At 65.1% G+C, this 458529-nt stretch carries 403 protein-coding genes, 6 tRNA genes, 32 pseudogenes and 1 riboswitch (2 of these 442 running past the window's edge); of the genes and pseudogenes, 262 read left to right on the top strand and 179 right to left on the bottom strand.

Going from position 1 to position 458529, the window contains the following annotated elements; genetic code table 11:
* The 7 genes from ROSELON_RS17110 to ROSELON_RS17080 form a co-directional block, all read left to right on the top strand.
* Positions 1-775: the 3' portion of an SDR family NAD(P)-dependent oxidoreductase gene (locus tag ROSELON_RS17110; RefSeq protein ID WP_025313504.1), read on the top strand. It extends 32 nt beyond the left edge of the window; 775 of the gene's 807 nt are visible here — the last part of the coding sequence; the start codon falls outside the window, past its left edge; the stop codon is at positions 773-775.
* Between the two features lie 65 nt (positions 776-840).
* Entirely contained in the window at positions 841-2139 is a 1299-nt protein-coding gene (locus ROSELON_RS17105) for a M24 family metallopeptidase (RefSeq protein WP_025313503.1), read from the top strand.
* A gap of 87 nt (positions 2140-2226) precedes the next feature.
* Positions 2227-3204, top strand: a complete 978-nt coding sequence (locus ROSELON_RS17100) for a thiamine pyrophosphate-dependent dehydrogenase E1 component subunit alpha (protein WP_025313502.1) — start codon at positions 2227-2229, stop codon at positions 3202-3204.
* A gap of 10 nt (positions 3205-3214) precedes the next feature.
* The gene (locus ROSELON_RS17095; RefSeq protein ID WP_025313501.1) at positions 3215-4210 is read left to right on the top strand and encodes an alpha-ketoacid dehydrogenase subunit beta; all 996 of its coding nucleotides are present in this window, start codon (positions 3215-3217) and stop codon (positions 4208-4210) included.
* A complete protein-coding gene (locus ROSELON_RS17090) occupies positions 4200-5507 on the top strand; it encodes a biotin/lipoyl-containing protein (RefSeq protein ID WP_025313500.1) in 1308 nt (435 codons plus the stop codon). The genes ROSELON_RS17095 and ROSELON_RS17090 overlap by 11 nt, the downstream gene beginning before the upstream one ends.
* A 17-nt stretch (positions 5508-5524) precedes the next feature.
* Entirely contained in the window at positions 5525-6949 is a 1425-nt protein-coding gene (locus ROSELON_RS17085) for an NAD-dependent succinate-semialdehyde dehydrogenase (RefSeq protein ID WP_025313499.1), read from the top strand.
* Complete coding sequence (locus tag ROSELON_RS17080; protein ID WP_245605379.1) at positions 6897-7835, top strand: 2-oxo acid dehydrogenase subunit E2; 939 nt, start codon at positions 6897-6899, stop codon at positions 7833-7835. The genes ROSELON_RS17085 and ROSELON_RS17080 overlap by 53 nt, the downstream gene beginning before the upstream one ends.
* A gap of 467 nt (positions 7836-8302) precedes the next feature.
* On the opposite strand, the gene ROSELON_RS17075 is transcribed toward ROSELON_RS17080, so the two are convergent.
* A complete protein-coding gene (locus tag ROSELON_RS17075) occupies positions 8303-8728 on the bottom strand; it encodes a MerR family transcriptional regulator (RefSeq protein ID WP_025313497.1) in 426 nt (141 codons plus the stop codon).
* Positions 8729-9183: 455 nt separating this feature from the next.
* On the opposite strand from ROSELON_RS17075, the gene ROSELON_RS19270 reads away from it, so the two are divergent.
* Both ROSELON_RS19270 and ROSELON_RS17060 read left to right on the top strand, forming a co-directional pair.
* Positions 9184-9468 (top strand): IS3 family transposase, encoded by a 285-nt coding sequence (locus ROSELON_RS19270; protein WP_198020775.1) that lies wholly within the window; start codon positions 9184-9186, stop codon positions 9466-9468.
* A 407-nt stretch (positions 9469-9875) separates the two neighbouring features.
* Positions 9876-11226, top strand: a pseudogene (locus ROSELON_RS17060) (IS3 family transposase).
* 26 nt (positions 11227-11252) lie between these two features.
* On the opposite strand, the pseudogene ROSELON_RS17975 reads toward ROSELON_RS17060, so the two are convergent.
* The 7 genes and pseudogenes from ROSELON_RS17975 to ROSELON_RS17025 form a co-directional block, all read right to left on the bottom strand.
* Positions 11253-11447: pseudogene (locus ROSELON_RS17975) on the bottom strand (transposase); the annotation flags it as partial.
* 255 nt (positions 11448-11702) lie between these two features.
* Positions 11703-11777: transfer RNA gene (locus ROSELON_RS17055), tRNA-Glu, on the bottom strand.
* A 93-nt stretch (positions 11778-11870) separates the two neighbouring features.
* Complete coding sequence (recJ, locus tag ROSELON_RS17050) at positions 11871-13613, bottom strand: single-stranded-DNA-specific exonuclease RecJ (RefSeq protein WP_025313494.1); 1743 nt, start codon at positions 13611-13613, stop codon at positions 11871-11873.
* A 209-nt stretch (positions 13614-13822) separates the two neighbouring features.
* A complete protein-coding gene (gene glpX, locus ROSELON_RS17040; RefSeq protein WP_025313492.1) occupies positions 13823-14788 on the bottom strand; it encodes a class II fructose-bisphosphatase in 966 nt (321 codons plus the stop codon).
* A 73-nt stretch (positions 14789-14861) separates the two neighbouring features.
* A complete protein-coding gene (locus ROSELON_RS17035; RefSeq protein ID WP_025313491.1) occupies positions 14862-15548 on the bottom strand; it encodes a ceramidase domain-containing protein in 687 nt (228 codons plus the stop codon).
* Positions 15549-15552: 4 nt separating this feature from the next.
* The gene (locus tag ROSELON_RS17030) at positions 15553-16839 is read right to left on the bottom strand and encodes a homoserine dehydrogenase (RefSeq protein WP_025313490.1); all 1287 of its coding nucleotides are present in this window, start codon (positions 16837-16839) and stop codon (positions 15553-15555) included.
* Between the two features lie 86 nt (positions 16840-16925).
* The gene (locus ROSELON_RS17025; RefSeq protein WP_025313489.1) at positions 16926-17186 is read right to left on the bottom strand and encodes a hypothetical protein; all 261 of its coding nucleotides are present in this window, start codon (positions 17184-17186) and stop codon (positions 16926-16928) included.
* A 104-nt stretch (positions 17187-17290) separates the two neighbouring features.
* On the opposite strand from ROSELON_RS17025, the gene ROSELON_RS17020 reads away from it, so the two are divergent.
* Positions 17291-17872: a TetR/AcrR family transcriptional regulator gene (locus ROSELON_RS17020; protein ID WP_025313488.1), complete on the top strand. Its 582-nt coding sequence runs from the start codon at positions 17291-17293 to the stop codon at positions 17870-17872.
* Between the two features lie 82 nt (positions 17873-17954).
* On the top strand, positions 17955-18530 hold the full coding sequence (locus ROSELON_RS17015; protein WP_342665308.1) for an NYN domain-containing protein: 576 nt from the start codon (positions 17955-17957) through the stop codon (positions 18528-18530).
* A 9-nt stretch (positions 18531-18539) separates the two neighbouring features.
* On the opposite strand, the gene ROSELON_RS17010 is transcribed toward ROSELON_RS17015, so the two are convergent.
* Both ROSELON_RS17010 and glyA read right to left on the bottom strand, forming a co-directional pair.
* Positions 18540-19586 (bottom strand): fatty acid desaturase, encoded by a 1047-nt coding sequence (locus ROSELON_RS17010; RefSeq protein ID WP_025313486.1) that lies wholly within the window; start codon positions 19584-19586, stop codon positions 18540-18542.
* A 194-nt stretch (positions 19587-19780) separates the two neighbouring features.
* The gene (gene glyA, locus ROSELON_RS17005; protein ID WP_025313485.1) at positions 19781-21076 is read right to left on the bottom strand and encodes a serine hydroxymethyltransferase; all 1296 of its coding nucleotides are present in this window, start codon (positions 21074-21076) and stop codon (positions 19781-19783) included.
* Positions 21077-21327: 251 nt separating this feature from the next.
* On the opposite strand from glyA, the pseudogene ROSELON_RS17000 reads away from it, so the two are divergent.
* From ROSELON_RS17000 to ROSELON_RS16990, 3 genes and pseudogenes are all read left to right on the top strand, one after another.
* Positions 21328-22094, top strand: a pseudogene (locus ROSELON_RS17000) (NAD kinase).
* Positions 22095-22164: 70 nt separating this feature from the next.
* Positions 22165-24444 carry an NADP-dependent malic enzyme gene (locus ROSELON_RS16995; protein ID WP_025313484.1) on the top strand — a complete coding sequence of 760 codons (2280 nt, stop codon included), beginning with the start codon at positions 22165-22167 and terminating at the stop codon, positions 24442-24444.
* Between the two features lie 188 nt (positions 24445-24632).
* Positions 24633-25409: an outer membrane protein gene (locus tag ROSELON_RS16990; protein WP_025313483.1), complete on the top strand. Its 777-nt coding sequence runs from the start codon at positions 24633-24635 to the stop codon at positions 25407-25409.
* A gap of 152 nt (positions 25410-25561) precedes the next feature.
* Here the strand turns inward: ROSELON_RS16990 and ROSELON_RS16985 are convergent, their stop codons facing one another.
* Positions 25562-25813, bottom strand: a complete 252-nt coding sequence (locus ROSELON_RS16985) for a hypothetical protein (protein ID WP_156945979.1) — start codon at positions 25811-25813, stop codon at positions 25562-25564.
* A 197-nt stretch (positions 25814-26010) separates the two neighbouring features.
* On the opposite strand from ROSELON_RS16985, the gene prpE reads away from it, so the two are divergent.
* From prpE to ROSELON_RS17645, 8 genes are all read left to right on the top strand, one after another.
* Positions 26011-27900, top strand: coding sequence for a propionate-CoA ligase PrpE (gene prpE, locus ROSELON_RS16980; protein ID WP_025313481.1), 1890 nt, complete (start codon positions 26011-26013; stop codon positions 27898-27900).
* Positions 27901-28045: 145 nt separating this feature from the next.
* Complete coding sequence (locus ROSELON_RS16975; RefSeq protein ID WP_025313480.1) at positions 28046-28456, top strand: cytidine deaminase; 411 nt, start codon at positions 28046-28048, stop codon at positions 28454-28456.
* Positions 28453-29763 carry a thymidine phosphorylase gene (locus ROSELON_RS16970; protein ID WP_025313479.1) on the top strand — a complete coding sequence of 437 codons (1311 nt, stop codon included), beginning with the start codon at positions 28453-28455 and terminating at the stop codon, positions 29761-29763. The genes ROSELON_RS16975 and ROSELON_RS16970 overlap by 4 nt, the downstream gene beginning before the upstream one ends.
* Complete coding sequence (locus ROSELON_RS16965) at positions 29763-30980, top strand: phosphopentomutase (RefSeq protein ID WP_025313478.1); 1218 nt, start codon at positions 29763-29765, stop codon at positions 30978-30980. The genes ROSELON_RS16970 and ROSELON_RS16965 overlap by 1 nt, the downstream gene beginning before the upstream one ends.
* Complete coding sequence (locus ROSELON_RS18315) at positions 30977-31135, top strand: hypothetical protein (RefSeq protein WP_156945978.1); 159 nt, start codon at positions 30977-30979, stop codon at positions 31133-31135. Before ROSELON_RS16965 ends, ROSELON_RS18315 begins: the two co-directional genes overlap by 4 nt.
* Positions 31132-32115, top strand: coding sequence for an adenosine deaminase (locus ROSELON_RS16960; RefSeq protein WP_025313477.1), 984 nt, complete (start codon positions 31132-31134; stop codon positions 32113-32115). Before ROSELON_RS18315 ends, ROSELON_RS16960 begins: the two co-directional genes overlap by 4 nt.
* The gene (gene upp, locus ROSELON_RS16955; RefSeq protein ID WP_025313476.1) at positions 32112-32744 is read left to right on the top strand and encodes a uracil phosphoribosyltransferase; all 633 of its coding nucleotides are present in this window, start codon (positions 32112-32114) and stop codon (positions 32742-32744) included. The genes ROSELON_RS16960 and upp overlap by 4 nt, the downstream gene beginning before the upstream one ends.
* A gap of 69 nt (positions 32745-32813) precedes the next feature.
* Complete coding sequence (locus tag ROSELON_RS17645; RefSeq protein ID WP_025313475.1) at positions 32814-33734, top strand: hypothetical protein; 921 nt, start codon at positions 32814-32816, stop codon at positions 33732-33734.
* 28 nt (positions 33735-33762) lie between these two features.
* Here ROSELON_RS17645 and ROSELON_RS16945 read toward each other — a convergent pair whose 3' ends face one another.
* Positions 33763-34785 (bottom strand): hypothetical protein, encoded by a 1023-nt coding sequence (locus tag ROSELON_RS16945; protein ID WP_025313474.1) that lies wholly within the window; start codon positions 34783-34785, stop codon positions 33763-33765.
* A gap of 82 nt (positions 34786-34867) precedes the next feature.
* Entirely contained in the window at positions 34868-36502 is a 1635-nt protein-coding gene (locus ROSELON_RS16940) for an AMP-binding protein (protein ID WP_025313473.1), read from the bottom strand.
* A gap of 379 nt (positions 36503-36881) precedes the next feature.
* Here ROSELON_RS16940 and ROSELON_RS17640 point away from each other — a divergent pair, with 379 nt between their 5' ends.
* Positions 36882-37472, top strand: coding sequence for a Hint domain-containing protein (locus ROSELON_RS17640; protein ID WP_156945977.1), 591 nt, complete (start codon positions 36882-36884; stop codon positions 37470-37472).
* Between the two features lie 212 nt (positions 37473-37684).
* On the opposite strand, the gene ROSELON_RS16930 is transcribed toward ROSELON_RS17640, so the two are convergent.
* From ROSELON_RS16930 to ROSELON_RS16895, 8 genes are all read right to left on the bottom strand, one after another.
* Entirely contained in the window at positions 37685-39892 is a 2208-nt protein-coding gene (locus tag ROSELON_RS16930) for a 3-hydroxyacyl-CoA dehydrogenase NAD-binding domain-containing protein (RefSeq protein WP_025313471.1), read from the bottom strand.
* 5 nt (positions 39893-39897) lie between these two features.
* Positions 39898-40326, bottom strand: coding sequence for a hypothetical protein (locus tag ROSELON_RS16925; RefSeq protein WP_025313470.1), 429 nt, complete (start codon positions 40324-40326; stop codon positions 39898-39900).
* 39 nt (positions 40327-40365) lie between these two features.
* Positions 40366-40797: a hypothetical protein gene (locus ROSELON_RS16920; RefSeq protein WP_025313469.1), complete on the bottom strand. Its 432-nt coding sequence runs from the start codon at positions 40795-40797 to the stop codon at positions 40366-40368.
* 30 nt (positions 40798-40827) lie between these two features.
* A complete protein-coding gene (locus ROSELON_RS16915; RefSeq protein ID WP_025313468.1) occupies positions 40828-42039 on the bottom strand; it encodes an acetyl-CoA C-acetyltransferase in 1212 nt (403 codons plus the stop codon).
* 50 nt (positions 42040-42089) lie between these two features.
* The gene (locus tag ROSELON_RS16910; protein ID WP_025313467.1) at positions 42090-42725 is read right to left on the bottom strand and encodes a glutathione S-transferase family protein; all 636 of its coding nucleotides are present in this window, start codon (positions 42723-42725) and stop codon (positions 42090-42092) included.
* A gap of 308 nt (positions 42726-43033) precedes the next feature.
* Positions 43034-43246, bottom strand: coding sequence for a hypothetical protein (locus tag ROSELON_RS16905; protein WP_025313466.1), 213 nt, complete (start codon positions 43244-43246; stop codon positions 43034-43036).
* A 57-nt stretch (positions 43247-43303) separates the two neighbouring features.
* Positions 43304-45079, bottom strand: coding sequence for an acyl-CoA dehydrogenase C-terminal domain-containing protein (locus tag ROSELON_RS16900; RefSeq protein WP_025313465.1), 1776 nt, complete (start codon positions 45077-45079; stop codon positions 43304-43306).
* Between the two features lie 62 nt (positions 45080-45141).
* Positions 45142-45540 carry a MerR family transcriptional regulator gene (locus tag ROSELON_RS16895; protein ID WP_025313464.1) on the bottom strand — a complete coding sequence of 133 codons (399 nt, stop codon included), beginning with the start codon at positions 45538-45540 and terminating at the stop codon, positions 45142-45144.
* Between the two features lie 376 nt (positions 45541-45916).
* Between ROSELON_RS16895 and ROSELON_RS16890 the strand changes: the two genes are divergently transcribed.
* Positions 45917-47107, top strand: a complete 1191-nt coding sequence (locus ROSELON_RS16890) for a glycosyltransferase family 61 protein (RefSeq protein WP_025313463.1) — start codon at positions 45917-45919, stop codon at positions 47105-47107.
* On the opposite strand, the gene ROSELON_RS16885 is transcribed toward ROSELON_RS16890, so the two are convergent.
* Complete coding sequence (locus ROSELON_RS16885) at positions 47099-47467, bottom strand: MerR family transcriptional regulator (protein ID WP_025313462.1); 369 nt, start codon at positions 47465-47467, stop codon at positions 47099-47101. The genes ROSELON_RS16890 and ROSELON_RS16885 overlap by 9 nt on opposite strands.
* Positions 47468-47636: 169 nt before the next feature.
* On the opposite strand from ROSELON_RS16885, the gene ROSELON_RS16880 reads away from it, so the two are divergent.
* The 3 genes and pseudogenes from ROSELON_RS16880 to ROSELON_RS16870 all read left to right on the top strand — a co-directional run bounded on the left by ROSELON_RS16880 (position 47637) and on the right by ROSELON_RS16870 (position 49944).
* A complete protein-coding gene (locus ROSELON_RS16880; RefSeq protein WP_025313461.1) occupies positions 47637-48101 on the top strand; it encodes a PaaI family thioesterase in 465 nt (154 codons plus the stop codon).
* On the top strand, positions 48098-48613 hold the full coding sequence (locus ROSELON_RS16875) for a PaaI family thioesterase (RefSeq protein ID WP_025313460.1): 516 nt from the start codon (positions 48098-48100) through the stop codon (positions 48611-48613). The genes ROSELON_RS16880 and ROSELON_RS16875 overlap by 4 nt, the downstream gene beginning before the upstream one ends.
* Before the next feature lie 16 nt (positions 48614-48629).
* A pseudogene (locus ROSELON_RS16870) lies at positions 48630-49944 on the top strand (MATE family efflux transporter).
* A 39-nt stretch (positions 49945-49983) separates the two neighbouring features.
* Here the strand turns inward: ROSELON_RS16870 and ROSELON_RS16865 are convergent.
* Genes ROSELON_RS16865 through ROSELON_RS16855 form a run of 3 tightly spaced genes read right to left on the bottom strand, consistent with a single transcriptional unit; the run spans position 49984 to position 51707 of the window.
* Complete coding sequence (locus ROSELON_RS16865; RefSeq protein ID WP_025313459.1) at positions 49984-50325, bottom strand: ArsC/Spx/MgsR family protein; 342 nt, start codon at positions 50323-50325, stop codon at positions 49984-49986.
* Positions 50316-51368 carry a quinone-dependent dihydroorotate dehydrogenase gene (locus ROSELON_RS16860; RefSeq protein ID WP_025313458.1) on the bottom strand — a complete coding sequence of 351 codons (1053 nt, stop codon included), beginning with the start codon at positions 51366-51368 and terminating at the stop codon, positions 50316-50318. The genes ROSELON_RS16865 and ROSELON_RS16860 overlap by 10 nt, the downstream gene beginning before the upstream one ends.
* Before the next feature lie 3 nt (positions 51369-51371).
* The gene (locus tag ROSELON_RS16855) at positions 51372-51707 is read right to left on the bottom strand and encodes a DUF952 domain-containing protein (RefSeq protein ID WP_025313457.1); all 336 of its coding nucleotides are present in this window, start codon (positions 51705-51707) and stop codon (positions 51372-51374) included.
* Positions 51708-51830: 123 nt separating this feature from the next.
* Here ROSELON_RS16855 and ROSELON_RS16850 point away from each other — a divergent pair, with 123 nt between their 5' ends.
* The 5 genes from ROSELON_RS16850 (at position 51831) to ubiG (ending at position 56056) form a co-directional block, all read left to right on the top strand.
* Positions 51831-53441 (top strand): bifunctional metallophosphatase/5'-nucleotidase, encoded by a 1611-nt coding sequence (locus tag ROSELON_RS16850; RefSeq protein WP_025313456.1) that lies wholly within the window; start codon positions 51831-51833, stop codon positions 53439-53441.
* Positions 53442-53617: 176 nt separating this feature from the next.
* Entirely contained in the window at positions 53618-53785 is a 168-nt protein-coding gene (locus tag ROSELON_RS18505) for a hypothetical protein (RefSeq protein ID WP_198020774.1), read from the top strand.
* 22 nt (positions 53786-53807) lie between these two features.
* Positions 53808-54473 (top strand): SOS response-associated peptidase, encoded by a 666-nt coding sequence (locus ROSELON_RS16845; protein ID WP_025313455.1) that lies wholly within the window; start codon positions 53808-53810, stop codon positions 54471-54473.
* A gap of 61 nt (positions 54474-54534) precedes the next feature.
* The gene (locus ROSELON_RS16840) at positions 54535-55368 is read left to right on the top strand and encodes a methyltransferase family protein (RefSeq protein WP_025313454.1); all 834 of its coding nucleotides are present in this window, start codon (positions 54535-54537) and stop codon (positions 55366-55368) included.
* On the top strand, positions 55346-56056 hold the full coding sequence (gene ubiG / locus ROSELON_RS16835; RefSeq protein WP_038650550.1) for a bifunctional 2-polyprenyl-6-hydroxyphenol methylase/3-demethylubiquinol 3-O-methyltransferase UbiG: 711 nt from the start codon (positions 55346-55348) through the stop codon (positions 56054-56056). Before ROSELON_RS16840 ends, ubiG begins: the two co-directional genes overlap by 23 nt.
* Positions 56057-56292: 236 nt before the next feature.
* Here ubiG and ROSELON_RS16830 read toward each other — a convergent pair.
* Positions 56293-56367 (bottom strand) — tRNA-Gly (locus ROSELON_RS16830).
* Positions 56368-56514: 147 nt separating this feature from the next.
* Between ROSELON_RS16830 and ROSELON_RS16825 the strand changes: the two genes are divergently transcribed.
* Positions 56515-59724 carry a 2Fe-2S iron-sulfur cluster-binding protein gene (locus ROSELON_RS16825; RefSeq protein WP_025313452.1) on the top strand — a complete coding sequence of 1070 codons (3210 nt, stop codon included), beginning with the start codon at positions 56515-56517 and terminating at the stop codon, positions 59722-59724.
* A gap of 5 nt (positions 59725-59729) precedes the next feature.
* Here the strand turns inward: ROSELON_RS16825 and pcaG are convergent, their stop codons facing one another.
* Genes pcaG through pobA form a run of 4 tightly spaced genes read right to left on the bottom strand, consistent with a single transcriptional unit; the run spans position 59730 to position 62670 of the window.
* Positions 59730-60350, bottom strand: coding sequence for a protocatechuate 3,4-dioxygenase subunit alpha (gene pcaG, locus ROSELON_RS16820; protein ID WP_025313451.1), 621 nt, complete (start codon positions 60348-60350; stop codon positions 59730-59732).
* Positions 60350-61075 (bottom strand): protocatechuate 3,4-dioxygenase subunit beta, encoded by a 726-nt coding sequence (gene pcaH / locus ROSELON_RS16815; protein ID WP_025313450.1) that lies wholly within the window; start codon positions 61073-61075, stop codon positions 60350-60352. The genes pcaG and pcaH overlap by 1 nt, the downstream gene beginning before the upstream one ends.
* Positions 61065-61457, bottom strand: coding sequence for a 4-carboxymuconolactone decarboxylase (pcaC, locus tag ROSELON_RS16810; RefSeq protein WP_025313449.1), 393 nt, complete (start codon positions 61455-61457; stop codon positions 61065-61067). Before pcaC ends, pcaH begins: the two co-directional genes overlap by 11 nt.
* A 10-nt stretch (positions 61458-61467) precedes the next feature.
* Positions 61468-62670, bottom strand: a complete 1203-nt coding sequence (gene pobA, locus ROSELON_RS16805; protein WP_025313448.1) for a 4-hydroxybenzoate 3-monooxygenase — start codon at positions 62668-62670, stop codon at positions 61468-61470.
* 505 nt (positions 62671-63175) lie between these two features.
* Between pobA and ROSELON_RS16800 the strand changes: the two genes are divergently transcribed.
* From ROSELON_RS16800 to ROSELON_RS18895, 6 genes are read left to right on the top strand one after another with little or no spacing between them, the layout of a single operon-like run.
* Positions 63176-63931, top strand: coding sequence for a GntR family transcriptional regulator (locus ROSELON_RS16800; protein ID WP_025313447.1), 756 nt, complete (start codon positions 63176-63178; stop codon positions 63929-63931).
* 37 nt (positions 63932-63968) lie between these two features.
* On the top strand, positions 63969-65009 hold the full coding sequence (locus ROSELON_RS16795; RefSeq protein WP_025313446.1) for a TRAP transporter substrate-binding protein: 1041 nt from the start codon (positions 63969-63971) through the stop codon (positions 65007-65009).
* The gene (locus ROSELON_RS16790; RefSeq protein WP_038650545.1) at positions 65009-65533 is read left to right on the top strand and encodes a TRAP transporter small permease; all 525 of its coding nucleotides are present in this window, start codon (positions 65009-65011) and stop codon (positions 65531-65533) included. The genes ROSELON_RS16795 and ROSELON_RS16790 overlap by 1 nt, the downstream gene beginning before the upstream one ends.
* Positions 65530-66897: a TRAP transporter large permease gene (locus ROSELON_RS16785; RefSeq protein WP_025313444.1), complete on the top strand. Its 1368-nt coding sequence runs from the start codon at positions 65530-65532 to the stop codon at positions 66895-66897. Before ROSELON_RS16790 ends, ROSELON_RS16785 begins: the two co-directional genes overlap by 4 nt.
* Positions 66894-68456, top strand: a complete 1563-nt coding sequence (locus ROSELON_RS16780; RefSeq protein WP_245605378.1) for a thiamine pyrophosphate-requiring protein — start codon at positions 66894-66896, stop codon at positions 68454-68456. Before ROSELON_RS16785 ends, ROSELON_RS16780 begins: the two co-directional genes overlap by 4 nt.
* Complete coding sequence (locus tag ROSELON_RS18895; protein ID WP_245605377.1) at positions 68431-68610, top strand: hypothetical protein; 180 nt, start codon at positions 68431-68433, stop codon at positions 68608-68610. The genes ROSELON_RS16780 and ROSELON_RS18895 overlap by 26 nt, the downstream gene beginning before the upstream one ends.
* A gap of 20 nt (positions 68611-68630) precedes the next feature.
* Here ROSELON_RS18895 and ROSELON_RS18890 read toward each other — a convergent pair whose 3' ends face one another.
* On the bottom strand, positions 68631-70061 hold the full coding sequence (locus tag ROSELON_RS18890) for a calcium-binding protein (RefSeq protein ID WP_245605376.1): 1431 nt from the start codon (positions 70059-70061) through the stop codon (positions 68631-68633).
* Between the two features lie 333 nt (positions 70062-70394).
* Here ROSELON_RS18890 and ROSELON_RS16770 point away from each other — a divergent pair, with 333 nt between their 5' ends.
* The 4 genes from ROSELON_RS16770 (at position 70395) to ROSELON_RS16755 (ending at position 76747) form a co-directional block, all read left to right on the top strand.
* Positions 70395-72230 (top strand): ABC transporter transmembrane domain-containing protein, encoded by a 1836-nt coding sequence (locus ROSELON_RS16770; RefSeq protein ID WP_051508490.1) that lies wholly within the window; start codon positions 70395-70397, stop codon positions 72228-72230.
* A 113-nt stretch (positions 72231-72343) separates the two neighbouring features.
* Positions 72344-74236: an acyl-CoA synthetase gene (locus ROSELON_RS16765; protein ID WP_025313441.1), complete on the top strand. Its 1893-nt coding sequence runs from the start codon at positions 72344-72346 to the stop codon at positions 74234-74236.
* A gap of 27 nt (positions 74237-74263) precedes the next feature.
* Positions 74264-75481: a winged helix-turn-helix domain-containing protein gene (locus ROSELON_RS16760; RefSeq protein WP_025313440.1), complete on the top strand. Its 1218-nt coding sequence runs from the start codon at positions 74264-74266 to the stop codon at positions 75479-75481.
* Positions 75482-75589: 108 nt separating this feature from the next.
* On the top strand, positions 75590-76747 hold the full coding sequence (locus tag ROSELON_RS16755) for a CapA family protein (RefSeq protein ID WP_198020773.1): 1158 nt from the start codon (positions 75590-75592) through the stop codon (positions 76745-76747).
* On the opposite strand, the gene ROSELON_RS16750 is transcribed toward ROSELON_RS16755, so the two are convergent.
* The 4 genes from ROSELON_RS16750 to ROSELON_RS16735 form a co-directional block, all read right to left on the bottom strand.
* Complete coding sequence (locus ROSELON_RS16750) at positions 76744-77754, bottom strand: nuclear transport factor 2 family protein (protein WP_025313438.1); 1011 nt, start codon at positions 77752-77754, stop codon at positions 76744-76746. The two genes, ROSELON_RS16755 and ROSELON_RS16750, sit on opposite strands and share 4 nt — an antisense overlap.
* A gap of 14 nt (positions 77755-77768) precedes the next feature.
* Positions 77769-78650, bottom strand: a complete 882-nt coding sequence (locus tag ROSELON_RS16745) for a carbohydrate ABC transporter permease (protein ID WP_025313437.1) — start codon at positions 78648-78650, stop codon at positions 77769-77771.
* A 3-nt stretch (positions 78651-78653) separates the two neighbouring features.
* On the bottom strand, positions 78654-79682 hold the full coding sequence (locus tag ROSELON_RS16740) for a carbohydrate ABC transporter permease (protein WP_025313436.1): 1029 nt from the start codon (positions 79680-79682) through the stop codon (positions 78654-78656).
* An 82-nt stretch (positions 79683-79764) separates the two neighbouring features.
* Complete coding sequence (locus tag ROSELON_RS16735; RefSeq protein WP_342665307.1) at positions 79765-80931, bottom strand: ABC transporter substrate-binding protein; 1167 nt, start codon at positions 80929-80931, stop codon at positions 79765-79767.
* A gap of 337 nt (positions 80932-81268) precedes the next feature.
* Between ROSELON_RS16735 and ROSELON_RS16730 the strand changes: the two are divergent.
* From ROSELON_RS16730 to ROSELON_RS16695, 9 genes and pseudogenes are all read left to right on the top strand, one after another.
* Positions 81269-82310 (top strand): annotated as a pseudogene (locus ROSELON_RS16730) (ABC transporter ATP-binding protein).
* A gap of 3 nt (positions 82311-82313) precedes the next feature.
* Positions 82314-83363, top strand: coding sequence for an ester cyclase (locus ROSELON_RS16725; protein WP_025313435.1), 1050 nt, complete (start codon positions 82314-82316; stop codon positions 83361-83363).
* Positions 83360-84381 (top strand): annotated as a pseudogene (locus tag ROSELON_RS16720) (LacI family DNA-binding transcriptional regulator). The gene ROSELON_RS16725 and the pseudogene ROSELON_RS16720 overlap by 4 nt, the downstream one beginning before the upstream one ends.
* Positions 84378-85370 carry a nuclear transport factor 2 family protein gene (locus tag ROSELON_RS16715; RefSeq protein WP_025313434.1) on the top strand — a complete coding sequence of 331 codons (993 nt, stop codon included), beginning with the start codon at positions 84378-84380 and terminating at the stop codon, positions 85368-85370. The pseudogene ROSELON_RS16720 and the gene ROSELON_RS16715 overlap by 4 nt, the downstream one beginning before the upstream one ends.
* A gap of 99 nt (positions 85371-85469) precedes the next feature.
* Positions 85470-86462, top strand: a complete 993-nt coding sequence (locus ROSELON_RS16710) for a cupin domain-containing protein (RefSeq protein WP_025313433.1) — start codon at positions 85470-85472, stop codon at positions 86460-86462.
* A 22-nt stretch (positions 86463-86484) separates the two neighbouring features.
* On the top strand, positions 86485-86895 hold the full coding sequence (locus ROSELON_RS18310; protein ID WP_156945975.1) for a hypothetical protein: 411 nt from the start codon (positions 86485-86487) through the stop codon (positions 86893-86895).
* Positions 86883-88004, top strand: coding sequence for a cobalamin-independent methionine synthase II family protein (locus ROSELON_RS16705; protein WP_025313432.1), 1122 nt, complete (start codon positions 86883-86885; stop codon positions 88002-88004). Before ROSELON_RS18310 ends, ROSELON_RS16705 begins: the two co-directional genes overlap by 13 nt.
* A complete protein-coding gene (locus tag ROSELON_RS16700; protein ID WP_025313431.1) occupies positions 88001-88759 on the top strand; it encodes an alpha/beta fold hydrolase in 759 nt (252 codons plus the stop codon). The genes ROSELON_RS16705 and ROSELON_RS16700 overlap by 4 nt, the downstream gene beginning before the upstream one ends.
* 161 nt (positions 88760-88920) lie before the next feature.
* On the top strand, positions 88921-89622 hold the full coding sequence (locus ROSELON_RS16695; protein ID WP_025313430.1) for a hypothetical protein: 702 nt from the start codon (positions 88921-88923) through the stop codon (positions 89620-89622).
* 29 nt (positions 89623-89651) lie between these two features.
* Here ROSELON_RS16695 and ROSELON_RS16690 read toward each other — a convergent pair.
* Together ROSELON_RS16690 and ROSELON_RS16685 are read right to left on the bottom strand one after the other, a co-directional pair.
* Positions 89652-92022: pseudogene (locus ROSELON_RS16690) on the bottom strand (DUF1989 domain-containing protein).
* 78 nt (positions 92023-92100) lie between these two features.
* Positions 92101-93444: an NAD(P)-binding domain-containing protein gene (locus ROSELON_RS16685; protein WP_025313429.1), complete on the bottom strand. Its 1344-nt coding sequence runs from the start codon at positions 93442-93444 to the stop codon at positions 92101-92103.
* Between the two features lie 99 nt (positions 93445-93543).
* On the opposite strand from ROSELON_RS16685, the pseudogene ROSELON_RS18965 reads away from it, so the two are divergent.
* From ROSELON_RS18965 to glnT, 7 genes and pseudogenes are all read left to right on the top strand, one after another.
* Positions 93544-93870, top strand: a pseudogene (locus ROSELON_RS18965) (ABC transporter substrate-binding protein); the annotation flags it as partial.
* Between the two features lie 64 nt (positions 93871-93934).
* Complete coding sequence (locus ROSELON_RS16680; RefSeq protein ID WP_281172837.1) at positions 93935-94909, top strand: ABC transporter substrate-binding protein; 975 nt, start codon at positions 93935-93937, stop codon at positions 94907-94909.
* 41 nt (positions 94910-94950) lie between these two features.
* A complete protein-coding gene (locus tag ROSELON_RS16675; protein ID WP_025313428.1) occupies positions 94951-95583 on the top strand; it encodes a helix-turn-helix domain-containing protein in 633 nt (210 codons plus the stop codon).
* A 197-nt stretch (positions 95584-95780) separates the two neighbouring features.
* Entirely contained in the window at positions 95781-96671 is an 891-nt protein-coding gene (locus ROSELON_RS16670) for a class II glutamine amidotransferase (protein ID WP_025313427.1), read from the top strand.
* A gap of 4 nt (positions 96672-96675) precedes the next feature.
* Positions 96676-97362, top strand: a complete 687-nt coding sequence (locus tag ROSELON_RS16665; protein ID WP_025313426.1) for a GltB/FmdC/FwdC-like GXGXG domain-containing protein — start codon at positions 96676-96678, stop codon at positions 97360-97362.
* Positions 97363-97372: 10 nt separating this feature from the next.
* Complete coding sequence (locus tag ROSELON_RS16660) at positions 97373-98698, top strand: FMN-binding glutamate synthase family protein (RefSeq protein WP_025313425.1); 1326 nt, start codon at positions 97373-97375, stop codon at positions 98696-98698.
* A 59-nt stretch (positions 98699-98757) separates the two neighbouring features.
* Entirely contained in the window at positions 98758-100083 is a 1326-nt protein-coding gene (gene glnT / locus ROSELON_RS16655; protein ID WP_025313424.1) for a type III glutamate--ammonia ligase, read from the top strand.
* A 30-nt stretch (positions 100084-100113) separates the two neighbouring features.
* On the opposite strand, the gene ROSELON_RS16650 is transcribed toward glnT, so the two are convergent.
* A complete protein-coding gene (locus tag ROSELON_RS16650; protein WP_025313423.1) occupies positions 100114-101061 on the bottom strand; it encodes a GlxA family transcriptional regulator in 948 nt (315 codons plus the stop codon).
* Between the two features lie 121 nt (positions 101062-101182).
* On the opposite strand from ROSELON_RS16650, the gene ROSELON_RS16645 reads away from it, so the two are divergent.
* The 14 genes and pseudogenes from ROSELON_RS16645 to ROSELON_RS16585 all read left to right on the top strand — a co-directional run bounded on the left by ROSELON_RS16645 (position 101183) and on the right by ROSELON_RS16585 (position 115190).
* A complete protein-coding gene (locus ROSELON_RS16645) occupies positions 101183-102433 on the top strand; it encodes a sarcosine oxidase subunit beta family protein (protein ID WP_025313422.1) in 1251 nt (416 codons plus the stop codon).
* Between the two features lie 10 nt (positions 102434-102443).
* Positions 102444-102725 carry a sarcosine oxidase subunit delta gene (locus ROSELON_RS16640; RefSeq protein ID WP_025313421.1) on the top strand — a complete coding sequence of 94 codons (282 nt, stop codon included), beginning with the start codon at positions 102444-102446 and terminating at the stop codon, positions 102723-102725.
* Positions 102722-105669 (top strand): annotated as a pseudogene (locus ROSELON_RS16635) (sarcosine oxidase subunit alpha family protein). Before ROSELON_RS16640 ends, ROSELON_RS16635 begins: the two are co-directional and overlap by 4 nt.
* A complete protein-coding gene (locus ROSELON_RS16630; protein ID WP_025313420.1) occupies positions 105662-106234 on the top strand; it encodes a sarcosine oxidase subunit gamma in 573 nt (190 codons plus the stop codon). The pseudogene ROSELON_RS16635 and the gene ROSELON_RS16630 overlap by 8 nt, the downstream one beginning before the upstream one ends.
* Positions 106234-107135: pseudogene (gene folD, locus ROSELON_RS16625) on the top strand (bifunctional methylenetetrahydrofolate dehydrogenase/methenyltetrahydrofolate cyclohydrolase FolD). Before ROSELON_RS16630 ends, folD begins: the two are co-directional and overlap by 1 nt.
* 87 nt (positions 107136-107222) lie before the next feature.
* Entirely contained in the window at positions 107223-108107 is an 885-nt protein-coding gene (gene purU, locus ROSELON_RS16620) for a formyltetrahydrofolate deformylase (RefSeq protein WP_025313419.1), read from the top strand.
* 150 nt (positions 108108-108257) lie between these two features.
* Positions 108258-108971 carry a FadR/GntR family transcriptional regulator gene (locus ROSELON_RS16615; protein WP_025313418.1) on the top strand — a complete coding sequence of 238 codons (714 nt, stop codon included), beginning with the start codon at positions 108258-108260 and terminating at the stop codon, positions 108969-108971.
* Between the two features lie 392 nt (positions 108972-109363).
* Positions 109364-110744: pseudogene (locus tag ROSELON_RS16610) on the top strand (ammonium transporter).
* A gap of 26 nt (positions 110745-110770) precedes the next feature.
* Positions 110771-110947 (top strand): hypothetical protein, encoded by a 177-nt coding sequence (locus ROSELON_RS18305; protein WP_156945974.1) that lies wholly within the window; start codon positions 110771-110773, stop codon positions 110945-110947.
* A gap of 89 nt (positions 110948-111036) precedes the next feature.
* Positions 111037-112170, top strand: a complete 1134-nt coding sequence (locus ROSELON_RS16605) for an aminomethyltransferase family protein (protein ID WP_025313417.1) — start codon at positions 111037-111039, stop codon at positions 112168-112170.
* Between the two features lie 351 nt (positions 112171-112521).
* Positions 112522-112851: a dimethylamine monooxygenase subunit DmmA family protein gene (locus ROSELON_RS19135; RefSeq protein ID WP_342665306.1), complete on the top strand. Its 330-nt coding sequence runs from the start codon at positions 112522-112524 to the stop codon at positions 112849-112851.
* Complete coding sequence (locus ROSELON_RS16595) at positions 112848-113795, top strand: PDR/VanB family oxidoreductase (RefSeq protein ID WP_025313416.1); 948 nt, start codon at positions 112848-112850, stop codon at positions 113793-113795. Before ROSELON_RS19135 ends, ROSELON_RS16595 begins: the two co-directional genes overlap by 4 nt.
* Positions 113796-113809: 14 nt before the next feature.
* Positions 113810-114853, top strand: a complete 1044-nt coding sequence (locus ROSELON_RS16590; RefSeq protein ID WP_025313415.1) for a heme-dependent oxidative N-demethylase family protein — start codon at positions 113810-113812, stop codon at positions 114851-114853.
* A gap of 7 nt (positions 114854-114860) precedes the next feature.
* On the top strand, positions 114861-115190 hold the full coding sequence (locus tag ROSELON_RS16585) for a DMT family transporter (protein WP_025313414.1): 330 nt from the start codon (positions 114861-114863) through the stop codon (positions 115188-115190).
* 42 nt (positions 115191-115232) lie between these two features.
* Here the strand turns inward: ROSELON_RS16585 and ROSELON_RS16580 are convergent, their stop codons facing one another.
* Both ROSELON_RS16580 and ROSELON_RS16575 read right to left on the bottom strand, forming a co-directional pair.
* On the bottom strand, positions 115233-117005 hold the full coding sequence (locus tag ROSELON_RS16580; protein ID WP_025313413.1) for an SLC13 family permease: 1773 nt from the start codon (positions 117003-117005) through the stop codon (positions 115233-115235).
* Between the two features lie 173 nt (positions 117006-117178).
* Positions 117179-117253, bottom strand: a tRNA-Thr gene (locus ROSELON_RS16575).
* Between the two features lie 90 nt (positions 117254-117343).
* Here ROSELON_RS16575 and ROSELON_RS16570 point away from each other — a divergent pair.
* The 3 genes from ROSELON_RS16570 to ROSELON_RS16560 are packed head-to-tail and all read left to right on the top strand — an operon-like array spanning position 117344 to position 119270.
* Positions 117344-117523: a hypothetical protein gene (locus tag ROSELON_RS16570; RefSeq protein ID WP_038650540.1), complete on the top strand. Its 180-nt coding sequence runs from the start codon at positions 117344-117346 to the stop codon at positions 117521-117523.
* A 15-nt stretch (positions 117524-117538) separates the two neighbouring features.
* The gene (murA, locus tag ROSELON_RS16565; protein WP_025313412.1) at positions 117539-118810 is read left to right on the top strand and encodes a UDP-N-acetylglucosamine 1-carboxyvinyltransferase; all 1272 of its coding nucleotides are present in this window, start codon (positions 117539-117541) and stop codon (positions 118808-118810) included.
* Positions 118803-119270 (top strand): DUF2948 family protein, encoded by a 468-nt coding sequence (locus ROSELON_RS16560; RefSeq protein ID WP_025313411.1) that lies wholly within the window; start codon positions 118803-118805, stop codon positions 119268-119270. Before murA ends, ROSELON_RS16560 begins: the two co-directional genes overlap by 8 nt.
* A 196-nt stretch (positions 119271-119466) precedes the next feature.
* Here ROSELON_RS16560 and ROSELON_RS16555 read toward each other — a convergent pair whose 3' ends face one another.
* Complete coding sequence (locus tag ROSELON_RS16555) at positions 119467-119868, bottom strand: c-type cytochrome (RefSeq protein ID WP_025313410.1); 402 nt, start codon at positions 119866-119868, stop codon at positions 119467-119469.
* 192 nt (positions 119869-120060) lie between these two features.
* Here ROSELON_RS16555 and hisD point away from each other — a divergent pair, with 192 nt between their 5' ends.
* The 9 genes and pseudogenes from hisD (at position 120061) to ROSELON_RS16510 (ending at position 126144) form a co-directional block, all read left to right on the top strand.
* Entirely contained in the window at positions 120061-121365 is a 1305-nt protein-coding gene (gene hisD / locus ROSELON_RS16550) for a histidinol dehydrogenase (protein WP_025313409.1), read from the top strand.
* Between the two features lie 22 nt (positions 121366-121387).
* Positions 121388-121864, top strand: a complete 477-nt coding sequence (locus ROSELON_RS16545; RefSeq protein ID WP_025313408.1) for a UPF0262 family protein — start codon at positions 121388-121390, stop codon at positions 121862-121864.
* Positions 121865-121870: 6 nt separating this feature from the next.
* A pseudogene (locus ROSELON_RS16540) lies at positions 121871-122317 on the top strand (arsenate-mycothiol transferase ArsC); the annotation flags it as partial.
* Positions 122294-122758 carry a ketosteroid isomerase-related protein gene (locus tag ROSELON_RS16535; RefSeq protein ID WP_342665340.1) on the top strand — a complete coding sequence of 155 codons (465 nt, stop codon included), beginning with the start codon at positions 122294-122296 and terminating at the stop codon, positions 122756-122758. The pseudogene ROSELON_RS16540 and the gene ROSELON_RS16535, both read left to right, overlap by 24 nt.
* Positions 122755-123339 carry a GNAT family N-acetyltransferase gene (locus ROSELON_RS16530; protein WP_025313407.1) on the top strand — a complete coding sequence of 195 codons (585 nt, stop codon included), beginning with the start codon at positions 122755-122757 and terminating at the stop codon, positions 123337-123339. Before ROSELON_RS16535 ends, ROSELON_RS16530 begins: the two co-directional genes overlap by 4 nt.
* On the top strand, positions 123336-124217 hold the full coding sequence (locus tag ROSELON_RS16525; RefSeq protein WP_025313406.1) for a carbon-nitrogen hydrolase family protein: 882 nt from the start codon (positions 123336-123338) through the stop codon (positions 124215-124217). Before ROSELON_RS16530 ends, ROSELON_RS16525 begins: the two co-directional genes overlap by 4 nt.
* 74 nt (positions 124218-124291) lie before the next feature.
* A complete protein-coding gene (gene infA, locus ROSELON_RS16520) occupies positions 124292-124510 on the top strand; it encodes a translation initiation factor IF-1 (protein WP_011455993.1) in 219 nt (72 codons plus the stop codon).
* Between the two features lie 2 nt (positions 124511-124512).
* Positions 124513-125089 (top strand): annotated as a pseudogene (locus ROSELON_RS16515) (Maf family protein).
* Positions 125086-126144: a ribonuclease E/G gene (locus ROSELON_RS16510; RefSeq protein ID WP_025313405.1), complete on the top strand. Its 1059-nt coding sequence runs from the start codon at positions 125086-125088 to the stop codon at positions 126142-126144. The pseudogene ROSELON_RS16515 and the gene ROSELON_RS16510 overlap by 4 nt, the downstream one beginning before the upstream one ends.
* A gap of 3 nt (positions 126145-126147) precedes the next feature.
* Here ROSELON_RS16510 and ROSELON_RS16505 read toward each other — a convergent pair whose 3' ends face one another.
* The gene (locus ROSELON_RS16505) at positions 126148-127413 is read right to left on the bottom strand and encodes a lytic murein transglycosylase (protein WP_025313404.1); all 1266 of its coding nucleotides are present in this window, start codon (positions 127411-127413) and stop codon (positions 126148-126150) included.
* Between the two features lie 145 nt (positions 127414-127558).
* On the opposite strand from ROSELON_RS16505, the gene ROSELON_RS16500 reads away from it, so the two are divergent.
* The 4 genes from ROSELON_RS16500 (at position 127559) to ROSELON_RS16485 (ending at position 128668) form a co-directional block, all read left to right on the top strand.
* Positions 127559-127741, top strand: coding sequence for a DNA gyrase inhibitor YacG (locus ROSELON_RS16500; protein ID WP_025313403.1), 183 nt, complete (start codon positions 127559-127561; stop codon positions 127739-127741).
* Positions 127742-127852: 111 nt separating this feature from the next.
* A tRNA-Phe gene (locus ROSELON_RS16495) sits at positions 127853-127927 on the top strand.
* Positions 127928-128129: 202 nt separating this feature from the next.
* Complete coding sequence (locus ROSELON_RS16490) at positions 128130-128324, top strand: helix-turn-helix transcriptional regulator (RefSeq protein ID WP_025313402.1); 195 nt, start codon at positions 128130-128132, stop codon at positions 128322-128324.
* Between the two features lie 125 nt (positions 128325-128449).
* A complete protein-coding gene (locus tag ROSELON_RS16485; protein ID WP_025313401.1) occupies positions 128450-128668 on the top strand; it encodes a transposase in 219 nt (72 codons plus the stop codon).
* A gap of 1583 nt (positions 128669-130251) precedes the next feature.
* Here ROSELON_RS16485 and ROSELON_RS16475 read toward each other — a convergent pair.
* The 5 genes from ROSELON_RS16475 to ROSELON_RS16455 are packed head-to-tail and all read right to left on the bottom strand — an operon-like array spanning position 130252 to position 137777.
* Positions 130252-133344, bottom strand: coding sequence for a type I restriction endonuclease subunit R (locus tag ROSELON_RS16475; RefSeq protein WP_025313399.1), 3093 nt, complete (start codon positions 133342-133344; stop codon positions 130252-130254).
* On the bottom strand, positions 133344-134498 hold the full coding sequence (locus tag ROSELON_RS16470; RefSeq protein WP_025313398.1) for a DUF4268 domain-containing protein: 1155 nt from the start codon (positions 134496-134498) through the stop codon (positions 133344-133346). Before ROSELON_RS16470 ends, ROSELON_RS16475 begins: the two co-directional genes overlap by 1 nt.
* An 8-nt stretch (positions 134499-134506) precedes the next feature.
* Positions 134507-134953 (bottom strand): hypothetical protein, encoded by a 447-nt coding sequence (locus ROSELON_RS16465; protein ID WP_025313397.1) that lies wholly within the window; start codon positions 134951-134953, stop codon positions 134507-134509.
* Positions 134950-136260 carry a restriction endonuclease subunit S gene (locus ROSELON_RS16460; RefSeq protein WP_025313396.1) on the bottom strand — a complete coding sequence of 437 codons (1311 nt, stop codon included), beginning with the start codon at positions 136258-136260 and terminating at the stop codon, positions 134950-134952. The genes ROSELON_RS16465 and ROSELON_RS16460 overlap by 4 nt, the downstream gene beginning before the upstream one ends.
* Positions 136257-137777 (bottom strand): type I restriction-modification system subunit M, encoded by a 1521-nt coding sequence (locus ROSELON_RS16455; RefSeq protein ID WP_025313395.1) that lies wholly within the window; start codon positions 137775-137777, stop codon positions 136257-136259. Before ROSELON_RS16455 ends, ROSELON_RS16460 begins: the two co-directional genes overlap by 4 nt.
* A 366-nt stretch (positions 137778-138143) precedes the next feature.
* On the opposite strand from ROSELON_RS16455, the gene ROSELON_RS18300 reads away from it, so the two are divergent.
* The 5 genes from ROSELON_RS18300 (at position 138144) to ROSELON_RS18290 (ending at position 141430) form a co-directional block, all read left to right on the top strand.
* The gene (locus ROSELON_RS18300; RefSeq protein WP_156945973.1) at positions 138144-138545 is read left to right on the top strand and encodes a hypothetical protein; all 402 of its coding nucleotides are present in this window, start codon (positions 138144-138146) and stop codon (positions 138543-138545) included.
* A gap of 78 nt (positions 138546-138623) precedes the next feature.
* Positions 138624-139052 (top strand): hypothetical protein, encoded by a 429-nt coding sequence (locus tag ROSELON_RS18295; protein WP_156945972.1) that lies wholly within the window; start codon positions 138624-138626, stop codon positions 139050-139052.
* 266 nt (positions 139053-139318) lie between these two features.
* Positions 139319-140884 carry a DUF3987 domain-containing protein gene (locus ROSELON_RS16440; RefSeq protein ID WP_198020772.1) on the top strand — a complete coding sequence of 522 codons (1566 nt, stop codon included), beginning with the start codon at positions 139319-139321 and terminating at the stop codon, positions 140882-140884.
* Positions 140885-140988: 104 nt separating this feature from the next.
* A complete protein-coding gene (locus ROSELON_RS19130; protein WP_342665305.1) occupies positions 140989-141246 on the top strand; it encodes a helix-turn-helix domain-containing protein in 258 nt (85 codons plus the stop codon).
* A gap of 28 nt (positions 141247-141274) precedes the next feature.
* On the top strand, positions 141275-141430 hold the full coding sequence (locus ROSELON_RS18290) for a hypothetical protein (protein ID WP_156945971.1): 156 nt from the start codon (positions 141275-141277) through the stop codon (positions 141428-141430).
* Between the two features lie 51 nt (positions 141431-141481).
* Here the strand turns inward: ROSELON_RS18290 and ROSELON_RS16430 are convergent.
* Positions 141482-142581 (bottom strand): IS3 family transposase gene (locus ROSELON_RS16430; RefSeq protein WP_156945632.1). Its coding sequence is split into 2 segments (ribosomal slippage): positions 141482-142329 and positions 142329-142581, totalling 1101 coding nucleotides; the frame shifts between segments, so codons are not numbered across the junction.
* Between the two features lie 63 nt (positions 142582-142644).
* Positions 142645-142932 carry a hypothetical protein gene (locus tag ROSELON_RS18285; protein ID WP_156945970.1) on the bottom strand — a complete coding sequence of 96 codons (288 nt, stop codon included), beginning with the start codon at positions 142930-142932 and terminating at the stop codon, positions 142645-142647.
* A 568-nt stretch (positions 142933-143500) separates the two neighbouring features.
* Here ROSELON_RS18285 and ROSELON_RS16420 point away from each other — a divergent pair.
* On the top strand, positions 143501-144610 hold the full coding sequence (locus tag ROSELON_RS16420; protein WP_025313390.1) for a tyrosine-type recombinase/integrase: 1110 nt from the start codon (positions 143501-143503) through the stop codon (positions 144608-144610).
* A complete protein-coding gene (locus ROSELON_RS16415; protein ID WP_156945969.1) occupies positions 144607-145977 on the top strand; it encodes a hypothetical protein in 1371 nt (456 codons plus the stop codon). The genes ROSELON_RS16420 and ROSELON_RS16415 overlap by 4 nt, the downstream gene beginning before the upstream one ends.
* Before the next feature lie 533 nt (positions 145978-146510).
* Here the strand turns inward: ROSELON_RS16415 and ROSELON_RS16410 are convergent.
* The 3 genes from ROSELON_RS16410 to ROSELON_RS16400 all read right to left on the bottom strand — a co-directional run bounded on the left by ROSELON_RS16410 (position 146511) and on the right by ROSELON_RS16400 (position 151835).
* Positions 146511-148385, bottom strand: a complete 1875-nt coding sequence (locus ROSELON_RS16410; protein ID WP_245605375.1) for a UvrD-helicase domain-containing protein — start codon at positions 148383-148385, stop codon at positions 146511-146513.
* Positions 148318-150198 (bottom strand): ATP-dependent nuclease, encoded by a 1881-nt coding sequence (locus ROSELON_RS16405; protein ID WP_025313387.1) that lies wholly within the window; start codon positions 150196-150198, stop codon positions 148318-148320. The genes ROSELON_RS16410 and ROSELON_RS16405 overlap by 68 nt, the downstream gene beginning before the upstream one ends.
* Before the next feature lie 251 nt (positions 150199-150449).
* Positions 150450-151835, bottom strand: coding sequence for an IS1182 family transposase (locus ROSELON_RS16400; RefSeq protein ID WP_025313386.1), 1386 nt, complete (start codon positions 151833-151835; stop codon positions 150450-150452).
* Between the two features lie 216 nt (positions 151836-152051).
* On the opposite strand from ROSELON_RS16400, the pseudogene ROSELON_RS16395 reads away from it, so the two are divergent.
* From ROSELON_RS16395 to thiD, 3 genes and pseudogenes are all read left to right on the top strand, one after another.
* A pseudogene (locus ROSELON_RS16395) lies at positions 152052-152501 on the top strand (hydroxyethylthiazole kinase); the annotation flags it as partial.
* On the top strand, positions 152498-153106 hold the full coding sequence (gene thiE / locus ROSELON_RS16390; RefSeq protein WP_038650531.1) for a thiamine phosphate synthase: 609 nt from the start codon (positions 152498-152500) through the stop codon (positions 153104-153106). The pseudogene ROSELON_RS16395 and the gene thiE, both read left to right, overlap by 4 nt.
* Complete coding sequence (gene thiD / locus ROSELON_RS16385; RefSeq protein WP_025313383.1) at positions 153103-153909, top strand: bifunctional hydroxymethylpyrimidine kinase/phosphomethylpyrimidine kinase; 807 nt, start codon at positions 153103-153105, stop codon at positions 153907-153909. Before thiE ends, thiD begins: the two co-directional genes overlap by 4 nt.
* 191 nt (positions 153910-154100) lie before the next feature.
* Here thiD and ROSELON_RS17960 read toward each other — a convergent pair whose 3' ends face one another.
* Entirely contained in the window at positions 154101-155474 is a 1374-nt protein-coding gene (locus ROSELON_RS17960; RefSeq protein WP_084613841.1) for a tyrosine-type recombinase/integrase, read from the bottom strand.
* Between the two features lie 624 nt (positions 155475-156098).
* On the opposite strand from ROSELON_RS17960, the gene ROSELON_RS16375 reads away from it, so the two are divergent.
* Both ROSELON_RS16375 and ROSELON_RS16370 read left to right on the top strand, forming a co-directional pair.
* A complete protein-coding gene (locus ROSELON_RS16375) occupies positions 156099-156386 on the top strand; it encodes a hypothetical protein (RefSeq protein WP_025313381.1) in 288 nt (95 codons plus the stop codon).
* A complete protein-coding gene (locus tag ROSELON_RS16370) occupies positions 156379-158901 on the top strand; it encodes an AAA family ATPase (RefSeq protein WP_025313380.1) in 2523 nt (840 codons plus the stop codon). The genes ROSELON_RS16375 and ROSELON_RS16370 overlap by 8 nt, the downstream gene beginning before the upstream one ends.
* Before the next feature lie 145 nt (positions 158902-159046).
* Here the strand turns inward: ROSELON_RS16370 and ROSELON_RS17630 are convergent, their stop codons facing one another.
* From ROSELON_RS17630 to ROSELON_RS17955, 3 genes and pseudogenes are all read right to left on the bottom strand, one after another.
* Complete coding sequence (locus ROSELON_RS17630) at positions 159047-159970, bottom strand: hypothetical protein (protein WP_025313379.1); 924 nt, start codon at positions 159968-159970, stop codon at positions 159047-159049.
* A 26-nt stretch (positions 159971-159996) separates the two neighbouring features.
* A pseudogene (locus ROSELON_RS18280) lies at positions 159997-160148 on the bottom strand (transposase); the annotation flags it as partial.
* Between the two features lie 122 nt (positions 160149-160270).
* Positions 160271-160792, bottom strand: a complete 522-nt coding sequence (locus tag ROSELON_RS17955; protein ID WP_084613840.1) for a very short patch repair endonuclease — start codon at positions 160790-160792, stop codon at positions 160271-160273.
* 180 nt (positions 160793-160972) lie between these two features.
* Here ROSELON_RS17955 and ROSELON_RS16360 point away from each other — a divergent pair, with 180 nt between their 5' ends.
* Positions 160973-162373, top strand: a complete 1401-nt coding sequence (locus tag ROSELON_RS16360; RefSeq protein WP_342665304.1) for a DNA cytosine methyltransferase — start codon at positions 160973-160975, stop codon at positions 162371-162373.
* A 1-nt stretch (position 162374) separates the two neighbouring features.
* Here the strand turns inward: ROSELON_RS16360 and ROSELON_RS16355 are convergent, their stop codons facing one another.
* The 9 genes from ROSELON_RS16355 to ROSELON_RS16315 form a co-directional block, all read right to left on the bottom strand.
* Positions 162375-164480: an AIPR family protein gene (locus tag ROSELON_RS16355; RefSeq protein ID WP_025313377.1), complete on the bottom strand. Its 2106-nt coding sequence runs from the start codon at positions 164478-164480 to the stop codon at positions 162375-162377.
* Positions 164473-165432 (bottom strand): PD-(D/E)XK motif protein, encoded by a 960-nt coding sequence (locus tag ROSELON_RS16350; protein WP_025313376.1) that lies wholly within the window; start codon positions 165430-165432, stop codon positions 164473-164475. The genes ROSELON_RS16355 and ROSELON_RS16350 overlap by 8 nt, the downstream gene beginning before the upstream one ends.
* Complete coding sequence (locus ROSELON_RS16345; protein ID WP_025313375.1) at positions 165422-168169, bottom strand: Z1 domain-containing protein; 2748 nt, start codon at positions 168167-168169, stop codon at positions 165422-165424. The genes ROSELON_RS16350 and ROSELON_RS16345 overlap by 11 nt, the downstream gene beginning before the upstream one ends.
* Positions 168166-169593 carry an ATP-binding protein gene (locus ROSELON_RS16340; RefSeq protein WP_281172826.1) on the bottom strand — a complete coding sequence of 476 codons (1428 nt, stop codon included), beginning with the start codon at positions 169591-169593 and terminating at the stop codon, positions 168166-168168. The genes ROSELON_RS16345 and ROSELON_RS16340 overlap by 4 nt, the downstream gene beginning before the upstream one ends.
* Positions 169594-169886: 293 nt before the next feature.
* Positions 169887-170543 carry a HEPN domain-containing protein gene (locus ROSELON_RS16335; RefSeq protein ID WP_038650524.1) on the bottom strand — a complete coding sequence of 219 codons (657 nt, stop codon included), beginning with the start codon at positions 170541-170543 and terminating at the stop codon, positions 169887-169889.
* Positions 170540-173854 carry a TM0106 family RecB-like putative nuclease gene (locus ROSELON_RS16330; protein ID WP_025313372.1) on the bottom strand — a complete coding sequence of 1105 codons (3315 nt, stop codon included), beginning with the start codon at positions 173852-173854 and terminating at the stop codon, positions 170540-170542. The genes ROSELON_RS16335 and ROSELON_RS16330 overlap by 4 nt, the downstream gene beginning before the upstream one ends.
* Complete coding sequence (locus ROSELON_RS16325) at positions 173851-176451, bottom strand: AAA family ATPase (protein ID WP_025313371.1); 2601 nt, start codon at positions 176449-176451, stop codon at positions 173851-173853. Before ROSELON_RS16325 ends, ROSELON_RS16330 begins: the two co-directional genes overlap by 4 nt.
* A complete protein-coding gene (locus ROSELON_RS16320; protein WP_025313370.1) occupies positions 176448-177581 on the bottom strand; it encodes a metallophosphoesterase family protein in 1134 nt (377 codons plus the stop codon). Before ROSELON_RS16320 ends, ROSELON_RS16325 begins: the two co-directional genes overlap by 4 nt.
* A 151-nt stretch (positions 177582-177732) precedes the next feature.
* Entirely contained in the window at positions 177733-178689 is a 957-nt protein-coding gene (locus ROSELON_RS16315) for a helix-turn-helix transcriptional regulator (protein WP_245605373.1), read from the bottom strand.
* 105 nt (positions 178690-178794) lie between these two features.
* On the opposite strand from ROSELON_RS16315, the gene ROSELON_RS18495 reads away from it, so the two are divergent.
* The gene (locus ROSELON_RS18495) at positions 178795-179052 is read left to right on the top strand and encodes a thermonuclease family protein (protein ID WP_198020770.1); all 258 of its coding nucleotides are present in this window, start codon (positions 178795-178797) and stop codon (positions 179050-179052) included.
* Positions 179053-179137: 85 nt separating this feature from the next.
* Positions 179138-179515 (top strand): hypothetical protein, encoded by a 378-nt coding sequence (locus ROSELON_RS18270; protein WP_156945968.1) that lies wholly within the window; start codon positions 179138-179140, stop codon positions 179513-179515.
* A gap of 105 nt (positions 179516-179620) precedes the next feature.
* Here the strand turns inward: ROSELON_RS18270 and ROSELON_RS18265 are convergent, their stop codons facing one another.
* The 5 genes from ROSELON_RS18265 to ROSELON_RS16300 all read right to left on the bottom strand — a co-directional run bounded on the left by ROSELON_RS18265 (position 179621) and on the right by ROSELON_RS16300 (position 184513).
* A complete protein-coding gene (locus ROSELON_RS18265) occupies positions 179621-180160 on the bottom strand; it encodes a hypothetical protein (RefSeq protein ID WP_156945967.1) in 540 nt (179 codons plus the stop codon).
* A gap of 1834 nt (positions 180161-181994) precedes the next feature.
* Positions 181995-183092 (bottom strand): flavin monoamine oxidase family protein, encoded by a 1098-nt coding sequence (locus ROSELON_RS16310; protein ID WP_245605372.1) that lies wholly within the window; start codon positions 183090-183092, stop codon positions 181995-181997.
* Between the two features lie 144 nt (positions 183093-183236).
* Complete coding sequence (locus ROSELON_RS18490; protein ID WP_198020769.1) at positions 183237-183404, bottom strand: hypothetical protein; 168 nt, start codon at positions 183402-183404, stop codon at positions 183237-183239.
* Positions 183401-183805, bottom strand: coding sequence for a helix-turn-helix domain-containing protein (locus ROSELON_RS16305; protein ID WP_025313367.1), 405 nt, complete (start codon positions 183803-183805; stop codon positions 183401-183403). The genes ROSELON_RS18490 and ROSELON_RS16305 overlap by 4 nt, the downstream gene beginning before the upstream one ends.
* Before the next feature lie 168 nt (positions 183806-183973).
* The gene (locus ROSELON_RS16300) at positions 183974-184513 is read right to left on the bottom strand and encodes a YecA/YgfB family protein (RefSeq protein WP_025313366.1); all 540 of its coding nucleotides are present in this window, start codon (positions 184511-184513) and stop codon (positions 183974-183976) included.
* A 136-nt stretch (positions 184514-184649) separates the two neighbouring features.
* Between ROSELON_RS16300 and ROSELON_RS16295 the strand changes: the two genes are divergently transcribed.
* Genes ROSELON_RS16295 through ROSELON_RS16285 form a run of 3 tightly spaced genes read left to right on the top strand, consistent with a single transcriptional unit; the run spans position 184650 to position 187811 of the window.
* A complete protein-coding gene (locus tag ROSELON_RS16295; RefSeq protein ID WP_025313365.1) occupies positions 184650-185003 on the top strand; it encodes a CidA/LrgA family protein in 354 nt (117 codons plus the stop codon).
* Entirely contained in the window at positions 185000-185716 is a 717-nt protein-coding gene (locus tag ROSELON_RS16290) for an LrgB family protein (RefSeq protein WP_025313364.1), read from the top strand. The genes ROSELON_RS16295 and ROSELON_RS16290 overlap by 4 nt, the downstream gene beginning before the upstream one ends.
* A gap of 46 nt (positions 185717-185762) precedes the next feature.
* Positions 185763-187811 (top strand): hypothetical protein, encoded by a 2049-nt coding sequence (locus ROSELON_RS16285; protein WP_156945966.1) that lies wholly within the window; start codon positions 185763-185765, stop codon positions 187809-187811.
* Between the two features lie 1017 nt (positions 187812-188828).
* On the opposite strand, the gene ROSELON_RS16280 is transcribed toward ROSELON_RS16285, so the two are convergent.
* Positions 188829-189401: a hypothetical protein gene (locus ROSELON_RS16280; protein ID WP_156945965.1), complete on the bottom strand. Its 573-nt coding sequence runs from the start codon at positions 189399-189401 to the stop codon at positions 188829-188831.
* 249 nt (positions 189402-189650) lie between these two features.
* On the opposite strand from ROSELON_RS16280, the gene ROSELON_RS16275 reads away from it, so the two are divergent.
* The 3 genes from ROSELON_RS16275 (at position 189651) to ROSELON_RS16255 (ending at position 193050) form a co-directional block, all read left to right on the top strand.
* Complete coding sequence (locus ROSELON_RS16275) at positions 189651-190598, top strand: tyrosine-type recombinase/integrase (protein ID WP_025313361.1); 948 nt, start codon at positions 189651-189653, stop codon at positions 190596-190598.
* Between the two features lie 362 nt (positions 190599-190960).
* A complete protein-coding gene (locus tag ROSELON_RS16265; protein ID WP_245605371.1) occupies positions 190961-191530 on the top strand; it encodes a hypothetical protein in 570 nt (189 codons plus the stop codon).
* A gap of 420 nt (positions 191531-191950) precedes the next feature.
* Positions 191951-193050, top strand: a protein-coding gene (locus ROSELON_RS16255) for an IS3 family transposase (protein WP_156945632.1) whose coding sequence is annotated in 2 segments (ribosomal slippage) — positions 191951-192203 and positions 192203-193050 — 1101 coding nt in all. Because the reading frame shifts where the segments join, the coding sequence is not laid out codon by codon here.
* A 189-nt stretch (positions 193051-193239) separates the two neighbouring features.
* On the opposite strand, the gene ROSELON_RS16250 is transcribed toward ROSELON_RS16255, so the two are convergent.
* From ROSELON_RS16250 to ugpB, 5 genes are all read right to left on the bottom strand, one after another.
* On the bottom strand, positions 193240-193899 hold the full coding sequence (locus ROSELON_RS16250) for a Crp/Fnr family transcriptional regulator (RefSeq protein ID WP_025313358.1): 660 nt from the start codon (positions 193897-193899) through the stop codon (positions 193240-193242).
* 151 nt (positions 193900-194050) lie between these two features.
* The gene (locus ROSELON_RS16245) at positions 194051-195103 is read right to left on the bottom strand and encodes an ABC transporter ATP-binding protein (RefSeq protein ID WP_025313357.1); all 1053 of its coding nucleotides are present in this window, start codon (positions 195101-195103) and stop codon (positions 194051-194053) included.
* A 3-nt stretch (positions 195104-195106) separates the two neighbouring features.
* The gene (ugpE, locus tag ROSELON_RS16240) at positions 195107-195955 is read right to left on the bottom strand and encodes a sn-glycerol-3-phosphate ABC transporter permease UgpE (protein WP_025313356.1); all 849 of its coding nucleotides are present in this window, start codon (positions 195953-195955) and stop codon (positions 195107-195109) included.
* On the bottom strand, positions 195955-196836 hold the full coding sequence (ugpA, locus tag ROSELON_RS16235) for a sn-glycerol-3-phosphate ABC transporter permease UgpA (RefSeq protein ID WP_025313355.1): 882 nt from the start codon (positions 196834-196836) through the stop codon (positions 195955-195957). Before ugpA ends, ugpE begins: the two co-directional genes overlap by 1 nt.
* A 79-nt stretch (positions 196837-196915) precedes the next feature.
* The gene (gene ugpB, locus ROSELON_RS16230) at positions 196916-198238 is read right to left on the bottom strand and encodes a sn-glycerol-3-phosphate ABC transporter substrate-binding protein UgpB (protein ID WP_025313354.1); all 1323 of its coding nucleotides are present in this window, start codon (positions 198236-198238) and stop codon (positions 196916-196918) included.
* 270 nt (positions 198239-198508) lie between these two features.
* On the opposite strand from ugpB, the pseudogene ROSELON_RS19265 reads away from it, so the two are divergent.
* Positions 198509-199480: pseudogene (locus ROSELON_RS19265) on the top strand (AbrB family transcriptional regulator); the annotation flags it as partial.
* 114 nt (positions 199481-199594) lie between these two features.
* Here the strand turns inward: ROSELON_RS19265 and xth are convergent.
* From xth to ROSELON_RS16210, 3 genes are all read right to left on the bottom strand, one after another.
* A complete protein-coding gene (gene xth, locus ROSELON_RS16220; protein WP_025313352.1) occupies positions 199595-200377 on the bottom strand; it encodes an exodeoxyribonuclease III in 783 nt (260 codons plus the stop codon).
* Between the two features lie 72 nt (positions 200378-200449).
* Positions 200450-200851, bottom strand: a complete 402-nt coding sequence (locus ROSELON_RS16215) for a SpoIIAA family protein (RefSeq protein ID WP_025313351.1) — start codon at positions 200849-200851, stop codon at positions 200450-200452.
* Between the two features lie 79 nt (positions 200852-200930).
* Positions 200931-201257: a HesB/IscA family protein gene (locus ROSELON_RS16210; protein ID WP_025313350.1), complete on the bottom strand. Its 327-nt coding sequence runs from the start codon at positions 201255-201257 to the stop codon at positions 200931-200933.
* A 142-nt stretch (positions 201258-201399) separates the two neighbouring features.
* Between ROSELON_RS16210 and ROSELON_RS16205 the strand changes: the two genes are divergently transcribed.
* The 11 genes from ROSELON_RS16205 to ROSELON_RS16155 all read left to right on the top strand — a co-directional run bounded on the left by ROSELON_RS16205 (position 201400) and on the right by ROSELON_RS16155 (position 211661).
* The gene (locus ROSELON_RS16205; protein WP_025313349.1) at positions 201400-202578 is read left to right on the top strand and encodes a deoxyguanosinetriphosphate triphosphohydrolase; all 1179 of its coding nucleotides are present in this window, start codon (positions 201400-201402) and stop codon (positions 202576-202578) included.
* 59 nt (positions 202579-202637) lie between these two features.
* Complete coding sequence (locus ROSELON_RS16200) at positions 202638-202985, top strand: hypothetical protein (protein ID WP_025313348.1); 348 nt, start codon at positions 202638-202640, stop codon at positions 202983-202985.
* 188 nt (positions 202986-203173) lie between these two features.
* Entirely contained in the window at positions 203174-205078 is a 1905-nt protein-coding gene (locus ROSELON_RS16195; protein WP_025313347.1) for a cation:proton antiporter, read from the top strand.
* A gap of 27 nt (positions 205079-205105) precedes the next feature.
* Complete coding sequence (locus ROSELON_RS16190) at positions 205106-205546, top strand: hypothetical protein (protein WP_025313346.1); 441 nt, start codon at positions 205106-205108, stop codon at positions 205544-205546.
* Complete coding sequence (locus tag ROSELON_RS16185) at positions 205543-205899, top strand: hypothetical protein (protein ID WP_025313345.1); 357 nt, start codon at positions 205543-205545, stop codon at positions 205897-205899. Before ROSELON_RS16190 ends, ROSELON_RS16185 begins: the two co-directional genes overlap by 4 nt.
* Before the next feature lie 77 nt (positions 205900-205976).
* Positions 205977-207710: an arginine--tRNA ligase gene (gene argS, locus ROSELON_RS16180; RefSeq protein WP_025313344.1), complete on the top strand. Its 1734-nt coding sequence runs from the start codon at positions 205977-205979 to the stop codon at positions 207708-207710.
* 304 nt (positions 207711-208014) lie between these two features.
* Positions 208015-208878: an SPOR domain-containing protein gene (locus tag ROSELON_RS16175; RefSeq protein ID WP_051508435.1), complete on the top strand. Its 864-nt coding sequence runs from the start codon at positions 208015-208017 to the stop codon at positions 208876-208878.
* 1 nt (position 208879) lies between these two features.
* Positions 208880-209896, top strand: a complete 1017-nt coding sequence (locus tag ROSELON_RS16170) for a glycoside hydrolase family 3 N-terminal domain-containing protein (protein ID WP_038650519.1) — start codon at positions 208880-208882, stop codon at positions 209894-209896.
* Positions 209889-210686: a segregation and condensation protein A gene (locus ROSELON_RS16165; RefSeq protein ID WP_025313342.1), complete on the top strand. Its 798-nt coding sequence runs from the start codon at positions 209889-209891 to the stop codon at positions 210684-210686. Before ROSELON_RS16170 ends, ROSELON_RS16165 begins: the two co-directional genes overlap by 8 nt.
* On the top strand, positions 210683-211360 hold the full coding sequence (scpB, locus tag ROSELON_RS16160; RefSeq protein ID WP_025313341.1) for an SMC-Scp complex subunit ScpB: 678 nt from the start codon (positions 210683-210685) through the stop codon (positions 211358-211360). Before ROSELON_RS16165 ends, scpB begins: the two co-directional genes overlap by 4 nt.
* A gap of 100 nt (positions 211361-211460) precedes the next feature.
* A complete protein-coding gene (locus ROSELON_RS16155; RefSeq protein WP_156945964.1) occupies positions 211461-211661 on the top strand; it encodes a hypothetical protein in 201 nt (66 codons plus the stop codon).
* Between the two features lie 71 nt (positions 211662-211732).
* On the opposite strand, the gene ROSELON_RS18960 is transcribed toward ROSELON_RS16155, so the two are convergent.
* The 3 genes from ROSELON_RS18960 to ROSELON_RS16140 form a co-directional block, all read right to left on the bottom strand.
* On the bottom strand, positions 211733-213265 hold the full coding sequence (locus tag ROSELON_RS18960) for a calcium-binding protein (protein WP_025313339.1): 1533 nt from the start codon (positions 213263-213265) through the stop codon (positions 211733-211735).
* Positions 213266-213572: 307 nt separating this feature from the next.
* Entirely contained in the window at positions 213573-214979 is a 1407-nt protein-coding gene (gene glnA / locus ROSELON_RS16145; RefSeq protein WP_025313338.1) for a type I glutamate--ammonia ligase, read from the bottom strand.
* Positions 214980-215081: 102 nt separating this feature from the next.
* On the bottom strand, positions 215082-215420 hold the full coding sequence (locus ROSELON_RS16140; RefSeq protein WP_025313337.1) for a P-II family nitrogen regulator: 339 nt from the start codon (positions 215418-215420) through the stop codon (positions 215082-215084).
* Positions 215421-215613: 193 nt separating this feature from the next.
* On the opposite strand from ROSELON_RS16140, the gene ROSELON_RS16135 reads away from it, so the two are divergent.
* Positions 215614-217149, top strand: coding sequence for an NAD(P)H-hydrate dehydratase (locus ROSELON_RS16135; protein ID WP_245605369.1), 1536 nt, complete (start codon positions 215614-215616; stop codon positions 217147-217149).
* Positions 217150-217158: 9 nt separating this feature from the next.
* Here the strand turns inward: ROSELON_RS16135 and ROSELON_RS17945 are convergent, their stop codons facing one another.
* The gene (locus ROSELON_RS17945; RefSeq protein WP_025313335.1) at positions 217159-217686 is read right to left on the bottom strand and encodes a Hint domain-containing protein; all 528 of its coding nucleotides are present in this window, start codon (positions 217684-217686) and stop codon (positions 217159-217161) included.
* Positions 217687-217950: 264 nt separating this feature from the next.
* On the opposite strand from ROSELON_RS17945, the gene ROSELON_RS16125 reads away from it, so the two are divergent.
* The 4 genes and pseudogenes from ROSELON_RS16125 (at position 217951) to arsJ (ending at position 221405) form a co-directional block, all read left to right on the top strand.
* Positions 217951-218035: transfer RNA gene (locus tag ROSELON_RS16125), tRNA-Leu, on the top strand.
* 251 nt (positions 218036-218286) lie between these two features.
* Positions 218287-219144, top strand: coding sequence for an arsenate reductase/protein-tyrosine-phosphatase family protein (locus ROSELON_RS16120; protein WP_025313334.1), 858 nt, complete (start codon positions 218287-218289; stop codon positions 219142-219144).
* Positions 219141-220139: an ArsJ-associated glyceraldehyde-3-phosphate dehydrogenase gene (locus tag ROSELON_RS16115; RefSeq protein ID WP_025313333.1), complete on the top strand. Its 999-nt coding sequence runs from the start codon at positions 219141-219143 to the stop codon at positions 220137-220139. Before ROSELON_RS16120 ends, ROSELON_RS16115 begins: the two co-directional genes overlap by 4 nt.
* A 29-nt stretch (positions 220140-220168) precedes the next feature.
* Positions 220169-221405, top strand: a pseudogene (gene arsJ / locus ROSELON_RS16110) (organoarsenical effux MFS transporter ArsJ).
* Between the two features lie 192 nt (positions 221406-221597).
* On the opposite strand, the gene ROSELON_RS16105 reads toward arsJ, so the two are convergent.
* Both ROSELON_RS16105 and ROSELON_RS16100 read right to left on the bottom strand, forming a co-directional pair.
* Positions 221598-225041 carry a pyruvate carboxylase gene (locus tag ROSELON_RS16105; protein ID WP_025313332.1) on the bottom strand — a complete coding sequence of 1148 codons (3444 nt, stop codon included), beginning with the start codon at positions 225039-225041 and terminating at the stop codon, positions 221598-221600.
* Between the two features lie 157 nt (positions 225042-225198).
* The gene (locus ROSELON_RS16100; protein WP_025313331.1) at positions 225199-226347 is read right to left on the bottom strand and encodes an alpha-hydroxy acid oxidase; all 1149 of its coding nucleotides are present in this window, start codon (positions 226345-226347) and stop codon (positions 225199-225201) included.
* A 103-nt stretch (positions 226348-226450) separates the two neighbouring features.
* Here ROSELON_RS16100 and ROSELON_RS16095 point away from each other — a divergent pair, with 103 nt between their 5' ends.
* On the top strand, positions 226451-228994 hold the full coding sequence (locus tag ROSELON_RS16095) for an ATP-dependent helicase (protein WP_025313330.1): 2544 nt from the start codon (positions 226451-226453) through the stop codon (positions 228992-228994).
* On the opposite strand, the gene ROSELON_RS16090 is transcribed toward ROSELON_RS16095, so the two are convergent.
* Positions 228991-229620, bottom strand: coding sequence for a LysE family translocator (locus ROSELON_RS16090; RefSeq protein ID WP_025313329.1), 630 nt, complete (start codon positions 229618-229620; stop codon positions 228991-228993). The genes ROSELON_RS16095 and ROSELON_RS16090 overlap by 4 nt on opposite strands.
* A gap of 73 nt (positions 229621-229693) precedes the next feature.
* On the opposite strand from ROSELON_RS16090, the gene ROSELON_RS16085 reads away from it, so the two are divergent.
* Positions 229694-230146 (top strand): Lrp/AsnC family transcriptional regulator, encoded by a 453-nt coding sequence (locus tag ROSELON_RS16085; RefSeq protein ID WP_025313328.1) that lies wholly within the window; start codon positions 229694-229696, stop codon positions 230144-230146.
* A gap of 546 nt (positions 230147-230692) precedes the next feature.
* On the opposite strand, the gene ROSELON_RS16080 is transcribed toward ROSELON_RS16085, so the two are convergent.
* On the bottom strand, positions 230693-230914 hold the full coding sequence (locus ROSELON_RS16080; RefSeq protein ID WP_025313327.1) for a DUF1127 domain-containing protein: 222 nt from the start codon (positions 230912-230914) through the stop codon (positions 230693-230695).
* 203 nt (positions 230915-231117) lie between these two features.
* Between ROSELON_RS16080 and ROSELON_RS16075 the strand changes: the two genes are divergently transcribed.
* The 26 genes and pseudogenes from ROSELON_RS16075 to ROSELON_RS15950 all read left to right on the top strand — a co-directional run bounded on the left by ROSELON_RS16075 (position 231118) and on the right by ROSELON_RS15950 (position 261151).
* Positions 231118-232308, top strand: a complete 1191-nt coding sequence (locus ROSELON_RS16075) for an MFS transporter (RefSeq protein ID WP_025313326.1) — start codon at positions 231118-231120, stop codon at positions 232306-232308.
* Positions 232309-232359: 51 nt separating this feature from the next.
* Positions 232360-233451, top strand: a complete 1092-nt coding sequence (locus ROSELON_RS16070) for an Mrp/NBP35 family ATP-binding protein (RefSeq protein WP_025313325.1) — start codon at positions 232360-232362, stop codon at positions 233449-233451.
* Between the two features lie 565 nt (positions 233452-234016).
* Positions 234017-234547, top strand: a complete 531-nt coding sequence (locus ROSELON_RS16065) for a division/cell wall cluster transcriptional repressor MraZ (RefSeq protein WP_025313324.1) — start codon at positions 234017-234019, stop codon at positions 234545-234547.
* A pseudogene (rsmH, locus tag ROSELON_RS16060) lies at positions 234544-235547 on the top strand (16S rRNA (cytosine(1402)-N(4))-methyltransferase RsmH). Before ROSELON_RS16065 ends, rsmH begins: the two are co-directional and overlap by 4 nt.
* On the top strand, positions 235548-235925 hold the full coding sequence (gene ftsL / locus ROSELON_RS16055; protein ID WP_025313323.1) for a cell division protein FtsL: 378 nt from the start codon (positions 235548-235550) through the stop codon (positions 235923-235925).
* Positions 235922-237706, top strand: a complete 1785-nt coding sequence (locus tag ROSELON_RS16050) for a peptidoglycan D,D-transpeptidase FtsI family protein (protein WP_025313322.1) — start codon at positions 235922-235924, stop codon at positions 237704-237706. Before ftsL ends, ROSELON_RS16050 begins: the two co-directional genes overlap by 4 nt.
* A 41-nt stretch (positions 237707-237747) precedes the next feature.
* The gene (locus ROSELON_RS16045; RefSeq protein ID WP_025313321.1) at positions 237748-239235 is read left to right on the top strand and encodes a UDP-N-acetylmuramoyl-L-alanyl-D-glutamate--2,6-diaminopimelate ligase; all 1488 of its coding nucleotides are present in this window, start codon (positions 237748-237750) and stop codon (positions 239233-239235) included.
* The gene (locus ROSELON_RS16040) at positions 239232-240656 is read left to right on the top strand and encodes a UDP-N-acetylmuramoyl-tripeptide--D-alanyl-D-alanine ligase (protein ID WP_025313320.1); all 1425 of its coding nucleotides are present in this window, start codon (positions 239232-239234) and stop codon (positions 240654-240656) included. Before ROSELON_RS16045 ends, ROSELON_RS16040 begins: the two co-directional genes overlap by 4 nt.
* Positions 240657-241742: a phospho-N-acetylmuramoyl-pentapeptide-transferase gene (gene mraY, locus ROSELON_RS16035; RefSeq protein ID WP_025313319.1), complete on the top strand. Its 1086-nt coding sequence runs from the start codon at positions 240657-240659 to the stop codon at positions 241740-241742. It abuts the gene before it with no gap.
* A gap of 172 nt (positions 241743-241914) precedes the next feature.
* A pseudogene (gene murD / locus ROSELON_RS16030) lies at positions 241915-243316 on the top strand (UDP-N-acetylmuramoyl-L-alanine--D-glutamate ligase).
* 48 nt (positions 243317-243364) lie between these two features.
* Entirely contained in the window at positions 243365-243748 is a 384-nt protein-coding gene (locus ROSELON_RS16025; RefSeq protein ID WP_025313318.1) for a VOC family protein, read from the top strand.
* A gap of 123 nt (positions 243749-243871) precedes the next feature.
* Complete coding sequence (locus tag ROSELON_RS16020) at positions 243872-245044, top strand: peptidoglycan glycosyltransferase FtsW (protein ID WP_025313317.1); 1173 nt, start codon at positions 243872-243874, stop codon at positions 245042-245044.
* Positions 245041-246144 (top strand): UDP-N-acetylglucosamine--N-acetylmuramyl-(pentapeptide) pyrophosphoryl-undecaprenol N-acetylglucosamine transferase, encoded by a 1104-nt coding sequence (locus ROSELON_RS16015; protein ID WP_025313316.1) that lies wholly within the window; start codon positions 245041-245043, stop codon positions 246142-246144. Before ROSELON_RS16020 ends, ROSELON_RS16015 begins: the two co-directional genes overlap by 4 nt.
* Positions 246141-247568, top strand: coding sequence for a UDP-N-acetylmuramate--L-alanine ligase (murC, locus tag ROSELON_RS16010; protein WP_025313315.1), 1428 nt, complete (start codon positions 246141-246143; stop codon positions 247566-247568). The genes ROSELON_RS16015 and murC overlap by 4 nt, the downstream gene beginning before the upstream one ends.
* Positions 247552-247785, top strand: coding sequence for a hypothetical protein (locus tag ROSELON_RS16005; protein ID WP_025313314.1), 234 nt, complete (start codon positions 247552-247554; stop codon positions 247783-247785). Before murC ends, ROSELON_RS16005 begins: the two co-directional genes overlap by 17 nt.
* Positions 247786-247790: 5 nt before the next feature.
* Entirely contained in the window at positions 247791-248063 is a 273-nt protein-coding gene (locus ROSELON_RS16000) for a DUF2484 family protein (protein WP_025313313.1), read from the top strand.
* Between the two features lie 64 nt (positions 248064-248127).
* Positions 248128-249093 (top strand): UDP-N-acetylmuramate dehydrogenase, encoded by a 966-nt coding sequence (murB, locus tag ROSELON_RS15995; RefSeq protein ID WP_025313312.1) that lies wholly within the window; start codon positions 248128-248130, stop codon positions 249091-249093.
* Positions 249094-249150: 57 nt separating this feature from the next.
* Positions 249151-250086, top strand: coding sequence for a D-alanine--D-alanine ligase (locus tag ROSELON_RS15990; protein ID WP_025313311.1), 936 nt, complete (start codon positions 249151-249153; stop codon positions 250084-250086).
* A complete protein-coding gene (locus ROSELON_RS15985; protein ID WP_025313310.1) occupies positions 250074-250976 on the top strand; it encodes a cell division protein FtsQ/DivIB in 903 nt (300 codons plus the stop codon). The genes ROSELON_RS15990 and ROSELON_RS15985 overlap by 13 nt, the downstream gene beginning before the upstream one ends.
* A complete protein-coding gene (gene ftsA / locus ROSELON_RS15980; RefSeq protein ID WP_025313309.1) occupies positions 250973-252307 on the top strand; it encodes a cell division protein FtsA in 1335 nt (444 codons plus the stop codon). The genes ROSELON_RS15985 and ftsA overlap by 4 nt, the downstream gene beginning before the upstream one ends.
* A gap of 189 nt (positions 252308-252496) precedes the next feature.
* A pseudogene (gene ftsZ / locus ROSELON_RS15975) lies at positions 252497-254170 on the top strand (cell division protein FtsZ).
* Positions 254171-254440: 270 nt separating this feature from the next.
* Positions 254441-255358 (top strand): UDP-3-O-acyl-N-acetylglucosamine deacetylase, encoded by a 918-nt coding sequence (gene lpxC, locus ROSELON_RS15970; protein WP_025313308.1) that lies wholly within the window; start codon positions 254441-254443, stop codon positions 255356-255358.
* 201 nt (positions 255359-255559) lie between these two features.
* On the top strand, positions 255560-256423 hold the full coding sequence (locus ROSELON_RS15965) for an outer membrane protein assembly factor BamD (protein ID WP_025313307.1): 864 nt from the start codon (positions 255560-255562) through the stop codon (positions 256421-256423).
* A gap of 49 nt (positions 256424-256472) precedes the next feature.
* The gene (gene recN, locus ROSELON_RS15960) at positions 256473-258125 is read left to right on the top strand and encodes a DNA repair protein RecN (RefSeq protein WP_025313306.1); all 1653 of its coding nucleotides are present in this window, start codon (positions 256473-256475) and stop codon (positions 258123-258125) included.
* Positions 258126-258299: 174 nt separating this feature from the next.
* Positions 258300-259944, top strand: a pseudogene (locus ROSELON_RS15955) (chloride channel protein).
* A 106-nt stretch (positions 259945-260050) separates the two neighbouring features.
* The gene (locus ROSELON_RS15950; RefSeq protein WP_025313305.1) at positions 260051-261151 is read left to right on the top strand and encodes a hypothetical protein; all 1101 of its coding nucleotides are present in this window, start codon (positions 260051-260053) and stop codon (positions 261149-261151) included.
* 9 nt (positions 261152-261160) lie between these two features.
* Here ROSELON_RS15950 and ROSELON_RS15945 read toward each other — a convergent pair whose 3' ends face one another.
* From ROSELON_RS15945 to cobS, 6 genes are all read right to left on the bottom strand, one after another.
* Positions 261161-261502 (bottom strand): DUF427 domain-containing protein, encoded by a 342-nt coding sequence (locus ROSELON_RS15945; protein WP_025313304.1) that lies wholly within the window; start codon positions 261500-261502, stop codon positions 261161-261163.
* 82 nt (positions 261503-261584) lie between these two features.
* Complete coding sequence (locus ROSELON_RS15940; protein ID WP_025313303.1) at positions 261585-263384, bottom strand: aminopeptidase P family protein; 1800 nt, start codon at positions 263382-263384, stop codon at positions 261585-261587.
* 161 nt (positions 263385-263545) lie between these two features.
* Positions 263546-265423 (bottom strand): cobaltochelatase subunit CobT, encoded by a 1878-nt coding sequence (gene cobT / locus ROSELON_RS15935; RefSeq protein WP_025313302.1) that lies wholly within the window; start codon positions 265421-265423, stop codon positions 263546-263548.
* 122 nt (positions 265424-265545) lie between these two features.
* Positions 265546-266031 (bottom strand): hypothetical protein, encoded by a 486-nt coding sequence (locus ROSELON_RS15930; protein WP_025313301.1) that lies wholly within the window; start codon positions 266029-266031, stop codon positions 265546-265548.
* Between the two features lie 77 nt (positions 266032-266108).
* The gene (locus tag ROSELON_RS15925; RefSeq protein ID WP_025313300.1) at positions 266109-266558 is read right to left on the bottom strand and encodes a thermonuclease family protein; all 450 of its coding nucleotides are present in this window, start codon (positions 266556-266558) and stop codon (positions 266109-266111) included.
* 62 nt (positions 266559-266620) lie between these two features.
* The gene (gene cobS / locus ROSELON_RS15920) at positions 266621-267607 is read right to left on the bottom strand and encodes a cobaltochelatase subunit CobS (RefSeq protein WP_025313299.1); all 987 of its coding nucleotides are present in this window, start codon (positions 267605-267607) and stop codon (positions 266621-266623) included.
* 155 nt (positions 267608-267762) lie between these two features.
* Here cobS and ROSELON_RS15915 point away from each other — a divergent pair, with 155 nt between their 5' ends.
* The 4 genes from ROSELON_RS15915 to msrB all read left to right on the top strand — a co-directional run bounded on the left by ROSELON_RS15915 (position 267763) and on the right by msrB (position 270494).
* Entirely contained in the window at positions 267763-268302 is a 540-nt protein-coding gene (locus ROSELON_RS15915) for a sigma-70 family RNA polymerase sigma factor (RefSeq protein ID WP_025313298.1), read from the top strand.
* A complete protein-coding gene (locus ROSELON_RS15910; RefSeq protein ID WP_025313297.1) occupies positions 268299-269066 on the top strand; it encodes an anti-sigma factor in 768 nt (255 codons plus the stop codon). The genes ROSELON_RS15915 and ROSELON_RS15910 overlap by 4 nt, the downstream gene beginning before the upstream one ends.
* A gap of 163 nt (positions 269067-269229) precedes the next feature.
* Positions 269230-269784, top strand: coding sequence for a fasciclin domain-containing protein (locus tag ROSELON_RS15905; protein WP_038650512.1), 555 nt, complete (start codon positions 269230-269232; stop codon positions 269782-269784).
* A gap of 224 nt (positions 269785-270008) precedes the next feature.
* Entirely contained in the window at positions 270009-270494 is a 486-nt protein-coding gene (gene msrB, locus ROSELON_RS15900; protein WP_025313295.1) for a peptide-methionine (R)-S-oxide reductase MsrB, read from the top strand.
* Positions 270495-270567: 73 nt separating this feature from the next.
* Here the strand turns inward: msrB and ROSELON_RS15895 are convergent, their stop codons facing one another.
* Positions 270568-272394: a serine protease gene (locus ROSELON_RS15895; protein WP_025313294.1), complete on the bottom strand. Its 1827-nt coding sequence runs from the start codon at positions 272392-272394 to the stop codon at positions 270568-270570.
* Positions 272395-272623: 229 nt separating this feature from the next.
* On the opposite strand from ROSELON_RS15895, the gene ROSELON_RS15890 reads away from it, so the two are divergent.
* The 7 genes and pseudogenes from ROSELON_RS15890 to ROSELON_RS15865 all read left to right on the top strand — a co-directional run bounded on the left by ROSELON_RS15890 (position 272624) and on the right by ROSELON_RS15865 (position 280972).
* A complete protein-coding gene (locus tag ROSELON_RS15890; RefSeq protein WP_025313293.1) occupies positions 272624-273589 on the top strand; it encodes a glycine--tRNA ligase subunit alpha in 966 nt (321 codons plus the stop codon).
* Positions 273586-274050: a DUF6446 family protein gene (locus tag ROSELON_RS15885; protein ID WP_025313292.1), complete on the top strand. Its 465-nt coding sequence runs from the start codon at positions 273586-273588 to the stop codon at positions 274048-274050. Before ROSELON_RS15890 ends, ROSELON_RS15885 begins: the two co-directional genes overlap by 4 nt.
* Before the next feature lie 80 nt (positions 274051-274130).
* Positions 274131-274496 (top strand): annotated as a pseudogene (locus ROSELON_RS19260) (glycine--tRNA ligase subunit beta); the annotation flags it as partial.
* A gap of 79 nt (positions 274497-274575) precedes the next feature.
* Positions 274576-276384 carry a glycine--tRNA ligase subunit beta gene (gene glyS / locus ROSELON_RS18865; protein ID WP_407059666.1) on the top strand — a complete coding sequence of 603 codons (1809 nt, stop codon included), beginning with the start codon at positions 274576-274578 and terminating at the stop codon, positions 276382-276384.
* Between the two features lie 115 nt (positions 276385-276499).
* On the top strand, positions 276500-279061 hold the full coding sequence (locus ROSELON_RS15875; protein ID WP_025313291.1) for a putative PEP-binding protein: 2562 nt from the start codon (positions 276500-276502) through the stop codon (positions 279059-279061).
* Positions 279062-279255: 194 nt separating this feature from the next.
* Positions 279256-279888, top strand: coding sequence for a cell wall hydrolase (locus ROSELON_RS15870; RefSeq protein ID WP_084613886.1), 633 nt, complete (start codon positions 279256-279258; stop codon positions 279886-279888).
* Between the two features lie 106 nt (positions 279889-279994).
* Positions 279995-280972, top strand: a complete 978-nt coding sequence (locus tag ROSELON_RS15865) for a dihydroneopterin aldolase (protein ID WP_025313289.1) — start codon at positions 279995-279997, stop codon at positions 280970-280972.
* Here the strand turns inward: ROSELON_RS15865 and ROSELON_RS15860 are convergent.
* On the bottom strand, positions 280944-281408 hold the full coding sequence (locus tag ROSELON_RS15860) for a GNAT family N-acetyltransferase (RefSeq protein ID WP_025313288.1): 465 nt from the start codon (positions 281406-281408) through the stop codon (positions 280944-280946). The two genes, ROSELON_RS15865 and ROSELON_RS15860, sit on opposite strands and share 29 nt — an antisense overlap.
* A gap of 121 nt (positions 281409-281529) precedes the next feature.
* Between ROSELON_RS15860 and folP the strand changes: the two genes are divergently transcribed.
* Together folP and glmM are read left to right on the top strand one after the other, a co-directional pair.
* Entirely contained in the window at positions 281530-282546 is a 1017-nt protein-coding gene (folP, locus tag ROSELON_RS15855; RefSeq protein WP_025313287.1) for a dihydropteroate synthase, read from the top strand.
* A 46-nt stretch (positions 282547-282592) separates the two neighbouring features.
* Complete coding sequence (glmM, locus tag ROSELON_RS15850; RefSeq protein WP_025313286.1) at positions 282593-283936, top strand: phosphoglucosamine mutase; 1344 nt, start codon at positions 282593-282595, stop codon at positions 283934-283936.
* A gap of 121 nt (positions 283937-284057) precedes the next feature.
* Here glmM and guaD read toward each other — a convergent pair whose 3' ends face one another.
* Complete coding sequence (guaD, locus tag ROSELON_RS15845; RefSeq protein WP_025313285.1) at positions 284058-285350, bottom strand: guanine deaminase; 1293 nt, start codon at positions 285348-285350, stop codon at positions 284058-284060.
* 110 nt (positions 285351-285460) lie between these two features.
* On the opposite strand from guaD, the gene mgtE reads away from it, so the two are divergent.
* On the top strand, positions 285461-286873 hold the full coding sequence (gene mgtE / locus ROSELON_RS15840; RefSeq protein WP_025313284.1) for a magnesium transporter: 1413 nt from the start codon (positions 285461-285463) through the stop codon (positions 286871-286873).
* A 72-nt stretch (positions 286874-286945) separates the two neighbouring features.
* Here the strand turns inward: mgtE and ROSELON_RS17625 are convergent, their stop codons facing one another.
* The 3 genes from ROSELON_RS17625 to ROSELON_RS15825 all read right to left on the bottom strand — a co-directional run bounded on the left by ROSELON_RS17625 (position 286946) and on the right by ROSELON_RS15825 (position 292719).
* Entirely contained in the window at positions 286946-290542 is a 3597-nt protein-coding gene (locus ROSELON_RS17625; RefSeq protein WP_025313283.1) for a hypothetical protein, read from the bottom strand.
* Between the two features lie 248 nt (positions 290543-290790).
* Positions 290791-292083, bottom strand: a complete 1293-nt coding sequence (locus ROSELON_RS15830) for an O-acetylhomoserine aminocarboxypropyltransferase/cysteine synthase family protein (RefSeq protein ID WP_025313282.1) — start codon at positions 292081-292083, stop codon at positions 290791-290793.
* A 189-nt stretch (positions 292084-292272) separates the two neighbouring features.
* Positions 292273-292719, bottom strand: a complete 447-nt coding sequence (locus ROSELON_RS15825) for a hypothetical protein (protein WP_025313281.1) — start codon at positions 292717-292719, stop codon at positions 292273-292275.
* 127 nt (positions 292720-292846) lie between these two features.
* Between ROSELON_RS15825 and ROSELON_RS15820 the strand changes: the two genes are divergently transcribed.
* From ROSELON_RS15820 to ROSELON_RS18860, 3 genes are all read left to right on the top strand, one after another.
* Positions 292847-293224 carry an NADH:ubiquinone oxidoreductase subunit NDUFA12 gene (locus tag ROSELON_RS15820; RefSeq protein ID WP_025313280.1) on the top strand — a complete coding sequence of 126 codons (378 nt, stop codon included), beginning with the start codon at positions 292847-292849 and terminating at the stop codon, positions 293222-293224.
* Positions 293225-293286: 62 nt separating this feature from the next.
* The gene (mlaD, locus tag ROSELON_RS15815; RefSeq protein ID WP_025313279.1) at positions 293287-293745 is read left to right on the top strand and encodes an outer membrane lipid asymmetry maintenance protein MlaD; all 459 of its coding nucleotides are present in this window, start codon (positions 293287-293289) and stop codon (positions 293743-293745) included.
* On the top strand, positions 293742-294338 hold the full coding sequence (locus tag ROSELON_RS18860; protein WP_245605367.1) for a DUF2155 domain-containing protein: 597 nt from the start codon (positions 293742-293744) through the stop codon (positions 294336-294338). The genes mlaD and ROSELON_RS18860 overlap by 4 nt, the downstream gene beginning before the upstream one ends.
* On the opposite strand, the gene aat is transcribed toward ROSELON_RS18860, so the two are convergent.
* From aat to accB, 3 genes are all read right to left on the bottom strand, one after another.
* A complete protein-coding gene (aat, locus tag ROSELON_RS15805) occupies positions 294302-294931 on the bottom strand; it encodes a leucyl/phenylalanyl-tRNA--protein transferase (RefSeq protein WP_038650509.1) in 630 nt (209 codons plus the stop codon). The two genes, ROSELON_RS18860 and aat, sit on opposite strands and share 37 nt — an antisense overlap.
* Before the next feature lie 152 nt (positions 294932-295083).
* Positions 295084-296430 (bottom strand): acetyl-CoA carboxylase biotin carboxylase subunit, encoded by a 1347-nt coding sequence (accC, locus tag ROSELON_RS15800; protein ID WP_025313276.1) that lies wholly within the window; start codon positions 296428-296430, stop codon positions 295084-295086.
* A 13-nt stretch (positions 296431-296443) separates the two neighbouring features.
* A complete protein-coding gene (gene accB / locus ROSELON_RS15795) occupies positions 296444-296938 on the bottom strand; it encodes an acetyl-CoA carboxylase biotin carboxyl carrier protein (RefSeq protein WP_025313275.1) in 495 nt (164 codons plus the stop codon).
* Between the two features lie 311 nt (positions 296939-297249).
* Here accB and ROSELON_RS15790 point away from each other — a divergent pair, with 311 nt between their 5' ends.
* The 3 genes from ROSELON_RS15790 to ROSELON_RS15780 all read left to right on the top strand — a co-directional run bounded on the left by ROSELON_RS15790 (position 297250) and on the right by ROSELON_RS15780 (position 301320).
* Positions 297250-298593, top strand: coding sequence for an NAD(P)-dependent oxidoreductase (locus tag ROSELON_RS15790; protein WP_025313274.1), 1344 nt, complete (start codon positions 297250-297252; stop codon positions 298591-298593).
* 28 nt (positions 298594-298621) lie between these two features.
* A complete protein-coding gene (gene preA, locus ROSELON_RS15785) occupies positions 298622-299926 on the top strand; it encodes an NAD-dependent dihydropyrimidine dehydrogenase subunit PreA (RefSeq protein WP_025313273.1) in 1305 nt (434 codons plus the stop codon).
* A 203-nt stretch (positions 299927-300129) separates the two neighbouring features.
* The gene (locus ROSELON_RS15780; RefSeq protein WP_025313272.1) at positions 300130-301320 is read left to right on the top strand and encodes a hypothetical protein; all 1191 of its coding nucleotides are present in this window, start codon (positions 300130-300132) and stop codon (positions 301318-301320) included.
* 43 nt (positions 301321-301363) lie between these two features.
* On the opposite strand, the gene ROSELON_RS15775 is transcribed toward ROSELON_RS15780, so the two are convergent.
* On the bottom strand, positions 301364-301975 hold the full coding sequence (locus tag ROSELON_RS15775) for a TetR family transcriptional regulator C-terminal domain-containing protein (protein ID WP_025313271.1): 612 nt from the start codon (positions 301973-301975) through the stop codon (positions 301364-301366).
* 233 nt (positions 301976-302208) lie between these two features.
* On the opposite strand from ROSELON_RS15775, the gene ROSELON_RS15770 reads away from it, so the two are divergent.
* The 8 genes from ROSELON_RS15770 to ROSELON_RS15735 all read left to right on the top strand — a co-directional run bounded on the left by ROSELON_RS15770 (position 302209) and on the right by ROSELON_RS15735 (position 310564).
* Complete coding sequence (locus ROSELON_RS15770; protein ID WP_025313270.1) at positions 302209-303540, top strand: aspartate aminotransferase family protein; 1332 nt, start codon at positions 302209-302211, stop codon at positions 303538-303540.
* Between the two features lie 37 nt (positions 303541-303577).
* Positions 303578-304828, top strand: coding sequence for a Zn-dependent hydrolase (locus ROSELON_RS15765; protein ID WP_025313269.1), 1251 nt, complete (start codon positions 303578-303580; stop codon positions 304826-304828).
* Complete coding sequence (locus tag ROSELON_RS15760; RefSeq protein WP_025313268.1) at positions 304825-305079, top strand: hypothetical protein; 255 nt, start codon at positions 304825-304827, stop codon at positions 305077-305079. Before ROSELON_RS15765 ends, ROSELON_RS15760 begins: the two co-directional genes overlap by 4 nt.
* 88 nt (positions 305080-305167) lie before the next feature.
* Complete coding sequence (gene hydA / locus ROSELON_RS15755) at positions 305168-306631, top strand: dihydropyrimidinase (RefSeq protein WP_025313267.1); 1464 nt, start codon at positions 305168-305170, stop codon at positions 306629-306631.
* On the top strand, positions 306631-307461 hold the full coding sequence (locus tag ROSELON_RS15750) for an ABC transporter ATP-binding protein (protein ID WP_038650504.1): 831 nt from the start codon (positions 306631-306633) through the stop codon (positions 307459-307461). The genes hydA and ROSELON_RS15750 overlap by 1 nt, the downstream gene beginning before the upstream one ends.
* Before the next feature lie 117 nt (positions 307462-307578).
* Entirely contained in the window at positions 307579-308496 is a 918-nt protein-coding gene (locus ROSELON_RS15745) for an ABC transporter permease (RefSeq protein ID WP_038651832.1), read from the top strand.
* A 109-nt stretch (positions 308497-308605) separates the two neighbouring features.
* Positions 308606-309535: an ABC transporter permease gene (locus tag ROSELON_RS15740; protein WP_084613834.1), complete on the top strand. Its 930-nt coding sequence runs from the start codon at positions 308606-308608 to the stop codon at positions 309533-309535.
* A gap of 42 nt (positions 309536-309577) precedes the next feature.
* Entirely contained in the window at positions 309578-310564 is a 987-nt protein-coding gene (locus ROSELON_RS15735; protein WP_025313263.1) for an ABC transporter substrate-binding protein, read from the top strand.
* Positions 310565-310624: 60 nt separating this feature from the next.
* Here ROSELON_RS15735 and ROSELON_RS15730 read toward each other — a convergent pair whose 3' ends face one another.
* Positions 310625-310975, bottom strand: coding sequence for a hypothetical protein (locus ROSELON_RS15730; protein WP_025313262.1), 351 nt, complete (start codon positions 310973-310975; stop codon positions 310625-310627).
* 292 nt (positions 310976-311267) lie between these two features.
* On the opposite strand from ROSELON_RS15730, the gene ROSELON_RS17620 reads away from it, so the two are divergent.
* On the top strand, positions 311268-313910 hold the full coding sequence (locus ROSELON_RS17620; protein ID WP_025313261.1) for a choice-of-anchor L domain-containing protein: 2643 nt from the start codon (positions 311268-311270) through the stop codon (positions 313908-313910).
* Between the two features lie 42 nt (positions 313911-313952).
* On the opposite strand, the gene acs is transcribed toward ROSELON_RS17620, so the two are convergent.
* A complete protein-coding gene (gene acs, locus ROSELON_RS15720) occupies positions 313953-315902 on the bottom strand; it encodes an acetate--CoA ligase (RefSeq protein WP_025313260.1) in 1950 nt (649 codons plus the stop codon).
* Between the two features lie 179 nt (positions 315903-316081).
* On the opposite strand from acs, the gene ROSELON_RS15715 reads away from it, so the two are divergent.
* The 9 genes from ROSELON_RS15715 (at position 316082) to ROSELON_RS15675 (ending at position 325419) form a co-directional block, all read left to right on the top strand.
* Positions 316082-317389, top strand: a complete 1308-nt coding sequence (locus ROSELON_RS15715) for a helix-turn-helix domain-containing protein (RefSeq protein ID WP_084613833.1) — start codon at positions 316082-316084, stop codon at positions 317387-317389.
* A gap of 92 nt (positions 317390-317481) precedes the next feature.
* Positions 317482-317889 carry a response regulator transcription factor gene (locus tag ROSELON_RS15710; RefSeq protein ID WP_025313259.1) on the top strand — a complete coding sequence of 136 codons (408 nt, stop codon included), beginning with the start codon at positions 317482-317484 and terminating at the stop codon, positions 317887-317889.
* Positions 317890-317898: 9 nt separating this feature from the next.
* Positions 317899-318186, top strand: a complete 288-nt coding sequence (locus tag ROSELON_RS15705) for a hypothetical protein (RefSeq protein WP_025313258.1) — start codon at positions 317899-317901, stop codon at positions 318184-318186.
* Position 318187: 1 nt separating this feature from the next.
* The gene (locus ROSELON_RS15700) at positions 318188-320872 is read left to right on the top strand and encodes an ATP-binding protein (protein WP_025313257.1); all 2685 of its coding nucleotides are present in this window, start codon (positions 318188-318190) and stop codon (positions 320870-320872) included.
* 72 nt (positions 320873-320944) lie between these two features.
* Positions 320945-322003: a FliM/FliN family flagellar motor switch protein gene (locus ROSELON_RS15695; protein ID WP_025313256.1), complete on the top strand. Its 1059-nt coding sequence runs from the start codon at positions 320945-320947 to the stop codon at positions 322001-322003.
* Positions 322004-322040: 37 nt separating this feature from the next.
* Positions 322041-322838, top strand: coding sequence for an HpcH/HpaI aldolase family protein (locus ROSELON_RS15690; RefSeq protein ID WP_245605366.1), 798 nt, complete (start codon positions 322041-322043; stop codon positions 322836-322838).
* A gap of 180 nt (positions 322839-323018) precedes the next feature.
* Positions 323019-323624: a DUF6778 family protein gene (locus ROSELON_RS15685; RefSeq protein WP_025313254.1), complete on the top strand. Its 606-nt coding sequence runs from the start codon at positions 323019-323021 to the stop codon at positions 323622-323624.
* Positions 323625-323662: 38 nt separating this feature from the next.
* Positions 323663-324865: an RSP_2647 family RNA methyltransferase gene (locus ROSELON_RS15680; RefSeq protein WP_025313253.1), complete on the top strand. Its 1203-nt coding sequence runs from the start codon at positions 323663-323665 to the stop codon at positions 324863-324865.
* Positions 324862-325419 carry an RSP_2648 family PIN domain-containing protein gene (locus tag ROSELON_RS15675; protein WP_025313252.1) on the top strand — a complete coding sequence of 186 codons (558 nt, stop codon included), beginning with the start codon at positions 324862-324864 and terminating at the stop codon, positions 325417-325419. Before ROSELON_RS15680 ends, ROSELON_RS15675 begins: the two co-directional genes overlap by 4 nt.
* A gap of 52 nt (positions 325420-325471) precedes the next feature.
* Here the strand turns inward: ROSELON_RS15675 and ROSELON_RS15670 are convergent, their stop codons facing one another.
* From ROSELON_RS15670 to ROSELON_RS15635, 9 genes and pseudogenes are all read right to left on the bottom strand, one after another.
* Positions 325472-326170: a M48 family metallopeptidase gene (locus tag ROSELON_RS15670; protein ID WP_025313251.1), complete on the bottom strand. Its 699-nt coding sequence runs from the start codon at positions 326168-326170 to the stop codon at positions 325472-325474.
* A gap of 46 nt (positions 326171-326216) precedes the next feature.
* On the bottom strand, positions 326217-327362 hold the full coding sequence (locus ROSELON_RS15665) for a M24 family metallopeptidase (RefSeq protein WP_025313250.1): 1146 nt from the start codon (positions 327360-327362) through the stop codon (positions 326217-326219).
* Between the two features lie 5 nt (positions 327363-327367).
* Entirely contained in the window at positions 327368-328030 is a 663-nt protein-coding gene (locus ROSELON_RS15660; RefSeq protein ID WP_025313249.1) for a DedA family protein, read from the bottom strand.
* Positions 328027-328407: a hypothetical protein gene (locus tag ROSELON_RS15655; protein ID WP_051508431.1), complete on the bottom strand. Its 381-nt coding sequence runs from the start codon at positions 328405-328407 to the stop codon at positions 328027-328029. Before ROSELON_RS15655 ends, ROSELON_RS15660 begins: the two co-directional genes overlap by 4 nt.
* Positions 328404-329588: a vWA domain-containing protein gene (locus ROSELON_RS15650; protein ID WP_025313247.1), complete on the bottom strand. Its 1185-nt coding sequence runs from the start codon at positions 329586-329588 to the stop codon at positions 328404-328406. Before ROSELON_RS15650 ends, ROSELON_RS15655 begins: the two co-directional genes overlap by 4 nt.
* A 39-nt stretch (positions 329589-329627) precedes the next feature.
* Positions 329628-329789 (bottom strand): hypothetical protein, encoded by a 162-nt coding sequence (locus ROSELON_RS18485; protein WP_198020768.1) that lies wholly within the window; start codon positions 329787-329789, stop codon positions 329628-329630.
* A 29-nt stretch (positions 329790-329818) separates the two neighbouring features.
* Positions 329819-331140, bottom strand: a pseudogene (locus tag ROSELON_RS15645) (DUF2927 domain-containing protein).
* Positions 331141-331225: 85 nt separating this feature from the next.
* Positions 331226-331675: a GNAT family N-acetyltransferase gene (locus tag ROSELON_RS15640; RefSeq protein WP_025313246.1), complete on the bottom strand. Its 450-nt coding sequence runs from the start codon at positions 331673-331675 to the stop codon at positions 331226-331228.
* A gap of 118 nt (positions 331676-331793) precedes the next feature.
* A complete protein-coding gene (locus ROSELON_RS15635; RefSeq protein ID WP_025313245.1) occupies positions 331794-332633 on the bottom strand; it encodes an AAA family ATPase in 840 nt (279 codons plus the stop codon).
* Positions 332634-332907: 274 nt separating this feature from the next.
* On the opposite strand from ROSELON_RS15635, the gene dksA reads away from it, so the two are divergent.
* Positions 332908-333330, top strand: coding sequence for an RNA polymerase-binding protein DksA (gene dksA / locus ROSELON_RS15630; RefSeq protein ID WP_025313244.1), 423 nt, complete (start codon positions 332908-332910; stop codon positions 333328-333330).
* A gap of 94 nt (positions 333331-333424) precedes the next feature.
* On the top strand, positions 333425-334588 hold the full coding sequence (locus ROSELON_RS15625) for an FAD-dependent oxidoreductase (protein WP_025313243.1): 1164 nt from the start codon (positions 333425-333427) through the stop codon (positions 334586-334588).
* 157 nt (positions 334589-334745) lie between these two features.
* On the opposite strand, the gene ROSELON_RS15620 is transcribed toward ROSELON_RS15625, so the two are convergent.
* From ROSELON_RS15620 to ROSELON_RS15595, 6 genes are all read right to left on the bottom strand, one after another.
* Complete coding sequence (locus tag ROSELON_RS15620) at positions 334746-335486, bottom strand: proteasome-type protease (protein WP_025313242.1); 741 nt, start codon at positions 335484-335486, stop codon at positions 334746-334748.
* A 39-nt stretch (positions 335487-335525) separates the two neighbouring features.
* On the bottom strand, positions 335526-336329 hold the full coding sequence (locus ROSELON_RS15615; protein ID WP_025313241.1) for a transglutaminase family protein: 804 nt from the start codon (positions 336327-336329) through the stop codon (positions 335526-335528).
* 24 nt (positions 336330-336353) lie between these two features.
* Positions 336354-337295, bottom strand: a complete 942-nt coding sequence (locus tag ROSELON_RS15610; RefSeq protein WP_025313240.1) for an alpha-E domain-containing protein — start codon at positions 337293-337295, stop codon at positions 336354-336356.
* 4 nt (positions 337296-337299) lie between these two features.
* The gene (locus ROSELON_RS15605; protein ID WP_025313239.1) at positions 337300-338727 is read right to left on the bottom strand and encodes a circularly permuted type 2 ATP-grasp protein; all 1428 of its coding nucleotides are present in this window, start codon (positions 338725-338727) and stop codon (positions 337300-337302) included.
* Positions 338728-338841: 114 nt separating this feature from the next.
* On the bottom strand, positions 338842-339279 hold the full coding sequence (gene dtd, locus ROSELON_RS15600) for a D-aminoacyl-tRNA deacylase (protein ID WP_025313238.1): 438 nt from the start codon (positions 339277-339279) through the stop codon (positions 338842-338844).
* The gene (locus ROSELON_RS15595; protein ID WP_025313237.1) at positions 339276-340202 is read right to left on the bottom strand and encodes a carbohydrate kinase family protein; all 927 of its coding nucleotides are present in this window, start codon (positions 340200-340202) and stop codon (positions 339276-339278) included. The genes dtd and ROSELON_RS15595 overlap by 4 nt, the downstream gene beginning before the upstream one ends.
* A 143-nt stretch (positions 340203-340345) precedes the next feature.
* Here ROSELON_RS15595 and ROSELON_RS15590 point away from each other — a divergent pair, with 143 nt between their 5' ends.
* On the top strand, positions 340346-340765 hold the full coding sequence (locus tag ROSELON_RS15590) for an Hsp20/alpha crystallin family protein (RefSeq protein WP_025313236.1): 420 nt from the start codon (positions 340346-340348) through the stop codon (positions 340763-340765).
* 6 nt (positions 340766-340771) lie between these two features.
* On the opposite strand, the gene ROSELON_RS15585 is transcribed toward ROSELON_RS15590, so the two are convergent.
* The 6 genes and pseudogenes from ROSELON_RS15585 to ROSELON_RS15560 form a co-directional block, all read right to left on the bottom strand.
* Positions 340772-341995, bottom strand: a complete 1224-nt coding sequence (locus tag ROSELON_RS15585; RefSeq protein WP_025313235.1) for a TFIIB-type zinc finger domain-containing protein — start codon at positions 341993-341995, stop codon at positions 340772-340774.
* A 180-nt stretch (positions 341996-342175) separates the two neighbouring features.
* Positions 342176-343316, bottom strand: a pseudogene (locus tag ROSELON_RS15580) (SPFH domain-containing protein).
* A 37-nt stretch (positions 343317-343353) separates the two neighbouring features.
* Positions 343354-344258 (bottom strand): annotated as a pseudogene (locus ROSELON_RS15575) (DUF2927 domain-containing protein).
* 81 nt (positions 344259-344339) lie between these two features.
* Positions 344340-345536 carry a toxic anion resistance protein gene (locus tag ROSELON_RS15570; protein ID WP_025313234.1) on the bottom strand — a complete coding sequence of 399 codons (1197 nt, stop codon included), beginning with the start codon at positions 345534-345536 and terminating at the stop codon, positions 344340-344342.
* A 4-nt stretch (positions 345537-345540) separates the two neighbouring features.
* Positions 345541-346455 carry a 5-bromo-4-chloroindolyl phosphate hydrolysis family protein gene (locus ROSELON_RS15565; RefSeq protein WP_025313233.1) on the bottom strand — a complete coding sequence of 305 codons (915 nt, stop codon included), beginning with the start codon at positions 346453-346455 and terminating at the stop codon, positions 345541-345543.
* Between the two features lie 243 nt (positions 346456-346698).
* Complete coding sequence (locus tag ROSELON_RS15560) at positions 346699-347775, bottom strand: hypothetical protein (protein ID WP_025313232.1); 1077 nt, start codon at positions 347773-347775, stop codon at positions 346699-346701.
* Positions 347776-347809: 34 nt separating this feature from the next.
* Positions 347810-347888, top strand: a riboswitch (SAM riboswitch).
* Between the two features lie 76 nt (positions 347889-347964).
* Between ROSELON_RS15560 and metZ the strand changes: the two genes are divergently transcribed.
* From metZ to folE2, 4 genes are all read left to right on the top strand, one after another.
* Entirely contained in the window at positions 347965-349170 is a 1206-nt protein-coding gene (gene metZ / locus ROSELON_RS15555) for an O-succinylhomoserine sulfhydrylase (protein ID WP_025313231.1), read from the top strand.
* A 13-nt stretch (positions 349171-349183) separates the two neighbouring features.
* The gene (locus tag ROSELON_RS15550) at positions 349184-349678 is read left to right on the top strand and encodes a GNAT family N-acetyltransferase (protein WP_038650498.1); all 495 of its coding nucleotides are present in this window, start codon (positions 349184-349186) and stop codon (positions 349676-349678) included.
* The gene (locus ROSELON_RS15545; RefSeq protein ID WP_025313229.1) at positions 349675-350409 is read left to right on the top strand and encodes a glutamine amidotransferase; all 735 of its coding nucleotides are present in this window, start codon (positions 349675-349677) and stop codon (positions 350407-350409) included. Before ROSELON_RS15550 ends, ROSELON_RS15545 begins: the two co-directional genes overlap by 4 nt.
* 125 nt (positions 350410-350534) lie before the next feature.
* Positions 350535-351632 (top strand): GTP cyclohydrolase FolE2, encoded by a 1098-nt coding sequence (gene folE2 / locus ROSELON_RS15540; RefSeq protein WP_025313228.1) that lies wholly within the window; start codon positions 350535-350537, stop codon positions 351630-351632.
* An 88-nt stretch (positions 351633-351720) separates the two neighbouring features.
* Here the strand turns inward: folE2 and ROSELON_RS15535 are convergent, their stop codons facing one another.
* Both ROSELON_RS15535 and ROSELON_RS15530 read right to left on the bottom strand, forming a co-directional pair.
* Positions 351721-351972 (bottom strand): hypothetical protein, encoded by a 252-nt coding sequence (locus ROSELON_RS15535; RefSeq protein ID WP_025313227.1) that lies wholly within the window; start codon positions 351970-351972, stop codon positions 351721-351723.
* Positions 351973-352088: 116 nt separating this feature from the next.
* The gene (locus ROSELON_RS15530; protein ID WP_025313226.1) at positions 352089-352289 is read right to left on the bottom strand and encodes a hypothetical protein; all 201 of its coding nucleotides are present in this window, start codon (positions 352287-352289) and stop codon (positions 352089-352091) included.
* 209 nt (positions 352290-352498) lie between these two features.
* Here ROSELON_RS15530 and ROSELON_RS15525 point away from each other — a divergent pair, with 209 nt between their 5' ends.
* Together ROSELON_RS15525 and ROSELON_RS17615 are read left to right on the top strand one after the other, a co-directional pair.
* Positions 352499-353947, top strand: coding sequence for a TrkH family potassium uptake protein (locus ROSELON_RS15525; protein ID WP_025313225.1), 1449 nt, complete (start codon positions 352499-352501; stop codon positions 353945-353947).
* Between the two features lie 300 nt (positions 353948-354247).
* A complete protein-coding gene (locus tag ROSELON_RS17615; RefSeq protein WP_051508430.1) occupies positions 354248-354922 on the top strand; it encodes a TetR/AcrR family transcriptional regulator in 675 nt (224 codons plus the stop codon).
* A gap of 139 nt (positions 354923-355061) precedes the next feature.
* Here ROSELON_RS17615 and ROSELON_RS15510 read toward each other — a convergent pair whose 3' ends face one another.
* A complete protein-coding gene (locus ROSELON_RS15510) occupies positions 355062-356264 on the bottom strand; it encodes a BaiN/RdsA family NAD(P)/FAD-dependent oxidoreductase (protein ID WP_038651797.1) in 1203 nt (400 codons plus the stop codon).
* A gap of 141 nt (positions 356265-356405) precedes the next feature.
* The gene (locus ROSELON_RS15505) at positions 356406-357038 is read right to left on the bottom strand and encodes a DnaJ domain-containing protein (RefSeq protein ID WP_025313221.1); all 633 of its coding nucleotides are present in this window, start codon (positions 357036-357038) and stop codon (positions 356406-356408) included.
* 76 nt (positions 357039-357114) lie between these two features.
* Here ROSELON_RS15505 and ROSELON_RS15500 point away from each other — a divergent pair, with 76 nt between their 5' ends.
* The gene (locus ROSELON_RS15500) at positions 357115-357372 is read left to right on the top strand and encodes a BolA family protein (RefSeq protein ID WP_025313220.1); all 258 of its coding nucleotides are present in this window, start codon (positions 357115-357117) and stop codon (positions 357370-357372) included.
* 4 nt (positions 357373-357376) lie between these two features.
* Here the strand turns inward: ROSELON_RS15500 and ROSELON_RS15495 are convergent, their stop codons facing one another.
* The 3 genes from ROSELON_RS15495 to gatB all read right to left on the bottom strand — a co-directional run bounded on the left by ROSELON_RS15495 (position 357377) and on the right by gatB (position 359720).
* The gene (locus ROSELON_RS15495) at positions 357377-357748 is read right to left on the bottom strand and encodes a hypothetical protein (RefSeq protein WP_025313219.1); all 372 of its coding nucleotides are present in this window, start codon (positions 357746-357748) and stop codon (positions 357377-357379) included.
* Positions 357749-357970: 222 nt separating this feature from the next.
* Positions 357971-358192, bottom strand: a complete 222-nt coding sequence (locus ROSELON_RS15490) for a hypothetical protein (RefSeq protein WP_025313218.1) — start codon at positions 358190-358192, stop codon at positions 357971-357973.
* A gap of 4 nt (positions 358193-358196) precedes the next feature.
* Positions 358197-359720 (bottom strand): Asp-tRNA(Asn)/Glu-tRNA(Gln) amidotransferase subunit GatB, encoded by a 1524-nt coding sequence (gene gatB, locus ROSELON_RS15485; protein ID WP_025313217.1) that lies wholly within the window; start codon positions 359718-359720, stop codon positions 358197-358199.
* A gap of 170 nt (positions 359721-359890) precedes the next feature.
* Between gatB and ROSELON_RS15480 the strand changes: the two genes are divergently transcribed.
* The 3 genes from ROSELON_RS15480 to ROSELON_RS15470 all read left to right on the top strand — a co-directional run bounded on the left by ROSELON_RS15480 (position 359891) and on the right by ROSELON_RS15470 (position 362370).
* Positions 359891-360451, top strand: coding sequence for a type 1 glutamine amidotransferase domain-containing protein (locus tag ROSELON_RS15480; protein WP_025313216.1), 561 nt, complete (start codon positions 359891-359893; stop codon positions 360449-360451).
* A gap of 307 nt (positions 360452-360758) precedes the next feature.
* Positions 360759-361352 carry a transglycosylase SLT domain-containing protein gene (locus ROSELON_RS15475; protein WP_025313215.1) on the top strand — a complete coding sequence of 198 codons (594 nt, stop codon included), beginning with the start codon at positions 360759-360761 and terminating at the stop codon, positions 361350-361352.
* Positions 361353-361449: 97 nt separating this feature from the next.
* A complete protein-coding gene (locus ROSELON_RS15470) occupies positions 361450-362370 on the top strand; it encodes a transglycosylase SLT domain-containing protein (protein ID WP_245605365.1) in 921 nt (306 codons plus the stop codon).
* A 32-nt stretch (positions 362371-362402) separates the two neighbouring features.
* Here ROSELON_RS15470 and ROSELON_RS15465 read toward each other — a convergent pair whose 3' ends face one another.
* Positions 362403-362813 carry a hypothetical protein gene (locus tag ROSELON_RS15465; protein WP_025313213.1) on the bottom strand — a complete coding sequence of 137 codons (411 nt, stop codon included), beginning with the start codon at positions 362811-362813 and terminating at the stop codon, positions 362403-362405.
* A gap of 106 nt (positions 362814-362919) precedes the next feature.
* Here ROSELON_RS15465 and ROSELON_RS15460 point away from each other — a divergent pair, with 106 nt between their 5' ends.
* Positions 362920-363681 (top strand): heparan-alpha-glucosaminide N-acetyltransferase, encoded by a 762-nt coding sequence (locus tag ROSELON_RS15460; RefSeq protein ID WP_051508429.1) that lies wholly within the window; start codon positions 362920-362922, stop codon positions 363679-363681.
* A gap of 239 nt (positions 363682-363920) precedes the next feature.
* On the opposite strand, the gene pepN is transcribed toward ROSELON_RS15460, so the two are convergent.
* Positions 363921-366518, bottom strand: coding sequence for an aminopeptidase N (gene pepN, locus ROSELON_RS15455; RefSeq protein ID WP_025313211.1), 2598 nt, complete (start codon positions 366516-366518; stop codon positions 363921-363923).
* A 361-nt stretch (positions 366519-366879) separates the two neighbouring features.
* Between pepN and ROSELON_RS15450 the strand changes: the two genes are divergently transcribed.
* The 6 genes from ROSELON_RS15450 to ROSELON_RS15430 all read left to right on the top strand — a co-directional run bounded on the left by ROSELON_RS15450 (position 366880) and on the right by ROSELON_RS15430 (position 371840).
* Positions 366880-368418: an FAD-binding domain-containing protein gene (locus ROSELON_RS15450; protein WP_025313210.1), complete on the top strand. Its 1539-nt coding sequence runs from the start codon at positions 366880-366882 to the stop codon at positions 368416-368418.
* 134 nt (positions 368419-368552) lie between these two features.
* Positions 368553-368717 (top strand): DUF2256 domain-containing protein, encoded by a 165-nt coding sequence (locus tag ROSELON_RS17940; protein ID WP_084613884.1) that lies wholly within the window; start codon positions 368553-368555, stop codon positions 368715-368717.
* Entirely contained in the window at positions 368710-369096 is a 387-nt protein-coding gene (locus ROSELON_RS15445) for a RidA family protein (protein ID WP_025313209.1), read from the top strand. The genes ROSELON_RS17940 and ROSELON_RS15445 overlap by 8 nt, the downstream gene beginning before the upstream one ends.
* 112 nt (positions 369097-369208) lie before the next feature.
* The gene (locus ROSELON_RS15440; RefSeq protein ID WP_025313208.1) at positions 369209-369988 is read left to right on the top strand and encodes a gamma-glutamyl-gamma-aminobutyrate hydrolase family protein; all 780 of its coding nucleotides are present in this window, start codon (positions 369209-369211) and stop codon (positions 369986-369988) included.
* Positions 369989-370127: 139 nt separating this feature from the next.
* Positions 370128-370484, top strand: coding sequence for an LCCL domain-containing protein (locus ROSELON_RS15435; protein ID WP_156945962.1), 357 nt, complete (start codon positions 370128-370130; stop codon positions 370482-370484).
* A gap of 69 nt (positions 370485-370553) precedes the next feature.
* Positions 370554-371840: a thioredoxin domain-containing protein gene (locus ROSELON_RS15430; RefSeq protein WP_156945961.1), complete on the top strand. Its 1287-nt coding sequence runs from the start codon at positions 370554-370556 to the stop codon at positions 371838-371840.
* Positions 371841-371849: 9 nt separating this feature from the next.
* On the opposite strand, the gene ROSELON_RS18855 is transcribed toward ROSELON_RS15430, so the two are convergent.
* The 7 genes from ROSELON_RS18855 to ROSELON_RS18480 all read right to left on the bottom strand — a co-directional run bounded on the left by ROSELON_RS18855 (position 371850) and on the right by ROSELON_RS18480 (position 377613).
* On the bottom strand, positions 371850-372317 hold the full coding sequence (locus tag ROSELON_RS18855) for a hypothetical protein (protein WP_245605364.1): 468 nt from the start codon (positions 372315-372317) through the stop codon (positions 371850-371852).
* The gene (locus ROSELON_RS15420) at positions 372314-372871 is read right to left on the bottom strand and encodes a DUF2953 domain-containing protein (protein ID WP_025313204.1); all 558 of its coding nucleotides are present in this window, start codon (positions 372869-372871) and stop codon (positions 372314-372316) included. The genes ROSELON_RS18855 and ROSELON_RS15420 overlap by 4 nt, the downstream gene beginning before the upstream one ends.
* 4 nt (positions 372872-372875) lie before the next feature.
* The gene (locus ROSELON_RS15415) at positions 372876-373244 is read right to left on the bottom strand and encodes a GerW family sporulation protein (protein WP_025313203.1); all 369 of its coding nucleotides are present in this window, start codon (positions 373242-373244) and stop codon (positions 372876-372878) included.
* A gap of 81 nt (positions 373245-373325) precedes the next feature.
* Positions 373326-374924, bottom strand: coding sequence for an ATP-dependent DNA ligase (locus ROSELON_RS15410; protein WP_025313202.1), 1599 nt, complete (start codon positions 374922-374924; stop codon positions 373326-373328).
* Positions 374921-375808, bottom strand: a complete 888-nt coding sequence (locus ROSELON_RS15405) for an alpha/beta hydrolase (RefSeq protein WP_025313201.1) — start codon at positions 375806-375808, stop codon at positions 374921-374923. Before ROSELON_RS15405 ends, ROSELON_RS15410 begins: the two co-directional genes overlap by 4 nt.
* On the bottom strand, positions 375801-376823 hold the full coding sequence (locus ROSELON_RS15400; protein ID WP_038650490.1) for a ligase-associated DNA damage response exonuclease: 1023 nt from the start codon (positions 376821-376823) through the stop codon (positions 375801-375803). The genes ROSELON_RS15405 and ROSELON_RS15400 overlap by 8 nt, the downstream gene beginning before the upstream one ends.
* A gap of 103 nt (positions 376824-376926) precedes the next feature.
* A complete protein-coding gene (locus tag ROSELON_RS18480) occupies positions 376927-377613 on the bottom strand; it encodes a sulfotransferase family 2 domain-containing protein (protein ID WP_025313199.1) in 687 nt (228 codons plus the stop codon).
* 213 nt (positions 377614-377826) lie between these two features.
* Between ROSELON_RS18480 and ROSELON_RS18475 the strand changes: the two genes are divergently transcribed.
* On the top strand, positions 377827-378525 hold the full coding sequence (locus ROSELON_RS18475; RefSeq protein WP_025313198.1) for a sulfotransferase family 2 domain-containing protein: 699 nt from the start codon (positions 377827-377829) through the stop codon (positions 378523-378525).
* A 4-nt stretch (positions 378526-378529) separates the two neighbouring features.
* On the opposite strand, the gene ROSELON_RS15385 is transcribed toward ROSELON_RS18475, so the two are convergent.
* The 6 genes from ROSELON_RS15385 to ROSELON_RS15360 are packed head-to-tail and all read right to left on the bottom strand — an operon-like array spanning position 378530 to position 383471.
* Complete coding sequence (locus ROSELON_RS15385; RefSeq protein WP_051508427.1) at positions 378530-379201, bottom strand: glycosyltransferase family protein; 672 nt, start codon at positions 379199-379201, stop codon at positions 378530-378532.
* Between the two features lie 50 nt (positions 379202-379251).
* The gene (locus ROSELON_RS15380; protein WP_038650487.1) at positions 379252-379899 is read right to left on the bottom strand and encodes a sulfotransferase family protein; all 648 of its coding nucleotides are present in this window, start codon (positions 379897-379899) and stop codon (positions 379252-379254) included.
* Positions 379896-380537, bottom strand: a complete 642-nt coding sequence (locus ROSELON_RS15375) for a sulfotransferase family 2 domain-containing protein (RefSeq protein WP_025313196.1) — start codon at positions 380535-380537, stop codon at positions 379896-379898. The genes ROSELON_RS15380 and ROSELON_RS15375 overlap by 4 nt, the downstream gene beginning before the upstream one ends.
* A 13-nt stretch (positions 380538-380550) precedes the next feature.
* The gene (locus tag ROSELON_RS15370) at positions 380551-381312 is read right to left on the bottom strand and encodes a hypothetical protein (protein ID WP_025313195.1); all 762 of its coding nucleotides are present in this window, start codon (positions 381310-381312) and stop codon (positions 380551-380553) included.
* A gap of 33 nt (positions 381313-381345) precedes the next feature.
* Positions 381346-382317 carry a mitochondrial fission ELM1 family protein gene (locus ROSELON_RS15365; protein WP_025313194.1) on the bottom strand — a complete coding sequence of 324 codons (972 nt, stop codon included), beginning with the start codon at positions 382315-382317 and terminating at the stop codon, positions 381346-381348.
* Positions 382314-383471 (bottom strand): glycosyltransferase family 4 protein, encoded by a 1158-nt coding sequence (locus ROSELON_RS15360; RefSeq protein WP_025313193.1) that lies wholly within the window; start codon positions 383469-383471, stop codon positions 382314-382316. Before ROSELON_RS15360 ends, ROSELON_RS15365 begins: the two co-directional genes overlap by 4 nt.
* 210 nt (positions 383472-383681) lie before the next feature.
* Between ROSELON_RS15360 and ROSELON_RS15355 the strand changes: the two genes are divergently transcribed.
* A complete protein-coding gene (locus tag ROSELON_RS15355) occupies positions 383682-384470 on the top strand; it encodes a phosphatase domain-containing protein (RefSeq protein WP_025313192.1) in 789 nt (262 codons plus the stop codon).
* Here ROSELON_RS15355 and ROSELON_RS15350 read toward each other — a convergent pair.
* The 3 genes from ROSELON_RS15350 to purB form a co-directional block, all read right to left on the bottom strand.
* Positions 384467-385540: a FliG C-terminal domain-containing protein gene (locus tag ROSELON_RS15350; RefSeq protein WP_198020767.1), complete on the bottom strand. Its 1074-nt coding sequence runs from the start codon at positions 385538-385540 to the stop codon at positions 384467-384469. The genes ROSELON_RS15355 and ROSELON_RS15350 overlap by 4 nt on opposite strands.
* A gap of 203 nt (positions 385541-385743) precedes the next feature.
* Positions 385744-385911 (bottom strand): hypothetical protein, encoded by a 168-nt coding sequence (locus ROSELON_RS18260; RefSeq protein ID WP_156945958.1) that lies wholly within the window; start codon positions 385909-385911, stop codon positions 385744-385746.
* 144 nt (positions 385912-386055) lie between these two features.
* Positions 386056-387363, bottom strand: a complete 1308-nt coding sequence (purB, locus tag ROSELON_RS15345) for an adenylosuccinate lyase (protein WP_025313190.1) — start codon at positions 387361-387363, stop codon at positions 386056-386058.
* 156 nt (positions 387364-387519) lie between these two features.
* Between purB and ROSELON_RS15340 the strand changes: the two genes are divergently transcribed.
* The 4 genes from ROSELON_RS15340 (at position 387520) to ROSELON_RS15325 (ending at position 389994) form a co-directional block, all read left to right on the top strand.
* Complete coding sequence (locus ROSELON_RS15340; protein ID WP_025313189.1) at positions 387520-388122, top strand: DEAD/DEAH box helicase family protein; 603 nt, start codon at positions 387520-387522, stop codon at positions 388120-388122.
* Between the two features lie 109 nt (positions 388123-388231).
* Complete coding sequence (locus ROSELON_RS15335; protein WP_025313188.1) at positions 388232-388609, top strand: hypothetical protein; 378 nt, start codon at positions 388232-388234, stop codon at positions 388607-388609.
* Positions 388606-389037, top strand: a complete 432-nt coding sequence (locus ROSELON_RS15330) for a DUF6314 family protein (RefSeq protein WP_025313187.1) — start codon at positions 388606-388608, stop codon at positions 389035-389037. The genes ROSELON_RS15335 and ROSELON_RS15330 overlap by 4 nt, the downstream gene beginning before the upstream one ends.
* Before the next feature lie 99 nt (positions 389038-389136).
* Entirely contained in the window at positions 389137-389994 is an 858-nt protein-coding gene (locus tag ROSELON_RS15325) for a hypothetical protein (RefSeq protein ID WP_025313186.1), read from the top strand.
* Between the two features lie 3 nt (positions 389995-389997).
* On the opposite strand, the gene ROSELON_RS15320 is transcribed toward ROSELON_RS15325, so the two are convergent.
* The 4 genes and pseudogenes from ROSELON_RS15320 to ROSELON_RS15305 form a co-directional block, all read right to left on the bottom strand.
* A complete protein-coding gene (locus ROSELON_RS15320) occupies positions 389998-390423 on the bottom strand; it encodes a hypothetical protein (RefSeq protein ID WP_025313185.1) in 426 nt (141 codons plus the stop codon).
* A gap of 88 nt (positions 390424-390511) precedes the next feature.
* On the bottom strand, positions 390512-391135 hold the full coding sequence (locus tag ROSELON_RS15315) for a class I SAM-dependent methyltransferase (protein ID WP_025313184.1): 624 nt from the start codon (positions 391133-391135) through the stop codon (positions 390512-390514).
* A 188-nt stretch (positions 391136-391323) separates the two neighbouring features.
* A complete protein-coding gene (locus ROSELON_RS15310) occupies positions 391324-392547 on the bottom strand; it encodes a methyl-accepting chemotaxis protein (RefSeq protein ID WP_025313183.1) in 1224 nt (407 codons plus the stop codon).
* Between the two features lie 140 nt (positions 392548-392687).
* Positions 392688-393889: pseudogene (locus tag ROSELON_RS15305) on the bottom strand (pyridoxal phosphate-dependent aminotransferase).
* A gap of 126 nt (positions 393890-394015) precedes the next feature.
* On the opposite strand from ROSELON_RS15305, the gene ROSELON_RS15300 reads away from it, so the two are divergent.
* Genes ROSELON_RS15300 through ROSELON_RS15290 form a run of 3 tightly spaced genes read left to right on the top strand, consistent with a single transcriptional unit; the run spans position 394016 to position 395298 of the window.
* Positions 394016-394435 (top strand): helix-turn-helix domain-containing protein, encoded by a 420-nt coding sequence (locus ROSELON_RS15300; protein ID WP_025313182.1) that lies wholly within the window; start codon positions 394016-394018, stop codon positions 394433-394435.
* A gap of 13 nt (positions 394436-394448) precedes the next feature.
* Positions 394449-394742, top strand: coding sequence for an FAD assembly factor SdhE (locus ROSELON_RS15295; RefSeq protein ID WP_025313181.1), 294 nt, complete (start codon positions 394449-394451; stop codon positions 394740-394742).
* Between the two features lie 58 nt (positions 394743-394800).
* Positions 394801-395298, top strand: a complete 498-nt coding sequence (locus ROSELON_RS15290) for a MarR family winged helix-turn-helix transcriptional regulator (protein WP_025313180.1) — start codon at positions 394801-394803, stop codon at positions 395296-395298.
* 69 nt (positions 395299-395367) lie between these two features.
* Here the strand turns inward: ROSELON_RS15290 and ROSELON_RS15285 are convergent, their stop codons facing one another.
* The 5 genes and pseudogenes from ROSELON_RS15285 to ccmA all read right to left on the bottom strand — a co-directional run bounded on the left by ROSELON_RS15285 (position 395368) and on the right by ccmA (position 398181).
* Positions 395368-395961, bottom strand: a complete 594-nt coding sequence (locus ROSELON_RS15285) for a DsbE family thiol:disulfide interchange protein (RefSeq protein WP_051508426.1) — start codon at positions 395959-395961, stop codon at positions 395368-395370.
* Positions 395961-396113, bottom strand: a complete 153-nt coding sequence (ccmD, locus tag ROSELON_RS17925) for a heme exporter protein CcmD (protein WP_342665303.1) — start codon at positions 396111-396113, stop codon at positions 395961-395963. Before ccmD ends, ROSELON_RS15285 begins: the two co-directional genes overlap by 1 nt.
* A complete protein-coding gene (locus ROSELON_RS15280; RefSeq protein ID WP_025313178.1) occupies positions 396113-396847 on the bottom strand; it encodes a heme ABC transporter permease in 735 nt (244 codons plus the stop codon). Before ROSELON_RS15280 ends, ccmD begins: the two co-directional genes overlap by 1 nt.
* 56 nt (positions 396848-396903) lie before the next feature.
* Positions 396904-397560, bottom strand: coding sequence for a heme exporter protein CcmB (gene ccmB, locus ROSELON_RS15275; protein ID WP_025313177.1), 657 nt, complete (start codon positions 397558-397560; stop codon positions 396904-396906).
* Positions 397557-398181 (bottom strand): annotated as a pseudogene (gene ccmA, locus ROSELON_RS15270) (heme ABC exporter ATP-binding protein CcmA). The gene ccmB and the pseudogene ccmA overlap by 4 nt, the downstream one beginning before the upstream one ends.
* 287 nt (positions 398182-398468) lie before the next feature.
* On the opposite strand from ccmA, the gene acnA reads away from it, so the two are divergent.
* The 5 genes from acnA to ROSELON_RS15245 all read left to right on the top strand — a co-directional run bounded on the left by acnA (position 398469) and on the right by ROSELON_RS15245 (position 404311).
* A complete protein-coding gene (acnA, locus tag ROSELON_RS15265) occupies positions 398469-401216 on the top strand; it encodes an aconitate hydratase AcnA (protein ID WP_025313175.1) in 2748 nt (915 codons plus the stop codon).
* Between the two features lie 216 nt (positions 401217-401432).
* Positions 401433-402140 (top strand): SDR family NAD(P)-dependent oxidoreductase, encoded by a 708-nt coding sequence (locus tag ROSELON_RS15260; RefSeq protein ID WP_025313174.1) that lies wholly within the window; start codon positions 401433-401435, stop codon positions 402138-402140.
* A 41-nt stretch (positions 402141-402181) separates the two neighbouring features.
* On the top strand, positions 402182-402988 hold the full coding sequence (locus ROSELON_RS15255) for a dimethylarginine dimethylaminohydrolase (protein ID WP_025313173.1): 807 nt from the start codon (positions 402182-402184) through the stop codon (positions 402986-402988).
* The gene (locus ROSELON_RS15250; protein WP_025313172.1) at positions 402985-403461 is read left to right on the top strand and encodes a methyltransferase family protein; all 477 of its coding nucleotides are present in this window, start codon (positions 402985-402987) and stop codon (positions 403459-403461) included. The genes ROSELON_RS15255 and ROSELON_RS15250 overlap by 4 nt, the downstream gene beginning before the upstream one ends.
* Before the next feature lie 118 nt (positions 403462-403579).
* Positions 403580-404311, top strand: coding sequence for a DUF1223 domain-containing protein (locus ROSELON_RS15245; RefSeq protein WP_245605362.1), 732 nt, complete (start codon positions 403580-403582; stop codon positions 404309-404311).
* Here the strand turns inward: ROSELON_RS15245 and ROSELON_RS15240 are convergent.
* From ROSELON_RS15240 to ROSELON_RS15230, 3 genes are read right to left on the bottom strand one after another with little or no spacing between them, the layout of a single operon-like run.
* Positions 404308-405237 carry a lysophospholipid acyltransferase family protein gene (locus ROSELON_RS15240; protein ID WP_025313171.1) on the bottom strand — a complete coding sequence of 310 codons (930 nt, stop codon included), beginning with the start codon at positions 405235-405237 and terminating at the stop codon, positions 404308-404310. The two genes, ROSELON_RS15245 and ROSELON_RS15240, sit on opposite strands and share 4 nt — an antisense overlap.
* 56 nt (positions 405238-405293) lie before the next feature.
* Positions 405294-406166: a DMT family transporter gene (locus tag ROSELON_RS15235; RefSeq protein WP_025313170.1), complete on the bottom strand. Its 873-nt coding sequence runs from the start codon at positions 406164-406166 to the stop codon at positions 405294-405296.
* Position 406167: 1 nt separating this feature from the next.
* On the bottom strand, positions 406168-406602 hold the full coding sequence (locus ROSELON_RS15230) for a TIGR01244 family sulfur transferase (protein ID WP_025313169.1): 435 nt from the start codon (positions 406600-406602) through the stop codon (positions 406168-406170).
* Between the two features lie 193 nt (positions 406603-406795).
* Here ROSELON_RS15230 and ROSELON_RS15225 point away from each other — a divergent pair, with 193 nt between their 5' ends.
* From ROSELON_RS15225 to ROSELON_RS15220, 3 genes are all read left to right on the top strand, one after another.
* Entirely contained in the window at positions 406796-407125 is a 330-nt protein-coding gene (locus ROSELON_RS15225; RefSeq protein WP_245605361.1) for a TraR/DksA family transcriptional regulator, read from the top strand.
* Between the two features lie 104 nt (positions 407126-407229).
* The gene (locus ROSELON_RS18255) at positions 407230-407415 is read left to right on the top strand and encodes a hypothetical protein (RefSeq protein WP_156945957.1); all 186 of its coding nucleotides are present in this window, start codon (positions 407230-407232) and stop codon (positions 407413-407415) included.
* A gap of 74 nt (positions 407416-407489) precedes the next feature.
* A complete protein-coding gene (locus tag ROSELON_RS15220; protein WP_025313167.1) occupies positions 407490-407684 on the top strand; it encodes a hypothetical protein in 195 nt (64 codons plus the stop codon).
* Positions 407685-407742: 58 nt separating this feature from the next.
* On the opposite strand, the gene ROSELON_RS15215 is transcribed toward ROSELON_RS15220, so the two are convergent.
* On the bottom strand, positions 407743-407958 hold the full coding sequence (locus tag ROSELON_RS15215) for a hypothetical protein (protein ID WP_025313166.1): 216 nt from the start codon (positions 407956-407958) through the stop codon (positions 407743-407745).
* A 164-nt stretch (positions 407959-408122) separates the two neighbouring features.
* On the opposite strand from ROSELON_RS15215, the gene ROSELON_RS15210 reads away from it, so the two are divergent.
* Entirely contained in the window at positions 408123-408395 is a 273-nt protein-coding gene (locus ROSELON_RS15210; protein ID WP_025313165.1) for a DUF2312 domain-containing protein, read from the top strand.
* A gap of 75 nt (positions 408396-408470) precedes the next feature.
* On the opposite strand, the gene ROSELON_RS15205 is transcribed toward ROSELON_RS15210, so the two are convergent.
* Positions 408471-409346 (bottom strand): hypothetical protein, encoded by an 876-nt coding sequence (locus tag ROSELON_RS15205; RefSeq protein ID WP_025313164.1) that lies wholly within the window; start codon positions 409344-409346, stop codon positions 408471-408473.
* A gap of 131 nt (positions 409347-409477) precedes the next feature.
* Here ROSELON_RS15205 and ROSELON_RS15200 point away from each other — a divergent pair.
* Positions 409478-409553: transfer RNA gene (locus tag ROSELON_RS15200), tRNA-Thr, on the top strand.
* A gap of 196 nt (positions 409554-409749) precedes the next feature.
* Here the strand turns inward: ROSELON_RS15200 and ROSELON_RS19255 are convergent.
* Entirely contained in the window at positions 409750-410160 is a 411-nt protein-coding gene (locus ROSELON_RS19255) for a tyrosine-type recombinase/integrase (protein WP_084613820.1), read from the bottom strand.
* Positions 410161-410193: 33 nt separating this feature from the next.
* Positions 410194-411293, bottom strand: a protein-coding gene (locus tag ROSELON_RS15190) for an IS3 family transposase (RefSeq protein ID WP_156945632.1) whose coding sequence is annotated in 2 segments (ribosomal slippage) — positions 410194-411041 and positions 411041-411293 — 1101 coding nt in all. Because the reading frame shifts where the segments join, the coding sequence is not laid out codon by codon here.
* 444 nt (positions 411294-411737) lie between these two features.
* On the opposite strand from ROSELON_RS15190, the gene ROSELON_RS15180 reads away from it, so the two are divergent.
* Both ROSELON_RS15180 and ROSELON_RS19250 read left to right on the top strand, forming a co-directional pair.
* Complete coding sequence (locus ROSELON_RS15180; protein WP_051508425.1) at positions 411738-412067, top strand: DMT family transporter; 330 nt, start codon at positions 411738-411740, stop codon at positions 412065-412067.
* An 18-nt stretch (positions 412068-412085) separates the two neighbouring features.
* Positions 412086-412717, top strand: a pseudogene (locus tag ROSELON_RS19250) (cysteine hydrolase).
* Between the two features lie 170 nt (positions 412718-412887).
* On the opposite strand, the gene ROSELON_RS15170 reads toward ROSELON_RS19250, so the two are convergent.
* Positions 412888-414084, bottom strand: coding sequence for an ROK family transcriptional regulator (locus tag ROSELON_RS15170; protein WP_025313161.1), 1197 nt, complete (start codon positions 414082-414084; stop codon positions 412888-412890).
* Positions 414085-414246: 162 nt separating this feature from the next.
* Here ROSELON_RS15170 and ROSELON_RS15165 point away from each other — a divergent pair.
* The 4 genes and pseudogenes from ROSELON_RS15165 (at position 414247) to ROSELON_RS15150 (ending at position 419539) form a co-directional block, all read left to right on the top strand.
* Positions 414247-415268 (top strand): annotated as a pseudogene (locus tag ROSELON_RS15165) (substrate-binding domain-containing protein).
* Between the two features lie 90 nt (positions 415269-415358).
* Positions 415359-416411 carry an ABC transporter permease gene (locus tag ROSELON_RS15160; protein WP_025313160.1) on the top strand — a complete coding sequence of 351 codons (1053 nt, stop codon included), beginning with the start codon at positions 415359-415361 and terminating at the stop codon, positions 416409-416411.
* Positions 416408-417184, top strand: a complete 777-nt coding sequence (locus ROSELON_RS15155; protein ID WP_025313159.1) for an ATP-binding cassette domain-containing protein — start codon at positions 416408-416410, stop codon at positions 417182-417184. The genes ROSELON_RS15160 and ROSELON_RS15155 overlap by 4 nt, the downstream gene beginning before the upstream one ends.
* Before the next feature lie 705 nt (positions 417185-417889).
* Positions 417890-419539: an ABC transporter substrate-binding protein gene (locus tag ROSELON_RS15150; protein ID WP_025313158.1), complete on the top strand. Its 1650-nt coding sequence runs from the start codon at positions 417890-417892 to the stop codon at positions 419537-419539.
* A gap of 352 nt (positions 419540-419891) precedes the next feature.
* Here the strand turns inward: ROSELON_RS15150 and ROSELON_RS17610 are convergent, their stop codons facing one another.
* Positions 419892-420494, bottom strand: a complete 603-nt coding sequence (locus ROSELON_RS17610) for a hypothetical protein (RefSeq protein WP_156945956.1) — start codon at positions 420492-420494, stop codon at positions 419892-419894.
* Positions 420495-420857: 363 nt separating this feature from the next.
* On the opposite strand from ROSELON_RS17610, the gene ROSELON_RS19125 reads away from it, so the two are divergent.
* Positions 420858-421052: a DUF6538 domain-containing protein gene (locus ROSELON_RS19125; protein WP_025313156.1), complete on the top strand. Its 195-nt coding sequence runs from the start codon at positions 420858-420860 to the stop codon at positions 421050-421052.
* A gap of 71 nt (positions 421053-421123) precedes the next feature.
* Positions 421124-422288, top strand: a protein-coding gene (locus tag ROSELON_RS15125; RefSeq protein WP_407059665.1) for an IS3 family transposase whose coding sequence is annotated in 2 segments (ribosomal slippage) — positions 421124-421377 and positions 421376-422288 — 1167 coding nt in all. Because the reading frame shifts where the segments join, the coding sequence is not laid out codon by codon here.
* A gap of 442 nt (positions 422289-422730) precedes the next feature.
* Here the strand turns inward: ROSELON_RS15125 and mtnA are convergent.
* Positions 422731-423834 carry an S-methyl-5-thioribose-1-phosphate isomerase gene (mtnA, locus tag ROSELON_RS15120; protein WP_025313154.1) on the bottom strand — a complete coding sequence of 368 codons (1104 nt, stop codon included), beginning with the start codon at positions 423832-423834 and terminating at the stop codon, positions 422731-422733.
* Positions 423835-424224: 390 nt separating this feature from the next.
* Between mtnA and ROSELON_RS15115 the strand changes: the two are divergent.
* The 7 genes and pseudogenes from ROSELON_RS15115 to ROSELON_RS18250 all read left to right on the top strand — a co-directional run bounded on the left by ROSELON_RS15115 (position 424225) and on the right by ROSELON_RS18250 (position 430640).
* Positions 424225-425161 (top strand): annotated as a pseudogene (locus ROSELON_RS15115) (class II aldolase/adducin family protein).
* Between the two features lie 274 nt (positions 425162-425435).
* Positions 425436-426659 (top strand): ABC transporter substrate-binding protein, encoded by a 1224-nt coding sequence (locus ROSELON_RS15110; protein ID WP_156946017.1) that lies wholly within the window; start codon positions 425436-425438, stop codon positions 426657-426659.
* A gap of 97 nt (positions 426660-426756) precedes the next feature.
* Entirely contained in the window at positions 426757-427629 is an 873-nt protein-coding gene (locus ROSELON_RS15105; RefSeq protein WP_025313152.1) for a carbohydrate ABC transporter permease, read from the top strand.
* On the top strand, positions 427622-428539 hold the full coding sequence (locus ROSELON_RS15100) for a carbohydrate ABC transporter permease (RefSeq protein ID WP_025313151.1): 918 nt from the start codon (positions 427622-427624) through the stop codon (positions 428537-428539). Before ROSELON_RS15105 ends, ROSELON_RS15100 begins: the two co-directional genes overlap by 8 nt.
* A 3-nt stretch (positions 428540-428542) precedes the next feature.
* Positions 428543-429640: an ABC transporter ATP-binding protein gene (locus tag ROSELON_RS15095; protein ID WP_025313150.1), complete on the top strand. Its 1098-nt coding sequence runs from the start codon at positions 428543-428545 to the stop codon at positions 429638-429640.
* Positions 429641-429724: 84 nt separating this feature from the next.
* Complete coding sequence (locus ROSELON_RS19245) at positions 429725-430519, top strand: SAM-dependent methyltransferase (RefSeq protein ID WP_084613818.1); 795 nt, start codon at positions 429725-429727, stop codon at positions 430517-430519.
* A complete protein-coding gene (locus tag ROSELON_RS18250) occupies positions 430422-430640 on the top strand; it encodes a hypothetical protein (protein WP_025313148.1) in 219 nt (72 codons plus the stop codon). The genes ROSELON_RS19245 and ROSELON_RS18250 overlap by 98 nt, the downstream gene beginning before the upstream one ends.
* Before the next feature lie 63 nt (positions 430641-430703).
* Here the strand turns inward: ROSELON_RS18250 and ROSELON_RS17910 are convergent, their stop codons facing one another.
* The 3 genes and pseudogenes from ROSELON_RS17910 to ROSELON_RS15070 all read right to left on the bottom strand — a co-directional run bounded on the left by ROSELON_RS17910 (position 430704) and on the right by ROSELON_RS15070 (position 434785).
* On the bottom strand, positions 430704-432506 hold the full coding sequence (locus tag ROSELON_RS17910; protein ID WP_025313147.1) for a glycosyltransferase: 1803 nt from the start codon (positions 432504-432506) through the stop codon (positions 430704-430706).
* A 193-nt stretch (positions 432507-432699) separates the two neighbouring features.
* Positions 432700-433283: pseudogene (locus ROSELON_RS15075) on the bottom strand (UbiX family flavin prenyltransferase).
* On the bottom strand, positions 433280-434785 hold the full coding sequence (locus ROSELON_RS15070) for a UbiD family decarboxylase (protein ID WP_025313146.1): 1506 nt from the start codon (positions 434783-434785) through the stop codon (positions 433280-433282). The pseudogene ROSELON_RS15075 and the gene ROSELON_RS15070 overlap by 4 nt, the downstream one beginning before the upstream one ends.
* A gap of 148 nt (positions 434786-434933) precedes the next feature.
* Between ROSELON_RS15070 and ubiT the strand changes: the two genes are divergently transcribed.
* Genes ubiT through ubiV form a run of 3 tightly spaced genes read left to right on the top strand, consistent with a single transcriptional unit; the run spans position 434934 to position 437386 of the window.
* Positions 434934-435500, top strand: a complete 567-nt coding sequence (gene ubiT / locus ROSELON_RS15065) for a ubiquinone anaerobic biosynthesis accessory factor UbiT (protein WP_025313145.1) — start codon at positions 434934-434936, stop codon at positions 435498-435500.
* The gene (gene ubiU, locus ROSELON_RS15060; RefSeq protein WP_025313144.1) at positions 435500-436477 is read left to right on the top strand and encodes a ubiquinone anaerobic biosynthesis protein UbiU; all 978 of its coding nucleotides are present in this window, start codon (positions 435500-435502) and stop codon (positions 436475-436477) included. The genes ubiT and ubiU overlap by 1 nt, the downstream gene beginning before the upstream one ends.
* 6 nt (positions 436478-436483) lie before the next feature.
* Complete coding sequence (ubiV, locus tag ROSELON_RS15055) at positions 436484-437386, top strand: ubiquinone anaerobic biosynthesis protein UbiV (RefSeq protein WP_025313143.1); 903 nt, start codon at positions 436484-436486, stop codon at positions 437384-437386.
* On the opposite strand, the pseudogene ROSELON_RS15050 reads toward ubiV, so the two are convergent.
* Positions 437383-438314 (bottom strand): annotated as a pseudogene (locus tag ROSELON_RS15050) (hydrogen peroxide-inducible genes activator). The gene ubiV and the pseudogene ROSELON_RS15050 sit on opposite strands and share 4 nt — an antisense overlap.
* A 126-nt stretch (positions 438315-438440) precedes the next feature.
* On the opposite strand from ROSELON_RS15050, the gene katG reads away from it, so the two are divergent.
* The 8 genes from katG to ROSELON_RS15010 all read left to right on the top strand — a co-directional run bounded on the left by katG (position 438441) and on the right by ROSELON_RS15010 (position 449117).
* A complete protein-coding gene (katG, locus tag ROSELON_RS15045; RefSeq protein ID WP_025313142.1) occupies positions 438441-440612 on the top strand; it encodes a catalase/peroxidase HPI in 2172 nt (723 codons plus the stop codon).
* Positions 440613-440789: 177 nt separating this feature from the next.
* Positions 440790-442064: a fumarylacetoacetase gene (gene fahA, locus ROSELON_RS15040; RefSeq protein ID WP_038651758.1), complete on the top strand. Its 1275-nt coding sequence runs from the start codon at positions 440790-440792 to the stop codon at positions 442062-442064.
* Between the two features lie 48 nt (positions 442065-442112).
* Entirely contained in the window at positions 442113-442970 is an 858-nt protein-coding gene (locus tag ROSELON_RS15035) for a LysR family transcriptional regulator (protein WP_038651756.1), read from the top strand.
* 162 nt (positions 442971-443132) lie between these two features.
* Positions 443133-443597, top strand: a complete 465-nt coding sequence (locus ROSELON_RS15030; protein WP_025313140.1) for a formate dehydrogenase subunit gamma — start codon at positions 443133-443135, stop codon at positions 443595-443597.
* Positions 443594-445108, top strand: a complete 1515-nt coding sequence (locus ROSELON_RS15025) for an NADH-ubiquinone oxidoreductase-F iron-sulfur binding region domain-containing protein (RefSeq protein WP_025313139.1) — start codon at positions 443594-443596, stop codon at positions 445106-445108. Before ROSELON_RS15030 ends, ROSELON_RS15025 begins: the two co-directional genes overlap by 4 nt.
* 97 nt (positions 445109-445205) lie before the next feature.
* Complete coding sequence (fdhF, locus tag ROSELON_RS15020; protein WP_025313138.1) at positions 445206-448106, top strand: formate dehydrogenase subunit alpha; 2901 nt, start codon at positions 445206-445208, stop codon at positions 448104-448106.
* Positions 448107-448108: 2 nt separating this feature from the next.
* Entirely contained in the window at positions 448109-448921 is an 813-nt protein-coding gene (gene fdhD / locus ROSELON_RS15015; RefSeq protein ID WP_025313137.1) for a formate dehydrogenase accessory sulfurtransferase FdhD, read from the top strand.
* Positions 448911-449117 carry a formate dehydrogenase subunit delta gene (locus ROSELON_RS15010; RefSeq protein WP_025313136.1) on the top strand — a complete coding sequence of 69 codons (207 nt, stop codon included), beginning with the start codon at positions 448911-448913 and terminating at the stop codon, positions 449115-449117. Before fdhD ends, ROSELON_RS15010 begins: the two co-directional genes overlap by 11 nt.
* Before the next feature lie 4 nt (positions 449118-449121).
* Here the strand turns inward: ROSELON_RS15010 and ROSELON_RS15005 are convergent, their stop codons facing one another.
* The 5 genes from ROSELON_RS15005 to ROSELON_RS14990 form a co-directional block, all read right to left on the bottom strand.
* A complete protein-coding gene (locus tag ROSELON_RS15005; protein ID WP_245605357.1) occupies positions 449122-449961 on the bottom strand; it encodes an efflux RND transporter periplasmic adaptor subunit in 840 nt (279 codons plus the stop codon).
* 378 nt (positions 449962-450339) lie between these two features.
* Positions 450340-452493, bottom strand: coding sequence for an ABC transporter permease (locus tag ROSELON_RS15000; RefSeq protein ID WP_245605356.1), 2154 nt, complete (start codon positions 452491-452493; stop codon positions 450340-450342).
* A gap of 5 nt (positions 452494-452498) precedes the next feature.
* Positions 452499-452702, bottom strand: a complete 204-nt coding sequence (locus ROSELON_RS18835) for a hypothetical protein (RefSeq protein WP_245605355.1) — start codon at positions 452700-452702, stop codon at positions 452499-452501.
* Between the two features lie 5 nt (positions 452703-452707).
* Complete coding sequence (locus ROSELON_RS14995; protein WP_025313135.1) at positions 452708-453415, bottom strand: ABC transporter ATP-binding protein; 708 nt, start codon at positions 453413-453415, stop codon at positions 452708-452710.
* Between the two features lie 214 nt (positions 453416-453629).
* A complete protein-coding gene (locus ROSELON_RS14990) occupies positions 453630-454043 on the bottom strand; it encodes a Fur family transcriptional regulator (RefSeq protein ID WP_025313134.1) in 414 nt (137 codons plus the stop codon).
* A gap of 225 nt (positions 454044-454268) precedes the next feature.
* On the opposite strand from ROSELON_RS14990, the gene ROSELON_RS14985 reads away from it, so the two are divergent.
* The 4 genes from ROSELON_RS14985 to ROSELON_RS14970 all read left to right on the top strand — a co-directional run.
* On the top strand, positions 454269-455165 hold the full coding sequence (locus tag ROSELON_RS14985; RefSeq protein WP_025313133.1) for a DMT family transporter: 897 nt from the start codon (positions 454269-454271) through the stop codon (positions 455163-455165).
* A 69-nt stretch (positions 455166-455234) separates the two neighbouring features.
* A complete protein-coding gene (locus tag ROSELON_RS14980) occupies positions 455235-456173 on the top strand; it encodes a nucleoside hydrolase (RefSeq protein ID WP_025313132.1) in 939 nt (312 codons plus the stop codon).
* Between the two features lie 68 nt (positions 456174-456241).
* The gene (locus ROSELON_RS14975) at positions 456242-457684 is read left to right on the top strand and encodes a protein adenylyltransferase SelO (protein WP_025313131.1); all 1443 of its coding nucleotides are present in this window, start codon (positions 456242-456244) and stop codon (positions 457682-457684) included.
* Between the two features lie 105 nt (positions 457685-457789).
* Positions 457790-458529, top strand: the 5' portion of a protein-coding gene (locus ROSELON_RS14970; RefSeq protein ID WP_025313130.1) for a bifunctional enoyl-CoA hydratase/phosphate acetyltransferase. 646 nt of this gene lie beyond the right edge of the window; only the first 740 of its 1386 coding nucleotides appear in the window; its start codon is at positions 457790-457792; its stop codon lies beyond the right edge, outside the window.

The raw sequence follows: 458529 nt of genomic DNA, 5'->3' as shown, positions 1-458529 counted from the left end.
CCTTATCACTGGTGCCGCACGCGGCATGGGTGCCGCCAATGCCGAAGCGTTTGCCGCCCAAGGCGCGAATGTCTGCCTCGGCGATCTCGACGGGGATGAAGCGCAGGCGATGGCGGACAAGATCAATGCAGCCGGCAACGGCAAGGCGATCGCCGTCAAGATGGACGTGACCAAGCGCGAGGACAATCGCAACGCGGTCGACGCCACGGTGGATGCCTTTGGCAGCATCAATGTCGGCCTTTTCAATGCCGGCCTGAACAAGCCCCGGTTCTTCATGGATATCGATGAAGACAACTGGGACATGATCATGAACGTCAACACCAAGGCGATGTGGCTTGGCATGCAGGAAACCGCCCGCCAGATGATCGCCCAGGGCCCGCAGGAAAAGCCCTACAAGCTGATCAACGTGGGTTCTATCGCATCGCGCAAGCCCTTGGTGGACGTCACCGTTTATTGCACCTCGAAATACGGCTGCCTTGCCCTGACCGAATGCGGCGCACTCGGCCTTGCCGAGCACAACATCACCGTCAACGGATACGCGCCCGGCGTCGTCGTGACGCCGCTCTGGGAGCAGCTTGATAAGGATCTCGTCGAAATCGGCTTCAAGGAACGCGAAGGTCAAGCCTACGACGACATCGTCGAGAACAACCTTGTCATCAAGCGCGTGTCCTATCCAAAGGACATCATCGGAACCGCCTCGTTCCTCGCTTCCGACGACAGCGACTACATGACCGGCCAGATGATCTCCATCGATGGCGGCTGGGTCACGAAGTAGATCGCCGACACCCTGATTTTCCGACCTCAGTGGGTGCGCGAGAACGCACCCGAAAGGAGCTTATGATGTCTCGCGCATTGATGCCGAACCTTCTGACCCCGCAAGATCTGGAACCCAATTGGGAATGGCGGGAACGCCTGCCGGCCTGGGGCCATACCTCGGTCGATTTCGAACGCCGCATCGACCATGACCGCCTGCGCCGTTACCGCCTTGCCCGCACGCGGCAGGCGCTCCAGGCGTCCGAGGCAGGCACGCTGCTTTTGTTCGACGTCAACAATATCCGCTACGTCTCGGCCACCAAGATCGGCGAGTGGGAACGGGACAAGATGTGCCGGTTCTGCCTGCTGACCGGCGATGACAGCCCCTATGTCTGGGATTTCGGCTCGGCCGCCGTGCATCACCAGCGGTACTCCGATTGGCTGGAGCCTGACCACTGCCTCGCCGGTGTGGTCGGCATGCGCGGCACCATCCCGCCCGAGTTCGGGTTGATGAAGAAATACGCCAAGGAAATCGCGCGCCTGATCAAGGAGGCCGGGATGGCCGACATGCCGGTCGGCGTCGACTATGCCGAAACCGCGATGTTCCACGCCTTACAGGAAGAAGGGATCAAGGTGGTCGACGGCCAGCAAATCATGCTGTCGGCGCGCGAGATCAAGAACTGGGACGAAATCCAGCTTTTGACCCAAGCGGCCAGCATGGTCGATGGCGTCTACCACATGATCTACGAAGAGCTGAAACCAGGCGTCCGCGAAAACGACATCGTCGCGCTGTCCAACAAGCTTCTCTACGAGATGGGGTCGGACGATGTCGAGGCGATCAACGCCATTTCGGGCGAGCGGTGCAACCCGCATCCGCACAACTTCACCGACCGGCTGTTCCGCCCCGGTGACCAGGCGTTCTTCGACATCCTGCAAAGCTATCAGGGCTATCGCACCTGCTACTATCGGACCTTCAACATCGGCCGCGCGACACCGTCGCAGACCGACGCCTACATCCGGGCGCGCGAGTGGATCGATGCCTCCATCGCGATGATCCGGCCCGGCGTGACCACCGACAAGGTGGCCGAGGTCTGGCCGACCGCCGAAAGCCTGGGTTTCCCGAACGAGGACGCGGCCTTTGGCCTGCAATTCGGTCACGGCCTGGGGTTGGCGCTGCACGAGCGCCCGATCATCAGCCGCGCCGTGTCGCTGGATCACCCGATGGAGATCCAGACCGGCATGGTCTTTGCGCTGGAAACCTACTGTCCAGCCAGCGACGGCTATTCCGCCGCCCGGATCGAGGAAGAGGTCGTGGTCACGGAAACCGGCTGCGAAGTGATCAGCCTCTTCCCGGCTGAAGAGCTGCCCATCGCGAACCGCTACTGAGGCGCGGCGGGATAAATCCCGCCCTACGGTGCAACGCGCGTAGGGCGGGGTTCACCCCGCCGCCCCCGCCCACCCCGGGAGGATCACATGGCCAAAGCCAAGACGAATACCGAGGACTACCTGCGCATGTATCGCCAGATGGTTCGCATCCGCACTTTCGAAGACAATGCCAACCAGCTCTACCTGTCGGCCAAAATGCCGGGGCTGACCCACATGTATTCCGGCGAGGAAGCCGTCGCCGTGGGCATCTGCGAGGCGCTGACCGACGACGACCGCATCACCTCGACCCATCGCGGCCACGGGCATTGCGTCGCCAAGGGGGCGGAGTTCAAGGAAATGTTCTGCGAGTTGCTCGGCAAGGCCGAGGGCTATTGCCGGGGCAAGGGCGGGTCGATGCATATCGCCGATCAAAGCCACGGGAACCTTGGCGCGAACGCCATCGTCGGCGGGTCCATGGGGATCGCCACAGGCTCGGCCCTGCGCGCCAAGCTGATGGGAAAGGATGATGTCACGGTCTGTTTCTTCGGTGATGGCGCGACGGCGCAGGGGCTGATGTACGAGGTCATGAACATGGCCGCGCTGTGGAACCTGCCGGTGATCTACGCCTGCGAGAACAACGGCTATTCGGAATACACCAAGACCGAGGAAATCGCCGCAGGTTCGATCACGGCCCGCGCCGAGGCGTTCGGCATCGAGGCGCATACGGTCGACGGGCAGGATGTGCTGGCGGTCAACGAATTGACGCAAAAGCTGGTGGCGCGGGCCCGCAAGGGCGAGGGCCCGTTCTTCATGGAACTGATGACCTATCGCTACCACGGGCACCATGTCGGCGACATCAACCGTGAATACTACCGCTCGAAGGACGAGGAGAAGGACTGGAAGGACAATCGCGACCCGATCATCCGCTTCCGCGCTTTCCTTGTCAGCGAAGGGATCGCCACCGAGGCAGAAATCGAGGCGATGAATGCCGAGATCGAGAAAAACGCGACCGAGGCCGTGGCCTATGCCGAACAGGCCCCCTACCCGCCGGCCAACGAGGTCGACATGCACGTTTACGCGGACTGAGGAGAGACCGATGCGAGAAATCACCCTGTCCCAAGCCGTGAACGAGGCGCTTGCCGAAGAGATGCGCCGCGACCCGAGCGTCTTCATCCTTGGCGAAGATGTCGCCGAGGCCGGAACGCCCTTCAAGGTGCTGTCCGGTCTTGTCGAAGAATTCGGCACCGACCGCGTTATCGACACGCCGATCTCGGAACCCGGGTTTGTCGGAATGGCCGTGGGCGCCGCGATGACCGGCGCGCGGCCCGTTGTCGACCTGATGTTCGGCGATTTCATCTATCTCGTGATGGACCAGCTGTGTAACCAAGCGGCCAAGCAGCATTACATGTCGGGCGGCAAGCTGACCGTGCCGATGGTCCTGCGCACCAACCTCGGTGCCACGCGCCGTTCGGCCGCGCAACACAGCCAGTCTTTGCAGGCGCTTGTCGCGCATATTCCCGGCCTCAAGGTCGCCCTGCCCTCCTCGGCCTACGAGGCAAAGGGCCTGATGAAGACGGCGATCCGCGACAACAACCCGGTCGTCATCTTCGAAGACAAGCTGATGTATCAGGACAAGGCCCCTGTCCCGGAAGAGGAATACCTGATCCCCTTCGGCGAGGCGCATACCAAGCGCGAGGGGTCGGATATCACCCTGATCGCCACGTCCTCCATGGTGCAGGTCGCCGAAAAGGCCGCCGAGATGCTGGCCGGCGACGGGATCGACGCCGAGGTGATCGACCCGCGCACCATCGTGCCGCTGGACGAGGCGACGCTGCTGGACAGCGTCAAGAAGACAAGCCGCGCCATCGTCATCGACGAAGGCCACCAGAGCTATGGCGTCACCGCCGAGATCGCCAGTCGCCTGAACGAAAAGGCGTTCTACCACCTCGATGCACCCGTCCTGCGCATGGGGGCGATGGATGTGCCGGTGCCGTTTTCCCCGGCGCTGGAGGATCTGACCGTTCCCACGCCCGAAGGTGTGGTCGAAAACGCGCGCAAGCTCTGCGCGGGGGAGATGATCCATGCCGCATGACGTGACCATGCCTCAGCTCGGCATGGCGCAGGACGCGGGCAAGATCGTGTCCTGGCTCAAGGCGCCGGGCGATCCGGTGTCCAAGGGCGATGCCCTGTTCGAGGTCGAAACCGACAAGGCGGTGATGGAGGTCGAGGCACCGGCCGACGGATTTCTGACGGGCGTGTCCTATGGCGAAGGCGATGATGTGCCGGTCGGCAATGTGATCGCGCGCATCTCGGACAGCGCCGAAGATGACCCGGCCCCCGCCCCATCACAGGCCGCCCCTGCCCCTCCAGTCGCCGCAGATGACACGATCCCGGAGGGTCACCCCGTGACCATGCCGCAGCTTGGCATGGCGCAGGATACCGGCCTGTTGGTCAGTTGGCTGAAAGCGCCGGGTGATCAGGTCTCGGCCGATGACATCCTGTTCGAGGTCGAAACCGACAAGAGTACCATGGAGGTTGAGGCGGGCCGCGACGGCTGGCTTGCTGCGACGCTGGCCGAGGCCGGGGAAGAGGTGCCGGTGGGCGATCCGGTGGCGATCGTTTCGGGCAACAAACCTGACGCGCCGGTCGCGCGTTCGGTGAAGGACACCGAAGCCAAGCCTGCCGAAACATCGGCCCCGCCGCCATCAGTCCACAAATCCCCCGCCGGGCAACCCACCGAAACCGTCGCCCTAGCGGCAGCGTCGCCAAACCCTGGCGGGCGCATCCTGGCCTCGCCCAAGGCGCGGCGTCTCGCGATTGAACAGGGGCTGGACCTCGCCAGCCTGGCCGAGGCTGGCCATCCACAGCCCTTCCACGTGGCCGATCTGGAGGTGTTGCGCAACATGCCGCGCGCCACGGCGGCACCCGTTGCCCCCCCTTCCGAGGCCCCGCGCCGGCTGACTGCGGTGTGTTCGGCCGATCGCCTGTCGGCCTTTTCTCTCTGGGCCGGGGAGACACGGGCGCTCAACCCGGATGCGGTTCTGGCGGGCTTTGCCGGAACCAGCTTTGGAAGGGCCGACGCGGTTTGCGTGGCCATCGAGCGATTTGGCAACCGGCAAACCTACCACGTGCCGGTCGGTCGCAGCCTGAGCGGGGTTTCGGAAACCGATGACGACCCGGCGCTGATCGTGCGTGACCTGCGGGGAACATCGCTGGCCTCACTGAACATGGGGGCCGAGACCACACCGGTCTTGTCGCTCACCGATGACAGGGCCGGCCTGGCCATCACGCTGGAATGCGCAGCCGCACAGCTCGACGCGTCAGACGCGATCCAGCTTATCACCGAATTCGCAGGCCGGATGGAGCAGCCGCTCCGCCACCTGCTCTGACAGACGGAGTGCCACGCATGGACTACACCGATCTCTATATCGACGGCGAATGGCGCAAGGGCGCCGAGCGGTTCGACGTGATCAACCCAGCCACCGAAGAAGTGCTGGCCTCGGTCGCCTCGGCCGATATCGCCGATGCGGATGCGGCCCTCGATGCGGCCGAACGCGCCATGGCCGACTGGGCCGCACGCAAACCCCGCGAACGTTCCGAGGTGTTGCGCCGCGCGTGGGAGTTGATGACCGAACGGCTGGATCATTTCGCCCATCTCATCACGCTGGAAAACGGCAAGGCCGGCGCGGATGCCAAGGGCGAGGCGACCTATGCCGCCGAATTCTTCCGCTGGTTCGCGGAAGAGGCCGTGCGCGCCGATGGAATGATCACCCATGCCCCCGCCTCGGGCGCGCGCATTGTCGTGCAGCACAAGCCCGCCGGATTGGCCGTGCTGGTCACCCCGTGGAACTACCCCGCCGCGATGGGAACGCGGAAAACCGCCCCGGCCTTGGCCGCAGGCTGCGGCGTCATCATCAAGCCAGCCTCGGAAACGCCGCTGACCATGCTGGCGCTGATGCCCCTGCTGGAAGAGGCCGGCGTGCCCAAGGGCCTCGTCAACGTCCTGCCCTCGAAAAAGACCGGCGCGCTTGTCGACCACATGCTTCACGACCCACGGGTCCGCGTGGTCAGCTTCACCGGCTCGACCGGGGTGGGACGCAAACTGCTGAAATCCGCAGCCGATCAGGTGCTGAAACCGGCGATGGAGCTGGGCGGCAACGCGCCCGTTCTGGTGCTGAAAGACGCTGACATGAACACAGCCATCGACGGCACCATGCTGGCCAAGATGCGCAATCTGGGCGAAGCCTGCACCGCCGCGAACCGCATCTACGTTCATGAGGATCTGGCCGAGGCCTTCACCGCCAAACTGTCCCAACGCATGTCGGCGCTCAAGGTGGGCGATGGCACCGATCCCTCGGTCGATGTCGGCCCCTTGGTCAATGCCGATACGCGCGACAAGGTGGCCGAGTTCGTCTCGGATGCGCTGGCGAAAGGGGCCAAGCTGGAATGCGGCGGCACGGTGCCGAACGGGCCGGGCTACTTCTACCCGCCGACCGTCCTCTCGAACGTGCCGGAGACCGCCGATTGCGTCCAGGACGAGATCTTTGGCCCGGTCGCGGCGATTCAGACCTTTGCCGATGAAGAGGATGCGATCCGCCGCGCCAATAACACCGAATACGGGCTTGTCGCCTATGTCTTCAGCGACGACTTCAAACGCGCCATGCAGGTCTGCGAGAAACTGGACTATGGCATGGTGGGTCTGAACCGTGGGCTGGTCAGCGACCCGGCCGCACCGTTCGGGGGCACCAAGCAATCGGGCCTTGGGCGCGAAGGTGGCCATGAAGGCATGCTGGAGTTCATGGAGACCCAGTACATCTCGGCAGAATGGTGAGGCCGATCGCATGAGCGACATCTCCGCCAGCCCATCGACCCGCAAGCTTGCCCTGCAAAAGGGTGTCGACCTCGAAGCACATGCGCGCAAGCTCGGCCGCACGACCATCGGACCAGAGGACCTTGACGGCGCGCCGGCCCCTTCAGTGTCCGGAGACACGTCCTATTGGGATGTCGATCACGCCCAATACGGACCCGTGACCGAAGAGCCGATGAGCCGCTTTGCGCAGGTGGCGGCGCGCAATCTCGCAGCGGCGCAAACGCTCATCCCGGCGGTGACCCATCACGACCGCGCCGATGTTTCGGCTATCGAGGATCTGCGCAGCGCGTGGAAAGCCGAGGCACGCGCTCGGTCGGTGAAACTGACGGCTCTGGCATTCCACGTTGCCGCCTTGGCGCGCACGCTTCGGGAATTTCCGAGGTTCAACGCGTCGCTGTCGGCAGATGGTGAAAGGCTGATCCTGAAGGACTACGTTCACATCGGCATCGCCGTGGACACGCCGCACGGCCTGATGGTCCCGGTGATCCGCGATGCCGATCGCAAGGGTCTGTGGCAGATCTCGACCGAAATCGCGGATTTGGCCGCGCGTGCGCAATCGCGAAAGATCGGCCCGGACGAAATGGGCGGCGCATCGATGACGATATCGAACCTCGGCGGCATCGGGGGAACGGCCTTTACACCTATCGTCAATCCGCCCGAGGTGGCCATCCTCGGCATCACACGCACCGAGACGGTGACGGTTTGGGAGGAAGATGGGCCGCGTCCTGTGCCAATGGTCCCCCTCGACCTGTCCTACGATCATCGCGTGATCAATGGCGCCGATGCCGCGAAATTCCTTTCGCGATACGCCGGTTTCATCGCCGATCCGCGGTTGCTGCTGGTTTGATCGAGAGCAATCCTTGAATTGGAGGTCTCTCTGATTTCAAAGCAGAAGCGTACTTCGCACACTTTTGGGGCGAATGGGGGCAGGTCCTGAGGACATGTCTCGATCGGGCCAAACTGAGGAACGAACGCGTCGCGAGATAAAATGACGGTGCCACGGTTTTCTTTTGTGGATGGCAGCCTCGCGCAAATTGATCATGCTTTATGGCTAGCGCAGCGAACGACCGCTCTTCTGCCCTCGCTCTCCCGGTCAAGGCTCTGGCACCTTACGGCCCCTCTCGATGTCACCGCCGTGGCGCATTGCGACCCAGACCTGCCGCTCGCGTACGTGTTCGTTGCCGCATCGCAGCTTCACCAAAGCGGACGTCCATGCACCGCGCAGAATTTTCGAGGGTCGTGCAGCGACACACGGCGAACCAGCCTGCAATCTCGGCCAGCGCGGCCAGCGGGTAGATCACGGCGGCCGACATGTCAGGCGCCCGTGTCGTGGTTGGCGAGGCAGGCGCCATGGTCGCGCAGGACTTCGAGAACCCGGCAATCGGAGACGGTGTCCCGGCGGCACTCCCGCAGCATGCGCTTCAGTTCCTTGCGTAGCGCCTCCAGCCGGGCGATCCGAGCCTCGACCTCCTTGAGATGGCGATGCGCGATGACATCCACCTCGGCGCAGGAACGGGAGGGGTTGTCGGAGAGATCCAGCAGTTCACGGATAACTTCGAGCGTGAAGCCCAACTGGCGCGCGTGCCGGATGAAGGCGAGCCGGTCAAGCTCGGCTTGGTCGTAGCGCCGCTGCCCGCCTTCGGTCCGCCCCGGATCGGGCATGAGCCCGATCTGCTCGTAGTAACGGATGGTTTGAACCTTGGTGCCGGTGCGCTTGGCGAGCGTGCCGATGGCGAGCATGTGGCCCCCCCTGAGTTCTACAGCAATTGTAGGTTTGCGGATACCCCGCAGCAAGGTCTCAATTGTGATAGCGCGTCGTTGGCGAAAAAACCGAAACGCTCTCTTGAACCTACAGTTGCTGGAGGTCCTATCTGCCGGGCAGATAACGGAGACGGCGACATGAACGACAACAGCCTGACGGCAAGCGCCCGGGCCTCGACCTGCGATACTGACGGCTTCGTTTTGCCGGGCAATCCGCCGCCGCGGCCGGCCTCCGCGCGGGCAGCTTCCTGCTGCAGGGGTGGCGACACTGCCGTCGCCTCCTGCTGCGGCGGAACGACCGCGACGACGGCATCGTCTTGCTGCCGGCCCCTCGTCCGATGCGGGCGCGGCTGCATGGCGCCGCATCGACTGGCTGCTCTGGGGGTCCGGGGCGATTATCGCGGTCTCCTATCTCGCAGGGTTTTTACTGCCGCATGATGCGCCTTGTCGGCTTGGCGCGGTCGGTGCAGCAGTACCAACCACTGCCAAAGGACGATGAGGCGGCGATCAAGCGCATGAAGGAATTGGCGTCTGAGAACCGACGCTACGGCTATCTGCGCCTGCACGCCATGTTGCGACGCGAAGGCCTGGTCATGAACCACAAGCGCACGTATCGGCTCTACACCGAGCATGAGCGCATCGACAGCGAGACCGAAGCCATACGCAAGCTCATCGAGATGGGGCTGGAGGCCGCGCGGAAAGACAGGGACGCGGGGTAGGGAAGGCGGGTCGTTGCGAGGCTGGGTGACGGCGTGAACGAAGCTCGTGGCGGCAAACAGATGGGCGAAGGCTGGGCGCAGCTGACCGCGCGTGCATCATGCAAAGGTCTTGTCCGGCATGAGGGTTGGAGTGCGGCTGATCCGGCGAAAGATTGCCCGCTCATCACTGCGCAAACCGATGGGATAGCAAGATACCTCGCGCACCGGGGTAAAACCCGGTGATCGATGCGAAGGTGAGCAAGCGGATTTGCGTGCGCTTGATGCCTCGGATCCACGGTCGCAAAAGAGTGGACCGGCAGTGCATCGCTCTCGGTGCCGGAGACAAGAAGGCTGCCGGCAAGTGACCTGCCCCCCGCGAAATCCCTCACCGTGATGTAGAGTCTGCCCAACCTTGAAGGAGCAGACGAATGCGAAAGAGCCGTTTCACCGAGGCGCAGATTATCGGGATGATCAAGGAAAAGGAGGCAGGCATGCCGACGGCGGAGGTATGCCGCCGGCACGGGCTGAGTCCGGCCACGTTCTACAAGCTGAAGTCCAAGTATGGCGGCATGGAGGTGTCCGAGGCTGCCAGGCTGAAGGCGCTGGAGGACGAGAACGCCAAGCTGAAGCGCCTGCTGGCCGATACTATGCTCGACAACGTGGTCCTGAAAGATCTTCTGGGAAAGAGCTGACGGTGAGCCATTGCGCGCCATTGGTCCGAGCGACAATGGCGAACGACCAAGCGGCGAGAGGCAGCTCTCAGAACGATGCGGGATCACGACATCTCGCAGCGCTGCGTTGCCCGGCAGGCGAATTGCGTAGCAATTCTGCCGAGAGGGGGCCTGCCGGCTTGTCGGTGTCGATCCCAAGACGGTCCGGCGCGAACGCCCGTCCACTGACCGGCAGTGCATTGAAAATGCACGAGAGGGGGATTGCCCCGAGGTCCGCAAGGAGATGCAGGAGATCGCCGGCAAGCGGCGTCGGTTCGGCTATCGTCGGATCGGCGTCCTGCTCGAACGCAAGGGCATGATCATGACACTGTCACCCGGCAACACATGCTTGCATGTGTGAGAGGGCACAAGAAGCTGTATCGGCTCTATCGGGAGGAAGGGCTATCGGTGAAGCGACGACGTGGCCGCAAGCGGGCCCGCGGCACACGCACACCGATGCCGGGGGCGGCGCGCCCAAATGCGCGCTGGTCGCTGGACTTTCTGTCGGACAGCTTCGGTGCTTCACGCAAGTTCCGCATCCTGGCGGTGATCGACGATTGCTGCCGCGAAAACCTGTGCCTGATGGCTGACACCAGTATCTCGGGAGCCGTCGCCATTGTCGCTCGGACCAATGGCGCGATCAATGGCGACCGCCCGCGAGCTGGATGCACTGGTGCGGGTCTACGGAAAACCAAGTTGCATCGTCAGTGATAACGGGACGGAGTTCACAAGCCGGGCCATCCTGAGATGGGCCGACCAGAACGATGTGCCGTGGCATTACATCGACCCTGGGAAACCGCAGCAGAACGCCTTTATCGAGTCGTTCAACGGCAGCCTGCGCGACGAGCTGTTGAACGAGAAGATCTTTGACACCTTGGACGATGCCCGGCGAAAGCTGGCGCTATGGCGATATGACTACAACGCCGTCAGGCCGCATTCGTCGCTCGGAAACCAGACGCCACTGCAAGCGCGCCGAGCGCTTGAGCAATTTGAGGGCTCCGCGCCCGGCGCGCTTGCCCAAGCCGAAACCCATGACTATCAAAATCAAACCCGCAGACCCTCGTTATGAACGAGGGACCACCGGGGGGCAGGTCACTTCCAACGGTTATAGAGCGTCTTGTGAGGGCCATAGGCTACCGGCGCATCCCGCCATCGTAAGCCATTGCGATTGATGAAGATAATGCCGCTCAACACGCGCCGGTCATCGACACGTGGTTTGCCGTGGGACTTCGGGAAGAAGGGTTAGAGGCGCGCCATCTGCGCGTCCGTAAGCCAGAAAAGATCAGACATGTTCACCGCTTGGTTTCGACCCGTGAACCACGTCCTTACGCGGAAATCAATGGGTCCTGACCCTAGGCGGGCGGTGACATGTTGCAGGTCAAGCGGCATGGGTTCCTCCATTTGCCATGTGACTGGCCCGAGGTTTCGAGCCAGGGAAGCAAGGACAGAAGGTCGCACCGGAAACGGGAAGTTGGGCAAAATGTGGGTTGGCTCGAAACCTTCCTCAGCGTTTTTCTTATAATACAGTGCATTGTGGAAAGTTGGTGGCAGCCCGTAGGGGAATCGAACCCCTCTTTCCAGGTTGAAAACCTGGCGTCCTAACCGATAGACGAACGGGCCACGCTTGATGTGCGCGGTGTTTAAGAAAACTGTGCCGAGGGTGCAAGGGGATTCTTCGCATCTCGACACGGATTTCTTCGGTCGGTCTTCAGCTCAGTCCGCCCAAGCCGCGTCTTCCAATCTCAGTTGCACGCGGGCCCGTCCGTTCCAGTGGTTGAGTTCGACGCGACCCGCCAGGTGTACGCCGCGGCCCGTGTGCGATTGCAAGACGTCAAGGCCCAGGCGATGCGCGTCAAAGCAGATCGCCTCGAGGCTGCCGGGGCCGCCGTCCGAGAAGGCGAGCTTGAGATGGCCCTCGCCGACCGGGCGGGTCATGCGGATACGCATGGCGGGAAAGGCAAATCTGGGCGCAGGTGCGGCTGCGCCGAACGGTCCGGCCGTTTCGATCTTCTCGATCAGTTCGGGCGATGCGGCGACGGGCATCATGACACCATCGAGGCGCAGATCGCCGGCGCCGCCCCTCCGGGCGCCTTGCTTGTCCAGAAGGGCGCTCAAGCGGTCCATCGCCGGCTCCAACTGTGCGCGGGTCAGGGACAGGCCGGCGGCCATCCTGTGCCCGCCGCCCTTTTCGATCAGGCCTTCGGCGGCAAGACGCTGGATCGAGGCGCCAAGATCCACACCGGACACCGACCGGCCCGATCCCTTGCCCGCGTCGCCCTCGAACCCGATCACGATGGCCGGTCGGTGCGTGTGGTCCTTGAGGCGACTGGCGACAATGCCGACCACGCCGGGGTGCCAGCCATCCTCGGCGGCCCAGACTAGCGGCGCATCGAGGCCGCGGTCCGCGGCCTGGGCCAGCGCGGCCTCGCGCACGCGCGCTTCGATCTCGCGGCGGTCGCTGTTGAGGTCGTCCAGGCGCTTGGCCAAGGCGGCCGCCTCGGTCGGGTCGGCTGTGGACAGCAGGCGCGCGCCCAAATCCGCCTGGCCGATCCGGCCGCCGGCATTCACGCGTGGCCCAAGAACGAAACCGAGGTGATAGGATGTCGGCGGCCGGTCCAGCCGGGCGACATCGGACAGAGCCACAAGGCCGGGCCGTTCCCGGCGCGCCATGACCACCAGCCCCTGGCGGACAAAGGCGCGGTTCACGCCGGTCAGGGGGGCGACATCGGCCACCGTGGCCAGCGCCACGAGATCCAGCATTGCCATCAGGTTGGGGCCTGTCACACCCGACTGGCGCAGACGGCGGTTCAACTCGACCAGCACGAGGAAGACGACAGCGGCAGCACACAGATGCCCCAGATCGCCGGTTTCGTCCTGCCGATTGGGGTTCACCACGGCGACGCAATCGGGCAGATCGGCCGCAGCCAAATGATGGTCCAGCACGATCACATCCGCCCCTGTGGCGGCGGCGATCGGCCCGTGCGACAGCGTTCCGCAATCCACGCAGACGATCAGATCGTGATCGCGGGCCAGCGCCGCCATGGCCGGTGCATTCGGCCCATAACCTTCGTCGATCCGGTCGGGGACATAGAGCGTCGCGCCCAGCCCCATCTCGCGCAGCCAGCCGACCAAAAGGGCGGCCGAGGCCCCTCCATCGACATCGTAATCGGCGAAAATCGCGATCCTTTCGCGTCCGCGCAGCGCGGCCAGCAGCCGCTCGGCCGCTGGGCCCATGTCTTTCAGGATCATCGGATCTGGCAACAGATCCCGCAGGGCAGGGGCGAGGAAGGCCGTGGCCTCCTCGGGGGGGACGCCGCGCCGCGCCAGAACGGCGGCAATCGGCGGCTCCAGCCCAGCCCTCTGGGTCAAGGCGGCGGCAAGGCGCTCTGCCTCGACCCCCGGTCCGACCCAGCGACGCCCGGTCAGCGAGGTTTCGACACCCAGAAACGCGCTCATCGGGCGCTGTCCGGCAGAAGAGGGTTGATCAGCCGGGCATCGGGCCCGATGTCGACAGGCCGCGGTGTGATGGGCGGCCCCATGACAAGGCCATCCGTAGCAATCGGGCGCAGGCAAGATATGGCCGCGCGTGGCGCGGTGTTCGGCCCCCTGACCGGCCTGACGCAGCCAGTTTGCTTGTCGATCACGATCGGTGCGGCCGCCATGCCTCAGCGCTTGGGGTTGCGATACACCATGCGCCGGACGGACCCGGTCTTGGAGCGCATCAGGATCGTCTCGGTCTGCAGATAGGTCGGCTCGCGCCGGATGCCGGGCAGGATCGAGCCATCGGTCACGCCCGTGGCGGCAAAGATCACATCGCTGGTCACCATGTCGTCGCGGGCATAGACGCGGTCGAGGTCGGTGATCCCGGCCTTGGCCGCGCGGCCGCGTTCATCGTCGTTGCGGAACAACAGCCGACCCCACATCTGACCGCCCATGCATTTCAGGGCCGCTGCGGCCAGAACCCCCTCGGGCGCGCCGCCCTGGCCCATATACATGTCGATGCCGGTGATTTCGGCCTCGGCGCAATGGATCACGCCGGCCACGTCGCCGTCGGTGATCAGGCGGATCGCCGCGCCGGTGTCCCGGATCTCGGCGATCATCTCGGCATGGCGGGGGCGTTCCAGCACGCAGACGGTGATGTCCGAGGGGGCGCAGCTGCGCGCCTCGGCAAGGGCGCGCACACGCTCGCCCGGCGACATCTCAAGATTGACCACGCCTTCGGGAAAACCGGGGCCGATCGCCAGCTTGTCCATGTAGACATCGGGCGCGTGCAGCATCGTGCCGCGCGGCCCCATGGCGATCACGGTCAGGGCGTTCGGCATGTCCTTGGCGGTCAGTGTCGTGCCTTCCAGCGGGTCGAGCGCGATATCCACGGCGGGTCCGCGGCCTTCGCCCACCTCTTCCCCGATATAGAGCATCGGCGCCTCGTCACGCTCGCCCTCGCCGATCACGACGACCCCCTGGATCTCCAACTTGTTCAACTGTTCGCGCATGGCGTTCACGGCGGCCTGGTCCGCGGCCTTCTCGTCGCCGCGTCCGACCCAGTCGGCCGAGGCAATGGCCGCGGCCTCGGACACGCGGGCCAGGCCCAGTGACAGCATGCGGTCAGTGAAATCTACGGGATGCGACATGGGAGTTCCTTGCGTGAAAACTGCTTGCCTTCGCACTTACCCGCCGGGGCCCATAGGGGCAAGGATGGGTGCGCTAACGCGCCGGCCTCAGACCACCGGTGCGCAGCAGCATCTGCAACAGCAGCCCGATCATCAGCCCATTCAGGGCGTGCCACAGGAAATGCGTGCCAAGCGGCACCGCATCGCACAGGTCGCGATCGATCGTGCGCAACACGAGCGACAGGACAAACACCGCCGTGGCCGCCAACAGCCACGGCGCTGCCGGATGGGTCCAGCGCCATGTCAGGAAGGCAAAGGTCGCCAGCGCCAGCAGGGCCGGGGCGTATTGGGCCGAGCCGTTCAACGGGTCCGGTCCCGCAGGCGCGGCGCTGCCCTCGCCCATGGCCAGACGCGCGATCAGCACGGCACCCACAACGACGGCCAGCGAGACACCGGCCACCCGCGCCGGCGTCATGCCGCCGATATAGCGCATCCCGGCCAGAACGAAGGTCGCGACGAATGTCCAGATCGGCACGACATCGGCCAGCGCGGACCACGTGTTGGCAAAGGTGTGAAACAGGAAGGATCCGATCCCGATCAAACCGGCCAGCACGATCAGCAGCCAGGCCACCCAATGCGTCACCCCCAACCGCCGCGCGGTCAGGCCGCCCCAGATCGCGGCGGCGATAAAGGCGAGGTTCGACCACGCATTCCAGGGCTCGGCCCAAAAGGCTGTGCCGACCCGTTCACAATAGATGTCGACGGGGGCCAGCCAGTCCATCGGGTTACAGGTCCACGATGCGCAGGGCGACCGGATCGCCCACCATCACGCCCGTCCCGGGCAAGGCCGACAGGGCGGCATCCAGATCGCCGCGCGTCGTCTTGTGGGTGACGATCAGGACCGGGGCATTCTCGCCGGAATGGTCGTATTGGCGCATCCGGTCAATCGAAATGCCGCTGTCTCCAAGGACCGTGGCCACCTTGGCCAGCGCACCGGGTTTGTCCAGCAATTCCATGCGCAGATAATAGCTTTCGGGGGCTTCGGCCATTGCGGCGGGCGCGTGTTTCAGGCTGCTGGCCGGCTGGCCAAAGACGGGCAGGATGATGCCGCGCGCGATATCGCACACATCGCCCATTACGGCACTGGCCGTGGGGCCTTCGCCCGCGCCGGGGCCGCGCAGGACGATCTGCTCGACGGCGTCGCCCTCGATCACGACCATGTTCGTGCCGCCCTGAAGCTGACCCAGGGGCGAGCTTGCGGGGACGAGGCACGGGGTCATGCGCTGTTCCAACCCGCGCCCGGTCATCTGCGCCACGCCCAGAAGCTTGATCTTGTAGCCCAGATCGCCCGCCTGTCGGATATCGTCGATCGAGATGCGCCCGATCCCCTCGAGCGTCATGTCGTCAAAGGCCACCTGCGTGCCAAAGGCGATCGAGGCCAGGATCGACAGCTTGTGACCGGCGTCGATGCCGCCCACGTCCAGTTCGGGGTCGGCCTCGAGATAGCCAAGACCGTCGGCTTCGGCGAAAGCCTCGTCATAGCTCAGGCCCGCCAGTTCCATCCGGGTCAGGATGTAGTTGCAGGTGCCGTTCATCACGCCCATCACGCGGGTGATCGCGTTGCCTGCAAGCCCCTCGTGCAGGGCCTTGATGACCGGGATGCCGCCGGCCACGGCGGCCTCGTAGCGCAGGGCCAGGCCGGCCTCCTCGGCGGCGAGGGCCAGTGCCTGCCCATGATGGGCCAGCATGGCCTTGTTGGCGGTCACGACATGCTTGCCGGCGGCCAATGCGGCCTCGGTCGCGGCCTTGGCCGGGCCGTCGGACCCGCCCATCAATTCGATGAACACATCCACATCCGCACGACGCGCCAGCGCGACGGGGTCGTCTTCCCAGGCATAGGGGTTCAACGAAACACCGCGATCCTTGTCGCGGGAACGGGCCGAGACGGCCGTGACCTTGATCGGGCGGCCGCAGCGGGCGGCCAGAAGATCGGCCTGACGCTGGACGATTTTCACGACACCGGCGCCCACGGTGCCAAGCCCCGCGATGCCAAGGCGGATAGGGTCGGTCATTGGGGGCTCTCCGAAAAACTGTTTGGCGTGGTCCCGCATCTGTTAGCCGCTTCGCAGACGGGGTTCAACGCGCGGGTTGCGCCCGATCAGGAGATCGACATGCGGCGCAATTGCGCGGCGCGGCGGCGCAGATCGGCGGCGCGGGCCTCGAGGCTCTGACCCTCTGCGGCGGCGCGACGTGGCAGCAGCGCGTCGACCTGCGCCAGCAGCGGGCCAAGGGGCACAAGCGTGGGGTAGGGAGCATCGCGCGAGGTCTGCGTGATACGCTGGTCGAGATCGGGCATGCCGCTGGAGCAGGCCGCAAGGGCCAGCGCAGAAATCAGGGCAAGGGTCGAACGCAAGCGCATGGCTCACACGTAACCCCAAGCGACCGGCCAAGTCCAGCGCGCAGCGGCGCGGCGCACCCGTCGGCGTGGTTGAATTGAACGTGCGTTCAGATAATCATGGGTGCATGGCACGAAAACAGGGCTCTCACGCCGACATAACCGGCCCCAAGGTGCGCGCTGCGGCGCTGCGCCTGTTTGCACGCCACGGCTTCGCGGCCGTGTCCATGCGCCAGATCGCGGCCGAGGTCGGCGTGCAGGCGGGGGCGCTGTATCTGTACACGCCCGACAAGCAGGCGCTGCTGTTCGAACTGATGCGCGACCATCTGGAGGAATTGCTGGCCGACTGGCGCGCGCCCGATGCCGCCCCGGTGGCGCAGCTCGAGGATTTCGTGCGCCACCACATCCGGTTTCACCTCGACCGCCCCGAGTTGGTGTTCATCGCCTATATGGAATTGCGTAATCTCACGCCCGAAAATTTCGCGGTGATCGAAGGGTTGCGCCGGGATTACGAGGACCGGCTCGAGGCGATCCTGCGCGCAGGTCAACAGGCCGGGGATTTCGCGGTGCCCGATACCAAGCTGGCCACGATGGCGCTGATCGCCATGCTGACGGGTGTCACCACCTGGTATCGCGAGGGCGGCCGTCTGGACCGCGCGGCGGTTGCGGGCATCTACTGGGACATGGTGCGCAAGGCGGTGGCCGCCTGAGACAATGATGCGGCTTGGCGGATGATCGCCCGTTCGCTACGCCAAACGCATGATTGTGCCTTTGTTTTTGCTTGTCTTGTCCTTGGCTGGCCTCGCCGCCGCGCTCGTTTTGCCGGGGTTGTCCGACCTTGTTCTGATCACGGGCCCGTCTGCCTTGGCAAGCCTGTTCCTGTTGCTGCGGGGCTGGGGCGTGCGCCGCCGCCCGGGGGGCGCTGGCAAGGCGGGCTACATCGTCATCGACGGCTCGAACGTCATGCATTGGGCGGATGGAACGCCGCGCCTTGACCCGGTGCAAGAGGTCGTCCGTCATCTCGAGCGCCGCGGCTTCACGCCGGGTGTCGTTTTCGACGCCAATGCCGGCTACCTGCTGTCCGGCCGCTACCAGCATGACCACGCGTTTGAAAAGCTGCTCGGCCTGCCGCGTGATCGGGTCATGGTGGTGGATAAGGGCACGCCGGCGGACCCCACGATCTTGCGGGCGGCGTCGGACATGACCGCCCGTGTCGTGTCGAACGACCGCTACAGGGATTGGGCCGCAGAGTTCCCGCAGATCCGGCAGCCCGGTTTCCTTGTGCGGGGCGGTTATTCCGGCGGGCAGCTTTGGCTCGATCTCGACCCGCCCGATGGCGGGGCGTCTGGGGGCAAGCGCCGGGCCTGAGGCGGGCCGTCAGGCGCCGCCGGGCACCGCCCCGCGGCGCCTCTCGCGCGGGAAGGGGACGAGACGCTGCTGTTCCTCGTCCCACAGCTTCAATGTGAATGACCGCAGCGCCTCGGCCCAGCCGATGGTCTGTACCTCGTATTTCCGGCGCAGTGCGCGGTGACAGGCGCGCAGGCGATAGCTGGGGATGTTGGCGTTGAAATGGTGGATGTCGTGATAGGTGATGTTGGCGACCGCCAGGTCGAACCACCAGCCCAGATCCAGCGCCGACGACCCCTGCAAGGCCGCGCGCGCCGGGTTGAGGTCGGGTTTGCGATCCCACCACGTATCCTCGAAATTGTGCTGCAAATACACCAGGAACACCCCGAGGCATCCGGCGACAAAGACCGTCCCGGCATAGATCGCCAGCGCGGGCCATCCGCCCAGCCCCCACAGCAGACCGACCCAGCCCACAAGGCCCAGGTTGTGCAGCAGCACGCCCGCCGCATCGATCCGCCCGGCGTTCTTGGGCCAGCGATAGGCCAGCACATAGGTGAACAGCCCGCCGATCGGGATCATGATGAAGGGATTGCGGTAGAGCCGATAGTAAAGCCGCCGCCACGGGCCGGCCGCCTGCCACTCGCGCAGGGTCAGCGTCAGAATCTCGGTCGTATCGCGTTCATCCAGATTGCCCAGATGGGAATGGTGCTGATTGTGGTTATGCTTCATCACCCGATAGGGGGTCAGGGTGAAGATCGACAGCACGTGCCCGGCCAGGTCGTTGGCCCGCGTCGAGGTGAAGAGCGATCCGTGCCCGCAATCATGCTGCAGGACGTATAGGCGCACCCCGGCAAAGGCATTCACCACCACCAAAGCGGCCACCAGCCACCAGCTTGGCCAGGCTGCCACCGCTGCCCAAAGCGTCAGGAAATACACAATGAAAGTGCCGAAATAGCTGAGGCTCGCGATACGGTCGTCGCGGGCCGTCCAGTCGCGCACAAAGGCGCGGATCTCGCGCTCGGCCTCCTGTCGGTACTCGGGCGTGATCTGCGGGCGGGTGGGCGAAGCAGCGTGCATATGTCCGGTCTCGGTCCAAGATCAGGTCATCGCGGGGCGCAGGACCCAACCTCCCTCACCTGGGCCCACCCCTGTCCGACGAAAATGCCATGGCTTTGTAACACCTGCAAGAAATCGCCGCCCGACGCAGCGGCGTGGGCGGCGATTTGCGCGTTCGCAATCGGGCGACCGGGGCGTTGCCCTCCAACTCGGGATCAGAGGTTGGGGTAGATCGGGAACCGACCGCAAAGCTCGAGGACCTCGGCTTTCACCTTGTCTTCGACGGTGGCATTGCCGTCTTCACCGTTCGCGGCCAGGCCGTCGACCACCTCGGTGATCCAGGTGCCGATCTGGCGGAACTCGGCCTCGGTGAAGCCGCGGGTGGTGCCCGCCGGGCTGCCCAGACGGATGCCGCTGGTGATCATCGGCTTTTCCGTGTCAAAGGGGATGCCGTTCTTGTTGCAGGTGATGTGCGCGCGCCCCAACGCCTTTTCGGTGGCGTTGCCCTTGACGCCCTTGGGGCGCAGATCGACCAGCATCAGATGCGTGTCGGTGCCGCCGGTGACGATATCCAGACCGCCCTGCATCAGCTGATCGGCCAGCGCCTGCGCGTTCTTGATGACCTGCGTCTGGTAATCCTTGAACTCGGGGCGCAATGCCTCGCCAAAGGCCACGGCCTTGCCCGCGATCACATGCATCAGCGGCCCGCCCTGAATGCCGGGGAAGATGGCCGAGTTGACCTTTTTCGCGATGGTCTCGTCATCGGTCAGGATCATGCCGCCACGCGGCCCGCGCAGCGTCTTGTGCGTCGTGGTCGTGGCGACATGCGCGTGCGGGAAGGGCGAGGGGTAGTGTTCCGACGCCACGAGGCCCGCGAAATGCGCCATGTCCACCAGCAGATAGGCCCCCACCGAGTCGGCAATCTCGCGCATGCGGGCAAAATCGATGATCCGCGGAATGGCCGAGCCGCCGGCGATGATCATCTTGGGCTGATGCTCGGCCGCAAGGGCCGCGATCTGGTCATAGTCGATTTCCAGATCGCTTTCGCGCACACCGTACTGGATGGCGTTGAACCACTTGCCCGACTGGTTGGGCTTGGCGCCATGGGTCAGGTGCCCGCCCGCATCGAGCGACATGCCGAGGATCGTATCGCCCGGTTGCAGCAGCGCCGTGAACACGCCCTGATTGGCCTGCGACCCCGAGTTCGGCTGCACATTGGCGAAACCGCAGTTGAACAGATGTTTCGCCCGCTCGATGGCGAGGTTCTCGGCAATATCGACGAATTGGCACCCGCCATAGTAGCGGCGCCCCGGATACCCCTCGGCATACTTGTTCGTCATGACCGATCCCTGCGCCTCCATGACGGCGGCAGAGGTGATGTTCTCGCTGGCGATCAGTTCGATCTCGTCACGCTGGCGGCCCAGTTCCTTGCGGATGGCGTCGAAGATCTCGGCGTCGCGGGTTTCGAGGCTTTCGGTGAAAAAGCCTTCGTCACGGTGAGAGGCGTTCATTGGCGTCCTCCTTTCGAGGGGTGGCAGCGGAGCCATGCCGGCGGGCACGACCGGTTGCCCGTTGGTTTAGGGCATGGGACTGGCACGGGGAAGGGTGGAAAGCGGCGATAAATGACGCGGGGGCGGCAGATCGTGGGGCAAACCGCCGCGCGCGCCTGCGATGCGGGCCCAATGCGGGATTGAGTTTCGGGGGCGCGCGCGCGATGGTCGCCGCCAAACCGGCCCCGCTGGGCCGCAACCCGGAGGTGGCCATGCCCGCGGCCCGCAATATCGCCTTCCTGGCCTCGGACACCGCCCTCGCGCAGGAGGCCAAGCGCCGGCTCGAGGCGTTCTACGGCAGTTTTCCCCCGGAAGACGCCGACGTGATCGTGGCGCTGGGTGGCGATGGTTTCATGCTCGCCACGCTGCACGCGACACAGAACATCGAGGCCCCGGTCTATGGCATGACCGCGGCACGGTCGGGTTCCTGATGAACGAATACCGCGAAGAGGCCTTGATCGACCGGCTCGAGGCGGCAGAGGAAGAGGTCATCAACCCGCTGCACATGAGCGCCATCGCGACGAACGGCACCAAACACGAAGCGCTGGCCATAAACGAGGTCAGCCTTCTGCGCGCCGGTCCGCAGGCGGCCAAGCTCAAGATCTACGTGGACGGGCGGTTGCGGATGGAGGAACTGGTCTGCGATGGCGCGATTGTCTGCACGCCCGCCGGCTCGACCGCCTACAACTATTCGGCCCATGGCCCGATCCTGCCCATCGGGTCCGATGTGCTGGCGGTGACGGCGGTCGCGGCCTTTCGGCCGCGGCGCTGGCGCGGCGCCCTCTTGCCCAAAAGTGCGGTGGTGCGGATCGAGGTTCTGGACGCCGACAAGCGCCCGGTCATGGCGGATGCCGACAGCCGGGCGGTCAGCAATGTCACCTCGGTCGAGATCCGGTCCGAACCCGAGGTCGCGCATCGCATCCTGTTCGATCCGGGCCATGGCTTGGAAGAGCGCCTGATCCGCGAGCAATTCGCCTGAGCGCCGGGGGCCGCTGGCGCAGCGATCAGAGATAGTTTAGGGCTAAACTATCCAGACGGGGAGGGACCTGATGAGCGACGAGAAACACGAAAGCCTGCGGTCGGCGGCGTTGTTCTATCACGAGCATCCAAGCCCCGGAAAGCTTGAGGTGCGGGCCACGAAACCGCTGGCGAACGGGCGCGACCTGAGCCGCGCCTACAGCCCCGGCGTCGCCGAGGCCAGCCTTGAAATCAAGGCTGATCCGGCCAATGCCGCCCGGTACACATCGCGCGGCAATCTCGTCGCCGTCGTCTCGAACGGCAGCGCCGTGCTGGGCCTTGGCAATATCGGGGCGCTGGGCTCGAAACCGGTTATGGAGGGCAAGGCCGTCCTCTTCAAGAAATTCGCGAATATCGATTGTTTCGATCTCGAGATCGACGAAAGCGACCCCGAAAAGCTGGCCGATATCGTCTGCGCGCTGGAGCCGACCTTTGGCGCCATCAACCTCGAGGACATCAAGGCGCCCGATTGTTTCACCGTTGAACGGTTGTGCCGCGAGCGGATGAACATTCCCGTTTTTCATGACGACCAGCATGGCACCGCCATCGTGGTCGGTGCGGCGGCCACGAATGCGCTGCGCGTCGTGGGCAAGAGATTCGAGGATATCAAGCTGGTCTCAACCGGGGGCGGGGCCGCGGGGATTGCCTGCCTCAACATGCTGCTCAAGCTGGGCCTGAAGCGCGAGAATGTCTGGCTCTGCGACATTGACGGGCTGGTCTATCAGGGGCGCGAGGTCGGCATGACGCCGCAAAAGGCGGAATACGCCCAGGGCACCGCGCCCAAGACGCTGGACGAGGTGATCGACGGCGCGGACATGTTCCTCGGGCTTTCGGGGCCGGGTGTCCTGACCCCCGAGATGGTCGCGAAAATGGCCGATCGCCCCGTCATCTTCGCCTTGGCCAACCCCACGCCCGAGATCCTGCCGGACGCCGTACGCTCGGTCGCGCCCGAGGCCGTGATCGCCACCGGGCGCAGTGATTTCCCGAACCAGGTGAACAATGTCCTGTGCTTCCCCTTCATCTTTCGCGGTGCGCTGGACGTCGGCGCGACCGAGATCAACGACGAGATGCAGATCGCCTGCATCAAAGGGATCGCGGCCTTGGCGCGGGCCACCACCAGCGCCGAGGCCGCCGCGGCCTATGTGGGCGAGCAGATGAATTTCGGCCCCGATTACCTGATCCCAAAACCGTTCGATCCGCGCCTGATCGCCGTGGTCGCCGGCGCCGTGGCCGAGGCCGCCATGGCATCGGGTGTCGCGACGCGCCCGCTCGACGATCTGGCGGCCTATCGCGACCGGCTGAACCAATCGGTCTTCCGGTCGGCCCTGATCATGCGCCCGGTGTTCGAGGCCGCCTCGGGCACCACGCGCCGCATCGTCTTTGCCGAGGGCGAGGACGAGCGCGTCTTGCGGGCCGCGCAGGCCATGCTGGAGGAAACCACCGACAAGCCGATCCTAATCGGCCGCCCCGAGGCGATCGACCTGCGCATCGAGCGGGCGGGCCTGACCGTGAAGCCGGGGGGCGATTTCGAACTGGTGAACCCGGAAAACGACCCCCGATACCGCGACTATTGGGGCACGTATCACGAGGTCATGCAGCGCCGGGGTGTCACGCCGGATCTCGCGCGGGCGATCATGCGCACCAACACCACCGCCATCGGCGCGGTCATGGTCCATCGCGACGAGGCCGACTCGATGATCTGCGGGACCTTCGGCCAATATCTGTGGCACCTGAACTATGTCAGGCAACTGCTTGAAACCCCTGAGCTGACGCCGGTTGGCGCGCTCAGCTTGATGATCCTCGAAGACGGTCCTCTCTTCGTGGGCGACACGCAGGTGCATCCGGTGCCCAGCCCCGAGCAGATCGCCGAAACGGTGATCGCCACCGCGCGCCACATCAACCGGTTCGGGATCGTGCCGCAAATCGCCCTGTGCTCGGGCAGCCAGTTCGGAAACCTCGACAGCGACAGTGGCCGGCGGATGCGCGCGGCGTTGGACATCCTCGATTCCGAACCGCGCGCTTTCGTGTACGAGGGCGAAATGCATGTCGACAGCGCCCTCGACCCCGAGCTGAGGGGCCGTGTCTTTCCGCATTCGCGCCTGCAGGGGGCGGCCAACGCGCTCATCTTCGCCTCGACCGATGCGGCGGGCGCCACGCGCAACACGCTCAAGGCCAAGGCCGGCGGCCTCGAGGTTGGCCCGATCCTGATGGGGATGGGCAATCGCGCCCATATCGTGACCCCGTCGATCACCGCGCGCGGATTGCTCAATATCTCGGCCCTGGCCGGCACGCCCGTGGCCCATTACGGCTAGGGGGCATCCAGGGCGGCGCGCCGGACGTGCAAAAATGCAACGCATATGTGCCAGTTTTTTGTGCGACGCGAGGTTGGCACTGTCTTTCGAGGTCGGCTGGATTTATCCAGTGCGTGACTAGGAAAATGGCACCAATTAAGGCGTTCCGACCTCCTGTCAACAGCGTACCTTGGGGTGGAGACACATACATGACTTATACTCGCAAAATCTTCGGTGCCGCGACAGCCATCGCGACGATCGCCATCGCCGGTCAGGCAATCGCAGGCGGCACGGTGCCCGCCCCCGCGCCTGCCCCCGTTCCGGTTCCGGCCCCGGTCGTGGACGATTTCTGGACCGGCTTCTACGTCGGTGGTGCCCTCGGCATGGGCAGCAGCAACTACGACATCTTCGCGGATATCGACATTCCGCAGACCATCAACGGGTCGATCGACCTGCCCGACCTTGGCGGTCAGGGCGCGCTGGCGGACATCCATATCGGGTACAGCCACCAGATGAGCAGCCTCGTTCTGGGGGCCGCGCTGGATGCGACCTTCTCGAACATCGTGAATGACACCAGCGTGACCGGCGAGCTCGTCGGCACCGGATCGGCCGATTTCGATTACGAATTGTCGCCGTCGGAAATGTACAGCTTGACGCTGCGTGGCGGCTATCTCGTGAACCCCGACACCCAAGTCTATGCCCTGGTTGGTTACACCCACGGGACCTTCACCGGCGAGGCTGATCTCACCGTGCGGGACGCCGGCGGCACCACCATCATCAACGAGTCGGGCGACTACAGCTTCGATCTGGCCGGCATGAGCTTTGGTGGCGGCATCGAGACGCGCCTGTCCGATAACATCTCGTTGGGCCTCGAGTACCGCTACACCGCCTTCGAGGACTACGATTTCATCGATGCCCCGGGCCTGAACGTCGGGTTCGAGACCGATGTCCAGACCGCGCGCATGGTGGTCAACTACCGCTTCTGAGCGGGTCTGGAACAGCCAGACAAGAAAAGGGGCGCGACGATGGTCGCGCCCCTTTTTTCATGTCTCGGTGAGGGTTCGGACCATCCGCCATCGCGGCAGCCCGAGATCGCTCAGCCTCGGGGCGCACGCTGTCGCGCGCGCAAGACTTGCGCTCAGCCCAGGGTAATCCGAACCAGCGTGATGAACATCAGCGCCGTGGCGGCAAGCCCGACGAAAATCAGCGCCGGGTAGCCGAACAGAAACACCGCCGAAGCGACCGCGGCAACGATCCCGAGGATCGCGGCAAAGGCGTTGTCGACGGGGCCGTCCACGACCTCGCGGGCCATGCGGCCGATGATCGGCAGACGGTAGGTGACGTGGCGGGTGATCCACCGCTGCTGCGGTGCGTCGGGCATCGTTGTCATGGTCAATCTCCTGTTCACTCCGCGTTTTGTATACGATCGCACACAAAAAGCGAGGGGCGGGGTGTCGCACTGCGACGATAAGGCTGGTGTCCCGCCGTATACGTTAGCGCTCGCAATGCCGATTGGGGTCTCGTCATTGCGCAAACCGCCAATTAAACGATAGGAAATTACCATCCCGGAGGAGGAGTGACAGCATCATGACCTATGGCGACCTTTACGAATCCGCCAAGCGCGACCCCGACGCCTTCTGGATGGAGGCAGCCAAGGGAATCGATTGGGATGTGCAGCCCTCCAAGGCCCTCTTCGACGAGAACGCGCCGCTCTACGAGTGGTATGCAGACGGCAAGCTGAACGCCTGCTGGAATGCCGTTGACCGCCATGTCGAGGCCGGCCATGGCGACCGCACCGCCATCATCTACGACAGCCCCGTCACCCATACCAAGCGCGAGATCACCTTTGTCGAGCTGCGCAACCGTGTCGCGACCCTGGCCGGCGCGCTGCGCGCCAAGGGCGTCGGGAAAGGCGACCGCGTCATCATCTACATGCCGATGATCCCCGAGGCGCTCGAGGCGATGCTGGCCTGCGCCCGGCTCGGCGCCGTCCACTCGGTCGTTTTCGGCGGGTTTGCATCGCACGAGTTGGCGGTGCGGATCGACGATTGCACCCCGAAATGCATCATCGCCGCGTCTTGCGGGATCGAGCCGGGGCGCGTCGTTCACTACAAGCCGCTGCTCGACGGCGCGCTGGACCAGGCGACCCACCAGCCCGATTTCTGCGTCATCTACCAGCGCGAGCAGGAGGTGGCCCATCTCGAAGAGGGCCGTGACGTCAACTGGCACGGGTTTCAGTACGGGGTCGAGCCGGCCGATTGCGTCCCGGTCGAGGGCAACCACCCCCTGTACATTCTTTACACGTCGGGAACGACTGGCCAGCCCAAGGGCGTGGTACGCCACACAGGCGGCCATTCGGTTGCGCTCAACTGGACGATGAAGAACCTCTACGACATGAACCCGGGCGAGGTGTTCTGGGCCGCTTCGGATGTCGGCTGGGTCGTCGGGCACAGCTATATCTGCTACGGGCCGCTGACCTATGGATGCACGACGGTGGTGTTCGAGGGCAAGCCGGTGGGCACCCCGGATGCCGGCACCTTCTGGCGCGTGATCCGCGACCACAAGGTGAAATGCCTGTTCACGGCCCCCACGGCGTTTCGCGCGATCAAGCGCGACGATCCCACCGGCAGCCTCGTGGGGGACTATGATCTGTCCAGCCTCAAATCGCTGTTTCTGGCCGGCGAGCGCGCCGACCCCGACACGATCGAATGGGCGCAGGACAAGCTGGGCGTGCCGGTGATCGACCATTGGTGGCAGACGGAAACGGGCTGGGCCATCGCCGGCAATCCGCTCGGGGTCGAGGCGCTGCCGGTCAAGATCGGCTCTCCCTCGGTGGCGATGCCGGGCTATGACGTGCAGATCCTGGACGAGGGCGGCCACCCGATGAAGACGGGCGAGTTGGGTGCCATCGCGGTCAAGCTGCCGCTGCCCCCCGGAACACTGCCAACCCTGTGGCAGGCCGAGGACCGGTTTCACGCGTCCTACCTCACCCATTTCCCCGGCTATTACGAGACGGGCGATGCCGGCATGATCGACGAGGACGGGTACCTCTACATCATGGCGCGGACCGATGACGTCATTAACGTGGCCGGTCACCGTCTGTCGACCGGCGCCATGGAGGAGGTTCTGGCCGCCCATGCAGATGTGGCCGAATGCGCCGTCATCGGGGTCGCCGATGCCCTCAAGGGGCAGTTGCCCATGGGCTTCCTGTGCCTGAACAAGGGGGCCGAGACCGCGCCCGAGCAGGTGGTCAAGGACTGCGTCAAGATGGTGCGGGATCAGATTGGCCCGGTCGCGGCCTTCAAGCTGGCCGTGGTGGTCGACCGTCTGCCCAAGACCCGCTCGGGCAAGATCCTGCGCGGCACGATGGTCAAGATCGCCGATGGGCAAGAATTCAAGATGCCCGCCACGATCGACGATCCCGCAATCCTCGATGAAATCGCCGAGGCCGTGAAGCCCTTGGGCTACGGCGCGTAGATCGTCGCCCATGGGTGCCCCGGTCGCAGGCCGGGGCGCATGCGCTCATGGCCCGGTGCCCCGACGGAGCATGGGCTTGTCCTTGCACTCGCCCAAGCCGTTCTCCAAACTGCCGCGAAAAGGTAGTGACGGGGAAGGGCGGGACATGTCCGACAAGCTGATCGACGCGGCGAATGCCGTTCGGGCACGGGCCTATGCGCCGTATTCGGATTTTCAGGTCGGGGCGGCGCTCCGCTCGGTCGAGGGGCATGTCCATGTCGGCTGCAATGTCGAGAACGTGGCCTATCCCGAAGGCACCTGTGCCGAGGCGGGGGCCATCGCGGCCATGATCGCCGCGGGGGACACGCGTATCGCCGAGATCGCCGTGATCGCCAATGCATCCGCGCCCGTGCCGCCCTGTGGCGGGTGCCGCCAGAAGATCGCCGAATTCGCCGCCGGCGATGTGGTGGTGACCATGGCGACAACCTCGGGCGCGACGCTGTCGATGACCGTGGCCCAGTTGCTGCCGGGCCGCTTCGACGCCGGGCACATGGATGTCGCGGGGGGCGCAACGTGACCGACGCCCGCGCCATCCTTGCGAAATTGCGCGACGGCGCTCGCCCGACCGAGGCCGAGTTGGCCTGGTTCGCCGAAGGATTGGCCTCGGGCGATGTCACCGATGCCCAGGCCGGGGCCTTTGCCATGGCCGTCTGTGCCAGGGGGCTGGGCGAGGCGGGGCGCGTGCAACTGACCACCGCCATGCGGGAAACCGGCGATGTCCTGAAATGGGATCTCGATGGCCCCGTGGTCGACAAGCATTCGACCGGCGGCGTCGGCGATGCGGTGTCGCTGCTGCTGGCCCCAGCGCTTGCGGCCTGCGGGGCCTATGTGCCGATGATTTCAGGGCGCGGTCTGGGCCATACGGGCGGTACGCTGGACAAGCTCGAGGCGATACCGGGCTACCAGACGCAGGTCTCGGTCGCAGATCTGCAGGAGATCGTGGCCGATATCGGCTGCGCCATCGTCGGGGCCAGCGCCGATATCGCGCCTGCCGACAAGCGCCTCTATGCCATCCGCGACGTGACCGGCACGGTCGAGTCGATCGACCTGATCACCGCCTCGATCCTGTCCAAGAAACTGGCGGCCGGGCTCGAGTCGCTCGTCCTCGATGTGAAGGTCGGCTCGGGCGCCTTCATGGCCGACCCCGCCGACGCGCTGGCCCTGGCGCAATCGCTGGTCAGCACCGCACAGGGGGCAGGGTGCATGACCTCGGCCCTTGTGACGGACATGAACCAGCCGCTGGCGCGCACCGCGGGCAATGCCCTCGAGGTGATCGAGGTGATGCAGGCAATGACCGGCGGCGATCAGAACACCGATCTGGCCCGTGTCACAATTGCGCTGGGCGGCGAGGTTCTGGCCCTTGGCGGTCTGGCCGCTGACGCGGCGGATGGCGAGGCGCGCATCGCCCATGCGCTGGCCGATGGGCAAGCCGCCGAGGTCTTTGGCGAGATGGTGGCAGCCCTTGGGGGGCCGATCGATTTCGTCGAGCGGTGGCGCGACCGCTTGCCGGCGGCCCCCGTCATGCTGGATCTGCACCCGGGCCAGAGCGGTCATGTCTCGGCCATCGACACGCGGGCGCTGGGCGAAGCGGTGGTGCATCTGGGCGGCGGTCGCCTGAGGCAGAGCGACCGGGTCGATCCCGCGGTCGGCCTCTCCGACATCGTGCGCCTTGGCGACAAGGTCGATCCGCAAACGCCGCTGTGCCGCATCTATGCAGCCAGCGAAGAGGCGGGCCGCGCCATCGCCGACGACCTGCGCAAGGCTTTCACGCTGGAGGATGCCGCCGTGGCCCCGCCGCCGCTGATACATGAAAGGATAGGCTGATGCCCCGCGCGTTTCTGGTGGTGATGGACAGTGTCGGCATTGGCGGGGCCCCTGACGCGGACCGGTTCTTCAATGGCGACAGGCCGGATACCGGCGCCAACACGCTGGGTCATATCGCGGCGGCCTGCGCCACCGGTGCCGCCGAAGAGGGGCGCAGCGGCCCCCTCCATCTGCCGCATCTGGACGCGCTGGGCCTGGGCGCGGCGCTGCGTCTTGCCTCCGGCGCGCGGGGCGAGGGGCTTGATGCCGATCCGGTTGGGCTCTGGGGGGCGGCTCAAGAGGTCAGCGTCGGCAAGGATACGCCCTCTGGGCACTGGGAACTGGCGGGTCTGCCGGTGCCCTGGGACTGGAGCTATTTCCCCGATCAGACGCCCGCGTTCCCCGACGACATCGTGGACGAGGTCAAGCGCCTTGCGGGTGCGGACGGGATTCTTGGCAACTGCCACGCCAGCGGCACCGAGATCATCGCGCGCCTGGGCGACCAGCACCAGAAAACCGGCTGGCCGATCTGCTATACGTCGGCGGATAGCGTGTTCCAGATCGCCGCGCATGAAGAAAGTTTCGGGCTTGATCGATTGCTGCAGCTTTGCGAGGGCCTTGCGCCGATGCTGCATGACCGCCGCGTGGGCCGCGTGATCGCCCGGCCTTTCATCGGCGAACCGGGCAGCTATGCACGGACTGGCAACCGCCACGATTATGCGATGACGCCGCCTGCACCGACCCTGCTGGACTGGGCGCAAGGCGCAGGGCGCAAGACCATCGCCATCGGCAAGATCCGCGACATCTTTGCCGGGCAGGGGGTGGACGAGGTCCTGAAAGGCGAGGATCGCACCCTGATGGCGCATCTGGCCGACTGCGTGGCCACCGCCCCCGAGGGTAGCCTGACCTTTGCCAATTTCGTCGAATTCGACAGTCTTTACGGCCACCGTCGCGATGTGTCGGGCTATGCGCGCCATCTCGAATGGTTCGACGCCGCCATCGGCCCCGTTCTTGCCGCGATGCGGCCCGATGACCTGATGATCCTGACGGCCGATCATGGCAATGACCCGACATGGAGCGGCACCGATCACACCCGCGAACGGGTGCCGGTGCTGGCCAAAGGGCCCTATTCCGGGCAGATCGGCATCCGGGCCTTTGCCGATGTCGCGGCCTCGGTCGCGGCGCATCTGGGCATCCCGGCAAAGGGGCCGGGTGAGAGTTTTTGCGAGGGGCGATGACCTCTGAACAGATCTATTTCGTGATGACCTTTGTCGTTGTCACGCTGGCGGTGCGCTATATCGGCCCGCTGATCGGGCGGCCGCGCACGGCGTGGCGCGGCGCGGTCTGGTTCGGGTTCATCATCGCCTTCATCGGCTGGGCCATCGGCGCATGAGACAGATCCCCAAGGTCGAATTGCACCTGCATCACGAGGGGGCCGCCCCGCCGTCCTTCATCCGTGGGCTGGCCGGGGAAAAGGGCGTGGACCTGTCGGGCATCTTCCGCGAGGACGGAAGCTATGCCTTTCGAGATTTCGTCCATTTCCTCAGCGTCTATGAGGCCGCCACCAGCGTTCTGACCAGCCCCGAGGATTACGCCCGCCTGACCCGTGCCGTGCTCGAGGAAAGCGCGGCCCATGGCGTGGTCTATTCCGAAACCTTTCTCAGCCCCGATTTCTGCGGCGGTGGCGATGTCGCGGCGTGGCGCGAGTATCTTTTGGCCATCCGCGAGGCGGCGGACGGGGCCGAGCGCGATCTCGGGATCACCCTGCGCGGCATCGTCACCTGCATTCGCCATTTCGGCCCCGAGGCGGCGAAACCCATCGCGATCTGCGCCGCCGAGACGGCAGGCGACTGGCTGACGGGCTTCGGCATGGCGGGCGACGAGATGAAGGGACAACCTTCTGACTTCATCTGGGCGTTCGACTGCGCGCGCGAGGCGGGTCTGCGCCTGACGGTGCATGCGGGCGAATGGGGGGGTGCGGCCTCGGTGCGCGACGCGCTCGCGGCGCTGCGCCCGGACCGGATCGGCCATGGCGTGCAGGCCATCGACGATCTGGCGCTGGTCGATGACCTGGCCGAGCAGGGGATCGTGCTGGAATGCTGCCCCGGATCGAATGTGGCGCTTGGGGTTTATCCGACCTGGTCCGCCCATCCGATCCAACGGCTGCGGGCGCGCGGCGTCAAGGTGACGGTCTCGACCGACGACCCGCCCTTTTTCCACACCACCATGACGGCCGAGTACGAGAGGCTTGCAGCCAGTTTCGGTTGGGGCGAAGAGGACTTCGCCGAAATCAACGCAACCGCCATCGACGCGGCCTTTTGCGATGCCGCGACCAAGGACACGATCCGCAAGAAACTGGGGGACAGGACATGACCGAACATCTCACCGTGGTCGAGCATCCGCTCGTGCAGCACAAGCTGACGCTGATGCGGGAAAAGACGACCTCGACCAAGACCTTCCGCCAGCTTCTGCGCGAGATCGCGCATCTGCTGGCCTACGAGGTGACGCGCGAACTGCCGATGACGACCGACCGGATCGAGACGCCGCTCTGTCCGATGGACGCGCCCATGATCGAGGGCAAGAAACTGGCCTTGGTGTCGATCCTGCGGGCGGGCAACGGCTTGCTCGACGGGATCCTCGATCTTGTGCCGGCCGCGCGGGTGGGCTTTGTCGGCCTCTACCGCGACCCCGAGACGCTGCAACCGGTGAAATACTATTTCAAGGTGCCCGACGCGCTCGAGGATCGCATCACCATCGTGGTCGATCCGATGCTGGCGACGGGCAATTCCTCGGCCGCGGCGATCGACATGCTGAAAGAGGCCGGCGCCAAAAATATCCGGTTCCTGTGCCTGCTGGCCGCCCCCGAGGGCGTCGCCCGCATGAAGGAGGCGCATCCCGACGTGCCCATCGTCACCGCCGCCCTTGACGATCATCTCAACGACCATGGCTATATCGTTCCGGGCCTCGGCGATGCCGGAGACCGGATGTACGGAACGAAATAATCGTTGTTGCACCTTTACTTGCATGGAATGTTGCGCCACTCTCACGGGTAGCAATCCTGGGGGGCTTGCATGCGGAACACTCGATTCATCCGCGCCACCGTCTTGGGCCTTGTCGCGGCCCTGACGACGGGGGGCGCGTCGTTTGCACAACAGGCTGTGCCGGCCGAAACACCGCCAAGCAGTTTTCGGGCCGATCAATACGTGGACAGCCAAGGCTGCGTGTTCGTGCGCGTCGGCTTCGGCAGCAGCACCGAATGGGTGCCCCGTGTCGGGCGTGACCGGCGGCAACTCTGTGGTTATCAGCCCACGCGCGTGGCCGGGGCCGGTCCGGCGCGGGGGGCGGCCGATCCGGCCAATCCGGGCCCGGGCGTGACCGTCATCGGTGGGGCGCCCACGACCATGGCTGCGGCGCCGCGCAGCGCGGCGCCCACGCAGCCGCGTACCGTGATCCGGCAAACGCCGGCCGCGGTCAGCACGCCGGGCATCCGGGTTCTGCCGGGCCCATCGGCCACCCGTCCGACCCTACAGCCGGTCGAGGTGCCCGCAGCCCCCCGAAACCAGACGACCTGTCCCGGAATGACCGGGCTGACCGCGCAATACCTGTCGGGGCCGGGTGTGCGCTGTGGCCCGCAGGCCGTGCATCCCGGCGATGCGGCCCGTGGCCTGAACCGGCCGGGTGCCCGTTTGAACCCGGTCACCTATAACGGCGAACGCGTCAGTCCCACGGGCCATGTCGCGGCCCGTATTCAGCCGCCGCCCGCGCCCGACCAGGTGATCCCGGACGGCTATGTGCAGGTCTGGCAGGATGGTCGCATCAACCCGATGCGCGGTATTCGCCACATTTCGGGCGAGGCCGAGATGGCCATGATCTGGACCGATACGGTGCCCCGTCGGCTGGTCGCGGCCGAACCGGAACCGCGTGTCCGCGTGGTGCGCGCAGGGTCCGACGAGCGCAACCTAATGCCGCCGGTTCCCGGCTCCGACTCCTGAGGGCGGGCGCGACCCGCGGCGGGCCGCGTCAGGACCGTGTGCAGATCTCTTGCAGGCTGACCCAGCTTTGATCGCTGAGCAGCGGCGCGCGGTCGGCGTTGCGCAAGGGGTCCGCTTCGATCAAGGGCAGGACAGTTTCGCCCGAGACGTCTCGGGCAAAGGCATAGGGTTGGGTCGAGATCCGCGCCTCGTCGAACAGGGCGATCAGCTTCGCGGCCGGTACGGGCGCTTCGGGACGGCTCAGCAATGTCATTGCGTATTCGGCCAACGGCTCGGTCGCGATCAGGCCCGTCGTCAGGAGGCGAAAGGTCACGGTCAGCCCTGCCTCGGTCAGCAGGGCGTGGATCGGGTCGACGGCGCGCCGACGCGCCTCTTCTGCCAGCAGGTAGCCGGCCAGAACCTCGGGTGTCTCGTGATCCTCGACCAGCGCGGCCGAGATGACGATCAGGTTACCAGGCAGGGCGATCGTGTCGGGGATGGTCGCGGGCAGCACCACCACCTCGGGTGCATTGGGGCCGGGGAACACCCGCCCCGTCAAATCGCGCAGCGCGCCAAGGCCGCGTGGTGCCGTGCAGGGCTGACCCGCAAGGCGCGTCATCTCGTCGAGCAGGGCCCCCCCGATCTCGGCGCGCTTGGCTTCGGGAAGCAGGGCGACGGTCTGCCGTGTCAGGGCCTCGGGCAACCAGAAGACGGCCAGCGCCAGGGCACCCAGCCCGAACCCGGCCCCCAAAAGCCACCGCAAACGCCCCGGATGCGGGCCCGAACGCCGGATCGCGGCAAGAACCTTTTCGAGGGCCTCGATCATGTCGGGGTCCTCGATTTCCAGCCGCTCGGTGCTGTCGGCACCGGGGCTGTAGAGCGCGGGAATGCGGCCCGGATTCAACCGTTCGACGGCGGCCAGCGACCAATGCGTCAGCGCGGTTTCATGCGCGGTGGATACGACCAGCGTTGCATCGCCCAGGGACACGACGACCTCGCGCCGCTGATCGGCAGCGTTTTCCCGCCAGAGGCCGAGCGCCTCGAGCCGACGGTATTGTTGCAGCGCGGTCATCGCGGGCGTCCTGCCTGTCGTTCTTTGGGCGCAAGACTAGCCCCTTGCGGGCTGTCCCTCAATCTGAGAAGCCGCCGCCCGCTTACAACGTCGCGGCGGCCTTGCGCAGCTCGAACTTCTGGACCTTTCCGGTCGAGGTTTTCGGCAGATCCCGGAACACCACATGTTTGGGCGTCTTGAAACCGGCAAGGCGCTGACGGACGAATTCAATCAATTCCTGTTCGCTGGCTTCGGCGCTGTCCTTCAACTCGACAAAGGCACAAGGCACTTCGCCCCATTTCTCGTCGGGTTTGGCCACGACCGCCGATAGCAGCACGGCGGGGTGGTGCATCAGCGCGCCCTCGACCTCGACCGAGCTGACATTCTCGCCGCCCGAGATGATGATGTCCTTGGCGCGGTCGGCGATCTGTACGTAGCTGTCGGGGTGCTGCATGGCGATATCGCCGGTGTGGAAATAGCCGCCGCGAAACGCCTCGTTGGTGGCGCGGGGGTTCTTGTAATACCCTTTCATCACCGCGTTGCCGCGCATCATGATCTCGCCAAGCGCGGCGCCATCCATCGGCACTTGTTCCATATGTTTGGGGTCCATGACGGTGATGTGGTCCATCTGCGGCATGGCCACGCCCTGACGGGCCTTGACGGTGGCGCGGTCGGCCCCCTCCAGCACGTCCCAGACACCGTCCTTGAAGGTGCATTCAGTCGCCGGACCATAGGTTTCGGTCAGCCCGTAGACCTGCGTGATGTTGAAGCCCATCGTCTCGATCGCCGCAAGCGTCGCGGCGGCGGGCGGCGCACCGGCGGTAAACACCTCGACCGTGTGGTCGAAGGCGCGCTTTTCCTCGGGTTTGGCGTTGACGATCATGTTCAACACGATGGGCGCGCCGCCGAAATGGGTCACACCCTCGTCCGCGATGGCGTCGTAGATGTTCTTGGCCGTGATCTCGCGGCAGCAGACGGTGGTGCCGCCGACCAAGGGCATCGTCCAGACATGACACCAGTTGTTGCAGTGAAAAAGCGGCACGATGGTCAGGTAGTGGGGGTAGAGCGTCATGCGCCAGGAAATCGGCGTGCCCATTGAGATCAGGTAGGCCCCGCGATGGTGATAGACGACACCCTTGGGCCGGCCGGTCGTGCCCGAAGTGTAATTCAGCGCGATGGATTCCCATTCATCCTGGGGCAGGATCCATTCGAACTCGGGGTCGCCTTCGGCCAAGAGCTGCTCGTAGGTCACGTGACGGCCGCTTGCGTGATAGCCGGCCGCCTCGTCCGGCACCTCGACGATCAGGGGCAGGTTTTCGGCCTCCATCTCCTTCAAGGCGGCCTCGACCGTACCGAGGAACTGCGTGTCGCACAGCACCACCTTGGCCTCGCCGTGATCGAGGATGTAGCTGATCGTGCCCACATCGAGGCGGATATTGATCGAGTTGAGGATGGCGCCACAGGCGGGCACGCCGAAATGCGCTTCGACATGGGGGTAGGTGTTGGGCATGATGGCGGCGACCACATCGCCCGGATGCACGCCGCGGCGCGCAAGGGCCGAGGCAAGGCGCGTCACGCGGCCGGTATGTTCAGCATAGGTGGTGCGAAAGGCGCGATCGACCACGGCGGTGCGGTTGGGATAGATCTGGGCCGCGCGTTGCAGATGCGACAGCGGCGTCAACGGCACGAAATTGGCCGCGCGTTTCTCAAGCCCGGTCTCGTCCTTCATCCAGCCCATGGAACCCCTCCGTTGCGGCGAAATAATCTGAGCCAAGTGATGGCGCAACGCGCAAGAAAAGAAAAGGCCCGCCCGCACCAAGGGCCCTGATCCTGCACGCTGGTCCGGGAGCCCGCGCGGGAAAGGTCGCTACAGTGGGCCTGCAAGCTGTGTTGCCATGCCCCGCGGGGTGCGCATCTGTCCCGATCAAAGGTGGTTCATTGGTGGCGCTTGCAGGACCTTGTCGTGTTTTCCGCCAGGGTGTTTGGCACCGACGATTGACGCGCGGTGTAGGGTGGTGTCCCCTTTTCGCATCGCAAGTTTCGAATGCGGAGCACACGGTTCCTCCCGACCCGTGGGGCGTTGGGGCGGCTGCCCTTGACGGGGAGGTGTGGTCGTTTTGAAGCGAAAATTCTCAGAATCCATGCGCCCGTTCTGCGAAGCGGGAAATACCCCCCTGGCCTGTGCCGCCTGTTCCGCCTCGGGGTTGCTTTCCGACAACTATGTTCTGACCTCGAGAGGTACGCGCCGCGCAACCGAGGTGCGCGCGGGCGATGAGGTCATGACCTTTGATGATGGCTTTGTTCCGATATTGGGCATCTCAAAGGGCTACACCTTCAGCAGCAACGTGACCTGCCCGATGCATATCTGGCCGCTTTCTGTGCCTGCCGGCGTGCTTGGGAATGCCGCCCCGGTTCGGGTCATGCCGGACAACTCCGTGCTGTTCGAGTATGATGGGCGGTCAGGGCTATCCTTCGCGGTCATTCCCGTAAGGGTTTTGTTGGGTCTCGCCGGTGTACACTCGGATGATCCAACGGAGCGGCAACCCTCCGTGCACCTCGAAACGGAGTTGCCACAATTGATGGCCATTGACGATGGGTCCTACGTGCTGAGCCATGGTTCCGATATTCTGGCGCAAAGGCCGCTTGATGCCGTGCCCGTGCTGTCCCAAACGGACGCGCGGCAATTGGTGACCGAGGTTCTTGGGTGACGGCATCGTCACAGTATGGACCGAATTGCCCGCTGATGCCAATGGTGCGGCTGTCCGGCGGGGGGCGTGCTTACGCCTGAGTGTCGGGGTTATGGCCGGTATGCCGGGCGATGACGCTTTGACCGTCTGCCGCGCCGCCTGAGCGCCGCGTTCGCCATACAAAAGAAAAGGGGCCGCTGGCCCCTTTTCCGTCGCGATCCGTTGGCTTTGGATCAGGCGGCCTTGCTGCCCGTTCCGGTTCCGAAACGCCCATAGAAGCTCTGGTTGCGCTCGGCCATCTCGCGCAGCAGATCCGGGCAGGCAAAGCGGTCACCGAAGGCCGCCTGCAACTGGTCGCAGCGCTCGGCGGCATAGGGCGTGCCCAGAATATCCAGCCAACTGAACGGCCCGCCCGACCAGGGCGCAAAGCCCCAGCCCAGGATCGCGCCAACATCGCCCTCGCGGATGTCGGTCAGAACGCCGGCCTCGAACGCGTGCACGGCCTCCAGCACCTGTGCAAAGAGCAGACGGTGCTGCACCTCGGTCAGATCGGGTTGCGTGTCGGCGACCGGGTGCTTGTCGCGCAAACCGGGCCAGATCACTCCGCGCTTGCCGGTGTCGTCATATTCATAGAAGCCCGCGTTGGATTTCCGGCCCAACCGGCCCGCACCGGCCATCCAGAACAGCACCTCGTCCACCGCACCATCAGGATAGGCGTCGCCCATCGCGGCCTTGGTCGCCCTGGCGATCTTGACGCCCAGATCGATCGAGGTCTCGTCGACCAGTTGCAGCGGACCCAGCGGCATTCCCACCAGCTTGGCAGCGTTTTCGATCAGGGCGGGTTCCACCCCTTCGGCCACCATGCGGATCCCCTCGTTGATATAGGGAATGATGCAGCGGTTGGCGTAGAAGAACCGCGCGTCGTTCACCACGATGGGCGTCTTGCGGATCTGGCGCACGAAATCCAGCGCCTTGGCCACGGCGATGTCGCCGGTGTGCGCGCCCTTGATGATCTCGACCAGCATCATCTTGTCCACCGGGCTGAAGAAGTGGATGCCGATGAATTGCTCGGGCCGCGCGCTGGCCGTGGCCAGTTCCGTGATGGGCAGGGTCGAGGTGTTGGTGGCGAAGACGCCCGTCTCCAACATCTGCGCCTCGGCCTTGGCGGTCACCTCGGCCTTCACGCCGGGGTCTTCGAACACGGCTTCGACGATCAGGTCGCAGCCCTCGAGCGCAGCATAATCGGTGGTCGCCGTGATCCGGCCGAGGACCTGCTCTTTCTTCTCGGGCGTGACCTTGCCGCGCTTCATCCCCTTGTCGAGGATCCCCTCGGCATGGGCGCGGCCGCGGTCGGCGGCGTCCTGCGCGGCGTCGATCAGCACCACCTCGATCCCGGCATTGGCGCTGACATAGGCGATGCCTGCGCCCATCATGCCCGCGCCCAGAACACCGACCTTTTTCACGCGCTGGTCTTCGACCGCCGGCCGGTTCGCGCCCTTTTCCAGCGCTTCCTTGTTCAGGAACAGCGACCGGATCATGGCCGAGGAGGAGGGTTTCATCAGAACGGATGTGAACCACCGCGCCTCGATCTTCAGGGCCGTGTCGAAATCGACCAACGCGCCCTCGTAGACCGACGACAGCAGCGCCTTGGCCGCCGGGTAGACTCCCTTGGTCTTGCCGTTGATCATGGCGGAGGCCCCGACAAAGGTCATGAAGCCCGCCGGGTGATAGGGCGCGCCGCCGGGCATCTTCCATCCCTTCTGATCCCAGGGTTTCACGATATCGGCATCCTTGGCGGACAGGACCCACTCCTTTGCCCTGGAAAGCAGGTCGTCCGCCGGCACCACCTCGTCCACCAATTGCGCCGACTTGGCCTTTTTCGGGTCCAGCATCCGACCCTCCAGCAGGACCGGGGCCGCGGCCATCGTGCCGACCATGCGGCTGTAGCGGGTGGTGCCGCCGCCGCCGGGGAAGATTCCGACCAAGATTTCGGGCAGGCCGATCTTGGCCTTGGGGTTGTCGGCCATGAAGCGGCGATGACAGGCCAGCGCGATCTCGGTCCCGATGCCCGCACAGGTGCCGGGAATGGCGCAGGCGATGGGCTTGCCGCCCTTGTTGGTCTTGGGGTCCATTCCGGCGCGTTCCAGTTTGCGCAGGATACGGTGGCCGTTCATGGTGAAATCGAACAGCCCCTTGGCCGGGTCATCGCCCGATTCCTGCCGGATCGTGGCCAGCGTGTTCAGGTCCATGCCGCCGGCAAAACTGTCCTTGCCGCTGGTGATGACGATACCCTTGACCGCGTCATCGGCCAGCGCGTCGTCGATCAGCGTCTCGACGGTGGCGAAGGCCTCGCGCGAGAGGACGTTCATCGACTTGCCCGGTACATCCCAGGTGACGATGGCGACGCCATCGGCGTCGATCTGCATGGTGAAATCGGTCATGGTGGTCATCCTTCTTTGCTTTGCCCCGCCTGCGCCTGTCGCTGGGCGGCAAGATGCGCGGGGGGCAGGATCGTGCAGGTATGGTTGGAAATGGCCGAGCGCAGACCCGCGCCCAGCCAGACGCCGTCACGCAGGACGAGCGTCAGGTGCGATGTGAAGGGCTCGACCGCGTAGTTTCCGCCCCGCAGGATATGCGTGGTATGCGCGCCCTCGATCCGGGTGCGATCACCATCGGCAAAGGTCGCGTGCTTCGCGATGCGATGATAGCTCGTCGCGCCCATGCGGCTGAGAAACGCGCGGAATTCGGACGCGGCCTCGCGCATCTGGTGCGGGGCGGCGTAATGCACGCCGCCATCGCGCGTTTCCACGCGCTGGGGATAGTGCATGATCTCGGCCACGGCCTCGAAGGCGCCGGTCCAGAGTAGCCCTCCCACCGTGGTCCAGCCAGGATTGATAGGTCTCGAGCGCCATGGTCACACGGTCATTCTGGGCAGGATATCGGGCCACGAGACGAACCGCGTGTAATGGCGCGTGCGCACCGACCCCCAGATGCCGTCGCGTTGCACGATCTCGATCTCGTTGGCAAAGCGCGGCACCACAAGTTTCCCGCGCGAAGAGATGAACGCATCGTGCGTGCCGGCGATCCGGTCGGGGGAAAGAAACACGGCCGTCTTGGCAACACGCGCGTAGCTGTCGGCCCCTTGCCCGCGAAGGGCGGCTGCGAACCCCTCGAAATGACGCCGCGAACTGGCCATGGTCTCGATCACGATGGTTTCCGTCTCGGTGACGATCCGGTGCGGCAGGAAAACATGGGCAAGAAAGGTGTCGGCATCGCTGGCAATGACGGCCGCCCCCATGAGGTCGAGAAAATCCTGATAAATCGCCAGGGCCGCGTTTTGTGCCATGCTCCACCATGTCGTTGCACCGGCTACTCGTTACACGCGCTCGATGATTGTGGCCGCCCCCATCCCCGAGGCGACGCACAAGGTGGCAAGGCCGGTGCCCTTGCCGCTGCGCTCCAACTCGTCCAGCAGCGTACCAAGGATAATCGCGCCTGTCGCGCCCAGTGGATGGCCCATGGCGATGGCGCCGCCGTTCACGTTGACCTTGGAATGGTCAACGTCGAACGCCTGCATGAAGCGCAACACCACCGACGAGAACGCCTCGTTCACCTCGAACAGGTCGATATCGGAAATCGACATGCCACTGTCGGCAAGGATCTTTTCCGTGGCCGGAACGGGCCCGGTCAGCATGATGGTGGGGTCGGTGCCGATCTTGGCCGTGGCGCGGATGCGGGCACGCGGGGTCAGGCCCCATGTCTCGCCGAAGGCCTTGTTGCCGATCAGAACCGCGGCGGCGCCATCAACGATGCCCGAGGAATTGCCGGCATGGTGGATGTGGGTGATCGCCTCGAGATGGGGGTATTTCATCAGCGCGATGGCGTCGAAGCCGGGCATCTGTTCGCCCATATCCTTGAATGAGGGTTTCAGCGCGCCGAGCGCCTGCATGTCGGTGCCCGGGCGCATGTATTCGTCGCGATCCAGAATCGTCAGGGCGTTGACATCCGTCACCGGCATCACCGATTTCGCGAACCGGTTATCGGCCCAGGCCGCGGCGGCGCGGTTCTGCGACTCCACGGCCAGCGCGTCGGCGTCGTCGCGCGAGATGCCGTATTCGGTGGCGATGATATCGGCGCTGATGCCTTGCGGCACGAAATAGCTGTTCATCGCGATGGACGGATCGACGGCGATGGCCGCCCCGTCGGACCCCATGGCGACGCGGCCCATCATTTCGACACCGCCCGCGATATAGCCGTCACCGGCCCCGCCGCGCACCTGGTTGGCGGCAAGGTTCACCGCCTCCAGCCCCGAGGCGCAGAAGCGGTTGATCGACAGGCCCGGAATCCGCTCGTCGAGATCCGAGGCCAGAACGGCGGTGCGCGCAAGGCAGCCGCCCTGTTCCATCACCTGCGTGGCATTGCCCCAGATCACGTCCTCGACCGCGTGCCCGTCAAGATTGTTGCGTTCCTTCAGGCTGTTCAGCGTGAAGGCCGACAGGCGGGCCGAGGTCACCTCGTGCAGGGCGCCGTCCTTGCGGCCCTTGCCGCGCGGCGTGCGGATCGCGTCGTAGATATAGGCGTCGGTCATGATGTGCGCTCCGTTTGTGTCGTCTTTGCCCGGTCGGTTGGGGCAGGGGGTCAGGCAGGCGGGTAGGCCCGCTGCATCAGGTCATAGGGGTGTTTCCATCCCGGCGTCGCGGCGATGCGGTCCAGCCAGGCGGAAATCGCCGGGTACGCGGCCCGGTCGAAGGTGAAGGGCTCGTCGTAGTAGAGGTATCCACAGCAACTCAGGTCGGCGCAGGTCAGGCTGTCGCCCACCAGCCAGTCACGGGTTGCCAGTTCGGCCTCCAGAACCAGCAAAGCCGCCTTGAGGCGACCGGCCATGAACGCCACGACCTCTTGCGGGCGTTTGTCCTCGGGCAGGAAGTTCATCAGGAACCGCAAGGGCCCCGCCTGTCCCGAGACCTTCTGATTGTCGAAGATCGTCCAGCGCAGGATCTCGCGCCGCGTGGCCTTGGACCCGTCGCCGCACAGTTTGCCGGTCTCGTCCATGACCCAATCCTGGATCACACCCGACTGGGTCAGGATCGTGCCATGCGCGTCCAGCACGGGGACCTCACCCATCCGGTTGATCGCACGGAACGCGAGGCTGCGCGCCTCGCCGTTGAAGAAATCGACGAAACGGGCCGCCCACGGGACACTCGCCAATTCCAGCGCGAGCGCCGCCTTGTAGGCATTCCCGCTTTCGCCGAAGCAATAAAGCATGTTGGTCATGGTGCCCTCCCGTGCAGCCCGTACCATCTGTGACTGAAGTGGCGGGGGTTTCACACCCCCGCACCCCCGTCGGAGTATTTCAACCAAGAAGAAGGCGCGTAACCCTTTGTTAAGGTTAACGTGCTTTGCTCATCGTGCGGTACAGGCTGGAGAGCCGATGACCGCCCAAGGAGAAGGCGGCCCTGCCCCCGCTGATGCGTGCTGACCCGGTCGGGGTCCCGATGCGCAGACGGTTCGGCAGGGCCGCGACCCTACCCCTTCTTCTTGGCAAAAATACTCACATCCTCCGTCGTCTCTTTGCGCCGCCGTCAGCGTTTTCGCTCGTCCAGTTCCGAATTGAACAGGCGCAGCCGGGCGGTGAATTTTTCGTCGTTGATGCAGCTCGACCAGTGTTCGAACAGGAAGGACAGGAACTCGCCCTCGTTCAATCCGGCCTCGTCCGACAGGCTGCGCAACCGGCGATAGGCATCCTCGCTCATCGCGATGTTGGGCCGCCGGGTCAGGCGCAAGCGCTTGGGCATGTTGTTCTCCGTGTTCGGCTGCCATGGCCGCCCTTGGGGGGCGGCCATGGCATGAGCTTAGAAATTGGCGGCCTCCAGCGCCATGACCGGCTCGGCCCCCGACTGGATGCGGGCCAGATGGGTCGCGGTCATCGGCAGCTGGCGGCTCATGTAGAAGCGCGCGGTGGCCAGCTTGGTCTGGTGGAACTTGGGATCCGATGTCCCCGACGCCAGCGCGTCAAGCGACGCCTTGGCCATTTTCGCCCACATCAGGCCCAGGCAGACATGCCCGAACAGATGCATGAAGTCATAGGACCCTGCCAGCGCGTTGTTGGGGTTCTTCATGCCTTCCTGCATGAAATACATCGCGGCGGCTTGCAGGTCTTTCGAGGCGTTTTTCACCGGGCCGACGAATTCGGCCATGCCGTCGGTCCCGGCTTCCTCCTTGCAGAAGGTTTTGACGAGATCGAAAAACGCCATGACATGCTTGCCGCCGTCCTGCGCCAGCTTGCGCCCCACAAGGTCGAGGGCCTGCACGCCGTTGGCGCCTTCGTAGATCATGGCGATGCGGGCGTCGCGGGCGAATTGCGACATGCCCCATTCCTCGATGTAACCGTGCCCGCCATAGACCTGCTGGGCCTGAATGGTCATGTCAAAGCCCTTGTCGGTCAGGAAGCCCTTGATGACCGGCGTCATGAGCGAGATCAGGCCATCGGCATCCGCGTCCTGGGCGCGGTGGGCCTGGTCGATCAGCGTGGCGCCCCACAGCATGAAGGCGCGTGCGCCCTCGGCAAAGCTTTTCTGCTCCATCAGGTTGCGGCGGATATCGGGGTGCACGATCAACGGATCGGCCGGGCCATCGGGGTTCTTGGGGCCGGTCACGTCGCGGCCCTGCAGGCGGTCTTTCGCATAGTCCAGGGCGTTCTGGAACGCGACCTCGGCCTGTGCCAGGCCCTGCATGCCGACGCCCAGACGCGCCTCGTTCATCATGGTGAACATCGCGCGCATGCCCTTGTGCATGTCCCCCAACAGGTAGCCTGTTGCCCCGTCGTAATTCATGACGCAGGTGGCGTTGCCGTGAATGCCCATCTTGTGCTCGATCTTGCCGACCGACACGCCGTTGCGCGCGCCCAGATTGCCATCGTCATCGACGAGGAGCTTGGGCACGATGAACAGCGAAACACCCTTGATGCCCTCAGGGCCGCCGGGGATCTTGGCCAGCACCAGATGCACCACGTTCTCGGCCATGTCGTGATCGCCGGCAGAGATGAAGATCTTCTGGCCGGTGATCTTGTAGCTGCCATCGTCCTGCGGCTCGGCCTTGGTGCGCATCAGGCCCAGATCGGTGCCGCAATGCGGCTCGGTCAGGTTCATGGTGCCGGTCCAGTCGCAGCTGACCATCTTGGGCAGCCACTTGTGCTTTTGCGCCTCCGTCCCGTGGGCCAGGATCGCCGAGGCCGCCCCGTGGGTCAGGCCCTGATACATCATGAATGCCTGGTTGGCGGCGGAAAAGAACTCGCCCACCGCCGTGCCGATGACATAGGGCATGTTCTGCCCGCCGTATTCCTCGGGCATGTCGATGCCGGGCCAGCCGCCCGCCTTCATCTGGTCGAAGGCGGCCTTGAACCCGGTGGGCGTATAGACCACGCCGTTTTCCAGGCGGCACCCTTCCTGGTCGCCGACGGCGTTCAGCGGCGTCAGCACCTCGGCCGCGATCTTGCCGGCCTCTTCGAGAATGGCGGCCGTGAAGTCGCGGTCGAGATCTGCAAAACCGGGGATCTCCTTGCCGGAGATGTTCAGCACGTCATGCAGGATGAATTGTGCGTCCTTGGTGGGGGCGGTGTAGCTTGGCATCCTCAAAAACCTCCCGGGGATGTCATGGGCTTGGGGTATGGTGGTGTTCGCGCTTTGGTCGATTACTCGGCGGCGTCCCTCGCGATCCGGTCGGCCAGCATGCCGTTGACCAGGCCCATCTGCGATTTCAATTCGTCGATGGCATCGTCCAGTTCGGCGCGCTGGCGCTCCATGTCCGACAAGCGGTCCTGCGCGATGTCCAGCGTGCGCGACAACTGCGTGGCCTGCTGATCGCCGACATAGTAGAGGTCGAGCAACTGGCGGATTTCCTCGAGGCTGAAGCCAAAGCGCTTGCCGCGCAGGATCAGCTTGAGGCGCGCGCGGTCGCGGCGGGTGAAAAGGCGCTTTTGTCCTTCGCGGATCGGAAAAAGAAGCTCCTTGGACTCGTAGAAGCGCAGGGTGCGCGGCGTCACGTCGAACGCATCGCACATTTCGCGGATGGTCATGGTTTCCTGGGTCATGATGTCTTTCGTCAGGTCGAACATGGCTGTCTCTGGCGCAGGAACATGCGAGTCACCGTCACACTCTACAAGAGAAGATGACGTTTACGTAAACAGGACGTTGCGTCACTTTGCGCCTGACGAAACGTAAGGAAAGATGACGTTTTGCTGGCGCAATCTTTTTGCGTAGGGCGCTTGCGGCTTTGCTGCCGGCGCGGGCAGGGCGGTGCATGGCCCGGCGCGCCCTTGGCCCGCGCCCTTGCGGTTTCGCGGTGTTTTCAACCGGTCCGTGGGCGGATATAGGCAAGGGCCAGATGGGTCTGCCGCGTCGCGTGGGCGGTGCGCGCGTTGAAAAAGGGGGGCGCCTGTGCCGCATGTGGGCCGGATTGGTCGCTGGATGGCGCAACGCCTGCTGACAGGGCGCTCGCCCTATCTCTGGCCCGTAAGCCTGCTGCGGCGCCAACTCGACCTGAGCCCGATGCCCATAGACAAGCCCGGGCGCATTCTAGGCGATCTGGTCGGCGTGAAGGGCTTTCGGTATCTCGCCGGGCTGTTCGAAACCGATCTGGCCGCGCCCGGCCTCGGCGACCCGGTCGCACCAGTGCCGGATTGGCCGGAGCTCGATCCGGGGCGCGTCGCGGTCGGCCCGGGGGTCAACCGCCTCGGCTTCGCACGGGACAAGCCGGCGCACCCCATGCGTCTGATCGCCTTGCGCGATGTCTTTTTCGCCCATCGAGGCGATCGTTTCTGCGTGTTTCGGGGGGCGGCGATCGACACCCGTTCCACGGCGATCCCGTCGCAGGCCTGTCTGGTGGATGCCGCGGCCGGTCGGGGGGCGCAGGTGGCGCGCATGATCTATTGCGGCAACCGGCATTCGCCCGACAACCCCGCGCATTTCCTCGGCGATCACCTGACCACGGCTGCCCTGCTTGCCAAGGCGGGCTACGCGCCATCCGAGATATTTCTGCCAGCGACGGGCGCCCCGGTGAACCGGACACTGCAAGGGGCGGTAAACCCGGGGTTTCGATCCGCCATCCCGGACCGCCTGTACCGGGTCGAGGAACTTCTGCTGCCCACCAGCGCTGTCGTGGCGGGGGCCGGGCACCATCCGTTTCATATCGCCGATCCCGCCATCCTGTCGGAGTTTGCCGCCGCAGCCGAAGGGGTGACAGCCGGCGTCGAGGGGGGCGGGCGGCTGCTTTATATCAGCCGCGCCAAGGCGCAGCGACGCCGTATGGTGAATGAAAGGGATCTGATCGGCGGCCTCAGGCAGCTTGGCTTCGTGTCGGTCGAGATGGAGGATCTTCAAGGCCCCGGGCAATTGGCCGCCGTCGCCGCGGCGGACGTGATCATCGCCCCCCATGGCGGCGCGCTTGCGACGCTGTTTGCGGCGCGGCCGGGCGCGGCCGTTCTGGAACTGTTTCACCCTGACAGGGGAACGCTGGCCTTCGCGGCGGTCGCGGCGCGGCGTGGCCTGCGCTACGAGGCGCTTTCGGGCGCGGCGCGGGACCTCGACCGCTGGGTCATCGACGTCGAGGCGGTGCGTGCCGCGGCACTGCGCCTGATGGGCGCGGGGTCCTCACCGTGACGCTGCGGCCTGATCCCTCAGGTCGCGCAATTCCGCGATGACCTCGTCCAACTCGCGACGTCGATTGTCCAACTCGGCCAGCTGCTTGTCGGCCATGTCCAGCCATGTGTCGCGCTGAAGCTGCCCCTTGGGGTCCTTGTCGTACAGTTCCAGCCATTGCCGGATCTCTTCCAGCGAAAACCCGAAGCGCCGCCCGCGCAGGATCAGGGTCATGCGCGCAACCTCGCGCGGGCCATAAAGCCGCCTGCGCCCGTCGCGCTCGGGCATCAGCAGTTCGATATACTCGTAGTGACGCAGCGTGCGCGGTGTCACATCGAACCGCGCGCACATCTCCTTGAGATCCATTTTGTCGCCGGACATCGCCCTGTCTCGTCCCGGTGGGTGACGCTTGGGCAGCTAGGTAGCATCGCCCACCCCGATTGCAAAGCGCCCGGCCGCAGCGGCACGGGCTTTGCCCCTTGCGCCCCGGCCCGTGCGGGGCGAAACCTTGTCGGAACGGCACCAACGCAGATCAGGATGGGTTCAGCAGATGGCCGACGAAAGCCACACCAATGCCGAGCAGAAGGCCCGCATCGCCCGGCAATTCATCGAGGCGATCCCCTTTTCCAAGGCCTTGAACATGCATTTCGACGAGATCGGCGATGGCGTCGCCCAGATCTCGATGCCCTATTCCGAGGCGTTGGTGGGCGACCCGCGCACCGGCGTGGTGCATGGCGGCGCGGTTTCGGCCCTGATGGACACCTGCGGCGGCGCCGCCGTCATGAGCTATCCCGACGCCCCTGCCGGCACCGCCACCATCGATCTGCGCATCGATTACATGCGCGCCGCCGAGCCCGGCTGCCGCATCACCGCAAGGGCGGAGTGCTATCACGTCACCCGGTCGGTCGCCTTTGTGCGCGCCAAGGCCTGGGACGTCGACGAGGCCAAACCCCTCGCCGCCGCCAGCGGGGCCTTCACCATCGCCCAGGGCAAGGGCGCGGAGGTCAAACCATGACGACGCCCCGCAAGCCACCCGAGCCGGTCCATCTGGTCAAGCAGCGCCGCGACAAGGCGCTGTCGGCCCTGGTCGATGGCGTGCCCTATATCCGGTTCATGGGTATCGGCTTCGACCGGCGCGGCGATGAACTGACGGCGGTGATGAATTTCGACGACAAGCTGATCGGCAACCCGTTCATCCCGGCGCTGCACGGGGGGGCGACGGCCTCGTTCCTCGAGGTGGCGGCGATCGTCGAGTTGTCGTTCCAGATGCTGTGGGACGATATCGAGACCGGACAACTCGATGTCGAGGCGCTGACACCCGAGGTGCTGCCGCGCCTGCCCAAGACCATCGACTTCACGGTGGATTACCTGCGCTCGGGCCTGCCGCGCGACGCCTATGCGCGGGCGCGCGTCAACCGCTCGGGGCGGCGCTATGCGTCGGTCCATGTCGAGGCCTGGCAGGACAACCGCGACAAACTGTTTGCGCAGGCCACCGGGCATTTCCTGATGCCACCCCGCGAGGGGTAGGCCCGTGTCGGGGGCTGTGGCCGATCCGCCCGCGCTGTCGCATGCCCGTGTGCTCAAGATCGCCGTGCCGGTGGTCCTGTCGAATGCGACGGTGCCGTTGCTGGGCGTGGTCGATACGGGCGTCGTAGGGCAACTGGGCGATCCGGCCCCGATCGGCGCGGTCGGCATCGGCGCAGTGATCCTGACATCGATCTACTGGATCTTCGGCTTTCTGCGCATGGGCACGGTCGGCCTGGCCGCACAGGCCGTGGGCGCGCGCGACGATGCCGAGGTGGCGGCACTGTTGACGCGGGTGCTGATGATCGGGGGCGGGGCGGGGCCTGCTGCTGATCCTGGTGCAGGTCCCTCTCTTCTGGGCCGCGTTCCAGCTCTCGCCCGCCAGCGCCGAGGTCGAGGAGCTGGCGCGCCTTTACATGTCGATCCGCATCTTCTCGGCCCCGGCGGCCATCGCGATCTACGGCATTCTGGGTTGGTTGATCGCCCAGGAACGCACGGCCGGCGTTCTGGCCATCCAGCTTTGGATGAACGGGTTCAACATCGTCATGTCGGTGGCTTTTGTCCTTGGCCTCGGCATGGGGATCGAGGGGGTGGCGCTGGCGACATTCATCGCGGAATGGAGCGGCCTTGCCCTGGGCCTGTGGCTGTGTCGCGGGGCGTTTCGCGTGCCGGCCTGGCGCGACTGGGCGCGGGTGCTGGACGTGGTCAAGCTGAAACACATGGCGCTGGTGAACACCGACATCCTGATCCGCTCGGTACTGCTGTTGGCGGCGTTCACGTCCTTCATGTTCCTCGGGGCCGATTTCGGCGACATCACGCTGGCCGCCAACCAGATCCTCATCCAGTTCCTGCATGTCACGGCGCATGCGCTGGACGGCTTCGCCTTTGCCGCCGAAAGCCTCGTGGGGCAGGCCATGGGCGCCCGCGCAGCGCTGCGGGTGCGGCGCGCGTCGATCCTGACCAGCGGCTGGGGGTTGGCGATCTGCATTGCCATGGCGGTGGCCTTTTGGGTGGGCGGACCGTGGGTGATCGACACCATGACCACCGCGCCCGAGGTGCAGCAGGAGGCGCGGCGTTTCCTGCCCTGGATGGTGGCCGCCCCCATCCTGGGCGTCGGGGCGTGGATGCTGGATGGCATTTTCATCGGCGCCACCCGCACGCGCGACATGCGCAACATGATGGTGGTCAGTTTCCTGGGTTATGTCGCCCTGGCGGCGGCGCTGATGCCGCTGATGGGCAATCACGGTCTATGGGCCGCGATGCTGGGCATGTTCGTTCTGCGCGGCGTGACGCTGGCCTTGCGTTATCCGGCGCTGGAACGTGCGGCGGGGTGAGCCGGGGTGGCATTTTCTTCCGTGAAAGAAAATGCGGCCTCAGTTCAGCGTCAGGATATCCTCGGGCGGCCGGCCAATGACGGCGCGTCTCCCGTCATCGAGAATCGGGCGTTCCAGCAAGACGGGGGTCTCGGAAATCGCCATGGCCAGCGCCGCGTCATCGGCTGCGGCCAGCCCCAGCGCGCGATAGGCCTTTTCCTTGGTCCGCACGATTTCGGACACGGGCCTGCCGATGCGATTTGCCAGCCCCATCACCTCTTCGGCGCTGGGCGGCTCCTTCAGGTAGAGGCGGATGGCATGGGCCACGCCCCGGTCCGCCAGCAGTTTTCCGGCTTCGCGTGATTTCGAGCAGCGCGGGTTGTGCCAAAGGGTCAAATCCATGCGTCCACCCCCGTGCCGGTGACCTCGGTGACCGAGCTGGCCCCGGCCTTTTTCAGTTTCTCGTCCAGCCCCTCGGCGATGCGGGATGCCAGCGAAAGACCGCCATAGACAAGCGCCGTGTAAAGCTGCACCGCGCTGGCCCCGGCGCGCAGCTTGTCCCAAGCCTGATCCACGCTGCCGACACCACCCACGCCGATCAGGGGCAGGCGGCCGTCGGTCAACTGGTAGAGCCGCGCCAGAACCCGCGTGCTTTTCTCGAACAGGGGCTGGCCCGACAACCCGCCGGTCTCGCCCCGGTGGGGGCCTGTCAGCCCGTCGCGGGACAGGGTGGTATTCGTGGCGATGATCCCGGCAAGCCGTTGCGCCAAAGCGACCTCGGCAATCTCGGCAAGCTCGTCATCGGACAGGTCCGGCGCGATCTTGAGAAAGACGGGCAGGGGGCGGACCAGATCGGCATTGGCCTGCATGACGCCTGAAAGCAGACCCTCCAGCGCCGCGCGGCCCTGCAGATCGCGCAGGCGTTCGGTGTTCGGCGACGAGACATTGACCGTCGCGAAATCCAGATGAGGGCCGCAATGGGCCAGCACGCGGGCGAAATCGCCGGCGCGGTCCGCGCTGTCCTTGTTCGCGCCGAGGTTCAGACCGACCGGCACCTGCCGCGGGGCCTCGGCCAGGCGGCCGCAGATCGCCTCCATCCCCTCGTTGTTGAACCCGAAGCGATTGATCGCGGCGGCATCCTCGCTCAGGCGGAACAGACGCGGTTTTTCATTGCCGGGCTGGGCGTGCGGGGTGGCGGCGCCAACCTCGAGAAACCCGAAACCCGCCCGCGACAGGGCAGGGACGGCCTCGGCGTTCTTGTCAAAGCCTGCGGCAAGACCAACGGGGTTGGGCAGGGCCAGTCCGGCCAGCGTCGTCGCCAGCCGGGGCGAGGTGACCGGGCCGCCAAGCGGCAGCAAGCCGGTTTTCAGCGCGGTGATGGCGAGGGCATGGGCACGCTCGGGGTCCATGCGTTGCATCACCGACAATCCGAAGCGTTCCCACATCGCCTACATGTTCCTTGGAAGTACGTGGACGCCATCGACCAGCGGCAGCGGGCCATGCCAGATCACGTCGGACCGGCGCAGCGGACCGTAAAGATGCGGGAACAGCGCGCCGCCGCGCGACACTTCCCATTTCAGCGCCTCGCCCATCGCCTCGGCGTCGAAGGCCGCGATCACGAGGCCCTCTTCACCGGCGAAATGCCTGGCGGCGGTCTCGGGCGTCTGCTCGGCTGTCGAGAAATGGATGAACCCATCGGCCACGTCGATCGGCGCGCCGGCGGTTTCGCCCTGTTCGTCTAGCTCGGCCCATTCGGCAGGCCGCAGGATCTTGTAGATATGCATGGCGCGGGGAGTGGCGCGTTCGCGTCCTCGCGTCAAGTGTCACGCGACCGTCAACTTGCCGCTTTACTTGATCCCTGCACCTCGCCAATCTGGTGGGCGTCCAACGAAAAACGGGAGTTTCCAATGCTTGCTCGGATCATGGGCACGACGGCGATGATGGCGGGCCTTGGCCTGGCCGCGCCGGTCGCGGCCGAAACCACGCTGCACATCCTGCATATCAACGATCTTCACAGCCGCATCCAGCCGATCAACCGCTTCAACTCGACCTGCCCGGCCGAGGATGACGCCGCGGGCGAATGTTTTGGCGGGGTGGCGCGGATCGGCACCGCGATCAACACGCTGCGCGACGAACTGACGGCCGACGGCGAAAACGTCATCGTCCTCGATGCCGGAGACCAGTATCAGGGCAGCCTGTTCTTCACCACCTATGACGGCGCCGCGGCGGGCGAGTTCATGGAGGCCATCGGCTTTGACGTGATGGCACTGGGCAACCACGAGTTCAACAACGGGCCCGAGGGCATCCTTCCGCTTCTCGACGAGGTCAGCTTTCCGGTCGTCGGCGGCAACCTCGACGTCAGCGCGCAGCCGGCCCTGAACGGCCGCGTCGACGACACGGTGGTGCTGGACGTGAACGGCGTGCAGGTCGGGATCATCTCGGCCGTGACCCGCGACACGATGGAGATCTCGTCGCCCGGCCCCGATGTGGTCTTTGCCGACGAGATCGCGTCGCTGCAGGAAGATGCCGACACGCTGACCGAGGCGGGCGTCGACATCATCATCGCGTTGACCCATGTCGGCCTGCCCGACGATATCCGGATTGCCGAGGCGACGACGGGGATCGACGTCATCGTGGGCGGACATTCGCACACCTACCTCTCGGCCGACGATCCCGATCGCGACGGTCCCTATCCGACCTGGATCTCGAACCCCGACGGCGTGATGGTGCCGGTTGTGCAGGCCATGTCTTTCGGCAAATACCTTGGCCACCTGACCGTGACCTTCGATGACGCGGGCAATGTCGTCTATGCCGACGGCAACACGATGTTGCTCGACGCCTCGGTGACGCCGGATGCCGATATCGCGGCGCGGGTCGCGGAGCTGGCCGGCCCGATCGAGGAAATGATGGGCGAGGTGGTTGGCGAGACCACCGAGTTCATCGAGGGCGACCGCTCGGTCTGTCGCGCCGTGGAATGCCCGATGGGCAACCTCGTGGCAGATGCGATTCTCGATCGTGTTGCGGGGCAGGGCGCCCAGATCGCCATCTACAATGGCGGCGGTTTGCGGGCCTCCATCGATAGCGGCGAGGTCACGATGGGAGAGGTGTTCACCGTGCTTCCGTTCCAGAACACTTTGGCGACATTCGACTTGGCCGGTGCGGATGTCCTGGCCGCGCTCGAAAACGGCGTCAGCCAGGTCGCAGACGGTGCGGGGCGTTTCCCGCAGGTCGCCGGCCTGCGCTTCACCTGGGATCCGGCCGCTGACCCGGGCAGCCGGGTCACCTCGGTGGAGGTCGACATGGACGGAACCTGGACCGCACTGGACCCCGAAGCGACCTACAGTGTCGTGTCCAACAGCTTTCTGCGCAATGGCGGTGACGGCTATGCGATGTTCCGCGACAACGGCATGAATGCCTATGATTTCGGACCGGACGTGGCCCAGGTGCTGGCGGATTATTTCAGCGAAATCACGCCCTACACGCCCTACACCGACGGCCGCATCGCCGAGGCCAACTGAGCCACGGCTTCGAAAACCGAATGAAATCAGGCCGGTGTGCATCTGCGCGCCGGCCTTTTTGCTGCGTTGCAGAAAATGCAAGACGGCTATGGCGCAGCGGCGATTGAATGCGTGGTTAGCGCTATCATATTGCGGGTCGAGACGAGAGACATCCAGCCAAGGAAAGGAGCTTCGACATGACCTCGATCCTCGCCCGTATCTGCTCCGCCGTCGAGAAACGCGCCGCGTATCGTCGGACAGTGGCAGAGTTGTCGCGCATCGAGCCCGCCCGCGGGATCGAAGACTTGGGCATTTATCCGGGCGACGCCCGGCGCATTGCCCGCGCTGCCGTTTACGGCGCCTGAGCGAGGGGCTAGGCTTGCGCCCATGTGCGGGCGCATGACCATGACCCATCCCGACGACGCGATGGCGCGGCTGTTTCAGGCCGCGCCGTCCAATGATCTGCCGCAGGGGCCGCGCTACAACATCTGTCCGACGCAAGGCGTGGGCGTGGTCACCTCGGACGGGCAGGGGCGGCGCTATCGCCCGATGCGCTGGGGCTTTCTGCCCCATTGGTACAAAAGCCCCACCGACGGCCCGCTCTTGATCAATGCCCGTGCCGAAACCATCGCCGAGAAACCGGCCTTTCGCGCCGCCTGCCGCGAGCGGCGCTGTCTCGTGCCCGCCACCGGCTTTTACGAATGGACCAAGGATGCCGCGGGCAACCGCCTGCCGTGGTATTTCACCACGCCCGACGGGGCGCCGCTGGTCTTTGCAGGGATCTGGCAGATCTGGGATCGCGGTGAAACGCCCCTGACCACCTGTGCCATCGTCACCTGTGCCGCAGGGGACTGGATGGCCGAGACCCACCACCGCGAGCCGGTCAGCCTGGCACCCGAGGAGTGGGCCAAGTGGCTGGGCGAAGAGGGCAAGGGCGCGGCCCTGTTGATGAAGCCCGCCCCCGAGGGGCGCTATCGCCGTTGGCGCGTCGATCCGCGCGTCAATTCCAACCGCGCCAGTGGCCCCGAGTTGATCGAGCCGCTGGCGGCCTGAGCCGCGTGCGGCACGATGCCCGACCGCTGGCCGGGGCCGCATCCGCGCCTATCTCCGCCCCATGACTGACCCACAGGACACGCATTTTGCCCGCATCTGGGCGTTGCTTCGCGGCGCGCTTGCCCCTCCGCCGGGGTTGGGGCGCATCGCGCTCGCGCTTGCACTCGGTGTGCTGTGCCACGCCGTGTTCGCCGCCGCCGTCCTGGCCATGATCCTTGCCATGGCCTTCGGCATGAGCGAGAGCCTTGGCCGCGTCCCGTGGCCCTGGGCGGCGCTGGCCAATGCGGCGCTGGTGCTGCAGTTTCCCATTGTTCACAGCCTGTTGCTGACGCGCCGGGGCGGGCGGCTGCTGTCGCGTTTGGGGGCGCATGGCGGCACCTTGGCCACGACGACATATGCGATCATCGCCTCGGTCCAACTCTTCGTGCTGTTTGCCTTCTGGACCCCATCGGGCATCATCTGGTGGCGGGCCGAAGGCATGGCCCTTTGGCTGATCTTGCTTGGCTACGGGGCAAGTTGGCTGTTCCTGGTCAAGGCCAGCTGGGATGCCGGGGCCGAGGTGCAATCGGGCGCGCTGGGCTGGATGAGCCTGATGGCCGACCGCCGCCCGCGTTTTCCCGACATGCCCAAGACCGGCACTTTCCGGGTGATCCGGCAGCCGATCTACCTGGCCTTTGCGCTGACCACCTGGCTGGTGCCGGTCTGGACCCCGGATCAACTGCTGCTTGCCCTGAGCCTGACCACATACTGTGTCGCCGCACCCGTTCTCAAAGAGCGCCGCTTTCGCGCCCGCTATGGCGCGCGCTTTGATCGCTATGCAGCCCGAACGCCCTACATGGTACCGCGATTTGCCCGATCCGAAAGGTCCCCCGATGAACCGTCCTCTGCGCAATGACCTGAGCATCTATGACGCGGCCGCCGACGATTGGTGGTCGGACAGGGTCCGTTGGGTGCGGACGCTCAAGGCGATGGTGCCGGGGCGCCTGGCGTGGTTCGATCGGCATATCGACTGGTCCGGCCAGACGGTGCTCGATCTGGGCTGTGCGGGTGGGTTCATGGCCGAAGCGCTCGACGCGCGCGGGGCGAAGGTGACCGGCATCGACCCGGCCGAGGGGGCCATCGCCGCCGCCCGCGCCCATGCCGACGCGACCGGGCGCGCCATCGCCTATGACGTCGGCGTGGGCGAGGCGCTGCCCTATGGCGATCAAAGCTTCGACGCCGTGGTCTGCGTGGATGTGCTGGAGCATGTCGCAGACCTGAACCGTGTCATGGCCGAGGTGGCGCGCGTCCTGCGCCCCGGCGGCCTGTTCATGTTCGACACGATCAATCGCAATCTGCTGGCGCGTCTGGCCGTCATCACAATGGCCGAGGATGTTCTGCGCCTTTTGCCGAAGGGCACGCATGACCCCGACTTGTTCATCCGGCCGGGCGACCTGCATCGCGCCATGACCGGGGCGGGCCTTGTTGTCGGCCCGATGACGGGGCTGGGACCGCGCGGCATCGGGCTCAATGGCGACATGCGCTTTGGGCCGCTGCCCTTTCGGGGGATCATCTACATGGGCGTGGCGCGACGCCCCGGTTGAGCGCCCCGAAAAAGAAAGCCGCATCCGGGGATGCGGCCAGTCGTCTTTCGGAGAGAGTGGACCGCGCGGCAGGGAGGGCACCACGTCGCCCGCACACATGACGATGACGGACCGCCACGGCAAGAAAAGGGCGATTCCCGTGCAATTCGGTGGCGCTCTGCGATCCGGCCCGACCTGACACAGAACTGCGCCGCCGGCGCAGCCGCATGCGGTCTGCCGTGAGATGGGGGTGCGGTTGGAGCGGGCGGCGGGAATCGAACCCGCTTCATCAGCTTGGAAGGCTGAGGTAATAGCCAGTATACGACGCCCGCTCAGCACGGGTGATCTATGCGATGGCCGGTGCCGCGTCAAGCCGACCCGATCGCTCGGACCCTATGCCGAGCGCGTGCGCCTGGTCTCTGGCGGTGCGGCGGGGTCTGTCCTAACGTGGTCTCCTGACAGGCGGTGGGGCAGGTGTGATGGGGCTGCGTTTTTTCTCGAACAGGAACCGGCCGGTTCATCTGGGCCCCTACCCGACCGAGCGGCTGCGTCGCCTCGTTGCCGTCGATCTGTCGCAGGTGCCGACCATGTGCGGCCTGCCTTTCGACTGCCCCGAGCGGCCCGAGGCGCTGGTCAACGCGATGGCGGGGCATCAGGCCATGCTGGATGCGATCCGCGACGGGTTCGTCAACAAGGCCCGCGCCACGATCCCCGACGATCCGGCCGCCCGGGCCGATCACATCAAGGCCTTCGGCTATTTCAACGATGCCGCCATGGTGGGCATCTGCCGCCTGCCCGACAGCGCGCAGTTGCCCGAGCCGATCGCCAACCCCGCCATTGATCGTCTGGCCCGCGACCTGCGCCGCCGCCAGACCAAGACGCTGGCCTCCGGGATCGATGTGATCATGGCCGACCTCAAGGAGTCGATGGAGGCGCCCGCCTCGGGGATCGGCGGGCACAGCCATGCCATCGTCTTCCTGTACCAGGCCCCGCGTCCCCCCCGCCGCGACGAGCCGGGCACCGAGTGGCTGGCCGGGGCCGAACGCCACAGCGCGGCGATGCGGGCCAATGAGACCGCTTGTGTCATTGCAACCTACATTCGGCTGTTGGGGTGGGATGCAAAAAGCCACTCGGCCACTGCCAGCGATGTCTGCCTGAACCGTCTGGCGGTGGCCGCAGGTCTGACCACGGTCGAGGACGGAGAACTGAGCGCGCCCTGGATCGGGGCCGGGTTCGGCCTTGCCGCCGTGACGACAACCCTGGATCTGCAGGTTGATGCGCCCCTCGCCCCTTGGGCGCAGCAGCCCTGGGCGGAAACAAGGGGCCCGGCCTGGTGGCTGGGAACCCGTGCCGCCAGATCCGCGCTCACTCGCGACCCGTTTGCCAGGCGTGGTTTCGTGCAGGGCGCACACCCGTTCGAACGGTTGCGGCGCGTGGACGCCCCGACCACCCATATCGACGAAGCCCGCGTGCCCCGCGTGCCCAAGCGCACCGACATGTTCGCCCGCGCGCAGTTCGGCGACATGGGCAAAACGGTGCAGGACGGGGCCAAGGGCGGGCATTACGCGCGAAAATCGGCCCCCTCCTCGGCGCAGCGTCGCGCCTTGGGGGCGTTCGTGTTGTTGCAGGACGGTGCGCCAAACCCCGCGGGCGCGCGCCCGACGGACGCGGTGCGCAATGCGCAGAACCTCAAGGCCGCCAGCCATTTCCTCGGGGTCGATGCGGTGGGCCTGTCGCGCTGCCCGGACTGGACATGGTATTCCCATGACGCGACAGGCGCGCCGATCGACCCGGCCCACGATCAGGCCATCAGCATGATCATCGATCAGGGCTATGAAACGATGGAGGGCGCCTCGGGCGATGACTGGATCAGCGTCGCGCAGTCGATGCGCGCCTATCTGCGCTTTTCCCTGCTGGGGGGTGTCATCGCACAGCAGATCCGAAACCTGGGCTATTCCGCCAAGGCCCACACGGTCATGGATGGCGAGGTGTTGCAGCCGCCGCTTTTGCTGTTGTCGGGGTTGGGCGAGGTCAGCCGCATCGGCGAGGTGATCCTGAACCCCTACCTTGGGCCGCGCCTGAAATCGGGCGTCGTGACGACCGATATGCCCATCGCCCATGACGCGCCGATCGATTTCGGCCTTCAGGCGTTTTGCGAGGCCTGCAACAAATGCGCCCGCGAATGCCCCTCGGGGGCGATCACGGCCGGCCCGAAGTTGATGTTCAACGGTTACGAGATCTGGAAATCCGACAGCCAGAAATGTGCCACCTACCGCATCACGACCGAGGGCGGCGCGATGTGCGGGCGCTGCATGAAGACCTGCCCCTGGAACCTCGAGGGACTGTTCGCCGAGGCGCCGTTTCGCTGGGCGGCGTCCAATATTCCGGCGCTGGCCCGGCCCTTGGCGAAACTGGACGACGCACTTGGGCGCGGCGGCCTGAATGACACCAAGAAATGGTGGTGGGATATCGAGTTGCAGGAGGATGGCGCCTATCGGCCCACGCGCCACCCGGTCAACCGGCGTGGGTTGCAGCGCGATCTCGACCTGCGGCCCGAGGATCAGACCATGGCCGTCTACCCGGCCAACCTTGCGCCATGGCCGTGGCCCTATCCCTTTCCGATGGATCGCGAGGCCGGGATCGCGGCGTTTCAGGCCTTGGTCACGGCGGAGGAGTACAAGCTGAAGCTGTCGCGCGGCGAGACGGATCATTTGCATGCTTATCACGTGCCGGGCGACGCGCCCGTGCTGCGGGTCGAGGTTGCCCGCACAGAGCAGATGACCGAGGACATCACGAAATACGAATTTCGCGCGCTGGATGGAGGTGATCTGCCGGAATGGACGGCGGGCGCGCATCTCGACATCGTCGTCGCGCCCGAGTTCCTGCGCCAGTATTCCATGTCCGGTGACCCGGCGGATCGCACGCGCTATGAAATCGGCGTGCTGCGCGAGGAGGCGGGGCGGGGTGGGTCGAAACTCATGCATCGCATCTTTACCGAGGGACGCAAGGTCTTCATTTCGAAACCGATCAACCATTTCGACCTGGTCGAGGATGCTGAAAAGACCTTGTTGATGGCCGGTGGCATCGGGGTGACACCGATGATCGCCTTTGCCCATCGCCTGCACACCTTGGGACGCGATTTCGCGCTGCATTACTCGGTCCCCAGCCGGGATCGCGCGGCTTACTTGGCGGATCTGGCCGCGATGCCTTGGGCCGACCGGGTGCATCTGCATATCAGTGACGAGGGCACGCGCGCCGACCTCGAGGCGATCCTGCGCGGCTACCGCCCCGGCTGGCACGTCTATACCTGCGGCCCGGATCGCTACATGGACAGTGTCATCGCGGCGGCCGAGACGGCGGGATTCCCCGACGAGGCGCGGCATCTGGAATACTTCTCGGTCCCCGAGGTGCCGGAATACGAAAACCACCCCTTCACCTTGCGCCTGTCGGACGGGCGTGAGTTCGCCGTCCCGCCCGAGAAATCGGCCACGGATGTGCTGGCCGAAAACGGGGTGCAAGTGGATGTGAAATGCTCTGACGGCATCTGCGGCGTGTGCAAATGCCGCCTGATCTCGGGTGCGGTCGAACACCGCGACTGGGTGCTGTCCAAGGCGCAGCGCAGGGATACGATCATCCTGTGCCAGTCGCGTGCGGTCGAACCCAATTCTGTGATCGAGGTCGAGCTGTAGCGGCTTCAGATGTCGAAAAACACCGTTTCATCATCGCCTTGCAGGCGGATGTTGAAGCGATACACGGTCTGCCCGTCGCGCGTGCCCCGTTCCGCGATGAGGGTGGCGCGGCGGTTTTCCCACTCGATCCCGTTCAGGACAGGGTCGCTCGCATTCGCCTCGGCCTCGTCCGAAAAATAGAGCCGCGTGTTGAGGCCCAGGTTGATCCCGCGCGCAACGATCCACAAGCTGATATGGGGGGCCTGCATCGTGCCGTTCCGGCCACGCACCGGGCCCGGTTTTACCGTGTCAAAGCCCCATTCGCCGGTCTCGAAATCGGTGATGACACGGCCCCAGCCGCGAAACCCGTCTTCGACCTCGCCGCCGCCCTCGGGGTGGGGATAGTGCCCGGCCGCGTTGGCCTGCCACGCCTCGAGCAGCACATCCTTGACCGGGCTGCCCATGGCGTCGATCACCAGCCCTTCGACGCGGATGCGCTCGCCCGCAGCATTTGGTCCGGCGATGTCCCAGCTCAGTTCATGCTCGTAGATGTCGAAACCCGCCGCCCCCGGCGCAAGGCCGATATGGACATAAGGGCCGGCGGTCTGCGACGGGGTTTCGCGCAGCAATGTCGGATCGTTGGCCATCAGTTCCCCTCCAGCCGGTTTTCGAACAGGGTGGATCGCCGCCCGCGCAGCACGATGTCGAAGCGATAGGCAAGGCTGTCGAGCGGGATGGCCGCGCCCATGTCCAGCTTGGCCGTCAGCATGTCGATGGCCACCGGATCGGCGATGGATTGCGCGATGGGGCAACGCGGGATCAGCGGATCCCCCTCGAAATAGAGTTGCGTGATCAGCCGTTGGCAAAAGGCCCGGCCAAAGACCGAGACATGGATATGCGCCGGTCGCCAGTCGTTGATGCTGTTGCGCCAGGGATAGGCGCCGGGTTTGACGGTGCGGAAAAAGTAGGAACCGTTTTCATCGGTGATCGTCCGCCCGCAGCCGCCGAAATTCGGGTCGATCGGGGCGAAATACGTGTCCTTGCGGTGGCGATAGCGCCCGCCGGCATTGGCCTGCCAGACCTCGACCAGCGTTTCGGGCACCGGCCGCCCCTCTTGATCCAGAACGCGGCCATGCACGATGATCCGCTCGCCCACTGGGTCGCCGGTGGTGGCGTAATTCTTGAGCAAATCATGATCCAAAGCGCCGATATCGCCATGACCGAAACGCGGCCCGGTGATTTCCGACACGGTCTGTTCGATACTGATCAGCGGCAGGCGGGGCGAGCGTGACACGCTGGTCTTGTAGGCGGGGGAAAGAGCCGGGGGGTGCCAGGTACGGTCGCGCTGAATGTATTCGGCGTCATGGGGCATGGCGGTCTTCCTCTTCCATCTCGGCCAATGTTTCCTTGGCCAGCTTGATCGCATGGTTGGCCGCCGGCACGCCCGCATAGACCGCGACATGCAAAAACGCCTGCATGATCTCGGGCGGGGTGGCCCCGGTCCGGGCGGTGGCGCGCACATGCATCGGGATTTCCGCGAAATTGCCGGTTGCCGCCAACAGGGCCAGCGTCAGCAGCGACCGATCCCGGCGGCTGATCGTGTCGTCGGCCCAAAGAGTGCCCCAGGCCCCTTCGGTGATCATGTCCTGGAAGGGTTGGTCAAAGACGGATTTCGCGGCCTCGGCGCGGTCGACATGGGCATCGCCCAGAACCTCGCGCCGCGTCTTCATGCCTGCGTCGTAGCGGTTGCTCATCTGTCGTCCTTCAATAGGGCAGGCCAACATAGTTCTGCGCCATGGCGGTTTGCGCGGCGTGATTTTCGCGGAGAAAGGCGATCTCGGCCACCTGCATGCGCTCTTCGAAGTCCGACATTTCGGGGGTGCGGTGCATCAGCGAGGTCAGCCACCACGAAAAGCGCTGCGTTTTCCAGACCCGCGCAAGGGCTTGATCGGAATAGCCCTCGATCCCGGCGCTGTCGCCGGTCTGGTAATACTCGGAAAGTGCATGGAACAGGTAATGCACGTCGGACGCGGCGGTGTTCAGCCCCTTGGCGCCGGTGGGCGGCACGATATGGGCCGCGTCCCCGCACAGGAACAGCCGCCCCCACTGCATCGGCTCGCAGACGAAGGATCGCAGCGGTGCGATGGATTTCTCGATGGATGGGCCGGTGACCAGATCGGCGGCGACATCCGATGGGATGCGGCGTCTGAACTCGTCCCAAAAGGCGTCGTCGCTCCAATCCTCGACCCGGTCGGTCAGGGGACATTGAATGTAGTAGCGGCTGAGCGCGGCATTGCGCATCGAACACAAGGCAAAGCCGCGCGGCGAATTGGCATAGAGGATTTCGGGCACAACCGGGGGCGTTTCCGACAGGATGCCCAGCCAGCCGAAGGGATACAGTTTTTCGAACTCGGTCCGGGCGCTGGCGGGGATGGTCTGGCGGCTGATGCCGTGAAACCCGTCGCACCCGGCGACGAAATCACAGTCCAGGCGATGGCTGTCGCCGCCAAGGGTGTAGGTGACGAACGGGGCATCGGATGTCGCGTCGTGGATCGCGACATCCTCGGCCTCGAAGATCAGGCGCCCGCCGGCGGCCTCGCGCGCGGCATAGAGGTCGCGGGTCACCTCGGTCTGCCCATAGACGACCACGGGTTTGCCGGCGGCCTCGACGATGTTGATATGCACGCGATCCTCGCCAAAGGACAGTTGCACCCCGTCATGGACGAACCCCTCGGCATGCAGCCGGTCGGCGCAGCCGGCCTCGTCCATCAGGGCGATCAACCCCTGTTCCAGCACGCCCGCGCGGATGCGGCCAAGCACATGGGCCTTGGTCCGACGTTCCAGAACGACGCTGTCGATACCGCGGGTATGCAAAAGCTGAGACAGCAACAGGCCCGACGGACCGCCGCCGATGATCGCCACTTGGGTCTTGCCGGTCGTCATGCGCGTCGTGTCCTCGGTTGCCATCTGTCAGGTCCGGCATCGCCCATGGCGGACGGGACGCTGCCCGTCAGCGCCGCGCGGCGCGGCAGCACCCGGTCCCGCGCCGGTCGCGGCTGATCGACATCGCGCTTTGCAGGCGCGCAAAAACTGGCAGCGGTTGGCATCGGTGCGTCCCCTCCCTTCGTCAGCGCCGCCACGCTGCGCGCGCCATATTGCGCCCGGACCCTCCCTCCGAACGGCCATGCGCGGTGCGGCCTGTGTTCGCCGGGGCATTGGGGGCGAATTGGCCCGGCCTGTCCAGTGGTTTTCCCTTGGCGGACTTTGATCGAAGCTAAGTTTATTCATATTTTTCAGATCTCTAGGATGTATACAGTTTTTTGCCATGGTGTGGCCCGCCCCATGCATATCAAGAAAAATCAGTTGATTTCTTGCGAATCGCGGTCATCCTCGGCCGTGGGTGTATACAGGATGCGCCTGACGGGAGGTCGGCTCTGCGCCATGCCGCAGCGCCGGAAAAACAGGGAGTATCATGGCAGACGCGGCCCGCAACGCGCAGTCGCACAAGGCCCTGATGGGGCTGCGCTCGATCGTGCTCGGTGGCGAGGTCGCGCCGGGGCAGCGCCTGTCCGAGCCGACCTTGTCGGCGCGTCTGGGGATTTCGCGCACACCTCTGCGACAGGCGATCCAGCAGCTTGTCGAGGAAGGTCTGCTCGAACGTGTGCCCTCGGGCGGGGTGCGGGTGCGCGCGCTCAGCATCGTCGACGTGGTCGATGCTATCGAGTTGCGCGGCGTGATCGAAGGCACCGCTGCACGGCTCGCGGCCGAACGCGGCGCGCCGGTTGCCGATCTGCGCGCCTGCAGATCGGTGGCCGACGAGATCGACATCGCCCTGGGTCAAAGCGCCGCCGATGTCGATTTCGAACGCTATGCGGCGTTGAACGACCGCTTTCACGACTTGGTCAACGGCCTGTGCGGCAGCGAGATGGTGATGCGGGAATATCAGCGCATCACGGCCTTGCCGATGGCCCGGCCCAGTGCCTTCTTGCAGGCGCAGGCGGCCATGTCCGAAATCCGCCAGTCGCTCTTTGGCGCGCAAGAGCAGCACCGAGCGGTCCTGCAGGCCATCGAGGCCCGTGAAGGCAGCCGGGCCGAGGCCATCTGCCGCGAACACGCGCGCCTGGCGCATGCCAACCTCAAGGCCGTGCTCGATGCCCGCCGTTCGGTTCAGGATACCGTTCCGGGCTTGTCACTCGTCTCCGATACCGGGAGGGTAGGAGGCGGATAAGACCAGAACATTGGTTGCAACCAGGGAGGAAAAAACCATGAACCCATCGAAATTGGCCGCGGGTCTTCTGGCCGCCGGCATCAGTGTCGCGGCGGTCTCGGCCGCATCGGCGCAGGAGTACACGTTTCGCCTGCATCATTTTCTAAGCGCCCAGGCCCCCGCCCATAGCCAGATGCTGGCCCCCTGGGCCGAGCGGGTCGAGGAACTGTCGGAGGGCCGCGTCGAGATCGAGATCTTCCCCGCCATGACGCTGGGGGGTGCGCCGCCGGAACTGATCAGCCAGGCCCGTGACGGCGTCGTGGATCTGGTCTGGACGGTCAATGGCTACACGCCGGGCCTGTTTCCGCGATCCGAGGTGATGGAACTGCCCTTTGTCTTCCTCAACGATCCGGTGGCCGCGAACCTCGCGCTCTATGACATGTTCGACGACCACCTGTCGGCCGATTACCAGGGCGTCGAGGTGATGTTCCTGCATGTGCATGCCGGTCAGGCCCTGCATACCGTCGATACCGAGGTGCGTACGCCCGAGGATTTCGAAGGCCTGCGCTTGCGCATCCCGACCCGCACCGGGGCCTGGATCATCGAGCAACTGGGCGCGCAGCCCGTGGCGATGCCGGTGCCCGACCTGCCGCAGGCGCTGCAGACCGGCAATGTCGACGGCGCGCTGATCCCCTTCGAGATCATCCCGCCGCTGCGCATCCAGGAGCAGACCGAATACCAGATCGAGGGCCATGACGAGGCCCGGTTCGGCACGACCACCTTCCAAGTGTCGATGAATGCCGATCGCTGGAACGGCCTGCCCGAGGATATTCAGGCCGCCTTCCGCGAGGCGTCGAACCGCGACTGGTGGGGCGAGGTCGGCCGCATATGGCGAGGGACCGACGATTTCGGCATCAACATGGCCGTCGAGGCCGGCAATACGCATGTCACCCTGACCGAGGACGAAACCGCCGCCTTCGAAGAGGCGCTGCAGCCCGTGGTCCAGCGCTGGATCGACGAGCTCGGTACGCAGGGGATTGATGGCGCCGCGCTGGTCGAAGAGGCCCGCCGCCTGATCGCCGAAAACGCCGAGATGTGATGGACACCCCCATCCACGACACACCCCGCCGCACCGGTTGGACCGGTGCGGCGGAACGTTTGATCACCGCCTGGGCGATCCTTGGCGGGGGGATCATCCTCGCCGTCGTCGCCGTCAACGTCCTGACCGTTTTGGGCGGCATCATCGGTCGTCCCTTTCCCGGCGATTTCGAACTGACGCAGATGGGCGTGGCCATCGCGGCCTTTGCCTTTCTGCCCTATTGCCAACTGACCGGCGCGAATGTCTCGGCCGATATCTTCACCTCGGGGGCCGGGCCGCGCCTCATCTCGATCTTCACGCTGGTGGCCTCGGTCGTCGCCTTGCTGTTTTCGATCCTGCTGGTGCGCCAGGTCTTTCTGGGCATGGGCAGCCAGCGTGAGTTTTCCTACGTCACGGCCATCCTTAGCATCCCGACATGGTGGGCCTATCTGGCCGCGATCCCGTCGCTTGTGCTGCTGGTCCTGGCCTCTGCGATCACCTTGCTCGAAAGCCTTCGGCCCCCGTCGCGGGGCAACTCAGCATGAGCCTCGATCCCATCACGCTGGGGATGATCGGCCTTGCCGCCCTCGTCGCGCTGATCGCGATGCGCATGCCCATCGCCTATGCCATGATCCTTGTGGGCGGCATCGGCACGATGGTCATGAACGGTCCGATGACCGTGATGAACCAGCTCAAGACACTGGCCTATGGGCAGTTTTCGAATTACGGCCTGTCGGTCGTGCCGATGTTCGTGCTGATGGGGGCCATTGCCGCCAAGACCGGCATGAGCCAGGCCCTGTTCCGGGCGGCGAATGCGTGGCTGGGCTGGGCGCGGGGCGGCACCGCCATGGCCGCCATCGCCGGCTGTGCGGGGTTCGGGGCGGTCTCGGGCTCGTCTCTGGCGACGGCCTCGACCATGGGCAAGATCGCCCTGCCGGAACTCAAGCGCTACAATTACGCGGGCTCGCTGGCGACGGGCTCATTGGCCGCGGGTGGGGTGCTGGGCATCCTGATCCCGCCGTCGGTCGTGTTGATCATCTACGCCATCATCGTCGAGGCCAACATCGTCACCCTGTTCATGGCGGCGATGATCCCCGGCGCGCTGGCCGTGATCTTCTTCATCGCCACCATCGCGCTGGTCGTGCTGATCCGCCCCGAGGCCGGCCCCAAGGGCGGCGCGGCGGATCGGGCCGAGTTCATCGCCGCCACCCTGGGGATGCTGCCCGTCCTGGGGATTTTCGCCATCGTGCTGGGCGGTATCTATGCGGGGTTCTACAATCCCACGCCGGGGGCGGCGGTCGGGGTGGCGCTGGTGCTGCTCTATGGTCTTGTGCGACGGTCGCTGGGTCTGGGGGCGCTTCTGGAGAGCCTCAAGGAAACGGCCAGCACCACAGGCATGATCTACCTGATCCTGCTGGGGGCTGAACTGGTCAAGATCTTCATGTCGCGCATCCGCATGCCCCAGGCCGCGGCGGAATGGATCGGGGCCTCGGGGCTGGAGCCGATGACGGTTCTTATCCTGCTGCTCTTGGCATTGATCCTGTTGGGCTGCCTGATGGATTCGCTGTCGATGATCCTGCTGGTCATCCCGTTCTTCTGGCCCGTGCTGGTCGAGATGAACGGCGGGCTCTACGCGATGGGCGACAATACCGGCTTTGGCATGAGCACCGAAGACCTGAAGATCTGGTTCGGGATATTGGCGTTGATCGTGGTCGAACTGGGCCTGATCACGCCGCCGGTGGGCATGAATGTCTTCGTCATCTCGGCCTTGGCGCGGGACACGCCCATGTGGGACACCTTCAAGGGCGTGATGCCGTTTTTCGCCGCGGAACTGGTGCGCGTGGCCGTGCTGATCGCGTTTCCGGGGCTGGTATTGTGGCTGCCCGCCTTCATCAGGTCGCTGTCGTGACGAAAGAACGGGGCGGCATGACGGCGGGGGGCGCCATTTTCCAGCGGCTCAAGGCCCTGGGCGTCGAGTATGTCTTTGCCAATTCGGGCACCGACTTTCCCCCGATCATCGAAGGTCTGGCCGAGGCGGCCGCCAAGGGCGTCGAGCTGCCCCAGGCCATTCCCATCCCGCACGAACATGCGGCGATGGGCATGGCGCATGGCCACTACCTGATGAGTGGCCGGGCACAGGCCGTCATGCTGCACACCAATGTGGGCCTCGCCAACGGGGCCATCGGGGCGATCAACGCCGCCTGCGACCACGTGCCGATGCTGCTGATGTCCGGCCGCACCCCGGTGACCGAAGGGGGGCGCTTTGGCGCGCGCACGGTGCCCATCGGCTGGGGGCAGGAGATGTTCGACCAGACAGCGCTGGTGCGCGAAAGCGTCAAGTGGGACTACGAGTTGCGCTTTCCCGAACAGGTCGCGCCCTTGCTGGATCGCGCGCATGCCATCGCCAGTTCCACCCCCAGGGGGCCGGTTTACCTCGCGCTCCCGCGCGAGGTCCTGTGCCAGCCCGTCGCGCCCGAAACCCTGGCGGGCGGTCCATCGATGGTGCCGGCCTGCGCAGCGCCGGACCCGGCCGCGATAACCCGCGCCGCCGAGATGCTGGCCGGGGCCGCGCGCCCGGTGATCATCGCGCAACGCGGCGCGGGGGATGCGGCCAGCTTTGCCGCCTTTGCCGACTGGGTGGCGGATTGGGGTATCCCGGTTTGTTCGTGGTGGGCGACGCATCTGGCGCTCGACACCGACCACCCGTGCCATGTCGGGCCGGACCCTGGCCCCTGGCTGGCCGAGGCGGATGTCGTCGTCGTGCTCGATTGCCTCGCCCCATGGTGGCCGGACCGCCACTGCCTGAGCCCAGAGGCGAAGGTGATCCATCTCGGGCCCGATCCGCTGTTCTCGCGGGCGCCCGCCCGGACATTTCGCTGCGACCTCGCGGTTGCCGGGGAAACGGCGCTGACGATCCCGGCCCTGATCGCGGCGATGGGGCAGGCCCCGGCCGACCATGTGGCCCTGTCGGCGCGGCGCCAGAAGGTGGCGGCCGCCGCCGCGGCCGATCTGGCGGGCCGGCACGCCCAGGCGCAGGCCGGACGAGACGGGGGCATCAGCAAGGCCTGGGTCAGTCACTGCCTGTCCGAGGCTTTGGCCGACCGTCCGTCGAGCGTCTTTTCCGAATTGGGCACCATCCTGGGCCCTTTGGAGCGGCGCGGTCATCGGTCATGGTTTCAGGAACCCCATTCGGGTGGTCTGGGCTGGTCGTTTCCGGCCGCCATGGGGGCGAGGCTGGCCGCGCCCGAACGGACGGTCGTGGCGACCATCGGCGACGGGTCCTACATGTTCGCCAACCCGACCGCGTGCCACCAGATCGCCGAAGCGTTGGGCCTGAACATCCTGGTGATCGTGTTGAACAATGCCGAAGTGGGGGGCCGTGCGCGCCTCGGTCCGGGGGCTTTACCCCGACGGGTATGCCGCGCGCGCCAACACCGTGCCGTTGACCGCGCTCAGCCCCGTTCCTGATTTCGTCAAGACGGCTCAGGCAAGCCGGGCATGGGCGCGGCGGGTGACCTTAGCCGACGAGGTGCCGGCCGCGATCGACGCGGCCTTGACCGCGATTGACCAAGAGCGACGCCTCGCCTTGCTGGATATCGCAACGCAGCCCGATACGGCCTGACGCCCGCGGCTCGGGGCCGGTCAGAATATGAAATCGTTCTCGTCGAGTTGGTCGATCAAAATGCCGCTGAGCCAGATCGAATTGCCATCGCCCGTGTCGATCCGCACATTCTCGCCGATCGCTTCCATCACGCCATCGGCCTGCAGATCGGCGAAGCTGCCGATCGCAGACACGCCGGACAGGTCGATTTTTTCCAGATCGCTGTTTGCGTCGAAATCGTGGATCATGTCCTGGCCGTGTCCGTCCGCGAAAATGAACGTATCGGCATCGAGATTGCCCCAAAGCTGATCGTCGCCGGCGCCACCATCGATCCTGTCCCCGCCCGCGCCGCCATTGACCACATCCGCGCCGGCACCGGTCGAGATGGTATCATCGCCGCCATAGGCGATGACGATATCGTCGTCATCACCGCCATTCAAAACGTCCGCGTCGTCGGTTCCGTACTGCGGCGGGATTTCCGCGCCGGGCTCTTCGCCCGGTTCCTCTCCGGGTTCTTCGCCAGGCTCCTCTCCGGGCTCTTCGCCCGGTTCCTCTCCGGGCTCTTCGCCCGGTTCCTCTCCGGGTTCCTCGCCCGGTTCTTCTCCGGGTTCCTCGCCCGGCTCCTCTCCGGGTTCTTCACCCGGCTCCTCTCCGGGTTCCTCGCCCGGTTCTTCTCCGGGTTCCTCGCCCGGCTCCTCTCCGGGTTCTTCACCCGGCTCCTCTCCGGGCTCTTCGCCCGGTTCTTCTCCGGGCTCCTCGCCGGGTTCCTCTCCCGGCTCGCACTCTCCATCGCCGGGGTCATTCGACGGCCGGTCATCGCCGTCGTTCGGGACATCAATGTCCCACGGGGCGTCGTCTTCGGCCATGTCCCTGATTTCCTCGAGCAATTCCTCAAGGAAGGCCTCGAGCCAATCAAGCGTTGCGCTGCCGTCGGCCCAGTCGTCGAAATAGTCCGCCTGGCTGAAATTGAACGTGGGCAAGGCCGCCAACAGTTCCGCGATCAGGTCCACAAGCGTTGACGTGTCGAGCGCTTCGTCGCCTTCGTCCGGCGGACTGCCCGAACCGACGTCCGACCAGTCATCGCTCGGTGTACCCGACGAGTCGTCGCCGTTTCCGGGGACGTTCCCGGGCGGGTCCGTGATCGGGGTCGTTCCATCGCTGGCAAAGCCGGAATGAGGATCCAGATCGTCGCCCAGTGACGACAAGGGCCCCGTATCGGACGCGAAGTCCCCGACCCGATCCCACGGGAACCCGGCATTGTCCATGCTTGTCATCAACTCGGCCGGGACCGTGTCCCCGGTCGCGCTGCCATCCACTTCGCCGCGGTTGCCCGTCCGGGCCGCGCGCCCGTCAGTCGCCGCAGACCCATCCGGCATCGCGGCAAGGTCCTGCAGGGCCGCGAAAAGCGCGCCCTGAGGGTCATCGCCACCGAGAATTTTCGATAAGTCCAATGTCTCGATCAGGCTTGGCATGGTGCGTCGGCTGCCCTGGCAATAAAAAAATGGAATGCGGTTAAGGGTGGCCGAGATGGCCACATGCGTCAACCGAGATTGTAGCCTGAAAAGGTTAAATGATCGCAAATACGCCCATAAAAACCGTGTCGAGCGACCTAAGGCGGATGCGGCGCGGGCGGGGCCTGGGCCGCATGACGGGTGTGGCGTCACCCGGCGCGCGCCCGCATCCGTCAAGACGCGGGTCCCGGCGTTGGCGGGGCATGGGGCGGGGTGCGGCCCCGGTCGGGCTTGTGTGACAAGGGCGCCGAATGTATGCCCGACCTGAACAGGACCAAAGAGACGATCGAAGCGATGGACGCCCCCGCGCCGCAGCCCGACGCCGCCAAGCCGGCACAGGACGCCACCCCGCAATCGGCCACCGAAGAGCGCGCCAAGTCGCGCCGCATCGGCAGCCTGCAGGCCCTATGGCCTTTCTTGATGCCTTACAAACCCATGCTGGCCGCCGCGATAACGGCCCTTGTGCTGACGGCGATCGTGTCCCTGACCTTGCCGTTGGCCGTGCGCCGTGTCGTCGACGGGTTCGAAACCGAAAGCTCGGAATTGCTGGATCAGTATTTCCTCGCCGCGCTCGGGATCGCCATCTTGCTCGCCTTTGGCACTGGCCTGCGCTACTACCTCGTCACGCGCCTTGGCGAACGGGTCGTCGCCGACATCCGCAAGGCGGTGTTCGACCGGATGATCGGCATGAGCCCGGCGTTCTACGAGCGCATCATGACCGGCGAGGTGCTCAGCCGCATCACCACCGATACGACGCTGCTGTTAAGTGTCATCTCGTCTTCGATGTCGATCGCATTGCGCAACACGCTGTTGCTGCTGGGCGGTCTGGTCCTGATGCTGTTCACTTCGGCCAAGCTGACGGGGGCGGTGCTGCTGATTGTGCCGCTGGTCATCGTGCCGATCATCATCCTGGGTCGACGGCTAAGGGTGCTGAGCCGTCAGAACCAGGACTGGATCGCGGAAAGCTCGGGCAACGCGTCCGAGGCGCTTCTGTCGGTTCAGACGGTGCAGGCCTTTACCAATGAACGGGCCTCGGCCAGCACTTTTGCCGGGGTGACGGAAAAGAGTTTCGACAGCGCCAGAAAGCGGATCGCGACGCGGGCCGTGATGACGGTGATCGTCATTTCGCTGGTATTTGCCGGCATTGTCGGGGTGCTGTGGGTCGGGGCGCGCGATGTGCGCGGCGACGCGATGTCGATCGGCGAGCTGATCCAGTTCCTGATCTACGCGATCATGGTGGCCGGGGCCGTCGGCGCCTTGTCCGAGATCTGGGGCGAGTTGCAGCGCGCGGCCGGCGCGACCGAACGTCTGGTCGAATTGCTGCGCACCGACGACGCGGTGTCCGACCCCAGCGTCGGCAAACCCCTGGCGCAGGGGGGGCAGGGCGCCATCCGGTTCGACGCGGTGCGCTTTGCCTATCCCACGCGGCCCGACAGCCATGCGCTCGATGGTGTCAGCTTCACGATCCAACCCGGAGAGTCGGTGGCGCTGGTCGGCCCGTCCGGGGCCGGCAAGTCGACCATCTTTCAGCTTTTGCTGCGGTTTTACGATCCGTCCTCGGGGCAGATCACGCTGGACGGCGTGCCATTGACCGACATGCGGCGCGAGACGTTTCGGGCGGCCATGGCCCTTGTGCCGCAGGACCCCGTGATCTTTGCCGCCTCGGCGCGTGAGAATATCCGCTTTGGCCGGCCCGATGCCAGCGATGCCGAGGTCGAGGCCGCCGCCCGCGCCGCTGCGGCCCACGAGTTCCTGTCGAAGCTGCCGCAGGGGTATGACACCTATGTGGGCGAGCGGGGTCTGATGCTCTCGGGCGGCCAGAAACAGCGCATCGCCATTGCCCGCGCGATCCTGCGCGACGCGCCGGTGCTGCTGCTCGACGAGGCCACCAGCGCGCTGGACGCGGAAAGCGAACGCCTTGTGCAACAGGCCGTCACCCGCCTGACCGAGGATCGCACGACCCTGATCGTGGCTCACAGGTTGGCCACGGTGAAGCAGGCCGACCGTATCCTGGTGTTCGACGAGGGCCGCATCGTTGCCGAGGGCACCCATGACAGCCTTGTGGCGCAGGGCGGGCTCTATGCCCGGCTGGCGCGCCTGCAGTTCACCGAAGGTCTGGCTGCGGAATAGCACGCGTTTCGCTGCGTCAGGCTTGCGCGCCTCAGGCAATGCACCCACATTTGCGCGAAGGGGACCCCCGCAGGAGGGCGGGGACAGGACGAGAGGGGAGGACCTGAGCCGTGGTGAGATTCGCCAATCCGCAGGATATCAAGCAGATCGAGGGGGATCTGCCGTGGCCCGACAGTCAGCCGGCCACGACGCTCTACGAGATGCTGAGCAACACCAAGGCCAATCACGGCCCGTTGAACGCCGTCAGCTTTCAGATGTTTTCCGGCCCCAAGGACCCGGCCGAAACGCTGACCTGGACCGAGTTGCATGCGCGCGTGACACAAGCGGCCAACCTGTTCCGGTCGCTTGGGGTCAAAGAGACCGACACCATCGCCTTCGTGCTGCCCAATTCCACGGAAACGGTCGTCACCCTGCTGGGCGGCGCCGTCGCCGGGATCGTGAACCCGATCAACCCCTTGCTGGAACCCGAACAGATCAGTGCCATCCTGCGCGAAACCGACGCCAAGGTCGTGGTCACGCTCAAGGAATTTCCCAAGACCGACGTGGCGCAGAAGATGGCCGAGGCGGTGCGCCATGCGCCTCATGTGCATACCGTGCTCGAGGTTGACCTGCTGCGCTACATGACGGGTCTGAAAAAGCTGATCGTGCCGTTCATCCGGCCCAAGAACCCCGTTGGCCACCATGCCCGCGTCGTCGATTGGGACAGCGAAGTGTCCAAGCATCCGCGCGACGCCCTGACCTTCGAAGACCGCGCCTCGGAACGGGTGGCGGCCTATTTCCATACCGGCGGCACCACCGGCATGCCAAAGGTCGCGCAGCACAATTACAGCGGCATGATCTATAACGGCTGGGTCGGGCACACCCTTCTCTTCACCGAAGAGGACAACGTGATCTGCCCGTTGCCGCTGTTTCACGTCTTTGCCGTGCACGTCATCCTGATGGCGATGATCGCCTCGGGGGCGCATGTGATCTTTCCGACGCCGCAGGGCTACCGGGGCGAGGGGGTGTTCGACAATTTCTGGAAGCTGGTCGAACGGTGGAAGGTGACCTTCATCATCACCGTGCCAACGGCGATCGCCGCCAAGATGCAGCGCCCGGTGAATGCCGATGTGTCGACGGTCAAGACGGCGTTTTCCGGATCGGCCCCTTTGCCGGTCGAACTGTTCCACCGGTTCGAGCGCGCCACGGGCGTCACCCTCGTCGAGGGGTACGGCCTGACAGAGGCGACCTGCCTTGTGTCGTGCAACCCGGTTGACGGCGAGAAAAAGATCGGATCGGTCGGCATTCCCTTTCCGCATTGCAACGTCAAGATCCTCAAGCAAAGCCCCGAAGGTGTGGTGGAATGCGAGGTGGACGAGGTGGGCGAGATCTGTGTCGACAACCCCGGCGTCCGCCAGGGCGGCACCTATACCGAAACCGACAAGAACCGCGATCTCTACCATTTCGGGAACTTCCTGCGCACGGGGGATCTGGGCCGCATCGACCCCGATGGCTATCTCTGGATCACCGGCCGCGCGAAGGACCTGATCATTCGCGGCGGGCACAATATCGACCCTGCCGAGATCGAAGAGGCCCTTGCCGGGCACAAGGATGTCGCCTTTGCCGGGGCCATCGGGCAGCCCGACAGTTTCGCGGGCGAACTGCCTTGCGTTTATGTCGAACTGGTCGAGGACGCGACGGCGAACGAGGACGAACTGATGACCTGGTGTCGCGAACATATCCACGAACGCGCGGCGATCCCCAAGCATCTGGAAATCCTGCCCGAATTGCCCAAGACCGCCGTCGGCAAGATCTTCAAGCCGGATCTGCGCAAACGCGCGATCGCGCGGATCTACGATGCCGCCCTCCAGAAAGAGGGGCTTGCCGCGCATGTGGCCGCCGTGACCGAGGACAAGAAACTGGGTCTGGTTGCGCATCTGGAAAAGACCGGCGACGTGGACGAGGAAAAGCTGACCCATGTCCTGGGGGAATATACCCGGCCATGGCGCTGGAAGGATGTGGCCTGAGGCCTGGCATTCGGGGGGCGCGGGCCGGTGACGGTGCCGCGCCTTTCCAATCCGATCGCGCGGCGGCTGTTTCTCGACCGGCACGCGCTGGCCGAACCGCCGGCCGGACCGGCCAAGGGGCAGGCGCTGGCCGATCTCATCAACCGCTTGGGCTTTGTGCAGGTCGACAGTGTCAACACCTTTGCGCGGGCCCATGACCTGATCCTGTGGTCCCGGCGTGCCAGTTATCGGCCGGCCTCGTTGCGCTGGTTGAACGATCGGGCCCGGGCGACCTTCGAGCATTGGACACATGACGCCTCCATCGTGCCGGTGGCGTTCTTTCCACATTGGCGGTTGCGCTTTGCGCGGGATCGCGCGCGCCTGCATCACCGCTGGAAGGACTGGCATGGCGGCGCCTTCCACGGCGAACTGGACCGTGTGCTGGCGCATGTGGCCGATCACGGCCCCGTCTGCAGCGCCGATTTCTCGGGCGAACGGGCGTCGAAATCGACCGGCTGGTGGGATTGGCACCCCTCCAAGACGGCCCTGGAATACCTCTGGCGCACGGGCGAGTTGTCCGTCACGCGGCGCGACGGCTTCCGCAAGCAGTATGACCTGACCGAGCGTGTCATTCCGGCATCGGTGCGCGACCGGCGGGTCACGTCGGCCGAAACCGTCGATTGGGCCTGCAGCGCCGCCTTGGCGCGGCTGGGGTTTGCAACACGGGGCGAGTTGGCGGCTTTCTGGGCGTTGGTCACACCGCAGGAGGCCGGCGATTGGGTGGCCGGGGCGCTTGCGGATGGCCGCATCGTCGAGGTCGATATCGAGGGGGCCGATGGCCGATTGCGGCGCTCGGTGATGGCGTCCGATCGTCTGGCCGGGCTTGGTTGCGTGCCCGAGCCGCCGCGCCGCATGCGGATCCTCAGCCCGTTCGATCCGGCCCTGCGTGACCGTGCGCGGGCCGAGCGCCTTTTTGGCTTTCGGTATCGGATCGAGATCTTCGTTCCGGCAGCGCAGCGCAGATATGGCTATTACGTGTTTCCCGTATTGGAGGGCGCGCGGATGGTCGGGCGCATCGACATGGCGACGCAAGAGGCCCGAACGCGCCTGGCCGTGCGGGCTTTCTGGCCGGAAGCGGGCGTCGCGATGGGCAAGGGCCGGGTGGCCCGCCTGCAGGCCGAAATCGCGCGGGCGGCGCGGTTCGCGGGCTGTGGTGATGTCACATATGCCAAGGATTGGGTGCGTCCGGCGGCCGCGAAACCTTGACACCCCATGCCCATCGACGCGATCTTATCCACAGATGTTGCATTTGTGAAATTAATGAAAACCAAGGGCATGCAGGCCACGGCTCAGGTGATACACAGGTTTATCCCCATGTTGGCGCTGGTCCTGGCGGCCTGCGTACCGAATGACGCCAGCGGCCCGTCGGTCGCTGCACGCGCGGGCACCTGCCCATCGGAGGTGGGCGTGTTTCGCGCCGGGGCGGCCACGGTGGCCGCGGCCGGGGATGTCCTGTTGCATCGTCTGATCCAGCAGGATGCGACAGCCCGGCCCGAGGGGTTCACACCGGCCTTTGCGCCGGTCGCCCCCTATCTGTCGCGAAGCGATTTGACCATCGTGAACCTCGAAGGCCCGGCCGCGCGGGGTGTTTTGCCCGGCGGTCGCGCGGCGGCGGTCGCGCCCGAAGTCCTGTTCGACGACCGGGTCTATTCCGGCTATCCGCAATTCAACTACCACCCGTCGATCGCCTCGGCGCTTCGGTCGATTGGCATCGATGTCGTCCAGACCGCCAATAATCACGCCCTCGATCGGGGTCCGCTCGGGGTGGATCGAACCCTTGCCGCCTTGGCCGAGGCGGGTTTGCGCAGCACCGGCACGCGCGCGCGGGGTAGCGATGGACCGTGGCACACGACGGTGCGCCTTTCGATGGCCGGTGGGGCGGCGAAGGTGGCCATTCTGGCCTGCACCTATGATGTGAACGGTCTGCCAAACCCGCACGATCAGGCGCTGCTCTGCTATGGATCCAATCCGTCGGTGCCGGGTCTGATCGAGGCCCTTTCCGTGCGGCCACAGATCGACGCGGTCATCCTCACCCCGCACTGGGGGCAGGAATACAGCGCCAGCCCGGATGCGCGGCAACGGCGCCTTGCGCGCGCCGCGATCGAGGCCGGCGCGGCGGCGGTGATCGGGGCGCATCCGCATGTCCTGCAACCGATCGAGGAGATCACGGCATCAGATGGCCGGCGTGGCTTCGTCGCGTATTCGCTGGGCAATTTCCTGTCGTCGCAATGGGCCTTGCCACGGCGCACCGGGGCGATCCTGTATTTCGATCTTGCCCGCGATGCGCGCGGTCGCGTGATCGCGCATCCACCGCGCGCCCTTGTCACCCGTGGCGAACGCTATGCCAGCCAGGGGGTCGCTGTGGCGCCAGCGGCCACGATCCCCAACGGGGCGGCCAGTCTGGCCCATGCCGAACGCATTCTGGGGGCCGGGCGCGTGATCTCGCCCGAGGACCTGGCCTGCGCGCGTTAGATGGGGGCGCTGCCCGCGATCTTCGCCATACGCCCCAGCACATCGACGCCCTGGGTCTTGAGCATGTGCAGCATGTCGATGAACACCCAGTTCTCGGCGAGCTTGTCGCCCTCGCGGCGATAGATGTCGATCACCCGGAACTCGGCCAGTCGGTCGGTGGCGGGCAGGCCCATGAACCCGCCTGTCGGCCGCGCGGTGAAGTTGGGCCAGCCGAAAAAACCGCCGAAATGACCTTCGGCAAGACGGGCGAGGTGGCGAGTCTTGGCCCTGTCGGCAAACCCGGCGCGGAACGGGCCGGAATGCTGTTTCGCGTAGCGCTCGATCGTGTAGGTCGCGCCGATCCCGTGCGGCCCCCACCAGATCATGTCGTCAGCCCATGTGCGCGCCAGTTCCTCTTCGAGCGGCAGGCCAAGGCCCCATGTCCCCAGATCGCCGATCATCGCGTTGATGGCGGCCAGCGTCGCGGCGCCGGCCTCGGGTGGTTGGGCGTCATGAAGCAGCCCGCCATGGCCCAACGGCCCCGGTTGCACCAGATGCGCGGCAGTGGCCGGGCCGAACGGGTCTTGTCCGGCCTGGGCCATGAGGTGGGGGATGTCACAGAAACAAGCGGTTTCGACGATCTTGCCGTGCTCGACACGGTTGAACTCGCAATAGCGCAACATGACGATCTTGCGACTGGGACGGATGCCGAGCCATGGCGCATCGAACAGACCCATCAGGTGACCCATCGACACGACCCAGCAGTTCTCGAACCCGTCCATCTCGTTCAGGCCGGCAAAGAAGATGTCCTCGCGCCGCTGCATGCGGGCGATGGATGACAGAAGCGGCCCCCAGAACCCATGCGCCACCGCCTCGGCACCGTGTAGCGTGTTGAACGGGTGCATGCCGCGCCAGTGCCAATCGGGCGCGGTGCGTTCGGCCAGAACCGCGGCCACGGTGTCGGGCGTGGCGCGCGCCAGCGCCGCGTAATGGTCGCGCACCAGCTGCTTTTCGGCTTGGAACCCGATGGTCACCTCGTCCCTCATCCCTTGACCGCCCCGGCGGTCAGGCCGCTGACGATCTGGCGCTGGAAGAACAGGATCAGCACGAACAGCGGCGCAGTGGCCGAGACCACGGCGGCGACGGCGAACATGACATTGCCCTCTTGTTGGGTGGAGCCGAGGAAGGACGCGATGCGCGGCACCATGGTCTGGTTTTCCTGGCTGAGCAGCATCGCCGTGACGGCAAAGTCGTTATAGGCGAGCAGGAAACTGAACAGGCCCGTGGTGATGACGCCCGGCCACATGACCGGCATGATGACCAGCCGGAAGGATTGGAAGCGCGTGCACCCGTCGACCATGGCGGATTCGTCCAGATCCTTGGGGATGTTGAGGAAGAACGAGTGCAGCATCCATAGCGTGAAGGGCTGGTTGATTGCCACCAGAACGATGATCGTCGTGGGCAGATGCCCCCAGAGGTTCCATTCGAAGAACGGCAGCAGGTAGCCCGAGACCAGTGTGATATGCGGCATGGCGCGAAAGATCAGCGCGATCATCAAGAGCCAGAAGGCATAGCGATAGCCCGAGCGCGCCAGCGCATACCCCCCCAGCGTTCCGAGGGTCAGAGAGATCACGACCGTGGCCGAGACGATGATCGCGGTGCTCAGCACGTTGCGCCAGAACCCCGACTCGATCCACGCCCCCCAATAGCCCTGCCCGGTAAAGCGCGCCCCGGTTTCCTCGAGCGTCAGGGGGCCGCGAATGGCATTCATCCAGTCGGCGCGGGAAAAGAAATCGCCCTGCACCTTGAACGACCCCCACAGCGTCCAGAGGAAGGGAAAGGCGGCGAGGATCAGCCACAGCAGCACGAAGCCCGTGGACAGCACGATCAGGCCGGTGGATTTGCGATGCGCGGCGGCGGACATGACTCAGGCCCTCTTGCGGTTGAAATCGCGCCAGGTGCGGATCAGCACCGGCGTCAGCAGGATGGCGACGCCAAGGATCGTCAGAACCGAGGTCGCCGCGGCCGAGCCGAATTGCTGCGTGTCGCCGCGCAGGTCGGAATAGATGATGTAGCTGAGCGAGGTCGCGCTGGCCTGCGCCTGGAACCCGACGATGGGCTCGAAGACGCGGAAATTGTCCATCAACTGGATCAGCGTGATGAAGACGACCAGCGGCATCAGATGCGGGATCACCACGTAGCGCACCCGCTCCCACCGGCTGGCCCCGTCGATCATGGCGGCCTCGAGCGTTTCCTCGGGCACGGTTTGCAGCCCGGCGTAGAAGACGATGAAAGCGAAGGGGGCCGAGTGCCAGACGCCGTAGACGAACAGCGTCAGCCAGGTCAGCGTCGGCGAGGCCTTGAGCGACAATTCCGGGTCGTCGAAGAGCAATTGCAGCGTGGCCCCGATGATCCCGTCGGCATCGATCATCCAGAACAGAACGAGCGATCCGATCAGCGGGGTCACGATCATCGGCAGAAGCGAGAAGAAGATCGTCACCCCACGCAAGCGTTGCGGCAGGCCGTTGACCCCGAGGGCAATGGCCAGGCCCAGCACCAGGACCAGCGGCGTGACAATGAAGGTGTAGGCCAGGGTAAAGGCAAGCGCCTTGTAGAAGGGCAGGTTCATGACCTGGCTGCCGAACTCGGCCAGGCTGTCGCTTTCGGCCCAGGCCGCGGCCAGTTCATCTGTCGCCAGATGGGCCCGGCTGACATAGGTGCCCAGGCCATTGAACCGCCCCAACGGCTCGGCCTCGCGCAGGGCGCGGGTGGCCTCGCTGTCGACGCGGGTTTCCTCGTTGCAGCCGAATGGGCCGCAGGTTTCCACGACTTCCAGAACCTGCTCGTGTTCGACATGCAGCGACTGGATCACGACCGACACGATCGGCAGCGCGATGAACAGGAACATCGCCGTCAGCGACGGCAGGATGAACCAGAAGAAGGTGCGATGGGGCATGGTGGCCTCGCGTCGGCGCGGAGGGGGACGGGGCGAGGGGGCGGGCAGGGCGGCCGTCGGGCCGCCCTGCCGCTTGGGTGGGTTATTCGAGGAAGCCCTGCTGGCGCGCGGCCGCGATATAGGCCGCCTCGACATCGGCCAGCGCCTGTTCGGCGCTTTCCTCGCCTTGCAGGAACTGCGCCAACTCGTTGCCGAGCGCCGTGTGCATCAGGCCCGCATAGGGCAGCATCGGGTAGGGCGTGGCCCCGGCCTCGGCCGTCGCCGAAACGCCGGCGGCGGGCGCGCCGGGCGTGTAGCCCGCCAGCAGCCAGACGGCGGCATCGTTGTTGGCCGTGATGATTTCGGGGCGCAGGCCGTTCATCAGGGCCACAAAGGTCGCCTCGGCGTCCTCGTCCGAGATATTGGCTGCGATGGTGAACCCGTCCCACCACAGGGTCGAGGCCGGACGATCGCCGCCACCGACGGTCGGGGCCGCGACAAGCATCGTGTTTTCGACGACGCCCTCGGCCGCGCCCTCGTCATCGAGGATGCCGCCCCCGCGCGAGCCCCACATATAGGCCATCGCCAGTTCGCCGGACTCCCACAGCGCCTGCGTGGCGTTGCTGTCGAAGGTCAGGAAATCGGGATTGGCATATTCGTTCAAGGCCGCCAGCATTTCCAGCGCGGCGACACCCTCGGGCGAGTTGATCGCCGGCTCGGCGCTGCCGGGTTCGAACAGGGTGCCGCCCATGCCGAGGATCATGTTGACGAACTCCTCGCCAAGGTTCCAGCCCGAGGCGGTGTTCATCGCCCAGGGGTGGTCCATGATCCCGGCCTCGCGCACAGCGGCCAGCACCTCGAGCACCTCTTCGTAGGTGGTGGGCACCTCGGCGCCGACCTGTTCGAGGATGTCGGTCCGCACGTAGAGGTGCTGGGCGTTGGCCATGAAGGCCACGGCCATGACCTCGCCATCGATGGTGATGCGGTTCAGCGCCGGCAGATCGGGGGCGTGTTCGGCGATCAGATCGTCGAGCGGGCGGATCAGCCCGTCATTCAAAAGCGGCACGATCGACGAATTCGCCACCACTGCGCTGGTGTACTGGGCCGGATCGGCGGTCAGCGCGGCGACCTGGATGTCGCGATGTTCCGTTGTCTGGTTGGCCGTGACCTCGACCGTGTCGCTGGCGCTTCGGCGGCCCCGGCCGCCATCGCCTGCAGCGCGGGAAAGTCGTTCGACAGGATCGCGACGCGGCCGCTGTCGATGGTGCATTCGGCCAGCGCGGCGCCGCCGGTCAGCGCCGTTGCGGCAAGGGTTGCGGCCGTCAGTCTGATGAAGGTCATGGCACAAAGGCTCCCTGATGTGGTCGGCGCGTTCGCGATGCGCCCTTTGTCTTGTCGTCCTCTCGGCATCGGCATTCGCTGCACGGCGAATCGCCAATGCGCTTGCATACGTGTGCAACATTGGGCCAGCAAATCCGTGGCTGACAAGCATTTTCGTCGTTCGAACGGTGTTTGGATTATCTTGCAAAATATGGCTTGCTTGCCTTTTCGGTTTGGCGATAGCGTCGTTGAAAACGTATGCAACATCTGCGCAAGGGTGGACGAACATGGCCGAGATACAGTTGCGCAACCTGTCCAAGCGCTGGGGCAGTTTCGTCGGTGTGGACCGGTTCGACCTGACCATTCCGGACCGCGAGTTTCTTGTGCTGCTGGGGCCGTCGGGCTGTGGCAAGACCACGACGATGCGCATGATCGCGGGGCTCGAGGGGATCACCGAGGGGGAGATCCTGATCGACGGCAAACGCGTCAACGACCTCGACCCCAAGGACCGGGATGTCGCGATGGTGTTTCAGAGCTACGCGCTCTACCCCAATCTCGACGTCTACGAGAACATCCGTTTTCCGCTGAAGGTGCGCAAGGTCGACCCCGCCACCCACAAGGACCGCGTGATGCGGGCCGCCGAGATGGTCGAATTGACCGATTTCCTGCATCGTCGCCCGGCCGAGCTGTCGGGCGGTCAGCGCCAGCGCGTGGCCCTGGCCCGCGCCATCGTGCGTCAGCCCAACGTGTTCCTGATGGACGAGCCTTTGTCGAACCTCGACGCGAAACTGCGCGTGTCGACCCGGGCACAGATCAAGAACCTGTCCCATGAATTGCAGGTCACGACGATCTACGTCACCCACGACCAGATCGAGGCGATGACGCTGGCCGACCGTGTGGTCGTCATGAACAAGGGCGTCGTGCAGCAGGTGGGCAGCCCGACCGAGATCTATGATACCCCGGCGAACACGTTCGTCGCCGGGTTTATCGGCAGCCCGGCCATGAACCTGGTCGACGGCGAGATGCGCGGCGGCACCTTCACCGGGGCGGGCCTGGAGATACCCGGCCTGTCGGCCCCCGATGGCAAGGTCACCCTTGGCTTTCGCGCCGAAGATGCCACGGTCGAGGGCGGCGAGGAGTTGCACGCGCCGATCTACACGCTGGAATTGCTGGGCGACAGCACGATGGTCACCGTCCGCATCGGCGGCGCGCTGGTCTCGGTCAAGGCCCCCCAAGGAGTACCGGGCCGAGATCGGCGACATGTTCCGCGCCCATATCCCCGCCGCGATCTGCCATGTTTTCGACGCCGTCAGTGGCGACCGGATCTGACCCATGCCGACCCGCGACGTGAAAGCCGCGCTGCTCCCGCTCCGCAAGGCGGCGGAAACCACCACGCCGGATAGCCTGCGCCTTGCGCTAGCCGGGGTGATGGCCCCCGATGCCACGGTGCATCTGTGTCACCCGTTCGGGGACCTGTCCGGCCCGGAGGCCCTGTTCGACGCGGCCTATGCCCCGCTGCTGGCCGCCATGCCCGATCTGGAACGGCGCGACATGATCGTGGTGGCCGGCACCACCCCCCAGGGGCAGGATTGGGTGGGCTGCATGGGCAGCTATATGGGCTCTTTTCTGGCGCCGTTTCTGGGCATTCCGCCCACCGGGCATCTGGCCCATATGCGTTATCACGAGTTCTTTTGCATCAAGAACGGGCAGGTCACCGAGATGCAGGCGATCTGGGATATCCCGGAACTGATGATGCAGGCCCGCGCCTGGCCCATGGCGCCACAACTGGGCGCGTTCCTGAACACGCCCGCCCCGATGAGCGGCGATGGCCTGCGCCTGTCCGGCGACGGGCAGGCGGCGCTGGATCATGTCATCGCCATGCTGACCGATCTGTGCCGCTATCCCGCCGAAGGCAGCCCCGAGGTCATGAAGCTCGACCGCTACTGGCACCCGCGGTTCAACTGGTATGGCCCCGCCGGCATCGGCACCGGGCGTGGGGTTGCAGGCTTTCGCCATTGGCACCAGATCCCGTTCCTGCGCGCGATGCCCGACCGCAAGCTGGATGCGATGGGCGATCTGATGTCCCATTGGATCGCCGAGGGCGATGTCGTCGCCGAAACCGGGTGGCCCAATATGCGCCTGACCCTGACGGGCGGCGGCTGGATGGGCCTGCCGCCCAGCCATGGCGAGGTGTTGCTGTGCAGCCTCGATTTCTGGCGGCTCGAAGACGGGCTGATCCGCGAGAACTGGGTGCTGGTCGATCTGCTCGACCTTTATCGCCAGGTCGGCGTCGACGTTCTGGCGCGGGTGGCCGAATTCAACAAGGCCCGCAATCTGGCGGCGGTGCAGATCCCCGATCCGATGGCCGAGGACCTCCGATGACCGAGGCCAAGGTCACCTCTGTCGATGTGGCGCGGCTGGCCGGTGTCAGCCAGTCGGCTGTCAGCCGGGTGTTTTCGGGGGTCGATCCGCCTCGCCATCGACCATCGCCAAGGTCCGCGCGGCCGCCGACCAGCTTGGCTATCGCCCCAATTCGCTGGCCCGCGCCATGATCACCGGCAAAAGCCGGATCATCGGCCTTGTCGTGGCCTATCTCGACAATCAGTTCTATCCGGCCGCCATCCAAAGCCTGGGTCATCGCCTGCGGGCGCGCGGGTACAACATCCTGCTGATGATGGCGGAAAACTCGACCGAAGGGGTGGCGCAGGTGGTCCAAGACCTGATGGCCTATCAGGTCGAGGCGATCATCACCGCCTCGGTCGCCATGTCGTCCGACCTGACCGAGCGCTGCGGCGCGCTTGGCATTCCCGTCGTGATGTTCAACCGCGGTCAGGATGGCGCGGGCTTCAGCGCGATCACATCGGCCAACCGCGCCGGCGGCGCCCGCGTGGCCGAGTTTCTGGTCGCGGGCGGGCACCGGCGCATCGCCCATATCGCCGGCTGGCAGGGCGCCTCGACCGGGCGTGACCGGGCCCAGGGGTTTCTGGCCGCACTCGATCAGGCGGGCCTCGCCCCGGTCGCCGTCACCGACGGCATGTACAATCGCGAGGCCGCAGCACAGGCGGCGCGCGACCTGATGCGCGCAGCCGACCGCCCCGATGCGATCTTCGTCGGGAACGATCACATGGCGTTCGCCGTGATGGATACCCTGCGCAGCGAGTTGGGCCTTTCGGTGCCGGGTGACGTCTCGATCGTGGGCTATGATGACGTGCCGATGGCCGAGTGGCCCGCCTATGATCTGACGACGCTGCGCCAACCGCTCAATCGCATGGTCGAGGCGACGGTCGAGACCGTCCTTGGCCAGATCGAGGACCCGAACCGCCTGCCCGAAAAGATCGAGATTGCCGGGCCGCTGATCCTGCGCGGCTCGGCCCGTATTCCTGAAGGATGGACAAGATGAAGGGTTTCGACCCCAAGTTTCGCGATTTTCCCCATTACATCATCGGGATCACCAAGGAGATCTGGGAAGATCGCGGCATCGCCACGCTGCATGATTATTACGCGCCGGAGATCGTCGTGCGCTCGCCCGCCTCGGTCGTGACCGGCAATGCGGGCGTGATCGCCGCCACCATGGCCACGCTGGCCGAGTTTCCCGACCGAACCCTGTTGGGCGAGGATGTAATCTGGTCGGGCGACCCCGAGGACGGCATGCTGTCCTCCCATCGCATCTTCAGCCAGGCGACCCATTCCGGCGACGGCGTCTACGGCGCGGCGACCGGGGCGCAGCTGGGCTATCGCATCCTCGCCGATTGCCATGCGCGCGACAACATGATCGACGATGAATGGCTGATCCGCGACCAGGGGGCCATCGTGCGCCAGCTGGGGTGGGAGCCGCGCGATTACGCCCGTGACCTGATCGCGCGCGAGGGCGGGCCGCTGGCCTGTGTCAAGCCGATGACTCCGGAAACCGACCGTCCGGGCCCCTATACCGGGCGGGGCAACGATAACGAGTGGGGGCAGCGCCTGTCCGATCTGCTGACCCGCATCATGGCGGCCGATCTGCGGGCCATCCCGCAGGTCTATGACCGGGCCTGTCATCTTGAATATCCCGGTGGCCTGACCGCCCATGGGCACGAGGCCGCGGACTGGTTCTGGATGGGCCTGCGTGCGGCGTTCCCCAACGCCGTCTTCACCATCGAGCACCAGATCGGCCGCGAAGACCCGACCATGCCGCCGCGCGCGGCCGTCCGGTGGAGCCTTTGGGGCAAGCACGAGGGCTGGGGCGCGTTCGGTGCCCCCACCGGCGCGCCCGTCTACGTGATGGGCATCACCCATGCCGAGTTCGGCACGCTGGGCGCGGCCGAGCCGACGCTGCGCCGCGATTACACGCTCTATGACGAAACCGCCATCTGGAAACAGATCCTGCTTTATGCCGGCCCAAATGAATGACGCCCGAGAGAGGGCGCGGAAACCTCGAGGTTTCCGTCCGTTTTCCTCGAGGAAAACGGCGCCCCGTCGACCGACCATGACCCGCAAAGGACCCCACAGATGACCCCGCCCGAGATGGAAGCCCGCATCGTTCGCTACGGCGACCTGAAACCGTGTCGCACCGCGTTCATCGATGCCCATACACCGGGCAGCGACCGAAAGGAGAACTTCACCATCATCGGGGGCGGCGTGTCCGAGGCGGCCGACCAGCACGTCCACATCACGATCCCGCATGGGTTCAATATCGGGGCCGCCGGCCAGCCGCCCAAATGCCGCAACTCCTTGCATTCGCACCGCACGGCCGAGGTGTTTTTCGTCCTGTCGGGGCGGTGGCGCTTTTTCTGGGGGCGCTGGGGCGACGCCGGCGAGGTGGTGCTGGAACCCGGAGACATCTTCAACATCCCGACGGGCATCTTTCGGGGCTTCGAAAACATCGGGGAAGATTACGGGATGATCATGGCGATCCTGGGCGGGGATGACGCGGGCGGTGGCGTGATCTGGGCCCCGCAGGTGATCGAGGACGCCCGCGATCACGGTCTGGTCCTGTCCGCCGAGGGCAAGCTCTATGACACCAAGAGGGGCGAAACCCTGCCCGAGGGCGTGGGCGCGATGCCGTTGCTCACCGAGGAGGAGTTGCAGAACTTCCCCGAGCCCACGACGCGCGAGGTCATTCCCGGCTACGTGGCCCGCTACCTGGACCTTGCGGCCATGGCCGATCGTGACCCCGTTCCGGTGATCGGGGAACACGGCGTTCTGCGCGACAAGCCGGGGTTCGAGGTGGCACTGGTCACCCGCGCCTCCGCGACGCGCCGGATGCACCGGCACGACCGCCCCTCGGTCCTGATGCCGGTCAAGGGCCATTGGCGCGTGGTCTGGCAGGGCAATGACAGCACCCCGGCGGGCGAAGCGACGCTGGCCCCGGGCGACACGATGAGCGTGCCGGAAAACCTCGACCACACCGCTTATCCGTCGATGACCGGCGAGGCCGCCCTGTATCACGTGGTAGGCACCGACGATCCGGCCGGCGGAACTTGGCGCGTCGACGAGCCTTGATTTCCAAAAAAGGGGTTCCTGTATGGCACTAGAGTACTTCCAAGATAGAGGCGAAGAGGTTTCGTGGCGAGCAATACAACTCTGGCCCATCCTTGCCGCCGCAGCGGTATTCAAACCGGAAGAGCAAGGACTATCAGCAGGATTGATCTCATACACAGAAGCTGGGCGGTGGATTGGGTTGCCAGCGTTTGGCCTCTCGCGGCCATTGGGCATCATTGGAATGATTTGCGAACACGAACAACTTCCTAGGTTGAACGCGATTGTGGTGAAGAAGAACAGCACAAATGTACCGGGAAGCGGCGTAATTCTTGCTCCCGAGAATGATTATTCGGAAGAGCAAAGCAATGTGCTGGCTTACGAGTGGTTTTCAGTAGGCGTCCCTGACATCCAGTATGCCCGTTATGTGAATGAGGCCACGAAATGGGGTTGTTGACCACTCATGTCGGATCACTGCCGCGCACGCAGGCGGTGGTCGATTTCATTTTCGCCCGCGAGCATGGCGAAAGCTACGAGCCTGCGGATTTTGACGCCTGCATGGCGCAGGCCGTGATGGAGACTGTGGGCAAACAGAAAGCGGCCGGGGTCGATATCGTCAGCGATGGCGAGACGTCCAAGATCAGCTATGCGACCTATGTCAAGGATCGCTACACCGGCTTTGACGGTGACAGCCCGCGCAACGCGCCTGCCGATCTCAAGCTGTTTCCCAGTTTCCTCAAGCGCATCGCCGAGTCCGGCGGCACGCCGAAATATGCGCGCCCGATGTGCGTGGGCGAGGTACGCTCGAAAGGGCAGGGCGAGCTGGAAAAGGACATCGCCAATCTCAAGGCCGCGATGGAGGCGCACGGGGTCGCGCGCGGGTTCATGAACGCGGCCTCGCCCGGCGTCATCTCGCTGTTTCTGCAGAACGACCACTACCCGACGCGCGAGGCGTATCTTGCCGCGCTGGCTGATGCGATGAAGGCGGAATATGAGACTATCGTGGCCGCCGGGCTGGACCTGCAGCTCGATTGCCCCGACCTGGCCCTGTCGCGTCACATGCTGTTCAACGATCTGTCCGATGCCGAGTTCGTCAAGGTGGCGGCCTCCCATGTCGAGGCGCTGAACCACGCCCTGTCCGAAATCCCCGAGGATCGTGTGCGCATCCACATCTGCTGGGGCAATTACGAGGGGCCGCATGTCTGCGACATTCCCATGGCCAAGATGTTCGACACGCTAGTGTCGGCCAAGGCGCGCTACCTGCTGTTCGAAACCTCGAACCCGCGCCACGGGCATGAATGGACCGTCTGGCGCGACCGCGCCGCCGATATCCCCGAGGACAAGGTGCTGGTCCCCGGTGTGGTCGATACGACAACGAATTTCGTCGAACATCCCGACCTTGTGGCGCAGCGCCTGCAGAGGTTTGTCGAGATCGTGGGGGCCGATCGCGTGATCGCCGGCTCGGATTGCGGATTTGGCACCTTTGCCGGGTTTGGCGCGGTCGATCCGGAGATCGCCTATGCCAAGCTTGCCGCGATGGTCGAGGGCGCGCGGCAGATCGCATGACACCGCTGGTCCTGTTGCCGGGCATGATGTGCGACCGCCGGTTGTTCGAACCGCAGATCGCGGCAGTGTCACCCGGTCGCTCGGTCGTCGTCGGCGATCTGACGGGCGCGGATACCGTGCAGGATCTGGCGACGCAGGTGCTTGCGCAGGCGCCTGCGCGGTTTGCGCTGGCCGGGTTGTCGATGGGCGGCATCGTGGCGATGGAGGTCCTTCGTCAGGCGCCTGACCGCGTGGCGGGGCTGGCCTTGCTCGATACGAACCCCCTTGCGGAACAACCCGAGGTCAAGGCCCGGCGCGGTCCGCAGATGGCCAAGGTGCGCGCGGGTCTTCTGGATCAGGTCATGCGCGAAGAGCTCAAACCCAACTACCTGGCCGCCGGCGGCAAGACCCATGCCGAGATCCTCGATCTGTGCATGGCCATGGCCCGCACTCTGGGGCCCGAGGTCTTCCTGCGACAGTCGGTTGCCCTGCGTGACCGGCCCGATCAGCAGGCGACGCTGGCCGCGGTCGAGGTCCCGTCGCTGATCCTGTGCGGAGCCGAGGATCGGCTGTGCCCGCCTGACCGGCATCGGCTGATGCACCGCCTGATCCCGGCGGCGACGCTGGTCATGGTCGCGAGGGCCGGCCATCTGCCGACATTGGAGCAGCCCGCGCCCGTGACCGCCGCGATGGCCGACTGGCTCGGGCAGGTGGATCTGCCGTTGGGCGATGCGCTATCGGCGCGCAAGGCCCCGTCGCCGGGCAATCCGGATTGACCTGAGTCATGTCAGCCGGCCGACCCCACGCCCTAGGCTGAGCGCATCCGGTTGTCCCGGACCGTGCAAAAGGGTGGTCGACAAATGGACATGATGCTCCCGATTGCGGGGTGCGCCGCGGGCCGTGTGCCACGTGTCGTACCTCTTGCAGAGGTGGCGCGATGACCGGGCGGGGCCTGTCGCTTGCGCTGCAGCGGGCCGTGACGGTCGCGCTGTTACTGGCTGCATGCATCGCCGCGGCGCGCCTGTCCTGGGCCGCGGGTGTGGGCTTGGGTGTGCTTGCCCTTGTCGTTTACGTTGCCGCCCCGATCCCCAAGCCGCCTGCCGACGCTTGGGTCTATGACCGCGGTCCTGCCGTGATCGGCCCGGATTTGCTCAGCTTTCTGTTCGCGCCGCCATTCCTTGCGATCCCGTTCTGGGCCGAACCCGCCTGGCCTATGGGGGGCGGCGCGCTGCATCCTTCGGCGGTGCTGGCCTGGCCGGCCGGGCTGTTCTTCCTGATCTTCACCGGCATCGGGTGGCACTATGCCGCGATGGCCGTGCGCATCACGCAAACAGGGCTGGAGGTCGAGACCGGTCGCCGCCGCTTTGCGGTGCCCTTCGCCGAGATGGCCGAAATCGGGCCGTGGCGGCGCGGCTTGCCGCGGTGGGTTAGGGCGCTTGCCCCGTTGGCGTTGGCGCTCGGTCGGCCGGGGGCGGCAGGGGCGATCATGATCGCCCGCGACAGCAACGGGATATCGATTGCGCGGCGCTCGGGCCCGCCGGTCGTGATCGGCTCGGACGCGTTCGCGCGCGCGACCAAGGCGATCCTGACCGCCTGCCAACAGCATGACGTGCCGATTGCCCGATCCTTGCTGCGCTAGCGCGAAAGGGCAGGCGCCCGATGGCGCGGTTAGGATCGTGGCCGCGTCTTTTGCGGGTCGTAATGGGGAAAGGGCACGACACGGGCGGCGTATCGTTTCAGGTGCCCGTCCAATTGCCCGACTTGCAGCTGGGTGCCCTCGGCGGCATGGGCCACGTCCAGCCGCGCCAGTGCAATCCATTGGCCGGTTCGGGGCGAGCGCATGGCGGAACAGACCTCGCCCACCTGAGCGCGCCCGACGCGGAGGCAATCGCCATGGGCCAAGGCGTTCTGCCCTTCGATCTCCAAACCCACGAACTTGCGCGAGGGGTGTTCCTTGCGCCGTGACAACGCCTCGCGCCCGACGAAATCGGCAGTCTTGGATTTCAGCGGTACGGTAAAGCCGATCCCGGCCTCGAACGGGTCGGTCTGGTCCGAGAAATCGTAACCGGCAAAGACCAGCCCCGCCTCGATCCGCACCATGTCCAGCCCGGCCAAGCCCATCGGCCGGATGCCCATCGGCTGCCCCGCCTGCCAGATGGCGTCGAAAATCGCGCGCCCATCCTTTGGGTGGCAAAAGACCTCGTAGCCCAATTCGCCCGTATAGCCCGTGCGCGAAATGACCACCGGCACCCCCTCGGGGCCGCCGAGGCGCGCCGGGGCAAAGCGGAACCACCCCATTTCCGACAAATCGACATGATGGGGCGCGGTCCAGAAGATCGAGGTGATCAGCTCGCGCGATTTCGGCCCCTGGACCGCAAGGTTGTGCATCTGGTCGGTCGAGGACCGGATCATCACGTTCAGGCCAAGGCGATGTGCCTCTTCGCGCATCCATGCGCCGCCCTCGTCCGAGCCGCCGATCCAGCGGAAATTATGCTGGCCCAACCGAAACAGGGTGCCATCGTCGATCATGCCGCCATGGGGGTAGCACATGGCAGAATAGACGACCTGCCCGATGGCCAGTTTTTCGACATTGCGCGTCAGCACCCAGTTCAGCAGCGCCTCGGCATCGGGGCCGGTCACCTCGAATTTGCGCAACACCGACAGGTCCACCACAACGACCCCCTCGCGGCAGGCCCAATAGCTTTCGACCGCATCGCATTGCGGGAAGCTGTTGGGCAGCCAAAAGCCGTTATAGTCCGCGAAATCGCGTGTCATCGCGGCAAAGCTGTCGTGAAAGGCGCTTTCTCGCGTCATGATCGGGTCCTCGTCAGGGGTCGGGCGCCAGGCCGTGGCGCGGGAAAACCGCTCATCCGCGCTGTAGGTGCGCAGATGAATGTCGGTCAGGTGCCAGCCATTGGCGGCGCTTGTGTCATCGGGACAGGCGGACGACACGCAGATCAGGTCGGTCAGCGCGCGCAACAGCACGTAATCGCCGGGGCGCGACCACGGCTCGTCGGCATACATCACGCCGTCATGGTCGATGGCGGTGTTGAAAAAGAAATTCGCCGCCATCCAGCCGGGGGCGTCCGGGGATGCCGTAGTCCGCAAGTTCCGCGTTGAAATTGTCGGAACAGTTGGCGTGCCCCGGATAGCCGATATCGTCGTAATACTTGGCGTTGCAGGCCAGGGCGAAGGCATCGTGGCGGCCGCAGGTGTCCTGGACCACCTCGACCAGAGGGGTCAGGTCTTGGTCGAAATACTTCGCATGCAACCCCGGCATCGGGTAGGCATGGCCCTGGATCGTGCGGGTGCTGGTCACGTCGAGCGGGTGGAAGATACCCCTGTCGACCTTGCGCGCATCAAAGCATTGGAAATCGGTGCACTGGCGGCCGTCGACATCCATGATCTGGATGAACTCGCCCTTTTTCACACGGTAGGCGCGCGCGGTGGCAGAAGCCACGCGGATGTCCTGCAGCGGGTCAGCCAGCGGGTCGGGCAAGGCATAGCTGCCAGCATGGCGGGGCGTTGCGCGGGTGATCGTGACCGACAGCGGCGTGGCCGTTAATTGCGCCTCGAAATCCGGGGCGGGTGCGGGCGCGGTGATCAACACCCAACCTGCCGCTTGGGCGGTCAGGCTGACCGCCTCGCCAGCCGGGGTTTTCGGACCGAAAAGGCCTATGGCGGGTGCGTTGGCGATCTCGATCTCCCGTCGCGCCAACCCTGCCCGCAGACGCGCCATGCCGGGGCGGTCACTGGCCAGCGTGGCGCGCAACCCGTCGCCCGCGGCATCTGCCGATGCGCCCAAAAGCCCCGGCGCGATGCGTCCGGCCGCGTCAGCAACCAGCATTTCGCCCATCTGCCCGCCCTCGGCATTGGTGATGGCGATGCGGTCGCCGGGTTTGACCTCCCACAGGGCGGCACCGCCGCCGGGCACGCTATGGCGTTCCTCGGTCGGGGCCAGGCGATAGGCGGCGGCGCGCCGCGCATGCGAGCTTTTGGGCGGTCCGGGGCGAAAGGGCAGGCCGGAAGGGTCGAGGATCACGGGGGGCTCCAACGGTCGTATGGAAAATGACCGGGGGGCACATTGCGCGCCCCCCGGCGGGACAGAGCGATGCGCTCAGTTCTGCAGGTAGGCTTCCATGCTGTCGTCGAGCGCATCCTTCCAGGGGGTGTGATGGATCGGCGCCATCGTGCCGGTGATGACCGATTTGTAGCAGTTGTTGCGAAACGCCATGATGTCCTGTGCCTTGTGCTTCTTCCACTGCAGGAACGCCTCGGTCGCGCCGTCCACGTCGAAGGACGGGTAATCGGTATCCGCGATCAGTTCCTTGATGTAATCGGCCTGGTAGGTGATGGCGTATTTCACATCGTCCGAGGCCTCTTCGCGCGCCTCGCGTTCGGCCACGTCGGCCATCAGCACCTGCTTGTCGGCGGGCACCGCGATCCGGCCCAGGATGATGTCGCGCACATACCACGCCTGCGCATCGAACATGTTGAAGGTGAACCACTGGTCCTGCATCCCAAGATAGAACAGCTTGGGGTTATGCACATAGGCCACCCCCTTGTAGAGGTCGGCCGTGGCCAGCCGGTTGGCCGTTTTCAGGCGCAGATCGTCGGGCAGGAACGGGAAATAATGCCTGTAGCCCGTGCACAGGATGATCGCGTCGACATCCTTGGTGGTGCCGTCCTTGAAGAACACCGTCTTGCCCACGACCTTTTCCATCGCGGGCTTTTCTTCCCAGTTGTCGGGCCAGGCGAACCCCATGGGCGCCGAGCGATAGCAACTGGTGATCGACCTGGCGCCGTATTTCCAGCATTGCGAGCCGACATCCTCGGCCGAGTAGGACGATCCGACCACCAGCACATCCTTGCCCGCGAACTCGCGCGCATCGCGGAAGTCATGGGCATGCACGATCCGGCCGTTGAACTGGTCGAAACCGGGGTATTCCGGCACATTGGGTGACGAGAAATGCCCCGACGCCACGATCACGTGGTCGAAACGTTCCTTGTAGACGCGATCTGCGACCATGTCGTGCACCGTCACCTCGAAATCGCCCGCCGCCTCGTCATAGTCGACCCAGCGGATGACCGAGGAAAAGCGGATCCAGTCGCGGACATTGGCCTTGAGCACACGGCCTTCGATATAATCGAACAACACCGCCCGCGGCGGGTAGGAGGCGATCTGCTTGCCGAAATGCTCCTCGAAGGAATAGTCGGCGAATTCCAGACCTTCCTTGGGTCCGTTCGACCACAGGTAGCGATACATCGAGCCATGAACCGGTTCGCCGTTTTCATCGACGCCGGTACGCCATGTGTAATTCCACAGCCCGCCCCAATTCGATTGCTTTTCGAAACAGACGATCTCGGGGATGTCGGCACCTTTCTGGGCGGCGGACTGGAACGCCCGCAGTTGCGCAAGGCCCGAGGGGCCGGCACCGATTACGGCGACTCGTTTTGTCATGGTCATAGCTCCATTGGTTCGCTGCTTTGGTATGAACCAATCTTCACAACTGGTTCTATCTGATGACTTCGGTGTGGGCCAATATTTTTCCTATGGTCAATGAATTTTCTTTGGAGGAATATGAATCCACCGACCTGCGAATACGGATTGGCGAAAAAATATGCGGGAGACCAAAAAGTGAGCACATCGTCGCTGGCGCAGAGACTTGCCGTTGCCGGCGCGCTTCCGAGATTGAGTGTTCAGGATCGCGCGCCGATCCGGGTCGGCGCCCTGGTGCCGCTATCGGGCCGCGAAGAACGCTGGGGCCGGCCCGGTGTCCAGGGCTGCCGCCTGTGGGTCGAGTGGATCAACGCCCATGGCGGCATGATGGTGGCCGGGCGTCGGCATTTGGTCGAGTTGATCGTCGAAGACAGCGCCGCCGGGCCGGAGGGCGCGCTGGAGGCCGCGCGGCGGATGGTCGAGATGCAGCGCGTGCGCCTGGTCATGACGCGTGGGGGGCGGCGAGTTGGGCCTTGCCTTGGCCTATCTGATGCAGCGACGGGTGCTGACCGCTACCTTGCTGCCCTCGGACCTGTCGCCGGATCACCCCTATCTGATCGCCCCGGCCGAGGTGCACCCGTTCTTCAATGTCACGGGGGTGGATTGGCTGGCGCGGCATCGGCCCAAGGCGCGGCGCGTGGCCATGTGTTCGCAGACCGATCTGATGGGTTTGCCGTCACTGGCGACCTATCGCGCCGCCTTCAAGGTGGCCGCGCGCGAGATCGTGGCCGAAATCTCCTACGATCCCGATACTGCCGATGCGGCTGAGATCGTCGCGCGGATGCTGGCCCGTGATCCGGATATCCTGTGCTGGTGTTCTTCCGCGCCGCCGATGGTCGAGGCGCTGACGGTGGCGGCCTTCGAGGCCGGGTTCACGGGGCAGATCCTGTCCTGCACCTGTGACAATTACCAACGCCTGATTGAACGCACCTCGTCCCGGTTCATGGAGCGGGTCACCTTTCAGTTTCCCGATTTCGATGACCCAAAGCTGGGCGACTCGGCGTTTTTCTTTCACCGGCCCAAGGCATTTTTCGACAGCTACAACGAGAGGTTTCCGGGCCTGTGGTCCGCGGTCAGCTGGGAATATGCCTTCATCCTGGATTTGTGGCACGAGGCGGTCGAAACCGCCGACAGTCTGACGCCCGCCACCGTTCTGACGGCGTTGAAGCGGGGGCGGCGGATGCCCCATGCCTTCGGTCTGGCAAGCTGGTGGGGAACCGAGGTGTTCGGGATCGACAACGCCCTGGTGGGGGATTGGCCGGTTGTGGCGATCCGCGACGGCAAGGCGCGCATACAGGAATTCGGCTCGGTGCTGGATTGGCTCAAGGGCAACGGCCCCCTTCTCGTCGCGGAACTGGAGGCATTGCACCAGCTGTGGCACCAGCGTGCCAAGCCCGACCTGGCCCGCGCCCTGGCCGACGACTGAGAAACCCGGTGCGCCCCGCACCGCCGGAGGAAAGGAAAGACATGCCCGAGCGCAACAGGCTGCAGCAAAACCCCCATGCCGTAAAGGAACCACGGGAAAAGAACCTCGAGGTTGCGATCGGGCGGCAGGTGCGCGAGCTGCGCAAGCGTCAGCGCATGACGGGGGCCGATCTGGCGGCGCAGACGGGTATCTCGGTCGGCATGCTGTCGAAAATCGAGAACGGGGTGATTTCGGCCTCGCTCAACACGATTTCGGCGCTGGCGCACGGGTTGCGCGTGCCGTTGGTGCAACTGTTCGCCGGATACGAGGAAGATCGCGGCTGCATGCATGTCAAGGCGGGGCAGGGCGCCGAGATCGAGCGCGCCGGAACGCGCGCCGGGCATCAGTACAACCTGCTGGGACATATCGGATCGAACAATTCCGGCGTGGTGGTCGAACCCTATCTGATCACGCTCGACAGTACGTCCGATCGGTTCCCGGCCTTTCAACACGAGGGGATCGAGGTCCTCTATATGCTGGAGGGGCGGGTCAGCTACCGCCACGGCGACAAGATGTACGATCTGGAACCGGGCGACTCGCTGCTGTTCGATGCCGACGCCCCCCATGGCCCCGAGGAGTTGGTCGAGATTCCCGCCCGCTACCTGTCGATCATCACTTATCCCCAAGCCCACTAATCGGGCGAAACATGCCCGAAAACTGGGCGGAATCGACGATGGCTGGCGGTTTCTGCCCGAAAAACATGCAAACGCAGCCACGGGGCGGGATTTCTCGCATATCGTGGAATACTTTCTTGAAGGGAAAATAGGTTTCTCTTTAGTGATGTCGTGACGGCGCGAACCTCGCCGGGATCACACCCATCACGGAGGAACCTATGTGTGGCATTGTTGGCCTCTTCCTGAAAAAGGATGACCTGCGCCCGCAACTGGGCGACATGCTGACCGATATGCTCATTACCATGACCGATCGCGGCCCCGACAGCGCGGGTATCGCGATCTACGGCCCCGAGACCGAGGGCATGGTGAAGATCACGGTACAATCGGACAGCCCCGAAGAGGCGTTCGGCAATCTCGACGTCGCGGTCTCGGCGGCGATCGACGGGCCGGTGACGATCAAGGTCGTCGATACCCATGCCGTCCTGACCGTCCCCGAGGCCTCAGAGGCCGCAGCGATCGCGTGGCTGGAAGAGGTCGGCCTGCGCATCATGGGCGCGGGAAGCTCGATGGAAATCTACAAGGAGGTCGGCCTGCCCAAGGATGTCACCGCGCGCTTTGGCCTGCGTGACATGGGTGGCTCGCACGGGATCGGGCACACCCGAATGGCCACGGAATCGGCCGTGACCACGATGGGCGCGCATCCCTTTTCGACCGCCGACGACCAATGCCTTGTGCATAACGGGTCGCTGTCGAACCACAACCAGATGCGCCGCACGCTGGCGCGCAAGGGCGTTTTCACCCGCTCGGAGAACGATACCGAGGTCGGCGCGGCCTATATCTCGTCTCGGATCGCCGATGGGGCCACCCTGGGCGAGGCGCTCGAGGGCACGATCAAGGACCTTGACGGGTTCTTCACCTTCGTCACCGGCACGAAAGACGGGTTCGGCGTGGTGCGCGACCCCATCGCCTGCAAGCCCGCCGTCATGGCCGAGACCGAGGATTACGTCGCCTTCGCCTCGGAATACCGGGCCTTTGCCGATCTGCCGGGGATCGAGGCGGCCCGCGTCTGGGAACCCGAACCTGCCACCGTCTATTTCTGGGAGCGCTGAGCCAATGACCACCACGCTCGATCTGACCGCGACCGACCTGCGCGCGGTCAACACCACGCTTCAGGCCGCGGCCCGCGCACAGGCCAACGAGGATTACGAGATCATCAACCCGCGCGGGGCGCATGCGATGGCCTGCGGCCTCGACGGGCCGCTAGCGGTCACCATCAAGGGCTCGACCGGCTATTACTGCGCCGGGATGAACAAGGAAGCCACCGTCACGGTCGAAGGGTCCGCCGGGCCGGGCGTGGCCGAGAACATGATGTCCGGCACCGTCACGATTGAGGGCGACGCCAGCCAATATGCGGGGGCCACGGGGCATGGCGGATTGCTCAACATCAAGGGCAATGCCTCGTCGCGCTGTGGTATCTCGATGAAGGGGATCGACATTGTGGTGCACGGAAACATCGGCCACATGTCCGCCTTCATGGCGCAAAAGGGCAACCTTGTCGTGCTGGGCGATGCGGGCGATGCGCTGGGCGACTCGCTTTACGAGGCGCGGCTGTTCGTGCGCGGCAGCGTCAAGTCGCTGGGCGCCGACTGCATCGAGAAGGAGATGCGGCCCGAGCACCTGAAAATCCTGGCCAAGCTGCTGGACGAGGCGGGCGCTGATGCCAAGCCGGAAGAGTTCAAGCGCTATGGCTCGGCCCGCAAGTTGTACAATTTCAACATCGACCACGCCGACGAATACTGAGGAGCGCGACATGGACAAGACACCACAGACCGAACCGCGCCAGAGCTGGACGTTTTCCAACTCGATCAACTCGGAGATCCGTCGCGCGGCCGATACCGGCATCTACGATATCCGGGGCGGGGGCGCGAAACGCCGTGTGCCGCATTTCGACGACCTGCTGTTTCTGGGCGCGTCGATGTCGCGCTACCCGCTCGAGGGCTACCGCGAAAAATGCGAGACGGCCGTGACGCTGGGCACGCGGTTCGCGAAAAAGCCCATCGAGCTGAAGATCCCGATCACCATTGCGGGCATGTCCTTCGGCTCGCTGTCTGCCAATGCCAAGGAGGCGCTGGGTCGCGGCGCGACGATGGCGGGCACCTCGACCACCACGGGCGACGGCGGCATGACCGAGGAAGAGCGCGGCCATTCCGAAAAGCTGGTCTATCAATACCTGCCGTCGCGCTACGGGATGAACCCCGACGACCTGCGCCGCGCCGACGCGATCGAGATCGTCGTGGGGCAGGGGGCTAAACCTGGCGGCGGCGGCATGTTGCTGGGGCAAAAGATCACCGAACGCGTTGCGGGCATGCGCGACCTGCCGGTGGGCATCGACCAGCGTTCCGCCTGTCGTCACCCGGATTGGACGGGCCCCGATGATCTGGAAATCAAGATCCTCGAGCTGCGCGAAATCACCAACTGGGAAAAGCCGATCTACATCAAGGTGGGCGGCGCGCGCCCCTATTACGACACCGCGCTGGCGGTCAAGGCGGGCGCGGATGTGGTCGTGCTGGACGGGATGCAGGGCGGCACGGCGGCCACGCAGGACGTGTTCATCGAACATGTCGGCCAGCCCACGCTGGCGTGCATCCGCCCCGCCGTGCTGGCCTTGCAGGATCTGGGCATGCACCGCGAGGTTCAGCTTGTCGTCTCGGGCGGGATCCGCAGCGGGGCCGACGTGGCCAAGGCGCTGGCGCTGGGGGCCGATGCGGTCTCGATCGGGTCGGCGGCGCTGATCGCCATCGGCGACAATGACCCGAAATGGGAGGCCGAGTATCAGGCGCTCGGGTCCACCGCGGGCGCCTATGACGACTGGCACGAGGGGCGCGACCCTGCCGGCATCACCACGCAGGACCCCGAGTTGATGAAGCGTCTCGACCCGATGGCGGCCGGGCGCAAGCTGCGCAACTACCTCAACGTGATGACGCTGGAATGCCAGACCATCGCGCGGGCCTGTGGGCACAACCATGTCCACAACCTCGAACCCGAGGACCTGTGCGCGCTGACGCTCGAGGCGGCCGCCATGGCGCAGGTGCCACTGTCGGGGACCAACTGGTATCCGGGCAAGCCGGGTTTCTGACGCGAGCGGACAGGATCGAGAGGGGCCACTGCGCCCCTCTTTCATCAACAGGATAAAGGATGACGACGATGAGCAAACTGGCAGACTTCGCCGCGAAGACCGGCGTCAAGTATTTCATGATCTCCTACACCGATCTGTTCGGCGGGCAGCGCGCCAAACTGGTGCCCGCGCAGGCCGTCGCCGACATGGAGGAAGAGGGCGCGGGCTTTGCCGGGTTTGCCACATGGCTGGATCTGACGCCGGCGCACCCCGACATGCTGGCCGTGCCGGACGCCGACGCCGCGATCCAACTGCCGTGGAAGCCAGAGGTCGCCTGGGTGCCCGCCGATTGCGTGATGGAGGGCGCGCCCGTCGAACAGGCCCCGCGCAACGTGTTGAAAAAGCTGATCGCCGAGGCCGAGGCCGAGGGGCTGCGCGTCAAGACAGGGATCGAGGCGGAATTCTTCCTGCTGACGCCCGAGGGCGATCAGATCTCCGACCCGTTCGATACGGCGGAAAAGCCCTGCTACGACCAGCAGGCCGTGATGCGCCGCTACGACGTGGTGGCCGAGGTCTGCGACTACATGCTCGATCTGGGCTGGGGGCCGTATCAGAACGACCACGAGGACGCGAACGGCCAGTTCGAGATGAATTGGGAGTTCGCCGATGTGCTGGTCACGGCCGATCGCCACAGTTTTTTCAAGTTCATGGTCAAATCGGTCGCTGAAAAGCACGGGCTGCGCGCCACCTTCATGCCCAAACCCATCGCGGGCCTGACGGGCAATGGCTGTCATGCGCATATCTCGGTCTGGGATCTGGACGGCAAGACCAACGCCTTTGCGGGCGACGCGGGCGGCCAGATCGGCGAGGTCGGCCTGTCGCAGCAGGGCGGGTATTTCCTGGGCGGGATCATGAAACACGCCGAGGCGCTGGCCGCAATCACCAACCCCACGGTCAATTCCTACAAGCGGATCAACGCACCGCGCACCATGTCGGGCGCGACCTGGGCGCCCAACACGGTGACCTGGACGGGCAACAACCGCACCCACATGGTGCGCGTGCCGGGGCCGGGCCGGTTCGAGTTGCGGCTGCCGGACGGGGCGGTGAACCCCTATCTGCTGCAGGCGGTCATCATCGCGGCGGGCCTGTCGGGCATCCGCACCAAGGCCGATCCCGGCCCGCGCTACGACATCGACATGTATGCCGAGGGCCACAAGATCGAGGGCGCGCCGAAACTGCCGCTGAACATGCTGGACGCCATTCGCGCGCTCGAGGCTGATGACGAGCTGACGGCAATGCTGGGCCCCGATTTCTCGTCCTCTTTCATCAAGATGAAGCACCAGGAATGGAACTCCTTCGTGTCGCATTTTTCGCGATGGGAGAAGGAGCACACGCTCGATATCTAAGCGCGACGATCTTTTGCCAGAAGGCCCGGCTCAGTCCGGGCCTTTCTGTTTGCGCAAGGTCGAAGGCGCCGCGCCGAACAGCGCCGAGAACGCATCCGAGAAATGCGCCTGCGACGAAAACCCTGTCATATGCGCGATCTCGGCCAGCGGCAGGCGCGTCTCGGTGACCAGGTCGCGCCCGGTTTCCAGCCGGATGCGGCGGTATTCCTGCATCACCGACCGCCCCGTCACGGCCCGGAACTGGCGCTGCAATTGCCGGATCGACAGGCCCGACAGCACCGCGATCTGGTCCTGCGAAAGGGGATCGGCGACATGGCTTTCCATCAGGTCCAGCGCAGCCTCGACCGGGGGCGGCACCGCGCCATAGGCCCGCGCCGTCGCGCGGCGTTGGGGGGCATCCGCGCCGCGTATCTCGGTCTGGATGAACCAATCGGAAATGCGTTGCGCAAAGCCCGTGCCGTGATCGCGCGCGATGATCGCGTGCATCATGTCCAGTGGCGCCGATCCGCCCGCGCAGGTGTAGCGGTCGCGGTCGATCACGAACAGGCGCCGTTCCAGCAGCCACTCGCCGGGCAGGGTTTCGAATTCCTCGTAGTGGTGCCAATGCACCGTAAAGCGGCGGTTTTTCAACAGCCCCGCCTTTGCCAGCACCACCGCACCCCCCGAAATGCCGCCAAGCGCCACGCCATTGCGATCCGCTTGCCTGAGCCATGCGAAAAGGGCGGGGTCATGCACCTGCGCAGGGTCGCCGCCGGCCACCACGAACAGCAGATCGTAAAGCGGCACCGCATCGCGATAGGGCCGCGCCTCGAACACACCCCCGGCCGAGGACGTGGCCTGCCGCCCGGTATCTGACAGCAGCGTGATGTCATAGCGGATGGTTGGCGAAAACAGGTTCGCCGCGCGCAACGGCTCCAACGCCGAGGCCGTCGACATCAGCGCGAAACCGTCCAGCAGCAGAAAGGCTATTCTCTTCATCGGGCATTTGGGTCCGCAACTTCGAAAGCATGTCTCGATTATGAATGAAAATGGCCTGAAACAGGAAGAGACAAACACGTTTCCCGGTTAGAAAAATCACAAGGCATTTGGAGAGCACCGCATGACATTCTCTGGCTTCAAGGTCGTGAAAGAGGCGCTGACCGGCCACAAGGGTTGGCGCCCCCTCTGGCGCGACCCGGATCCGAAACCGGCCTATGACATCGTCATCGTCGGCGGCGGCGGGCATGGGTTGGCCACGGCCTTTTACCTCGCGCACACCTTTGGCGAATTGAAGGTCGCGGTGCTGGAAAAGGGCTGGCTCGGCTCGGGCAATATCGGGCGCAACACCACGATCATCCGCTCCAATTACCTGCTGCCGGGCAACGAGCCGTTCTACGAGTTTTCCATGAAGCTGTGGGAGAACCTGGAACAGGAAACCAATTTCAATTCGATGGTCAGCCAGCGCGGCATCATCAACCTGATCCACACCGATGGCCAACGCGACGCCTATCGCAGGCGCGGCAACGCGATGCTGCTGGCGGGGGCTGATGCGCGCTTGCTGGGGCGAGATGAGCTGCGCCAGATGGTGCCGTTCCTGAATTACGACAACCCGCGCTTTCCCATCAAGGGCGGGCTGATGCAGTCCCGCGCCGGCACCGCGCGCCACGATGGTGTCGTCTGGGGATATGCGCGCGGGGCCGACCAGCGCGGCGTCGACATCATCCAGAATTGCGAGGTCACCGGCTTTCGGATCGAGGGTGGCGCGGTGCAGGGGGTCGAGACCTCGCGCGGGTATATCGGTGCGAAAAAGGTGGGCGTCGCCGTGGCCGGCAATTCGAGCCGCGTGATGTCCATGGCCGGCATGCGCCTACCGATCGAAAGCCACGTCTTGCAGGCCTTCGTCTCCGAGGGGCTGAAACCCACCATCCCCGGCGTCATCACCTTTGGCGCGGGGCATTTCTATGTCAGCCAGTCCGACAAGGGCGGGCTGGTCTTTGGCGGCGATATCGACGGCTACAACTCCTACGCGCAGCGCGGCAACCTGCCCGTGGTCGAGGACGTGATCGAGGGCGGCATGGCCCTGATGCCGATGATCGGGCGCGCCCGCCTGCTGCGCGCCTGGGGCGGGGTGATGGACATGTCGATGGACGGCTCGCCCATCATCGATCGTACCGACATTGACGGCCTCTATTTCAACGGTGGCTGGTGCTATGGCGGGTTCAAGGCGACGCCGGCCTCCGGCTACGCCTTTGCCCATCTGCTGGCCACCGACCGCCCGCACGAGACGGCCACCGCCTACCGGTTCGACCGCTTCGCGCGCGGCCATGTCATCGATGAAAAGGGCGTTGGCGCCCAACCCAACCTGCATTGAGGTCGCCCGGATGCTGATCCCCCATCCCCTGCTTGGCCTGCGTGACGCGCAGGAATTCACCTATCTCGGCGACGCATCGCTGATGCAGCGGCCTGACCCCACGCGCGACGACGCCGAGGAGGCCTTTGCCGACTACGTCTTCCTGCGCGACAACCCGGCGGGCGTGCATCGCGAGTTGTGGTTTCACGAGGCCGGCGACCGATCCTGGCTGGTCGTCACACGTGACACCACCACCCATGAGATCCTTGGCGCGGAACTGGCCAGCGACGTGAAACCGGGGGGGGCGCAATGACCCGTCTGTCCAAGGGCGGTCTGATCGACCGCGCCGCGCGCCTCCGCTTCAGCTTCAATGGCACCGAGTATAGGGGCTATCAGGGCGACACGCTGGCCTCGGCGCTTTTGGCCAATGGCGTGCAGCTGATGGGCCGCAGCTTCAAGTATCACCGCCCGCGCGGGGTGTTCGCCGCTGGGTCGGAAGAGCCGAACGCCATGGTCACCCTGCGCGATGGCGCGCGGGCCGAGCCGAACACCCGCGCCACCGTGGCCGAACTCTATGATGGCCTCAGCGCGCGCTCGCAGAACCATATCGGATCGCTTGGCCGGGACCTGTTGGCGGTCAACGACCTGCTGTCGCCCTTCCTCGCAGCGGGCTTCTATTACAAGACCTTCATGTGGCCCAAGGCGTTCTGGGAAAAGCTCTATGAACCCGTGATCCGCCGCGCGGCGGGGCTGGGGGCCTTGTCGATGCAGGCTGACCCTGATGCCTATGACAAAGGTTTCCTGCATTGCGACCTGTTGGTCATCGGTGGCGGCGCGGCGGGGTTGTCGGCGGCACTGACGGCGGGCCGAGCAGGCGCGCAGGTGATCCTCGCTGATGAGGATTTTGCCCTTGGCGGGCGTCTGCTGGCCGAACGCGATATGCTGGACGGGGCCAAGGCGGCCGACTGGGTGGCCACCACCCGCGCCGAGTTGGAAAGCCTGCCGAACGTCCGCGTCATGCCGCGCACCACCGTTTTCGGCGTCTACGATCACGGCATCTATGGCGCGGTCGAGCGTGTGGCCGACCACCTGCCCACACCCGGCGACACCGTGCGCCAGACGCTGTGGCGGATCACGGCGAAACGCGCGGTGCTGGCCGCCGGCGCGACCGAGCGGAATATCCCCTTTGCCGACAATGACCGCCCCGGCATCATGCTGGCCGGGGCGATGCGCGCCTATGCCAACCGTTGGGCCGTCACGCCGCTGAAGCATGCCGATGACCCCATTGCCATCTTCACCAATGGCGAGACGGCCACCGCACGGCAATGGACCTGATCGCCCATGGCGCGCGTGTGCTTGGCGTGATCGACAGCCGCGCGGATGCGCCGTGTTTTGGCGACTATCAGGTCTTTGCCGGGGCCACCGTGACCGGCACCAAGGGCCGCCAGAGCCTCTATGCCATCGAGGTGACGCGCAACGGCCAATCCGAATGGCATTCGGTCGGCGCGCTGGGCGTTGCGGGGGGGTGGAACCCGAACGTGCATCTCGCCTCGCATCATCGCGGGCGGCCAGTTTGGGATGACGATTTGCTGGCCTTCGTGCCGGGGCCGAACGGCCCGCAAGGCCTGATCCCGGCGGGCGCTGCGGCGGGCAAGGGCGGAACGGCGGAGGCTCTGGCCGATGGGATGCAAGCGGCGATTACGGCGCTTCTGGAGATCGACATCGCCGCCAGGCCCATCCCCCTGCCGCAGGCCGAAAACGCCCCCGCCGCACAGGACGCTTTCTGGCACGTCCCCAGCAAACGTCGCGCCTGGGTCGATTTCCAGAACGACGTCACGGTCAAGGATATCGCCTTGGCCCATAAGGAAAACATGCGCCCGGTCGAGCATCTGAAGCGTTGGACGACGCTGGGCATGGCCACCGATCAGGGCAAGACCGCGAACATCTCGGCGCTGGCGGTAATGGCCGAACTGACGGGCAAGACCATCCCGCAGACCGGCACGACCATTTTCCGACCGCCCTATACCGGCGTCTCGCTCTCGGTGCTGGGCGGCGGTGACACGGGGCCGCATTTCCGGCCCAAACGCCTGACCCCCACCCACCACTGGGCCGAGGCGCTAGGTGCCGAATTCGTCGAGGTCGGCCCGTGGATGCGCGCGCAATTCTTCCCGCAACCGGGTGAAACCCATTGGCGCGAAAGCGTCGATCGCGAGGTTCTGGCCGTCCGCTCGGGCGTGGGCCTGTGCGACGTGACCACGCTGGGCAAGATCGACGTGCAGGGCGCGGATGCCGGTGAATTCCTTAACCGCGTCTATGCAAACATGATGGGCACGCTGAAGGTCGGCATGGTCCGCTACGGGTTGATGCTGCGCGAGGATGGCCATTGCTACGACGACGGCACCTGCGCCCGACTGGCCGAGGATCACTATGTCGTCACCACCACGACAGCGAACGCCGGTCTGGTCTATCGCCAGATGGAGTTCTTTCGCCAAGCCGTCTGGCCCGATCTCAATGTGCAACTGATCTCGACCACCGATGCCTGGGCGCAGATCGCCGTGGCCGGGCCGCAGTCTCGCACGCTGCTGCAGCGCATTGTCGATGACGCCGACATCTCGAACGAGGCGTTTCCCATCATGGCGTGCCGTGAATTGACGATTTGCGGCGGTTTGCGCGCGCGTCTTTTCCGCATCTCGTTCTCGGGCGAGCTGGCCTACGAGGTTGCCGTGCCCGCCCGCTACGGCCACGCCCTGATGGAACGTCTGATGGAAAAGGGCGCGGATCTGGGCGCAACCCCCTACGGCACCGAGGCACTGGGCGTTCTGCGGATCGAAAAGGGCCACGCCGCCGGGGCCGAGTTGAACGGCCAGACCACGGCGCAGATGCTGGGGCTGGGCCGCATGGTCTCGGTCAAGAAGGACAGCGTCGGCGCAATCCTGTCGCGCCGCGAGGGGCTGGCCGCCGACCGACGCCGCCTCGTGGGGCTGAAACCCGTGAACGCACAAAAACCCGTGGCCGCCGGTGCGCATCTGTTCACCAAGGATGCACCGCGCGACATGGCGAACGATCAGGGGTGGGTCACGTCGGCTTGCTATTCGCCGCATCTGGAAAGCCATATCGCGCTTGGCTTCCTTGAAGAGGGCGACGCTCGCATGGGCGAGGTCATCACCGCCGCCAACCCGTTGGAGGGGCAGGAGGTGAGCGTCGAAGTCGTCTCGGCCCATTTCGTCGACCCCGAAGGAGGACGCTTGCGTGACTGACCTGACCCCCATCACCGCGCTTGGCGGCACGGTTGCGCGATCGGAAGTTTTCGGCGCGCTGACCCTGACCGAGCAGCCTGACCTCTCCCTCGCCTCGCTGAGCCTGCGCAAGGGGCAGGGGGTGCCCACGCCCTTTGGCCTGACCCTGCCCGACGTGGGCCGGGCCGTGCAGATGGGCGACTACGGCGCCTTCTGGACTGGACGCGACCAATGGATGATCGAAATGGCGGGCGCTCAAGACCTTGCCGCGTTGCTCAAATCCGAGGTGCCCGAGGCGTCGGTCACCGAACAGACGGACGGGTTTGCCGCCTTCGACATCACGTCGACCGGCGGCGCAGCCCCCCTTGATGAGATCATGCGCAAGCTCGTCAATCTCGACCCGCTGGCCTTCGGGCCCGGCTGCGCGACACGAACGACCCTTGAACATATCGGGGTTTTCCTGATCCGTCGGGCCGAAGACAGGCTTGCGGTGATCGGAATGCGGACCTACGCGGGGGCGCTGTGGCACGCGCTGAGCACCGCCGCGCGCCGGATCGGTGCCCAGACAGACGGAGAATTGACGTAATGACGGCACATATCATCGACGGAAAGGCCTTTGCAGCTACCGTCCGCGACAAGGTGGCGGGCCATGTGACGCGCCTGAAAGACGATCACGGCATCACACCGGGTCTGGCCGTGGTGCTGGTGGGCGAGGATCCCGCCAGCCAGGTCTATGTGCGCAACAAGGGCAAGCAGACGGTCGAGGTCGGGATGACCTCGTTCGAGCACAAACTGCCAGCCGACACGTCCGAGGCCGATCTGCTGGCCCTGATCGAGCAACTGAACGCCGACCCGGCGGTGCATGGCATTCTGGTTCAATTGCCGCTGCCGGGGCATCTGGACAGCGACCTTGTCATCAACGCCATCGACCCGGCCAAGGATGTGGACGGGTTTCATATCTCGAATGTGGGGCTGCTGGGGACAGGGCAGAAATCGATGGTACCCTGCACGCCGCTGGGATGCCTGATGATGCTGCGCGATCATCTGGGCAGCCTGTCCGGCCTGAACGCGGTGGTGATCGGGCGCTCGAACATCGTCGGCAAACCGATGGCGCAACTGCTGCTGGGTGACAGTTGCACCGTCACCATCGCCCATTCGCGCACCAAGGATATCGAAGAGGTCTGCCGCCGCGCCGATATCCTCGTCGCCGCCGTGGGCCGGCCCGAGATGGTGACGGCTGACTGGATCAAGCCCGGTGCGACGGTGATCGACGTGGGCATCAACCGTGTGCCGGCCCCCGAAAGGGCGAGGGCAAGACGCGGCTGGTCGGCGATGTCGCCTTTGCCAGCGCGGCCGAGGTGGCGGGCGCCATCACCCCGGTTCCCGGCGGTGTCGGCCCGATGACCATCGCCTGCCTGCTGGCCAATACCGTGACCGCCGCCTGCCGCGCCAATGGATTGCCCGAGCCCGAGGGTCTGACGGCCTGACCGCCTGAGCCCTCACCACACCGAAACCGACCAACCCAAGGATCAACAGGGGGCGCGACCCGCGCCACCCCGCAGATGGAGAGCACCATGACGAAATTTTGCCTGACCGTGACGTGCCAGACGCAACGCGGGATCGTCGCGGCGATCGCGACCTTTCTTGCCGATCAGGGCTGCAACATCACCGACAGCTCGCAATATGACGACATGGAAACGGGCCAGTTTTTCATGCGGGTCAGTTTCGCGTCGCAGAAAGGTGCCGACCAGACCGCGCTCGAGGCCGCATTCGCCGACATCGCCGAGGCCTTCGACATGAGTTTTGCCTTCCATGACGAGACGCGGAAGATGAAGGTCGTCATCATGGTCTCGCGCTTTGGCCACTGCCTCAACGATCTGCTCTATCGGGTCAGGATCGGCGCCCTGCCGGTCGAGATCGTGGCCGTGATCTCGAACCACATGGATTACCAGAAAGTCGTGGTGAACAACGACATTCCCTTTCATTGCATCCGCGTCACCAAGGACAACAAGCCCGAGGCCGAGGCCGCGATCATGCGGGTGGTCGAGGATACCGAGGCCGAGTTGATCGTGCTGGCGCGCTACATGCAGATCCTCAGCGACGAAATGTGTACCAAGATGTCGGGGCGCATCATCAACATCCATCACTCGTTCCTGCCGTCCTTCAAGGGCGCGAACCCGTACAAGCAGGCCTATGCCCGCGGGGTAAAGCTGATCGGGGCGACCTCGCATTACGTCACGGCCGATCTGGATGAGGGGCCGATCATCGAGCAGGACGTGGTGCGCATCACCCATGCGCAAAGCGCCGAGGATTTCGTGTCGCTGGGCCGTGACGTCGAAAGCGCGGTGCTGGCCCGCGCCATTCACGCCCATGCGCATCGCCGCGTGTTCCTGAATGGAAACAAGACGGTGGTCTTCCCGGCCTCGCCGGGGGGATATTCCAGCGAACGCATGGGCTGAGGCCTTAAACCCGTCTTTTTGGGCGATGGGGCTTGGTGACAGGGGCGCGGGGGGGCTTGCCGCGCCCCTTGGCCTGTTTTGGGGCAGGGCGCTGGACCAGTGCCCAAAAATTGGTCTAAACGAGGGAAAAGGCCCAAAGGGAAACCGACCTTGCCCAAGACCAACCCGGCGCGCGGCGCCGCCCCGTTCCCCGGCGCAACCGTCAAATACGTGTACGAGACGCTGAGCACCCGCATCGTGACGCAGGAATACGCCTCGGAAGAGCGTTTACCGTCGGAACGGCAACTGGCGCAGGATCTGGGCGTGGCGCGCAACACGGTGCGCGAGGCATTGGACCAATTGGAAAGCCGTGGCTTGATCCGCCGCCGGGCCGGATCCGGGTCTTTCGTCACCTATGACCCGGAGGGACAGGACGCTGCGCTGGCGCCTGTTGCGCTGGATACGGGGCCCCTGCAATTGCAGGTGGTGCGCGGCATCCTCGAGCCGGAAATGGTGCGCCTTGCGATCGTGAACATGACGCCCCGCCAGATCGAGGCCCTGTCCGTGGTTCTGTCGAGGATGGAAGCTGTCCAGACCGACGCGACCGCCTTTGTCCGACTGGAAGAAGAGTTTCATCGCCTGTTGGCCGAAGGCACGGGCAATCCCCTGCTGTTGGCCTGCTACAACCTGGTGCTGGATGCCCGGCGCCAATCGTTTCGTACGGCCATGTATCGGCGCCATCTGACACCGGCGCGGATCGCGATCTACCAACGCGGCTATAACGGCCTGTTCAACGCGATCACCGCGCGCGATATCGAAGAGGCCAGCGAGTTCATGAAGCTTGCCTTGATCGAAGATCAACGTCTCCTGTTGCAGGAAGACTGACGCAGGATTGGTGCAACCAATCTGACCGCCTGGTCAAAACCCAACCCACGCCATGTCAGGTCGGGGCGTTCGCGAATCCCCGTCGGCCGAGGCGCCGTCCGACGGGTGGGCTGCGGCCGATCCGGTGCGGGGCTGCATTCGCGGAGGGTTTTGGCAGGTTTGGAATGAGTCCAACTCTGCTCAGAAATTGATCTCGGGCTGTGCGTAGCGCCATTCATTACGCCACAGCGGGTCAGATCAGGGCCTCGAAGAAATTCCCATCAGGAAAAAACTTTGACCAAAGGTGATCTCTTGCGCCTCGTTGAGACACCAATTGAGCCAGTTGACAGGATTGGTCCCAACCAAAATTCGGCGCGTGACCCGCCGAAGGCTCTCAAAACAAGGAGACGGACGTGGAACAGGAACTCGAGACCTTGGCTGCCGCCGTGGCCGAACTGCAAGGGAGCATCGCCGCGACGAACGGCACGTTCTCGGAAACCTTCTATTATCTGACGATCCCGCTGATGGTGTTGATCCATGCCGGGTTCCTCGCCTACGAGATGGGGGCCTCGCGCTCCAAGAACGCGCTGTCCTCGGGCATCAAGAACATCCTCGCCATCGCGATGATCGTGCCCTTTTTTTATTTCGTCGGTTGGTGGATCTATTGGGCCTTCCCCACGGGCTTTACCCTGTCCGAGGGCGCGATGGGCATTTCCGGCCTCGCCTATGCCAATGCCGTGGCCCTGCCCTGGAGCGAGTTCATGGGGCCCAACCTCGATGATCGCGCCTCGGGCGTGTTCTGGGGCGCCTTCGTGCTGTTTGCGGCCACCACCGCCTCCGATCCTGTCGGGTAGCGTCATCGAACGCATCAAGCTGACGGGCTTTGTCGTGCTGTCCATCGCGCTGGGGGCGTTTGTCTGGATCCTCGCCGCCGCCTGGGGCTGGCATGCCGATGGCTGGCTTGTCACGCAGTTTGGCTATCACGACTTCGGCGCGGCCGGGGTCGTGCACATGATCGCCGGATTCTTTGCCCTCGGCGTCCTGATCAACCTCGGGCCGCGGGTGGGCAAGTTCAACGCGGATGGCAGCGCCAACCATATCGCCGGCCATTCGATGCCGATGACCCTGATCGGCCTGATGCTGATCATCGCGGGCTTCTGGGGCTTTCTCATGGGCTGCGTGATCGTGCCGGGCGAGGCCTGGTCCTGGAGCGCGTCGATCGAAACCACGATCTACGGCACGCCCATGACGATCTCGGGCATGACCTTCAACACGCTGATGGGTTTTGCCGGCGGCATCATCGGGGCCTGGATGGTCACGCGCGATCCGTTCTGGATGATGTCCGGCGCGCTTGGCGGCATCATCTCCTGCGCGGCGGGTCTCGACCTGTGGTACCCGCCCATGGCCTTCGCCATCGCCTTCATCGGCGCCAGCGCCATGCCCTTCGTCGCCTCCTTCGTCGAGAAGATGGGCATCGACGATGCCGTGGGCGCCTTTGCGGTGCATGGCTTCCTCGGCATGTGGGGCCTGATCGCGGTGGGCATCGCGGCCCAGGGCTACCCTGCGCTGTTCGGCGAGGATGTCGTCACTATCACCTTTGTCGGCCAGCTTGTCGGCGCCACGGTCATGGGTCTGCTCGGGTTCGTTCCCGGTTACGTGATCTCCTTCCTCCTGAAGGTGACGGGCCAGCTGCGTGTCCCCGAAAGCGCCGAGGTCATGGGCCTCGACAAGGTCAAGGTGCCGGCATCGGCCTACCCCGAGGCGCTGCACCCCTCGGTCAGCCCGGCGGAATAACCCCCTGAAACGGAAAGGAAACCACCATGGAAGCCCCTTTTGAAGCAAGAAGCTGGGACGGTATCGGCGGTGCCATCTACGCAGGCTACGGATCGGTCGAAGGCCTCTGGCTGATTGCCATCCTCGCCATGATCGTGACCGCCATCGTCTTTGGCTGGCGTCACGAGGAACACGCCTACGCGGCCACCAAACCCGACAGCTGACCCCATCGCACGCCCCCGGCGGCCTTACCTGCCGCCGGGGCACCCCACCCCACAGCCCAATCGCACAAAGACCCTGAGGACATACAGACATGATCGCATCCTGGAGATTTTCGGCGTTGGCCGACCGTCACCGCGCCCTCGGCTCCGACCTGGAAGACTGGAGCGGAATGGGCACCGCCTGGAGCTATGACAAGGACCAGACCGAGGAATACCTCGCGATCCGCACCAAGGCCGGCGTGATGGATGTCTCGGGCCTGAAAAAGGTCCACCTGAACGGGCCGCACGCCCAATACGTCATCGACAAGGCCACCACCCGCAACATCGAGAAACTGAAGCCCGGCCGCTCGACATATGCCACGATGCTGAATGACCAGGGCAAGTTCGTGGACGACTGCGTCATCTACCGCATGGGGCCGCACAGCTTCATGGTGGTTCATGGCTCGGGCGCGGGTCACGAGCAACTGTCGATGTACGCCGCTGGCCGCAACGTCACGATGATGTTTGACGACGATCTGCACGATATTTCGCTGCAAGGGCCGCTGGCCGTCGATTTCCTTGAAAAGCAAGTCCCCGGCATCCGCGAGGTGGTTTATTTCAGCCACATCCAGACCACGCTGTTCGGCAAGCCCGTCATGATCTCGCGCACCGGCTACACGGGCGAACGCGGCTACGAGATTTTCTGCCGCCGACAGGACGCGCCCGAGATCTGGGACACGATCGTGGCCGAGGGGGCCGAGATGGGCATCATTCCCACGCGCTTTACCACGCTCGACTGGCTGCGCGCCGAAAGCTACCTGCTGTTCTTTCCCTACGACAATTCCGAGATGTACCCGTTCGACGACGAGGGGCCGGGCGACACGCTGTGGGAACTGGGCCTCGATTTCACGGTCTCGCCTGGCAAGACCGGGTTTCGCGGGGCAGAGGAACACTATCGCCTCAAGGGCAAGGAACGCTTCAAGATCTTCGGCGTGAAGCTTGAGGGCACGGATCCCGCCCCCGAGGGCGCGCCGCTCATGAAAGACGGGGTCGCGGTCGGGGTGGTGACCATCGGCATGTATTCGCCCCTGAACGCGCACAACGTGGGCATCGCCCGCATGCCCGTCGATTGCGCGGTCGAGGGCACGCCCCTGACCGTCAAGATCGGCGAGGCCGAGGTGCCCGCCATCGCGCACCCGATGCCGTTCTACGACGTCGAGAAAAAGCGCCGCACGGCCAAGGGCTGAGGCCCTGACGCGACACGGGCGGGGAGGGGACACATCCACTTCCCGCCGATCCAGACATCCGCAAGACCGAGGCCCGATCATGCCCAACACCGTCTTTTCCCCGTCCATCGACAGTCGCCCGACCTATGCCGGGCTTGCCCCGCGTTCCGGTGCCCCCGCGATCATGGTCGCGGACGAGGCCGGGGCCGCGGCGCTGACCGACCTCGCAACGGCCGATGCCACGGCGATGGCCAAGTCGCATGTGGTCCTTGTCGGCGTCGCGGCCGAAACCGGCGCGGCGATGGCCGCCCTGTCGCCCGCCGCCATGCAGACCGTGCCCGATCTCGACACGGCGACCCCCATCGTCCGCAGGTGCTGTCGCAGGCGCGGATGGGCACGCAGATGTTTCTGGCCGGGTCCGAGGGGCTTATGGGCCATATCTCGGCCATGGCGCTGGCATCCGGCTTGGCTCTGGAAGACATCCAGATGGAGCATCGCGGCTCGATCGCACGGCGCATGCAATGTGTGCATTGCAAGGGCATCACCGACGGGGTCACGACCGATCCCTTCACCTGTTCCCATTGCGGCCTGACGCTGTTCGTCCGCGATCATTTCTCGCGTCGCCTTGGCGCGTTTCAGGGCGTCTGCGTCGATGCCGAAACGCCCGGCGACATCCCCGCCACCGAGGAGATCCGCCCATGAGCAAACTTGCCCTCAAGGTGACCGCCGTCGAAGAGCTGACGCCTCTGGTCAAGCGCTTCCGCTTCGAGGACCCGACCGGCGCGCCGCTGCCTGTCTTCTCGGGTGGCGCGCATATCACCGTCGAGATGCCCGATGGTGACACGATCCGCCGCAACTCCTATTCGCTGATCTCCGACCCTTATGACCCGTCCGGCTATGAAATCGCTGTGCGGCGCGAGGATACAGGGCGCGGCGGCTCGCGCCACATGCATACCGCCGTGGCCGAGGGCGACACGATCACTGTCTCTGTGCCCGCGAACCTGTTCCAGCTGGACCTGCGGGCGCGCAAGCATGTGCTCATCGGCGGCGGCATCGGCATCACGCCGTTTCTGTCGCAACTGCGCCAGTTGGACCGCGCACAGCAACCCTATGAGTTGCACTACGCTGCCCGGTCCCGCGCCGAGGCGGCGGGCATCGCGCTGCTGCCGCAAGCCGCGCATATCCATGTTCACATTTCCGAGGAAGGCAATCGGATGGACCTTGGTGCCATCCTCGATGGGCACCCGCTTGGCACACATGTCTATACCTGCGGCCCCGAGGGGCTGATCGCTGCCGTGGCCGACCAGGCCGCGCGCCTTGGCTGGCCGACAAGCGCCGTTCATTCCGAGGCCTTCACTGCCCCGCCGCCGGGCGAGCCGTTCGAGGTCACCATCGCCTCGACCGGCCAGACCGTCGCGGTCAAGGCCGACCAAAGCCTGCTGGAAGCGCTGGAACAGGCCGGGGTCGAGATCGACTATTCCTGCCGTGGCGGCGCCTGCGGGCGCTGCGAAACGGCGGTCACGGCCTGCGATGGCCAAATCGAACACAACGATCACTGGCTCAGCGCGGATGAACGCGCGGCGCAAACGAAAATCATGCCCTGCATGTCGCGGTTCACGGGAACGCGGCTGGAACTCGACCTGTAGAGAGGACCCCGACCATGACGATGCAATTCAACGACGAGACCTTTCGCGGCGATTACACCTATCGCAATTCCCCCGAGGCGATCCGGCGCTTTCCCTTCCCCTTCGATCGCGACAGCTACGCCTATTCCGTCAATATCGAGCAGCACCCCGGCGGCCCGAAAGGCAGCCCGTTCGAGCATATGTTCGATGTCGACGAGCATTACGTCGCCGAGATGCGCGACCGCGAGATCACGCTGGCCGAAGACCCGCTGCGCTGCCAGTCGCTGCCGCATATGGAACTGGCGGGCTGGGATCTGCTGGAGCTGATCATGGTCAGCAAGGCACGGGATTATCCCGACCTGTTTTCGCTGACCCGCGCCGGCAACGACTGGCACTGGATCAACAGGCCCATGGGCATCGACAAGCGCTTTATCTTTCTTGATGCCGCGACGCTGCCCTACGGGCCGATGGAATACATCACCCGCCAGACACAGGGCGATTTCGCGCTGCTGCATGAACGAGATGGCAACCTGTGGATGGATGCGGGCATGGTCACCTCGCAGGCCGACTGGTCGCTGGATTTCGATGTCGGCATGAACTTCTTCGAATGGCACGCGCCGGTGCCCAAGGCGCGCCAGATGGGGGTCTTCGACAAGGCGTTGAAATTCCTGCTCGCCGTCGGGCAGGGGCAGCATTACCGCCGCCTCAACTGGACCATGACGGTGAACCCGCGCCTCGATACCTCGCCCGAGAACTATCACAAATGGGGCCCGGAAAAACGGACGATCACGCCCGAGAACGTGGGCCACAAGCAATTCTTGCGGGTCGAGTTGCAGACCTTTTTCCGCCTGCCGCGCTCGCACGCGCTGGCCTTTCCGATCCGTTGCTACCTTGCCAGCCTCGACGATCTGGTCACGCAGCCGAAATGGGCCCGCCGCCTGCACCGCGTGCTGCGCGACATCGACCCCGATCTGGCCGATTACAAGGGCTTTGCCGTCAACCGCGACGTGATCGTGAACCACCTGTCGCAATTCGACGATGGCGCGCCCACCTCGCCCGGCATCTTTCCAGAGGATTGATCAACACATGGCATGGATATTGGTGACGGTCGCGGGCCTGCTGGAAATCGTCTGGGCCACGGCGATGAAACAATCCGACGGCTTCACCCGGCTTTGGCCCAGCGTGATCACCATCGTGACCATGCTCGGGTCGTTCGGGCTCTTGTCCATCGCGATGCGCAGCTTGCCGCTGGGAACCGCCTACATGGTCTGGGTGGGCATCGGCGCGGTCGGGGCCTTTATCGCGGGCATCATCCTTTATGGCGAGGCGCTGAACCCGATGCGCATCGCCGCCGCCGCCCTGATCGTGCTGGGCATGGCGCTGATGAAACTGTCTACCCAAGGGCCTGTCGCCTGATCGCCCGATGGTGCGGCCCGCCTTCGGGCCGTCTGGCTGCTTCTACAGGGGCCAGACGATCAGCAGCATGGGGATGGAGACGGCGATCACGATGATCTCGAGCGGCAGCCCGATGCGCCAGTAATCGGCAAAGCGGTAACCGCCCGGCCCCAGGATGATTGTGTTGTTCTGATGCCCGATCGGTGTGAGAAAGGCACAAGAGGCCGCCACAGCCACGGCCATCAGATAGGTGTCGGGGTTCGTGCCCGTCTCGGCCGCAAGCGACAGGCCGACCGGCGCGGCGATCAGCGTGGTGGCCACGTTGTTGAGGAAATCGGACATGGTCATGGTGACGATCATCAAGACGGTCAGCATTGCCCATTCCGGGTAGCCTTGCATCGCGGCGATGATCTGGTTGGCCAGAAACTCGGCCCCGCCGGTTCGTTCAAAGGCCGCGGTCAGGGGGATCAGGCTGCCAAGCAGCACGATGACCTTCCATTCCACCGAGGCATAGACCTCGCGCCCGCTGATCAGACCCAGTCCGATGAACCCGATCACGGCAAGGGCCAGCGCGACCAGCAGGGGCAGCAGCCCCAGAACGGCCAATAGCACCGCACAGAGGAAAATCGCGATCGTTGCCGCGGCCTTGTGGCGTTGGATCACATCGGTCCTGCGCCCCTCGATCGGCAGAACGCCCATCCACTCGATGGCATCGGCAACCCGTTCCGGTGTCCCCAGCAAAAGCAGGACATCACCGGCCCGGATCGCCAGCAGGCGGACCCGATCGCGGAACCTCCGCCCCTCGCGCGCGACACCCAGCAGCGTGACCGAATGCCGGTTCAACAGGTGCAATTGGCGCGCGGTCCGGCCTTGTATGCGCGCGCCGTCGGGCACGATGGCCTCGCTCAGCGTCAGCCCCTTGCTGGTCAGGCCGCCTTCGTGCTTCTCGGCGCCGGCAAACTCCAACGCCGCCTTGCCCATGAACGCCTCGATCGCCTTTGGGTCGCCCTCGACCACGAGGAAATCGCCGCCCCGGATGGTCTCGCGCCGCGCCAGGCCGGGCCGCCGCGACCCGTTTCGGATCAGGCCGATGATGTGGACGTCGGCGGCGTTGGCCTGCTGGTCGAGATCGCGCACGAGGACGGGTTGCTCGGGGTCCTGATCGCCGACGCGCAATTCGGCGATGTAGCGTCCGCGCGCGACCTCCTCCGGGGTTTCATCCTGCAGGCGCGCCGGCAGCAGCCGCCACCCGATGACCGACAAGAAAAGGATGCCCACACAGGCCACCGTCAGGCCCACGGGCGTGAAGTCGAACATCGAGAAGGGTTCGCCCAAAGCGTCCGTGCGATACTCCGAGATCACGATGTTGGGCGGCGTCCCGATCAGCGTGATCATGCCCCCCAGGATCGTGGCGAAGGACAGCGGCATCAGGGTCTTGCCGGCGGCGCGCTTGGCCGTTCTGGCCGCGTCCATGTCCAGCGGCATCAACACGGCCAGGGCCGCGACGTTGTTGATGACCGCCGACAGGATCGCCCCGATGCCGGAAATGACCGAGATATGCAGCGGCACCGGGCGTTCCGGGTCGATCAGGCGCGCTGCAACCAGTTCCACGGCCCCAGAGGAAGAAAGCCCGCGGCTGATGATAAGCACCAGCGCGATGATGGCGACCGCCGGATGCCCGAACCCGGCAAACAGCCCGTCATAGGGCACAAGCCCCAGAACAGCGGCAAGGACCAATGTGCCAAAAGCCACGAGGTCATAGCGGATACGCCCCCATAGCAGGAGGAGGAAGAACCCGACAAAAAGCCCGGAAATCAGGGTGCGATCGTCCAGCATGCGCGCAGGCTAGCAGCCGGGATTGCCGCGAAGAAGGGGCGTTTTACTGCGCAAGAGGGGCATGACCGGGCGATGCGCGGCATTAGGCCAAGGCAATTGCGCCGCGCCCGTTGACCGAAAGCCGCCGTCGGCGGCATCAAGACCGCATTGCATGTCGAAAGCCGAGAGGGCGGTGGTGCCGCAGGGGAGGATTGAACTCCCGACCTCACCCTTACCAAGGGTGCGCTCTACCACTGAGCTACTGCGGCGACATCATGTGGGCGGTCCTCTAGACGCTTCGACCGGACGATGCAAGGGCAATCTGGACGCCTTTCGCCGAGCGCGGTAAACCCCGCCCCATGACGATGCGACGCAAGGCAGACCAGCCCGCCAAATCGGGCGCGGCCCGACAGGCCGGGGATCGAGAGGCGCGGCTCAAGGCGGCCCTCAAGGCCAATCTGGCGAGACGCAAGGCACAGGCCCGCAAACGGGCCGGGCCCGCGACCGACAATGACGGTGCGGAGCCGCAACAGGATTGAGGAAAGGGCAGAGCCGTGGACAGAATCATCGTCGAGGGGGCAGGCCCCTTGCATGGGGAAATCCCCATCGCGGGCGCAAAGAATGCCTGCCTGACGCTCATGCCCGCCACGCTGCTCAGCGAGGAACCGCTGACGCTGACCAATGCGCCGCGGCTGTCGGACATCCGCACCATGTCGACGCTGCTGCAATCGCTGGGTGCCGAGGTGCAGCCGCTCAATGACGGCCAGGTCTTGACGCTGTCGTCACATAGTCTCGACAATCACACCGCCGATTACGACATCGTGCGCAAGATGCGCGCCTCGATCCTGGTGCTCGGGCCGATGCTGGCGCGCGATGGCCGGGCCGTCGTCAGCCTGCCGGGCGGGTGTTCCATCGGCGCGCGCCCCGTCGATCTGCATCTCAAGGCGCTCGAGGCGATGGGGGCCGATCTGGAATTGCGGGACGGGTATGTCCATGCGCAGGTCAAGGGCGGGCTCAAGGGGGCGGTGTTCGAGTTTCCGCTGGTCTCGGTCGGGGCCACGGAAAACGCGCTGATGGCGGCCACCCTGGCCAAGGGCACGACGGTTCTGAAAAACGCCGCGCGAGAGCCGGAGATCGTCGATCTGGCCCAATGCCTGCGCAAGATGGGCGCACAGATCGAGGGCGAGGGGACCTCGGACATCGTGATCGAGGGGGTCGACCGTCTGCATGGTGCCACGCATCCGGTGGTGCTAGACCGGATCGAACTGGGGACCTACATGCTGGTCCCGGCCATCGCGGGCGGGGCGGTCGATCTGCCCGGCGGGCGGATCGACCTGGTCGCCGCCTTCGTGGACAAGCTGCGCGCGACCGGGACCGAGGTCGAGGAGACGCCGCGCGGTTTGCGCGTGTCACGCGGCGAGGGCCGTATCCGCGCCGTCGATGTCGTGACCGAGCCCTTCCCCGGCTTCCCGACCGACCTGCAGGCGCAGATGATGGCGCTGCTGTGCCTGGCCGACGGGGTCAGCGTGCTTGAGGAGCGGATCTTTGAAAACCGCTTCATGCACGCGCCCGAACTGATCCGCATGGGCGCCAGGATCGACGTGCATGGCGGCACGGCGACGGTCACCGGCGTCTCCCGTCTCAAGGGCGCGCCGGTCATGGCGACCGATCTGCGCGCCTCGGTCAGCTTGATCCTGGCCGGCCTGGCGGCAGAGGGTGAAACGGTGGTCAGCCGCGTCTATCATCTCGATCGCGGATACGAACGGGTCGAGGAAAAGCTGTCCGCCGTTGGGGCAAAGATCAAAAGGGTCAAGGACGATGGTTGAAGACGCCCGGTTCGAAGACGGTGCAGACCGGCCCGTCGCCCTGCGCGCGCTCGATGCCGGCGATCTCGAGGTCATCTCGAGCCTGACACAGGACGCGGTCCTGCCCGTCGTCGAGATGACCTGGGACCGGCCCCGACGCCGCTTTGCCCTGTTGCTCAATCGGTTTCGATGGGAGGACGCCGGCCGCCACAGCCCGCCCGAACGGGTCCAGAGCGTTCTGGCGATCGAGGATGTGCAGCGCGTCTCGAGCCAGGGGATCGATCGGGCCGATCGGGATATCGTCTTGTCGTTGCTGGCGATCGAATGGGCTCCGGCCGAGGATGGCGCCGGACGTGTGACGCTGGTCTTTGCCGGCGATGGCGCGGTGGCCTTGGACGTCGAAGCGCTGGAGGTGACGTTGCGCGACGTGACCCGGCCCTATGTCGCGCCGTCGGGCAAGGTTCCGGGACATCCAGAGTGAGTGTTGCTGCCCCTTGGGGCAAAGACCGCCTTGGACCAAGTGCAGCCTAACGTCGTGGCCGGCGGCCGTCACAGATACGGGGCGTTTTGCGCCCTGATGCCCTGATCGTTGCGCGGACCTCGCGACAAGCGGATCAACAATGGCGTCAGGTGGCCCAAGTCGCGGGCCACCTGACAGGATCAATCGGTTGGCAGGATCACTCCTGAATGGCCTCGAGATGGGTGGCCAGTGCCAGAACCCGGCCGCGGACCATCAACTCGGTGGCGTAGGTGCCCATGTCATCGGGCATCTGCGCCTCGAACCGATCGCCCCAGATGGGCATCGGGAACCCGTGACCGCGCACCCCGGTCCGCCCGTCGATGATCTGGATCACCTGAAGCATCGGGAACACGCCGTCATTGTTGATCGCGATCTGGGTCAGGTCCGGGACTTCGACCGTCATGAACTCGGCGAGCGGCCCATCGCCATGCCCGGCCACCCCGTGGCAGCTTGCGCAGGCTTGAACGTATTCCTGGGCACCCGCATCGGATTGGGCAAACGCCGCCCCGCCAAGGGCGATGCCGACCGTCACGATACTGCTGAGTACTGCGTGCTTCATTGGATCCTCCTCCGTCAATGAATGCGCGTCCCTCGCGCGCATGATCCAGGCAAGGCCGGGACCAAGCAGATATTATCGCGTATGGAAATTGTTGTAATTGATATGAGTCAACGCGGCGCGGGTGCTACACGATCACCGCTTCACCCTGTCGCCGAGAGGCGCTAGACGGGGCACGGCCAGAAGGAGAGGACGATGCCCCAGTTTCTCGACAGCAGAGACGCCGATTTCGACGCGCGCTTTGCCGCGCTGCTCAACATGAAGCGTGAAGATGCGCCCGAGGTCGACGATATCGTCGCCGGGATCATCGCGGATGTGCGTGACCGCGGCGATGCGGCGGTTATCGAGCTGACGGAAAAATTCGATCGTTTGACACTGACGCCGGACACGCTTGCGTTTTCACCCCAGGAGATCGACGCCGCCATCGCCACCGTCCCCGCGGCGGAGCGGGACGCGCTGGAACTGGCCGCCGAGCGTATCCGCGCCTACCATGTCCGCCAGCGCCCCGAGGATGCACGTTGGACCGACCCCGAGGGCGTGGAACTCGGCTGGCGCTGGACCGCCGTGGGCGCGGCGGGGCTTTATGTGCCGGGCGGGCTTGCCAGCTACCCCTCGTCGGTCCTGATGAACGCGATCCCCGCGCAGGTGGCGGGGGTCGAGCGCCTTGTGATCTGCGCGCCCACGCCGGATGGCACGGCCAACCCGCTGGTCCTGCTGGCGGCGAAGCTGTCGGGCATCGACACGATCTATCGCATCGGGGGCGCACAGGCCGTGGCGGCGATGGCCTATGGCACCGAAACCATCGCGCCCGTCGACAAGATCACGGGCCCCGGCAATGCCTTTGTCGCGGCAGCCAAGCGCCGGGTTTTCGGTAAGGTCGGGATCGACATGATCGCGGGGCCGTCCGAGATCCTGGTGATCGCCGATGCCGAGAACGACCCGGATTGGGTGGCGCTCGACCTTCTCAGCCAGGCCGAACATGACGAGGTGGCGCAGTCCATTCTCATCACCGATGACGCGGCGTTTGGCGAGGCGGTGGCGCGCGCCGTCGAGGCGCGGCTCGAAACGCTGGAGCGGCGGCACATCGCCGGGCCCAGTTGGCGTGATTATGGCGCGGTGATCACCGTCCGCGACCTGACCGAGGCGGCAGAATTTTCCAACCGCGTGGCGCCCGAACACCTTGAGCTGTGCGTCGCGGATACCGAGGCGTTGTTGGGCAAGATCACCCATGCTGGCGCGATCTTCCTGGGGCAATGGACGCCCGAGGCGATCGGCGATTACATAGGCGGCCCCAACCACGTGCTGCCCACCGCGCGCTCGGCCCGCTTTTCCTCGGGCCTGTCCGTGCTCGATTTCATGAAGCGCTCGACCCTGGCGCAGATGACGCCTGCGGCCCTGCGTGCCATTGGACCTGCGGCCGAAACACTGGCAATCTCGGAAAGCCTCGAGGCGCACGGCCTGTCCGTCCGCGCGCGGCTGGATCGGCTGAACCGCGAATGAGGGCGCAGCAGGGGGAGAGGGCATGAGCATCTGCCACATTGAAATCGACACGGCGGGCATGCCCGCCCCCACGCCCGAGATCGAGCAGGAACGCAAGGTCGCCATCTTCGACCTGCTGGAGGAGAACAGGTTCACCATTCCGCCGCGGGACGGGAGCGATGCCGCGGACGGCCCGTACCGCGTGACCCTTGCGATCCGCGAAAAGCGGCTGGTGTTCGATGTCGATACCGACGAGGGCGCGGATGCCGCCGAGTTCCATCTGTCGCTGTCGCCCTTTCGCCAGGTGGTCAAGGATTACTGGCAAATCTGCGAAAGCTATTACGATGCGGTGAAAAAGCTGCCGCCCAGCCAGATCGAGGCCATCGACATGGCCCGCCGCGGAATTCACAACGAAGGCGCGCGCATCCTGCAGGAACGGCTCGAGGGCAAGGCGGATGTGGATATCGACACCTCAAGGCGGCTGTTCACGCTGATTTGCGTGCTGCATTTCGGGGGCTGACGGGCCGTGTCGCAGAACTTCCCCCAGTCGGTACTGTTCTGCTGCGACCACAACTCCATTCGGTCACCCATGGCCGAGGGGATCATGAAGAAATTCTACGGCCACCGGGCTTACGTGCAATCGGCCGGCGTGATGAACGAGTTGGAGATCGACGGCTTTGCCGTGGCCGTCTGCTCCGAGATCGGTGTGGAGTTGCAGCGCCACCGCGTGCGCAGCTTCGACGATATGCAGGAATGGGGCGACGATATCTCGGGCTTTGACCTGATCGTGTCGCTGTCGCCCGCCAGCCAACGGCGCGCGTTGGAACTGACCAGCAGTTATCATCTCGATGTGGAATACTGGCCTGTCCTGGATCCCTCGGGTCTCGGGCATTCCCGCGAGGAAAAGCTTGCGGCTTATCGGCAGGCGCGCGACATGATCGTCAAACGCATGGTGGACCGGTTCGGCCCCCCCTCCGGAACCCGGAGAGGACGCAACATGAGCGACGCGATGGAGGCCACGCGGGCCCTGGTGACACGCTACTATGCGGCGTTCAACGCGGGGGATGTCGAGGGCATGATCGCCTGCCTGTCTCCAGATGTCGCGCATCATGTGAACGAAGGCGGCCTGCGCGAGGGGCACGAGAGGTTTCGTGCCTTCTGCGCCCATATGACCCGCTGCTACCGCGAAAGCCTGTCGGATGTCTTCGTGATGGCCCATCCCGATGGCACGCGCGCCGCCGCCGAGTTCACCGTGAACGGCACCTATCTGGCGACGGATGACGGCCTGCCCGAGGCGACGGGGCAAACCTATGTCCTGCCGGCCGGCGGGTTCTTTTCGGTCGAGGGTGGGCTGATCACGCGCGTGGTCACCTATTACAATCTAGCCGACTGGATGCGGCAGGTCTCGGAATGAGCCTGACCTTCCGCGACTATCGTGGTGACGCGATCACTCAGGTCGTGGATAGCCTTGCGCGCCTGCGGATTTCGGTGTTTCGCGACTGGCCCTACCTGTATGACGGTGACCTCGCGTACGAACGGGCCTATTTGGCCGATTACGCCCGCGGCGACAGCCTCGTCGTCGCCGCCTTTGACGGGTCGGAGATGGTGGGTGCCTCGACCGGCATGCCATTATCCGATCATGCGGATGATTTCGCGTCGGCCTTCGAAACTGTGAGAATTGACTTTAATAAAGTCTTCTACTGCGCTGAATCTGTTCTTGCTTCGGGCTTTCGCGGGCAGGGTGCTGGACACGCGTTCTTTGACCGGCGCGAGGCCCATGCAAAGCGCCTCGGTTTCACATTTTCCACATTTTGTTCAGTGATCCGTCCACAGGATCACCCGGCGCGACCGGCCGGCTATCGCCCCCTCGATCCGTTCTGGCGAAAACGCGGCTATGCGCCGCTTGATGGGGTTGTCGCGCGGTTTCAGTGGCGCGATATCGGCGATCAGGCCGAAACCGAGAAGCCGCTGCAATTCTGGATCAAGCACCTATGAAACTCGCGGCTGCAGCCTATCCGCTGGACGCGCTGGCCGACTGGGCGGCCTACGAGGCCAAGTCGCGGGAATGGGTTGGCGCGGCGGCGGCGGCGGGGGCCGATCTGCTGGTGTTTCCCGAATACGGTCGCATGGAATTGGCCGCATTCGATGGTGCCGATGTCGCCGGGGATCTCGAGGCCAGCCTCGCGGCGGCCGCGCGCTGGACCGGATCCGCCGACAGGCTGATGGAGGATCTGGCGCGCGAGCATGGCGTTCACATCCTTGCGCCGTCGGGGCCGGTCTTCGACGGTGGGTCGCGCCCGGTAAACCGCGCCACGTTCTGCGGGCCGGCGGGGAAACTGGGGCATCAGGACAAACAGGTGATGACGCGGTTCGAACGCGAAACCTGGGATGTCGTGCCGGGCGGTCCCTTGCACGTCTTCGACACGGGCCTGGGGCGTGTCGGTGTCCTGATCTGCTATGACGCCGAGTTCCCGCTTTTGGGGCGCGCATTGGCCGAGGCGGGTGCGGAAATCCTGCTCGTACCCTCGTGCACCGATGCCCTGGCCGGCTATTCGCGCGTGCGGGTGGGGGCGATGGCGCGCGCCTTGGAAAATCAATGCGTTGTGGTGCATGCGCCGACTGTGTGCGATGCGGCCTGGTCGCCTGCGGTCGATGAGAACGTGGGCGCGGCGGCGATCTACGGGCCGCCGGATCTGGGGTTTCCGCCCACGGGCGTGATCGCCGAGGGGGAACTGAACGCGCCCGGATGGGTCATGGCCGAGGTAGATCCAACGGCGATTGCGCGCGTCCGCTCGCACGGGGCGGTCTTGAACCATGCCCATTGGCCGGAAAGCGCCACGCGGGCGCAGGTTTTGCCCCGCGACATAGATTAGCCTTGAAAAACGGGCGGATCAGGCGCATTTAGCGCCTACCTGCACCGGCATGGTGCGACAATGAAGGAGTGAACATGGCCAAGGAAGAAATGCTCGAATTCCCTGGTGTCGTGAAGGAACTCCTGCCGAACGCGACGTTCCGGGTCGAGCTTGAGAACGGCCATGAGATCATCGCGCACACGGCAGGCAAGATGCGCAAGAACCGCATCCGTGTTCTGGCAGGCGACAAGGTCCAGGTGGAAATGACCCCCTACGACCTGACCAAGGGTCGCATCAACTACCGCTTCAAGTAACGGTGCGCCTGATCCTCGGGTCAGGCAGCCCGCGCCGGCGCGAGTTGCTGGGCGTTCTGGGCCTTGTGCCCGATGCCGTCACCCCCCCCGACCATCAACGAGGATCCGCAGCCGGGCGAGTTGCCGCGCCCGTATTGCGCGCGCATTGCCCGTGACAAGGCGGCTGCCATCGCGGCAGGCCCCGAGGATATTGTGCTCTGCGCCGATACGACGGTGGCTCTGGGGCGGCGCATCCTTGGCAAACCCGCCGATGAGGCCGAGGCGCGGCGCTTTCTCGATCTTCTGTCGGGGCGCCGGCATCGGGTCTACACGGCCGTGGCGGTCAAAACCGGCGACACGATCCGTGAACGCCTGGTCGAGTCGCGCGTGCGGATGAAGCCGCTATTCCCGACCGAACGCGACGGCTACCTCGCGACAGGCGATTGGCAGGGCAAGGCCGGCGGCTATTCGATCCAGGGGCCGGCCGGGGCGTTTATCCCATGGATTTCAGGAAGTTACACGGCCATCGTTGGCCTGCCAATGGCCGAGACGGCGCAGTTGCTGCAGGCGGCTGGCCTGCGCATCTGGGGGGCGGCATGAAAGGGCGTGTCGTTCTCCTCGATCAGGTGGCCGGTCGCCGGGCGGCGGCCCTGATGGTCGATGGTCACCTGGCCGATCTGCTGATCGATCCACCCGAGACGGCTGGCCCGCAGCCCGGTGCGATCTACCGCGCGGTGGCCGACCGGCCGATGAAAGGGCAGGGCGGGCTGACACTGACCTTGGGCGATGGCGAAAAGGGGTATCTGCGCGCGGCCAAGGGGCTTGCGCCGGGCACCACGCTGTTGGTTCAGGTCGCGGGCGTGGCCGAGCCGGACAAAGCCGCGCCGGTCACCCTCAAACCGCTGTTCAAAAGCCGCTTTGCCATCATCACGCCCGATGCGCCGGGGCTGAATATCTCGCGCCGTATCAAGGACGAGGCCGAGCGCGACCGCCTGCTGGAAATCGCGCATGCGACCATGCAGGGCGCGCCCGATGGCCACGGCCTGATCCTGCGCAGCGCCGCCGGCGACCAGCCCGAAGAGGTGCTGGCCGAGGATATCGCGGCGATGCGTGATCTTGCCGCCGCCGTGATGGCCGATGCTGTCGGTCGGGCCGAACTGCTGGTCGATGCCCCCGACGCGCATCTTCTGGCCTGGCGTGACTGGGCCGAGCCGACCCCAGACGAGGTCGAGGATCGCCCCGGCTGTTTCGAGGCGTCGGGCGCGCTGGACGCGATCGAAGAGGCCTTGTCGACGCGCCTCCGCCTGACGGGGGATGCCTTTGCCTTTATCGAGCCGACACGCGCCCTTGTCGCCGTTGACGTGAATACCGGCGGGGATACGTCGCTTTCGGCCGGGCTCAAGGCCAACCTGGCACTGGCGCGCAGCCTGCCTGGTGCGTTGCGGATCAAGGGCTTGGGCGGGCAGGTGGTGCTCGACCTCGCGCCGATGCCAAAGAAAGAGCGCCGCGTATTCGAGGACGCCTTGCGCCGCGCATTCCGGCAGGATGGGGCCGAGGCGGTGCTGGCCGGCTGGACGCCGCTGGGCCATTACGAAGTGCAGCGAAAACGCGACCGCTTTCCCTTGGCCCAGGTGTGGCCCGGCGCGCATAGCTGAGGATCAGGCGCGCCGCAGCGCCATCAGCAGGTCGGGCGACGCCTCGCCCGTCACGGGCAGCCCCCGCGCCTGTTGAAAGGCGCGGATCGCGGCCTCGGTTCCGCGGCCGATCACCCCGTCCGGTGTGCCGGCATCGAACCCCGCACGGGTCAGCAAGCGCTGCACCTCGCGCCGCTCGGCCTGCGTCAGCCCGGTGCTGTCCGGCCCGAAGCTGCGCGACAGCGGTCCGCCTCCTGCCAGCCGGTCCGACAGGTAGCCGACGCCGATGCCGTAATTGGTCGAGGGGTTGTAACGCAGGATCACATCGAAATTGCGCCACAGGATCCAGGCAGGACCATTTGCGCCGCCCGGCGCGTGGATGGCGGCCGCACCGTGGTCGGGCAGGGAACCGCCGGTTGGCTGCCGGACCCCCATGGCCTGCCAGTCGGTGGTGGCGCGGCGATTGCGCCGCCCGGTGGACGATGTGTCGAACCCCTCTGGCAGGCGTACTTCCATGCCCCAAGGCTGCCCGCGCCGCCAACCGTGGCGTTGCAGATAGGTGGCCGCGGTGGCAAGGCTGTCGGTCGGATCGGCCGACCAGATGCCGCGCCGCCCGTCCCCGTCGAAATCGACCGCGTATTCCTGGTAGACCGAGGGCATGACCTGCGTGTGCCCCATGGCCCCGGCCCAGGACCCCAGCATCCGGTCCGGTGTGGTGTCGCCCGATTGCACGATGCGGATGGCGTCCAGCAATTGCGCCGTGAAAAAGCCCTCGCGCCGCCCCTCCCACGCCAAGGTCGAGGTGGCGGAGATCACGGGAATATCGCCCAGGCGCGTGCCAAACGCCGTTTCGACGCCCCAGATCGCCCCGATGACCGCGGCGGCGACACCCGTGGCGTCCTCAATCGCCCCGAGCGTGGCCCGGTGCGGGCGGATGCGGCCACGGCCGAGGCTGACATCCGCGTCCGAGGCGACCAGCGCCAGGTAATCCTCGGTCGTGCGGCGGAATTCGGTCTGGTTGCGATCGCGCTCGATCACGCCGGGCAGATAGCCCTGCCCCCGAAAGGCCCGGTCAAAGGCGTCGCCGCTGATGCCTTGGGCCAGTGCCCGTGGGCGAAACGCAGCGACCCAGGCGTCATACGCGGCATTGGGTTGCGGGCGAAAGGCCGGATCGTCGCTGGGGCCCGCGGCACCCACGGCCCCGCTCGGGCCGAGCGCGGGTGTGCAGCCCGTCGCCGCAAGGGCCGCCGCGCCCGCCGTCGTCAATACATTCCGTCGCGAAACCAGCATCTGTCTCTCCCGCCCACCGTTGCAAGGTATTGGTAGCCGCCGCGTGGCCGTGACGTAAAGCGTGGCCTTGGCCCCCGTTGCGGCCCCGCGGTGCGTTCGGCATAGTGCCGCCGAGTGGTCGCGCAACCCCGGAAAGGAGGGCGAGATGAGCTGTCCCATCTGCGGCAAGAACACAGAGCCAAGCTATCGCCCATTCTGTTCGCGACGCTGCGCGGATGTGGATCTGGCGCGTTGGCTGAACGGCTCCTACGCGGTGCCGTCGCAAGACCCGGAGGACGCAGAGCGCGCCGAGCAAGAGGCGCGCCGCGCCGCGTCGAAACCCCACTGAAAGGCGGGTCCCGGCGAGAGGCGATTTTTCATGCCCGAGGGTATGGACACCCCGCAAGGAAGGCCCTAGAACGCGCCTCACCCAAGGCGGTCGCGCGATTGCCTCTCCCGTGCCCGGGTAGCTCAGGGGTAGAGCAGTGGATTGAAAATCCTCGTGTCGGTGGTTCGATTCCGCCCCCGGGCACCATTTATAACCCACTGTGAAATATGGATTTATTGCGCCCGTAAGGTTGCTGCGAATGCGCTGTATTTGGCTGTGGGACGACAGCGGGACGACAGACTTCCCTCCTTTGATCGATTGCATCAGGCGCGAATACTGGCACATCTCCGTTTCCGGCGAAACTCGATCAACACCATTTCACCTCCAGTCCAGCACCTGGAGAAGAAGAATGAGTCACGAAAAAATCCCACACGACGTTCTGCTGCCCATCACGACGGTCTGTGAAATTGTCGCTCGTTCCAAGGCAAGCATCTATCGCGACATCGAACGGGGCACGTTTCCGCCACCGCAGAAACAAGGTCGTTCGAGCCGCTGGCGCCACTCTCTCATCATGAAAGTGGTCGAAGGGAAGTATCCGGAGTGATGCAGCCAGTCGGATGCAACCCGAAGCAGGCTAAAGTCTGAGTCGCCCCCAAATTGAGAGGCGACTACCCTCGACTTCCGCCATCCTCTGGACCGACATGGGCTGACGGACGAAACCTTCGCGAGATGAACGGACACCGCGCCGGCAAGGGGATCACGCTGTGCTCGGTCACGCGGGTGCGTACTACGATCATCGACGCGCCGTCCATAAAGAAGGGCACCAATGGGTACACCGCCATGAAGGCTCATGTGGGCGTCGATGTGTATACCGGTATTGTTCACGGCCTTCAGGCGACGACAGCCAAGGTGCATGACAGCTTCGTATGCCTGGCGGCACGAGGCTAAGGGGAAGGGGCTCTGGTCTCCGGATCAGGCCCGCAGTTTTTGTGCCGCTCGACCTTCGGCCAGCAGGTGATGTTGTGCCCGAACCTGCGTCGGTAAGATCTGTTCCGGTGGCAGTTCGCCTCTCAGGCGGGCGATGTCTTCGGTTCGACACTACCATGGCTGGGGCGGCACTGATCCGGTTGATCCGGACGGTGGAGACGGCATGATTGGTCCCGGGGCTGGCATTCGCGTCTGTCTCGCGGGCGGTGTTCAGCCCTCACCTTCCTGTGATTTTTCGGTCCTGCGAGTCCGTTATCGTGGGACTACACGGATGGATTCTCTCTATGGAGACGATGACGTAGTTGCTCAGGTCACTGGGATTGGTGATCTACGAGGACTGTCGGCGGCGTTCGCCGGATGATGTGAAGGCGCGGTTGGTTTTGTGCGACGCAAGCGGGCGACGGCTTTCCCGGAGGCCGCAATTCCGATGGAGCGGATCGAGATTGTTCCCGGCGCGGTGGAAGGCCGTGTCGAGGTGGCTAAATGCATGCAGGCCATGCATGTTCGCGCTGGTACCATTCAGGGAACTGGCGACGTCATGCGGAGGGCAGGACATCAAAGGTATCCGCGGCGGGACATTTTTTTCACTTTTTTCGGCTTTTCGATTTTGGGAATGTTCGAAGAGAACCATCTCTCCTGTAGCGGGGCCAACGAGCCAAGATGTTTCGCAGATCTGCATCGCATCAAACCGCTCGTGCTTCGCTTACCCCCTTGAGGGGTCATGACAGATGCGGCTTCGGCCGTTCTGAACATGCAAAATCCCCCATGAGGGGTCACGACAGATGCGGCTTCGGCCGTGCTGAACATGCAAAATCCCCCATGAGGGGTCACGACAGATGCGGCTTCGGCCGTTCTGAACATGCAAAATCCCCCTTGAGGGGTCACGACAGATGCGGCTTCGGCCGTTCTGAACATGCAAAATCCCCCTTGAGGGGTCATGACAGATGCGGCTTCGGCCGTTCTGAACATGCTACTTCCCCCATGAGGGGTCACGACAGATGCGGCTTCGGCCGTTCTGAACATGCTACTTCCCCCATGAGGGGTCAGGACAGTCGCGGCTTTGGCCGTTCTGAACATGCTACATCCCCCATGAGGGGTCATGACAGATGCGGCTTTGGCCGTTCTGAACATGCTAAATCCCCCATGAGGGGTCAGGACAGTCGCGGCTTTGGCCGTGCTGAACATGCAACATCCCCCATGAGGGGTCATGACAGTCGCGGCTTTGGCCGTGCTGAACATGCAACATCCCCCATGAGGGGTCAGGACAGTCGCGGCTTCGGCCGTGCTGAACATGCAACATCCCCCCATGAGGGGTCATGACAGATTCGGCTTGGTCCGCGACGAGCTCGCACGAGTCCAAGGCCAATCACTCGGCAACGACCGCGGCGCATCGATCGATGCTCGAGAAATAGCGCGTCCGGCGAGTCTGTTGGAAATACGTCACACTGCCCTCAAGTGGTCCTAAGACCACGAAATCCGGTGAGAACGACCGAGTTGTGCTCCGTGAAACAGTCACGCCGCTAAGTATGCGCAGCCCAAATCACCTACATGCTGCGTGCCATTGCCTCGGCTTGCTTGATAACCAGCTTCACAGCCTCAGCCTGCAGGTCGGGAGGGTAACCGTAGCGCCTCAGGATCCGTTTCACGGCGACGCGCATCTTCGCCCGTACGTCATCCCGCTGCCACCAGTCCACGCCGGAATTCTCCCGGACAGACCTGACGAGCTCGGCCGCGATCACCTTGAGCTGGTCGTTGTCCATGACCTCCACCGCGCTCTCGTTTTGCGCCAAGGCGTCGTAGAAGCTCCGTTCCGCCTCCGACATGTCGTCCTCGGGCTCGGCGCTCAGGTCTTTTGCCATGCCGATGAGTTCCTGGATCACCTGAAGGGCATCGACGCTGCGGTTGTGATACCGTGCGATCGCGTTTGTGAGGCGCTCGGAGAACTTCTGGTTTTGCACCACGTTGCCCCGCGTTCGCGCCTGGATCTCCCCGTTCAGAAGCTTCTTCAAGGCTTCCACGGCAAGGTTCTTGTGCTGCATGTGTTGTATCTCGAGGAGAAACTCCTCGGACAGAACGCTGATGTCGGGGCGGTCGAAGCCGCACGCTTCGAGGATGTCCACGACCTCGGTCGAGGCGACAGCCCGGTTCAGCAGTTGCTCGATCGCGAAGTCCGGTGAGGAATTCCGACCCCCGCCGCCTTTCACATCGAGCTTTTGGAGGGCCGACCTCACCGCCAGGAAGAAGGCCACCTCTTCGGCGTGCTGTTTGGCTTCCGGCGACCCCGCCGCCAGCTTGAACGCCTTGGCCAGCGCCGCAACGGCATCCAAAAACCGCTTACCGAAATCCTTGTGACCTTCCTTCCCATCTGCACGCGCCTGGTGGAGAACATGGTCCGCCGCCGCCGGCAGGATTTCGATGCGGTCCGCCGCCGTGCCGCCGAGGACCCGGGAATAATCGAACCCATGGAACAAGCCACGTGCGACATCCAACGCACTCAGGAACGCCGAGACGGCCTCGCGCTCGTCGACGCCCGTCTGAGCCTGATCCCCCTGCGAGTAATGCGCGAGAGCTTTCTTCAGATCGGCCGCAAGGCCGATATAATCGACAACAAGACCGGCGGGCTTTCCGGCGAAGACCCGGTTCACCCGCGCGATCGCCTGCATCAATCCGTGTCCCTTCATGGGCTTGTCGACATAGAGGGTGTGCATGCAAGGCGCGTCGAAGCCGGTCAGCCACATGTCACGGACAATCACCAGCTTGAGCGGGTCGCCAGTGTCCTTGTATCTCTTTCTGAGGGCTTCCAGCTTCGCCTTGCTGCGAATGTGGGGTTGGAAATTCGGCGGATCGGTGGCGTTTCCAGTCATGACGACCTTCACCGCGCCGGACTCGTCGGTTTCCGAATGCCAATCGGGGCGGGCAGCGACGATGCGCTCGTATACCTCGACACAGATCCGGCGGCTCATGCAGACGATCATCGCCTTGCCGTCAATAGCCTCAAGGCGGGCGTCGAAATGCTCGAGGATGTCAGCGACCACCGCGTAAAGGCGCGGACCAGCGCCAACCAATTTCTCGATCTGCGACCACTTCCTGGCGGCTGCCCCTGCCTCATCTTCGGGCAGCGCCTCGGTCGCTTCGTCGAATTCCTCGTCGAGGCTGTCGCGCAGATCGTCGGCGATCTCTACGCGGGCAACACGTCCCTCGTAGTAGATCGGAACCGTTGCGCCATCTTCGACTGCCTGAGCGATATCATAGACGTCGATATAGTCGCCGAACACCGACCGCGTGTTTGCGCCGACCAATTCCACCGGCGTGCCGGTGAAGGCAACGTAGACCGCCCTCGGCAATGCTGCGCGCAGGTGATGGGCCAGCCCATGGCGAAGCTCGCCAGTCTTCTGATCCATTCTGGCCTCGAACCCATACTGTGTCCGGTGCGCCTCATCGACCATGACGATGACGTTGGAGCGATCGGTGAGCTCGGGGAAGTCTTGACCGCGCTCCGGTCGGAATTTTTGAATCGTTGAAAATACGATGCCGCCGACCTGCCGGTTCAGCAGCGTTTTCAACTCCTGGATGCTGTCAGCCTGCACCGGCATCTCGCCGAGAAGATCCTTGCATCGACCGAACGTGGCGAACAACTGGTTGTCGAGGTCGTTGCGGTCGGTCAGGATCAGGACAGTCGGGTTCTCCAGCTCAGGCAGGTGCATTGCTCGACCGGCGAGAAAGGTCATCAGGAGCGATTTTCCGGAGCCCTGCGTGTGCCAGATGACGCCGCCCTTGCCATTGTCACCGCGCGCACCGATGATCGACTCCATGGCCTTCCGGACTGCGTGGAATTGATGATAGCCGGCCGCCTTCTTGATCGGCCCCTTGCCCTCGTCCTCGAACACGGTGAACCAGCGCAGCATGTCGAGAAGAACAGGCCGGTTTAGCAGCCCTTCTGTCAGCGTGTTCAGAGCGAGCCCTTCACGCTCCGAAAGGATGGTCTCGCCATCGACGGTCCGCCATTTCATAAATCGATCCAGTCCTGCCGAGAGCGTGCCGTATCGCGCGTTCAACCCGTCGGAGATCACCGAAAAGACCGAAGTCCGGAACAGGTTCGGGATGTCGGCCTTGTAGGTTTCGATCTGGTTGAAGGCCGCCTCGATATCAGCTCCCTCCGTGCCCTTCAGCTCCACCACGACCAAGGGCAGACCATTCAGGTAGATCACGATGTCGGGGATGCGCAGGTTCCGCCCAACCATGTCGACCTGGTTGAAGGCGTGCCAGGCGTTGTCCTGATCGCCCCAATCGATGAGGCGCGCCCGTTCATGGCGCTCCTCTCCCTGGCTGAAGTAGGTGATCGGGACGCCGCCCGTCATCAGGCCGTGCAGTCGGCGGTTCTCGGCCATCAGGTCGCCGGCGAAGACCTCATCGGTCACACGGGCCATCACTTCCTGCACGGCGCCGTCAGGCAGCCCGGGATTGAGGCGCCGCACCGCCTTCTCGAAGACCTTCCGCAGGATCGCCTCGTGGAAGCTGCGGCGCTCCGGATCGCGCTTCTCGGGTGAGATCTCGGCGCCGGAATCTGCAGCATAGCCCAGCCCGGCCAGCTTCCCCATCATCCAGTCTTCAAGGTCTGATTCCGAGTTCCAAGCCATTATATCGTTGCCTCGCCTGCCTTCAGGCGTTGGTTCAATTGCGTCAAAGGTTCTGCGAACGCGGCTTCAAGGCGCCTGACTCGACCACTCATCCAAGAGATCATGTCAGGCCAGTTCTCAGAGTCGAAGCCATCCCAGGGCTGCGACAAGTTGATCAGGCATCGCTTCTGATCGTCATTGCGATGCCAATCGAGCTTTTCGCCGAACTCGTGCTCAATCACTTCTCGCTGTGCAAACAACTGATCGAAGATCCATTTGTTTTCTGCGGCGCTCGCTCTCTGGATGGTGACCTCCACGCGCACTTGGCTCTTCAACAGCACCAAGGTGTAAGAACAGCCCGAAACGCCAGTTCCGACACTCAGCCAATTCTCCTTAGTGGGGCTGACATTCTGATGCCTTGATGATCCGTCTTCTCGGAGTTTTTCCAAGGCCTGTTGCCAGAATGCGAGCCTGACCTTGTGCCGATGACCTTGTGCGGTGCTGGCTGATCTTTCTTCACTCTCTTTTTGAGCCATCCGGATCATGTAATCGGCCGCCTCCGGCGTCGGGATCACCTGTTGGAGGTCGACGAAGATCTCCTCGCCGAACCGGTAGGGCACGACCTTCACACAGCGCGCGTCGATCTGGTGCTCGCGCAGCCAGAGCACCGTCGCCGTCACCTCACGCCGGAAATTTGCCGCGATGAAGACGACGCGCTGGTTGGTGCCGTCGTTCAGGACGACCTCGTCCAGCGTGTCCTCACCAAGGAACTCGCAGATCAGCCCGGCTGCGTCTCCGCCGCCTTGGCGGTCGAGATACTTCTGGAAGATGCCGACGATCTCAGCCTTCTTCAGACTCGAGCAATAGGCGGCGTATTTCAGGGCCTGCCAGACGACATCCCGGCCGGAATCGTCCAGCTTGTTCTCGATGATGACAAGCTGCCCGGTCCGGTCCAGCGCCAGCAGGTCCAGCCGCTCCCGGGTGCCATCGAACCCGTCGAACTCCTTCTGGATGATCAGAAGGCCGTCCTCACCCTCGCTCATCGCCTCGCAGAGGGCGTCCGGCATGGTGGCAAGCCATTCCTGAAGATGCTCCCGCTCTCGGAACCCGACCTCGGAGAAGCTGGTGCGCTCGAGCTTGCGCAGGCGGTTGGCGGAACGGTCAATCTGGAACATGGAGAGCCTTACACTTCAGGAAACGTGTGAATTTCAACCTCAAGTTCATTGGCCAGTGGGCGCAATTCAGCACAAAGATTCAACCAATCGGCAACGCCAACCTCGCTGCATCGACCGTTCTGGTCGAAGAGAGCGTCGACGTGACTTTCGCTATCGCCACCAGCGGCTGGGCTATAAAACTGGGCGGAATGGGAAAGCGCCAAGGTATCCTCGTTCAAAGAGATCGCGGTCGATCTGTTCTCTCCGCTGGCGACATGATTGAACGAAACCGTCGCTGCGGCGTCTGGCGTTTTCCCGGCCAAAAGCGCATCTACACCAGAAACGATCGCACCCAAGGCAAGCAGGTGTTCGGGACCACGACAGACCGATCGCCACGACCAGATCTCGTCTCGAACAAGTTGGAGCAAGCCCAGATCCTCTTCCGTCAAAAGCCAGTCGGCCGCAGGCTCGCTCATAGGACTTCCTCGACCTGCTTCTCGGCCTCGCGGATGCGGAGGTCTCCGGACATGAGGCGGGGGAGAAGGGTGTCGCGGAGGGCGGCGAGGGTCTGGCTCTCTCGTTGAGCGCCAAGAATTCGCTCAAGCATTACACTGGCTTGCCCGGCGAACGCTTTGATAACGGGATCTGGCGCATAGACAATCTCGAGACCGTCGAAGGTCTTTCGCGTAATTGTGGAAAAGACCGACCCATGAGACATAGATTGCAGGATGTCCACCGCGCGAACAGCGGAGAAATAGACGAACTCACCCGTGTGCTGACGGGTCGCCTGCAAGCCATAGCAAGACTGGTTGAAAACCATGTCGCCTGCCGCCATCGCCAGTTTGCCCACGGTGCCCCTTGCGCTGATAATGGTTGTGCCTCCGGAGATCATTTTCGCTGAGCAACTATCAAAGCCAGCAGCAGTGATCTTCTTTTCGGTATCAAGAACGAAGACCGCTCCGGCTTCGGGCGCATCGACGACCGAATACCACGGAATTTCGCCTCCCCAGTATTCCGGCACACCTGTCTTGGGGGTGCCACCGCTGATAATCGCGACCTGATCGGAGAATGGCCGACGTTCCCACCCCTTCGGCAGGCCGTCGGGGCCGAAGCTGTCGGGGAAGAGGGCGGCGGTGGTGGGGGCCATGTGGACGGGGGGCTGGCCGAGGGCGCGGGCGTGGACGGGGTCGAAATCCACGAACCAGGACCGATAGAGCGCCCGCGCCATCTCCTCCAGCGTCGCGCTCATCCGGCGGTTCAGCTCGATCTTGTCGTCGAGGGCAGCCAGTGTCCCAGAAATCCGTTCCTGCTCGGATAAAGGGGGAAGCGCGATCTCCTGCATCTTCAAAAGGCCCTGCGAGACATTCTGAATGCCTGTTCCACCGCCCTCGCGGCTCAGCTTTTCTCGCGTCGTCGGCGATCTCAACCAGTAATGAACGAACTTCGGAAGGGCCTGCGATTTCCTTACCCGAGCTCGGATGCAGAAACCGGCAAATGCCGTGGTCCTCGCCGGTCCTGCGTAGATCATCGAACGCCCGACGAGGTCCTTATTCCCATTGGACCGGACAATGACAATATCGTCTGGCTCCAGATAGACTTTTTCCGATATCTTCAGCCCCGTTGGGTTAATTTCTGATAGCTCCGTCCAGTCGACGAAATGCCGATCCCCGAAGTCCTTCACGCGAACGATTTTCAGGCCAACGCCGTCGTTTTTCTCTGAGAAGTTCAGGCCATTGCTGAAGTCGACAATGTCTTCCAGGGTTCGCAACTGCCAGCCGGTCATCCCAAGCTCTCCAGCCGGGCCTCTATCTCATTCTCCAGCCGTCGACCCTCCGCGAACTGCGCCCGCAGGTCCGCCGTCAGCCGGTCGAATTTTTCCTCGAAGGGCTCGCCATCCTCCTCGGCCGCGCCGGCGCCGACATAGCGGCCCGGGGTCAGGACGTAGTTGTGCTTCGAGATCTCCTCCGTGGAGGCCGCCTTGCAGAAGCCGGGCTCGTCGGCATAGGCGCCCGCGTCCGGCTCTCCACGCCAGGCGTGATAGGCAGTGGCAATGCGCGCGATCTCCTCGCGAGACAGCTCCTTCTGCTTGCGCGAACCCGGCACCAGCGCGCCCATCTTGCGGGCGTCGATGAACAGCACCTCGCCGCGCCGGTCGCGCAGCTTGGCATCCTTGGCGACGCCGTTCGACTTGTCCTTGGCCAGGATCCAGATGCAGGCCGGGATCTGCGTGCCATAGAAGAGTTGCCCCGGCAGGGCGATCATGGCGTCCACCGCCTCGGCCTCGACCATGGCGCGGCGAATGTCGCCCTCTCCGCTCGACATCGATGACATGGAGCCGTTGGCCATGACGACGCCCGCGATGCCGGTGCTGCCCAGCTTGTCGTAGATGTGCTGCATCCAGGCGAAGTTGGCATTGCCGACCGGGGGCGTGCCGTGTTTCCAGCGCCGGTCCTCGGCCAGGATATCACCGGACCAGTCCGAGATGTTGAACGGCGGATTGGCCATCACGAAATCGAATTTCTCGTCCGGGAAGGCATCGCGCAGCAGGGTGCCTTCGGCGTTCCACTGGATGTTCGCGACGATGCCCCGGATGGCGAGGTTCATCCGGGCCAGGCCATAGGTCGTGTGGTTCCGCTCCTGCCCGTAGACGGCCAGATCGGCGCGACGGCCGGCGTGGTTTTCGAGAAAGCGTTCGGATTGCACCATGAAGGAGCCGGAGCCGCAGCATGGCTCATAGAGGCGGCCCTTCATCGGCTCGATCATGTCGACGATCAGTTCGACCACCGGTTTCGGAGTGTGAAAATCGCCACCGCGCTTGCCCTCGCTGCTGGCGAATTCCGAGATGAAATATTCATAGATGCGGCCGATGAGGTCGAAGTCCTTTGGCGTGCCCGAAAACTCGATGTTCGAGAAAAGGTCGATCAGGCCCGTGACGATGGCCGGGTCGAGCGCCTCGCGTCCGAAGACCTTGGGGAGCGCACCCTTGAGTTGCTCGTTGTCGGCCTCGATCGCCCGCATGGCATTGTCGACCTTGACCCCGATGCCCTTGTCCTTTGCATTCGCGGCCAGCGTGCTCCAGCGCGCGGCCTCGGGCACCCAGAAGATGCCCTCGGCAAGGTATTCATCGACATCCTCGGCCACATCCATGCCCTCGGGGAGCAGGTCGTCATACTTCCGCTGGAAGGCCACGCCGATGTAGCGGAGGAAGAGCAGACCGAGGGCCACATGCTTGTATTCGCCCGGATCCATGGACCCGCGCATTTTGTCGGCGGCTGCAAAAAGCGTCTTTTCGATGGTCATCTGCCGTCTCTTCCTTGGCGCTGTTTCGCCAGTCGTTTGAATTGCTTGCGCCTTTTATCTTCGGAAACCTGCGTGGGATCAATTCTTGTGATCTCGATCAGAGGTTCGATGCGGTGTGAGGCGAGTGTCCAGCGGTTCAATTTTTACGGGGCGGATTCCAAGGGCCCTACCACCTTCTCAAGCGGTGAACCCAAGTATGCCGCCTATGCGTTCGCCTGCCTCCCTGCTGCGCGCTCCTCTTGATGAGAGCGCGCAGCAGGGAAGCGGGCTCAACGAAAGGGTCTTCGCCTGTGAAGCCCTCTAACCCGGAAAGGAGGGAACCTGTTTCTGACGCTGCCGATCGGGCAGCATTCCTTGGAGATCAACATGCAAAAATTTCCGAAAACCAATGCACATGGCATATCGCCGAACGCGGATGCTGTTGCACGAACCCGCCGGTTTCTCAACGAATACGGGTCCGCACTTCGGACATGTGCCGCCGCTCTTGGCGGAGACCGGTGGCAACGCCGCGCATTGGCGCTGTGTGAAGCGGTCAAAGACGGAACTCTCTCAAGCAAATCCTGCATCAGGGAACTCAATGCTTTGCTCGCGCTTCTCAGTCTCGAGCGGGTAGGGCAGCTTGAGCCGGACGAATGCGGTTACTTCGGCCTTGTCGAGCCGGACGACCCGCGAGTCCACGATATCTGTTTGATGTCGGATCGCTTGGAGGATTTCGTCGAGTTTTTGAAGACATCGGACGAAATCGTGCAAGCCTCCATCGCTGCGTGATTTCTCGGCCCCTGCCACGACAGGGGCCGTTTCTGACGAGCTGGCGAAGGGTCAGCTCAGCACAGAAAGGGATATTTCGTGCACCATATCGATGACCAAGATCTCGACACAATCACCGCCGCCGCGCATCAAAGTGTAAGACTGTTTGCCGATGCAGTACGCCTGACTGCGCCTGGCTCGGCTGCAGAGCGGTCAACGACACTGCGATGCCTCACCGACCTCGAAAATGGCGATCTTCTCCGGGAGAGCGTCAGCGGCGCGATCGCGGCCCTGAGGGACATCATCTCCCGCGAATTGGCAGGAGAACATCGCGGCCACAGACGGGTGTTCGATGGCCATTACGATCCGGAACTCGGTGCGGTCGGCGATGTGATTGATCTGCCGATCCTCACGGAAAGAGGGGAAGAGCTTGATCGATTGATGGGCTTGCTGCGGGATTTCGAACATGCCCGAAACAATGCCCTGCACCGCCTGCGAGCTGAGCAAGCGATCCGGCGACACCTTTGAGCGCGCAGAAATGATACCTGCGCCCTGAAGAAGGGGGTGCCAGTATTCGTGCCAGGAACCAGCCGGCGCCGCCCGCGGACGGCGCCGGAACATTACAAATGCTTCAGACAACCAACAAGACGGCGAAGCAAATTCGCGCAGCAACTTGTCGGCTCGCTGTCGGCTCGTTAGATCGAAAAAAAAGACATTTTCACAATGGCTTATGTGAAAGTTGTCGGCGTTCGTTTCCGTCGGGAAATCGATGAATGCACGTCCTGCCTACCAGCATGGCAGAGGCAAAAATGACCACAACACGAAAGACCCCGACCACCGCAGAACACGCCCTCTTGCGCGAACTCACCGTCAAAACACGCAAGGGTACACGCCGCCTCAAGAAATATGAACGCGATGCGCTGATTCAAATGCTGGCAGTCAAAGCCGCGCCTGAGGAATTCGATGTCCGGAACCTGATCCCCAAGGGCAGTTTTCTGGAGCGCATCGTACGCCATTTCGAGGATACGGACATTTCTTATGCCTTGCCGGTCATGCATGTCGTCATGATCACAGCTTCCTTCCTTACGCAGAACGGAGCCTGTCTCGAGGTTCCGGGGGTCGGACGCGTTCTGCCGACCCTGTGGACCATAGGCCTTGCAGGCTCGGGTTCCTCCAAGACGCTCGCTTCCGAGGAAATCGACCGCATCATCTCACGGGGTAAGGGCCTCCCATTGAACCGTCTCGCGACCGGCTGCACCGATGCCCAATGGATCGTGGAACTGAACGACAATAACGGCGCGTTCTGGTTTCAGGATGAGGTCGGGAAGACCTTCAAGAGCATCCTTACCGACGGAAATTATCGCCGCATAAAGCCCTGGTGTCTCGATGCGTATTCGCACAAGCCGATCGCGAACCGGCTCAAGAGCGAGAAGAACAAGCTCGTCATCGATCGGCCGTATTTCACGTTTCACGGGCTCACGGTGGATGAGACCTGGCGGGATGATATCGACCTCAGCAGCATGCTCGACGGCTTCTGTCAGCGGTTCAGCTACTATGTCGCTGTCCCGCGGGGTGACACGGACATCTTCGATCACTTCCTCTATTTCGAGGGTCCGAAGGTGGATCCGCGCCGCGACTGCCTCGCAGAGATCTGGGATGCGCTCTGCGACCAAGACGGCGCCTGCGAGGCCTACACGCTGAACGACGAGGTTCTACCTTATCTCAAGGCTTGGTGGTCCGGTCTGCGCCAGTCATGGGGGCAGAGCGCGCTTCCGAAGTCGTTTATACGGAGGATTGGTTTCGCCGTGCTTCGGTACCTCATGGTTCTGCATTTCCTGCTTGGGAAGTCGCGCCGACCAGTCGATATAGAGACCGCTGACCTCGCAACCCGTTTCGCCGAATATCATTTCCTCAGTGCGCTCCATATCGTCCAGCAGTACGACCGCGCGAAAACCTCCCGGATCCAAGTTGCCGCCGATGCAAGAGCGCGCGTGTCGGACGCGGGCAAGCCTGTGACCGGCCGGGAGGTTAGCCGGGCCCTCAGCAAGCAGCAGCGTGCGCAGTTCGAGAAAGGCGAGATCGGGGAGATCCTTTCAGTCCTGAACCAGATCGAGGAAATGCCCGGGCTTTTCGATGCAACAAGTGATGCACGGGAGAAATCCTCGGCCATCGAGGGGCGCCGGGACGAGATTAAAGCGCGGCTCTTGCTGAACGAGCGCAAGCGCAATGAACGCCGCCTGCGCGAACTGTGCCGTGGCCGCGAAAGGTCCAATCCGGCTTCCCACCTTTATCGGGACGCCCGAGATGATCTGGAGAGCAATGTCGTCCAGCTCCATCTGCCCCTTACAGGCACGGAGTGATTTGGTAAGGGGGCGGGTAACTTGCCAGAAACACCTCAAGGCCATGTCAGTAAATTCCTGACGCGGTGTTTGGGTTCGCCGCCCTCGTTTCCCTATTTCCGTTCATGCCGAGTAAGGAGAGAACGGAAATGGAGAGAAAAATATATACGACAGAGGAACTTGCAGCCCGTTTCAGATGTACGCCGCGCTGCATAATCGACTGGATCCGGAAGGGCTGCCCCACCGGTGACGGGCGTGTGAAGCTGCCTGCCCGGAAGCTGGGACGCCGGTGGTTCGCCACCGAAGAAGACGTCGTCCTCTTCGAGCATCGATCCCGGCCTTCTAATGATGGAAGGCCGGCTCTCGAGCTCGATGACGAGTAACGGTCGCAGGTTCACAAGAGGCAAGACCATGACCGTTCGCAATGAACTGCAAGCGTACCTGAAAGAAACCGGTGAATCCATGCGCGCTCTTTCGCTGCGGGCAGGACTGAGTGAGAAAACCGTATCCGCAATCCTGTCAATTGAAGGCCTAAAGTCGCGGCACAAAACGTTGGCCGTGACCTGAGACCCGACTTCCCTCCAGCCTTCAGGAGAATCCGTCGGTTGATTTCTGGCCTCATGCGGCCTTCGTTTCCAGTCTCGATTTCATTGCAAACTCCTGCGGCGTGAGATTGCCCAGGGATGAGTGGGGTCTGTTTCGGTTGTAGTCCTCCTTCCATGCGCCGATCTTTTCACGGGCTTCGGCCAGCGTTGAGAACAGGGTCTCGTTCAAGAGCTCGTCCCGGAAGCTGCCGTTGAACGATTCGATGAAGCCGTTCTGCATCGGCTTTCCCGGCGCGATGTAGTGCCAGCCGATCCGCGTTTCCTGGCACCATCTGAGCACCGCCATACTGGTTAGTTCCGTGCCGTTGTCGCTGACAATCGTTCTGGGTCGTCCGCGTCTGGCCATGATCGCTGACAGCTCTCGTGTGACCCGCAGCCCCGAAAGCGAAGTGTCCGCAACCAATGCCAGACATTCGCGACTGAAGTCGTCCACGATGGCCAAAACCCGGAACCTGCGTCCATCTGTAAAGGCGTCCGAGACGAAATCCAGGCTCCAGCGCTCATTGGGCCGTTCCGGAACCAGCATCGGCCTGCGTGTCCCGAGCGCCCGTTTGCGACCGCCGCGCTTCCTCACCTGCAGCTTCTCCTCGCGGTAAAGCCGCCTCAGCTTCTTCAGGTTCACTTGCCAGCCTTGTCGTTCCAGCATCACATGCACCCGCCGATAGCCGAACCGACGGCGCTCGGCCGCCACAGCCTTCATCGCCTTGCGTAGATCGGCATCGTCCGGGCGCACGCTTTGATAGCGTACGCTCGACCGATCCGCCCCGACAACTGAACACGCCCGCCGCTGGCTCACCTGGTGCGCTTCGCACAGATGCGCCACGGCTTCCCGCCTGGCCGCGGGCGTCACCATTTTTTTGATGCAACGTCTCGCAGCATCGCGTTGTCCAGCATCTGCTCGGCCAACAGCTTCTTCAGCTTTGTGTTCTCGTCCTCAAGCGCCTTCAGCTTCCGGGCATCCGACACTTCGAGCCCACCAAACTTCGCTTTCCATTTGTAGAACGTGGCCGAGCTGATCCCATGTTCCCGGCACACATCCGCCGTCGCCAGGCCGCTCTCCTGCTGCTTCAGGATCGCGATAATCTGCTCTTCGCTGAACCGTGATCTCTTCATTCCGTCCGTCTCCTTCGTTGGGACGGACTCTACCTCAAAATGGATGAGGAAACGGGTCTCAGGTCAGCCGCGCTCTCGCGGGCGACGGGGCGAGACCTCGTCAGTGCTGCGGTCGGTTCGACACCTTTGACCTTTGGCAAATTGGTCGCAAAGCTCGAAGGGGCTGGCCACAAGACCTTGGCCAGCCGGGTCCGTTGGATCATGCGCAAGGCGAACTGGCATCCAAACCAACCGGTCTGCCGGCATGACGTTATCGATTTTTTTCACCGCCATAATGAGGTCAGCCTTGGTCTCTCGAAAGGAAGCCGGTCGACGTACAAGTGCGATATCCTTGCGGCCATCGATCAACATGGCGTTCGCAATCGTCCGCGCGGTGTCGCCGATATCGGCGGCATCTGGGCCGACGCTTACAAGGCTGCGAAGGACTCCGATATCCCGACGGACTGCCGACTGAAGGCCGGGCCGTTCATGGTCTATCTATTTGATCGCGGGATCACACCTGCAAAGATAACGACCAAGACATTGGCAGACTACTACGCGCATCGGCTTGAGACCGGAGTCGTGACGGAACCAAAATGCCGCAAGCATGTCTGCAATGTGGTCACGCTTCTTGGCCATCTCGAAAGCCACCCGTGCACCTCACATTTCGGGTTTAAGGCCGTGGCGTCGCCATTTTCTGATCAGCGCGACAAATTCGGTGTCGACACGAGTATGCTCGAGGCTCTGCTGACCGAGTTTGACACCCGAGTGGCCCCTTGGGCGGCGGGAGAGATCTCCCGCGACGGACTGACCTACGACGCCTTCCTCGAGGCACTGGATCGAGAAGAGCAGCGGGACGCGGATCCGCTTTCCGAGATGAAGGCTCGGCTTCAGAAGAGCATGGCTGAGAAGTCGAGGTTGCCGGGGGAATCCCCCAACGGTGGCGCGTGTGGAGCGCCGCGAGTCGAAGATGCGGGAATACGGGTTCCTTACCACCGATTACCGCTGGTCCGAGGACACCATCGCGACTCGCCGCGGCTACGTCATCTCTCTCGCGAAGGCCTTGGTAGCGTCGCACGACATAGTCGTGCCGGGCATGCATGCTCTCACGGATTACCATATCTTGCAGGCCGCTGCCGCCGCTCTCTACGAGGCCAACGGGGGACGAAAGGACACCGGATATCTTGTGTCCGTACTCAAGGCAATGAAGAAGATCGCCGTCGGCTACGCCGCCAAGTCGGAACAGGAGGTCGAGGATATCCGCTCCCTGATCCGCTTTTACGAGACCGGCCGTCGTGGCATAGCCCCGAAGAACAAGAAGAAACTGCGGGAATTCACCGAAGCCCGCATCCAGTCGACAATCGACCTGTCCGGCACCGTGATGACGGGTATCAACACCGAGATTGATCGACGGCGGAAGGCGGTCAGGAAGAAGACGGGCGTCCTGCCGGATCGCCTCGACGTCATCGACGTCGAATTGGCACGCGATATCGCAGCCGTGCTGGCACATGACATCCTGCTCACGCGCGCGCCACGCAGCTCGAACGTGATTGAGGCACATCTCGACTGGATCGCGTACCAGGATGGTAAGGCGGTTCTTACGATCCCCGCGCCAGAGGTGAAGGGGCGGAAAGCAGGCGATCCGGACTACGTCGTTCACCTGGGGGACCGCGCCAGCCGGTTGATGGAAAACTATATCAACAAGATCCGCCCGATCCTCCTGCACTCCGAAGATGCAGAGAATCCGTACCTGTTTCCGCGTCAGGAAGGTGGCAAATTCAAGATCAACGCGCCTTATCGCGCGATCCTGAAACGCGTCACGCGCCTGTTGCACCAGCATGTCGGGGTGCAGATCAACCCGCATCTCTACAGACATCTCATCGGATGGATCTGGCTCAAGGCAAGCATGGACAACCTGCCGCGCGTCCAGCGCCTGCTTGGGCACAAGAGCCTGAAGACCACCGTCGAATATTATGCCGAGCTCGACGAGACGCTCGTCATGGATGGCTGGCAGACCTACCTCGAAACCAAGGCGAAGACGGGTGCGTGAGCGGCCGTCCGGAAACCTATCGAATTCTCGGACATGACATGATGAACGATCACCTTGCCCTCCTGCGCAAGCTTCGCGGCGCATCGCCCTTGGACTCCGCTCCGTCGCGCGAGGCGTTGACCGACCACTTGGCCGTCCGGATCGACGAGGTCGGTGTAACGGCCTTTGCCGAATTCTCCTATCTTCAACGGATGGCGGCCAATGCCCTGGGCACCGAGAAGACCGCGCACTTCGCGCGCGTGTTGAGGGAGGCGCGTGTTTCGATCAAGCCGCCCGACCGATGCCCTTGGGAGGCGGTTGGGCGGATGATCGCGTCTCTGCCGGCCGAGTGGCAGGAGCCACTTGCCGAGCAGATCACGGTCTCGAAGAAGGGGCAGGCGGTTCTCGGAAAGACGATTTGGAGTGTTGATTACACAAAATCGGTTCTCGCTGCGCTTAGCCGTTGGGTCACCTACTGTGCCGCAGAGGGGATTCCTCTGCTTCCTACCGCATCGGCGCTTCATCGATATGCCTGTCGCCTCGTTCAACCGGTGTCCGACCGGCTGCCCACAAGCACCGGCACTGCCGCGAACTACCTGCAGAGGATCCTCGCCGGGTTGCCCGTGGCGACACGTGGGCAATTCCGGTCGACCGCCTGTGGTTTCGTGGTTGCCGACTGGCGCGAGCGGGCAAGGGCGGAGGGGGCCTCGACGAAGACCGGCAGTCAGCTCGTGGGCGCAAGCATGCTCTACCAGTTCGGCTTCCGCATGATGGCGGAGGCGCATTCACGGCCCGTCCGGGGTGTCCGGGCGGCAACGATCTTTCGCAACGGTCTCATCCTGGCCGTAGGGGCCGCGCTCCCTGAGCGTGCCCGGGCGCTCACCTGGCTCGAATTCGACCGCACCCTCAATCTGATCGACCGCAAGTATCTGCATGTGGTCCTGCCCGGGGAAGCCCTGAAATACCCCGAGGCGCGCAAGGCCCGGGAAGGCTATGACGTGGTCTTCGAGAATGCCGGGCTCGCAGAGGCGCTGCATGCCTATCGCTCGTTCTATCGTCCGCTCTTCGACGACGGTCTTCACCTCTTCCCATCGGTCCGTGGAAAGCGGGGCGCCATCATGTCGAAACAGCTGGGCCGCTTGACGGGGAACCTGACCGAGCGGGAGTTCGGCGTGCGTATCCCGATCCACCGTTTGCGCGACAATGTCGCCACGGAGGCTTCGGAACATCTGGTCGGTGGCGCGTACGCCGCGAAGACGCTTCTCAGACACGTGGACGAGGCCATTACGCTACGGCATTATGATCATGCAGAGGGGCTGAAATCCGCCAATGAATTCGAGGATTACATCGAAGGGCGGCGGACGACCCGGGTGGAGTTGATGCTATGAGCCCGTTCCGCCCAATTCTGCCGATTGCCGCTTTTTCCTCTGTTTCCGTCGCCTGTTGAGAAAGGGACAACATCATCCCCATGGGGTGAAACATCCCCATTCTCAACTTTTTCCGAGGGTTTCTTTAATTTCCGCGCACCGCCGTCTCAGAGGCGAGAAGCATTCAATTCTCGACGGTCTGCACAATTTCGATTGAAGAGAAAACGTTAGATGTCGTCGGACGGCCACCCGGTTTTCAGTTTGACGGCTGGACTATCCACGGGAATACATCGTCCCGCTACCTTCGCGGACGGCCGGTGGCGAAGGGTCAGCGCCTGCTACAGAATAGACATTTCGGACAGGGTCTCCTTTTACCAGCGCGCGAAATCGGCCCAGAGCTGCCCTTTATGCTGATCGCGCTGGATTAATGCTACCAACTAAAAGCGGACATGATTCCTACCGCCGCTCACGCCGGAATGCCCCGCAAGAAGGGCAGGATTTGGACCTTTGATGCAGTTGCAAAGCCCGAGGGCGTACGGATATTGGGTTTCCTCCTACTCATCAGGAAGCAGCAGTACACACGGGTCACCTTTTGGTGTCAAAATCGTTGTACGCTGTCGCCCTCTGGTGACGCTTACCCTGAAATTCTGGCGTGATCCGTCATTGATTTCGTCACGGTCATTGTTGCGTACAATACGGTCAAGATTTGCGACGATCTTTCCCTTATTCCTGCGCGGCCAGCCCTCGAAGATGACTACTTCGTCGAATTGCTTTCCCTTGGCCTTGTGCATGTTCATCACAATCACACCAGTCTCAGGCTTACTTCCCGTGGCGAAATGCTCTTGGACAAAAGCCTGCTGAACGATTGCGTGCGCGTTTGCATAGGAACCGTTATTCCGCCAGTCCTGTGTGAGGTCCTGACGTAATTGGCCACCACGCTCTAAGAGACGAATATTGCGAACCTCCAAGCCAATTTCCTTCAGCCGGGAACACGCCCCTGCTTCCAACGTGGCTCTTACGGCTCGCCAGTCCTTATCAGGGTCTCCCGTCAACGTGACTGAGCGCGCTTGCTCGTAGACCGAAGCAAGAGCATGTATCATGCTGTTCGCATGCGGTTTCTTTCCAGCGGCAAGTGCCGCAAGCCACTTTTCATAAGCACTGCGGACAGCTGCCGCCTCTTTGAGAGCGCCGGTTGTCGGCCGATCACCGCCTTTCCCCTGAAAGAAGTTGCAGACCAGATCAATGAATTCGGAAAAATGAGCGTCGCCCAAGTCAGGCAGCATCAAATGCGCAATAATCTCTGATCCGAGAATAGCCGCTTCGAGTTCAACGACAGCGGTATGGGCAATGGGCTGCATCCCGGCTGGTGGTTCCCGAAACTTGTCAGACACGAGACGGGTCATTTTCTTCGTCGGCACCAGCACAGCCAAGGACCAATCAGATTTACCGGACGCTACAAGTCGTCCTCGTGCAGCATAGGTGGTCGTAATCAGCTTGGTCATGGCCGGGTCCGGGAAGGGGTCGAAAAGCTCAAAATCGATACCGGTGTAGGAGCTCTGGCTAAAGGTGCCCTTCAGAATGTCGTTCGCGAATGTGGCGATGTCCGTACCGCTACTTCGATAGTTGTCGGTACCGAAGTCGATCTCGGTTGGAGCAAAGGTGCACCGGAAATGATTCAGTCGTTCCGGATCGGCCCCGATGAAATCGAAAATGCGTTGCTCCGGGTCAGCAAGTGCAATGAGGCGACAGAAGGCTCCGAGCGCCTGAACCACACGCCATTGCTCTGGGTTCGTATCCTGAAATTCATCAAGGATGATAACGGGATACATGGTGGCGATAAGCCGCCTCAGTGTCTGGCTTCCATGCAGCAGATCGCCGACATACGGCGCGAAGAGGTCGAAGCACACGCGGCCCTCGTGAGTTGCCAGACGGTATCTTTTAGCCGTCTCCGCCGCTCGCTTTGCCTGTTTCTGAGGGTCGCTCAGTTTGTTGTCGGCTCCGTGGCTGTTGCGAATGTCGGAAAGGGCAATCGCTTCGGCGGAAGGCGTAAGAATCGTGAGGTCCCTCGGAAGACCTGCGAGGTAACCGTGCGCCTTGAGGATGCGCCAAAAGAAGGAATGGTAGGTCTCAACGTCTATCCGGCGTTTGATTTCCTTGGGGATTTTTTGCTCAAATTCGATAGCTTCCACGACCCGAGATACTGTCGCTCTGGCAAAGCTCAGAAACAGCACCTTTTGCCCTGGCCGGAGGATAGCCTCGGCAACCTGAGCGGCCTTGAATATGGAAATGGTTGTCTTGCCGGACCCCGGCCCTCCGGTAACAAGAAGGTGGCCGTCAGCATCCAAGACCTGGATTTGCTTCTCAGTCAGCTCCATCCGCAGACGCCCCCGGATCAGCATCGCTCTCGCCGACGGGTTCAGCCGCATCATCCAAATGCGGGGTTGGGTCGCAGGCCGTTTTCAGTTGAGAACAGGCATTTCGTACCCATTCCGGAATTTCATCCTCTGCGCATTGGGCGAAGAAGTCGGCGATGCCCCAATTCCCCTTCGACCATGAGAAATAATCGGCAAGTGCATTGAAAACGTCGGCGGATGGGTCCGGATACTTGCTGGTAAGGTGACCGGGCCAATCGAGAAGAGCGGCGAAGCGCTTGAGCGCATCTTCATTTGTGCCTTTCAGCACAAGATCCTCGAAGCCCTTTTCGGTATGCATGAGTAGGATATCAACTTCCGCCTCGATCAGGGTCTTGTTCGCGGCGTCTTGTTGGTCGCATAGAGCGAAAATGCGTTTTCCGAGTTCTCGATACAGCTTTGCCATGCCCGGGATGTTTTTCTCTCCATCGGCATCGACGACGCAAATGCCCAAGGCTTCGAGGGAGCTGTATGTGCCAGGATTGATCTCTGCGAGCCTCCGGCACGCCACTGGAAAGGCGGACGCTTCTGTCGGGCCTTCGGCGATCAGGACCCGGCGTGCCAACAACCCTTCACAAAAGCGGGTGCGGAATTCCTGCCGGTAACGCTTCAGTTTGACATTATCTGGGAGCACAATCGGCTTTCGAGAGAGAGCCCCATCCGTGTCACGACCGAGAACTACAGTTTCCTCCGTCGCAAACTCCTCAAGCACGTAGGGCGAATGAGAAGTGAAGATGGCTTGCGAGGCCAGTTTGCGGATTTCGTGCACAATCCTTTTCTGTGCATAGGGCGGTATGGCGGTTTCCGGCTCCTCCATCGCAAAGATGACGTTCTGCTTATCGGCTGCGATCTGGGACAGCATGGCCAGAACGAGCATGTTGATGGTGCCGGTTCCCTGTCTGAAATAAGGCGCAGCATGTTTGCCTTCACCGGTGGCAATAAACGCCGTGATCACCTTTCGGAGGTGGTCACGGGTCAGATTGGATACCTTCAGATGTGGTTCGACGCCCCATTCCTTGGGGACGTATTTCTTCAGGGCTTTGTTGATGCTCTCAAGAACACCTGAAATGCCGAGAGCCGGGTCAGCGGCAACAGAATACTCAGCGAGTGTTCCCAAGGTGTCTTCCCACATCTGCGGGCGCACTTCCTTGAGCCGAAGAATGATATCGAGAAGGCTTCCCCGCTCCAGGCTCAATGCTCGTGAACCCGTTCTAAGCGAGCGCAGATACAAGAAGCCGCATATCTGCTTGTCTTTTTTGCTGAACGGGACGGGAGAACCGCCTTCGGAAAGGCTTCGGGAAAAGTATGTTCGCCCCTCAAAGTCATCCTCTTCGGGGTCGTACCAACCATGGAAAGTGACACGAAGCGCCTCCGCGACATGGGCTGGGTCCACGCCAGCTGGGTCAGGCTGGTCGTAGAAGGCATCGGTGGTCGAGTCCCAGAATTCGAGAAAGTCGCCGAAGCGAGCCTTCTGCTCTTCCGAGAGGTCGGTCACCGTCACTTCGATCTCAATGCGCGGTGCTGCATCGTCCGTCACATTCTCGAGCTCACCTTCAACCGTCTCAGCGTCACCCCCCTCAGGTGAGACGTCCTCACCCTCGGTCGATGTGTCAGGAGTTGCCTTGGCGAGGTATCGGCCCTCATAAAAGTCATGTTCATCAATTGGCGGTGTACGGTTCAGTCTGTCTGGACCCAGCGCCAGGTCGAGCGACTCGAGTAGTGTAGTCTTGCCAGTATTATTATCGCCAATAAGAACAGCGTGGTGGGGAAGCATAATCGTCGCGTCCTTGACGCCTCGAAAATCGCTGACTTTGACACGACATGCTCTCAATACTTCACTCCTTCTGTGATTCAGGCTTTCAACCTACGGGCGTATCCGGATTGCAGGGAACTGTCATTAGAGGAGGAGCCTAAGCGGTGGCCCCGTTGACATTTGCAGCTCGAGGAGGGTGTCGGCTTTCTGCGCATCGCTGACCTTAGGGCTCCGCGCAGCGAAGGTCTGGTTACCGCCGATTCTGTGGAAAAACACCCGTTCGCGAGCGCAGAATATCGACGGCTGAAGTGGCGTGGGCGCCTGTCTTGTCAGGCGTTTCTTGGTTGCTGCGGTGCAGGAAGGATCTTGGCCAGTTTGCGAAGGTTCTGGGCTGTTGCGGCGAGGAGGAATTCGTCCTTTGCACCGCATGGTCCACGTAATCGGAGCCGGTTGAGGCCAAGGATCCGTTTGAGATGGGCGAAGAGCATCTCGACCTTCTTCCTCAGCTTCATCGAGATCACGTATTGCTCGGTCTTCGCAATGTCCCGTGCGACCTGCCGGGCGTCCTCATGTTCTTCGCGGGTGATCTTGCGGGCATCCGCATTCGGGCAGCACTGTGCCTTTGATGGGCAGGCCTGACAGACTTCTTTCAGGGCGCGATACCGGGCTGTGCCTTTGCCGGTCGGCCCCCGGTTCGGGTCGGAGTAGTTCCGGCGGAACTGCTTCAGCTCGTGCCCCTCGGGGCAAATGTAATGGTCGTTCTCCGCATCCCATTCAAAGTCGGCGCGGGTCCAGGTCCCGTCACTGCGTCCGGACTTGTCGAATACGGGAATGTGAGGGGCTATCTTGCGGTCTACCAGCCAGCCCAGCATCGGCCCGGTGCCGTAGGCGGTATCCGCGATCAGGCGTTCCGGGTGCAGGTCGAACCTGACCTTCACCCGATCCAACATGGTTTTGGTCGATCCGACCTCGGCTTGCCGAATAGACCGTGTCGCCTCGACATCGACAATCACCCCGTGATCGGTGTCGATCAGGTAATTGTCGGAATAGCTGAAGAACGCTGGGCCCTTGCGGGCGGCCGTCCACTGGCTCGCCGGGTCGGAATGCGAGGTGAACTTCGGCTGGACCTCGCTGGCGGCGCCAAAGGCGGCCTCATCGAGGGTTTCGAGATACTCGCGAACGGCCAGCGGTGCATCGGCGAGATTGATCACCCCGGCGTCCCATTCCTCCTTCGGCGTCGAGTTCTGTTTGTTGGCATCGGCTTCGATGAGGCTCGCGTCCACGGCCATGCGCTGGCCACTGACCAAGCCCTCTTCGATGCATCTCGCGACGGTCGTCTCGAATAGATGCCGCAGCAGTTCGCTGTCGCGGAAACGGCCGTGCCGGTTCTTGGAAAAGGTCGAGTGATCCGGGACCCGGTCGCTGAGATCCAGGCGGCAAAACCAGCGATACGCAAGGTTCAGATGCACTTCCTCGCATAGCCGCCGCTCCGACCTGATGCCGAAGCAATAGCCCACAAGCAGCATCCTGATCAGGAGCTCGGGATCGACGGATGGCCGCCCGGTGTGGCTGTAGAAATCGGCAAGGTAGGCGCGGAGGCCCGAGAGGTCCACAAACCGGTCTATGGAGCGCAGCAGGTGGTTCTGCGGGACATGATCCTCGAGCGAGAACTCGTAGAACAGCGCCGGTTGCGCCTCCTGCCGCGGTCCCATCATCGCCGGATCCTCCCACCCTACACGGGAATTGAATCAGCCGAAGGCCCTTCGATCAAGGGCGAGTTTTTCAACGAAATACGCCCTCTTTGTCAGTATTGCGCGGGGCGCGAACATTATGAGGCCTGAACCGCGCCGGGTTTGCCGGAGGCTCCAACTCCTGAGTAGGATGGAGCATGATGAGCAAGACGACGAACAAGTTTTCCCCCGAAGTGCGCGAGCGTGGTGCGCGGCAATGCCTCGGAAATTCTTGCGCTGGCGGGGCTGGGCGGGGCCGCGCGCGGCGTGGATGCCGGCGACAGCGTCGATGCCGCCGAGGAGGCGGCGCGCGTCTTGGCATCACGCACCGGCGGGGTGGTCGCCGTCTCGGGGCCGGTCGATTTCATCACCGACGGACCCCGCGCCGCGCGCGTTGCCAATGGCCATCCGATGATGGCCCAGATCACCGTCATGGGCTGTTCTCTGAACGGGGTCATCGCGGCCTTTTGCGCGGATCAGCCCCCCTTTGACGCCACCGTCGCGGCGCTGGCGGCTTATGGCGTCGCGGGCGAGGTTGCAGGCGAAACAGCGCAAGGGCCGGGCAGTTTTCAGGTGGCGTTCCTCGATGCGCTGTATCACCTGACGCCCGAGGCGCTGGACACCGCCGCCCGGATCGAGGCCATGGCATGATCGGCCCGATCTACGTCGTGACCGACCCTGATGCGCCGCTTCCCCAGCGCGATCAGGCCATGGCCGCCGCCCGTGGTGGGGCTTGGGCGGTGCAGATCCGGGACAAGACCGCCCCCGATGTCGAGGTCGCGCGGCTGGTCGAGGCGCTGATCGAGATGCTCACCCCCATGGGCGTGCGCGTCTTCGTCAATGACCGGGTCGAGGTTGCGCGCGCGACCGGCGCCGACCTGCATATCGGGCAAGGCGATGGCGACCCGCTGCGCGCCCGCGACAGGATCGCACCAGATGCCCTGCTGGGCCTGTCCATCGAGACCGTCGCGCAATGCGCCCGCATCCCCAAGGGTGTGGCCTATATCGGCGCGGGCCCGTTTCGCGCCACGGCGACCAAGCCCGACGCCGCCGCGCCCATCGGGGCCGAGGGGTTGGCCCGGATCGTCGCGGCCGCGCCCGTGCCGAGCATCGCGATCGGCGGGCTCACCTCGCGCGACATCAACACCCTGAAACAGGCGGGGGCGGCTGGCATGGCCGTTGTCTCGGCCGTCACCCGCGCCCCGAACCCCGAGGCGGCGACCCGCGCCCTTGTCAACGCATGGAGGCAGCCATGATTCCCAATATCCTGTCCATCGCAGGCTCCGACCCTTCGGGCGGGGCTGGCATCCAAGCCGATCTCAAGGCGATCTCGGCCAGTGGCGGCTACGCAATGGCCGCGATCACGGCGCTGACGGCGCAGAACACCCAAGGCGTGCGCGCCGTGACGCTGACCGACCCCGAGATGGTGGCCGCTCAGGTTGCCGCGATCCGCGACGACACCCGCATCGACGCGGTTAAGATCGGCATGCTCGGCAGCGCCGCGATTATCGAGGCGGTGGCCGAGGCGCTCTCGGGCCTGACCGCGCCCGTGGTTCTGGACCCGGTGATGGTGGCCAAGGGCGGCGACCGCCTGCTGGCGGCCGAGGCCGTGGCGGCCCTGCGCGACCGGCTTGTACCGCTCGCCACAATCATCACCCCGAACCTGCCCGAGGCCGCCGACCTGCTGGGCACCGAGATGGCCACGGATCGGCCCGGCATGGAAGCGCAGGCGCAGGCGTTGCTGGCCCTCGGGCCGCAGGCGGTTCTGCTGAAGGGCGGGCATCTCGATGGGCCAGACAGCCCCGATCTGCTGCTGACCGCAGAGGGCGCCCATTGGGTCGAGGGCCAGCGCCACGCCACGCGCAACACGCATGGCACCGGCTGCACCCTATCCTCGGCGCTGGCGACGCATCTGGGCCATGACCTGCCGCTGCCCGAGGCCGTGGCGCGGGCGAAATCCTATATCGCCGAGGCCATCGCCCGCTCGGGCGACCTGACTGTCGGCTCCGGTCACGGTCCCGTCCACCACTTCCACGCATTCTTTCCGGAGGTCTCCTGACCATGGCGCAAGCAATCGACACCCAAACCGTCCTGATCATCGGTGCAGGGCGCGGCCTTGGCGCCCGCGTCGCGATCAATTGTCCCATAAAGTAAACCATGTGGTGCCGTCGCGGTTCGCGATCCGCGTATTGCCCGCGGTACCTCATGACGCGCAACGAAGATCAGCTGCTATGGCCCTCCTCGGGCGAGTTATTGCTCGCCCTCTTCTATTGCTCGGATGGCTTCCGCGAGAGTCTCTACTGCATCTCGAAGGGGGTTTGGCATGCCTTTCATTTCCTTTGCGAGTTTTGCGTAGCTTTGCAAGGCAGGGCTTACCGCCTCTTTCGACATTGGGTTTTTGTGCGACAGCAACGTATCTACGATCTGTGGCGGCACGCCCATAAGTGAAAGAATTGTGGCTCCGGTTCGGCGAAGATCGTGACGGTGCCAATCCGCGACTCCCGAGATCTCCTGCAATTTAAGTTTCGATCGATTCCAGTTTCCAAGTGGACCGCGTTCTTGGTTCGGAAAAAGTAGGTCTTCATCCTTCCGATGAGCAAAACCAGGCAGCGCTTCGAGCAAAGAAATGGCGGCATCCGACAACGGGTGTGTAACCTGGCGGCCGCCTTTCACGCGCTTTGTCCACGTTCTATCTGTGAGATTTACGTCCGCCTTGCGGGCGGCTTCGACTTCTTCCTTCCTCGCCAGAGTGAGCAAAATGAATCGCAGCGCAGCCGGGCGGAGGTCCTCCTTCCACCATTCCGGAGAACCATCATCTGGGACCCGCAAGTGGGGCAGAATACACCGTAACTCCTCTACGGAAAGCACACGATCCCTTTCTCCCGTGATCATGGGATCGTCGATGGATGGATCGTGGATGAGCGAAAGGTCGGCAAGGGGTAGAACAGGGGTTCGGCCGGCGCCAATCTTCTGAAAGCGAGGAGTCCGGTTCGATGCCCAGTTGAACACCGTTCTGAGATAGCTGAGCGCCCTGGAAGCTTGTCCGTTCGCGGTGTTCTTTCCTGTCCGGCTCTTGCTTTTGGGTTTGTAGGATTGGATGAGCGCAGATGCCTTTTCGGGGCTCAACTCCACAGCGGGGCGGTGCAGCATTGGACCGAAGACCGTCGAGATGACTTGCCGAGCTGTAGAGGCGGAGTTCGTCTTTCCGCGCTGTTGCCAAATCTTCTTCGTTGCACAGAACTTGCCTTCTGCCTCGAGCAAGAGTTCCAGCAGTGTAATTTCTTCTACGAGGGCAGGTGGCTTGTGGTATTCGGCGAGCGCCTCAGGCGATGCGAAAACTTGCCGGAGCTGACCGGCTTTCTGACGGGCGGCTTTCAATGTCATGTCGGGATACCGACCGATCGTCTCGGTGCGACTCTTGCCGCGGCAATCGCGGCCCATGAAAGACCAGGATTTCGTGCCTGACGTGCCAAGGCGCAGGACCAAGCCCTGACATACCTCATCGGAAATTGTCTGACGCTTGCCAGTAGGTTTGAGGTTCTGGACATACTGATTGGTGAGCCGTTCTTTGCGGCTCTTCCGGTTGCCAATTTTGCCCGTTTCTTCGGTTCGATCGAATGGCATGTAGATCTCCTGATTTTGTGATCAGGAGGGAAGTCGGTTCATCTTGGTCGTCCCGGGATCGATGTCGAACAGAACGGAGCCCGGACGACGCCGGGACGACACTGGGACGACAAAACGGCAGCGCTTCAGTGATCCGAGGTGGGACAGCTTGAGACACCGTGAGAAGGACAAAGGGATGCTGAGAAGCGAAGCTAAGTATTTACTATCAAATGCTTAGGCTTCTCAGTTTCCCTCAAGGGGTCTCAGGCCGTCTCATAGCGTAGCACGCGCATGAAACCATATCGGCGGATTGAAAATCCTCGTGTCGGTGGTTCGATTCCGCCCCCGGGCACCACAATAAATCAAGCCTTTGACGTAATTCTGATCTGCCACGCTGCTCTTAGCAGGCGGCTGGCCTAGGCATCGAGCTGAGATTCTGGCTAGCCTATCGGCGGCATCAGAGCGAAGAATTGAGACTCGGCTGCATCAAAAGGCCCAGAGCCCACGTTCGGCAGTGTCCCATCAAACGTTCGCAAAGCGCCATCGCCTTCGAGGAAGGTGCTGTGCTAGCATCATATTCGTATCCGGAGCCAACCGTAGCCTACTATGCCATTTCGCATAAAGAAGTTGGCTACGGTCAATCTAATGAGCGAGGACCAAATGGAAGCACCGGACGATATGGCCGCCCTGGAGATGGACGCGGCAGCCGACCATTCGGAGGTCGAGTCAGCTGAGACGCCCGACGTGTTTTTGGCTAGTGTGTCCGAGACCCTTAAGGCGTGGGCCGATGTGGACGCCGATCTTGCCAGTATTCTTTCCGATCATTCACTTTCCGTCACGCCGCATGCCAATGCCGTAGCCAATGCGACGGTCGCAATCTTCGCGATAGCGGCGAAGCGTGCGGCACCAGCTGATGAACAGGTCGATGGCTGATCCGACGTTTTTCAACTCGCTGACGCTGGAAGGCTTTCGTGCCTATCTTCAGCCCAAGACCTTTGATTTCAGCAAAAAGCCCTGCTTGGCAATTTTCGCGCCGAACGGTAAGGGAAAGTCGAGTGTTATCGATGCGATCGAATTTCTATTTTCCGAAAATGGCACGCTCGAACGGCTCGGGCAGCGCACCTTAAACAACCAAGCCGGACCGCCCGCGCTCATGCATTACGGCGCGCAGGCAGCAGGCATCACGCCGACCGTCCGATTTACGACGATCACCGGCAAGACGATCTCCGAAGGTAGCCGCTCCGCCGCAGGCAACCCGCGACCGATCCACGCGGCAGCGACAGCGATGAAAGCTGGTTTCGTCGTCCCGCCGATCATCCGAGGCTATACACTGCGAGCGTTCGTAGAAACGCATAGCCCCGAAAACCGCTATAACGACGTAGCGGACTGGCTCCAGCTTTCACCGCTGGTGGATGTGCAGAAGAACCTTCGCCTCCTGCGTCGCGATGTGAAAGCCGCTGCCGAGAGCACTACCGAAAAGGAACGCTTGGCTACTCTCTTGCGCACCGAAACAGCCCAAGCTGTTCAAGCGTGGGACGAAGTAGCCGTGCTCAGTTTCATTAACAAAAGCATCATAGCACCCCTCGATCCGGCGCTGATGCTCACAGCGCTTTCCGCCGAAGACGAGAGCTTTGTCGAGATCGGCAAACGTGTCGAGGCGGAAGAGAAGCGGGTCGGGCTTGCCGGTCTTAAATTGATCCGCAGTTCGGTTGCGGCGCTGTGGCAGAAAACTGTCCCCGAGAACGGTGGCGATGTGAAACTCACCGGAGCCATCGCGGACTTCGAAAAGGCGCTGGCCGCTCAGGCCGATGCGAAGGCGACCGAGGCCGATGAGCGGGACAAGGCATCAGGAGCGGTTTTCCGATCGGTTTGGACGGAAGCCGAGAAACTGTTTGCTGAAGACTCGACAGCTCCCGACTCCTGCCCGGTATGCGCCACAGCAGTCGGCGCGACCGCTGCTGGTAGCGTGCCGGCGATCCGCGATCTGCTGCAGACTAATCTCAACGATCTTGCAAGTTACAACAAAGCGAAGAAGGCGCTCGACGAAGCCGAGACCGCGGTGATCCAAGCGCACCACCAGCTCGTAGCGCGTCTTCCCGCCATGATCGAGCATCTGCCCGAAGATGACGGCGCCGGGTTCAAGACTGAGCTCATTATCTATCAGGCTGGCGTGGCCAGATGGCCGGCCGCCGATGCGCCTGGGTCCGCCGCTATCACCTCCGAGCTAGAGCAGCTTTTGGCAGATCTCGATCAGGAAATTGCGGATATCGAAACGAAGCAGGGCGAACATACTTGGGTTAAGGCGAAGGCCGGCATCGACCGGCTGTTGAAACTCCAGAACGATTTTGCACTCGCAACCCGGACCGCTGAGGAGCTGACCAAGCTCCACGGGTCACTCGTCGAGCAAGCTGCGTTTATCTCGGGCAAGATCCGGGAAAAGGTCCAGTCGCTGCTCGACACGCTTCAGGCGCCGATGAATGAAATATATAAGGAAATACAAGGCCCTAAAGCTAAGCCGATACGGCTGGAATTGCCAGGCGAGGACGACGCCAACCAGCAGCGAATGCAGCTGGTGATCGATTTCGCGGAGAATCGACAGAGCGTTGCGCCGGGTGGCTATCTCAGCGACTCCCAGATCCATTCGGTTGCGCTCGCGCTGCGCCTAGCGGCAATCAAAAAGCTCAACTTCGCCGCACCGGTGATCGCGTTGGATGATGTCGTCACATCATATGACGCCGATCACCGCCGCGCTCTTGGTGCGCTCCTAGCGAAGATGTTCACCGACTGCCAGATAATCCTCGTCACCCATGATGAGCGTTTCTTCAATCATCTGAAGGATCAACTCGCCGTAAAGGCTTGGCAGTTCACCCGTATCATCGGGTTGGACCCGGCGTTCGGGCCGCGTTTCGCAGACCATAGGGTGACTGATGAGATGATCGCCGATCGCTGGGCCAATGGAGAATCTGCCGCCAACGAGATGCGTCAGGCGGAGGAGGAATGGCTGCTGGGCATTGCGCGCGGCTTTGGCGTCAGTGTTCGCATCCGGCAGCTCGAAAAGGCCTACTCCTATGAACGCTCTGAGCTGGCTTCTGCAATTGGCGGGTTTCTCCGCGATCTCAAGTTGGCTCCCGCCGACGTGCCAGGTGTCAACAACCGCTTCATCGACAGTCTCATCAAGGGTGACATCGAGAATTTTGGAAGCCACTTTCAGGACACACCTTACGGCGACGGATCAATAGGGGACGAAAAGGCCAGATGGGAAGAATTTAAGGTGTTCCGCACGCAGTTCGAATGCGCATGCGGCAGGACAAAATATAAACGGCCGTTCGGCTTAAGTAAGCCGGTGTGCGCACATAAGAAATGCGAAACGCAGTTCGCCTTCAAGCCGGTTGACGCAGACCCGGTGGCCGCGCCAGATGACGTCGCCGGCCCGGTTGCGCGCAGGTGAAGGCATTATTACGGAACCGCCACAATTTTTTTGGCACAGCGCCTCTTTCGGGACGCAATACCTGACAACGGCATAACCATGGATTCTGCGCAGATGCTCCAAAGCGGATCGGTAGCTGAGCGCCAAAGCCGGGCGTTCGAGGACGCTACAGGGAACGGCCGCCGCTTGACAGCGCTTCCAAGTATGCGCGCCTCGTATTCTCCATCCAGTCGATGATGGCGGGCCAGTTCGCCTCTTCGGAAAACTCCAATCCGGCCCGATTCCAAAGGAACTGCCCGTTATTTCCGTTGAACGTTGCACCCAGCGTCTCTTCCAGTCTCTGCGCATGGGGCTGCAAGTCCGCAATGAGGTCGCTCGCATCTGACCCGCGCGCGCCGCGCATGAATGCCCCGCAGTCGTCGGCTCCGATCCATAGTGACAAGTAAGCCTCGCTTACTAGGCCAGACAATGGAACCCACATCGAGGAAAGACGGCTCGGCTTCAGGCCCCACTCCGCGGCCGAAGGAACGCGTTCAAGATAGGCGGTCCAGAAGGCCAGCCGGCGATCGCCAACCTCGGAGGCCGAGCCGCGCGCACGCGCCACTTGGCCGAGAGTGCGTTCCCATCCGCTCGGCTTCTCTACGACGTCAAAGATCGGCGCAAATGGGCTGTCGCCGATCCGAACGACCCTGGCGCGGACCGCGAAGAACGAGAAGCCATCAGCCGTATGCTCATTGAGCCAGCGGATGGCTGATAGATGGGGTTCTCGGAAGGCAGGCGCGATCCAGATGACAGTCTGAGCTCCCAGTCCGGCCAGGTAGGTCATGATCTGACCGAGGTGAGTGTGGTCCGTCATCTCGAGCTGGTTCTCGATAAGGACAACGCCGTCGTTCATCGGGTTGCGGGCAAGTATGTCAGCCGAGAATGTCTCGACAGAGACCTCGGTCCCGGTGAGTTCAAGCGGCACGCCGATCGCTTCGCTCAGGTGTTCGATATTCTCCGCAAGCCACGGCGTGAAATCGAGGGCTTCGTGCTTCCAGGCATCACGCAATGGCAGGTCGATGAGGCGGTCAAAACGGATGTCTGTCATGCTCTTTCATTCTCCGTCAGCTTTCCAGCTATCGTCATGCCGCCGAACTTGGCCTTCCGGGTGTAGAACGTGCCCCCGACATGCCGTGCTTCCGACACAGTTAGGCGCACTTCGCGCCAGCCTCGTGTTCGGCCAAGATGCCGATGATCTGCTCGCCCGTGATTCTTGTTCGCTTCATTGTCCGTTCTAAAGTTGGGCCCGACCCTAATCGACGGTGGAGGAAAAATCCCGTGGCAGGTTACAATATGTCATTATCTCCGCCGGGCCCAGCTACGCCCACTGAAAGACCGACGCGACGATTCATGGCGGTTGGCGGTGTGCGACCGCAAACGGAGTAGCCTCGGCGCCATCACCTGCGATTTCCCCATGCCGGACCGGATCGTCGCTATGCCCCATCGCCGAAGTAGGGCTTCTCAGGAAATTCGCTACTTCGTCGATCAAAGGACGAGCTACCGCTCTTCCGATCGCGCATTCCCAGACAGTCAAAGTCCGCCAACCAAGTTCATCAAGCTTCAAGAGTGCACATCGGTCTCGCTCAATATTGGCGGCAAACTTATTCTGCCAGAATGAGGTGTTTGACGTGGGAGACTTAGCCCTAGGGCAACCGGGATGCTGGTGCCAGAAGCAGCCATTCACCTGAATGATGGTATTCCACTTTTTCAGGACTATGTCCGGAGTTCCGGGGAGGCCCTTTACATTGATTCGAAAGCGGAAGCCTTCGGCATGAAGCGCTTTCCGAAGAAGAACCTCCGGCTTGGTATTGGACCCGCGGATCCGCGACATCATGCGCGAGCGCGTCTTCTGATCGACGATATCGGCCATGGTTTTGGTATTGCTTAAGTGGTCCTCGTTTTCGACCTGGCGTGATTGATCAGACCTAGTAGAACACACCAATCCCAGAGGTGCACCTTGACAAGAAAATTCGCAATAATCGATCTCTTCGCAGGGCCAGGCGGGCTAGGAGAGGGGTTTTCGCGGGCCGGCTGCGACACGGACACCCCGATGAGTATTCATCTCTCTGTGGAGATGGACGACCACGCTGTCCAGACGTTGCGGCTACGCTCCTTCCTGCGCAGCTTCGATACCTTTCCGCCTGAATACTACGAGGCGCTGAACAACGGAACACCGCTGCCTTCTTGGAAGGACCTTTATCCGTCCAACTGGGAGTTGGCTCAGAATGAAGTGCGACAACGCGTCCTTGGTGCAGATGGCGTATTCGAGGAGATCGCCGTCGAACTCGACAAAGCACGTGAAGTCAACCACGGCGACACGATCCTGATCGGTGGCCCGCCGTGCCAAGCCTACTCTCTGGCTGGGCGTTCGCGAAACAAAGGTAAGCAGGGATATGTCGCGGAAGAGGATGACCGGCACTACCTTTATCGCGAATACGTGCGCATCCTAGATAGGTTGGTTCCGGCCGCCTTCGTGATGGAGAATGTGAAGGGCATGCTCTCCTCCAAGGTGGATGGCGGGGGGATCTTCAGTCGAGTGCTCGACGACCTCGAGAACGCTGGCGGCATTGGCTATCGTCTGCTGCCGCTGGCGACCATTCCTCCGGCGGATGGGCAGCGAGCCGATGGCAGAGACTTCTTGATCAGGGCCGAACAACACGGTGTGCCTCAAGCACGGCACCGGGTAATCGTTCTCGGCATTCGCAAGGACATTCCGGCTACTGAAATTACGTCTCCCCTGCTGGGTGACCCCGCAGAACCTGTTAGTGTTGCCGAGGTTATTAAAGATCTCTGGCAGTTGCGAAGCGGCCTCAGCAGGCAGGATGAAACGAGCGCATGGCAGAGTGCAGTCAGGGCACAGGCGGAGGCAATCGCGAGCTACGGAAATATTGACCGTGGGGTCCGGGACATCGCTCTGCAGGTGGCTCGGGATGAAGCATTGCCGTGCGAGCGCCAGTCACGCAGGTTCCTCAACTCCGAATACCTGCCCGGCGACCTGAAGGCTTGGTTCAGTGACGACCACCTCTCGTGCGCACTCCAGCATGAAACCCGTGGCCACATCCCAGACGACCTTGGTCGCTACCTGTTCTCCGCAGCCTACGCACAGGTTCACGAACGGGCCCCGAAACTCTCGGAATTCCCGGATTTTCTGCAACCTCGACATCGCAATCGTAGCTCAGGTGATTTCGCCGATCGGTTCCGGACCCAAGTCGCGACCCGACCGTCCACAACCGTAACAAGCCACATTTCGAAGGATGGGCACTATTTCATTCATCCTGATCCTGCGCAGTGCCGTTCTCTCACCGTTCGCGAGGCCGCCCGGCTGCAGACATTCCCGGACAACTACTTCTTCTGCGGTCCTCGCACGAAGCAGTATCATCAGGTCGGCAACGCCGTGCCGCCATATCTGGCCTACCAGATCGCGAAGGCGGTCCGCCGTCTGATCGGCTGAACTACTTAGCTGCTTCGGCGGCCCCGAAGCCCTCGGCCTCAAGCTTTGCAAGGATCTCCAGAGCAAACTCGGTCTGGCGCTCAGTCGGCAGGCGAGAAGGGATCTTCGCACAGATCTCGAGCGTGTTGTATTCGGCAGGCGACAGCAGCCGTTGGCTACGTCCCCACGTCTTGGCTTCGGCCCAGAATGCCGCTCCGAGTTCGAATACGCGGGTCTGTGCTTCGACACTCTTCGTCAGGTTCTCGTCTTCCGTGACCTCGTCTTCCTCGGACCTCGCATCGTCCTCCTCCACGAGAACATTCTGGAACGCGTCGCCATAGGTGAGGTTTCTCTCGGAGAAAGCCTTCCAGCAGGCTTGGGTCTTTGCCCACTCCGACATGTTGCGAACGCCATCGGGCGGGTTTGTTATGATATCTTGGGCTGCGGCAGCGGCTGCGAGGAGCGCAGCCTCCAAGTCGCTCGGAACGGCCTGAGCGCGCCATATCCGCGAAAGGTCTACCACCTTTTCCATCTCCCGAGCATCGTGCGCTACCTTGGCGATGGCATATGTCACGATGTTTGCCCGGTATCCTCCTTCATACCAGTCCTGAGCCGAGACAAGTTTTTCGAGACGGCGGAAGATGATCGCCTTGGCGACCAGATTGCGATACCAGACCTCGTTTATCTTCGCCCCGCTGCGTCCCCAGACCTTCTCGATCGTCTTCGCGAACTCCGCAAAGTTCTTCTGGGCGCCTTTCGACACCCATTCGGGGCTCCCAGACCACGAATTCTCGAACTTGGCCAGATCGGTCTTGGTAAAGAACTGGTTCTTCGGGAACTCCGCATCCCATTTCTTCTTCTCCGCATCGGTCTTGCGGCTCCGCTCGTCCGCATACTGGCCACGCGCCCTTTCGTAGAACCACTTGGTCTCACGATAGCCGGCCTCGCCTGCGGGAGCGAGGATCTTCCGGGAAAGCTCCTCGATCCGGATATGGAAGGGATGGTTGGCGAAGAAGTCGGCCGCGGCGACCTTGTTCTGACTGTTGGCGTATTCCGAGATTCTCGGCACTACCGTATCCGCAGAGATGGTCGGAATGACGTTGAGCTTCATCTGGACATAGATGTCCTTCATGCCGTCACCAGCCTTCTTTCGTGCGGCGTGAAGTGATGCAGTTGTCTGCCCGCCGTTGACGATCTGGAGGTTTTCGGCACTCACGAGAAGCAGGCCGTCCGCGGTCTGCTCGAGCTCCACTCCTTCTGCCGTGGCGGCGAGACCGTTGTTGTAGGCCAAGAACATCTGGGGCTCTTCCATGATTGTCTTGCGGATCCCCTTGTTCACATTGCCCCGCGCTTGGAGAAAAGATCGCACATTCGACTCGAGAAGCCGCGCCCCCCAGCGATCGTAGATTTCGGCCAGTTGCGTCCCAGGGATGACGGCAATGTAGCTCTCGAAGGCAGTGTCGGAGCCTGAGGCCTTCAACACCGGGACACCCCCGCCGAAATCCTCGGAAAACCGCACGGTCATGTCGGCTCGCGCCTTGCCCTGCTCAACGAAGGCCTGCAAGCGTTTTAGGTCCCAGACGCTGTAGGTAACTGGCTTTTCCCCGACACTGCCTGCGGGGCGGGCATCGACGACGGCGCGGTTGTCTGAGTTCGTGACGTAGATCAGCTTGATCTTTTCGATGCTCTTCCAGCGGGACTGAACAAGGTCCGACAACTGTGCCGCGTGGCTCGTCTCCTCGAGTTCGTCCGAAAAATCCGAAGTCCTGGCATGGCGGAGGAATTCCACGAGGCGATTGAATTGCGCTTTCAGGAACTTTCCATCAGTCCTTCGCACCTCGGCGTTCACCTGAAAGTCGCATAGGATCAACGAAAGCACGTCTCCGGCGTCGGCCGGATCGCCGCCATATCCCGAAACGGCAAGTGATACTCGACGCTTCTTGCCTTCGCGCACAGCCTGCCGCTGACCCTCGAAATGGCAATAGTCAGCCTGGTCGATCTCACCGGCCTCGGTCAGGATTTCACCGATCTTCTCGAAGAAGGCTTCTTGTGTGTAGAGGCCCAGCGCATCGGCATCACCTTGGATATCGGCGATCAGGCTGTGGTGGAATTCTCCCAGATCAGACATTGCACTTACTCTCGAAAAATAGCTGCTTCAGATTGCTGCTGGCCTGGAAGTCGGCGCAGTCGCCCAGGCGAATGGCATACTCCACGGCTTCGACGCCGGTCGGCAGAGGCGGCACGAGGCGAGGGAAACCTTCGCGCACTTCGAACATACGCACCGCCCCAAGATGCCAGGTTCTGTTCGCCTCCACCATTTCCGGATCGTAGCCGGTTCCGAAGAGGCGCTGTTCCCAAACATCATGCGCGATGAAGTCACTTTCGAACAGTTTGCCTGCCTGTTCGACGTGTTGGCTCAGATTTCCGCCGTCGCCATCCAGCGCCGTGTCCACATCTTGGACGCGTAGGAATAGTCTGGCGCCGGGTATATCCATCAGCTGCGCTTCTGAGGAAATCCGGACCTTGGGATGCGCGGCGCTTCTACGCGCCTTGCACTCTATGTAGAGGCCCGGCAGTTCGAAATCTTTGGCGCTCTCTTCGGGCCCGCGCCAGGCCTCTGCAGCGGCCATCGGGCCAACCTCGGCAACAAGTTCCCGCAGCAGGGCCAGTTCGCCGACGAGGCCGCGTTGTTCCTCGATGCTCAGCCCTCGTCCACCACCACGAAGCAGATAGTGCCAACGCATCGTGCGGCGCACGGCCCGCTGCAGCGCCGATTGCAGATCCTCGGCCGCCTCGGCGGCCCCCACGACATCTCGGCAGAGTGTCTCGAACAGATCCAGATGAGTGCGCTCATTCAGCGTGAGACAGTAGCAGTCCTGCCCCTCGACGACCCGGTAGAAGGCGCCGACATGGCGCAACTTGGGGAGGGGCTGCACGGGTTTGATGGCGTCGTTTAAACGCAGAACCAGCGCCGGGGACCGATCGGGCATCCTGCTCCAGAAGAAATCGTGCCGCCCGTTCCTGTCCACCCGATGGGCGATGCCAGGCTCGATATGCTCCCATGGGCTTTCAGTCGTCATCTTCGAGCGCCCCTTCGTCCGGTTCCTCGTCATCGAAGCCATACAGCTCGCGGAATTTCACGGTGTTGATCACGTATTCCACTCGCTGATCAGGTCGGGCCGACTGAGGGAAGCTGATGGACCAGCCGATGATTGGCCGATCGGGAATGCGATCGAGATGGGGCCGCTCCGCATCCTCGCCTTCTGGCTGGCGCACCCGGACCACATGAAGAACGAAGAGTGGCCTGTCACGCACAGCGCGGTAGATGCGGTCGGGATAGGAGATACGAGCATCTTCGCCGGTCTTCTCGACGCTTCTGTAGAGCGCTTCCGCCTCCGACGCTTTCTCAGGATCCACTCCGATCTTCTCAACACCGCGTGAGGCGATGCGGGCCCTCTTGCCGCTGATCGACAGAAGATCATCGGCGAGGTCTGCATAACCGATCCGGCGCAATTGCGGCCCTACGGTCCAATTGGCAATTTCTGCCTCGGGGCCCTCGCTGTTCACACTCGTGACGAGCACATCCCAGTTCTTGAGTTCGTTCTGCCTGCGATCACGAATGTAGCTCCGGATGGGTCCGGTCTGGGTGAGAAACGCCTGATCATGGTTCCGCCAGGCAAGAAGGAAATCGTCGATGCTCTCCACATCGACACCACGCAACAGATAGCCACCAAGGACCGTCTCGGCATCCTGCTGCCGATGCCCAGCCTCCTCGACCGCTTCTAGGAAACGGACCGCCGCTTCCTCATTTCTGGTTAGATCATCGACACGCGCGCTGATTTTCGCCGTCTCGACCCAGGCATTGGAGAGGCCGATCATGACGTGCTTCTGGCCCGACCCCATCTTGTTCCGCGCAGTGACCATCAGCGAAGTCGGGTGGCTCCGCACTGCGAGGCCAAAATCGGCCGGGGTGGCCTTGGCTTTCTGCATCTTCTTCAGCTCTTGGTGGAGCTCGTCGGTGGCTTCAGCAATGTGTGCATACCAGTCAATGGCATCGATAGGCATCCAGATACGACAGACATCCTCGTAACCGCCCCGGTAGCCGAACCAGCGGCCCATCTGCATGAGGGTGTCATACATCATGGTATTCCGTAGAAACCACGTCACGGTGAGCCCCTCGAGCGTCAGTCCTCGTGACAGGGAGAAGCCGCCGATCGCGATGAGTGTCTGTCCGATGCTGCTATCGTCCGAATAATCAAGACCGTTGGCCCGGCTGTTCACCTCGACGACCTTGGCTGCGGCGACGGATTCGAGCATGGCGCCCTGGATCTGGGTCCAATCGAACTCGAGGTCCGAATATTCTTCGATCCAAACCTGACGAAGCGCAGCAATCTCGGGGTCACCCAGACCTTCCGAACCACGCGCGCCGTTGACGCGAAGCGAATCCAGTATCGCATCCAGTCGCTCGTGAATCCGGTTGCGGATCTTTCCCTGCACATTGGTGAAGCGGCTGGCATTGACCAGCATCGAGCAATGTGACCGGGCCTGGCCACGCAGATTTCGTATTGTTCGTGCAATCAGGAACGTGCGCAGAGCCTTTAGAAGACTGTCGGGCAGTTCGTCCAAGCTTTGGTCGATCCTGTGCTTGATCGGAAGGATGTCCTCGTTGTCCGAAATGTAGCGAAGCCAAGTTGGCTCACTTTCCTCCGGAAGCCCGTCAATGAATATCTTCTTCGGCCCGAAATAGTTCGTCGGGGCATCGAGCCCCACGATGAAGTGTCTGGGAAAGAGATCCTCCTTTTTTGCTTCATCATACGAGTCGGGGTCCACGAAGATGTTCGCGAACGGAGTGGCCGTGTATCCGACATAGCAGCTGCGGTGGAACATCCCCAGAAGGTCACGGATCTGTCCGTTGATCTTGGTGATCTCCTCCTTCGAATACTTGGTATTGATGGAGGCATTGTCCGCCTCGTCATCGATCAGCAGCATGGGTTGGCTGATCATCTGGGCATCACCCTTTGCGCTGTTCTCGCGCAGCCAGTCGAGAAGGTTCTTGAGGGTCGAGTGGTTCTTCTTGATGACCAGGACGACCGGAACCTTGTAGGAGTCGATCTCGCTCGTGTTGCTGGTGGCCGTGTTCTTCCGAAAATCAGAGAGCGTGTTGGTCAGACTGACGGGCGTCCGCCGATCATCGAACAGTCCAACGCCTATCGCCTTGTTGCCGTCCCTCTTGCCTTTCATGGCCAGCCTGCCCGTATCGCGGCCGATGAAGCCCTCGTCGATCCGCTCCTGGGTCTGATTGCGCAGGTTGTTGTGGATGCCGGCGATCACCACGATCAGACGGTATCCGGCATCCGCCGCCTTGCAGATGAGACCAGTGTAATTTCCAGTCTTCCCGCTCTGAACGTGCCCCACTACCATGCCACGGCGGTCCCATTCTTCGTCGAGGTTCGGGTTCCCCAAGCGTCCGAGGATCTCGTCGGTTACAGTATCGGTAGCTGTCACGACATCCTGCGGAAGCCCATTCTTCAGCATGAGCTTCCGGTAGCGCCCCCAGTAGAAGGGGTCGATCGATGCCTTGGCCTGCGGCAGCCAAGGCCGAAAATCCCCATCGTCGACCATTGCTCCGAGGCCCATGCTGATGCCGAACCTCTCCTCGATCTCGCGTGCAAGTTGTTCTTGGGCGTCCGGATCAACTCCAAGGTTGAGGGCGCTGTTCAACGTGGTGATAAGTGTTCTCAGATCCTCTCCGCTCTTGCGCTCATTCGAAAGGGACTGTGAAACTATTCCGTCGAGGTGCTCGATTTGGTCATTCACTGGGACTCTCCATCTTCAATATCTTCTGCCAGCTTGCGCACCGAATCCTTGTGGCTCCGCAGTGGCTCGTTCGAGCATAGGTTTGCGATGATGTCAGATACTGTCATGCCCGTTCCATGGAGTATTCGGATGGCGGTTTCCACGCCCTCCGCCAGCGATGCGAAATCGGTCTCGTCTGCGTAGACATCTTCAGCCCCGCCAAGCATGTCGGCATGCAGGGATTCCATAGGCAGGCCAGAACCGATCAGTTTGAGACAGGTGCGAAACCCGTTTCGGAATTCCTCGGGGAGGCTTTCCTCAAATCCGCTGATCGACGGGTGGTCGATGTTGGGCCGGTAAATGATCCTGCCGTCCTGCTGGATGCGACTCCAGAATGGCAACTTCTTGTCGTCGACGAGCTTCTGCCCACGCCGTTTATATGTGCGCTTGGAGGTGCCTTGAAGCCGCTCGACGATCCGCCGCAGCCGATCACGGACGATCGGCGGCATCTGCGCATTCGCTTTCCGGACGTCAATCTTCCAGTCGGCGTCCATGGTGTTGGGTATATCGACCCGCACACGCGAAAGCTTGGTCAGTTCGGTTTGTCGCGCCAAGCCCAACCAGCTACCGGCAATGATAAGGCGTTTTTCCCGATATATGTAGAATCCCTGAGTTCGAAGATGCCCTTCCGGCCCTCCCAGTTCGTCCCATGCGGTTCGCGACATCATCTTGTGATGTGGCAATGTGAAACATTGGGTCTCCACGATTCCCCTCGCCAAGGGCAGGAGTTCTACCGGATCGACCTGCGTAGCCTTGTGGTCCTGCGCGAAGGGGTCGATGGGTGAAAGCTTCCTACCATTCAGAAGCAGACAAAGCTTGGGTCGATTGCCTTCCATGTAGCGGTGAAAGCAGAGCCGCAGATGCCGCTCTGCCCCGGAAAGCGCCTTGTTGATCTCCGCAGCCCGCTTTGTCGCGTCGTGCCGGTAACCGGTCGAAAGTCGATCCAGCTTGCGCCAAAGGACAATAGTTCCGGTTTCCGGCAAATGGTCCGCCGCAGGAACGCTCGACAAATCATCTTCGAGCTCAACGGCCCAGACGTTCGTCTCAGCCACCGTGTCGAGATCCCATGTCGCCGCCGACGTCAGGCCGGCCTTCCTGGAGATGACCGTCAGCTGGCGGCACTGTGAGAAACTGGCACTCTTCAGGCCGAGCCCAAACCGCCCGAGGTCGTGATCCTCGCGCTCCTCCAGAGGATTCCGAGATCCAGGCCGCATCGCCTCGATCAACTCGACCTCGTGCATGCCGATGCCATCGTCAATGATGGCGATCCAAGGCTCATCGGAGGAGGTTTCCGCCAGAATCTCCACCATCGAAGCATTTGCGGTTACGGAGTTGTCGATGATATCGGCCATCGCCGTCTCCAAAGTATAGCCGAAATCTCTCATGCCTTCGATAAGGGAAGCAGCGTGAGGCGTCGCGTCAGCTCGTCTCTTCATCGACATTGTCTTGCGTTTATTGACTCTCAAACCCCTAGTCCCTTGAATAATAACATTTTAGGCTGAACCTGAGCGGCAATCTTCGACCGTGCTCACTTCGATGCAACCACACAGTGTCACGGTCTTGAAGAAACCATGTTCGCTCCGAGACAGCATGGTGGTCGAGCAACAGTCCTCGGTATTCTGTCGTCCCGCTTCTGGGCGAGATCGGTCTGGCCCACTGACGTCCCTCATACTCACCCTCACAACTCCACGACCGGATACATGGGCGTGCCCCAGTCTCCCTCGGGGTCGTCCATCATCAGGTGGAGCATGACCGGCACCACACTGCCGAGGATCGCCGCTCCGTCGCGAAGCTGGTCGCGGTTCACCGAGGATCCCCAGGTGGCGCCACCATGCATGACCTGATTGCGGAGCACATAGAGCCGGTCGAAGAGCAGGGAGAGCACCGTCACCGTGTCCTGGTCGCGAAGGGCGATATGAAAGCGGCGCTTGGCGGCGGTGAACCGCTCCTCCCAGTCCTCGCTGTCTGCCTCGCCATGCACATGCGCCCAGAAGGGGGAAAAGACGTAACGGTTTTCGAGGAACAGGCGGATCGGTCCCGGGAAGTCATTCCAGACGATGTCATAAAGGCGATGCGCACCATCGAGACGGCAGAGACGGTGAAAGAAGGTCTGGAACGCATCGCGCGCGCCAAAGCTCGATCTCTCTCCGCCATAGGCAGCATTGAAGGCGATCCAGAGAAACAGGAAGCGCGCGGCAGGGTCTTCAAGCTCTTCCTCGGCCCGACCGATCCAGCTGATCGCCCGGTGCACGCGAAGACCGAAGGGAGAGGGCCATTCCTCGCGTTCGGCCCGCTGCCGCGATTTGAGGATCTCAAAGTGCGTTTTGATCGTCATGCCGTCTCCTCGCCAGTCCAGATGGGCAAGGCACAGAGTGCGTTCACGAGGCGCATCTGGTCCACCGTCGTGCATTTCGTCTCGAGCAGTCGCGGTGAGGCGAAGACGAGGCTCAGCGCCTTGCCCCGACTGATCGCGACGTTCATCCGTTGCCGGGAGAGCAGGAAATCGAGGCCTCGAGGGGTCTCGTCAGCAGAGGAGGCCGTCATCGAGACGATGGCGACCGGGGCTTCCTGGCCTTGAAAACGGTCGACAGTGCCGACCCGGATCTCAGGTGACGCCTCGCTCAGGGCATCGACCTGCAGGTTGTAGGGCGCGACCACGATGATGTCGGCAGCCTGCAGGGCTCGGGTGTGGCCGTCCTTGTCCGTCCACTGGCCCCCCAGCAGGTTTCGGACGGTTGACGCGATCGCATTGATCTCTTCCGGGCTGACTTGGCTCCGGCCTGCATGGTCGACCGGAACGAGATGGGCGCCGGTAGACGGCAAACCCTGCGCCAAGACCCGTTGGCCCGTTGTCGAGGGATGGGCGTGGAGCCTGTCCTCGTAGAATTGTGAAGAGATATAGCTGCAGAGATCCGGGTGCATGCGCCGCGTGGATGAAAGAAAGAGCCCCCGGTCTTCTGGAATGGTCTCCTCTTCCCCGATGATCCATTCTAGGCAGGACTTGTCTGCTGGGGTAGGGTGGGCTCCCTGGATGACCTGTGGAAGCTGGTTGGGATCTCCGATCAGGACGATGTTTCGTGCGGTGTTGGTCATCGCGACGAGGTTGGCGAGCGAGACCTGGCCGGCCTCATCCACGAAGAGATAGTCGAACGCGTCCTTCATCTCTGGTCGCGAGAAGAGCCACGCCGTTCCGCCGACAACGTCGGCACTCGAGAGAGAGCGGTCCGTGTTGTTCCGCGCGATGCGGATACGATCGTAGGGCGCTGTAAGAGACGTATCGCCTTGCTTGCCCTTGTGAGCGATTTCAAGGTTCTCGACGCTGAAGTCCGAGGTTTCGTCATCAAGGGCGTCAATGCACCCCATGAGCACGTTTCGGATTGCTTCATGGGCATTTGATGCAACGCCGACCCTCTTGCCCGATGCAACCAGTGAAAGAATGGCGCGGGCCGTGACGTAGGTCTTTCCGGTTCCGGGTGGCCCTTGGACCGGCAGAACGGAATTGTCCAACGCGTTGCAGGCTCGGATCAGGGCGGTCACTGGCTCTTCGCTTGCAAGCGAAGCCAGGTTGAGCCCTGCTTGCATCCTTGGAGGCCGGTGTGCCAGCAGATCATCCGCAGCCTTATTGGCGCGGGAACCAAGCTGGTCGGCCACGACAGCCATGATGGCTGCTTCAATGGCATCCGTGTTGAGCGCGAAGGTCGGGATCAGATCCAGCCTGCCCGGAAGATCGGTTTCGTATTTTCCGGACAGTTTGAGATCAACGGTTCGCGCCCTCGGATCCCATTTCTTGATGGACACGCTCGCGATCTGCTCACCTAGGAGAACGTTGGCGTTGGGCTTGCCCTTGAGCTTGGACTCCTGCACCGGGAACCGGTAGCGCCGAACCACGGCGGATCCTTCCGCGGATTGAGGACTCACCGCGTTGAGCCCGCCAAGGCAGTCGGGATCTTCGCAAAGTTCGTCCGATGTCTTTGTGGCGGCATCGAAGACCGTCCAGGCAGCAGGCTTTTTCTCGCGCGTATGGAACTGCGCAAGGTCGAAAAGCAGTTGACCTCGTCCTTCCGGAAGATCCGCCGCAAGAAGCTGTTCACGAAGCGCCTCGGCCGTGTGGTCAACGAGGTCGTGATGAGCGTCCTGCTCTGGCGCCGGATCCGGCCATGGGCCGTCCGGGCGCACGGAGACGAGCCAGTCACGCAGCTCCTCCGTGGAGATGCAGTCGAGGCGGTTGTAGTCCTCGATTTCCGCCAGGATGGTTGGATCCCCGTTCTCCCGCCAATTCTCATAAGCCACGACGGAGCCGCCGGCCGTCGTGACCTCTCCCGTGCGCTCGAAACCGTAGAGCGCTTCCATATCCTTGATGGAGTAGGACTTCTCTGAAGCCGCGATGCCGCCTCGGACCACGGCGAAGAGATCGCAGAAGCGCTTCTCGCGGAGCCACTTGTCGAGCTTCGCCTCACCTACACCGTAGTGTGTGCAGAGGCGGCGCAATGCAGTGATCTCATAAGCCGCATAGTGGTAGATGTGGGCTCCGGGATGAGCCGTCAGCCGTTGGTCAAAGATCTCGAAGAGCCTGACGAGTGCGTTGCGTTCCTCGGCATGGTCGTGAGCCCAGATCGCAGTGAAATCCGCGCCGTCCCAGATCCCATGCAGGTATTCGAGGCCGTCGATACCATTCTCGGCGTAATGCGGATCGCCTTCAATGTCGTAGAACAGATCGCCCGGATCGGGTCGCCAGAGCAGGTCGAAGCCTTTCCCCTCGACAGGCGGGCGTAGGACATGATGGGGCCCCTTGGCATCGCGGTCCGTCTGGAGGCGTGCCTGCAGGCGCAGTTTCTCCAGGGTCGGTTCAGCCAGTTTCGCGACAGGGCCGTCATGCTCCGCGAGGCCGCGCATGGTGGTGACCCCGGCGCTCTCGAGCTTGGCGACCTGGGGCGCGGATATGCCGGCAATGCGCCAGAGGCTGTCCTCGGCCGTCCAGATCGATCCACAATGCTCGCGCCACCGACAGAGGGCACAGGCCGACACGGGCACTGGCCGTGTCTCCCAGGGCTCCGCCACGAAAGCCTCGAGCCGATCCCGCGCATTCCTCGCGTAGGCTGCGTATTCCGCAAGCCGGAAGGTAGCCCGCTCGCCGTTCCCGAGGATCACATGCGCGCGCTCCGATGCACGGCCCTGCAGCGGCGTGAGCAGGTCCGAGTAGAGCACGAGCTGAAGAAGATGCTTCGGGTCGGGCTTGCGCTTCAGCTTGGTGTCGGCGACCTCGTAGGACCAGGGGCCCAGGTCGGACGGCACATCGACACGTTCCAGGAAATCCGACCAGCCACCCCATGCATCGCCTTCAAGGGCTCCTTGGAAGACGATGTCGGGTCCCTCCAAGAGGGCCGCCTGTGTCGCTTTCACGGCCGCGTCGAACGGCTGATCCTTGTCGATCTCGATGACGGTCTCGGTGAACTTGAGCTTTGCAAGGTGCTCCGCCTCGTGGGCATCGCCCTGCTTCTGCAACAGGGCTGCGTCTTCGCTGTCCTCGACATGCTCAGGGCCCCGCCCGTGGAGCTGCTCTAGGTCCAGGCGTGTTGCATGCGCGCAGGATGTGAAGCGCATCAGGTCCGACGCCGAGAGGCGGATATCGCCATTCTGAAATCTCATGAGGCTACCGAAGCCTGGATCTGCAGCGCCTTCCCGCCGAGGTCGCGGAACGCGCGCTGCCGGCAGCTCAGCACGATGATCTGAAGATCGCCTGCCTGCCGATGCAGGGCGTCGAACATCCGCTCGATCCGATCATCATCCGTGAAGACCAGCGCGTCATCGAGGATGACCGGCGCATGCCGCCCATCCTTCGACAGGAGGCGCGCGAAGGCCAGTCTCACGAGGAGCGCGATCTGTTCCTGGGTGCCGCCCGACAGAATGTCGACGGTCTCCTCCTGGCCATTCCGGATCAAGGATTGCGGCAAGAGCGTATCATCTGCCCAGTTCAGCTCGGCGTCCGGCCAGAGCAGATGCAGGAGGGGCCGTAGTTCACCGGCAACGGGCTCGAAATAACGGTCGCGGGCATCGGAGCGTGCGCCCTCGAGAGCAGCTTGAAGCCGTTCAAGCACTTTCACCTCGCGCGCGATGCGGGCAAGCCGCGCCTCCACTGCCTCGAGCTTGTCCGCAGTCTCTTGAAGCCGTTCCTCAACGGCCTCGCCGGCACTTCCTCTGATCCGTTCGTCGAGTGCCGCTATGGCCGGTCGCAGCTCGCCGATGCGGGCCAACGCGGCATCCTCGATGGACTGAGCTCGGGTCAGCGCAGCTTTCGCCGCAGCGATGTCCGGCGCGCCCGATTGTGCGTCTTTCAGGTCAGTCTCGGCCTGGCGGCGCTTTTCGTCTGCTGCGGAAGATTCCGATGCCAGTTCGACCTCATCTGTCTGGGGCAGGCGGTCCATCGCTTCGATGGCCGAGGTCAAATGTCTTGTGGCCTCCTCTTGAAGAACGAGAGCCGTCGTGTGCTTTGTGCGCGCGTCGTCCCGCAAGTCCCGCGCGGCCTCCATCTTGGCTCGGAGCTCCGCGACCACGCCACTCTTGATTCTGAGAGCTGCCTCTGCCTCTTCCAAGGACGGCAGGTCTTCGACCTCTTCCTCTTCCGCCGGCTGGGGCAGGGCGGCGAGTTGCTTTTGCAGATCTTCAATGCCCTTCGGGGCATGAGCCAAGAATTCGGCTTCCAGCTGAGTTAGCAGGGATTTTGCATCCTGACGCGCCCGGTGGGCGCGAGCGGCTTCTTCGAGGGACGTGACCCCAAGCGCCTTGAGCGCATCGTCAAGATTGGCCTCGGCCTGGGAGACATCGGCAATGTCCTCTGGCCCTGCGCCTGGATGAACGGTCAACTCGCCAAGACCGTCGAGCGTCAGCACCGTGTCAGAATGGATCGTCAATGCCTTGCCATCGGCAAGAACTTCACCTGCGTGGACTACGCTTCCGTCATGACCCGAGGCATAGCGCATGGTCACCCGGGTCGCCGTGCTGTCCCTCAGGGCGCGCGCGGTCACCAACGCGGAATTGAGACCGCGAAGCCGGTCCATGTCTTTGTCATCGGGCCCAATCGAGGAGCCGGCCTTGGCAGCTTCAACCTTGCCACGGGTCGACTGGGCTTTCTCAAGCCGCTCCTCGAGCTCCGTGCGGCGATCACGAGCGCTCTTTGCTTGCACACGGCGCACCAGAGCATCTGCCTGCCTTCGCTTTTCCTCAGCCGCGTCATGAGCCCTGGTCGCGTCTGCGAGGTTCTGCTCAGCCTCCGCAAGTATCTGGGCAGCCTTTTCGAGCTTGTCGCGGGCCTCCTGATCTGCCGCTTCTGCCTTCGATCTGGTTTGCACGACATCCCGGAACGTCTGAAGGTCCTGTTTCGCGCGGTCCGCCATCAGCCTGGCCGTCTGGACAGCCTGCTCGGCGGCCTGAACCTTGCTGGCATGGGTCTCGGCTGCCTGGAAGGCGACCTTTGCCGCCTCGAGCCGCTCCGTGCGCTCTGCGACAGTATCCGGCGCTTCCAGCTCGGCCAATTCGCGCCGGTGGCGATTGCGCTCGTCGAGTGAGGATTGCAGCGCTGCAACCTGCTGAACGAGGCTGTCCCGATCCTCCGTCAGGGTCTCAACGTCGTGCAGCGCGGCGGCCCAGGGGCCACCAGCTTTGGGGCGTCCCGTCGCCGTCGCAAAGCCCAAGAGTTCTTCGCGGCAACGTGCCAGAGCGGCGTCCATCCGGCGGCCTCCGGTCATGGCCTCGACTTCACCCGTCACCGACGACAGCAGGTCCCGGCGCGCTTCGAGAGCGGCCGTCTGTTCGTTTTTCTCTCCGTCGGACAGCCCGAGGAGTCCCTGTCGCACCCAGAGGAGACCGGATGGTCCTCCGTCTCCGCCGCCGAGAAGTCGCGAGATCCAGGCTTCAGCCTCGTCAGCCTGTGCGATCAACACGTCGCCTCGGGTGACCTTCGCTTCGGATTTTCCGAACCAGGTCTTGGAAATCACGAAGCGCCCCTCGGCTGTTTCTACCTCGACGGAGACCTTTGGAGAGCCTCCGGCGTGAGGCCGCAGGTGTTTGATATCCTTCTTCGTCGAGCCATGCGGCACGAAGAAGAGGGCGCGGAGCGCGTCGAAAACGGTCGATTTCCCGAATTCGTTAGGTGCGCTCAGAACGTTGACGCCATCGGATATGCCATCGATGCGAACCGGGTCGATGAAGCGCCGGACGTTCTCGAGCGTTATGGAGCGCAGCTTCATTTCGAGGTCTCCTTCGCATAGGCGTAGAGGCGGTTGAGGGCAGCGGCTGCGATTGTGCGATCCTCCTCGGAGAGAGCCATGTCCGCGGCTTCAGCCATCAGTTGGTCCGCGGCGAGGCGCATGGCCCCCGCATGATCGATCTCGTCGAGATCGCTCACGCTGTGGAGGGTGCCGAGATCATCCGACTGGCAGTCAAGGAAGGCGAACTCCGGGGCATGGCGCTCAGCGGCGCCACGCAGTGCCGCGTGTTCCGACAGCGACGCCCAGCCGGTGGCCTTGATCCTCATGAGCGTGTTGCGCCGCTCCGAGTCCGGCAACAGCGCTTCCAAGGCAGCCGCAGCGTCTTCGCCCTCATGGAGGGCGAGGCCCACGTCCTCCCAGAGAAAACTTCCGGTCTCGATCTCCGCGACCTCCGGCTCCAATCCGCGGCCGGGGATCGTTATCGCAAGGCAGCAGCCACGCCGGTTGTGCTTGAACTGATCCTGCTCTGGTGACCCGGAATAATGAGTGCGCGCCGAGACCCCGAGCCGCCCGTGCCAGTCGCCAAGTGCGAGGTAGTCGAGCGCCGCTGTTCGGTCCCGATCCGGCGGGATCTGCTCGCCACTCTCGGAGAAATCGACAACCCCACCATGTGCAAGGCCAATCCGCAGAACGCCTTCAGGCGTCTCGATCCTGGGAAGCGCCTCGGTCAGGTCGCGTCCGGACGACCGCACGGGGACGGGGCAGGGGAGGAGCATCGCGTCCGGCGCGAGTTCGACCGGCTCGCTGTCGAGCAAAGCCTGAATGTTTTCCGGCGCATCCTTCCTGATCGTTTCCCAGACGGGTTCCGCATTGCGCATGTTGTCGTGGTTTCCCGGGAGCAGCCACCAGGTGACATCCGTCTCGTCCCGCATCGCGGCCAAGGCCTGACGCAGCACCTGCGGCGATGGCGTGGATGAATCGAACGTGTCACCCGCCAGGAGGATGTGGTTTGCACGATGTTGGCGCGCCGCTTCGGCGAGATGGTGGATCTGGTCGAACCGGGCCTCCATAAGGCGACCACGTAGATTGCCGTCTGGCGGCTCGGGGATATTCAGAAAACGGCGGCCAAGATGCAGGTCGCTCGAATGAATGAAGCGCAAGGCAGGCATGTTCAACTCCTAACTCTTTACAGGGCAGTCTTCTCTGAAAGGCAGAACGCTATTGCGAATTACAAATGATGCGTGAGGGTGACAGATCTTGTCGGGGGCCTCGCGCCCGCCAGCGGAAACCTGTTGATAATTTGGAACAAGGCGCGAACTTTCATGGGAACACCGCGGCTCGTGATCCGTCGCCTTCAACCAGTCGCTTCAAACCTCTTGGGGCCACCACTTCGACAGCATCGCCCCAGCAATGAAGGTGCCATGCCATTTCCTGCCACCCCGAGGCTTCAAACCGAACCTCTAGCCTGCCATCAGGGAGCGTCGCAAATGACTGGCTTGGATGAAAACGCCATTCGGAGGCGCGGTCCGCAGCATCAGCAGAGAAGCGCCAAATCACCTCACCGAACTCGTTTTCGTCCTGAAAGGCCCCGAAGGACCGTGAGGCATATTGCGCAATGCTGAACTCGGGATCTTTTGAAAACCACTCTGCGGTCACGGAGGCGTCGCGAATGCGATCAAGTCGGAAATGGCGAAGCTCTGCACCTTTGGCCGGTTGGCGCGCAACGAGATAGCGTCGAGGTCCGATCAGCACGCCGTAGGGTTCAACAAGGCGCCGTTCTCCGTTGTAGTCGAACAGCATCCGGAAGGGGCCACGGAGAGCTTCGGCGACTATTTCGGCCAAGGCGCGATTCGTCTGGACAACGGGACCTGGGCGCGCAGCCATGCCGTAGGCCTCCAGCAGGGCGTCGGCATCCGTTTCGGCGGCCCTCGCTGTGCCTCGCGGTAGCGCAGACAGAAGACGGTTCTTGAGGCCTTTCAAAGCATCGACCTGGCGTGTATTTCCCGCACCCTCGAGGTGATCAATTGCTACCTCGAGGGCCTCGAGTTCATTGGCGCCGTTTAGGCTCAGCCGGGCGATTGGAACTTCCTTCAAATGCCATCGCCTTCGCCTGTCATCGGATGTTTTGACCGTCACAGAATTCGGGAAGACTTCCTCAAGCGCGCGCATCATCCGCTGGGCCGTGCGCTCAGAGCAGTCGAAGTCTTGGCATACCTCTTCAAGGGACACCCCGAGATGTCGCGATGCCGCGAGGTCAGCGAGGCGCAGGAGTTGCATAGCGTTCGAATATGACATGACTTACCATTACAGCACTGAAAATTAATCAAAAACATCATGAAGGCTGTGTCAATCGTCCCTCGTCTATCCAAGAGAGGTCGCACCTTGTTTCGCCCACTGCTTCTGATCACTCTTACCTTCTTCGCCCAAGCTGGCGACGCCACTGCCCGCGAGATCTCGGGAACAGCCTATATCCGCGACGCCGACACGATCGTCGTGTCGGGGATCCCGGTTCGGCTAAACGGGATCGACGCCCCCGAAAATTCAAATCGCTACGGTCGCGAAGCGACCCGCTGTATTGAGCGCTTGCTGCGCGGGAAGGCCAGCTCTCTAACTGCAATCCGCTGGCAACCTGCTGCATGACTGATGTTCTGGTATGAATTTGATATCTGGGTTTTCTCCATCCCGAGGCTGCTCTATACGAGGATTTCAAGAACGGAGTGGGATATTGAAGGAAGAAAGGGAAAATTTGACTTTGAAAGAGCTTTTTATTCCGCGGCTGGATCAGTGGGGTTATCGAGGCGACCCATATCTTTGGGATGATATCCAGCGTGAGCTGCAAGATAAACCGTTGCCAGGATCTGTGGACGAGCTCGCTGATGTTCTTGTTCATGTTTTTAGGCGATTGGTTGGAGTTGACCTTGCGTTGCTAGAGAGAAAATATCTGGAAGAATACTCCTATGGCGGAATTTCGAGTGGAATGGTTTCAGGTCAGTTTTGGAGGGAGAGAGGATTTCCTATATTGCTGGATCGGTTCAGGTCGTTGCGGGATGAAGATCTTGCAACGCAAGATTTTAGTGGCGTGGAGTTTGTAAAGATAAAATAATTGTCTCAGGTTTTGATGCAAGGAGTTTTGAGCCTTTCCGGGTATGTGAGACTGATGACTTTGACTTGGTGCGCTTAATGCAAGCCATTTGATTTTTTTGGTTAGTCAACTCTTGTGGTCTCGCTTCGCGCTCAAGCCCCGGTGTTTCCCCTTGTAAAACACTGGGCCATCAGAATATATTTCAATTCCAGCTTCAGCGTAGCGGTCACCTGTCTCAGGCAAGCTACTCTTAAGACCTAATTCGTTTAATCGAGTATCTTCTGCCTTCGTCACCCACATGCAGAATGCATTCTGTCGAATAATATTCAGAATTTCATATTCATTCGAGGCTGTGGATAGTTTCCTTTCCAGGATGGTCATGGGAGTCTTATGCTCATAAGTTCCGACGGCTCGAAGGTTTCCTTGTGTCGGGCACTTGGACCATTCTTCAAAGAACCGCTTGGACATAAATCTTGCATCTGGTTTTGCCCCATATTTCCCTTCTTTGCCAATGTTCTCATTTATGAGCGAGTTTAGAATGTTGCCAACGACGGCTCTTACGATTGTCCTATTGGCCTCCATGGGTATCAATCGCCTGCTCTGATCAAGGGCTAGAAGGATGATCCGTGCCTGAATTAGTTGTTCGCTGCTATAGGCGTTCGCCATCTTTTATGGTCTCACACTTCATAAGCTTGGAGAGTGAGGTGAGATATCGTTCACCCCTTGCCAATTCTGGATTCCATGCCGTGGGTCACAACCATGCTTCTCTTTTGCACAAATCGTGTGAGCGATGTGATCCATCCCATCAATGCAGTGTGGTTGCTGCGCTGCATGTGTGCAACCCATCGCTCTCTCATGGTGCGAGTTTGAGGGCCATGCATCACCGGGATCTCAGGCTGCGCCCGTGGTCAACACATCCGGTCGACTGCTGGGCGATGAAAGGAGACGATGCGGACGCAACCAGCAACCGCCCCAGCTAGCCGCAGAGCATGCATTGCGGTAGAGAACCGATCCAGAACTCGCCGCGGTTGGCATCGTTCTACCTCGCACAGGTCTGGCTTGTGGGCCGGAATGTGTTCTGAGCGTAGATTTTACGTTGATACGATTTCCGGAGCCGGATGTGTCATAGCTCGTTGCAAGGCATGCCGCTCAGCTGGAAGAGGCCATAATGGGCGAGTTTCGAGGAAATTTACACAACCGGAGAGTGAATAGAGAGCCGCAGTTCGTATAATATATACTTATAGATACTATACACACGTATAGACGAAACGCGGGAGGATTTGACGGGCTCTGCGCCATCAGCCTCATCTCCGGCAAAGGAAGAGGCAGACCGGTTAGCAGAAGAACCATTCCGGTCCGGAAATGGTAACGCGGCACACCTTCTCCTGGATGGAGTTCCTGGTGCGATTGCGACCTGGCAGAGCCTTGGCATCGTTTCTCGCTTGTTTGAACTACGCTGGTTCCCAGGAAGGTTGGTCTGTTTCGACAAAGGGGCTGCCCTGCATACCTCACCAGACGCGCTGGCTGCGCACCTGGTGCGCATCTTTGTTTGGCCGCTGTCGTGGTGCAGAAAACACGACCATGTCGTCCCTGGGCGCTCTCAGAGCGCCTGAGGCGCATCCTATCAGCGAGAATGCGTATCAAACGGTTTGAGCGGTAATGTCGAGGTCGAGGGGCAAGCGACCAGAAGGCTCGTGCAGATCGTTGAGACGGGGCAGATTTGCGGTGACGCAGTGCGAGACCAAATGATCCACGCGCAGGCCAACTCTTCCTCCGTGATCGCATCCTGCGCCACGCGGGAGGCATGCTATCAACACGCTGTATAACGCTTCGGCGTTGCATACCGGCACAGTGGTTCGCCACACGTGAGGCCCGTCAGGCGCGTGATACCTGTCAATCACGAGAAGCCCAAAAACGCGCATTTGGTGAAATCTGTCAACTTACCGCTCAAAAAGCCAAGTTTTATTGACGTTGCAGTTGTCGCGCAGGCGACGATAAGTTGACATCTTCCGCGGAAATGGCCGCTTAAGTTTACATGAAGGTTTACATTTCGGGGTCGAAGAGTTGACACAAGTTGACGTCAAATGGTGCTGTTTTCCCGACAGATGTTATAGCTGGGCATCACGAGGTGGAGCATGTCCGGCAATCTCGCTTCGGCCAACAGAGGCAGATTTGTGTGCCGGGGATCGGTGGCGCCAGAACGCATCCCCATGAGCCGCTGGTGGATTTCCTAGGACTTCGCTTGGCGACCCGGCTGATGGTGTTGCTCTGGCCATTCCTAGTATCTGGCAATTTCCCACTCTTTCCGGGCGCGTGATTGAACCGGTTTGAGTCCAAGCGCTGCATGGAGGTGTTCCCCGCTGCTGCATGGACGTTGTCGCTCTAAGCGGGCCCGTCAGGGGACTGGGGGCGTAATCATCATGAATCGCGCGAACGCCATGTCAGTTTCGCGGCGGTCGGAGGGTCAAGTCGCCGAGCCACAACTATTTTGGGGTCTGGATCAGCTTGGGGCCATCTCTGAACGCATGTCTTCGATGATTGCGCGCGATACGCGCTCTGCCGACGCCAAGGCGCCCTCCATCAGACCTCCCATCTCCGGGGCGGTTTCGGTCGCGGCGAAGTGGAGGCGTCCATTTGCAGCTCCAACGAGCGATGGCGGCAGCCTGTAGTCCGGATGCCCTTGAACGGGCGCTTGATCTGCCGGTGTCGCCGTCCACCGCTCACCAGCCCAGTCTTGCAGGCCAACCTGCAATGGACGCGCGGCTTTGGGTCCGAAGATGCGCTCGAGCTGTTCTAGAGCCATTCCCTCGATTCTCGAGGCATGTTCTTTGCGAGCGTTTGCCGGCACACCGACGAAGCCAAACAGTGCGGCAGGGTTCCCGTCGGCACCACTTGCATCGTGGATCTCGACGAGTGGCCCGTGTCGGCTCATCGCGTCGCCTGACAGGCCCTTGTCGCGCCAGAATGGGCGGTCGTAGGTTGCGACGAATTTGGCGTGGCCTGCCATCCATGTCGGGATCGCAGCCAGACTTTTTTGTGCCTCGTTTGAGAGGGCCGGCTCATACTTCAGTCCTGAGGCGAGTCGAGGCGGGATAGCCAACACCACGTGGCGTGCTGAGCAGCGTCTGCCGTCTGACAGATGGACCGAGCCATTCCCGATCACCTCGGCCGCACAGGACAGGTGCAGGCTGTTTGCCGGCAGGGTTGCCACCAACCCTTCGATCAGGCCGATCATCCCGCCGTCGACCCGGAACGAACCCTCCATTGAAGCGAAACCCGCACCTCGATGCACCGTGCCTGTAGCATCCTCGAGCACGATATCGCCTGTGGCGTGCTGCGGAAAAGCCTGCAGGCCAAATTCAGCAACGAGTTTAGCGAAGCGAGGTTGACCGGGCCAGAACCAGGATGGACCCAAGTCTACGCGACCGCGCTGGTCCTGAAGCGCGGCTATGCGGCCGCCGAAATGGGGCCGTGCCTCGAACAGTTGCAAGGCAAGTCCAGCCCGGTGAAGCCGGTTCGCCAGCGCCAGTCCCGCAAGGCCACCGCCGATTATGGCGACATCGATGTCCATGTCTCGCTCTAAGCTATCCAATGCCATGCTCCGCTCCATTGATCCGATCGGATGGCATGGGGGCTACATAGTCTCAAGAGGGGGCGCATCACGCCGAGCGTGCTTGTTCACCTATGCTCAGCTCGCGTGATTCTCCCCGAAGATTGCGATGCCCACGTGCGATGGGACAGGTCATTCTGGTTCCAAGGCTTTTCGCAGCGCCTGTATTGCCTTCAGCGTAGGTGCGGGATCGTTTCCTCCAGATGCCAACCGGATGAATTCCACCCAGGCTTTCTCGTTGTCTGTCAGGCTGCTGTCATCCGGCAGCCTGACGCCGTCCACCAAGCGCTTATCGGTCATTTTCCGAAGATCCCCCGTATGGCACTGCGCGCGCGGCTGGTGAGCGCGGGATCGGTGTAGCCTGACGCGTCTCGTATCTCCTCGAGCCAGGCCACCTCGTTGCGAGAGACGATGGTGCCGAAAATCTCCTCAGCGGCTAGGCGCGTGGTCTCGCCGCCGGCCTGCTCGAGCGCCATGAGGAAGAGGAGCTTGGGATCGGTCTCCAAGGCGCGCGCAAGGGCAGGGACTCTGTCGAGTGGCACCTTGGAGGCGCCGGATTTGAGCAAAGAGATCATGTTCGGATTCACGAAGCCGGCCTCAGCCGCGATGTCGCGCTGGCTTTTCTTCGGTCTCAATTCCAGCACGCGCCGGGAGATGAACTCGGCAAGGCGGGTGTCGGCGTGGGGGTGGCCCTTTTTCATTTGTAGCTCCATGACAATGCGCAGCTCGCTGCTGCTGTCATCGCTATAGCGAGGCCGTTGTTGGGAGTGCGCTGGACTTCAACCCGGGTGCGAACTTCCCAACGAGGCCCATTGCTCTCCGAGGGGGCGTCGAAGCTGGGTCTGTTAGCGAGGCCGGAGCTAGCGCGGTTACGTCTGCGCTCGCCAGAACCGGAAAATGCCGATCACGGTGGCTGGGATGGCGTTAGCCGCCTCGTCCAGCGTTTTGGCCAGCTTGTCCTGCGGTATGCCCAGCACCGAGTTTCCGTCATCGTCTATCAGATGGCAAAGGATGGGGGTAATCAGCTGGCCGTGTGACCCGCTCTCGGTCAGCCGGAGCCACGCCCTGGGGCGCATCGACACCGCCAGCATGAAGCCTTCGCACCAGTCCATCGCGATGATGTGGCCGTCCTTGGTCTCCCAGAACATGGGTTCGACGTCCGGCGGCTCCTCCTCGAGGCCAGCACAGATCTGGTGATGAAGCGCCAGGATCGCATCAAGAACGTCTTTCGGCACATGTTCGGGAGATGCACCCAAGGCCGCCGGCAACCACTCCTCCGACGAGATCGGCACAGGAGAGCAAGCCACGCCATGTAGGAAGCCGTCGAGGTCAGACAGTAACATACAGTCGTCTGGCGCAGCGTCGGATGACAGGTAGGTATCGAGGGCCTCAAGCGAGAGCATCATCATGCGCCAAGTGGATAGGGTCGGTTGGGCCGCAGAATAGCGATCTTCAAGGACAAGACCATCCGCAACGCCCCTTGAACCTCGTCGGGAAACTGGTGCCTAGATACCGGGGACAAACGCCCGCCGAAGGACCCGTGCCATGCTCCCGACCCTCGCGCTCCTCCTGACATGCCAGCTGATCGGGGAAGTCGTGGCCCGGGGCTTCGGTCTGCCGGTCCCTGGGCCCGTGCTGGGGCTTGCGCTCCTGCTTGCCGTTCTGATCGCGCGGCCGACCCTCGCGGCGACGCTGAGGCCCTCTGTGAGTGTCATCCTTGCCCACCTGTCGCTCATGTTCGTGCCGGCTGGGGTCGGGGTGATCGGCAATCTTGATGTCCTATCCGAAGACTGGGTCGCACTCCTGGTGATCCTGGTCGTCTCGACGCTGCTCGCGATGCTGGCCGCGGTGGGCACCTTCCTCGGGGTGCGTTGGCTGACCGAAGGGCGTCAACCATGACCGGCGTCGAGAGCCTCTGGAGCTACCTGTCCGCCACGCCCCTCCTGTGGCTGACGGCAACAGTCGTCGCCTATCTCCTGTCAGACAGGACGGCGCGCAGCCTTGGCTATCCCCCTTGGGCCAACCCGGTGCTGATGTCCGTTTTGCTGATCGCGCCCGTTCTGTGGCTGAGCGGGACGACCTATGACGTCTATTTCGACGGGGCGCAGTTCATCCATTTCCTGCTCGGACCCGCGACAGTCGCATTGGCGTTGCCGCTCTGGGACAATCGCGAAATGATCCGGCGTTCGGTGGCCCCGATCCTGTTCGCCTTGCTCGCTGGCTCCGTGGTCGCTGCAGGCTCCGCGATCCTTATGGCACGCGGCTTCGGGCTGCCAACCGAGATCATCCTCTCGCTCGGGCCGAAATCCACGACGGCGCCGGTGGCGCTCGGGATCTCCGAGGCGATCGGCGGCATCCCGACGCTGACCGCGGTGCTGGTCATCCTGACCGGGATCATCGGCGCGGTGACAGTGACGCCGCTGATGACGCTCCTGCGCATCCGCGACTGGCGAGCGCGCGGCTTCGCGGTTGGCATCGCCGCGCACGGGATCGGGACGGCGCGGGCTTTCCAGGTGAACCAGGTCGCCGGCGCCTATGCCGGGATTGCCATGGCGCTGAACGCATTGCTCACCAGCATGATCGTGCCGGCGCTGGTTCGGTGGCTGATGTGAGCGCGCGGGGAGGCACTCGCGGATCGTGTAGATGAGGAAAACACAGTTGCTGAACCCGCTGAACCGTGTCCGGGGCATGAAGGACTTGTATTATGGCAAGCTCCTTGGGGGCGTTGGCGATCTCTTCGAGGAGGGCATCCCCGAAGATGCGACCGATCCCATGGGGTTCGTGAAGCGGGTGAATCGGCAGATGCTTGTGCAGGCCGTCCTAAACGCCGATAGCCAGAAGCGTGATGTCACACCGGCAATGAAGGCGTCTGGGGAGCTGCGATTGTCGGGGGAACTCGTGGCATTCGGGGCATGGATGGTTCGGGACGGCATGCCGGGGGCGAAAGGAAGGCCCGGTCCAGCACCGGACACTCAGCGGCTAATGAAGGTTGCGGCCTGTGCTTTCGCGGCGCTGGAACAGGCGGACCGGACGTCCGCCACCCGGTCAGCTGAGGCGCCTCCGATCACGACCAAGGATGTAGTCAAGTTCTGGAACAAGTGCTTCGACGGTGCCGAGGCGACCTCCGCCTACACGGCAAATCTACGATCACTCCGCCACATCCTCGAGGATTATCTGGGCCAAGTCAAAGCCGGCCAGGTGTTGTTCCAGGGCCAGACCGTCCAGGCATCTCCGAGGCTCAAGCGGCTCGCAGAGGCGATCGACACGGCGAAGAGTGGTCAGGGCGCAAGAACAGCGCCTGTGGCCGCCACACAGGCGTCTGCACCTGCCGCTCGGGGCATCGCCCCTCAAGCCGCTGCCACGCCTCTAGGCACCGCTGCCACGCAGGTGGGGAGCGGCACCCCTGTCGTCGCCATCCCGGAGACGTTCGATATCCCGCTTGTCTACTCCTCGGCCAACAAGGAAGCGGAGTATCGGGGAGGTGTTGCACCGCCCTACACGGCGCCTGTGTTGCGCTACAGGATTGAACCAGTCCAGCCGTCGCGACCTGGGTCTCAGGTGCGCGCCGATCTCGCTGGCCGCGTCGTGTTCAGGCCGACCCACAGGATCGCCGGAACGGTGAGTATCAAGGCGCTGATCGACAGGATCGCCCTGATCGTGAAGACGAGGAACTGCACATCTGACCAGGCCTTGAGGAGCGCTATCACGCTGGCGGGCGCGAATGTGCACGTCGAGGACCGAACCAAGATCGGCGCGGCGACCGATCATCACGCAAGCCTGCCTACACTCCCCATTTCCGAACCGACCGGATGGAATTTTGCGGTAACGGTGTTTGATCCGAGGCCGAAGATGCTCCGAACCATCCTCGACACGATCGAGAGCTGCTCCGGGATAGATGGCGAGGTGCAACTTTTTCAGCTTGAGTTGTCGGTCGATCTGTATCCTCACAAGAAACTCACGCCGCAGGACGCATTACAGATACGCGAGCAGCTCGTCGGGCTAATGCAGCGGCACGTCTGGTCGGCACCGACCGCGTTCGACGTTTCGGACGGCTCGGCACCCCGAACGATCGACCAGCGGCAGGTCTATGAGGAAGCAGGAAACCAGCGAACTCGGTATGTTTTTGCAGATGCCAAGCGCGGCTGGGACTCCGACCGCGCCATCAAGGAACCGGATGTCAGGCTGAGCCTGCTCAACGCGAAACCCGGCAACGATCTTTACCTCGACGCCACGATCTACCGAGGCCACATGAACGGCAGGAAACGCACGAATAGCCAGCACAAGATCGGTGACAGGCGCAACAAGACCAAGGGCACATTCCTCAACCTACCCGGCGGACAGCGGCGCGCCCGGATCGAGGTAACGCTGACATCGCTGGAGGCGCTCGAGGAAGCCGGGCTCAGGAGGGTGGGCGACCTGAAAGGATACAAGTTCAGATCGCTGATCCGGGACCTGCTTGTCTTCCGCCTGCCTACCAGTGATCTGGACGCCGATGAGGTGAACCGGACGATCGCACAGATGAGGACGCGGGGCGTTTATGGTGTCGAGTTCAGCCAGCGCGCGAAATATCTGGAAGAGAGGGAGCGCACGAAACCAAGACCGCGTAACACCGACCACGAAGGCCGAGGGCTGGTCGACTGGCCGGAGATGAACGAGCAGGTCGGCCGCGCCCTCGACCAGCTTCACCGACAGTGGCGAGAGTTCTGACCGTGCCGGCGCGACGGGAAGAGGAAAAGGCGCGGCGACGGCGCTGGTGGTGACGTCGTCTGACGCATGTCTCGCTTGTGCTCTCTTCAGATATCAGGGAGGCACAAGGTAAGGGGAAAGGAAGAAGGAAAAAGATATATAGTGTGTTCCCCAGTAAATGGGTGGCAGAGGAACGACACGGAAGGCCAACCAAGCCATGTAGGGTTTTTCACTGCGATACTTGGACGGAATACATGTCTTGCGGCCCCTCGCGTGCTGCTTGCAGGAGGGGTTAGGCTTGAGAAATCGGCGTCACTTTCTCGTCGGGTGAGTCAATTAATCGTCCAATACGTCGCGAATGCCGAGGTCATTATCGCCGATGCCCCTCCGTCCAATGTGCCGACTGCTGCGCGCGCAGATGGCTTCGGTGCGAACCTAAAGCCGAGGCAGAAGCACGTGATCTGATCCTGCGGCAGCGATCGAGAGAGAGTGCGCTCACCATACGAGACATCCGGAAAGCCTACCTCGCTGCCAACGACCAGAAGGTCGCCGCGACCTCGATGGACGACACTGGGCGCTCAGTGCTTCCAGTGTTCGGCGCGCTGCGCCCCGATCCGGTGCGGCTGGAAGACAACCGCGCCTAAGTCGCGTCATGTCGCGCTGCCGGCATTCAGGACGGCCGAAGTAGGCGTCTGACGCAAGCATGCCATCAATCGCGCCGTCCATACACTCCCGGGTTTGCGCTGCCTTTGGCTGGTCTTGATTGTTGTCGTCCATTGGTGCCTCATGCTCCATGGTATCGTCGGGACCGACGTCGAAATCCCTGCGCAGACGTCGAAAACCGTGAGGAGCCGGTGCTCGCGACGAGCGCTGGTAGCGCCACTAGCGCGCGAAAGGGTGACTGTCCGTCGGCGGGCGTTCTGCCGCGACGAGGACAGCTGCGGTCGCGCCTGGCTGTCTTCTTGCGTCGGGTGCTGTCCGACATCAGTCTTGAATGGGGAGCCAGCCCTGAGCTGGCTCAGCCAGCCCCAAGTCATGCTACTGCTCTCGAGAGAGCGCAGCGAGCCGGGCAGAGACCGCAGCTTCTGTCCATTCGTTGCCTCTCTGGTTACGGAGCCCACGTGCATTGGCTTCTTCGGCGATGGCTCTGAGCGTCGCTGGTCCTCCCTGATCGACAAGTTCCTGCTTGATCTTCGCCAGCGTCTCCGTATCGCGCGCCGACAACCGTTTCCTCTCCAATTTTGATGCCGAGGTGGCTTGCGTTGTATCTCTTTTTCGCTTGGGCTGCCTGCGGTCATCAGCGATCACGCGTTTGCCGGGCTTTTTCGTCATCAATAGCATGAGCCCGTCATGATCATAGTCAACTAGCCGACGCTTTTGGAGAGCGCCGTATAGAAGACCATGGTATTGCATCAGGTCATCTAGGAACTGAGCACGATCTCGCATGTCCGCTTTCTGTAGCAGGCGTGTAAGACACTCCACCACAACACGACCGCTATTATCTCCGTCAAGTTCTCTAAGTGCCCCTGCCAGAACAGGAAGGTCACTCAACCTTTTGACTTTCCGCCGATACTCATGGCGCAACGGAAAACTGCCTCCCAAACCACTCATGACCCTCTTGAGCGTTTCAATCTGTGGCTGGGCTCTTTTGCAGTCAGTAATCCTGCCCCGTGGCTTGGGCCCGTCGCTGATGAGGATGTAACCGAGAATTCTGGGCAACGCGCTGATCTCAAATGAGCGTAGTTTCTACGTGTGTCAGTTAAAAGGCATGGGTTTTTCGCATGCGGACTGGGAAACATCCCGCATTCCACTTCGTCGCTGTCTATACTGTAAGCATCTGACGAGCTGGAGAAAAGCCAAATGAGTGTGTCCAAGAAGACCGTCTACGATGCCTGCGAGAGCTGGCTCAGGACCTGTGAACGCAACGGGCTCGAACGATCTACGATGAAGGCCTACCGTAGCCACGCCCGCATCCATATTGAACCGAAGATCGGTAGTCTTCTGGTCAGCGAGCTGACGCGTGCCGATGTGCGCGACTTTATGGACGACATGCTTGACGACGGCATTTCCCGGGCGCTCGTTAAAAAGGTCATGGTGAGCCTGCGCGCAATCCTCTCCGACGCCGTCGAGCGCGAGTGGATCGATCACAACGTCGCGGCCGAGGTGAAGGTCAAGCGCAGCAACGGGCGCGACCGCAAGCGCATCGTGATCCCGACGAAAGACGAGATCCGGACGATCATCACGAAAGCGCCGGAGAGCCACCGGGTGATGTTCACGCTCGCGATCTTCACCGGCATGCGGATATCCGAGCTGCGCGGCCTCGTCTGGGATGCTGTCGATTTCGATCGCAAGATCATCAAGGTGATGCAGCGCGCTGACGAGTTCGGCGAACTCGGCGCGCCTAAGAGCAGGGCAGGGGAGAGGGAGATCCCGATGGCGCCGACGGTGGTGAAGTCGCTCGAGGACTGGAAGAAATCCGGCACGCTGACAACTGATGGGCTCGTGTTCCCGAACTCGGCGGGCAAGATCCAGAACTACTCGAACATCTACAATCGCGTATTCAAGCCGATGCTGGTCGAGAACGGCATCACCGACGACAACGGGGATGCCAAGTTCGGAATCCATGCCTTGCGCCACGCGGCCGCCTCGCTGTTCATCGAGCAAGGCTGGAACCCGAAGAAGATCCAGACGCTGCTCGGCCATGCGTCGATCAACATGACGATGGATGTCTACGGGCACCTGTTCGAGAGCCCTGATGAGGACGCGGCCATGTTTGAGAAGCTCGAGAGCGACCTTCTGGCCGCGTGATGCGTTGATGAGGCGATGACAATCTCTGCCGACTTGTGATCCAAGACACTCAAACATGCCGACACTTTAACTTGTCGGTTGACAATTTAAGGTCAGGGAGTATCTCTTGCCTAGAAAGAAGCACACGTCGAAGGAAATAGAGGGCGTCATCCAGGAGCTGGAGGCGCTCGGGTGGGGTGTGGTCGAGGGGAAAGGGCACTGCTGGGGTATCCTGCGGTGTCCGGCCAATGATCAGGACTGTCGCTGTGGGTTGTTTTGCCAGATGTCCGTCTGGTCGACGCCGAAGAACCCACAGCAGCATGCCAAGAAACTCCGGCAGAAGGCTCTTGCCTGCGTAAAGCTTCAGAAGAAGGACGACGAACATGCCGATGACTGAGGAATTCGAATTCGAACTGGTTTTCGCGCTTCCGGACGGGAAGCACGATGCATTCGCGCTGTCTGACGCCGTCTTCGAGGCCGGGTTCGAGGACGCCTTGGTTGGCACTGGCGTGGCCGGCCTGTTGGGAGTGGAGCTGGAGGCCGAAGGCGATGACGCAGAGAGTGTGATCCTCGATGCGGCGCGGGTGCTGATCAAGGCGCTCCCCGCAGGCACCACCCTTCGAGAGGTCCGTCCGGACCTGGTGAGCTTGGCCGATGTGGCTGAGAAGCTGGAAGTGAAGCGGCAGGCGCTCCAGCAGCGCAAGATGCCACTGCCTGTGTCAGGCGGTCTCTATCGTATCGATGAGATGGTCGCAGTTTTGATGGAGGCATCCAAGCCGGATCAGGGGCGTCGGCGCCCGCGCTTCAATATGATCGCGGCGTCGAAGTGGTTCCGCGCTGGCCGTGCGGCCCGCCGGGTAAACGCCCAGCTGACAATGCAGGAATTAGACCCTGCGACCATCGAGCGAAAGCCGCGAAAGAAGCGGGAAGAGCTCGCGCATATTCAGCCATGATAAAGGTCGGTCTTGACGCCGTCCTTTTCCGCTAGTCATTCCTGAAAAAGTCAGCTTGGAGGCTGGGCTCCGGTATCTTGCTTGAGAAGGTCAATGATGCCGCGGGGCCCGACCGAAATGATCAAGCACCTGTCCGCCTTCCCCTGTCGGCCTGATCCGTAGCCTGACTGGCTCGGATGAGATATGCTTGCGGCCCTAGACCATGGCCTCAAAAATCTTGGGGTTTCTCTAAAGCAGCACAGACGGCATCACGGATGCTGTAGGCGCCCGCTACGCACAGGATGTCTGCGGTTTTCTTAAAATCAGCGTAGTAGCAACGGAGATTTGAAATTTTCGCTCTGCCTTCGCTGAATTTGACCTGAGACCCGTTTCCTCATCCATTTTGAGGTAGAGTCCGTCCCAACGAAGGAGACGGACGGAATGAAGAGATCACGGTTCAGCGAAGAGCAGATTATCGCGATCCTGAAGCAGCAGGAGAGCGGCCTGGCGACGGCGGATGTGTGCCGGGAACATGGGATCAGCTCGGCCACGTTCTACAAATGGAAAGCGAAGTTTGGTGGGCTCGAAGTGTCGGATGCCCGGAAGCTGAAGGCGCTTGAGGACGAGAACACAAAGCTGAAGAAGCTGTTGGCCGAGCAGATGCTGGACAACGCGATGCTGCGAGACGTTGCATCAAAAAAATGGTGACGCCCGCGGCCAGGCGGGAAGCCGTGGCGCATCTGTGCGAAGCGCACCAGGTGAGCCAGCGGCGGGCGTGTTCAGTTGTCGGGGCGGATCGGTCGAGCGTACGCTATCAAAGCGTGCGCCCGGACGATGCCGATCTACGCAAGGCGATGAAGGCTGTGGCGGCCGAGCGCCGTCGGTTCGGCTATCGGCGGGTGCATGTGATGCTGGAACGACAAGGCTGGCAAGTGAACCTGAAGAAGCTGAGGCGGCTTTACCGCGAGGAGAAGCTGCAGGTGAGGAAGCGCGGCGGTCGCAAACGGGCGCTCGGGACACGCAGGCCGATGCTGGTTCCGGAACGGCCCAATGAGCGCTGGAGCCTGGATTTCGTCTCGGACGCCTTTACAGATGGACGCAGGTTCCGGGTTTTGGCCATCGTGGACGACTTCAGTCGCGAATGTCTGGCATTGGTTGCGGACACTTCGCTTTCGGGGCTGCGGGTCACACGAGAGCTGTCAGCGATCATGGCCAGACGCGGACGACCCAGAACGATTGTCAGCGACAACGGCACGGAACTAACCAGTATGGCGGTGCTCAGATGGTGCCAGGAAACGCGGATCGGCTGGCACTACATCGCGCCGGGAAAGCCGATGCAGAACGGCTTCATCGAATCGTTCAACGGCAGCTTCCGGGACGAGCTCTTGAACGAGACCCTGTTCTCAACGCTGGCCGAAGCCCGTGAAAAGATCGGCGCATGGAAGGAGGACTACAACCGAAACAGACCCCACTCATCCCTGGGCAATCTCACGCCGCAGGAGTTTGCAATGAAATCGAGACTGGAAACGAAGGCCGCATGAGGCCAGAAATCAACCGACGGATTCTCCTGAAGGCTGGACGGAAGTCGGGTCTCAGGTCAGACTTGGCGGCAAGGCTCGCCGGTTGCCGAGCTGGTGTTGGTTGGCCCTTTGGGATGCACATGACGCGGCGCAGGTCAGGCTTCGGGGCCGAGGACATCCGGGAAACGCCCTGTCGACGCACGTCACCGTTCAGCTTGCAGCGAGATTTGCCAGCCCGTCGGCGTCGAGAATCTCGACGGCGCCGCGCGCTTGCGCGATCCAATTGCGACGCTGAAACTCGCCCAGTTGGCGCGAGATGACCTCGCGCGCGGTGCCGAGTTCTGCGGCCAATTGCTGATGGGTGGCCTTGACCGTATCACCCTCGGCGCGCTCCAGAAGCTTCTGAGCAAGGCGGATATCCATCCGGCCGAACGCGATTTCCTCGACCACGTGGAACAGGTCGGTGATGCGCTTTGAATAGGCCGAGAAGACGAAGTTGCGGAACGCCTTGGAGGCTGCGATCAGGTCGTCAAACACCTGTCGGGGAATGGCGGCCGCGCGGATATCCGTCTCGGCCACGCCCTCGGCCGAGTAATCCTCGTAGGCCAGCAGGCAGGCCGTGGTCAGCACACAGCTTTCGCCCGCGGTGACGCGATAGAGCACGACCTCGCGGCCCGTGTCCGAGATCTGCTGCACGCGCACCGTGCCTTCGAGAAGCAGCAGCAGGTTCTGCGGGGCGCGCCCCGGCCCGAACAGCACCGTTCCCGCCGGGACGTCGATCACGGTCGAGCGCGACAGCAATATGTCCTGGATGCGCGGCTCGAGCCGGCTGAGGCCTTCGAAACGGGTGATCCAGGTGTCTTGGGTCATGCGGCGCGTCTTTCTCTGTGTCTGCCCTCCAGATGGCGTTGCATCACGCCGGGGTCAATCACCGCCGCTGATCAATGCGCCGTGCGCGCGGCAGGGGGCCGGAAATCTAGAGATTTCCGGGCAGATTTCCTCGAGGAAATCTGCGCCGCGCCTACTGCGCTGCGAGCGCGGTAGGTGCCATTCGACGTCCGTCGGCGTCGAAAAAGGTGATGGCGTCGGCGTCGCCGCCCAGATGCACGGTTTGCCCTTCGCGCACATGGGTGCCCTCGTGGCCCGCGCGCAGGATCACGCGATCCTCGCCAAGGCGCAGGTGGATCAGGTTTTCGGCGCCAAGCGCCTCGATCAGCATGACCACGCCTTCGGGGCCGTCATGGGACAGGCGCAGCGCCTCGGGCCGGACCCCGATCATTGCCGCCGCGGGCGGGTGCCCTGCGGCCAGGTGCGACAACGCGAGGCCGGCCTGCGAGCCGAGCGGGAAGACATTCATCGGGGGCGCCCCGATGAACTCGGCCACAAAGCGGCTGGCCGGGCTGCGGTACAGCTCCATCGGGGTGCCGATCTGTTCGACCTTGCCTTCGGACATGATCACGATGCGGTCGGCAAGGCTCATCGCTTCGACCTGGTCATGGGTCACGAAGACGAAGGTCGCGCCGAGACGTGTGTGCAGGTCCTTCAATTCGGCGCGCAACTGGGTGCGCAGCTTGGCGTCGAGGTTCGACAAGGGCTCGTCGAACAGGAAGACGGCGGGCTCCCGCACGATGGCGCGGCCCATGGCGACGCGCTGACGCTGACCGCCCGACAGGGCGCGCGGCTTGCGATCGAGATATTGTGTGATCTGAAGCGTCTCGGCGGCGGCGGCGATGCGCTTGGCGATCTCGTCGCGCGGCATGCCCTGGTTGCGCAGGCCGTATTCCATGTTCCGCCGCACCGACATATGCGGGTAGAGCGCGTAATTCTGGAACACCATCGCGATGTCGCGTTCGCCCGGCTCCAGCCGGTTCACGACGCGGTCGCCGATCGTCACCTCGCCTTCGGTGATCTCTTCGAGGCCCGCGATCATGCGTAGGATGGTGGACTTGCCGCAGCCCGAGGGGCCGACCAGCACCACGAATTCGCCATCCGCGATCTCGACATTGGCGCCCGACACGGCGGTCACGCCGCCGGCATAGGTCTTGCCCACATTGTTCAGGATCAGCTTTGCCATGACTTACTTCTCGCTTTCCACAAGACCCTTCACGAACAGCCGCTGCATCGCGATCACCACGATCACGGGCGGGATCATCGCAAGGATCGCCGTTCCCATGGTCAGGTGCCAGATGGGCAGGCCTTCGCCCACGTTTACCATGCGCTGGATGCCCATGACGATCGTGTAGAGGTCCTGGTCGGTGGTGATCAGGAACGGCCAGAGATACTGGTTCCAGCCATAGATGAAGAGGATGATGAACAACGCCGCGATATTCGTTTTCGACAGCGGCAGCAGGATATCCCAGAAAAACCGCAGCGGCCCGGCGCGGTCGATGCGCGCGGCCTCGACCAGCTCGTCGGGGACCGTCAGAAAGAACTGCCGGAAGAGGAAAGTCGCCGTGGCCGAGGCGATCAGCGGCAGGATCAGGCCGGTCTGGCTGTTCAGCATGCCCAACTGCGCCACCACGTCATAGGTGGGCAGGATGCGCACCTCGACCGGCAGCATCAGGGTGATGAAGATCAGCCAGAAGAACACCATACGGAACGGAAAGCGGAAATAGACGATGGCATAGGCCGACATCAGGCTGATGGCGATCTTGCCCACCGTGATGCCCACCGCCATGATCAGCGAGTTCCACATCATCAGCGCGACAGGCACGCCGCCCGTCGCCGGCACGCCGCCGGTCAGAAGCTGGGTGTAATTCTCGACGCCCTGATCGCCGAACCACATCGGGATCGGGCTGCGTGCCAGCGCCTCGCCGGGGTGCGTTGAGGCGACCAGCGCCATCCAGACCGGAAAGCACAGAAAGACGATGCCGGCGATCAGCACGACATGGGTGAGGATCTTCAGGACGGGACGGTTCTCGACCATCAGTAATTCACCCTCCGTTCGACAAAGCGGAACTGGATCACCGTCATGGTGATGACCAGGGCCATAAGGATGACCGATTGCGCCGCGCTCGAGCCGTAATCCTGCCCGACGAAGCCGGTGGAATAGACCCGGTAGACCAGGATCGACGTCGCGTCCGCCGGCCCTCCCGAGGTGGTGGCGTGGATGATCGCGAAGGTGTCGAAGAACGCGTAGACAAGGTTCACGACCAGCAGGAAGAAGGTCGTGGGCGACAACAGCGGAAAGACGATGGTCCAGAACCGGCGCGCGGGGCTGGCCGCGTCGATGGTCGCCGCCTCGATCAGGGATTTCGGGATCGATTGCAGACCCGCAAGGAAAAACAGGAAGTTGTAGCTGATCTGCTTCCACGCGGCGGCGATGGTCACCATGATCAGCGCCTCGTTGCCGCTGGTGTAATGGTTCCAGTCATAGCCGAACCCCGCCTCGAGCCAGTAGGCCACGATCCCCAGCGTCGGATTCATCATGAAGAACCACAGCACCCCGGCCAGGGCCGGCGCGACCGCATAGGGCCAGATCAGGAAGGTGCGATAGGTGGTGGCGCTGCGGATCACGCGGTTGGCGGCCACCGCCAGAACCAGCGCCATGGACATCGACAGAAAGGTCACCGACAGCCCGAAGATCAGCGTCGTGCGGAACGACCGCAGATAGCCCGGATCGTCGAAGAGCTGGCGGAAATTCTCGAACCAGACGAAATTGCGCGAGAACCCGAACGCGTCCTCGATGTAAAGGCTGCTTTCCAGCGCCTGGTAGGCCGGCCAGATGAAGAAGATCAGCGTGACCGCGATTTGCGGTGCGACCAGAAGATAGGGCAGCCACCAGCTGCGAAAGACGACGCGTTTCATCGGATGTTCCTGCCCTGGGGCATCGGGATAGAAAAGGGCCGGGCAACGTCAGGTTGCCCGGCCCAGTGCGATCGAAGGATCAGTTGGCGGCCTCGAAGCGGCGCAGCAACTCGTTGCCGCGCGAGACGGCATCGTTCATCGCTTCCTCGGCGGTCTTGTCACCCGACCAGACGGCCTCGAGCTCTTCGTTGATCACGTCGCGGATCTGGACGAAGTTGCCAAAGCGCACGCCGCGGCTGTTGGCGGTGGGCTCGTTCATCGTCAGCTGCTCGATGGCCACGTCGGTGCCGGGGTTCTCGTCGAAAAAGCCCTGCTCGGCCATCAACTCGTAAGCCGCGGTGGTGATCGGAACATAGCCGGTCGACCCGGCCCAATCGGCCTGCTGTTCGGCCGTGGACAGGAAGGCCAGGAACTGCGCGGTGCAGCTGTTCTCGGCCTCGTCACCGCCACGCAGAACCCACAGGGTCGCGCCGCCGATGATCGAGTTCTGCGGCTCGGACCGGACCTCGGGGTCATAGGGCATGGGGGCCTGGCTGAACTCGAACTCGGTGATGTCGTTCACGAACCCGCCGTAATAGGCCGACGAGTTGATCCACATGGCCGTTTCGCCATTGACGAACATGCCACGGCTGTCGCCGCGACGCCCGCCATAGGTGAACAGGCCCTCTTCGCCGGCATCGGCGATCGACTGGATGTGGTTGATCACCGCTTCGTTGTTGAAGGTGAATTCGGTGTCGGTGCCGGCAAAGCCGTTTTCCTGCGTACCCATGGACAGATCGTGCCAGGCCGAATAGTTCTCGATCTGGGTCCAGCTCTGCCAGCCGAAGCCGACGGGCGAGGGGACACCGGCATCGCGCAGCACGCGGGCCGCTTCCCAGACCTCGTCCCATGTGGTGGGCACTTCAAGGCCGTTCTCTTCCAGCAGGGTGGCGTTGTACCACATCACCGGCGTCGACGAGTTGAAGGGCAGCGACAACAGGTTGCCGTCCGTGTCCGAGTAATACGAGATCACGCCGGGCAGATAGGCGGCCTCGTCGAACTCGATGCCGGCATCTTCCATCAGCTGGTAGACGGGGTAGATGGCGCCGTTGTCGGCGGCCGACATCATCGTGGCGGTGCCGACCTCGAAAACCTGCACGATGTCGGGCTGTTCGCCCGCGCGGAAGGCGGCGATCGCCGAGGTCATCGTCTCGGTATAGTTGCCCTGATACACGGTGTTGACCGTGCAGCTGTCCTGCATGCCGTTGAAATCGGACGCAAACTGATCGACGCGCTCGCCAAGCTGGCCTCCCATGGCGTGCCAGAAATCGACTTCGGTGCGGTCTTGCGCCATGGCGGGCAGGGCGGCCGAAAGCGCAATCGCGCTCGCCGCTGAGGCTGCGGCAAGATTACGGAAGGTCATGTGTCTCTCCTACAAGGTCGGCGCATCTGTGGCGCGCGACCCTCCTGTTGGTTTCAATCAGGTGGTCGGGCTGCGCGAAGGCATGTCCCGACGTGGCGGTTATCGTTGTTATGTGACAGGCATGTTACGAACGACGCGCCATCTTGCAAGACTTTGCAGACGCTTGCGCTTGTTTCTACCTTGAGGCACAGCTGCGACTGTCGGATCGCCCTTAGATTGACCGGCGGCGTTCCGCGCCGGTCGGGATCGGACAAGCAGACATGGACAGGCATGATGCACCAGACCCGGTTTGCCCTTTTCGCCCAGCTTCGCCCCGTCGCCGTCACCTTGGCGGCCGGCGCCATCGGGGCTGTGGCAGGCTGGCTGGTCGGGGCGCCCGCCCCGTTCCTCACCGGGCCTGCGGCGGCGGTGACGCTGATTTCGCTTGCCGGCCGCGAGACCGTGATCCCCTTGCGGCTGCGCGATGCCTGTTTCGTGCTGATCGGGCTGGCGATGGGGGCCGGCATCACGCCGGATGTCGTTGCGGCCCTGCCGCGCTGGCCGATACCGCTGGCGCTGTTGTCTCTGGGTCTGGTGGTCATCGTTTTCGCGGGCGGCTGGAGCGTCGAGCGCCTGTTCGGCTTCGACAGGGTCACGGCCCGGCTGACCGCCATGCCGGGGCATCTGAGCTATGTTCTGTCGCTGTCGACCGAGGTGGCCGCGGACGTGCGCGTCGTGGCGGTGATCCAGTCGTTGCGTGTGCTGCTGCTGACGCTGGCCGTGCCCCTGGCGGTCGCCCTGCTGAGCGACGCGGACCTGTCGATGAGCGGTGTTGGTCGCGATGCGATGGGCCTTGGCCCCCTGATCGCGCTTGGCGCGGCGGGCACGGCGCTCGGGTTGGTGTTCAAGCGCCTGAACTGGCCCGCGGCGCTGCTCTTGGGCGGCATGGCAGTGTCCGGCCTGGCGCATGGGGTCGGCTGGGTCGTGGGCGGGCCGCCCGCCTGGGTGGCAATCCCCACCTTTGTCGTCATGGGCAGTCTGATCGGCACACGGTTTTCCGGCGTGACCCTGGCCCTGCTGGGCCGCGCGGCCGCAGCCTCGGGCGTGCTGACGGCGCTGTCGGTTTCGGTGACGCTGGCCATGGCGCTGCTGGCACAGCGGTTCACCGGACTGCCCCTGACCGATTTGCTGATCGCCTTTGCGCCAGGGGGCCTCGAGACGATGGCGGCCCTGTCCATCCTGCTGGGCACGGATACGGCCCTGACGGCGGCGCATCACGTCTATCGCCTGTTGTTCCTGTCGGTTCTGACGCCGATCGCCATCGCCTCGGACCGACGCAGGGGCAGGGTGGCGGGCAGGGTGGCGGGCAGGGCTGACCTAGGCCGCGAGGTCGATCCAGACCGGCACGTGATCCGAAGGCTTGTCGCGCCCGCGCACATCCTTGTCGATGCCGGCCTCCGTCATCAGATCGGCGGCCTGAGGGCTGAGCAGCAGATGGTCGATGCGAATGCCGTTGTTCCGCTGCCACGCGCCGGCCTGGTAATCCCAGAACGAATAGAGCCCCGGCGCGGCCGTGCGCGCGCGGATGGCCTCGGTGAAGCCGAGGTTCAGGATCCGGCGGAATGCGTCACGGCTTTGCGGCAGGGCCAGCGCATCCTCGGTCCAGGCGTCGGGTTTGGCGGCATCCTCGTCCTGCGGGATGATGTTGTAGTCGCCCGCCATGACCACGGGCATTTCGCTGTCCAGCAGCCCGGCGGCGTGGCGCTGCATGCGCGCCATCCAGGCCAGCTTGTAGTCGTATTTCGGCCCCGGCACCGGGTTGCCGTTGGGCAGATAAAGGCCGCAGATCCGCACCGAGTGGCTGTCACCCGTCACCGTCGCCTCGATCCAGCGGGCCTGTTCGTCCGCGTCGTCGCCGGGCAGGCCGCGCGACACGTCTTCAAGCGGCAGTTTCGACAGGATCGCGACGCCGTTGAAGCTCTTTTGCCCATGGGTCTCGACGTTGTAGCCGCGATCCTCGAACAGATCGCGCGGGAAATTCTCGTCGACCGACTTGATCTCCTGCAACAGCGCGACATCGGGGCTGGCCTCGTCCAGCCAGGCGCACAGCGCCTCGGCCCGCGCCTTGATGCCGTTGATGTTGAATGTCGCGATGCGCATCGGCAGCCCCCCCTTTCCTTTGCCCCTTTCTGCCCGCGCCGCGCGCCCTTGCCAAGCCCGCTGCGCTACCGCTCAGGCGGTGGCGTCCTGGCTCAGCGGCTCGGCCAGCCAGGCGCGCGCGCGCTCTTCCTGATCGGGGGCAAAGGCGCGGATCACCAGGTTGGGGATCAGCGCCGATTCGACGGCAGCGATGGCGCGCACCCATGTCTCGTCGGTCAGAACCGCCACCTTGTCCAGCTTTTCGACCATCGCCATCATCTGCACCCAATGCCGGATCTCGACGCCGATCGCCCCGAGGCTGGGCCAGGCGACACCTTCCGCCCGCATCAGGCACGCGCCGTGATGCAGCCCCTCCATCTCGTCGACCAGCAGGGTCAGCGCAACCTCCATGGCGCGGGCGTCCATGCTGCCCTGCACCTCCAGGACAAGCAGATCGTCGGCCTCGCGGGTCGCGTGGAACAAGGGGGTGGTCATGCGCGGCGTCCTTTGAATGGTGTCACCGGCACAGCCTGCCGCTGTGGCCGGTCGCTGGCCTTGACCCCGGTCAAGCGTGTCACATCGAAAACGATGTGCCGCAGCCGCAGGACGAGGTCGCGTTGGGATTGTCGATGGTAAAGCGCGCGCCGATCAGTTCCTCGGAAAAGTCGATCACGGCATCGGCCAGAAACGGCAGAGAGACACTGTCCACCACCACCTTCTGCCCGTCCTGTTCCAGCACCAGGTCATCGTCGGCCGGGTTGTCGAGCTTGATCTCGTATTGAAAGCCCGAGCATCCGCCGCCCTCGACGGCCACGCGCAACGCCTTGGGCGCGTCGGTGGCGGCGTTGATCTCGGCCAGCCGGGCAAAGGCACGGTCGGTGACTTTCGGGGGCACGGTCAGGGTCAGGGTCAGCGTCATGCGCAGGCTCCTCGGGCGTTCGGCTGTCGCAATTTCGGTCCATCGAATATATGAGAACGCTCAAGAGCAAACAAGGCGGCGCGTTCCGGGCAGGGGGCGCGACCACGAAAAGGGGATCAAGGGGATGCGTGCACCCTATGCCAGCGATCCGGCGACCAGTCGCGGACGCCTCATGCCCGAGGCGCTGAGCACCTTTCGCTCGCCTTTTCAGCGCGATCGCGACCGGATCATCCATGCCTCGGCCTTTCGGCGGCTGAAGCACAAGACGCAGGTGTTCGTGGAACATGAGGGCGATTATTTCCGCACGCGCCTGACCCATTCCATCGAGGTGGCGCAGGTGGCCCGCACCATGGCCCGCGCCCTGACGCTCGACGAGGAGCTGACCGAGGCCGTGGCGCTGGCCCATGACCTTGGCCACCCGCCTTTCGGCCATACCGGCGAGGATGCCTTGCGGGACGCGATGGCCCCCTTTGGCGGGTTCGATCACAATGCGCAGGCGATCCGCATCGTCACCCATCTGGAACGGCATTATGCCGAATGGGACGGGCTGAACCTGACCTGGGAAACGCTCGAGGGGATCGCCAAGCATAACGGCCCCGTACCCGAGCCGGTGCCCTGGGCGCTGGCGGCCTATTGCGGCCGGGACGATCTGGAATTGTCCACCCATGCCAGCGCCGAGGCGCAGGTGGCCGCCATTGCCGATGACGTGGCCTATAATCACCATGATCTGCATGACGGTCTCAGGGCCGAGTTGTTCTCGACCGACGAACTGGCCGAGTTGCCCATTCTGCGCGACTGTTTCGCCGAGGTGGATCGTCGCTATCCCGGCTTGAACTACTATCGCCGCCGGCACGAGGCGCTGCGCCGCTTTTTCGGGGTGCTGGTCGAGGACGTGATCGCCTATGCGCGGACAAGCCTCGCCGCGCTCGACCCGCAGAGCGTAGCCGATATCCGTGCCGCGGGCCGTTCGGTTGTGCAGTTCTCGCAACCGGTTTTCGACGATCTCAAGGTGATCCGAAATTTCCTGTTCCACCGCATGTATCGCGCCCCTTCGGTCGTGGCGATGCGGGCGCAGGTGACGCAGGTCGTGGCCGACCTCTTCCCCTTTTTCATGGCCCATCCCGAGGAACTGCCGCGCCAGTGGCGCAAGGATGTCGAGGCGGTCGCCGGTGACGAGACCGCATTGGCGCGGATCGTGTCCGACTACATCGCGGGCATGACCGACCGGTTCGCCTTGCAGGTCCACGCCCGGCTGTTCCCCGACCGCGGGGTGACGGTGACGCGCGCGCTGGAAAACCTCTAGTTACGCGGCCCGGCCTCCGTGTCAGCATGACCCAAGGTTGACATCACAGGGAGGTCGAGATGACCAGATTTCCAGTTTTTCGCGCCGCGTTCATTGCGGCCTTGATCGTGCCGTCCATCAGTGCGGCGGACGGGTTCGATGGCACCTACGAATACGGCTACTGCTCGGGCGAGGCCGGCAACGTCGCCCTTCGGATCGAGGGCACTCAAGTGTCGTATTACGAGACGCCCTGCACCCTGTCCGACGCTGTCGCGCAAGATAACCCCGCCGGCGCCGTGCAATACACCCTGACCTGTGACTATGGCTCGGGGCCGACGGCCGATACGGTCGTCCTGCGCTTCGACGGAGATGGGGCGCTGGTGATGCGCAGCGGCGATCTGGAAGACCGTTTCCTCGCCTGCGAATGAACCCGTACAGCCCCCGCATGGCCATTCGGCACGCCCGCGTTTGCCACCCGGATGGGAACCGCGCTGCGTTTTCGGGCGTTGGACTGTTTACGGGTTATCGCTAGGGTCGACCCGGCAAGCTGAAAACGAGGGATGATGCGCATGGGGGATCGAGGGATGGTGCGCCGACAGTCGAAAGGCACCTTCCCATGGCGGTAACCCCTGCCGACGGTGCGCTGTCACCTGTCACGGCGCTGGCGCTGGTGGGTGTCGTGGGGGTGGGCGCGCAATGGCTGGCGTGGAAGCTGCGCCTGCCCGGAATCGTCCTCATGCTGGCCGCCGGAGTGATGATCGGCCCGGTTCTGGGTTGGTTCGATCCGGCGCGCGACATCGGGCCGCTCACGCAACCGCTGATCGCGCTGGCCGTCGCGGTGATCCTGTTCGAAGGGGGGCTGACTCTGAACCTGCGCTCGCTGTCCGACGCGGCGCTGGGCGTCAGGCGCCTTGTTTTTGTCGGGGCGCCCCTTGGCTGGCTGCTTTCGACGCTGGCGCTGCGCTACGGTGCGGGGCTGAGTTGGGAAAGCGCGGCGGTTTTTGGCGGCATCATGATCGTCACGGGCCCCACGGTCATCGCGCCGCTGCTCAGGCAGGCGCGGCTGGCCCGCCGCCCCGCCGCGCTTCTGCAATGGGAGGCGATCGTCAACGACCCCATCGGCGCGCTGGCTGCGGTACTGGCCTTCGAGGTGGTGCTGGTCCTCAACACGGCCACCACGGTCGGGTCGGCGGCGGGCGAACTGGCGCTGGGCGTCACGGTGGCGACCGTGACCGGGGTCGCGGCGGGCTATGGCCTGGCGCGTGCGTTCCGCCACGGGCAGGTGCCCGAGCACATGAAGGTGCCGGTGCTGTTCGTCTTGCTGGTGGGCATTTTCGCCCTTTCGGATTCGGTGCTGCATGAAAGCGGGCTGTTGGCCGTCACGATCATGGGCCTGGTCATCGCCAATGCCGAGTTGCCAAGCTACGAGGAACTGCGCCGCTTCAAGGAACACGCGACGATCCTGCTGGTCTCTGGCGTGTTCATCCTGCTGGCGGCCTCGCTGGATTTTTCCGCCCTCGGCCTGCTCGACTGGCGGGCGGCGATTTTCGTCGCGGCGGTGGTGCTGGTGGCCCGGCCCCTGACGGTGCTGGCCGCGCTGATCGGGTCGGGCATCCCGTTTCGCGAACAGCTGCTGGTGGCGCTGACCGGGCCGCGCGGTGTGGTGCTGGTCGCGGTGGCGGGCCTGTTCGGGGAACGGCTGGTGCAACTGGGCGTCGCGGATGCGGCCCTGATCGGCCCGCTGGCCTTTGTGCTGGTGGCCGCGACCGTGGTCCTGCACGGGTTTACGCTGGGGCCCTTTGCGAAGGCCCTTGGCCTGACGGCGGCGGGCACACCAGGTGTGTTGATCGTGGGTGGATCGCGCTGGACGACGCAGCTGGCCGAGGCGCTGACCAAGGCCGAAGTGCCCGTGCTGATCGCGGATGCCAACCGGGGCCATCTGCGCCGCGCGCGCGAGGCGGGGATTGCGACCTTTTTCGGCGACGTGCTGTCCGAGGCCGCCGAACATCGGATCGATTTCGTGGGCTATGCGACCGTGATCGCCGCCACCGACAACGATGCCTACAATACGTTGGTGGCGACCGATCTGGCGCCCGAACTGGGGCGCGAGAACGTCTTTCAGGTCACGCGCGAGAAAAGCGAACACACGCGCCATGCCTTGCCGCCGACGCTGGGGGGGCGCGCCTTTGCCGACGGGGCCACCTATCGCGAGATGGAATTGCGCGTCTGGCAGGGGTGGCAGTTTCGCCTGACCGGCCTGACCGAGGAATTCACCCTCGAGGATTGGCGGGCCAAACGCCCCGAGGCGGTGCTGGTCGCCATCCTGTCGAAATCCGGCGTGCTGCGCCCCGTCGGCCCTGAGGAACGGGTCGAGGCCCCGCCCGGAAGCCGCCTTTTGGCCCTGCGCCCCGAGGACCCGGCCGAACGCGGCGCACAGCCCCCCGCCAAACGCCGGCCGGCAAAAGGCGGCAACTGCCGGTTGATCGAACCGGGCGGGCGCGGCACCATGTCGACACGCTGAAACGATGCGCAACGCACGGAGGTTGGCATGATACGCCTTGTACCGATCCTCGCCCTTGTGGCGGCTCCGTCCGTCGCGGCGGCCTTTCCCGCCAATGGCACCTATCACAGTGCCTGCGCCGAGGGCGGCGCCCCCGCCGAGGACGCCGCCGAGGCGACGCTGGAGTTTCCCGAGCTTTGCTTCGACGGGGCGTGTTGCGCGCTCTACAACCCGACCCGTCTACGCGGTCTCGAAGAAGAATTCCTCTATGACGGTACCTGCCGCGAGGATGACGCCGAGTTCGAGGCGCGGCTCTATTTCGGGGAAGGGCCCGTGGCGGGCTCGATGGTCGTGGTGCTGCGCGGGCTGGGCATGACCCTTTATGATTGCGCGGCGCAATCCGGCGACGCGACCGAGGCGGCCGCGCCAGCCGACGACGCCGACACGCCCGAGGAAGACCCCGCCGCGCCGGAGGAGGAAAGCGAATGATCAAGTGTCTTAAGGGTATCGCCCTCATCCTTGCCGCCGTGGTGGCCCAGGCCGGCACAGCCGATGCGCAACAGATCCGCGAGGGGCGCTATCACCCCGACAATTGCCCCTCAGGGATGAGCGACATGACCATCACCCTGTCGGCGGGTCGGATCGCCTTTTGGGAGTCGACCTGCACGCTGATGAACCCGGTGCCGGTCCGCGATATGGGCGCGGCCGTCCTTTATGACGCGCAATGCCAGGGCGAGGGGCAGACATGGACACGACGCTATCTGCTGATGCCCGGCTTTCGCGGCGATCTGGTTCTGGTGGGCGAGGGATGGTCGCAAACCTACGTCTATTGCGGGCCGTGACGGCGCGGGCGACGTGTTGGTGTTGAACCCGGCGCGCGGCGTGGTAAACCCCGCGCGACCTCAAGGGATTTGACGCCATGAACTTCTTTGCCGATATCCGCGCGTTGGTGATCGACAGCCTGACCACGCTCAGCGCCGAGGGCGCCTTGCCCGAGGGCCTAGAGACCGGCAATGTCACGGTCGAGCCGCCCCGCGACCCCGCCCACGGCGACATGGCGACCAATGCCGCGATGGTGCTGGCCAAGCCCGCCGGGAAAAAGCCGCGCGACATCGCCGAGGCGCTGGCCTCCCATCTGCGCAGCGATCCGCGCATCGCCAGCGCCGAGGTCGCGGGCCCGGGGTTTCTGAACCTGCGGCTGTCGCCCGACAGCTGGCGCGATCTGCTGCGGGCCATGCTGTCCGAGGCGGCGCTTTACGGGCGTTCGACGCTGGGGCAGGGGCGGCGCGTGAACGTCGAATTCGTCTCCGCCAATCCCACCGGGCCGATGCATGTGGGCCATACGCGCGGCGCTGTTTTCGGCGATGCGCTGGCCAGCCTGCTGGATTTCACCGGGCACGAGGTAACGCGCGAATACTACATCAACGATGGCGGCGCGCAGGTCGATGTCCTCGCGCGGTCGGTCTATCTGCGCTATCTCGAGGCGCATGGACAGACCGTTGCCTTCGAGGAGGGCACCTATCCCGGCGACTACCTGATCCCGGTCGGCGCGGCGCTGGCCGAGGAAGTGGGCGAGCAGTGGATCGACCAGCCCGAGGCCGTCTGGCTGGAAGAAATCCGCGACTATGCCACCGACGCGATGATGGATCTGATCCGCGCGGATCTGGCCGCGCTCGGCGTCGAGATGGATGTGTTCTATTCCGAGAAATCGCTCTATTCCACGGGTCAGATCGAGGCGGCGATCGCCACGCTCAAGGATAAGGGCCTGATTTACGAAGGCGTGCTGGACCCGCCCAAGGGCAAGACGCCCGAGGATTGGGAGCCGCGCGAACAGACGCTGTTCAAATCGACCGATTATGGCGACGACGTGGACCGCCCGATCATGAAATCCGACGGCGGCTGGACCTATTTCGCCCCCGACATCGCCTATCACCATGACAAGGTCAGCCGCGGTTTCGACGAGTTGATCGACATTTTCGGGGCCGATCACGGCGGCTACGTCAAGCGGATGAAGGCCGCCGTCGCCGCGCTGTCGGGCGGGCGCGTCCCGCTGGACATCAAGTTGATGCAACTGGTCAAGCTCAAGCGCGGTGACCAGGACCTGAAGATGTCGAAACGCGCCGGCACCTTCGTGACCCTGCGCGACGTGGTCGAGATGGTCGGCGCGGATGTGACGCGCTTTGTCATGCTGACGCGCAAGAACGACGCCCCGCTGGATTTCGTCGTGGACAAGGTGCTGGAGCAGTCCAAGGACAACCCGGTCTGGTATGTGCAATACGCCCATGCCCGCATCCATTCGGTCCTGCGCAAGGCCGCCGAGGCCGGGCTGCCCACGTCGGAGACGCCCGCCGACCTGTCTGCCATCGCCGATCCGGCCGAGTTTGCGCTCGTCGCCAAGCTGGCCGAATGGCCCCGCCTGGTCGAGATCGCCGCCGAGGCGCATGAACCCCACCGCATCGCCTTTTACCTCTATGACCTCGCCTCGGAATTCCACGCGTTGTGGAACAAGGGCAACGCCGAGCCGCATCTGCGCTTCGTGCAAGAGGGTGATCCGGCCACAACGGCGGCGAAATTGGCCCTTCTGCGCGGCGTGGCGATTGTTATTTCCAACGGTCTTGGTATCTTGGGCGTCACACCGGTCGAGAAGATGTAAGGCGAAAACGCCACCCCGACCGGATCGAGCAGGTAGCGAACACCCCTACGGGCGCCGGTTTGGCGCGCGCGGCCAAGGGGCGATTTGAGGGCAGGCATGGCGAATTTCGAGTATTACGAGGACGGGTCTTCCGATTTTTACGAGGATGATCCGCAAGGAGCATATGACGAAACGGCCGGCACGGGGCGTCTTGGCACGCTGGTCAACTGGGCCGGGGCGGTTGTGTCGCTGGGGCTGGTCGTGGGCATGGGCGTCTGGGGCTGGCAACTGACGATGCGCGATGTCTCGGGCGTGCCTGTGGTGCGTGCCCTCGAAGGCCCGATGCGCGTCGCCCCCCGCCGATCCCGGTGGCACCCAGGCCCCCAACCAGGGCCTGGCCGTGAACCGCATCGCCGAGGGCGCCGAGGCCGGGCCGGTGCCCGATCGCCTCGTTCTTGCGCCGCCGCCCGTGGAACTGGCCGAACTTGATTTCGACACCGCCTCGACAGGCGGGACGGGGTCTGCCTCGGCCGCCACGCCGCAGCCCGCCCCCGAGGCCACCCCCGAGGCCGCCCAGGATGCGACGCAGGCGCTGATCTCGCGCCTGCTGGAAGACAGCGAACCGCTCGCGGCCGTATCTACCGATCCGACCCCGCCGCGGCAGGAGGGCGTGGAGCCTGAAGTCGTGCAGCAAACACCCCCGGCGGCAGTCATCGCACCGCCCTCGGGCACCGGGGTCACCGAGGCGCGGATAATTCCGGCCTCGGTGCCCGGTGTGCGTGTCTCTCTGCGCCCCGCTGCCCGGCCCGCCGGGTTTGCGCGGGCCAGCAACCCCGATGCGCCCGCGGTCCTGCCGGGCACCAGCGCCGATGTGGCGCTGCAGGTCACGACACCCCAAGGCGATGGTGTGCGCGAGATCGCCCCCGCCGACCTGCCCGAGGGCACGCGCCTGGTGCAGCTTGGCGCGTTCGACACCGCCGAGATCGCGCGGTCGGAATGGGCGCGCCTGAGCGCGCGTTTCCCCGATTTCATGGCCGGCCGGGCCCGCGTCATCGAAGAGGCCGCCTCGGGTGGGCAGCGCTTCTACCGGTTGCGCGCCGTGGGCTTTGACGATCTGGCGGCCTCGCGCCGGTTCTGTGCCGCGTTGGTGGCGCAGGGCGCGGCCTGTATCCCGGTCACGGTTCGCTGACGTGAGCGCGGCGATTTCGGCCACGATCCTCGGGCCGTCCGGGCCGACGCTTGGGCCCGCCGAGCGCGATTTCTTCGCCGAGGTGCAGCCATGGGGCTTCATCCTCTTTGCCCGCAACATCGAGAACCCGACCCAGCTGCGCGCCCTGACCGAGGATCTGCGCGAGGCCGTGGGCCGCAACGCCCCCATCCTGATCGACCAGGAGGGGGGGCGGGTGCAGCGCATGCGCCCGCCCTATTGGCGGCAATGGCGCCCCGCCCTCGACCAGATGGCGCAGGCCGGCCCTGCGCGCGCTGCGCGGGCGATGTATCTGCGCGCCCGGCTGATCGCCGATGAATTGCACGCCGTCGGCATCGACGTGAACTGCATGCCGCTGGCCGATGTGGCCCGCGATACCACCCATCCGATCCTCTTGAACCGGCTTTACGGTCACACGCCCGACGCCGTGATCGGCGCGGCGCGCGCGGTTGCGACCGGCCTGTTCGATGGCGGCGTTCTGCCGGTGCTCAAACACCTGCCCGGCTATGGTCTGGGCGAGGTGGACAGCCATCTCGACCTGCCGCGCGTCAGCGCCGCGGCAGAGGCGTTGCGCGCGACCGATTTCGCGGCCTTCAAACCGCTGGCGGACCTGCCCCTGGGGATGACGGCCCATATCGTCTACGAGGCGCTGGACGCGGATGCGCCCGCCACCCTCTCGTCTGCGATGATCGCGCTGATCCGGTGCGAGATCGGGTTCGACGGGCTGTTGATGACCGACGATCTGTCGATGGGCGCCTTGCCTGGCCCGATCGGCGATCGCGCACGGCGGGCGCGGGCGGCGGGCTGCAACCTGATCCTGCATTGCAACGGCGATCGGCCCGAGATGGAACAGGTCGTCGCCGCCGCCGGCGACCTGGATCCAGCCGAGATCGCCATGGGCGAGGCGGCGCTGGCCCTGCGCAACCGCCGCCAGCCGCTTGACATGGAGGCCGCCGAGGCCGACCTTTCCGACCTTCTGGACGGAGAGGTTTATGGCTGACACGCCGACCCCGGCAAATGACGCGCCCGATTGGGAGGCCGTCGCCTCGCGCCGCGCGGCCGAGGCGCTGATCGTTGATGTGGACGGGTTCGAGGGGCCGCTCGATCTTTTGCTCAGCCTTGCGCGGACGCAAAAGGTGGATCTGCGGCGCGTCTCGATCCTGGCGCTGACCGAGCAATACCTGGTTTTCATCGAAAAGGCCCGTGCCCTGCGGATCGAACTGGCCGCCGATTACCTCGTGATGGCGGCCTGGCTGGCCTTTCTCAAATCGCGCCTGCTGTTGCCGCCCGACCCGACCGAGGAAGGCCCCAGTGCCGAGGACATGGCCGCGCATCTGGCCTTTCAACTGGAACGTCTGTCGGCGATGCGCGACTGCGCCGCGAAGCTCATGGCGCGCGACCGGCTGGGCCGCGACCGCTTTGTCCGTGGTGCGCCCGAGGTGATGACAACCGCGAAATCGGTGACCTACACGGCGGGTCTGATCGACCTGTTGCAGGCCTATGCCCGCATCCGTACGCGCGACGATTTTCGCCCCTACGTGATGGACCGTGAAGATGTCTTCACCCTGGAAGAGGCGCTTGATCGTTTGCGCCCGTTGGTGGGCTACGCCGGTGAGTGGACCGACCTGATGAGTTATCTGCCCGAGGGCTGGCAGATGGACCCCAAGCGCCGCCGCGCCGCCACCGCCGCGCATTTCGCCGCCTCGCTGGAACTGGTCAAGGCGGGCCGGGTCGAGATCCGCCAGTCCGAGACCTTTGCCCCCATCCATCTGCGCCGGAGGGAGGAATGAGCGACAGCCCCGAGCGCGCCGCCGCCACGCCAGAGGACAGCCTGTTTCGCGCCCCGCCCCTTGGCGCGCAGGAACGCATGGTCGAGGCGATGCTGTTTGCCACCGCCGAGCCGCTCTCGGTCTCCGAGATGGCCGCGCGCATGCCACATGGGTGCGACCCGGCCGAGGCGGTGCAACTGCTGCGCCGCCGTTACGAGGGGCGGGGGATCAACGTTGTCCGCGTGGGCGAGGCCTGGGCGATCCGCACCGCGCCGGATCTGGGGTTTCTGATGGCGCGTGAAACGGTCGAGACGCGAAAACTGTCGCGTGCGGCGATCGAAACGCTGGCCATCGTCGCCTATCACCAGCCCGTCACTCGCGCCGAGATCGAGGAGATCCGTGGCGTCTCGGTGTCGCGCGGGACGGTGGACCAGTTGATCGAACTGGGCTGGGTGCGCTTTGGCCGTCGTCGCATGACGCCGGGCCGACCCGTTACCTATGTCGTGACCGAGGGGTTTCTGGATCATTTCGGGCTCGAGACTGCGCGCGACCTGCCGGGGCTCAAGGAACTGCGCGAGGCCGGCCTGCTGGAAAGCCGCCCCCCCGATGCCGAGGCGCCCGATCTGCCCCAGGACAGCACCGGCGACATGTTCGGCGAAGATGGCCCCGCGGCCGAGGATGACGAGGACCTCTGACTGTGGGGCCTGATTTTCGCCCCAATTCGCGCTATATGTAATGACAGACGCGGGTCTGCGCCCGTGGAAAAGAGCAGGAGGGGAAACCCCAATGGATCGCATGTTGAGGATGATTTTGCGCCCCTTGATCAACAAGCTGGTGAACAAGGGGGTCGATGTCGGGATCGACCAGATCGCCCGCCGCCGCAATGGTGGTCAGGCGGCCGAGGAATTGCCCGATGATCAAAGGGCCCGCGTCCGCGATACGCAGCGCAATGCCCGCCAGATGATGCGCACGGCGCGTCGCTTTACCCGTTTCTGAGCGCGAAACGATCTTCGGTGTGGATGACGCGCGGGCCAGTTTCTTGTGACCGGCCGGCGCGAGTGTGCCCGTCAGCAACCCCAGAAAACGTCGGCGAACGAAATATCGGTCGCCGACACGTCGGTGATCCCGAGGATCGTGATGGTGTGGGTGCCCGCCACGGCGCCGAACTCGTCCGACAGGTCGATCACGGTATGGCCGTTTGACAGGCTTACCCGATCGTCCGCGTCGTCCAGCACCCCGTTTCCGTTGGTGTCGAGATCTCCCCACTCGTCCAGAGATGCTCCGAAGTCCGCGCTGAAGCGGATCAGGTCGGCCCCGTCCCGCAGGTCGGTAATCGTGTCGTGCTCGAACGGGTTGGCGGTTTCGAACACGAACACGTCGGCATCGGCCCCGCCGGTCATCAGGTCATCGCCGCCATCGCCGATGACCCAATCGTTTCCGTCGTCGCCGAACAGCACGTCGTCGCCCCCAAGCCCGCGCACGAAATCGCACCCTTCGCCGCCGTTGAGCGTGGATATTCCAAACGGATCATCGCCGCCGAACAGGATATCATCCCCGGCTCCGCCGTCGAAGATCATCACGTCGCTGTTGCCCTGGATGAAGTCGTTACCCTCTTCGCCGTAGATGATCGTGGTCCCGAGGCTACCTCCGAACAACCGGTCATCCCCTGCGCCACCGTAAAGGGTGTCGATGCCTTCGCCGGAATACATCTCGTCGTTTCCGTCGCCCCCGAACATGAGGTCGTTGCCATCCCCTCCGCGCAGTACGTCGGCGCCTGTGCCCCCATCCAGCAGATCGTCATCTTCCCCGCCGATCAGCCGATCATCGCCCTCGCCGCCGTAGAGTTCGTCATCACCCTCTCTGCCACTCAAGCCGTCGTCACCGACGCCGCCAATAAGGGTGTCCTTGCCATATCCAGCGCTCAGGATGTCGTTTCCATCGCCCCCATCCAGCAGATCGTCATCTTCCCCGCCGATAAGAACATCATTCCCATTTCCGCCTTCGAGGGTGTCGCGGCCATCCCACCCCTCCAGACGGTCATCGCCATTTCCGCCAGATAGGTAGTCGTTTCCGAACTCGGGGTCGCCGTCGAAGTCGCCAGACAGCGTGTCGTTGCCCTCGCCGCCATAGAGCGTGTCATTGCCGGCGCCCCCGGAAAGCTGGTCGTCGCCCATTTCGCCATATAGCTTGTCGTGGCCCGCGTCGCCATAGAGCGCATCCTGCCCCTCGCCGCCGCGCAGGCGGTCATTGCCGTCGCCGCCGAACAGCAGGTCTGCGCCGTCGCCGCCAAACAGCTTGTCGTTGCCTTCGCCGCCGGAAAGCGTGTCGTCGTCAGCCCCGCCGTTCAACGTGTCCCTGCCCGTGCCACCAACCAAAGAGTCGTTCCCGGCATCGCCGAACAGCTTGTCGTTTCCGGCGCCGCCATAGGCCAAGTCGTCACCACTGCCCGAGCGCAGGATGTCCTTTCCGTCGCCGCCGGAAAGCGTGTCGTCGCCGCCTTTTCCGTCCAGGATGTCGTTGCCCGCAAGCCCGATCAGCCAGTCTTCCGAGAATGTGCCAAGCAGTTTATCGTTCGCGTCCGTCCCGATGAGATCGACCATATGTCCGCTCCAATCACACTGGATTTTGCGCGCGCAATTATGGTCGCTTCAGGTGCAATGGTTCTTGATGCAGATCATTGCAAAAATGAGTCGGTCAATGTTTCCAATTTGGCAACAGGCCAAGGGCCTCGCGGTTACCCACGAGCGGCAGTTCAGGTTCCTTCTGCAGAGGTTCAGATGGTGCGGCGTGCGACCGGCCCGGCGGGCAGGGTGGCGCACCGATCATGACGGCCGACTTGACGTCGACCCGGACGAACGAAAAGGGGCGCCGAACCGGCGCCCCTTTCCCCGTCTCGTGACCCCGCGATCAGCAGGAATAGTACATCTTGTACTCGACCGGGTGCGGGCAGTGTTCGAAGGCGTAGACCTCTTCCCACTTGAGTTCCATGTAACCCTCGAGCTGGTCCTTGGTGAACACGTCGCCCTTGAGCAGGAAGTCGTGATCGGCCTCGAGCGCCTCGAGCGCTTCGCGCAAGGATGCGCAGACGGTCGGGATGCCGGCCAGTTCCTCGGGCGGCAGATCGTAAAGGTCCTTGTCGGACGGATCGCCGGGGTGGATCTTGTTCTGGATACCGTCAAGGCCGGCCATCAGCAGCGCCGCAAAGCACAGGTAGGGGTTTGCCGACGGATCGGGGAAGCGGGCCTCGACGCGCTTGGCCTTGGGGCTTTCCGTCCACGGAATACGCACACAGCCCGAGCGGTTGCGGGCCGAATAGGCGCGCAGAACCGGGGCCTCGAAGCCGGGGATCAGGCGCTTGTAGCTGTTGGTGGAGGGGTTGGTGAAGGCGTTCAGCGTCTTGGCGTGCTTGAGGATGCCGCCGATGAAATACAGCGCCTCGTCCGACAGGTCGGCATATTTGTCACCTGCAAACAGCGGCTTGCCGTCTTTCCAGATCGACATGTTCACATGCATGCCGGTGCCGTTGTCGCCCGCGATGGGCTTGGGCATGAAGGTCGCCGACTTGCCATAGGCATGCGCCACGTTGTGGATGACGTACTTGTATTTCTGCAACTCGTCGGCCTGCGTGGTCAGCGAGTTGAAGATCAGGCCAAGCTCGTGCTGGCACGACGCCACCTCGTGGTGGTGCTTGTCGACCTTCATGCCGATCTGCTTCATCGTCGACAGCATTTCCGAGCGCAGGTCCTGCGCGGCGTCGGTCGGGTTCACGGGGAAGTAGCCGCCCTTGATGCCCGGACGATGGCCCATGTTGCCCATCTCGTACTCGGTGTCGCCGTTCCAGGCGGCGTCCTGGGCGTCGACCTCGAAGGCGACCTTGTTCATCTCGACCGAGATGCGCACGTCGTCGAACAGGAAGAATTCGGCTTCCGGCCCGAAGAACGCGGTGTCGCCGATACCCGTCGATTTCAGGTAGGCTTCGGCCAGTTGGGCGGTGCCGCGCGGGTCACGATTATAGGGTTCGCCGGTGTCCGGCTCGACGACCGAGCAGTGCAGACAGATCGTCTTTTCCGCATAGAACGGGTCGATATAGGCGCTGTCGGTATCGGGCATCAGTTTCATGTCCGAGGCCTCGATGCCTTTCCAGCCCGCGATCGACGAGCCGTCGAACATGAACCCCTCTTCGAGGAAGTCCTCATCGACCTGATCGGACATCACCGTGACGTGCTGCAGCTTGCCGCGCGGATCGGTGAAGCGGATGTCGACATAGGCCGCATCCTCGTCCTTGATCATCTTCAATACGTTGTCTTTGCTCATCGTGACCTTCCCTTGACGTTTTGGTCGGATCGCCGGGCGCGGGGGCCCGGTCTGGTTGCAGCGGATGGCCGGGCCCGCCAGCGGGCCGGCCGCGGAAACGGGTTACAGCGCGTCCTCGTCGGTTTCGCCGGTGCGAATGCGGATGGCTTGGCTGATGTCGGAGACGAAGATCTTGCCGTCGCCGATCTTGTCGGTCTTGGCCGCGGCGATGATCGCCTCGATCGCGGCCTCGGCCTGATCGTCGGCGAGGACGACCTCGATCTTCACCTTGGGCAGGAAATCAACGACGTATTCCGCGCCGCGATACAGTTCGGTGTGCCCTTTCTGGCGGCCAAATCCCTTTACCTCGGTCACCGAGAGGCCCTGGATGCCGATTTCCTGCAAGGCTTCCTTCACCTCGTCGAGTTTGAAGGGTTTGATGATCGCCTCGATCTTCTTCATCTTGGGGTGTCTCCTCGCCTATCCTCGCAGCGTTGGCCGCGCGACCCCGTGACACCACTTTGTGGCAGGGTCGTCCATCGGCTAGCTTAAAGCTTGGGCAATCGGACGCGGGATTCCGGAATTTGCGATCAGAAAACAGGCGATGCGCACAAAAAATGTTCGAAACTGAATCGAGCGGCGGAGGACGATCTTGATGGAATTGCTGACGGCCGCGCAGATGCGCGATTTCGAGCAGGCCGAGATGGCTGCCGGTCGCGCCAACGGCCTGGAATTGATGGAACGGGCCGGGCAGGGCGTTGTACAGGCAATCTTGTCGCGCTGGCCCGATCTGGCCGAGGGCGAGCGGCGGGCGGTGATCTGGTGCGGGCCCGGCAACAATGGCGGCGATGGCTATGTGATCGCCCGGCTGTTGGCCGACCGGGGCTGGGATGTCGCCGTCCGCGCGCTCGGCGACCCGCGTCGCCTGCCGCCGGATGCGGCCGAAAACCACCGCCGCTGGTGCGCGCGCGGCCCGGTCGCGCCGCTGGCGGCGGGGCCCGTGGCCGAGGGGGCGCCCGATCTGTTCGTTGACGCGCTGTTCGGCACGGGGCTGACCCGGCCCCTCGACGGTGCGCTGGCCCAGGCGTTCGCCGAGATGCAACGGCACAGGGCGGCCCGGGACGGCGCTCTGTGTGCGGTTGCCGTTGATATCCCCTCGGGCCTGTGCTCGGACAGCGGACGGCGCATGGGCAATGCTTTGGACTATGACCTGACGGTGACTTTTCACAGTGCCAAGCCGGGGCATTATCTGGCCGAGGGGCCGTCTGCATGCGGGGGGGTGGCCGTGGTCGATATCGGCCTGCCGGGGCCATCGCCCGAACATCCGTCCGGTGATGTCGCCCGGTTGGTGACGGGGCCGGGGGCGGTTGGCAAGCGGGCGGGCCACAAATACGATCACGGGCATGCCGTCATTTTGGCGGGGCCGATGGGGCGCACCGGTGCGGGGCGGCTGGCGGCGCGCGCGGCGCTGCGGGTCGGGGCGGGGCTGGTGACGGTGGCCGCCCCCGGATCGGCCCTGTTGGAATGCGCCGCGCAGCTGACCGCGATCATGGTGCGGCGCTGCGACGATGCCGATGGGCTGGCCGCGCTTTTGCACGATGCGCGGCTGAATGCCCTTTGCCTCGGGCCGGGGCTGGGCCTTGGGCCGGGGACGCGCGATCTGGTCGGCATCGCCCTGCGCGACGCGGCGCGCGGCGTGGTTCTGGATGCCGATGCATTGACCGCCTTCGCGGAGGATCCCGATGCGCTGTTTGCCCGATTGCACGGGCGCGCGGTCCTGACCCCCCATGATGGCGAGTTTGCGCGGCTGTTCCCGGATCTGGCCGCGCCATTGCGCGGCGCGCCGGACAGCGGCCCGGCCTGGTCGCGGATCGACGCGGCGCGTGCGGCGGCGGCGCGCGCGGGCGCGGTGCTGCTGCTCAAGGGGCCGGACACCGTGATCGCGGCACCCGACGGGCGTGTCGCCGTCCATGCCGCGGCTTACGAGCGGGCCGCGCCATGGCTGGCCACGGCCGGGGCGGGGGATGTGTTGGCCGGATTGGTGGCCGGCCTTCTGGCGCGCGGCCTGACACCCGACAGGGCCGCGCAATCGGCGGCCTGGCTGCATGTCGAGGCTGCGCGCGCCTTTGGCCCCGGCCTGATCGCCGAGGATCTGCCCGAGGTTCTGCCGCGTGTCCTTGCCGCGCCTTGAGCGGACCGGTCAGCGTGGCGCGGCCTGGGCGGCCTTGGTCGCGGCCATGGCGGGCAGCGCATCGGCCGAGGCCAGTTCCAGACCATCGGCATAGAGGATCTCGGGCTGCCCGAAGAACAGCTGCAGCACCGCCTCGGGGGTGTGGTCGGACCAGCGCACATACTGTCCGTCGATGACCTGCGTGATCCTGGGGGCGGCCGCCTTGCGCTGCCACATGGCCTGGGCGCGCCAGTCGCGGATCAGGATGCGTTGATCCGGCATCAGGACCACGTCGCGGTCGGGCTTGCCGCCAAAGGCATCCCGCGCCACCTGCACACAACGTGTTCCCGGCCTTAGGGGCCGGCGAATGAGGGCGCGCAGCGGGCGCAGGCCGCGCCGTGTCACGATACGGTCACCGGCGGACAGAAAGGCCGCCGGAAGGAGGCCATCGGCCGTCATGATCCGCGTATCGGGCGTTATCCCGACGGTCGATTGGCCAATGCGCAGTCTTGGACTGGAGCGCGGAGTCGCCGCCGCGCCGGATTTGGATTGGGTCATGGAACCACTTGCTCGATGTTCCGGGCATGAATTGCCTCTGGTTTTATGAGGGTAGCGTACCCCATCGGGCGCGGCGCGCACAGGGATTTCTGCGGCAAGGCTGATCTTGTGACCGGAATTCGGGCAATTGACATTGCAAATCCCAAGCTTCGCAGTGGTCATGACAGTCTGCGGCACAGGGATTATCAAGTGATAAAACCATGGCGCTGATGGCGCGATTGCCCCTCGCATCGGCCGGGGCGCTCTGCTAAGCACGGCCGCGTTGCGGGTGTGGCGGAACTGGTAGACGCACCAGATTTAGGTTCTGGCGCCGCGAGGCGTGGAGGTTCGAGTCCTCTCACCCGCACCATACCGGAAATGAACGAAAACCCTGGTCTTTGCCTTCGTCACCGCAACGGTGGATGAAGGGCGCAGCGTCATGCGCCATCTGCCTTGGGGGCCTCGCTCAGGCTCTTTCCGCCAAATCCCCAGCTACGGTGGCGTTGGTGCCAAAGCCGCGTTGGTCGTCGTGCCGCCGATGCAAGCGCGCGCGGGCATGAAACTTCTGTGACAGCGCCGATCGGCCATTGCGCATACATATATTTCGTATATCCACGAAATATGGAAGAAATGATTCCCTCTCGCCTGTCCATTCTTGGGCACCCGCAGCGGTTGGCCGTGTTCCGGCTTCTCATGCGCCGTTACCCCGACCGCGTGCCCGCCGGGGAACTGGCGCATGCGCTCGATCTGAAGGCTTCGACGCTGTCGGCCTACCTGTCGGCGCTGAGCCAGGCCGGGCTGGTCACGCAGGAGCGCGTGGGAACTTCGCTTCGATACGCGATTGCCATGACAGAGGTGCGACACACCTTCGACTACCTGCTCCTCGATTGCTGTCGCGGTCGACCGGAGCTTTGCTCTCCCCTCTCGTCCCCCACCGCCACAGGACACCCGCCCATGCCCGACCACACGTACAAGGTGCTGTTCATCTGCACCGGAAATTCCGCGCGTTCGATCTTTGCCGAGTCGATCCTTCGGCGCGAGGCGGGCGATCGTTTCGAGGCGTTCTCGGCCGGCACCCGGCCGCACTCGGACCTGAACCCGTTCGCGCTCGACCTGCTGCAACAGAAAGGCCATGACATCTCGGGTCTTCGGGCCAAGAACATCGCCGCGTTCCAGGGCGAAGGGGCACCAGCCTTCGACTTCGTCTTCACGGTCTGCAACCAGGCCGCGAACGAGGAATGCCCGGCCTGGTCGGGTCAGCCGGTTAGCGCCCATTGGGGCATGCCCGATCCCGTCAAGGCCGAGGGCACCGACGCTCAGAAAAGCCTCGCCTTTCATCAGGCCTACGGCGCTCTGCGAAACCGGATCAAGGCGTTCACCGCGCTGCCGATCGCCGCGCTCGATCGCATTTCGCTGCAAAAGGCGGTAGACGATATCGGGCAGATCGCGACCCGGGCCGACGCCGGAGCGGGCGCATGACCGTTTACGCTCTCAACGGCCTTGGCCGGATCGGCAAGCTGGCGCTCAGACCGCTTCTCGAGCGCGGCGCACATATGGCCTGGATCAACGATGCGCTGGGGGATCCGGCCATGCATGCGCATCTGCTGGAATTCGACACGGTACATGGGCGATGGGGGGCCGCGTTCGACCATGATGCCGACAGCGTCACCATCGACGGGGTGCGCCTGCCGTTCGTGGGCACGCGGGACCTGTCGGCCTTGCCGCTGGACGGCGTCGATGTGGTCATCGACTGCACGGGTGCCTTCAAGACCGAGGCCAGGCTCGCCCCCTATTTCGCGGCCGGCGTCAAAAAGGTGGTGGTATCGGCCCCGGTCAAGGATGGGCCCACCGCGAACATCGTCTACGGCGTGAACCACGAGGTTTACGACCCAGCGGTCCATGGCATCGTGACGGCGGCCTCCTGCACCACGAACTGCCTCGCGCCGGTGGTGAAGGTTCTGCACGAAGCCATCGGCATCCGCCACGGCTCGATCACCACGATCCACGACGTGACGAATACCCAGACCATCGTCGACCGCCCCGCCAAGGACCTGCGCCGCGCACGTTCGGCGCTCAACTCGCTGATCCCGACAACGACCGGGTCGGCGACGGCGATCACGCTGATCTATCCCGAGTTGACGGGCCGACTGAATGGCCATGCGGTGCGGGTGCCACTGTTGAACGCGTCGATCACCGATTGCGTCTTCGAGGTGGAACGGCCGACGACCGTCGAGGAGGTCAACGCGCTGTTCAAGGCCGCCGCCGAGGGGCCGCTGAACGGCATCCTGGGCTACGAGGAGCGCCCGCTTGTATCCGCCGATTATGCGAACGACCCAAGGTCGGCCATCGTGGATGCGCCCTCGACCATGGTGGTGAACGGCACGCAGGTGAAGATTTATGCCTGGTACGACAACGAGATGGGGTATGCGCACCGTCTCGTCGATGTCGCGCTGATGGTCGGGGCGTCGTTGTGAGCCAGCGTCCCGAGGGCCTGTCCGCCTATATGGCCGTTACGGCGTCCTATTGGGCGTTCATGCTGACGGACGGCGCACTGCGCATGCTGGTGCTGCTGCATTTCCACACGCTCGGCTTCTCGCCGGTGCAGCTTGCCTATCTGTTCGTGCTCTACGAGGTCGCGGGCATGGTCACGAACCTGTCGGCCGGGTGGATCGCGGCGCGCTTCGGGCTGACCTCGACCCTTTATGCGGGGCCTGGGGTTGCAGGTCCTGGCGCTGATTGCGCTGGCGCAGCTCGATCCGGGCTGGGCCGTCGGCCTTTCTGTCGCCTTCGTGATGGTCGTCCAGGGCGCGAGCGGCGTTGCCAAGGATCTCGCCAAGATGTCCTCGAAATCGGCGGTCAAGATCCTTGCGCCGGCTGGAAATGGCGGGCTGTTTCGCTGGGTCGCCATCCTGACGGGGTCGAAGAACGCCGTGAAGGGGCTGGGGTTCCTTCTCGGCGCGGGGCTGCTGGCGACCATCGGGTTCGTCTGGGCCGTGCTGGTGATGGCGGCTGTTCTGGCCGCGATCCTCGCCCTGGTGCTGATCGCCATGCCGTCCGGCCTGCCCAAGGGGCGCAAGGGCGCGAAATTCTCCGAGGTCTTCTCCAAATCCGCGAATGTCAACTGGCTCTCGGCGGCGCGGGTCTTCCTGTTCGGCGCACGGGACGTGTGGTTCGTGGTCGGCATCCCGATCTATTTCTATGCGGTGCTGTCAGACGGCACGACCGAGGGCAATCGCGCCGCGTTCTTCATGATCGGCACCTTCATGGCGCTTTTGATCATCCTCTACGGCGCCGTGCAGGCCTCGGCCCCGCGCGTCCTGCGCGCGGCGACCACCCCCGAGCGCGATCTTGTGGGCAAGGCCCGCGGCTGGGCCTGGGCGCTGGCGGCCATTCCCGCGACCCTGACCGCGGCGGCCATCGCCTTCGGCGCGCCGCAGCCTTGGCTGACAGCCGTTCTGGTGGCGGGGCTGCTGGTCTTCGGCGCGGTTTTCGCGGTGAACTCGGCCCTTCATTCCTACCTGATCCTCGCCTTTACCAAGGCCGAGCGCGTCACGATGGATGTGGGGTTTTACTACATGGCGAATGCGGGCGGGCGACTGCTCGGGACGGTTCTGTCCGGCCTGACCTATCAGATCGGCGGTCTGCCCCTCATGCTCGGCACCGCGACGCTTATGGTGGCGCTCTCCGCGCTTGCCGCCGGGCGACTGACCGCGACCGAGCCTGAGGTTACGCCAGCCTGAGCGTCGCCGAGCGGGGGGCGACGACGCGCATTGATTGGCCCCGCGCCATCCCTGGTGCAAATGGGGGCTTCCTCAGCCCGATCCGTCAGCAAGCGCCGCGCCTCGGGGCCGCGCAGGCGCGGCACCGGGCCCCGCAGCCGGATGGGGGCCCCTTGGCGTGCAACCTGCGCCGCCCCTCAGGCCAAGGCGGTGTCAGGCCTCGAATTCGACCAACAGGTCCTTGGCATCGATCTGGCCGCCGGCGGTGACGTGAACCGCCTTCACAACCGCATCGTTTTCCGCGTGGATCCCGGTTTCCATCTTCATCGCCTCAATGGTCAGCAGCAGGTCGCCCTGCTTGACCACCTGGCCCGCCGTGACCGAAATCGAGGCGACGACGCCGGGCATGGGAGCGCCCAGATGAGCGGGGTTGCCCGCCTCGGCCTTGGGACGCTTGGCCTGGGTCGCCGCGGCCTTGCGGTTGGGCACACGGATGGTGCGGGGCTGGCCGTTCAGCTCGAAAAAGACCTTCACCTCGCCGTCATCCGTTGTCTCACCGACCGCCTGAAGCTGGATCACCAGCGTCTTGCCGGGGTCGATCTCGGCCTCGATCTCTTCGCCGGGTTCCATCCCGTAGAAGAAGGTCTTCGTCGGCAGGGTGCGCACCGGGCCGTATTCCTTGTGGCGCATGGTGTAGTCGGTGAAGACCTTGGGATACATCAGATATCCCATCAGGTCCTCGCCATCGATCGGCGTGTCCAGCTGCGTTTCCAGATCCAAGCGGGTCTGATCCAGATCGACGGGGGCCAAATGCTTGCCTGGGCGGTCGGTCAGGGGTTTGTCGCCCTTCAGCACCTTGGCGACGATCGGGGCCGGGAACCCGCCCGGGGGCTGGCCCAGATTTCCGCGCATCATGTCGATCACGCTGTCGGGAAAGGCGACCTCTTTCCCGGGATCCTCGACATCGTCGCGGGTCAGACCCTGGCTCACCATCATCAGCGCCATGTCGCCCACGACCTTGGACGACGGCGTCACCTTGACGATATCACCGAACATCTGGTTCACGTCGGCATAGGTCTGGGCGACCTCGTGCCAGCGTTCCTCGAGGCCCATGGACCGCGCCTGCGCCTTGAGGTTGGTGAACTGACCGCCCGGCATTTCGTGCAGATACACCTCGGAGGCGGGCGCCTGCAGCCCCGACTCGAAGGCCGCGTAATGGGTGCGGACCTGCTCCCAGTAGTCGCTGATCTCGCGGATCGCCGCGATGTCGAGGCCGGTGTCGCGGTCGGTGTGGCGCAGCGCCTCGACCACGGTGCCAAGCGTCGCCTGGCTGGTGTTGCCCGACAGCGCATCCATTGCGCAATCGACGGCATCCACACCCGCGCGCGCCGCGGCCAGGATCGTCCCCGAGGCCACGCCCGCCGTATCATGCGTGTGGAAATGGATCGGCAGATCGACCGCATCCTTCAGGGCGGGGATCAGCACCTCGGCCGCGGCGGGTTTCAGCAGGCCCGCCATGTCCTTGAGGCCCAGAATATGCGCGCCGGCCTTTTCCAGTTCCTTCGCCATGTCGACATAGTATTTCACGTCATACTTGGCGCGGTCCGGGTCCAGCACGTTGCCGGTGTAACAGATCGTGCCTTCGCAGATCTTGCCGGTCTCGACCACGGCATCCATCGCGACGCGCATGTTCTCGACCCAGTTGAGGCTATCGAACACGCGAAAAATGTCGACGCCGCTATCGGCGGCCTGCGCCACGAAGCCCTGCACCACGTTGTCGGGGTAGTTGGTGTAACCGACCCCGTTCGAGGCGCGCAGCAGCATCTGCGTCATGATGTTGGGCATGGCCGCGCGGATGTCGCGCAGGCGCTGCCACGGGCATTCCTGCAAGAAGCGGTAGGCCACGTCGAAGGTCGCGCCGCCCCAGCATTCGACGCTGAACAACTCGGGCAGGTTGGCGGCATAGGCCGGCGCGGCCTTGATCATGTCGATCGAGCGCATCCGCGTGGCCAAAAGCGACTGGTGCCCGTCACGCATGGTCGTGTCGGTGATCAGCAGGCGTTCCTGCGCCTTCATCCAGTCGGCGACGGCCTTGGCGCCCTTGTCCTCGAGCAGCTGCAGCGTGCCGGCGGGGGGTGTCTCGACCCGCAGCGCGGGCGGTTTGGGCGGTTTGGCCTCGGCCGGGGGCAGGGGCCGGCCCGCGGTTTCGGGGTGCCCGTTGACGGTGATGTCGGCGATGTAGCGCAGGATGCGCGTGGCCCGGTCGCGGCGCGGGCGGAAATCGAACAGTTCCTCGGTCTCGTCGATGAACTTGGTCGTGTACTGGTAGTTCAGGAAGGTGGGGTGTTTCAGCAGGTTGATGACGAAGTCGATATTGGTGCTGACCCCGCGGATGCGGAACTCGCGCAGGGCGCGGTCCATGCGGGCGATCGCGGCCTCGGGGGTGGGGGCCCAGGCGGTGACCTTTTCCAGCAGGCTGTCATAGTAGCGGGTGATGACGGCGCCCGAATAAGCGGTGCCGCCATCAAGGCGGATGCCCATGCCGGTGGCCCCGCGATAGGCGGTGATGCGGCCATAATCGGGGATGAAATTGTTGGTCGGGTCCTCGGTCGTGACGCGGCACTGGATCGCGTGCCCGTCCAGCGCCACGTCATACTGGCTGGCGACGCCAGTTGCGGTGGTCAGCGACTTCCCCTCGGCGATCAGGATCTGGGCGCGCACGATGTCGATGCCGGTCACTTCCTCGGTGACGGTGTGTTCCACCTGCACGCGGGGATTCACCTCGATGAAGTAGAAGGCGCCGGTATCCATATCCATCAGGAACTCGACCGTGCCCGCGCATTCGTAATTCACATGCTCGCAGATCTTCTTGCCCAGGCGGCAGATCTCTTCGCGCTGAGTCTCGGAAAGATAGGGGGCGGGGGCGCGTTCGACGACCTTCTGGTTGCGGCGCTGCACCGAACAGTCGCGCTCGTAGAGGTGGTAGATATTCCCTTCCTTGTCGCCGAGGATCTGAACCTCGACATGGCGGGCGCGGGTGATCATCTTTTCCAGATATCCCTCGCCATTGCCGAAGGCCGCCTCGGCCTCGCGCCGGCCTTCCAGCACCTTTTCCTCCAACTCGTCCGCATTGAAGATCGGGCGCATGCCGCGACCGCCGCCGCCCCAGCTGGCCTTGAGCATCAGCGGAAAGCCGATCGCCTCGGCCTCGGCGCGGATGGCGTCCATGTCGTCGCCCAGCACCTCGGTGGTGGGGATGACCGGCACACCGGCCTCGATGGCGACCTTGCGCGCGCTGGCCTTGTCGCCCAGCTTGCGCATGGTTTCGGCCTTGGGGCCGATGAAGGTGATCCCGGCCTCGGCGCAGGCATCGACGAAATCGGGGTTTTCCGACAGCAGGCCATAACCGGGATGGATGGCATCGGCACCCGACATCTTGGCCACGCGGATGATCTCGGGAATCGACAGATAGGCGGCGACGGGGCCAAGTCCCTCGCCGATCTTGTAGGCCTCATCCGCCTTGAACCGGTGCAGGCTGAGTTTGTCTTCATCGGCGTAGATGGCAACGGTGCGCTTGCCCAGCTCGTTGGCGGCACGCATGACGCGGATCGCGATTTCACCGCGGTTCGCGATGAGGATTTTCTGAAATTCGGTCATGTGCGGGCAGGCCTCCGTCTCGCAGTTGCGAAATGTGTAAGCCGCGTGACGGCTGTGGGCAACTGATTAGAGGCCGCAAGATCGGGCCAAATCCCTGAATTGACTGCATGCTGCGGTGCACATTGCGGCGCGCGCGACGATGCCCCAAATCGGTCGGTCAGCGCGCGGGGTCGATGCCCCGGCGGGCGATATCGGCCAGTGTCGCGGCCCCGATCTGCGCCATGTTCGAGGTCATGTCCCGGCTCAGGATCTCGTGCAGATGTCCCGGCCCGGCGCGCCCCAAAGCCCCCAGCGCATAGTGCCAGGCCCGGCCCATCATCACGAACTGCGCCCCCATCGCCAGCGCCCGCAGAATGTCGAGGCCGCCCTCGATCCCGCTGTCGAAGATCAGGGGCAGATCGGTTGCGGCGCGGATCTCGGGCAGCACATCGATGGCGGCGGGGGCGCCGTCGAACTGCCGCCCGCCGTGGTTCGAGACCCAGACGGCATCGACGCCTTCCGCCTGCGCGCGGGCGGCGATCTCGGCCTCCATGACCCCTTTGAGAACCAGCGCCCCGTCCCACCGCGCGCGCAGCGCGGCGACATAGCCCCAGTCGGGCGCGGCGCGCAGCAGGTAGCCCACATGCGCGGTCGAGGGCAGGGGACCCTTGGCGGCCTGATCGGCATAACTGTCCATCAGGCGCATGCGCGGCATGCCGCTGGCCTGAATGCCCATGGCCCAGGCCGGGCAGCGCGCCACCTGTAGCGCAAGCCGCGGGGTCAGGCGCGGCGGCTGCACCAGCCCGCCGCGGGTCTGCCGCTCGCGACGGCTGGCGGCGGGCACGTCAACGGTCAGGACCAGCGTGTGAAACCCGGCCTCGCGCGCGCGGCGCAGCATGTCGTCGCGGATCTCGGGGGATTTGGGCGGATACATCTGGAACCAGCCCTGATCGCCGATATGGCCCGCCATCTCGTCGGGCGTGCGCGTGGCCACGGTGGACAGGCCATAGGGAATGCCCGCGCGGGCCGCGTGGCGCGCCAGCAGGCGTTCGGCCTCGGGCCAGATCAGGCCGGACATGCCCAAGGGGGCGATGCCGAAGGGCACGGGGTAGTCGCGGCCGAGAAACCGCGTGGACAGATCGGGCGTCACCTCGCCCCGCAACGCGGCGGGGCGGAACAGGACCTTTTCCAGCGCTTGCCGATTCCGGCGCGGGACGCTCTCGGACCCGGTGGCGCTGTCGAGGTATTCCCAGACGAAATGCGGAATGCGGCGACGCGCGCGCGCCTTGAGGTCGGACAGGGCGGGGTAACGGCTGTGCAGGTCCATGGAGCCAGCAACACCCTGGCGCAGGATTTGTCCAGATCGCTTTGGATGGAACAATCTGCGAACAAAGCTTTAACGCGGCGTCGAAGACCTATATCGTGAGACCATGAGCAGTTTCGACGATTCCGACGCCTTCGAGGCGGCCTCGGCCGCGTCCCTGTCCGCGCGCGCGATGGCGGCGCGCGCCATGCCGCATCTGGACGGGTTGAACCCCGCGCAACGCGAGGCGGTCGAACAGATGGAGGGGCCGGTGCTGATGCTGGCCGGCGCGGGCACCGGCAAGACCAAGGCCCTGACCGCGCGGATCGCGCATCTGCTGGCGACCGGCACGGCCCGCCCGAACGAGGTTCTGGCCGTGACCTTCACCAACAAGGCCGCGCGCGAGATGAAGAACCGCATCGGCGCGCTGATGGGGCAGGCCGTCGAGGGGATGCCGTGGTTGGGTACGTTCCATTCGATCTGCGCCAAGCTTTTGCGGCGGCACGCCGAACTGGTGGGCCTCAAGTCGAATTTTACCATCCTCGATACCGATGACCAAAAGCGAGTCCTGAAGAACCTTCTCTCGGTGAATTCGGTTGATGAGAAGCGGCATCCGCCACGCTGGGTCAGTTCATTTATTGAACAGTGTAAGAACAATGCATGGACGCCTGATAAGGTGCCGGCGGCCAACGATTTGGAGTTGTGGTGCGATCGTATTTTCGACCAGTCGACTTTGGCTGAAGCTCCGAATGTATATGAATTTTCCCGCCGCAATCCCGATAGTGGTGCGGTCGGGCGCCATATTATCATGGCCTCAACTATCTATGCGCAATACCAGACCCGCCTGCGCGAGTTGAACGCCGTCGATTTTGGCGACCTGTTGCTGCATGTCATCCGCATCTTCCAGGAAAATGACGACCTGCTGGCGCAATACCAGCGCTGGTTCCGCTACATCCTTGTCGACGAGTACCAGGATACCAACGTCGCCCAGTACCTGTGGCTGCGCCTGCTGGCGCAGGGGCATTCCAATATCTGCTGCGTGGGCGACGACGACCAGTCGATCTATGGCTGGCGCGGGGCCGAGGTGGGCAATATCCTGCGGTTCGAAAAGGATTTTCCGGGCGCCAAGGTGGTGCGGCTGGAACAGAATTACCGCTCGACCGGGCATATTCTTGCGGCCGCCTCGGGTGTGATCGAGGCCAACAAGGGGCGTCTGGGCAAAACGCTTTGGACCGACGGGGACGACGGCGAAAAGGTTCGCCTGATCGGCCATTGGGATGGCGAGGAAGAGGCGCGCTGGATCGGCGAAGAAATCGAGTCGATGGGCCAGGGCACCCGTGGGATGGACCCGATAGGCCCCAACGACATCGCGATTCTCGTTCGTGCGTCGCACCAGATGCGGGCCTTCGAGGATCGCTTCCTGACCATCGGACTGCCGTATCGCGTGATCGGCGGCCCCCGCTTTTACGAGCGGATGGAGATCCGCGATGCGATGGCCTATTTCCGCGTCGTCGTCTCGCCCGATGATGACCTCGCCTTCGAGCGGATCGTGAACACGCCCAAGCGCGGGCTTGGCGACAAGGCGCAGGCGACGATCCAGAAGATGGCGCGCACCAATGGTGTCAGCCTGCTGGACGGCGCGCGTCTGGCGGTCGAGACCAAGGCGCTGTCAGGCAAGGGTCTGAAGGAGTTGACCCGGCTGGTCGATCAGATCGGCCATTGGCGCGCCTTGATGCAGGGCGGATTGCGGCAGGTCGGCCCGGTCGATGACCTGATCGAAGAGGACCGGCCAACGATCGACGCGCTGAGCCATATCGAACTGGCCGAGGTGATCCTGGATGAGTCTGGCTACACGGCGATGTGGCAAAACGACAAGACGCCCGAGGCGCCGGGGCGGTTGGAGAACCTCAAGGAGCTCGTCAAGGCTCTTGAATCCTTCGAAAATCTTCAAGGCTTTCTCGAGCACGTCAGCCTGATCATGGATAACGAGGCCGACGACCATGAGCCAAAAGTGACACTCATGACGCTCCACGCCGCCAAGGGGCTGGAGTTTCCGGCAGTGTTTCTGCCCGGCTGGGAGGATGGATTGTTCCCCTCGCAACGCTCGATGGACGAGTCGGGGCTGAAGGGCCTGGAGGAGGAGCGCCGCCTTGCCTATGTCGGCATCACGCGGGCCGAAAAGGTTTGTACGATTTCCTTCGCGGGCAACCGGCGCGTCTATGGTCAATGGCAAAGCCAGTTGCCCTCGCGCTTCATTGACGAACTACCCGAGGCTCATGTCGAGGTTCTGACTCCGCCGGGGCTATACGGTCATCAGGGCGGCATGGCGGCCAGTGCCAGCCCCGTGGCCGAGATGATGCGCGGCAGCGATCTGCAGGAAAAGGCGGCGCGTGCCGATGTCTACAACTCGCCCGGCTGGAAACGTCTGCAGCAGAACCAGGGCCGGTTCGGCATGCGCCAGCCTTCCGAGGCGAAGAACGTCACCATCGACGCCGAGGCGATCAGCGCCTTTTCCGTGGGTGACCGGGTGTTTCACCAGAAATTCGGCTATGGTGAGGTGATCTCGGTCGAGGGCGACAAGCTGGGCATCGCCTTTGACAAGGCCGGCGAAAAACATGTGGTCGGCCGGTTCGTGGTGGCGGCGGACGCGGCCGGTGACGTGCCGTTCTAGCCGTCGGTCCATCCGGTCCGCAGGATCGGCCAGAGCGAGGCGACCAATAGCAGCGCCATGGTGATGTTGAACGCCCGCAACCGCCCCGGCGCCGACAGCCAGCGCCGCAGTTGCGTGCCACCCCAGGCCCAGACCGTGACCGACGGCAGGTTCGTCGCCGCGAAGACCAGCGCCACGACCACGGCCCCGGCCCATGTGATCCCCCACAGGCCGCCGTCCGGGGCGAAATTCGTCTGTGCGTAGATCGCCATGTACCAGGCTTTGGGATTGACCCACTGAAAGGCCGCGGCCTGCACAAAGGTCAGGGGGCGTCCGGTCGCCACATCTTCGGCCTCGGGCGGCGGGGCGGCGGTGGCGATCTTCCACGCAAGATAGAGCAGATACACCGCGCATCCCAACATCAGGGCGGGCCGCAACCAGAGCACAAGGTCGAACAGCCCGATCAACCCCAACCCGACCAGCGAGGTCATCACCGCATGGCCAAGCGAGATCCCCAGCATATGCGGAACGGTGCGCCTGAGCCCGAAATTCGCACCCGAGGCGAGCAACATGATGTTGTTCGGTCCAGGCGTGATCGACGCGGCGAACGCGAACAGGACAAGGGCGGTCAGCAGATCGGGTGTCATGCCCTGCAGATTATGCGCAAACAGGGACAAAGAAATTGCGAAATATGTGCTTTACGCGGTAATCTTGCAACTTATGAAGGATTGGGATGTAAGAGACCGCGATATATTGCGCGTGCTGTCGTCCGATGGGCGCATGTCGAATCTGGACCTGGCTGCGCGCGTGGCCCTGTCGCCCTCGGCCACGTTGCGCCGGGTTCAGGCGCTTGAGGCGGCCGGGCTGATCCGCGGATATCGGGCCGTGCTGGACCCTGCGGCGATGGGCGTGGGCTTCGTCGCCTATGTCGCGGTGGGTCTGAACGAGCACACCAAGACCGCGCAACAGGCGTTTGAACGCGCGATGGCCCGTGCCGATGACGTACGCGAATGTCACAATATCACCGGCAGTGTCGAATACCTGCTGCGTGTCGAGGTGGCCGATCTGGGCGCTTACAAGCGCTTTCATACCGATGTGTTGGGCAGTCTGCCGCAGGTTTCGACCCTGCAGACCTACGTGGTCATGGGCTCGCCGAAAGACGATCGCGCGTAGCGGACCCCCGAAAAGAGAAAAGCGGCGAACGACCCGAGGGAGGAGGTGGGTCGGTCGCCGCCTTGAAGATGGCCCCCGAATGGGAGGAGGGGGGCGCCGATTTCTGCCGGGAGGGAGGTCCCGGATCTCTGATGGCGGGCGCCCTCGAGGGAGGAGGAGAGGAACGCCGCCGCTTGTATCGGCCCCCAAGGGAGGAGGAGGGGCACCGATGTCGGTGGGCCGAACGGCCCGAATAAGGCGGCGGTGATCCCCAAGGGAGGAGGAGGAGATCACCGCCTGAGTACCGGCCCCCAAGGGAGGAGGAGGGGCGCCGATGCCGTTTGGGGCGCAGGGCCCCGGAATTTTTCGGCGGTGACCCTCAAGGGAGGAGGGGAGGATCACCGCCGCTGTCACGACCCCGACTGGGAGGAAGGGGGCCGATCTGCCGCCCGGGGTGAGTACCCGGGCCTGTTTTGCGGACGCATCCAAGGGAGGAGGGGGATGCGCCCCGCGTCACTGGCTTCTGAAGGGAGGAGGTGAAGCCAGCGAAATGATGTGTCCGAACGCTCAGGCGTCCTTGCCATAGGCCGCTTCCAGGGCGGCGCGGCGCAGCAGCGAGCGGTTCAGGCCCAGATCGGCCAACTCGCGGCCCGACAGAGCTTGCAGCTCGGCCAGGGTCCGGCGATACATGCGCCAGTTCGCGTACGCCTCGGCAGCCTGTTGGCCGATCTCGCCAAGCCGGTTTCCCAGTGAAACCGAGGTTCCGCGATTGCTCGAAACGAATGCCATCTTGCTCATCCTTGCGGTCTGAGAGGCGGTAGCGTTGGAAGTGCCGTGCAGCCTGCTCGTGAATGCGTTTGGGGTGTTGGCCCCGTTGTTCAAGGAAGATAAGCGAATGCTGCGCCTGCACAATAAACAAGGCTTCAACGCCGCTATGCAGAAAATGCATACATCATGCTGACCTATTTTCCCCTACGTCAACGCGGCCCGGCATGATTGCCGGGGGTGCGTTTCGCGATGCCCAGTTTCGCCGTTTCTTCAGCGGCGTGTTCTTTGCCGTGCAGGCGATCTGGATTCAGAGGGTCACGATTTCCTGGCTGGCATGGGAGCGCACGGGCTCGGCCGAGTTCGTGGGGCTGGTGGCCAGCCTCAGCCTTGCGCCGACCCTGGTGGCCGGTCCAGTTTTCGGGGTGATGGCGGATCGGGTGAACATCCGCCGCGCCGCCCTGCTCACCAATGGCGGGATGGCGGCGGTGCTGGCGGCGCTGGCCCTGGTGTTGCCGGTGACGGGGCCCGTCGCGTTGGCCCTGGCGGCTTTGGGCGTTGGCGTGATCTCGGCGGCGCATCACCCCGTGCGCATGTCCCTGGGGCCGCGCCTGGTGCCGGCCGAGATGGTGCAGCACGTCGTGTCGGTCACGGCGCTGAACTTCAATCTGGCGCGGTTGGTGGCCCCTGTGGCGGCGGGCTGGATCATCGCCGGGTTCGGCGGCGCCGTGGCCCTGTGGGTGGCGGTGGCCTGCTACATGCCGATGTTGGCCGTTCTGCCGGGCTTGCGCCCGCGCGACCTGCCGCCGCGCGCGCGGACGCCGTTTCTCGATGATCTGCGCGAGGGCGTGCGCTATGCTTGGCGCACGCCGCTGATCCGGCGCGCGCTGCTGATCACGCTGGTCTTTGCCACATTGGTTCGCGGCGCGCTCGAGGTCTTGCCCGTCCTGGCGGACGGCGCCTTTGGCCGGGGGGCGGCGGGTCTTGGCATGTTGACGGCGGCTGCCGGGGCCGGGGCGCTGTCCTCGGCCCTTTTGAAGGCCGCCGGCGCGGGCGCGGTTGGCGCACGCATTCCGCCCGCGGTCTACATCGCCGTCGTGCTGGGGTTCGCGGCGGTCATGGGCATGGGGCTGGCGCCGATCTGGCCGCTGGCCTTGGCGGCCACGGCGCTGGCCGGGTTCTGCGCGACATGGTGCGGCGTCAGTTTGCAGGCGGCGATCCAGACCGAACTCCCCGACGCCTATCGCGGTCGGGTGATGTCGCTTTGGGTTGTGGTGGGCTTCGGCACCGTGGCGATCGGCGCCTTGTCGATCGGCGCGCTGGCCGAGCGGGCGGGCATCGGCCCGGCCCTGGCCTTGGCCGGCGTCGCCGGTTTGGTGCTGGCGGCTGCGATCTTTCTGGGGGGTGCGCGCCGCTGAGTTCCGCCCTATGTGGTCGTTGACGGATTTGCTCAGGAAAGGACGCGCCCCATGACCCAGACCCGTGACAGCATCTTGGACGCCTTGCGCGTGCTGACCCTGCCCGATGGCGGCGACCTGGTAAGCCGCGACATGGTGCGCGCGCTGCGGGTCGAGGGCGGCAAGGTCAGTTTCATCATCGAGGCAGCCACGCCCGAGGCCGCCCGTGGCATGGATGGGGTGCGCCGCGCCGCCGAACAGGTCGTGTCGCGGCTGCCGGGGGTCGAGGGCGTCAATGTTGCGCTGACCGCGCATGGCCCCGCGCAAAAGGCGCCGCCGGCCCCGCCGCAAGGCGCCGCGCCCACGCTCAAGATGGGCGGACACATGAAACCGCAGCAAGGGTCGATGAAACCCTCGGGCGTCAAGACGATCATCGGCATCGGCTCGGGCAAGGGGGGCGTCGGGAAATCGACCGTCGCCACGAACCTCGCCGTCGCACTGGCCCGGCAGGGGCGGCGCGTGGGCTTGCTGGATGCCGATATCTACGGCCCCAGCGTGCCGCGCATGATGGGCGTGAACAAACGCCCCGCCAGCCCCGATGGCAAGACGATCATCCCGCTCAAGAACCATGGCGTCACGATGATGTCGATCGGCTTCATGCTGCCCGAGGAAAAGGCGGTGGTCTGGCGCGGCCCGATGCTGATGGGGGCCTTGCAGCAGATGCTGACGCAGGTCGAGTGGGGCGAGCTGGACACGTTGCTGGTCGATCTGCCGCCGGGCACGGGGGATGTGGCCATGACGCTGTGCCAAAAGGCCGAGGCGACGGGCGCGATCGTGGTGTCCACCCCGCAGGACGTGGCGTTGCTGGATGCACGCAAGGCGCTGAACATGTTCGATCTGCTCAAGACGCCGGTCCTGGGCCTGATCGAGAACATGGCCAGTTACATCTGCCCCAGTTGCGGACACGAGGCGCATATCTTTGGCGAGGGCGGCGTGCGCGCCGAGGCCGATAAGATGGGCCTGCCGTTCCTGGGCGCGCTGCCGATCAGCCTCGAGACCCGGATCGCCGGCGATGCCGGCACCCCGATCGCCGCGGGCGAAGGGCCCATGGCCGAGGCCTATGCCAACCTGGCCAGCCGCTTCATCGAGGGCGGTCTGGCCTGAGACCGGGGGGCGGACCCGCCGCACGGTGGGGGTGATTCGCCCCCTCAGGCGCGGAGATCACCGCCATTTTGCGCCAAGCTGCACAAAATCTGGAAAAACCTGCCTGCTTTTGGGAAACCGCCCCAAACGGCGCGCTGCACACTACATATAGTCTCACGTCGGGGGCGGCCCACAATTTGGGCCGCCCTTTGCGTTGCAAATCGGCAACGTGACGGGCCCCGTGAGTAGGCATTTCCCACCATGTGGCGGAAGAATCCAAAAAAAGGTGTTGAGCGGTGCAAATTCCCATGGCACATTCAATTCATCGGCAGACGAGATCGAACAACGGGTCGCAAAGACCTGAAAAGAAAACAAAAACGGCAGGTGTTCATACAGGCAATCTCGAACGCCAAGACAAAGAGATCCGGCGCGCAAGCGAGCAGACATCCCCCCAGGTGGCCTGCGTAGTCGGACACCCAGCAATGGGACGAGGGCGGCGGATTGAGCAGTGGCAGCTTGCTCAATCCGCCGTTTCCGTTCCGGGGCCAGATTACGGCCCGAATGAGGCGAAAAAGGGGCAAGCGCCGTGGATCGCAGGTTTTTGGGCGAAAGCCTGAACAAGGTGGACGGAAAGGGCCGGGTGTCGATCCCGGCCAAGTTTCGTCGCGTCTTGCAGAATTGCGACAAGGACTACGCCCCCGGCGGTGCGCCGCGTCTCTATATCGCCTATGGCGATCCCAAGAAAACCTATCTGGAATGTCTGTCGGGCGACGCCTTCGACCAGATCGACCAGATGATCCAGCAGTTGACGCCAGGAAGCCCGCTGAAAAAGGCGATGAGCTACCTCTACTATACCAAATGCGATGCCACGCTCCTCGACGACACCGGGCGTCTGGTGCTGTCGCAGGCCGCCCGCGAAAAGATCGACGTCGATGGCGAGGCGCTGTTTCAGGGGCATGGCGACCAGTTTCACATTCTCAAGCCGTCCGAGGCCAGCGCGGCGGACGAGGATTACGAGGCGATGCTGGCCGAGATGGGGCAGGACGATGCCTATTTCGATCCGCTTGCGGCGGCCTATCGCGAACTTGCGGCGCGCAAGGTCGAGCCGGCGGAATGACGGACCAGCCGGCACAGGGCACGGCCCCGCATATCCCCGTTCTGCTGCGCCCGCTGATCCGGGCCGTGGCGCCGGTGTCTGGCGTCTGGCTGGACGGCACTTTCGGCGCTGGTGGCTATGCCCGTGGATTGCTTGAGGCAGGGGCGGACACGGTGATCGGCGTCGACCGCGACCCCTTGGCCTTTGACCTGGCCGCAGATTGGGCCGCCGCCTATGGCGACCGGCTGAAACTGGTCGCGGGAAATTTCGCCGATCTCGATGTTCATGCCGACCGCGCGGGGTTTCCCGCGCTCGACGGCGTGACGTTGGATCTGGGCGTGTCGTCGATGCAGCTCGACATGGCCGAGCGCGGCTTTTCCTTCATGCGCGACGGGCCGCTGGACATGCGCATGGGGCAAGATGGCCCCTCGGCCGCCGATCTGGTCAATGACGCGCCCGAGGCCTTGCTGGCCGATATCCTGTTTCATTACGGCGAGGAGCGCGCCGCGCGGCGCATCGCGCGGGCGATCGTCGCCGAGCGCGCGAACGGGCCCATCACCTCGACCCTGCACCTGGCCGGGATCATCGAGGGCTGCCTCCCGCGCAAGAAGCCCGGCCAAAGCCATCCGGCGACGCGTATTTTCAGGCCATCCGCATTGCCGTGAATGACGAATTCATGGCCCTCGTCAGGGGGTTGGAGGCCGCCGAGCGCGCGCTGAGGCCCGGTGGCAAGCTGGCCGTCGTGTCGTTTCACTCCATCGAAGATCGCGTCGTGAAACGCTTTCTCGCCGAACGCGCCAGCCGCGGCGGTGGCGGCTCGCGCCATGCCCCGGCCGAGGCTGCGCGCGACCCCGGCTTCGACCTGACCCCGCGCAAGGCGATCCCGCCCGACCCCGAAGAGATCGCGGCCAATCCACGCGCGCGCTCGGCCAAGCTGCGTGTCGCGACCCGCACGCAGGCACCCGCGCAGCCGGTGCAGGCCGCGGACCTTGGCGTGCCGCAGGTGCAGGGGGGCTGGTAGATGCGTGGCGTCCTCACGATTCTGGCGGTGTTCGCGGTGATCGGGCTGGGTTACTGGGCCTATCACCAGACCATCCTGACCCAGCAGGCCATCCGCGAGGTCGACCGCCTGCAGCGCGCCATCGGGGCGGAGCATGAACGCCTGTCGGTTCTGCGCGCCGAATGGGCCTATCTCAACCGGCCCGACCGGTTGCGCGAATTGGCCGATTTCAATTTCGAACGTCTCGGACTGATGCCGCTCGCGCCCGAGCAGTTCGGCGATGTGATCGAGATCCCCTATCCCCGCCCCGAACCGGACCCGACCGAACAGGTCGAGGAATTGCTTCTCGAAAACGCCTCGCGCGCCGAGGCCGGGGTTGAAGAAAGGGCCGAGCCATGAGCCTGCGCACCCCGTTGCGCCCGCTGGCGCGAATTCTCGAGGCCCGCCGCAAGGGCGAAAACCCCGACGCGATCGAGCGGGAAAACCGCCGCCTTCGCCACGAGGCCGAACGCGACAAGATGCGGGTTCGGGCCGAAAGCCGGCTGCTTCTGGTGGCGTGCTGTTTTCTTGCGGCCTTCTGCACCGTCGGCTACCGCATGGCCGCGCTGGCGACCTCGGAACCGGTCGAACCGCGCGTCGCCGGCCGCAGTGGCGATGCGATCCTCAATACACGCGCCGATATCGTGGATCGGCAGGGCCGGGTTCTGGCCACGAATTTCGCGACCAACGCGCTTTATGCCCATCCCCATGAAATCATCGACGCCGAGGCCGCGGCCGAAGGATTGGCCGAGATCTTTCCCGACATGGATGCCGAGGCGCTCCACCGCCGGTTCACCTCGGAGGCACGGTTCATCTGGTTGCGCCGCTACATCAGCCCCGAGCAGGAACAGCAGGTGCACGATCTGGGCGAGCCGGGGCTGCTCTTTGGCCCGCGCGAGATGCGGCTTTATCCCAATGGCGCCATCGCCGCGCATGTTCTTGGCGGGGCCGGGTTCGGGCAAGAGGCGGTGAACGCCGCCGAGGTGGTGGGTATCGCCGGGGTCGAGGCGCTTTATGACGCTCAGTTGCGCGATCCCGCCCGCGACGGCCCGTTGCGCCTGTCGCTGGATCTGACCGTGCAGGCCGCCGTCGAAGAGGTACTGGCCGGCGGCATGGCGCTGATGAACGCCCAAGGGGCCGCCGCCGTCCTTATGGATGCCGATACGGGCGAGATCGTGGCCCTGGCCAGCCTGCCCGATTTCGACCCAAATGCCCGTCCGCGCCCCCTGACCGAAGGGGACCAGGCCGACAGCCCGCTGTTCAACCGCAGTCTGCAGGGCGTGTACGAACTGGGGTCGGTCTTCAAGACCTTTACCATTGCGCAGGCGCTGGAAGATGGCGTGGTCGGCCTGTCGGACATGATCGACACGACCGGTCCGCTGCGCATGGCCGGCTTCGAGATCCGCGATTTCAGCGATCACGGGCGCGAACAGTCGGTGGCCGATGTCTTTGTCCATTCCTCCAATATCGGCACGGCCCGGATCGCGCGCATGATGGGCGGCGAGCGTCAGCGCGCCTTCCTCGATCGTCTGGGCCTGCTGCAGCCGACCGATCTGGAACTGGTCGAGGCGGCGGCGGCCCGCCCGCTGCAACCCCGGCGGTGGGGCGAGCTGGCCACGATGACGATTTCCTACGGCCATGGCCTGTCCACCTCGCCGGTGCATCTGGCCTCGGCCTATGCGACCATGGTCAACGGCGGCACGCGGGTCTCGCCCACGATCCTGCGCCGCGCCGCGCCGCAGATGGGCGAGCGTGTGATCTCCGAGCAGACCAGCGCCGCAATGCGCTCTTTGTTGCGATCGGTCGTCACCGATGGCACTGCCAGTTTCGGCGAGGTGCCGGGCTATTCGGTGGGGGGCAAGACGGGGTCGGCCGAACTGCCACGTCCGCAAGGCGGGTATTACGATGACCGCAATATCAACACCTTCGCTAGCGTGTTTCCGACCGATGACCCGGAATACGTGCTCGTCGTCACGTTGTACGAGCCGGTCGAAACCTCGGGCCCCGAACCGCGCCGCACGGCGGGCTGGACGGCCGTGCCCGTCGCCGCCGAGGTGATCCGCCGCGTCGCACCCCTGCTGGGTCTGCGGCCCGAGATTGAACCCGCCCCCCTTTCTCCGCTATCCAGCTCTTCGAACTGAGCGTCGTGCGCCCTTGGAGCCGCGACGGAACGGGGGACAAAATGGCCAGTCACACCATCATGCTTTCGGCCCTTGGCCTGACGCCGCGTGTCGGACCGGATGTCGCAATCACCGGATTGGTCATCGACAGCCGCAAGATCGAAAAAGGCTGCCTTTTCGCGGCATTGCCCGGCACCCAGGTGCATGGCGCGCGGTTTGTCGGGGCCGCGATCGCGGGCGGGGCGGGGGCGATCCTGACCGATCGCGCGGGGGCCGATCTGGCCGCCGGTGCCCTGGAGGGGGCCGAAATCGCCCTGGTCGTGGTCGAGGATGCGCGCGCCGCGCTGGCCCATGCCGCGCATCTGTGGTTCGGCGCGGTGCCCGAGACCGTCGTCGCGGTCACCGGGACCAATGGCAAGACCTCGGTCACGAGCTTCACCCGTCAGATCTGGGAGGCGTTGGGCCACCCGGCCGTCAATATCGGCACCACCGGCGTCGAAGGCAGCCACACCGCCCCCGGTATCCACACCACGCCCGATCCGCTGACCTTGCATCGGCTTTTGGCCGAGTTGAAATCGGCGGGCATCGATCGCGTGGCGATGGAGGCCTCATCCCACGGCCTCGACCAGCGCCGGATGGAGGCGGTCAGCCCCTGTGCGGCGGCCTTCACCAATCTGACCCAGGATCACCTCGATTATCACGGCACGATGGAGGCCTATTTCGAGGCCAAGGCGCGCCTGTTCACCGATCTGCTGTTCGATCAGGGGGCGGCGGTCATCAATGTCGATGACCCCTATGGCCTGCGGCTTGCGCAGGAGGTGGCGGGCCGTGACGGGCTGGAGGTGATCCGCATCGCGCAATATGCCCAGGAGGCCGAGATCCGCATTTCCGGGCGGCGCATGGATGAAACCGGCCAGGACGTTCTTGTGACCGCCTGGGGGCAGCCGCGTCGTATCCGGCTGGAGTTGATCGGCGCGTTTCAGGCGATGAACGTGCTGACGGCAGCGGCGCTGTGCATTGCCTCGGGCGAGGATCCCGACGCGGTCTTCTCGGTGCTGGGCGAGATGCGCGGCGTGCGGGGCCGGATGCAGCTGGCAGCTCGGCGCAAGAACGGCGCGCCCGTCTATGTCGATTATTCGCACACGCCCGACAGTATCGAGATCGCGCTCAAGGCGCTGCGCCCGCATGTGCTGGGGCGACTGGTGATCGTGTTCGGCGCGGGCGGCGACCGGGATCGCGGCAAGCGCCCGCTGATGGGGCAGGCGGCGGCCCAGAACGCCGATGTGCTGTTTCTGACCGATGACAACCCGCGCTCCGAAGACCCGGCCGTGATCCGGGCCGAGGTCAAACAGGGCTGCCCCGATGCGACCGAGGTTCCCGACCGGGCCGAGGCGATCCTGCGCGCGGTCGATGCGCTGGAACCCGGCGATGCGCTCCTGGTGGCGGGCAAGGGGCACGAGACCGGGCAGATTGTCGGCGATGTCGTCTATCCGTTCGACGATGTGGAACAGGCCAGCGTGGCCGTCGCCGCGCTGGAGGGGCGGGCATGACCGTGCTCTGGACCGCGGCCGAGGCCGCCGCCGCGACGGGGGGCGCGGTGTCGGGCGACTGGGCGGCGACGGGCGTTTCGATCGACACCCGGACCCTGGCGCAAGGGGACCTGTTCGTTGCCCTGACGGCGGCACGGGACGGGCACGATTTCGTCGCGCAGGCGCTGGACAAGGGCGCCGCCGCCGCCATGGTCAGCCGCATCCCCGATGGGGTCGACGCCGCGCGCTGCCTGCTGGTACGTGATGTGCTGGACGCACTTGTGGCCCTGGGCAGGGCGGGCCGCGCGCGCACCGGTGCGCGCGTGATCGGTGTGACCGGCTCGGTCGGCAAGACCACGGTCAAGGAGATGTTGCGCACCGCCCTGTCGGCGCAGGGCCGCACCCACGCCGCCGAGGCCAGCTACAACAACCATTGGGGCGTGCCGCTGACCCTGGCGCGGATGCCGGCGGACACCGAGTATGCCGTGATCGAGATCGGCATGAACGCCCCGGGCGAGATCGCGCCCCTGGCGCGGATGGCGCGGCCCCATGTGGCCATGGTGACCATCGTCGCCGGCGCGCATCTGGAGGCGTTCGGCACGCTTGACGGGATCGCGCATGAAAAGGCGTCGATCTACGAGGGGCTGGAGCCCGGCGGCATCGCCATCGCCAATGCCGATGTGGATACCGCGCCAATCCTGTGCGCCAAGGCCAAGACCTTGGGCGCGCGCCTGATCCGCGTGGGCGAGGCCGAAGGTGCGGATCTGCGCCTGCTCGACGCGCGGATCATGGATGAGGCGACCGTGATCCGTGCACAGGACGGGGGCGTCGAGCGGTTGCTGAAACTGGCCGCACCGGGGCGGCATCTGGCGCTGAACGCGCTGATGGCGCTGGCCGGTGCCGAGGCGGCAGGGGCCGATGGGGCCGAAACGGCCATGGCGCTTGGCCAATGGCGGCCCGTGGCCGGGCGCGGCACCCGCGAACGCCTGGTCCTGAGCCAGACCGACGATATCGCCATCGACCTGATTGACGATGCCTTCAACGCGAACCCCGCCTCGCTGGCGGCGGGGCTCGAGGTGCTGGCCGGGGCCGTGCCGGTGCGGGGTGGGCGGCGCATCGCGATCCTTGGCGACATGCTGGAACTGGGGCCCGAGGCCGCCGCGATGCATGCCGCCATCGCCGATTTGCCAAGCCTTGCGGCGGTCGACGTCGTCCATTGCTCGGGTCCGCTGATGCGCCACCTGCACGCGGTGCTGCCCGGCGCGAAGCGTGGCCTGCATGCGGACACCGCCGACGACCTGGCGCAGCGTCTGCCGCGCGAATTGCGCCCCGGCGATATCGTGCTGGTCAAGGGCTCGAAAGGCAGCCGGGTCAGCCGCGTGGTTGACGCGCTGAGGAAACTGGGGCAAGCGGCTGCGGATGATAGGCGAGGGCCCCCCTAGATGTTGTATTGGCTGAACGAGCTGTCGGATGGCGGCGATTTCTTCAACCTGTTTCGGTATATCACCTTCCGGGCGGGCGGCGCCTTTTTCACCGCGCTGATCTTCGGCTTCATCTTTGGACGCCCCCTGATCAACGCGCTGCGGCGCAAGTATTCCAACGGCCAGCCGATCCGCGAGGACGGCCCCGCGCATCATATCGCAACCAAGTCGGGCACGCCGACCATGGGGGGGCTTTTGATCCTGGCGGCGCTGACGCTGTCGACGCTCATGTGGGCGCGGCTCGACAATGTCTATGTCTGGATGGTGCTTGGGGTCACGGTGGCCTTTGGCCTCGTCGGGTTCGTCGATGACTGGGCCAAGGTCAGCCGCAACACCACCAAGGGCGTCTCGGGCAAGATCCGGCTGGCCATCGGCTTTGCGATTGCGGCGGTGGCCGGCACGGTGGCGGTCTTTGTCCATCCCGATCCGCTGTCGGCGCAACTGGCCATGCCGGTCTTCAAGGATGTGCTGGTCAACATGGGCTGGTTCTTTGTGCCCTTCTCGATGATCGTGATCGTGGGCTCTGCCAATGCAGTGAACCTGACCGACGGGCTGGACGGTCTGGCCATCATGCCGGTGATGATCGCCGCGGGGACCTTGGGCGTGATCGCCTATGCGGTCGGGCGGGTCGATTTCACCGATTACCTCGACGTGCACTACGTGCCGGGAACGGGGGAGCTTCTGGTCTTCACCGCCGGGCTGATCGGCGGGGGCCTGGGGTTCTTGTGGTACAACGCGCCGCCCGCCGCCGTGTTCATGGGCGACACGGGCTCGCTGGCCCTTGGCGGGGCGCTCGGTGCCATTGCCGTCGCAACCAAGCACGAGATCGTGCTGGCCATCGTCGGCGGCCTCTTCGTGGCCGAGGCGCTGAGCGTCATCATCCAGGTGCTGTATTTCAAATCCACCGGCAAGCGCGTGTTCCTGATGGCCCCGATTCACCACCATTTCGAAAAGAAGGGCTGGGCCGAGCCGCAGGTTGTGATCCGCTTCTGGATCATCTCGCTGATCCTGGCGCTGATCGGGTTGGCGACGCTGAAACTGCGCTGATCCGCGGACGGGAGGGGGGAGGCGCGGCCTCACGCGCCCCGGACGGGGCACATTCGCCCGCGCCTGTGCGCCCGACGCGCGGCGCGCCCCGGATGCCTGCCGGTGCCGGCGCACTGGCATCGTGATCGCCAAGCGCCTATGTCGAGGCGACTGGGAACAAAGGGGGCGGGCGATGATCCCTGTCTTGGGTTTCGACGGCCGGAAGGTCATGGTTCTGGGCTTGGGCCGGTCGGGGGTGTCGACGGCGCGCGCCTTGCGCGCCGGCGGGGCCGAAGCGCTGTGTTGGGACGATGGCGAGGCCGCCCGCACAGCCGCCGAGGCCGAAGGCTTTGTGCTGGTCGACCCGATGACAACCGGGGCCTTCGACGGGGTGGCGGCCTTGATCACCTCGCCCGGCATTCCGCATCTCTACCCGTCCCCGCACCGCGCCATCGCCGCCGCGATGGAGGCGGGTGTGCCGGTGGACAATGATATCGGCCTGTTCTTCCGCTCGCTGGGGCAGGGGGATTGGGTGCATCACGACACCCCGCCGCGCGTGGTCGCCGTGACCGGATCGAACGGGGAAATCGACCACGTCGGCCCTGATCGCGCATATCCTCGACGCGGCGGGCACGCCCTGTCAATTGGCGGGCAATATCGGGCGCGGGGTTCTGGATCTCGAGCCGCCGATCGATGGCGAGGTGATCGTTCTGGAACTGTCCAGCTACCAGACGGATCTGGCGCGCGCGCTGACGCCCGATATCGCCGTCTTCACCAACCTGTCGCCCGATCACCTGGACCGTCATGGCGGCATGGGGGGGTATTTCGCGGCCAAGCGGCGGCTCTTTGCCGAAGGCGGGCCGGACCGCGCGGTGATCGGCGTCGATGACCCCGAGGGGCGCTATCTGGCCAACCAGCTGAGCGAGGGCGATGGCGACGCCCGCCTGATCCGAGTCGCCAGCCGCAAGCTGGCCGGCGCGGGTTGGGATATCGTGACGAAGAAAGGTTGGTTGTCGGAAACGCGCAAGGGACGGCAGGCCGCCTCGATCGACCTGCGCGGGGTCGCCGGATTGCCGGGCGCGCATAATCACCAGAACGCGGCCTGCGCCTATGGCGTGGCGCGCGCGCTTGGCCTGTCGCCGCGGCTGATCGAGCAGGCGCTGCACACGTTCCGGGGCCTGCCCCATCGCAGCCAGCGCATCGCCGAGATCGGCGGCGTGGCCTATGTCAACGACAGCAAGGCCACCAATGTGGATGCGGCGATCAAGGCGCTGTCGGCCTTTCCGCGCATTCGCTGGATCTGTGGCGGGTTGGAGAAGGACGGCGGGATGGACGCGCTGTCCGGGGCCATGGACCATGTGGTGAAGGCCTATGTCATAGGCCGTGAAGCGGCGGGGTTCGCCTTGCATCTGGGGGATCTGCCGCACGAGGTTTGCGGGGACATGGTCACGGCCGTGGCCCGCGCCGCGTCCGAGGCCGAGCCGGGCGAGACCGTTCTGCTGGCCCCGGCCGCGGCCAGTTTCGACCAGTACGACAATTTCGAACGGCGGGGCGAGGATTTTGCCGCGCAGGTGGCGCGTTTGGGGGACGGTTGAGACCGGACCCATGCTATCATGCCCTCATCGACCGATGTGGAGGGCGTCATGGCAAAGGTGCTTGGACTGGGCGGCGTGTTCTTCAGCTGCGCCGATCACGAGGCGACAAAGGCGTGGTATGCGCGCGTTCTCGGGATGGAACCGGACGCGGATGGCGGCCTTGCCTTTCTGCATGGCGACAGCGCCGCCATGTTCCAGCAGGGCGCGCGGACGGTGTTCGCGCCCTTCCCGGATGCCAGCTACTTCGCGCCCTCAACGGCGCCGTTCATGCTGAACCTGATCGTCGACGATCTGGATGCGATCCTGGCCCGCGCCGCGGCCGAGGGCGTGGACGAGGTGCAGCCACGCGAAGAGCACCCCTATGGACGCTTCGGCTGGATCATGGACCCCGACGGGCGCAAGCTGGAGCTGTGGCAGCCGCCGCAAGCCTGAGTGCGATGGGCGTTATTGCTGGCCCCTGTGCCTGATTCCGGCTAGAGTTGGCGCACAGACCCCGCAGAACCGGGGCACGAGGCAGAACCAGGCAACGACAACTACAAGGGATCGGGCAATCCCATGACGGAAATCGCGCATGGCACGGTGATCGTGCAATCCGGCGAGGCGGTGCTGCCCCGGTGGTGGCGGACGGTCGACCGCATGACATTGGGGTGCATTCTGGCCCTGTTCGCCATTGGCATCCTTTTGGGCTTTGCCTCGTCGCCGCCGCTGGCCGAACGCAACGGGCATGATCCGTTCCACTATGTCATCCGTCAGGCGGCGTTCGGGGGCATGGCCCTGTCCGTGCTGGTTTTCGTCTCGATGCTGTCGCCCACGACCGTGCGCCGCCTCGGCGTGCTGGGGTTCTTCGCAGCGGTCGCGGCGGTGGCGCTCTTGCCGGTCTTTGGTACCGATTACGGCCAGGGGGCCGTGCGCTGGTATTCGTTGGGGTTCGCCAGCCTGCAGCCTTCGGAATTTCTCAAGCCCGTTTTCGTGGTCTTCACCGCCTGGATGATCGCCGCCAGCCAGGAGATCGGCGGCCCCCCGGGCAAATCTGTCTCGCTGTTCGTGGCGGTGATGATCGTGGGCTTCCTGGCGATGCAGCCCGATTTCGGGCAGGCCGCGCTGATCGTCTTTGCCTGGTCGGTGATCTATTTCGTGGCCGGCGCGCCGATGATGATCCTGTTTGTCGTGCTCGCGCTCGTGGGCCTTGGCGGCGTGGTCGCCTACCACAATTCCGAGCATTTCGCGCGCCGTATCGACGGGTTCCTCTCGGCCGAGGTCGATCCCAACACGCAACTGGCCTATGCCACCGACGCGATCCGCGAAGGGGGTCTGTTCGGGGCGGGGCTGGGCGAAGGCTCGGTCAAATGGACGTTGCCCGACGCCCATACCGATTTCATCATCGCCGTCGCGGCCGAGGAATACGGGCTGGTTCTGGTGCTGCTGATCATCGCGCTCTACGCCGCGATCGCGCTGCGCAGCTTCTTTCGTCTGATGCGCGAACGCGACCCGTTCATCCGTCTGGCCGGGACGGGGCTGGTCAGCCTGCTGACGCTGCAGGCCTTCATCAACCTGGCCGTCGCGGTGCGGCTGCTGCCCGCCAAGGGCATGACCCTGCCTTTCGTCTCCTACGGGGGGTCGTCGCTGATCGCCACGGGGATTGCGGTTGGCATGCTGCTGTGTTTCACCCGCACCCGCCCACAGGGCGAAATCGGTGATTTCCTTCTCAACCGGCACGGCAGGACATGAACGGGCAGGCATCCCATCTGATCATCGCGGCCGGCGGCACGGGCGGGCACATGTTCCCTGCGCAGGCCCTGGCCGAGGCGATGGTGTCCAAAGGCTGGCGTGTAACCCTGTCGACCGATGCGCGCGGCGCACGCTATGCGGGCGCCTTCCCCGACGCGGTCGAGCGTCGGCAGGTCGCCTCGGCGACCTTCGCGCGGGGCGGGCTGGGGGCCAAACTGGCCGCACCGGTCCGGATTTTGCGCGGCATTCTCGGCGCCACCTTGCGGATGCGGCGCGAAAAGCCGGATGTGGTGGTGGGCTTTGGCGGATATCCTGCGATCCCGGCCATGGCGGCGGCCTGGCTGACCCGGACGCCGCGCATGATCCATGAACAGAACGGTGTTCTGGGTCGGGTGAACCGGGTGTTTGCCAAGCGGGTCGATGTGGTGGCCTGCGGCACATGGCCGACCGATCTGCCCGACGGGGTCGAGGGGGTGCATACCGGCAACCCGGTGCGCGGCGCGGTGCTGGAGCGCGCCGGCGCCCCCTACACGCCGCCGGGCGACTGGCCTATGAACCTGCTGATCTTCGGCGGCAGCCAGGGCGCGCGCGTTCTGTCCGATGCGGTGCCCGAGGCGATCAAGGCCCTGCCCGAGCGCCTGCGGCACCATCTGCGCATCTCGCAGCAGGCCCGGCCCGAGGATCTGGACCGCGTCCGTGACGCCTATGCCGATCTCGGCATCCGTGCCGAGGTCGAGCCCTTTTTCGACGATATCCCGCGGCGGCTCTCCGAGGCGCAACTGGTGATTGCCCGCGCCGGGGCGTCGTCGGTGGCGGATATCTCGGTCATAGGGCGGCCGGCGCTGCTCATTCCCTATCCCTATGCCACGGCCAACCACCAAGTGGCCAATGCCCGCGGACTGGTCGAGGCCGGCGGTGCCGATCGTATCGTCGAGATGCCCGGTCTTGCGGGCACGCTCGCCTCGGCCATCGAGGACATCCTGACCCAACCCGACATGGCCGCCGAGATGGCCGCGGCCGCGCTCGGCGTGGGCGTTCCGGATGCCGTCGAACGCCTTGCCGCCCTGGTCGAGGACCTGGCCCTGAAAGGACGCTCATGAACGCCGCTGTCACCAAATTGCCGACCCAACTGGGCGCCATCCATTTCGTGGGCATCGGCGGCATCGGCATGTCGGGCATCGCCGAGGTGCTGCTGAACCACGGATACGACGTGCAGGGCTCGGACCTGAAGCCGTCGAAGATCACCGAGCGGCTGGAGGCCCTGGGCGCGCGGATCTTCATCGGGCAGAGGGCCGAGAACCTGGAGGATGCCGAGGTTGTCGTGATCTCCTCGGCCATCAAACCGGGCAACCCCGAGTTGGACAGCGCCCGCCTGCGCGGCCTGCCGGTGGTGCGCCGCGCCGAGATGCTGGCCGAGTTGATGCGCCTGCGCTCGAACATCGCGGTGGCGGGCACCCATGGCAAGACCACCACGACGACGCTGGTGGCCACGCTGCTGGACGCGGGCGGGGTGGACCCGACCGTGATCAATGGCGGCATCATCCACGCCTATGGGTCGAACGCGCGGGTGGGGCAGGGCGACTGGATGGTGGTCGAGGCCGACGAAAGCGACGGCACCTTCAACCGCCTGCCCGCGACCATCGCCATCGTCACCAATATCGACCCCGAACATATGGAGCATTGGGGCACCGAGGAGAACCTGCATCGCGGCTTCCTCGATTTCGTGTCGAACATCCCGTTCTACGGGCTGGCCGTCTGCTGCACCGACGACCCCGATGTGCAGACGCTGGTGGGCAAGATCACCGATCGGCGCGTTACCACCTTTGGCTTCAACGCGCAGGCGGATGTGCGGGCGATGAACCTGACCTACAAGGGCGGCGTGGCGCATTTCGACATCGCGCTGCAACCCGAGGGGCAGGTGATCGAGGACTGCAGCCTGCCGATGCCCGGCGATCACAACGTCTCCAACGCCCTGGCCGCCGTGGCGGTGGCGCGGCATCTGGGGATGAAAGCGGCCGAGATCCGCGCCGCGCTTGCCAATTTCAAGGGTGTGAACCGCCGCTTCACCCGCGTGGGCGAGGTGGGTGGCGTGACCGTGATCGACGATTACGGCCATCACCCGGTCGAGATCGCCGCCGTCTTGCGCGCCGCGCGTCAGGCCAGTGAAGGTCGCGTGATCGCCGTGCACCAGCCGCATCGCTACACGCGCCTGCATACGCTGTTCGACGAGTTCTGCAGCTGTTTCAACGATGCCGATGTGGTGGGCATCGCCGAGGTGTATTCCGCAGGCGAGGACCCGATCGAGGGCGCCTCGCGCGACGATCTGGTGGCCGGTCTGATCCGCCACGGGCATCGTCACGCGTTTTCGCTGACCTCCGAGGACGATCTCGAACGTCTCGTCCGGGCCGAGGCACGGCCGGGCGACATGGTGGTCTGTCTCGGGGCAGGCACGATCAGCGCCTGGGCGCATGGTCTGCCCAAACGGCTGGCTCAGGGGCAGGAGGCCGGTGCAGGCGCGCCCTGAGATACCGCCCTCGGGCGCAGAGGCGCTGCAGCGCCGGCGAGGTCTTGGCCGGGTGTCGGCCGGTGACGGCGCGCTGCTGGTCATGGCGGTCCCGCCCTTGATCTCTTTCGGATTGCAGCACGGGGCGATCCCCGTTCTGATCGTTCTGGCGGCCATCCGCGCGATGGTTTGCCATCCCCTCGGCGCCCTTGTGCGCCACCAGGTACGGAGGGCCTGATCCCCATGCCGATTGCTTTCATCCTCGCCTGCCTCTGGGCGCTGAGCGCCTGTCTCGCCGGCATGATGCCGACGCGGTATCACTGGCCCGCGGCCTGGGCCCTGATCGCCACGGGCATTCCCCTGCTGGGGTTCGTCACCCTGTCGATGGGGCCGTGGTGGGGTCTGGCCCTGATGGCGGCGGGCATTTCGGTGCTGCGCTGGCCCCTGATCCGCCTGGCGCAGACCCTGCGCGCAACCTTCCGCCCGGACGAGGCGCAAACGCCGCATGGCGAGTGAGGGGCACTGGACCCTTGGCCGCCTGCCGCGATAGACAGCCCGTATGGACAGGGAAGAGACCGACATGACCGCGACCCTCCCGCGGCCCGACATGCCGCATCCGCGCGGGCGTCTGACGCGCGACCGCGATCTCTCGGCGCTGACATGGCTGCGCGTGGGCGGGCCGGCCGATTGGTTCTTTCAGCCCGCCGACGAGGATGACCTGGCCGGCTTTCTGGCGGGGTTGGATCCGGCCGTTCCCGTCTTTCCCATGGGCGTGGGGTCGAACCTGATCGTGCGTGATGGCGGGATCGATGGCGTGGTCATCCGGCTGGGGCGCGGCTTCAACGCGGTCGAGATTGCGGGCGACCTGGTTCACGCCGGGGCGGCGGCGCTGGACGCGCAGGTGGCCAAACGCGCGGCCGAGGCCGGGCGCGATCTGACCTTTCTGCGCACGATCCCCGGCTCGATCGGCGGGGCCTTGCGCATGAACGCGGGATGCTACGGCACGTATGTGGCCGATCATTTCGTGTCTGCCCGCGTGGTGTTGCGCAATGGCACCACCCTGACCCTCGGGCCCGAGGATGTCGCCTTCGGCTATCGCACCAGCGATCTGCCCGAGGATGCGGTGGTCACGCAGGTCACCTTCCGCGCGCCCGCCGGCGACCCCGATGTGCTGGCCGCGCGGATGGAGGATCAACTGGCCAAGCGCGACGCGACCCAACCCACCAAGGACCGCAGCGCCGGTTCGACCTTTCGCAACCCGGCGGGGTTTTCGTCGACCGGGCAGGCGGACGATACGCATGAGCTCAAGGCGTGGAAGGTGATCGACGAGGCCGGCCTGCGCGGGGCGACGCTGGGTGGGGCGCAGATGTCGCCCAAGCATCCCAATTTCCTGATCAATGCGGGCGATGCGACGGCCGCCGATCTCGAGGCTTTGGGCGAGCAGGTCCGAAAAAGGGTTTTCGAGCACAGCGGTTTGACGCTAGAATGGGAAATCAAGCGCGTTGGGCGACCGGCGGTGCGGCACCCGGCAAAGACCGGGGATTAGAACAACAAGAAACGTCGACCGGGCGACACAAGTCCGGCGGCATGCGAGGCAAAAGTGGTGGCAAGTTCGGGCAGAACAGCCTCCCGCGTCGTTGTCCTGATGGGCGGTCCCTCGGCCGAGAGGGAGGTGTCGCTCAGCACGGGCACGGAATGCGCCAAGGCGCTGCGCGGCGAGGGCTATGACGTGGTCGAGGTCGATGCCGGCCCCGACCTTGCCATGCGGCTTGCCGATCTGACCCCCGATGTCGTGTTTAACGCGCTCCATGGCCGCTGGGGCGAGGATGGCTGCGTGCAGGGCATCCTGGAATGGCTGCGCATCCCCTACACCCATTCCGGTGTGCTGGCCTCGGCGCTGGCGATGGACAAGACCCGCTCGAAAGAGGTCTATCGCGCCGCGGGCCTGCCCGTCGTCGACAGCGTCATCCGCTGCAAGGACGAGGTGATGGCCCGTCACGTGATGGCCCCGCCCTATGTCGTGAAGCCCAATAACGAAGGGTCGTCGGTCGGCGTCTACCTGGTGGCCGAGGGGGCGAACGACCCGCCGAAACTGTCTGACGACATGCCCGAACACGTCATGGTCGAGGCTTTCGCCAAGGGGCGCGAACTGACGACCTCTGTCGTGGGGGCCGGCACGGGCGACCCCGGTGCCTTGACCGTGACCGATATCCTGACCGACGGGTGGTATGACTACGACGCCAAGTATCGCCCGGGCGGGTCGCGCCATGTGGTGCCCGCCGAGGTTCCGTCCGAGGTTTTCGAAGCCTGCCTCGACTACGCCACGCGCGCGCATGTCGCCTTGGGCTGTCGCGGCGTCAGCCGCACCGATTTCCGCTGGGACGAGGGTAAGGGTCTGGACGGGTTGATCCTGCTGGAAACCAACACGCAGCCGGGAATGACGCCCACCTCGCTGACGCCCGAACAGGCGCAGGCCAAGGGGATGTCCTTTGGTGCGCTGTGCCGCTGGATGGTGGAGGACGCCTCATGCGACCGTTGATGCGCCGCCGGACGGGGGTCGACCCCGCGCCCTCGATCTGGACCTACAGGGTGCAGCGTTTGTGGCTGACCCCGGTTTTCCGGCGGTTTTTGCGGATCGGCGTGCCGGCCTTTGCGGCGTCATTTTCCGTTCTGTGGTATTTTTCCGACGAGGCGCATGTCACCGCCCTGGTCGAGGGTGTGCAGGAAATCCGGCGCGAGATCGAAGACCGCCCCGAGTTCAGGGTGAACCTGCTGGGCATCGAGGGGGCCAGCCCCCGTGTCACCGAAGACGTGCGCGGCGCGCTGGCGCTCGATCTGCCGATGTCCTCCTTCGATATCGACCTCGTGACCTTGCGCGAACGGGTCGAGGCCCTGCCCGCCGTGGCCGAGGCCGATCTGCGCGTTCAGTCCGGCGGCGTGTTGTCGGTCACGGTGTCCGAGCGTGTGCCCGCGCTGGTCTGGCAAACCCGTGACGGTGTCGTCCTGATCGATGCCGAGGGACATTTCGTGGCTTCGATCGAGGATCGCGTTCCCGACCGGCCCTTGCCCATCGTGGCCGGAGAAGGTGCAGACATGGTCGTGGACGAGGCGCTGGCGCTGTTTGCCACGGCCGAGCCCCTGCAAAGCCGCCTGCGCGGCCTGGTGCGGGTGGGCTTGCGCCGCTGGGACATGGTGCTGGAGGACGGCCCGCGCATCCAACTGCCCGAGGTCGACGCCCGCGGCGCGCTCGACCGGGTGCTGGCCCTTGACGAGGTGCAGGACATCCTGTCGCGCGATATCGAACGGATCGATCTGCGCAACCCGCGCCGCCCCACGGTTCAGTTGTCGCCGAATGCCATGGCGGGCCTGTTGCAGATGCGCGACGGCATTCCCAACCCTCAACCCCTCAGCGGAGATCAACGCGGATGAACCTGCTCTACCAGTCTCAACGCGCGATGCGGGCCAAGCGGCAGGAGGCGATGCGCCGTGGCGTCGTCGCGGTTCTGGATATCGGGTCCTACAAGACCTCGTGCCTTGTGCTGCGGTTCGACGAGACGGATCCCGGCGCGGCCGCCGAAGGGGTGGGCGCGATGGCCGGACAGGCGGGGTTCCGGGTGATCGGGGCCAACACGACGCGGTCGCGCGGCGTGCGCTTTGGCGAGATCGACACCGTGCAGGAGACCGAGCGCGCCATTCGCACGGCCGTTCAGGCGGCGCAGAAAATGGCGCAGCTGCGCGTCGACCATGTGATCGTGTCCTTTGCGGGCGCGCGCCCGCGCAGTTACGGGCTGGATGGCGAAATCGCGCTGACCACGGGCACGGTCCACGATCAGGATGTCGCCCGCGCCCTGGCCGCCTGCGACGTGCCGGATTTCGGGCCGGGCCGCGAGGTATTGCATGCGCAGCCGGTGAATTTCTCGCTGGATCATCGCACCGGCATGGCCGATCCGCGCGGCCATGTGGGCAATCGCCTGTCGGTGGACATGCATCTGCTGACCATCGAGGCGGCGGCCATCGAAACCCTGCTGCATTGCGTCAAACGCTGCGATCTGGAACTGGCCGGTCTGGCCAGTGCCCCCTACGTGTCGGGCGTGTCCAGCCTGGTCGAGGACGAGCAGGAACTGGGCGCGGCCTGCATCGACATGGGCGGCGGCACCACCAGCCTGTCGATCTTCATGAAAAAGCACATGATCTTTGCCGATACGGTGCGCATGGGCGGCGACCATGTCACCGCCGATATCAGCCAGGGCCTGCAGATCCCCCATTGCGATGCCGAGCGGATCAAGACCCGCTTTGGCGGGGTGATCGCCACCGGCATGGACGACCGCGAGATCATCGAGCTCGAAAGCGATACCGGCGACTGGCATCACGACCGTCGCACGGTCAGCCGCGCGGAACTGATCGGCGTGATGCGCCCCCGTGTCGAAGAGATCCTCGAAGAGGTGCGCGCGCGTCTCGATGCCGCCGGCTTCGACCATCTGCCCAGCCAGCGCATCGTTCTGACGGGCGGGTCGTCGCAGATCCCCGGTCTGGACGGTCTGGCCAGCCGCATCCTGGGAAATCAGGTGCGCCTGGGCCGCCCGCTGCGGGTACAGGGGCTACCGCAATCGACCTGTGGTCCGGCCTTTTCGGCATCGGTCGGGTTGGCACTGTTTGCGGCCTACCCGCAGGATGAGTGGTGGGATTTCGAAACGCCCGCCGATCGCTACCCCGCTCGCAGCCTGAAACGCGCCGTCAAGTGGTTCCGCGACAACTGGTGACCACCGCATCTGGTGGGCACCCCCAAAATCCCGCGAAATCGGCGGATTTTCGCCCCATATTTCGCCATTCTGGCCAAATTTCCGCGTGACGCGCGCGCGGGACTTGGGTAGCATGTTCGTCAATTCGAGGCAGAAAGGGCCAACCGGCGCAAGACCGGGGTCGCATTGGAAACACAGGCGGACAGAGCGATGACACTCAATCTCACCATGCCCGACACGCGGCAGGAACTGAAACCGCGCATCACCGTCTTTGGCGTCGGTGGGGCGGGCGGCAACGCGGTCAACAACATGATCGACCAGGCGCTGGATGGCTGCGAATTCGTGGTCGCCAACACCGATGCGCAGGCCCTGGCCCAATCCAAGGCCACCGGCAAGGTGCAGATGGGCGCCCGCGTGACCGAGGGCCTGGGCGCCGGCGCGCGGCCCGCCGTGGGCGCCAGCGCGGCCGAAGAGTCGATCGAGGAAATCGTCGATCACCTGGCCGGCGCGCACATGGCCTTCATCACCGCCGGCATGGGCGGCGGCACCGGCACCGGGGCGGCCCCGATCATCGCGCAGGCCGCGCGCGAGCTTGGCGTTCTGACGGTCGGCGTGGTGACCAAGCCTTTCCAGTTCGAGGGCACCAAGCGGATGCGCCAGGCCGACGAAGGCATCGAGCAGCTGCAAAAGGTGGTCGATACCCTGATCATCATCCCCAACCAGAACCTGTTCCGGCTGGCCAATGAAAAGACGACCTTTACCGAGGCGTTCGCGATGGCTGACGATGTCCTTTACCAGGGCGTCAAGGGCGTGACCGACCTGATGGTGCGCCCGGGTCTGATCAACCTCGATTTCGCCGACGTGCGCGCGGTGATGAACGAGATGGGCAAGGCCATGATGGGCACCGGCGAGGGCGAGGGCGAGAGCCGCGCGATCCAGGCCGCTGAAAAGGCCATCGCCAATCCGCTGCTCGACGAGATCAGCCTGAAAGGCGCGCGCGGCGTTCTGATCAACATCACCGGCGGCTACGACCTGACCCTGTTCGAACTGGACGAGGCCGCCAACCGCATCCGGGCCGAGGTGGACGAAGAGGCGAACATCATCGTCGGTTCGACGCTGGATCAAAGCATGGAGGGCCAGATGCGCGTCAGCGTCGTGGCCACCGGCATCGACGTCTCCGAACAGGCCGCACAGGACCCCGCCCGCCAAAGCTATGCGGCCGCATCCTATCGCAGCGGTGCCGCCCCCGCACGGGCGGCGGCGCCGGCCGAGGTTTCGACCGAGGTCGAGCCCGAACCCGCCGAAACGCCGGACCTGACCGAGGCGCATCCCGAACCTTCGCTTTTTCGAGGCTTTCTCGCCCGATCCGCGGGACGAGGCCCCCGAGCCGACAGCGCTGGACGAGGACGATGTCCCCCCGCCGGCCTATCGCCCCGCGCCGCGTCCTGCGGCGACGCCGGCACCACAAGCAGTCGAGCGCAACGCCGGTCTTGGCGCGGTCGAAGACGGGTCGGAGTACATCGCCCCGAAACCGGCCCCCGCCGGTGCCCCGACGCCCGAGGCGCTGGCCCGGTTGCGCGCGGCGATCCAGAAGGACTCGCCCCGTGCGGGCGAGCCGGCGCGTCGTGGCGCACCGGCGCAGAGCGCGCCCGAAGCACATGGCAAATCGCGCTTCGGCATCAACACCTGATCAACCGCATGACCGGCCATTCCGAAGAGGTGGAGGCCCCGGCCCAGCCCGAGCGACGCCCCCAGCCGCGCATGCAGGCCCCGCGCCCGCAACCGGCGCGCGCACCCCAGCCCCTGCGCGAGGAGGAGACGGCCGTCGACCCCGAGCAGGAGCGCATTGAGATCCCGGCTTTCCTGCGTCGCCAAGCCAATTGATCCGGGACATATCTGCAACAGTAAGGCCGACCTTGTGCCGGTCCTTTTTCTTTTTTCTTACAGTAAGTTAATGGGTTTTCGGCGGGTTCCTGCCGACCGGGTTTGGGATTGTTGCAAGCCGTCATAAACCTTGAATTGTCTCTTTTTCGGGCGGCTTGTACCCCCATTGCATCGACAAGATTGACGAGCCGAAGGGCTTGCGATTTCGGGCCATGAAGCCGCCTGCGATAGACAAGGCAGCCGGGCCAGACACGAGGGATGAACCAAGCGATGCAGGCAACCATTCGCAGTAAAATCACCTTCCGGGGAACGGGGCTTCATACAGGTCGTCTGGTGCGGATGGCGATCCATCCACAGGCGGCCGACATGGGCATCTGGTTTCGGCGCAGCGATCTGCCCGGCTCGGGCCTGATCCCCGCGCGGTACGATCGGGTTCCCGAAAGCCGTCTTTGCACCAAACTGGTGGGCGAGGACGGGGCCGAGATATCGACCGTCGAACATGTCATGGCCGCGCTGGCGGGATGCGGCATTCACAATGCCCTAGTCGAAGTCGACGGGCCCGAGGTGCCGATCCTCGACGGGTCGGCCGCGCCCTTCGTGCGCGCGATCCTCGATGCGGGGATCCAGCAGCAGGCGGCAATGGTCCATGCCCTCGCCGTGACGCGTGCGATCGAGGTGCGCGACGGCGCGGCCTTCGCCCGTCTTGACCCGGCCGAGGGGCTCGAGATGGATTTCGCCATCGAGTTCACCGACGCCGCAATCGGCCGTCAGCGCCGCGTGGCCAATCTGGCCAATGGCCGGTTCGTGCGCGAGCTTTGCGACAGCCGGACATTCTGCCGCCAAGCCGATGTCGATGCCATGCATGCCGCCGGTCTGGCCCTGGGCGGGACCTATGACAACGCCGTGGTGGTCGATGGCGACATCGTGATCAGCCCCGGCGGGTTCCGCCACGCGGACGAGGCCGTGCGCCACAAGATGCTCGATGCGCTCGGCGATCTCTACCTTGCCGGTGCGCCGATCCTTGGCCGCTATACTGGCGAGCGGGCCGGCCATATGTTGACCAACCGCCTCCTGCGCGCGCTTTTCGCGGCCCCGGGCGCCATCCGTGTGGTTCCATGCGACACCACGATCGCGTCGCGTCTGCCGGGCGTGGGCGTCAAGGTGGCCGATCTGGCCCATGTCGCCTGACCGCGCCTGACGCCGGATCGCGGGGGCATCCACCCGGTGACGATCTGCCCCATATGGCCGCACGGAATTTCAAGCGTTTTGCCTCAAAACGGATTGTGCTAGACCGCCTGCGACCGATCTGGCGTCACGGCGCCACGAAACAGAGGCAGACCTTTGGGGATTGCGCGGATGCAGCTGATTGAGCCCTCCACCCTGACACGTATGGCGCGGCGCGCCACGCTTGGTGCCGCCGTGGCGGCCATTGCGGCCTGCGGCGGGGGCGGCGACGGCGGAATGCTGGGGGGCATCAACCCGTTTGCCGCGCGCAACAGCACGGTCCCGCTCGAGGATCTGGACGCCCAGTCGATCTATCAGCAGGCCGAATTCGAGCTGGAATCCGGCAATGCCGATGACGCGGCGGTGATGTTTGCCGAGGTCGAACGCCTGCACCCCTATTCCGAATGGGCCAAGCGCGGGCTGATCATGGCCGCCTTCGCCTATCATCAGGACGAGGATTACGAGAATGCGCGCCTTGCCGCGCAACGCTATCTCGACTTCTACCCGGCTGACGAGGATGCGGCCTATGCCCAATACCTCCTCGCGCTCAGCTATTACGATCAGATGGACCAGATCGGAAACGATCAGGGCATCACCTTCCTGGCCTTGCAGGAGTTGCGCAACGTGATCGAACGCTACCCCGATAGCGAGTATGTGCAGGATGCCGTGCTGCGTTTCGATCTGGCGTTCGACCAGTTGGCCGCCAGCGAAATGGAGGTCGGGCGCTACTATCTGCGGCGTCAGCATTACACCAGCGCGATCAACCGGTTCCGCGTCGTGGTCGAGGAATTCCAGACCACCAGCCACACGCCAGAGGCGTTGCTGCGTCTGGTCGAGGCGTATCTGGCCCTCGGCCTGACGGACGAGGCACAGACGGCGGGCGCGATCCTGGGCTACAACTTCCGCGGTTCGCCCTTCTATGATGATGCGTTCCGCCAGTTGACGGGTCAGGGCCTGACCGACGAGGCCGCGGGCGAGGGCTGGCTGCGTGAGGTCTGGGATCAAACCGTGCGGGGCGACTGGTTGTAAGGGGCAGGGCGGGCTTGCGCTCGCCCGCTCTTGGCCCAATGGTGCGCCCATGCTCAGGCATCTCGATATCCGTGACATGCTGATCATCGACCGGCTGGAATTGGCCTTCCAGCCGGGGTTGAACGTGCTGACCGGCGAAACCGGGGCGGGCAAGTCCATACTGCTCGATGCCTTGGGCTTCGTGCTGGGGTGGCGCGGGCGCGCCGATCTGGTGCGCAGCGGTGCGGCCCAGGGCGAGGTCGTGGCCGAGTTCCAGATCGCCCCCGACCATCCCGCGCGCGCGGTGCTGGACGAGGCCGGCTTTCCCGCCGGTGACGAGTTGATCCTGCGCCGCGTCAACACGCCCGAAGGGCGCAAGACGGCCTGGGTCAATGACCGTCGCGCCTCGGGCGAAGTGCTGCGCCGCCTGTCCGATGTTCTGGTCGAGTTGCATGGCCAGCAGGATGACAAAGGGCTGCTGGACCCGCGCAACCACCGCGAGATGCTGGACGACTTCGGCGGTTTGGCCGGGTTGCGGGCCGATGTCGGCGCGGCCTGGGGCGAGCGTAGCAAGGCCGCCCGCGCCCTGTCCGAGGCCGAGGCCCGGCTGGCCGAGATGCGATCGGAAGAGGATTTCCTGCGCCACGCCGTGGCCGAACTGGACAAGCTCGCCCCCCAGCCGGGCGAAGAGGCCGAGTTGGATCAGCGCCGCCGCCTGATGCAGGCCGCCGAGAAGATGCGCGCCGACATTGCCCGTGCCGCCGCCGCCCTGGGGCTCGAGGGGGCCGAGGGGATGCTGTCGGATGCGCGCCGCTGGCTCGAGGGCGTGACCGACCGGGCGGAGGGCGGTCTCGATGCGGCCCAGGCCGCGCTGGAACGCGCGACGGTCGAACTGGCCGAGGCGCAAGGCGCGGTCGAGGGGTTCGCCGATCAGCTTGTCTTCAACCCCGCCGAGTTGGAGGATACCGAGGATCGGCTCTTCGCCCTGCGGGGACTGGCGCGCAAGCACGGCGTGATGCCCGATGATCTGGCAGGCCTGGCCGAGACCTTGCGGACCCGTCTCGACCAGCTCGATGGCGGGACGGACCGGATCGCCGAGCTTGCCTCGGCGCTGGACGCCGCCGAGCGGGCCTATCGGGATGTGGCCGGGCGCCTGTCGCAGGCGCGGGCCGAGGCCGCGACCCGGCTGGATGTCGCAATGGCCCGCGAGCTGGGCCCGCTCAAGATGGAGCGCGCGGTGTTCACCACCGAGATCGCGGCGACGGATCCGGGCCCGACCGGCACGGATGCCGTCACTTTCAGTGTGGCCACCAACCCGGGTGCGCCCGCCGGGCCGCTCAACCGCATCGCCTCGGGCGGTGAGCTCTCGCGCTTTCTCCTGGCGCTGAAGGTCTGCCTGACCCATGACGACAGCGGGCTGACCATGATCTTCGACGAGATCGACCGCGGTGTCGGCGGAGCGACGGCCGATGCCGTGGGCCGGCGGCTGGCCGCGCTGGCCGAGGGCGGGCAAGTGCTGGTCGTGACCCATTCCCCGCAGGTCGCGGCCCTGGGCGCGCATCACTGGCGCGTGGCCAAGGATGTCGCCGATGGCGTGACCACCAGCCGCGTCGTACCCCTTGCCCCGGCCGAGCGGATCGACGAGGTGGCGCGCATGCTGTCGGGCGACACGATCACCGATGCCGCGCGCGAGGCGGCCCGCGCGCTGCTGTCCGGCGCGTAAGCCGCGCCTTTCCTTCATCGATGGGCCGCGCTACACGTCTAACGTGCATGGCGGCGTCGATTGCGGAGGGCGGCCTCGTCAGCGGCGAACGACCCGACCCTCCCCCATGAAAGGTGCCGCGCGGTGGATCGACCGCCCCCAACCCGAGGAGTCCTGCGCCACCAGCTCGATCAGGTGGTGGCCGCCTGTCGCGGCGGCTGGCGGGTGCTGCGGCACCGCGGGTTCAGCCAGGTCCAGTTCTGGTTCATCGCCCTGGCCATCGGGATCGCGGCCGGGTTTGCTGCGCTGTTCTTCCGCAAGGGGATCAATGCGCTGCAACACACCCTTTATGGCGTCGAGGATGTGCGCATGTTGCACAGCTTTGCCGAAGGGTTGCCGTGGTACCTGATCCTGCTGATCCCGGTATGCGGCGGTCTGGTCGTGGGCTTGATCCTGCATCGCTTTACCCCCGACGGGCGCGTGCGATCGGTGGCCGACGTGATCGAGGGGGCGGCGCTGGACAATGGGCGGGTCGAACAGAAGGCGGGCCTTGCCTCGGCTCTGGCCTCGATGATCACGCTCGGGTCGGGGGGCTCGTCGGGGCGCGAGGGACCGGTCGTGCATTTGGCCGCCGTGATCTCGACGCGGGTGTCGGATTGGATCAAGGCCGACGGCATCACCGGGCGCGATTTGCTGGGCTGCGCCGTGGCTGCCGCCGTCTCGGCCAGTTTCAACGCGCCCATCGCGGGCGCGCTCTTCGCGCTCGAGGTCGTCCTGCGCCATTTCGCGGTGCATTCCTTCGCGCCGATCGTCATCGCCTCGGTCGCGGGCACCGTCATCAACCGGCTGGAGTTCGGCGATGTGACCGAGTTCAGCCTCGGCCCCGACGAAGCGCTGCAATTCTATGTCGAATTGCCGGCTTTCCTGATCCTCGGGCTGGTTTCGGGGCTTATCGCGGTGGCCTTCATGCGCGGCACCTTCTGGGCCGAGGACCTGGGCAATACCGTGCAGCGCCTGATCGGCCTGCCGCGCTGGCTGCGGCCGGCGATCGCGGGATTGCTGCTGGGGGCGCTGGCCATCGCCTTCCCGCATATCATCGGCGTCGGATACGAGACGACCTCGGCCGCGTTGACCGGGCAGTTGCTGCTGCACGAGGCGATCGTCTTTGCCATCGTCAAGGCGATTGCCGCCGCCATCACCATCGGCGGGCGCATGGGGCGGGGGCGTGTTTTCCCCATCTCTGATGCTGGGGGCCTTGTCGGGTCTGGCCTTTGGCCTGATCGCCACGGCGATCTTTCCCGATGTCTCGGGGTCGCAGACGCTCTATGCCCTGGCCGGGATGGGGGCCGTGGCGGCGGCGGTGCTGGGCGCGCCGATCTCGACCACGTTGATCGTGTTCGAATTGACGGGCGACTGGCAGACGGGGCTGGCGGTGATGGTCGCTGTGTCGCTGTCCACGGCCATCGCGTCGCGGCTGGTGGATCGCTCGTTCTTCCTGACGCAGCTGGAACGGCGCAACATCCATCTCGCCGCCGGTCCGCAGGCCTATCTGCTGGCCATGTTCCGCGTTGGCCGGGTGATGCGCCCGATGGACCACGAGAATGCCGCGCCGCAGGACAAGTTGCTGACCCTGGTCGAGCAGGGGATCTATACCGATACCCATGCCACGCTGGAACGCGCCTTGCCGATCTTCGACCGCACGGGGCTGGATTATGTCCCCGTCGTGCAGCTTGCGCCGGGCGATGGCCCGCCGGCGCTGGAGGGGGCGCTGTTCCACGTCGATGCGCTCAAGGCCTATAACCGGGCCCTGGCGGCGACCGCGGCCGAAGAGCATAGCTGACCGCCCGCGATGCCCCCCGCGTCGCTCAACCGGCAACCTGTTGTTCGCGTGATGGAAACAACGGAATCTCTTGCCAGCGCGGGTCTTGCGCGGCCATGCTCGGGGCATGACACAGGATCGCAGGAATCTGGGCTGGGTCGCGGCGCTGACCCTTGCCGTCACACTGGGGCTGCCAGGGGCAGGCTGGGCACAAGGGGCCGCCGATTTGGCGCGCGCCACCTTGTCCCGCGTGCCACAGGCCGTGCTGAACGGGGCGGAGGGGCCCATCGTCATGGGCGTCGGCAATGGCGACGCGGTGCGCTGGATCGCAGTCAATGGCGCCCAAAGGGGCGTCAACCCCAACACGCCCAATCTGTTTGCTGCCCTGCGCAGCGCCTCACCCCACCAGGCCGAGGTGATCGCCACCCATGGCGCGGACGCCCTGCGCGCGTCCAGCGGCCTCAATCCCGGTGACTGGATCGACACGTTCGAGGTGCAGGCCGGCCCGATCCGGCTGGGCGGCATGGAAATCCACCCCGACAGCTCCATGCGGCTGCGCGGGGCCCTGTTTTCGAATGACTTCGAGCTTGGCGACCGGTGGGGCCAGATCGTCATGTGGCGCGGCGACACCGATTACGCGACGGACGCCGATTGGGTTGACCCCGCGAACCCCTTCGGCGGCGACATGGGCATGGCGACCCGGTTTGCCTTTTCCGACGACCGCATGATCTGGGCGACGGGCTGGCCGACGCTCGATATGGCGCTGTCCCCGAGCGGGGCCAGCCTTGCCACCCTGCCACAGGTCGAGGCGCTGCTCTCGGCCGTGGCGCGCGCCGGAAATCTGGGGGTCGCGGCCTCGGTCCGGATCTGGTTGCGCAACGGGGCAGAGCTGCCCGTCACCGGGGCCGAGGCCGGCCCGGTCGAGGGTCTGTTGATGGCCGATGCCGCCGCCCGTCAAAGCGAGAACGCCGCCATGGTCCTGTTGCTGTCTCCGGGAACGCCGACTGAAGGGCTCGAGGCGCGGCTGGCCGAGGCCTGGCCGATCCTGCATGACGGGCCGTCCGACGCCGCGCCCGAGATCACGGTCAGCGGCGGCGATCGGCCGACCATCACCGTGACCCTGCGCGGCGACTGGGGCGAGGATGGCGCCGCCACCAATGCCGCTTATCTGACCCTTGAGTCGGCACTTCGGACCGGCCGCCTCGGGTACCTGCTGTCGCGCCGTTGAAACGCGGCGCTACAGTTGTTCGACGGTGACCTTGTCGCCGTAGAACGCGATATGTCCGGCGATGTCGGACAACCGCTCCAGCGGTGTCTCATAGCTCCAGGCGGCATCGGGGATATCGCCGGCCGCGGTCGAGATGTTGAAATAGCTGGCCTGACCCTTGTAGGGGCAGCGCGTGGCCGAGTCGCTGGCTTCCAGAAACGCCATGCCGACATCGCCGCGCGGGAAATAGATCACCGCCGGCATGTCGCCTTCGGTCAGTTCCTTGGCCTCGCTCGATTCCGCGACGATGGCCCCGCCGGCGCGGACAACCCATTTGCCCGAGGCATTCCTGATCCTGATATGCTCACCCATCGCGCTTTCCTCTCTCGCTCTTGCCGTCGCGCTGCTTATAGCCGCGCAGCCCGAGTTTGCCCATTCCTGTAACAGGGCCGTGTCAAACCGGCGCGGTGGCGCGCATCAGCCAATCCGCCGCGGCCCCCTCGAGCAGCGGCCCGATCCGCGCGGCGACCCCGGCGTGATAGGCATTCAGCCAATCCCGCTCGACCGGCGACAGCATGTCGACACGGATCAGGCCGCGGTCGATGGGCGCCCAGGTCAGCGTGTCGAAGGCCAGCATGCTGCGATGCGCGTCGCCCCCCGGCGGGGTGTCGGCCTCGCGCACCACGACGAGGTTTTCCAACCGGATGCCAAAGGCCCCCTCGCGGTAATAGCCCGGCTCGTTCGACAGGATCATCCCCGGCTCCAGCGGCAGGGTCGAGATGCGGCTCAGCCGCTGCGGCCCCTCATGCACGCTCAGATAGACGCCGACGCCATGCCCGGTGCCGTGATCGAAATCGCGCCCCGCCGCCCAGAGCGGCGCGCGCGCCAACGCATCCAGATGCCCTCCGGCCACCCCGCGCGGAAAGCGGGCGCGGTGAATGGCGATCATGCCCTGCAGAACCTGGGTGAAGGCGGTCTTTTCCTCATCGCCGACCGCGCCCACCGGCAGGGTGCGGGTGATGTCGGTTGTGCCGTCCTCGTATTGCCCGCCGCTGTCGATCAGGAACAACTGGCCGGGCAGGACGGGCGCGTTCGTGTCCTCGGTCACGCGGTAATGCACGATGGCGCCATGGGCGCCCGCGCCCGCGATGGTGTCGAAACTGATGTCCTTCAGCGCGCCCGTCTCGGCCCGGAACGCTTCAAGCGCTCGAACGCAGTCAATCTCGGTCAACCGGCCCTTCGGCGCTTCGGTCTCGAACCAATGCAGGAAGCGGGCCATCGCCGCCCCGTCGCGCAGATGCGCCTGGGTCGTGGCCGCGATCTCGGCCGTGGTCTTGCGCGCCTTGGGCAAGAGGCAGGGGTCGGGCGCCTCGGCAAGCTCGATCCCCGCTTCGTCAAGGATCTGCGCGACGCGGACCGGGGCTGTCGCAGGGTCCACCCGGACCGGACCGGAGAGGTTGGTCAGCGCCGCTTCGAAGGCCTCCCACGGCAGGACCGTGACCGCGTCGGCGAGGTCGAGCGCCTCGAATTTCGCGGGGTCGCTGAATACCGTGACCCGCCCGTCATCCTCGATGATGGCGAAGGCCTGTGTCACCGGCAGATGGGGCAGGTCGCCGCCACGGATGTTCAACAGCCACGCGACCGAGTCGGGCAGGGTCAGCACCGCGGCACGCTGGCCGTCCGCGCGCAAGGTTGCGGCGATCTCGGTCCGCTTCTGGACGGATGTCTTGCCGGCATGGGCCACCGGATAGGCGCGCGCCGGCGCGTCGGGCGGGGCCGGGCGGTCGGCCCAGATCGCATCAACCGGGTTGGCGATGGGGCGCAGGCTGATCTGTCGCTTTGACAAGGCGCCTTCAAGCCGCGCGATCTCGGCGCCCGTGTGCAGCCACGGGTCATAGCCGATCACACCCCCGCCCGACACATGCTCGGCCAACCACTCCTCCAGCTTGGTTTCCGGCCAGTCGACGGGCGAAAACGCCTGCCCGTCCACCTGCGCCTTGACCTGCACCCGGTAGCGGCCATCGACGAAGACGCCGGCATGATCCGGCAGGACGGCGCAGAACCCGGCCGATCCGGTGAAGCCGGTCAACCACGCCAGCCTTGCGTCACAGGCGGCCACATATTCCCCCTGGTGCCGATCGGCGCGCGGCACCAGACATCCACTCACCCCAGTCCGCGCCAGATGCGCCCGCAGCGCGGCCAGGCGGCCCCGTCCGTCCTCGGGCCGCGTCGTTGCCGTGAATTCCTGAAACATCGCTCGTCCTCGTGTCACCAGATGACCGGGGCACACCCCATCCCATCTTTATCCTCGAAATATGCACGCGCGGAAACGCGCGCGCTGCGCAAGGGGCTCGATGCCCCTTGCGCTGCGGCCTCGGGCGACGGGCATGGCCCGGCGCAATCCCTCGGCCGGCCTCACCCGGCCCGTTTCATGCCCATCACGCGGGCCCTTGCCCGCGGGTCGCTGTCAAACAGTGAGGCCAATTGTTCCGTGATCGCGCCGGCCAGTTGCTCGGCATCCGTGATGGTGACCGCGCGCTCGTAGTAGCGCGTCACGTCATGGCCGATGCCGATGGCCAGCAATTCCACCGCGCGGCGCTTTTCGACCATGGCGATGACGTCGCGCAGATGCTTTTCCAGATAATTGGCCGGGTTCACGCTCAGGGTGCTGTCATCCACTGGCGCCCCGTCCGAGATCACCATCAGGATCTTTCGGGCCTCGGGCCGGTTCAGCATCCGCCGATGCGCCCATTCCAGCGCCTCGCCGTCGATGTTTTCCTTCAGCAGGCCCTCTTTCATCATCAGGCCCAGATTGTCGCGCACCCGCCGCCAGGGCGCATCCGCGGGCTTGTAGATGATGTGGCGCAGGTCGTTCAGGCGCCCGGGCTGCTGCGGGCGCCCCTCGGCCAGCCATTCCTCGCGCGATTTGCCGCCCTTCCAGGCCCGCGTGGTAAAGCCCAGGATCTCGACCTTGACGCCGCAGCGTTCCAGCGTGCGGGCCAGCACGTCGGCACAGATCGCGGCGATCGAGATCGGCCGCCCCCGCATCGAGCCCGAGTTGTCCAGAAGCAGCGTCACCACCGTGTCGCGAAACTCGGTATCCTGCTCGACCTTGAAGGATAGGGGCGTCGTGGGGTTGGCCACCACCCGCGCCAAGCGTCCTGCATCGAGGATGCCTTCCTCGCGGTCGAAATCCCAACTGCGGTTCTGCTGCGCCTGCAATCGGCGCTGCAGCTTGTTGGCCAGACGGCTGACCGCGCCCTTCAGCGGGTCGAGCTGTTGGTCGAGATAGGCGCGCAGGCGTTCCAGTTCCTGCGGTTCGGCCAGGTCGCTGGCCTCGATCTCTTCGTCATGCTCGGTCGTGTAGACCGTGTAGTCGGGGTCGGCATCGGAATGTGGCTGCGGCGGCGGCGGCTCGAGCGGGGCTTCGCCCTCGGGCAATTCCTGTTCTTCGGCCTCGTCCATGTCGCCCTGATCGTCCATCTCGACCTGTGCCTGGCTGGCATCCTGCTGGTCTTCCTGGCTGCGTTCGGGGTTGGCCTCGGCGTCTTCCTCCTGGCTGTCGTCGTCGCCGGTCGAGTCGGGCTGATCGTCCTCGGCCTCTTCGCCGGCCTCGTCCTCGCTCTCGTCGTCGAGATCGTCGGGGTCCTCGCCCAGCTGGTCGCCATAGCCGAGATCCTGGATCATCTGCCGCGCGAACTTGGCGAAGGCCGTCTGGTCCGACAGCACCTCGGACAGATCCCCCAGCCGGTCGTCGCAGCGATCCTCGATGAAGCCGCGCCACAGCTCCATCACATTGGCCGCTTCGGGGGGCAGGTCGCGCCCGGTGGCCAGATGCCGGATCAGGTAGCCCGCGGCGGTGGCCAGGGGCGCATCGGCGGCCTCGCGTACCTCGCCATAGCCCTTGCGGCGGGCCTCGTGACCGATCTTGGCGTCAATATTCTTGGCGGTGCCGGGCATGTCGCGCGCGCCCATCGCCTCGCAGCGGGCGGTCTCCATCGCCTCCATCAGGTCGCGGGCCATCGCGCCCGAGGGGGCATAGCGCGCCGCGGTGCCCGCGTCGTGGTAGCGGTGGCGCAGGGCCAGCGCGTCGGCCGTGCCGCGGGCCAGCAGAACCTCGTCGCGGGTCATGCGCCGGCTGATCTGCGGCAGGCGCACGCTGTCGCCCGTCAGGCCCGGCGGGTCCACCGTGTAGCTGACGGCCAGATCGGGATCGTCGGCCATCACGCGGGTGGCTTCGGCCAGGGCCTTCTTGAACGGCTCTGCGGGGTTGTCTGAGATCGGTTTTGCCATGTCGGGAATGTGGACCGCAGGCCCGCCGAGGGCAAGGTGGCCCGGACGCTATTCGTGGCCTCGCATGTTTAAATCCGGCGATCGCCGGGCAGCGGCCTTGTTCAATAGCCCGGCGTGGGGGGCTATTGATCCGCGTCGGCGGCGGGCGCATCGCCGGTCAACCGATCGCGCAAGGCGTTGCAAAAGCCCAGATTGGCCTCGAGATCCGGATCGAAGACCGTGCCGAGCGCCGCCTGATTGTCCACCATCCGGTCGAGATAGAGCTCGGTTGCCTCGGTGACCCAGGGCACCACGGTGGCAAAGGCCGCGTCCATGTCATCCGACCCGGTGTCATCCTGCCAGACCATGACCGAGAACACGGCCATGTCCGTCTCGCGCTCGGCGGCCATGCGGCCGAGGTCGGTCTCGTCCCCGGCATAAAGGCGGAACGCCCGGAACAGGGCCGTGCAGCGCACCAATTGGGCGCCCGTTCCGGCCTCGGCCAGCGCCGCCTCCATCGCGGTCTCGAACCCGTCCGGCGCGGTCGGTGGCACGCTCATGTTCTGCGCGGTGACGGGGCCGGCCAGAAAAACCGCGCACAGGCTGGCGCGAAGCAGGGGCAGGGGCATGAAGGGTCCTTTTCGTAGGCGCAGTGGATGGGCGCACGCAGCCTAACAGCCGCGCCGCGAAACACCAGCGCGCCGGCTCAGCCCATCCGCGCACACCAGTCGATGCGCCGTCCGCCCGCGTAGCGCACGGCCAGCCCCTCGGAAATCAGCGTTGCGCCGACATCCACGCCGTCCAGACGCAGGTGCACAAGACGGCGGTTGTAGCGGTCAACCCCGCCAAGACGGGCCTCGACCCGAACCGCCGATCGCACCAGCGCCCGCAGCCGCGCCGTGGCCTGATGGGCGCGTTGCGCTTCCTCGGCACAACGGGGCGCAAAGCTTTCGGGGGTGTCGTACCCGGTCAGACGGGCGCGAAACCGCCCTTCGTCCGGGCAGACCATGTCGACCGTGTCGCCATCGACCACATGGATGACGCGGCATCCCCCACCAACGGCAGAGGCGGGCGGCGCCCCCGGCGTGCAGGAGGACAGCGTCAGGGCGATGCCGGCAAGACCGGCAAAAAGAAAACGGGCAGGAGGGAGGCTCATGCCCGTTTCTTGACAATTCGTAAACGGCTGTCCAGCCGCCGCAACGCTTTAGCGTTAATGCCTCAGCCCAGGCTCATGCTGGCCGCGCTTTCCGGCAATTCCTCGTCAAAGCAGCGCTGGTAGAACTCGGCCACGGTCTGGCGTTCCAACTCGTCGCATTTGTTCAGGAAGGACACGCGGAAGGCATAGCCCACATCGCGGAAGATCTCGGCGTTCTGGGCCCATGTGATGACGGTGCGCGGGCTCATCACCGTCGACAACTCGCCGTTCATGAAGGCGGTCCGCGTCAGGTCGGCGACCGTGACCATCTGGTTCACGGTCTTGCGGCCCTTCTCGGTGTTGTAATGGGGGTTTTTCGCCAGAACGATCGCGCTTTCAGCGTCATGGGACAGATAGTTCAGGGTCGCCACGAGGCTCCAGCGGTCCATCTGCGCCTGGTTGATCTGCTGCGTGCCGTGATACAGGCCCGTCGTGTCGCCCAGACCCACCGTGTTGGCGGTCGCAAACAGGCGGAAATAGGGGTGCGGGGTGATGATCTCGTTCTGATCCAAGAGCGTCAGCTTGCCGTCATGTTCCAGAACGCGCTGGATCACGAACATCACGTCGGCGCGTCCGGCATCGTATTCGTCGAAGACGATGGCCACGGGATTGCGCAAGGCCCAGGGCAGGATGCCCTCGTGAAACTCGGTCACCTGTTTGCCGTCGCGCAGCTTGATCGCGTCCTTGCCGATCAGGTCGATCCGGCTGATGTGGCTGTCCAGGTTCACGCGCACGGCCGGCCAGTTCAGCCGCGCGGCGACCTGTTCGATATGGGTCGATTTGCCGGTGCCGTGATACCCCTGGATCATGACGCGGCGGTTGTGGGAAAAGCCCGCAAGGATCGCCAGCGTCGTGTCGGGATCGAATTTGTAGGTCGAGTCCAGTTCCGGCACGCGGTCGGTGGCGTCGGCAAACCCCTTCACCTTCATGTCGGTGTCGATGCCGAACACCTCGCGGACCGAGATTTCCTCGGTGGGTTTTGCATCCATGCTCAAGCTGCCATCGGCCATGTCGTCCTCGGGTGTTATCTGGAAAGGGGGCGAACCCGCTGGTGGTGCAACATATCGCTTGGCGCTGCAAGGGGAAGGGGCGGTTTCGTCCCGCTGTGCGGGTTTGCCGGAGAACGGGTCTGGCCAAGGGCGCGTGGCCGTGATCTTGTCGCGCCATGACCGCGCGCGCAGAACTGGAAACCCTGATTTCCCGGGTGGCCCTTGGGGACCGCGCGGCGTTTTCCGCCCTTTACGATGCCACCTCGGCGAAACTTTTCGGGGTGTGCCTGCGTGTCCTCAAGGTAAGGGCCGAGGCCGAAGACGTCCTGCAAGAGGTGTACGTTCTGATCTGGCGCAAGGCCGACCGCTACAAGGTCACGGGCCACAGCCCGATGACGTGGTTGATCACGCTGGCGCGCAATCGGGCGATCGACCGGCTGCGGGCCCGCAAACCGTCGACCGACCTCGACGATGCAGGGCCGCTGCCCGATGGCACGCCCGGTCCCGAGGCGCAGGCCGTCGCCGCCGGCGAGGCGCGCCGCGTCGTGGCCTGCATGGAAGAATTGAAGGCAGATCGCGCGCAGGCGGTGCGCGGCGCCTATCTGGATGGGATGAGTTACGCCGACCTGGCCGAACGTCACGCGGTGCCGCTGAACACGATGCGAACCTGGCTGCGGCGCAGCCTGCAACAGTTGAAGGAGTGCCTGTCCAGATGAGCGACCGGCCCGACAGCATGGGCGGGGGTCTTGGCCCCGATGACGACGCGCTCGCGGCCGAGTATGCGCTCGGCCTGCTTGCGCCCGCCGATGCGGGTCTGGTCGAGTTGCGCATGCTGGACGATCTGGCGATGCGCCGCGCGGTCGAGCGGTGGCAGGCCCAACTCGCCGGCATCGCCGAGGCCGAGGTCGCGCCGGTGCCGCCCCCGCGCCATCTCAAGACGTCGCTGGACCACAGGTTGTTCGGGGCCGACGGTGCGGGCCTCGCGGCCCCGATCTGGCAGCGCCTTGGCCTGTGGCGTGCGCTGACGGGTGTAGCGACGACCGTTGCGGCGGTTGCCGTGGGCTTTGCCGTTCTGCCGCTGATCCAGCCGCCCGATCCCGGCGCGGCCCCCGAGGCCCCGGCCGTGGGCATTCCGCCCGGCACCATCCTGATGACGCATCTGATCCCGGTCGAGGGGTCGGGCCTTGGCATTGCGCTGACCCGCGAACCTGACGGGACCTTGCGCGTCAACCGCGTGGCCGGTGCGCCGACGCCGGGCCGCGCGCAACAGCTCTGGCTGATAACCGAGGGGCAGGAGGCGCCGGTGTCCCTCGGCCTTCTGGCCGAGGCGCAGATCACGACCCTGACGCCCGAAGCCGAGATCGCGCAACTGTTCGAGGCCGGCGCCTCGGTTGCGGTTTCGGACGAACCCCTTGGCGGATCGCCCACGGGCCTTCCCACCGGCGCGATCCTTGCGCTTGGGGCGCTTGTGCCCCTCTAGGCGATCGAACCCTCGAAAAAAATGCAGCCAAGCCAGAAGGTTGCGATTTTTTCAAAGGTTTTCTCATCTGCGCTGAAACTCTCCCCGCACCCCTCTCGTAGCTTCTTGTATCTCCGGGCCGAGGAAACGCCCCGGTGACCGAAGCAACAGAGAGGAAGACCAAATGTTGACCCGCAAGACGCTTGTCGCCACTGCCGCCGCCGCCATTCTGGGTGGCACCGCACTGGCCCAGTCCGTGCCCATGGTGGGCGGCGCGCCGATGTATCCCAACATGAACATCGTCGAGAATGCCGTGAACTCGGCCGATCACACCACGCTGATCACAGCCGTGCAGACCGCCGGTCTGGTGGATACGCTGGCGGGCGACGGCCCCTTCACCGTGTTCGCGCCCACCAACGCGGCCTTTGCCGACCTGCCCGCAGGCTCGGTCGAGGCGCTGCTGGAACCCGGCAACCGCGACCGTCTGACCGAAATCCTGACCTGCCATGTCGTGGCGGCCGAGGCCTTTTCCAGCGCCATCGCGGGCATGATCGCCGATGATGGCGGCGCACATCCGATCGAGACGGTCGGGGGATGCACCTTTACGGCACGCATGCAGGGCGGCCAGATCATGATCCAGGACGAGCAGGGCCGAATGGCGACGGTCACCCAGGCCGATGTCGATCAGTCCAACGGCGTCATCCATGTCATCGACACGGTGCTGCTGCCCGACGCGTGATCGCGGCAGACGCCGCATGACCCCGATCCGGCGCGTCAGTTCGACGGGCCGGATGGCGGGCCGGGGTGCGGGGCAAAAGCCCCGCGCGACAGACTGTCCCCGACGTGAGGGTGTCGGGTCCCTTGGAGACTTGGGGCCCCTCCCGGCACCATTGCCCCGGTCCGCCACCCCTTTCCTTGCGGGGGCGTCCTTCCCACATGACAAGGTGAAAGGAGATCGCCATGATATCCCGACGCAACCTCTTCAGCACGGCGGCAGCAGCGATTGCCGTCAGCCCCTTTGCCGCCCGGCCTGCGCGTGCCGCCATCGCCGAAGGCCCGTTCGAGATCACGCGCACCGAGGCGGAATGGCGTGCCATGCTCGCGCCCGACGAATACGCCGTCCTGCGCGAGGCCGCGACCGAACGCGCCTATACCAGCCCCCTGAACGACGAGAGCCGCGCGGGCCTGTATCACTGTCGCGGCTGTGATCTGCCGCTCTATTCCTCCGAGACGAAATTCGACAGCGGCACCGGCTGGCCCAGTTTCTACGAGGCGCTGCCCGATGTGATCGGCACGATGGAGGATCGCTCCGTCCTGCTGATGGTGCGGACCGAATGCCATTGCGCGCGCTGCGGCAGCCATCTGGGCCATATCTTCGAAGATGGGCCCGAACCGACGGGCCTGCGCCACTGCATCAACGGGCTGGCACTGCGGTTTCGGCCATCGTGACGTTCTGCCATCCCGCAAAAGGAGAAAGGCCGGGCGATCCGCCCGGCCTTTTCATGTGTCCGCTAGACCGCGCTCAGTTCCAGCAACTCACGCGCACGGCGATGTCCGAGCCGAGCCGCGACAGCGTCTCGCGGTTCATCATGCCCGTCGTCGTGGCGATCTGCGGGGCGATCCCGGCCTGTTGCAGCACCGGCAAAAGCTGATCGGCCCGCAGCGCCAAAGTCACCTCGTCGGGCAGGGCGCGCCCCTCCAGCATGCCGGGCAGTACCATGCCCAGCACGGCGCCCGATCCATCGAGCACCGGCGCCCCCGCTTCGCTGTCTTCAGTGGCGATTTCGAGGCGCTGAACGTTCGTTTCGCCATTCACGCCCGACAGGGCCGACAGCGTGCCGAAACTGGTCGAGGCCGCCGACAGCGCGCCGCCGAAGGGAAAGCCCGCCACGGCAATCTCGCCGCGCAGGCGGCCCGGCGTTTCGGCCATGCGCGCGAAATCCAGCGGCGCAAGCGCGGTCCGCGGGCGCAGCACCGCCAACCCGAGCGCATCGTCGCGATAGACCACGTCCGCCGCATAGGCATTGTCGATCAGCACGCGGGCGCACTGGCCATTGGGGCCTGATACGGCCTCGGTCGTGGTCAGGACGGTGCCGCGGCTGTCGATGAAGAACCCGGTGCGCATCAGGTCGGGGCGCCGCACTTCCAGGCCCGAGACCAGGTCGATGTCTTCCTCGGCGCCCTCGGGCACGAAGGCCGGGTCGAGCGCGCCGCCGAAATAGCTGATCGTGTCGCGCAGGATCGGCAGGATCTGCTCCATGTCCTCGTCGCGCTCGGGGGCCCAGACGACGGTAAAGCCCTTGACGAATCCGCCGCCCACGACGCGGGCCTCGGTATGGCTGCGCAGGCTGTCGGACTGCCCGGTCAGCAGGAACCGGTCGCCCTGACGCTCGCGCTCGCCCTCCAGCGGTACGATCTCGAGCGTCTGCATGATCTCGTAGAGGCCGAACAGCGTGGCCCGGTCGCCCGGCTGGCTGATCAGCAGCACGCGCAGGCCACTGTCATTGATGCTGTCGTACTGCGCGAAGGGGAAATTATACTCGGAAAACGCGACCATTCCCAAGGGCAGGTCGATCTGGATGCCGGCCCTTTCATCGCGCACCGTGGTGATGCCGAGGCGGGCGAGTTCCTCTTCGCGTTCCGCGAGCAACTGCGCCCGCTGACGGGTCGTCAGGATGCCGGTCGCCTCGAACCCGCGCGACTGTTGCCACGCGGTCATCGCGCCGCGCGTGCCGGGGCCGAAGGCGCCGTCGATCCCACCGCGATAGAAGCCGAAATATTGAAGGGCGATCTGCAACTCGTCGCGCTCGGCGCGGGTCAGCTGCGCCTCGCTTTGACGGGCCTCGGCCGGTGTTTCCTCGGGCAGGGGGGCCGGGTCGGGCGTGATCTCTTCGGCGACGTCTTCGATCACCTCTTCGGCCACCTCCTCGGTCTGTTCCTGGGCCTCCGCGACGACGCCTTGGGTGGTTTCGACGGCGTCGCCGTCCAGCGTGTTCACGCCCACCGGAAAGAACTGTTGCGTGAAGGCCTGCCCATCCTGCAGGAAACTGTCGCCGGGGATCAGGCCCTGTGCGCGCAACTGGCCCAGCAGGGCGATGCCGTCACTGCGCGGATACGGCCCGAGGGCAATGGCATAGAACCGCGACCCGGCCCGGAACCCGTTCACGTCCTCGAGCAGTTGGGAATAGGCGCGCAGCCGTTGTTCGGTGGTGGCAAGATCGGTGTAACTCTCGATCTGGATCCAGACCCGCTGGTTGGGATCCTGCGCATTGGCCGGTACGGCGAGCGACAGGCCAAGGCCCAGCACCACGGTCAGGGCGAAAAGGCCCCGGAGTATCGTCTTCAACATTCTTCCAAAAACCCTGTCGTTGCGCGGTTTTATGTCTGGCGCGGTGTCAATCCACCCCGCGGCTGTGCAGACGTTAGCAGAGGGTCATGGCGGTGCGCCAGTCAAGAACCACCGCCTTGACACGGTTGTGTGGACGCGCAGCCAACATGACGGGCCGGGCATGATTGACCCCTTCGACGCGCTTGCATAGGAAGGCGCCGACACGCACAGCCCGCCTGGGACATATGCCATGACCGCCGCACTAGCCCCCACCGCAACGCCGGACGTCGCGCCGCGCAGCTTTCAAGAGATCATCCTGCGTCTTCAGGCGTATTGGGCGAGGCAGGGCTGCGCCATCATGCAACCCTACGACATGGAGGTCGGCGCCGGCACCTTTCACCCGGCGACGACGCTGCGCAGCCTTGGCTCCCGGCCTTGGGCGGCAGCCTATGTACAGCCCTCGCGCCGCCCGACCGATGGGCGTTATGGTGAGAACCCCAACCGGTTGCAGCACTATTACCAGTACCAAGTGCTGATCAAACCCAGCCCGCCGGACCTGCAGGCGCTGTATCTCGGCAGCCTCGAGGCGATCGGCATCGATCTGGCCGTTCACGACATCCGCTTTGTCGAGGACGACTGGGAAAGCCCGACGCTGGGGGCTTGGGGCCTGGGCTGGGAGGTGTGGTGCGACGGCATGGAGGTCAGCCAGTTCACCTATTTCCAGCAGGTCGGCGGCCATGACTGCCATCCGGTTTCGGGCGAGTTGACCTATGGTCTGGAACGTCTGGCCATGTATGTGCTGGGCATCGACCATGTTATGGACATGCCCTTCAACGACCCCGATGCGCCGATCCCGCTCAGCTACGGGGATGTGTTCCGCCAGACCGAGGAAGAGTATTCGCGCTTCAATTTCGACGTCGCCGAAACCGAGATCCTGTTTCGCCATTTCGAGGATGCCGAGGCCGAGTGCCAGCGCATCCTGGCCGAACCGCATGACGACCCCAAGACCGGCAAGCGCATCGTTCTGGCCCACCCGGCCTATGACCAGTGCATCAAGGCCAGCCACATCTTCAATTTGCTGGATGCGCGCGGCGTGATCTCGGTGACCGAGCGGCAGGCCTATATCGGGCGCGTCCGCAATCTGGCCAAACTCTGTGCCGATGCGTTCGTGGCGACCGAAGCGGGCGGGTTCAGCCCGTCGGACAGCGCCGCATGACGGCGGGCAAGTGGGTCGTGCTGGGGCTGTTGGCCGTGGCGGTCCTGGCCGGGGCGGGCCTCTGGTATGCCCAGACCCGCGCCTGGTACGCCCCCGTCGACCGCGCCGACATCACCTTCAGCGCACCGGACGGGACCGCGATGGCGCGCGATCTGCTGCGCTTCGAAGGGATCGACGCCAGCACCTCGCCGCTGCGCTACCGCGCCTGTTTCGAAATGCCCGGGGCCGAGGTCGCCCCGCTGATCGCCGCAGGCATGATCTACGAGGCGCCCGAACCGCTGATCGCCCCGGGCTGGTTCGACTGTTACGACGCCGAAACCATCGCGCGGGCCCTCGAAAACGATGAGGCGACGGCCATTCTGGGCGCGCGCAACATCGCGACCGGGGTGGACCGCGTGATCGCGCTCTTTCCCGATGGGCGTGGCTTTGCCTGGCACCAACTCAACGGCACGCTGGAATGACGCCGTCCGAACCCGGTTGCCCCCGCGCCGCCTTCGCGCGATAGACCGACCAACCCGACCCGAGCTTCAGGACCGATCCGATGCCCGACCTTCTGCTGGAACTGTTTTCCGAGGAAATCCCCGCGCGCATGCAGGCGCGCGCGGCCGAGGACCTCAAGCGCCTCGTCACCGACGGGCTGGTCGAGGCAGGGCTGACCTATGCCGGGGCCGGGGCGTTCTCGACCCCGCGCAGGCTGGTCCTCGCACTGGAAGGCCTGACGCCCGAGTCGCCCACCAAGCGCGAAGAACGGCGTGGACCGCGCACCGACGCGCCCGAAAAGGCTCTGGAGGGGTTCCTGCGCTCGACAGGGCTCGGCAAGGACCAGCTCGAGGCGCGCGAAGAGAAAAAGGGCAGCTTCTGGTTCGCCACCATCGAAACGCCCGGCCGCCCCGCCGCCGAGATCGTGGCCGAGGTCGTGACCCGGACCGTGCGCAATTTCCCCTGGCCCAAGTCGATGCGAGTGGGGGGCCGGGTCACTGCGGTGGGTGCGCCCGCTGCACTCGATCCTGTGCATCCTGAGCGACGAGCACGGGCCAAGCCCCGTTGTCTTCGATATCGACGGGATCGTGGCGGGCGACACGACCGAGGGGCACCGCTTCATGGCGCCGGGCCGTTTTGCCGTGTCGTCCTACGATGACTACGTCGCCAAGCTGGCGCGTGCGCATGTGATCCTGTCGCCCGAGGAACGGGCCGAGAAGATCTGGCACGACGCCACCACGATGGCCTTTGCGGAAGGGTTGGAGGTGGTCGAGGATCGCGCCCTTCTTGCCGAGGTCGCCGGGCTGGTCGAATGGCCGGTGGTGCTTTTGGGCGAGATCGGGGCGGATTTCCTCGACCTGCCGCCCGAGGTGCTGCAAACCTCGATGCGCGAACATCAGAAGTTCTTTTCGGTCAGAAACCCCAGGACGGGCCGGATCGAGAAATTCGTGACCGTGGCAAACCGCGAAACGGCCGAACACGGCGCGACCATCCTCGCAGGCAATCAGAAGGTCCTGGCCGCGCGGCTGTCGGATGCCAAGTTCTTTTGGGAAAACGACCTCCGCGTCGCGAAATCGGGCATGGCCGCGTGGATGGATGCGTTGGAAAACGTGACCTTCGAACGCCGTCTGGGCACTCAGGCCGACCGCATCCAGCGCATCGCGTCGCTGGCGCGTGAAATTGCGCCCGTGGTGGGGGCCGACCCCGAAGATGCCGCCACGGCCGCCAAGATCGCCAAGGCCGATCTCTCCTCGGAGATGGTCTATGAATTCCCCGAGTTGCAGGGCGTCATGGGCCGCTACTATGCCCAGGCCGCCGGCCATGCACCCGAGATCGCCGCCGTCGCCGAAGAGCATTACCAGCCCCTCGGCCCGTCGGACGACGTGCCATCGGCCCCGCTGTCGATCGCTGTCGCCCTGGCCGACAAGATTGACACCTTGACGGGCTTTTGGGCCATCGACGAGAAACCCACCGGCTCGAAGGACCCGTTTGCCCTGCGTCGCGCGGCGTTGGGGATCATCCGCATCGTGCTGACCGAAAACCGCCGCCTGTCGCTGGACCGGTTCATCGACAGCCAGTTGTTGCGCCACAAGATCGCCCTCGAACGCCCGGTCGTGGGCGACGAGGTGATCGATACGCTCGAGGAAATCCTCGACGAAATCGCGGATCGGGGTGTTTTCGGGGCTGCCTTCCGTGCCGTGACCGAGCGGCTGAAGGCCGCCGGCACGGGCCCGGACATGGACGAGGGCTCGCCCCTGCGCACGGTGGGCGACAGGGTGCCTGACCTTTCGACCGATCTGCTGGCGTTTTTCCACGACCGGCTGAAGGTGCATCTGCGCGCCGAGGGGCTGCGCCATGACGTGATCGACGCCAGCCTGTCGAAACCGCCCGCCGATGACCTGACGCTGGTGGTCGCCCGCGCCCGCGCGCTGCAAGAGGTGGTGACCACCGAAGAGGGCGAGAACCTTGTTCAGGGCTATCGCCGCGCGGCCAACATCCTGATCCAAGCCGAGGAGAAGGACGGGGTCGAGTACCGGTTCGGGGCCGATCCGAAATTCGCCGAAACCGACGAGGAAAAGGCCCTGTTCACCGCGCTGGATCAGGCACAGGCGGCCATCGCCCCGGCCCTCGCCGCCGAGGATTTCGCCGCCGCGATGGGCCATATGGCGGCGCTGCGTGGCCCCATCGACGCGTTTTTCGAGGCCGTGCAGGTCAATACCGAAAACGATATCGTGCGGCGCAACCGTCTGAACCTGCTGCACCAGATTGTCGAGATCTGCGGTCAGGTGGCCGATCTCGACAAGCTCGACGGCTAGGGGGGGCGGACGGGCCGCTTTGCCACAGGTCACATTGCCTGTCGGCCTGTCCACTGAACTGGACAGGTTACGCCATGCAGGTATGTTGTGCGGCACGCGCGAAAGGACGGGCCCGATGCTGACCACCCCCGACTTCACCGAGATCACGGCGACTGCCGATATCCGCAAGGATCGCCACGGCAATCGCGCGAAATGCCTGCAGCGGCTTGTGCGGCTGGATCTTCCGGTTCCGCCCACCGTGGCCTTGCCCTTCGACACGGTCCGGGGCATCGCGCAGGGCCGGATGCCCGATCTTGCGCAGCTACTGGGCCTGTTCGGCCCCGATACGCTGGTCTCGGTCCGCTCCTCCAGCGAGGCGGCCGATTGGGGCGGTCCGGGCACGATCCTCAACATCGGGATGAACGACGCGCAGGCCGAACGGCTGGCCGCGATCCACGGGTCGTCCGTTGCCGACGCGTTCTATGTCAACTTCATTCGCAGCTACGCCGTCGATGTGCTGCGGCTGGATGCCGATGTCTTCGAGGGGCCGATGACGCCGCGTCTGGCCAAGGCACAGTTCGAAGACGAAATGGAAGACGAGTTCCCGCAGGACCCGGCCGCGCAACTGGCCGAGGTGCTGAAATCCATGGCCCGCGCCTGGGAGGGGACGACCGCCCGACTGCTGCGGCAGGCCAAGGGCGCGCCCGCAGATGCGGGCCTGGGTCTTGTCGTGCAGCAGATGGCCCTCGGGCCGGGGCGCGGCCTGTCGGGGGCGGGCGTGGTGCAGTTCGTCTCGTCGGAAACCGGCGAACCCCAGGTGACCGGCCGCTACCTGCCGCAGGGACAAGGCCGCGCCGCCCTCTCGCAGGCCGAGGCGCAGTTTATCCTGCATGATGATCGCGGCCCGTCGCTTCAGGACGATGCGCCCGAGGCCGTCGCCGCCCTGCAAGAGGCGGGCGGTTTGCTGCGCGACCGCCTGCGTGACGAGATGCAGATCGAATTCACCCTGATGGACGGGCACTTGTCCCTGCTCGATGCGGTGCGCGTGCCGCGCTCGGCCAGGGCCGAGGTGGCCATCGCGGTCGCTCTTGCCGAGGACGGCGTCATTCCCAGCAACGAGGCGCTGACGCGGATCGCCCCCAATACGCTCAACCAGATGCTGCACCGTCAGGTCAGGGCCGACCCGGCACGCGATGTGCTGACGCGCGGGATCGCGGCGGCCCCCGGCGCCGCACAGGGGCGCATCTGTTTCACCGCGGCCGCGGCGCAGGCCGCCGCCTCGCAGGGCGAGCCCTGCATTCTGGTGCGGCGCGAAACCACGCCTGAGGATATTCGCGGCATGCATGCTGCCGACGCCATCCTGACCGAACGCGGCGGCATGACCAGTCATGCGGCGGTCATCGCCCGTGGCCTCGGCGTGCCCTGTGTATCGGGGGCCACGCAATTGCAGATCGACCTGCGCAAGAAGACGCTGACCGTACCCGGCCGCAAGGTGTTTCACGAGGGCGACATCATCACGGTCGACGGCTCTTCGGGCGAGGTTCTGGTCGGCGCGACCGAGATGATCGAGCCGGCCCTGGGCGGCGCCTTTGCCACCTTGATGCAATGGGCCGACGCGGCGCGCGACATCGGCATCCGCGCCAATGCCGACACGCCCGAGGATGCGGCGATGGCGCAACGCTTCGGTGTCGATGGCATCGGCCTGTGCCGGACCGAGCACATGTTCTTCGAGGCCGGGCGCCTGACTGTCATGCGCGAGATGATCTTTGCCGAGAACCCCGAGGATCGTGCCGCCGCGCTCGAACGGCTGCTGCCGATGCAGCGCGCCGATTTCAAGGAATTGTTCAAGCTGATGCAGGGCCAACCCGTCTGCATCCGCCTGTTCGATCCGCCCCTGCACGAATTTCTGCCCGCCGATCGCGAGGGGACGCGCGCATTGGCCGAGGCGCTGGATCTGCCGATCAGCCGCGTCGCGTCCCGCATCGAAAGCCTGCAGGAATTCAACCCCATGCTGGGGATGCGCGGCGTGCGGCTGGGTATCACGGTGCCCGAAATCTACGAAATGCAGGCCCGTGCGATTTTCGAGGCGACCATCGCCGCCTCGAAAAAGGGCGCGCCCGTCGTGCCCGAGATCATGATCCCCCTGGTGTCCGCCCGGCGCGAGGTGGAACTGGTCAAGGCGCGCATCGACGGGGTGGCCAGCGCGGTGCGCTCGGAAACCGGCAAGGAGTTCACCTATCGCCTTGGCGTCATGGTCGAAACGCCGCGCGCGGCGCTCCGCGCGGGCGAGATCGCCGAACACTCGGCCTTTCTGTCCTTTGGCACCAACGATCTGACGCAAATGGCCTATGGCCTGTCGCGCGACGATGCGGGGCGGTTCATGTCGGCTTATGTCCATCAGGGCGTGTTTTCCGAGGATCCGTTCACGCAGCTCGACACCGAAGGGGTGGGCGAGCTGTTGCTGCTGGGTGCCGAACGGGGGCGCGATGCGCGCCCTGATGTCACGATCTCGCTGTGCGGCGAACATGGCGGCCACCCCGAGTCGATCGGCTTCTGCCGTCGGGCCGGGTTCGACTATGTGTCCTGCTCGCCGTTCCGCGTTCCGGTCGCCAAATTGGCGGCGGCACAATTGTCCATTTTCGACAAGGATTTGCCACGCGACGTTGATAGCGATCCCGCCAGCGACCCTGATCGCTGACACCGCTCTGTCAAGTTTTTGCGACATCACATCACGGACTCACTAGATTCGGTGTCGATTTTGTGATGCGCGCGAAAAGGGGTAACCAAACGCGGTTGGGTCGAATCACGACGGTGGTGGGTCGGGTGCTCGTCGAAAGGGAAAAGATGTCGAAAAGAATGCGTCTGGCTGCGATCCTTGTCGGAAGTCTCGTGATGGCTGGCCCCGTGGCCGCCGATGCCCCCGCGCCAGACGTGACCTTGTCGACCTCGACCGCCCCGGGCGGCGGGATTTCCGCGCGACTGGGCGAATTGATGGGGGTCGAAACCGCCTCGCTGGCGAGTCTGTCGGAAACGCGCCTGCGCCGCCTTGGCGCGCCCTATACCGGCCAGCGCGGTGACGATGCGCGCATCATGTATGCGACCGAGCTTGACCAGCTGCGCCGACCGCGCGGCAACCGGCAGTGGCAATGCCTGACCGAGGCGCTGTATTTCGAGGCGCGCGGCGAGCCGATCGTCGGTCAGTACGCGGTGGCCGAGGTGATCCTGAACCGGGTCGACAGCGCCAACTATCCCGATACGATCTGCGGTGTCGTCAATCAGGGAACGGGGCGGCGCTTTGCCTGCCAGTTCACCTATACCTGCGACGGCGAGCCCGAGGATATCGCCGATGACCGCGCCTGGCATCGCGCGGGACACATCGCACGCATCATGATCGACGGGGCCCCGCGTGACCTGACGGGCGGCGCGACGCATTACCATGCCGATTGGGTCAACCCGGACTGGGCGCGTGTCTATCCGCGCACCGCCGAATACGGCATTCATATCTTCTATCGACAGCAATACTGATCCCCACGTCGCGTTTGTCCGCGATGTGCCGCGCCGCAGCATGGCGCGTCTGCCCGCTGCGTGCTAAACGCAGGGCGACACGCAAGACAACAGGGCAGGCGATCCGGTGAGCGACGAAACATCCATCGCGTTTCAACATCCGTCGGAACGGGCCAAGTCGATCGCCGGCGATGTGCCGCGCGACAGGATCTCGATGACCGAGCATCTGCGCGAGGTCGAGATCGGCGCGTTTCAGGCCGAGCGCGGTGTCACCCAGACCGTGCGTTTCGATGTCGTGGTCGAGGTGGCCACCCGCGCCGAAAGCGCGGCCGATGACGTGGACCGGATCCTGAGTTACGACACCATCGTCGAGTCCATCGACGCGGCCCTCGCGGCCGAGCGTGTGAACCTGCTGGAAACCCTGGCCGCCCGGATCGCCGATGGCATTCTGGCGCATCCCCTGGCGGCGCGCGTTTTCGTGCGGATCGGCAAGCTGGATCGCGGCCCCTACACCCTGGGGGTCGAGATCATGCGCGATGCACCCGAGGGGCGGCGCCCCTTGCGCCTGTTGGCCGATGCCGCGCCGCACCCCGTGGTGGTCTTTCTGTCCAACGCCGCCATCGCGCGCCCGGACCTTTCGGTGTTGCTCGATGACCTGCAAAGCGGGGGGGCGCCGGTGATCCTGTGCGTGGATTGCCCCGACCTGCCGCAACCCCGCGCGGCCCATGCCATGCCGCAGCGGCGTATTGACCTTCTGGCGATCGAACAGGGGGCCTGGGTGCTGGCCGCCCGAGATCGTCGATGCGTGGTGGTGGATAGCCGCACCGAACTGGACTGGGCGATGCGCCATGGTCAGATCAGCGTCTGGGCCCCGTCGAAACTGGTTCTGGATGCGGTCGATGGCCCCGGTCCCGGTGTCACGCATCCGGTCGCTTTGGCGATGTGGTTGGCCACGGCCTTTGACGCGCGCGAGGTGATCTCGCTTGGCGGGACGCTGCCCGCGGACACGCCGAGGCCGCCGATGCCCTTGCGCGAACTGGCGGCCGAGGCCCTGCCATCGGAAACGGCCCCGCCCCTTAGCGAAGCGTCCGGCGCAACACGGTGATGTCGGGCGTCGCGTCGTCCGATCCCCGCGGATCGGGGCGAAACCCGTTCTTCTTGAGAACCCAGGCCGCCGTGGCATGTTCCTGACCGACGGCGGCGAAGACATCGGTTTCACGCAAAACCTCGGCGGCGTAATCCAGCGCCTCGGTCACGAATTCGCTGGCCAGCCCCTGGCCGCGGACATCGGGCAGCAAATCCATGCGCAGTTCCAGCCCGCCCCGGGCGTACCCGATGCGAAAGCCCCCGATGCCGACATCATGCCCTGCATGCGACAGCGTCCAGGGCGCCACGCCGTGATTGCACCACTCGGTTCTGTCCGAGGCCAGCAGATCGGCCCCTTGGGGGCCGAACAGGGCAGCGTAGACCTGGGCGCTGCTGTCGCCGGGGGGGCGGCAGGCCAGGCGCAGGGTCTGAAACGGGACCGGGTCGGCGGGCATCGCGGCACTCCAGTGGTGACGGTCGAGCGCTTGACGTTAGGGAAAGCTTTTAGCACGTCCGTGCAACGGGACCAATGCGATTGTCTTGCATCGCATGCGGCGGCGGGCTAGGCCGCGCGCCATGTCCGACTATTACCGCCCGATCCCGCAGGTCGATCCGGCCCCGTTGCCCGGCTGTTATCCCTTGGCGGGCGGCTGGACCCGGTTTTCGCATGTCGAGCGTCTGACGCGGACCGCCCCGCCCGAGATCTTGCCCGCATCCCAGCTGCCCGAGACGGCGCTTGCCCCGCTCGTGGCACCGCGCGCGCCACTGGCGGGGCTGGCCTTCGACAGCCCCCGCCTGATGGGCATCCTGAACGTCACGCCTGACAGTTTTTCGGATGGCGGGCGGCATGGCGGGGTCGCCGCGGCCTGTGCCCATGCCGCGCGCATGCTGGGCAAGGGCGCCGATCTGATCGATATCGGCGGCGAAAGCACGCGCCCGGGCGCGCCGGAAACCCCCGAGGCCGACGAGATCGCGCGCGTCGTCCCGGTGATCGCCGCGCTGCGCGCGCAAGGGATCACCGCGCCGCTCAGCCTCGACACCCGGAAATCTGGGGTCGCCCGCGCGGGCCTTGATGCCGGCGCGGCGATCCTCAATGACGTGTCCGGGCTGCGCCACGACCCCGATCTGGCACAGGTGGCCGCCGAAACGGGTGCGCCGCTGATCCTGATGCATTCCATCGGAACGCCCGAGACGATGCAGGCCCTGGCGGCCGACGCCTATACCGACGTGTTGTTGGACGCGTTCGATGCACTGGCCGCGGCCATCGCCCGCGCCGTAGCGGCGGGCGTGCCCCGGGCGCGCATCATGGTCGATCCCGGTATCGGGTTCGGCAAGACCGAAGCACAGAACCTGGCCTTGTTGCGCCGGATCAGCCTGTTTCACGGCCTGGGCTGCGCCATCCTGCTGGGGGTGTCGCGCAAGGGCATGATCGGGCGCATTGGCGGTGTCAGCGACCCGGCCGCGCGCGGCCCCGGATCGGCGGGTGTCGGCCTATGGGCGATCTCTCAGGGAATACAGATGCTGCGCGTTCATGATATGGATACCCATGCACAGGCGCTGCGGCTTTGGCAGGCCGTGACGGCGGCGCAATGACCACGGCAGAAAACGACCCGGTCCAACCGGGTGGAGGGGCACAGGCATGACACGCAAATTGTTCGGAACCGATGGGGTGCGGGGCCGCGCCAACAGCTACCCGATGACGGCGGACATGGCCCTGCGCCTCGGCGCGGCGGCGGGGCGGTTCTTTCGCCGTGACGCCAGCCGCGAGCACCGCGTGGTGATCGGCAAGGACACGCGCCTGTCGGGCTACATGCTGGAAAACGCCCTGACGGCGGGCTTCACCTCGACCGGGATGAACGTGTTCTTGCTGGGCCCGGTGCCGACGCCGGCGGTGGGGCTGTTGACGCCGTCGATGCGGGCGGATGTGGGGGTGATGATCTCGGCCAGTCACAACCCGGCCGAGGATAACGGGATCAAGTTCTTCGGTCCCGACGGGTTCAAGCTGTCCGACGCCGCGGAGGCCGAGATCGAGGCCCTGGTCGCGGGCGAGGTTGAGCCCGCGCAGGCGCGCAATATCGGGCGGGCCAAACGCATCGACGACGGGCGTTTTCGCTATGTCGAACGGGTGAAGGGCACCTTTCCGGCTGGCCTGACCCTGGAGGGGCTGAAGGTGGTGATCGACTGCGCCCATGGCGCGGCCTATCGCGCCGCACCCGAGGTGCTTTGGGAGTTGGGGGCCGAGGTCATTCCCGTCGGCGTGGCGCCCGATGGGGTGAACATCAATGCCGGCGTCGGTTCGACCCACCCGCAGGCCGCCGCGGACAGGATCCGGGCCACCGGGGCCGATGTCGGGATCTGCCTCGATGGGGATGCTGATCGCGTGATCCTGCTCGACGAGACGGGCGCGGTGGCCGATGGAGACCAGATCATGGCGCTGCTGGCGGCGCGATGGGCCGATGAGGGGCGGCTGGCCGGGGGGCAACTGGCCGCCACGGTGATGTCGAACCTCGGGCTGGAACGGTTCCTGGCCGGGCGTGGCATCGGCCTTTACCGGACCGCCGTGGGCGACCGCTACGTGGTCGAGGCGATGCGGGCGCAGGGGCTGAACCTGGGCGGGGAACAGTCGGGTCACATCGTCATGACCGATTACGCGACGACCGGGGATGGCCTGATGGCGGGCCTGCAATTCCTGGCCGAGATGGTGCGCACCAAGCAGCCGGCCAGCGCCTTGGCCCGCAGCTTCGAGCCGGTCCCGCAAGTGTTGCGGAATGTGCGCTTCGGCGTGGGCAAGGCGCCGCTGGAGATGCCGCAGGTGCGCCAGGCCATCGCCGAGGGCGAGGCCCGCCTGGGCGCCGAGGGCCGTCTGCTGATCCGCAAATCGGGGACCGAGCCTCTGATCCGCGTCATGGCCGAGGCCGAGGACGAGGCGCTGATGGTCGCGGTGGTGGACGAGATCGTGGGCGCGGTGGAAGCCGCGCTCTGAGGCGGGGAACGGGCGCGCTCGGGCCCCGCTTCGGGGGCCGCTCGCTTGCCCGTCGGGGGCGCTGCCCCCGCGGCCTGCGGCCGTCCCCCCGGACGTTTTTCGCCAAGATGAAGGGGCGGGGTCAGGCCGGTACGACGGGGCGGCCCATCACGTAGGTCTGCGCGACGGCGCGATCGTCGCCCATCATGATCGTGGGAAAGACGGCTTGCCAGATATCCTCGGCCCGGGTGGTGGCCTGTGCGATGGCCGGGGTCGAGGCGAGGTCGAGCACCACCATGTCGGCCTCGTATCCGGGGGCCAACCGCCCGATCCGGTCGCCGAGCCTGAGCGCCTCGGCCGAGGCGCCGGTGGCCAGCCAGATCGATTCGGACGGGTGCAGCGCCATGCCCCGCAGTTGCGCGATCTCGTAGGCGGCGGCCATGGTGCGCAGCATGGAAAAGCTTGACCCGCCGCCGGTGTCCGTGGCCAGCCCGACGCGCATGCGGGCGCGCAGCCCCATGTCGAAGAGGCCCGAGCCGATGAAGGTGTTCGAGGTCGGACAATGCACGAGGGCCGCGCCGACCTCGGCCAGGCGGTCGATTTCGCGCGGGGTCAGGTGGATGGCGTGGCCATAGAGCCCGTTTTCTCGCAACAGGCCATGCGCCTCGTACGTGTCCAGATAATCGCGCGCCTCGGGGTAGAGGCTGTGCATCCACGCGATCTCGTCCGTCTGTTCGCTGAGATGGGTCTGCATCAGGCAGTCGGGATGCTCGGCCCAAAGCGCCCCGAGCGCGCCCAGCTGCGCCCGCGTCGAGGTGGGCGAGAAGCGCGGCGTGATGATGTAGGAGAGGCGGTCGACCCCGTGCCAGCGGCCGATCAGCGCCTTGCTGTCGTCATAGGCCGATTGCGCGGTGTCTCGCAGGCCCGCCGGCGCGGTGTCGCGGTCCATGCAGGTCTTGCCCGCCAGCATCCGCAGGCCGCGGGCCTGCGCCTCGGTGAAATAGGCGTTCACGCTTTCGGGGTGGATGGTGCAATAGCTGGCGACCGTGGTGGTGCCCTGCGCCAGCACGAGGTCGAAATAGCGCGCCGCAACCTCGGCTGCATAGCTCGGGTCGGCGAAACGCATCTCTTCGGGGAAGGTGTAGCTTGTCAGCCAGTCGATCAGGCGCTTGCCCCAGGATGCGATGATCGCCGTCTGCGGGTAATGGGCGTGCGCGTCGATGAAGCCCGGCAGGATCAGATGCGCGCCATGGTCCGTCACGGCCACATCGGGATGGGCCGCGCGCAGGGTGTCGGCCTCGTCCACCGCGGCGATCCGGCCTTCGGCGATCAGCACCGCGCCGTGGCGGCGGTGTCGGGTCGCCCCGGCCCCCAACTGCGCGGGATCGCCCAGGAATTCCAGAACCTGCCCAAGGATCAGGCGCTTGCCCGTCATTCGCGTTGTCTCGTCATGTTTCCCCCCTGACCCTGCATAGCGATCCGGCCCGCCCTATGTTAGGGCAAATCGCGCATCAGGGCGCGCAAGGCGGTTTGCGGGAGGCAGGCATGAGCGACATCGAGGATGACGTGCTGGACAGGTCGGCCGAGGACACGGCCGACGAGGCCCGCGACAGCTATGCGCTCGACGACACGCTTCTGGGCAAGCTGCGGGCGGCGGTCGCCGCGCGCGACCCGGCCGCCATCGACGCGCTGATCACGCCGCTGCACCCCGCCGACATCGCCGACCTTCTCGAACAGGTCTCGGACCCGGTGCGCGCGGCCTGGCTGAGGCTGTGGCCCTCCAGTATCGACGGCGACGTGTTGTCGGAGCTTTACGGCGACCTGCGCGAAGAGGTGATCGGCCTGCTGCCCGACTCGGTCCTGCAGGACGCGGTGCGCGATCTCGACTCGGACGATGTTGTGGATCTGGTCGAGGATCTCGAGGACGACCAGCAGGAGGCCATTCTGGATGTGCTGGCGCCCTCGGACCGGGTCGCCGTCGAACAGGCGCTGAGTTTTCCCGAGGAGTCCGCCGGGCGCCTGATGCAGCGCGAGGTCGTCGCCGCGCCCGAGCATTGGACCGTGGGCGAGGCCATCGATTACATGCGTGCCCACAAGCGCGAGTTGCCCGAACAGTTCTACCATCTTGTGCTGACGGACCCGCGGATGAAGCCGGTGGGCTATGTCACGCTGGGGCGGATCATGTCGACGGCGCGCAAGACGCCGCTGATCGAATTGCTCGAGGACAGTTTCCGGGTCATCCCCGCCACGCAGCACGAGGACGAGGTGGCCTATGCCTTCAACCAGTACCACCTGATCTCGGCCCCGGTGGTCGATGATGACGGACGGCTGGTGGGCGTGATCACCATCGACGACGCGATGAACGTGCTGGATGACGCGAATGAAGAGGACATCCTGCGCCTGGCCGGTGTGGACGAGGAAAGCAGCCTGAACGACCGCGTCATCGACACCACCAAGCGGCGCTTTCCGTGGCTCTTCGTGAACCTGATCACGGCGATCCTGGCCTCGCTGGTCATTTCGCAATTCGAGGCCGCGATCAGCCAGATCGTGGCCTTGGCCGTGTTGATGCCGATCGTCGCCTCGATGGGCGGGAATGCCGGCACCCAGAGCCTGACCGTGGCGGTGCGCGCGCTGGCCACCAAGGACTTGACGCGGTCGAACCTGTTGCGCGTGGTTCTGCGCGAGGCCGGGGTCGGCCTGATCAACGGGCTGGTCTTTGCAGTGGTGATGGGGGTGATCGGGGTGCTCTGGTTCGGCAGCCCGATGCTGGGCGTCGTCATTGCCGTCGCCATGGTGATCAACCTGCTGGTCGCGGGCCTTGCGGGAATTCTCGTGCCCGTGATCCTCGAACGCCTGAGGGTCGACCCGGCGCTGGCCTCGGGGGCTTTCGTGACCACGGTCACGGATGTGGTGGGCTTTTTCGCGTTTCTCGGGCTGGCGGTTGTGCTGCTGCTTTGACGGGCGGCCTGTGAAGGGGTCGCGTCACAGGACGCGAGGGGCCACCAGAGCGGGTCTATCGCGACGGGCGCGTCAGCCGGGCACTTCGAGCGTGATCGTCCGGCCGTTGCGGACATATTGCAGCGTGCTTTCGCCGATGGCCGCCACTGTGCCGCCATTCAGCCGGTCGCCGACGGCCACGCGCACAAACCGCCCCGAGGGCAGGCGAACCAGCGCGCGGCGGTTTGCATTCGTGCCGGTCACGCCGATCAGGTTCAGGTCGCGCAGGCGCAGCGCGTTGCGCTCGGTCGCGGCGCGGGCCACATCGGCATTCGACGGGATCTGCGGTTGCGGGGCAATCTGGCTGGGCGCGACGGCGGTGGGTTGCGCGGCCTGTGCGCGTTCGGCATTGGCCACCAGTTCGGCGATGTTTGCGGGGCGCGTGGGCGGCACACGTGACTGGGCGACCGCCAGAGCGCTGCCGCCGATCACGTCGGCCTCGGTCTCGGCCGCCACCTCGGTGGTCTCTTCGGCCTCGGCGGTGGCGGGGCCAGCCGCCGCGTCGGCGTCGCCGGCATCCGTGCCCGGAAAGAGCGAGGCCTGCGCCGCGGCCTCTTGCGCGGAAAGCGGCCGCTCGGGCGGCCGCAGATCGGACAACTCGTTCAGGGTAAGCCCGCCAAGGACCTGTCGCTCGCGGGTTTCGTCCAGATCCGTGGGGCGCGGCGGCGGCGTGAACGTGCCGAGGATCGCCTCTTCGACCGCGGTGTCGGGGGGTTCGACCTGCGGGGCCAGTTCGCGCGGGCGCGGCTGCGCCACGATCGCCGGTTGCCCCGAAATCACGAAGGCGCCGTCGGGGGTCACCACGCCCTCGGGCGTCGGGCGGACAAGGCCGCGCGCATCGGTTTCCAGCTCGGTTCCGAAGGGCGGGGGCGAGGGCATGCGCCGCAGCATCTCGCCCGGGTTCACGCCGGGGGCGGGCAGGGCGACCGCGTCGAAATCGCTGATCTCGGGGTCGATCGAGGCCACGTAAAGATCGTTCAGCCCGGCGATCTGCCCCGGATCGGGGCGGGCCGGCGTGCGCGGCCAGATGCCGTCCTCGGCATAGAAGCGTTCGGCTTCTTCCACGGACGGCAACAGATCCTCGGGCGTCGGCGGCAGGGGCGGCAGATCGAGGTCGGCATCGATGTCGGGCAACGCGGCCTCTGGGGTCGGCGCGGCCGCCGCGGTCTCGGCAGGCGTGGCTGCGGTCGGGGATTGCGTCGCGGGCAGGGCGGCCAGGTCGATTCCATCCGCCTCGGCCTCGTCCGTCACGTCGGGCTGGGGCGCGGCGGCGGTTTCGGGCCGTTGCACCGGCGTCGTTTCGGGCGTCGTTTCGGGTGTGACCTCGGGCGCTGTAACGGCGGGGGCTGTCGACGGATCCACGCGCCCGATGGCCGGCGGTGCGGTGATCGCGGCCGGCGGGGGCGGGGCGGTCAAGGGATCGTCGCTGACCGCGGCGCTTTGCTCGGTGCCGCCGGACAGCAACCGTGCCACCGGACTGTTGGGCAGGAACAGCGCCGACCACAGCGCGATCAACGCCAGCAGCACCAGCAGGACAACCGTCAGGATCAGCCCGGTGCGGAAGGACGGGCCCGCGGCGCCGTCCTCCGATTTGCGTGCCAGCAGCCCGCTGGAAAAGGCACCGTCCGCGTCGTCTCTGGGCGCGCTGGCCGGCGCTGGGTCGAGGGCGGTGCGCGCCACCTTTCTGTCGGACGTGTCGCTGCCCGTCCCGGCGGTGCCGGGGCCCTGGTCCGTGGCCAGCGCCGCGCCCAACGCGGAAAGACGCCCCTCGGACCCCTCTGGGGCGGGGGCCGTGTCACGCTTGCGCCGCCCGGGCAGGATGGAGGCGCGGCGCGGGCTGTCATCGCCGGCAGGTGTCGCGGCATCTGATTTCGTGCGGGACCTCGAGCCTTGCTTGGCCGAGTCGAGCAAGCCGGACAGGCGGCGCGGCTTGTCCGTATCACCACGGTCTGCGCTTGGCCGCGACGCGATCGTATCGCGCGCCGAGGTCAGCATGCCCGACAAGCGGCCCTTGGCGGCCGGCGGCGCGGTGAGGTCCGGTTTGCCGGTGGCGGCCGCGCGCGGCGTCGCGGATTTCGGCGAAGCCCGGCGGACCTGGCCGCGCGGTTCTGCATCGGGTTTTGGCGACCGCACCGGTTTTGCCTGCGCCTTGGGGGGCGCGGATTTGGGCGCGCTGTCGCCGCGCGATTTGCCCGGATCACCGGCTGCCGGGGCGCGGCTGATGTCGCGCAACCGTGCAAGCCGGCCCGAAAGCTCGCCGCGTGCGACCCGTTTCTGACCGGGCTTGTCCTCCGCGTCGGTCGCCGCGGTTTCGGATGACGGTGTGCCGGCGGCGAAACCGATGCGCGACTTGCGCTGTCCCACGAGGTCGCCGCTGACCTCGCTGCGCGGTGCTTTCGGGTCAATCGCGGCAGTCGCGTCGCGAGCGCGCCGAGCCGAGAAGGTGGGCGTGGCCGGGGCCGCCTCGGCGGTGGCGTCCGCCGCATCGGTGCCGGGGTCCGGCGATTTCGCCGTGTAGTCGTCCGTGGCTGCAGCGCCGGATGCGCCGCGACGGCGTGCCTTGAGCACGGCAGCCGATGGAACGGGCGGCAGGTCGTCATCGCCCGACCCGTCGAGATCGTCGACGAACGCGACCGGGGGTTTTGCGCCGGCCGGCGTTCCAGTGGCCGGTTCCGACGCCGCGGCGGGCGCCTCGGGCTGGGACGGCGCGCTCGGGGTGTCGGCTTCGGTATCGGGCAACGGGGCCACCGGGCCGTCCAGCATCGGGTCGCTGATCTGCTGTGGCGTGTCCTCGTCGGCGGGCGTCTCGGCCTCGGGCTCGGCGGGGTCGGCCGGCGCAGCCGGGGTGTCTTCAGGCCCGGTGGGCGCGGGGCTATCCTGCGCCTGCTCCGGGCCAGCGGCCTCGGGCGTCGGTGCGCTTTGGGCCGTCTCCTCCGCCGCTTGGGTGGGCTCGCTCGGCGGGGCGGGATCCGCACTGCCCTCAACCGTGTCGGGCGCGTCGTCTGTTGCCTCCGGCGCCTCGTCTGCGGCGTCCATCTCGGGCTGCGTTACGCCTTCGGTCGCGGCGGGCTCTGCAGGCGTGACCGTTTCGCTCCAGGCATCGGCGCCAAAGGCCAACCCTTCATCCGGAAAACTCAGCCCATGCGCGGGCCCCGACAGGTCGAACAGCGGCACACCGGGGAACTTTTCCAACGGTGGCATGGCGGCAAAGCCGACACCGTGGAACCCGTGCCCTTCGGCAAAGGCGCGCGCCTCGTCCAGCGTTTCGCGGGCCACGACGGCCAGCTTGACGCGATCTTCCTCGATCTCGCGCCAGTCATAGACCAGCTCCGCCACGGTATAGGGCGTCAGCCCCTCAAGGCCCTCTTCGATCCGGTACTCGGTCAGGTCGGGGTCGTCGGTCGGGGCGGTGAGCGAGGTATAGAGGATCTGATCGTCCGGCAGGACCAGCAGCGTCGCAAACCCCTTGCCCTCGCGGGCCTCGCCCTTGGCGCGCAGGTTGGCCATCGCCGTATCGAGATCGGGCGCGTCGAACCCGACATCGCCCAGAAAAGCCCAGTGACCTGCCTGCTGGCGATGCGCGAGCGCGATGCCATCGGGTGACAGGAAGAGCGCGAAATGAACCGTCAAGACAGACCTCTGTCGGCAGCAACGGGCGCAGATACCCGTCCAATCGCCCCCTCATATAGGAGTCGCCCCCCTGGGGAAACAGGGGGACGCCCTGTCGGGGCGCCATGAGCGGAAATCAGACTACCGGGATTCCCTTTTTGAAAAAAGGGTTTGTTGCCAGCCCGTTGTCTTGCCCTGCACAGCCTGTGGATAAGTCCGGATTCTGTGGATAACCCGGGCCGTGCGCGGCGGCCCGGGACTCGGGCGGCCTAGGCCGTCGCCTTGGCCAGCGCCTGGTCCAGATCGGCGATCAGGTCCTCGGCATTCTCGATCCCGATCGAGAGACGCACCACATTCGGCGCGGCACCCGCGGCCTCTTGCTGTTCGGGGGTCAACTGGCGGTGCGTGGTCGAGGCCGAGTGGATGATCAGCGACCGCGTATCGCCCAGGTTGGCGACATGGCTGAAGATCTCCAACGCATCCACCAGTTTCACGCAGGCGTCATAGCCGCCCTTGACGGCAAAGGTGAACAGCGCCCCCGCGCCCTTTGGACAAACCTGCGCCACGCGGTGATGGTAGGGGCTGCTCTCTAGGCCCGCATAGGTGACGTAGTCGACACGCGGGTCCGCCTCGAGCCACTTGGCGATCTTCACGGCGTTCTCGACATGGCGCTCCATCCGCAGCGACAGCGTCTCGATCCCCATCAGCGTGTAATGCGCCGCCTGCGGGTTCATGGTCATCCCGAGATCGCGCAACCCCACGGCGATGCCGTGAAAGGTGAAGGCCAGCGGGCCGAACGTCTCGTGGAATTTCAGCCCGTGATAGGCGGGCTCGGGCTGGCTGAGGCTGGAGAACTTGTCGCTGGCCGACCAGTCGAACTTGCCCGAGTCGACGATGCAGCCGCCGGTGACTGTGCCATTGCCGGTCAGGTATTTCGTCGTCGAATGCACGACCAGCGTCGCGCCATGCTCGATCGGGCGGCACAGGTACGGCGTGGCGCTGGTATTGTCGACGATCAGGGGCAGGCCCGCCGCATCCGCGATATCGGCGATGGCGCGCAGATCGGTGATGTAGCCGCCGGGGTTGGCGATGGCCTCGCCAAAGACGGCGCGGGTGTCGTCGTCGATGGCGTCGCGCACCGCGTCCAGATCATCGAAATCGACGAATTTCGCCGACCAGCCAAAGCGCTTGATGGTCTGGCTGAACTGCGTGACCGTGCCGCCATAGAGCCGCGTCGAGGCGACGACATTCTTGCCCGGACCCATCAGCGGGAACAGCGCCATGATCTGCGCCGCATGCCCCGAGGAACAGCAGACCGCGCCCACGCCACCCTCGAGCGTGGCGATCCGTTCCTGCAAAACGGCCACGGTCGGGTTCGTCAGGCGCGAGTAGATGAACCCGACTTCCTGCAGGTTGAACAGCGCCGCGGCATGCTCGGCATCGCGGAACACATAGGCCGTGGTCTGGTAGATCGGCGTCTGCCGCGCCCCCGTCGCCGGGTCGGGGCGGGCGCCCGCGTGGATCTGAAGCGTGTCGAAACCGTAGCTGGGTGCGTCACTCATGGGGTCGTGTCTCCCTCCCGAAAACTGATCGCGACAGCAGTAGGCCAAGCGTGGCGGCACCACAACGGCCCGTAGTCCGTAAAGGACGCGCGTCATGCCCGGCCCCATGCGACGGGACGGGCGTTTTGCGCCCCGTCGCCCGCAAGGATATCGGGACCGATGGCGATGCGCTTTCGACCTTTGCGGCGGTCAGCGCCCCGGACGGTCCCGATACCGCGCCAGATGCGCCCTCAGCGCCTCGGCCACGGCCTCGGCCCCACCGCGCGAATTCATGATGTCGACATGGCGCGGTTCGCCGCCGCCGTGCGGGTAAAGCACCAGGCTGGACTGGCGCACCCTGTAGGGCTGCAGGCTGCGGGTGATCATCCTCACCTCGCGTTCCGTCGTGTCGACCTCGGCCATGTCGGCATAGGGGTATGCGACCCGCCGGACGATCAGGGCCGTGTCGGTGAAGGTGGCCACGTTCAGCGTCGTCATGTAGGCCGCGCCGAGCAAGCCCAGCCCCCCGATCAACACCGCGCCGATGGCCAGATCCTCGGGCAAGCCCGCGGCGAGCATGAGGGCCACCGCCCCCGCGCCCGCCACGACGGCGGGGTAACGGGGGTCGAGACGAATATGATGCGGAAGGTCGCTCATCGCGCGAGGCTTCGGGCGTCATACCGCCCAAGTCAAGCCGGACGCGGCCCCTTGCCACTGGACGCCCGCGTGCCGATCGGGCATTACCACGGTGTTACACGCAGCCCCGCATCGGAGATCGCTCGCCATGCTCGACTTCCTCAAACGCCTCGTGACCTGGTGGAACGGCCAGACGCTCGGCACGCAGATCTTCACCGCGCGCAACGGCGTGAAGGTCGGCGAGGACGAGGCCGGCAACACCTTCTACCGCTCGCGCGATGGCAAGCGTCGCTGGGTCATCTACAACGGCTTGTCCGAGGCCAGCCGCGTCAGCCCGGATTGGCATGGCTGGCTGCACCACACCTGGGACGAGCCGCCGAGCGAGAAGCCCGTGGCGAAAAAGGCATGGGAAAAGCCGCATCTGCCGAACCTGACCGGGACGCCGTCGGCCTATGCGCCGGCCGGCTCGCTGCGCCGTGTGGAGCCCGTCGAGCGCAAGGATTACGAGGCGTGGACGCCGGAGTGAGGCGCGGCTGACCGAGCCTTGCCCCAAAACAGCGGGGCGCCGGCTCAAAGAGGGGCATCGATATGTCCGATCGCGACGATACCTTGACCGAAACCGTTCTGGGCGGCGTCGTTCTGGCGACGGCCGTAGGCTTTTTCGTGTATGCGGCCGGCAGCACGGGGGGCTTCGGTGCGCCGGGCGGTTATGAGCTCGAGGCGTCTTTCCGCTCGGCCGAGGGGATCGCCGTAGGCACCGAAGTGCGCCTTGCCGGTGTGCGCATCGGAACCGTGACCGGCATGGACCTGAACCCCGACACGTTTCTGGCCGATACGACCTTTACCGTCGCCGACGGCATCGTATTGCCCGATGACAGCGCGATCGCCATCGCCTCCGAAGGCTTGCTTGGCGGCAATTTCGTCGAGGTCATTCCCGGCGGCTCGCCCTTCAACCTCGAACCCGGCGACGCGATCCTCGACACCCAAAGCTCGGTCAGCCTGCTGACCCTGCTGATGCGCTTCGTCAGCGGCGAGGGGGGCGAATGATCCGTCTCGGACTTGTGATCCTGACTCTGCATGCCCTTGTGGCCGGGGGCGTCGCGGCACAGCAATTCGACAATTTCGGGGGCGGGTCCTTCGACACCTTCCTGTTGCCCGATCCCGATGCAGAGGGGGTCGAGATCGAGGGGTTGGACGATTTCGGCGAGGGCGGTGGCGAAACCGGGCTGACCCTGCAACCGCTCGGCAACCCCGATGTGACCCTGCAGGAGGGGATCGACGGTCTGCCGGTGATGGAAACCTTTCCCGGTGTGACAGGCCCGGTGACCTCGGTCAGCCAGCCCGCCACCCTCAGCGCGACACGCGTGCGGCTGCGTGCGCTCGACCGGATGCGGGGCGACCCGACGGATCTGGACCTGGCGATGGGTGAAACCGCCCTGTTCGGACGGATCGCGATCCGCGTGCTCGACTGCCGCTATCCCGAAGGGAACCCGAGTTCCGACGCCTTTGCCCATGTGCAAGTGGTCGATACCGACGGTCAGAGCTTGTTCGACGGCTGGATGATCGCTTCGTCGCCCGCGCTCAATGCGCTGGAACATGCGCGTTACGATGTCTGGGTGCTGAGCTGCATCACATCCTGAGCGGGCAGATCGCCTGGCATGGCATGGAAATCGCCCCGGTGGTTCAGGGCCTCGGCCAACTGCGCGCGATAGCGTGCGCGGGGAATTTCAACCGCGCCCAGGCTGATCAGATGATCGGTGACGAATTGCGTGTCGAACAGGCGAAATCCGCCAGCGTTCAACCGCGCCATCAGCCAGGTCAGCGCCAGTTTCGACGCGTCGGGGCGGCGTGAGAACATCGACTCGCCGAAATAGGCCCCGCCAAGGGTGATGCCAAAGACGCCCCCCGACAACTGCCCGTCTTCCCAGACCTCGACCGAATGGGCATGGCCGCCAAGGTGCAGGGTCTGGTAGACCGAGAACAGTTCGGCATTGATCCAGGTCGGCTCACGGTCGGCACATCCCGCCACGACCTCGGCGAAGGCACTGTCGACGCGCACCTCGAACCCGCCCTTGCCGATGCGCCGTCTCAGGCTGCGCGAGATGTGAAACCCATCCAGGGGAAAAACGCCGCGCCGTTTCGGATCGACCCAGAACAGGTCGTCGTCATCGGCCCCCTCCGACATCGGAAAGATACCAGCCGCATAGGCCCGCAACATCAGCTCGGGGCTCATCCTTGGCCGGTTGCGGGGGTACATGTCGTGCGCCATGGATCACATGGTAGGTCCGCGCGGCCGAAATTCCCACGAAAAACGACGCCGCCCCCGGCCAGCTGCAGAAAACCGGGTGGGCCTTGCCCGGGCAGGCCCTGATGGCGCGGGCGCCCTCAGCCCACGTTCTTCTCCAGCCAGCCTTCGAGCCAATGGATCGTGTAGTCGCCGGACTGGATGGCGGGCTCGTGCAACAGGGCATGAAACAGCGGCACCGTCGTGTCGACGCCATCGACGATCAGCTCGGTCAGGGCGCGGTGCAGCCGGGCCAACGCCTCGGGGCGGTCACGGCCATGAACGATCAACTTGGCAATGAGGCTGTCGTAATAGGGCGGGATACGGTAGCCGTCATAAAGCGCGGAATCGATCCGCACGCCCAAGCCGCCGGGCGCGTGATATTGCGTGATCTTGCCGGGGCAGGGCGCAAAATTGGGCAGGCGTTCAGCATTGATCCGAACCTCGATGGCGTGGCCGCGCAATTCCAGATCGTCCTGGGTGAAGGACATCGGTTCGCCGGCGGCCACGCGGATCTGTTCGCGGACGAGGTCGACGCCGAAAATCGCCTCGGTCACCGGGTGTTCGACCTGCAGTCGCGTGTTCATCTCGATGAAATAGAACTCGCCGTTTTCGAACAGGAACTCGATCGTCCCCGCCCCCTCATAGCCGAGGTCGGCCACGGCCTTGGCACAGGTCTCGCCGATGCGGGCGCGCGTCGCCGCGTCGATCGCGGGGCCGGGGGCTTCCTCAAGAACCTTCTGGTGGCGGCGTTGCAGCGAACAATCGCGTTCGCCAAGGTGGACGGCATGGCCGCGCCCGTCGCCGAACACCTGAACCTCGATATGGCGCGGCTGGCCGAGGTATTTCTCGATATAGACCTCGTCATTGCCAAAGGCGGCCTTGGCCTCGGAGCGGGCGGTGCGAAACGCCGTTTCCAACTCGTCCGCGCTGCGGGCCAGTTTCATGCCGCGCCCGCCGCCGCCGGCGGTGGCCTTGATGATGACCGGATAGCCCATGGCATCGGCCACGGCCTGCGCGGTTTCCATGTGGTTGACCGCCCCATCCGAGCCCGGCACGCAGGGCACGCCAAGCGCCTTCATCGTGTCCTTGGCGGTGATCTTGTCGCCCATCATGCGAATGTGCTCGGCCGAAGGACCGATGAATTTCAGGCCGTGATCCTCGACCGCCTGCACGAAATTTGGGTTCTCGGACAAAAAGCCATAGCCGGGGTGGATGGCTTCGGCGCCTGTGATCTCGCAGGCCGACAGGATCGCCGCCATGCTGAGATAGCTTTCATTCGACGGGGCAGGGCCAATGCAGACCGACTCGTCGGCCATGCGCACATGCATCGCATCGGCATCGGCGGTCGAGTGGACGGCGACGGTGCCGACGCCCATCTCGCGGGCCGCGCGGATGACGCGCAACGCGATCTCGCCGCGATTGGCGATGAGGATTTTTGAGAACATGGCCCGGCCCCGCTTACTCGATGATCATCAGCGGTGCGCCGAACTCGACCGGCGACTTGTCCTCGACGAGGATCCGCTTGACCGTTCCGGCGCGCGGCGCGGGGATCTGGTTCATCGTCTTCATCGCCTCGACGATCAGCAGGGTCTGGCCCTCGGCCACCTTGTCACCGACCGCGACAAAGGCCGGCGATCCCGGTTCGGGCTGCAGGTAGACGGTACCGACCATGGGCGAGGTCACGGCGTTGGGGTTTTGCGCCGGGTCGTCCGACATCTCGGCGGCCGGGGCCGCGGGCGCCGCGGAGGGCGCGGCCATCGGGGCCGGGGCCGGGGCAGGGGCCGCCACATGGACCGGGGCCGGGGCGGGTTGCTGGCGCGAGACACGCACGTTCAGGCTGTCGGCCTCGCCGTAATCGCGTTTGACCTGCAATTCGGTCAGGTCGTTGTCCCGCAGAAGCTCGGCCAATGCGCGGATGAACTCCACGTCCTGATCATGTGTCTTGTTCTTCATGTCGATCCTCGCATCTCGTCCGGTGTCGCGCCCATGCCTCGGTCAGGCCTGCAACAGCATGCCCTATAACGCAGGCGGTCGGCGCCGAAAAGGCGGGCAATGCGCCGCGTTCGCAAAACATGGCCGCGCCGCCGACCATGCGCAGGCTGCGCGTTTTTCGGGCATATCCCGACCTGTGGCGCGCAACGGGGCGACAATCGGCCCATCAAAATAATTTACCATTTGATAAAAAAATTGGCTCGTGCCAGCGTGATTCTCGCAAAACGGGTCGAAAGAGCCCAGCCACCCAACAGGATCGGGAGAGCCAGACCATGCCCAACAGCCCTTTCACCCCAGGCATCGCGCCAGCGCGCCTGGACCACACGGCCCTCGAAGAGAATTTTTCCGATCTTCACCCACGTCTGGACGATCACGAAGCGCTGGTGGCCGCGGATCGCTGCTATTTCTGCCATGACGCGCCCTGCATCACGGCCTGTCCGACCGATATCGACATCCCGCTGTTCATTCGCCAGATCGCCACCGGCACGCCCGAGGCGGCGGCGCGGACGATTTTCGAGCAGAACATCCTTGGCGGCATGTGCGCCCGCGTCTGCCCCACGGAAACGCTCTGCGAGGAAGCCTGCGTGCGCGAGATCGCCGAGGGCAAGCCGGTCGAGATCGGGCGCCTGCAGCGCTTCGCCACCGACACGTTGATGGATCAGGGCGTGCACCCGTTTGCGCGCGCCGCCGCCACCGGGCGCAAGATCGCCGTCGTGGGTGCGGGCCCGGCGGGCCTGTCCTGTGCGCATCGACTGGCGATGAAGGGCCATGACGTGACGGTGTTCGAGGCACGGCCCAAGCCTGGCGGGCTGAACGAATACGGCATCGCCTACTACAAGACCGTGGATGGCTTTGCCGAGGCCGAGGTCGCGTGGCTGCTGAAGATCGGCGGCATCACCATCGAGCACGGCAAGGCGCTTGGCCGCGACCTGACGCTTGGCGAGTTGGAGCATGATTTCGACGCCGTCTTTCTGGGGATGGGGTTGGCTGGCGTGAACGCGCTGCGTGCCAATGGCGAGGCCAAGGAAGGTGTCGCCGACGCGGTGGGCTTCATCGCCGATCTGCGGCAGGCCGACGATCTGGCCGCATTGCCCGTGGGGCGCAACGTGGTCGTGATCGGCGGCGGCATGACCGCCATCGACGCGGCCGTGCAGTCGAAGCTGCTGGGCGCGGAAAACGTGACACTGGTTTATCGCCGCGGGCGCGAGGCGATGCCGGCCAGCCCCTATGAACAGGATCTCGCGGCCTCCAAGGGCGTGCGGTTCGTCTTCAATGCCATGCCGGTCGAGGTGATCGGCAACGGCGCGGTCGCGGCGCTGCGCTGCGAATACACGCGGTCCGAGGGCAAATCGCTGGTCGGTACCGGGGAAACCTTCGACATTCCCGCCGACCAGGTGCTCAAGGCCATCGGCCAGACCCTGGGCGTCGCGCCCGAGGGGCTGGAACTGTCGGGTGGCAAGATCGCCGTGAGCGGGGCCGGGCGCACCAGCCTTGCCAAGGTCTGGGCCGGGGGCGACTGCGCCTCGGGCGCCGAAGACCTGACCGTGACGGCCGTGGCCGAGGGCCGCGACGCTGCCGAAGACATCCACGCAAAGCTGACCGAGGCAGCCGGCTGACCGCCGCGCCCCCGAAGGAGTAAGACACATGGCAGACCTGACCACGACCTTCTGCGGCATCACCTCGCCCAACCCGTTCTGGTTGGCCTCGGCGCCGCCGACCGACAAGGAATACAACGTCCGCCGCGCCTTCGAGGCCGGCTGGGGCGGCGTCGTCTGGAAGACACTCGGCGAAGAGGGGCCGCCCGTCGTCAATGTCAACGGCCCGCGCTATGGCGCGATCTGGGGCGCGGATCGGCGCCTGTTGGGGCTGAACAATATCGAGCTGATCACCGACCGCCCGCTCGAGGTGAACCTCGAAGAGATGACCCGGGTGAAAAAGGACTACCCCGATCGCGCGCTGATCGCCTCGCTCATGGTGCCGGTGAACGAGGATAGCTGGAAGGCGATCCTCGACCGGGTGATCGAGACGGGCTGCGACGGGGTCGAACTGAATTTCGGCTGCCCCCACGGGATGAGCGAGCGCGGCATGGGCAGCGCGGTGGGCCAGGTGCCCGAATACGTTCAGCAGGTCACCGAATGGTGCAAGACGCATTCGGACCTGCCGGTGATCGTCAAGCTGACCCCGAATATCACCGACATCCGCAAGCCCGCCCAGGCCGCCAAGGATGGTGGCGCGGATGCCGTCAGCCTGATCAACACGATCAACTCGATCACCTCGGTCGATCTGGACCTCTTCGCGCCTGAACCCACCATCGACGGCAAGGGCGCGCATGGCGGCTATTGCGGCCCGGCGGTGAAACCCATCGCGCTGAACATGGTGGCCGAGATCACGCGCACGCCGTCCCTGGCGGGCCTGCCGGTGTCGGGCATCGGTGGCATCACCACCTGGAAGGACGCGGCCGAATTCATCGCGCTTGGCGCAGGCAACGTGCAGGTCTGCACGGCGGCCATGACCTACGGCTTCAAGATCGTGCAGGAAATGATCTCGGGCCTGTCGCAATACCTCGACGAGAAAGGCATGACCTCGGTCGACGACCTGATCGGCCGCGCGGTGCCGAATGTCAGCGACTGGCAGCACCTGAACCTCAACTACGTCACAAAGGCCCGGATCGATCAGGACGCCTGCATCAAATGCGGGCGCTGCTATGCCGCCTGCGAGGATACCAGCCACCAGGCGATCTCGATGTCCGAGGATCGCACCTTCGAAGTGATCGATGCGGAATGCGTGGCCTGCAATCTGTGCGTGAATGTCTGCCCGGTCGAGAACTGCATCACGATGGAGCAGATGGCGCCCGGCACCACCGACCCGCGCACGGGCAAGGTCGTCGAGGAAGACTACGCGAACTGGACGACGCATCCCAACAACCCCGGCAGTTGCGCCGCCGAGTGAGGCGCGGGCAAGGTCGACGCGATACGGGCGGTGCCAGAGGGTGCCGCCCGTTTTGCTTGGGCGGCGCGGGGACGCGTCGGATCGGCGATGGGCTGTCCCTTGCCGATGCGCAGGGGGGCTGGCCGCGCGCATGGCGCGTCGCTGCCGACGGCGGTATGATTCCACTTGGGAGGAGCGCGCGCACTGCAAGGGAGGACCAGCAGATGCGAGACAGTCAGCAATTGCCCGAAAGCGTGACCCTGCCGATGCCGTTTTCGGTGTTCATTCACCCCAACCCGGACAGCAGCCGGGGGGCCGCCATCACGGGGCACGGTGCGATCACCTTGGGGTTTGGCCCCGCCCGCGAGGACGGAGAGATCGATGTCCGCATCGAGGACATCCAGCTTTCCCTCAACCCCTGCAGCATTCCGTTCGATCTGGACGGAGATGGCCAGCTTGAGTGTATCGAACTGCCCTATCTCAGGATCGGCCCGGAGTTTTTCGACCTCGAGGCCAGCCATGGGCGGTTCAACCCGGACACCGGCGCGTTTTCCCTGACTACGGTCGTGCAATTCGACGACGCGATCCTGGGCGAGGCCGCCCGCGCACCGGGCCAGAAGCTGCGCATCGATGTGGTGGAACACGGCTATCTGCACCTGGAGACGGGCCGCTTCGACACCAAGGCGAACCCGGTCAGCATCGAGGACGGGCCGCTGAAGGGGCTGACCATCTTCAATTGCGAAGGCGAGGTCACGCAAAGCCGCTGTTTTGCCTCGCTCGATTTCGGGGCGCGGGTGATCTCGCCGCATATGCCGACGAAAACCAGCGTGCTCGGCGCGGAAAACAAGATCGTCAAGGCCAGGGACAGCGCCGTGCGGCTGGTGTGGGAAGGCAAACCCGCGCAGCAGGTCGAGGTGCGACCGGGTGTGGGCAAGCGATATCACACTGACTACCAGGATTTTCCGGATGTGACCAAGGGCCTGCGCACCATCGATGCGACGGATACCTTCGCCGCCAGAACCGTTGATCTTGGCGAATGCGTGCCGGCGGAAAAGACCGTGGATATCATCGTGGTGGGGCGCGGCGAGGTGCTGAACCAAAGCGTGCCGTTCGACGATTTCTACAAATCCTGGTACGTGGTGCTGCCGCCCGACGTCTACGACCCGGCCCTGATGATCGGCGAGATCATGATCGACGGGACGCGTCCGGGGTCGGTGACGCACCAGCGATGGCATCTCTATCACATCGGGATCGGCACATCGGGATCGAGCGGCACGACATTTTCGTCGTTCAACGATTGGCGGCCCACCGGTGCGGCGCAAACCCTGCCCGGCACCTACCGCTTTACCCCGGCCGGGACTTTCCCGACAAGCGACTATCAGAAGACGCTCTTTTTCCAGTTGAAAGTCCTCTGAGGCCAAGGCGCGCGAGGGCGGACGAAGTGCCGTTCGCCGCCCCCTATGGCCTCAGCAACCGGGTGAAAAGCGTGGTCAGAAAGGTTTCGGCCTCGGCCAGCGGGTCGTGATCGGGGCCAAGCACGGCGCGCACCTGCACGTCGAAATCGGCGTAATGCTGGGTCAGGGCCCAGACCGAAAAAATCAGGTGATGCGGGTCGATATCGGCGATCTTGCCCTCGGCGATCCAGCCTTGGATGACCGCGGCCTTGTCGTCGACCAGCGATTTCAGATCGGTCGCCAGCAGATGTTCCATGCGCGGTGCGCCCTGGACGATTTCATTGGCGAAAAGCCGCGATTCGCGCGGGAAATCGCGGCTGAGTTGCAGCTTTCTCCGGACATAGGCGAGCAATTCCTCGGCCGGCTCTCCGTCGGGGTCCAGCGCGCGCAAGGGGTCGAGCCAGGTTTCCATCAAGCCGCTGAGAAGCGTGACGAAAATCGCCTCTTTCGACGAGAAGTAGTAAAGCAGGTTGGGTTTCGACAGCCCCGCTTCGCCGGCGATCTGGTCGAGCGTGGCGCCCCGAAACCCGTGGCGCGAGAAGACCTCGAGCGCGGCGTCGAGAATCGCGTGACGGTTCTTTTTCTGGATGCGGGTGCGGGGCGGATCGGCGTTCATGGGGCGATGTTTGGCTGGCGGCGGGGCGAGAGGCAAGGTGCTGCTTTGCGGCATGCCCGATTGCTGGGCAGGAATGCCCTTTCGGGCATCATTTGCCTTGCGATTGGGCAGGTGAGGGCGTTCAATTCATTGACTGGCACAGCGCCTCTGCTAGCGTGATCTTGACCGTTTGGTCAAAAACAATCGAAGCCCCGGCGGCGCGCGACCGGGGCGTTAGACAGGGAATGACCACGATGGCCCTCGACCGCTCGAACCCGGTGCCCAACGACCTTTCCGCCTTCTGGATGCCGTTCACGGCGAACCGGCAGTTCAAGAAGACGCCGCGCATGTTCGTTTCGGCCGACGGGATGTATTACAAGACGGCGGATGGGCGTCAGGTGCTGGATGGCACGGCGGGCCTGTGGTGCTGCAATGCGGGCCATAATCGCCCCAGGATCGTCGAGGCGATCCGCCAGCAGGCAGGCGAGTTGGATTATGCTCCGGCCTTCCAGATGGGCCACCCCAAGGCGTTCGAACTGGCAACACGCCTGCGCGACATGGCGCCCGAGCCGATGGAGCATGTGTTCTTCACCAATTCCGGGTCGGAATCGGTCGAGACCGCGCTGAAGATCGCCATCGCCTACCAGCGCGCCATCGGGCAGGGCACGCGCACCCGCCTGATCGGGCGCGAACGTGGTTATCACGGGGTGAATTTCGGCGGCATCTCGGTTGGCGGTATTGTCAACAATCGCAAGTTTTTCGGCTCATTGTTGACGGGTGTGGATCACCTGCCGCATACGCATCTGCCTGAAAAGAACGCCTTTACCCGTGGCCAGCCCGAGCATGGCGCCGATCTGGCCGACGAGTTGGAGCGCATCGTCGCCCTGCATGGCCCCGAAACCGTGGCCGCCGTGATCGTCGAGCCGATGGCGGGCTCGACCGGCGTGCTGATGCCGCCGAAGGGATACCTGCAGCGCCTGCGCGAGATCACGCGCAAGCACGGGATCCTGCTGATCTTCGACGAGGTGATCACCGGCTTCGGGCGGCTTGGGTCGTCCTTTGCCGCCGAGCATTTCGACGTGATGCCCGACATGATCACCTGTGCCAAGGGTCTGACGAATGGCGTGATCCCGATGGGGGCCGTTCTGGCCACGAGGGAAATCCACGACGCCTTCATGCACGGCCCGGAAGAGGCGATCGAACTGTTCCACGGCTATACCTATTCGGGCAATCCCATCGCCTCGGCCGCCGGTCTGGCGACGCTGGAGACCTATCGCGAAGAGGGGCTGTTCGAGCGTGCGGCCGAGCTTGCGCCTTATTGGGAAGACGCCGTGCATTCCCTGCGCGACTGCCCGCATGTGATCGACATCCGCAACATGGGTCTGATCGCGGGGATCGAGCTGGAGCCGATCGCCGGCGCGCCGACCAAACGCGCCTTTTCGGCCTTCCTGCAGGCCTATGAGAAGGACGTCCTGATCCGCACCACGGGCGACATCATCGCGCTCTCCCCGCCGCTGATCATCGAGAAACATCATATCGACACGCTGTTCGGCACATTGCGCGACATCCTCAAGGGTCTGGATTAACAAGACCCCGGAACAGACTGACAGGGAAGGAAAACTCATGGCGGCGCCAGCCGAGAACATGACGATCAACGGCGAGCGGCTTTGGGACTCGCTGATGGAGATGGCCAAGATCGGCCCCGGCGTGGCGGGCGGCAACAACCGGCAGACCCTGACCGACGAGGATGCCGAAGGCCGCGCGCTGTTCCAGTCTTGGTGCGAGGCCGCGGGCCTGACCATGGGCGTGGATGAAATCGGCAACATGTTCGCGCGCCGCGAGGGCACCGACCCGGATGCGCTGCCGGTCTATGTGGGCAGCCATCTCGACACCCAGCCCACCGGCGGGAAATACGATGGGGTGCTGGGCGTTCTGGGCGGACTTGAAGTGATCCGCACGCTCAACGACCTGAATATCAAGACGAAACACCCGATCGTCGTCACCAACTGGACGAACGAGGAAGGCACGCGTTTTGCCCCGGCGATGCTGGCCTCGGGCGTGTTCTCGGGGCGGCATATGCTGGACTGGGCCTATGACCGGGTGGATGCGACCGGCAAACGCTTTGGCGATGAGTTGGAGCGGATCGGCTGGAAGGGGCCCGAAAAGGTTGGCGATCGCAAGATGCACGCCATGTTCGAGTTGCATATCGAACAGGGTCCTATCCTCGAGGCCGAGGGCAAGGATATCGGGGTTGTCACCCACGGGCAGGGGTTGCGCTGGATCGAATGCACCGTGACCGGCAAGGAAAGCCACACGGGCTCGACCCCCATGCATATGCGCAAGAACGCTGGCCGGGGCCTGGCGCTGATCACCGAGCTGGTCCACGAGATCGCGATGAAGAACCAGCCCAACGCCGTGGGCGCCATCGGGCATATCGACGTCTACCCCAACAGCCGCAATATCATCCCCGGCAAGGTGGTGTTCACCGTCGACATGCGCACGCATCTGCTCGACAAGCTCAATGCCATGGTGGACGAGTTGATGGAACGGGCGCCGAAGCTGTGCGCCGAGATCGGCGTGGGCTTCAGCGCCGAGATCGTGGGTCAGTTCGACCCGCCGGCGTTCGACGAAAACTGCGTGAGCGCCGTGCGCCAAGCTGCTGAAAGGCTTGGATATTCAAATATGGATATCGTCTCGGGCGCGGGCCATGATGCCTGCTGGATCAACGATGTGGCCCCCACCGCGATGATCATGTGCCCCTGCGTGGATGGGCTTTCGCACAACGAAGCCGAAGAAATCTCACCCGAGTGGGCGACCGCGGGCGCGAATGTGCTATTCCACGCCGTAGTGGACACTGCGGAGATCGTGGAATGAGGTTAGTGAAGATCGCGGCCCCGGCCGTCATGCTGGGCCTGCTGGCGGGGTGCGTGACGCCGACGCCCGAAGGCGAGACCGAGGCGCTGAGCCCCGAGGTGTTGGACCTCGCGGCACCGGGACAGGACACCACCAATGTCCGCCTCGAGTCGGACGGCTGCTATTGGTACCGGTATCAGGGCCCGGTCGAAACGACCTATCTGCCGTTGATGACGCGGGATGACAGGATGATCTGCGTGGTGGCGCAATAAGCCCATCGCAGGTGAAAAAAGCCCCGAAAACAGGGGCATCCAATCCAACCGGGGCCCGCGCAGGCCCCGGAGACACGGGGAGATTGACATGAGCAAGGTGATCAAGGGCGGCACGGTCGTCACGGCAGACCGCCAGTACAAGGCCGATGTGCTGATCGAGGGCGAAAAGATCCTCGAGATCGGCGAGAACCTGACCGGGGACGAGGTGATCGACGCCTCCGAGGCTTATGTCATCCCCGGCGGGATCGACCCCCATACCCATCTGGAAATGCCCTTCATGGGCACCACGGCGGCCGAAACCTTCGAATCGGGCACCTTTGCCGCGGCGGCGGGGGGCACCACGATGCTGGTGGATTTCTGTCTGCCCGGGGCGGATGGCTCGCTCTTGAACGCGATTGATGACTGGGACCGCAAGTCGAAGGACCAGATCTGCGTCGACATTTCGTATCACATGGCGATTACCGACTGGAATGAGCGCATTTTCAACGAGATGGAGACCGTTGTTAAAGAGCGCGGCATCAATACGTTCAAGCATTTCATGGCCTACAAGGGCGCGCTGATGGTCGAGGATGACGAGATGTTCGCCTCGTTCAAGCGCTGCGCGGAACTGGGCGCGCTGCCGCTTGTGCATGCCGAGAACGGCGATATCGTTCAGGAATTGCAGCAGAAATACCTTGCCGAGGGGGTGACCGGCCCCGAAGGTCACGCCTATTCCCGCCCGCCCGAGGTCGAGGGCGAGGCCGCGAACCGCGCGATCATGATCGCCGATGCCGCCGGAACGCCGCTCTATATCGTGCATGTGTCCTGCGAGCAGGCGCATGAGGCCATCCGGCGTGCGCGCCAAAAGGGCATGCGCGTTTACGGCGAGCCGCTGATCCAGCACCTGACCCTGGATGAAAGCGAGTATTTCAACAAGGATTGGCAATATGCGGCCCGCCGCGTGATGTCACCGCCGTTTCGCAACAAGGAACACCAGGCGAGCCTTTGGGCCGGTCTGGCGGCCGGATCCTTGCAGGTGGTCGCCACCGATCATGCGGCCTTCGACGATCAGCAGAAGCGCATGGGCGTGGGCGATTTCACCAAGATCCCGAACGGCACGGGCGGGCTGGAGGAGCGGATGGCGATGCTCTGGACCCAAGGGGTCGAGACGGGGCGCCTGACGCCCGAGGAGTTCGTGGCTGCCACGTCGAGCAACATCGCCAAGATCCTCAACGTCTATCCGATGAAGGGCGCCCTGGTGCCCGGCGCGGATGCCGATGTGGTGGTCTGGGATCCGACGATCAAGAAAACGATCTCGCCTGCAACGCAGAAATCCATCATCGATTACAACGTTTTCGAAGGGATGGAGGTCACGGCGCAGCCGCGTTACACGCTGTCGCGCGGCGATGTCGTCTGGGCCTATGGGCAGAACAGCCAGCCGCAGCCGGGCCGGGGCAAGTTCGTCAAGCGTGCGCCCTATGCCAGCGCGTCCAAGGCGCTGAGCAAATGGAAGTCGCTCAACACGCCGCGCAAGATCGAACGTGATCCGATGAACATCCCGAGCGGCGTGTGATGGCTGTTGCAAGCGAGATCGACGGGTCAGCCAGCGTGAACATCGCCCTGCAAGCCCCTGTGATTGAAGCGAAAGGTCTGGATCTGACCTTTCAGACCAACGATGGTCCTGTGCAGGCGCTGCGCGACGTGAACCTGACCATCGACAAGGGCGATTTCGTCAGCTTCATCGGGCCCTCGGGCTGCGGCAAGACCACCTTTCTGCGGGTCGTGGCGGCGTTGGAGCATCCCACGGGCGGCTCCATCACGGTCAACGGCATGACGCCCGACGAGGCGCGGCGCAACCGGGCCTATGGCTACGTGTTCCAGGCGGCGGGCCTGTACCCTTGGCGGACCATCGAGAAGAACATCAAGCTGCCGCTCGAGATCATGGGGTTCGACAGGGCCGAGCAGGACCGGCGCGTGAAGAACGTTCTGGAACTCGTTGATCTTGCAGGGTTTGGCAAGAAGTATCCATGGCAATTGTCGGGTGGGATGCAGCAACGCGCCAGTATCGCGCGGGCGCTGGCCTTTGACGCCGATCTGCTGCTGATGGACGAGCCCTTCGGCGCGCTGGACGAGATCGTGCGCGACCATTTGAACGAGCAATTGCTGGAACTCTGGGCGCGGACGCACAAGACGATCGGGTTTGTTACCCACTCGATCCCCGAGGCGGTGTATCTGTCCACCAAGATAGTGGTGATGTCGCCGCGTCCGGGGCGGATCACCGATGTCATCGAAAGCACGCTGCCGCCCGAGCGCCCCTTGGATATTCGCGACACGCCCGAGTTTCTGGAGATTGCGCACCGGGTGCGCGAGGGGCTGCGCGCGGGCCATGCCTATGACGATTGAGGCCGCCGACATGGCACGTCACATCCCGTACACAGACTGTACACAGCCCGTACATACGCGCGGAGGCCGGGCATGAGCGCGACGGTCGATCCCGCCACCGCGCCGGGCGCGGCCGCGATGCTGGGCCGGGGGGCCAGCGCGGTGGCGCGGGCGCTGCTGCCGGTGCTGGTGGTGGTCGGCGTGATCGTCGTGCTGTGGTACGCGGCGGCGATGATGATGAACCGCGCCTGGACGCTGGACCAGATCGAGCGGCGCGGCCTCGAGATGACGGCGACCGAGATCGTGGTCGACACGCTGATCCAGGAGCGCCCGGTGCTGCCGGCGCCGCATCAGGTGGTGGGCGAGCTGTGGGCGACGACCATGGGCGAGCCGATCCTGCGCGAGCGGCGGGGCGAGTATCGGCCGAACCCGCGCAGCCTGTTCTTCCATGCCTGGCAGACCCTGGCCCCGACGATGCTGGGCTTTGCCATCGGCACCCTGGCGGGCATCCTGTTGGCGGTGGGGATCGTGCACAACCGGGCCATGGACCTGAGTGTCATGCCCTGGGCCATCGCGTCGCAAACCATCCCGATCCTGGCCATTGCGCCGATGATCATCGTGGTGCTGAACTCGATCGGGCTGGAGGGGCTGATCCCGAAATCGCTGATCTCGGCCTATCTGAGCTTTTTCCCGGTCGTCGTGGGTATGGTGAAGGGGCTGCGCAGCCCCGGCGCGATGGATCTGGACCTGCTGAGGACCTATTCGGCCAGCGGCACCGAGACCTTCTGGAAGCTGCGCCTGCCGGCCTCGGTGCCGTTCCTGTTCGCCTCGCTCAAGGTGGGGATCGCGGCGGCGCTGGTGGGCACCATCGTGGCGGAATTGCCAACCGGCGCGCGGTTCGGTCTGGGCGCACGGCTGCTGACCGGCAGCTATTACGGCCAGACGATCCAGATCTGGTCGGCGCTGTTCATGGCGGCGATCTGCGCGGCGGCGTTGGTGGGCATCCTCGGGCTGATCGAACGGTTGGTTCTCAAACGCATGGGTTTTGCGCGATGAGCGGGCGTTGGGCGCGCGCCACGCGCAGCGCGGCGCAGAAAATCCTGAGATTTTCTGGTCGTTTTCCTCGAGGAAAACGGCGCCGGACAGGTCCTGCGGAGGGGACGGCATGAAGGCGGTTTTGCAACGGGGACTGGTCGGTGACTGGGTGATGCCCGCCCTTGGCGCGGTCGCGGTCATCGCGGGGGCGCTGACCGACTGGCGGCTGGGCGCGATCCTGGCGGTCTGGATCGGCGCCTGGCTGGTCAATGTCCTGCTGGCCAATGGCGGGCGGGGTGGCGGCGTCAGGCTGTTGGTGCCGGTGATCTTTGGCGGCACCTTGCTGGCGCTGTGGGAACTGGCGGTGACGCTCTACGGGGTGTCGCCCATCATCCTGCCCGCGCCCTCGGCCATCGCGCAGACCTTTGCCGCGAACACCGATGTGCTCTGGGCCGATTTTCAGCAGACGATCCTGAAAGGGGCCTTGTCGGGCTATGTGATCGGCTGCGGGGCGGCGTTTCTGACGGCACTGGCCATCGACCGCTCGGCCTTTCTGCAACGCGGCCTATTGCCGGTGGGCAATTTCATCGCCGCGCTGCCCATCGTGGGCACGGCGCCCATTCTGGTGATGTGGTTCGGGTTCGGCTGGCAGTCGAAGGCGGCGGTGGTCGTGGCGATGGTGTTCTTCCCGATGCTGGTGAACGCCGTTCAGGGGCTGAAGGCCAGCGACCAGATGCAGCGCGATCTGATGCACACCTACGCGGCCAGCTATTGGCAGGGGTTGCTGAAATTGCGCCTGCCCACGGCGCTGCCTTTTTTGTTCAACGGGTTGAAAATCTGCACAACTCTTGCGCTGATCGGGGCCATCGTGGCCGAATTTTTCGGCTCGCCCACGGTCGGCATGGGGTTTCGCATCAAAATCGAGGTCGGCCGTCTGGCGATGGATATGGTTTGGGCCGAGATTGCGGTCGCCGCGCTGGCCGGATCCGGCTTTTACGGATTGGTCGCGCTGATCGAGCGCAAGACGACATTCTGGCATCCGTCGCAGCGGCGGGGCTGAGTGGAAGGCAACAAAAACCACAACCCAACAGGAGGGAAGACAATGAAAAAAACAATTCTGGGGGCTGCGGCCCTTGCGATGACCGGGACGGGCGCCTGGGCGCAGGATACGGTGAACCTGCAGTTGCAATGGGTCACACAGGCCCAGTTCGCCGGGTACTATGTCGCGCTGGAAAACGGCTATTACGACGAGGAAGGGCTGGATGTGAACATCATGCCCGGCGGCCCCGACATCGCCCCGCCGCAGGTGCTGGCCGGGGGCGCGGCAGACGTGATGCTGAACTGGATGCCCTCGGCGCTGGCCGCGCGGGAACGGGGCCTGTCGGTGGTCAACATCGCCCAGCCCTTCGTGCGCTCGGGCCTGATGCTGACCTGCTGGGCCGATACCGGCATCACCGAGCCCGCCGATCTGGCCGGTCACACGGTGGCGCATTGGTTCTTTGGCAACGAATACCCGTTCCTGTCGTGGATGAGCCAGCTTGGCATTCCGACCGACGGCTCGGAGGGGGGCGTGACGCTGCTGCAGGCGGGGTTCAACGTCGACCCGCTGTTGCAGCGTCAGGCCGACTGCATCTCGACCATGACCTATAACGAGTATTGGCAGATCATCGATGCGGGCATCACGCCCGAGGAACTGGTGACCTTCAAATACGAGGATTTCGGCGTCGCCACGCTGGAAGACGGGATCTGGACGCTGGAAGAGAACCTCGAGGATCCGGCCTTCGTCGATCGCATGGCCCGTTTCGTGCGCGCCTCGATGCGCGGCTGGACCTGGGCGGTGGAAAACCCCGAGGACGCCGCCATGATCGTGCTGGATTACGACGAGACCGGCGCCCAGACCGAAGAGCACCAGATGCGCATGATGGGCGAGATCGCTCTGCTGGTCGAAGGCGGTGACGGTCGCCTGGACGAGGCGGCCTATCAGCGGACGGTCGACACGCTGTTGGCCGGCGGCTCGGACCCGGTGATTTCCGAGGCGCCCGAAGGGGCCTTTACCCATGCCGTGACCGACATGGCGCTGGCCGAATAAGCTGGCGCGCGCAGCTTTGACGCTGTCGGGCGGCCCCCTGATCGGGGCCGCCCTTTCTTGTCATGCGCCGTCTTCCTGGCCGGTGTCGCGGGTCAACCGGGCGGCGAACAGCGCCTCGGTCGGGGTTTGCGGCCTGGCCTCGGGGCTGTCGCGGTCGCCCACCCGCGTGACATCGAGCGGCGGCAGACCCAACCCCTTGACCGGCGGGGGATCGGTCGGTGGCGCGAGGGGGTCGACCTGGCTGCTGCGACCGGCGGCGGGGCGCTCGGCGGTAGCATGAGCGGCCGCTGGGGGCGTCACGGCCGATGTGCCCAACTCGGGCTTGGTGTGGCGGGCGGTGTCGAGGGGGGGTGAGGACGGTTGCGTCGGAACCTGGGCGGCCCAAGGCGGCGCCGGGGGCAGGGTAAGCATGGCCGAAACGTTCCTTTTTTCTGGTGTGCGTTCATGCCCCGACCCAAGCCTGAATTTACCATGCTCCGGCGGCACCTGTCCCGGTTTGGCTAAAATCCGACGCAACCCGCCCGTGCCGTGCGCATGCACATTTTCGCCTGATTAAGCGCGGTGCAAAACCGCAATCCGGCCCCAAAACCGTCGCTCTGGGCGGGCAATGTCACGGCTGAGGCGACGTGCAGTAACCGCACCTTAACGGGAGCGGGCGACTCTCGACGCCGCGTGTGACTGTTGAATCGAGTAGAGAGCGCCCATGCCCACGGCCACGGAACTGAACGTCACCGTCACGTCCGACGCGACGACGCTTGCCGATCAGTTGTTCGGCGACGGGATCACCGTGCAATCGGCGACCCTGACGGGCAGCGCCGGGCAGGCGGGCACCTATACCGGGGGCGAGGCGACCTCGGCCGGGGTGGTGCCCAGCGACAGCGGCGTGATCTTTTCCACCGGCGATGTCACCGATTTCACCAATTCCAGCGGCACCACGAACACCAATACGACAGGTGGCACGACCACCAACCATGGCGGGCCCGGCGATGCCGAGCTGAGCGCGGTCAATGGCGGCGCGGCGACCTTTGACGCCGTGGTGTTCGAGGCGGTCTTCGTGCCCGATGGTGACTACATCACGATGCAGTTCACCTTTTCCTCCGAGGAATACCTCGAATACGTGAACTCGGGGTTCTCGGACTCGCTGGGGGTGTGGGTGAATGGCGATTTCATTGCCGTCACCCCCATCGGCGATCCGGTGTCGATCGACACGGTGAACAACGTCACCAATTCGAACCTCTACATCAACAATCCGGCCGGGTCCGACCCCTACAACACCGAGATGGACGGGTTCACGGTCGGGCTGTCCTTCAAGGCGCCGGTCAACGCCGGCGTGGACAACACGATCAAGATCGCGCTGGCCGACGAGGGCGATGGCGGCTGGGATACCAATGTCCTGTTCGCCGAGGAAAGCATCCAGACGGTCGCGCTGGCCTTTGATGACGAGGTGACCTTTCCGGTCAACGAAAGCCGCGTCGTCGATGTTCTGGCCAATGATATCGATACGCTGGGGCAGGGCCTGACTATCACCGAGGTCAATGGCGAGCCGATTTCGGTGGGCGGGCCGGCCGTGGTGCTGGCCACGGGACAGGCCGTGACCCTGAACGCGGACGGGACGCTGACCATCGCAACGGGCACGGCCGTCGGCACGACGCTGATCACCTACACGGTCGAGAACGCCGATGGCACGACGGATGTGGGGTATCTCACCCTGACGACCGAGGCCGCCCCGGCACTGGACGGCATCGTTGACGGCACCGCGGCGGGCGAGGTGATCGACGGCAGCTATACGGGCGATCCCGACGGCGACCTGGTCGATGCGGGTGACGCCACAGGCGTGATGGGCACCACCGGCGACGATGACGTGATCCAGGCCTGGGGCGGCGATGACACGGTCAATTCCGGCGCGGGCGATGACATCGTGTTCGCGGGCAGCGGCAATGACCTGGTCAATGGCGGCGCGGGCGCGGACAGCCTCGATGGCGGCACGGGCGACGATTCGATCCGGGGCGGCACCGGCGCCGACACGCTGGTCGGCGGGGCGGGCGATGACACGATGGCGGGCGGCGACGATGCCGACAGCTTCTTTTTCAGCGACGGGTTCGGCAGCGACTCGGTCATCGGCGGCGAAGGCGGTGACGATGACGACCTGATGGATTTCTCGAACCTGTCGCAGGGGATCGAGGTGGTCCTGTCCGGCACGGAACGGGGCGATGCCACCGCCGGGGCGGACGAGGTCGCCTTTGAAGAGATCGAGGGTTTTGTCCTGACCGATCAGGACGACAGCTTTGACGGGTCCGCCGGGATGGGCGCGGTCGCGGTCGATGCCGGCGCGGGCGATGATACGCTGAGCGGGGGCGGGGGCGATGACACGCTGACGGGCGGGACCGGCGACGATCTGCTGTCGGGCGGTGACGGCGACGATCTGCTGTCGGGGGGCGATGGCGACGACACGTTCTCTTACGGCGGCGGCCTCGACACGATCACGGATTTCAACGATCCGACCGCCGGTGCGATCGACGATGGCGACCCGACGAACAATGACCAGATCGACCTGTCGGGCTATTATGACCATATCTCCGAGCTTTATGCCGACTACGCCGATGACGGCATCCTCAACCAGTCGAACACGACCGATACGCGCGGGCTGACCGTCGATTATTCGGACAATGCGCAATTCGGCACCGGCGAGGGGATCGTCTTTACCGGCGGGGCCGGGGACGAGACCTTTTTCACGCAGGAAAACACCGGAGTTGTCTGTTTCACGCCCGGCACGCTGATCCTGACGCCGCAGGGCGAGATCCCGATCGAGCAGTTGCGCCCCGGCGATCTGGTGATGACACGCGACAACGGGATCAAGCCGGTGGTCTGGATCGGCCACAAGACGCTGAACCAGGCGCAACTGGCCGCGTCGCCGTGGCTGCGCCCGGTGCAGTTGCAGGCGGGGCATTTCGGGCTGGAGCGTGATCTGGTCGTCTCGCCCCAGCATGGGGTTCTCTTGACGCCCCGTGACCTGGCCGGGGGCGAAACGCTCTATCGCGCGACGCACCTGGCGCGGATGCCCGGCGGCGGCGCGCGCATCAAGGCCGGCGCGCGGTCGGTGACCTATATCCATCTGCTGTTCGAGCGTCACGAGGTAATCTGGTCGAACGGCATCCCGACCGAGAGTTTCTATCCCGGTCCGATGGCGATGGGCAGCCTCGACCGGGCGGCCCTGGCCGAGCTGCTGGAGCTTTTCCCGGACCTCGATGGCCATAACGTGGCCGAGGTGATGGGCGCCTCGGCGCGCGCCTATTCACGCAACAAGGATCTGCCGCCGCATCTGCGGGCGCTGTGCAGCGTGGGCTGAGGGACCGCCGGCGCGCGCGGGGGCGCGGCGGCCCCGCCGGCATCAGCCCTTGTTTGCGCGGTTCTCGATCAGGTTATCCACCACCGACGGGTCGGCGAGTGTCGAGGTGTCGCCAAGCGCGCCATAGTCGTTCTCGGCGATCTTGCGCAGGATGCGGCGCATGATCTTGCCCGAGCGCGTCTTGGGCAGGCCCGGCGCCCATTGGATCAGGTCGGGCTTGGCGATGGGGCCGATCTCGGTGCGGACCCAGCTTTCCAGCTCCTTGCGCAGATCGTCCGAGGGCTCGACCCCGTTCATCAGGGTGACATAGGCATAGATGCCTTGCCCCTTGATCTGGTGGGGGTAGCCGACGACGGCGGCCTCGGCGACCTTGGCATGGGCGACAAGGGCGCTTTCGACCTCGGCGGTGCCCATGCGGTGACCGGACACGTTGATCACGTCATCGACGCGGCCGGTGATCCAGTAATAGCCATCGGCGTCGCGGCGGCAGCCGTCGCCCGAAAAATAGTAGCCCTTGTAGTCGCTGAAATAGGTTTTCTCGAAGCGCTCGTGATCGCCCCAGACCGTGCGCATCTGGCCAGGCCAGCTGTCCTTGAGGCAGAGCACGCCCTCGGCCTCGGTCGAGGTGATCTCGGTACCGGAATGCGCATCGAGGACCACCGGCTGCACGCCGAAGAAGGGTTTGGTGGCGCTGCCGGGTTTGGTGGCGATCGCGCCGGGCAGGGGGGTGATCAGGTGGCCGCCGGTCTCGGTCTGCCACCAGGTGTCGACGATGGGGCAGCGGCCGCCGCCGACGACCGTGTTGTACCAGTTCCATGCCTCGGGGTTGATCGGCTCGCCGACCGAGCCCAGCAGTTTCAGGTCCGACAGGTCATATTTCGTGACGAACTCGTCGCCCTGTCCCATCAGCGCCCGGATCGCGGTGGGGGCGGTGTAGAACTGGTTGACCTTGTGCTTTTCGCAAACGGCCCAGAAGCGGCCGGCATCGGGGTAGGTCGGCACGCCCTCGAACATCAGGGTCGTGGCGCCATTGGCCAGCGGGCCGTAGACGATATAGCTGTGCCCGGTGACCCAACCCACATCGGCGGTGCACCAGAAGATGTCGCCATCGTGGTAGTCGAACGTGTAGGCATGGGTCATCGAGGCATAGACGAGGTAGCCCCCCGTGGTATGCACCACGCCCTTGGGCTGCCCGGTCGAGCCCGAGGTATACAGGATGAAGAGCGGGTCCTCGGCCGCCATTTCGGCAGCGGGGGTGTGATCGTCGGCCTCGAGGCGCAGTTCGGCATAGTCGTGGTCGCGCCCCTCCATCCAGGTGATCTGCCCGCCGGTACGGCGCACCACCAGCACCTTGCAGTCATGCAGCACGTTCAGCAGGGCCGCATCCGCATTGGATTTCAGCGGCGTCTGCCGCCCGCCGCGCGGGGCGTAATCGGCGGTGATCAGCACCTTGGCGTCACAGCCGTTGATCCGCGCCCCCAGCGCATCGGGCGAGAACCCGGCGAAGACGATCGAATGGATCGCGCCGATCCGTGCGCAGGCCAGCATGGCATAGGCGGCCTCGGGGATCATGGGCAGGTAGATGACCACCCGGTCGCCCTTGCGCACGCCCATATCCTCTAGGATATTGGCCATCTTGCACGTCTCGCGGTGCAACTCGGCATAGGTGATATGCTTGGCGGCATCGTTCGGGTCGTCCGGTTCCCAGATGATCGCGGTCTGATCGGCCCGCGTGGCCAGGTGGCGGTCGATGCAGTTGGCGGCGACGTTCAGGGTGCCGTCCTCGAACCATTTGATGTCGATATTGCCGGGGGCGAAGCTGGTGGATCTGACCACCGTGAAGGGTTTGATCCAATCGACGCGCTGGCCATGCTCGGCCCAGAAGGCCTCGGGGTCGGCGACCGAGGCGGCATACATCTTTTCATAGGTTTCCGCGTCGATATGGGCGGATTTCGCGAATGCGTCGGACGGGGGCGTCAAGTCGTTTGGCATGGGTCCTCCCCTTCATGTCTGATGGGCAACCGAACCCTCCCCGGTTCGGCCGTCGGGGCGAGTGTTTCGCATCGCTGCCGGTGAGGCAAGCCTCTTGCCCGGGGCGCGCGGCGCTGTAAAATCTTTGCTGAAGTTGTAAAGCCTGTTAACCTGCCCCTGCCACACTTGGGAGGGATCACATGGCCGGATTGCCCGACGGGGTGCGCCGCGCGGAGATGACCGGCAACCGGATTCGCGAACGTCGCCTGGCGCGGGGGATGAAACAGGCCGCGCTGGCCGAGGCCGTGGGCATTTCCGCCTCGTATCTCAATCTCATCGAACACAACCGGCGCAATATCGGCGGCAAGCTGCTGAATGCGCTGGCGCGGGCGCTGGATGTCGAACCGGCGGCCCTGTCGGAAGGGGCCGATGCGACGCTTTATGACACGCTGCAGGCGGCGGCGCGCGACACGCGCTCGGCCTTGGGCGGCGTGACCCCCGAGGCCGAGCGCATCGACGAGCTGGCCGCGCGCTTTCCCGGTTGGACGGGGCTGATCGCGGCCCAGCACAAGCGCATCTCGGGGCTGGAGGCGGTGGCCGAGGGGCTGCGCGACCGTCTGGGCCATGATCCGGCACTGGCCGAGGCGATGCACGAGGTGCTGTCCTCGGTGGCGGCGATCCGCTCGACCGCGGATATCCTGGCGCGCGAGCCCGATCTGGACGCCGCCTGGCGCGGGCGATTCCATCGCAACCTGCACGAAGAGGCCGAGCGCCTGTCGCTGCGTGCCACGTCGATCCTGGCGCATTTCGAGGCCCCGGAATCCGAGGGGCCCGGCCCAAGCTCGACCCCGATCGAGACGGTCGAAGCCCTGTTCGAGGCGGCGGGGCATCACTTCCCCGAGATCGAGGCCCATGGCGCCGACGGGATCGCCGGCGTCGTCGAGCGCGCCGCCGGCATGGAGGATGCCGCCAGCCGCGCCTTGGCGCACGAGATGCTGGCGCGCTACGCGCAGGATGCCGCCCGCCTGCCACTGGACGTGATCCAGCCCGCCGCGCGCGAGGCGGGGTTCGACCCGGGCCGCATGCTGAGGCTGGGGCAGGGGGATGTGGCGCTGGTTCTGCGCCGGCTGGCCAGCCTGCCGCCCGAGGCGGGTGTGCCCGATTACGGGCTTGCGGTCTGCGACGCGGCGGGCGCGTTGCTGTTCCGCCGGCGGCTGGCGTCCTTCTCGATCCCGCGTTTCGGGCCGGGATGCCCGCTCTGGCCGCTTTACGCGGTGCTGGCCCGCCCCGGCCACCCCGAGGCGGCGCGGCTCTCTCTGCCGCAGGGCGGGGTGTTCGACACCTGGTCGGTGGCGCAACCCGTGGCGCAGACGGGGTTCGGCCGCGCGCCCGTCATGCAGGCCACGATGCTGATCGCGCCGGCCGTCCCCGAGGACGGCGCCGCCGCGATCCCGGCCGGGCCCGGCTGTCAGCTCTGCCCGCGCGACGCCTGTCTGGCGCGCCGCTGAAGGCCCCCCGGACTGGCCCCCCGGATGGGCATTGCCTAATCACGCGGCATTTTGCAGACTGACCGGACCGGCCGAGGGGAGGTCCGGCTCATTTGGGCAAGCGCATTCTTCTGATCGAGGACGAGGCCAACATCCTTGAGGCCATCGGGTTCCTGCTGTCGCGGGACGGGTGGGATGTGCAGGGCCATGGCAAGGGTGAAACCGCCATGGCCGAGGTCGCCCGCGTCGCCCCCGACGTCATCGTGCTGGACGTGATGCTGCCCGGACGGTCGGGGCTGGATATCCTGCGCGATCTGCGCGCCAATCCGGCCACGCGCGATCTGCCGGTGCTGATGCTGACCGCCAAGGGCCAGACCAAGGATCGCGACCAGGCCATGTCGCTGGGCGCGAACGCCTTTCTGACCAAGCCCTTTTCCAATGCCGAACTGGTCGAGACGGTGAATGCTCTGGTCATCTCTCCCAGCGCGGTGCGGGCGGCGCAGTCTGGCGGCGGGGCCTGAGGGCGCGGCATGGCACGGCGGCTTTTCCTGGAACGGCGCACCTATCGGCACAATCGGCTGCAGGATGCGGCGCGGCTGTTGCCCGTTCTGGGGGCGGTGCTGCTGTTCGGGCCGGTCTTCATCCGCTCCGAGGCCGAGCAGACGGCGGCGGCCGGGCTGGACGCGTGGCTGGTCTATTTCTTTGCCGTCTGGGCGGGATTGATCGGCGGCACCTATCTGATCAACCGGGCCTTGATGCGCGACATTCCGGAGGAGGAGATCGCCCCAAGGCCGTCGGCCGCCGCGCCGGAGCGCTGACATGCTGAGCTTCAACGGCCTTGTCGCGGTCTGCGTGCTCTATGTCGCGGGGCTGTTCGCCGTGGCCTTCTGGGCCGAGAAACGCGCCGCCGAGGGCAAGGCGCGCTGGCTGAATTCACCCTTCACCTATACGCTGAGCCTGTCGATCTACACCACCGCATGGACGTTTTACGGCGCGGTGGGCTCGGCCGCGCGGTCGGGGTTGGAGTTTCTGACGATCTATCTGGGGCCGACGCTGGTCTTCATCGGCTGGTTCTGGCTGTTGCGCAAGATGGTCCGCATCGGGCGGGCGCAGCGCATCACCTCGATCGCCGACATGATTTCCAGCCGCTACGGCAAGTCGGGGGGGCTGGCGGCGATGGTGACGCTGCTCGCCGTGGTGGGCACGACCCCCTATATCGCGCTGCAATTGCAATCGGTGACCCTGTCGTTCTCGGTCTTTGCCCGTTCGGGCGGGGTCGGCGGGCCCGATGCCGAGGCGACGGCGGTCTGGGTCGCGGCGGGGCTGGCGCTGTTCACCATCGTGTTCGGCACCCGCTCGTTGGATGTCAACGAACGTCATCCCGGCCTGGTTTCGGCCATCGCGCTGGAGGCGATCGTCAAGCTGTTCGCATTGCTGGCGTTGGGCGTTTTCGTCGTCTGGGGCGTGGCGGACGGGCCCGCCGACATGCTGGCCCGGATCGAGGCCAGCCCGGTGATCGACGCCAGTTGGAACGGCGCGCGCTGGGTCGGCATCACGGCGCTGGCGGCGGCGGCGATCCTGTGTCTGCCGCGCATGTTTCAGGTGCTGGTGGTCGAAAACTCGGACGAGCGGCACCTGGCGACGGCGGGCTGGGCGTTTCCGCTCTATCTGATGCTGATCAGCCTGTTCGTCGTGCCCATCGCGGTGATCGGTCTGGATTTGCCAAGCGCGGGGGACAATCCCGACCTGTTCGTTCTGACCGTACCCCTGGGGCTGGGCCGCGACGGGCTGGCGCTTTTGGTGTTCCTGGGCGGGTTCTCGGCGGCGACCTCGATGGTGATCGTGGCCGCGCTGGCGCTGTCGACGATGGTGTCGAACCATATCATCATGCCGCTCTGGCTGCGGTTTGCGCGGGCCGAGGGGCCGAGCGCGGGCGACATGCGTCGCGCCGCCCTGACCGCGCGGCGGCTGTCCATCGCGGGGGTGTTGTTCCTGGGGCTGGGGTATTACCGCCTGTCCGGCGGGGCCGCGGCGCTGGCCGATATCGGCCTGATTGCCTTTCTGGGCGTGGCGCAGGTGCTGCCGGCGCTTTTGGGGGGCATCCTGTGGCGGGGGGCGACGCGGGTCGGCGCGGCGCTGGGTATCGGGACGGGGTTCGCGATCTGGGCCTGGCTGCTCTTGATCCCCAACATGGCCGAGACCGGCGGCCTGATCCCGGCGATGCTGGCCGAGGGGCCGTTCGGCATCGGCTGGCTCAGCCCGGCGACGCCCCTGGGCCTGCAGGCGACCGACAGCCTGTTGACGGCGATGATCCTGTCTCTGGGCACCAACACGCTGCTGTTCATCCTGGGCTCGCTGTTTTCGTTTCCCAGCCCGCTGGAGCGGTTGCAGGGCGCGCAGTTCGTCAATGTCTACGACCATTCCCGCGCGCTCCTGGGCTGGCGCGGCGCGGCGGGCACGACCGACGATCTGCTCATCATGGCGCAGCGGATCCTCGGGACCCAACGGGCGGGGCGGCTGTTTCAGGAGGTGGCTTTGACCCAGGGGCGCGGCGGCGCCATGCCCGAACCGGATGCCGAATTCCTCGAACGGCTCGAGCGGGAACTGGCCGGGTCGGTGGGTGCGGCGACGGCCCATGCCATGGTGGCCCAGATCACCGGCGGGGCCAGCGTTTCGGTGCGCGACCTGCTGGCGGTGGCCGACGAGACCGCGCAGATCATGGAGTATTCCAGCCAGCTCGAGGCGAAATCGGCCGAGCTGGCCCAGACCGCCGAGCGCCTGCGCGAGGTCAACCAGAAGCTGACCGAATTGTCGGTGCAGAAGGATGCCTTTCTCAGCCAGATCAGCCATGAACTGCGAACGCCGATGACCTCGATCCGGTCGTTTTCCGAGATCCTGATGCAGGCCGATCCGGTCGATGATGCCGCGCGGGCGCGGTTTTCGCGCATCATCCATGACGAGAGCCTGCGCCTGACGCGACTGCTGGACGATTTGCTGGATCTCTCCGTTCTCGAGAATGGCCGGGTCAGCCTGAACGAGGGCGAGGCGCGGCTGGGCGATATCCTCGACCGGGCGGTCTATGCCGCGGGCGCCCTCGAGGAAGGCGGGCGGATCGCGATCCGCCGCACGGCGCTGGCCGAGGATGTCGCGCTGTGGACCGATGCCGACCGGCTGGCGCAGGTGTTCATCAACCTCATCTCCAACGCGCAGAAATACTGTGACGCGGACAGGCCCGAACTGACGATCACGGTTGCCGCGCGTGGCCGGCAGGTCGAGATCGAGTTCGCCGACAACGGCTCGGGGATTCCACCGCGCCAACAGGCCCTGATCTTCGAAAAATTCGCGCGGCTCGACACCGCCAAGGGCGCGCCGGGGGCGGGCCTGGGCCTGGCGATCAGCCGCGAGATCATGGCCCGGCTGGGTGGCGATCTGGCCTATGTGCCGACGGGCGCGGGCACGCGGTTCCGCGTGCGGCTGCCTGCGCGCGCTCTCAAGGCGGCTTGAGGCTTTGTTAACCCTCGCTGTGGCATACCCCGAAGGAACCATGCCGATCACCGTAACACGCCCGGGTTTCTCTTGAGCGACACCAGCCTTCCCCCCGACGGGTTTCGCCCCGCGCTGCCGCGCATCCTGGCGGCCCATCGCGCACAGCGCCCCGCGCCCCCCGACCTCGTCCCGGGGGTGGAGCGGGCGTGGGAGCGCGCCTTGCGCCACGCGGCGGGCCCGTTCGCGGGGCTGCACCTGTCAGTCGCGGGCCTGTCGGTCGATCTCGACCGCACGCTAGAGGACGGGATCGCGGGCGTGCCGCAGACGGGCCTTGTCGCCGCGCTCGAGGATGGGGCGGGCGCGCGCGGCCTTCTGGGGCTGGATCACGGGGCGCTGGACGCGTTGATCGAGGTTCAGACGACCGGCCGGGTCGAGAGCAGCGCGTTGCCGCCGCGCCGCGTCACGCGCATCGACGAGGTGTTGAGCCGCGATTTCCTGGACCTTGTGCTGGCGGCCTTCGCGCAGGAGGCCGCCGACCTGACCGGGCGCGACTGGCCCGAGCGCATGGCCTATGGCGCCCTGATCGAGGATCGTGACCGGATCACGCTGCTGTTGCCCACGGGGCCCTATCACCTCGTGGCAGCCGATCTGAAACTGGGCGATGACGGCGGGCGGCAGGGGCGCATCGTGCTGCTTTTGCCGGCCATATCCCCCCAGGTGGCACGGGGCGACGCGCCGCAGGACCAAGCGCCGGTGCCGCCGGGCTGGCAGGATCGGGTGGCCGCAGCGCTGTCGGACGCGCCCCTGCCGCTGGAGGCGGTGCTTCTGCGCCTGACGCGTCCCTTGGGCGAGGTCGAGGCGCTGTCGCCGGGCGATGTTCTGGTCTTCGACCGCTCCGACCTGTCTGCCGTGACCCTGGAAACCCCCGACGGTGCCGTGATCCTGCGCGGGGCCTTGGGGCAGATCGGCGGGCGGCGGGCGCTGCGGGTCGCGCAATCGGGGGAGGGCGCCGTCGATGCGCCGCCGGACGCGCCGCGCGAGGCTGCGCCGCCGCCCAACCCCGCCGCCGCCGCGGCCCAAGGCCCCGCACCAGCCGAGGCAACGCCCTCCGCGCTGGCGCACCCCCCCGAGGTGGCGGGTGGCGCGTGACCCATTGCAAAGCGCGCCCCCCTTGGCCAAGGTCGCCATGGATGGTGCCGCAGGGGGGATTGGGCGCATGGGTATTCCGGATTTCAGAACGCGGGTCCGCGCGGGCACCCCCTTGGCCGGCACCTTCATGAAGACGCCTGTCGTCGATGTGCTGGAGGTTCTGATCCTGTCGGGGCTGGATTTCGTCTGCCTCGATGCCGAACACGCCCCCTTCGACCGCAGCTCGATGAACGTCTGCGCCGCGCTGGCGCGGGCGGCCGATTTCCCGCTGCTGGTACGCGTTGCCTCGGCCGAGGCCGCGCAGATCGGGGCGGCGCTCGATCTGGGGGCGGTGGGGGTCGTGGTGCCGCATGTCACCTCGGCCGAGGGCGCGGTGCGGGTGGCGCGGCTGGCGCGCTTCGGGCCGGGCGGGCGCGGCTATGCCGGATCGACGCGCTGGGCGGGGTTCGCCACACGCCCGATGCCCGAGCTTCTGGCCCGCTCGCGCGACGAAACGGTCGTCTTCGCCCAGATCGAAGACCCCGAGGCGGTCGACGCGGTCGAGGAGATTGCTGCCACCGCCGGGATCGACGCCCTGTTTCTGGGGCCGGCCGACCTGTCGGTGGGCTATGGCAAGGAGACGCAGGACAGCCCCGAATTGCAGGCCGCGCAGGCCCGTGTCGCGGCGGCGGCGCAGGCCGCGGGGCTGGGGTGCGCAACCTTCGTGCCGGATGTGGCCGCCGCCACGGCGCTGTCCGAGCGCCATGGCTTTGGGTGCTTTTTCATCGCCTCCGAGCATGGCTGGATGCTGCAAGGGGCCAGGTCGGCGGTGGCCGGCATCCGCGCCCTGGTCTGATCTGATGTTCTGGCCGCGAAACGGCCATGATTGCGCCTTGGTTTTTCCCATGTAATTCCCCGCCGATGCGCGGTTTCGACCCCGTTTTGGCCGTGCTTGGGCGCGATCTTTGGTTCTGTCCGGGAACCCCATCCGGCAGACCCGAAAGAACCTCATGAAAGGGGACGAGCAGTGTTCAAGATGCGCAGTTTTCCCGCCCTTGCCCTTGGTGCCGCGATGGTGCTGACGGGCTGTGTGACCACGACCGGCGACGTGACGCGAAACGCCGGCCTCGACCTTGGTCCGGTGATCGAGGTGCCGACCCAGAACTGGGGCTTTGCCCAACTGGTTGTCTCGGTTCCCGACAGCCTGAGCGTGTCCGAGGCGCATGCGATCAAGCCGCGCGCCGATATCGTCTGGCGCGAGGATGCGCCCGGCAACCGCCGCGCGCAGGTGCAGGCCTTGATGCAGGCCGCGCTCGAGCCCGCCCTTGCCCCGATGCAGGGCGATATCCCGGTCTTGATCCGTCTGGAGGTGACGCGGTTCCACGCGCTGACCGAGCGGGCGCGCTACACGATCGGCGGCGAGCATGAGATCGAGTTCATCGTGACCATCGCGAATGCCGAAACCGGCCAGATTCTCTCGGGCCCGCGCGCGGTCGACCTGACCTTCCGCGCCTATGGCGGCCAGCAGGCCGTCAATGCCGAGGCGCAGGGCATCACCCAGCGGGTCCGCATCACCGAGCGGCTGCAACAATGGGTGCAGGCCGAGTTCCCGCAAACGATGCTGGGCGCGATCGGCAGCTGACCCTTTCGCAAACCCCGCGACGGCGGTATGGGGGGCGCATGACTGCGCCCCTTTTTCCCGTTCTGCGCCTGAAACCCAAGGCCGACGCCCGCCGCATCCGCCATGGTCATCCCTGGGCCTGGTCCGACGACCTGGTGCTCGACCGCCGTGCGCGCAAACTCGCGCCGGGGGCGCTCGCCATCCTCGAAGACGCCGAGCGCCAGCCTCTGGGCGTCGGCGTCGCGACGATCGAGGCGCGCATCGGCCTGCGCCTGCTCGACCGCGACCCGGCCGCCCGCATCGACGCAGACTGGCTGCGCGCCCGGCTGGCCGGCGCGCTGGACCTGCGTGCGCGCCTGTATGATGCGCCCTATTACCGCCTGGTCCATGCCGAGGGGGACGGCCTGCCCGGCCTGATCGTGGATCGTTTCGGCGACACGCTGGTGCTGCAGCCCAACGCCATCTGGCTGGAGGATCGCCTGCAGGATCTCGTGTCGATCCTGTCGGATCTGACCGGGGCGGCGACCCTCATCAAGAACGGCACCGCCCGCGCCCGCGCGGCCGAGGGGCTGCCCGACGAGACGCAGGTCCTGGCAGGCCACGCGCCCGATGGCCCGATCCCGGTGCCGATGACCGGCGCGACCTATGCCGCCGATGTCATGGGCGGGCAGAAGACGGGGCTGTTCTACGATCAGCGGCCGAACCACGCCTTTGCCGCGTCGCTTGCACGGGGCGCGCGGGTGCTGGACGTGTTTTCCCATGTGGGCGGCTTCGCCCTCGCCTGCCTCGCGCAAGGGGCCGAGAGCGCTGTCGCGGTCGATGCCTCGGACGCGGCGCTGGCTCTGGCGGGGCAGGGGGCGGCGCTGTCGGGGGTGGCAGAGCGGTTCTCGACCCGGCTGGGCGATGCCTTCGACGTGATGGCCGCGCTGCAGGCCGAGGGCGCGCAGTTCGACCTCGTGATCTGCGACCCGCCCGCCTTTGCGCCGTCGAAACAGGCGCTGCAACAAGGGTTGCGCGCCTATGAGCGGGTGGCGCGCCTGGCCGCCGACCTGGTGGCGCCGGGGGGCACGTTGATCCTGTGTTCCTGCTCGCACGCGGCCGATCTGTCCAAGTTCCGCATGGCCTGTCTGCGGGGCATCGGGCGGGCGGGGCGTGACCCGCGGCTGATCTACACGGGCTTTGCCGGGCCCGACCACCCGCAGCATCCCAGCCTGACCGAGACCGGCTATCTCAAGGCGCTGGCCTTCCGGCTGATGCCATGAGCGCGCCGGCCTACGTGCTGGATGCCTGCGTCCTTTACCCCACCGTGTTGCGGCAGATCCTGCTCGGCTGTGCGCGGCGCGGCCTGTTCACGCCTCTGGTGTCGCCGCGCCTGCTCGAGGAATGGACGCGAACCGCGCTGAAACAGGGCGGGCCTGCGGACGAATTGCTGGCGCGGGGCGAGATCGCCCGCCTGCGCGCGGCGTTCCCCCAGGCCGAGATCCGGCACGCGCCCGAAGACGAAGCCCCCCTCTGGCTGCCCGATCCCGGCGATATCCACGTTCTGGCCACGGCCCGCGCCGGCGGGGCCGCCGCCATCGTGACGCTGAACATGCGCGATTTTCCGACGCGCGAGTTGGAGGTGTTCGACCTGATCGCCCTGCATCCCGATACGATGCTGCTGAATGCCTTGGAGGCCCAAGGTGACATCGTGCGCGCGGCGGTCCACGACACCCATGCCGAGGCCGAGCGTCTGGCCGAGGAAGATTTGCCCCTGCGTGCCTTGCTGAAACGCGCCCGCCTGCCGCGCCTGGCCAAGGCCCTGGCGCGCCCCTGACCCCATCTTTATCCTTGAAATATGCCGGGGGTTTGGGGGCAGCGCCCCCAAGTCACTCGCTCGGCAATTCGCTGCGCCAGCGGGCCTCCATCGCCTCGATGGCGGCGATGCGATCCTCGGTCCTGGGGTGGCTCATCAGCCAGGCGGGCGTGCCGCGCCCGGCCATGCCCGTCAGGTGTTCGAGCTTTTCGAACAGCGCTTTCTGCGGGGCCGTGCCAATGCCGGATTTGGTCAGCAGCGCCGAGGCATAGGCATCCGCCTCGTACTCGTCCTGACGGCTGAGGCGCGCGGCCAGAAGCGAGGCGATGGCATTGGCCACCCAGACACCGACGCCGGGGATCAGGCGGCCCAGCACGCCGGCCAGCACCACGCGCACCGCGTTCTGGCCGGAAAAGTCGATCATCCGCCGCCGCGAATGCCCCAGAGCCACATGCCCCATCTCGTGGGCGATGACACTGGCCAGTTCCTCGGCGCTGACCTCGCCGCTGCGATATCGGTCGTAGAACCCGCGGGTCAGGAAAATCCGCCCGTCGGGCGCGGCCAGCCCGTTCACGACGGGCACCTCGTAGATGTTGACGGGGATGCGATCGACGCCCACCGCCTCGGCCATGCGGTCGGTCAACGCCTTGAGCCGCGCATCGGCCAGTTCGGTCGATTTGGCATCCAACTCGCGGCGCGTGCGCCAGGCCGAGAACTGGTACATCGCCAGCGCGTAAAGGATGGCTAGAAGGATCGGTGTCAGCTTCAACATGTGCCAGATATGGGGCGCAGGACCCGGTCGGGCAATGGCCCATCGCTCACAGCTGGATCAACGCGGTGTCATGGCGCGACAGCCGCTCGGGACCGGTGGCGCCCAGGATCAGGGAATGCCCCAGTGTCACGGCCAGGCCCGACGCGCTGTCCATCAGGATCATGTGCAGAAACACGGCGTTCCCGGCCTCCAGCAGCAGGGGGTTGCCCGCATGGAACATGGGGAATTCCACCCAGATCGGGGCATAGGCAATGCCCATATGGTAGCCGCAGGCCTGAAGGCGTGCCGCGTGCAGTCCATGCGCGTCGAACACCCGGGCATGGGCCTCGAACACATCGGCCATCGGCCGGCCGGGAACCAGGGCGGCTTCGCAGGCCTCCAGCGCCTCGACCGCCGCCGCATGCATCCGCCGCTGCGCTGCGTTGGGTGTGCCGATCACCAGGGTGCGCATCATCGCCGCGTGATAGCGCATCCACGAGCCTGACCATTCCAGTGTCAGCTGGTCGGTGTCGTCCAGCACACGCCGCCCGGCAAACGACCGGCACAGCAAGGCGTTGGCGCCCGATCCGATGATTGTCTCGTTGGCCGCGGGCTCGCCCCCCGCCGACAGGATCGCCCCCTGCATGGCGGCGTGGATCTCCCCCTCGAAGGCACCGGGGCCGGTCGTGGCCAACGCGGCGTCCAGTGCGGCATCCGACAGGCTGGCGGCGCGGCGGATGCAGGCCAGCTCAGCCGGGGATTTCACGCGCCGCAGCGCCGGGATCAGGTCGCTGGCCTCGATCAGGCCGGGCAGGGCGGCGTCCAGCCGTTGCCCCGCGTGATGGGTCAGCCCGGCGGTGCGCGTCTCGACCCCGATGCGCCTGCCCGCCAGCCCGCGCCGGGTCAGCAGCGCGGCCAGATCGCGCGCGGGGTCCGCGCCCTCGACCTCGGGCCAAACGTGAATGCACTCGGTCGACAGGATCGAGGTGTTCTGTGCCTGTCGCAGATCGGGCAGGCGGGTCAGCAGGTCAATGCCGCCATCTGCATCCAGCACCATGGCCTGGAACATCGCAAAGCCGAACGTGTCATAACCGGTCAGCCAATACTGGCTTTCGGGCGCAAAGAGCACGATCGCATCCAGATCTGCCACGCGCAGGGCCGCGCAGGCGCGGCTGCGGCGCGTGTCGAACTCCTCTGGGGGGAAATTGGGCATTCCGGTCACTCCTTGCGGCGGTTTGTGACCTGGGCAATGGCCGCCCTTGCCCGTTGGCGGATCGGGCCCGGGCGCAGCTTGTCGCGCTGGCGCAGGGCGGCGCGCAGCCACAGGCCGAGCACCGCCAAGGCGGCCAGTGCAGCCAACAGGCCCGTCACGTCACCCAGCAACTGGCCAAGCGCCACGATGTCATCGGCAAAGAGCGCGCCCAGTCCGACATAAACCGAGACCCAGACGATTTCGCCCGCCACGCTGGCGCGGGTAAAGCGGAGCCAGCGCAACCCTGCGGCCCCGGCGGCGAAATTCACGTAAGGTCCCAGCGGCGAAACCAGCCAGCGGCTGAAGAACACCGCCCACCCGCCGTTGTCGATGATCTGGCGCCGGGCCTTTTCCATCAGGTGCGCGCGGCGCGGCGACCGGCTGGCGCGGGCCGCATAGCGCCCGCCGGCCCGCCCGATCTGATAGCCGAGCTGATCGCCCAGGATCGCGCCCGTCAATGCGGCGGCAGCGGCCTGCCACAAGACCAGATCGCCCGAAACGGCGAACCCCCCGGCCGACAGCATCAGCAGCGAACTGGGCACCGGCAGGGCGAGGCAGGACAGGAACGTGCCCACGGCCAGCACGACCAGCCCGTAGACCGGCACGAGGGCGAGGATATCCTCGGTCATTCGCGCCGCCTCGGCGGGCCGGCGCCTGCGGCCACCAGGGCGGCTTCGATCTCGGCGACCAGTTGCTCGAGCGGAATGCCCCGCGCCGCGGCGATCCGGCTGAGCGTCGGACGCCCCTCGGGGACGGTGCGCGGCGCAAGGCCGATGGCGTCACGCAGGACCTCGCCGTCGACCTGGTAGGAGCGGGCCACATAGCCCGGCGTCATCCACCCCTCCAGCGGCTGGTCGCGATGCGCCGGATCGGCCCAGTAGATCGTATGCACCACCAGCCGGATCAGGAAGAAGACGGCCACCGCCAGCGCCAGGCCAAAGGCGATGACGGCGGGGCGATGATGCGCCCAGAGATAGGGCAACGCGCGCGGGCGGTCGCGACTCACCGGCCCAACTCGCGCATGCCGCGGTCGATGCCTTCCAGCGTCATGGGCACCATGCGGCCCTCGAAGATCTGGTCGATCATGCCGATCGACTGGGTGAATTTCCAATGTCGCTCGGGCACCGGGTTGATCCACAGATGGTCGGGCCATTGCGTGCGCGCGCGTTCCAGCCAGACTTGTCCCGCTTCCTCGTTCCAATGCTCGTTCGCGCCGCCGGCGAAGGCGATCTCGTAGGGCGACATCGAGGCATCGCCCACGAAGATGCATTTGTAGTCGGACCCGTAGGTGTTCATCACCTCGTGGGTCGGGATCTGTTCGTTCCAGCGGCGGCGATTGTCGCGCCAGACGGACTCGTACAGGCAGTTGTGAAAATAGTAGTATTCCAGGTGCTTGAACTCGGCGCGGGCGGCACTGAACAACTCTTCGACCACGCGGATATGGTCGTCCATCGACCCGCCGACATCCAGAAACAGGATCACCTTGACCGCGTTGCGCCGCTCGGGGCGGGTTTTCACGTCGAGATAGCCATGTTCCGCCGTGGCCCGGATCGTGCCATCGAGGTCCAGTTCCTCGGCCGCGCCGTCGCGCGCCCATTGGCGCAGGCGCTTGAGCGCCACCTTGATGTTGCGCGTGCCCAGTTCCACGTCGCCGTCGAGGTTCTTGAACTCGCGCTTGTCCCAGACCTTGACCGCGCGGCGGTGGCGGCTTTCGTGCTGGCCGATGCGCACGCCCTCGGGGTTGTAGCCATAGGCGCCGAAGGGCGAGGTGCCGGCGGTGCCGATCCACTTGTTGCCACCTTGATGGCGGCCCTGCTGTTCCTTGAGGCGTTCGCGCAGCGTCTCCATCAGCTTGTCGAAGCCGCCAAGCGCCGCGATCTCGGCGCGCTCTTCCTCGGTCAGGTGCTTTTCAGCAAGTTTTTCCAGCCATTCGCGGGGGATCTCGGTCGCCTCCAGCACGTCATCCGCCGTGATCTGCTCGAGCCCGCCGAAGGTATGGGCAAAGGCCTGGTCGAACCGGTCGAGATGGCGCTCGTCCTTCACCATCGCGGCGCGGGCGAGGTAATAGAACCCGTCCACGTCATAGGTCACCAGCCCCTTGGACATGCCTTCGAGGAAAGACAGGTATTCGCGCAAGCTGACCGGGATGCGCGCCGCGCGCAGGGTTTCGAAGAAGGGCAGGAACATGCCCCTATCTAGGAGCAGCGGGGCCGAAACTGCAACCGCTCAGGGCGCGGGCATCAGCAACATCGCGACGGTGCCCAGCAAGAAGCCGATGATGGTGAAGACGGCGGCATATTGCGCGATGTCCAGCCGGTTGCCCTTGCGCCGCCAGGCGATCAAGCCGCCAAGGACCAGCCCCAAAGCCGCCCCGATGAGGTTCAGCATGTTCCCCGTGTTCCTCCGTCTCGCCTGCCTTACCCGCCGGGCGACAGCGCCGCCACCTCGGTCAGCCGGGCACCCACCGCCGCCCCGCTGCCGAAGCCATAGCGGCCCCAGGCCAGACTGTCGAGGCGGACCGAGCGCGCCTCGGAGGCGCGGCCGACCTGTTCCAGCGCCTCGGCGCGGATCATCAGCAAGGTCGAGAGCAGCGCGGCGTTCTGCGCGGCGGTCGCGGCGGGCAGGGCGGCCCCCGTCAGGCGCAGCGCCTCGTCCGCACGACCCGAAGACAGGGCGAAGGCGGCCAGTTGCATGTCGACATGGGCCGCCTGAATGTCGCCGGGCGCGATGCGGTCGTAGATGCCGGCGGCCCGCTGAAAGGACGCGACCGAGGTTTCCACGCTGCTCGAAAGGGTCAGCCGCCCCAATGCGAAATAGGAAAAGGCCAGCCGCCCGTCCGACCAGTTCGCGTTGCGCGCGATGGTCACGGCGCGTTCGGCGGCCTCGATGCGGGCCCGATCCGAGCTGCCCGGCCCAAGCGCGGTCTCGATGGCGTCGATCCAGCTGCGGGGCGTGGCGCTGACGGGGCGGGCGCCGCGCCCGTCGCCGCGCGGGTTCAGGCGCGACAGGATGGCGGGCAGGCGATCGGCCACCTGCGCCCGCGTCATCCCCGATTGCAGCGCGTCATCGTAATAGGCGCGCAGGATCAGCATGTCGAAGCCGGTCAGCACGGCATTGAAATTGTCGTCGTTGAAGACGGAATCGGGCAGGCGATAGAGGTCGTTCAGCGGCCCCAGCGCTTGCGAGACCTCTTCGTGCAGGCAATCGCGGATTTCCTGCGGTGCCACGTCCGAGGGGATGAAGACGGCCACGCGGTCGCGCGTTTGCAGGGTTGTCCAGTCCAGTCTCCCGCCGGCGCGGGCGCGGCGGAACTCGGCCCAGGAACTGACGCGCGGCACCACGAAACAGGCCGCTTGCGGCACCACGCGTTGCATGCGCGCGCGCGGCAGCGTCTCGATCGAGATGCCCGCCGGTCCGTCGGCGACCGGAATACGGCGGATGTCGATCCCGGCCTCGGCGCGCAGACGGGCCAGAAGGCGGTCGACGGTCCCCCCAACGTGGCCGGCGCGCCCGGCGCGACGGCGACGGTGATCGGGCCTTCGAAGCGGCTGAGCCGGTCTATGGCGCGACCCGATTCCATGACAAAGGACAGGTCGAGGAAATCGGCCGCGATCTCGGCATTGGCGCGCGCGGGCGGTGTGGTACGGGCCGGTCCGAACCGGTTCATCGCCGGCAAGTCCTGCGGAAGGGCCGCGTCATGGCGGGCCGAGACCTCGGTTCGGGACGCGCCCCCAGGCATGCAGCCCGCGATGGCGGTCGCCGAGAGCAGCGCAAGAACCGCAAGGGTGCGGGGCCTGCCCCGGGAGCGGGAAACCGTCATCGTGTCACCTCCGCGTGTATTTCATGAAATCGGTCGCCAAGCCGATCCGGTCGTAGAGGCGACGGGCCGTGGCGTTGCCCATGTTCGTCATCCAGTAGACCGAGGCGCGGCCATTGGCATCCGCGTCGGCATAGACGGTTTCGATCAACCGGCGGCCCAGCCCGGTGCCGCGGGTCTCGGGGGTCACGTACAGGTCCTGCAGGTAGGTCACCGGCGCCACCTGCCAGCCATGGGCATGCACGATGGCATGGACCAGACCGACCGCCGCCGGACCCCGCCATGCCAGCCACGCCCGCATGTCGTCGTGGCCGGGGTCGATGTAACGGGCAAAAGTCGTGTCAAAGACCGTCGCGGCACGCTCCGTTTCATAAAACGCGAGATAGGCCCGCCAAAGCGGGTCCCAGGCCGCGCGGTCCTCTGCCACAAGCGGCCGGATGTCGATGGCGTCTGTCACACTGCCTGCCTTGCATCTCGTGCCCGGTTCTCGCCGAGCTTGAGCGATGATTATGGCAGGATTCGGGACAGGGGCCAGCCGATTTCAGATCGCCATGGGCTGGTGTTGCCACAACGCTCTATCTCTGGCGGCGGGCCATGAAGGCGAGCCGCTCGAACAGGGCGACGTCCTGTTCGTTCTTGAGCAGCGCCCCGTGCAGTTTCGGCAGCGCACTGGCCCCGTCGCGGCGCAGGTCCTCGGGGGGCAGATCCTCGACCAGCAACAGTTTCAGCCAGTCCAGCACCTCGGAGGTCGAGGGCTTTTTCTTCAACCCCTGCTGCTCGCGGATCTCGTAGAATTGCGTCAGCGCGGTGGTCAGAAGCTGCTGCTTGATGCCGGGAAAATGCACCTCGACGATCTGTTTCATCACGTCCATGTCCGGAAAGCGGATGTAGTGAAAGAAACAGCGCCGCAAGAAGGCGTCGGGCAGTTCCTTTTCGTTGTTCGAAGTGATGATGACGATGGGACGCGTCGCGGCGCGGATGGTCTCGCCGGTTTCGTAAACGAAGAATTCCATCCGGTCGAGTTCCTGCAACAGGTCGTTCGGGAACTCGATATCGGCCTTGTCGATCTCGTCGATCAGCAGGACGGATTTGCCCTGTGATACGAAGGCTTCCCACAGCTTGCCCTTGCGGATGTAATTCTTCACGTCGTGGACGCGTTCGTCGCCCAACTGGCTGTCGCGCAACCGGCTGACGGCGTCGTATTCGTACAGGCCCTGCTGGGCGCGCGTCGTCGACTTGATGTGCCATTCGATGATCGGCAGCCCCAGCGAGGTCGCCACCTGCCGCGCCAGTTCGGTCTTGCCGGTGCCCGGTTCGCCCTTGACCAAAAGCGGCCGTTCCAGCGTGACCGCCGCATTGACCGCGACGGTCAGATCCTCGGTTGCAACGTAGTCTGACGTGCCTTCGAACCGCATCGGTGCCCCCGTTCTGTCGCTCTGCCTACTCGACCTAGGCGGGCTGCGCGGCGAAGTCCAGCCGCTCGCATGGCGTGCCTTGATGCAAATCAGGGCATCGGCGTGGCAATGGCGAAACATGGGGCCCGGTGCAAGGGGGCGGGCGGTTTCCTTTTTCCCACGCCCGCTTTAGGAGGTGACAAGGCCGTGCCACTCGGGTAATCGGGCGGCGGGTGGCCGGAAAGGACAGGATAGGGTGTCTGAGATCGAACCCGGCCCCGTCGAGGGGAGCAAGATGAAAGCCGAGATCTTTCTGCCGGAAGATTACCGTCCCGCCGAGGACGAACCGTTCATGAACGAGCGTCAGCTCGAATACTTCCGCCGCAAACTGGAAAACTGGAAGGCCGAGTTGCTGGATGAAAGCCGCTCGACCGTCGAGACCTTGCAGGATGGCACGCGCAACATTCCCGACGTGGCCGATCGTGCCTCGGAGGAAACCGACCGCGCGCTGGAGCTGCGCACCCGCGACCGCCAGCGCAAGCTGATCGCCAAGATCGACTCGGCGCTGCGCCGGATCGACGAGGGCGAATACGGCTATTGCGAGGTCACGGGCGAGCCGATTTCGCTGAAACGTCTGGATGCGCGCCCGATCGCGACCATGAGCCTCGAGGCGCAGGAGCGTCACGAGCGCCGCGAAAAGGTCCATCGCGACGACTGACCGCGCGGCATCCGCCGGACAGCAGGCATAAGACACGAGGGGCGCCCCGGCAACGGGGCGCCCTTTTTTCGGATTTACGTGGGGCAGGGCAAACATGCTGATCGGGCAAGAGGTGACGGTTCTGGGCGGTGGCATCGGCGGGTTGGCGGTCAGCCTCGCCCTGGCGCAGCGGGGCGCGCAGGTCACCGTGCTGGAACAGGCCCCCGAGATCACCGAGGTCGGGGCCGGCATCCAGATCAGCCCCAACGGCTGGGTCGTGCTTGACGCGCTCGGGGTGGCCGAGGCCGTGGCCGAGCAGGCGCCGCGGTCGCGTGCCGTGCGCCTGCGCGACTTTCGACGCGGGGCCGAGGTGTTCTCGATGCCGTTGCGTGACGCCGCCAAGCCGTGGCATTTCGTGCATCGCGCCGATCTGGTCGAGGTGCTGGCAAGGGCCGCGCAAGCCGCCGGTGTCACCCTGCGGCTGAACACCCGCGTCACCGCCGCCACACCCGAAGGGCCGGGCGCGCGGATCACGTTGGCGGACGGCCGCGAGGAGGTCCACAGCCTTGCCATCGCCGCCGACGGGTTGCATTCACCCGCGCGCAAGGCTCTCAACCCGCGCACGCGGCCGTTTTTCACCGGGCAGGTCGCGTGGCGGGCCACCATTGCGCAGGATGGCAGCCTTGCGCCCGAGGCGCATGTCTTCATGGGGCCGGGCCGTCATCTGGTGCGCTACCCACTGCGCCAGGGCCGGCTGATCAACATCGTCGCCGTCGAGGAACGCGATGCCTGGGCCGCCGAGGGGTGGCACCACACCGATGATCCCGTCAACCTGCGTCGTGCCTTTTCCGATTTCTGCCCCGAGGTGACCGACCTCCTGGCACGGGCCGAGCAGGTGAACCTCTGGGGCCTGTTCCGGCATCCGGTGGCGGTCACCTGGCATGGTGGCGGCCTGGTCTTGCTGGGCGATGCGGCCCATCCGACGCTGCCGTTTCTTGCACAGGGCGCGAACATGGCGCTGGAAGATGCCTGGACCCTGGCGCGCTGCCTGTCCGAAGACACCGATATCGAGACGGCGCTGACCCGCTATCAGGCGCTGCGCCGCGACCGGACCGCCCGGATCGTCGAGGCGGCGACCGACAACGCCGCCAATTATCACCTGCGTCCCGGCCCGCTGCGCTTTGCCGCCCACAGCGCCTTGCGTCTCGCCGCCCGTGCCGCGCCCCATGCGGTGACCCGGCGCTTTGCCTGGGTCCACGATCACGATGTGACTGCCTGATCTGACTCTTTATCCTTCAAATATGCCGGGGGAGCGCGAGGGGGCAGCGCCCCCTCGCCCCGGCGCCCGCGTCAGCGGGCGAAACAAAAAACGCCCGCCCGCGTCGGCGGGCGACACAGGACCTCACGGGTCCGTCGCCTCGGGTGGGCGACATCGCCTAGCTCAGGTCGTAATCCGGCAACTGTCCGAAGGCCTTGCGCAGCGCCTCGCCCCAGCCCGAGGACAGGCTGTCGAAAAACGCATCGTCGCGTTCGATCCGACGCACAAGACCGGTTTGAAAGCCGTCGGCGGGATAGATGTGCAGATCCAGCGGCAGGCCGACCGACAGGTTCGCCTTCAGCGTCGAATCGAAGCTGAGCATCAAGAGCTTCACCGCCTCCTCAAAGCCCATCCGCGGGTCGAAGGCACGCACCAGGATGGGTTTGCCGTATTTCGTTTCACCGATCTGGAAGAACGGCGTGTCATCGGCGGCTTCGACGAAATTGCCCTCGGGGTAGATCAGGAACAGCCGCGGCTCGCCGCCGCGCACCTGACCGGCCAGGATCAGGGTCGCGGAAAACGGGCTGTCGGCCTGTGGCCCCTCGATGCCCGACTGATCGGCGATCACCTCGCGCAGGGTCGCGCCGACCAGCTTGGCCACCTGGAACATCGACGCGGCCTCGAGGATCGAGGGTGCGCCGCGGTCCTCGGCGGGTTTGGCGCGCTCGTTCAGCAGGCTGACCACCGCCTGCGTGGTGGCCAGGTTGCCCGCCGTCATCAGCGTGATCGAGCGTTCGCCCGGCGTCTCCCAAATGAACATCTTTCGGAACACGCTGATATTGTCCACGCCCGCATTGGTGCGGGTGTCGGACATGCAGACCAATCCCCGGTCGAGCTTGAGCCCCACGCAATAGGTCATCGCTTTGTCGCCTCGTCTGTCGGGTGTCGCCGGATCGGCCTACTGCTGTTGCACGATGATGTCGATGGCCATTGCCTCGCCCGCACCGCCAAAATGCATCCCGGAAATCGGGGCCGCATCGCGGTAGTCGAGGCCCGTGGCCACGCGCACATAGCGCGGGTCGGGGCTATAGCCGTTCGAGACGTCGAACCCGACCCAGCCCAGCCCGTCGACATGGGCCTCGGCCCAGGCGTGGCTGGCATCCTGGTGGATACGGTCCGTCATCATCAGGTAGCCCGAGACATAGCGCGCCGGGTAGCCCAGGGCGCGGGCCGCGGCCACGAAGATATGGGCGTGATCCTGGCAGACGCCGCCGCCATTCTCGATCGCGTCCTCGGCGCTGGTGGCGGCATGGGTGGTGCCGATCTCATAGGGCACCTCCTCGATGATCCGGGCCGACAGGGCATGCAGGCGCGGCAGGTCCTCGGCCACCTCGTCGCGCAGCCCCTTGGCCAGGCGGCGCACGTTCGGGCCGGCGCGGGTCAGCTCGGTGGATTTCTGAAAGAACCACAGCGGGGCGAACCCGGCATGCTTGCCGACCACCCCGTGCATATCGGCGGTTTCGACCTCGCCCGCGCAGCGCACCTCGACCGATGTCGCGTCCGTGTCGAAGGCGATCAGGCTGACGCGGTTCTGGTGGTGGTCGTTGAACTCGGTCTGAACGGAGCCGCCCTCGATCGACATGGCCCAGGTGACCACGGCCTGGCCGGCGCGGCTTTTGGGTGTCAGCCGCAGCTGTTGCAGCCCGTAATGCACCGGCTGGTCGAAATCATAGGTCGTGGTGTGTTCGATCCGAAGTCGCATGGGCCCCCTTGTCGGCGCGGCGGTTTAACCGAGGAAACGGTAGTCCTGTTCGATCTGCCCGCCAAGACGCGCGACATCGGTCAGGAAATCGGTCAGGAATTCGTGCAGCCCGTCCTCGAAGACGCGTTCGATCGTGGCGTTGCTCAACCGCGCGGCCATCACGTCGATCTGGTCATGGCTTGGATGGCGCTGGTCGTATTGATCGGCCAGATAGCGCAGGTTCGCCGAGATCTTCGAGACCGAGAATTTCAGCGAGCGCGGCATGCGCCCGTCGAAGATCAGGAAATCGGCGATGCCCATCGGGTTCGACTCGCCCTGGTTCAGCCAGCGATAGGCGCGCTGCCCCGCGACCGAGCGCAGGATCGTTTCCCACTGCACGTTGTCCAGGCTGGACCCGATCTGTGTGAGCGAGGGCAGCAGCACGTAATACTTCACGTCGAGGATTCGCGCAGTGTTGTCGGCGCGTTCCACAAACGTGCCAAGCCGCGAGAAATCGAAGATGTCATTGCGCAGCATGGTGCCCGCCATCGACCCGCGCACAAGCGCCGATTGCTGCCGCACCATGGCCAGCACCTCGGGCAGGTCGCGCGGGCGCACCGGGCGGGCCAGCGCCTCCTTGAGCAGCATGTAGGTGTCGTTCACGGCCTCCCACACCTCGCGGGTGATCGCCGTGCGCACCAGGCGGGCGTTCTGCCGCGCCGCCGAGATCGCGGACAGCACCGAGGACGGGTTCGACATGTCGCGCAGCATGAAGTCGATGGCCTTGGCGGCCTCGAGCTGTTCGTGCCGCTGGTAGTAGAGGTGGGCCACGGCGGCGGTCTGCAACACGCTGTGCCATTCGTCGTCATCGCCCGCCGCCCGCGTCAGCGCGATGCGAAAGCCCGCCTCGATCAGGCGCGCGGTGTTTTCCGATCGTTCGAGATGGCGGAACATCCAGAAGAGCCCGCCGGCTGTCTTGCCCAGCATTGGCCTATTCCTCCAGCACCCAGGTGTCCTTGGTGCCGCCGCCCTGCGACGAGTTCACCACGAGACTGCCCTTTTTCAGCGCCACCCGCGTCAGGCCGCCCGGCGTGATGGTGCAGCCCTGCGGGCTGACCAGCGCGAAGGGGCGCAGATCGACATGGCGCGGGGCCAGCCCCGATTTCGTCAGGATCGGGCAGGTGGACAGGGCCAGCGTCGGTTGCGCGATGTAGTTCGAGGGCCGCGCCTCGAGCTTCTTGCGGAAGGCCGCGACCTCTTTCTTCGAGGCGGCGGGGCCCACCAGCATCCCGTAGCCGCCCGAGCCATGCACCTCTTTCACGACCAGGTCTGCAAGGTTGTCCAGCACATAGGCCAGGCTGTCGGCCTCGGAACAGCGCCAGGTCGGCACGTTCTTCAGGATCGCCTTCTCGCCGGTGTAGAATTCGACGATGTCGGGCATGTAGCTGTAGATCGCCTTGTCGTCGGCGATGCCGGTGCCGGGCGCATTGGCGATGGTGATGCCGCCCGCACGGTAGACATCCATGATGCCGGGCACGCCCAGCATGCTGTCGGGGTTGAAGTTCAGCGGATCGAGGAAATCGTCATCCACACGGCGATAGATCACGTCGATGGGTTTGTAGCCACGCGTGGTGCGCATGGTGATGCGCCCGTCCAAGACGCGCAGATCATGCCCTTCGACCAGTTCCACGCCCATCTGGTCGGCAAGGAAGGCGTGTTCGAAATAGGCCGAGTTGTGGATGCCCGGCGTCAGGACCGCCACGCAAGGGCTGCCCGTCGTCGCAACCGGTGCGCAGGCCGCCAGCGAGCGGCGCAGCTGGATCGGATAATCCTGCACCGGCGCCACCTTGATGCGGCTGAACAGCTCGGGGAACATCTGCAGCATCGTCTCGCGGTTTTCCAGCATGTAGCTGACACCCGACGGCGTGCGGGCGTTGTCCTCGAGCACGTAGAACTCGTCTTCGCCGGTGCGCACCAGGTCGGTGCCGACGATATGGGTATAGACCCCGCCGGGCGGCTGCATGCCGATCATCTGCGGCAGAAAGGCCTCGTTTCTGGCGATCAGATCGACCGGCACGCGGCCCGCGCGCAGGATCTCCTGCCGGTGATAGATGTCGTAGAGAAAGGCGTTGATTGCGCGGACGCGCTGCTCGATCCCGCGGGTCAGGCGCGCCCATTCCCGCCCAGAGATGATGCGCGGCACAATGTCGAAAGGGATCAGGCGTTCATCGGCCTCGGCCTCGCCATAGACGTTGAAGGTGATGCCCGTGCGCCTGAAAAATGCCTCGGCATCGATGGATTTCTTGCGCAGATCCTTGATGTCTTCGCCCGAAAACCACGCGTCGTATCCGGAGTAGGGGCGGCGGACCTCGCTTGTGCCCCCGGTCATTTCATCGAAAAACTGAGTCGTCTCGGCCATGGCGTCACTGTCGCATCCCGGTCACATTGGTGCAAACTTGCCGCGAATTGGGCAAGGGACGCCGCGACTTTGGCCGCCGCCGCCGCGCAGATGATGAAAAATGAGGCGATTTGCCTAGATATCGAGCCAGATTGTAACCGGGCCGTCATTCGTGAGGCTTACGGCCATCTCTGCGCCGAAGCGGCCGGTTTCGACCTTGGGACCGAGCGCGGCGAGAGCCTTTGCAAAATGCAGATACAGGCGCTTGCCATCCTCGGGCGAGGCGGCCGTCGAAAACCCCGGACGGTTGCCCGACCGCGTATCGGCGGCCAGCGTGAACTGGCTGATCACCAGCGCGGCGCCCCCGGTATCGAGAAGCGAGCGGTTCATCTTGCCCGCCGCGTCGTTGAAGATGCGCAGCCGCGCGACCTTGGTTGCCAGTTTCTCGGCTTCGGCCTCGGTATCGCCCTGCATCGCACAGACCAGGATCATCAGGCCCGGCCCTGTGTGGCCGACGGTTTCGCCCGCGACATCGACACGGGCCTCGGTGACGCGTTGAACCAGCGCCCTCATGCGATTTCCGTGCGGTGGGGCGGGTTGGCGCCGGCGCGGCTGACGGTGACGGCGGCGGCCTTGACGCCGAGGCTCAGGGCGGTGCGCAAAGCATCCTCGGGCAGGCCGGCGGCCAGCGTCGCCTTGTCCAGAAGGCCCGCATCGGACAGGCCGGCCAGAAAGCCCGCATTGAACGTATCGCCTGCGCCGACGGTGTCGACCACATCCACCGGCGTGGCGTCGACATGCACGGCACCCGTGGGGCCATAGGCGGTCACGCCCTGTGCGCCCTGGGTCACCAGCACCAGTCCGGGCCCCTTGGCCCGCAGATCGGCGGCCAGCTGTGCAAGGCTTGCCTCGCCCATCAGCCACTGCAGATCCTCGTCCGACAGTTTGACGATGTCGGCCTGCGCCAGCATCCCGTCCATTCGGGCGCGAAAGCGGGCCTCATCCGCGATGAAGCTGGGCCGGATATTGGGGTCGAGCATGACGACCCGATCCGCCGCCGCCCGCGCAGCCAGCATGGCATAAGCCTCGGCGCAGGGTTCGACGGCGAGGCTGATGCCGCCGAAAAAACAGGCCGTGCAGCGATCGGGGATCTGGGGCAGGTCGGCCTCGGTCAGCATGCGGCCGGCGGTGTTCTCGTCATAGAAGGCATAGCTGGCCTGGCCCTCGGCCAGGGTCACGAAGGCCAGCGTCGTGGGCCTGTCGGATCGCGCGGCCAGATCGTGACCGACCCCGTTCGCCGTCAGCACATTGGCCAGCCGTTGGCCGAACAGGTCGGTGGACAGGCCGGTAAAGAACGCAACCGGTACCCCTAGCCGCGCGAGGGCCACGGCGGTGTTGAAGACCGACCCGCCGGGATAGGGCGCAAAGGCGGCCTCTCCGGTCTCGGTCTTGCGGGGCAGCATGTCGATCAGGGCTTCTCCGGCGCACAGGATCATCGGACCCCTCCCTTTGGCATTTGTCGGGGTGCTACCCGTTGTTCCCGCACACGGCCAGTGCTTTTGACGCAAATCAAGGCATGAACGGCCGAAAATCCGCCATGGTTGCACCTGCAACGAACCCAGCCTTGCAGGAGGATGCCATGGTCGAATCAGCACATAAAACCGGCCTTATCCCAAGCCTTGCCGACCCGCTGCGCCAGGTCGGCGCAAAACTGGCCGACTGGTTCGCCCCGGCCTCGGAGGCGGCGGTGAATGGCGAGGGCTACCGCATCTCGATGGAGGTGCCCGGCGTGGCCGAAGGCGATCTGGATATCAGCGTGCATGATGGCGTGGTGACGGTTTCGGGTGAAAAGAAATCCAGTCGCGAGGAACAGGGCGAGACATGGTTCTTCTCCGAACGGGATTACGGGGCCTTTTCACGCAGCTTCCGCCTGCCGCCCGATGCCGATGGCGACAAGGTCAAGGCGGCGCTCAAGGACGGGCTTCTGACCATCACCGTGCCGAAACAGGCGCAGACCCCGCCCGCAGGCGCGCGGAAAGTGTCGATCAGCAAGGGGTGAGCCCGATCATTTCGTGTCGAGGGAAAAGGCGGGCACATCTATGGGACGCGGTGTGCCGGCCCCCTCGCCGATGACGCGGGTGCCGACGGCCCCGGTCTGGAAGCCGCCCTCGTCCAGCACCTCGAGTCCATAGAGGATGCCGCCCGCGATCGCGATCGCGACGATGACCGCCAACGCGATCTTGATCCAGCTATAGGGCCGTTCGCCCTGCACCTTGCCGGTCTGGCCATTCACGACGAAGCGGTAGGATTTCCCGCGATACTTGTAGGCGGCCAGCCACACGGGCAGCAGGACATGTTTGAAGGTTACCTCGGACACGGCCACATCCATCTTCGAGATGCGCTGCGCGTCGCCGCCAATGTCGCGGCGGATATCCTGCCGGATGCGCTGATCCATGATGCCACGCGCCTCGACCATGCCCTCCTCGAGGTCGATCTGGTAGGCCTCGGCCCGGAACCCGGACAGGAACTCGGGCGTGTAATCGGCCAGTCGGGTCAGATCCCAGGGGGCCAGATTGTCGGTGTAGGATTTCGGCAGCGAGCGTGAGGCGAGGACCAGCACGTCGTCGAAAAACCGCGCCACGCGCCCGCGCACGAAGGTCCAGCGCATGCGCCTCTGGCGTCGGGTCTTCCCGTCGGCCCCGCGCACCGTGACGTAGTAGGCATCGCCCCGCTGGCCGCGATATTCGGTGCGCGTGTCGGCGTCATAGGTCCAGAACGGCACATAGATCCCGTCGAGCTTGCGGCCCTTGCGGGCATATTCCTTCAGCCCGTTGGGCGCGAACCACAGGCGGCCCAGCCAGTCGGTCATGGCCTTTTGCGCCTCGCGCTCGGTCACGCCGAAGGGCAGCACGCCCTGCGGCTTGATATGGCGGTGGATGCCGGTGTCGGTGACCACGGGCGTGGCGCAGAACGGGCATTCCTGACTGTGGATGTTGGGGTCGAATTCCACCTGTGCGCCGCAGCTTGGGCATTCGGAAACGCGGGTTTCCTCCATCTCGATCGCGGGGTGGTCCTTGCGTCGGGCCTCTTCGAAATCGAACTCCACATGGGCATCGCCGGTGCCGTCCAGCGCGCCCGCCTCGATGCCTTCCTCATGTCCGCAATGGTCGCAGACAAGTTTTCCGTCGGCGGGCGCATAGCGCATGTCCGAGCCGCATTGCGGGCAGGGAAAGCGGTGTTCGTCTTCCGGGTTCGGCGGGGGGGCGTCGGCAAAAGTGGTGTCGGACATTGGACTTTTCGCGGCTGATCAGGACGCCCCGATCAGACACCCGTCACAGGCGGGCGGCAAGGGGGGATTCCCGTATGCGGCGCGGGTCGGGGCGGCTTTGCCGAACGCGGCAGGCCGCGTGCGCCAAAGGGCGCCATGTGCCGATACCTCGCGGCACATGGCGATCAAGACGATCCGGCCTCAGCCCGCGGGCGGCGGCGGGGGCGGGGGCGGGGGCATGACCGTGAACAGTTGCGCAAGCTCCTGCACGTCGTTTGCCGTCTTCCAGCCGTCCTGACCGGGTGTCCAGACCAGCGTTTCGCGCGTCAGGCTGCCCTCGGTCGCCATGCGGCCCATGTCGGCCTTGGAAAACGGCCCCTTGGTCTGGCCGTTCTCGGCGATGTGCCAGACATGTTCGACCGGGCGGGGGCGGGGGGGCGGCATGCGCGGCCTGATGCGGTTGCGGCTGCTGCGCGGCCTGGCCCCAGGGGCCGGATTGGGCCATCTGGTTGGCCATCGCCATGCCCATCCCCATGCCAAGGCCCGCGCCCATGCCCCCATCGCCGGGGTTCTCGGCGGCGGCGCGCATCGCTTCGGCGGTCTGGAACTGGGTGTAGCGGTTCAGATCGCCGACGACCCCCATCGAGGTGCGCTTGTCCAGCGCCTCTTCGACGGCGGGGGGCAGGCTGATGTTTTCGATATACAATTCGGGCAGGGTCAGGCCGTAGGCGGCGATGGTTTCCGAGATCTTGCCGGCAACAAGGCTGCCGAACTCGCCCGTATTGGCCGCCATGTCCAGAACCGGGATGCCCGAGCCCGCCACCGTCTGGCTGAACTGCTGCACGATGATGTTGCGGATCTGGAAGGTCACCTCGTCGGTCGTGAACTCGCCATCGGTGCCCACGATCTCGGTCATGAAGCGGCCCGCGTCGATCACCTTGACTGTGTAGGTGCCAAAGGCGCGGATGCGCGTCGGCCCGAATTCGGGATCGCGCAACATGATCGGGTTCTTCGTGCCCCACTTCAGATCGGTGAAACGGTTGGTGTTGACGAAGTAGATTTCCGATTTGAACGGCGACTGGAACCCGTGCGACCAGTGCTGAAGGCTGGTCATGATAGGCATGTTGTTGGTCTCGAGCATGTAGAGACCGGGGGTGAAGATGTCGGCCAGCTGCCCCTCGTGGATGAAGACGGCGACCTGCCCCTCGCGCACGGTCAGCTTGGCGCCGTACTTGATCTCGTGGCCGTGGCGCTCGAAGCGGTAGACCATCGTGTCGCGGGTGTCGTCGGTCCATTCGATGACATCGATGAACTGGCCTGAGAGGAAATCGAAAAACGGCATTGGGGGGAACCCTCCTTGATAAGTCTGTCTGGGGGCCTCAGCTTGGCCCGCCCAGCAATTCGGCGGCGATGCGGCGCACGATGGGCCGGGCCTCGTCCGGCTGCATCCCCGGTGTCAGGCGGTCGTCGTACAACATCCGCAAAAGCAATTCGTCATGGCGTGTCAGCAGCGCGAATTCCTCGTCATCGTTGAAGATCGAGGGGCGCGCGGCGGGGCTGTCATTTGGAAGGCCCAGGCCTTGGGCCACCTCCTCGTGGATACAGGAGCGGCGCAGAAGGTCGGGATGCTCGTCGCGGATGATCGCGATCGCCGCGACATAGGTCGAGCCGCCCCCGGCCACGGAAAAGGCATAGACCGAGCAGAAGGTGAAGCGCGACAGCGTCTGGATCTCGTTCACGGTCTCGGGGCTGATGCCCGGCACAAGGTCGCGCACCAGATCGCCCGCGCGGCGCTGTTCGTCGCGGTTGAGGAAGAGGACGTGGAAATTCCCGCCCGACGTGACCGTGCGGATGGAATGGTCTGTGACCCGCGCAAGTCGCGAGGCGTAGGTGGACAGGACCGAGCGATCCTCGGCGCGTTGCGCATCGTCGACGAAGGCACCGAAATGGGGCTGGATGCGCACCGGCTGGTCCCAGCGGCGCAGGCGCGACGGGGTCGGCGGGCCACGAAGCGACCGCCCGACAGCGTATATTCGTCATAGAGCGCGATGCGTTCGAAATTCGTGGCCAGAGTGACGGCGGAATAGGGCGTGTCGGCCCCCCCGCCATCGGTGCGCAACAGCCCGTCCGAGACCAGTTGCGCCTGCACCGAGGCGTAGTAGCGCGCAAAACTCTCGCTTTCGGCCGAGGGGGTGGCCGGGGCCTCGGCGCGGGGCTCGGGCCGGGGCGAGGTGTCGGGGGCGGGCGTGACACAGCCCGAGAGCGCGAGGCCCGCGGCAAGCACAGCCGCGCCCGCGCCGGTGCGCGCCCGGCGGCCGGATTGCCCGCTGTGTCGGTCCTGCGGCACGCCAGCCCCCTTCACGGATCAGCCGTTTGCGGGCGGGGTCGTGGCCGCGGCCTGCCCGCCCGGTGTCTGCCCGGCCGAGGCGGCGGCCAGCGTGTCGCGCAATTCGGCTTCCATCTTCTGCATCTCGGCCTCGGCCTCGGCGCGGCGGCGCTTGCCCTCGTCGGCGATCTCGAGACTTTCCTGGATCGTGGCGATCAGTTCGGCATTGGCGCGTTTCACGGCCTCGATGTCGAACACGCCGCGCTCCATTTCCTCGCGCACCATCTTGTTGCTTTCGCGCAGATTGGCGGCGTTCTGTTCCAGCAACTCGTTGGTCAGGTCGGTCGCCTCGCGCACGGCCTTCGCGGCCTCGGTCGAGCGCTGGATGGTCACGGCCTGCGCCAGCTGGGTTTCCCACAGCGGCACGGTGTTCACCAGCGTCGAGTTGATCTTGGTCACGAGGCTCTTGTCGTTTTCCTGCACCAGCCGGATCGAGGGCAGCGATTGCATCGTCACCTGGCGCGTCAGTTTCAGGTCATGCACCCGGCGTTCCAGATCGTCGCGCGCGGCGCGCAGGTCACGCAACTCTTGTGCCTTGATGATCTGGTCGGCCTCGGGCGCGGCCTCGATCTCGGCCGATTTCGCGGGGATCTCGACCTCGTCGAGCAGGCGCAGCTTCTCCTCGCCCGCGGCGATGTAGAGGGCCAGCTCGTCGTAGAAATCCAGCGTCTTTTCATACAGCTTGTCGAGCGACTTGATGTCCTTCATCAAGATGTGCTCGTGGCTCAGCAGGTTGTCGGTGATCCGGTCGATCTGGTCCTGCACCTCTTCGTATTTCGCCATGAAATCATGGATCGGCTTGGCCTTGCCGAACAGGCGCTCCCACCAGCTTTGCTTGCGGTTGGGGTCCAGTTCGTCGACGGAAAAGCCGCGGATGGTGCCCACGATCTCGCGCAGGCTGTCGCCGGCGGGGCCGACATCCTTGTTCTTCACGCCTTGCAGCATTTCCTGGCTGATGGCCTGCAACTCGGCCTGCGCGGCCGATCCGAAACTGACGATCGAGTTGGTGTCGCCCATGTCGATTTCGGCGATGCGGCGGGTGATCTGTTCGGCGGTGGGCGCATCGGCGGCGGGCAGGGGCACCATGTCGGCGCTGGGGTCTGGCAGGACGACTGCGTTGATCTCATCGACCAGCTTGGCGGCTTGTTCGGCCTGTTCCCTGACTTGGGTGCTCATGGTGTTACCCCTCGGTTCTAAGGTTTTCGCGGTTCAATCTCTCGCGCAGCACCTCGATCTCGATATCGAGGCTGGCGCGGTCGTCGGTCAGCATCTTCTGGGTGCGCAGGGCGAAATTGGTTTCCATGTCATCGAGAAACGCCAGGTAATCGGCCCGCACCGAGGTGTCGCGATTGCGTTCATAGAGATCGGCGAACTGCACGGTCGCATCGCGCGCGCCCTGCAGATACACGCCCAGATAGCGCCGCGACGCGGTGAGGTCGCGCGGGTCGGCCTCGACCTGGCGGAACATGGCGCGCACCGTCTCCTCGAAGCGCGCGACGCGGCCCTCGATCTCGCGGTCGCGGGCGCGCTTGATGGCCGCGGTCATTTCGTCGAGGACACGCTCGGCCTCTTCGATCTTGCGGGCGATCCGGTCCGTCTGGTGGCGATCCACCCCCTCCAGCCCCTTGTCCTGCAACGGGTCGAGTCCAAAGGAAAACAGGTGCAGCGCGGCGGCGATGATCCCGATCAGCAGGCCCGCGATCAGGTTCCACTGCCCGCCAAAGACCAGCAGGAACACCCCGATGCCCGTCAGGCCCGCGCCGAAGATCTTGCGCGGGATCGCGGGGCGGCGCGCGATCACACGCTCGTTGAACGCGTCCTCGGCGCGCACGCCGTCGCGTGTCAGCCACGCGGCCAGCAACAGCGCCGCGGCGCCCGCAAGATCGGTCGCCATCGCCGCGACCGGCTGGAAAAACGCGGACAGAAAGGTCAGCAGCGGCAGCACGAACATCATGTTGATCTTCGCGCCATGCCGCAGCGGTTTGCGCCCTGCGAAATTGGCATGGGTGATGCGTTCGGCCGTCACCATCTCGCGCGAGGGGGTGCCGTCGCGCTGTCCCTTGGGGCTGAATTCTCCACCATATCGCTTGGCCATGATCAGAGCGCCCCGAACCCGCCGAAAATGGCCATCAGGATGATGATCGTCAGCGCGAAAAAGGCCACGCCCTGCAGAAAACTCGAACTCATGTTCGCCCCGTTGTCGTTTCAGGCCCAGTGCGGCACGCACCCTAGGCACGATAGGCAGGTTCCATTGCAAAAACCAGACATTGAAACCCGCAGGTGCAGTTTCTTGCCGGTGCGGGGCCTTGCCCCTGCGGCAGGATCGAGATGGGGACGCTCAGCCCGCAATGGCAGGGGGAAAGAGGGTGCGGCGCTCCCCGGTGGAGGGGCGCGGGCGCGGCGCGGCGCGCGGGATCGGCCATGTCAGGCCGCTCGATGGTCGTGCGATCCGCGCCGCCGCCAGCCGGGCCGACAACTCGGCCAGCAGGCCCTGATCCTCCGGCGCCAGAACCCTGCGATAAAGGGGGAACAGGCCCGGGCGCAGATACCCTGACCAGTGGCAGATATGGGTGTTGGGCGGGCGCAGGCGAAACCCCAGATCGCCCATCACGGCGCGCACCTTGGCCCGGTCGATGCGCAGATCCGTCCAGCCGGCCGTGCCGGGCACCCCGGCGCAGAGCGTGCGATCATGGGGCCGCAGCGGCGGTGCGGCGAGGCGAAACAGCGCGTCGAAAGGGGCATTCTCGCCACTGGTGACATTGAGCACCTCGGCCGTGCGTCCGGCTGGCGCGTTCATGGCGGCGCGCGCGGCGGTGCGATATTCGGCCCCCGTCAGCAGGATGACCCGCGCGACCGAGCCCGCCGGGGCGGCCGTCATGGCGGCCAGGATGACGCGGGCACCCAGGGAATGGCCCATCAGGTTGATCCGCAGGTCGGGGCGGCGGTGATGGATCTCGGCGATCAGAGGGGCCAGCGCATGGCCGACGCGGCGGGCGCGCCGGGCCACGCGTGGCATCTGGCCAAGCGCTTGCCACCCCAACGCCACGCCAAGTCCCGCGCCGTCGCGATGCAGATGCAGGTGGCGGGGCCAACTGACCACCTTCCAGCAATCGCGACGCGGATGGAAGGACAGGATATGGGTATGCGGATCGGTCTCGGGGGGGCGCGGACTGTACCGGTAGCCATGGGTCATGATCGTGACGGCCCGTCCGCGGGGCAGGGCGGCCAGGGCCGGCCAAAGCGGGCCGGTGTCCTCCACCTCGTCATTCAGCAGGGTCAGCCCGATCGGCGCCATGTCCGCCATCCGCGTCTTGCCAGGCTCGCCCGTGAGGTAAGAGGCACGGGCAACGGACAGGTGACGGCCGCGCAACAATTCCGTGACGTGGCCGGCAGGCCACGGCGCGACCGTATGCATTTGCCTTGACGCGTGCCGCGCCCGTGCCTAGGCACCATCGTGCCGTGGCGATTTGTGAACCGGATTGCGGGCCACGTTAAACAAACCGCTAAAGAGGTCGAGGAGAGCGCGCCGCCCGCGCGCCGCCCCGGCCGGATCATGGTGCGGCGGCTTTGCCTTTCGCGCACCGGAACAGGTAAGGAGAGGGGCATGAAGGACAGTTCTGTCAAACCGAATCTCAGGCCGCGCACGCGCGCCGTGCATGCCGGCACCCGCCGCAGTCAGTACGGCGAGGTGTCCGAGGCGATGTTCCTGACACAGGGCTTTGTCTATGACACGGCCGAGGCCGCCGAGGCGCGCTTCATCGAGGCCGGTCCCGACGAATACATCTATGGCCGCTATGGCAACCCGACCGTCGCCATGTTCGAAGAGCGTATCGCCGACCTGGAGGGGGCCGAGGATGCCTTTGCCACCGCCTCGGGCATGGCCGCCGTCAATGGCGCGCTGACCTCGATGCTCAGGGCCGGCGACCATGTCGTGGCCGCCCGCGCGCTTTTCGGATCGTGTCTTTATATCCTTGAAGAGGTGCTGACCCGCTACGGCGTCGAGGTCAGTTTCGTCGATGGCACCGACCTGGACCAGTGGCGCGATGCGATCCAGCCCGACACCAAGGCCGTGTTCTTCGAGTCGATCTCGAACCCGACGCTCGAGGTGATCGACCTGCCCGCCGTGGCCGCGTTGGCCCATGCGGTGGGCGCGCGGGTGATCGTGGACAATGTCTTTGCCACGCCGGTCTTTTCGCAGGCCATCACGCAGGGCGCCGACATGGTCGTCTATTCCGCGACCAAGCATATCGACGGGCAGGGGCGCTGCCTTGGCGGTGTGATCCTGGGCACGCGCGAGGTGATCCGCGGCACGGTTGAACCTTACATGAAACATACCGGCGGCGCGATGAGCCCGTTCAACGCCTGGGTCATGCTGAAATCGCTGGAAACGCTGGACCTGCGCGTGCGGGCGCAGGCCGAGGGCGCGCTGGCCATTGCCCATGCGCTCGAGGGGCAGCCGGGCCTGGCGCGCGTGATCCATCCGGGCCTGCGCAGCCACCCGCAACACGCGCTGGCCGCGCGGCAGATGGAGCGCGCGGGCACCGTCATCGCGCTGGAGATCGAGGGCGGGCAGGAGGCGGCGTTCCGGTTCCTGAACGCGTTGCGGGTCGTCACGATCTCGAACAACCTGGGCGATGCCAAGTCGATCATCACCCATCCCGCCACCACCACGCATCAACGGCTGAGCGACGAACAACGCGCCCGCCTTGGCATCACGCGCGGGCTGTTGCGCCTGTCCGTCGGGCTGGAAGACCCGCAGGACCTGATCCACGATCTGACCACGGCGCTGGCCGCCGCGCGGGTCGGATAGGGGCGCGGGCGCGATGAGCGGCCTGATCATCCGCCCCTACCGCCCCGAGGATGCAGGGCAACTGGCCCGCGTCTTTCACCTTGCCGTGCGGCGCGGCGCGGCCGGGCATTACAGCCTCGCGCAACGTCTGGCCTGGTCGCCCCGCGCGCGATCGGCCCGGTACTGGGATCAGCGGCTGTCGCGCCTCGATACCATCGTGGCGGCCGACGGGCGCGGGGCGGTGGGGTTCATGGCGTTGAACCTGGACGATGCCTTTCTCGATTTCGCCTATGTCATGCCCGACGCGGCCGGATGCGGGGTGGGCGACGCGCTGCTGAGCATCGTCGAGGGCCGCGCGAAATCCGCAGGGATCGACCGGTTGGAAACCGAGGCCAGCCGCGTGGCCGAGCCGTTCTTTGCACATCGCGGCTGGCGTGTGCTGCGGCATCAGCGCGTCAAGCGACATGGCATCGGCCTGCCCAATGCCTTGATGGACAAACCCCTTGTCGCCGCCGAGGTTGCCGCATGAAGCCTTTTCTCGTCCTCCAGTTGCGCCCCGAGCGCGAAGCCGCCGACGAGGAATTCGCGGCCTTCCTCGAGCGGGGTCAATTGCGCGAGGCGCAGGTGCGCCGCATCCGCCTGGACGAGGCGCCGATGCCCGCGCTGTCGCTGGACGATTACGCCGGGATCATCGTGGGCGGCGGGCCGGGCTGTGTCAGCGACGCGCCCGAGGACAAGGACCCGCTGGAGGCGCGCATCGAGGCCGATATCCTGTCGCTCATGCCCGAGGTTCTGGCCCGCGACATGCCCTTCATGGGGTGCTGCTACGGCATGGGGATCCTTGGGCATACGCTGGGCGGCACGGTGGCCAAGGGGCGGTATGGCGAACCGATCGGCGGCGTCGATTGCACCCTGACCGAGCATGGCGCCACCGACCCGATCCTGGCCGATCTGCCGCGCGACTTTCGCGCGCTGGTCGGTCACAAGGAAGCGGTCGAGGATTTGCCGCAGGGCGCCACCCATCTGGTCGCGTCGGGCCCCTGTCCGTTCCAGATGATCCGCGCCGGGCGCAACGTCTATGCCACGCAGTTCCACCCCGAGGCGAAAGGCGAGAATTTCGCCAATCGTATCCGGATCTATCGCGATCGCGGCTATTTCGACCCGGCCGATGCCGAGGCGCTGACCGCGGCATGCCTGGCCGAGCGGGTCTCGGTACCCGAGCGGATCCTGTCGAATTTCACCCGCCGGTTTGGTGGGTAACGTCCTCGTGAAGGCGATAAAACAAACCGAAATCGGCCCCTTAGCGTAAACCGATTGCAAGACAAGACTTGGGCTTGCTGTGGCGCGCCCCATATGGTGCGGCGGACAAAGGACAGGGTGACCCCATGAACATGCATGTGACCACGACCCCCGAAGACCCGACGCGCGAAGATGCGGCCGAGGCCCTGCGTCTGCTGCGCCTGTGGGCCGCCAACGCGACCGAGGCTGAGCGCGCGGAACTCGACCCCGATGTGGCGCGGCTGTTGGCCGGGCAGGGGGATTACCCGTCCTTTTCGCGCGACTATCCGCAGGATTTCACCGTGGACGAGGCATACAAGGCCGGCCTGCCCGACCTGCAAAACGGGCCGTCCTCGCTGATCCGCGGGTCGCAGAGGCAGATCCAGCATGTGGGCATTTCGAATTTCCGCCTGCCGATCCTGTATCACACGCGTGACAATGGCGACCTGACGCTGGAAACCAGCGTGACCGGCACCGTCAGTCTTGAGGCCGAGAAGAAGGGCATCAACATGAGCCGCATCATGCGCTCGTTCTATGCTCATGCCGACAAGACCTTCAGCTTCGAGGTGATCGAAGCCGCGCTCGACGACTACAAGACGGACCTAGAGAGTTTCGACGCCCGCATCCAGATGCGCCTGTCCTTCCCGATGCGCGTGAACAGCCTGCGCTCGGGCCTGTCGGGGTATCAGTATTACGACATCGCCCTGGAACTGGTCGAGCGCAACAATGTCCGGCAAAAGATCATTCACCTCGACTATGTCTATTCCTCGACCTGCCCCTGCTCGTTGGAGCTGAGCGAACATGCGCGGGCCACGCGCAACCAGTTGGCCACGCCGCATTCGCAGCGCTCGGTCGCGCGGATCTCGGTGGAACTGGCCGAAGGCCAAAGCTGCCTGTGGTTCGAGGACCTGATCGACATGGCCCGCGCCGCCGTGCCGACCGAAACGCAGGTCATGGTCAAGCGCGAGGATGAACAGGCCTTTGCCGAGTTGAACGCCGCCAACCCGATCTTCGTCGAGGATGCCGCACGCCTCTTCGCCGAGCAGTTGGAAAACGACGCCCGCGTCGGCGATTTCCGCGTACTGGCCAGCCACCAGGAAAGCCTGCACAGCCATGACGCGGTCAGCGTCTTGACCGAGGGGCCGACCTTCGAGGCTGCCAGCCTCGATCCGCGGCTGTTCCAGTCGCTGATCCACGTGGGCTGACGCGTCACGTCGTACCGAAAAAAAAAGAGGCCCCCGCGCAGTCTGCCGGGGGGCCTTCGTATGCGTCTGGCGGTGAACCGCCGCCGCGTCAGCAGATGCGGGGCCCGCGGCCCTGGCTGCCCGGATCAACGATCGGGCCGTTATCTGCGTCGGTGTAACCGGTGTAATAGCCGCGATGCCCACCGCGACCGCAGCCGACGGAATCGACGATCGGGCCGTTGTCGGAGTCGGTGAACCCGCTTGCGCCGCCGACAGGCACCGTGACACAGCCCGTCACGGCAGCCGTCCCAAGCCCGAGGCCCCCGATGCCAAAGCCGCGCAGCATCGTGCGGCGGTTCAACCCGCGCGTCGACTGGATCTGGTTTTCGCCAGCGTCGGCTTGTCGTCTTTCTTGTCCGTCATGGGTCCTGTCCTCTGTTGGGAAATGGCGATGGCTTTGAATTTGAAGGGAATTATCTATCCGGCATCCACGTCGGTCCGCGCCTGTGCGGAGGCATCGGCATCAGTTGCCGGGCTCGGTGCGGTGTCCGAATCGGTGTGGGCATGGGCGTCGCTGTCGGCATCGCTGCCCCCGCCGGCCGGGCCGCTGCGGTAGCGCAGCGTGGCGATATCGCCATCGGTCAGTGTTTTCTGACCCTTTTCGTCCTGGGTGCCCATGGCGGTCCCCTCTTGGCTGGCGGGCCGTCTTGTGAACTGCTGGCATGGCTGATCCCGAACTGGAACCTTTCCAAAATGCTAGCGATCAAATTCCCGTGCATCAACATTTTACTAACGTAGCGTCAGCATAACGCCCGATCCGGGCCGGATGGCCTGTGACAGCGCAGGCTGCTTGACAGCGCCGCCCGCGCGCGCCAACGCTCCGCGCCATGTTCGACCTGCGCCCTGTGGTTCACGTGCTCGGCCTCCTCGTGTTTTCGCTCGGGGCGACGATGATCGTGCCGTTGGCCTTTGACCTCGTTGTGGGCAATGGCCATTGGGGCGCCTTTGCCGAGGCCACGGCCATCACCATGGTGATCGGCCTGATGATGACGCTGTCCTGTGCCAATGGCGTGTCGCAGGGCCTGTCGGTGCAACAGACATTCCTGCTGACCACGGGGGTTTGGTTGGTGCTGCCGGTCTTTGGCGCGCTGCCCTTCGTGCTGGGCGCGACCGAGGCGCGCTATGTCGACGCGTTTTTCGAGGCGATGTCCGGCCTGACCACCACCGGCGCCACGGTGTTTTCGGGGCTGGACGATTTGCCGGCGGGCCTCAACCTGTGGCGCGGGCTGCTGCAGTGGTTCGGGGGGATCGGCATCATCGTCGTGGCGATGGTGTTCCTGCCCGAGTTGCGCGTTGGCGGCATGCAGATCTTCCGGTCCGAGGCGTTCGACACGATGGGCAAGATCCTGCCCCGAGCGACCGAGATCGCGGCGCGGATCTCGGTCATCTATCTTGCCCTGACCGTCGCCTGCGCGCTGACCTATGCCGCACTGGGAATGCCGGGGTTCGATGCGCTGATGCATGCGCTGACCACGATCTCGACGGGTGGGTTCTCGAACCGCGATGCGTCTTTCGGCGCGTATCAGGGCCCGCTGGAATATGTCGCCGCGGTCTTCATCATCCTCGCGAGCCTGCCTTTCGTGCGCTACATCCAGTTGGTGGCGGGCACGGCGCGACCCATTCTGCGCGACAGCCAGATCCGGGCCTATCTGGTCACCATCCTCGCGCTGACCGTCCTGTTGGCCCTTTACCGGGTGATCGCCAATGGAGACCATTGGGAGCAGGGCTTTCGCGAAGGGATCTTCAACATCACGTCGATCATCTCGGGCACGGGGTATGCCAGCACCGATTACCAGCTCTGGGGGCCGGTGCCGGTGGCGATCTTCTTTTTCGTGGGACTGATCGGGGGTTGCGCCGGTTCGACCTCGTGCTCGATCAAGGTGTTCCGCTACCAGTTGCTGTTTGCCTCGGTCTCGACGCAGGTGCGCCGCCTCTATGCCCCGCACGGCGTTTTCGAGCCGCGCTACGAAGGCCGCCCCATCGCCGAAGAGGTCCTGTCCTCGGTCATGGCGTTCTTCGTCCTGTTTTTCGTGACGCTGGGCATCACGGCTGTCTTGCTGGGGCTGACCGGGCTCGATTTCGTGACGTCCGTCTCCGGTGCGGCGGCGGCCCTTGGCAATATCGGACCGGGCCTGGGCGACACGATCGGCCCGGCGGGGAATTTCGCAACGCTGAACGACACCGCGAAATGGATCCTGTCGGCGGCCATGTTGATCGGACGGCTGGAACTGATGGCCGTGTTCGTCCTGCTGACCACCGCGTTCTGGCGCACCTGAAGGGTCAGGCCCATTTGGCCGGCGTCAAGGGCGCGAGGGGCGCGTCATGGCGCGCAGAAGTCGCGGCTTCCACATGATCAAACCCGAGATGCCGAGCGCTGGGACAATTCCGAGCTGAAGTATCGCCGCGACAATGCTGTTTGACTGGAGGGTCGGGGAATAGATGAAGGCGCTGATGGCGATACCGCCAACAAGGTGAAACGCCCGCAAGACTGAGCGCGGTGTCAAAAGTCGCATGGCCTGCTCCCTTGAAGATGTTGATCGAATGCGCTGTATTGGCAGTGTCAATATCACACCAATATGGACACTGTCAATATGCCGGCTGGAGAGGCCCCTTATCACCACGGTGACCTGCGCGCGCGGCTTGTCGAGATTGCCATCGACTGCATCGAGACCGACGGGGTTTCCAAGTTGAGCTTGCGCAAGATGGCGGCCAAGGCGGGCGTGAGCCACAATGCCCCCTATATGCATTTCCCCAGCAAAGACGCGCTGTTGGATGAGGTGGTCACCCAAGGTTTCGCCCGTCTCAGATCACGCATTTCCGACGCCGGTGGTCGAGAGACCATGGCCAAGGGGGATTGGGCGGACCGCGTGAAATCGGGGTTTCGGGCCTATGTCGCTTTCGCGAGGGATCATCCCGGCCTCTACGCTCTCATGCATGTGCCAGGGTCCGGGCAGGGGGCGCAGGATCGGCCCGAGGCTGAAGCGGCCGACGCAGACGCCCCCGGAACGGCCACGCTCCGCGGGTTGGCCGCAACACTTGAGGTGGGTCAGAAGCTGGGCCGCGTGCGTGCGGGGAACACGAACGAGATGGCCCTTTGGGTATGGGCGACCCTTCACGGTATCGCGTCGCTGACGTCTGATGACCGCGCTGCTTTCGAAGGGCGATCGCCCGAAGCCGTCGCCGAGACGGTTCTGGACTGCTTGATCGCGGCGTTGACCGGCGAGCTGCGGGGCGGCACGGGCCTGACCTGAGAAAGCCGTCGCCGAGGGGTGAAAGACCCACTTGGGCCGCGCGGCCCCGTGTTGCTGCCGTCGCCTGTGCCTGTCTCGGAAAAATGAAACCGCAATCCCCATGCGGGTTGGCGGTGGCAAGGGGCAATTGCCGCATCCCCTACCGTGCGGCGATGGCGCGGCCTGCCGCCACGCCCGAGGACCAGGCCCATTGGAAGTTGTAGCCGCCCAGCCAGCCGGTCACGTCCAATGCCTCGCCGATGATGTAAAGGCCCGGCAGATGCGCGCTTTCCATCGTCCTGGAACTGATCCTGTCGGTCGCCACGCCCCCCAGCGTCACCTCGGCCGTTCGGTAACCTTCGGAGGAGGTCGGCGTCAGCTCCCACCTTGTCAGCTGGTCGGTCAGAGCGCGCAGCGCCGCGTCCGACTGGTCGGCGAGGTTGCCCGAGACCCCCAGTTTGGCGCTCAGATGAAGGGCCAGCTTGCGGGGCAGGATCTCGGACACGACCGTGGACAGGGCCTTGCCCCCCGCCTCGGCGCGGCGAGCGCGCAAATGCGCGAACAGGTCCAGATTGGGGCGCAGGCAGACTGACAGGCTGTCCCCCTCGCGCCAGTAGGACGAGATCTGCAGCACCGCCGGGCCGGAGAGGCCCCGATGGGTGAACAGCATCGCCTCGTCGAAGCTGGCGCCGTTGCAGGTGATGCGCGTGTCCACCGCCGTGCCGGGCAGGTCGGCAAAGGCGGCCTTGCGCGTCTCGTCGAAGGTCAGCGGCACAAGGGCGGGGCGCGTTTCGGTCACGCGGTGGCCGAAGTGCGCGGCGATGCGATAGGCCAGCCCCGTTGCCCCCATCTTGGGGATCGACTTGCCCCCCGTGGCCAGCACGAGGGCTTCCGCGATAACCGTTCGGGGCGTGCCGCCCTGGGTGATCTCGACGCGGAACAGGCCATCGGCATGGGTGATCTCGCCCGGTTCGGCCTCCAGCCACAGATCCGCACCGGCACGGTCCATCTCGTCGCGTAGGAGCGCGATGATGTCCTTGGCCGATCGGTCGCAAAAAAGCTGCCCGAGCGTCTTTTCGTGCCACGCGATGCCGTGACGGTCCACGAGGTCGATGAAATCCCACTGGGTGTAGCGGCTGAGGGCCGATTTCGGGAAATGCGGGTTCTCGCCGAGAAAGTTTTCAGCCTCGGTGTGGAGATTGGTGAAATTGCAGCGCCCGCCGCCCGAGATGCGGATCTTTTCGCCCGGCGCCTTGGCATGGTCGATGACCAGCGTGCCGGGGCCGGCATGGGCCGCGCACATCATCCCTGCCGCGCCTGCGCCGAGGATCAGGGTCTTCACCTGTTTGGGGGGAGAGGTCATCGACGGGTCGCGCCGCGCGGTCGCGCGTCGCCGGGCAAGCGCCGCGCAGGGCATTGGGCCCTGCACGGCGCTGGCGCCTCCGGCGGGCATATTTGAGGGATAAAGATCAACAGCTGGTCCCCGAGGGCCGCATCGCGTCGGTCAATCGCCGAAATTACGGCTGTCCTTGATCTGGTCCCAGGCCCAGACGACCTCCTGCAGGCGGTCTTCATCCGAGCGGTCGCCGCCGTTCATGTCGGGGTGCAGCACCTTGATCAGGGCCTTGTAGCTTTTGCGGATTTCGGTCTTGGTCCAGTGGTCCTTGGCGTCCAGGATCTCGATGGCGCGGCGTTCTGTGGGCGGCAGTTTGCGCCCCGTGCCGCCGCGCCCGCGCCCGGGGTTCCGGGTGGCGTTCTGCCCCAGCACCTGATGCGGGTCCTCGATACCCAGCCTCGCCCAGGCGCGTTCCTCGGTCGATTTCTTGAAGGGTTTCGTGGGCCGGTCCCAGACGCGGTCGCGGTCGAGTTGCGCCTCCATCTCGGCCTCGGTCGTGCCTTCGAAGAAGTTCCACTTGAGATTGTATTCGCGCACATGCTCGCGGCAGAACCAGTAGAAATCGTCCAGGACGTCGGGCGCCTTGGGCGCGCGATATTGCCCCGGCTCGGTGCAGCCCGGGTGTTCGCAGACGCGTTGCGAGGTCTCGAACGCGCCCGACATGCCACGCCGACCCGAGCGGCGTTTCTTCTTGTCGGTAGAGACACGCAGGTCGAAATTGAACGGGTCTTTGTCACTCATGCTCGGGCCCTTCTCGACTCGGAACAGGCAGTTTAGGGTTTTGGGCGGCAAGGAAAAGAGGCGAGAGGTGGATTTCGTGACGCGAACCGAGAAAATCAGATCACGACTGCAAGAGGCGTTTGCGCCGCGCGTGCTGGACGTGGTCGACGAAAGCGAAAGCCACCGTGGCCATGCGGGGTATCAGGAGGGTGGCGAAAGCCATTTTCGCGTGCGCATCGAAAGTGAAAAATTCGCGGGCCTGTCGCGGATCGCGCAGCATCGCGCGGTGCATGATGCGCTGGGAAAGGAACTGGTGGCCGAGATTCACGCGCTGGCGCTGAAGATCAGCGCCTGAAACCTCACTCGGCGGCGCGGTCGGCCGGGTCGGCCACAAGGCGTCGGCTGGGGGAGGGCTCGGTCACGACCTCGGTGTCTGGCTCGGGGACATCGGCCGGGGCCTCTTGGGCGGGCGGGTCGCTGGCCTCGTCTTCGTAGAAAACCTCGCGGCGGAAGATCAGCACGCAGCGCGTCACCGTCGATTTCGCCGTCAAGCCAAGGCCCCGGCGCTCGGTATCCTCGAACCGATCGGCCCGCACATATTCCCAGCCCTCGGCGCCCATGTCGCCAAGAATGGCCTCGAGCGTGTAGGCGAAGCGATCCGCCCCTTTCAGGCCCCGGACGCGCGGCGTCTTGTCGGGGGCGGGCACGACCTTGTACTCGAAATAGGGCATGGACCTCTCCGGGCGATGAACCGGCGCGTCATACAGCGGCGACAGGGTTCTAGGCAAGGGGCATCCGGGCTGACCGGTTCAGCTAGGCCCGTGGGACACCGTCACTCGGCGGGATGATCGCGGCGTTCGTTGCGCCGTGCCGTGCGGCGGGTGTCGGCCACCAGAAGCCAGGCAATCGCAAGCGCAAGGCCCGGAATGGCAAGCAATGTGAGGCTGTCCATGTCAGTCCTCCGTTTCCAGATACTTCAGTATGTAATCTGCGGCGCGATGCAAAACCAGCCCCGTCAGAAAAAACGAGACGGTCAGCAGGTTGAGCGTCAGCGTGCCCTCGACAAGCGGCCGCAGAAAGGCGAACCCTAGAAAGCCGAGGGCAAGCGCGTTCAGAAACGCCGCCCGCAACTTGACGCGTTCGTTATGCGTCGCCAGTGGGTCCCGGCGGCGCATTCCCTCACAGGCCCAGTTTGGCGGTCACGATCTCGTTAACGGCCTTGGGGTTGGCCTTGCCGCCGGTGGCCTTCATCACCTGACCCACGAACCAGCCGGCCAGCTTGGGGTTCTGCTTGGCCTTTTCGACCTGTGCGGGGTTGGCAGCGATGATCTCTTCCACCGCCGTTTCGATCGCGCCGGTGTCGGTGACCTGCTTCATGCCCTCGGTCTCGACGATTTCCTCGGGATCGCGGCCGGTAGTATAGGCAATCTCGAACACCTCCTTGCCGATCTTGCCCGAGATCGCGTCGGACTTGATCAGCTTGACGATCTGGCCCAGCTGGGCGGGTGTGATCGGGCTGTCGGTGATGGATGTCTCGTCCTTCTTCAGGCGGCCGAACAACTCGTTGATGACCCAGTTGGCGGCGGATTTGCCATCTTTCGCCTCGGCCACGACCGACTCGAAGTAATGCGCGGCCTCCAGATCGGCGGTCAGCACGCTGGCGTCGTAATCCGACAGGCCGTAGTCGCCGATGAAGCGGGCCTTCTTGGCGTCGGGCAGTTCGGGCAGGTTGGCGGCGATCTCGTCCACCCAGGCCTGCTCGATCTCGAGCGGCAGAAGGTCGGGATCGGGGAAGTAGCGGTAATCATGCGCCTCTTCCTTGGAGCGCATCGACCGCGTCTCGCCCTTGTCGGCATCGTAGAGGCGGGTTTCCTGGTCGACGGTGCCGCCGGCCTCGACGATGGCGATCTGGCGGCGCGCCTCGTATTCGATGGCGGCCTGGATGAAGCGCAGCGAGTTCATGTTCTTGATCTCGCAGCGGGTGCCCAGATGGCTGAAATCGCCCGTCTCGCGGTATTTCTCGTAGGCGCCCGGCTGGCAGATCGACACGTTCACGTCGGCGCGCAGGTTGCCGTTCTGCATGTTGCCGTCGCAGGTGCCCAGATACAGCATGATCTGGCGCAGCTTGGCTACATAGGCCGCGGCCTCCTCGGGGCCGCGAATGTCGGGGCGGCTGACGATCTCCATCAACGCGACGCCCGTGCGGTTGAGATCGACAAAGCTCATCGCCGGGTCCATGTCGTGGATCGACTTGCCCGCATCCTGTTCAAGGTGAATGCGCTCGATCCGGACCATGCGCGCGGTGCCGTCGCCCATCTCGACCAACACTTTGCCTTCGCCCACGATGGGGTGGTAAAGCTGGGAAATCTGGTAGCCCTGCGGCAGGTCGGGATAGAAATAGTTCTTGCGGTCGAAGGCCGAGTTCAGGTGGATTTCCGCCTTGAGGCCCAGCCCGGTGCGCACCGCCTGCGCCACGCAGGCCTCGTTGATGACGGGCAGCATGCCGGGCATGCCTGCGTCCACGAAGGCCACGTTCGAGTTCGGTTCGGCCCCGAATTGGGTGGACGCCCCCGAGAACAGCTTGGCGCGTGTCGAGACCTGCGCATGCACCTCCATGCCGATCACCAGTTCCCAGTCCTGCTTGGCGCCGGGGATGATCTTGGGCTTCGGGGTCGGTTTATCGTCTGGGGTCAGGTCGAGCATTCTCGGGCCTCCGTCTCGTTTGATCCAGCGTTTAGGTCAGCGGCGCGGGTCGGGCAAGGGGGCGCGCGGATGCGGGGGATGGAACGCAAACCGGCGGCAGGCGTTTTGAGGGGGAAGGGGCGCCGGTCGGGCAGCCCCCCATAGCTGAACGCGAGCCGAAAGGACACGACATGCCGAAGATTACCGAGGCCAGGATTCTCATCATCGCCACTCACGGGTTCGAGCAATCCGAGCTGGAATTTCCCCGCGACCAGTTGCGCGTGAAGGGCGCGACCGTTCACGTCGCCACGCCCGATGGCAAGCCCATCAAGGGCTGGGAAGGCAGCGACTGGGGCCGCGCGGCCGAGGCCGACCTGTCCTTCGACGCGATCGACGTCGCCGGGTATGACGCGCTGGTTCTGCCAGGCGGGCAGATCAACCCCGATCTGCTGCGCGTCGATGACCGCGCCATCGAGACGGTCAAGGCCTTCGCCCGCGACGGCAAGGTGGTTGCCGCCGTCTGCCACGCGCCGTGGCTGCTGGTCGAGGCGGGCCTTGCCAAGGGCCGCCCGATGACCTCGTATCCCTCGATCAAGACCGATGTGGTGAATGCCGGGGCCGAATGGGTCGATCAATCCGCCATTGCCGACGGCGGCATCGTCACCAGCCGAAACCCGAACGACCTGAAGGATTTCGTCGGCAAGATCGTCGAAGAGATCGAGGAAGGCCGCCACGCCAAAAAGGCCGCCTGAGCCGCGTGCGATATCTGGGCGCTGTCCCCGCCGGTCGCGTGGCCGGCGGGGATTTTTTTGATTGCAACGGGGTCCTCCCGCCTACGGGGGACGCGCTGACGCGCATCGCCCCGCGGTTTGGGCCCGGCGCGCGGGGGCCGCCCCTGCGGGGCGTCCGTCCGCGCGCGGTGCCGCACAGGGGCTGATCTGGCGCGACACGCCTTGGGCGGGCTTCTGCCGACTGGCCGGGGGGGGCGACAGAACGATGGACTCGGCAAGGCGGCTTGGGGGCACACCGCGCTGTCTGCAACAGTTTCGAGACAAGATGATGCGTGCGATCTTGCTGGCGGCTTTGGCCGTCCTGGGCCTGACGGGCTGTTCCCTCGCGCCCCTCGGCGCCACCGAGGCCGACCCGACCGAGTTCGTGATGCGCTGGGACCACCGCCCCGAGGCCCCCGCCTGGACCGAAGCCAGCCTTGCCATGCTTGACGTGGGGGCGCCCGCGGGTCATCTGCCCGATCTGGTGCCAGCCGATATCGAGGCTTGGTGCCCCGCCTACACAGAGGGCACCCGCGCCGAGCGCGAGGCGTTCTGGGTGGGCCTTCTCTCGACGCTCGCGCGCCATGAAAGCACCTGGAACCCGCAGGCCGTGGGAGGCGGGGGGCGATGGTTTGGCCTCGTCCAGATCAGCCCGGCGACCGCGCGCCATTATGGCTGCAACGCCACCAGCGGCGACGCGCTGCGCAATGGCGAGGCGAACCTCGCCTGCGCCCTGCGCATCTGGGCCGAAACCGTGCCGCGCGACGGGGTGGTGGCCAGCGGGCGCGGCGGCGTCGCGGCCGATTGGGGCCCCTTCGTCCAGGCCGAAAAGCGCGAGGACATGCGCGGCTGGGTCAGCGCGCAGCCCTTCTGCACCGGCTGAGATCCGGTAACGCGGCCGCCGCCCCCTTGTTTTCCTTGCCTTTTCGAGCGCGCTTGGGCACAGTCGCGCGGTGCGCGGTCGCAACTGGGGGAAGCGCATGGCTGCCAAGCCGCTGACCAAGGCTGTGGCGCTGGTCGTTTGCGTGGTTTGCGGTTTCGGGGGCGGCACCCCGGCCCAGGCGCAGGACGGCCCCGCCGGCGCAATGCTGCGCCCGATGCCGCGCCCTGTCGCGGCTACACCCGAGGTGACTCGGCCCGCCGAAGACCCGGTCGAGGTGACCGCCGGCCAGATGATCCTGGCCCCCCCCTTGGGCGGTGCCGTGACCCCGGCCAGCCTGCCGGATGATCCCGTAGAGTCCGCTTTGGCCCCGTTGCGCAGCCGCCGCCCCGCGCAACGCGAGGCATGGCTGGTGCCCAGCCTGCGTTGGGACGAACACCCAAGGGGCCAGCGCTGGACCGCGTCGGTGATGGCCGCCCTGCGCGGCCCCGGCGCGCCGCTGCTCGACGTGGTGCCGCGGGACATCACCGATTGGTGTCCGGGCTACGTCACCGCCGACCGCGCCCAACGCGCTGCGTTCTGGGCCGGGCTGATCTCGACACTGGCCTGGCATGAAAGCACCCACAACCCGCGGGCCGTGGGCGGAGGCGGGCAATGGTTCGGTCTGGTCCAGATCGCGCCCGGCACCGCGCGCTGGCGCAATTGCGACGTGCAAAGCGCCGATGCCCTGCTGAACGGCGGGGCGAACCTGCGCTGTGGGATCCGGATCATGGGCATCACCGTGCCGCGCGACCAGGTCGTGTCCGCGGGCATGCGCGGGGTTGCCGCCGACTGGGGGCCGTTCCATTCGCGGCGCAAGCGCGAGGACATGCGTCGCTGGGTGCGTGCGCAGGACTATTGCCGCAGTCCGACGCGGCCGCGCATGCGCCCCGACGATCCGGGAGAGGGGGCGACATTGGCGATGGCCGGGGCACCGGGCCGAGACATCGCCGCGCGCCCGGTGCCACGCCCCGCAAGATGACGGGCGCGTGGCCGCGCCGGGCGGCGCTGCGCTCAGGCGTGACGCACGGGGATGCCGCGGCTTGTCGCTTCGCGGATCAGGGTCAGCGGATCGGGCAGTGCCTCGACCGGGAGGGGAACCGCCTCGCCGCTGGTCAGGATCACCGCAACCTGCGCCGGGCCGGTGCGGTCATTGATCCGAAGATAGGCGATCTGGGCCACGGGCACCGAGCGCGCCTCGTGGCCGGCCTCGATCTGCCACGTCGTGTCGCCGATCCGCATCCCCCATGTGGGGATCAGAACCATCTGGGCGAAGGTGATCGCCAGAGCGGGCAGAAACAGCAGCAGGACGTAGCCGGGCATGATCGGCCACAATTGCGAGGTCAGCAGGCTCAACCCGGCGAAGGTGGCGAGGCTGAGGGCGGTGTTCCCGGGACGGGCGGCATATTCGAAAGTATCGCTCATGCCGTCGAGGGGACCACCAAATTTGGACGAGTTTGTGGCCGCGGCGGGGAAGCTTGGCGGCGCGGGGCCATGGGCAAGCCGCGGGCAGGCTGTTAGGATCACGCCGATGGTGATGCAGGCACGTGACATGACGGCGGTGGCGATGCCGCGCCGGGGGCGGATTCTGGCCCTGGATCAGGCGCGTACGGCGGCGCTTGTGGCGATGGCGATCTTTCATTTCGCCTATGATCTCGAGACCTTCGGCTATCTCGCCCCCGGCACGGTGCTGAGCGGGGCGTGGCGCGCCCTGGCGCTGGGCACGGCGGGCAGTTTCCTGTTCCTTGCCGGGGTCAGCCTGTGGCTTGCCCATGGGCAGGGGGTGCGCTGGCCGGCCTTCTGGCGGCGCTTCTTGAAGATCGCGGCGGCGGCCGCGTTGATCACCGCAGTCACCTGGGTGGCGATCCCGCAGGCCTTCATCTTTTTCGGCATCCTGCATTGCATCGCGGCGGCGAGCCTTGTGGGCATGCTGGTGCTGCGCCTGCCGGCGGTGGCGCTGATCGGCCTGGCGGCGCTGGCCTTCGCCGCGCCCGAGATCGCGCGCAGCGACCTGTTCAACCCGTGGCCGCTCTGGTGGACGGGGTTGCAGCGCGTGCCGGTCATCGCCGTGGATTACGTGCCCCTCCTGCCCTGGGTCGGGCCCCTGTTCTTGGGGATCGCGGCGGGGCGGATCGGCACGCGCAGCGGGCTGTGGACACGCGCGGCGGGCTGGCAGGGCGGCGCGGCGGCCCGCGCCCTGGCCTGGCCGGGGTCACATTCGCTGGCGATCTACCTGCTGCACCAGCCGGTGCTGATCGCCTTGATCTGGAGCTACACGCAGCTGATGCGCTGACGGTCCGCCGGGTGGCCCTCCCGCCCATCCCGGGATGGCTGCGCCATACCGGGATGGTTTGGGCGTGGCGCGCGGGCTGTCCCTGCGGGACAGGTCCGCGCGACCCGCGCCCGGAGCGGCCAGGGCCGGGGCCCGGGGCCGGCCAGTCCATCCGCACGCGGCAGGCCCGCGCTGCATCCGCGCCGTGCCCATTGACGCTCGTGCGCGCGGCGGGCGGCGGGCGGCGGGCGGCGGGCGGCTCAGCCGCTGATCCGCGCGACCATCTCGGACATGTCGCGGCTCAGCCCTTCGGTAGCGGCGATGCGCTCCAGTTCGGCGCGGATCAATTCTTGCCGGTCCGCGTCATAGCGGCGCCATGTCTCGAAGAGGGTCGACATCCGCGCCGCGGTCTGCGGGTTCAGCCCATCGAGCCGGATCAGCCAATCGGCCACGAAGCGATAGCCCGCGCCAGAGGGGTCGTGAAACGCCGCCGGCGTCTGCCCCAGTGCCCCGATCACCGAGCGGAACCGGTTGGGGTTCTTCCAGTCGAAAAGCGGATGCTCGGTCAGCGCCTTCGCGCGGTCCAGCGCCATGTCGCGCGGGGCCTGCGCGATCTGCAGCATGAACCATTTGTCCATCACCAGCCGGTCGCCCTGCCATTGCGCCTCGAAGCGGGCGGCGGCCTCGGTCTCGCCGCCCGCGATCAGGCAGGACAGGGCCGCGACCTGGTCGGTCATGTTGCGCGCGTTCTCGAACTGGGCCCGGGCCAGGGTCAGGTCGCCGGTCAGTGACAGCAGCCGCAGCGCGGTATTGCGCAGCGCCCGTTTGCCGGCATCTTCGGCGGCAGGCGAATAGGCGGGGCCGGGGTCGTTCTCGGCATAGAGCCGTTGCAGGAGCGGGCCGAGCGCCGCGCCCATCCGCGCCGACAGCGCCCGATGCGCATCGGCAATGGCCACGGGGTCGGGGACAAGGCCGATATCGCAGATCGCCTGGGCGATATCGTCCTCGGAGGGGAGCGACAGCACCAGCGCCCGAAAGGCCGGATCGAGGTGCGTGTCGCCGGCCGCATGGCCCAGCGCCTCGATGACGCCGGCGGTGTCGAACCGGGTCTGGGCCAGGTCTGCCACCAGGGCCTCGCGCAGCAGGCGGCGCCCGGCCTCCCATCGGTTGAACGGATCGCCGTCATGGGCCAGCAGCACCGCCCGATCCTCGGGGGTCAGCGCAGCGTCGAGCACCACGGGCGCCGAGAAGCCCCGCAAGAGCGACGGGATCACCCGCTGCGGCACAGACACCCCGGCGGCCTGCGCCAGATCGGCCAGATCCCAGCTGCGGCTGACCTCGGGGCTGTCCAGTTCGATCACCATGTCGGGCAGGATCTCGGCCCCCTCGGGGGTCAGCATGCCCAGCCGCACGGGGATCAGCGCGGGTTCCTTGAGCGGCTGACCGGGCGTTGCTGGCACCTCCTGGCGGAGCGTCAGGGACAGGGTGCCGTCCGCGATATGCCATTCGGCGCTGACGCGCGGGGTGCCCGCCTGCGTGTACCACCGCTTGAACTGGGACAGGTCGCGTTGGGTCACATCCTCGAACACCTGCAGCCAATCCTCGATGGTGCAGGCCTGCCCGTCATGGCGGGCGAAATACTCGTCCAGGGCCGCGGCATAGGCATCGGGGCCCACAAGCTCGCGCAGCATGCGGATCAGCTCGGCCCCCTTCTCGTACACCGTGGCGGTATAGAAATTGTTGATCTCGACATAGCTTTCCGGCCGCACGGGGTGGGCCAGAGGGCCACCGTCCTCGCGGAACTGGCGGGCACGCAATTGCAGCACATCCTCGATCCGTTTGACCGGGGCGCTGCGCATGTCGGCGCTGAACTGCTGATCGCGGAACACGGTCAGGCCCTCTTTCAGACACAGCTGGAACCAGTCGCGGCAGGTGATGCGGTTGCCCGTCCAGTTGTGAAAATACTCGTGCGCGACGATCCCCTCGATCCAGTCATAGTCGCGGTCGGTCGCGGTCTCGGGGCTGGCCAGAACGTATTTGGAGTTGAAGATGTTCAACCCCTTGTTCTCCATCGCGCCCATGTTGAAATCGTCCACCGCGACGATGTTGAAGATGTCGAGGTCGTATTCGCGGCCATAGACCTGTTCGTCCCACGCCATCGAGCGTTTCAGAGCATCCATCGCGTAATCGCAGCGGTCCTCGTCGCCGGGACGCACCCAGATGTTCAGCGCCACGTCGCGCCCGCTGGCGGTGGTGAAGCGGTCGGACTGGGCCACCAGATCGCCCGCAACCAGGGCGAACAGGTAGGCGGGCTTGGGCCACGGGTCGTGCCATTCGGCCCAGCCCTCGCCACTGGCCAAGGGGTTGCCGTTGGACAACAGCACCGGCAGATCGCTTTCGATGCGGACGGTGAAGGGCGCCATGACGTCGGGCCGGTCGGGGTAGAATGTGATCTTTCGGAACCCTTCGGCCTCGCATTGGGTGCAGAACATCCCGTTCGAGGTATAGAGCCCTTCCAGTGCAGTATTCGCCTCGGGGTCGATCTCGACCTCGCTGCACAGGGTGAAGGCGGGGCCGGGCAGGCGCTCGGCCGGGATGGTCAGACCCTGCGGCGTGAGCAGGTAATCCAGCGCGGTCAGCGGGTGGCCGTTCAGGCTGAGCGAGATCAGCCGCAGGTTTTCGCCGTCAAGGCGCAGGTTGCCCTCGTCAAGCCCCTCGGGATTGGCCCGGAACCGGATCTTCGCGATCACGCGCGTTCCCTTGGGCGACAGGCGGAAGGTCAGGTGCACATCCTCGACGAGGTGGCTGGGCGGCCTGTAATCGACGAGGTGAATGGGTTGGGGGACGGCGTCCTTCATGGGGCTTCCTGCTTGCTGCGTCCCGATATAGCTAGAGCGTGGACGAGTGGGCCGCAACCGCGCCGCGATGCGGACCCGGACCGGCATCGGGGATCGGGACGAGACCGCAAGCCCTGCGAGCACACCGGCATCGGTGCTGCCGAGACCCCACGCGACCACCACGACCGCGCAATCATCGCCTAGCGCCTGGGCGGTCGGGTTTCGGTGCCTGGGCTGATCGGGTCTGGCGCGCTGAAAAAGCGGTCTGCGGGCCCGTGGATCGCACCCGATGTCCGGGCGGCGGTGCCGAGGCGGTCACGTCCGACCGAGGGGCTGCGGGAATCGCTTTGACCCGCGCCGATTTCCCCTTATCTGACCGCCCATGAGCGGCCATGTTCTTGTTTGGTTCAAGCGCGACCTGCGCATAGATGACAACCCCGCGCTGGCTGCGGCCTGCGAGGTGGGCGCGCGCGTGCTGCCCCTTTATATCGTCGAGCCCGAGCTTTGGGCGCAGCCCGATGCCGCGGCGCGGCACTGGCGCTTCGTCGCCGAAAGCCTGGCCGAATTGCGCGCCGATCTGGCCGGGTTGGGCGCGCCGCTGGTCGTGCGCCCGGGCGACGCGGTGCAGGTGCTGGGCGATGTGACGGCGCGGCATGCGATCACCCGGATCTTCAGCACCGAGGAAACCGGCAACCTCTGGACCTATGCGCGCGACCGCCGCGTCGCGGCCTGGGCGCGCGACGCGGGCATCGTCTGGACCGAGGTGCCGCAACTGGGCGTGGTGCGGCGCCTGTCGGGGCGCGACGGCTGGGCGGCGGGGCGCGAAAAGGCGATGCGGCGCAAGACGGTGGCCGTACCCGAGGCGCTGAACCCTCTGCCGGAGGCGCCGGGCGCCATCCCCGAGGCGCGCGATCTGGGGCTGGCCTTCGACCCCTGTCCGGGGCGTCAGAAAGGCGGACGGTCCCATGCAATGGCCCTGCAGGACAGTTTCCTGACCGAGCGCGGCCGGACCTATCGGCGCGACATGTCCTCGCCGCTGTCGGGTGCTGCGGCCTGTTCGCGCCTGTCGCCGCATCTGGCCTGGGGCACGATCAGCCCGCGCGAGGCGGTTCAGGCCACCAAGGCGCGCAAGGCCGAGGTCAAGGGCACGCGCGAGGGCTGGGCGGGATCGCTGAAAAGCTTCGAGGCGCGGCTGGCCTGGCGCGACCATTTCATGCAGAAGCTCGAGGATCAGCCCAGTATCGAGACGCGCTGTCTGCATCCCGCCTATGAGGGGCTGCGCCCGCGCGAGGCCGATGCCGCGCGTCTGGCCGCCTGGCAGGCGGGCGAGACGGGCCTGCCCTTTGTCGATGCCTGCATGCGGTATCTCGATCATGGCGGCTGGCTGAACTTTCGCATGCGCTCGATGCTCGTGGCGGTGGCCTCGTATCATCTCTGGCTGGACTGGCGCGCGACCGGCCCGCATCTGGCGCGGATGTTCACCGATTACGAGCCGGGTATCCACTGGCCGCAGGTGCAGATGCAATCGGGCACCACCGGCATGAACACGGTGCGCATCTACAACCCCGTCAAACAGGGCCACGATCAGGACCCGACGGGCGCCTTCACGCGGGCCTGGGTGCCGGAGCTGGCCGAGGTGCCGGACGCCTTCCTGCAGGAGCCATGGCGATGGGAGGGGGCGGGACGGCTGTTGGGGCGCGCCTATCCGGCCCCGTTGGTCGATGTGGCGCAGGCGGCGCGCGCGGCGCGCGAGCGGGTCTGGGCCGTGCGTCGGGGCGATGCATTCCGGGCCGAAGCGGCGCGGATCGTGGAAAAGCATGCCAGCCGCAAGGATGGCGGCGCGGGGCGGCATTTCGTCAACGACCGCGCCCCGCGGCGGCGCGGTGGGGGCGAGGACCGGCAGTTGCGCATGGATCTGTGAGGCGATTGCGCCGCGCCTTGCGCGTCGCCCGGTCGAGCGCCTCAAGGGGCCTTGAGCCCCTTTCGCCGCTGGATTGCATATTTTCGGGATAAAGATCGGGTGGAACAGACCGGAGGGAGGACGCCGTGGGAAAGATGCGCAGAAAGTCGGATCTGCCGCAAAAGGACTGCGCGCAATGCGGGCGCCCCTTTGCCTGGCGCAAGAAATGGGAGAAGGTCTGGGACGAGGTGCGCTATTGTTCGGACCGGTGCCGGGCCGACGCCAGGCGCGGGCGCAAGGCGGAGGGGCGTGATGGCTGACAGGCTGATTTCGACGGGGTCGCCCTTTGAGGCCGAGATCGGCTATTCGCGGGCGGTTGTGGCCGATGGCTGGGTGTTCGTCGCAGGTACGACCGGGTTCGACTACGCCACGATGGAGATCGCCGAGGATGTGGCGGCGCAGGCCGAGCAAGCCTTTCGCACCATTTCCGCCGCGTTGCAGGAGGCGGGGGCGTCGATGGCCGATGTGGTGCGGGTGCGCTACATCCTGCCCGTGGCCGCGGATTGGCCCGCCTGCTGGCCGGTGACGCGCAAATGGCTGGGCGCGGTGCGGCCGGCCTCGACGATGATGGTCGCGGCGTTGCAGGACCCGCGCATGAGGATCGAGATCGAAGTGACCGCACGCCTGCCGCACCCCTAGCCCTGTGCAACGGCGTCGGGTGGTCTGTGCGGGCCGTGGGCGGGCTGTCCCTTTGCGCGCGCGCCCACTTGGGCTATATCGCCAAAGGCGCAGGTTTCGCGAAAGGACAGTCATGGCCCGGCCCGTCATCGGCATCATCGGCAATCATCACCTCGTCAATGACGAGTATCCGACCCATGCGGGCGGCACGATGAACTCCGAAGCGATCGCCGCGGTGGCCGATTGCATGCCGCTGTTGATCCCGGCCGATCCGCGTTTCGTCGGCACCGACGAATTGCTGGCGGCCTGCGACGGGTTCCTGTTCACCGGCGGGCGGCCCAATGTCCACCCCGAGGAATACGGCGAGGACGCGACCGAGGCGCATGGCGCCTTTGACCGCGCGCGGGACGCCGTGGCGCTGCCCCTGATCCGGGCCTGTGTCGAGCGCGGCCAACCCATCCTGGGCGTCTGCCGCGGATTTCAGGAAGTCAACGTCGCCATGGGCGGCACGCTCTACCCCGAGATCCGCGATCTGCCGGGGCGCATGAACCACCGCATGCCCCCCGATGGCACGATCGAAGAGAAATTCGCCCTGCGCCACACCGTGACCTTCACCGAGGGCGGACCGTTCCATCGGCTGTTGGGCGCGACCGAGGTGATGACGAACACGCTGCATGGGCAGGGCATCAAGTCGCCCGGCGCACGCATCGTCATCGACGGCCACGCGCCCGACGGCACACCCGAGGCCACCTATGTCAAGGATGCGCCCGGCTTCACGCTGTCGGTGCAATGGCATCCCGAGTACCGCGCCGCGACCGATCCGGTCAGTCGCCCGCTGTTTGCGGCATTCGGGGCGGCCGCGCGTGAATGGCAGGCGAAAAGGCGCCCGGTATCGGTGGCCGAGGTTGCCTGATCCACGCCATGGAACGGCGGGCCGATCCCTGCCGCGGCAATCCTGACGTTCGCGACTTCGCGATCCGAGGCACCCTTGCGGGGTGTGCGGCATCTCGTGTGCGGCCCGCGCGGTCAGGTTGTGCAAAGGAAAGTGCAAGTTGGTCCGTTCATTTGTTGGCGCCATGCTGGCGGTCGCGGGGCTGGCGGCGCCGGCCCTTGCGGATTGGACCGCATCGCCCCAAAGCATGGGGCTGGCCGGGCAGGTCGGTCAGGGGTTTCCCTATCAATGCCCGCCAACCGGCGCGGTGTCGCAGGTGATCTGGGGCTCGGGGCATTACACCTCCGACAGCGCGATTTGCCCCGCTGCGGTGCATGCCGGGCGCATCGATGTGGCCCCGGGCGGGGTGGTCTCGGTCGTGGTGACCGGGCCGCAAACGGCCTATGGCGGCATCAGCCGGTTTGGCGTCACCAGCAATGCCTATGGCGCGTGGGACCAAAGCTATGGCTTTCGCTGAGATGAGGCGCGCCGCCATCCATTGAGGTGGATCAAGGAGCGTGCCGTGGCCGCGTGGTGACATCGCGCCATGACACAGCCCGTGCCAAGAACCTGGGTCGGGTCGCCTTGCCGGGACGCCTTTTATGGGCGACGGGTGGCGCGGGGCGCGGCCGCCTTGACCGTCTGGGTGGTGATGGTCTTTGCCCTGCTCGCGCCATCCCCCGGCGGCGCGCAGACGCCCGAGGTTCGGGCCTATGTCTTCTGGCAGCAGGGCTGCCCCTATTGCGAGCTTGCCCGCGAGGCCCTGCGCGCGTTGAGTGCCGAAATGGACGGCGTACAGGTGGGCGAGATTGAACTGGGGGCCTCGCTCGAGGCCAACCTTCTGTTTCGCGAGGTGGCCGGACGCCTCGAGATCGCGTCGCCCGCCGTACCGCTTTTCGTGGTGGGGCCGCGCTACCAGATCGGATTTGCCCGCGATGGCAGCACGCGCGAAACCTACCGGCAGATGATCGCGGCCTGTCGCGATGCCCTGTGCCCCGACGTGGTGGCCGGCGCGCGCCATGCCGCGGCCGGCACGCCCCAGACGCACCCGCCGGCCCCTGCGCCGTCAGCGCCCCAGGCGCCCGCGCTGGAGCGGCGCGTGAGCCTGCCCCTTTTGGGCGAGGTCGATCTGGGCGACCTGTCGCTGCCCGCGCTGACGGTGGCCCTTGCTGCCGTAGACGGGTTCAACCCATGTGCGATGTGGGTGCTGGCCCTGCTGATCGGGTTCTTGCTGGGCGTGCGCGAGCCGTGGCGCATGTGGACCCTCGGCGCGATCTTTCTGCTGACCACCGCGGCGATGTATTTCGCGGTGATGGCCGCATGGCTGAACATCGTGATGTGGCTGGGCGCGCTGTCGTGGCTGCGGTTGGTGATCGGTGCGCTGGCGCTGGTGGCGGGGGGCTATTACCTGCGGGAATACTGGACCAACCCCGAGGGTGTGTGCCGGGTCACCCCATCGGCGCGGCGGCAAACGATCCGCGCGGCGTTTCAGCGGCTTGTCGAGGAGCCCAACATCGTGATCGCGGGCCTTGGCATTGCCGTGCTGGCGGTGGGGGTGAACCTGATCGAACTGGCCTGTTCGGCGGGCATCCCCGCGATCTACACCCAGACCCTTGCGATGCACGATCCCGCGCCTGCGGCCTCGTTGGGCTACCTGGCCCTCTACATCGCGGTTTTCCTGCTGGACGACACGGCCATCTTTGTCGTCGCGATGGTGACGTTGCGTGCCGTCTCGGGCAGTGGGACGCTGTCGCGCCTGTCGCACCTGGTCGGCGGGATCGTCCTGCTGGGGCTCGGGGCGCTGATGATCCTGCGCCCCGATCTGCTGAGCTAGGCGCGCGGGTCAGGTCGATTTGGGGCCGCGCAATTCCTTGATATGGGCGCGGATCTTGTCCCATTTCTCGGCGTCTTCGGCGTTGCCCTCGTCACGCGCCGCGGCGGCCTTTTGTGCGGCTTCGGCCTCGGCCTTGTCGCCATGGGCGTCGTAGAGCGCATGCGCGTACTGGATGATGTCCTTGGTCTGCATGTGGGGTCCTCCTTGGTTGATCAGATCGGGTGTCAGGCGGTCCCGCGCGCCGGGGCAGAGCGCGTCGAGCGTGGCAAGCGTCATGGGGCGCCCGTCAGGTTCCGTGGCGACAAGGCCCCCCGGTGTACGGATCACGATAGCAAGGGGGCGTTTCGCGGCCAAGCCGACGACGCGTCCGGACGGAGGCGCGCCGGGCATCACCTCCAGCACGACCTCTTCCACGGCGGCGACGGTGACGGGGCCGCAGTGGCGCACCGGGCCAAGGGAGACGCGCCGCTGCCTCATGCCGCCCCCTTGGAGAACAGCATCCCGCGATTGACCCAGGCGAAGCGCAGTCCGCTGCCCAGCAGCCGGTCGGGCCGAATGGCCAGTGTGCCGGCGGCGGTCATATCGAAAATCCGCGTCGCGAAATCCGGTACGATCTCGATCCGGTGCATGGCCTGTCCGGGCCCGTAGACGAAAGGGGCCAGACAGCCCCAGAGGACGCCCGTATCCGCAGGGTCGCCGGTGCCGATCCGCCCCACAAGGTCCAGATTGCGCACGCGAAAGGCCGAGATCACACCGGACACAAGCGCACCAAGGCCCCGAAGGGACCGGGCTTGGCCGACATGATGCGCCGCCCGTCGCGGCACCGCCCGTTTCGGTTTGTCGGGTGGCTGCCCATCGCGCTTTGGCCCGCCCGTCAGGGGGATGGCAGGCGCATGGCCTGCCAACAGCCGCAGCTCGGCATGGAATTCGGCCGGCGATGTCCGTATGCGAAACCGCAGGTGCCACGGCAGCAGGATCACCAGCACCGCGGCCCCGAGAACCGCCGCAAGAATGCCGAGCGCGACCGCCATGCGCTCAGGCGTCTTCGTCCTTGTCCGCGCCGCGGCCCATGGCGCGGCCCGCCGTTTCGGCCAGAACGGTCGCGACCGAGGTCATCGCGCCCTTGACTGCTTCGACGCGGGCGCCGTTCTGGTCGATGATGATCGCGCCCAGGGGCTTGATCCCACCGCCCGCGCCCGCGCCGCCGCCCTGGCCCTGGGTCGGGCCCTTGCCGGCGGTGCCGGTGCCTTCGCCACCGCCCGCGCCAAAGCCGAAGCCGTAGCTGACGATGGGAATGACCGTGGCGCCGTCGCGTTCGATCGGGTCGCCGAGCACGTTCTTGGGGTTGAGCAACTTGTCCAGTTCCTCGACCGTCGATTTCAAAAGCGCGTCCACATTCGTCATGGCAACCTCCATGCCTGCCGAGAAAAGACGCCCATATGTTGCGGATGAAATGACCGAGTCGCCTTGATGCAGGTCAGGGCATCAGCCGTATTGCGCCAACATCGCCTTGAGGTCGTCCAGCGTGTTGGCCTCGGACACGGGCTTGTCCTGTCGCCAACGGGCCATGCGGGGAAAGCGCAATGCAACGCCGGACTTGTGGCGCGGGCTTTCCTGGATGCCTTCGAAGGCGATCTCGAACACGTGGTGTGGCTTGACCGCCCGCACGGGGCCGAAGCGGTCGGTCGTGTTCTTGCGCACCCAGGCGGTGATCTTGCGAAACTCGGCGTCCGTCAGGCCGGAATAGGCCTTGGTGAAGGGCACAAGCGCGTCCCCGTCCCAGACGGCGAATGTGAAATCGGTATAAAGGGTCGCCCGACGCCCCGAGCCGGCCTGCGCATAGATCATCACCGCGTCGATGGTCAGGGGATCGACCTTCCATTTCCACCAGTCGCCTTTCTTGCGGCCGGCAAGATAGGGCGCGGCGCGGCGTTTCAGCATCAGTCCCTCGGCCCCGATCTCGCGGCTGATGGCGCGGGCCTCGGCCAGATCGCCCCATGTGTCCGCCGCGACCGACGGGGACAGGCGCAATGGCGCGCCCTCGGGCAAGTCTTGTACAAGACGGTCGAGCTGCGCGCGCCGCTCGGACAGGGGCCGGTCGCGCCAATCCGCGCCGCCCCATTCCAGCAGGTCATAGGCCATGACGATGACGGGGGCCTCTTTCAGCAGCTTTTTCGGCACCGTCTTGCGCCCGATGCGCGGCTGCAACCGGGCAAAGGGCAGGGGGCGCTTGCCCTCGGCATCCCAGGCCAGCACCTCGCCGTCGATCACGGTCCCCTCGGGGACGAAATCGCGCAACTGCGCCAGTTCCGGGAAGCGGTCGGTCATCAGATCCTCACCGCGCGACCACAGCCAATGCTCGCCCCCGCGCAGGATCAGCTGGCCGCGGATGCCGTCCCATTTGCGCTCGGCCAGCCATTCGGTGACATCGCCCAGATCCTCGGGCGCATCCTCCAACTGATAGGCGAGGTAGAACGGGTAGGGGCGCGACAGGTCGGCGGTCGGGTCGGGCGCCTCGATCAGGGAGTTCCAGGTCACGCTGTCGGGCGACCAATCGCCCATCAGCCGGTGGGTCAGTTCGGCCTCGTCGATGCCGGTGGCCTGCGCCAGCGCACGGGTCATCAGTTTCTGGCTGACCCCCATGCGCCAGCCGCCTGTCAGCAACTTGTTGAAAACAAATCGCTCCACCGGTCCCAAACTGTCCCAGGCGTCCAGGATGGCCGCCTTGCGCGCGTCATCCTCGGCCCCGTCCAGCGCGCGCAGACGGGCGATCCAGTCGGCCAGGCTGAGGTCGGCCTCGCGCGTGTTGGGGGGCAGGACCAGCGCGATGGTCTCTGACAAGTCGCCTACCACGGGGTAGCACGCCTCGAACAGCCAAAGGGGGATGCCCGCGCGCTCGGCCGCCCATTCGCGCAGCTTGGTCGTGGTAATCGTTCGGCGCGGGCGGCGGCCCGACAAAAGCGCGATGCACCACAGGCGGTCGGCCTCGGGGGCGTTGCGGAAATAGGCCGCCAGCGCCTCGGTCTTGGCCTTGGTCGAGGTGGTCTGATCCAGCCGCGTGAACATCGCGGCAAAGTGTTTCATCGCGCCGAAGTCTCCTTGATCCAGGCGCCCATCTCGGCGCAGGCGCGGGTGCCTGCGGGCGTCGTGCCGGCGCGCAACTGCCAGACATGCTGCACCCCGTGCCACAGGTCGAGCCGTGTGCCGGGCACATGCTCGGCCAGGGCGCGGGCGTCCTCGGCCAGTGCCTCGCCATCATTGGCCTGCACCATGATCGGCGGCAGGCCGGACAGGTCACCCTTCAGCGGGCTGAGGCGCGGATCGGCCGGGTCGGCCCCGTCCAGGTAGGCGTCGAAGACCCGCTTGGCCCAGGCCGCGGGGATCAGGTATTCGGCGGGGGCCGCATCGGCGCGGGCCTGAATGTCGCCGGTCAAATCCAGCGCCGGGGCGATCAGGGCGATGGCGCGCGGCAAGGGCAGCCCCGTGTCGCGCGCGGCCATCGCGGTCACCATCGCAAGGTTGCCACCCGCGCTGTCGCCGGCGATGGCCGCAGGCGCATCGCCCGCGTCGCAATGGCTGCGATAAGCTGTAAGGATGGCCTCGGCGGCGGCGGGAAAGGGATGCTCGGGGGCCAACGGATAGCCCGGCATGTGCAGGCGCATGCCGGCGGCCGCCGCGATATGGCTGGCCAGGGCGAGGTGGGTGCGCGGGCTGCCGATGGTAAAGCCGCCGCCGTGAACATAGAACAGCAGCGGCGCGTCGGGGCCCACGCCCCGCGGCGTCACGATCAACCCGTCGCGCCGATCGCTTTCCACCGATGTGCCGCGCGGTGTCTTGCCCCCCATCAGGACCGAGACGGCAAATAGCACCCGCAGCGCCTTTTGCGACGGGACATAGGCCAGCGTCGGCTTGTCCACGTAACGCGCCATGTCGCGAAAAAGCCGATCCGTGAAGGTCAGGTCAGTCATCTTGGGTCCTTGTGTTGTCGGTATCCGTTTCATCCAGGGTTTCGCCCCCGAATTCCGTTTCGACCACCCCGGCGTCATAGCCCTGCTCGGACAGCCACCGCGAAAACTGCGCCGTGTAGCCGTGGGTGACATAGACGCGGGATGCCCCGGTGGCGGCGATGGCGCTGTTCAGACCGTCCCAATCGGCATGGTCGGACACGACAAAGCCCCGGTCGGCCGCCCGCCTGCGTCGCACACCGCGCAGACGCATCCACCCCGAGGCAAAGCCGGTCGAGACCGGCCCAAGCTTGCGCATCCAGGCGGACCCCAGCGCCGAAGGGGGCGCCAGCACCATCGCGCCGGGAAATTGCTTGAGGTCCGTGTCTGCCGTGATCTGGACGGTCTCGGGCAGGGCGATCCCCTGGTCGCGCAGCACCTGCGTGACGGCCTCGACCGCGCCATGGGTCAGGATCGGGCCGAGGGAGGCCTCAAGCAGCCGCAGGATGCGCTGTGCCTTGCCCAAGGCATAGACGCCGAGGACGGCACGCTTGCCCGCCGCCGCGCTGTCGGCCCACCACTGGTTCAACTCGGCGGCCAGGACGTCCTGCAGTGTCCAGGTGTAGATCGGCAGGCCAAAGGTAGATTCGGTGATGAAGCTGTGGCAGCGCACCGGCTCGAACGGCTCGGACAGGCCGTCATCGACGGTCTTGTAATCGCCCGAGGCGACCCAGACCTCGCCCCCCACCTCGACACGGATCTGGGCCGAGCCGGGGACATGACCGGCGGGGTGGTAGCTGATCCGTGCATCGCCGATCTGGTGAACCGCGCCATAGGGGGTGGTTTGCAGGCGAATATCACCCAGACGGTGGCGGATCACCGGCGCGGCGGCCTCGGTCGCCAGGTAGGCTCCATGGCCCCAGCGGGCATGATCGGCATGGCCGTGCGTGATCAGCGCGCGCTTGACCGGCCGCCACGGGTCGATATGGGCATCGGCCGCCGGGCAGTAGATGCCAGCTTCGGTGAATTCCAGAACCATGGGGGGGATATAGGCACGAACAGCCCCCGGAACAGCCGCCCTTACGCGCCTTGCCCCGTGACCGAGGCGTAAAGCGCGATGTCATCGGCGTAGAGGCGCCGGATCACGGCCATTTCCTCGTCCCCGATCTTGTCGCGGGCGGATTTCGCCCCGGTCCGGCCGGTATGTTCTGGGTCAGCCCGTCGTAGCGACCGAAGACCTCTTCGCAGATCTCGCGCAGCCCGGCCTCGAGATCCTCGATCACATAGACCTTGTAGTCCGACAGAGTGCCGGGGATCAGCTCGACCTGCGGCAGGAAATGCGCGTTGGTGTAGAAATGATTGGCTTCCAGCGCCTGCAGGAACTGCAAGAAGGTCGGCGGCGTCACCTCGTCCCCGGCGAATTTGAAGCGGCGCAGAAAGCTTTTGCCGAACCCCTTGTCCTTCCAGCCGGAAAGCGCGCGCACCACCGGATCGCGCAGGAAAACGATCTTCTTGGCATCCCGGAACTGTTCGGGCGTGGGGATGCGGTTGAAGATGTTCTTGGCCAGCCGCCCCTCGTCATCCTGCCGATGCACCCCGGCATGGGTCGCCAGCGTCTTGGCGATGGTGGAATTGGCGTTCTTGGGGATGCGGGCGTAATACATCCCCTGCTTGGGAAAGTAGAAACAGCGCGACAACACCGCATTCCTGGCGTGGTCGGGTGTGTTGGCCAGCATCGGGTGATCGTGCGGGGTGGCATAGGGCGACAGCACGCGGGCGTTGTGGCGATCGCTGATCGCACGGTGGTAGAGGAGGCGCAGGCTCTTCATCGGGGCATCACCGGGGGGATGTGGCGCTGTCTTCGCGCGCGGTGTGAATTGCGGGGGTGATAACGATCCGGTCTGCGCAAGACAAGCGGCGGGGCGGCGCGGCCAACTGGACAAGCGGCGGGGCGGCGCGGCCAACTGGACAAGCGGCGGGGCGGCGCGTAAGCCTGCGGGCGCCGCCGGGCCGTCATGGCCGCCCTCAAACCGCCTTGCGCCATGATCATTTCGCACCGCCACGCATTCATCTTTCTCAAGACGCAGAAGACGGCCGGCAGCAGTGTCGAGCTGGCGCTGTCGGAAATCTGCGGCCCCGACGACGTCATCACACGAATGAATGCCGAGGAACGCGGCGACAGCGACCTGCGGCGCGGGCCGCAGAATTTCGACGTGCCGCCTGCCTACCGCCCCTGGGGCGCGGCCCTGCTGCATCGGCTGGGCGCGCGGGCGCGGCGGTCGGGCTTTTCCTATTTCCAGCATATGCCCGCCGCCCTCGTGCGTCGGCGCATGAACCCCGCGCAGTTCGATGCCTACCGCAAGGTGACCATCGTGCGGAACGCCTGGGACCGCGAGGTATCGCTTTATTTCTGGGCGACGCGACGGTTGAGCGACAAGCCGAGCTTTGACAGCTTCGTGCGCCGCCGCGTCTGGCGCCCCGAAATGAAGACCTTCGAGATCTACGCGATCAAGGGCCACAGCGTTGCCGATACCGTCCTGCGCTACGAAACCCTGGCCGAAGATTTCGCGGCTTTCGTGCAGAGCCTCGGGGTCGAACAGGTGCCAGAATTGCCGCGCGCCAAGGGCAATTTCCGCGCCAAGGCCAAGCGCGACTACCGCGACTTCTATACCGACGAGACAGCCGAAATCGTGCGCCGACGCTATGCGCGCGAGATTGCGCTGTTCGGGATGGCGTTCTGAGACCTCAAGCCTTGCCGCGCATCTTGTCCCACGCGTGTTTCAGCTTGCTTGTCTTCTGACTTTTGTAATCCGGGTAATGCAGGATCTTGGGATGCGCCTCGTTCTCGTCCCAGACCTCGAGATACTTGGCGTATCGGATGTTGTATTCCGGCGGCAGGATGAAAAGGCGCAGGTCCGACAGCCAGATCAATTCCCGCAACGTGACCTGATCGCGGGTGAAGCCCGCGCCGTGATAGGCCTCGGCCCAGTCACGCAGCATCGCCTTGACGGCGTCGGAATTGCGAAACAGCAGCACGCCCCCGTTCATCTGGGGAAAGCATTTCGGGATTTCGGTGCGCCAGGTCTGGTTGGTCGAGGGACGTTCGCGCGAATGGGCGTGATTGGCGCAGATGTCGAACCGGTCCAGCAGTTCGAACAGGTTCGAGATATCGGCGACAATGCGCGTATCGCTGTCGAGGTAGAGCACCCGGTCAAAGCGGCTTTGCCAGATGTAATCGACCTTGGATCGTTTGTGCGGGTTCTCGATGACATGGACCTGATCGAACAGCCTGTCCTCGACCGTATCCGGCGCATCGCAATACAGGTCGATGGCCACGCCGGGGCTGTTTTCCCGGACCGAGCGGGCCGAGGCGCAGGCATCGGCGACGAAATCGGCCCCGGCGGCAATGTAGATCACGCCGCGTGTGTCGTGGTCTCGGGCACGGGATGTCCTTTTCGTTGCGCAGGTCAGGGAAGGCGCGCGTAGATCGGGGCGATCAAGGCGTTCAGCTTGCGGTTCAGCGCCCGCTTTCCCCGGGCCGTCTTGTTGCGATGCGGCGTGGGCATGTCCGTGGGCACCGGGTGGCCGAGGAACGGGCACAGCTTGTCCCAGCTGTCGCCTTGTTCGAGGCAGAACTCGGTGAAAAGATGTGGCTTGTCGGCGAAAAAGGCCCGCGCGGCGGCGTTGTGATCGCGGTAGAGTTTGGTGAACTCTGCCTTGCGTCCAAAGGGCCGGTAGTAGCCATAGGCATCTTTCATCGATTTCGTCAGGCCGGTGCCATAGCCGTGCTGCTCGATCGAGCGGAACCAGGTGTCCTCATCGCGCCGCACCGTCAGGATGAACCGCGCGCGGTCGCCGTAGATGTCGTGGGCTTGGCGATAGACAAGCGGCCAGGGCCAATCCTCGAAGGCGTCGTATTCCTCCATCACCGGCAGCGCGGCCTCTGGATGGCCCGCGCGGATCTTGGCCAGCAGGGTCTTGGACGGGCCGCGTACGCGGTATCCCAAGGTCGTGAGCATGTCCTTCATCGTCGTCGTGCCCGTCTTGGACAGGCCGATGACAAAGACCTTTTCCGCCGGGGCGGCGTTCGTGTGAGAGTCTGTCGTGGTCATCATGGGATCATATCGGCGCTCAGCCCCGCCTCCAACAGGGCGTCGCGCCCCATCTCGTAGCCGTAGCGCGCGAAATCCTGCGCATAGACCGTTTCGATACGCGCCAGATCGCGCGCGGTGAAGGCAAAGTCGCGCCTGGGCGAGGGTTTTTCACGGATCGAGGTGGCGGGCGCAGGCGTGCCCAAGCGCTCGGCCAGCGTGGCGATGCAGGTATCCACGCCATCCTCGAACCGGAACACCTCGGCGCCCGGCAATTCAAATTCGTGCTGCGGGCGGAAATGGTTGTCGCGGTAATACGGGTTCAGGGCGCGCCGCGTCAGCGTATAGCGCAGCCAGCCCGAAAAGCTCAGCCTGTCGCGCAGCCAGCCACGCTTTCGCATCTGGTAGCGGTATTCGCTGGCGATACGGGCGACGGGGTGGCGCACCAGCATCACATTCAGATCGGCCTTGTCGACCTCGACCATCGCCGCCAGCGCGTCGGAATGCAGATGCTGCATCGAACAGGGAAAGCCCCTGATCCGACGATCCGATTTCAGCCCCATCATCCCGTGATCCGACAGATACCGCTCGACCGACGACCCGCCGGTCTTGGGCACATGGGCAAAGACGACCACCTTGCCTTGGATGACGGCGATGGGCATGGCCTCTCTCCGCTCAGCGCCAGTGCTCGGCGATCCAGGGGGTGGGGCGCACGTGTTTATACAACTTTTTCCACGCAGCGCGCACTGGCCATTCGCCGCGCGCGGCCTCGTCGATATCGGGCTTGCCGGTGAAGGCAACGGTGATCGCATCCTCGGGCAGGCGCGGCGTCTGGAAAAAGCGCAGAGGCCAGGGCGGCACCAGCGAATGCTTGAAGGACAGGACCCACGCGCCGGGGAAAAACGCGACCTCGCCCAGGGTGCGGCAGACAAAAGTCTGGCTGTTGCGATACAGATCCATCATCGCGCCGGGATCGGGGCGAAAGCGGTCCCACACCTCGGTCAATTCGCCGACGTTGAAGCGAAAGACCGACATGTTGCCAATGCCTTGGCCCTTTTGCGTCCAGTTCTCGGCCACGACGAAACGCGCCTCGGGCTTGTGATCGAAGAGCGGGTCGATCGAGCCGGTGACCAGCAGGTCAAGATCCAGATGCAGCAGCGGGCCGGTCAGGTCGTCGAGTGTCTCCTGAAACAGGAACATCCGGCGGAACGGGTGAAAGCGCATCCGCTCGGGCAGGTCGAAGGGCGGCATGGGCTTGACCTCGACTCCCTCGCCGATGCCGGTGGGGTCGTCGGTGAAACAGACGAACCGCAAGGGGCGCGCGGTGTTGCGGCTGACCATGCGGTACATCCGGTTGACGTATTCGGGGCCGTAGCGATCGCCCCATTTCAGGCAGATCACGGTTTGACGGGGGTCGTTGGGCTGGCTTTGGGTCATCGCGACGTTCCTTCCCGTGTGCGGGGCGTGACGTCAAGCGGTCTTGCGAGGGCGGCACGCGTGAAACCGCATCAGGATCTCGCCTGCAACCTGGTCCGTGGGGTCGAGGGGCGGGTAGGGCGCGCCGCCAATCTCGCCCGGAAAGGGGCGGATCACGGCGGATTTGGACAGGATGTCGTAGTAGCGCGTCATCTTGGCGTGCCCGCCCGTCGGGTGAAACAGATGGATGGGGCGGCCCGTGGCGGCGGCCTCGCCCACCATGTTGGTGGAATCGGCCGTGGCCACGATGGAGTCGGCAAGCGCCAGCATCGCAGTCAGGGGATTGTCGCCCGAGCCATCCCAGACAAAGACGTTTTCGGCGCCCCCCAGATGGGTGAGGGCGGCCGCGAGGGCCGCTGGCGTGCGCCGCGAGAGCGTCACCATCAGCCCCGCGCCACTGTCGGCCAGATCGCGCAAACCCTTGGTCAGGCGCGCGGTGTCGGCCGTGGTGAACTTGTGGTGCCGGCTGTCGCCGCCGATCAGCACGGCGATACGCGGATGGGGCAGGGCCGCCAGCGTGGGCGGCGGCGCGGTGCGCGCCTTGGCCAGTCTTTCGGGCGAGAATCGGTGCGGCAGGACCGGTATGCTGATGGAATTGCGCGCCTCGAACCCGTCATGCTCGGGCACCACGATCAGGTCCGCACCATGCCGCGCGGTGCGGGGCATGCGAAACAGCACGGTGAACGTGTCGGGCGAGACGCGCTTGAGATGGCGCAGATACGGGATCGTGCGCCGCCCCGAGGCCATGCAGATATCGGGGTAGGGCGGGGCCAGAGGGCTTCCCGTGCGCGCCGGTCCCTCGGCCGGGTCGATCGGGCCGAATGGGGCCAGCAGTTCGAACGGTTTGCGCGGGGCCACCTGTCGCAGATCATACGCCCAGCCCGCCCGCTCGGCGACGCCGATCATCGGCACGGCATGCCCGATCCGGCCATCGCCCAAAATCCAGACCCTTGGGGCGGCGCTCATGCCGGGCGCCCTTGGGCAAGGGCGCGGCGGTAGCCTTCGATCTCGGCGGCCAGCGTGTGGCGCGTGGTGAAATGGGTCAGCACATGGGTGCGGCCGGCACGCCCCATTGCCCGCGCGCTATGGGGGTCGGACAGGGCCACGCGAATGCGCGCAGCGAGGGCGACGGCATCGCCGGGGGGAAACAGCCAGCCGGTCTTGCCATCGACCAACGTTTCCAGCGTGCCGCCATGGGCCGCCCCGATCACGGCGGTCTGCATCGCGCCGGCCTCGATCACCGAGCGGCCGAACGCCTCGGGCGCGGTCGAGACGGAAAAGGCCAGATCGGCGCTGGCCAGGATCTGCGGAATGTCGGCGCGGCTGCCGGTGAAGGTGACGCGACCCGCCAGCGGCCCCTGGGCGACGCGGGCCTTCAAGTCGGCCTCCAGCGTCTGCGAGTCCGCGCCGCCAATACAGGCCAGATGCCAGGGCCGGTCTGTCACCTGCTCGAGCGCGTCGAGCAGCAGGGCATGCCCCTTCCACCGGCTGATCCGGGCGACCAGCACCAGGAGCGGCTGCACATGGTCGCCAAACCCCGCCCCCAGTTCCGCGCGCAGCATGTCGCGGTCCTCGGCCGGGACGGTGGTGGGATCAAAGCGCGCGGGGTCCACCCCGCGCGGGGCGACAAGGACGCGCTGCCGATCCACGCCATAGACGCGTTCAAGATGGTCGCGGATGAAGTGCGAATTGGCGATGACGACGGGGCCGCGCAGCATCGCGCTGTTATACCAGCGCTTCAGCACGCCCTTGTGCCCGTAGACGCCATGAAACGTCGTCAGGAAGGCCGGCTTGCGCCGCGCGATCCGGCTGGCGCGCCAGCCGACCCAGGCGGGCGCCCGGCTGCGGGCGTGGAGCACGTCGATCCCGGTCGCATCGATCCAGCGGGCTAGGGCGCGCGCGTTGGCGGCGATGGCCAGCGGCGACTTGCGCCCGATCTCCAGCCGCAGATGTCCGCCGCCGAGGGCAAGCAGATCGTCCTCAAGCCGCCCGCCCGCGCTGACCACCCAGTTTTCCACACCTTCGGAAGACAGGTGCGCGGCCATTTCCAGCGCACTGCGTTCGACACCGCCATCGCCGAGGGCCGGTACCAGTTGGGCCACGCGCATGCCATGTTCCATCGCTTGCCTCATCTTTTGTCCCGTCTCTAGGCGCTAAGCCCGCCCGAGAGAAGGGGCCGCCGCATTCCGCCCGCCGAAAAAACCCGCGCCGCCCGAGGTCACGGCCATGTTGAACCGCTGCGGTTCCTGCTTTACGAGGGCGCGCAGGCCGTGTCCGGGCCGCCCGGCAACGGGGGATCGGTCGGCGCAGGTGCAAGGCAGACGCGCAACATGACCCACACGCCCCGACCAGGCCCCCCGGCCGAGATCGACACAACCCAGACGCCACAGGCGCCCGAGACACCCGACGCGCGCGCCGCCCGCAAGGCCGCCAAGGGGCGGTCCGCTAACAAGACGCTCAACCGGTGGCTGCGCGATGCGTTCTCGCATCGTATCGACACGCCCGCGCAGCGCCGCCTGAGCCATGTCTACACCCAGTTTTTCGACCATGCCGTGCTGCGCGCTTTGTGGCACAATTTCGCACAGGTCGCGCCGGCGCTCTACCGGTCGAACCATCCCAGCCGCCGGCGGTTGCAGCGCTACCGTGATCTGGGGATCACCCATGTGCTGACCCTGCGCGGCGGGCAATCGGTGGCGCCCTACCTGTTCGAGGCCGAGGCCTGCCGCGATTTCGGCATGGTGTTCCTGCAAATCCCGCTGTCGGCGCAACGCGCGCCCAAGCGCGTGCGCCTGCTCAGTCTGCTCGACCTGTTCGACGAGATCGAGTCGCCCCTTCTGATCCACTGCAAATCCGGGGCCGACCGCACGGGCCTGGCGGCGGCGATGTACCTGATTCACAAGCAGGGGGTACCGGCGCAAGAGGCCAAGCGCGAGCTTTCCTTGCGCCGGCTGCATGCCAAATGGTCCAAGGCCGGGGTTCTGGACCTGTTCATGGCCGATCTGGCGGCGGCCGAGGCGCGCGGCGTTCCCATGCGGCGGTGGATCGAGACCGAATACGACCAGGATGACACCAACCGGCGGTTTCGCGCCATGGGCCTGGCCGAGCGGCTGCGCCTTTAGTCCTCGGGCGGGATCAGACGAATTTCGCCCTCTTCCTCCAGGGCACGGATGGCCGCGACGATCTCGGCCATGGCGGCCTCGCCCTCGGCCTCGCGCGGGGTCGGGGTGGCCTCGGCCTCGTCGCGCAGCTGTTCGGCCATGCGTTTCGACATGTTTTCCAGCAGGAATTCGACCGTGATCGGGGCGGCCTGCAGGCCAGCGGCCAGCGCCAGGTTCAGCGCATCGGGTTCGACCCGGCGCAGGATGCGCGGCACATCGGTGGGGTCCACCCGCTTTGGAATGTGCAGGAAGGTGAAGATCGCGCGGCGGACCTCGGCGGCGAAAACCGCGTCGCGCTCGTCCAGCCCTTCGAGGAGCTGGTCGCGTGCGCTGGCCGTCACCGCGTTGAGAATCGCGCCGACCCGGTCCACCGGGCTGGCGCGAAAGGCGGGCTGCGGTGTGGTCGTCATTTGCTGGAACAGATGCTCGCCGATGCGGGTGACCATCTCGGGCGTGACCGTGGCGGTCAGCGCGACCGCGTGGGCGATGACCTGCGCGCGATCGGGTGGCAGATCGGCCAGCAGGCTGGCGGCCTTGGAGACCCCCAGTTTGGACAGAAGGATCGCGCAGACCTCGGCACTTTCGCGTTCCAGCAATGGGCGCAGGCGGTCCGCCTCCATCGCGGCCAGACGCGCCCATGGGTCGGTGGCATCGCCCAGCTCGGCCTCGGCGCGCAGCCCGTCGCGCGCGATGGGCGAGATATGTCCATCGAGTAGCGACAGCGTGTCGCTCAGCCCGGCGGGAAAGGTCAGCGCCAGATGATCGAGGCGCCCTGTGAAGTCACGCACCACCTGGGCCAGCGTGGCGCGGTCGATATTGCCAAGACCCGCCATCGTGCGCGCCAGTTGCGCCTGCTGCGCGGGCGTCAGACGGTCCAGCCCGGGCGAGACGCCCTGGCTGAGCAGAAGCCGCACGATCACGGCGGCTTTTTCGCGGGGCGACAGGGCACGCGGCGTGATTTCGCGCGCCTCAGTGTCGGTCCTGTCATCACTTGTGTCGATACCGCGCGGCGCGGCGAAATCCTGCCTCATGCCCATGTCATCCACCCGTTTTGCGCCAATTGGCGCGTCGCTCACCCAATGGGCACTATCGGGCCAAGCCCTTAAGACGGGTTTGACACGATGGGTCGGATTGATCGGCGTTTTCCTAAAATATCAGGGGTCGGACATGAAAACCCCCGCGTGCGGGACATCTCCCGACGCGGGGGTAGAATGGCGCGAGGCCCGTGGCAGGGTCAGCTGCTGACGGTGGGCACGCAAGCCTGGCTATCGGCGTCCCAGGTGCTGCCCTGGGCGCAGCTCATGGTCATGTCATGGCTGCTGCCCCAGCTGCATTCGGCCATGGCGAGGCCGGGGGCGGCCATCAGGGCGGCGGCGGCCAGCAAGGTCTTGATCTTGGTCATCTCGCGTCTCCTGTCGGAAAGGATCTGGTCGTCGTGTGCAGAACGAAGCGTAGCATGACGCAGCGGAAAGGCAAAAAAGAACCTGCCCCTGTGTCACCGCGGGGCAGGTTCGGTGCCTTTTTTCCAGGCAGGAGGGGTGGCCGATCAGCTTTCGCCGAAGACCCGCTGAAAGATCGTGTCCACATGCTTGGTGTGATAGCTCATGTCGAATTTCTCGTTGATGGCATCCTCGCCAAGGGCTGCGACGACCTCTTCATCGGCCAGCAGCAATTCGCGGAAATCGAGGCGTTCTTCCCAGACCTTCAGCGCGTTGCGCTGCACCATGGAATAGGCATCCTCGCGCGAGACACCGGCCTGTGTCAGGGCCAGAAGGACGCGCTGGCTCATCACCAGACCGGCGAACTTGTTCATATTCTCCAGCATGTTCTCGGGAAAGATCAGCATCTTGTCGATCACGCCCGCCAGACGGTTCAGGGCGAAATCCAGCGTCACGGTTGCATCCGGCCCGATACCGCGCTCGACCGAGGAATGCGAGATGTCGCGTTCATGCCAAAGCGCGACATTTTCCATCGCCGGGATCACGGTCATGCGCACCAGCCGGGCCAGCCCGGTCAGGTTCTCGGTCAGGACCGGGTTCTTCTTGTGCGGCATGGCACTGGAGCCCTTTTGCCCCATCGAGAAAAACTCGGCCCCTTCCAGCACCTCGGTGCGCTGCATGTGCCGGATCTCGATCGCGATATTCTCGATCGAGCTGGCGATCACGCCCAGCACGGCAAAGAACATTGCGTGGCGGTCGCGCGGGATGACCTGCGTGCTGATCGGCTCGGGGCGCAGGCCCAGCTTCTCGCAGACATGCTCTTCGACGCGCGGATCGATATTGGCAAAGGTCCCGACCGCGCCCGAGATCGCGCCGGTGGCGACCTCGTCCCGGGCGGCTTGCAGGCGCGCCTTGCCCCTGTCCATCTCGGCGTAGAAGCGGGCGAATGTCAGGCCCATGGTGGTCGGTTCGGCATGGATGCCGTGGCTGCGGCCCACGCGGACGGTCATCTTGTGTTCGAAGGCGCGTTTTTTCAGCGCGGCCAGCACCTTGTCCATATCCGCCAGCAGGATGTCGGCGGCGCGCACCAGCTGCACGTTCAGGCAGGTGTCCAGCACGTCCGAACTGGTCATGCCCTGGTGGACGAAGCGCGCCTCCTCGGACCCGACATGCTCGGCGAGGTGCGTCAGAAAGGCGATGACGTCATGCTTGGTGACGGCCTCGATCTCGTCGATGCGGGCCACGTCGAACTCGACATCCTTGGCTTTCCAGACGGCATCGGCGTTTTCCTGAGGGATCACGCCCAGCCTGGCCATCGCGTCGCAGGCATGGGCCTCGATCTCGTACCAGATGCGGAACTTGGTGGCGGGCTCCCAGATGGCGGTCATCTCGGGGCGGGCGTAACGGGGGATCATCGGCGGGCCTTGCGTTTGAGATTTTCAGGCGCTTTCTTACGGCGCGGGGGGCGGGGCGACAAGGTCGGTGCGCAGATCGTCTGGCACGTGGGCCGCGCGCAGGGCATGGCGGTCGCACGAGGGCCGGATTTCGCCCCTCGACACAGGGGGCAGTGCATGCAGATGGGGCAAGACGGTGCAGGGCGAGGCGTTGTCACGGGGGCCCCGCGTCTCATTCTGCTGTCCGGCGCGCGCGGGGCCGGCAAGACGGTGGCGGCCGCAAGGCTCGGGGCGGCGCTGTCGATGGGGGTGATCCGCCTCGATCGCTACTTCGTGCGCTACAAGACCGTGACCCGGTGCGAGGATACCTCGCGCGAGGCGGCGCGCCTCATCGCCCGGCAACTGATCACCGATTTGATCGATGCCCGGTCCCGCGCGGTCCTGGAAGGTGGCTGGATCCTGCCCAAACTGGCGGCCGAGTTGCGCGACACCCACGGGTTGGAGCCGGTCTTCCTGGGCTTTCCAGGTGCCTGGCCGAAAAAGCGTCTGAAAGCCATCCGCGATGGGGCGCATCTCTCTCCGACCGGGCGCAGCCACAACCTCGCCTGGCTCGACGAGGACGAGGCGCTCGAAATCGTGGGGCGCCAGATCGGGCTGTCGCGGTGGCAGCAGACCATGTGCCGTGACCTCGACATTCCCTATTTCGACATGACCGATTTTTCCGCCGGAAGCGCGGCCATGGCGGCCCATTTCGGCCTTGATGACGACGACGCGGCATGACGCCGGACCATGCGTCGCCCCCGCGTCGAACCGGCCCGCAATCCATCCGGGGCCTTGCGTTGTCGTGCAGACCGTGGGTTTTCTTGGGGGGCAAACCGGGAGGGACAGGGTGCGCGCTGCGAAACAACGGATGCTGATGGCGCTGATGATGCTGGGGCTGGTGGCTCTGCCGGGTGCGGCGCTGGCCCAGTGGCGCACATTGGGCGATGCCGAGATCGAAGGCGTCCTGTCCGGGCGCACGGTGCTTTATGATCGTGTCGGCTGGCAGATTTTCGGCGCGACAGGGCGCACCGTCTTCCGGGCCGAAGAAGCCGCGATGGGGCAGATCAGCGTGGGTGAATGGCGCGTCATCGACAACCGATACTGCCAACGCTGGAGCCGTGTGGCCGACTGGGCCTGCTACACGCTGGATTATGACGGGGCCGACGGCGTCCGGTTTACCGATGCGCTCGGCAACCCCAGTGCCGGGCGGTTCGCGCCGCCGTGATCGGGCTGCAGGATCTCGAGGGGCGCTGGACGCTTGCCCGCGTGATCGAGGATGCGCGCGCCGGACTGACGGGGCATGTCGATGGCCGGGCCGTCTGGCGGCCCGATGGCGTGGGGCTGCGCCAAGAGGAGACGGGCCTTTTGCGCTATGGCGCCGGCGCGCCGATGCGGGCCGAGCGCAGCTATCTCTGGCGTGCGGAGGCAGGCGCGCTCGTGGTCTATTTCGACGATGGGCGTCCCTTTCACCGGGTCGCGAAAGACGCGCTGAGCGACCGGCACTGGTGCGACCCCGATATCTATGATGTCACCTATGATTTCGCGCAGTGGCCGCGCTGGCAGACTGTCTGGCACGTGCGCGGGCCGCGCAAGGATATGGTGATCACCAGCCGGTTTTCGCCCGAAATGGGCGCGATCCCGCCGGGGGCGTGACCCCGGCCGCAGCGGGTGCTGGACAGGGGTGCGGGGCGCTGCGTAGCCTTTGATCGCGACCGCCGGTCCCCGTCCGGCCCGATCCGAGGAGCCTTCGACATGCGTTTCGCCCGCCTCGCCCCGGCCCTCGCCGCTCTCGCGCTTCCCGCTCAGGCGCAGGTCACCGGATATGAATGGGTGTATCTGCGCGACATCCAGGCCAATCCGATGGAGACGGTCATGGCCCTTACCTTGGGTGTTCCGGAAACCGACGACGTCGTTCTGCAGGCGCGATGCGAGTTGACCTCGGGCCCGCAGGTGTCGTTCGACTTTGCGGCTGATCCCGGCCCGATCCCGTTGGAGACCGATGTCAGCTTCACCGTCACGCCCGAGGGGCTGAGCCCGTCGACCGTGCCGGCGACCACGCGGGCCAATGCCTTCATCGGCGGTGTGTTCATCGATCGGGCGCCGACCGACCCGTTCAACCTGGCCCTGGCGGCAGCCCCGGTGCTGAGTTGGGGCATCGACGGGCAACCGGCGGCCACCGTCGATGTCAGCGTCAACCAGCACCTCGTTGGCCGGTTCCTCTATGAATGTGCGCATTTCGGGGACCAGCAGCCTGACCCGGATGGCGTGACGCTGTTTCCTGCGGGGGGCGGCACCGCCGCGGCGCAATCCGGCACGATGGCCTGCGACATGGCTGGACAGGTCGTGTCCACGCCGGGCGGCACGCCGCAGGCGGTGACCTTCGTCAATGCCACCGAAGGCGGCCGCGGTCTGGCCTGGGTCGCGCCCGATGGCAGCCTGCACGACATGGCGTTCGTGGAGGCGGGCGCCTCGGCCCGCTTCGGCACGACGACAGGCGATGTCTGGATGATCCTCGACGGGCCGGGCAACTGCCTCGAGATGTATCGCCCCGTCGCGGGTGTCGACCGGGTCGAGATCGCGCGCCCCGCCGAGGCCTTCGGCGAGGAATGACGCCTAGCGCGCGGGTTGATCCGGCCGTTTCGAGCCGGCGATGATGCGATCGGCCTTCTTGCGCACAAGGACGCTGCGCAGATCGTGCATCGCCAGCAACAGCCGGTCGGTCACATCCTCGAGATCCGCGTCCGAGGCGCGGCTTTGCGCCCAATGCGTGGTGAGGTTCAGGTAATCCACCGCGCGGTGAATGTCGTCGATATCGCGATCCGCCAGAACGGCGCGGCGTTCGCGCATCCACTCTGCGATCACGGCCTTTTCCTCGGCGGTCAGAACGTGGTCGCCATGGGGTTTGACATTGCCGTTGCGGATATTGACCACCGCGATCTCGTCCATCTCGATCCGGCGCTGACGGTTTTCCGTCGAGACGCGGAACACGGCGGCCCCGTTTTCGCGGATGCGGAAATAGAACTCGGGCAGGTCGGACATGAACCCTCGGGGCATGCGGCGAAAAACAACGCGCGAAACCTATGCGCAGCGCGCGGCCCCTGTCAAAGCCAAGCTGGCGCAGCGGGCCTCAGGGCTTGCGGGCACAGACCAGGCGGCCCGGCGGGCTGGCCGGATAGGTGCCGGTCTCGATGATCTCGAACCCGGCGCTCGCGATCTCGGCCTCGAGCGCATCGGCGGTGACAAAACGCATTCTTGGCACCACGCCGGCCCATTGCAGCACGGTCACCACCGCGCGATATTTCAACGATCCGCCAAGGCAGACGGTTTTCGAGACAAAACGCCCGCCCTTGGGCAGAGCGGCATGGATTTGCGCCAGCGTGGCAGGCAGATCGGGCAGCAGATGCAGCAGGTTGAAGGCGCAGACGGCGTCGAACGGCCCGTCGGCCAGGGCCTCTTCGACGCTGGCCTGACGCAGGGTAAGGTTGGACACCCCGGCCTCCTCGGCGCGGCTGCGGGCGATGCGGCACATCTCGCTCGCGTAATCCGAGGCGGTGACATGGGCCACATGCCCCGCCAGGCGGATCGCGGTGGTGCCGGTGCCGCAGCCCAGTTCCAGCACGCGATCCTGCGGGGTCAGATGCGCCAGCACACGGGCCATGGAGGCCTCGTAAGCCTCGGGGTTGCCCATCTGGCGTGCGGCGTAACGGTCCGCGATGCGGTCCCAGAATTCGGGCGGCGAGGGGCGGGGCATGGGCGATCTCCGGTCAGGGTGGGGTCGGGATACGCCCTTTGATCCCGTTGGCAAGGCCGGGTGGGGCCGGTGCGCGCCTGTGTCCTGGTCGTATGGCAGTCCAGGGGCGCGCGGGGCCATCGCCGCATCGCCCCCGGTCGCACGCGGCGTCGCGACGGGTCGGCACCGTCTGGCGCCGTGCCCATCCGTCAGTCCGATCCGATGCCCGTTTCCGGTCGTAGACGGCGCACCAGGTCGCCCGATGTTTCGATGATCCCCTTCAGCCGTTCCTCCAGTCGGGTCATTTCCAGCATCGACGCCTTGAGCGTGTCGCTCCGGTCGCCCAGGTCCGCCAGCTTGCGAAACACGGCCTCGGTCCCGGCGATCTGGGTCTCGGCATTGGCGACGACCTGCTGCAGCTCATCGACGAGGGCGCCAGTGGACCCATCGCCGCGCAGGTCGTGCGCGCGCGTCTGCAGCGTGGCGATCGAGGCGCGGATGGCGTCGAACCACGCATTCGACAGCCGCGGCTCGCGCTTGGCGGCCAGCATCGCCTCGCGTTCGAGGTGCCGGATGTCCGACGAGACGGCATCGATATTGGTGCGCAGATCGCCCTGGATGGCGAGGATGTCGTCATTGGCGCTGACCACCTTGGCCAGCACGGCGTCAAGCTCTTCCACCACGGCGGAAATGCGGTCGAGAAACAGGTTCAGATCGCGCGCCAGCACCCCGAATTCGTCCGAGGTGCGAATTTCGGCCCGATGTCCGATGCTGCTATAGGCCCGGGCCAGGCGGCTGACGGTCGACCGCAGTTCCATCAGCGGCTCCAGCCGCGCGCGCAGGATCAGGAACAGCAGGAAGGAATGCAGCACGATCTTGCCGGCCGACAGGGCCGCAGTCAGCCGGATATCCTTGAGCCAGATCTCGAAATCGCGGGCGAGGTAGTTGCGCACGGTGACCGTTCCCAAGGGGTCGCCGATCGCCGCCTCGGTATGGCAGGCGAGGCAGAAGGCCTCGGCCTCGATGGTGATTTGCGATTCCGCGTGTCGGCCCTCGGGCCATTCGCCGGCCGGAATGCCGCGCGGGACAAAGCCGAACCCGGCCTCGATCGAGCGGATGGTGACGGGCGTGGGTTCGATCGCGATGACATAGCCGAGGTCGGACCAGTTCCGCTCGAGAATGGGATACATGGTGCGCGCGGCCACCGGCCCGCCTTCGTTGCGCATGATCGAGCGCACGTTTTCGGCCAGATCGTCGGCGACAACTGCCGCCTCGTCCGCGCCGTTCGCCCAGAAATTGTAGAAGACCAGCGCCGCCTTCAGCGAGAACTCGACCACCGTGACGATGACCAGCACGGTGAAGAAATCCTTGATCATGTGGATCAGGAAGGATTTGTCGAAACGACCGATGGACGGGTTGTCGTCTTGCAGCATCGCATCCCCCAGCCAGAGCTTGGGTAAGGAGCTAGAGCGACCTGCGACAAAAGGAAGCGCGGTGCGGTCAAAACCGCACGTGCAAGGCGGCGGGTGCTGTCCCCGCGTGGCACGACGCGACACCGGGGCAGGGCGGTGGATCAGCTCAGCGCGGCACAGAATTCCTGAATGCGTGTGCAGGCAGCCGTCAGGTTTTCGTCCGATGTGGCATAGCTGACCCGGAAACAGGGCGAGAGGCCGAACGCCCCGCCGAACACCACGGCCACGCCCTTTTCTTCCAGAAGCGCGGTGGCGAAGGTCTCGTCACTGTCGATCACGGTGCCGGCCGGCGTCGTCTTGCCCATGCAGCCCGCGATCGACGGGTAGACGTAAAAGGCGCCTTCGGGAACCGGGCAGGTCACGCCCTGCGCGGCGTTCAGCATCTCGACCACCAGATCGCGGCGGCGCTGGAAGGTGGCGTTGTTGGGCGCAAGGAAATCCTGCGGCCCGGTCAGCGCCTCGAGCGCGGCCCACTGGCTGATCGACGAGGGGTTCGAGGTCGATTGCGACTGGATCTTGCGCATCGCCTTGATGACCTCTTCGGGGCCGGCGGCATAGCCGATGCGCCAGCCGGTCATCGCATAGGCCTTGCTGACGCCGTTGCAGGTCAGCGTGCGGTCGTAAAGGCCCGGCTCGACCTGCGCGGGGGTGGCAAACTCGAAATCGTCATAGACAAGGTATTCATACATGTCGTCCGACATCACCCAGACATGCGGGTGGCGCATCAGCACATCGGTCAGGCCCTTGAGTTCCTCGGCGGTATAGCCCGCGCCGGTGGGATTCGAGGGCGAGTTGAAGATGAACCACTTGGTGTTCGGGGTGATCGCGGCCTCCAGCGCCGCGGGCGTCAGCTTGTAGGCGGTGTCGGCGCGGCCTCGACGATCACGGGCTCGCCACCGGCCAGCAGCACCATGTCGGGGTAGCTGACCCAGTAGGGGGCGGGGATGATGACCTCGTCGCCGGGGTTCAGCGTCGCCATCAGCGCATTGTAGAGGATCTGCTTGCCCCCCGTTCCGACGCTGACCTGGGCAGGGCTGTAGGACAGGCCATTGTCGCGCTGGAACTTGTCGCAGATGGCCTGTTTCAACTCGGGAAGGCCATCGACGGCGGTGTATTTCGTCTTACCTGCATCAATGGCCGCCTTGGCGGCATCCTTGATGTTCTGCGGCGTGTCGAAATCGGGCTCGCCCGCGCCCAGGCCGATGACATCCTTGCCCTGTGCCTTCAACTCGGCCGCGAGGTTCGAGACAGCAATGGTGGGCGAGGGCTTCACACGGGCCAGCGTGTCGGAAAGAAAGGGCATCGGGTCGCTCCGGGTTGTTGGGCGGGGTTGAGCCGAACCCCGACAATCGGGGTCGTTTGCAATAGGTCGGGCCCATGCTTAGGGTGCGCTCGCGCAGCAATCAAGCCGCCACCGAGAGGAGACGAGATGACCACCACCCCCGAAGACGGCGAAACGACCGAAGGCCCCGGCTGGTACGATGCCGCGGCGACCACCTTCGGCGACCGGGTGACCGGCGCGCGCGAGGCGGCGGGGCTGAGCCAGGCGGAGCTGGCCAAACGGCTGGGCGTCAAGGTCAAGACGGTGCGCGGCTGGGAAAACGACCAGGCGGAACCGCGGGCGAACAAGCTGCAGATGCTGGCCGGCATGCTGGGCGTTTCGATCATGTGGCTGCTCAGCGGCGAGGGTGACGGGCTGGACGGCCCCGACCTGCACGCGCCCTTGTCCGATGACATGACCTCGGTTCTGGCGGACCTGCGGCGGCTCAAGGTCGAACAGGCCCGGCTGGCCGAAAAGATGGGGCGACTGGAAAAGCGGCTGCGCCTGACGCTGGCCAACGACCTGTGATGGAGACCGTTCAATGAGCGTCGAGACCGCCGACATCCGGATCAAGCGCCTGCGGATGCGGGCCTGGCATCGCGGCATCAAGGAAATGGACCTGATCCTGGGGGGATGGGCCGACCGGCACCTGGCCGATGCCGATGCCGCGACCCTCGATGCGTTCGAAGCCGTCCTCGCCGAGGCCGACCAGGACCTGTATGCTTGGGTGTCGGGGCAGGCCAACCCGCCTGCAACGCTGGCGCCGATGCTGTCGCGCGTGGCGGCGGAATTCAAATCGGATCTGGCCAAGGGTCAAAACGCGACCGGCGCTTAACGACTTCTTTCCATTTTTGGCCGAATCTTGCCCGCAAGTCGGATTTGCGGAGACCAAGATGAGTATGCACGCGCCCCTTGCGACGTCATCCCGGACAGGGTTCCTGGCCGGGTACATGGAATCCCTGTCGCTGGTGGAGCGTTTGCACCGCCTGCTGCTGGACGTCATCAAGGATGAATTCGAACGTCTGGGCATCCTCGATATCAACGCGGTGCAGGCCCTGCTTCTGTTCAATATCGGTGACAACGAGGTTACCGCGGGCGAGCTGAAATCGCGCGGCTACTACCAGGGGTCGAATGTCAGCTACAACCTCAAGAAGCTGGTCGAGATGGGCTACATGCACCACCAGCGCTGCGAGATCGACCGCCGGTCGGTCCGCGTGCGCCTGACCGAGAAGGGGCGCCAGGTCCGCGATGCCGTCGCCGATCTCTTCGAGCGGCAGGCCAACGGGCTGGAGCGCCAGGGGGTGCTCGATCTCGACGGTCTGGATCGCGTGAACCATTCGCTGAAACGGATGGAACGCTACTGGACGGACCAGATTCGCTATATCTACTGAGGCAGGCAGGCCGGGGGTGGGTGCAGCCCCCGCGTCAAGGGACACTCGGGCACGTGGGGCGCCCGGCTGTCACTCGGCCGCAAGGGGCGGCAATTCCGGCAGGCTATGGCCTGCCGCGGCCAGCGCGGGGGCGATCTGGTTGTCGATCGACCGCCGCGTGATCGGGCCGCGAAAATGCAGAACGACCACGCCGGCGTCATCTATGAAGAAGGTCTCGGGCATGGCGACGACGCCCCAATCGCGGCCATTTCGGGCCTCGGGGTCGCGGCCCATGGCGTCATAGGGATTGCCCAGATCGTCGAGGAACTGTTCGGCCTGGGACAGCTGATCGCGGTAATTCACGCCAAAGAGGGGCACACCGGCCTCGGCCAGCGCGGTCAGGTTCGGATGCTCGGTCCGGCACGGGGGGCACCAGCTGGCAAAGAAGTTCACCATGATCAAGTCGCCATGCCCTTCCAGCATGCCGCGGTCCAGCAGCGGCGTGCCCTCCATCGGCTCAAGCGCCAGAGGCGGGGCGGCGCGACCCTGTTGCGCCGAGGGCAGGGCGGCCGTGTCGACGCCCAGTTGCTGGGCGCCCTGCGTGCTGAGCAGCTGGTAGCCCGCGACCCCGAAGAACCCCAGGGTCACGGCCAGCGGGATGATCATCAGCCAATTGATCCTCATCAGGCTTTTCCGCGCCGTTCCTCGACGGCATTCAGTTTGCGATGCACGCGCCGCGCTTTCCAGATCGAGCCGAAAATCAGCACCGCCAACAACAGCAGCGACCCGGCATAGGCCGACAGAACCGGCACCGCATATTGTCCGAGATCGGGCATCATGTGGCCATCCTTTCCTGCGCGATCAGGGCCTTGAGGCGCCGGGCGCGAATTTCGGTACGGGTCCGGTACAGGACAAGCGTCAGGAACAGAAAGCCGAACCCGGCCAGGGTGATCACCAGCGGATACCAGAAGACATCGGCGATGTTTTCCTCGGCATCCATGGACAGGGTCGCGCCCTGGTGCAGGCCCTGGTTCCAGAACAGAAGCGCATAGCGGGAGATGATGGCAAAGACCGATCCGACCAGGCACAGGACACTGGTCAGGTCGGCCGCCGAGTCGGGGTTCTCGACCGCCTCCCACAACGCCATGTAGCCCAGATAGAACAGGAACAGGATCAGGAACGAGGTCAGGCGCGGATCCCATTCCCACCAGGTGCCCCACATCGGCTGGCCCCAGACCGCGCCGGTGAACAGCGCGATGACGGTAAAGATCATGCCGACCGGCGCGGCGGCCTTGGCCGCCAGCGCGCTGACATGGTGCCGCCGGATCACCCAGATCAACGAGGCGACCAGCATCATCAGCCACGCGTTGACCGCCATGATAGCCGAAGGCACGTGGACATAGATGATCTTGACCGTCGATCCCTGCCGGAAATCATCGGGCGTGAAGAAGAACCCCCAGACCAGCCCGACGACGAGACAGATCGCGGTGATCGCGGTCACCCACGGCAGCATCCAGGCCGAGGTGGCCATGAACTTGCGCGGGTTGGCATATTCCCAAAGCGAAGACATGGACTGAGTTTTAGGCATGGACGGGCAAGCTCTCAATGGGGCAGGGGCGCGCGGGTCTAGCGCAGATTGACGCGGAGGGCGGCGGCCGCCGCAAAGGGCAGGATGGCAAGTGTCCCGAGGGTGATCCCGGCCAATAGAGCCAGGGGTGTTGTGGCGTCCAGCCCCTCGGCCCCGCGGCTGACGGCCAGCGCGCCGAAGATCAGGGTGGGCACGTAAAGCGGCAGCACCAGCAGTGACAACAGCAGCCCACCGCGCTTGATGCCCACGGTCAGGGCCGCGCCGAAGGTGCCGATGGCGCTGAGCGCGGGGGTGCCGACCGCCAGAGACGCCACCAGCCACGGATAAGCCGGCGCGGGCAGGTTCAGCAAGAGGCCGAGCGCGGGCGCAAGGGCGACCAGCGGCAGGCCGGTCGTGATCCAGTGGGTCAGCGCCTTCATCGCGGCCAGCCCTTCCATCGGGACGGGCGATGTCGCCACGAGGTCCAGCGTCCCGTCTTCCCAATCGAGCTGAAAGATGCGGTCGAGCGACAACAGGCAGGCCAACAGCGCGCCCAGCCACAGGATGCCGGGCGAGATGGTGCCGAGAATGCCGGTCGCGGGCCCGACGCCGAAGGGCACCAGCGTGGTGAAGATCAGGAAGAACGCGAGGCTGAGGCCAAAACCGCCGCCGGCCCGGATGGCCAGGGCCAGGTCGCGTTTGAGCAGGGCGATCATGCGTCCAACCCCATGGCGAACGGGTCATCGACGCGCAGACGCCTGGCGATGAAGGGCGAGATATCGAGGCTGCGCGCGGCAGGCAGACCCAGGTCGATATGCGTGGCGATCACGGCCGACCCGCCGCCCTCGAGGTGCCGTTCGACCGCAGCGGCGAAGCGTTGCACGTTCTTGGTGTCCAGCGATACGGTCGGCTCGTCCAGGCACCAGACGGGGCGGCCCGTCACCAGCAGGCGCGCCAGAGACAGCCGGCGTTTTTTGTCCGGCCGACATGTCGCCCGCGCGCCGATCCAGCAACCCCTCGAGGTCGAAGGAATCGACAGCGCGGGTGATCGTGCCCGAGGCAAAGACACCGGCCCAGAAGGTCAGGTTTTCCTGCACGGTCAGCTGCGATTTCAGCCCGTCGGCATGGCCGGCATAGGCGATCGAATCCGGCGCACAGGCGACGTGCCCCGACAGCGGCGGGGTCAGCCCGGCCAGGGTGCGCAAAAGCGTCGTCTTGCCCGCGCCGTTGGGTCCGCGCAGGATTAACGCCTCGCCGGGCGCGACGGCAAAGCTGACATCGGCCAGCACCTGCGTGGACCCTCGGGCACAGGAAAGATTGGAAACGGTCAAGGTCATTGCGGCCCAAGCGGTAACCCATCGCTGCGCCAAGGGGAAGCGGCCGCGCGCCGCGCCGCAATGCCGCGTCCCGTGACCCGGGCAGCCCACCGCCCGGATGACCGGCAAGCCCGTGTGGCGCGGACGCATCCTGCCGAAACCCCCGGCGCGGGTCGAAACCGGAAAAGAGGTATGCAACCGCATGCGGATTGGCCCCGGACCCCTTCCATCCCTCTTGATTGCGCTTTAAGTCAATGGCAGGAGCAGTCTGACAGACGCAGCCAGCGACCGGATAAAGGGAGGCACCCATGCCCATTACCGTCGGCCACGACACCGCAAAGACCCGCAAGACGCTGACAGTCGGCGACAAATCCTATGCCTATTACTCGATTGCCGCCGCCGAGGCCGCGGGGCTGGGCGATTTCTCGAGACTGCCCGCCGCGCTGAAGGTGGTGCTGGAAAACATGCTGCGCTTCGAGGATGGCAAGACGGTGTCCGTCGACGACATCAAGGCGTTTTCCGAATGGGCCGACAAGGGCGGCAAGACCCCCCGCGAGATCGCCTATCGCCCCGCCCGCGTGCTGATGCAGGATTTCACCGGCGTCCCGGCCGTGGTGGACCTGGCCGCCATGCGCGATGGTATCAAGGCGTTGGGCGGCGACCCGCAGAAGATCAACCCGCTGAACCCGGTGGATCTGGTGATCGACCACTCGGTCATGATCGACGAGTTCGGCAATCCGCGCGCCTTCCAGATGAACGTGGACCGCGAATACGAGCGCAACATGGAGCGCTACACCTTCCTGAAATGGGGGCAGACCGCGTTCAACAATTTCCGTGTCGTGCCGCCGGGCACCGGCATCTGCCACCAGGTGAACCTGGAATACCTGGCGAAAACCGTCTGGTCGGACGTGGACCAGAACGGCGAGATGGTGGCCTATCCCGATACGCTGGTGGGCACCGACAGCCACACGACCATGGTCAATGGCGCCGCCGTTCTGGGCTGGGGCGTGGGCGGCATCGAGGCCGAGGCCGCGATGCTGGGTCAGCCGATTTCCATGCTGATCCCCGAGGTCGTCGGCTTCGAGCTGACCGGCGCGATGGTCGAGGGCACCACCGGCACCGACCTCGTGCTGAAAGTCGTGGAAATGCTGCGCGCCAAGGGCGTGGTCGGCAAGTTCGTGGAATTCTACGGTGCGGGCCTGGATACCCTGCCGCTGGCGGATCGCGCGACCATCGCCAACATGGCGCCTGAATACGGGGCCACCTGCGGCTTTTTCCCGATCGACAGCGAAACGCTGCGCTACCTGCGCAACACTGGTCGCGACGAAGATACGCTGGCGCTGGTCGAAGCCTATGCCAAGGAAAACGGGTTCTGGCGCGATGCCGATTACGCGCCGGTCTATACCAATACGCTGAGCCTCGACATGGGCACAATCGTGCCCGCCATCTCGGGCCCCAAGCGGCCGCAGGATTACGTCGCGCTTGACCGGGCGGCGGACGCCTTCTTCAACGTGGTGTCCGAGTTCCGGGGCGAGGACGAGACCCTGGCGGCCACCGACATGGCCAGCGAAGGCCCGACGCCCGACGCGCTGGTCGATCCGCGCAAGAGCGCCAAGGTGGATGGCGAGGCCTACGAGCTGCGCGACGGGTCGGTCGTGATCGCCTCGATCACCTCCTGCACCAACACCTCGAACCCCTATGTGATGATCGGGGCAGGCCTGGTGGCGCGCAAGGCGCGCGAGTTGGGCCTGACGCGCAAGCCCTGGGTCAAGACATCGCTCGCGCCCGGCTCCCAGGTCGTGTCGGCCTATCTGGAGGCCGCCGGCCTGCAGGAGGATCTGGACGCCATCGGCTTCAACCTCGTCGGCTACGGCTGCACCACCTGCATCGGCAACTCGGGCCCGTTGCAGCCCGAGATTTCCAAGGCGATCAACGACAACGATCTGATCGCGACCTCGGTCCTGTCGGGCAACCGCAACTTCGAGGGCCGGATCAGCCCCGATGTCCGCGCCAACTACCTGGCCAGCCCGCCGCTGGTCGTGGTCTACGCACTGGCCGGCGACATGAACATCAATGTCGCCAAAGACCCGATTGCGCAGACGCCTGATGGCAAGGACGTGTACCTGAAAGACATCTGGCCGAGTTCGCAGGAAGTGGCCGAACTGGTCGAACAGACCGTCACGCGCGAGGCGTTCCAGACCAAATACGCCGATGTCTTCAAGGGCGACGAGAAATGGCAGGGCGTCTCGGTTCCGAAACAGGAAACCTATGACTGGCCCGCGACCTCGACCTACATTCAAAACCCGCCCTATTTCCAGGGCATGGGGGCCGAGCCGGGCACGATCTCGAACATCGAGGGCGCGCGCGTTCTGGCCATTCTTGGCGACATGATCACCACCGACCACATCAGCCCTGCTGGGTCGTTCAAGGACAGCACCCCGGCCGGTCAGTACCTGACCGAACGCCAGGTGCCGGTGCGCGAGTTCAACTCCTACGGGTCGCGGCGCGGCAACCACGAGGTCATGATGCGTGGCACCTTCGCCAATATCCGCATCAAGAACGAGATGCTGGACGGGATCGAAGGGGGCTATACCCTCGGGCCGGACGGTCAGCAGACCTCGATCTTCGATGCCGCCATGGCCTACCAGGATCAGGGCACGCCACTGGTCGTCTTCGGCGGCGAGCAATACGGGGCCGGCTCCAGTCGCGACTGGGCGGCCAAGGGGACGAACCTGTTGGGCGTCAAGGCGGTCATCGCCGAAAGCTTCGAGCGGATCCACCGCTCGAACCTGGTGGGCATGGGCGTCATTCCGTTCGAGTTCACCGGCGGCGACACGCGCAAGTCGCTGGGGTTGAAGGGCGACGAGACCGTCGCGATCCACGGTCTCGACACCATCACGCCGCTGGCCGAGGTGCCTTGCACGATCACGTTTGCCGACGGGTCGGTCAAGGAGATCACGCTGAAGTGCCGGATCGATACGGCCGTCGAGATCGAGTATATCGAGCATGGCGGTGTCCTGCACTACGTGCTGCGCAACCTCGCGAAAGCCGCCTGAGAGCGGCGCGAGGCACTCACTTCGAAGGGACAGTGAGGGGTGGCCCCCGGTCGCGGACCGGGGGCCTTTTCCTTTTTGGTGTCGCCGCGCGTGTCGCGCGCCGACCGGGGCAGGCGCGGCCTCGGACCCCCTCTCGGGGGCCGCTCGCCCGCGCCTTGGGGCGTTGTGTCGGGCGTTGCGCCGGGGCAGGCTTGGGCGGGACAAAGGGGGCAGGCGATGGACCGGGTGGCTTTGGTAACGGGCGCGGCAGGCGGGATCGGCGCGGCGATTGCGCGGCGGTTGGCGTCGGAAGGCTGGCGCGTGGTGTTCAGCTACCGCAGCCGAGGGGCGCAGGCCGAGGCATTGGCGGAAGCGATCGGCGCGCGGGCAGTGGCCTGCGATCTGGCACAGCCCGGCGCGGCCGAAGCGTTGGTGGCCGATGTAATGGCGCAAGAGGGGCGCATCGACGCGTTGGTCAACAACGCCGCCGCGATGGCGGGCGGGCCGGAGGGGGGCACCACCCCGACCCATCGCGACCTGATCGAGGTGAACCTGACCGCGCCGATCACGCTGATGGACCTGATGCGCGGGGCCACGGGGCAGGGCGGGTCGGTGGTGAATATCTCATCCCTCAATGCGGTGCGCCCGCCCATGGGCGCCGCCGCCTATACCGCCAGCAAGGCGGGGCTGGATGGCGCAACCGCCGCTTTTGCGCGGGAATTGGGGCCGCTTGGCATCCGGGTGAATGCCGTCGCACCCGGCCTGATCGAAAAGTCCGAGGCGCCGCGCCCGCCCGAGATGGTCGCCGAGGTGATCGCGGCCACGCCGCTTGGCCGCAGCGGCCGGCCCGAGGATGTCGCCGGCGCGGTGGCCTTTCTGCTGTCGCCCGATGCCGGGTTCGTCACCGGGCAGGTTCTGACGGTCAGCGGTGGCTACCGGCTTTAGATGGCTGGACAAGGCCGCGCCCCGGCGCGATGACTGCGGGCATGGAAAACCGCTCGATCACCTTCACCCATGCGCTGTGTCGCGCGCCCGCCGCCTCGGTCACGGAGGGCTTGCGCGCCGTCGATCAGGGCGACCCGGACCCGATGGCCTTTGCGCGCGAACACGCGGCCTATGTGACGGCGCTACGCGCGACCGGGGCGACCGTGACGGTCCTGCCCGCGCTGGAGCATTTCCCCGACAGCGTGTTCATCGAGGATCCGGCGCTGGTGCTGAACGGCGTTGCGATCATGCTGCGCCCCGGCGCGCCTAGCCGGGCGGGCGAGGCGGCGGCGCTGCGCCCTGATCTTGTCCGGCATTGCGCGGGCGTGATCGACCTGCCCGAGGGGGCGGTGGATGGCGGCGACATCCTGTGTTCCGACACCGAAGCGATGGTGGGTCTGTCCGCGCGCACCGACCGCGCGGGCATTGCGGCGCTGCGCCCCCTGGTCGAGGACCTGGGTTATCGGCTGCGGCTGGTCGAAACCCCGCCCGAGATCCTGCATTTCAAGACCGAGTCGAGCCTGCTGGACCCCGAGACGATCCTTGCGACGCCGCGCCTTGCCGCCACGGGCTGTTTCGACGGCTATCGCGTGATCGAAACCGCCGAGGGCGAGGCGGCCGCGGCCAATGCGATCCGCTTCAACGCGCCGGTCTTGCTGAGTGCGGGGTTCCCGCACACGGCCGAACGCCTGACGCATGCGGGATACGAGGTGGTCGAACTGGCCACCACGCAGGCCGCGCTGGTCGATGGCGGCCTGTCGTGCATGTCGCTGCGCTACGCCATCCCTGACGGGCGGGGGGCCACATGATCCGCTGGTTGCTGGACGGACCGCTCAAGGGGTTTCCCGATATCCCGCCGGTCTGGCTGACGGTGTTCCTGGTCGCGGCCTGGGTCTTGAACGAATACCTGCCGTTGGTCACGGCCTTCGGCTTGGTGTTCCGCGCGGCGGGCGGGCTGCTGATCGGCTTTGCGTTGGCCGTGATCGCGTGGTCGGCATGGTGGTTCTGGCGCAAGAAAACCACGATCGAGCCGCATCACACCCCCACCGCGCTGATCGTTGAGGGGCCGTATCGTTACAGCCGCAACCCGATCTACCTGGGGCTTCTGGCGATCGTGACGGGCTATGTCCTGTGGCTGGGGTCGCTCAGCCCCGTGCTGCTGCCTTACCTGTTCTTTCACGTTCTGACGCGCCGGTTCATCGAGCCCGAGGAAGAAGGTCTGCGGAAAATCTTCGGGGCCGAGGCGCACCGCTATCTGAACGCGACGCATCGCTGGCTCTGACAGCGGCCGCGCGGGATTGTAACGCGCTCTCGCAAAGGCTTGATTGGCCAGCACAGGGCGATCGGCTTAGCTCTGGACGAGTTGGGACATTCGAAACGATACGGGGAATTCTGGGCGCATGGGTATCGCACGTCACGCTGCCGCGTTGTTGACCGGGGTGGGCCTTTGGGTGGTGCCGGTCGGCGCGCAGGCACAATCGCCGGTCGTGGTCGAGCTGTTCACCAGCCAGGGCTGCTCGGCCTGCCCGCCCGCCGACGGGTTGCTGGCGCAATTGGCCGATCGTGAGGGCGTGATCGCGCTGGCGCTGCATGTCGATTACTGGGATTACATCGGCTGGGCCGACACCTTTGCGCAGCCCGCTTTTACCCAGCGGCAGCACGACTACGGCGTCGCCGCGGGATCGACCGTGGTCTACACGCCGCAAATGGTCATCGGCGGGGCCGATCACGTCGTGGGCTTTCGCCCGATGGAGGTGGCCGACCTGCTCATGGAGCATGGCAATGCCCCCGATCCGGTGCGCCTGAGCGTGGACGCCACCGGCGATGGCTATGACCTGCAAGCCGACTGGCTGGCCGACACGCCCGCCCCGCCCATGGTGGTTCATCTGGTCGCCTATCAGCCGGAAGAACGGGTCGAGATCGCCCGAGGCGAGAACGCGGGACGGGTCGCGGAATACCACAATATCGTGCGCGCTGGCATGTGTTGGCCGATTGGGACGGGGCCGCGCCGTTTGCGACCCGCCTTGCGGCCTCGGATGGGCTGCCGCGGGTTGTCATCGTGCAGCATCGCGATCACGGGCCGATCTTTGCCGCCGCTCGGGTGGACTGATCCGGCCGAGCGCGGGGCCTAGTCTTTGCCCGCAGCCGCGGCGGCGCGGCGTCGACGTTTCTTTTTTTCCAGGCGCTCGGGCTTCCAACGGCGGTGGATCCAGAACCATTGTTCGGGCCGGGCGCGGATCTGCGCCTCGAGGCTGTCATTGAGCGCTTGTGTCATCTCTTCCGGCGTGCCGGGCGGGATGGGCGCTTCGATCTCGATGGCGAAACTCTGACCATCGGGCAGACGCGGGCAGTAGATGGGCACCAACAGCGCATCGTGGCGCAGGGCCATCTCGGCGGCGGAGAGCGAGGTCAGGGCCTCCTTGCCCATGAATGTCAGGAAGGCGCCGTCGCTGACATACTGATCCAGCATCATGGCAGCCTGACCGCCCTGGCGCAGCGTCTTGAGAAACGCCGCCAGCCCGCGCCGGTCGCGGGAATAGGCGGTGCCGCCTACGGCCTCGACCGACCAGACGTAATGGGCGTTGGCGTAGGGGTTGTTGAACGGTCGATACAGGCCGCCAATGGATAAGCCCCGCGCATTCAATGCCACGCGCCCGACCTGCCAGTTTCCGAAATGGCCGGTCACGAACAGCATCGGTCGGCCTTCTTCCTGGGCCCGGGCAACAACGGGCCAGCCCGCGCCCTGCGGCGTCAGCCCGGCATATCGGGCGATCTGTTCCTTGGGCGAGTAGTTCTCGATGATGGTGCGCCCGATATTGTCGAGCGCGGCGCGCGCGATGCGGCGACGCTCGGCCGGCGGCATGTCGGGGTAGATATAGGCCAGATGGGCCTCGGCGCGGCGGCGATAGCCCGCGATGGGCCCGACGATGCGGGCCATAAACGCGCCCATTGCCGGGATGCGCCAGCGCCAAGGAACAAGCCGGATCGCGGCCACGGTGCCGCGAAACGCCGCGTCACTCAGCCGGTCGAGCCAGTCTGTTCGGTTCTTCTTGGACATCGCCGCGTCCCGCGTCTTGCGCCCGACGGGTTGACCAGCAGGGGCAATGCCGTGCCTTAGGCCTCGGCCCGGCGGGCGCGGGTTTCACGGTGCCAGACATAGACGCCGGCCCCCACGATCACAAGCGCGCCGAGGGCCGACAGCGGATCGGGGGTTTCGCCGAAAAACAGCACGCCGTAGATCGTGGCAAAGATCACACCGGCATAGCCGAACGGCGCGACCACCCCGGCCTCGGCCAGCGTCAGCGAGCGGATCAGCAGCAACTGCCCGGCCGCCCCCACCGCGCCGAGCAGCACGAAACGCGCCGCGTCCCAGGGCGGTGGCGTCTGCCAGACGGCGGGCACCATCAGGCTGGCCACGATGGTGCCGATGAGCGCGGTGTAGAGAAACGAGGTCAGGATCGGCTCGTCGCGGCCCAGAAACCGCGTCGTCAACGCGTAGGAGGCGTAGCAGAGCCCCGCCACCAGCGGCAGCAGTGACGCCAGCGAAAACACATCCGATCCGGGGCGGATGATCAGCAGCGCCCCCACCAGCGCCGCACCGATGCCGATCACGCGACGCGGGCCGAGCGTCTCCTTGAGGATCAGGGCCGCCCCCAAGGTCAAAAGTACCGGGTGTATGTTCAAGACGCCCGTGGCCGAGGCGATTTCGAGATGGCCGAGCGACGTGAAAAAGCACAAGGTCGCCGCGAACAGAAAGCCCGAGCGCAGCAATTGCAGCCCGAGGTGCCGGGTGCGCATCAGGATATGCAACCGCGGGGCGAGCAGCAGTGCCACGACGGCCATCTGCCCCGCATAGCGCGCCCACACCACCTGCACCGGGTCGTAGTCCGCGCCCAGGGCCTTGGCCATGGCATCCATGGACGAGAACAGAAAGATCGCGCCGATCATCATCACGATGCCCTGCGCCACAGGCGTCAGGCCGCGCATGTCAGCCCTTGGATTTCTGCAAGGCCAGGGCCTCGAGATTGGGGCGCAACCAGTCCAGGCTTTGGCCGGCGGCCCGCGCCCGCGACAGGATTTCGTCGATTTCCATCTCGCCCGCGACGCCAAGCGCCCAGACGATGGTCGAGCGCGCCCCCGAATTGCAATAGGCCACGACCGGGCCTTCGGCGGCATCGATCGCCTCGGATTGTTCCTCGATGATCGGCAGGCTCAGCGCGCCGCCGACCGGATTGAAGACAAAGGTGAGGCCCGCCGCCTCGGCCGCCTGTTGCATCGCGGCGGCCTGGATTGGCGGCGGAACCTCGGCGTCGGGGCGGTTGCAGATCACGGTGGTGATTCCCTGATCGGCCAAGGTCTGCATGTCGGACGGCTCCAGCTGGGCCGAGGTGTGATAGAGGTCTGTGACCTGGCGTATATCCATGTTCTGCGGTCCTGTTGCCCGGCCATGCGGCCCTGTGCGTTCCATGCGTCCTACATGCCGCAACCGGCGTCCGAGGGAAAGAGGCCGCCCGACGCATCCTTGATCGAGATCAAGGTCACGATGCCGTGTAGAGGCGTAGGCATGTTGAAACGATCCGGCCCGAAACGAAGGCTGGACCCGCGGAGGGCGAAGGATGACCAAGGCACAGATGGATCTGAACGCACGTCGTGAACAGCTGGAAAACCGGCTGGCCGATCTGGATGCGCGCCTGCGGGAGATCGACGAAGAACTCGACAGCCACCAGTCCAAGGACTGGGAGGAACTGGCCACCGAACGCGAAGGCGACGAGGTGCTGGAACAATTGGGTGTGTCGGGACAGGCCGAGATCCAGCAGATCAAGGCCGCGCTCGCCCGGATGGAAGAGGGCGAATACGGCTACTGCGTGAAATGCGGAACCGAGATCACGGCCGAACGCCTCGATCTGCTGCCCTACACGCCGTTCTGCCGGAGCTGTGCAGTGTAAGTTGATTTCAGGGAAACGCGCGAAAACCTAACCCTGTTTTGGAGTTGGACATGGCATGTCAGGGACGACCCAGTGATCTGGAAAACAAAATTGCCCGCCTCTTGATGACACGTGTAGCAGGACACGAAGTGGCGGCAAGATTGAAGGAAGTGGATGCCGGTTGGCATGATCGTGCGGCGATGGCGGATTTGCGCGCGCGACGGGCGGAAATGCAGCGGGACGCGGGATATCGCGATTTCGACAACGTGTATTCCCTCGACGGGGCGCGGATGCGCTCGGCGGTGGGGTGACGACGCCATCGGGAAGATGATAATCTAGGTCCGATCGGCCAGGAGGGGCCGACCCGGCACTGGGGGGATTGCGAATGAATACGAATGACAAGACCTCCTCCGGCGCGGTGCCGGAGGATGACGCGGATCAGGCCCATACCGAGTTGCGCCGCAGTGGCGGTCGCTCCGAAACGGATGACGCCCCGGCCAAACCGCGCCCGAGATCCAAGGTGATGCCCAAGGAACTCGATGACGACGACGACGATCTGTTCAACGACATGCCTGTCTGACCAAGCCAGGCGTGAGGGTGTGGCGGTGCCTTGCGCCGCGTGAATGCCCCCTTGCGGGTCACGCCAGAAAGACGCCCAGAACCACGGACATAAGCCCCAAGATCGACACCAGCAAAGCGCCCATGTTGATCGCAACGATGCGCTGCAGGCGGGCGCGCAGGGCATCGTCGGGCAATCCGGCCCGTTTGGCGGATATCGCGGCCACGATGCAATAACCCAATGCGATCAATCCGATAACGGCCAAGGCCGTGCCGATCCAGATCATCCATTCCATCGTCTTGCCCCTGTGCAACCGCCGACTTGCGGCCTAGCCCAAGCCAAGGTGACACGCAAGTCTTGCGGGGCGCGTCCGGCCCGGATAGACCACGGGTCCGGCACGCCGCGAACGCGGCCACGCCTCAGTCACACGCCACCCCAAACCCCCGCAAGGAGCGCCCGATGGACGAGATGATCGAAACCGACGCCCGCCCCGACAGCTACCGCGTCACCGCTGACGAATTGCGCCAGTTCATCGAGCGGTTCGAGCGTCTCGAAGCCGAGAAAAAGGACATTGCCGAGCAGCAGAAAGAGGTGATGGCCGAAGCCAAGTCGCGCGGATACGACACCAAGGTGATGCGCAAGGTCATCGCCCTTCGCAAGCGCGAGCCCGACGACATCGCCGAAGAGGAAGCCGTACTCGAGATGTACAAGGAAGCACTCGGCATGCGCTGAGTCCCGCTTGGCAGGGTGTGAGCCGAGCGTGAAGGGCCTGCACCGGCCTCGCAGGCCCGCGCCACAGGTCCACATTCAAGGCGTCAGACAGGTGACACCGGGAATGCGCGCGACCTCGGCCATGTCCTCGTCATAGGCGTCGGACAGGGCGTCGATGTAGTCGGCGCTCCAACCGGGAAGGTCCAGTTCGACCTGGATGGCCTCCTCACACGCGTAACGTTCGAGAAAGGCCGCCACGACCCGCCGTCGCTGCGCTTCGGTCTGGGGGGGATGCTCGGCCAGATAATCCTGCATGCGCGCAAAGCCCGCTGGCTCCATGATCGTCTCGACGAGATCGTCGGCCCCTTCCAGCGGTGCGTTTGGCGACAGCCCACCCAATTCGCGCAGGATCTCGCCCCACAACAGCGGCGTATCCTCGTTGCACCAGACCGTCACCGGGCACTCGGGATGAGCCATGCGCAGCCGGCGCAGCATCTCGGACCAGGCAACGGCATGGGGCTGCATGTTCTCGGAAAATTCGCCGAAATCGGTGAACCGCGACGCCCGGAACAGCGCGGGGATATGGGTGGCGGGGTCGCGCATGCCGATGAAGAACTCGACCTCGGCACTGGGAAACATGGCGCGCAACTGGGCGGTCTGGCGGTCGATCATGGGCCAGATCTGCGCGCCCTGAATGACGAGGCGGTTGATGCAGATGAACCGCGGGTCCGACAGGACGAGGCGGTCGACATCGAAATCGTCCAGAATGGCGTCGAGCAGCGCTTCCTCGACCTCGGCACTGGCCGCGCGCCCCTTGAGCGCGCGCGCCGTGTCGCGCAGCACCGAGCGGTAGCGACCCGGAGGCGGCACGGCCGTGCCTTCGCTCATCAGGTGGTTGCGGTTCTTGATCAGGGCCTGGATCAGCAGGTCATGGTCGGTGCACGGCGCCCCGAGATGAAACACAACCTGCATGTCAGATGACTTCCCGTCTGCCTGTTTTCTTTTTCTCCAGCCTACAGAAGGGCGCGCTGGCGTGCAAACGTCATGATGACACCGCGCAGCGCTTGCATCGCGCAGATTGGCGGCGTATCCCGTGTCGCACAGCCCCTATAGCTCAGCTGGTAGAGCATCTGATTTGTAATCAGAGGGTCGGGAGTTCGAGTCTCTCTGGGGGCACCATTTAATCAATAAAAAACAATATCCTACATGCGATGGGTTGCGCGGTGAGCTGGCGTTTTACACGCTATGTGTAATCTGTGTGTAGCTGGGAATTGAAAGATGATTCAATCGAACGGCAGTCTGGCGCTTGGTGTTGAGACGCGACACAGAAAAAGCGCCGATCTGCAACCGGCGCCGTCCGTCTCTCGAAGAGTTCTTACGCACAGTTCGCCAACTCAGATCTGGGGCCTTCAAGTGCATTGGCCGCAAGGACCTTATTGCCGCTTTCCTTCGGGGTCTTGAACTCAAGTGCCTCCATGCCCTTCCGAACGCTGTCATCTGTCGCGTGGGTGTATCGAAGAAGCATGAGCATCGACTTGTGTCCGCTGAACTTCTGAAGATCAGCAAGAGAGCAGCCTGTTCGTGCATACCTCGTGATGGCCGTATGGCGCATGACGTGTGGGGTGAATTCGCTCGTGTCTAGCCCGACATGTCGCATAATGCGGGCAAACTGTGATTTCATCGACGTCCGTCTCCCATACTTGCCGTTGGAAGCAAAGACGAAGCCTTCGGTTACCCCTCGGCGTTCCGCTTCTGCCTCTTGACCTGAGACCCGACTTCCGTCCAGCCTTCAGGAGAATCCGTCGGTTGATTTCTGGCCTCATGCGGCCTTCGTTTCCAGTCTCGATTTCATTGCAAACTCCTGCGGCGTGAGATTGCCCAGGGATGAGTGGGGTCTGTTTCGGTTGTAGTCCTCCTTCCATGCGCCGATCTTTTCACGGGCTTCGGCCAGCGTTGAGAACAGGGTCTCGTTCAAGAGCTCGTCCCGGAAGCTGCCGTTGAACGATTCGATGAAGCCGTTCTGCATCGGCTTTCCCGGCGCGATGTAGTGCCAGCCGATCCGCGTTTCCTGGCACCATCTGAGCACCGCCATACTGGTTAGTTCCGTGCCGTTGTCGCTGACAATCGTTCTGGGTCGTCCGCGTCTGGCCATGATCGCTGACAGCTCTCGTGTGACCCGCAGCCCCGAAAGCGAAGTGTCCGCAACCAATGCCAGACATTCGCGACTGAAGTCGTCCACGATGGCCAAAACCCGGAACCTGCGTCCATCTGTAAAGGCGTCCGAGACGAAATCCAGGCTCCAGCGCTCATTGGGCCGTTCCGGAACCAGCATCGGCCTGCGTGTCCCGAGCGCCCGTTTGCGACCGCCGCGCTTCCTCACCTGCAGCTTCTCCTCGCGGTAAAGCCGCCTCAGCTTCTTCAGGTTCACTTGCCAGCCTTGTCGTTCCAGCATCACATGCACCCGCCGATAGCCGAACCGACGGCGCTCGGCCGCCACAGCCTTCATCGCCTTGCGTAGATCGGCATCGTCCGGGCGCACGCTTTGATAGCGTACGCTCGACCGATCCGCCCCGACAACTGAACACGCCCGCCGCTGGCTCACCTGGTGCGCTTCGCACAGATGCGCCACGGCTTCCCGCCTGGCCGCGGGCGTCACCATTTTTTTGATGCAACGTCTCGCAGCATCGCGTTGTCCAGCATCTGCTCGGCCAACAGCTTCTTCAGCTTTGTGTTCTCGTCCTCAAGCGCCTTCAGCTTCCGGGCATCCGACACTTCGAGCCCACCAAACTTCGCTTTCCATTTGTAGAACGTGGCCGAGCTGATCCCATGTTCCCGGCACACATCCGCCGTCGCCAGGCCGCTCTCCTGCTGCTTCAGGATCGCGATAATCTGCTCTTCGCTGAACCGTGATCTCTTCATTCCGTCCGTCTCCTTCGTTGGGACGGACTCTACCTCAAAATGGATGAGGAAACGGGTCTCAGGTCAGAAGGTCAATACGTGCGACGGTTCGTCGTAAACTCTCGATTTCCTGTCTTTCGCGATGCAACAAGTGAGCTGAAGTCACCAGAGCAGCCACAGATCATCGAAGCGCGAATGGCGGCAAGGTCCGCACCACAGTCATGGGCAGTGCTGAACCTGAACAGCGGCTTTGGCCCGGAAAGCGGACGCAGATGCACCGCAGCCCCAGCGCCCGCTGAGCGGACGAAGCTGCCGTTGGAAGTCAGGCTCGGAAGGTCCGCATTCGAGTCATCATGCGGTCAGCTGGCAGTTTGACAATGAGTGGTCCGACATTTAATGCGCGACCAATAGCCCGTCGGGACGACCCGGCCATGAGAGGGTAACAGTCAGGACGACCTGCGATAGATGGAGGTCGAAATGGCTTGGGTTTATCTTTTCATCGCAGGTGCCTTCGAAGTCGCTTGGGCCGCGGGTCTCAAGAAGCTTGGCATTGGTTTCAATTGGACACTTGGCGTCCTGACCTTCTTCGCAATGATTGCAAGCATTGTCGCCCTCTATGCCGCGATGACCCGGCTCCCGCTTGGGATCGCCTATCCGATCTGGACCGGCATCGGCTCTGTCGGATCCGTGCTGGTCGGCGTGTTTGCCTTCAGTCAAAACCTCAGCCTGTCCGGAATTGCTGGTCTGACACTTCTGATTGCGGGGATGTTTCTGCTCGGTTCAGATGCGCACTAAGATGATAGGACACCGAAAATGACGACAAAGACCAAAACACCAAGAAACCTGATCGAATGTCGGCCCGCGCTCATCGTAATAGACATTCAAAAAAGCACGTTCATTGACAACAGCGAAGTGAGGTCCATCGATAACATGCCGGGTTACAAGGATCGCATGATCGCCGCGCGCGATCTGGTCGACTCCGCGCATGAGAATAATATCCCCGTTATCTTCATCCAAGAAGTCCATCGTCCCGATCTGATCGATTTCGGGCGAGAGTTGGATGGAGATGAGGACGTCCATTGTCTTGAAGGCGATCCGCGCACGGAAGTCGCCAAAGAGGAAATGGGATATCGCAAAGGCGACTACATTGTCCAAAGCGACGTTATTCGGCGTTCTTCGGAACTGACCTTGAAATCCTACTGCGCGGCCTGAAGGTCGACACGTTGCTCCTTTGCGGTGGCCTGACAGATGTTTGTGTTCACTACACGTTCGTGGATGGACACCAGTCTGACTACTTCTGCCGGGTCGCTGAGGACTGTGCAGGCGGCTCATCGGTGGAGGCACATGAGGCGGCGCTCAGAGCGATGGAGTATCTGCAAACGGGCGCGGTTCAGGACCGGACCACAATGATCGAAGCCATGTCATCACACGAGTACACGGATTGATTGTGCTGGGCTGCAATTCCGCTCAAGAGCTGAACCGGCCTTTCGTCGCGTTGCGGTAAGCCCGTAGCGGACTCATGAATTGCAGGCTGCGGTTGCCGACGCCGCACCAACAATCAACACGGCTGATGCTCCGACGTCCTGGTTGGATCGTTCGAGATTAATGATGTCGGTTAATCCGGCAGTTCGACAAGGAAGCGGGCTGTAAGCGGTAGACTCGCAGCGCCAAGCGTTCGCGCGTCCGCGCCTATCGTGCCAGCAGTGATCGCAGGCACGGCCATTCCCGTCATGTCGATCTGCTCAAGCTCCGCCCGTACGCCATCGGTAAGGGCTGCGCGCAGATTGCGGGGAAGCCAGCCATCGATCAGTATCGCGTCGAGGTCGAGCACCGTTTGCGTGGCGCGGACGGCCTGGGCGAGCGCGAAAGCCGCGTTTTCGGTCCAATCCAGCAACAGATGCTCGGGGATCGACCAGCCTTCGGGATCCATCCAGATCTGTTGGGAATCTACGCCGTTCTCCAGCAGCCGTCGCTCGAGATTCGATAGGGACGCCGCGTCGATCAGGGGGTGCATCCGGCCCGTGCTGTCGGGCACGGGGAGCGGACCGAAACCGGCTGCGTTACCGTGCGCACCTGCGTAGATCGAACCGCGCAGCACGAGCCCCCCTCCAATAAAAAACGCGACGTGGAAGCTTGCGAAATTCGGCGGGCGTGAGGTGTCGCCGAAGACGAGTTCGGCACTGCAGGCCGCTGTGGCGTCGTTCTGAAGGAAGACAGGTATCGAAAGGTGTCGCTCCAGCTCGGATTTCAGATCCCGCGTTTTCCAGTCTGACATGGCGTCGTTTGGCACACCGATACGCGGCGCCCATTCCCAAAGATGAAAGGGCATCGCGATACCGAGGCCCGCCAGCCGCCTTGCGCGCGCTGGACCGAGGCGTTCGATCAGCCGATTGATCGCCTTAAAACAGCCCTCGAGTACTGTGGTGAAGTCGGGGTAGTCGTAGATCTGTTTTTCGCGCCCGACAATCCGGCCCAAGAAATCCGTCGCTACCAGTTCTGCCGACCGCCGGCCCACCTTGAGTCCAAAAAAGAAGGCGCCCTCTGGATCGAGTGACAGCGGGATCGAGGGCTGACCGACACGGCCGCGCTGCGGTGCGCCGCGCAATATGAGGCCATCGTTCTCAAGCGCGGCGATTAGGCGAGAAACCGTTTGTGCCGACAGGCCCGTTCGCCGCGCAATTTCAGCCTTCGCCAGCCCCGGCGTCCGGCGCAGGAGTGTCAGGATAAGACGTTCGTTACGCTCCCTTGTCCCTTGCTGGTTGGCCCCGTAGTGCGCGTTTTCGTGGGCGTTCTGACGGTCATGAGATGCCATTGGCTTAACGAACCTGATAGGTGAGCGACGACTACCTGCCGATACTACAATCATAAATAACTCTCTGGAAGTTATATATTGACAGGAGAAGCTCGAGCCGTAGAGAGTCACACCATCCGGCCAGGGAGGGCCGAAAGAACAGTGGAGGAGAAAACCATGAAAATGGCGAAATGCACGCTGTTGGGCAGCGCGCTGGCATTGGCGACGAGCGGTGCCGCCCTTGCGGATGCGCATGGCGACGTATCGGCCTGCCTAATCACGAAAACGGATACCAACCCCTTCTTTGTAAAGATGCGGGAAGGTGCGACCGCCGCGGCGGAGGAGCTGGGCACCGAGTTGATGACCTTCGCCGGCCAATTCGACGGCGACCACGAAACGCAGGTCGCCGCGATCGAGACCTGCATCGCGTCAGGCGCATCGGGTATCCTGCTGACGGCGTCCGACACGTCCTCGATCACGCCGGCGGTGCAACAGGCGCGCGACGCTGGCCTTCTGGTCATCGCGCTCGACACGCCACTGTCGCCCGCCGACGCTGCTGACGCAACGTTTGCGACGGACAACTACGAAGCCGGCCGCCTGATCGGCGCCTGGGCCGCGGGCCAGCTCGGCGACGCCGCATCCGACGCGCGCATCGGCCTTCTGAACATCAACGAAAGCCAGCCGACCGTCGGCGTTCTGCGCACCAGGGCTTCCTCGAAGGCTTCGGCATCGACCTTGGCGATCCGAACCGCTGGGGCGACGAGGACGATCCCCGTATCGTCGGCCATGATGTGACGAGCGGCGCCGAGCAGGGCGGCCGCGAGGGCATGGAAAACCTTCTGGCGATCGATCCGACGATCAATGTGGTCTACACGATCAACGAACCGGCCGCCGCCGGCGCCTACGAGGCACTACGTGCGATCGGCCGCGAAAACGACGTGCTGATCGTATCGGTCGACGGCGGCTGCCCTGGCGTCCAGAACGTCGCAGAGGGCGTGATAGGCGCAACCTCGCAGCAGTATCCGCTCGACATGGCGCGGCTCGGCATCGAGGCGATCGTGCAGTACGCGACGGAAGGCACGCTGCCGGATACGTCGCCGGGGCTCGACTTCTTCAACACCGGCGTATCGCTGATCACCGACGCACCTGTTGACGGCGTGCCCTCGATCTCGTCGGAAGAGGGTCTCGCGCTCTGCTGGGGCTGATCGGTCCGCTTCATACATGACGGATCGCCCCGCCGGCCGGTTCTTACGGTGGGCGGGGCTTTCCAACTGCAACAGACCGGGTCGCTCGCCATGTCCGACAATTACGAAGCCGCCGCGAACCGCGACGATCAGCTCGCCGAGTTCGTTCAGCCTGCGCCGACGCTGGCATATCGGGTCCAGAACCGTCTACACCTCACCCCGTCGCTGGTGCCTCTGCTGGTTCTGATCGGCGCCGTCGTCGTCTTCGGCGCCACTTTGGGAGAACGGTTTCTCTCACCCTTCGCCCTGACGCTGATCCTTCAACAGGTGCAGATCATCGGCATCGTCGCGCTGGCCCAGTCCATCGTCATCCTGACGGCGGGGATCGACCTGTCCGTCGGCGCGGTGATGGTCCTGTCCTCGGTCGTGATGGGGCAATTCACGTTCCGATACGGGCTGCCGCCGGAACTCGCGGTGCTCTGCGGCCTGATCTGCGGGGCAAGCTGTGGTCTGATAAGTGGTATTCTGGTCGCCTATGTGCGGCTGCCGCCCTTCATCGTGACGCTGGGCATGTGGCAGATCGTGCTGGCCGCGAACTTCCTCTATTCCAGGAACGAGACGATCCGAAGCCAGGACATCCAGGCTGATGCCCCTCTCCTGCAGTTCTTCGGAACGCGGCTGGAGATCGGCGGCGCCGTCTTTACTTACGGCGTGATCTTCATGCTGGTCTTGGCGGTGGTGCTGGCCTATACACTGCGCCACACGGCCTGGGGTCGACACGTCTATGCCGTGGGCGACGACCCCGAGGCGGCGGAACTGGCCGGCGTAAACGTAAAGGGCACGCTGATTTCCGTCTACGTCCTCGCAGGCACGATCTGCGCGTTCGCAGGCTGGGCCCTGATCGGACGGATCGGCTCGGTCTCTCCGACCTCTGGCCAGCTGGCCAACATCGAAAGCATTACGGCGGTCGTGATCGGCGGCATCTCGCTTTTCGGCGGACGGGGCTCAATCCTAGGCGCGCTCTTCGGCGCGCTAATCGTCGGGGTCTTCACGCTGGGATTGCGGTTGGCGGGGGCGGACCCGCAATGGACGAACTTGCTCATTGGCATGCTGATCATTGCGGCCGTCGCGGTGGATCAATGGATCAGGAGGATCTCGGCATGACGGAACCGGTCCTGAAGGCCCGTGGCCTCGTCAAGCGTTTTGGTAAGGTGACCGCGCTCAACCACTGCGATTTCGACCTAATGCCGGGCGAGATTCTGGCGGTCATCGGCGACAACGGGGCGGGCAAGTCGGTGATGATCAAGTCGCTTTCGGGCGCGATCCAGGTGGACCAGGGCGAGATGTATCTCGACGGCAAGCCCTACCATTTCAACTCGCCCATCGAGGCGCGGGAGGCGGGGATCGAGACCGTATATCAGACGCTCGCCATGTCACCGGCCCTGTCGATCGCGGACAACATGTTTATGGGCCGCGAGTTGCGGAAGGCGGGGCTTCGGGGGACGCTGCTGCGCCAGCTCGACCGTGCGGCCATGGAGAAATTCGCCCGGCAAAAGCTGAGCGAGCTTGGCCTGATGACCATTCAAAACATCAACCAGGCCGTGGAAACCCTGTCGGGCGGTCAACGGCAGGGCGTGGCCGTCGCGCGGGCTGCGGCGTTCGGATCGAAGGTCATCATCCTCGACGAGCCGACGGCGGCGCTCGGGGTGAAGGAAAGCCGCCGGGTGCTCGAACTTATCCAAGATGTGAAAGCGCGCGGCATCCCGATCATTCTGATCAGCCACAACATGCCCCATGTTTTCGAGCTGGCCGACCGCATTCATATCCACCGTCTCGGCCAACGCCTCTGCCTCGTCGATCCCAAGCAGATCGCCATGTCGGACGCCGTCGCCCTGATGACGGGTGCGATGAAGCCCGATGATGTCATCGCAGCCTGATGTAAATCGTGCCCTCCAGCGTCCTCTCGCTCTGCCTGGGCCAAGGCGGCTGGTGGCTGTGGCGGGCCGCCGGGGGCGGGCAAGTCGACGTTTGCCGCGAGCCTTGCTTACGCGTTGCAAGAGGCAGTTCTCAGCACTGCCGTCCTTCCCATGGACGGCTTCCATCTCGACAACCGGGTTCTCGAAGGGAAAGGCAATTGAAGCGTAAGGGTGCGACTGAGACCTTCGACAGCGTGGGGTTCGTTCATCTTGTCGGACGCATCTCGTCAGGCGAAACCGAGCAACTCAAGGGTCCGCTTGGTCCGCGTTGCGGACCGTCACCATCTAATTTTCTGCGGAAGCCAGGAATGGCCGCTTCACGGAAGCTGCCCCGCAGCGACGGTCAACTAGGTGAAAGGCAGCTTTGGGTTCTTCGCTACCGATGTGGGCGGGAGTCAGAGGCGTCCCGCCGCGTAGCGTCCCGCGGAAGAAAGTTGGTCTTCTGCTTCGAACTCAGGCCACCGCTCGCGCGATGCATGGTCGCGGTCGGGTTGGTTTTTTCCATAAGAGGTCGCGTACCCACTAGGGTGGTAGCTATGAACCAGTCGCGTCACTCAGTGACGCACGTCACATGTGTTCGTTCGAAACCTGCGCAGGCCCGCAACGCCTGAGGTGTTTCATCCTGAAGGACGCACAATCCCGCATTCCAGAACCGAAAGGGTTTTGATGACCAGAAAGACACTTCATCCCGCCGCCGCCCATCTCGCGGAAGAACACCGTGCCGGATTGCTCTCGCGCCGCGAGTTTCTCACGCGGACTACCTCGCTTGGCGTCTCTGCAGCCGCAGCCTACGGCTTGATCGGTCTTGCTGCACCAGGCGTCGTGCACGCCCAGCCCGTGCTGGGCGGGACGATCCGCATCCAGTCCGATGTGCGCCCCCTGAAGGACCCGCGCACCTATGACTGGCCACAAATGTCCAACTACTCGCGCGGATGGCTTGAATACCTCGTCGAATACCAGCGCGACGGATCCTTCCGCCCCATGCTTTTGGAAGGCTGGGAGGTCAGTGATGACGCGACGCAGTATGTCCTGCGTGTGAGACCCGGTGTAACCTGGAACGACGGAACGCCCTTCACTCCCGAGGACGTGGCCCACAACATAGCGCGCTGGTGCGACCAGTCCGTCGAGGGTAACTCAATGGCCGCGCGGATGTCTTCGCTAATCGACCCCGAGACCGGACAGGCTCGCGAGGGCGCAATCGAGGTTACCGGCGATACGACCGTAACTCTTACGCTGGAGACGCCAGACATCACGCTTATTGCCGGCTTTTCTGATTATCCGGCCGCAATTGTGCCGCAGGATTTCTCAGGCAACCCGCTCGACAACCCCAAGGGCACCGGCCCTTATCTCCCCGAAGAACTCACCGTCGGTATCCGGTCGTCGCTGGTGCGAAATACTGATCATGTCTGGTGGGGAACGCAGGTCTTTGGTGGGCCGTATTTGGACCGGATCGAATATATCGATTACGGGACCGATCAGGCAGCCCACATGGCCGCTGCGGATGCCGGCGAGGTGGACATGCTCTACGAGTCGCTCGGCGATTTTGTGGACATCATGGACTCGATCGGTTGGGAACGGTCAGAGGCCGTAACGGCCAATACGGTTGTGGTGCGAACCAATCAACTGGCGGAGATCGACGGCGAGCGGCCCTACGCTGACGTCCGTGTTCGGCGCGCGCTTGCAATGGCAGTCTCGAACGCGATGTGTCTCGAACTCGGCTATGCCGGTCGCGGCGAGGTAGCTGAAAACCATCACGTATGCCCGATCCATCCAGAATATGCCGAATTGCCCCCGCCGGTAATTGATCCCGAACAGGCAGTTGCGATGTTGGCCGAAGCAGGCATGTCCGATTTCGAGCACGAACTTATCTCAATCGACGACAACTGGCGACGCAACACCTGCGACGCCGTCGCGGCCCAACTACGCGATGCCGGCATACCGGTGCGCCGCACAGTAATCCCAGGCAACACGTTCTGGAATGACTGGACGAACTACGCATTCTCCGCAACCGACTGGGCCCAACGCCCGCTGGGCGTGCAGGTGCTGGCACTGGCCTATCGTTCAGGTGAAGCATGGAACGAAACGGGCTTTGCCAACGCGGAATTCGACGCCACGCTCCAAGAGGCTCTCTCGATTGCCGATGCAGATGCTCGGAGGGCGCTCTCGGAGCGGTTGCAGCGCATCATGCAGGAAGAAGGGGTCGTAATCCAACCTTACTGGCGGTCCACCTATCGTCATGTGCGGCCTGGCGTCGTTGGTGCGGATCAACACCCGACATTCGAGATCCACGTCTACAAGTTGGGCTTTTCAGAGTGAGCCGTTCTTTGGTTCATCGACCAGGTCCGATCATACTCAACGAGTGGAACTGAGCCACGCGCCATGTGATAACCGCCCGGCGCCGTCCCAAGTGGACAGGCACCGGGTCCTCGCTCGCCCGAAGTAACACGGCAGCTTCGAAGCTGTCTTTAAAAGACATGGCGGATTGTCCACTTGGTCCGCACAGCCGACACTCGATCTCCACGTGATGCCACGGCTTGCATGAATGGCCGCTTCGGTGAAGCTGCGCCGCAGCGGGCTCATCCAGCCCCAAGGTCGGGTTCGGGCCGGGCAGCGGCAGGACGAGAAATAAAAGCGCAAGGTGTCGGAGACTCCCAACTTCCACCACAAGTCACTTTTGGCCTGCTTCCAGCCCTATGAGCTTGGCAGTGCCAATCCTCACAGCGCGATGCAACTCTGCTACAGGTCGACCGCTACGATCGTACTCAACTGCGCGGTTCGGTGTGTAGTTGACCCAAAACCCGAGCACCTTCCCGTAGAAGGGTACGTGGTCCGGCAACATCGCAACCGCTTGTCTCGCATAGGTCACAGGCGACGAGCCTTTCCTAAATCTCAAGACCCGTTTTCGGTCAGTGCCACAGAGGGCTGCGAACGTGATCTGACTTGGAACCATCTGTTCCGTTCGAAGGATCGCATGTGGAAAGAACGACTCTGCGTACTGTTGGGCTTCACGAGCTTGAGCAATTGCCAGGGTTTCGAGGGCAGCGATGCCGACAACCTCACGCTCGATACCAAGTGCTTCGGCAAGTGACTTCTCAAGATGCTTGATACCTTCCAAGCCCCGGGCATCGTTGAAGGCAGCAAGTCGTTGTCGGCCCTTGTTGAGGTCCTTGTACCCAAGAAGGATCAACAGATCGTTTTCGGACAAGTGCAGTGCCAAACGGCGTTCTGCAATCAGGCGGGAGAGAGGAGTTTTTGCGTCTCTTGGGGGCATTCAGTCTCCTTGTTGTGTGTGCGTCGTTCGATTAAGAGTGGCCCAGTTTGAAGTTTGTAATGAAAACAATTCTCTAGCCCAGATTGGTTTGTTACTGTCCATGTGTAATCTGTGTGTTCTCGGGTTGGGAAAGCATGGGAAAATGCCGGTATTAGCGGGAATGCTATAGTTGTTTTGAAAAAAAAATTTCCATTAACAGTCTGAAAAATATAATAAAAATAAGGCCTTGGGCGACTTTCTGAAAAGCGAGCATCTGATTTGTAATCAGAGGGTCGGGAGTTCGAGTCTCTCTGGGGGCACCACTCATCTCGCCAACGCATTGATATCCCTCAGTTTACTGTGGAAACTGCGCGGGCGTAGGACATGGCGTATGACATTTCGGTCCCCTTTTCGTTCACCAAGAACAACATCTACTATTTCGAGCGGAGGGTGCCCCGAGACCTTCGGAAGTACTACTCGGCTAGCAAGATCTCGTACTCTCTCCGGACGCGTTCATCGGCAGTAGCCGCCTCACGAGCCACGAGGGCCGCACAGCAGCTTGATGAATACTGGTATTGACCTTCCCCCTGATATCCGGGCCATTGCGAACTGGAATTTTCCACCTTTGAATGGATGAAGGAGGAAGACCCATGAGGCGGAAGCGTTTCACAGAAGAACAGATCATCGGCGTGCTGAAGGAGAGTGAGGCAGGCGCGAAGACGGACGACATCTGTCGACGCCACGGCATCAGTTCAGCCACGTTCTACAGCTGGCGTAAGAAGTACGGCGGCATGGAGGCTGGCGATACCAAGCGTCTGAGAGCCTTGGAAGCTGAGAACGCCAAGCTGAAACGGATCGTTGCAGACCAAATGCTGGATATGTCCGCGATGAAGGATCTGCTGCAAAAACATTGGTAAGCCCATGGCGAAGCGACGAGCTGTGGGCTTTCTGATGACCGAGCGTGGGTTCAGCGAGCGGCGCGCGTGCCGGATTGTCGGCTTGGCGCGGTCGGTGCAGCAGTACCAACCACTGCCAAAGGACGATGAGGCGGCGATCAAGCGCATGAAGGAATTGGCGTCTGAGAACCGACGCTACGGCTATCTGCGCCTGCACGCCATGTTGCGACGCGAAGGCCTGGTCATGAACCACAAGCGCACGTATCGGCTCTACACCGAGCATGGCTTGCAGGTTCGTACCAAGAAGCGCCGCAAGCTGCCTAGGCGCGATCGCGTCGCGCCGCAGGTGCCGGAAAGGCCAATGCAACGATGGTCCTTGGACTTCGTCAGCGACCAGCTCGCTGATTGTCGAAGGTTCCGGGTGCTCAACGTCGTCGACGACCACAGCCGGTTCTGTCCCGGCCAGATTGTCGACGTGTCGATCCCTGGGGCACGCGTAGCACGGTTCCTCGATGATCTGGCCCTTCGCATGGGCCTCCCGGAGGAGATCATCCTCGACAACGGCCCAGAAGGCACCAGCAAGGCCATGTTCGACTGGTCCGAGCGAACCGGTGTGCGCCTGCGGTTCATCGAGCCCGGCAAGCCAGTGCAAAACGCCTTCGTGGAGAGTTTCAATGGCAAGTTCCGGGATGAGTGCCTGAACCTTCACTGGTTCCGATCACTGCACCACGCACGCGAGGAAATCGGACGATGGCGCAGCCACTACAACACCAAGCGCCCGCATTCGGCGCTCGGATACCTAACCCCAACGGAGTTCCTGATAAAAACCACCGCGCCAGCGCTTGAGACTCTTGCGGTCTCCACGCTGCCGCTTAACACTCAAAACCAACCGGAAGATTCTGGATCAACCCGGCCCTAATCGCGGGGGAAGGTCAATCGTACAGACGCCCCTATGGCATCCTATGGCCGACATTGAGCAAGCCTGTAGGAAGCGACAGGATGCAGATGCTTAGCAGACTGATGTAGATGATCGGGGGCGGAACCGGCGACGCTCAGAAAACCGCCGAAGGCGCAGTTTTCTGTGCGGAAGCCCCCGATCCAGACATCGCATCTGACTGCCTGTCGGCCCCGGAAAGCAACCCCATACGATCCATAAGTGACCGTAGGACAAACCGTAGGACAAGAAGCGCCTGTTGACGCCCGTTCGACCCTTCAGATATCCCTGCAAACACTGAGGCTATCGACGGCGAGGGTGCCTGTAACGGGAACTGAACAACCCTCTGGGGGCACCACCAAGCGACGCGCGCGGCGGTATCGCGGTGCGGTTCGCCCTATGTGTTGCCCGCCCGCCGGGCCTGGGCTTAGCCGGCGTTGCGGCGCTCGGGGAACAGTTCCAGCAAACCGTCGCGGCTGGGGCGTGCGACGCCGCGTTCGGTGATCAGCCCCGTCACCAGCCGTGCCGGCGTAACGTCGAAGGCCGGATTGCCGCCCGGTGTGCCGTCGGGAGAGATCTGGACGAATTGGGTCCGACCATCTTCGCCGCGGCCGAAGACATGGGTGACCTCACGCCCTGAACGCTCCTCAATCGGGATCTCGGCCACACCGTCATGGACCTGCCAGTCGATCGTCGAGGACGGAAGCGCCACGTAGAACGGCACGCCATTGTCATGGGCGGCCAGCGCCTTGAGATAGGTGCCGATCTTGTTGCAGACATCGCCCGATGCGGTGGTTCGGTCCGTGCCGGTGATGACCAGATCGACAAGCCCGTGCTGCATCAGATGCCCGCCGGCATTGTCCACGATCAGGTGGTGCGGAATGCCGGCCCCGACCATTTCCCAGGCCGTAAGCTGCGCGCCCTGGTTGCGGGGGCGGGTCTCGTCGACCCAGACATGGATCGGGATTCCGGCGGCATGGGCGTGATACATGGGCGATGTGGCGGTGCCCCAATCCACCGTCGCCAGCCAGCCGGCGTTGCAATGGGTCAGGATGTTGACCGCCTCGCCCGGGGCTTTTGTGGCCGCGATTTCGCGCACGATTTCAAGACCGTGCAGACCGATCAGGCGGTTGGTCTCGACATCCTCGTCGGCGATCTGGTCGGCCCTTGCAAACGCGGCCTCGGCCCGCTTGCTCTCGGGCTGGCGGGACAGCAGGGCGCGCATGTCCTCCAGCGCCCATCGCAGGTTGATCGCGGTCGGGCGCGTCGCATGCAGCGTATCGAACGCGTCGCCCAAAGCGGCATCCGAGGGGTCACGTGCCATCTGGCAGGCGACACCATAGGCGGCGGTCGCCCCGATCAGGGGCGCGCCCCTGACCCACATGTCGCGGATTGCGGTGGCGAAATCCTGCAGCGCGTCGAGCTGGACACAGTTGAACTCATGGGGCAGCCAGCGCTGATCGATGATCTCGACCGCACCCGTCTGCGCATCTCGCCAGATCGAGCGGTAATGCCTATCTCCGACCTTCATCCTACATCTCCGTGTTTGCTGGTCCGCATGCGCGCCAGCCGCGTTGCGCGCGCCGCATCTGTTCGATGAGAAATGACGACGCGCCGCGACCCCTGCGCCGTCGCCGCGATATGGTGCGCCCTGCAACGCACCTCACACTCATTTGCCGATCGGGCAGCAGCAGAGGCCGGCCGGTTGCGCCGGTCGCCGGATATCAAGGGCGCATGATGGCTCAAAATCCGTCTCCGCGTCGTGGTGGAAATGCCGGTCCCGACCCGCATTCGGAGCTGAACCTACGGGGCGCCTGCGACCCGTGTCAATCAGCGCCACTGGGGCGTTTTGGCCCCCCGCAAACCTGCGCGCGCCGCCATTGCCGCGGGTGGAGTCGGGGCGGGCGCCGCCAGTCAACACATGGCCGATGGAAAAACGGGTTGCCCCTTTCACTCCCTGCGGCACCGGGTGCGCGGTTGGGGCGCTTTCCTCTGTCCCCGGACTCGGGGCATGATCGGCGGGCGAGGCCGTCCGATCATCGTGACGACCTCGCCCAAGCCCCCTGACAGCCCGCGCGCCGGGATGATCTCACAACTCTGGATCGACATGACCTCCATGCCCGCCACCACGCCGCCGTCCGACGCCATGCGCGCCCCCCGCCCCGACGCGACCACCGCCCTTTGCCGGGACATCATCGCCACCTGCCGCGAGATGAACGCGCTGGGGATCAACCAGGGCACGTCCGGAAACGTGAGCGCCCGACATGGCGACGGGTTTCTGATCACGCCGTCCGGCGTGCCCTATGACGACACGACACCGGATCAGATCGTCGAGATGGACCTCGACGGCGGCTATCGCGGCGACTGGCTGCCATCGTCGGAATGGCGGATGCACCTCGATCTCTTCAAGGCCCGCCCGGACGCGCAGGCGATCGTGCACCCATTCCACCTACGCGACCGCCTTGTCCTGCCGGCGCATCGAGATCCCGGCCTTTCACTACATGATCGGGGTGGCCGGTGGCGCGACCCTGCGCTGCGCCGAGTATGCGACCTTTGGCACGCAGGCGCTGTCGCGGGCGATGCTCGTGGCGCTCGAGGATCGCACGGCCTGCCTGCTGGCCAATCACGGGATGGTTTGCTACGGCCCGTCGCTGGCCAAAGCCCTTTGGCTGGCCGTCGAGATCGAGACGCTGTGCAAGCAATACGTCATCGCCTGTCAATCCGGTGTGCCCGTGATTCTGGACGATGCCGAAATGGAGCGCGTGCTGGCCCGCTTCAAGACCTATGGCAAGCAGCCCGCTGCGGATGGCGACGGCGCGGGGGCCGGTGCCGATGCGCCGGTCCGCCGGGACGGGTAGCCCTTGGTTCACGGCCGTATTCGGGCGGTGCGTTGCCTGCGCCGACAGGTCGGATGCGTCCGCAGGTCGCCGGAGATGCCAAGTCGGCTGTGCCGCCTGGCCCCACCCTGACCGGGCCCGTCGGCGCGGGACCGACGGGGCAGGGGACCACAACCATACTGAATGATTTGATTGATCTGATGCAATTTTTGCGTGCACAATGACCCCGCGACCAGCGGAGGAGAGGTCGCATGGTTGGGAGGATGAAATGATCACGAATATCACGTTGCGGTCGATGGCTGCGGCGGGCCTCATGGTCTCTGCCGGAAGTGCTGTCGCCGAACCGCAGGTCGAAGTGCTGCATTGGTGGACATCGGGCGGCGAAGCGCGCTCGGTGGCCGTGCTGCAGGAAGAGTTCGCGGCCAATGGCGGCACCTGGACGGACATGCCGGTGGCCGGGGGGGGCGGCGACGCGGCGATGACGGCGCTCAGGGCGCGGGTCCTGTCCGGCAATGCACCCACGGCCGTGCAGCTCAAGGGACCGGCCATTCAGGAATGGTACGAGGAAGGCGTTCTGGCCGATATCTCGTCCGTGGCCGAGGCCAACAACTGGGCCGAGCTATTGCCGGCCTCCATCGCCCAGCACATGCAATGCGAGGGCACCTGGTGTGCTGCCCCGGTCAATGTGCATCGTGTCGACTGGATGTGGGCCAATGCCGCCATCCTCGAGGAGCACGGCATCGAGATGCCGACCACCTGGGAGGCGTTCAACGCCGCCGCGACCCAGCTGCAGGAGGCCGGGATCACCCCGCTGGCCCATGGCGGGCAGGCGTGGCAGGACGCGACCGTGTTCGAAACCGTGGTCCTCGGCCTCGGCGGGCCCGAGTTCTATCAGGCGGCGCTTGTCGATCTCGACCCCGAGGCGCTGAGCTCCGACACCATGGTCGCCGTCTTCGACCAGATGCGCATCATGCGCGGCTTCGTGGACGAGAATTTCTCGGGCCGCGACTGGAACCTCGCCACGGCCATGGTGATGAACGGCGAGGCGGCGTTCCAGATCATGGGCGACTGGGCCAAGGGCGAGTTCCTGGCTGCCGGCATGACGCCGGGCGAGGATTTCCTGTGCGCGTCCACGCCCGGTGACGGCTATCTCTACAATGTCGACAGCTTCGCCATGTTCGCCGTCGAGGGCGAGGATCGCATCGCGGGCCAGATGCTGCTGGCCGAGTTGATCATGGGCCAGAACTTCCAGAGCGTGTTCAACCTCAACAAGGGGTCGATCCCCGCGCGCATCGACGTGCCGCTGGACGATTTCGACAGTTGTGCGCTGACCTCGGCGGCCGATATGGCCACGACCTCCGAGGCCGGCACGCTGCTGCCGTCCTATGCGCATGGCATGGCGCTGCGCGGGGCGCAGGCGGGTGCGATCACCGATGTCGTGACGGCGCATTTCAATTCCGACATGAGCTCGGAAGAGGCGGTCGGACAACTGGCCAACGCGGTCGCGAACGCGATGTGACCCGACAGGCGGGCGGCCCTGTTCCCGGTTCGGGGGCGGGGCCACCCGTCGCCATGCAATGCGGCCCGGTCACCGGAAAAGCAGGCGGTCCCATACCATGATGCGCTGGTTGGAAAGACATGTGCCGAAGCTGGTGCTTGCGCCATCCTTCATCGCTGTCCTGATTTTCGTCTACGGGTTCATCGCCTGGACGGCCTGGGTGTCGCTGACGCGCTCGCGTCTCTTGCCGCGATACGAGATCGAGGGCCTGATCCAGTATGAACGCCTGTTCGACAGCCCGCGTTGGGATACGGCGATCACGAACCTCTACATTTTCGGGGCGCTGTTCATCCTGGTCTCGATGGCCATCGGCCTGCTGCTGGCCATCCTGCTCGATCAGCATATCCGGGCCGAGGGCGTTCTGCGCACCATCTACCTCTATCCCATGGCGCTGTCCTTCATCGTGACCGGCACGGCGTGGAAATGGGTGCTGAACCCGGGCCTCGGCATCGAGGCGGTGATGCGATCATGGGGGTTCGAAACCTTCGAGTTCGACTGGCTCGTCGATCCCGATCTTGCCATCTACACCGTGGTCATCGCCGGTGTCTGGCAATCGTCGGGCTTTGTCATGGCGCTGTTTCTGGCCGGGTTGCGCTCGGTCGATACCGAGATCATCCGCGCCGCCCAGGTCGATGGCATTCCCACGCCACGCATCTACACCGCCATCATCATACCGTCGATGGCCCCCATTTTCCTGTCGGCCTTCATCGTCCTGTCCCACCTCGCGATCAAGAGCTTCGATCTGGTGATCGCGCTGACGGGGGGCGGGCCGGGCTACGCGACGGACCTGCCGGCCACCTACATGTATGCCATGGCCTTTTCGCGGGGCGATATCGGTCAGGCTGCAAGCTCGGCCATGATCATGATGAGCGTCGTGTTCGCGATCGTGGTCCCGTATCTCTATTCGGAACTGCGGGGCAAGCATGACTGATATCGCAGCGCCCACCCCGGCCGCCGCCGCCCCCCGCACGCGGCACCGCCGCCCCCGATTTGGCCGCATCGCGCTGCGCTGGCTTTTGTTCGCGGCACTGGGGCTGTTCGCGCTCTACTATCTCATGCCGCTTTTCGTGATGGTCACCACCTCGTTGAAAAGCCTTGATGAAATTCGCGGCGGATCCCTGGTTGCCCTGCCGCAAGAGGTGACGTTCGACGCCTGGCGCACGGCCTGGGCCTCGGCCTGCACCGGCATCTCGTGCGAGGGGCTCAGGCCGTATTTCTGGAACTCGGTCGCCATGGTCATCCCGGCCGTGGGCATCTCGCTGATCATCGGGGCGATCAACGGCTACGTCATCGCGCAGTGGCGGTTTCGCGGGGCGCATCTGATCTTTTCGCTGATGCTGTTTGGCTGCTTCATCCCGTTCCAGGTGGTGCTGCTGCCCATGGCGCGGACGCTGGGGATCCTCAACCTGGCCGGGTCCATCGAAGGTCTGGTCTTCGTGCATGTGATCTACGGCATCGGGTTCACCACCCTGTTTTTCCGCAACTACTACGTCACCATCCCGCAAGAGCTGGTGAAGGCGGCCAAGGTCGATGGGGCGGGGTTCTTTCGCATCTTCTGGTCCATCTTCCTGCCGCTCAGCCTGCCGACCGTCGTGGTGACCGTGATCTGGCAATTCACCCAGATCTGGAACGATTTCCTGTTTGGCGTGTCCTTCAGCCAGGCGGGCACACAGCCGATCACCGTGGCGCTGAACAACATCGTCAACTCCACGACCGGCGTGAAGGAATACAATGTCGACATGGCCGCGGCGATCATCGCGGCCCTGCCCACGCTGCTGGTCTATGTCGTGGCCGGGAAATACTTCATCCGCGGGCTGACCGCGGGCTCGGTAAAGGGATAACGCATGGCCCCCATTCTCGAAATCCGCGATCTGGCCAAAAGCTTCGGGGCGGTCGACGTGCTCAAGGACATCGACATCAGCATCGAGAAGGGTGATTTCCTCGTGCTCGTTGGCCCCTCGGGTTGCGGGAAATCGACCCTGTTGAATTGCATTGCGGGGCTCGAGCCCATCACCGCCGGCACCATCGCGATCGACGGCCGCGACATGACCGATGTGCCGCCCAAGGATCGCGACATCGCCATGGTGTTCCAGTCCTACGCGCTCTATCCCACGATGAGCGTGGCCAGGAACATCACCTTCGGGATGCGCGTGCGGGGCGTGGACAAGGCCACCCAGGACCGCAAGCTGGCCGAGGTTGCGCGGCTGTTGCAGATCGAGCCCTTGCTCGACCGCCGACCCAAGCAGCTGTCGGGCGGGCAGCGCCAGCGCGTCGCGATGGGCCGCGCCCTGGTGCGCGACCCCAAGCTGTTCCTGTTCGACGAACCGCTATCGAACCTGGATGCCAAGCTGCGGGTCGAGATGCGCGCGGAAATACGCAAGTTGCACCAGTCGCTCGGCGCGACGATGGTTTATGTCACCCATGACCAGATCGAGGCCATGACGCTGGCCACCAAGATCGCGGTCCTGAAGGACGGGATCATCCATCAGATCGGCAGCCCGACCGAGATCTACAATCGTCCCGCCGACATGTTCGTGGCCGATTTCATGGGCTCGCCGTCGATGAACCTCATTCCGGCCCGCGCCACCAGGAACGGCAGCGGCACCCGGATCGAGATCGCCCGCCCCGATGCCGCGCCGCTGACCCTGCACGAAACCCGGCCCATCGATCTGCCCGAGAGTGTCGTGGTGGGCCTGCGCCCCGAGGATATCGCCGAGCTCGGCGCCCGCACGGGGCCCTATGTGCAATCCAGCCGCTGCCGGATCGATTTCGTCGAACCGTCCGGGGCCGATACCTACGTCCTGACGAAGCTGGGTGGGGTGGATGTGATGGGCCGGTTTCATGCCGAAACCCATGCCGAGGCGGGGGTGGACATGGACTTTGCCTTCGATCTGGAAAAGGTGTCGTATTTCGACCCGGTGACCGAGGCCCGCGTGACCTGACCTTGGCCGCGCGCCCCATCGCCGGGGCGGGGCCGGTCAAACCCGGCCGCGGTCCTTGACCAAGGTCAACGCCGCACGGACACCATGCCGGCGATACTTGGCCAAAGGCGCGTCCCCAAGAGGGAGAAAGACCATGACCCGACAGGGCCAATCCCCGATCCGTGGCAGGGGCGGCGCGTCATGAGCGCGTTAGGCACCAACGCCGAGGCCGCGGCGGCCTATTACGACCACGGCGATGTGGCGGCGTTCTATCGGCGCCTTTGGGGGGGCGCCGACATTCACATCGGGCTTTATGATCGCGATGATGTCAGCGTGGCCGAGGCATCGCGCGCGATGACGGGGCATCTGCTCGACCTCGCCGGGTTCGGCCGCGGATCTCGGGTGCTCGATATCGCCTGTGGCTATGGCGGCACTCTGGTCGCGCTGGCCCGGCGCGGGTGCGTTGCGCAGGGTCTCGACATCTCGACCTTGTGTGTGACGACGGCGCGCAAGACACTTGCCGCGGCGGGGCTTGCGGAACAGGTCGCCGTCGAACTGGGCGATTTTCACGCCCTGCCATGTTCCGACGCGGCGTTCGATGGCGCGATCTGTCAGGAATCGCTGATCCATTCCAACGACCGCCCACGCGTCTTCGCCGAGGTGTTCCGGGTGCTGCGCCCGGGCGGGACATTCGCCTTTTTCCGATATCCTGACCGGCGCAGGCGCGCGGCGCGATCTGGTCGAGGCGGCCTTCGCCCGCCTCGGGGCCGAGGCGGGTGCGACGCCGCAGACCTATCGCGACATGGCCGAACGGGCCGGGTTCGAGATCCGACACGCCGAGGAACGGCCAGGCGATATCGCCGCCCATTACGACCGGCTGGCCGATCTGCTGGGCGATAATGGTGGTGGTCTGCCCCCGTCGGTTGCCGAGCGTCTGACGGGCAGCATCGCCGCCTGGCGCAGGGCGATTTCCGGCGGGCATATCACCTGGGCCTGTTTCGTGGCCCGCAAACCGGCCTGACATCGGCTCCCCGGCTGCGCACACATGGGCCGATGGCGACCCGACAGGCGGCGCGGGTTGCCGTCAGAACGTCTTTTGCAGGACGGCCACCTTGGGGCGTCCTTCGGGACGGAACCGCTCGGGAAAGGTATAGGCAAAGCCGATCTCGGGGGCGATGGCGTTCAGATCGTCCTGGATTTCGGGGTGGCCATGCTTGAAACTGCGCGTCTCCTGAAACTCCTTGATCATGTTCGCGGTCTTGGGAAAGCCCTTGCGCTCGAAGCGGCGGGGCTGCCAGTGCAGATCCTCGATGATGTAGAGGCCGCCGGGCTTGAGAAACCGCCAGGTCTCGAGAAGGCCGAAATGCTGATGCGGCGAGGCATGCGACGCATCGTCGATGATGATGTCGAACGGCGCGGCAAAGGCCTCGGCCGCCTTGGCGATGTTTTCGCGCGCATCCATATCGCACCGCACGAACTGGAAATTCTCGTTCTCGAACCACGAGAAATCCGAGATGTCGAGGCCCGTGATATGCGCGCTCTCGAAAAACTCGAGCCACATGCTGACCGAGGGTAGGGCGGTGGTTTCCCGGTCGGGGCTGTGGCCCTGCTCGGGGCCGCCGATCTGCAAGCCCATCTCCAGCAGCCGCACGGGCTGGTTCCGATAGGGAAAGAACAGCATGTCGTAAAGCCATGTGTATCCATGCGCCTCTTTGACGAAGCCCTTGTCGGAGTCGTATTTGGCGGCCAGTTGGGTCAGCGTCATGCGGGGGGCACCTTTGTTCTGGTCGTGGATTGAAATGGCGGCGGGGGCCGGTTCCGGACCGGCCGGACCGGGCGGGGTCGGCAGACCGCCGATCGTGTCGCCGTAGGGGGCGACGCCCGCGGCGATATCGGCGAAATCGGATCGGTCGAAATAGGCCGTGCCGTCGGCCAGCAGTTTCGCCAGTTTTCCGTCGGGATCTGCCTGTTTTTCCACAAGGCGCTTTTCCCGACCGCCAACGGCAAGCGCCGCCTCGAGGGCGGCAAGCGGTTCGCTGAGCGCATGGGCGCGCAGGAACTCGGCCATCGCGGTGGCGTAGATCTCGTCATGGAGGCGTGTCTTGTCGGCCCAGGGTTTTCTGGGGCCCGTGAAATGCACGAAACGCGGATTACGCGTCTTGCACAGGGCGCCATGGCCCTTGGCGGTCTGCCAGTTCCAACTGGGCGACAGCTCCAGCCATGCCCCATCGAGGACACAGTTGAGCGCCGTCTGGTCGGCCAGCGCGCAATCCTCGGGATTGGCCGCGATGAAGGACAGGCAGCGGTTCGCGATATCCCGGCTGCGAAAGTTGGCGCTGTGCACCACGAGAACCCCGGCGTTGAGGTATTTGTCGCGCGCGTGCGCGGGCAACACCTTGCGATCGGCGGTCCGGGCATGGCGCGACCCGGCCCAGCCGGATACGTCCCGCACCCCGGCCACCGCCAGATCGCCCCATGCCAGCCCGTCGAGTTCCAGAAAGCTGCCGCGGCGTTGATAGATATCCACATCACTGTAGACGACGCGGTCGTAACGCTGCGTCAGGTCCTGCAGGGCCTTAAACCGCAGCATGGTCGCGGCCGTGACATACGGCAGGTAGCCGACGTCGGCAAAGCCGGGGCTGTCGTCCGCGACCTCGACGATTGTCACATCCGGCCCGAGGATGTCGCGATAGACCGGCGCGACGGGATCGCTGCAATAGAGGTAATGCGCCAGACGCCCCGCCGGGTCGTTTGCACGCGAGCGCTGCAGGAAGAAAACGGCCTGCCAGATCAGGTTCGCGTCGACGCAGACGGCAAGGGCCCAACATGGCCCGGCCAAGGTTGAGGCGACCGTATCGCCTGCGCGGTGTGGGGACGGGTCGATCAATGGCGCAGCCCCGCCAGGGGCACCCCGATCGAAAACGATGTCTTTGCCTTGGGCATGCCTGCTCGATCCTGCCGGGCCTTTGGCGGCCTCGTTATCCACAAGCCTTAGGCGCGTTGCCGCCTTTTTTCCAGCGTCGTGTTCCGGGCCGTGGGCCGGGTGTTGCGCCAATGCCCAAGCGTGGCGCGCGGGTCCCTCAGCCCGACCCGCCCCAGGCGGCCGCCACGGGCGGTGCAACGGCCAGCAGATCGACGGCCCGCGCGGCGATCTGGCGGGCGATGTCTGTGACGGTCGCATGCGGCAGGTAGAAGGGCGGCACCGGCGGCATCAGGATGGCCCCCATCTCGGTCGCGGCGGTCATGTTGCGCAGATGCGCCAGGGTCAGCGGCGCCTCGCGGGTCAGCAACACCAGCCGCGCCGTTCCTTGAGCTGCACACTGGCGGCGCGCGTCAGCAGGTTGTCGTCCAGCCCATGGGCGATGGCCGCCAAGGACCGCATCGAGCAGGGGGCCACGATCATTCCCGACACCGGGACCGAGCCCGAGGCGATATCCGCCCCGATATTGCCGATCTCATGGCAGCGTGTGGCCATGCCGGACAATGCGCCGAAGGCGTCCGGCCCGATCTCCTCGGACAGGGTGCGTTCGGCGGCCGTGCTGGCCACAAGGTCGATCTCGGCGCCGATGGTTTGCAGGTGGCGAGCGGCCTCGAGCGCGAGGACAGCGCCCGAGGCGCCGGCGACACCCAGGATCACGCGCGGCGGGGTCAGGGGGGCGCTCATGCCGTGCCTCCCAGGCGCAGGCGCGCCACCAGATCCTCGGCAAAGGCCGCGTCCTCGGGCGCGGTTTTCATCACCGTGCCCCAGTCGCGGGTCGTCTCGGACTCGATCTTGGTGGTGGCGTCGATCCCCATCTTGCCGGCCAGTCCGGGCTGCGGCGAGGCGAAATCGAGGTAATCCATGGGCGAGTTTTCCAGCACCATCAGGTCGCGACCCGGATCCATCCGGGTGGCCAGCGCCCAGGCCACATCATCCCAGTTCTTCGGGTCGATATCGTCATCCACCACGATCACCATCTTGGTATAGCTGAACTGCGGCAGCATCCCCCACAGGCCCATCATCACGCGCCGCGCTTGGCCGGGATAGCGCTTGTCGATGCTCACGACCGCGATGCGGTACGAGCATGCCGCAGGCGGCAGCCAAAGATCGCGGATTTCCGGGATCTGGGCGCGCATCGTGGGCAGGGCGAGGCGGTTGAACACCTCGCCGATGATGGCGGGCTCATCGGGCGGGCGACCGGTATAGGTGGACAGGTAAAGCGGATCGCGCCGATGCGTCACGGCGGTGATCTCGGCCACCGGAAACGGCTCGGCCTTGTTGTAATAGCCGGTATGGTCGCCAAAGGGCCCCTCGGGGGCCGTTTCGGTGGGCGACACCCAGCCCTCAAGCACGATCTCGGCCTCGGCGGGCACCATAAGCGGCACCGTCCTGGCCGGGACGAAGCGTGGACGCGATCCGTTCAGCGCACCGGCAAAGGTCAGTTCCGACACGGTTTCCGGCAGGGGCAGGGCGGCCGACAGCAGGCTGGCGGGATCGGCCCCCAGAACAATGGCGACGGGCGTCTTTTTGCCCGCGCGCGCCCATGTCCGGTGATGCGCCGCGCCGCCGCGATGTTGCAACCAGCGCATGATGACGCGGTTCTGCCCGATCACCTGCACCCGGTAGACGCCGGCATTGTAGGCGTTGAGGTTCGCGGCATCGCCGCCATGGGGGCGCGTCACCACGATGGGCCAGGTGATCAGCGGCCCGGCATCGCCCGGCCAATGGGTCTGCACCGGAATGCGCGACAGATCGACATCGGCGTCCTCGAAGACCTCGTCCTGCACGGGGGCGCGGCTGACGGTCTTGGGCCGGGTGGACAGCGCCGCCTTGAGCATCGGCCAGCGCGACAGCGCATCGCTCAGGCCCTCGGGCGGGGTGGGCGCGCGCAGCGCTGCCAGAAACGCGCCCAGATCGTCGACGCCGTCCATCCCGATGCCCAACCCCGCCGCGACGCGATCAGTGGTGCCGAAGACATTGGTGACAACCGGCATGCCCAGGGTCTGCTGCGCATCGGTCGGCGCGTCGAAGCGCAGGACCGGGCCGCTGCTTTCCAGAACGCGGCGATGGACCGCCGTCATGCGGTGGCGGATGGGCACCGGTTCGGAGACGCGGGCCATCTGGTCGGTCGCCGCGCACCAGTCAAGGAAGGCGCGGAGCGTTGGAAAGGGGGGCAGGTTTCGCACGGAAATTCCCTTTGATCGGGCACTGTTTTTCCGTCCGCGTAACAGCAAAAAACTTGCCCCGATTTGATGGATGTCAATTTTGGTTGACAGCTTCGGGCGTAAGGAAGGCGCAATGAGCCCTTTGTCTTCTTCGTGAAGAGGAAATCTCGTGTCTCCAAACGATGCTTTTGCCGAGGCGCCGTCCGGTGCGCCGATCCCGCGCTTTCCGGTGCCGTTCGCGCTAGGTCTGCGGGTCGCGCCGCTGCTGCCCTTGTCGCTGTCACTGACGGTCTATGCGCGCCGCGTCGCCCAGAGCCATCCGGGCCTGTTTCGACGCCTTGGCGACTATGACACCACGCCCTTTGTCCTCGACCCGACCGACCTGCCAATCGCGATCGAGTTGCAGCCCAACAAGGGCCGCCCCTCGGTCCGGGTGGTGCGCGGCGCAGGGCAGGGTGCGGCGCGCATCGCCGGGCCCTTGGCCGCCCTGCTGGGGCTGGTCCACGGGGCCTATGACGGCGACGCGCTGTTCTTTTCGCGCGATCTGGTGATCGAGGGCGATACCTCGGCCGCGCTGGCGCTGCGCAACGCGGTCGATGACGCGGAACTGGACCTGTCCGAAGAGGTCGCGCGCCTGACAGGCCCTTTCGCCGCCCCCATGAAACACTTGCTGGCCATCGCCGAACGGCGCACCGGCGTCAGCCTTTCGCGACCCGAGGAGGTCGATCTATGGTAATGGAAATCGTCTGTCCCGCAGGCACCCCCGCCGCGCTGCGCGCCGCCGTGAAGGCCGGCGCGCATACCGTCTATTGCGGCTTCAACGATGAAACCAACGCCCGCAACTTTCCGGGTCTGAACTTTGACCGCGCGGAAATGCGCGAGGGCATCGCCTTTGCCAAATCGCACGGCGCAAAGGTGCTGGTCGCGATCAACACCTTTCCCCGCGCGGGCGGCGAGGAGCTGTGGCACCGCGCCGTGGCGGATGCCGAGGCCTGCGGCGCCCATGCCGTTATCCTAGCCGATCTGGGTTTGCTGGCCCATACCGCGAAAACGCACCCCAACCTGCGGCGTCACCTGTCGGTGCAGGCAGCGGCGGCCAATGCCGACATGATCAATTTCTACGGCACCGAGTTTGGCGTGAAGCGCGTCGTGCTGCCGCGCGTGCTGTCGGTTCCGGAAATCGCCGCCATCAACAAGGAGACCGAGGTCGAGACCGAGGTCTTCGTCTTCGGCGGTCTCTGCGTCATGGCCGAGGGGCGCTGTTCGTTGTCGTCCTACGCCACGGGCCGCTCACCCAACATGAACGGGGTCTGCTCGCCCGCCAGCCATGTGGAATACGAGGATCATGGGGGCGTGCTGGATGCGCGTCTGGGCGGCTACACGATCCACCGCGTCGGCAAGGGTGAAAGCGCGCCTTACCCGACGCTGTGCAAGGGGTGCTTCAGCGCGGGCGAGAAAACCGGCCACTTGTTCGAGGATCCGGTCAGCCTGAACGCCGAGGCGCTGCTGCCCGAATTGCAAAAGGCCGGTGTCACCGCGCTCAAGATCGAGGGGCGGCAGCGTTCGCGCTCTTACGTCGCCGAGGTGGTGCGCAATTTCCGTGCCGCCGTCGATGCGCTGGACGCGGGGCGCCCGCTGCCGACCGGCATGCTGGCGCGCCTGTCCGAGGGGCAGGCGACCACGACCGGCGCCTACAAAAAGACCTGGAGGTAAAAGGGCATGGAACTGACCGTCGGACCGAACCAATTCTTCTGGGAGGCGGGGCGCTGGGCCGCGCTCTATGACGATCTGGCCGCCGCCCCCGTGGACCGCGTCGTGCTGGGCGAGCTTGTGTGTTCCAAGCGTCTGCCCTTTTACCAGGATCGCATCCCGCACGCCGTCGAGACCCTGGCGCAGGCGGGCAAGGAGGTCGTGCTGACCAGTCTTGCCCTAATCACGCTGAAGCGAGAGCGCAAACTGACCGCCGAGATGGCCGAGGCGGGCGCGCTGGTCGAGGTCAACGACCTGACCGCGCTGGCCTATCTGCCCGAGGGTGCGCCGTTCACCGTCGGTCCGCTGGTGAATGTCTACAATGAGACCACGCTGGCATGGCTGGCCGAAAAGGGGGCGACCCGCGTCTGCCTGCCGCCCGAATTGCCGCTGACCTCTGTCGCCGTGCTGGCCAAGGCCGGGGCCGATCTGGGCGTCGCCATCGAGGTCTGGGGCCATGGCCGCGTGCCGCTGGCGATTTCCGGGCGGTGCTATCACGCGCGGATGCATGGCCGCACCAAGGACAACTGCCAATTCGCCTGCGAGGATGATCCCGACGGGCTGGACGTGCACACGATGGACGATCAGCCCTTTCTCGCCATGAACGGGGTGCAGACCCTGTCGGACAGCTACGCCTGCGCCGCGCCGCATGTGGCCGCGTTGAAAGAGGCCGGGGTCAGTGCGCTGCGCCTGTCGCCGCAATCCTCGGGCTTTGCCGAGATCTGCACGCTTTACCGCGCGCTGGTCGATGGCGCACGCGATGCGGCGGCGATCACTGCCGAAATCCAGCAGGTCGAGCCGGGCCATGCGCTATCCGACGGGTTCCTGTCGGGCGCGCGCGGGGTGGACTGGTCGGGCGCGACCCTGCATTAGGCGGGGCCGACCAGCGGGCCGACCACCGGGGTGGCGCGCATCTCTTCGCCCGCCGCGCGCACCAGGTCGGCCAACTCGGTCAATTGCGGGGCCAACGGGCTGGACTTGCGCCAGATCATCCCGATCTTGCGCGAGGGCCGCGGCCCGTCGAAGCGCGCGATCGAAACCTGTGCTGCGCGCGTCTCGACCTCGACCGCCATTTCCGGGATCAGGGTCACCCCGATCCCGGCGCTGACCATCTGCACCAGTGTCGTCAGCGAACTGCCATCCAGCAATTCGCGCGGCGCGCTGCTGGCCATGTTGCAGAACGACAACGCCTGATCGCGGAAACAATGCCCTTCCTCCAGCAGCAGCAGACGCATTTCACGCAGCATGTCGCGGCTGGGCACGGGTTTGTTCGCATCCGCGCCCGGCCGCACCAGCACGAAATCCTCCGAGAACAACGCGACCTCGGCAAAGGCCGCCTCCGAAACGGGCAGCGCCACGATGGCCGTATCCAGCCGTCCCTCGGACAATTCCTCGATCAGCTTGGGCGTTACGGTCTCGCGCACGCGGATGTCGAGCGCGCCGTTGCCTTGGTCAAAGGCGGGATGATCCGGGGCAGGAGATAGGGGGCGATGGTGGGAATCACCCCGATGCGCAGCCGCCCCGCCAACCGGTAGCCCGCGCCGCGCGCAAGATCGCTCAACTCTTCGACGCCGCGAAGGATCTCGCGGATGCGGGCCGCGACCTCCTCTCCGAAGCCGGTCAGACGGACCTGTCGCGCGCCGCGTTCGAACAGCGGCGTGCCCATCACCTCTTCCATCTCCTTGATCTGCATCGACAAGGCGGGTTGCGAGATCGCGCAGGCATCTGCGGCATGTCCGAAATGGCCATGCCGGGTCAGCGCCTCGAAATAGCGCATCTGTTTGAGGGTCAGGTTTATCATAAGAACAGATTATTGCATCAATCAGGAAATCCAACTAAAACTAATCAACCTGCCATGCTAGAACGATTCCAGAAAGTCGGGGCGCGTTGCTTCGACCCGTCTCAAGGACGTAAAGGGAGAGTTTTCATGGACGGATCCGACATCCCCGCCGGCAAATGCCCGGTCATGCATGGCGGTGCCACGCATCACAACTCGGACGTGATGGATTGGTGGCCCAATGCGCTGAACCTCGACATCCTGCACCAGCATGACACCAAGACGAATCCACTGGGCCCAGATTTCAGCTACCGCAAGGAGCTTGAAAAGCTAGATGTCGATGCACTCAAGGCCGATCTGCATGCCCTGATGACCGACAGTCAGGAGTGGTGGCCCGCGGATTGGGGCCATTACGGCGGCTTCATGATCCGCATGGCGTGGCATGCCGCGGGCTCCTACCGTCTGGCGGATGGCCGTGGCGGGGCCGGGACCGGCAACTTGCGGTTCGCGCCCCTGAACTCGTGGCCCGATAATGCCAGCCTCGACAAGGCGCGTCGCCTGCTGTGGCCCGTCAAGAAGAAGTACGGCACCTCGGTCAGCTGGGCCGACCTGTTCATCCTGGCGGGGAACGTGGCCTACGAGTCGATGGGCCTCAAGACCTTCGGCTTCGCCTTTGGGCGCGAGGATATCTGGCACCCCGAAAAAGACGTCTACTGGGGCGCCGAGAAGGAATGGCTGGCCCCCTCGGACGAGCGCTACGAGAATGTCGACAAGCCCTCGACCATGGAAAACCCGCTGGCCGCCGTCCAGATGGGCCTGATCTACGTGAACCCCGAGGGGGTGAACGGCGTCTCCGACCCGCTGAAGACGGCCGGACAGGTGCGCGAAACCTTCGCCCGCATGGCCATGAACGACGAGGAAACCGCCGCGCTGACCGTGGGCGGGCACACCGTCGGCAAATGCCACGGTAATGGCGATGCCGCGGCCCTCGGCGCCGAGCCCGAGGCCGCGCCGGTCGAATTGCAGGGCCTTGGCTGGGACAACCCGCATATGGGCGGCCTGGCGTCCAAAGCGGTCACATCGGGCATCGAAGGGGCCTGGACGACCAACCCGACCGTGTTCGACGACGGCTATCTCAAGCTGCTTTTCGGCTACGAGTGGGAGTTGAAGAAGTCGCCGGCCGGCGCCACCCAGTGGGAGCCGATCGACATCCGCGAAGAGGACAAGCCCGTCGACGCCTCGGACCCCTCGATCCGGCACAACCCGATCATGACCGACGCCGACATGGCGATGAAGATAGACCCGGCCTATCGCGCCATCTGCGAAAAGTTCGCCGAGGATCACGAGTACTTCCGCGACTGCTTCGCCCGGGCCTGGTTCAAGCTGACACACCGTGACATGGGCCCCAAGGCCCGTTGGTTCGGCCCCGAGGTTCCCGCCGAAGACCTGATCTGGATGGACCCGATCCCGGCCGGCACCACCGACTACGATGTCGACGCGGTGAAGGCCAGGATTGCCGATGCCGGTCTGTCGGTCGCCGAGATGATCTCGACCGCATGGGACAGCGCGCGCACTTACCGCGGCTCGGACATGCGCGGTGGCGCCAACGGTGCACGCATCCGTCTGGCCCCGCAGAAGGACTGGGAAGGCAACGAGCCTGCGCGCCTGCAAAAGGTCCTCTCGGTGCTGGAGCCGATCGCGGCGGACACCGGCGCGTCCATCGCCGATGTGATCGTGCTGGCCGGTAACGTGGGTCTGGAACAGGCCATCAAGGCCGCAGGCTTTGACGTCGCGGTGCCCTTCACGCCGGGCCGTGGCGATGCCACCGACGCGCAGACCGATGCCGACAGCTTCGATCCGCTTGAGCCGCTGGCCGACGGGTTCCGCAACTGGCTGAAGCAGGACTATGCCGTCAGCCCCGAGGAAATGCTGCTGGACCGCGCGCAGTTGCTCGGCCTGACCGCGCATGAGATGACCTGTCTGATGGGCGGCATGCGCGCGCTGGGCACCAACCATGGCGGGACCAAGCACGGTGTCTTCACCGACCGCGAAGGCGCGTTGACGACCGATTTCTTCGTCAACCTCACCGACATGGCCTACAAGTGGGTGCCGACCGCCAACAACCTCTACGAGATCGTCGAGCGCACATCCGGCGACGTGAAATGGACGGCCACCCGCGTGGACCTTGTCTTTGGCTCGAACTCGATCATGCGCTCCTATGCCGAGGTCTATGCCCAGGACGGCGCGCAAGAGAAATTCGTGAAGGATTTCGTCGCCGTCTGGACCAAGGTGATGGATGCCGACCGTTTCGACGTGATGTGATCCGCTGACAGACCCGATCGCGATCCGGGAAAGGGCCTGTGCCATCTGGTGCAGGCCCTTTTCCTGCTGCCGCCAGGCGGCCGGGTCTGCGGGCGCTTGCATCCGGGTGCATCAGGGGTGAGGCTCGGGCCGATGGCCGCCGCCGCCGCCCCGCTCCGACCAGCCGAGGACCACGTCATGCCACCCCTGAACGCCACCCATGATCCGGACCGCCGCAGTTGGGTCGCGCGCGCCAATGACCCGGATTGCGATTTTCCGATCCAGAACCTGCCCTGGGGCGTCTTCTCCGAGGCGGATGGCACCCGCCGTGTAGGCGTCGCCATTGGCGACCAGATCGTCGATGTCACCGCCCTCGAAGCCGATGGCGTGATCGAACCCAGCCCCGGCGCCCGCGTGTTCGCGCAAGGGGTGCTGAACCCCTTCATGGCGCTTGGCCCGGCGGCATGGTCGGCCACGCGGGCGATGCTGGCCGATCTGCTGGATGCGCGTGCGCCGACCCGCGATGTGCCGCTTGTGCCGCAGGCTGGGGCCGAGATGCATCTGCCGGTCTTCGTGCGCAGCTACACCGATTTCTACGCCTCGCGTGAGCATGCCACCAATGTCGGCAGCATGTTCCGCGACCCGGAAAATGCCCTGATGCCCAACTGGCTGCATGTGCCCATCGGCTATAACGGTCGCGCTTCGAGCGTCGTGGTCTCGGGCACCCCGATCCGCCGTCCTTTGGGGCAGGTGAAACCGCCCGAGGACAGCGCGCCGCAACTGGCCCCGAGCGCGCGGCTGGATATCGAGTTGGAGTTGGGCGCTGTCATCGGGGTCGGCAACCCGATGGGCCAACCCGTCACCACGGCACAGGCCTATGACATGATCTTCGGCCATGTCCTGCTGAACGACTGGTCGGCGCGCGACATCCAGGTCTGGGAATACCAGCCGCTCGGGCCATTTCAGTCCAAGGCGTTCGGCACCTCGATCAGCCCATGGATCGTGACCTGCAAGGCGTTGGCGCCGTTTCGCACTGAAACGCCCCCGCGTGAATTGCCCCTCTTGCCCTATCTGCACGAGGACGCGCCCAACAATTTCGACATCTGCCTCGAGGTCGAGCTTGCACCGCAAGGCGGCGATCCCGTCAAGATCAGCCGCACCAACTATCGCCACATGTATTACTCGGCGGCCCAGCAACTGGCCCATCATGCCCTGTCGGGGTGCCCGATGGAGACGGGCGATCTTTTGGGGTCGGGCACGATTTCAGGCCCCGGGCCGGGCAGCCAGGGGTCGCTGCTGGAACTGACATGGAATGGCCGCGACCCGATCCAGACGCGTGCGGGGCCGCGCCGTTTTCTGTGCGATGGCGACAGCGTGACCCTCAAAGGGTGGTGCGATGGGCCCTATCGCATCGGTTTTGGCCGCTGCGAGGGCACGATCCTGCCCGCCCTCGAGCCGGCCCGTCTGGGTTGATCGACATTTTCGATTGAACTTGGCCTGCGCGATTGCAAGATCGTGGTCATGATCCACAAGCTTGAAATGTTCATCGCCGTCGCCCGCGAGGGGCATTTCGGTCGCGCCGCCGAAAGCCTGGGCATCACGCAACCGACGCTGTCGACCGGGATCAAGCAGCTCGAGGAAATGCTGGGCGTGCAGCTGATCTTTCGTGGCCATCGCTATGGCGGGCTGACGCCGGAGGGGCAGCGCGCCCTGATCTGGGCGCGGCAACTGGTGGGGGATGCCCGCGCCTTTCGTCAGGAAATGCGCACCGCCCGTCACGGGTTGACCGGACATGTGCGCCTGGCCGTCATTCCCACCGCGCTGACCTGGGCGGCGGCGCTTTCGGCGCGGTTCTCTCAGGTGCATCCGAACCTCGAATTCACCATCCTGTCGCGCACCTCGGCCGAGATCCTGACCATGCTCGAAAACCTCGAAATCGACGCGGGCATCTCGTATCTCGACAACGAGCCGCTGGGGCGCGTGACCACCGTTCCGATCTATGCCGAGCGCTACACGCTGGTCTGTCGCTCCGATCATGCGCTGGCGGACCGAGATCGCCTTGCCTGGGCCGATCTGGCCGGGTGTCGCTTGTGCCTGCTGACGCCGGACATGCAGAACCGCCGCATCATCAACCAGAATTTCATGGAGGCCGGTGTCGAGCCTGAGGCCCGCGTCGAAAGCAACTCGACCGTCGTTCTGGTGGCGCATGTGTTGCAGGGCGATTGGGTGACGATCCTGCCCGCGGACATGGCGCGGTTCCTGTCGGCGGGCACGGACCTGCGAATCGTCGCTTTGCAGGAACAGCGGGCCGCCCCGTCGGTGGGATTGGTCGCGCCCTATCGCGAACCACACACATTGGTGACCCGAGGCCCCTGGTGAAAGAGGCCGGCAGGCTGGTCCGAGCCGACGAAGCGGACGCTTTCGACACATGACCGGTCGCAGCCCTTTCATTGAGTTTTTCAATCGGCTGACGAAAATCCGATATTGAAATTGGATGATCGACGGTGGACGCTGGTATGCAGACGACGACCGGAGCCACGCATGCCTGCCAGCCAGACCGATCCGCCCCACGGGGTCATGCAAATCATTGACCGCCACCGGCACCGCGAGGGGCCGCTTCTGCCCATCCTGCATGATCTTCAGCACGTCTTCGGTTGCATCCCGATGCAGGTGCGTCCGGCGATCGCCGAGGCGCTGAACATCACGCAGTCCGAACTGCATGGCGTGATCAGTTTCTATCACGATTTTCGCGACGAACCCGCCGGACGGCACGTGCTGAAAATCTGCCGGTCCGAGGCCTGCCAATCCATGGGGGGCGCAGCGCTTGGTGACAGGGTGCTGTCGCTTCTGGGCCTTGGCTGGGGCGAGACCTCGGCCGATGGGCGCATCACGGTCGAGCCGGTCTATTGCCTGGGCCTGTGCGCCTGCGCGCCTGCGGCAATGGTGAACGGCAAGCTCAAGGGTCGCGCCGAGGCGCAGGCGCTGGTGGCGGAGATCACGGCATGAAGCTGTTCCTGCCGCGCGACGCCGCCGCCAAGGCGCTTGGGGCCGAAGAGGTCGCCGCCGCGATCATGGCCGAGGCCGCGGCGCGCGGGGTCGAGGTGTCGCTGACGCGTACAGGATCGCGCGGCATGATCTGGCTCGAGCCGCTGCTCGAGGTCGAGCGCGACGGGGTGCGCCATGGCTATGGCCCGATGTCCCCTGACATGGTGGGTGAATTTTTCGACGGCGCAGTTGAGGGGCTCGGCCCGGTCGAAGAGATCCCGTTCTTCGCCCGCCAGACCCGTCTGACCTTCGCCCGGGTGGGTGTTGTCGACCCGCTTTCGCTCAAGGACTACGAGGCCCATGGCGGCCTGACCGGTCTGCGCCGTGCCCTGGGGATGAGCGCCGAACACATCGTCGACGAGGTCAAGGAAAGCGGGTTGCGCGGGCGCGGGGGGGCTGGCTTTCCCACGGGCATCAAGTGGGACACGGTACGCCTTGCCCCCGGCGCACGGAAATACATCATCTGCAATGCCGACGAAGGCGACAGCGGCACCTTTGCCGACCGGATGCTGATGGAGGGCGATCCCTTCACCCTGATCGAGGGGATGGTGATCGCGGGCCTCGGGACGGGGGCGACGCAGGGCTACATCTATACCCGCTCGGAATACCCTGATGCGATCGCGGTCATGGAGCAGGCCATCGACATCGCTCGCGCGGCCGGTCTGCTGGGCGACGTCATGGGCTCGGGCCGCCGGTTCGAGCTTGAACTGCGCGTCGGGGCCGGCGCCTATGTTTGCGGCGAGGAAACCTCGCTGCTCAACAGTCTCGAGGGCAAGCGCGGCGTGGTGCGCGCCAAGCCGCCGCTGCCCGCGCTGGAGGGGTTTCTCGGGCGGCCCACCGTGGTCAACAACGTACTGTCGCTGGCCACGATCCCCGTGATCTTCGAGAAGGGCGCGGCCCATTACGCAGGCTTCGGGCTGGGCCGGTCGAAGGGGACCATGCCCATTCAGATCGCCGGGAACGTGGCGCGCGGCGGGCTGTTCGAGACCGCCTTCGGCATGCCCTTGGGCGCGTTGATCGAGGAGGTCGCCGGCGGCACCGCCACCGGGCGCCCGGTCAAGGCGGTGCAGGTGGGCGGGCCTTTGGGCGCCTATTTCGCGCCCGATCAATTCGACACCCCCTTCGGCTACGAGGATTTCGACGGGGCAGGGGGGCTGATCGGCCATGCGGGCATCGTCGTGTTCGACGACAGCGCCGACATGCTGGGGCTTGCGCGGTTTGCTATGGAGTTCTGCGCGGTGGAAAGCTGCGGGAAATGCACGCCCTGCCGGATCGGGGCGGTGCGCGGCGTCGAAACGCTGGACCGGGTGGCGCAAGGCGATGCCTCGGCCGTGCCGCTGCTGGTGGATCTGTGCGAGACGATGAAGGATGGCTCGCTCTGCGCGCTGGGGGGCTTCACGCCGTACCCGGTGCTCAGCGCGCTGAGACTGTTCCCCGAGGAATTCGGCACGGCCCGCGAGGCGGCACAATGAGGTGTTTCGCTGCCTGCGGCAGCGACCGGTCGGGGGGCTTTGCCCCCCGAACCCCCCAGAGTTTTTCGGCCAAGATGAAGCAGGGAGCCGGTGTCACATGAAGGATTTCATCATTCCATGGGATGACGACCGCGACCTTGGCACGCCCGCCAAAAGCGGCACGCCGGTGACGCTGACGGTGGACGGGGTCGAGGTGACGGTGCCAGAGGGCACGTCGGTCATGCGCGCCGCCGCCTTGGCAGGGATCGGGGTTCCCAAGCTCTGCGCGACGGATAGCCTGGAGGCGTTCGGCTCCTGCCGTCTTTGCGTGGTCGAGATCGAGGGGCGGCGCGGCACGCCGGCCTCCTGCACGACACCGGTGGCTCCGGGCATGGTCGTGCGGACGCAATCGGAGAAGGTGAAGAAGATCCGCCGCGGGGTGATGGAGCTTTACATCTCCGATCATCCGCTCGATTGCCTGACCTGCGCGGCCAACGGTGATTGCGAGTTGCAGGACATGGCCGGGGTCGTGGGCCTGCGCGATGTGCGCTACGAAGCGCCGGAAAACGCAGCCCTCGCCAACCACGTGACCCCACGCGACACCAGCGGCGAGGCCAACCCGCTGTGGCAGTCCAAAGACGAAAGCAACCCGTATTTCACCTATGATCCGGCGAAATGCATCGTCTGCAACCGTTGCGTCCGCGCTTGCGAAGAGGTGCAGGGCACCTTCGCGCTGACGATCGAGGGGCGCGGCTTTGACAGCCGGGTCAAGGCCGGCGGCCCGCTGGACGATTTCCTGTCATCCGATTGCGTCAGCTGCGGGGCCTGCGTGCAGGCCTGCCCGACCGCGACCTTGCAGGAAAACAGCGTGATCGCGTTGGGCACGCCCGAACGCTCGGTCATCACCACCTGCGCCTATTGCGGAGTGGGCTGTTCCTTCAAGGCGGACCTCAATGGCGACGAGCTGGTGCGCATGGTGCCGCACAAGAACGGCGAGGCCAATCGCGGCCATTCCTGCGTGAAGGGGCGGTTTGCCTGGGGTTATGCCAGCCACCCCGACCGCATCCTGAGCCCGATGATCCGCGACTCGATCGACGAGCCATGGCGCGAGGTCAGCTGGGAGGAGGCGATCGGCTTTGCCGCCAATCGCCTGCGCGGGCTGCAGGAAAAGCATGGGCGCAAAGCCATCGGCGTCATCACCTCGTCGCGCTGCACGAATGAGGAGACATTCCTCGTGCAGAAACTGGCGCGCGGCGTGTTCCTGAACAACAACACCGACACTTGCGCGCGGGTGTGCCATTCGCCCACGGGTTATGGCCTGGGCCAAGCCTTTGGTACCAGCGCGGGCACGCAGAATTTCGACAGCGTGGAGCATGCCGACGTGGTCATGGTGATCGGGGCAAACCCGACCGATGGGCACCCGGTCTTCGGCTCGCGGCTGAAGAAGCGGCTGCGGCAGGGGGCCAAGCTGATCGTGATCGACCCGCGCCGCATCGACCTGGTGAAAACGCCCCATGTCGAGGCGGCGCATCACCTCGCCCTGCGGCCCGGCACGAACGTGGCCGTGGTGACCGCCATGGCCCATGTGATCGTGACCGAGGGGCTGTATGACGAAGCCTTCATCCGCGAACGCTGCGACTGGGACGAGTTCACCGAATACGCCGCCTTCGTTTCGGACCCCCGCCACGCGCCCGAGGCGGTCGAGGCGCTGACCGGCGTCCCGGCAGAGGCGTTGCGGGCCACCGCCCGCACCTTTGCCACGGGGGGCAAAGGGGCAATCTACTATGGCCTTGGCGTGACCGAGCATAGCCAAGGCTCCACCACCGTGATGGGGATTGCGAACCTTGCCATGCTGACGGGCAATCTGGGACGCGAGGGGGTGGGCGTGAACCCGCTGCGCGGGCAGAACAACGTGCAAGGCGCCTGCGACATGGGCAGTTTCCCGCATGAGTTGCCCGGTTATCGCCATGTGAAGAACGCCGATGTGCGCGCCATTTTCGAACAGGCCTGGGGTGTCGAGATCGACCCCGAGCCGGGGCTGCGCATCAACAACATGCTCGATGCCGCGACCTCGGGGCAGTTCAAGGGGCTGTATTGTCAGGGCGAGGATATCCTGCAATCGGACCCCGATACGCGCCATGTGGCCGCCGGATTGGCGGCGATGGACTGCGTCATCGTCCATGACCTGTTCCTGAACGAGACGGCGAATTACGCGCATGTATTCCTGCCCGGCTCGACCTTTCTGGAAAAGGACGGGACCTTCACCAATGCCGAGCGGCGCATCAACCGCGTGCGCCGGGTGATGGCGCCCCGTAACGGCTATGCCGATTGGGAGATCACGCAGCTTCTGGCCAATGCGATGGGGGCCGGGTGGGATTACGCTCATCCATCTGAAATCATGGCGGAAATCGCCGCGACAACCCCCGGGTTCGCCAATGTGACCTACGAGATGCTGGAGGATCGCGGCTCGGTCCAGTGGCCCTGCAACGACGAGCACCCCGATGGCGCGCCGATCATGCATGTGGACGGGTTCGTGCGCGGCAAGGGGCGGTTCATGATCACCGAGTATGTCGCCACCGAGGAACGAACCGGCCCGCGTTTCCCGCTGTTGCTGACCACGGGGCGCATCCTGTCGCAATACAACGTGGGCGCACAGACACGGCGGACCGACAACACCGTCTGGCACCAGGAAGACGTGCTGGAGATCCACCCCCACGATGCCGAAACCCGCGGCATTTCCCAGGGCGATTGGGTCAAGCTTGCCAGCCGCTCGGGCGAGACCAGCCTGCGCGCGACGCTGACCGACCGCGTCAGCCCCGGTGTCGTCTACACGACCTTCCATCACCCCGGCACGCAGGCCAATGTCATCACCACCGATTTCTCGGACTGGGCGACGAACTGCCCGGAATACAAGGTGACGGCGGTACAAGTCAGCCCGTCGAACGGCCCGACCGCCTGGCAGGAAGACTATGAAGACCGCGCGCGGCGCGCCCGCCGCGTGATGCCGGCGGCAGAGTGAGGATGCGCGCGACCTCCCATAGCGCGCGCGGCCTGGCGCTCGGCCCCGATGGGGCGCGCGAGGTGGCGCGCACCCTGGCCGAAGAGGTTCCGATCGCAATCACCGTGAACGGGTCCACGCAAGCGGTGATGATGGCGACCCCGGACGATCTCGAGGATTTCGCGACCGGATTTGCCCTGACCGAGGGCCTTGCCCGACCCGACCAGATCGAGCGGATCGAGGTGATCGCGCTGGATCAGGGGATCGAGGCGCGGCTGTGGGTGCCCGACCAGATCGCCGCGGCGCTTGGGGACCGGCGTCGTGCCATGATGGGGCCCGTGGGCTGTGGCCTGTGCGGGATCGACAGCTTGGATCAGGCTTTGCGGCCGCTGCCTGAACTGGGGGCGGGGGTGCGGTTCGGCTCGGACGAGGTTGTCGCCGCAACCGACCTTCTGCGCGCCTGGCAGCCGCTGCATGACCGCACCCATGCCGTTCACGCGGCGGGCTTTTTGCACCCGGGGCAGGCGATGGCGATGGCCCGCGAGGATGTGGGCCGCCACAACGCGCTGGACAAGCTGATCGGCGCCCTGGTGCGCGCGGGCATGGACCCGGCGCGCGGTGCCATTGTGCTGACCAGCCGCGTCTCGGTCGAGATGGTGCAGAAGACCGTTCTGGCCGGTTGCGCGACGCTGATTGCCGTCTCCGCACCCACCGCCCATGCCTTGCGTCTTGCCGAAGGGGCGGGGCTGACGCTGGCGGCCTTTGCCCGCCGCGGGGCTGTCGAGATCTACGCCCACCCCCATCGTATCCAAAGGAGGGACACCGATGTCGCCTGACAAGCTTGTGCGCATGGCGAACCAGATCGCCACGTTTTTCCACTCCCAGCCCGGCGCGGATCAGGCCGAGCGGGTCGCGGGGCACCTGCGGGATTTCTGGGGCCCCGAGATGCGCGAGGCCCTCAAGGGTCACGCGCAGAGCGGCCACGAGAAGGACCTTGACGTGCTGGTGCGCCGGGCCCTGCCGCTGATCTGAGTGTTCAGAGCGTTTCGCGGTCCACCACGGGCACGCCGTCACGGATGGCGTCATTGGGGTGGGTGATGATCGCCGCCCCTTCCTCCAGCCCGCCGGTGACCTCGGCCATGCGCGCGCCACGCTGGCCGATCTGGATGATCCGCTCGCGCGCGATACCGTCCTCGACCACGAAAACCGCCCAGTCTTCGCCGCGACGGAACAGTGCCCCCAAAGGCACCTGAAGGGCCGCGTCGCTTTCCCATTCCACGATCCTGAGAAAGACCGCGAACCCGTGGCCAAGGCCCGGCCGCCCCTCGGGCGGGGAGGTGATCGAGAAAATGGCATCGACGCGCTGTTCCTCGATGCCGAGCGCCGAAACGCGGGTTTCGGCCGCCGGTTCGATCCGGTCGAGCACGGCCTCGAGCGTGGTGTCACCGCCCCAACGCTCGACCCGCGCGCGGGTGCCGGGACCGATGCGCACCGCATCCGACGACAACAGGTCGGCGACGATTTCCAGATCCGCCGGGTCGCCCACCGTGACAAGCGGGGCGCCGGCCAGAACCGGGTGCTCGCTGATCGTGGCGATGGACAGCACCACCCCGTCGGCAGGCGCGGTCAGCGTCACGCAGCATCCGCCCGAGCCAGCGCCACCCGCCTCGGGGCCGACCAGCGCCGCCTCTGCCCGCACCAATGTGCCCTCGGACATGGTGATGCGCGACCGCGCGGCCGCCACGGCGGCCTCGGCCAGCGCCACTTGCTGCGTCGCGGTCTCGAGCTGCGTCAGGCTGGTCACGCCCCGTTCCACCAGCGCCTGCGTGCGGTCGAACTGCATCTGGGCAAAGGTCTGCTCTTCCTGAGCGCGCACCAGATCGGGCGCGCGCCACCTCGAGCGCTGCGGCGGCCTCGTCCACGGCGGCCTCGGCCTGGGCGCGCGTGCGCGCATCCAGGAGCGACGGCCGGATCGGTTCGACCTGCGCCACGACGGTTTCCTGCGCCACCACCGGGTCGCCGACCGCCACCGGTGCCCGCAGCGCCGTGCCGGCGATGGGGGCCGCCACCTCGTAGATGTCGCGGATGCGGGACTGTCCATCGGCGTCGATGGTCACGTCCATCGGTCCCACCGAGACGTGGTGCAGATCGACCGCGACCGGCTCGGTGCGCAGGGCGACGAAGAGGAGCGCCCCCAGCACGGCAGCGCCAAGCGCGACGGTCAGGATCGTTCGGGGTTTCAGGCTCATGGGTATCACTCCCGCGTTTTCATGACGGCCACCAGGTCCATCCGGTCGATCCGGCGGCGGACGACCAGGACCGAGGCCAGACAGGCCCCCAGCACGACAAGACTGGCATAGGCGAAATTGTCGGCCTCCAGCACCAGAGGGATACCGTAAAGGTCCGACGTAAAGGAATTCGACATGGCCTGCGCGATCCAGGCCCCCAGCAGCCAGCCGATCGGCTGCGCCAGCAGCGCAAGCAGCATGATCTCGCCCACAAGGATCATCGAGACTTCGCCACGGGTAAAGCCCAGGATGCGCAGGCTGGCCAATTCGCGCGCGCGCTCGGACATCTGGATGCGCGCGGCATTATAGGCCACCCCCACCGAGATCAGGATCGCGATCGTGGCATAGACACCGTTCACGATGACCACGTTTTCATTGATCGTCTCCAGAAAACTGGTCCTTGTATCCGTCATCATGATCAGGCCCGACAGGGCGGGAATGTCCTGCAGCCGGGCGTGCAGCGCATCCAGTTGATCCTCGTCGATCATCAGGTTGGCCACGTTCATCCGCGCGCTTTGTCGAAAGGTCGCGTCCATGAACCCTGCATCGACATAGGCCCCGAGACCGAAATACTGCTCGACCAGGCCGGTGACGATCATCTCGTGGGTTTCGCGGCGTCCCGTCAGGAACGCGACCTCGACCGTGTCGCCAACCCCCAGATCGAGATGCCCGGCCAACCGCTCGGCCAACAGGATGCCGCCGGGTGGGGCGACGATGACCTGCCCCTCGGCGCCGATCACCCGGCTGAGGCTGGCATCGGGGTGACGCGCCTCGAGCGAGACGGTCTTTTCCCGCGGGCCGTTGCGCAGGACGGCGGCGTGAAACTGCTGCGGCTCGGCCTGCAGGACGCCGGGCAGGCGCAGGATGTCGGGCAGGGCGGTTTCCGGCAGATCGCCATTGAACAGCAGCATCGCATCCTGCCGGTTCGCCTGGTAAAAGGCCATGTCCATGATCTCGTCCAGCGCATCATACATGAAACTCGACGCGATCACGGTGGACACGGCACAGCCGATCCCCAGCGCCGTCAGCCCCGAACGTACCGGCCAGCGGATGATGCTGCGCAGGACCATGATGGTGCTCTGACTCAGGCGCAGGGCGGCCATGACGCTGTCGATGACCGAGCGTCGAAACCGCGGCGGGGCCGGCGGTTGCATGGCGATGGCCGGCGCCAGCCGCGCCGCCGCCAGTGCCGCGCGCACCGCGCCCAGCAAGGTCGTGATCAGCGCCGCGAGACCCGACATCGCATAGACCCAGGCCGGGACCCGAAAGATCAGGTAGGGAAAATCGAAGAAGGCCGCATATTGGCTGGCCATCCCGCGCGCCATCCAGGTGCCGGCCCCCCAGCCGATGAGAATGCCGAAACAGGCGATCAGGCCGGCCAGCATCAGGTAATGCACGCAAACTTCCAGGTCCGAATAGCCAAGGGCCTTGAGCAGGCCGATCTGCGCCCGTTCCAGCGCCACGATCCGGCTCATCACCATGCCCACCAGGAAGGCCGAAATCGCGAAGAAGATCGGCGGCACGACCATCGCCATGCCCCTGAGCTGGTCGATCTCGGCCGAGACGAAACTGTCCGATTGCTGCCGGTCGCGCCCATAGGCGCCGAGGCCGCCATAGGGCTCCAGCAGGCTGTCGAGCAGGTCCAGCACCTCGGCCGGGCGCGCATCGGCGGCCAGACGCAGGGACAGCGCGTTGAACGCCCCGGCCATGTCATAGGCGGCGGCGACGGCTGGCTCGGACATCCAGATGATGCCGAAGCCCTCGTTGTCGGGCATCAGCGCGCCGGGCCCAATGGTGTAGATGAACTCGGGGCTGAGCACGGTACCCGTGATCGTCAACGCGCGGGCCTGGCCATTGATATTGGCAATGAAGCTGTCGCCGATCTGAAACCCGTTGGCCTCGGCGAAGGGCTCGGTCACCATGACCTCGTCGGCGCGGCCCGGCCGCGGGGTCGTGCCCGTGCGCTGGATCGGCACGTTCAGCAGCGGTGCGTCGCTCTCGGGCCAGGACAGGATACGCCCCACGGCGGTTTCCGTCCGGTTCGGCAGATCCAGAACCGCGGTGCCGGCGACGCGGGCCTCGGCCGTGACGACGCCGGGAATGGCCAGAATCTCAGGCATCAGCGTCACCGGGGCGCGGCGCGCCTCGACGAAATGTCGGCAAATCGGTTGCGCTCGTAATAGGCATCGCGCGTGTCGGTCAGGGCGGTGTGCATGCCCACCGCCGTCAGCAGGATGGCCACGCCGCAGGCCAGCACCAGCGCAATCGCCAACGCCTGCACCCAGAGGCGTCTGAAATCCCGCAGCAATTTCCGATCCAGTGCCTGCATCCGCGTCACCAGTCGATCTCGTGCGGGGCCAGGCGCGTGTCGTTCACCTCGACCCCGGCGATCTTGCCATCGGCAAAGCGGATCACGCGATGCGCCATTTTCCGGATCATCGCGTTATGGGTGATGACCACGGTCGAGGTGCCGAACTGGTCGTTGATCGTTTTCAGAACCTCCAGCACCTGCACCCCGGTCTTGCTGTCCAACGCGCCGGTCGGTTCATCGCACAGCAGCACCTCGGGCCGCTTAGCGATGGCGCGCGCGATGGCGACCCGCTGCTGTTCGCCGCCCGACATCTCGGCCGGGAAATGATCCAGCCTGTGGCCCAGGCCCACCAGCTCCAGCGCCTCGGCGGCGCGCATCGGGTCGGGCGCCACATCCGTGACCAGTTGGACATTCTCCCGTGCGCTCAGCGACGGAACCAGATTGTAGAACTGGAACACGAACCCCACATGGTCGCGCCGATAGCGCGTCAGCGCCCGGTCGCCCAGATCGGTCAGATCGAGATCGCGGAACCACACGCGCCCCTCGCTTGCATGATCCAACCCGCCAAGGATGTTCAGCAAGGTCGATTTTCCCGACCCGGACGGCCCCAGCAGAACCGCAAGCTCGCCGGCGAACAATTCCAGGTCCACACCGGCGAGGGCGTGAACCTTTACCTCTCCGGTATCGTAGGTCTTGGTGATCCCTTCGGTGCGAAAAACCGTCTCGGGCATGGTGCGGCTCCTGTCGGGGCAGACATCGCACGAACCGGGCCCTGGCGATTTGACCTGCCTCAAGACCTGTCGGCCCGAGTGGATATCGGGCGCAGCATCACCTCATCTTTATCCCCCGAAAATGCCGGGGGAGCCGCCGCAGGCGGCGGGGGCAGAGCCCCCCATGCGGGCGCAGCCCGCGCGGGGCGACGGGCCGCAGGCCCGGCGCAATCCCTCAGCTTTTCTTGATCGGCACGCCATAAAGCTCCAGCTTGTGGCCCTTCAGCCGATAGCCCAGCTTTTCGGCGATCTTTTCCTGCAGCGCCTCGATCTCGGGGTCCACGAACTCGATCACCTCGCCCGAATTCATGTCGATCAGGTGGTCGTGGTGGTCGCGTTCGGCATCCTCGTAGCGGGCGCGCCCGTCGCCGAATTCCAACCGCTCGATGATGCCCGATTCCTCGAACAGCTTGACCGTCCGATAGACCGTCGCGATCGAGATGCGCGGATCGCGGGCGGTGGCGCGGGCGTACAATTCCTCGACATCGGGATGGTCGTCCGAGCGTTCCAGCACCTGTGCGATCACACGGCGTTGATCGGTCATGCGCAGGCCCTTGGCCTCGCAGCGGTCTTCGATCGTGTCGCTCATCGGCGCGGCCCCCGTTCCTGGTATCTGTCGCTCGAACCGCCTGCAGGCGGGCACGAGGGTTACGGGATTTGCCCGCGCGAGGGAAGCCCATACGCGGCATGACCCGCGAGTCCACGCGTCCGGTCGACCGGGTGCCTCGGGTGGCTTGACATGGCGCACACGAGGGCGCAGGCCATGGCGCGCGCGGCGCCAAGGGGACCCGCGCCGCAGCACCAAGGGGCCGCCATGCCGCAGAAATCGCAGATCGACGCCTTCGGCGCGGTGTCGCTGACCGGCTTTGCCCTGCTCCTGGCCTTCAACCAGGTGGTCATCAAGGTCACGAACGAGGGGTTGCAGCCGATCTTTTTCGCCGGGTTGCGCTCGGCGTTGGCGGCGCTGTGCATCTATGGCTGGATGCGCCTGCGGAACCTGACCGTGTCGCTGGCACCAGGCACGACCGGCCCCGGCCTCTTGATCGGCACGCTCTTCGCGGTCGAATTTCTCTGCCTTTTCGTCGCGCTGGATTACACCACCGTCACGCGGGTCTCGGTCATCTTCTACACCATGCCGATCTGGCTGGCGCTGGCGGGTCATGTCCTGATCGCGGGCGAGCGGCTGACGCGGGTGAAATCCGTCGGTCTTGCGCTGGCTTTCGCCGGCGTCGTGATCGCCATTCTGGGCCGTGGCGACGGGGGCGGGCAGGGCGCGCTTCTGGGCGATCTCCTAGCGCTGGTGGCGGCGATGTCCTGGGCCGGCATTGCGCTCTGCGCGCGGGCGACGCGGCTCAGCACTGTCCGGCCCGAGATGCAGCTGCTCTGGCAACTGACCGTTTCGGCCCCGCTCTTGCTTCTGGCCGCGCCGCTCTTCGGGCCGCTCCTGCGCGACCCGGACGCGATCCACTGGGCCGGTCTGGCCTTTCAGGTGGTGGTGATCGTCTCGGCCGGGTTCCTGTTCTGGCTGTGGCTCTTGTCGATCTACCCGGCGGCTTCGGTGGCGGCGTTTTCCTTCCTGTCGCCGGTGTTCGGGGTTGGCCTTGGCTGGGCGCTTCTGGACGAACGCGTGGGGTGGGAGATCGGCGTCGCCCTGGGGCTGGTGGTGGCGGGTCTGATCCTGGTGAACCGTCCGCCGCCGCGCCCGGCCTAGAGCGGCGCAAACCGCTTGCGCCCGGCCGGGCCGCGCGCCACGATTTTTCGACCTGCATCGGAGCTTTCCATGACCCGCAAGATCATCATCGATACCGACCCCGGACAGGATGACGCCGTGGCCATCCTGTTGGCACTGGCCAGCCCCGAAGAGGTCGAGGTGCTGGGCATCACGGCGGTGGCGGGCAACGTGCCGCTGGAGTTGACGGTGCGCAATGCGCGCATCGTCTGTGAACTGGCCGGTCGGCGCGATGTCGCGGTCCATGCCGGATGTGACCGGCCCATGGGCCGCGATCTGGTGACGGCCGAGTATATCCACGGCAAGACCGGCCTGGATGGTCCCGTGTTGCCCGAGCCCACCATGCCCCTGCAAGAGGCGCATGCGGTCGAGTTCATCATCGACACCCTGCGCGCCCAGCCTGAAGGGAGCGTCACGCTCTGCCCGCTGGGTCCCTTGACCAACATCGCCACCGCGTTTCAGCGCGCGCCCGAGATCGTGGCCCGCGTGCAGGAGATCGTGCTAATGGGCGGGGCCTATTTCGAGGTGGGCAATGTCACCCCGGCGGCCGAGTTCAATATTTATGTCGATCCCGAAGCAGCCGAAATCGTCTTCAAATCGGGCGTTCCGATCACGGTGATGCCGCTGGATGTGACGCACAAGGCGCTGACCACGCGCCCCCGGATCGAGGCGTTTCGCGATCTGGGCACCGATGTCGGGCGCGCGGTGGCCGAATGGACCGATTTCTTCGAGCGTTTCGACATGGAAAAATACGGCAGCGAGGGCGGGCCGCTGCACGACCCCTGCGTGATCGCTTACCTCATCAAGCCGCAGCTTTTTTCGGGACGGCATGTGAATGTCGAGATCGAGACGCAGTCCGACCTGACGCGCGGCATGACGGTCGCCGACTGGTGGGGCGTCACGGATCGTGCGCCCAATGCCATGTTCATGGGCGATGTCGATGCCGACGGGTTCTTCGATCTGCTGACGGGGCGTCTGGCGCGGCTTTGAGGACGCGGCGGGGTGGCACGCGGCCCCATGTGCGCCTAGGTCTGACATAGCAGAACAGGACGACACCCATGACGCTTCAGGCCAATTTCGACAATTCCTACGCCCGCCTGCCGGATCGGTTTTTCACCCGCCAGAGGCCCGAACCGGTCGAGGCGCCGGGCCTGATCGCGATCAATCGCACCCTGGCCGACCGGCTGGGCCTGTTCTTGCCCGACGCGCAAGACGAGATCGCGGCGATTTTTGCGGGCAATCATGTCCCCGAGGGGGCGACCCCCCTCGCGCAGGTTTATGCCGGCCACCAGTTCGGCGGCTGGGTGCCGCAACTGGGCGATGGCCGCGCCGTCCTGCTGGGCGAGGTGGTGGCCCCGGACGGCGCGCGGTTCGACATTCAGCTCAAGGGGTCGGGGCGCACGCCCTACAGCCGCATGGGCGACGGGCGGGCCTGGCTGGGCCCGGTCCTGCGCGAATACATCGTGTCCGAGGCGATGGCGGCGCTTGGCATTCCGACGACCCGCGCGCTGGCGGCCGTCACCACGGGCGAACCCGTCCTGCGCGAGGCGGCCCTGCCCGGCGCGGTGCTGGCGCGCGTCGCCTCAAGCCATATCCGCGTGGGCACGTTTCAATATTTCGCGGCGCGGCAGGATATCGACGCGCTGCAAGCGCTGGCCGATCATGCCATCGCCCGCCACTATCCCGATGCCACCGGCCCTGAGGGCTTGCTGGACGCGGTGATCGGCGCGCAAGCCGACCTCATCGCGCGCTGGATGGGTGTGGGGTTCATCCACGGGGTGATGAATACCGACAACATGACCATTTCCGGCGAGACGATCGACTATGGGCCCTGCGCCTTTCTCGATGCCTATCACCCGCAGGCGGTGTTTTCCTCGATCGACCAATACGGGCGCTACGCGTTCGGCAATCAGCCGCAGATTGCGGTGTGGAACCTTGCGCAATTGGCCACGGCCCTGTTGCCGCTGATGCCCGATCGCGACGCCGGGATCGAACGGTTCACCGAGATGGTGAACGGCTTTTCCGACCGGTTCGAGACCGCATGGCATGCCGTGTTGCGGGCCAAGCTGGGCCTGAGCACGCCGCAAGAGGGCGATCTGGCGCTGGCCTTTGACCTGCTCGAGGCGATGGCCAGGGGCGAGGCCGATTTCACCAACACGTTCCGGGCGCTTTCGGGCCCCGACCCGGACAGCGCCGCCGCGCTGTTTCGCAATCCCGACACCTTTGCCCCGTGGCTGGCGCGGTGGCAGGCGCGTCTTGCGCAAGAGGGGCGTGACCCCGCCACCCGGCAGGCGGCCATGCAGGCGGTGAACCCCGCGCTGATCCCGCGCAATCACCGCATAGAACAGGCGATCCAGGCCGGCGTCGCGGGGGATTTCGCCCCATTCGAACGGCTGGCCAACGCCCTTGCCACCCCCTATGCGCCGGATGCCGCCGACCTCGATCTGGCCACCCCGCCGCAAGAAGCCGAGCGCGTCACCCGCACCTTTTGCGGGACCTGACGCGCGCAACCGTCGCGGCACACGCAAGCTGACACATATCAAAGACGTGTCACATCCCGCGCCTAGGGTGCGGGGCACCAGACCCTTCAACAGCACGAGCCTTTCATGACCCGTTTCACCGCCACCCCCTATGCCGATCTGACCGTCGGCATGGAGGCGCAGATCAAACGCCTGGTGCGGGCCGACGATCTCTATGTCTTTGCCCATGCCAGCGGCAACCTGAACCCGATGCACCTGCCCAACGAGGACGGGGATGGCGACGGCAAGCCCGAGGCGGTGGCCCCCTCGGCCTGGGTCGCGGCGCTGGTCTCGGGGGTGCTGGGCAACCAGTTGCCGGGGCCGGGCACGCTCTATCTGCATCAGGATACCGAGTTTTGCGGCCGCGCCCACGCGGGCGAGGAACTGACCGTCACCGTGCGGGTCGAGGAAAAGCTGCCCGAGGGTGTGGTGCGCCTGTCCACGCGCGTCGAGGGGCCGTCGGGCCCCGTGGCCCTGGGCGAGGCGCGCGTCATCGCCCCCGATCACGCCCAAAGCTTCGACGGCGCCGATGTGCCCGGCCTGACGGTGCAGCGCCATGCCAATTTCGACCGGTTGCTGGCCCGCGCCGAACCGCTGCCGCCGATCCCGACCGTGGTGGTCTGCCCCGAATCGCCCGATGCGGTGGGCGGCGCGATGCTGGGGGCCGACCACACGCTGATCGCGCCCATCTTCGTGGGGGCCCGTGGCAAGATCGAGGCCGCCGCCATCGAGGCCGGCGTGACGATCGACGGGGTCGAGATCATCGACATCCCCGATCACCGCGCCGCTGCGTTGCGCAGTGTCGCGCTGGTGAACGAAGGCCGCGC

Source organism: Roseibacterium elongatum DSM 19469, from assembly GCF_000590925.1.
Classification (GTDB): Bacteria; Pseudomonadota; Alphaproteobacteria; order Rhodobacterales; family Rhodobacteraceae; genus Roseibacterium; species Roseibacterium elongatum.
The sequence above is the reverse complement of the archived record's forward strand: the minus strand, read 5'-3'. Positions and strand labels throughout refer to the sequence as shown.

Coding starts and splice junctions, on each gene's coding strand:
- ROSELON_RS17105 (WP_025313503.1), top strand. CDS start 841: ATGTCTCGCGCATTGATGCCGAACCTTCTGACCCCGCAAGATCTGGAA.
- ROSELON_RS17100 (WP_025313502.1), top strand. CDS start 2,227: ATGGCCAAAGCCAAGACGAATACCGAGGACTACCTGCGCATGTATCGC.
- ROSELON_RS17095 (WP_025313501.1), top strand. CDS start 3,215: ATGCGAGAAATCACCCTGTCCCAAGCCGTGAACGAGGCGCTTGCCGAA.
- ROSELON_RS17090 (WP_025313500.1), top strand. CDS start 4,200: ATGCCGCATGACGTGACCATGCCTCAGCTCGGCATGGCGCAGGACGCG.
- ROSELON_RS17085 (WP_025313499.1), top strand. CDS start 5,525: ATGGACTACACCGATCTCTATATCGACGGCGAATGGCGCAAGGGCGCC.
- ROSELON_RS17080 (WP_245605379.1), top strand. CDS start 6,897: ATGAAGGCATGCTGGAGTTCATGGAGACCCAGTACATCTCGGCAGAAT.
- ROSELON_RS17075 (WP_025313497.1), bottom strand. CDS start 8,728: ATGCTCGCCATCGGCACGCTCGCCAAGCGCACCGGCACCAAGGTTCAA.
- ROSELON_RS19270 (WP_198020775.1), top strand. CDS start 9,184: ATGATGCGCCTTGTCGGCTTGGCGCGGTCGGTGCAGCAGTACCAACCA.
- recJ (WP_025313494.1), bottom strand. CDS start 13,613: ATGAGCGCGTTTCTGGGTGTCGAAACCTCGCTGACCGGGCGTCGCTGG.
- glpX (WP_025313492.1), bottom strand. CDS start 14,788: ATGTCGCATCCCGTAGATTTCACTGACCGCATGCTGTCACTGGGCCTG.
- ROSELON_RS17035 (WP_025313491.1), bottom strand. CDS start 15,548: ATGGACTGGCTGGCCCCCGTCGACATCTATTGTGAACGGGTCGGCACA.
- ROSELON_RS17030 (WP_025313490.1), bottom strand. CDS start 16,839: ATGACCGACCCTATCCGCCTTGGCATCGCGGGGCTTGGCACCGTGGGC.
- ROSELON_RS17025 (WP_025313489.1), bottom strand. CDS start 17,186: ATGCGCTTGCGTTCGACCCTTGCCCTGATTTCTGCGCTGGCCCTTGCG.
- ROSELON_RS17020 (WP_025313488.1), top strand. CDS start 17,291: ATGGCACGAAAACAGGGCTCTCACGCCGACATAACCGGCCCCAAGGTG.
- ROSELON_RS17010 (WP_025313486.1), bottom strand. CDS start 19,586: ATGCACGCTGCTTCGCCCACCCGCCCGCAGATCACGCCCGAGTACCGA.
- glyA (WP_025313485.1), bottom strand. CDS start 21,076: ATGAACGCCTCTCACCGTGACGAAGGCTTTTTCACCGAAAGCCTCGAA.
- ROSELON_RS16995 (WP_025313484.1), top strand. CDS start 22,165: ATGAGCGACGAGAAACACGAAAGCCTGCGGTCGGCGGCGTTGTTCTAT.
- ROSELON_RS16990 (WP_025313483.1), top strand. CDS start 24,633: ATGACTTATACTCGCAAAATCTTCGGTGCCGCGACAGCCATCGCGACG.
- ROSELON_RS16985 (WP_156945979.1), bottom strand. CDS start 25,813: ATGACAACGATGCCCGACGCACCGCAGCAGCGGTGGATCACCCGCCAC.
- prpE (WP_025313481.1), top strand. CDS start 26,011: ATGACCTATGGCGACCTTTACGAATCCGCCAAGCGCGACCCCGACGCC.
- ROSELON_RS16975 (WP_025313480.1), top strand. CDS start 28,046: ATGTCCGACAAGCTGATCGACGCGGCGAATGCCGTTCGGGCACGGGCC.
- ROSELON_RS16965 (WP_025313478.1), top strand. CDS start 29,763: ATGCCCCGCGCGTTTCTGGTGGTGATGGACAGTGTCGGCATTGGCGGG.
- ROSELON_RS18315 (WP_156945978.1), top strand. CDS start 30,977: ATGACCTCTGAACAGATCTATTTCGTGATGACCTTTGTCGTTGTCACG.
- ROSELON_RS16960 (WP_025313477.1), top strand. CDS start 31,132: ATGAGACAGATCCCCAAGGTCGAATTGCACCTGCATCACGAGGGGGCC.
- upp (WP_025313476.1), top strand. CDS start 32,112: ATGACCGAACATCTCACCGTGGTCGAGCATCCGCTCGTGCAGCACAAG.
- ROSELON_RS17645 (WP_025313475.1), top strand. CDS start 32,814: ATGCGGAACACTCGATTCATCCGCGCCACCGTCTTGGGCCTTGTCGCG.
- ROSELON_RS16945 (WP_025313474.1), bottom strand. CDS start 34,785: ATGACCGCGCTGCAACAATACCGTCGGCTCGAGGCGCTCGGCCTCTGG.
- ROSELON_RS16940 (WP_025313473.1), bottom strand. CDS start 36,502: ATGGGCTGGATGAAGGACGAGACCGGGCTTGAGAAACGCGCGGCCAAT.
- ROSELON_RS16930 (WP_025313471.1), bottom strand. CDS start 39,892: ATGACCGATTTCACCATGCAGATCGACGCCGATGGCGTCGCCATCGTC.
- ROSELON_RS16920 (WP_025313469.1), bottom strand. CDS start 40,797: ATGGCACAAAACGCGGCCCTGGCGATTTATCAGGATTTTCTCGACCTC.
- ROSELON_RS16915 (WP_025313468.1), bottom strand. CDS start 42,039: ATGACCGACGCCTATATCTACGACGCGATCCGCACGCCGCGCGGCAAG.
- ROSELON_RS16910 (WP_025313467.1), bottom strand. CDS start 42,725: ATGACCAACATGCTTTATTGCTTCGGCGAAAGCGGGAATGCCTACAAG.
- ROSELON_RS16905 (WP_025313466.1), bottom strand. CDS start 43,246: ATGCCCAAGCGCTTGCGCCTGACCCGGCGGCCCAACATCGCGATGAGC.
- ROSELON_RS16900 (WP_025313465.1), bottom strand. CDS start 45,079: ATGCCAAGCTACACCGCCCCCACCAAGGACGCACAATTCATCCTGCAT.
- ROSELON_RS16895 (WP_025313464.1), bottom strand. CDS start 45,540: ATGACCCAGGAAACCATGACCATCCGCGAAATGTGCGATGCGTTCGAC.
- ROSELON_RS16890 (WP_025313463.1), top strand. CDS start 45,917: ATGGCGCAACGCCTGCTGACAGGGCGCTCGCCCTATCTCTGGCCCGTA.
- ROSELON_RS16885 (WP_025313462.1), bottom strand. CDS start 47,467: ATGTCCGGCGACAAAATGGATCTCAAGGAGATGTGCGCGCGGTTCGAT.
- ROSELON_RS16880 (WP_025313461.1), top strand. CDS start 47,637: ATGGCCGACGAAAGCCACACCAATGCCGAGCAGAAGGCCCGCATCGCC.
- ROSELON_RS16875 (WP_025313460.1), top strand. CDS start 48,098: ATGACGACGCCCCGCAAGCCACCCGAGCCGGTCCATCTGGTCAAGCAG.
- ROSELON_RS16865 (WP_025313459.1), bottom strand. CDS start 50,325: ATGGATTTGACCCTTTGGCACAACCCGCGCTGCTCGAAATCACGCGAA.
- ROSELON_RS16860 (WP_025313458.1), bottom strand. CDS start 51,368: ATGTGGGAACGCTTCGGATTGTCGGTGATGCAACGCATGGACCCCGAG.
- ROSELON_RS16855 (WP_025313457.1), bottom strand. CDS start 51,707: ATGCATATCTACAAGATCCTGCGGCCTGCCGAATGGGCCGAGCTAGAC.
- ROSELON_RS16850 (WP_025313456.1), top strand. CDS start 51,831: ATGCTTGCTCGGATCATGGGCACGACGGCGATGATGGCGGGCCTTGGC.
- ROSELON_RS18505 (WP_198020774.1), top strand. CDS start 53,618: ATGACCTCGATCCTCGCCCGTATCTGCTCCGCCGTCGAGAAACGCGCC.
- ROSELON_RS16845 (WP_025313455.1), top strand. CDS start 53,808: ATGTGCGGGCGCATGACCATGACCCATCCCGACGACGCGATGGCGCGG.
- ROSELON_RS16840 (WP_025313454.1), top strand. CDS start 54,535: ATGACTGACCCACAGGACACGCATTTTGCCCGCATCTGGGCGTTGCTT.
- ubiG (WP_038650550.1), top strand. CDS start 55,346: ATGAACCGTCCTCTGCGCAATGACCTGAGCATCTATGACGCGGCCGCC.
- ROSELON_RS16825 (WP_025313452.1), top strand. CDS start 56,515: ATGGGGCTGCGTTTTTTCTCGAACAGGAACCGGCCGGTTCATCTGGGC.
- pcaG (WP_025313451.1), bottom strand. CDS start 60,350: ATGGCCAACGATCCGACATTGCTGCGCGAAACCCCGTCGCAGACCGCC.
- pcaH (WP_025313450.1), bottom strand. CDS start 61,075: ATGCCCCATGACGCCGAATACATTCAGCGCGACCGTACCTGGCACCCC.
- pcaC (WP_025313449.1), bottom strand. CDS start 61,457: ATGAGCAACCGCTACGACGCAGGCATGAAGACGCGGCGCGAGGTTCTG.
- pobA (WP_025313448.1), bottom strand. CDS start 62,670: ATGGCAACCGAGGACACGACGCGCATGACGACCGGCAAGACCCAAGTG.
- ROSELON_RS16800 (WP_025313447.1), top strand. CDS start 63,176: ATGGCAGACGCGGCCCGCAACGCGCAGTCGCACAAGGCCCTGATGGGG.
- ROSELON_RS16795 (WP_025313446.1), top strand. CDS start 63,969: ATGAACCCATCGAAATTGGCCGCGGGTCTTCTGGCCGCCGGCATCAGT.
- ROSELON_RS16790 (WP_038650545.1), top strand. CDS start 65,009: ATGGACACCCCCATCCACGACACACCCCGCCGCACCGGTTGGACCGGT.
- ROSELON_RS16785 (WP_025313444.1), top strand. CDS start 65,530: ATGAGCCTCGATCCCATCACGCTGGGGATGATCGGCCTTGCCGCCCTC.
- ROSELON_RS18890 (WP_245605376.1), bottom strand. CDS start 70,061: ATGCCAAGCCTGATCGAGACATTGGACTTATCGAAAATTCTCGGTGGC.
- ROSELON_RS16770 (WP_051508490.1), top strand. CDS start 70,395: ATGGACGCCCCCGCGCCGCAGCCCGACGCCGCCAAGCCGGCACAGGAC.
- ROSELON_RS16755 (WP_198020773.1), top strand. CDS start 75,590: ATGTTGGCGCTGGTCCTGGCGGCCTGCGTACCGAATGACGCCAGCGGC.
- ROSELON_RS16745 (WP_025313437.1), bottom strand. CDS start 78,650: ATGTCCGCCGCCGCGCATCGCAAATCCACCGGCCTGATCGTGCTGTCC.
- ROSELON_RS16740 (WP_025313436.1), bottom strand. CDS start 79,682: ATGCCCCATCGCACCTTCTTCTGGTTCATCCTGCCGTCGCTGACGGCG.
- ROSELON_RS16735 (WP_342665307.1), bottom strand. CDS start 80,931: ATGCACCATCGACAGCGGCCGCGTCGCGATCCTGTCGAACGACTTTCC.
- ROSELON_RS16725 (WP_025313435.1), top strand. CDS start 82,314: ATGCCGACCCGCGACGTGAAAGCCGCGCTGCTCCCGCTCCGCAAGGCG.
- ROSELON_RS16715 (WP_025313434.1), top strand. CDS start 84,378: ATGAAGGGTTTCGACCCCAAGTTTCGCGATTTTCCCCATTACATCATC.
- ROSELON_RS16710 (WP_025313433.1), top strand. CDS start 85,470: ATGACCCCGCCCGAGATGGAAGCCCGCATCGTTCGCTACGGCGACCTG.
- ROSELON_RS18310 (WP_156945975.1), top strand. CDS start 86,485: ATGGCACTAGAGTACTTCCAAGATAGAGGCGAAGAGGTTTCGTGGCGA.
- ROSELON_RS16705 (WP_025313432.1), top strand. CDS start 86,883: ATGGGGTTGTTGACCACTCATGTCGGATCACTGCCGCGCACGCAGGCG.
- ROSELON_RS16700 (WP_025313431.1), top strand. CDS start 88,001: ATGACACCGCTGGTCCTGTTGCCGGGCATGATGTGCGACCGCCGGTTG.
- ROSELON_RS16695 (WP_025313430.1), top strand. CDS start 88,921: ATGACCGGGCGGGGCCTGTCGCTTGCGCTGCAGCGGGCCGTGACGGTC.
- ROSELON_RS16685 (WP_025313429.1), bottom strand. CDS start 93,444: ATGACAAAACGAGTCGCCGTAATCGGTGCCGGCCCCTCGGGCCTTGCG.
- ROSELON_RS16675 (WP_025313428.1), top strand. CDS start 94,951: ATGCCCGAGCGCAACAGGCTGCAGCAAAACCCCCATGCCGTAAAGGAA.
- ROSELON_RS16670 (WP_025313427.1), top strand. CDS start 95,781: ATGTGTGGCATTGTTGGCCTCTTCCTGAAAAAGGATGACCTGCGCCCG.
- ROSELON_RS16665 (WP_025313426.1), top strand. CDS start 96,676: ATGACCACCACGCTCGATCTGACCGCGACCGACCTGCGCGCGGTCAAC.
- ROSELON_RS16660 (WP_025313425.1), top strand. CDS start 97,373: ATGGACAAGACACCACAGACCGAACCGCGCCAGAGCTGGACGTTTTCC.
- glnT (WP_025313424.1), top strand. CDS start 98,758: ATGACGACGATGAGCAAACTGGCAGACTTCGCCGCGAAGACCGGCGTC.
- ROSELON_RS16650 (WP_025313423.1), bottom strand. CDS start 101,061: ATGAAGAGAATAGCCTTTCTGCTGCTGGACGGTTTCGCGCTGATGTCG.
- ROSELON_RS16645 (WP_025313422.1), top strand. CDS start 101,183: ATGACATTCTCTGGCTTCAAGGTCGTGAAAGAGGCGCTGACCGGCCAC.
- ROSELON_RS16640 (WP_025313421.1), top strand. CDS start 102,444: ATGCTGATCCCCCATCCCCTGCTTGGCCTGCGTGACGCGCAGGAATTC.
- purU (WP_025313419.1), top strand. CDS start 107,223: ATGACGAAATTTTGCCTGACCGTGACGTGCCAGACGCAACGCGGGATC.
- ROSELON_RS18305 (WP_156945974.1), top strand. CDS start 110,771: ATGGAAGCCCCTTTTGAAGCAAGAAGCTGGGACGGTATCGGCGGTGCC.
- ROSELON_RS16605 (WP_025313417.1), top strand. CDS start 111,037: ATGATCGCATCCTGGAGATTTTCGGCGTTGGCCGACCGTCACCGCGCC.
- ROSELON_RS16595 (WP_025313416.1), top strand. CDS start 112,848: ATGAGCAAACTTGCCCTCAAGGTGACCGCCGTCGAAGAGCTGACGCCT.
- ROSELON_RS16590 (WP_025313415.1), top strand. CDS start 113,810: ATGACGATGCAATTCAACGACGAGACCTTTCGCGGCGATTACACCTAT.
- ROSELON_RS16585 (WP_025313414.1), top strand. CDS start 114,861: ATGGCATGGATATTGGTGACGGTCGCGGGCCTGCTGGAAATCGTCTGG.
- ROSELON_RS16580 (WP_025313413.1), bottom strand. CDS start 117,005: ATGCTGGACGATCGCACCCTGATTTCCGGGCTTTTTGTCGGGTTCTTC.
- ROSELON_RS16570 (WP_038650540.1), top strand. CDS start 117,344: ATGACGATGCGACGCAAGGCAGACCAGCCCGCCAAATCGGGCGCGGCC.
- ROSELON_RS16560 (WP_025313411.1), top strand. CDS start 118,803: ATGGTTGAAGACGCCCGGTTCGAAGACGGTGCAGACCGGCCCGTCGCC.
- ROSELON_RS16555 (WP_025313410.1), bottom strand. CDS start 119,868: ATGAAGCACGCAGTACTCAGCAGTATCGTGACGGTCGGCATCGCCCTT.
- hisD (WP_025313409.1), top strand. CDS start 120,061: ATGCCCCAGTTTCTCGACAGCAGAGACGCCGATTTCGACGCGCGCTTT.
- ROSELON_RS16545 (WP_025313408.1), top strand. CDS start 121,388: ATGAGCATCTGCCACATTGAAATCGACACGGCGGGCATGCCCGCCCCC.
- ROSELON_RS16535 (WP_342665340.1), top strand. CDS start 122,294: ATGGTGGACCGGTTCGGCCCCCCCTCCGGAACCCGGAGAGGACGCAAC.
- ROSELON_RS16530 (WP_025313407.1), top strand. CDS start 122,755: ATGAGCCTGACCTTCCGCGACTATCGTGGTGACGCGATCACTCAGGTC.
- ROSELON_RS16525 (WP_025313406.1), top strand. CDS start 123,336: ATGAAACTCGCGGCTGCAGCCTATCCGCTGGACGCGCTGGCCGACTGG.
- infA (WP_011455993.1), top strand. CDS start 124,292: ATGGCCAAGGAAGAAATGCTCGAATTCCCTGGTGTCGTGAAGGAACTC.
- ROSELON_RS16510 (WP_025313405.1), top strand. CDS start 125,086: ATGAAAGGGCGTGTCGTTCTCCTCGATCAGGTGGCCGGTCGCCGGGCG.
- ROSELON_RS16505 (WP_025313404.1), bottom strand. CDS start 127,413: ATGCTGGTTTCGCGACGGAATGTATTGACGACGGCGGGCGCGGCGGCC.
- ROSELON_RS16500 (WP_025313403.1), top strand. CDS start 127,559: ATGAGCTGTCCCATCTGCGGCAAGAACACAGAGCCAAGCTATCGCCCA.
- ROSELON_RS16490 (WP_025313402.1), top strand. CDS start 128,130: ATGAGTCACGAAAAAATCCCACACGACGTTCTGCTGCCCATCACGACG.
- ROSELON_RS16485 (WP_025313401.1), top strand. CDS start 128,450: ATGAACGGACACCGCGCCGGCAAGGGGATCACGCTGTGCTCGGTCACG.
- ROSELON_RS16475 (WP_025313399.1), bottom strand. CDS start 133,344: ATGGCTTGGAACTCGGAATCAGACCTTGAAGACTGGATGATGGGGAAG.
- ROSELON_RS16470 (WP_025313398.1), bottom strand. CDS start 134,498: ATGTTCCAGATTGACCGTTCCGCCAACCGCCTGCGCAAGCTCGAGCGC.
- ROSELON_RS16465 (WP_025313397.1), bottom strand. CDS start 134,953: ATGAGCGAGCCTGCGGCCGACTGGCTTTTGACGGAAGAGGATCTGGGC.
- ROSELON_RS16460 (WP_025313396.1), bottom strand. CDS start 136,260: ATGACCGGCTGGCAGTTGCGAACCCTGGAAGACATTGTCGACTTCAGC.
- ROSELON_RS16455 (WP_025313395.1), bottom strand. CDS start 137,777: ATGACCATCGAAAAGACGCTTTTTGCAGCCGCCGACAAAATGCGCGGG.
- ROSELON_RS18300 (WP_156945973.1), top strand. CDS start 138,144: ATGCAAAAATTTCCGAAAACCAATGCACATGGCATATCGCCGAACGCG.
- ROSELON_RS16440 (WP_198020772.1), top strand. CDS start 139,319: ATGGCAGAGGCAAAAATGACCACAACACGAAAGACCCCGACCACCGCA.
- ROSELON_RS19130 (WP_342665305.1), top strand. CDS start 140,989: ATGCCGAGTAAGGAGAGAACGGAAATGGAGAGAAAAATATATACGACA.
- ROSELON_RS18290 (WP_156945971.1), top strand. CDS start 141,275: ATGACCGTTCGCAATGAACTGCAAGCGTACCTGAAAGAAACCGGTGAA.
- ROSELON_RS18285 (WP_156945970.1), bottom strand. CDS start 142,932: ATGTTGATCGATGGCCGCAAGGATATCGCACTTGTACGTCGACCGGCT.
- ROSELON_RS16410 (WP_245605375.1), bottom strand. CDS start 148,385: ATGATGCGGCTGAACCCGTCGGCGAGAGCGATGCTGATCCGGGGGCGT.
- ROSELON_RS16400 (WP_025313386.1), bottom strand. CDS start 151,835: ATGATGGGACCGCGGCAGGAGGCGCAACCGGCGCTGTTCTACGAGTTC.
- thiE (WP_038650531.1), top strand. CDS start 152,498: ATGATCGGCCCGATCTACGTCGTGACCGACCCTGATGCGCCGCTTCCC.
- thiD (WP_025313383.1), top strand. CDS start 153,103: ATGATTCCCAATATCCTGTCCATCGCAGGCTCCGACCCTTCGGGCGGG.
- ROSELON_RS17960 (WP_084613841.1), bottom strand. CDS start 155,474: ATGCCATTCGATCGAACCGAAGAAACGGGCAAAATTGGCAACCGGAAG.
- ROSELON_RS16375 (WP_025313381.1), top strand. CDS start 156,099: ATGAGCGAGGACCAAATGGAAGCACCGGACGATATGGCCGCCCTGGAG.
- ROSELON_RS16370 (WP_025313380.1), top strand. CDS start 156,379: ATGGCTGATCCGACGTTTTTCAACTCGCTGACGCTGGAAGGCTTTCGT.
- ROSELON_RS17630 (WP_025313379.1), bottom strand. CDS start 159,970: ATGACAGACATCCGTTTTGACCGCCTCATCGACCTGCCATTGCGTGAT.
- ROSELON_RS17955 (WP_084613840.1), bottom strand. CDS start 160,792: ATGGCCGATATCGTCGATCAGAAGACGCGCTCGCGCATGATGTCGCGG.
- ROSELON_RS16360 (WP_342665304.1), top strand. CDS start 160,973: ATGAGTATTCATCTCTCTGTGGAGATGGACGACCACGCTGTCCAGACG.
- ROSELON_RS16355 (WP_025313377.1), bottom strand. CDS start 164,480: ATGTCTGATCTGGGAGAATTCCACCACAGCCTGATCGCCGATATCCAA.
- ROSELON_RS16350 (WP_025313376.1), bottom strand. CDS start 165,432: ATGACGACTGAAAGCCCATGGGAGCATATCGAGCCTGGCATCGCCCAT.
- ROSELON_RS16340 (WP_281172826.1), bottom strand. CDS start 169,593: ATGAGAGATTTCGGCTATACTTTGGAGACGGCGATGGCCGATATCATC.
- ROSELON_RS16335 (WP_038650524.1), bottom strand. CDS start 170,543: ATGACGATCAAAACGCACTTTGAGATCCTCAAATCGCGGCAGCGGGCC.
- ROSELON_RS16330 (WP_025313372.1), bottom strand. CDS start 173,854: ATGAGATTTCAGAATGGCGATATCCGCCTCTCGGCGTCGGACCTGATG.
- ROSELON_RS16325 (WP_025313371.1), bottom strand. CDS start 176,451: ATGAAGCTGCGCTCCATAACGCTCGAGAACGTCCGGCGCTTCATCGAC.
- ROSELON_RS16320 (WP_025313370.1), bottom strand. CDS start 177,581: ATGCCTGCCTTGCGCTTCATTCATTCGAGCGACCTGCATCTTGGCCGC.
- ROSELON_RS16315 (WP_245605373.1), bottom strand. CDS start 178,689: ATGCAACTCCTGCGCCTCGCTGACCTCGCGGCATCGCGACATCTCGGG.
- ROSELON_RS18265 (WP_156945967.1), bottom strand. CDS start 180,160: ATGGCGAACGCCTATAGCAGCGAACAACTAATTCAGGCACGGATCATC.
- ROSELON_RS16310 (WP_245605372.1), bottom strand. CDS start 183,092: ATGGCATTGGATAGCTTAGAGCGAGACATGGACATCGATGTCGCCATA.
- ROSELON_RS18490 (WP_198020769.1), bottom strand. CDS start 183,404: ATGACCGATAAGCGCTTGGTGGACGGCGTCAGGCTGCCGGATGACAGC.
- ROSELON_RS16305 (WP_025313367.1), bottom strand. CDS start 183,805: ATGAAAAAGGGCCACCCCCACGCCGACACCCGCCTTGCCGAGTTCATC.
- ROSELON_RS16300 (WP_025313366.1), bottom strand. CDS start 184,513: ATGATGATGCTCTCGCTTGAGGCCCTCGATACCTACCTGTCATCCGAC.
- ROSELON_RS16295 (WP_025313365.1), top strand. CDS start 184,650: ATGCTCCCGACCCTCGCGCTCCTCCTGACATGCCAGCTGATCGGGGAA.
- ROSELON_RS16290 (WP_025313364.1), top strand. CDS start 185,000: ATGACCGGCGTCGAGAGCCTCTGGAGCTACCTGTCCGCCACGCCCCTC.
- ROSELON_RS16280 (WP_156945965.1), bottom strand. CDS start 189,401: ATGAGTGGTTTGGGAGGCAGTTTTCCGTTGCGCCATGAGTATCGGCGG.
- ROSELON_RS16275 (WP_025313361.1), top strand. CDS start 189,651: ATGAGTGTGTCCAAGAAGACCGTCTACGATGCCTGCGAGAGCTGGCTC.
- ROSELON_RS16265 (WP_245605371.1), top strand. CDS start 190,961: ATGCCGATGACTGAGGAATTCGAATTCGAACTGGTTTTCGCGCTTCCG.
- ROSELON_RS16250 (WP_025313358.1), bottom strand. CDS start 193,899: ATGACCCAAGACACCTGGATCACCCGTTTCGAAGGCCTCAGCCGGCTC.
- ROSELON_RS16245 (WP_025313357.1), bottom strand. CDS start 195,103: ATGGCAAAGCTGATCCTGAACAATGTGGGCAAGACCTATGCCGGCGGC.
- ugpE (WP_025313356.1), bottom strand. CDS start 195,955: ATGGTCGAGAACCGTCCCGTCCTGAAGATCCTCACCCATGTCGTGCTG.
- ugpA (WP_025313355.1), bottom strand. CDS start 196,836: ATGAAACGCGTCGTCTTTCGCAGCTGGTGGCTGCCCTATCTTCTGGTC.
- ugpB (WP_025313354.1), bottom strand. CDS start 198,238: ATGACCTTCCGTAATCTTGCCGCAGCCTCAGCGGCGAGCGCGATTGCG.
- xth (WP_025313352.1), bottom strand. CDS start 200,377: ATGCGCATCGCGACATTCAACATCAACGGCATCAAGGCGCGGGCCGAG.
- ROSELON_RS16215 (WP_025313351.1), bottom strand. CDS start 200,851: ATGACCACCCCCTTGTTCCACGCGACCCGCGAGGCCGACGATCTGCTT.
- ROSELON_RS16205 (WP_025313349.1), top strand. CDS start 201,400: ATGCGTGCACCCTATGCCAGCGATCCGGCGACCAGTCGCGGACGCCTC.
- ROSELON_RS16200 (WP_025313348.1), top strand. CDS start 202,638: ATGACCAGATTTCCAGTTTTTCGCGCCGCGTTCATTGCGGCCTTGATC.
- ROSELON_RS16195 (WP_025313347.1), top strand. CDS start 203,174: ATGGCGGTAACCCCTGCCGACGGTGCGCTGTCACCTGTCACGGCGCTG.
- ROSELON_RS16190 (WP_025313346.1), top strand. CDS start 205,106: ATGATACGCCTTGTACCGATCCTCGCCCTTGTGGCGGCTCCGTCCGTC.
- ROSELON_RS16185 (WP_025313345.1), top strand. CDS start 205,543: ATGATCAAGTGTCTTAAGGGTATCGCCCTCATCCTTGCCGCCGTGGTG.
- argS (WP_025313344.1), top strand. CDS start 205,977: ATGAACTTCTTTGCCGATATCCGCGCGTTGGTGATCGACAGCCTGACC.
- ROSELON_RS16165 (WP_025313342.1), top strand. CDS start 209,889: ATGGCTGACACGCCGACCCCGGCAAATGACGCGCCCGATTGGGAGGCC.
- scpB (WP_025313341.1), top strand. CDS start 210,683: ATGAGCGACAGCCCCGAGCGCGCCGCCGCCACGCCAGAGGACAGCCTG.
- ROSELON_RS16155 (WP_156945964.1), top strand. CDS start 211,461: ATGTTGAGGATGATTTTGCGCCCCTTGATCAACAAGCTGGTGAACAAG.
- ROSELON_RS18960 (WP_025313339.1), bottom strand. CDS start 213,265: ATGGTCGATCTCATCGGGACGGACGCGAACGATAAACTGCTTGGCACA.
- glnA (WP_025313338.1), bottom strand. CDS start 214,979: ATGAGCAAAGACAACGTATTGAAGATGATCAAGGACGAGGATGCGGCC.
- ROSELON_RS16140 (WP_025313337.1), bottom strand. CDS start 215,420: ATGAAGAAGATCGAGGCGATCATCAAACCCTTCAAACTCGACGAGGTG.
- ROSELON_RS16135 (WP_245605369.1), top strand. CDS start 215,614: ATGGAATTGCTGACGGCCGCGCAGATGCGCGATTTCGAGCAGGCCGAG.
- ROSELON_RS17945 (WP_025313335.1), bottom strand. CDS start 217,686: ATGACCCAATCCAAATCCGGCGCGGCGGCGACTCCGCGCTCCAGTCCA.
- ROSELON_RS16120 (WP_025313334.1), top strand. CDS start 218,287: ATGGAAGAAATGATTCCCTCTCGCCTGTCCATTCTTGGGCACCCGCAG.
- ROSELON_RS16115 (WP_025313333.1), top strand. CDS start 219,141: ATGACCGTTTACGCTCTCAACGGCCTTGGCCGGATCGGCAAGCTGGCG.
- ROSELON_RS16105 (WP_025313332.1), bottom strand. CDS start 225,041: ATGACCGAATTTCAGAAAATCCTCATCGCGAACCGCGGTGAAATCGCG.
- ROSELON_RS16100 (WP_025313331.1), bottom strand. CDS start 226,347: ATGGACCTGCACAGCCGTTACCCCGCCCTGTCCGACCTCAAGGCGCGC.
- ROSELON_RS16095 (WP_025313330.1), top strand. CDS start 226,451: ATGAGCAGTTTCGACGATTCCGACGCCTTCGAGGCGGCCTCGGCCGCG.
- ROSELON_RS16090 (WP_025313329.1), bottom strand. CDS start 229,620: ATGACACCCGATCTGCTGACCGCCCTTGTCCTGTTCGCGTTCGCCGCG.
- ROSELON_RS16085 (WP_025313328.1), top strand. CDS start 229,694: ATGAAGGATTGGGATGTAAGAGACCGCGATATATTGCGCGTGCTGTCG.
- ROSELON_RS16080 (WP_025313327.1), bottom strand. CDS start 230,914: ATGGCATTCGTTTCGAGCAATCGCGGAACCTCGGTTTCACTGGGAAAC.
- ROSELON_RS16075 (WP_025313326.1), top strand. CDS start 231,118: ATGATTGCCGGGGGTGCGTTTCGCGATGCCCAGTTTCGCCGTTTCTTC.
- ROSELON_RS16070 (WP_025313325.1), top strand. CDS start 232,360: ATGACCCAGACCCGTGACAGCATCTTGGACGCCTTGCGCGTGCTGACC.
- ftsL (WP_025313323.1), top strand. CDS start 235,548: ATGCGTGGCGTCCTCACGATTCTGGCGGTGTTCGCGGTGATCGGGCTG.
- ROSELON_RS16050 (WP_025313322.1), top strand. CDS start 235,922: ATGAGCCTGCGCACCCCGTTGCGCCCGCTGGCGCGAATTCTCGAGGCC.
- ROSELON_RS16045 (WP_025313321.1), top strand. CDS start 237,748: ATGGCCAGTCACACCATCATGCTTTCGGCCCTTGGCCTGACGCCGCGT.
- ROSELON_RS16040 (WP_025313320.1), top strand. CDS start 239,232: ATGACCGTGCTCTGGACCGCGGCCGAGGCCGCCGCCGCGACGGGGGGC.
- mraY (WP_025313319.1), top strand. CDS start 240,657: ATGTTGTATTGGCTGAACGAGCTGTCGGATGGCGGCGATTTCTTCAAC.
- ROSELON_RS16025 (WP_025313318.1), top strand. CDS start 243,365: ATGGCAAAGGTGCTTGGACTGGGCGGCGTGTTCTTCAGCTGCGCCGAT.
- ROSELON_RS16020 (WP_025313317.1), top strand. CDS start 243,872: ATGACGGAAATCGCGCATGGCACGGTGATCGTGCAATCCGGCGAGGCG.
- ROSELON_RS16015 (WP_025313316.1), top strand. CDS start 245,041: ATGAACGGGCAGGCATCCCATCTGATCATCGCGGCCGGCGGCACGGGC.
- murC (WP_025313315.1), top strand. CDS start 246,141: ATGAACGCCGCTGTCACCAAATTGCCGACCCAACTGGGCGCCATCCAT.
- ROSELON_RS16000 (WP_025313313.1), top strand. CDS start 247,791: ATGCCGATTGCTTTCATCCTCGCCTGCCTCTGGGCGCTGAGCGCCTGT.
- murB (WP_025313312.1), top strand. CDS start 248,128: ATGACCGCGACCCTCCCGCGGCCCGACATGCCGCATCCGCGCGGGCGT.
- ROSELON_RS15985 (WP_025313310.1), top strand. CDS start 250,074: ATGCGACCGTTGATGCGCCGCCGGACGGGGGTCGACCCCGCGCCCTCG.
- ftsA (WP_025313309.1), top strand. CDS start 250,973: ATGAACCTGCTCTACCAGTCTCAACGCGCGATGCGGGCCAAGCGGCAG.
- lpxC (WP_025313308.1), top strand. CDS start 254,441: ATGCAGGCAACCATTCGCAGTAAAATCACCTTCCGGGGAACGGGGCTT.
- ROSELON_RS15965 (WP_025313307.1), top strand. CDS start 255,560: ATGGCGCGGCGCGCCACGCTTGGTGCCGCCGTGGCGGCCATTGCGGCC.
- recN (WP_025313306.1), top strand. CDS start 256,473: ATGCTCAGGCATCTCGATATCCGTGACATGCTGATCATCGACCGGCTG.
- ROSELON_RS15950 (WP_025313305.1), top strand. CDS start 260,051: ATGACACAGGATCGCAGGAATCTGGGCTGGGTCGCGGCGCTGACCCTT.
- ROSELON_RS15945 (WP_025313304.1), bottom strand. CDS start 261,502: ATGGGTGAGCATATCAGGATCAGGAATGCCTCGGGCAAATGGGTTGTC.
- ROSELON_RS15940 (WP_025313303.1), bottom strand. CDS start 263,384: ATGTTTCAGGAATTCACGGCAACGACGCGGCCCGAGGACGGACGGGGC.
- cobT (WP_025313302.1), bottom strand. CDS start 265,423: ATGGCAAAACCGATCTCAGACAACCCCGCAGAGCCGTTCAAGAAGGCC.
- ROSELON_RS15930 (WP_025313301.1), bottom strand. CDS start 266,031: ATGCCCCTGCCCCTGCTTCGCGCCAGCCTGTGCGCGGTTTTTCTGGCC.
- ROSELON_RS15925 (WP_025313300.1), bottom strand. CDS start 266,558: ATGAGCCTCCCTCCTGCCCGTTTTCTTTTTGCCGGTCTTGCCGGCATC.
- cobS (WP_025313299.1), bottom strand. CDS start 267,607: ATGGCCGATGGCAGCTTGAGCATGGATGCAAAACCCACCGAGGAAATC.
- ROSELON_RS15915 (WP_025313298.1), top strand. CDS start 267,763: ATGACCGCGCGCGCAGAACTGGAAACCCTGATTTCCCGGGTGGCCCTT.
- ROSELON_RS15910 (WP_025313297.1), top strand. CDS start 268,299: ATGAGCGACCGGCCCGACAGCATGGGCGGGGGTCTTGGCCCCGATGAC.
- ROSELON_RS15905 (WP_038650512.1), top strand. CDS start 269,230: ATGTTGACCCGCAAGACGCTTGTCGCCACTGCCGCCGCCGCCATTCTG.
- ROSELON_RS15895 (WP_025313294.1), bottom strand. CDS start 272,394: ATGTTGAAGACGATACTCCGGGGCCTTTTCGCCCTGACCGTGGTGCTG.
- ROSELON_RS15890 (WP_025313293.1), top strand. CDS start 272,624: ATGACCGCCGCACTAGCCCCCACCGCAACGCCGGACGTCGCGCCGCGC.
- ROSELON_RS15885 (WP_025313292.1), top strand. CDS start 273,586: ATGACGGCGGGCAAGTGGGTCGTGCTGGGGCTGTTGGCCGTGGCGGTC.
- ROSELON_RS15875 (WP_025313291.1), top strand. CDS start 276,500: ATGCTGACCACCCCCGACTTCACCGAGATCACGGCGACTGCCGATATC.
- ROSELON_RS15870 (WP_084613886.1), top strand. CDS start 279,256: ATGGCTGGCCCCGTGGCCGCCGATGCCCCCGCGCCAGACGTGACCTTG.
- ROSELON_RS15860 (WP_025313288.1), bottom strand. CDS start 281,408: ATGCCCGCCGACCCGGTCCCGTTTCAGACCCTGCGCCTGGCCTGCCGC.
- folP (WP_025313287.1), top strand. CDS start 281,530: ATGTCCGACTATTACCGCCCGATCCCGCAGGTCGATCCGGCCCCGTTG.
- glmM (WP_025313286.1), top strand. CDS start 282,593: ATGACACGCAAATTGTTCGGAACCGATGGGGTGCGGGGCCGCGCCAAC.
- guaD (WP_025313285.1), bottom strand. CDS start 285,350: ATGACGGGCAAGCGCCTGATCCTTGGGCAGGTTCTGGAATTCCTGGGC.
- mgtE (WP_025313284.1), top strand. CDS start 285,461: ATGAGCGACATCGAGGATGACGTGCTGGACAGGTCGGCCGAGGACACG.
- ROSELON_RS15830 (WP_025313282.1), bottom strand. CDS start 292,083: ATGAGTGACGCACCCAGCTACGGTTTCGACACGCTTCAGATCCACGCG.
- ROSELON_RS15825 (WP_025313281.1), bottom strand. CDS start 292,719: ATGAGCGACCTTCCGCATCATATTCGTCTCGACCCCCGTTACCCCGCC.
- ROSELON_RS15820 (WP_025313280.1), top strand. CDS start 292,847: ATGCTCGACTTCCTCAAACGCCTCGTGACCTGGTGGAACGGCCAGACG.
- mlaD (WP_025313279.1), top strand. CDS start 293,287: ATGTCCGATCGCGACGATACCTTGACCGAAACCGTTCTGGGCGGCGTC.
- ROSELON_RS18860 (WP_245605367.1), top strand. CDS start 293,742: ATGATCCGTCTCGGACTTGTGATCCTGACTCTGCATGCCCTTGTGGCC.
- aat (WP_038650509.1), bottom strand. CDS start 294,931: ATGAGCCCCGAGCTGATGTTGCGGGCCTATGCGGCTGGTATCTTTCCG.
- accC (WP_025313276.1), bottom strand. CDS start 296,430: ATGTTCTCAAAAATCCTCATCGCCAATCGCGGCGAGATCGCGTTGCGC.
- accB (WP_025313275.1), bottom strand. CDS start 296,938: ATGAAGAACAAGACACATGATCAGGACGTGGAGTTCATCCGCGCATTG.
- ROSELON_RS15790 (WP_025313274.1), top strand. CDS start 297,250: ATGCCCAACAGCCCTTTCACCCCAGGCATCGCGCCAGCGCGCCTGGAC.
- preA (WP_025313273.1), top strand. CDS start 298,622: ATGGCAGACCTGACCACGACCTTCTGCGGCATCACCTCGCCCAACCCG.
- ROSELON_RS15780 (WP_025313272.1), top strand. CDS start 300,130: ATGCGAGACAGTCAGCAATTGCCCGAAAGCGTGACCCTGCCGATGCCG.
- ROSELON_RS15775 (WP_025313271.1), bottom strand. CDS start 301,975: ATGAACGCCGATCCGCCCCGCACCCGCATCCAGAAAAAGAACCGTCAC.
- ROSELON_RS15770 (WP_025313270.1), top strand. CDS start 302,209: ATGGCCCTCGACCGCTCGAACCCGGTGCCCAACGACCTTTCCGCCTTC.
- ROSELON_RS15765 (WP_025313269.1), top strand. CDS start 303,578: ATGGCGGCGCCAGCCGAGAACATGACGATCAACGGCGAGCGGCTTTGG.
- ROSELON_RS15760 (WP_025313268.1), top strand. CDS start 304,825: ATGAGGTTAGTGAAGATCGCGGCCCCGGCCGTCATGCTGGGCCTGCTG.
- hydA (WP_025313267.1), top strand. CDS start 305,168: ATGAGCAAGGTGATCAAGGGCGGCACGGTCGTCACGGCAGACCGCCAG.
- ROSELON_RS15750 (WP_038650504.1), top strand. CDS start 306,631: ATGGCTGTTGCAAGCGAGATCGACGGGTCAGCCAGCGTGAACATCGCC.
- ROSELON_RS15745 (WP_038651832.1), top strand. CDS start 307,579: ATGCTGGGCCGGGGGGCCAGCGCGGTGGCGCGGGCGCTGCTGCCGGTG.
- ROSELON_RS15740 (WP_084613834.1), top strand. CDS start 308,606: ATGAAGGCGGTTTTGCAACGGGGACTGGTCGGTGACTGGGTGATGCCC.
- ROSELON_RS15735 (WP_025313263.1), top strand. CDS start 309,578: ATGAAAAAAACAATTCTGGGGGCTGCGGCCCTTGCGATGACCGGGACG.
- ROSELON_RS15730 (WP_025313262.1), bottom strand. CDS start 310,975: ATGCTTACCCTGCCCCCGGCGCCGCCTTGGGCCGCCCAGGTTCCGACG.
- ROSELON_RS17620 (WP_025313261.1), top strand. CDS start 311,268: ATGCCCACGGCCACGGAACTGAACGTCACCGTCACGTCCGACGCGACG.
- acs (WP_025313260.1), bottom strand. CDS start 315,902: ATGCCAAACGACTTGACGCCCCCGTCCGACGCATTCGCGAAATCCGCC.
- ROSELON_RS15715 (WP_084613833.1), top strand. CDS start 316,082: ATGGCCGGATTGCCCGACGGGGTGCGCCGCGCGGAGATGACCGGCAAC.
- ROSELON_RS15705 (WP_025313258.1), top strand. CDS start 317,899: ATGGCACGGCGGCTTTTCCTGGAACGGCGCACCTATCGGCACAATCGG.
- ROSELON_RS15700 (WP_025313257.1), top strand. CDS start 318,188: ATGCTGAGCTTCAACGGCCTTGTCGCGGTCTGCGTGCTCTATGTCGCG.
- ROSELON_RS15690 (WP_245605366.1), top strand. CDS start 322,041: ATGGATGGTGCCGCAGGGGGGATTGGGCGCATGGGTATTCCGGATTTC.
- ROSELON_RS15685 (WP_025313254.1), top strand. CDS start 323,019: ATGCGCAGTTTTCCCGCCCTTGCCCTTGGTGCCGCGATGGTGCTGACG.
- ROSELON_RS15680 (WP_025313253.1), top strand. CDS start 323,663: ATGACTGCGCCCCTTTTTCCCGTTCTGCGCCTGAAACCCAAGGCCGAC.
- ROSELON_RS15675 (WP_025313252.1), top strand. CDS start 324,862: ATGAGCGCGCCGGCCTACGTGCTGGATGCCTGCGTCCTTTACCCCACC.
- ROSELON_RS15670 (WP_025313251.1), bottom strand. CDS start 326,170: ATGTTGAAGCTGACACCGATCCTTCTAGCCATCCTTTACGCGCTGGCG.
- ROSELON_RS15665 (WP_025313250.1), bottom strand. CDS start 327,362: ATGCCCAATTTCCCCCCAGAGGAGTTCGACACGCGCCGCAGCCGCGCC.
- ROSELON_RS15660 (WP_025313249.1), bottom strand. CDS start 328,030: ATGACCGAGGATATCCTCGCCCTCGTGCCGGTCTACGGGCTGGTCGTG.
- ROSELON_RS15650 (WP_025313247.1), bottom strand. CDS start 329,588: ATGTTCCTGCCCTTCTTCGAAACCCTGCGCGCGGCGCGCATCCCGGTC.
- ROSELON_RS18485 (WP_198020768.1), bottom strand. CDS start 329,789: ATGCTGAACCTCATCGGGGCGGCTTTGGGGCTGGTCCTTGGCGGCTTG.
- ROSELON_RS15635 (WP_025313245.1), bottom strand. CDS start 332,633: ATGCGGTTCGAAGGCACGTCAGACTACGTTGCAACCGAGGATCTGACC.
- dksA (WP_025313244.1), top strand. CDS start 332,908: ATGAAAGCCGAGATCTTTCTGCCGGAAGATTACCGTCCCGCCGAGGAC.
- ROSELON_RS15625 (WP_025313243.1), top strand. CDS start 333,425: ATGCTGATCGGGCAAGAGGTGACGGTTCTGGGCGGTGGCATCGGCGGG.
- ROSELON_RS15620 (WP_025313242.1), bottom strand. CDS start 335,486: ATGACCTATTGCGTGGGGCTCAAGCTCGACCGGGGATTGGTCTGCATG.
- ROSELON_RS15615 (WP_025313241.1), bottom strand. CDS start 336,329: ATGCGACTTCGGATCGAACACACCACGACCTATGATTTCGACCAGCCG.
- ROSELON_RS15610 (WP_025313240.1), bottom strand. CDS start 337,295: ATGCTGGGCAAGACAGCCGGCGGGCTCTTCTGGATGTTCCGCCATCTC.
- ROSELON_RS15605 (WP_025313239.1), bottom strand. CDS start 338,727: ATGGCCGAGACGACTCAGTTTTTCGATGAAATGACCGGGGGCACAAGC.
- dtd (WP_025313238.1), bottom strand. CDS start 339,279: ATGAGGGCGCTGGTTCAACGCGTCACCGAGGCCCGTGTCGATGTCGCG.
- ROSELON_RS15595 (WP_025313237.1), bottom strand. CDS start 340,202: ATGATCCTGTGCGCCGGAGAAGCCCTGATCGACATGCTGCCCCGCAAG.
- ROSELON_RS15590 (WP_025313236.1), top strand. CDS start 340,346: ATGGTCGAATCAGCACATAAAACCGGCCTTATCCCAAGCCTTGCCGAC.
- ROSELON_RS15585 (WP_025313235.1), bottom strand. CDS start 341,995: ATGTCCGACACCACTTTTGCCGACGCCCCCCCGCCGAACCCGGAAGAC.
- ROSELON_RS15570 (WP_025313234.1), bottom strand. CDS start 345,536: ATGAGCACCCAAGTCAGGGAACAGGCCGAACAAGCCGCCAAGCTGGTC.
- ROSELON_RS15565 (WP_025313233.1), bottom strand. CDS start 346,455: ATGGCCAAGCGATATGGTGGAGAATTCAGCCCCAAGGGACAGCGCGAC.
- ROSELON_RS15560 (WP_025313232.1), bottom strand. CDS start 347,775: ATGCATACGGTCGCGCCGTGGCCTGCCGGCCACGTCACGGAATTGTTG.
- metZ (WP_025313231.1), top strand. CDS start 347,965: ATGAAGGACAGTTCTGTCAAACCGAATCTCAGGCCGCGCACGCGCGCC.
- ROSELON_RS15550 (WP_038650498.1), top strand. CDS start 349,184: ATGAGCGGCCTGATCATCCGCCCCTACCGCCCCGAGGATGCAGGGCAA.
- ROSELON_RS15545 (WP_025313229.1), top strand. CDS start 349,675: ATGAAGCCTTTTCTCGTCCTCCAGTTGCGCCCCGAGCGCGAAGCCGCC.
- folE2 (WP_025313228.1), top strand. CDS start 350,535: ATGAACATGCATGTGACCACGACCCCCGAAGACCCGACGCGCGAAGAT.
- ROSELON_RS15530 (WP_025313226.1), bottom strand. CDS start 352,289: ATGGGCACCCAGGACGAAAAGGGTCAGAAAACACTGACCGATGGCGAT.
- ROSELON_RS15525 (WP_025313225.1), top strand. CDS start 352,499: ATGTTCGACCTGCGCCCTGTGGTTCACGTGCTCGGCCTCCTCGTGTTT.
- ROSELON_RS17615 (WP_051508430.1), top strand. CDS start 354,248: ATGGACACTGTCAATATGCCGGCTGGAGAGGCCCCTTATCACCACGGT.
- ROSELON_RS15510 (WP_038651797.1), bottom strand. CDS start 356,264: ATGACCTCTCCCCCCAAACAGGTGAAGACCCTGATCCTCGGCGCAGGC.
- ROSELON_RS15505 (WP_025313221.1), bottom strand. CDS start 357,038: ATGAGTGACAAAGACCCGTTCAATTTCGACCTGCGTGTCTCTACCGAC.
- ROSELON_RS15495 (WP_025313219.1), bottom strand. CDS start 357,748: ATGCCCTATTTCGAGTACAAGGTCGTGCCCGCCCCCGACAAGACGCCG.
- ROSELON_RS15490 (WP_025313218.1), bottom strand. CDS start 358,192: ATGCGCCGCCGGGACCCACTGGCGACGCATAACGAACGCGTCAAGTTG.
- gatB (WP_025313217.1), bottom strand. CDS start 359,720: ATGCTCGACCTGACCCCAGACGATAAACCGACCCCGAAGCCCAAGATC.
- ROSELON_RS15480 (WP_025313216.1), top strand. CDS start 359,891: ATGCCGAAGATTACCGAGGCCAGGATTCTCATCATCGCCACTCACGGG.
- ROSELON_RS15475 (WP_025313215.1), top strand. CDS start 360,759: ATGCGTGCGATCTTGCTGGCGGCTTTGGCCGTCCTGGGCCTGACGGGC.
- ROSELON_RS15470 (WP_245605365.1), top strand. CDS start 361,450: ATGGCTGCCAAGCCGCTGACCAAGGCTGTGGCGCTGGTCGTTTGCGTG.
- ROSELON_RS15465 (WP_025313213.1), bottom strand. CDS start 362,813: ATGAGCGATACTTTCGAATATGCCGCCCGTCCCGGGAACACCGCCCTC.
- ROSELON_RS15460 (WP_051508429.1), top strand. CDS start 362,920: ATGGTGATGCAGGCACGTGACATGACGGCGGTGGCGATGCCGCGCCGG.
- pepN (WP_025313211.1), bottom strand. CDS start 366,518: ATGAAGGACGCCGTCCCCCAACCCATTCACCTCGTCGATTACAGGCCG.
- ROSELON_RS15450 (WP_025313210.1), top strand. CDS start 366,880: ATGAGCGGCCATGTTCTTGTTTGGTTCAAGCGCGACCTGCGCATAGAT.
- ROSELON_RS17940 (WP_084613884.1), top strand. CDS start 368,553: ATGCGCAGAAAGTCGGATCTGCCGCAAAAGGACTGCGCGCAATGCGGG.
- ROSELON_RS15445 (WP_025313209.1), top strand. CDS start 368,710: ATGGCTGACAGGCTGATTTCGACGGGGTCGCCCTTTGAGGCCGAGATC.
- ROSELON_RS15440 (WP_025313208.1), top strand. CDS start 369,209: ATGGCCCGGCCCGTCATCGGCATCATCGGCAATCATCACCTCGTCAAT.
- ROSELON_RS15430 (WP_156945961.1), top strand. CDS start 370,554: ATGACACAGCCCGTGCCAAGAACCTGGGTCGGGTCGCCTTGCCGGGAC.
- ROSELON_RS18855 (WP_245605364.1), bottom strand. CDS start 372,317: ATGAGGCAGCGGCGCGTCTCCCTTGGCCCGGTGCGCCACTGCGGCCCC.
- ROSELON_RS15420 (WP_025313204.1), bottom strand. CDS start 372,871: ATGGCGGTCGCGCTCGGCATTCTTGCGGCGGTTCTCGGGGCCGCGGTG.
- ROSELON_RS15415 (WP_025313203.1), bottom strand. CDS start 373,244: ATGACGAATGTGGACGCGCTTTTGAAATCGACGGTCGAGGAACTGGAC.
- ROSELON_RS15410 (WP_025313202.1), bottom strand. CDS start 374,924: ATGAAACACTTTGCCGCGATGTTCACGCGGCTGGATCAGACCACCTCG.
- ROSELON_RS15405 (WP_025313201.1), bottom strand. CDS start 375,808: ATGACTGACCTGACCTTCACGGATCGGCTTTTTCGCGACATGGCGCGT.
- ROSELON_RS15400 (WP_038650490.1), bottom strand. CDS start 376,823: ATGGTTCTGGAATTCACCGAAGCTGGCATCTACTGCCCGGCGGCCGAT.
- ROSELON_RS18480 (WP_025313199.1), bottom strand. CDS start 377,613: ATGAAGAGCCTGCGCCTCCTCTACCACCGTGCGATCAGCGATCGCCAC.
- ROSELON_RS18475 (WP_025313198.1), top strand. CDS start 377,827: ATGATCATTTCGCACCGCCACGCATTCATCTTTCTCAAGACGCAGAAG.
- ROSELON_RS15380 (WP_038650487.1), bottom strand. CDS start 379,899: ATGATGACCACGACAGACTCTCACACGAACGCCGCCCCGGCGGAAAAG.
- ROSELON_RS15375 (WP_025313196.1), bottom strand. CDS start 380,537: ATGCCCATCGCCGTCATCCAAGGCAAGGTGGTCGTCTTTGCCCATGTG.
- ROSELON_RS15370 (WP_025313195.1), bottom strand. CDS start 381,312: ATGACCCAAAGCCAGCCCAACGACCCCCGTCAAACCGTGATCTGCCTG.
- ROSELON_RS15365 (WP_025313194.1), bottom strand. CDS start 382,317: ATGAGCGCCGCCCCAAGGGTCTGGATTTTGGGCGATGGCCGGATCGGG.
- ROSELON_RS15360 (WP_025313193.1), bottom strand. CDS start 383,471: ATGGAACATGGCATGCGCGTGGCCCAACTGGTACCGGCCCTCGGCGAT.
- ROSELON_RS15355 (WP_025313192.1), top strand. CDS start 383,682: ATGACCCACACGCCCCGACCAGGCCCCCCGGCCGAGATCGACACAACC.
- ROSELON_RS15350 (WP_198020767.1), bottom strand. CDS start 385,540: ATGAGGCAGGATTTCGCCGCGCCGCGCGGTATCGACACAAGTGATGAC.
- ROSELON_RS18260 (WP_156945958.1), bottom strand. CDS start 385,911: ATGACCAAGATCAAGACCTTGCTGGCCGCCGCCGCCCTGATGGCCGCC.
- purB (WP_025313190.1), bottom strand. CDS start 387,363: ATGATCCCCCGTTACGCCCGCCCCGAGATGACCGCCATCTGGGAGCCC.
- ROSELON_RS15340 (WP_025313189.1), top strand. CDS start 387,520: ATGCAGATGGGGCAAGACGGTGCAGGGCGAGGCGTTGTCACGGGGGCC.
- ROSELON_RS15325 (WP_025313186.1), top strand. CDS start 389,137: ATGCGTTTCGCCCGCCTCGCCCCGGCCCTCGCCGCTCTCGCGCTTCCC.
- ROSELON_RS15320 (WP_025313185.1), bottom strand. CDS start 390,423: ATGTCCGACCTGCCCGAGTTCTATTTCCGCATCCGCGAAAACGGGGCC.
- ROSELON_RS15315 (WP_025313184.1), bottom strand. CDS start 391,135: ATGCCCCGCCCCTCGCCGCCCGAATTCTGGGACCGCATCGCGGACCGT.
- ROSELON_RS15310 (WP_025313183.1), bottom strand. CDS start 392,547: ATGCTGCAAGACGACAACCCGTCCATCGGTCGTTTCGACAAATCCTTC.
- ROSELON_RS15300 (WP_025313182.1), top strand. CDS start 394,016: ATGACCACCACCCCCGAAGACGGCGAAACGACCGAAGGCCCCGGCTGG.
- ROSELON_RS15295 (WP_025313181.1), top strand. CDS start 394,449: ATGAGCGTCGAGACCGCCGACATCCGGATCAAGCGCCTGCGGATGCGG.
- ROSELON_RS15290 (WP_025313180.1), top strand. CDS start 394,801: ATGAGTATGCACGCGCCCCTTGCGACGTCATCCCGGACAGGGTTCCTG.
- ROSELON_RS15285 (WP_051508426.1), bottom strand. CDS start 395,961: ATGAGGATCAATTGGCTGATGATCATCCCGCTGGCCGTGACCCTGGGG.
- ccmD (WP_342665303.1), bottom strand. CDS start 396,113: ATGCCCGATCTCGGACAATATGCGGTGCCGGTTCTGTCGGCCTATGCC.
- ROSELON_RS15280 (WP_025313178.1), bottom strand. CDS start 396,847: ATGTCTTCGCTTTGGGAATATGCCAACCCGCGCAAGTTCATGGCCACC.
- ccmB (WP_025313177.1), bottom strand. CDS start 397,560: ATGATCGCCCTGCTCAAACGCGACCTGGCCCTGGCCATCCGGGCCGGC.
- acnA (WP_025313175.1), top strand. CDS start 398,469: ATGCCCATTACCGTCGGCCACGACACCGCAAAGACCCGCAAGACGCTG.
- ROSELON_RS15260 (WP_025313174.1), top strand. CDS start 401,433: ATGGACCGGGTGGCTTTGGTAACGGGCGCGGCAGGCGGGATCGGCGCG.
- ROSELON_RS15255 (WP_025313173.1), top strand. CDS start 402,182: ATGGAAAACCGCTCGATCACCTTCACCCATGCGCTGTGTCGCGCGCCC.
- ROSELON_RS15250 (WP_025313172.1), top strand. CDS start 402,985: ATGATCCGCTGGTTGCTGGACGGACCGCTCAAGGGGTTTCCCGATATC.
- ROSELON_RS15245 (WP_245605362.1), top strand. CDS start 403,580: ATGGGTATCGCACGTCACGCTGCCGCGTTGTTGACCGGGGTGGGCCTT.
- ROSELON_RS15240 (WP_025313171.1), bottom strand. CDS start 405,237: ATGTCCAAGAAGAACCGAACAGACTGGCTCGACCGGCTGAGTGACGCG.
- ROSELON_RS15235 (WP_025313170.1), bottom strand. CDS start 406,166: ATGCGCGGCCTGACGCCTGTGGCGCAGGGCATCGTGATGATGATCGGC.
- ROSELON_RS15230 (WP_025313169.1), bottom strand. CDS start 406,602: ATGGATATACGCCAGGTCACAGACCTCTATCACACCTCGGCCCAGCTG.
- ROSELON_RS15225 (WP_245605361.1), top strand. CDS start 406,796: ATGACCAAGGCACAGATGGATCTGAACGCACGTCGTGAACAGCTGGAA.
- ROSELON_RS18255 (WP_156945957.1), top strand. CDS start 407,230: ATGACACGTGTAGCAGGACACGAAGTGGCGGCAAGATTGAAGGAAGTG.
- ROSELON_RS15220 (WP_025313167.1), top strand. CDS start 407,490: ATGAATACGAATGACAAGACCTCCTCCGGCGCGGTGCCGGAGGATGAC.
- ROSELON_RS15215 (WP_025313166.1), bottom strand. CDS start 407,958: ATGGAATGGATGATCTGGATCGGCACGGCCTTGGCCGTTATCGGATTG.
- ROSELON_RS15210 (WP_025313165.1), top strand. CDS start 408,123: ATGGACGAGATGATCGAAACCGACGCCCGCCCCGACAGCTACCGCGTC.
- ROSELON_RS15205 (WP_025313164.1), bottom strand. CDS start 409,346: ATGCAGGTTGTGTTTCATCTCGGGGCGCCGTGCACCGACCATGACCTG.
- ROSELON_RS15180 (WP_051508425.1), top strand. CDS start 411,738: ATGGAGGTCGAAATGGCTTGGGTTTATCTTTTCATCGCAGGTGCCTTC.
- ROSELON_RS15170 (WP_025313161.1), bottom strand. CDS start 414,084: ATGGCATCTCATGACCGTCAGAACGCCCACGAAAACGCGCACTACGGG.
- ROSELON_RS15160 (WP_025313160.1), top strand. CDS start 415,359: ATGTCCGACAATTACGAAGCCGCCGCGAACCGCGACGATCAGCTCGCC.
- ROSELON_RS15155 (WP_025313159.1), top strand. CDS start 416,408: ATGACGGAACCGGTCCTGAAGGCCCGTGGCCTCGTCAAGCGTTTTGGT.
- ROSELON_RS15150 (WP_025313158.1), top strand. CDS start 417,890: ATGACCAGAAAGACACTTCATCCCGCCGCCGCCCATCTCGCGGAAGAA.
- ROSELON_RS17610 (WP_156945956.1), bottom strand. CDS start 420,494: ATGCCCCCAAGAGACGCAAAAACTCCTCTCTCCCGCCTGATTGCAGAA.
- ROSELON_RS19125 (WP_025313156.1), top strand. CDS start 420,858: ATGGCGTATGACATTTCGGTCCCCTTTTCGTTCACCAAGAACAACATC.
- mtnA (WP_025313154.1), bottom strand. CDS start 423,834: ATGAAGGTCGGAGATAGGCATTACCGCTCGATCTGGCGAGATGCGCAG.
- ROSELON_RS15110 (WP_156946017.1), top strand. CDS start 425,436: ATGGCTGCGGCGGGCCTCATGGTCTCTGCCGGAAGTGCTGTCGCCGAA.
- ROSELON_RS15105 (WP_025313152.1), top strand. CDS start 426,757: ATGATGCGCTGGTTGGAAAGACATGTGCCGAAGCTGGTGCTTGCGCCA.
- ROSELON_RS15100 (WP_025313151.1), top strand. CDS start 427,622: ATGACTGATATCGCAGCGCCCACCCCGGCCGCCGCCGCCCCCCGCACG.
- ROSELON_RS15095 (WP_025313150.1), top strand. CDS start 428,543: ATGGCCCCCATTCTCGAAATCCGCGATCTGGCCAAAAGCTTCGGGGCG.
- ROSELON_RS19245 (WP_084613818.1), top strand. CDS start 429,725: ATGCCGGCGATACTTGGCCAAAGGCGCGTCCCCAAGAGGGAGAAAGAC.
- ROSELON_RS18250 (WP_025313148.1), top strand. CDS start 430,422: ATGGCCGAACGGGCCGGGTTCGAGATCCGACACGCCGAGGAACGGCCA.
- ubiU (WP_025313144.1), top strand. CDS start 435,500: ATGGAAATCGTCTGTCCCGCAGGCACCCCCGCCGCGCTGCGCGCCGCC.
- ubiV (WP_025313143.1), top strand. CDS start 436,484: ATGGAACTGACCGTCGGACCGAACCAATTCTTCTGGGAGGCGGGGCGC.
- katG (WP_025313142.1), top strand. CDS start 438,441: ATGGACGGATCCGACATCCCCGCCGGCAAATGCCCGGTCATGCATGGC.
- fahA (WP_038651758.1), top strand. CDS start 440,790: ATGCCACCCCTGAACGCCACCCATGATCCGGACCGCCGCAGTTGGGTC.
- ROSELON_RS15035 (WP_038651756.1), top strand. CDS start 442,113: ATGATCCACAAGCTTGAAATGTTCATCGCCGTCGCCCGCGAGGGGCAT.
- ROSELON_RS15030 (WP_025313140.1), top strand. CDS start 443,133: ATGCCTGCCAGCCAGACCGATCCGCCCCACGGGGTCATGCAAATCATT.
- ROSELON_RS15025 (WP_025313139.1), top strand. CDS start 443,594: ATGAAGCTGTTCCTGCCGCGCGACGCCGCCGCCAAGGCGCTTGGGGCC.
- fdhF (WP_025313138.1), top strand. CDS start 445,206: ATGAAGGATTTCATCATTCCATGGGATGACGACCGCGACCTTGGCACG.
- fdhD (WP_025313137.1), top strand. CDS start 448,109: ATGCGCGCGACCTCCCATAGCGCGCGCGGCCTGGCGCTCGGCCCCGAT.
- ROSELON_RS15010 (WP_025313136.1), top strand. CDS start 448,911: ATGTCGCCTGACAAGCTTGTGCGCATGGCGAACCAGATCGCCACGTTT.
- ROSELON_RS15000 (WP_245605356.1), bottom strand. CDS start 452,493: ATGCCTGAGATTCTGGCCATTCCCGGCGTCGTCACGGCCGAGGCCCGC.
- ROSELON_RS18835 (WP_245605355.1), bottom strand. CDS start 452,702: ATGCAGGCACTGGATCGGAAATTGCTGCGGGATTTCAGACGCCTCTGG.
- ROSELON_RS14995 (WP_025313135.1), bottom strand. CDS start 453,415: ATGCCCGAGACGGTTTTTCGCACCGAAGGGATCACCAAGACCTACGAT.
- ROSELON_RS14990 (WP_025313134.1), bottom strand. CDS start 454,043: ATGAGCGACACGATCGAAGACCGCTGCGAGGCCAAGGGCCTGCGCATG.
- ROSELON_RS14985 (WP_025313133.1), top strand. CDS start 454,269: ATGCCGCAGAAATCGCAGATCGACGCCTTCGGCGCGGTGTCGCTGACC.
- ROSELON_RS14980 (WP_025313132.1), top strand. CDS start 455,235: ATGACCCGCAAGATCATCATCGATACCGACCCCGGACAGGATGACGCC.
- ROSELON_RS14975 (WP_025313131.1), top strand. CDS start 456,242: ATGACGCTTCAGGCCAATTTCGACAATTCCTACGCCCGCCTGCCGGAT.